Annotated in this window: 394 protein-coding genes, 6 tRNA genes, 1 other RNA gene and 3 pseudogenes (1 of these 404 only partly in view); 200 read left to right on the top strand and 204 right to left on the bottom strand. The window is 70.0% G+C overall.

What is annotated here, in order from left to right:
* Positions 1-5: 5 nt before the first annotated feature.
* From MMB17_RS02545 to MMB17_RS02520, 6 genes are all read left to right on the top strand, one after another.
* The gene (locus MMB17_RS02545; protein ID WP_241100964.1) at positions 6-464 is read left to right on the top strand and encodes a hypothetical protein; all 459 of its coding nucleotides are present in this window, start codon (positions 6-8) and stop codon (positions 462-464) included.
* A gap of 42 nt (positions 465-506) precedes the next feature.
* Complete coding sequence (locus MMB17_RS02540) at positions 507-2,027, top strand: malonate--CoA ligase (protein ID WP_241100963.1); 1,521 nt, start codon at positions 507-509, stop codon at positions 2,025-2,027.
* A gap of 107 nt (positions 2,028-2,134) precedes the next feature.
* Positions 2,135-3,298, top strand: a complete 1,164-nt coding sequence (locus MMB17_RS02535) for a YihY/virulence factor BrkB family protein (RefSeq protein WP_241100962.1) — start codon at positions 2,135-2,137, stop codon at positions 3,296-3,298.
* 77 nt (positions 3,299-3,375) lie between these two features.
* A complete protein-coding gene (gene msrB / locus MMB17_RS02530; RefSeq protein ID WP_241100961.1) occupies positions 3,376-3,792 on the top strand; it encodes a peptide-methionine (R)-S-oxide reductase MsrB in 417 nt (138 codons plus the stop codon).
* A gap of 316 nt (positions 3,793-4,108) precedes the next feature.
* Entirely contained in the window at positions 4,109-5,146 is a 1,038-nt protein-coding gene (locus MMB17_RS02525; protein ID WP_241100960.1) for a CYTH domain-containing protein, read from the top strand.
* 425 nt (positions 5,147-5,571) lie between these two features.
* Positions 5,572-6,957, top strand: coding sequence for a dicarboxylate/amino acid:cation symporter (locus MMB17_RS02520; RefSeq protein ID WP_238311846.1), 1,386 nt, complete (start codon positions 5,572-5,574; stop codon positions 6,955-6,957).
* 34 nt (positions 6,958-6,991) lie between these two features.
* Here the strand turns inward: MMB17_RS02520 and MMB17_RS02515 are convergent, their stop codons facing one another.
* A complete protein-coding gene (locus MMB17_RS02515; protein WP_241100959.1) occupies positions 6,992-8,056 on the bottom strand; it encodes a DMT family transporter in 1,065 nt (354 codons plus the stop codon).
* Positions 8,057-8,127: 71 nt separating this feature from the next.
* Positions 8,128-9,180, bottom strand: a complete 1,053-nt coding sequence (locus tag MMB17_RS02510) for a hypothetical protein (RefSeq protein WP_241100958.1) — start codon at positions 9,178-9,180, stop codon at positions 8,128-8,130.
* Between the two features lie 361 nt (positions 9,181-9,541).
* Between MMB17_RS02510 and MMB17_RS02505 the strand changes: the two genes are divergently transcribed.
* Positions 9,542-9,703: a hypothetical protein gene (locus tag MMB17_RS02505; protein ID WP_238311843.1), complete on the top strand. Its 162-nt coding sequence runs from the start codon at positions 9,542-9,544 to the stop codon at positions 9,701-9,703.
* Positions 9,704-9,773: 70 nt separating this feature from the next.
* Here MMB17_RS02505 and MMB17_RS02500 read toward each other — a convergent pair whose 3' ends face one another.
* Both MMB17_RS02500 and MMB17_RS02495 read right to left on the bottom strand, forming a co-directional pair.
* Positions 9,774-10,823: a cytochrome-c peroxidase gene (locus MMB17_RS02500; RefSeq protein ID WP_241100957.1), complete on the bottom strand. Its 1,050-nt coding sequence runs from the start codon at positions 10,821-10,823 to the stop codon at positions 9,774-9,776.
* 141 nt (positions 10,824-10,964) lie between these two features.
* The gene (locus MMB17_RS02495; RefSeq protein WP_241100956.1) at positions 10,965-11,339 is read right to left on the bottom strand and encodes a cupredoxin domain-containing protein; all 375 of its coding nucleotides are present in this window, start codon (positions 11,337-11,339) and stop codon (positions 10,965-10,967) included.
* A 177-nt stretch (positions 11,340-11,516) separates the two neighbouring features.
* Here MMB17_RS02495 and MMB17_RS02490 point away from each other — a divergent pair, with 177 nt between their 5' ends.
* From MMB17_RS02490 to MMB17_RS02475, 4 genes are all read left to right on the top strand, one after another.
* Positions 11,517-14,336 carry an EAL domain-containing protein gene (locus MMB17_RS02490; protein WP_241100955.1) on the top strand — a complete coding sequence of 940 codons (2,820 nt, stop codon included), beginning with the start codon at positions 11,517-11,519 and terminating at the stop codon, positions 14,334-14,336.
* A gap of 216 nt (positions 14,337-14,552) precedes the next feature.
* Positions 14,553-15,995, top strand: coding sequence for a D-alanyl-D-alanine carboxypeptidase family protein (locus MMB17_RS02485; RefSeq protein ID WP_241100954.1), 1,443 nt, complete (start codon positions 14,553-14,555; stop codon positions 15,993-15,995).
* Positions 15,996-16,094: 99 nt separating this feature from the next.
* Complete coding sequence (locus MMB17_RS02480; RefSeq protein ID WP_241100953.1) at positions 16,095-17,231, top strand: CobW family GTP-binding protein; 1,137 nt, start codon at positions 16,095-16,097, stop codon at positions 17,229-17,231.
* Positions 17,232-17,342: 111 nt separating this feature from the next.
* Complete coding sequence (locus MMB17_RS02475) at positions 17,343-18,302, top strand: GNAT family N-acetyltransferase (protein ID WP_241100952.1); 960 nt, start codon at positions 17,343-17,345, stop codon at positions 18,300-18,302.
* Positions 18,303-18,330: 28 nt separating this feature from the next.
* Here the strand turns inward: MMB17_RS02475 and MMB17_RS02470 are convergent, their stop codons facing one another.
* From MMB17_RS02470 to MMB17_RS02450, 5 genes are all read right to left on the bottom strand, one after another.
* On the bottom strand, positions 18,331-18,654 hold the full coding sequence (locus MMB17_RS02470; RefSeq protein WP_241100951.1) for an HPr family phosphocarrier protein: 324 nt from the start codon (positions 18,652-18,654) through the stop codon (positions 18,331-18,333).
* 137 nt (positions 18,655-18,791) lie between these two features.
* Complete coding sequence (locus MMB17_RS02465; RefSeq protein WP_238311835.1) at positions 18,792-19,193, bottom strand: PTS sugar transporter subunit IIA; 402 nt, start codon at positions 19,191-19,193, stop codon at positions 18,792-18,794.
* A 124-nt stretch (positions 19,194-19,317) separates the two neighbouring features.
* Entirely contained in the window at positions 19,318-19,827 is a 510-nt protein-coding gene (locus MMB17_RS02460) for an HPr kinase/phosphorylase (protein ID WP_241100950.1), read from the bottom strand.
* Positions 19,828-19,836: 9 nt separating this feature from the next.
* On the bottom strand, positions 19,837-21,696 hold the full coding sequence (locus MMB17_RS02455; RefSeq protein WP_241100949.1) for a sensor histidine kinase: 1,860 nt from the start codon (positions 21,694-21,696) through the stop codon (positions 19,837-19,839).
* 70 nt (positions 21,697-21,766) lie between these two features.
* Positions 21,767-22,474 (bottom strand): response regulator transcription factor, encoded by a 708-nt coding sequence (locus MMB17_RS02450; RefSeq protein ID WP_238311832.1) that lies wholly within the window; start codon positions 22,472-22,474, stop codon positions 21,767-21,769.
* 306 nt (positions 22,475-22,780) lie between these two features.
* On the opposite strand from MMB17_RS02450, the gene MMB17_RS02445 reads away from it, so the two are divergent.
* From MMB17_RS02445 to MMB17_RS02410, 8 genes are all read left to right on the top strand, one after another.
* Positions 22,781-23,557, top strand: a complete 777-nt coding sequence (locus MMB17_RS02445; RefSeq protein WP_241100948.1) for a HugZ family pyridoxamine 5'-phosphate oxidase — start codon at positions 22,781-22,783, stop codon at positions 23,555-23,557.
* A 105-nt stretch (positions 23,558-23,662) separates the two neighbouring features.
* Positions 23,663-26,626 (top strand): response regulator, encoded by a 2,964-nt coding sequence (locus MMB17_RS02440; RefSeq protein WP_241100947.1) that lies wholly within the window; start codon positions 23,663-23,665, stop codon positions 26,624-26,626.
* A 148-nt stretch (positions 26,627-26,774) separates the two neighbouring features.
* Complete coding sequence (gene lepA / locus MMB17_RS02435; protein WP_241100946.1) at positions 26,775-28,580, top strand: translation elongation factor 4; 1,806 nt, start codon at positions 26,775-26,777, stop codon at positions 28,578-28,580.
* Between the two features lie 276 nt (positions 28,581-28,856).
* On the top strand, positions 28,857-30,023 hold the full coding sequence (locus MMB17_RS02430) for a GGDEF domain-containing protein (RefSeq protein ID WP_241100945.1): 1,167 nt from the start codon (positions 28,857-28,859) through the stop codon (positions 30,021-30,023).
* A gap of 139 nt (positions 30,024-30,162) precedes the next feature.
* On the top strand, positions 30,163-32,391 hold the full coding sequence (locus tag MMB17_RS02425; protein ID WP_241100944.1) for a glycoside hydrolase family 3 N-terminal domain-containing protein: 2,229 nt from the start codon (positions 30,163-30,165) through the stop codon (positions 32,389-32,391).
* 41 nt (positions 32,392-32,432) lie between these two features.
* Positions 32,433-32,621, top strand: coding sequence for a ribosome modulation factor (locus tag MMB17_RS02420; protein WP_238311826.1), 189 nt, complete (start codon positions 32,433-32,435; stop codon positions 32,619-32,621).
* 261 nt (positions 32,622-32,882) lie between these two features.
* Positions 32,883-33,248 (top strand): hypothetical protein, encoded by a 366-nt coding sequence (locus tag MMB17_RS02415; protein ID WP_338041757.1) that lies wholly within the window; start codon positions 32,883-32,885, stop codon positions 33,246-33,248.
* Between the two features lie 132 nt (positions 33,249-33,380).
* Positions 33,381-34,490 (top strand): DUF2125 domain-containing protein, encoded by a 1,110-nt coding sequence (locus MMB17_RS02410; protein ID WP_241100942.1) that lies wholly within the window; start codon positions 33,381-33,383, stop codon positions 34,488-34,490.
* On the opposite strand, the gene MMB17_RS02405 is transcribed toward MMB17_RS02410, so the two are convergent.
* The 3 genes from MMB17_RS02405 to MMB17_RS02395 all read right to left on the bottom strand — a co-directional run bounded on the left by MMB17_RS02405 (position 34,484) and on the right by MMB17_RS02395 (position 37,271).
* On the bottom strand, positions 34,484-34,966 hold the full coding sequence (locus MMB17_RS02405) for an RrF2 family transcriptional regulator (protein ID WP_241100941.1): 483 nt from the start codon (positions 34,964-34,966) through the stop codon (positions 34,484-34,486). The two genes, MMB17_RS02410 and MMB17_RS02405, sit on opposite strands and share 7 nt — an antisense overlap.
* 285 nt (positions 34,967-35,251) lie before the next feature.
* Entirely contained in the window at positions 35,252-36,166 is a 915-nt protein-coding gene (locus MMB17_RS02400) for a prephenate/arogenate dehydrogenase family protein (protein WP_241100940.1), read from the bottom strand.
* Positions 36,167-36,170: 4 nt separating this feature from the next.
* Positions 36,171-37,271 (bottom strand): pyridoxal phosphate-dependent aminotransferase, encoded by a 1,101-nt coding sequence (locus MMB17_RS02395; RefSeq protein ID WP_241100939.1) that lies wholly within the window; start codon positions 37,269-37,271, stop codon positions 36,171-36,173.
* A gap of 298 nt (positions 37,272-37,569) precedes the next feature.
* On the opposite strand from MMB17_RS02395, the gene metX reads away from it, so the two are divergent.
* Both metX and metW read left to right on the top strand, forming a co-directional pair.
* Complete coding sequence (metX, locus tag MMB17_RS02390; RefSeq protein WP_283206535.1) at positions 37,570-38,778, top strand: homoserine O-acetyltransferase MetX; 1,209 nt, start codon at positions 37,570-37,572, stop codon at positions 38,776-38,778.
* A 38-nt stretch (positions 38,779-38,816) separates the two neighbouring features.
* Entirely contained in the window at positions 38,817-39,509 is a 693-nt protein-coding gene (metW, locus tag MMB17_RS02385) for a methionine biosynthesis protein MetW (protein WP_241100938.1), read from the top strand.
* Between the two features lie 152 nt (positions 39,510-39,661).
* On the opposite strand, the gene MMB17_RS02380 is transcribed toward metW, so the two are convergent.
* Complete coding sequence (locus tag MMB17_RS02380; RefSeq protein WP_241100937.1) at positions 39,662-40,447, bottom strand: lysophospholipid acyltransferase family protein; 786 nt, start codon at positions 40,445-40,447, stop codon at positions 39,662-39,664.
* A 29-nt stretch (positions 40,448-40,476) separates the two neighbouring features.
* A complete protein-coding gene (locus MMB17_RS02375) occupies positions 40,477-41,466 on the bottom strand; it encodes a GlxA family transcriptional regulator (RefSeq protein ID WP_241100936.1) in 990 nt (329 codons plus the stop codon).
* Positions 41,467-41,597: 131 nt separating this feature from the next.
* On the opposite strand from MMB17_RS02375, the gene MMB17_RS02370 reads away from it, so the two are divergent.
* From MMB17_RS02370 to MMB17_RS02350, 5 genes are all read left to right on the top strand, one after another.
* Entirely contained in the window at positions 41,598-42,848 is a 1,251-nt protein-coding gene (locus MMB17_RS02370) for a sarcosine oxidase subunit beta family protein (protein WP_238311817.1), read from the top strand.
* A 55-nt stretch (positions 42,849-42,903) separates the two neighbouring features.
* Positions 42,904-43,206, top strand: a complete 303-nt coding sequence (locus tag MMB17_RS02365; RefSeq protein ID WP_241100935.1) for a sarcosine oxidase subunit delta — start codon at positions 42,904-42,906, stop codon at positions 43,204-43,206.
* Positions 43,199-46,228: a sarcosine oxidase subunit alpha family protein gene (locus MMB17_RS02360; RefSeq protein ID WP_241100934.1), complete on the top strand. Its 3,030-nt coding sequence runs from the start codon at positions 43,199-43,201 to the stop codon at positions 46,226-46,228. The genes MMB17_RS02365 and MMB17_RS02360 overlap by 8 nt, the downstream gene beginning before the upstream one ends.
* Positions 46,221-46,826 (top strand): sarcosine oxidase subunit gamma, encoded by a 606-nt coding sequence (locus MMB17_RS02355; RefSeq protein ID WP_241100933.1) that lies wholly within the window; start codon positions 46,221-46,223, stop codon positions 46,824-46,826. The genes MMB17_RS02360 and MMB17_RS02355 overlap by 8 nt, the downstream gene beginning before the upstream one ends.
* Before the next feature lie 401 nt (positions 46,827-47,227).
* Positions 47,228-48,523 carry an alpha-hydroxy acid oxidase gene (locus MMB17_RS02350; RefSeq protein ID WP_238311813.1) on the top strand — a complete coding sequence of 432 codons (1,296 nt, stop codon included), beginning with the start codon at positions 47,228-47,230 and terminating at the stop codon, positions 48,521-48,523.
* 70 nt (positions 48,524-48,593) lie between these two features.
* Here the strand turns inward: MMB17_RS02350 and MMB17_RS02345 are convergent, their stop codons facing one another.
* The 3 genes from MMB17_RS02345 to MMB17_RS02335 form a co-directional block, all read right to left on the bottom strand.
* Positions 48,594-49,034 carry a DUF779 domain-containing protein gene (locus MMB17_RS02345; RefSeq protein ID WP_241100932.1) on the bottom strand — a complete coding sequence of 147 codons (441 nt, stop codon included), beginning with the start codon at positions 49,032-49,034 and terminating at the stop codon, positions 48,594-48,596.
* 130 nt (positions 49,035-49,164) lie between these two features.
* Positions 49,165-50,688: an aldehyde dehydrogenase gene (gene adh, locus MMB17_RS02340; RefSeq protein ID WP_241100931.1), complete on the bottom strand. Its 1,524-nt coding sequence runs from the start codon at positions 50,686-50,688 to the stop codon at positions 49,165-49,167.
* Between the two features lie 231 nt (positions 50,689-50,919).
* Positions 50,920-52,614 (bottom strand): serine hydrolase, encoded by a 1,695-nt coding sequence (locus MMB17_RS02335; RefSeq protein ID WP_241100930.1) that lies wholly within the window; start codon positions 52,612-52,614, stop codon positions 50,920-50,922.
* A 208-nt stretch (positions 52,615-52,822) separates the two neighbouring features.
* Between MMB17_RS02335 and MMB17_RS02330 the strand changes: the two genes are divergently transcribed.
* The 3 genes from MMB17_RS02330 (at position 52,823) to MMB17_RS02320 (ending at position 55,444) form a co-directional block, all read left to right on the top strand.
* Complete coding sequence (locus MMB17_RS02330) at positions 52,823-53,404, top strand: hypothetical protein (protein WP_241100929.1); 582 nt, start codon at positions 52,823-52,825, stop codon at positions 53,402-53,404.
* 278 nt (positions 53,405-53,682) lie between these two features.
* The gene (locus MMB17_RS02325; RefSeq protein WP_338041787.1) at positions 53,683-54,849 is read left to right on the top strand and encodes a multidrug effflux MFS transporter; all 1,167 of its coding nucleotides are present in this window, start codon (positions 53,683-53,685) and stop codon (positions 54,847-54,849) included.
* 79 nt (positions 54,850-54,928) lie between these two features.
* Positions 54,929-55,444, top strand: a complete 516-nt coding sequence (locus MMB17_RS02320; RefSeq protein WP_241100928.1) for a DoxX family protein — start codon at positions 54,929-54,931, stop codon at positions 55,442-55,444.
* Here the strand turns inward: MMB17_RS02320 and MMB17_RS02315 are convergent.
* The gene (locus MMB17_RS02315; protein ID WP_241100927.1) at positions 55,401-56,873 is read right to left on the bottom strand and encodes an MFS transporter; all 1,473 of its coding nucleotides are present in this window, start codon (positions 56,871-56,873) and stop codon (positions 55,401-55,403) included. The two genes, MMB17_RS02320 and MMB17_RS02315, sit on opposite strands and share 44 nt — an antisense overlap.
* 299 nt (positions 56,874-57,172) lie before the next feature.
* Here MMB17_RS02315 and MMB17_RS02310 point away from each other — a divergent pair, with 299 nt between their 5' ends.
* Together MMB17_RS02310 and guaB are read left to right on the top strand one after the other, a co-directional pair.
* Entirely contained in the window at positions 57,173-58,054 is an 882-nt protein-coding gene (locus MMB17_RS02310; protein WP_420847319.1) for a DUF3313 domain-containing protein, read from the top strand.
* Between the two features lie 232 nt (positions 58,055-58,286).
* Positions 58,287-59,777 carry an IMP dehydrogenase gene (gene guaB, locus MMB17_RS02305; RefSeq protein WP_238311806.1) on the top strand — a complete coding sequence of 497 codons (1,491 nt, stop codon included), beginning with the start codon at positions 58,287-58,289 and terminating at the stop codon, positions 59,775-59,777.
* A 255-nt stretch (positions 59,778-60,032) separates the two neighbouring features.
* Here the strand turns inward: guaB and MMB17_RS02300 are convergent, their stop codons facing one another.
* Entirely contained in the window at positions 60,033-60,707 is a 675-nt protein-coding gene (locus MMB17_RS02300) for a response regulator transcription factor (RefSeq protein WP_238311975.1), read from the bottom strand.
* Between the two features lie 11 nt (positions 60,708-60,718).
* Positions 60,719-62,206: an ATP-binding protein gene (locus MMB17_RS02295; protein WP_420847318.1), complete on the bottom strand. Its 1,488-nt coding sequence runs from the start codon at positions 62,204-62,206 to the stop codon at positions 60,719-60,721.
* Between the two features lie 492 nt (positions 62,207-62,698).
* On the opposite strand from MMB17_RS02295, the gene MMB17_RS02290 reads away from it, so the two are divergent.
* On the top strand, positions 62,699-63,583 hold the full coding sequence (locus MMB17_RS02290; RefSeq protein ID WP_241100926.1) for a hypothetical protein: 885 nt from the start codon (positions 62,699-62,701) through the stop codon (positions 63,581-63,583).
* A gap of 153 nt (positions 63,584-63,736) precedes the next feature.
* Here the strand turns inward: MMB17_RS02290 and MMB17_RS02285 are convergent, their stop codons facing one another.
* Positions 63,737-65,428 (bottom strand): DEAD/DEAH box helicase, encoded by a 1,692-nt coding sequence (locus tag MMB17_RS02285; protein ID WP_241100925.1) that lies wholly within the window; start codon positions 65,426-65,428, stop codon positions 63,737-63,739.
* Between the two features lie 270 nt (positions 65,429-65,698).
* Between MMB17_RS02285 and MMB17_RS02280 the strand changes: the two genes are divergently transcribed.
* Positions 65,699-66,799: an NAD(P)/FAD-dependent oxidoreductase gene (locus tag MMB17_RS02280; RefSeq protein WP_241102098.1), complete on the top strand. Its 1,101-nt coding sequence runs from the start codon at positions 65,699-65,701 to the stop codon at positions 66,797-66,799.
* 373 nt (positions 66,800-67,172) lie between these two features.
* Here the strand turns inward: MMB17_RS02280 and MMB17_RS02275 are convergent, their stop codons facing one another.
* Positions 67,173-67,412 (bottom strand): hypothetical protein, encoded by a 240-nt coding sequence (locus MMB17_RS02275; protein ID WP_241100924.1) that lies wholly within the window; start codon positions 67,410-67,412, stop codon positions 67,173-67,175.
* 76 nt (positions 67,413-67,488) lie between these two features.
* A complete protein-coding gene (locus MMB17_RS02270) occupies positions 67,489-67,980 on the bottom strand; it encodes a glutathione peroxidase (protein WP_241100923.1) in 492 nt (163 codons plus the stop codon).
* 275 nt (positions 67,981-68,255) lie between these two features.
* Between MMB17_RS02270 and MMB17_RS02265 the strand changes: the two genes are divergently transcribed.
* Positions 68,256-68,966, top strand: coding sequence for an invasion associated locus B family protein (locus MMB17_RS02265; RefSeq protein ID WP_241100922.1), 711 nt, complete (start codon positions 68,256-68,258; stop codon positions 68,964-68,966).
* 28 nt (positions 68,967-68,994) lie between these two features.
* Here MMB17_RS02265 and MMB17_RS02260 read toward each other — a convergent pair whose 3' ends face one another.
* Positions 68,995-70,185 carry a DUF4185 domain-containing protein gene (locus tag MMB17_RS02260; RefSeq protein WP_241100921.1) on the bottom strand — a complete coding sequence of 397 codons (1,191 nt, stop codon included), beginning with the start codon at positions 70,183-70,185 and terminating at the stop codon, positions 68,995-68,997.
* 111 nt (positions 70,186-70,296) lie between these two features.
* Between MMB17_RS02260 and MMB17_RS02255 the strand changes: the two genes are divergently transcribed.
* Positions 70,297-70,893: an NnrU family protein gene (locus MMB17_RS02255; protein WP_238311799.1), complete on the top strand. Its 597-nt coding sequence runs from the start codon at positions 70,297-70,299 to the stop codon at positions 70,891-70,893.
* A 100-nt stretch (positions 70,894-70,993) separates the two neighbouring features.
* Here the strand turns inward: MMB17_RS02255 and MMB17_RS02250 are convergent, their stop codons facing one another.
* Entirely contained in the window at positions 70,994-72,406 is a 1,413-nt protein-coding gene (locus MMB17_RS02250) for a TAXI family TRAP transporter solute-binding subunit (RefSeq protein ID WP_241100920.1), read from the bottom strand.
* A 578-nt stretch (positions 72,407-72,984) separates the two neighbouring features.
* On the opposite strand from MMB17_RS02250, the gene MMB17_RS02245 reads away from it, so the two are divergent.
* On the top strand, positions 72,985-73,695 hold the full coding sequence (locus MMB17_RS02245; protein WP_238311797.1) for a tetratricopeptide repeat protein: 711 nt from the start codon (positions 72,985-72,987) through the stop codon (positions 73,693-73,695).
* Positions 73,696-73,825: 130 nt separating this feature from the next.
* Positions 73,826-75,175, top strand: a complete 1,350-nt coding sequence (gene der, locus MMB17_RS02240) for a ribosome biogenesis GTPase Der (RefSeq protein ID WP_238311796.1) — start codon at positions 73,826-73,828, stop codon at positions 75,173-75,175.
* Here the strand turns inward: der and MMB17_RS02235 are convergent.
* From MMB17_RS02235 to MMB17_RS02225, 3 genes are all read right to left on the bottom strand, one after another.
* Positions 75,172-76,059: an AprI/Inh family metalloprotease inhibitor gene (locus MMB17_RS02235; protein ID WP_241100919.1), complete on the bottom strand. Its 888-nt coding sequence runs from the start codon at positions 76,057-76,059 to the stop codon at positions 75,172-75,174. The two genes, der and MMB17_RS02235, sit on opposite strands and share 4 nt — an antisense overlap.
* A complete protein-coding gene (locus MMB17_RS02230) occupies positions 76,056-76,970 on the bottom strand; it encodes a 2-hydroxyacid dehydrogenase (protein WP_241102097.1) in 915 nt (304 codons plus the stop codon). Before MMB17_RS02230 ends, MMB17_RS02235 begins: the two co-directional genes overlap by 4 nt.
* A gap of 292 nt (positions 76,971-77,262) precedes the next feature.
* Positions 77,263-77,682, bottom strand: a complete 420-nt coding sequence (locus MMB17_RS02225; protein ID WP_241100918.1) for a hypothetical protein — start codon at positions 77,680-77,682, stop codon at positions 77,263-77,265.
* Between the two features lie 107 nt (positions 77,683-77,789).
* On the opposite strand from MMB17_RS02225, the gene MMB17_RS02220 reads away from it, so the two are divergent.
* From MMB17_RS02220 to MMB17_RS02175, 10 genes are all read left to right on the top strand, one after another.
* Positions 77,790-80,489, top strand: coding sequence for a DUF4214 domain-containing protein (locus MMB17_RS02220; RefSeq protein WP_241100917.1), 2,700 nt, complete (start codon positions 77,790-77,792; stop codon positions 80,487-80,489).
* 683 nt (positions 80,490-81,172) lie between these two features.
* The gene (gene leuC, locus MMB17_RS02215) at positions 81,173-82,582 is read left to right on the top strand and encodes a 3-isopropylmalate dehydratase large subunit (RefSeq protein ID WP_241100916.1); all 1,410 of its coding nucleotides are present in this window, start codon (positions 81,173-81,175) and stop codon (positions 82,580-82,582) included.
* A 210-nt stretch (positions 82,583-82,792) separates the two neighbouring features.
* A tRNA-Leu gene (locus tag MMB17_RS02210) sits at positions 82,793-82,877 on the top strand.
* 322 nt (positions 82,878-83,199) lie between these two features.
* Complete coding sequence (locus tag MMB17_RS02205) at positions 83,200-84,183, top strand: BMP family protein (protein ID WP_238311791.1); 984 nt, start codon at positions 83,200-83,202, stop codon at positions 84,181-84,183.
* 6 nt (positions 84,184-84,189) lie between these two features.
* On the top strand, positions 84,190-85,602 hold the full coding sequence (locus tag MMB17_RS02200) for an amidase (RefSeq protein ID WP_241100915.1): 1,413 nt from the start codon (positions 84,190-84,192) through the stop codon (positions 85,600-85,602).
* The gene (locus tag MMB17_RS02195) at positions 85,599-87,122 is read left to right on the top strand and encodes an ABC transporter ATP-binding protein (protein ID WP_241100914.1); all 1,524 of its coding nucleotides are present in this window, start codon (positions 85,599-85,601) and stop codon (positions 87,120-87,122) included. Before MMB17_RS02200 ends, MMB17_RS02195 begins: the two co-directional genes overlap by 4 nt.
* Positions 87,112-88,161, top strand: a complete 1,050-nt coding sequence (locus tag MMB17_RS02190) for an ABC transporter permease (RefSeq protein WP_238311788.1) — start codon at positions 87,112-87,114, stop codon at positions 88,159-88,161. Before MMB17_RS02195 ends, MMB17_RS02190 begins: the two co-directional genes overlap by 11 nt.
* Complete coding sequence (locus tag MMB17_RS02185; protein WP_238311787.1) at positions 88,158-89,102, top strand: ABC transporter permease; 945 nt, start codon at positions 88,158-88,160, stop codon at positions 89,100-89,102. The genes MMB17_RS02190 and MMB17_RS02185 overlap by 4 nt, the downstream gene beginning before the upstream one ends.
* 23 nt (positions 89,103-89,125) lie before the next feature.
* Entirely contained in the window at positions 89,126-90,445 is a 1,320-nt protein-coding gene (locus MMB17_RS02180; protein WP_241100913.1) for an amidohydrolase family protein, read from the top strand.
* Positions 90,446-91,356: 911 nt separating this feature from the next.
* Positions 91,357-91,776 (top strand): hypothetical protein, encoded by a 420-nt coding sequence (locus MMB17_RS02175; RefSeq protein WP_241100912.1) that lies wholly within the window; start codon positions 91,357-91,359, stop codon positions 91,774-91,776.
* 21 nt (positions 91,777-91,797) lie between these two features.
* Here MMB17_RS02175 and MMB17_RS02170 read toward each other — a convergent pair whose 3' ends face one another.
* Together MMB17_RS02170 and MMB17_RS02165 are read right to left on the bottom strand one after the other, a co-directional pair.
* Positions 91,798-93,048: a TolC family protein gene (locus MMB17_RS02170; protein ID WP_241100911.1), complete on the bottom strand. Its 1,251-nt coding sequence runs from the start codon at positions 93,046-93,048 to the stop codon at positions 91,798-91,800.
* A gap of 606 nt (positions 93,049-93,654) precedes the next feature.
* Positions 93,655-94,965, bottom strand: coding sequence for an HlyD family type I secretion periplasmic adaptor subunit (locus MMB17_RS02165; RefSeq protein ID WP_238311783.1), 1,311 nt, complete (start codon positions 94,963-94,965; stop codon positions 93,655-93,657).
* A gap of 255 nt (positions 94,966-95,220) precedes the next feature.
* Between MMB17_RS02165 and MMB17_RS02160 the strand changes: the two genes are divergently transcribed.
* The 7 genes and pseudogenes from MMB17_RS02160 to MMB17_RS02130 form a co-directional block, all read left to right on the top strand.
* A complete protein-coding gene (locus MMB17_RS02160; protein ID WP_241100910.1) occupies positions 95,221-97,149 on the top strand; it encodes a peptidase domain-containing ABC transporter in 1,929 nt (642 codons plus the stop codon).
* Positions 97,150-97,156: 7 nt separating this feature from the next.
* On the top strand, positions 97,157-98,077 hold the full coding sequence (locus MMB17_RS02155; RefSeq protein WP_241100909.1) for an OmpA family protein: 921 nt from the start codon (positions 97,157-97,159) through the stop codon (positions 98,075-98,077).
* Between the two features lie 95 nt (positions 98,078-98,172).
* Complete coding sequence (locus tag MMB17_RS02150; protein WP_241100908.1) at positions 98,173-99,717, top strand: hypothetical protein; 1,545 nt, start codon at positions 98,173-98,175, stop codon at positions 99,715-99,717.
* On the top strand, positions 99,714-100,076 hold the full coding sequence (locus MMB17_RS02145; RefSeq protein WP_238311779.1) for a hypothetical protein: 363 nt from the start codon (positions 99,714-99,716) through the stop codon (positions 100,074-100,076). The genes MMB17_RS02150 and MMB17_RS02145 overlap by 4 nt, the downstream gene beginning before the upstream one ends.
* A 57-nt stretch (positions 100,077-100,133) precedes the next feature.
* Entirely contained in the window at positions 100,134-116,099 is a 15,966-nt protein-coding gene (locus MMB17_RS02140) for a beta strand repeat-containing protein (protein ID WP_241100907.1), read from the top strand.
* Between the two features lie 46 nt (positions 116,100-116,145).
* Positions 116,146-117,399 carry a glycosyltransferase gene (locus MMB17_RS02135; protein WP_241100906.1) on the top strand — a complete coding sequence of 418 codons (1,254 nt, stop codon included), beginning with the start codon at positions 116,146-116,148 and terminating at the stop codon, positions 117,397-117,399.
* Positions 117,400-117,896: 497 nt separating this feature from the next.
* A pseudogene (locus MMB17_RS02130) lies at positions 117,897-118,127 on the top strand (integrase core domain-containing protein); the annotation flags it as partial.
* 51 nt (positions 118,128-118,178) lie between these two features.
* On the opposite strand, the gene MMB17_RS02125 reads toward MMB17_RS02130, so the two are convergent.
* Complete coding sequence (locus tag MMB17_RS02125; protein WP_241102312.1) at positions 118,179-118,373, bottom strand: metallophosphoesterase family protein; 195 nt, start codon at positions 118,371-118,373, stop codon at positions 118,179-118,181.
* A gap of 792 nt (positions 118,374-119,165) precedes the next feature.
* On the opposite strand from MMB17_RS02125, the gene MMB17_RS02120 reads away from it, so the two are divergent.
* On the top strand, positions 119,166-119,471 hold the full coding sequence (locus tag MMB17_RS02120) for a hypothetical protein (protein ID WP_241100905.1): 306 nt from the start codon (positions 119,166-119,168) through the stop codon (positions 119,469-119,471).
* Between the two features lie 226 nt (positions 119,472-119,697).
* Complete coding sequence (locus tag MMB17_RS02115) at positions 119,698-120,399, top strand: orotate phosphoribosyltransferase (RefSeq protein WP_238311767.1); 702 nt, start codon at positions 119,698-119,700, stop codon at positions 120,397-120,399.
* Between the two features lie 116 nt (positions 120,400-120,515).
* On the opposite strand, the gene MMB17_RS02110 is transcribed toward MMB17_RS02115, so the two are convergent.
* Together MMB17_RS02110 and MMB17_RS02105 are read right to left on the bottom strand one after the other, a co-directional pair.
* On the bottom strand, positions 120,516-121,112 hold the full coding sequence (locus MMB17_RS02110) for an SLOG cluster 4 domain-containing protein (RefSeq protein ID WP_241102096.1): 597 nt from the start codon (positions 121,110-121,112) through the stop codon (positions 120,516-120,518).
* 59 nt (positions 121,113-121,171) lie between these two features.
* Entirely contained in the window at positions 121,172-122,086 is a 915-nt protein-coding gene (locus tag MMB17_RS02105) for a helix-turn-helix domain-containing protein (protein WP_238311768.1), read from the bottom strand.
* Positions 122,087-122,535: 449 nt separating this feature from the next.
* Between MMB17_RS02105 and MMB17_RS02100 the strand changes: the two genes are divergently transcribed.
* The 9 genes from MMB17_RS02100 to MMB17_RS02060 all read left to right on the top strand — a co-directional run bounded on the left by MMB17_RS02100 (position 122,536) and on the right by MMB17_RS02060 (position 131,869).
* The gene (locus MMB17_RS02100; protein WP_241100904.1) at positions 122,536-123,789 is read left to right on the top strand and encodes an MFS transporter; all 1,254 of its coding nucleotides are present in this window, start codon (positions 122,536-122,538) and stop codon (positions 123,787-123,789) included.
* A gap of 193 nt (positions 123,790-123,982) precedes the next feature.
* Complete coding sequence (locus tag MMB17_RS02095) at positions 123,983-124,933, top strand: hypothetical protein (RefSeq protein WP_241100903.1); 951 nt, start codon at positions 123,983-123,985, stop codon at positions 124,931-124,933.
* Positions 124,934-125,397: 464 nt separating this feature from the next.
* On the top strand, positions 125,398-126,267 hold the full coding sequence (locus MMB17_RS02090) for a dihydroorotate dehydrogenase electron transfer subunit (protein ID WP_241100902.1): 870 nt from the start codon (positions 125,398-125,400) through the stop codon (positions 126,265-126,267).
* Positions 126,264-127,208 (top strand): dihydroorotate dehydrogenase, encoded by a 945-nt coding sequence (locus tag MMB17_RS02085; protein WP_238311772.1) that lies wholly within the window; start codon positions 126,264-126,266, stop codon positions 127,206-127,208. The genes MMB17_RS02090 and MMB17_RS02085 overlap by 4 nt, the downstream gene beginning before the upstream one ends.
* The gene (locus MMB17_RS02080; RefSeq protein WP_241100901.1) at positions 127,205-128,497 is read left to right on the top strand and encodes a Zn-dependent hydrolase; all 1,293 of its coding nucleotides are present in this window, start codon (positions 127,205-127,207) and stop codon (positions 128,495-128,497) included. The genes MMB17_RS02085 and MMB17_RS02080 overlap by 4 nt, the downstream gene beginning before the upstream one ends.
* Positions 128,494-129,579, top strand: a complete 1,086-nt coding sequence (gene pyrC, locus MMB17_RS02075; protein WP_241100900.1) for a dihydroorotase — start codon at positions 128,494-128,496, stop codon at positions 129,577-129,579. Before MMB17_RS02080 ends, pyrC begins: the two co-directional genes overlap by 4 nt.
* Positions 129,576-130,253: an orotate phosphoribosyltransferase gene (locus MMB17_RS02070; protein WP_238311775.1), complete on the top strand. Its 678-nt coding sequence runs from the start codon at positions 129,576-129,578 to the stop codon at positions 130,251-130,253. Before pyrC ends, MMB17_RS02070 begins: the two co-directional genes overlap by 4 nt.
* 24 nt (positions 130,254-130,277) lie before the next feature.
* Positions 130,278-130,658, top strand: a complete 381-nt coding sequence (locus tag MMB17_RS02065; protein ID WP_238311776.1) for a hypothetical protein — start codon at positions 130,278-130,280, stop codon at positions 130,656-130,658.
* 413 nt (positions 130,659-131,071) lie between these two features.
* Positions 131,072-131,869, top strand: a complete 798-nt coding sequence (locus tag MMB17_RS02060; protein WP_241100899.1) for a HEPN family nuclease — start codon at positions 131,072-131,074, stop codon at positions 131,867-131,869.
* 178 nt (positions 131,870-132,047) lie between these two features.
* On the opposite strand, the gene MMB17_RS02055 is transcribed toward MMB17_RS02060, so the two are convergent.
* The 3 genes from MMB17_RS02055 to MMB17_RS02045 form a co-directional block, all read right to left on the bottom strand.
* Positions 132,048-132,140 (bottom strand) — tRNA-Ser (locus MMB17_RS02055).
* 35 nt (positions 132,141-132,175) lie between these two features.
* On the bottom strand, positions 132,176-132,961 hold the full coding sequence (locus MMB17_RS02050; protein ID WP_241100898.1) for a glycosyltransferase family 2 protein: 786 nt from the start codon (positions 132,959-132,961) through the stop codon (positions 132,176-132,178).
* A 77-nt stretch (positions 132,962-133,038) separates the two neighbouring features.
* Complete coding sequence (locus MMB17_RS02045) at positions 133,039-134,562, bottom strand: acetate--CoA ligase (protein WP_241100897.1); 1,524 nt, start codon at positions 134,560-134,562, stop codon at positions 133,039-133,041.
* Positions 134,563-134,716: 154 nt separating this feature from the next.
* Between MMB17_RS02045 and bla the strand changes: the two genes are divergently transcribed.
* On the top strand, positions 134,717-135,601 hold the full coding sequence (bla, locus tag MMB17_RS02040) for a class A beta-lactamase (protein WP_241100896.1): 885 nt from the start codon (positions 134,717-134,719) through the stop codon (positions 135,599-135,601).
* 137 nt (positions 135,602-135,738) lie between these two features.
* Positions 135,739-136,482: a Crp/Fnr family transcriptional regulator gene (locus tag MMB17_RS02035; RefSeq protein WP_238312676.1), complete on the top strand. Its 744-nt coding sequence runs from the start codon at positions 135,739-135,741 to the stop codon at positions 136,480-136,482.
* A gap of 9 nt (positions 136,483-136,491) precedes the next feature.
* Here the strand turns inward: MMB17_RS02035 and MMB17_RS02030 are convergent, their stop codons facing one another.
* Entirely contained in the window at positions 136,492-138,588 is a 2,097-nt protein-coding gene (locus MMB17_RS02030) for a sensor histidine kinase (protein ID WP_241102095.1), read from the bottom strand.
* 184 nt (positions 138,589-138,772) lie between these two features.
* Positions 138,773-139,075 carry an Rdx family protein gene (locus MMB17_RS02025; RefSeq protein WP_238312674.1) on the bottom strand — a complete coding sequence of 101 codons (303 nt, stop codon included), beginning with the start codon at positions 139,073-139,075 and terminating at the stop codon, positions 138,773-138,775.
* Between the two features lie 216 nt (positions 139,076-139,291).
* Between MMB17_RS02025 and MMB17_RS02020 the strand changes: the two genes are divergently transcribed.
* The 6 genes from MMB17_RS02020 (at position 139,292) to MMB17_RS01995 (ending at position 146,842) form a co-directional block, all read left to right on the top strand.
* Positions 139,292-139,927 (top strand): LemA family protein, encoded by a 636-nt coding sequence (locus tag MMB17_RS02020; RefSeq protein ID WP_241100895.1) that lies wholly within the window; start codon positions 139,292-139,294, stop codon positions 139,925-139,927.
* A gap of 49 nt (positions 139,928-139,976) precedes the next feature.
* A complete protein-coding gene (locus MMB17_RS02015) occupies positions 139,977-140,741 on the top strand; it encodes a TPM domain-containing protein (protein WP_241102094.1) in 765 nt (254 codons plus the stop codon).
* Positions 140,731-141,360 carry a TPM domain-containing protein gene (locus tag MMB17_RS02010; protein ID WP_241100894.1) on the top strand — a complete coding sequence of 210 codons (630 nt, stop codon included), beginning with the start codon at positions 140,731-140,733 and terminating at the stop codon, positions 141,358-141,360. The genes MMB17_RS02015 and MMB17_RS02010 overlap by 11 nt, the downstream gene beginning before the upstream one ends.
* 170 nt (positions 141,361-141,530) lie before the next feature.
* Complete coding sequence (locus MMB17_RS02005; protein WP_241100893.1) at positions 141,531-143,588, top strand: carbon starvation CstA family protein; 2,058 nt, start codon at positions 141,531-141,533, stop codon at positions 143,586-143,588.
* Positions 143,589-143,596: 8 nt separating this feature from the next.
* Positions 143,597-143,827, top strand: a complete 231-nt coding sequence (locus MMB17_RS02000; protein WP_238312667.1) for a YbdD/YjiX family protein — start codon at positions 143,597-143,599, stop codon at positions 143,825-143,827.
* 450 nt (positions 143,828-144,277) lie between these two features.
* Positions 144,278-146,842 carry a putative bifunctional diguanylate cyclase/phosphodiesterase gene (locus tag MMB17_RS01995; RefSeq protein WP_241100892.1) on the top strand — a complete coding sequence of 855 codons (2,565 nt, stop codon included), beginning with the start codon at positions 144,278-144,280 and terminating at the stop codon, positions 146,840-146,842.
* Positions 146,843-146,858: 16 nt separating this feature from the next.
* Here MMB17_RS01995 and MMB17_RS01990 read toward each other — a convergent pair whose 3' ends face one another.
* Positions 146,859-148,034 carry a M23 family metallopeptidase gene (locus MMB17_RS01990; RefSeq protein WP_420847317.1) on the bottom strand — a complete coding sequence of 392 codons (1,176 nt, stop codon included), beginning with the start codon at positions 148,032-148,034 and terminating at the stop codon, positions 146,859-146,861.
* A gap of 336 nt (positions 148,035-148,370) precedes the next feature.
* Between MMB17_RS01990 and MMB17_RS01985 the strand changes: the two genes are divergently transcribed.
* The 3 genes from MMB17_RS01985 to MMB17_RS01975 all read left to right on the top strand — a co-directional run bounded on the left by MMB17_RS01985 (position 148,371) and on the right by MMB17_RS01975 (position 153,383).
* Positions 148,371-150,863, top strand: coding sequence for a sensor histidine kinase (locus MMB17_RS01985; protein ID WP_238312661.1), 2,493 nt, complete (start codon positions 148,371-148,373; stop codon positions 150,861-150,863).
* 100 nt (positions 150,864-150,963) lie between these two features.
* Positions 150,964-152,532: a tRNA (adenosine(37)-N6)-threonylcarbamoyltransferase complex ATPase subunit type 1 TsaE gene (gene tsaE, locus MMB17_RS01980; RefSeq protein WP_241100890.1), complete on the top strand. Its 1,569-nt coding sequence runs from the start codon at positions 150,964-150,966 to the stop codon at positions 152,530-152,532.
* Between the two features lie 116 nt (positions 152,533-152,648).
* Complete coding sequence (locus tag MMB17_RS01975; protein ID WP_238312657.1) at positions 152,649-153,383, top strand: nucleotidyltransferase family protein; 735 nt, start codon at positions 152,649-152,651, stop codon at positions 153,381-153,383.
* Positions 153,384-153,387: 4 nt separating this feature from the next.
* Here the strand turns inward: MMB17_RS01975 and MMB17_RS01970 are convergent, their stop codons facing one another.
* Positions 153,388-154,953, bottom strand: coding sequence for a helicase HerA-like domain-containing protein (locus MMB17_RS01970; protein WP_241100889.1), 1,566 nt, complete (start codon positions 154,951-154,953; stop codon positions 153,388-153,390).
* 140 nt (positions 154,954-155,093) lie between these two features.
* Between MMB17_RS01970 and MMB17_RS01965 the strand changes: the two genes are divergently transcribed.
* Together MMB17_RS01965 and MMB17_RS01960 are read left to right on the top strand one after the other, a co-directional pair.
* The gene (locus MMB17_RS01965; RefSeq protein WP_238312653.1) at positions 155,094-155,480 is read left to right on the top strand and encodes a DUF2267 domain-containing protein; all 387 of its coding nucleotides are present in this window, start codon (positions 155,094-155,096) and stop codon (positions 155,478-155,480) included.
* A gap of 212 nt (positions 155,481-155,692) precedes the next feature.
* Positions 155,693-156,916 (top strand): MFS transporter, encoded by a 1,224-nt coding sequence (locus tag MMB17_RS01960; protein WP_241100888.1) that lies wholly within the window; start codon positions 155,693-155,695, stop codon positions 156,914-156,916.
* A 969-nt stretch (positions 156,917-157,885) separates the two neighbouring features.
* Here MMB17_RS01960 and MMB17_RS01955 read toward each other — a convergent pair.
* Both MMB17_RS01955 and purD read right to left on the bottom strand, forming a co-directional pair.
* Positions 157,886-158,341 (bottom strand): nucleoside deaminase, encoded by a 456-nt coding sequence (locus tag MMB17_RS01955; protein ID WP_238312621.1) that lies wholly within the window; start codon positions 158,339-158,341, stop codon positions 157,886-157,888.
* Between the two features lie 4 nt (positions 158,342-158,345).
* On the bottom strand, positions 158,346-159,641 hold the full coding sequence (purD, locus tag MMB17_RS01950; RefSeq protein WP_241100887.1) for a phosphoribosylamine--glycine ligase: 1,296 nt from the start codon (positions 159,639-159,641) through the stop codon (positions 158,346-158,348).
* A gap of 188 nt (positions 159,642-159,829) precedes the next feature.
* Between purD and MMB17_RS01945 the strand changes: the two genes are divergently transcribed.
* Positions 159,830-159,985, top strand: coding sequence for a hypothetical protein (locus tag MMB17_RS01945; RefSeq protein ID WP_238312623.1), 156 nt, complete (start codon positions 159,830-159,832; stop codon positions 159,983-159,985).
* A gap of 67 nt (positions 159,986-160,052) precedes the next feature.
* Positions 160,053-161,708 (top strand): exodeoxyribonuclease VII large subunit, encoded by a 1,656-nt coding sequence (xseA, locus tag MMB17_RS01940; RefSeq protein ID WP_241100886.1) that lies wholly within the window; start codon positions 160,053-160,055, stop codon positions 161,706-161,708.
* Between the two features lie 22 nt (positions 161,709-161,730).
* Here xseA and MMB17_RS01935 read toward each other — a convergent pair whose 3' ends face one another.
* Positions 161,731-162,930 carry a patatin-like phospholipase family protein gene (locus MMB17_RS01935; RefSeq protein ID WP_241100885.1) on the bottom strand — a complete coding sequence of 400 codons (1,200 nt, stop codon included), beginning with the start codon at positions 162,928-162,930 and terminating at the stop codon, positions 161,731-161,733.
* A gap of 308 nt (positions 162,931-163,238) precedes the next feature.
* On the opposite strand from MMB17_RS01935, the gene MMB17_RS01930 reads away from it, so the two are divergent.
* From MMB17_RS01930 to MMB17_RS01915, 4 genes are all read left to right on the top strand, one after another.
* Positions 163,239-163,727, top strand: a complete 489-nt coding sequence (locus tag MMB17_RS01930; RefSeq protein WP_241100884.1) for a ComEA family DNA-binding protein — start codon at positions 163,239-163,241, stop codon at positions 163,725-163,727.
* Positions 163,728-163,820: 93 nt separating this feature from the next.
* Complete coding sequence (locus tag MMB17_RS01925) at positions 163,821-164,036, top strand: hypothetical protein (protein WP_238312627.1); 216 nt, start codon at positions 163,821-163,823, stop codon at positions 164,034-164,036.
* Positions 164,033-164,536 (top strand): DUF3016 domain-containing protein, encoded by a 504-nt coding sequence (locus MMB17_RS01920; protein WP_241100883.1) that lies wholly within the window; start codon positions 164,033-164,035, stop codon positions 164,534-164,536. The genes MMB17_RS01925 and MMB17_RS01920 overlap by 4 nt, the downstream gene beginning before the upstream one ends.
* 389 nt (positions 164,537-164,925) lie before the next feature.
* Positions 164,926-165,750: a metallophosphoesterase family protein gene (locus tag MMB17_RS01915; RefSeq protein ID WP_241100882.1), complete on the top strand. Its 825-nt coding sequence runs from the start codon at positions 164,926-164,928 to the stop codon at positions 165,748-165,750.
* Positions 165,751-165,759: 9 nt separating this feature from the next.
* Here the strand turns inward: MMB17_RS01915 and MMB17_RS01910 are convergent, their stop codons facing one another.
* The 5 genes from MMB17_RS01910 to MMB17_RS01890 all read right to left on the bottom strand — a co-directional run bounded on the left by MMB17_RS01910 (position 165,760) and on the right by MMB17_RS01890 (position 173,317).
* Positions 165,760-169,224 carry an ATP-binding protein gene (locus MMB17_RS01910; protein WP_241100881.1) on the bottom strand — a complete coding sequence of 1,155 codons (3,465 nt, stop codon included), beginning with the start codon at positions 169,222-169,224 and terminating at the stop codon, positions 165,760-165,762.
* 15 nt (positions 169,225-169,239) lie between these two features.
* Positions 169,240-170,487 (bottom strand): metallophosphoesterase family protein, encoded by a 1,248-nt coding sequence (locus MMB17_RS01905; RefSeq protein ID WP_238312631.1) that lies wholly within the window; start codon positions 170,485-170,487, stop codon positions 169,240-169,242.
* A gap of 187 nt (positions 170,488-170,674) precedes the next feature.
* A complete protein-coding gene (locus MMB17_RS01900) occupies positions 170,675-171,457 on the bottom strand; it encodes a VOC family protein (protein ID WP_241100880.1) in 783 nt (260 codons plus the stop codon).
* A complete protein-coding gene (locus tag MMB17_RS01895) occupies positions 171,454-172,380 on the bottom strand; it encodes an SMP-30/gluconolactonase/LRE family protein (protein ID WP_241100879.1) in 927 nt (308 codons plus the stop codon). Before MMB17_RS01895 ends, MMB17_RS01900 begins: the two co-directional genes overlap by 4 nt.
* Before the next feature lie 4 nt (positions 172,381-172,384).
* Entirely contained in the window at positions 172,385-173,317 is a 933-nt protein-coding gene (locus MMB17_RS01890; RefSeq protein ID WP_241100878.1) for a DoxX family membrane protein, read from the bottom strand.
* A gap of 148 nt (positions 173,318-173,465) precedes the next feature.
* Between MMB17_RS01890 and MMB17_RS01885 the strand changes: the two genes are divergently transcribed.
* Positions 173,466-175,046: a GMC oxidoreductase gene (locus MMB17_RS01885; protein ID WP_241100877.1), complete on the top strand. Its 1,581-nt coding sequence runs from the start codon at positions 173,466-173,468 to the stop codon at positions 175,044-175,046.
* A 6-nt stretch (positions 175,047-175,052) separates the two neighbouring features.
* Here the strand turns inward: MMB17_RS01885 and MMB17_RS01880 are convergent, their stop codons facing one another.
* The 9 genes from MMB17_RS01880 to MMB17_RS01840 all read right to left on the bottom strand — a co-directional run bounded on the left by MMB17_RS01880 (position 175,053) and on the right by MMB17_RS01840 (position 184,876).
* The gene (locus MMB17_RS01880; RefSeq protein WP_241100876.1) at positions 175,053-175,706 is read right to left on the bottom strand and encodes an NrsF family protein; all 654 of its coding nucleotides are present in this window, start codon (positions 175,704-175,706) and stop codon (positions 175,053-175,055) included.
* Positions 175,699-176,274: an RNA polymerase sigma factor gene (locus tag MMB17_RS01875; RefSeq protein WP_241102093.1), complete on the bottom strand. Its 576-nt coding sequence runs from the start codon at positions 176,272-176,274 to the stop codon at positions 175,699-175,701. The genes MMB17_RS01880 and MMB17_RS01875 overlap by 8 nt, the downstream gene beginning before the upstream one ends.
* Before the next feature lie 105 nt (positions 176,275-176,379).
* Positions 176,380-176,622 (bottom strand): hypothetical protein, encoded by a 243-nt coding sequence (locus tag MMB17_RS01870; RefSeq protein WP_241100875.1) that lies wholly within the window; start codon positions 176,620-176,622, stop codon positions 176,380-176,382.
* A gap of 135 nt (positions 176,623-176,757) precedes the next feature.
* Positions 176,758-178,140 carry a class II 3-deoxy-7-phosphoheptulonate synthase gene (locus tag MMB17_RS01865; protein WP_238312639.1) on the bottom strand — a complete coding sequence of 461 codons (1,383 nt, stop codon included), beginning with the start codon at positions 178,138-178,140 and terminating at the stop codon, positions 176,758-176,760.
* 415 nt (positions 178,141-178,555) lie between these two features.
* Positions 178,556-179,965, bottom strand: coding sequence for a chromate efflux transporter (gene chrA, locus MMB17_RS01860; RefSeq protein WP_241100874.1), 1,410 nt, complete (start codon positions 179,963-179,965; stop codon positions 178,556-178,558).
* Positions 179,966-179,967: 2 nt separating this feature from the next.
* Entirely contained in the window at positions 179,968-180,798 is an 831-nt protein-coding gene (locus tag MMB17_RS01855; RefSeq protein ID WP_241100873.1) for a chromate resistance protein ChrB domain-containing protein, read from the bottom strand.
* A 534-nt stretch (positions 180,799-181,332) separates the two neighbouring features.
* Positions 181,333-181,626, bottom strand: a complete 294-nt coding sequence (locus MMB17_RS01850; RefSeq protein ID WP_238312644.1) for an RNA polymerase sigma factor region1.1 domain-containing protein — start codon at positions 181,624-181,626, stop codon at positions 181,333-181,335.
* Positions 181,627-181,685: 59 nt separating this feature from the next.
* Positions 181,686-183,992 carry an FdhF/YdeP family oxidoreductase gene (locus MMB17_RS01845; protein WP_241100871.1) on the bottom strand — a complete coding sequence of 769 codons (2,307 nt, stop codon included), beginning with the start codon at positions 183,990-183,992 and terminating at the stop codon, positions 181,686-181,688.
* 89 nt (positions 183,993-184,081) lie between these two features.
* Positions 184,082-184,876 carry a hypothetical protein gene (locus tag MMB17_RS01840; RefSeq protein ID WP_241100870.1) on the bottom strand — a complete coding sequence of 265 codons (795 nt, stop codon included), beginning with the start codon at positions 184,874-184,876 and terminating at the stop codon, positions 184,082-184,084.
* 216 nt (positions 184,877-185,092) lie between these two features.
* On the opposite strand from MMB17_RS01840, the gene mprF reads away from it, so the two are divergent.
* Positions 185,093-187,741, top strand: coding sequence for a bifunctional lysylphosphatidylglycerol flippase/synthetase MprF (gene mprF / locus MMB17_RS01835; RefSeq protein ID WP_241100869.1), 2,649 nt, complete (start codon positions 185,093-185,095; stop codon positions 187,739-187,741).
* Entirely contained in the window at positions 187,738-189,126 is a 1,389-nt protein-coding gene (locus tag MMB17_RS01830; RefSeq protein WP_241100868.1) for an AcvB/VirJ family lysyl-phosphatidylglycerol hydrolase, read from the top strand. Before mprF ends, MMB17_RS01830 begins: the two co-directional genes overlap by 4 nt.
* Before the next feature lie 460 nt (positions 189,127-189,586).
* On the opposite strand, the gene gorA is transcribed toward MMB17_RS01830, so the two are convergent.
* The 5 genes from gorA to MMB17_RS01805 form a co-directional block, all read right to left on the bottom strand.
* Positions 189,587-190,972, bottom strand: a complete 1,386-nt coding sequence (gene gorA, locus MMB17_RS01825) for a glutathione-disulfide reductase (RefSeq protein ID WP_241100867.1) — start codon at positions 190,970-190,972, stop codon at positions 189,587-189,589.
* Positions 190,962-192,125, bottom strand: a complete 1,164-nt coding sequence (locus tag MMB17_RS01820) for an O-antigen ligase family protein (protein ID WP_241100866.1) — start codon at positions 192,123-192,125, stop codon at positions 190,962-190,964. Before MMB17_RS01820 ends, gorA begins: the two co-directional genes overlap by 11 nt.
* A gap of 56 nt (positions 192,126-192,181) precedes the next feature.
* Positions 192,182-192,730: a DUF2059 domain-containing protein gene (locus tag MMB17_RS01815; protein ID WP_238309732.1), complete on the bottom strand. Its 549-nt coding sequence runs from the start codon at positions 192,728-192,730 to the stop codon at positions 192,182-192,184.
* 31 nt (positions 192,731-192,761) lie between these two features.
* The gene (gene rpiA, locus MMB17_RS01810) at positions 192,762-193,472 is read right to left on the bottom strand and encodes a ribose-5-phosphate isomerase RpiA (protein ID WP_238309733.1); all 711 of its coding nucleotides are present in this window, start codon (positions 193,470-193,472) and stop codon (positions 192,762-192,764) included.
* A 104-nt stretch (positions 193,473-193,576) separates the two neighbouring features.
* A complete protein-coding gene (locus tag MMB17_RS01805) occupies positions 193,577-194,056 on the bottom strand; it encodes a hypothetical protein (RefSeq protein ID WP_241100865.1) in 480 nt (159 codons plus the stop codon).
* A 164-nt stretch (positions 194,057-194,220) separates the two neighbouring features.
* Here MMB17_RS01805 and MMB17_RS01800 point away from each other — a divergent pair, with 164 nt between their 5' ends.
* Complete coding sequence (locus MMB17_RS01800) at positions 194,221-194,925, top strand: HAD family hydrolase (RefSeq protein ID WP_241100864.1); 705 nt, start codon at positions 194,221-194,223, stop codon at positions 194,923-194,925.
* 37 nt (positions 194,926-194,962) lie between these two features.
* On the opposite strand, the gene MMB17_RS01795 is transcribed toward MMB17_RS01800, so the two are convergent.
* Both MMB17_RS01795 and MMB17_RS01790 read right to left on the bottom strand, forming a co-directional pair.
* A tRNA-Val gene (locus MMB17_RS01795) sits at positions 194,963-195,037 on the bottom strand.
* Between the two features lie 114 nt (positions 195,038-195,151).
* Positions 195,152-195,415 carry a hypothetical protein gene (locus MMB17_RS01790; protein WP_238309737.1) on the bottom strand — a complete coding sequence of 88 codons (264 nt, stop codon included), beginning with the start codon at positions 195,413-195,415 and terminating at the stop codon, positions 195,152-195,154.
* Between the two features lie 169 nt (positions 195,416-195,584).
* Here MMB17_RS01790 and gltX point away from each other — a divergent pair, with 169 nt between their 5' ends.
* Both gltX and MMB17_RS01780 read left to right on the top strand, forming a co-directional pair.
* Positions 195,585-196,958, top strand: coding sequence for a glutamate--tRNA ligase (gene gltX / locus MMB17_RS01785; protein ID WP_241100863.1), 1,374 nt, complete (start codon positions 195,585-195,587; stop codon positions 196,956-196,958).
* Positions 196,959-197,094: 136 nt separating this feature from the next.
* A complete protein-coding gene (locus MMB17_RS01780; protein WP_241100862.1) occupies positions 197,095-197,238 on the top strand; it encodes a hypothetical protein in 144 nt (47 codons plus the stop codon).
* A 250-nt stretch (positions 197,239-197,488) separates the two neighbouring features.
* Here the strand turns inward: MMB17_RS01780 and MMB17_RS01775 are convergent, their stop codons facing one another.
* Entirely contained in the window at positions 197,489-198,403 is a 915-nt protein-coding gene (locus MMB17_RS01775) for an alpha/beta fold hydrolase (RefSeq protein WP_241100861.1), read from the bottom strand.
* A 189-nt stretch (positions 198,404-198,592) separates the two neighbouring features.
* On the opposite strand from MMB17_RS01775, the gene MMB17_RS01770 reads away from it, so the two are divergent.
* On the top strand, positions 198,593-200,671 hold the full coding sequence (locus tag MMB17_RS01770) for a putative bifunctional diguanylate cyclase/phosphodiesterase (RefSeq protein WP_241100860.1): 2,079 nt from the start codon (positions 198,593-198,595) through the stop codon (positions 200,669-200,671).
* Positions 200,672-200,704: 33 nt separating this feature from the next.
* Here the strand turns inward: MMB17_RS01770 and MMB17_RS01765 are convergent, their stop codons facing one another.
* Positions 200,705-200,947 (bottom strand): hypothetical protein, encoded by a 243-nt coding sequence (locus MMB17_RS01765; RefSeq protein ID WP_238312617.1) that lies wholly within the window; start codon positions 200,945-200,947, stop codon positions 200,705-200,707.
* A 349-nt stretch (positions 200,948-201,296) separates the two neighbouring features.
* Between MMB17_RS01765 and MMB17_RS01760 the strand changes: the two genes are divergently transcribed.
* Together MMB17_RS01760 and MMB17_RS01755 are read left to right on the top strand one after the other, a co-directional pair.
* Positions 201,297-201,518, top strand: a complete 222-nt coding sequence (locus tag MMB17_RS01760; protein ID WP_241100859.1) for a hypothetical protein — start codon at positions 201,297-201,299, stop codon at positions 201,516-201,518.
* A gap of 58 nt (positions 201,519-201,576) precedes the next feature.
* Positions 201,577-202,128 carry a hypothetical protein gene (locus MMB17_RS01755; protein WP_241100858.1) on the top strand — a complete coding sequence of 184 codons (552 nt, stop codon included), beginning with the start codon at positions 201,577-201,579 and terminating at the stop codon, positions 202,126-202,128.
* 4 nt (positions 202,129-202,132) lie between these two features.
* Here MMB17_RS01755 and MMB17_RS01750 read toward each other — a convergent pair whose 3' ends face one another.
* The 6 genes from MMB17_RS01750 to MMB17_RS01725 are packed head-to-tail and all read right to left on the bottom strand — an operon-like array spanning position 202,133 to position 206,010.
* Positions 202,133-203,149, bottom strand: coding sequence for a 5-oxoprolinase subunit C family protein (locus MMB17_RS01750; protein ID WP_241100857.1), 1,017 nt, complete (start codon positions 203,147-203,149; stop codon positions 202,133-202,135).
* Positions 203,146-203,910 carry a 5-oxoprolinase subunit PxpB gene (gene pxpB / locus MMB17_RS01745; protein ID WP_241100856.1) on the bottom strand — a complete coding sequence of 255 codons (765 nt, stop codon included), beginning with the start codon at positions 203,908-203,910 and terminating at the stop codon, positions 203,146-203,148. Before pxpB ends, MMB17_RS01750 begins: the two co-directional genes overlap by 4 nt.
* A complete protein-coding gene (locus MMB17_RS01740) occupies positions 203,876-204,613 on the bottom strand; it encodes a hypothetical protein (RefSeq protein WP_241100855.1) in 738 nt (245 codons plus the stop codon). The genes pxpB and MMB17_RS01740 overlap by 35 nt, the downstream gene beginning before the upstream one ends.
* A 47-nt stretch (positions 204,614-204,660) precedes the next feature.
* Entirely contained in the window at positions 204,661-205,128 is a 468-nt protein-coding gene (locus MMB17_RS01735; protein ID WP_241100854.1) for a DUF3618 domain-containing protein, read from the bottom strand.
* Entirely contained in the window at positions 205,128-205,526 is a 399-nt protein-coding gene (locus MMB17_RS01730) for a phage holin family protein (RefSeq protein WP_238312611.1), read from the bottom strand. The genes MMB17_RS01735 and MMB17_RS01730 overlap by 1 nt, the downstream gene beginning before the upstream one ends.
* 10 nt (positions 205,527-205,536) lie before the next feature.
* On the bottom strand, positions 205,537-206,010 hold the full coding sequence (locus MMB17_RS01725) for a hypothetical protein (protein ID WP_241100853.1): 474 nt from the start codon (positions 206,008-206,010) through the stop codon (positions 205,537-205,539).
* A gap of 477 nt (positions 206,011-206,487) precedes the next feature.
* Between MMB17_RS01725 and otsA the strand changes: the two genes are divergently transcribed.
* Positions 206,488-207,909: an alpha,alpha-trehalose-phosphate synthase (UDP-forming) gene (otsA, locus tag MMB17_RS01720; RefSeq protein ID WP_238312609.1), complete on the top strand. Its 1,422-nt coding sequence runs from the start codon at positions 206,488-206,490 to the stop codon at positions 207,907-207,909.
* A gap of 108 nt (positions 207,910-208,017) precedes the next feature.
* Entirely contained in the window at positions 208,018-210,150 is a 2,133-nt protein-coding gene (gene glgX, locus MMB17_RS01715) for a glycogen debranching protein GlgX (RefSeq protein WP_241100852.1), read from the top strand.
* Here the strand turns inward: glgX and MMB17_RS01710 are convergent.
* Positions 210,105-210,518 (bottom strand): flagellar biosynthesis repressor FlbT, encoded by a 414-nt coding sequence (locus MMB17_RS01710; RefSeq protein WP_241100851.1) that lies wholly within the window; start codon positions 210,516-210,518, stop codon positions 210,105-210,107. The two genes, glgX and MMB17_RS01710, sit on opposite strands and share 46 nt — an antisense overlap.
* Before the next feature lie 220 nt (positions 210,519-210,738).
* Here MMB17_RS01710 and MMB17_RS01705 point away from each other — a divergent pair, with 220 nt between their 5' ends.
* From MMB17_RS01705 to MMB17_RS01685, 5 genes are all read left to right on the top strand, one after another.
* Complete coding sequence (locus MMB17_RS01705; RefSeq protein ID WP_241100850.1) at positions 210,739-211,920, top strand: flagellin N-terminal helical domain-containing protein; 1,182 nt, start codon at positions 210,739-210,741, stop codon at positions 211,918-211,920.
* 193 nt (positions 211,921-212,113) lie between these two features.
* On the top strand, positions 212,114-213,304 hold the full coding sequence (locus tag MMB17_RS01700; RefSeq protein ID WP_238312605.1) for a flagellin N-terminal helical domain-containing protein: 1,191 nt from the start codon (positions 212,114-212,116) through the stop codon (positions 213,302-213,304).
* Between the two features lie 127 nt (positions 213,305-213,431).
* Positions 213,432-214,073 (top strand): uracil phosphoribosyltransferase, encoded by a 642-nt coding sequence (gene upp, locus MMB17_RS01695; RefSeq protein WP_238312604.1) that lies wholly within the window; start codon positions 213,432-213,434, stop codon positions 214,071-214,073.
* 163 nt (positions 214,074-214,236) lie between these two features.
* The gene (locus MMB17_RS01690) at positions 214,237-215,250 is read left to right on the top strand and encodes an NAD(P)H-quinone oxidoreductase (RefSeq protein ID WP_241100849.1); all 1,014 of its coding nucleotides are present in this window, start codon (positions 214,237-214,239) and stop codon (positions 215,248-215,250) included.
* Between the two features lie 157 nt (positions 215,251-215,407).
* Positions 215,408-215,689 (top strand): hypothetical protein, encoded by a 282-nt coding sequence (locus tag MMB17_RS01685; RefSeq protein ID WP_238312602.1) that lies wholly within the window; start codon positions 215,408-215,410, stop codon positions 215,687-215,689.
* 76 nt (positions 215,690-215,765) lie between these two features.
* Here the strand turns inward: MMB17_RS01685 and MMB17_RS01680 are convergent, their stop codons facing one another.
* The 6 genes from MMB17_RS01680 to tlpA form a co-directional block, all read right to left on the bottom strand.
* On the bottom strand, positions 215,766-216,647 hold the full coding sequence (locus tag MMB17_RS01680) for a 3-hydroxybutyryl-CoA dehydrogenase (RefSeq protein ID WP_241100848.1): 882 nt from the start codon (positions 216,645-216,647) through the stop codon (positions 215,766-215,768).
* A 193-nt stretch (positions 216,648-216,840) separates the two neighbouring features.
* A complete protein-coding gene (locus MMB17_RS01675; RefSeq protein WP_238312600.1) occupies positions 216,841-217,791 on the bottom strand; it encodes an electron transfer flavoprotein subunit alpha/FixB family protein in 951 nt (316 codons plus the stop codon).
* 60 nt (positions 217,792-217,851) lie between these two features.
* Positions 217,852-218,601 carry an electron transfer flavoprotein subunit beta/FixA family protein gene (locus MMB17_RS01670; protein ID WP_241100847.1) on the bottom strand — a complete coding sequence of 250 codons (750 nt, stop codon included), beginning with the start codon at positions 218,599-218,601 and terminating at the stop codon, positions 217,852-217,854.
* A gap of 240 nt (positions 218,602-218,841) precedes the next feature.
* Complete coding sequence (locus tag MMB17_RS01665) at positions 218,842-219,414, bottom strand: cob(I)yrinic acid a,c-diamide adenosyltransferase (RefSeq protein WP_241100846.1); 573 nt, start codon at positions 219,412-219,414, stop codon at positions 218,842-218,844.
* Positions 219,415-219,515: 101 nt separating this feature from the next.
* On the bottom strand, positions 219,516-220,136 hold the full coding sequence (locus MMB17_RS01660) for an acyloxyacyl hydrolase (RefSeq protein WP_241100845.1): 621 nt from the start codon (positions 220,134-220,136) through the stop codon (positions 219,516-219,518).
* 248 nt (positions 220,137-220,384) lie between these two features.
* Complete coding sequence (gene tlpA / locus MMB17_RS01655) at positions 220,385-221,026, bottom strand: thiol:disulfide interchange protein TlpA (protein ID WP_241100844.1); 642 nt, start codon at positions 221,024-221,026, stop codon at positions 220,385-220,387.
* A gap of 69 nt (positions 221,027-221,095) precedes the next feature.
* Between tlpA and argH the strand changes: the two genes are divergently transcribed.
* The 3 genes from argH (at position 221,096) to MMB17_RS01640 (ending at position 223,708) form a co-directional block, all read left to right on the top strand.
* Positions 221,096-222,487 (top strand): argininosuccinate lyase, encoded by a 1,392-nt coding sequence (argH, locus tag MMB17_RS01650; protein WP_241100843.1) that lies wholly within the window; start codon positions 221,096-221,098, stop codon positions 222,485-222,487.
* A 97-nt stretch (positions 222,488-222,584) separates the two neighbouring features.
* Positions 222,585-222,884 (top strand): hypothetical protein, encoded by a 300-nt coding sequence (locus tag MMB17_RS01645; protein WP_241100842.1) that lies wholly within the window; start codon positions 222,585-222,587, stop codon positions 222,882-222,884.
* A 134-nt stretch (positions 222,885-223,018) separates the two neighbouring features.
* The gene (locus MMB17_RS01640; protein WP_420847365.1) at positions 223,019-223,708 is read left to right on the top strand and encodes an invasion associated locus B family protein; all 690 of its coding nucleotides are present in this window, start codon (positions 223,019-223,021) and stop codon (positions 223,706-223,708) included.
* Positions 223,709-223,777: 69 nt separating this feature from the next.
* Here MMB17_RS01640 and MMB17_RS01635 read toward each other — a convergent pair whose 3' ends face one another.
* On the bottom strand, positions 223,778-224,029 hold the full coding sequence (locus MMB17_RS01635) for a hypothetical protein (RefSeq protein WP_241100840.1): 252 nt from the start codon (positions 224,027-224,029) through the stop codon (positions 223,778-223,780).
* 383 nt (positions 224,030-224,412) lie between these two features.
* Positions 224,413-225,123 carry an HAD family hydrolase gene (locus MMB17_RS01630; protein WP_241100839.1) on the bottom strand — a complete coding sequence of 237 codons (711 nt, stop codon included), beginning with the start codon at positions 225,121-225,123 and terminating at the stop codon, positions 224,413-224,415.
* Positions 225,124-225,302: 179 nt separating this feature from the next.
* On the opposite strand from MMB17_RS01630, the gene MMB17_RS01625 reads away from it, so the two are divergent.
* Positions 225,303-225,650 carry a PetM family of cytochrome b6f complex subunit 7 gene (locus tag MMB17_RS01625; protein ID WP_238312590.1) on the top strand — a complete coding sequence of 116 codons (348 nt, stop codon included), beginning with the start codon at positions 225,303-225,305 and terminating at the stop codon, positions 225,648-225,650.
* 19 nt (positions 225,651-225,669) lie between these two features.
* Here the strand turns inward: MMB17_RS01625 and MMB17_RS01620 are convergent, their stop codons facing one another.
* Positions 225,670-226,050 carry a PRC-barrel domain-containing protein gene (locus tag MMB17_RS01620; RefSeq protein ID WP_241100838.1) on the bottom strand — a complete coding sequence of 127 codons (381 nt, stop codon included), beginning with the start codon at positions 226,048-226,050 and terminating at the stop codon, positions 225,670-225,672.
* Between the two features lie 97 nt (positions 226,051-226,147).
* On the opposite strand from MMB17_RS01620, the gene mepA reads away from it, so the two are divergent.
* Positions 226,148-227,077 (top strand): penicillin-insensitive murein endopeptidase, encoded by a 930-nt coding sequence (mepA, locus tag MMB17_RS01615; protein WP_241100837.1) that lies wholly within the window; start codon positions 226,148-226,150, stop codon positions 227,075-227,077.
* Positions 227,078-227,304: 227 nt separating this feature from the next.
* Here mepA and MMB17_RS01610 read toward each other — a convergent pair whose 3' ends face one another.
* Both MMB17_RS01610 and msrA read right to left on the bottom strand, forming a co-directional pair.
* Positions 227,305-227,808: a TIGR00645 family protein gene (locus MMB17_RS01610; RefSeq protein WP_238312587.1), complete on the bottom strand. Its 504-nt coding sequence runs from the start codon at positions 227,806-227,808 to the stop codon at positions 227,305-227,307.
* An 81-nt stretch (positions 227,809-227,889) separates the two neighbouring features.
* Complete coding sequence (gene msrA / locus MMB17_RS01605) at positions 227,890-228,552, bottom strand: peptide-methionine (S)-S-oxide reductase MsrA (RefSeq protein ID WP_241100836.1); 663 nt, start codon at positions 228,550-228,552, stop codon at positions 227,890-227,892.
* A gap of 269 nt (positions 228,553-228,821) precedes the next feature.
* Between msrA and MMB17_RS01600 the strand changes: the two genes are divergently transcribed.
* Positions 228,822-230,333, top strand: coding sequence for a glucosamine inositolphosphorylceramide transferase family protein (locus tag MMB17_RS01600; protein WP_338041754.1), 1,512 nt, complete (start codon positions 228,822-228,824; stop codon positions 230,331-230,333).
* A 16-nt stretch (positions 230,334-230,349) separates the two neighbouring features.
* Here MMB17_RS01600 and MMB17_RS01595 read toward each other — a convergent pair whose 3' ends face one another.
* Positions 230,350-231,228, bottom strand: coding sequence for a formate/nitrite transporter family protein (locus MMB17_RS01595; protein ID WP_241100834.1), 879 nt, complete (start codon positions 231,226-231,228; stop codon positions 230,350-230,352).
* 79 nt (positions 231,229-231,307) lie between these two features.
* Complete coding sequence (locus MMB17_RS01590) at positions 231,308-232,042, bottom strand: competence/damage-inducible protein A (RefSeq protein WP_241100833.1); 735 nt, start codon at positions 232,040-232,042, stop codon at positions 231,308-231,310.
* Between the two features lie 94 nt (positions 232,043-232,136).
* Here MMB17_RS01590 and MMB17_RS01585 point away from each other — a divergent pair.
* The 3 genes and pseudogenes from MMB17_RS01585 to sfsA form a co-directional block, all read left to right on the top strand.
* Positions 232,137-232,430 (top strand): annotated as a pseudogene (locus MMB17_RS01585) (transposase); the annotation flags it as partial.
* Between the two features lie 66 nt (positions 232,431-232,496).
* On the top strand, positions 232,497-232,724 hold the full coding sequence (locus tag MMB17_RS01580; RefSeq protein ID WP_241100832.1) for a hypothetical protein: 228 nt from the start codon (positions 232,497-232,499) through the stop codon (positions 232,722-232,724).
* A 768-nt stretch (positions 232,725-233,492) separates the two neighbouring features.
* On the top strand, positions 233,493-234,209 hold the full coding sequence (sfsA, locus tag MMB17_RS01575) for a DNA/RNA nuclease SfsA (RefSeq protein ID WP_241100831.1): 717 nt from the start codon (positions 233,493-233,495) through the stop codon (positions 234,207-234,209).
* On the opposite strand, the gene MMB17_RS01570 is transcribed toward sfsA, so the two are convergent.
* Entirely contained in the window at positions 234,196-235,032 is an 837-nt protein-coding gene (locus tag MMB17_RS01570; protein WP_241100830.1) for an FkbM family methyltransferase, read from the bottom strand. The two genes, sfsA and MMB17_RS01570, sit on opposite strands and share 14 nt — an antisense overlap.
* Positions 235,033-235,122: 90 nt before the next feature.
* Between MMB17_RS01570 and MMB17_RS01565 the strand changes: the two genes are divergently transcribed.
* A complete protein-coding gene (locus MMB17_RS01565; RefSeq protein WP_238312576.1) occupies positions 235,123-235,899 on the top strand; it encodes an alpha/beta fold hydrolase in 777 nt (258 codons plus the stop codon).
* A 6-nt stretch (positions 235,900-235,905) separates the two neighbouring features.
* Here the strand turns inward: MMB17_RS01565 and MMB17_RS01560 are convergent, their stop codons facing one another.
* From MMB17_RS01560 to maiA, 5 genes are all read right to left on the bottom strand, one after another.
* A complete protein-coding gene (locus MMB17_RS01560; protein ID WP_241100829.1) occupies positions 235,906-236,667 on the bottom strand; it encodes an ABC transporter permease in 762 nt (253 codons plus the stop codon).
* A complete protein-coding gene (locus MMB17_RS01555) occupies positions 236,664-237,590 on the bottom strand; it encodes an ABC transporter ATP-binding protein (protein ID WP_241100828.1) in 927 nt (308 codons plus the stop codon). Before MMB17_RS01555 ends, MMB17_RS01560 begins: the two co-directional genes overlap by 4 nt.
* Before the next feature lie 132 nt (positions 237,591-237,722).
* Positions 237,723-237,917, bottom strand: coding sequence for a DUF1192 domain-containing protein (locus tag MMB17_RS01550; protein ID WP_238312573.1), 195 nt, complete (start codon positions 237,915-237,917; stop codon positions 237,723-237,725).
* A 10-nt stretch (positions 237,918-237,927) separates the two neighbouring features.
* Positions 237,928-239,259, bottom strand: a complete 1,332-nt coding sequence (locus MMB17_RS01545; protein WP_241100827.1) for an NAD(P)/FAD-dependent oxidoreductase — start codon at positions 239,257-239,259, stop codon at positions 237,928-237,930.
* Positions 239,260-239,375: 116 nt separating this feature from the next.
* Entirely contained in the window at positions 239,376-240,020 is a 645-nt protein-coding gene (gene maiA / locus MMB17_RS01540) for a maleylacetoacetate isomerase (protein ID WP_241102092.1), read from the bottom strand.
* Positions 240,021-240,199: 179 nt separating this feature from the next.
* Here maiA and dgcN point away from each other — a divergent pair, with 179 nt between their 5' ends.
* Both dgcN and dgcA read left to right on the top strand, forming a co-directional pair.
* Entirely contained in the window at positions 240,200-241,213 is a 1,014-nt protein-coding gene (gene dgcN, locus MMB17_RS01535; RefSeq protein WP_241100826.1) for an N-acetyltransferase DgcN, read from the top strand.
* An 8-nt stretch (positions 241,214-241,221) separates the two neighbouring features.
* A complete protein-coding gene (gene dgcA / locus MMB17_RS01530) occupies positions 241,222-242,205 on the top strand; it encodes an N-acetyl-D-Glu racemase DgcA (RefSeq protein ID WP_241100825.1) in 984 nt (327 codons plus the stop codon).
* Positions 242,206-242,324: 119 nt separating this feature from the next.
* On the opposite strand, the gene cydB is transcribed toward dgcA, so the two are convergent.
* Both cydB and MMB17_RS01520 read right to left on the bottom strand, forming a co-directional pair.
* Positions 242,325-243,368: a cytochrome d ubiquinol oxidase subunit II gene (cydB, locus tag MMB17_RS01525; protein ID WP_238312570.1), complete on the bottom strand. Its 1,044-nt coding sequence runs from the start codon at positions 243,366-243,368 to the stop codon at positions 242,325-242,327.
* A 178-nt stretch (positions 243,369-243,546) separates the two neighbouring features.
* Entirely contained in the window at positions 243,547-243,819 is a 273-nt protein-coding gene (locus tag MMB17_RS01520; protein WP_241100824.1) for a hypothetical protein, read from the bottom strand.
* Positions 243,820-244,179: 360 nt separating this feature from the next.
* Here MMB17_RS01520 and MMB17_RS01515 point away from each other — a divergent pair, with 360 nt between their 5' ends.
* From MMB17_RS01515 to MMB17_RS01505, 3 genes are read left to right on the top strand one after another with little or no spacing between them, the layout of a single operon-like run.
* Complete coding sequence (locus MMB17_RS01515; RefSeq protein ID WP_241100823.1) at positions 244,180-246,069, top strand: sensor histidine kinase; 1,890 nt, start codon at positions 244,180-244,182, stop codon at positions 246,067-246,069.
* A 58-nt stretch (positions 246,070-246,127) separates the two neighbouring features.
* The gene (locus MMB17_RS01510; protein WP_308445688.1) at positions 246,128-246,817 is read left to right on the top strand and encodes a peptidoglycan-binding domain-containing protein; all 690 of its coding nucleotides are present in this window, start codon (positions 246,128-246,130) and stop codon (positions 246,815-246,817) included.
* A gap of 46 nt (positions 246,818-246,863) precedes the next feature.
* A complete protein-coding gene (locus MMB17_RS01505) occupies positions 246,864-247,205 on the top strand; it encodes a DUF1491 family protein (protein ID WP_238312567.1) in 342 nt (113 codons plus the stop codon).
* Between the two features lie 9 nt (positions 247,206-247,214).
* Here MMB17_RS01505 and MMB17_RS01500 read toward each other — a convergent pair whose 3' ends face one another.
* The 4 genes from MMB17_RS01500 to MMB17_RS01485 form a co-directional block, all read right to left on the bottom strand.
* A complete protein-coding gene (locus MMB17_RS01500; protein WP_241100822.1) occupies positions 247,215-248,276 on the bottom strand; it encodes a hypothetical protein in 1,062 nt (353 codons plus the stop codon).
* 197 nt (positions 248,277-248,473) lie between these two features.
* Positions 248,474-250,012, bottom strand: coding sequence for a heme biosynthesis protein HemY (locus MMB17_RS01495; RefSeq protein WP_241100821.1), 1,539 nt, complete (start codon positions 250,010-250,012; stop codon positions 248,474-248,476).
* 135 nt (positions 250,013-250,147) lie between these two features.
* Positions 250,148-252,235 (bottom strand): hypothetical protein, encoded by a 2,088-nt coding sequence (locus MMB17_RS01490; protein WP_241100820.1) that lies wholly within the window; start codon positions 252,233-252,235, stop codon positions 250,148-250,150.
* A 143-nt stretch (positions 252,236-252,378) separates the two neighbouring features.
* Entirely contained in the window at positions 252,379-253,089 is a 711-nt protein-coding gene (locus tag MMB17_RS01485; protein ID WP_238312698.1) for a uroporphyrinogen-III synthase, read from the bottom strand.
* A 121-nt stretch (positions 253,090-253,210) separates the two neighbouring features.
* On the opposite strand from MMB17_RS01485, the gene tsaD reads away from it, so the two are divergent.
* Positions 253,211-254,260: a tRNA (adenosine(37)-N6)-threonylcarbamoyltransferase complex transferase subunit TsaD gene (tsaD, locus tag MMB17_RS01480; RefSeq protein ID WP_241100819.1), complete on the top strand. Its 1,050-nt coding sequence runs from the start codon at positions 253,211-253,213 to the stop codon at positions 254,258-254,260.
* Positions 254,261-254,325: 65 nt separating this feature from the next.
* The gene (locus MMB17_RS01475; protein WP_241102091.1) at positions 254,326-255,219 is read left to right on the top strand and encodes a GNAT family N-acetyltransferase; all 894 of its coding nucleotides are present in this window, start codon (positions 254,326-254,328) and stop codon (positions 255,217-255,219) included.
* Positions 255,220-255,276: 57 nt separating this feature from the next.
* Here the strand turns inward: MMB17_RS01475 and MMB17_RS01470 are convergent, their stop codons facing one another.
* Positions 255,277-256,752 (bottom strand): methyl-accepting chemotaxis protein, encoded by a 1,476-nt coding sequence (locus MMB17_RS01470; RefSeq protein ID WP_241100818.1) that lies wholly within the window; start codon positions 256,750-256,752, stop codon positions 255,277-255,279.
* A 366-nt stretch (positions 256,753-257,118) separates the two neighbouring features.
* Here MMB17_RS01470 and MMB17_RS01465 point away from each other — a divergent pair, with 366 nt between their 5' ends.
* The 3 genes from MMB17_RS01465 (at position 257,119) to MMB17_RS01455 (ending at position 260,482) form a co-directional block, all read left to right on the top strand.
* A complete protein-coding gene (locus MMB17_RS01465) occupies positions 257,119-258,123 on the top strand; it encodes an NAD(P)H-dependent glycerol-3-phosphate dehydrogenase (protein ID WP_241100817.1) in 1,005 nt (334 codons plus the stop codon).
* Positions 258,120-258,590: a hypothetical protein gene (locus MMB17_RS01460; RefSeq protein WP_241100816.1), complete on the top strand. Its 471-nt coding sequence runs from the start codon at positions 258,120-258,122 to the stop codon at positions 258,588-258,590. Before MMB17_RS01465 ends, MMB17_RS01460 begins: the two co-directional genes overlap by 4 nt.
* A 275-nt stretch (positions 258,591-258,865) precedes the next feature.
* A complete protein-coding gene (locus MMB17_RS01455; RefSeq protein ID WP_238312559.1) occupies positions 258,866-260,482 on the top strand; it encodes a phosphoenolpyruvate carboxykinase in 1,617 nt (538 codons plus the stop codon).
* Positions 260,483-260,557: 75 nt separating this feature from the next.
* Here MMB17_RS01455 and MMB17_RS01450 read toward each other — a convergent pair whose 3' ends face one another.
* From MMB17_RS01450 to MMB17_RS01435, 4 genes are all read right to left on the bottom strand, one after another.
* Positions 260,558-260,881 (bottom strand): YbaB/EbfC family nucleoid-associated protein, encoded by a 324-nt coding sequence (locus MMB17_RS01450; RefSeq protein ID WP_238312558.1) that lies wholly within the window; start codon positions 260,879-260,881, stop codon positions 260,558-260,560.
* A gap of 216 nt (positions 260,882-261,097) precedes the next feature.
* Entirely contained in the window at positions 261,098-262,921 is a 1,824-nt protein-coding gene (locus MMB17_RS01445; RefSeq protein WP_241100815.1) for a DNA polymerase III subunit gamma/tau, read from the bottom strand.
* A 59-nt stretch (positions 262,922-262,980) separates the two neighbouring features.
* Positions 262,981-263,077, bottom strand: an RNA gene (gene ffs / locus MMB17_RS01440) — signal recognition particle sRNA small type.
* A 133-nt stretch (positions 263,078-263,210) separates the two neighbouring features.
* The gene (locus MMB17_RS01435; RefSeq protein ID WP_241100814.1) at positions 263,211-263,474 is read right to left on the bottom strand and encodes a PepSY domain-containing protein; all 264 of its coding nucleotides are present in this window, start codon (positions 263,472-263,474) and stop codon (positions 263,211-263,213) included.
* Between the two features lie 172 nt (positions 263,475-263,646).
* Between MMB17_RS01435 and MMB17_RS01430 the strand changes: the two genes are divergently transcribed.
* A complete protein-coding gene (locus MMB17_RS01430) occupies positions 263,647-265,185 on the top strand; it encodes a YifB family Mg chelatase-like AAA ATPase (protein ID WP_241100813.1) in 1,539 nt (512 codons plus the stop codon).
* A gap of 69 nt (positions 265,186-265,254) precedes the next feature.
* Positions 265,255-266,196 carry a metal ABC transporter substrate-binding protein gene (locus MMB17_RS01425; RefSeq protein WP_420847391.1) on the top strand — a complete coding sequence of 314 codons (942 nt, stop codon included), beginning with the start codon at positions 265,255-265,257 and terminating at the stop codon, positions 266,194-266,196.
* 8 nt (positions 266,197-266,204) lie between these two features.
* Here the strand turns inward: MMB17_RS01425 and moaD are convergent, their stop codons facing one another.
* Genes moaD through MMB17_RS01405 form a run of 4 tightly spaced genes read right to left on the bottom strand, consistent with a single transcriptional unit; the run spans position 266,205 to position 269,942 of the window.
* Positions 266,205-266,456, bottom strand: coding sequence for a molybdopterin converting factor subunit 1 (moaD, locus tag MMB17_RS01420; RefSeq protein ID WP_238312554.1), 252 nt, complete (start codon positions 266,454-266,456; stop codon positions 266,205-266,207).
* 11 nt (positions 266,457-266,467) lie between these two features.
* A complete protein-coding gene (gene pgsA, locus MMB17_RS01415; protein ID WP_241100812.1) occupies positions 266,468-267,067 on the bottom strand; it encodes a CDP-diacylglycerol--glycerol-3-phosphate 3-phosphatidyltransferase in 600 nt (199 codons plus the stop codon).
* A 59-nt stretch (positions 267,068-267,126) separates the two neighbouring features.
* Positions 267,127-269,178: an excinuclease ABC subunit UvrC gene (uvrC, locus tag MMB17_RS01410; protein WP_241100811.1), complete on the bottom strand. Its 2,052-nt coding sequence runs from the start codon at positions 269,176-269,178 to the stop codon at positions 267,127-267,129.
* 53 nt (positions 269,179-269,231) lie between these two features.
* Positions 269,232-269,942, bottom strand: coding sequence for a chemotaxis protein (locus tag MMB17_RS01405; RefSeq protein ID WP_241100810.1), 711 nt, complete (start codon positions 269,940-269,942; stop codon positions 269,232-269,234).
* 222 nt (positions 269,943-270,164) lie between these two features.
* On the opposite strand from MMB17_RS01405, the gene MMB17_RS01400 reads away from it, so the two are divergent.
* Positions 270,165-270,938, top strand: a complete 774-nt coding sequence (locus MMB17_RS01400) for a L,D-transpeptidase (RefSeq protein WP_241100809.1) — start codon at positions 270,165-270,167, stop codon at positions 270,936-270,938.
* A gap of 96 nt (positions 270,939-271,034) precedes the next feature.
* On the opposite strand, the gene MMB17_RS01395 is transcribed toward MMB17_RS01400, so the two are convergent.
* The 8 genes from MMB17_RS01395 to MMB17_RS01360 all read right to left on the bottom strand — a co-directional run bounded on the left by MMB17_RS01395 (position 271,035) and on the right by MMB17_RS01360 (position 279,367).
* The gene (locus tag MMB17_RS01395) at positions 271,035-271,790 is read right to left on the bottom strand and encodes a DUF2076 domain-containing protein (protein WP_241100808.1); all 756 of its coding nucleotides are present in this window, start codon (positions 271,788-271,790) and stop codon (positions 271,035-271,037) included.
* 293 nt (positions 271,791-272,083) lie between these two features.
* Complete coding sequence (locus MMB17_RS01390) at positions 272,084-272,956, bottom strand: outer membrane protein (protein ID WP_241102308.1); 873 nt, start codon at positions 272,954-272,956, stop codon at positions 272,084-272,086.
* 329 nt (positions 272,957-273,285) lie between these two features.
* Positions 273,286-274,053: a peptidoglycan editing factor PgeF gene (gene pgeF, locus MMB17_RS01385; protein WP_241100807.1), complete on the bottom strand. Its 768-nt coding sequence runs from the start codon at positions 274,051-274,053 to the stop codon at positions 273,286-273,288.
* Positions 274,054-274,096: 43 nt separating this feature from the next.
* Positions 274,097-275,179, bottom strand: coding sequence for a class I SAM-dependent methyltransferase (locus tag MMB17_RS01380; RefSeq protein WP_241100806.1), 1,083 nt, complete (start codon positions 275,177-275,179; stop codon positions 274,097-274,099).
* Positions 275,176-276,066, bottom strand: a complete 891-nt coding sequence (lgt, locus tag MMB17_RS01375; RefSeq protein ID WP_238309662.1) for a prolipoprotein diacylglyceryl transferase — start codon at positions 276,064-276,066, stop codon at positions 275,176-275,178. Before lgt ends, MMB17_RS01380 begins: the two co-directional genes overlap by 4 nt.
* Before the next feature lie 108 nt (positions 276,067-276,174).
* Entirely contained in the window at positions 276,175-277,161 is a 987-nt protein-coding gene (locus tag MMB17_RS01370; protein ID WP_241100805.1) for a catalase family peroxidase, read from the bottom strand.
* A 119-nt stretch (positions 277,162-277,280) separates the two neighbouring features.
* On the bottom strand, positions 277,281-278,531 hold the full coding sequence (locus MMB17_RS01365; protein ID WP_241100804.1) for a DUF2336 domain-containing protein: 1,251 nt from the start codon (positions 278,529-278,531) through the stop codon (positions 277,281-277,283).
* Positions 278,528-279,367: a response regulator gene (locus MMB17_RS01360; protein ID WP_241100803.1), complete on the bottom strand. Its 840-nt coding sequence runs from the start codon at positions 279,365-279,367 to the stop codon at positions 278,528-278,530. The genes MMB17_RS01365 and MMB17_RS01360 overlap by 4 nt, the downstream gene beginning before the upstream one ends.
* Positions 279,368-279,714: 347 nt before the next feature.
* On the opposite strand from MMB17_RS01360, the gene MMB17_RS01355 reads away from it, so the two are divergent.
* Positions 279,715-280,392, top strand: coding sequence for an MgtC/SapB family protein (locus MMB17_RS01355; protein WP_241100802.1), 678 nt, complete (start codon positions 279,715-279,717; stop codon positions 280,390-280,392).
* Positions 280,393-280,396: 4 nt separating this feature from the next.
* On the opposite strand, the gene ilvA is transcribed toward MMB17_RS01355, so the two are convergent.
* From ilvA to MMB17_RS01330, 5 genes are all read right to left on the bottom strand, one after another.
* Complete coding sequence (gene ilvA, locus MMB17_RS01350) at positions 280,397-281,929, bottom strand: threonine ammonia-lyase, biosynthetic (protein WP_241100801.1); 1,533 nt, start codon at positions 281,927-281,929, stop codon at positions 280,397-280,399.
* Positions 281,930-282,041: 112 nt separating this feature from the next.
* The gene (locus MMB17_RS01345; RefSeq protein ID WP_241100800.1) at positions 282,042-282,569 is read right to left on the bottom strand and encodes a PilZ domain-containing protein; all 528 of its coding nucleotides are present in this window, start codon (positions 282,567-282,569) and stop codon (positions 282,042-282,044) included.
* A 318-nt stretch (positions 282,570-282,887) separates the two neighbouring features.
* Positions 282,888-283,232, bottom strand: coding sequence for a diacylglycerol kinase (locus MMB17_RS01340; protein WP_238309669.1), 345 nt, complete (start codon positions 283,230-283,232; stop codon positions 282,888-282,890).
* Positions 283,229-284,275, bottom strand: coding sequence for an AbrB family transcriptional regulator (locus tag MMB17_RS01335; protein WP_241100799.1), 1,047 nt, complete (start codon positions 284,273-284,275; stop codon positions 283,229-283,231). The genes MMB17_RS01340 and MMB17_RS01335 overlap by 4 nt, the downstream gene beginning before the upstream one ends.
* A gap of 79 nt (positions 284,276-284,354) precedes the next feature.
* A complete protein-coding gene (locus tag MMB17_RS01330) occupies positions 284,355-285,308 on the bottom strand; it encodes a LysR substrate-binding domain-containing protein (RefSeq protein ID WP_241100798.1) in 954 nt (317 codons plus the stop codon).
* A 136-nt stretch (positions 285,309-285,444) separates the two neighbouring features.
* On the opposite strand from MMB17_RS01330, the gene MMB17_RS01325 reads away from it, so the two are divergent.
* Entirely contained in the window at positions 285,445-287,034 is a 1,590-nt protein-coding gene (locus tag MMB17_RS01325; RefSeq protein WP_238309672.1) for a catalase, read from the top strand.
* A gap of 158 nt (positions 287,035-287,192) precedes the next feature.
* On the opposite strand, the gene MMB17_RS01320 is transcribed toward MMB17_RS01325, so the two are convergent.
* The 4 genes from MMB17_RS01320 to MMB17_RS01305 all read right to left on the bottom strand — a co-directional run bounded on the left by MMB17_RS01320 (position 287,193) and on the right by MMB17_RS01305 (position 293,679).
* Positions 287,193-287,939: a BA14K family protein gene (locus tag MMB17_RS01320; RefSeq protein ID WP_241100797.1), complete on the bottom strand. Its 747-nt coding sequence runs from the start codon at positions 287,937-287,939 to the stop codon at positions 287,193-287,195.
* Positions 287,940-288,054: 115 nt separating this feature from the next.
* Positions 288,055-289,134, bottom strand: coding sequence for an HD-GYP domain-containing protein (locus MMB17_RS01315; RefSeq protein WP_241100796.1), 1,080 nt, complete (start codon positions 289,132-289,134; stop codon positions 288,055-288,057).
* A gap of 187 nt (positions 289,135-289,321) precedes the next feature.
* A complete protein-coding gene (locus tag MMB17_RS01310; protein WP_241100795.1) occupies positions 289,322-292,459 on the bottom strand; it encodes an efflux RND transporter permease subunit in 3,138 nt (1,045 codons plus the stop codon).
* 11 nt (positions 292,460-292,470) lie between these two features.
* On the bottom strand, positions 292,471-293,679 hold the full coding sequence (locus MMB17_RS01305; protein ID WP_420847316.1) for an efflux RND transporter periplasmic adaptor subunit: 1,209 nt from the start codon (positions 293,677-293,679) through the stop codon (positions 292,471-292,473).
* Between the two features lie 227 nt (positions 293,680-293,906).
* Between MMB17_RS01305 and MMB17_RS01300 the strand changes: the two genes are divergently transcribed.
* On the top strand, positions 293,907-294,089 hold the full coding sequence (locus MMB17_RS01300; protein WP_238309676.1) for a hypothetical protein: 183 nt from the start codon (positions 293,907-293,909) through the stop codon (positions 294,087-294,089).
* Between the two features lie 30 nt (positions 294,090-294,119).
* Here MMB17_RS01300 and speB read toward each other — a convergent pair whose 3' ends face one another.
* Complete coding sequence (speB, locus tag MMB17_RS01295; RefSeq protein WP_241100794.1) at positions 294,120-295,169, bottom strand: agmatinase; 1,050 nt, start codon at positions 295,167-295,169, stop codon at positions 294,120-294,122.
* Positions 295,170-295,284: 115 nt separating this feature from the next.
* Between speB and MMB17_RS01290 the strand changes: the two genes are divergently transcribed.
* A complete protein-coding gene (locus tag MMB17_RS01290; RefSeq protein WP_241100793.1) occupies positions 295,285-296,340 on the top strand; it encodes a hypothetical protein in 1,056 nt (351 codons plus the stop codon).
* Positions 296,280-296,696 (top strand): TIGR04222 domain-containing membrane protein, encoded by a 417-nt coding sequence (locus MMB17_RS01285; RefSeq protein ID WP_241100792.1) that lies wholly within the window; start codon positions 296,280-296,282, stop codon positions 296,694-296,696. The genes MMB17_RS01290 and MMB17_RS01285 overlap by 61 nt, the downstream gene beginning before the upstream one ends.
* A 6-nt stretch (positions 296,697-296,702) precedes the next feature.
* Here the strand turns inward: MMB17_RS01285 and MMB17_RS01280 are convergent, their stop codons facing one another.
* The 6 genes from MMB17_RS01280 to ubiE form a co-directional block, all read right to left on the bottom strand.
* Positions 296,703-297,017, bottom strand: a complete 315-nt coding sequence (locus tag MMB17_RS01280; RefSeq protein WP_241100791.1) for a hypothetical protein — start codon at positions 297,015-297,017, stop codon at positions 296,703-296,705.
* A gap of 81 nt (positions 297,018-297,098) precedes the next feature.
* The gene (gene coaBC / locus MMB17_RS01275; RefSeq protein WP_241100790.1) at positions 297,099-298,337 is read right to left on the bottom strand and encodes a bifunctional phosphopantothenoylcysteine decarboxylase/phosphopantothenate--cysteine ligase CoaBC; all 1,239 of its coding nucleotides are present in this window, start codon (positions 298,335-298,337) and stop codon (positions 297,099-297,101) included.
* 63 nt (positions 298,338-298,400) lie between these two features.
* Entirely contained in the window at positions 298,401-298,679 is a 279-nt protein-coding gene (locus MMB17_RS01270; protein ID WP_241100789.1) for a type II toxin-antitoxin system RelE/ParE family toxin, read from the bottom strand.
* Positions 298,676-298,903, bottom strand: a complete 228-nt coding sequence (locus MMB17_RS01265; RefSeq protein WP_241100788.1) for a hypothetical protein — start codon at positions 298,901-298,903, stop codon at positions 298,676-298,678. Before MMB17_RS01265 ends, MMB17_RS01270 begins: the two co-directional genes overlap by 4 nt.
* A gap of 116 nt (positions 298,904-299,019) precedes the next feature.
* Positions 299,020-300,582, bottom strand: coding sequence for a 2-polyprenylphenol 6-hydroxylase (gene ubiB, locus MMB17_RS01260; protein WP_241102306.1), 1,563 nt, complete (start codon positions 300,580-300,582; stop codon positions 299,020-299,022).
* A gap of 25 nt (positions 300,583-300,607) precedes the next feature.
* Positions 300,608-301,393: a bifunctional demethylmenaquinone methyltransferase/2-methoxy-6-polyprenyl-1,4-benzoquinol methylase UbiE gene (gene ubiE, locus MMB17_RS01255; protein WP_241100787.1), complete on the bottom strand. Its 786-nt coding sequence runs from the start codon at positions 301,391-301,393 to the stop codon at positions 300,608-300,610.
* Between the two features lie 98 nt (positions 301,394-301,491).
* Here ubiE and mutM point away from each other — a divergent pair, with 98 nt between their 5' ends.
* Entirely contained in the window at positions 301,492-302,388 is an 897-nt protein-coding gene (gene mutM, locus MMB17_RS01250) for a bifunctional DNA-formamidopyrimidine glycosylase/DNA-(apurinic or apyrimidinic site) lyase (RefSeq protein WP_241100786.1), read from the top strand.
* Between the two features lie 25 nt (positions 302,389-302,413).
* Here the strand turns inward: mutM and MMB17_RS01245 are convergent, their stop codons facing one another.
* The 3 genes from MMB17_RS01245 to MMB17_RS01235 are packed head-to-tail and all read right to left on the bottom strand — an operon-like array spanning position 302,414 to position 303,821.
* Positions 302,414-302,761, bottom strand: a complete 348-nt coding sequence (locus MMB17_RS01245) for a helix-turn-helix domain-containing protein (RefSeq protein ID WP_238309686.1) — start codon at positions 302,759-302,761, stop codon at positions 302,414-302,416.
* On the bottom strand, positions 302,761-303,054 hold the full coding sequence (locus MMB17_RS01240) for a BrnT family toxin (protein WP_241100785.1): 294 nt from the start codon (positions 303,052-303,054) through the stop codon (positions 302,761-302,763). Before MMB17_RS01240 ends, MMB17_RS01245 begins: the two co-directional genes overlap by 1 nt.
* A 41-nt stretch (positions 303,055-303,095) precedes the next feature.
* On the bottom strand, positions 303,096-303,821 hold the full coding sequence (locus MMB17_RS01235; RefSeq protein ID WP_241100784.1) for a glutathione S-transferase: 726 nt from the start codon (positions 303,819-303,821) through the stop codon (positions 303,096-303,098).
* A 186-nt stretch (positions 303,822-304,007) separates the two neighbouring features.
* Between MMB17_RS01235 and MMB17_RS01230 the strand changes: the two genes are divergently transcribed.
* Both MMB17_RS01230 and MMB17_RS01225 read left to right on the top strand, forming a co-directional pair.
* Positions 304,008-304,445, top strand: coding sequence for a DUF3429 domain-containing protein (locus tag MMB17_RS01230; protein ID WP_238309689.1), 438 nt, complete (start codon positions 304,008-304,010; stop codon positions 304,443-304,445).
* A gap of 25 nt (positions 304,446-304,470) precedes the next feature.
* On the top strand, positions 304,471-305,628 hold the full coding sequence (locus MMB17_RS01225) for an FAD-dependent oxidoreductase (RefSeq protein WP_241100783.1): 1,158 nt from the start codon (positions 304,471-304,473) through the stop codon (positions 305,626-305,628).
* A gap of 3 nt (positions 305,629-305,631) precedes the next feature.
* On the opposite strand, the gene pdeM is transcribed toward MMB17_RS01225, so the two are convergent.
* From pdeM to MMB17_RS01210, 3 genes are all read right to left on the bottom strand, one after another.
* Positions 305,632-306,345: a ligase-associated DNA damage response endonuclease PdeM gene (gene pdeM / locus MMB17_RS01220; RefSeq protein WP_241102305.1), complete on the bottom strand. Its 714-nt coding sequence runs from the start codon at positions 306,343-306,345 to the stop codon at positions 305,632-305,634.
* 41 nt (positions 306,346-306,386) lie between these two features.
* Positions 306,387-308,891, bottom strand: a complete 2,505-nt coding sequence (locus MMB17_RS01215; RefSeq protein WP_241100782.1) for a ligase-associated DNA damage response DEXH box helicase — start codon at positions 308,889-308,891, stop codon at positions 306,387-306,389.
* Positions 308,892-309,015: 124 nt separating this feature from the next.
* Positions 309,016-309,966, bottom strand: coding sequence for an alpha/beta hydrolase (locus MMB17_RS01210; RefSeq protein ID WP_241100781.1), 951 nt, complete (start codon positions 309,964-309,966; stop codon positions 309,016-309,018).
* A 266-nt stretch (positions 309,967-310,232) separates the two neighbouring features.
* Between MMB17_RS01210 and MMB17_RS01205 the strand changes: the two genes are divergently transcribed.
* Positions 310,233-310,583 carry a DUF6460 domain-containing protein gene (locus tag MMB17_RS01205; RefSeq protein WP_238309693.1) on the top strand — a complete coding sequence of 117 codons (351 nt, stop codon included), beginning with the start codon at positions 310,233-310,235 and terminating at the stop codon, positions 310,581-310,583.
* Positions 310,584-310,660: 77 nt separating this feature from the next.
* Here the strand turns inward: MMB17_RS01205 and MMB17_RS01200 are convergent, their stop codons facing one another.
* Both MMB17_RS01200 and otnI read right to left on the bottom strand, forming a co-directional pair.
* Positions 310,661-310,828 (bottom strand): hypothetical protein, encoded by a 168-nt coding sequence (locus MMB17_RS01200; protein WP_238309694.1) that lies wholly within the window; start codon positions 310,826-310,828, stop codon positions 310,661-310,663.
* A gap of 346 nt (positions 310,829-311,174) precedes the next feature.
* Positions 311,175-311,957: a 2-oxo-tetronate isomerase gene (gene otnI / locus MMB17_RS01195; protein WP_238309695.1), complete on the bottom strand. Its 783-nt coding sequence runs from the start codon at positions 311,955-311,957 to the stop codon at positions 311,175-311,177.
* Positions 311,958-312,511: 554 nt separating this feature from the next.
* On the opposite strand from otnI, the gene MMB17_RS01190 reads away from it, so the two are divergent.
* The 4 genes from MMB17_RS01190 to MMB17_RS01175 all read left to right on the top strand — a co-directional run bounded on the left by MMB17_RS01190 (position 312,512) and on the right by MMB17_RS01175 (position 316,828).
* Positions 312,512-312,928, top strand: a complete 417-nt coding sequence (locus MMB17_RS01190) for a PilZ domain-containing protein (protein ID WP_238309696.1) — start codon at positions 312,512-312,514, stop codon at positions 312,926-312,928.
* 474 nt (positions 312,929-313,402) lie between these two features.
* The gene (locus tag MMB17_RS01185) at positions 313,403-313,861 is read left to right on the top strand and encodes a phage regulatory CII family protein (protein WP_238309697.1); all 459 of its coding nucleotides are present in this window, start codon (positions 313,403-313,405) and stop codon (positions 313,859-313,861) included.
* Positions 313,862-314,214: 353 nt separating this feature from the next.
* The gene (gene ilvD / locus MMB17_RS01180) at positions 314,215-315,945 is read left to right on the top strand and encodes a dihydroxy-acid dehydratase (protein ID WP_241100780.1); all 1,731 of its coding nucleotides are present in this window, start codon (positions 314,215-314,217) and stop codon (positions 315,943-315,945) included.
* Positions 315,932-316,828, top strand: coding sequence for a tetratricopeptide repeat protein (locus MMB17_RS01175; RefSeq protein WP_241100779.1), 897 nt, complete (start codon positions 315,932-315,934; stop codon positions 316,826-316,828). The genes ilvD and MMB17_RS01175 overlap by 14 nt, the downstream gene beginning before the upstream one ends.
* Before the next feature lie 39 nt (positions 316,829-316,867).
* Here the strand turns inward: MMB17_RS01175 and MMB17_RS01170 are convergent, their stop codons facing one another.
* Positions 316,868-317,053, bottom strand: coding sequence for a hypothetical protein (locus MMB17_RS01170; RefSeq protein ID WP_238309700.1), 186 nt, complete (start codon positions 317,051-317,053; stop codon positions 316,868-316,870).
* A gap of 189 nt (positions 317,054-317,242) precedes the next feature.
* Here MMB17_RS01170 and MMB17_RS01165 point away from each other — a divergent pair, with 189 nt between their 5' ends.
* On the top strand, positions 317,243-319,036 hold the full coding sequence (locus MMB17_RS01165; RefSeq protein ID WP_241100778.1) for an outer membrane beta-barrel protein: 1,794 nt from the start codon (positions 317,243-317,245) through the stop codon (positions 319,034-319,036).
* Between the two features lie 60 nt (positions 319,037-319,096).
* Here MMB17_RS01165 and MMB17_RS01160 read toward each other — a convergent pair whose 3' ends face one another.
* On the bottom strand, positions 319,097-319,531 hold the full coding sequence (locus MMB17_RS01160) for a GlcG/HbpS family heme-binding protein (protein WP_238309702.1): 435 nt from the start codon (positions 319,529-319,531) through the stop codon (positions 319,097-319,099).
* A 228-nt stretch (positions 319,532-319,759) separates the two neighbouring features.
* On the opposite strand from MMB17_RS01160, the gene MMB17_RS01155 reads away from it, so the two are divergent.
* Positions 319,760-321,445, top strand: a complete 1,686-nt coding sequence (locus MMB17_RS01155; RefSeq protein WP_241100777.1) for a methyl-accepting chemotaxis protein — start codon at positions 319,760-319,762, stop codon at positions 321,443-321,445.
* A gap of 143 nt (positions 321,446-321,588) precedes the next feature.
* Here MMB17_RS01155 and MMB17_RS01150 read toward each other — a convergent pair whose 3' ends face one another.
* The 8 genes from MMB17_RS01150 to MMB17_RS01115 all read right to left on the bottom strand — a co-directional run bounded on the left by MMB17_RS01150 (position 321,589) and on the right by MMB17_RS01115 (position 331,946).
* On the bottom strand, positions 321,589-322,563 hold the full coding sequence (locus MMB17_RS01150; protein WP_238309704.1) for an HpcH/HpaI aldolase/citrate lyase family protein: 975 nt from the start codon (positions 322,561-322,563) through the stop codon (positions 321,589-321,591).
* A 150-nt stretch (positions 322,564-322,713) separates the two neighbouring features.
* Entirely contained in the window at positions 322,714-325,473 is a 2,760-nt protein-coding gene (locus MMB17_RS01145) for a phosphoenolpyruvate carboxylase (protein ID WP_241100776.1), read from the bottom strand.
* A 206-nt stretch (positions 325,474-325,679) separates the two neighbouring features.
* Positions 325,680-326,570 (bottom strand): succinate--CoA ligase subunit alpha, encoded by an 891-nt coding sequence (gene sucD / locus MMB17_RS01140; RefSeq protein WP_241100775.1) that lies wholly within the window; start codon positions 326,568-326,570, stop codon positions 325,680-325,682.
* Between the two features lie 18 nt (positions 326,571-326,588).
* Positions 326,589-327,761, bottom strand: a complete 1,173-nt coding sequence (locus MMB17_RS01135) for a malate--CoA ligase subunit beta (RefSeq protein ID WP_238309707.1) — start codon at positions 327,759-327,761, stop codon at positions 326,589-326,591.
* 280 nt (positions 327,762-328,041) lie between these two features.
* Entirely contained in the window at positions 328,042-328,668 is a 627-nt protein-coding gene (fchA, locus tag MMB17_RS01130) for a methenyltetrahydrofolate cyclohydrolase (RefSeq protein ID WP_241100774.1), read from the bottom strand.
* Between the two features lie 3 nt (positions 328,669-328,671).
* Positions 328,672-329,538, bottom strand: a complete 867-nt coding sequence (locus MMB17_RS01125) for an NADP-dependent methylenetetrahydromethanopterin/methylenetetrahydrofolate dehydrogenase (RefSeq protein ID WP_238309710.1) — start codon at positions 329,536-329,538, stop codon at positions 328,672-328,674.
* Positions 329,539-329,678: 140 nt separating this feature from the next.
* On the bottom strand, positions 329,679-330,623 hold the full coding sequence (locus tag MMB17_RS01120; protein ID WP_238309711.1) for a D-2-hydroxyacid dehydrogenase: 945 nt from the start codon (positions 330,621-330,623) through the stop codon (positions 329,679-329,681).
* Between the two features lie 114 nt (positions 330,624-330,737).
* Entirely contained in the window at positions 330,738-331,946 is a 1,209-nt protein-coding gene (locus MMB17_RS01115) for an aminotransferase class V-fold PLP-dependent enzyme (protein WP_238309712.1), read from the bottom strand.
* 633 nt (positions 331,947-332,579) lie between these two features.
* Here MMB17_RS01115 and MMB17_RS01110 point away from each other — a divergent pair.
* From MMB17_RS01110 to MMB17_RS01100, 3 genes are all read left to right on the top strand, one after another.
* Positions 332,580-333,404 carry a UDP-2,3-diacylglucosamine diphosphatase gene (locus MMB17_RS01110; protein ID WP_241100773.1) on the top strand — a complete coding sequence of 275 codons (825 nt, stop codon included), beginning with the start codon at positions 332,580-332,582 and terminating at the stop codon, positions 333,402-333,404.
* On the top strand, positions 333,401-334,444 hold the full coding sequence (locus tag MMB17_RS01105) for a glycosyltransferase family 4 protein (protein WP_241100772.1): 1,044 nt from the start codon (positions 333,401-333,403) through the stop codon (positions 334,442-334,444). The genes MMB17_RS01110 and MMB17_RS01105 overlap by 4 nt, the downstream gene beginning before the upstream one ends.
* A gap of 91 nt (positions 334,445-334,535) precedes the next feature.
* Positions 334,536-335,168 (top strand): ribonuclease HII, encoded by a 633-nt coding sequence (locus MMB17_RS01100; RefSeq protein ID WP_238310171.1) that lies wholly within the window; start codon positions 334,536-334,538, stop codon positions 335,166-335,168.
* A 49-nt stretch (positions 335,169-335,217) separates the two neighbouring features.
* On the opposite strand, the gene MMB17_RS01095 is transcribed toward MMB17_RS01100, so the two are convergent.
* From MMB17_RS01095 to MMB17_RS01080, 4 genes are all read right to left on the bottom strand, one after another.
* Positions 335,218-335,982: an ABC transporter permease gene (locus MMB17_RS01095; protein ID WP_241100771.1), complete on the bottom strand. Its 765-nt coding sequence runs from the start codon at positions 335,980-335,982 to the stop codon at positions 335,218-335,220.
* The gene (locus MMB17_RS01090; protein ID WP_241100770.1) at positions 335,979-336,773 is read right to left on the bottom strand and encodes an ABC transporter ATP-binding protein; all 795 of its coding nucleotides are present in this window, start codon (positions 336,771-336,773) and stop codon (positions 335,979-335,981) included. The genes MMB17_RS01095 and MMB17_RS01090 overlap by 4 nt, the downstream gene beginning before the upstream one ends.
* Positions 336,773-337,753, bottom strand: a complete 981-nt coding sequence (locus MMB17_RS01085) for an ABC transporter substrate-binding protein (protein WP_241100769.1) — start codon at positions 337,751-337,753, stop codon at positions 336,773-336,775. Before MMB17_RS01085 ends, MMB17_RS01090 begins: the two co-directional genes overlap by 1 nt.
* 236 nt (positions 337,754-337,989) lie before the next feature.
* Positions 337,990-339,111 carry a PA0069 family radical SAM protein gene (locus MMB17_RS01080; RefSeq protein ID WP_241100768.1) on the bottom strand — a complete coding sequence of 374 codons (1,122 nt, stop codon included), beginning with the start codon at positions 339,109-339,111 and terminating at the stop codon, positions 337,990-337,992.
* 171 nt (positions 339,112-339,282) lie between these two features.
* Here MMB17_RS01080 and MMB17_RS01075 point away from each other — a divergent pair, with 171 nt between their 5' ends.
* Positions 339,283-339,804 (top strand): glycosyltransferase family protein, encoded by a 522-nt coding sequence (locus tag MMB17_RS01075; RefSeq protein WP_238309719.1) that lies wholly within the window; start codon positions 339,283-339,285, stop codon positions 339,802-339,804.
* A gap of 18 nt (positions 339,805-339,822) precedes the next feature.
* Here MMB17_RS01075 and MMB17_RS01070 read toward each other — a convergent pair whose 3' ends face one another.
* The 4 genes from MMB17_RS01070 to moaB form a co-directional block, all read right to left on the bottom strand.
* On the bottom strand, positions 339,823-340,113 hold the full coding sequence (locus MMB17_RS01070; RefSeq protein WP_241100767.1) for a hypothetical protein: 291 nt from the start codon (positions 340,111-340,113) through the stop codon (positions 339,823-339,825).
* Between the two features lie 82 nt (positions 340,114-340,195).
* On the bottom strand, positions 340,196-340,558 hold the full coding sequence (locus tag MMB17_RS01065; protein WP_241100766.1) for a TonB C-terminal domain-containing protein: 363 nt from the start codon (positions 340,556-340,558) through the stop codon (positions 340,196-340,198).
* Positions 340,559-340,742: 184 nt separating this feature from the next.
* The gene (locus tag MMB17_RS01060; RefSeq protein ID WP_241100765.1) at positions 340,743-340,973 is read right to left on the bottom strand and encodes a hypothetical protein; all 231 of its coding nucleotides are present in this window, start codon (positions 340,971-340,973) and stop codon (positions 340,743-340,745) included.
* Between the two features lie 99 nt (positions 340,974-341,072).
* Positions 341,073-341,630, bottom strand: a complete 558-nt coding sequence (gene moaB / locus MMB17_RS01055; protein WP_241102304.1) for a molybdenum cofactor biosynthesis protein B — start codon at positions 341,628-341,630, stop codon at positions 341,073-341,075.
* 179 nt (positions 341,631-341,809) lie between these two features.
* On the opposite strand from moaB, the gene purB reads away from it, so the two are divergent.
* Positions 341,810-343,117, top strand: a complete 1,308-nt coding sequence (gene purB, locus MMB17_RS01050) for an adenylosuccinate lyase (RefSeq protein ID WP_241100764.1) — start codon at positions 341,810-341,812, stop codon at positions 343,115-343,117.
* A gap of 69 nt (positions 343,118-343,186) precedes the next feature.
* Positions 343,187-344,038: a D-amino-acid transaminase gene (locus MMB17_RS01045; RefSeq protein WP_238309724.1), complete on the top strand. Its 852-nt coding sequence runs from the start codon at positions 343,187-343,189 to the stop codon at positions 344,036-344,038.
* Positions 344,039-344,198: 160 nt separating this feature from the next.
* On the opposite strand, the gene MMB17_RS01040 is transcribed toward MMB17_RS01045, so the two are convergent.
* A complete protein-coding gene (locus MMB17_RS01040; protein ID WP_241100763.1) occupies positions 344,199-344,414 on the bottom strand; it encodes a hypothetical protein in 216 nt (71 codons plus the stop codon).
* Between the two features lie 302 nt (positions 344,415-344,716).
* On the opposite strand from MMB17_RS01040, the gene ppk2 reads away from it, so the two are divergent.
* Together ppk2 and MMB17_RS01030 are read left to right on the top strand one after the other, a co-directional pair.
* Positions 344,717-345,640, top strand: coding sequence for a polyphosphate kinase 2 (ppk2, locus tag MMB17_RS01035; protein WP_241100762.1), 924 nt, complete (start codon positions 344,717-344,719; stop codon positions 345,638-345,640).
* Between the two features lie 74 nt (positions 345,641-345,714).
* Entirely contained in the window at positions 345,715-347,133 is a 1,419-nt protein-coding gene (locus tag MMB17_RS01030) for a carbohydrate porin (protein WP_420847390.1), read from the top strand.
* A gap of 27 nt (positions 347,134-347,160) precedes the next feature.
* Here MMB17_RS01030 and MMB17_RS01025 read toward each other — a convergent pair whose 3' ends face one another.
* The 8 genes from MMB17_RS01025 to hmuQ all read right to left on the bottom strand — a co-directional run bounded on the left by MMB17_RS01025 (position 347,161) and on the right by hmuQ (position 353,986).
* The gene (locus MMB17_RS01025) at positions 347,161-347,778 is read right to left on the bottom strand and encodes a CorA family divalent cation transporter (RefSeq protein ID WP_241100760.1); all 618 of its coding nucleotides are present in this window, start codon (positions 347,776-347,778) and stop codon (positions 347,161-347,163) included.
* 35 nt (positions 347,779-347,813) lie between these two features.
* Positions 347,814-347,978: a hypothetical protein gene (locus MMB17_RS01020; RefSeq protein WP_241100759.1), complete on the bottom strand. Its 165-nt coding sequence runs from the start codon at positions 347,976-347,978 to the stop codon at positions 347,814-347,816.
* A gap of 152 nt (positions 347,979-348,130) precedes the next feature.
* Complete coding sequence (locus tag MMB17_RS01015; protein WP_241100758.1) at positions 348,131-349,768, bottom strand: inorganic phosphate transporter; 1,638 nt, start codon at positions 349,766-349,768, stop codon at positions 348,131-348,133.
* Between the two features lie 142 nt (positions 349,769-349,910).
* Positions 349,911-351,575, bottom strand: a complete 1,665-nt coding sequence (locus MMB17_RS01010; protein ID WP_241100757.1) for a TadE/TadG family type IV pilus assembly protein — start codon at positions 351,573-351,575, stop codon at positions 349,911-349,913.
* A 70-nt stretch (positions 351,576-351,645) separates the two neighbouring features.
* Positions 351,646-352,284 carry a TadE/TadG family type IV pilus assembly protein gene (locus MMB17_RS01005; protein ID WP_241100756.1) on the bottom strand — a complete coding sequence of 213 codons (639 nt, stop codon included), beginning with the start codon at positions 352,282-352,284 and terminating at the stop codon, positions 351,646-351,648.
* An 8-nt stretch (positions 352,285-352,292) separates the two neighbouring features.
* Positions 352,293-352,868, bottom strand: coding sequence for a TadE/TadG family type IV pilus assembly protein (locus MMB17_RS01000; protein ID WP_241100755.1), 576 nt, complete (start codon positions 352,866-352,868; stop codon positions 352,293-352,295).
* Positions 352,869-353,245: 377 nt separating this feature from the next.
* Positions 353,246-353,554 carry a porin gene (locus tag MMB17_RS00995; RefSeq protein ID WP_241100754.1) on the bottom strand — a complete coding sequence of 103 codons (309 nt, stop codon included), beginning with the start codon at positions 353,552-353,554 and terminating at the stop codon, positions 353,246-353,248.
* Between the two features lie 105 nt (positions 353,555-353,659).
* Complete coding sequence (gene hmuQ, locus MMB17_RS00990; protein WP_241100753.1) at positions 353,660-353,986, bottom strand: heme-degrading protein HmuQ; 327 nt, start codon at positions 353,984-353,986, stop codon at positions 353,660-353,662.
* Between the two features lie 161 nt (positions 353,987-354,147).
* On the opposite strand from hmuQ, the gene MMB17_RS00985 reads away from it, so the two are divergent.
* The 5 genes from MMB17_RS00985 (at position 354,148) to MMB17_RS00965 (ending at position 359,449) form a co-directional block, all read left to right on the top strand.
* The gene (locus MMB17_RS00985) at positions 354,148-354,357 is read left to right on the top strand and encodes a hemin uptake protein HemP (RefSeq protein WP_241100752.1); all 210 of its coding nucleotides are present in this window, start codon (positions 354,148-354,150) and stop codon (positions 354,355-354,357) included.
* Positions 354,354-355,244 carry a heme/hemin ABC transporter substrate-binding protein gene (locus MMB17_RS00980; protein WP_241100751.1) on the top strand — a complete coding sequence of 297 codons (891 nt, stop codon included), beginning with the start codon at positions 354,354-354,356 and terminating at the stop codon, positions 355,242-355,244. The genes MMB17_RS00985 and MMB17_RS00980 overlap by 4 nt, the downstream gene beginning before the upstream one ends.
* Positions 355,237-356,301, top strand: a complete 1,065-nt coding sequence (locus tag MMB17_RS00975; RefSeq protein ID WP_241100750.1) for a FecCD family ABC transporter permease — start codon at positions 355,237-355,239, stop codon at positions 356,299-356,301. The genes MMB17_RS00980 and MMB17_RS00975 overlap by 8 nt, the downstream gene beginning before the upstream one ends.
* Positions 356,294-357,118 carry a heme ABC transporter ATP-binding protein gene (locus MMB17_RS00970; RefSeq protein ID WP_241100749.1) on the top strand — a complete coding sequence of 275 codons (825 nt, stop codon included), beginning with the start codon at positions 356,294-356,296 and terminating at the stop codon, positions 357,116-357,118. Before MMB17_RS00975 ends, MMB17_RS00970 begins: the two co-directional genes overlap by 8 nt.
* A 186-nt stretch (positions 357,119-357,304) precedes the next feature.
* A complete protein-coding gene (locus MMB17_RS00965; protein WP_241100748.1) occupies positions 357,305-359,449 on the top strand; it encodes a TonB-dependent hemoglobin/transferrin/lactoferrin family receptor in 2,145 nt (714 codons plus the stop codon).
* 473 nt (positions 359,450-359,922) lie between these two features.
* On the opposite strand, the gene MMB17_RS00960 is transcribed toward MMB17_RS00965, so the two are convergent.
* Positions 359,923-360,171, bottom strand: a complete 249-nt coding sequence (locus tag MMB17_RS00960) for a DUF6894 family protein (protein WP_238309753.1) — start codon at positions 360,169-360,171, stop codon at positions 359,923-359,925.
* Positions 360,172-361,079: 908 nt separating this feature from the next.
* Between MMB17_RS00960 and MMB17_RS00955 the strand changes: the two genes are divergently transcribed.
* The 3 genes from MMB17_RS00955 to MMB17_RS00945 all read left to right on the top strand — a co-directional run bounded on the left by MMB17_RS00955 (position 361,080) and on the right by MMB17_RS00945 (position 362,449).
* Positions 361,080-361,424: a hypothetical protein gene (locus MMB17_RS00955; RefSeq protein WP_241100747.1), complete on the top strand. Its 345-nt coding sequence runs from the start codon at positions 361,080-361,082 to the stop codon at positions 361,422-361,424.
* A 185-nt stretch (positions 361,425-361,609) separates the two neighbouring features.
* Positions 361,610-361,777, top strand: a complete 168-nt coding sequence (locus MMB17_RS00950) for a hypothetical protein (protein ID WP_241100746.1) — start codon at positions 361,610-361,612, stop codon at positions 361,775-361,777.
* A gap of 165 nt (positions 361,778-361,942) precedes the next feature.
* Positions 361,943-362,449, top strand: coding sequence for a GAF domain-containing protein (locus MMB17_RS00945; RefSeq protein WP_241100745.1), 507 nt, complete (start codon positions 361,943-361,945; stop codon positions 362,447-362,449).
* Positions 362,450-362,459: 10 nt separating this feature from the next.
* Here the strand turns inward: MMB17_RS00945 and MMB17_RS00940 are convergent, their stop codons facing one another.
* Positions 362,460-362,726: a DUF6894 family protein gene (locus MMB17_RS00940; protein ID WP_241100744.1), complete on the bottom strand. Its 267-nt coding sequence runs from the start codon at positions 362,724-362,726 to the stop codon at positions 362,460-362,462.
* 100 nt (positions 362,727-362,826) lie between these two features.
* On the bottom strand, positions 362,827-363,246 hold the full coding sequence (locus tag MMB17_RS00935; protein ID WP_241100743.1) for a hypothetical protein: 420 nt from the start codon (positions 363,244-363,246) through the stop codon (positions 362,827-362,829).
* A 706-nt stretch (positions 363,247-363,952) separates the two neighbouring features.
* Here MMB17_RS00935 and MMB17_RS00930 point away from each other — a divergent pair.
* Positions 363,953-370,258, top strand: coding sequence for an autotransporter outer membrane beta-barrel domain-containing protein (locus MMB17_RS00930; RefSeq protein ID WP_241100742.1), 6,306 nt, complete (start codon positions 363,953-363,955; stop codon positions 370,256-370,258).
* A gap of 90 nt (positions 370,259-370,348) precedes the next feature.
* Here MMB17_RS00930 and MMB17_RS00925 read toward each other — a convergent pair whose 3' ends face one another.
* Positions 370,349-370,729 (bottom strand): DUF4440 domain-containing protein, encoded by a 381-nt coding sequence (locus tag MMB17_RS00925; protein ID WP_241100741.1) that lies wholly within the window; start codon positions 370,727-370,729, stop codon positions 370,349-370,351.
* A 210-nt stretch (positions 370,730-370,939) separates the two neighbouring features.
* Here MMB17_RS00925 and MMB17_RS00920 point away from each other — a divergent pair, with 210 nt between their 5' ends.
* Positions 370,940-371,236, top strand: coding sequence for a hypothetical protein (locus MMB17_RS00920; RefSeq protein ID WP_241100740.1), 297 nt, complete (start codon positions 370,940-370,942; stop codon positions 371,234-371,236).
* A 121-nt stretch (positions 371,237-371,357) separates the two neighbouring features.
* Here MMB17_RS00920 and MMB17_RS00915 read toward each other — a convergent pair whose 3' ends face one another.
* The 6 genes from MMB17_RS00915 to MMB17_RS00890 all read right to left on the bottom strand — a co-directional run bounded on the left by MMB17_RS00915 (position 371,358) and on the right by MMB17_RS00890 (position 376,098).
* Positions 371,358-372,248 (bottom strand): phosphotransferase family protein, encoded by an 891-nt coding sequence (locus tag MMB17_RS00915; RefSeq protein WP_241100739.1) that lies wholly within the window; start codon positions 372,246-372,248, stop codon positions 371,358-371,360.
* A gap of 201 nt (positions 372,249-372,449) precedes the next feature.
* Positions 372,450-372,812, bottom strand: coding sequence for a hypothetical protein (locus MMB17_RS00910; protein ID WP_241100738.1), 363 nt, complete (start codon positions 372,810-372,812; stop codon positions 372,450-372,452).
* Between the two features lie 117 nt (positions 372,813-372,929).
* A complete protein-coding gene (locus MMB17_RS00905; protein WP_238309765.1) occupies positions 372,930-373,334 on the bottom strand; it encodes a c-type cytochrome in 405 nt (134 codons plus the stop codon).
* A gap of 542 nt (positions 373,335-373,876) precedes the next feature.
* The gene (locus MMB17_RS00900) at positions 373,877-374,116 is read right to left on the bottom strand and encodes a hypothetical protein (RefSeq protein WP_241100737.1); all 240 of its coding nucleotides are present in this window, start codon (positions 374,114-374,116) and stop codon (positions 373,877-373,879) included.
* A 520-nt stretch (positions 374,117-374,636) separates the two neighbouring features.
* Entirely contained in the window at positions 374,637-374,861 is a 225-nt protein-coding gene (locus tag MMB17_RS00895; RefSeq protein WP_241100736.1) for a hypothetical protein, read from the bottom strand.
* Between the two features lie 313 nt (positions 374,862-375,174).
* Positions 375,175-376,098 carry a LysR family transcriptional regulator gene (locus MMB17_RS00890; protein WP_241100735.1) on the bottom strand — a complete coding sequence of 308 codons (924 nt, stop codon included), beginning with the start codon at positions 376,096-376,098 and terminating at the stop codon, positions 375,175-375,177.
* Between the two features lie 161 nt (positions 376,099-376,259).
* On the opposite strand from MMB17_RS00890, the gene MMB17_RS00885 reads away from it, so the two are divergent.
* The 6 genes from MMB17_RS00885 to MMB17_RS00860 all read left to right on the top strand — a co-directional run bounded on the left by MMB17_RS00885 (position 376,260) and on the right by MMB17_RS00860 (position 384,154).
* Positions 376,260-377,771, top strand: coding sequence for an ABC transporter substrate-binding protein (locus MMB17_RS00885; protein WP_241100734.1), 1,512 nt, complete (start codon positions 376,260-376,262; stop codon positions 377,769-377,771).
* A gap of 7 nt (positions 377,772-377,778) precedes the next feature.
* Positions 377,779-378,693: an ABC transporter permease gene (locus tag MMB17_RS00880; RefSeq protein ID WP_241100733.1), complete on the top strand. Its 915-nt coding sequence runs from the start codon at positions 377,779-377,781 to the stop codon at positions 378,691-378,693.
* Between the two features lie 53 nt (positions 378,694-378,746).
* Entirely contained in the window at positions 378,747-379,652 is a 906-nt protein-coding gene (locus tag MMB17_RS00875; RefSeq protein ID WP_241102303.1) for an ABC transporter permease, read from the top strand.
* Positions 379,653-379,701: 49 nt separating this feature from the next.
* On the top strand, positions 379,702-381,120 hold the full coding sequence (locus MMB17_RS00870; RefSeq protein WP_241100732.1) for a M20 family metallopeptidase: 1,419 nt from the start codon (positions 379,702-379,704) through the stop codon (positions 381,118-381,120).
* Positions 381,121-381,122: 2 nt separating this feature from the next.
* Positions 381,123-382,754, top strand: coding sequence for an ABC transporter ATP-binding protein (locus MMB17_RS00865; protein WP_241100731.1), 1,632 nt, complete (start codon positions 381,123-381,125; stop codon positions 382,752-382,754).
* Positions 382,755-382,909: 155 nt separating this feature from the next.
* Positions 382,910-384,154, top strand: coding sequence for a D-serine ammonia-lyase (locus MMB17_RS00860; protein WP_241100730.1), 1,245 nt, complete (start codon positions 382,910-382,912; stop codon positions 384,152-384,154).
* A gap of 105 nt (positions 384,155-384,259) precedes the next feature.
* Here MMB17_RS00860 and MMB17_RS00855 read toward each other — a convergent pair whose 3' ends face one another.
* Positions 384,260-385,216, bottom strand: coding sequence for a GlxA family transcriptional regulator (locus MMB17_RS00855; protein ID WP_241100729.1), 957 nt, complete (start codon positions 385,214-385,216; stop codon positions 384,260-384,262).
* 128 nt (positions 385,217-385,344) lie between these two features.
* On the opposite strand from MMB17_RS00855, the gene MMB17_RS00850 reads away from it, so the two are divergent.
* The 4 genes from MMB17_RS00850 to MMB17_RS00835 all read left to right on the top strand — a co-directional run bounded on the left by MMB17_RS00850 (position 385,345) and on the right by MMB17_RS00835 (position 389,578).
* Entirely contained in the window at positions 385,345-386,133 is a 789-nt protein-coding gene (locus MMB17_RS00850; protein WP_241100728.1) for an SDR family NAD(P)-dependent oxidoreductase, read from the top strand.
* Between the two features lie 17 nt (positions 386,134-386,150).
* Positions 386,151-386,633, top strand: a complete 483-nt coding sequence (locus tag MMB17_RS00845; protein ID WP_241100727.1) for a DUF302 domain-containing protein — start codon at positions 386,151-386,153, stop codon at positions 386,631-386,633.
* 229 nt (positions 386,634-386,862) lie between these two features.
* Positions 386,863-387,309: a (2Fe-2S)-binding protein gene (locus MMB17_RS00840; protein WP_238311428.1), complete on the top strand. Its 447-nt coding sequence runs from the start codon at positions 386,863-386,865 to the stop codon at positions 387,307-387,309.
* Positions 387,310-387,319: 10 nt separating this feature from the next.
* The gene (locus tag MMB17_RS00835; RefSeq protein WP_241100726.1) at positions 387,320-389,578 is read left to right on the top strand and encodes a xanthine dehydrogenase family protein molybdopterin-binding subunit; all 2,259 of its coding nucleotides are present in this window, start codon (positions 387,320-387,322) and stop codon (positions 389,576-389,578) included.
* 1,202 nt (positions 389,579-390,780) lie between these two features.
* Here MMB17_RS00835 and MMB17_RS00830 read toward each other — a convergent pair.
* From MMB17_RS00830 to MMB17_RS00815, 4 genes are all read right to left on the bottom strand, one after another.
* Positions 390,781-390,857 (bottom strand) — tRNA-Met (locus MMB17_RS00830).
* Positions 390,858-391,457: 600 nt separating this feature from the next.
* Positions 391,458-391,533: transfer RNA gene (locus MMB17_RS00825), tRNA-Ala, on the bottom strand.
* 33 nt (positions 391,534-391,566) lie between these two features.
* Positions 391,567-391,642: transfer RNA gene (locus MMB17_RS00820), tRNA-Ala, on the bottom strand.
* 159 nt (positions 391,643-391,801) lie between these two features.
* Positions 391,802-392,179, bottom strand: coding sequence for a TIGR02300 family protein (locus MMB17_RS00815; protein ID WP_241100725.1), 378 nt, complete (start codon positions 392,177-392,179; stop codon positions 391,802-391,804).
* Positions 392,180-392,476: 297 nt separating this feature from the next.
* On the opposite strand from MMB17_RS00815, the gene aroA reads away from it, so the two are divergent.
* On the top strand, positions 392,477-393,823 hold the full coding sequence (gene aroA, locus MMB17_RS00810; protein WP_241100724.1) for a 3-phosphoshikimate 1-carboxyvinyltransferase: 1,347 nt from the start codon (positions 392,477-392,479) through the stop codon (positions 393,821-393,823).
* A gap of 4 nt (positions 393,824-393,827) precedes the next feature.
* Positions 393,828-394,460 (top strand): (d)CMP kinase, encoded by a 633-nt coding sequence (gene cmk, locus MMB17_RS00805; protein ID WP_238309779.1) that lies wholly within the window; start codon positions 393,828-393,830, stop codon positions 394,458-394,460.
* Positions 394,461-394,475: 15 nt separating this feature from the next.
* Here the strand turns inward: cmk and MMB17_RS00800 are convergent, their stop codons facing one another.
* The 4 genes from MMB17_RS00800 to pedF all read right to left on the bottom strand — a co-directional run bounded on the left by MMB17_RS00800 (position 394,476) and on the right by pedF (position 398,787).
* Positions 394,476-395,204 carry a response regulator gene (locus MMB17_RS00800; protein WP_241102302.1) on the bottom strand — a complete coding sequence of 243 codons (729 nt, stop codon included), beginning with the start codon at positions 395,202-395,204 and terminating at the stop codon, positions 394,476-394,478.
* 165 nt (positions 395,205-395,369) lie between these two features.
* The gene (locus MMB17_RS00795) at positions 395,370-397,166 is read right to left on the bottom strand and encodes a PQQ-dependent methanol/ethanol family dehydrogenase (protein ID WP_241100723.1); all 1,797 of its coding nucleotides are present in this window, start codon (positions 397,164-397,166) and stop codon (positions 395,370-395,372) included.
* Between the two features lie 324 nt (positions 397,167-397,490).
* Positions 397,491-398,348 carry a substrate-binding periplasmic protein gene (locus tag MMB17_RS00790; protein ID WP_241100722.1) on the bottom strand — a complete coding sequence of 286 codons (858 nt, stop codon included), beginning with the start codon at positions 398,346-398,348 and terminating at the stop codon, positions 397,491-397,493.
* A gap of 16 nt (positions 398,349-398,364) precedes the next feature.
* Entirely contained in the window at positions 398,365-398,787 is a 423-nt protein-coding gene (pedF, locus tag MMB17_RS00785) for a cytochrome c-550 PedF (RefSeq protein WP_238309782.1), read from the bottom strand.
* 250 nt (positions 398,788-399,037) lie between these two features.
* Here pedF and MMB17_RS00780 point away from each other — a divergent pair, with 250 nt between their 5' ends.
* The 4 genes from MMB17_RS00780 to MMB17_RS00765 are packed head-to-tail and all read left to right on the top strand — an operon-like array spanning position 399,038 to position 404,359.
* A complete protein-coding gene (locus tag MMB17_RS00780) occupies positions 399,038-400,279 on the top strand; it encodes an ABC transporter substrate-binding protein (protein WP_420847315.1) in 1,242 nt (413 codons plus the stop codon).
* Positions 400,280-400,281: 2 nt separating this feature from the next.
* On the top strand, positions 400,282-401,289 hold the full coding sequence (locus MMB17_RS00775) for a YVTN family beta-propeller repeat protein (RefSeq protein ID WP_241100721.1): 1,008 nt from the start codon (positions 400,282-400,284) through the stop codon (positions 401,287-401,289).
* Entirely contained in the window at positions 401,286-403,373 is a 2,088-nt protein-coding gene (locus MMB17_RS00770; protein ID WP_241100720.1) for a 4Fe-4S binding protein, read from the top strand. Before MMB17_RS00775 ends, MMB17_RS00770 begins: the two co-directional genes overlap by 4 nt.
* On the top strand, positions 403,370-404,359 hold the full coding sequence (locus tag MMB17_RS00765; protein WP_241100719.1) for an FAD:protein FMN transferase: 990 nt from the start codon (positions 403,370-403,372) through the stop codon (positions 404,357-404,359). Before MMB17_RS00770 ends, MMB17_RS00765 begins: the two co-directional genes overlap by 4 nt.
* Here MMB17_RS00765 and MMB17_RS00760 read toward each other — a convergent pair.
* A complete protein-coding gene (locus MMB17_RS00760; protein WP_241100718.1) occupies positions 404,320-405,990 on the bottom strand; it encodes a putative bifunctional diguanylate cyclase/phosphodiesterase in 1,671 nt (556 codons plus the stop codon). The two genes, MMB17_RS00765 and MMB17_RS00760, sit on opposite strands and share 40 nt — an antisense overlap.
* Before the next feature lie 208 nt (positions 405,991-406,198).
* Between MMB17_RS00760 and MMB17_RS00755 the strand changes: the two genes are divergently transcribed.
* The 3 genes from MMB17_RS00755 to MMB17_RS00745 all read left to right on the top strand — a co-directional run bounded on the left by MMB17_RS00755 (position 406,199) and on the right by MMB17_RS00745 (position 409,774).
* Entirely contained in the window at positions 406,199-407,368 is a 1,170-nt protein-coding gene (locus MMB17_RS00755; protein ID WP_241100717.1) for an FIST N-terminal domain-containing protein, read from the top strand.
* Positions 407,365-408,735: a hybrid sensor histidine kinase/response regulator gene (locus MMB17_RS00750; protein ID WP_420847314.1), complete on the top strand. Its 1,371-nt coding sequence runs from the start codon at positions 407,365-407,367 to the stop codon at positions 408,733-408,735. Before MMB17_RS00755 ends, MMB17_RS00750 begins: the two co-directional genes overlap by 4 nt.
* Positions 408,736-408,835: 100 nt before the next feature.
* Positions 408,836-409,774: an acetamidase/formamidase family protein gene (locus MMB17_RS00745; RefSeq protein ID WP_241100716.1), complete on the top strand. Its 939-nt coding sequence runs from the start codon at positions 408,836-408,838 to the stop codon at positions 409,772-409,774.
* Between the two features lie 21 nt (positions 409,775-409,795).
* Here MMB17_RS00745 and MMB17_RS00740 read toward each other — a convergent pair whose 3' ends face one another.
* Positions 409,796-412,366 (bottom strand): ABC transporter permease, encoded by a 2,571-nt coding sequence (locus tag MMB17_RS00740; protein WP_241100715.1) that lies wholly within the window; start codon positions 412,364-412,366, stop codon positions 409,796-409,798.
* The gene (locus MMB17_RS00735) at positions 412,366-413,064 is read right to left on the bottom strand and encodes an ABC transporter ATP-binding protein (protein ID WP_420847389.1); all 699 of its coding nucleotides are present in this window, start codon (positions 413,062-413,064) and stop codon (positions 412,366-412,368) included. Before MMB17_RS00735 ends, MMB17_RS00740 begins: the two co-directional genes overlap by 1 nt.
* Positions 413,065-413,233: 169 nt before the next feature.
* Between MMB17_RS00735 and MMB17_RS00730 the strand changes: the two genes are divergently transcribed.
* The 5 genes from MMB17_RS00730 (at position 413,234) to gluQRS (ending at position 417,563) form a co-directional block, all read left to right on the top strand.
* Positions 413,234-413,851: an arylesterase gene (locus tag MMB17_RS00730; protein WP_238310179.1), complete on the top strand. Its 618-nt coding sequence runs from the start codon at positions 413,234-413,236 to the stop codon at positions 413,849-413,851.
* Between the two features lie 6 nt (positions 413,852-413,857).
* The gene (gene thpR, locus MMB17_RS00725) at positions 413,858-414,394 is read left to right on the top strand and encodes an RNA 2',3'-cyclic phosphodiesterase (RefSeq protein WP_241100714.1); all 537 of its coding nucleotides are present in this window, start codon (positions 413,858-413,860) and stop codon (positions 414,392-414,394) included.
* 92 nt (positions 414,395-414,486) lie between these two features.
* On the top strand, positions 414,487-416,361 hold the full coding sequence (gene htpG, locus MMB17_RS00720) for a molecular chaperone HtpG (RefSeq protein WP_241100713.1): 1,875 nt from the start codon (positions 414,487-414,489) through the stop codon (positions 416,359-416,361).
* A 51-nt stretch (positions 416,362-416,412) separates the two neighbouring features.
* Complete coding sequence (locus MMB17_RS00715; protein ID WP_241100712.1) at positions 416,413-416,694, top strand: hypothetical protein; 282 nt, start codon at positions 416,413-416,415, stop codon at positions 416,692-416,694.
* Positions 416,691-417,563: a tRNA glutamyl-Q(34) synthetase GluQRS gene (gene gluQRS, locus MMB17_RS00710; RefSeq protein ID WP_241100711.1), complete on the top strand. Its 873-nt coding sequence runs from the start codon at positions 416,691-416,693 to the stop codon at positions 417,561-417,563. Before MMB17_RS00715 ends, gluQRS begins: the two co-directional genes overlap by 4 nt.
* A 7-nt stretch (positions 417,564-417,570) precedes the next feature.
* Here gluQRS and MMB17_RS00705 read toward each other — a convergent pair whose 3' ends face one another.
* Positions 417,571-419,634 carry a M23 family metallopeptidase gene (locus MMB17_RS00705; protein ID WP_241100710.1) on the bottom strand — a complete coding sequence of 688 codons (2,064 nt, stop codon included), beginning with the start codon at positions 419,632-419,634 and terminating at the stop codon, positions 417,571-417,573.
* Positions 419,635-419,738: 104 nt separating this feature from the next.
* Positions 419,739-420,287, bottom strand: coding sequence for a CoA-binding protein (locus MMB17_RS00700; RefSeq protein WP_241100709.1), 549 nt, complete (start codon positions 420,285-420,287; stop codon positions 419,739-419,741).
* 45 nt (positions 420,288-420,332) lie between these two features.
* Between MMB17_RS00700 and MMB17_RS00695 the strand changes: the two genes are divergently transcribed.
* The 3 genes from MMB17_RS00695 to rpsI all read left to right on the top strand — a co-directional run bounded on the left by MMB17_RS00695 (position 420,333) and on the right by rpsI (position 421,918).
* A complete protein-coding gene (locus tag MMB17_RS00695; protein WP_241100708.1) occupies positions 420,333-420,803 on the top strand; it encodes a PaaI family thioesterase in 471 nt (156 codons plus the stop codon).
* Between the two features lie 168 nt (positions 420,804-420,971).
* Positions 420,972-421,433: a 50S ribosomal protein L13 gene (gene rplM, locus MMB17_RS00690; protein WP_238309798.1), complete on the top strand. Its 462-nt coding sequence runs from the start codon at positions 420,972-420,974 to the stop codon at positions 421,431-421,433.
* 2 nt (positions 421,434-421,435) lie between these two features.
* On the top strand, positions 421,436-421,918 hold the full coding sequence (gene rpsI / locus MMB17_RS00685; RefSeq protein WP_238309799.1) for a 30S ribosomal protein S9: 483 nt from the start codon (positions 421,436-421,438) through the stop codon (positions 421,916-421,918).
* 424 nt (positions 421,919-422,342) lie between these two features.
* Here the strand turns inward: rpsI and MMB17_RS00680 are convergent, their stop codons facing one another.
* From MMB17_RS00680 to MMB17_RS00635, 10 genes are all read right to left on the bottom strand, one after another.
* Positions 422,343-424,112 carry a pyrroloquinoline quinone-dependent dehydrogenase gene (locus tag MMB17_RS00680; RefSeq protein ID WP_420847313.1) on the bottom strand — a complete coding sequence of 590 codons (1,770 nt, stop codon included), beginning with the start codon at positions 424,110-424,112 and terminating at the stop codon, positions 422,343-422,345.
* A gap of 88 nt (positions 424,113-424,200) precedes the next feature.
* Entirely contained in the window at positions 424,201-426,012 is a 1,812-nt protein-coding gene (gene recJ, locus MMB17_RS00675) for a single-stranded-DNA-specific exonuclease RecJ (RefSeq protein WP_420847312.1), read from the bottom strand.
* Positions 426,013-426,118: 106 nt separating this feature from the next.
* Entirely contained in the window at positions 426,119-427,516 is a 1,398-nt protein-coding gene (locus tag MMB17_RS00670) for an NAD(P)(+) transhydrogenase (Re/Si-specific) subunit beta (protein ID WP_241100706.1), read from the bottom strand.
* 4 nt (positions 427,517-427,520) lie between these two features.
* Positions 427,521-427,973: a proton-translocating transhydrogenase family protein gene (locus MMB17_RS00665; RefSeq protein WP_238309802.1), complete on the bottom strand. Its 453-nt coding sequence runs from the start codon at positions 427,971-427,973 to the stop codon at positions 427,521-427,523.
* 22 nt (positions 427,974-427,995) lie between these two features.
* Positions 427,996-429,135: a Re/Si-specific NAD(P)(+) transhydrogenase subunit alpha gene (locus MMB17_RS00660; RefSeq protein ID WP_238309803.1), complete on the bottom strand. Its 1,140-nt coding sequence runs from the start codon at positions 429,133-429,135 to the stop codon at positions 427,996-427,998.
* A gap of 138 nt (positions 429,136-429,273) precedes the next feature.
* Positions 429,274-429,567, bottom strand: a complete 294-nt coding sequence (locus MMB17_RS00655; RefSeq protein WP_238309804.1) for an aa3-type cytochrome c oxidase subunit IV — start codon at positions 429,565-429,567, stop codon at positions 429,274-429,276.
* Between the two features lie 111 nt (positions 429,568-429,678).
* Positions 429,679-431,049 carry an ABC1 kinase family protein gene (locus MMB17_RS00650; RefSeq protein ID WP_241100705.1) on the bottom strand — a complete coding sequence of 457 codons (1,371 nt, stop codon included), beginning with the start codon at positions 431,047-431,049 and terminating at the stop codon, positions 429,679-429,681.
* A gap of 108 nt (positions 431,050-431,157) precedes the next feature.
* Positions 431,158-432,642, bottom strand: a complete 1,485-nt coding sequence (locus MMB17_RS00645) for a peptidoglycan L,D-endopeptidase MepK (RefSeq protein ID WP_241100704.1) — start codon at positions 432,640-432,642, stop codon at positions 431,158-431,160.
* A gap of 242 nt (positions 432,643-432,884) precedes the next feature.
* On the bottom strand, positions 432,885-435,002 hold the full coding sequence (locus tag MMB17_RS00640) for a L,D-transpeptidase family protein (protein ID WP_241100703.1): 2,118 nt from the start codon (positions 435,000-435,002) through the stop codon (positions 432,885-432,887).
* Positions 435,003-435,170: 168 nt separating this feature from the next.
* Positions 435,171-436,664, bottom strand: a complete 1,494-nt coding sequence (locus MMB17_RS00635) for a sigma-54-dependent transcriptional regulator (RefSeq protein ID WP_238309808.1) — start codon at positions 436,662-436,664, stop codon at positions 435,171-435,173.
* A gap of 297 nt (positions 436,665-436,961) precedes the next feature.
* Here MMB17_RS00635 and MMB17_RS00630 point away from each other — a divergent pair, with 297 nt between their 5' ends.
* Positions 436,962-438,815 carry a M3 family oligoendopeptidase gene (locus MMB17_RS00630; protein ID WP_241100702.1) on the top strand — a complete coding sequence of 618 codons (1,854 nt, stop codon included), beginning with the start codon at positions 436,962-436,964 and terminating at the stop codon, positions 438,813-438,815.
* 13 nt (positions 438,816-438,828) lie between these two features.
* Here MMB17_RS00630 and MMB17_RS00625 read toward each other — a convergent pair whose 3' ends face one another.
* Positions 438,829-439,818, bottom strand: a complete 990-nt coding sequence (locus MMB17_RS00625) for a cation diffusion facilitator family transporter (RefSeq protein WP_241100701.1) — start codon at positions 439,816-439,818, stop codon at positions 438,829-438,831.
* A 41-nt stretch (positions 439,819-439,859) separates the two neighbouring features.
* Positions 439,860-439,991, bottom strand: coding sequence for a hypothetical protein (locus MMB17_RS25205; RefSeq protein WP_276518053.1), 132 nt, complete (start codon positions 439,989-439,991; stop codon positions 439,860-439,862).
* Between the two features lie 751 nt (positions 439,992-440,742).
* Here MMB17_RS25205 and MMB17_RS00620 point away from each other — a divergent pair.
* The 12 genes and pseudogenes from MMB17_RS00620 to rsfS all read left to right on the top strand — a co-directional run bounded on the left by MMB17_RS00620 (position 440,743) and on the right by rsfS (position 451,455).
* Positions 440,743-443,769, top strand: coding sequence for a glycosyltransferase (locus tag MMB17_RS00620; RefSeq protein ID WP_241100700.1), 3,027 nt, complete (start codon positions 440,743-440,745; stop codon positions 443,767-443,769).
* Positions 443,770-443,997: 228 nt separating this feature from the next.
* Positions 443,998-444,306, top strand: a pseudogene (rplU, locus tag MMB17_RS00615) (50S ribosomal protein L21); the annotation flags it as partial.
* Positions 444,307-444,420: 114 nt separating this feature from the next.
* A complete protein-coding gene (gene rpmA, locus MMB17_RS00610; RefSeq protein ID WP_238309813.1) occupies positions 444,421-444,687 on the top strand; it encodes a 50S ribosomal protein L27 in 267 nt (88 codons plus the stop codon).
* 175 nt (positions 444,688-444,862) lie between these two features.
* On the top strand, positions 444,863-445,453 hold the full coding sequence (locus MMB17_RS00605; RefSeq protein WP_241100699.1) for a GNAT family N-acetyltransferase: 591 nt from the start codon (positions 444,863-444,865) through the stop codon (positions 445,451-445,453).
* Positions 445,450-445,917 carry a hypothetical protein gene (locus MMB17_RS00600; RefSeq protein ID WP_238309815.1) on the top strand — a complete coding sequence of 156 codons (468 nt, stop codon included), beginning with the start codon at positions 445,450-445,452 and terminating at the stop codon, positions 445,915-445,917. The genes MMB17_RS00605 and MMB17_RS00600 overlap by 4 nt, the downstream gene beginning before the upstream one ends.
* Positions 445,918-445,956: 39 nt before the next feature.
* A complete protein-coding gene (obgE, locus tag MMB17_RS00595; RefSeq protein ID WP_241100698.1) occupies positions 445,957-446,994 on the top strand; it encodes a GTPase ObgE in 1,038 nt (345 codons plus the stop codon).
* Between the two features lie 55 nt (positions 446,995-447,049).
* Positions 447,050-447,361, top strand: coding sequence for a type II toxin-antitoxin system VapB family antitoxin (locus MMB17_RS00590; protein ID WP_241100697.1), 312 nt, complete (start codon positions 447,050-447,052; stop codon positions 447,359-447,361).
* A 9-nt stretch (positions 447,362-447,370) separates the two neighbouring features.
* Positions 447,371-447,781: a type II toxin-antitoxin system VapC family toxin gene (locus MMB17_RS00585; RefSeq protein ID WP_241100696.1), complete on the top strand. Its 411-nt coding sequence runs from the start codon at positions 447,371-447,373 to the stop codon at positions 447,779-447,781.
* Positions 447,782-447,785: 4 nt separating this feature from the next.
* Positions 447,786-448,907, top strand: a complete 1,122-nt coding sequence (proB, locus tag MMB17_RS00580) for a glutamate 5-kinase (protein WP_238309819.1) — start codon at positions 447,786-447,788, stop codon at positions 448,905-448,907.
* 116 nt (positions 448,908-449,023) lie between these two features.
* Positions 449,024-450,325: a glutamate-5-semialdehyde dehydrogenase gene (locus MMB17_RS00575; protein WP_241100695.1), complete on the top strand. Its 1,302-nt coding sequence runs from the start codon at positions 449,024-449,026 to the stop codon at positions 450,323-450,325.
* A 15-nt stretch (positions 450,326-450,340) separates the two neighbouring features.
* On the top strand, positions 450,341-450,937 hold the full coding sequence (locus MMB17_RS00570) for a nicotinate-nucleotide adenylyltransferase (protein ID WP_238309821.1): 597 nt from the start codon (positions 450,341-450,343) through the stop codon (positions 450,935-450,937).
* A 137-nt stretch (positions 450,938-451,074) separates the two neighbouring features.
* Positions 451,075-451,455, top strand: coding sequence for a ribosome silencing factor (rsfS, locus tag MMB17_RS00565; RefSeq protein ID WP_238309822.1), 381 nt, complete (start codon positions 451,075-451,077; stop codon positions 451,453-451,455).
* A 10-nt stretch (positions 451,456-451,465) separates the two neighbouring features.
* Here rsfS and MMB17_RS00560 read toward each other — a convergent pair whose 3' ends face one another.
* Positions 451,466-452,506: an aldose epimerase family protein gene (locus tag MMB17_RS00560; protein WP_241100694.1), complete on the bottom strand. Its 1,041-nt coding sequence runs from the start codon at positions 452,504-452,506 to the stop codon at positions 451,466-451,468.
* Positions 452,507-452,549: 43 nt separating this feature from the next.
* Positions 452,550-454,331, bottom strand: coding sequence for an ABC transporter ATP-binding protein (locus MMB17_RS00555; RefSeq protein ID WP_238309824.1), 1,782 nt, complete (start codon positions 454,329-454,331; stop codon positions 452,550-452,552).
* 322 nt (positions 454,332-454,653) lie between these two features.
* Here MMB17_RS00555 and MMB17_RS00550 point away from each other — a divergent pair, with 322 nt between their 5' ends.
* The 4 genes from MMB17_RS00550 to MMB17_RS00535 all read left to right on the top strand — a co-directional run.
* Positions 454,654-455,622: an ABC transporter substrate-binding protein gene (locus MMB17_RS00550; protein ID WP_420847311.1), complete on the top strand. Its 969-nt coding sequence runs from the start codon at positions 454,654-454,656 to the stop codon at positions 455,620-455,622.
* Between the two features lie 10 nt (positions 455,623-455,632).
* Positions 455,633-456,454, top strand: coding sequence for an ABC transporter permease (locus MMB17_RS00545; protein ID WP_238309825.1), 822 nt, complete (start codon positions 455,633-455,635; stop codon positions 456,452-456,454).
* An 8-nt stretch (positions 456,455-456,462) separates the two neighbouring features.
* Positions 456,463-457,332, top strand: a complete 870-nt coding sequence (locus MMB17_RS00540) for an ABC transporter ATP-binding protein (protein WP_241100693.1) — start codon at positions 456,463-456,465, stop codon at positions 457,330-457,332.
* A gap of 102 nt (positions 457,333-457,434) precedes the next feature.
* A protein-coding gene (locus MMB17_RS00535; protein WP_241100692.1) for a sensor histidine kinase crosses the window boundary here: on the top strand, positions 457,435-457,810 show its 5' portion. Its footprint extends 1,484 nt past the window's final position; the window shows 376 of its 1,860 coding nt (coding positions 1-376); the start codon lies at positions 457,435-457,437; its stop codon lies beyond the right edge, outside the window.

Genomic DNA, 457,810 nt, shown 5'->3' with positions numbered 1-457,810 from the left:
CCGCCATGTCGCGCCCCGCCCTCGCCCTACTCTGCCTTCTCTGCGCCGTTCCGGCCCTCGCCCCGGCCGCGCGCGCCGACGAATGCGACGGGCTCGCCCAGCGGATCGCCGCGGTGACGGGGGCGCGCAAGGTCGGCAAAAGGGTCGGCCCGAGCATCGACGTGCGGGCCGCGAGCGGGGTCAGGCTCGACCTGACCTGCCGGGCCGAGCCGATCGTGCAGGCCTCCTCCGGTGATCCCGCGCCCTCGGCCGAGTTCTTCCGCGAGCTGACCCTCGCCGGCGAACTCGTGGTCGGCGAGCCCGCGGCCTCCGTGCAGGCGGCCCTGGTCAAGGCCTACGAGACGGCGCTGGCCGAGCGCCGCAAGTCCTTCATCCAGCAGAACGGCTGGTCGGCGAGCTGCTACACCGACAGCGCCGGGGCCCTGCGCACGCTCTGCTCGGTCGGCCGCATCCCGCGCGGCTGAGACGATCCGCGCCGCCCGGCCCCAGACAGAAGAAACGACGCCATGGCCAACCACCTGTTCGACCTCGTCCGCACCCATCTGCCGGAGGACCCCGCGGCGCGGACGGTGATCGAGACGCCGGACGGGCGCCGCTGGTCCTATGCCGACCTGATCGCCCGCTCCGGCGCCTATGCCGCCGCCCTGGCGGCCCTCGGCGTGACGCCCGGCGACCGCGTCGCCGTGCAGGTCGAGAAGAGCCCGGAGGTGATCTTCCTCTATCTCGGCGCCGTGCGGGCGGGGGCGGTCTTCCTGCCCCTCAACACCGCCTATACCGGGCCGGAGATCGCCTATTTCCTCGGCGATGCCGAGCCGGCCCTGTTCGTGTGCGATCCCGCCCGGCTGGAGGCCCTGTCCGAGGTCGCCCGGCAGGCGGGCGTCCCGGTGGTCCGCACCCTCGACGCCGCGGGCCGCGGCAGCCTCGCCGAGGCGGCGGATGCGGCGGACGGAACTGTCGCGGACGTGCCCCGCGGGCCGGACGATCTCGCGGCGATCCTCTACACCTCGGGCACGACCGGGCGCTCCAAGGGCGCCATGCTGAGCCACGACAACCTCGCCTCGAACGCGCTGACGCTCGCCCAGTACTGGCGCTTCACCGCCGGGGACGTGCTGATCCACGCGCTTCCGGTCTTCCACACCCACGGCCTGTTCGTGGCGACGAACACGGTGCTCGCCACCGGCGGCTCGATGCTGTTCCTGCCGAAGCTCGACCCGAAGCAGATCCTCGCGGTGATGCCGCGGGCCACGGCGATGATGGGCGTGCCGACCTTCTACACCCGCCTCCTGAAGGAGCCCGGCCTGACCCGGGAGGCCACGGCCCATATGCGCCTGTTCGTCTCCGGCTCGGCGCCGCTTCTGGCCGAGACGCATCGGGACTGGTCGGCGCGGACGGGCCACGCCATCCTCGAGCGCTACGGCATGACCGAGACCAACATGAACACCTCGAACCCCTACGAGGGGGCGCGGGTGCCGGGCACGGTCGGCTTCCCCCTGCCGGGCATCGCCCTGCGGGTGGTCGACCCGGAGACCGGCGAGGCCAAGGGCGAGGGCGCGGTCGGCATGATCGAGGTGAAGGGGCCGAACGTGTTCAAGGGCTACTGGCGCATGCCCGAGAAGACCGCCGCCGAGTTCAAGGCCGACGGCTACTTCATCACCGGCGATCTCGGGCTGATCGACCGGGACGGCTATGTCCACATCGTCGGGCGCGGCAAGGACCTCATCATCACCGGGGGCTACAACGTCTATCCGAAGGAGGTCGAGACCGAGATCGACGCCCTGCCGGGGGTGGTCGAATCCGCGGTGATCGGCCTGCCGCATGCGGATTTCGGCGAGGGCGTCACCGCCGTCGTCGTGGCCGGCGAGAACGCCCCCGACGAGGCGGCTCTGCTGCGGGCTCTGGAGGGGCGGCTCGCCCGCTTCAAGGTGCCCAAGCGGGTGCTCTTCGCCAGCGAATTGCCGCGCAACACCATGGGCAAGGTGCAGAAGAACCTCCTGCGCGAGCAACACAAAGACCTCTACAGCCAATAATTGGGCCGTCGCCAGGATCCCGGCCGCGGAGCGCTGGAACGGCCAAGCCTGGGCCACGTTGAGTTGCGCCGCCCGGATCTGGGCGGTGACCGCTCGCCGACCGCCCGATGCCGCCCTCCGCGCCCCCGCCTTCCGATCCCGCCGGCCAGCCCTCCGGCTCCGTCCTCTGGACCCTGCTCCTCGGCGCCGCCGTGATCGGCCTGGCGCTCGCGCCGAGGCGCGCGGCCGGGGAGGCGCCCGAGCCGGCCCCTCCGCCGGAGCAGGGCCGCGAGAAGAATGGCGGCGCCCGTTCGCACGAGGGCAAGGCCGCGCGCTGGGTCGCCGCCACGCAGGGCGACCGGGGCCGCTTCGCCAACCACCCGACCGAGATCCCCGCGCCGGGCTGGAAGGACATCCTGTTCCGCGTCTACCAGGAGTTCAACAAGGACCGGGTGCTCTCGGTGGCGGCGGGCGTCACCTTCTACACCCTGCTCTCGCTGTTCCCGGCGGTCGCCGCCCTGGTGACCTGCTACGGCCTCGTCGCCGACGTCAGCACGATCAACCAGCACCTCACGGCGATGCAGGGCGTGCTGCCGCAGAGCGCCATCGACATCATCGGCGAGCAGGTGAAGCGCATCGCGGCCAAGCCCGGCGGCACCCTGGGGCTCACCTTCTTCACGAGTCTGACGCTGTCGCTGTGGAGCGCCAACGCCGCGATGAAGGCGATGTTCGACGCGCTCAACGTCGTCTACGAGGAGGAGGAGAAGCGGAACTTCTTCTGGCTCAACATCCGCTCCCTCACCTTCACCATCGGTGCCCTGGTCTTCGTGATCGTCGCGCTCTCGGCCATCGTGGTGCTGCCGGTGGTGTTCAACTTCGTCGGGCTGGGGGACGGCGCCTGGCTCATCGCCATGGCGCGCTGGCCGGTCCTGCTCCTGGTGGTGCTGGGCGGGCTGGCCGTGCTCTACCGCTACGGCCCGAGCCGGGAGCGGGCGCGCTGGCGCTGGGTCGGGGCGGGCAGCGTGGTGGCGGCGCTGCTCTGGCTCGCCGCCTCGATCCTGTTCTCCTGGTACGTCGCCAATTTCGGCAATTACAACGAGACCTACGGCTCCCTCGGCGCCGTGATCGGCTTCATGACCTGGATCTGGATCTCCGCCACGATCGTGCTGCTCGGCGGCGAGATCAACGCCGAGATCGAACACCAGACCGCGCGCGATTCCACGACGAGCCCGGAGCAGCCCCTGGGCCGGCGCGGCGCGCGCATGGCGGATACGGTGGGCGCGGCAGCCTGATCCGGCCTGGGAGGCTCGTGTCCGGTCGCGAGGGCTGGTATACCAGCCGCGACAACCAAAAAACGAGGAACGCCCCAATGACTGCAACCGAAGCGAGCGTCGCCCCGGAGGCGCGCAGCGACGCCGAATGGCGCGAGGCGCTGACGCCGGAACAGTACCGGGTGCTGCGCGAGCACGGCACGGAGCGGGCGGGCACGAGCTGCCTCAACGCCGAGAAGCGTCCCGGCACCTTCTTCTGCGCGGGCTGCGGCGCGCCGCTCTTCGAGACCCAGACCAAGTACGAATCCGGCAGCGGCTGGCCGAGCTTCTTCGCGCCGCTGGAGGGGGCGGTCGAGACCACCTCCGATCGCAGCTTCGGGATGGTGCGCACCGAGGTCCATTGCGCCCGCTGCCAGGGCCATCTCGGCCACGTCTTCAACGACGGGCCGGCTCCGACCGGCCTGCGCTACTGCATGAACGGCGTGGCGCTGACCTTCGAGCCGGAGACACCTTGAGCCCGAACTTCGCCCTCGGAGGACCACCTTTGGTGGTAAAACGACGGTAACGTTGCCCATGGCGGTTGAGACTTGGCCGCCATGGTCTTGATTTTGGCACCTTTTCGCTTACCCGATGCCCGGGTCGCCTCTTCGTCGGTATCGTCGCGCCGGTCTTGCCGGGAGCCGATCGGCTTTGAGGAGGTGCTCCTCCGGCGCGTCTTCGCCGCCGGTTCGCAGAACGATTGCCGGGCCGGTGCCTTCGTGAGGCGCCGCTCCGGCCGTCCGGGGTCGCCGCCTCATGCGGACGAGCCTGGCTTCCGGGAGGTCGACGCGTATGAGTGTGGTTCGCCGTTTCCTGATCGCCCCGTCGCTGGTGCGCCTGCTGCGCAAGGAGCGCGGCGGCACCCGCACGACGGAGGGTTTCTTCGCGCCCCAGGGCGGCCGCACCTCGATGGTGCGGATCGAGGGGCAGGAATGCCACCTGATCCTCGCCGTGCCGGGCGCGCCCGAGGAGCGCACCGTGGTGCCCCGCGCCCATGGCGACGCGCTTCTCGACGTCTGCCCTGGCAAGGCGATCTACGAGCGCACCACCATCCCCCTCGGCAATGGTCGCGAGGCCCAGATCGATCGCTACACCACGCCGGCCGGGCTCGATCTGGTCGGGGTGCGCTTCGACAACGAGGATCAGGCCAGGGGCTTCCTGCCGCCGGTCTGGTTCGGCCAGGAGGTCTCGAGCGACGCGGCCTACGAGCGTTCCGCCATCGCCCTCCAGGGCGCGCCGAGACCCGGCGAGGTGAGCCTGAGCAACGCCGCCCTCGAGGCGGTGCTCGACCTGATCGAGCCGCGCTTCGGCCTGCGGCCGCCGCCCGCTCCGCCCCCGTCCGCCCCGCCCAAGCCTCCGGAATCCACGCGGCCGTTCGAAGCGCCGAAGCCGGCGGAAGCCAAGGCTGCGGAACTGGCCAGTGCCGTCCCGCCGGCACCCGAGCCGCCCCAGCCCGCGGAGGCGGCTGCCGCGGCGCCGGAGCCCGCCGAGGCGGCGCCGCCGGAACCGGTGACCGTCGCCGAGGAGGCCGCTCCCGAGGCGCCGAAGCCGGACGAGGCCCCGAAGGCGCCGGAAAGCGACAACGCGGTCGATGCCCTCAAGCGGATGGTCGAGCAGAATGGCGCCTCCGCCGAGGCGAAGGGCGAGGCCAGGCCGGCGAACCCCAACGGCAGCCAGGATGCGCGCATCGACGACGTGATCGAGAGCCTGTCCCAGGCCCTCGGCGCAGCTCTGCAGCAGCCCCGCTCGCCCGAGCCGCCCCCGGCGGAGGACGACGTCGCCGCCTCCTTCGAGCGCTGGACCGTGCGTCCCCGCCGCACGCAGGGCTGATCCCCGGGGCTCTGTCCCGGATCACGACCGGTCTGGGCTCAGGCCGGGAGGAAGCCGCGCCCGGGCGATCGTCCGGGCCGGCTCAGGCACAGTCGGCCGGCCCCGCCAGCGAGGCCCGCCCGCCACCGGACAGCGCACGCGCCTCAAGCGACCCGCTTGGCCCGGCGCCGGTCCAGGCCCGTGCATCCCCCGGCGCAATGAGGCGTTCGGGTGCGTATCCCGCGGTCTCGCCCGTCCTGCCCCTCTCCTGCGCGCCGCGAGCGATTGTGGCGCAAAGGAGGCGCCTGCCCGTTCTCGACAGACAAGTGGGCGTGACCTTCAAGTCAAACCACCGAGCAACCGTTGAGCGGTCGTGGCAAAGCCGCTAGCGTCCAAGTCGCCTTGGGAATAAGGGCGGCGCCTCAAGCGTGCCACGGCGAGGAAACATGACCCAATCCCTAACGCACGACGCCGCGCCCGCGCCGGCGGCACCTCTTCCTTGGTATCGGGTCCTCTACATCCAGGTTCTGATCGCGATCGTGCTGGGCGTTCTCGTCGGCTGGTTGTATCCGGATCAGGGCAAGGCCCTGAAGTGGCTCGGCGATGCCTTCATCGCGCTCATCAAGATGATGATCGCGCCGATCATCTTCTGCACCATCGTCCACGGCATCGCCTCGATCGGCGACCTCAAGAAGGTCGGCCGCGTCGGCTTGAAGGCCCTGATCTATTTCGAGGTGGTCTCGAGCGTCGCGCTGCTCATCGGCATCATCGTCGGCGAGGTGATCCAGCCGGGCGCCGGCTTCGCCGCCGATCCGACCAAGCTCGATGCCAAGGCGGTCGAGGGCTACGCCAGCAAGGCGGCCGCCGATTCCACGGTCGCCCACATCCTGGCGATCATCCCGAAGAGCTTCTTCGACGCCTTCGCCAGCGGCGACCTGCTGCAGGTGCTGCTGATCGCGATCCTGACCGGCGTCGTGCTGACCGGCATGGGCGAGAAGGGCGCCGGCATCACCCGCGGCATCGACGCCGCGGGGCAGGTCTTCTTCCGCATCATCGGCATCGTGGTGAAGCTCGCGCCGCTGGGCGCCTTCGGCGCCATGGCCTTCACCATCGGCCAGTACGGCATCGGCAAGGTCATCGACCTCGCCTGGCTGGTGGGCACCTTCTACACCACCTCGCTGCTGTTCATCTTCGTGGTGCTCGGCGCGATTGCGGCCTTCTCCGGCTTCTCGATCTTCAAGTTCCTCGCCTACATCAAGGACGAGCTCCTGATCGTGCTCGGCACCTCGTCCTCCGAGACGGTGCTGCCGCACATGATGACCAAGATGAAGCGCCTGGGCGCCTCGGATTCGGTCGTCGGCCTCGTCATCCCGACCGGCTACTCGTTCAATCTCGACGGCACCAACATCTACATGACGCTCACCACCCTGTTCCTGGCGCAGGCGGTGGGGGCGGACCTCAGCTTCGGCCAGTACGCGACGATCTTCCTCGTCGCCATGCTGACCTCGAAGGGCGCCTCGGGGGTCACGGGCGCGGGCTTCATCACGCTCGCCGCCACGCTCGCCGCGATCCCGGGCAATCCCGTCCCGGTCGCCGCGATGACGCTGGTGCTGGGCGTGGACAAGTTCATGTCCGAATGCCGCGCCCTCACCAACCTCATCGGCAACGGCGTCGCCACTGTGGTGGTGTCGCGCTGGGAGGGCGAGCTCGACAAGGCCAAGCTCAACGAGGTGATGGCCCATCCCCTCGCCATCGGCACCGACATCTCGGACCACGCCCCCGAGGCGCCGGCCGACGAGCGCACCGCGCCGAAGGTGGTCGCGGCGCAGTGAGCCGCGCGGACGGGGCGGCTCGGAGCCGCCCCCTTCACCCGTGACGATGGCGGTGGTGCAGGTCCGGGTAATGGGCATGGGCGTGCCGTAGGGGCTCGTGCCGGTGCCAGTGGCTGTGCGGCTCGGTCACCGGCCCGTCATGCGCGTGCTGGTGATGGGCGTCGTGCACATGGGCGTGCTCGTGCTCCATCGCCTCGTGCGCGTGCAGGTGGGCGTGCCGCTCGGTGAGATGGAGCCAGAGGCCGAGCCCCATCAGCAGCCCCGCGGCGACGAGCTGCGGCGTTGCCGGTTCGCGCAGCCAGGCCAGGGCCACCAGCGCGCCGATGAAGGGCGCCAGGGCGAAATAGGCCCCGGCCCGGGCGGCGCCGAGATGGCGCAGGGCGTGCACGAACAGCACCAGGCTCACCCCGATCCCGAGGAAGCCGACGAGGCCCGCCGCCGCGACGTCCCCGGAGGAGGGCAGGGCGGCGCCGCGGGCGAGGGCGCATCCGAGATTGACGAGGCCCGCCACGAGCCCCTTCACCAGGGCGATGGCCACGGGATCGGCCGCGGAGAGCTTGCGCGTCAGGTTGTTGTCGAGGCCCCAGGCGAGGCAGGCGGCGGCGACGAGGAGGCCGCCCGTGTCGGGCTCGATCCCGGTCCCCTGCCAGGAGAGCAGCAGAGCCCCGGCCAGGATCGCCGCCGCGCCGACGAGGAGCCGCCGGTCGACATTCTCCCGGTAGACGATCCAGGCGATGGCGAGCGTCGCCAGACTCTCGAGGTTCAGCAGCAGCGAGCCGGAGGCGGCGGAGGTGCGGGCGAGCCCGAGCATCAGCAGGAACGGCCCGGCCACGCCGCCCGCGAGCACAATCGCCGCGAGCCAGGGCCCGTCCGCGCGCCGCAGCGGCGCCTCGCGGGCCGGTCCCCCGCGCAGGTGCCGGAGGAGGGCCAGGGCGGCCAGCCCGAGGCCCGCCCCGAGATAGAGCAGGCCCGCGAGCGCCTGCGGATCCGTCGTGGCGAGCAGGCTCTTCGAGAACGGCGCCGCCGCCCCGAACAGCAGGGCGGCGGCGAGCGCCAGGGGCACGCCTGGCCAGAGGGGGGAGCGGGCGGATTCCGTCATGCCCGCGGATCATAGGCCGCTTTCGTGGCCTTGGGAGGCCGGCTCGGAGGCGGCCGGCCCCCGCTTCCGGATCAGATCACCGGGCCGGTATAGGCCTGCCCGTAGAGGAGGGCGTGGCCGGCATAGTAGAGCGCCAGGAAGGTCGCCAGCGCCGAGCCGTAGCCGATCGGCGTGAGCAGGGCATGGCGCAGGCGCACCGGCTGGCGGAGATCGTCGGCGGCGATGGCGATCAGCACGACGATGATGCCCGAATGGCCGATGGCGTCGATGCGGCCGAATTCGCCGATCGCCGAGAGGAAGACCGCGGCGAGGATGAGCGCGGCGGCCCGGCGCACCAGGGGCGTCCAGATCAGGGCGAAGGCGAGGGTGAACTCGATCACGCCGGCGGCCCGCATGAACGTCTCGGCGCTCGCCCCCATGGTCATGCCCGGCTTGGCCGCGAGCAGCGGGTCGGTCCATTGCGGGTAGGCCCATTTCTCGACCGAGGCCCACATCAGGGTCACGGCGGCGGCGTAGCGCACCACATCGATCGGGCGCAGGCCGAACAGGTCGCGGTCGAGCCCGACCAGGGCGAGATAGGCGGCGATGCCGAGGAAGATCGGGTAATCGGCGAGATGGAAGACGCCGTAATGCCAGACGGCGAAGCCGAACAGGAAGACGATGCCGGCCGCGGCCAGGGGCAGGGTCCGCTTCCAGATCAGCGTGCCCGCGATCGCGAGCTGCAGCCACGGGATCCAGTCGGCCTCGGTGGTCAGCTCGGGGGTGAGGATCACGCCGTCGAGGTTCCACAGCGAGACGAAGAAGAAGCCGCAGCCGGCGCGGACGAGCAGACTCGTATCGGCCCGGACCCGCGCCGTCACCCGGTCGAGGGCGTCGAGCAGGGCGTGGCCGATCGCGGTCCCCTCCATCAGGCAGCCCGCCATCAGGCAGGTGAGGGCGAGGGCGCAGAGCTTCTCGAAATCGCCGCAGAGCACCTGCTCCAGCCCCCGGGGCTGGCCCGCCACGTCGAAGGCGCAGAACCATTTGACGTGGGCCTCGGCCGCGCCGCTGCCCAGGAGGCCGAAGGGAAGCGCGAGCCCCACCGCACGAAGTGACGGAACCCGTAACCGACCCCAACGACGCATGGCGAGACTCTAGCTTGGTGCACAGGTTGATGACCTGCGAACCCATCTTCGTAGACTCCGTGTACGGATGCGAACGGATTGTTAACCTGTCTTACGAAATGGTTAATCCGGTCCGGCGAATGCTCCGATTGCTGGCCCTCCGTGGTCGGTGGAAGGGGAGAGGCGGGCGCTCGCGCGGGTGCTTTTCGGGAGCGGATCGTGATCGGCGCGGAGCCGGGACGGCGGGGGTCTCGAGCGCAACCTTTCGTCTTCGCCAGCCATTTTGGCATGTACGATCGGTTGTCTGCCCGGAAAGGCAGTGTTCGCTTAAGCGTTCGGCGAGTAGGCTTCCAATCCAGGCCGCAGCATCGCGGGGGAAGGCATGACGGCAACACTCAGCGCGATGAGCCTCTGCCTCGGCGTGGCCCTGGCCGGCTACGCGCCGCGATCCAAGGCGCGAGCGGAAACCTTTGAAACCTGTGGTGGTATTCTGCTCGTGGCCGGCCTCGCCCTGCTCGGGGCCGGGCTGCCTCTGTTCCGTTAAAAGAGGGGCTTTCAGGGCCAACAGGTCCTGCCCGGCGCGGCTCCGTTCCCTCCACAGCCTGTGGATGAGGTCAGGGCCGGGGCGGCTGCGGGCCGAGGGTGCCCAGCGCCGGGTGGGACTCCGCCGGTCCGCTGAGCGTGTCGAGGAAGGCGAGGAGGTCGGCCTTCTCCGGTGCGGTCAGGCCCAGGGGGCGGATGTCCCGGGACCGGCTCGGCCGGTCGATGCCGCCGCGGTCGTAGAGGTCGATCACCTCGGACAGGGTCGCGAGCGAGCCGTCATGCATGTAGGCCCCCCGGCGGGCCACGTCGCGCAGGGTCGGCGTCTTGAAGGCGAAGCGCAGGGCGGGCGCGTTCGGGAAGAAGCGGCCGCGGCCGATCCCCTCGCCCGAGGCCGTGCCGATGTCGTGGAAGGAGCCGTCGGTGAAGGACGAGCCGCTGTGGCAGGCGGCGCAATGGGCCTTGCCGGTGAAGAGGCCGAAGCCGCGCTTGGCTGCGTCGCTGATGGCGCCCGCATCGCCCGCGACCCATGCATCGAAGGGGGCACGGCCGGAGACGATCAGCCGCTCGAAGGTGGCCAGCGCCTCCTCCACGGTCTTGCGGGCGATGGCGGGCCGGGCGTCCGGGAAGGCCGCGGCGAAGGCCTCCGTGTAGTCCGGCCGGGCCGCGAGCCGGTCGAGCAGCGCGGCCTCGGAGAGGTTCATGTTCGTCGGCGCGGTGATCGGCGCGAAGGCGACCGTCTCGAGGCTCGGGAACTTTCCGTCCCAGCCGAGCGGCCCGTCCGCGAAGGCGATGTCGAGGAGGGACGGCGTGTGCAGCGCCATCTCGCCCGCATCGGACCGGGCCGCGCGGGCGCGCCCGTCGCTCCAGGCGAGCCCCGGCTGATGGCAACTCGCGCAGCTACGGTCGCCCGAGCCCGAGAGCAGGGGATCGAAGAACAGATTGCGGCCGAGCTCGGCCTTGGCCTGCGAATAGGGGTTGCTGTCCGGGAAGGGAATCGCGTCCGGGCGACGGTACTCTGCCGGGATCGCGGGGCGCTCTTCGGGCAGGCAGGGGCCCGCGAGGCCGGCCAAGCCCGCGGCCAGCAGGAGCGCCGCGGCTCTCTGTCCGAATATCCACGCCATTGCCGACCCCGATACGCCTACAGGTTGTCGGCAATGTCTTGAGACTTTGTAAAGACGTCAAGAAATTGGGATCGCTCTCGACTGGATCTGTGCTCGCCACGAAAAAGTATTTTTAGGTATCTTGCATACAGGATTCCGGAATTATTTTACCTGTACGGCGAGCTTCATGCGCGGGTGGATCCCGCACATCACGGTGAACTGACCCGCCTTCGGGAACACGATGACGCTGCGGCTGCCGGGCTCCTGGTCCCCGGTGTCGAAGCTGAAGGCGGGGTCGTCGAGATAGACGTGATGCAGGAGGTCGCCGTCGTCGTTGACGAAGGTGAGCGCCTCGCCCCGGGCGATCGAAAGGCTCCCCGGATCGAATCGGCGCCCCTTCTGGGAGACGAGATGCTCTGCTCCGGCACCGGCCGCCGCGGCGAGCCCCGCGGTGAGGAGGGCCGCGCCCGCGGCCAGGGCGACGGGCCGGGTGCGGGCGCCGACCGGGAAAGCCAGGAAGGAAGGCGCCTTGCGCATGGTCGTATCCGGTTCGGCGCCACGGTATGGGCGCGGTCCTCAGGATGCCGAGGCCCGGTTGTCGGGCGCTTAACGTTCTCGCGGCGAAATTCGTCCCGTCGGCCGGCGCGATTTCGATGAAGTCTGTCTTAACCGATTGCGTGCAACTCTAGACGGATCGGCCTCGAGCGGGCAGGCATGACGATTTCCAAGACGACGGGACGGACGGGCTCTGCCTTGCGCGCGGTCTTGCGGGCCGCGTCCTCGATCCGCGGGCGCATCCTGGTCGCGTTCCTCACGCTCAGCGTCATCACCGCCGGGCTCGGCGCCTTCGGGGCATCGAGCCTCGAGACCACGGGCGATCTCGTCAACAAGACCTTCGACCGCTCCCTGATGTCGATCAACTACGCCCGGGCGGCGGCCACCGATTTCGCCAATATCCGGCTCGCCTTCACCCGGCGCCTGCGAAGCGCCAGCCCACCGGAGCGGGAAGAGCTCGACGCCCAGATCGCGGACCTCCTGAAAGCCTTCGGCGAGGATCTGGATGTCGCGGCGGAGCGTGCGCAATCCGAGCGGGCCGCCCGGGAGGCCGGGCTCGTCCGCAGGGCGGTCTCCGATTGGGTCGCTGCGCGGCGTGCCTCCCTGGAGGGACAGGAGGCGACGGGCCTCGACGGCTTCGCGGCCAAGGCCGAGCAGCATCTCGATCTCCTGATCAACTACACCGCCGGTGACGGCTTCACCTATCGCCAGCGCGCCCGGGCCCTGGTCACCGAAGCGGTCGAGATCAGCTTCGCGGCCACCGTTCTGGCGATCGTCCTGTCCGGCCTCGTGACCTGGCTGCTCTCGCGCCAGATCATCCGGCCGGTGGCCGAGGCTTCCCGCGTCGCCGCGCAGATCGCCGCCGGCGATCTCGGCGTCGCGATCCCCGAGCGGCACGGCGACGAGGTCGGCGAGCTCCTGAGAGCCATGGACAGCATGCGCGGCAACATCGCCGTGATGATGGCCCGGGAAGTGGACCAGCGCCGCTCGGCGCAGGTGCTGCTCGCCGACGCCATTCAGGGGCTCGGCGAGGGCGTCGTCGTCACGGATGCCCGGTGCCGCGTGATCCTGGCCAATGACCGGGCCGCCGATCTTCTGGAGCTCGGCGGCGACGGGCCGGGCGGCAGTGAGCAGCACGCTCAGGCCAAGGCCTTCCTGCGGACCTTGCCCGGCAGCCCGGAGGAGACCTTCGACACCCAGCTTGCCGATGGCCGCTGGCTCCGGGTCAGCCGGAGCGCGACCCGGGAGGGCGGCATCGTCGCCGTCTGCAGCGACATCAGCCTGCTCAAGCTGCAGGAGGCGCGCCTGCGGGCGATCAATCTCCGCCTCGACGCCGCCCTCGACAACATGTCTCAGGGGCTCTGCCTCTACGACGAGCAGGACCGCCTGCTGGTGGTCAACCGGCGCTTCGCCGACATCTTCGGCATCTCCCTCGATGCCCTGCCGCCGGGGACCAGCTTCGAGGAGGTCCGCGCCATCGTGAGCGGCCCTGCGGCGGGCGAGGCCCCGGCCGCGGACGCGCTCTTCGCGGCGCAGGCCGAGCTTCTCGCGCGCGGGGGCGGCGGCACGACCTGTCAGGCGATCAACTCGGCCTGCGTCGTCGCGGTCGATCAGAAGCGCACGAGCGAGGGCGGCTGGATCGCGACCTACGAGGACGTGACCGAGCGCTACGAGGCCGAGGCCCGAATCGTCAGCCTGGCGCGCAGCGACGCCCTCACGGGGCTCGCCAACCGCATGGTGTTCAACGAGCGCCTGAACGAGGCGGCGCACCGGCTTCCCTCGGGCCGGGGCTTCGCCGCCCTCTGCCTCGATCTCGACCGCTTCAAGGAAGTCAACGACACCTTCGGCCATCCCGTGGGCGACGGCCTCCTGAGAGGCGTCGCCGAGCGCCTGTGCCTGTGCGTGCGCAGCGGGGACACGGTGGCGCGGCTCGGCGGCGACGAATTCGCGATCCTTCAGGCGGAGTCCGGCACGGCCTCCGATGCGGTCAGCCTCGCCCGTCACATCGCCGCTGCCTTCGAGACCCCTTTCCTGATCGACGGGCACGCCGTCAGCGTCGGGGTGAGCATCGGGATCGTGCTGGCTCCGGAGCACGGGAGCGAGCCCGAGAAACTCCTGAAGAGCGCCGACATGGCGCTCTACCGCGCGAAATCGGATCAGGCCGGGGCCTGGCGCCTGTTCGCGCCGGAGATGGACATCGAATTGCAGAAGCGGCGCGCCCTGGAGACCGATCTGCGCCAGGCGCTGGCCAGGAACGAGTTCGAGCTGCTCTACCAGCCGATCGTCGACATCGCCCATGGAGGCCCGGTCAGCTGCGAAGCGCTGCTGCGCTGGCACCATCCCCGCCGCGGGTCGGTCTCGCCGGCGGAATTCGTGCCGCTCGCCGAGGAGATCGGCCTGATCGGCGAGATCGGGCAATGGGTGCTGCGCCGGGCCTGCACCGAGGCGCGCCGGTTGCCCTCCGGCGTCTCGGTCGCGGTCAACGTCTCCGCGGTGCAGTTCCGCAATGCCGATCTCGTGCGCTCCGTGACGGCGGCCCTGGCCGAGAGCGGGCTGGCGCCGAACCGCCTGGAACTGGAGATCACCGAATCGGTGCTCCTGACCAACAGCGTCGGCACCCTCGCCACGCTGCACGCGATCAAGCGCCTCGGCGTGCGCATCGCGATGGACGATTTCGGCACCGGATATTCCTCGCTGAGCTACCTGCAGAGCTTCCCCTTCGACAAGATCAAGATCGACCAGAGCTTCGTGCAGAATCTCGACGGCGCGGAGAGCTCGCGCCTCATCGTCGGGGCGATCGTCAGCCTGGGGCGCAGCCTCGGCATGCGCGTGACCGCCGAGGGCGTCGAGACGCCGGTCCAGCTCGCCCATCTGCGCGAGGAGGGCTGCACCGAGGCGCAGGGCTACCTGTTCAGCCGGCCGATCTCCTTCGCGAAGGTGATGGCGTTCTGTTCCGGGCGGGAGCGCAAGTCGGCCTGAGGGGAGGGCCGGGCGCGGGCTCGGTGCGGGGCGGCGCCGGACTCTGTCGGGAAAAGGCGCTGTCCGGGCCGGAACCGGGGGGATATGCCCAAGATTGCCGGGGGATGCGCGGATTCGCCTTGCTCTCGCCACGGAGGATTCGTTGATGATCGGGATCCTCCGGTGGGTTCGCCTTCTCCGCCCGCTGGCCTTTCCTGCTCCACCGAGACGGTCCCGATGCTGAACCGCGTGATTCGACGGCTGATCGGCGGCATGGCCGCCCTGGCGGCGCTCGCCGGCTCCGCCCAGGCGGTGACGGCGCCGATCCTCGTGGTCGAGGTCGATTCCGGCAAGGTGCTCTACAGCCAGGCCGCGACCGATCCCTGGTATCCGGCCTCGATCACCAAGCTGATGACCACCTACGTGGCGCTCGACCTCGTGCGTCAGGGCAAGGTCTCCCTCGACAGCCTGCTCACCATCTCCCCGGCCGCGGCGGCCGAGCCGCCCTCGAAGATGGGCTTCAAGCCGGGCACCCAGCTGACCCTGGACAACGCCCTGAAGATCATCATGGTCAAGTCGGCCAACGACGTGGCCTGGGCGATCGGCGAGAATCTCGGCGGCAGCATCGACGGCTTCGCCGACATGATGAACGAGACGGCGCATCGCATCGGCATGCGCGAGAGCCGCTGGTACAACCCGAACGGCCTGCCCGAGCCGCGGCAATGGACCTCCGCCCGCGACATGGCGATCCTGGCCCGCGCCCTGATGCGCGACTTCCCGGAATCCCGCGACCTCTTCTCGATCTCGGCGATCCAGTACGGCAAGGCCGTGATGGCCAACCATAACGGCCTGCTCGGGCGCTATGCCGGTGCCGACGGGATGAAGACCGGCTTCATCTGCTCGGGCGGCTTCAACGTGGTGGCGAGCGCGACCCGCAACGGCCGGCGCATCATCACCGTGGTGATGGGCCAGCCGAGCGCCCGCGAGCGCGACCTCAAGGCCGCCGACCTGTTCGATTACGGCTTCGGCCAGCAGGCGGGCTGGACGGCGCCGACGCTGGAGGGCCTGCCCGCCTCCAGCGTCGCCGAGCCGCCGGACATGCGGCCCTATATCTGCGACCGTCGCAAGCCGATGCCCATCGACGAGGGCCAGGGCGCCATCGCCGCGGCCGGGACCGACCCGGCGGCGAACCAGCTCCTCGGCGCCACCCAGCCGAGCGGCACGCCGCTCGCCTTCGCCACCCTGAACGGCGCGGCCCTGCGCGGCCGCTCCCTGCCGCCGCGGGCGCCCCTGCAGCCGATCGCCGTCTGGACCGGCCGGAGCCAGGCCGAGAGCGCCGCCCTGCTCGCCGCCGAGGAGGAACAGGCCAAGGCCGCCCGCACCGCCAAGGTCGAGGCGGCGCGCCAGAAGCGCGAGGCGGCCCGCGAGGCCAAGGCCGAGAAGGCGGCCAAGATCCGGGCCGCGGCGGTGACGGACCCCAAGGTCGCCAGGAAGATCGCCGAGAAGAAGCCCGCCGTGCCGGCGACGACCAGCGCCTACGCCTCGGTCGACCACGGCCATGCCGCCAAGCCGGGCGCGGCCAAGAAGGCGGGCGCCGAGAAGCCCGCCGCCGAGAAGGCCGCGACGAAGCCGCAGCCCAAGAAGAAGGCCGAGAAGAAGAGCGAGGCCTCCGCGCAATAGGCTGGTCGCCGGCCGCGCCGGCGGCCTTTGCGTTCGCCCCCATCGGGCTTACCTGAACGTCTCGCCGGCGAAGACGGCGCCGCAGCGGCAGGAAGCCCGATGACTGACACCCCCGCCGGCCGCCCGGCGCCGATCCCGCTCACCATCCTCACCGGCTTCCTCGGGGCCGGCAAGACCACCCTCCTGAACCGGCTGCTCGCCGATCCGGCGCTCGCCGACACGGTGGTGATCGTCAACGAGTTCGGCGAGATCGGCCTCGACCACCTGCTGATCGAGACGGTGGACGAGGACATGATCCTGCTCGGCGCCGGCTGCCTGTGCTGCACCGTGCGCGGCGACCTGATCGCGACCCTCGAGGACCTGCTGCGCAAGCGCGACAACGGCCGCATCAAGCCGTTCCGCCGGGTCGTCATCGAGACGACCGGCCTCGCCGATCCCGCCCCGATCCTGCACGCCCTGATCTACCATCCTTATCTCGCCCTGCGCTTCCGCCTCCAGGGCGTGGTCACCGTCGTGGATGCCGTGAACGGCATGGCGACCCTCGACGCGCATCCCGAGGCCCTGCGGCAGGCGGCGGTCGCCGACCATCTCGTGGTGACCAAGGGGGATCTCCCCGAAGCCGACGAGGCGGGGCTTCGGAGCCGGCTTCGAAGCCTCAACCCGGCCGCCAGCCTCGACGGGCCGGACGTGCCCGCGCAAAACCTGCTCGGCGGCCTCTTCGGCGTCGACGGCAAGGCCGCCGACGTCCGGGCCTGGCTCGGCGCGGCGCAGGAGGAGATCCAGGGGCACGACGACCACGGCCACCACCAACACGGGCATCATCACGGTCACGGGCATGCCCATCACCACCATGACGTGAATCGCCACGACGCGCGCATCCGGGCCTTCCATCTCGTCAGCGACGCGCCGGTGCCCCGGGCAACCCTGGAGATGTTCCTCGACCTGATGCGATCCTCGCACGGCCCGAAGATCCTGCGGCTGAAGGGGCTCGTCGCCCTGGCCGAGGATCCGGAGCGGCCGGTGGTGGTGCACGGCGTCCAGCACGTGGTCCACAGCCCCGTCACCCTCGACATCTGGCCCGACCCGGACCGGCGCTCGCGTCTCGTCCTGATCGTGCACGACCTCGACGCCGCCTTCGTCACGCGGCTCTGGGACGCCTTCCTCGGCCGCCCGCGCATCGACACCGCCGACCGCGCCGCCCTCACCGACAACCCGCTGGCCATCCCGGGGGGCTGATTCCGCCCGGCGCGGCGGCACCGGTCTTGAACCGTTAACGGCATCTCACGGGCCGGAGCCTCGGACTGTCCCAGGACGGTACGACGGCGCAGCGGATCAGGACGGGCCGACATGTCGAAGCGCTTCACGATCATACAGGGCGGCCTGTCCGATCGGCGTCCCAACGCCGCCGCGGTCGCCCTCCGCGCCGCGCACTGGCGGGTCCGGCTCGCCCGCCCGGGCGAACTCGACGAGGGCGATCTCGTTGCCTGGCGCGCCTTCTTCGATGGCCTGCCGGCGGCCGATCCCTTCGCCGACCCCGACTACCTGCACAGCGCCGCGAGCCGGGCCGCCGGCCCGGACGAGGTCACCTTCGCCCTTCTGTTCGCGTCGGCGGAAGACGGTGCGGAGGCGCTCTGCGGCGTGGTGCCCCTTCTCCTGCCGCATCCGTTCTGGGGCGGCTCGATGATCCGCCTGTGGCAGCCTCCGCTCGCGCCCCATCCGGTCGAGCCGGCGGTGAGGACCGAGGTGGCGGCCGCCGCCTTCGAAGCTCTGATCGCCCGCCTGCGGGCGAGCCGTCCCCGGGCGACGCTCCGCCTCGAGGGCCTGCGCGCCTGTGGCGCCCTGGTCGCCGCCCTGAGGGACGATTCCCGGCTCGACCTCGCCGAGCGCCCCCAGCCGAAGCGGATCCCGGAAAGCAGCTTCGTGGATCTCCGTCCGCCGCCCATCCCGACCACGGTCGAGCGGGCCGAGGGGCCAGCCATCCGCGACGCCGTCGAGCGCTTCCTGCTCGCCGATGCCAGGGCCAGCGACACGCCGCTCCTGTCCGATCCCTCCGATTCCACGCTGGTGCGGGTGGTGACGCGCCTGTTCGCCCGGCGGGGCCAGGCGGAGGTCGAACTCGGCGAGCGGGAGGGCCGGGTGGTCCGGGCTGCGATTCGGCTCGGCGCGCCGGGGGCACGCATCACCTGGCGCACGATCGGGCGGCAGGACGCGCCGCCCCGCGCGGAGACGATCGGTCTCGATCTGCGCCGCTCCCCCGAGGCCGATGCCGGGGCACGGCCCGCCCGCATGCGTCTGATCGGCGGCTGACCGAGGCCCGGCGGGGCCGCGGGCGGGACTACTCGTCCTCGCCGAAGCGGTTGGCCAGCAGGGCCTCGATCGCGGCGAGGGCGCCCGCGGCATCCTCGCCCACGGCCACCACGGCGATGGTGGTGCCCTGGGCGGCGCCGAGGGTCAGCAGGCCCATGATCGAGCGGCCGCCCACGGTCTCGCCCGCCCGGGTCACGGTGACCGTGGCGTCGAAGCGCTCGACGGTCTGGACGAACTTGGCCGAGGCGCGGGCGTGAAGGCCGCGGCGGTTGATGATGGGGAGGATCTTGGCGATGCCGCCCGCCGGAACCTCGGGCTCCGGCTCGATGTCGCTGTCGAAGCTCTCGCTCATCGCCTTCCGTGCCGTTCCCTGCAAGACGTCCCCTGCCGTTGCCCGGCATCGGGCGCGCAGCCTCTCGTCATCCGCGCTGTCATTGCTGGTTAGGCGAGGCGGGGCGTGAAGGGAAGGCGGTTGCGCTTCCCCGCAGGCTACTTGCCGGCGAGAACCCGCGACGCGACGTTGATGTACTTCCGGCCGGCTTCCTGGGCGTGCAGCACGGCCTCGCTCAGGGTTTCCTCGTCGCGCACGCTGGCGAGCTTGATCAGCATCGGCAGGTTGATGCCGGCCACGACCTCGACCATGCCGCCATTCATGCAGGACAGGGCGAGGTTGGAGGGTGTGCCGCCGAACATGTCGGTCAGCACCACGACCCCGTTCCCGGAGTTCACGCGGCCGACGGCGGAGATGATGTCGCGACGGCGCGACTCCATATCATCGTCCGGCCCGATCGTGACCGTCTCGATCTGGTCCTGACGGCCGACCACGTGTTCCAACGCGGCCTTGAATTCGGTCGCGAGCTGGCCGTGGGTGACGAGCACCATTCCAATCATCGAAGCGCGTTCCGACGCCCTGTGAGCGGAGCCGCCATTTTGTGCAGCGCAAGGTCAAGCGCAACCCATTGCGACTTTTTACTAGTCGCAACAACCCCACCATGCCACGCCGGCTCTGGGGGCGCTATGGGTCGGCGGCGTTGCGCGCGAGAACGGATCCGGGGTGCGACTGCCGGGCAACGCTCATCGACCGCAGCACCTCACGGATGAGGTATGGGCCCGGCTGGCGCGGTTCAAGCGTGAGGACGGGAAGCCGCAGGCCGAGGATCTCCGTTTTCTCCTCCGCCGTTTCCGGCATCCGCGGCCGATGCGGGACGAGATCCACCACGAGGCGCAGCACGGCCGCCTCCGCATGGGTCGGCAGGGTGCGGATGCCGAGGCCGCGCAGCTCGATCCGGCCGGCCAGCGTTGGATGCGGCCGGGCGATCAGACGCCCGTGGCGGCGGGTGAGCCGCACGCGGTCGTCGGCTACGAGCCGGGCATGGAGGCGGTCGCGCTCCGCCTCGTCGATCAGGGCGAGGCAGAGCGCCGACTTGCCCGCACCCGACTCGCCGCGGATCAGGATCCCGGCCTCGCCCAGGAGCACGCAATTCCCGTGGATCGTCGTCGCGTCGGCATCGGGCTCGCGCAGCATGGGTCGGCCTCAGGCCGCCTCGTCGGCGGCGTAGCGGTCGGCCCGCGGGGCAGGGGGCAGGCGCACGATGAAGCGGGCGCCGCGCACGGTCGGCTTGCCCTCCTCGTCGGCCGGACCGGGCCGGTTCTCGGCGCGGATGGTGCCGCGATGGGCCTGCACGATCTGCCGGGAGATCGAGAGGCCGAGGCCGGAATTCTGGCCGAAGCCCTGCTGCGGCCGGTCGGTGTAGAAGCGCTCGAAGATCCGCTCCAGGGCGTGTTCAGGGATGCCCGGCCCCTCATCCTCCACGATGAACTCGATCGTGCCGCGCAGGCGGACCAGGGCGACGCGCACCTTGGCGCCGGGGGGCGAGAAGGAGCGGGCATTGTCGAGGAGGTTGTTCACGACCTGCCCGAGCCGGCTGTCGTGGCCGATGATGCGGAACGGGTCCTCGATATCCGCGGGCGGCTTGTCGATGTCGAGCTGGATCAGGGCCGTGTTCGCCCGCCGCCGCTCGTTGGCCACGGAGACGACGGTGGTGAGCAGGCGCTTCATGTCGACCCGCCGCGCCTCCGCCCGGGCGAGCTCGGCGTCGAGGCGCGAGGCGTCGGCGATGTCGCTGATCAGCCGGTCGAGGCGCTTCACGTCGTGCTGGATGATCTCCATCAGCCGGCCGCGGGATTCGTCGCTCTTGGCGAGCGGCAGGGTCTCGACGGCGCTGCGCAGGGAGGTCAGCGGGTTCTTGAGTTCGTGGGAGACGTCGGCCGCGAAGCTCTCGATGGCGTCGATGCGCCGGTAGAGCGCCTGCGTCATGTCGCGCAGAGCCCCGGAGAGATGGCCGATCTCGTCGGTGCGGTTGGTGAAGTCCGGGATCTCCTGGCGGGACTTGATGCCCTGGCGCACCCGCTCGGCGGCATCCGCCAGCCGCCGCACCGGCCCGGCGATGGCGCCGGCGAGCAGGAAGGAGAGCACCAGCATCACCGCGGCGGCGATCAGGAAGACCTGGAGCAGGCCGAAGCGCTCGGAGGCGATCACCCGGTCGATGTCGCCGCCGGGGGTCGAGACCATCAGGGCGCCGCGCACCGCGCCGGCGCGCTGGATCGGCACGGCCACCGAGACGATGGTCTCGCCGAGCTCGTTGCGGCGCACGATCGTGCCCCGGGAGCCGGACAGAGCCGCCTGCACCTCGCGCAGGGTGCGCCCGTTCTGCGGGCCGATCTCCTCGCTCTGGGACGAGCGGTCTCCGGGGATCAGGCCGAAGATGCGGCCCTGCACGAAGTCGAAGGTCTTCTCCAGGAAGTTCGGCTTCTGCCGCCGGGGCGTCAGGGCGGAATCCGAGCGGGCGCTCTCCCCCCGCGCAGAGAGGGTGCGGGTGTCGAACAGGAGGCCGCCCTCCCGGTCGTAGATCCGGGCGCGGTTGCCGGTCGGCGTCACCAGGCGGCGCAGCAGGGGCGCCGCCTTCTCCGGGTTCAGGGAGAAGTCGAGGGAGGCGGCGTCGTCCTCCGCGCTGTCCTTGGGCTCGCCCGCCTGGAGCTGCAGCAGCCGGTCGGGGTCGATGCGGATCGCGTCCGTGTCGACGGAGGCCTGGGCGGCGATGGCGCCGGCGATGATCTCGCCCTGGATCAGCAGGCTCTGCACCCGGGCCTGGATCAGCCCCTGGCGGAACTGGTTCAGGTACAGGAACCCGACGAGCAGGACGATCAGCCCGACGAGGTTGAGGACGACGATGCGGCGGGTGAGGCTCGACGAGGCGCGGGCGCCGATGGCGTTCCACAGGTCGCCGAGCCAGGACAGGGGAGGGGCGGAGAGAGGAAACGCGACGCCGCGCAGAAGCTTGCGCAGCCCGGACCGGTTCCCGTCGGGATCGGAATGGAAGAAAGGGGCGAGCATCGCTCCGTCGGTCTCTCGCGGCACACCGGCCGCCGGTGGAATCCGGGGTCGGAAACGCCGGTTCTGGAAATCAGGTTTCCTTGAAGCGGTAGCCGACGCCGTAGAGCGTCTCGATCATGTCGAAGCTCTGGTCGGTCACCTTGAACTTCTTGCGCAGCCGCTTGATGTGGCTGTCGATGGTGCGGTCGTCGACATAGACCTGATCGTCATAGGCCGCGTCCATGAGGGCGTTGCGGCTCTTCACGACGCCGGGGCGCTGGGCCAGGGCCTGCAGGATCAGGAACTCGGTCACGGTCAGCGTCACCGGCTCGCCCTTCCAGGTGCAGGTGTGCCGCTCCGGGTCCATCATCAGGGCGCCGCGCTCCAGGGAGCGGGCGGCATCCGCCTCGCGGGCGGCCGGGTTGGCGGTGTCCTTGGGCGCGAAGCGGCGCAGCACCGCCTTCACGCGCTCGACGAGGAGGCGCTGCGAGAACGGCTTATGGATGAAGTCGTCCGCGCCCATCTTCAGGCCGAACAATTCGTCGATCTCCTCGTCCTTCGAGGTGAGGAAGATCACGGGAAGGTCCGATTTCTGCCGCAGGCGTCGGAGAAGCTCCATCCCGTCCATGCGCGGCATCTTGATGTCGAAGATCGCGAGATCCGGCGGGGATTGCCGAAGCCCGTCGAGCGCCGAGGCACCGTCGGTATAGGTCTGGATCCGGTACCCTTCCGTTTCCAGGGCGATCGAGACGGAGGTGAGGATATTGCGATCGTCGTCGACGAGGGCGATGGTCGGCATGCGCGTTCCCTGGCTCGGCGGCCCGGCGGCGGATCTTGTCGCGATCGTCCGCCCTCCGGCCGGCCCCATGCTTGGGCTGGCGTCCACGCGACCGCAAGCCCCTTGGATCGGGCTCCGCCGCGTGACGAAAGCTCCGTCCTTTACGACCATCGTGGGAAAAAAGCGAGCGGGCGGCAGAGCTTGGCCGTAACGACGACGGGACGCTGGCGCCTCGCGACGGCCTCGGCAGGCTGCGGCGAAGGCCATCGGTGCCCCGGGCCGGCCCGCGCGCTATGCTGTCCGGAGAGAACCCGGGAGAGCACGACCATGCAGGACGAGAACGCCGATGCGGCGGGGCCGGCGAGGGGGCCGGCGGAGCCGTTTCCCGCAGCGCAGGCACCTTTCGACGCGATCGGCCTCGCCCGCAGGCTGCTGCGCAGCGTGCGCTCCGGCGCCCTCGCCACCCTCGACGCCGCGGACGGCACGCCCTTCGCCTCGCTCGTCACCATCGCGACCGATGTGGACGGCACGCCGCTGCTGCTGCTCTCCCGGCTCTCGGCGCATACGCGAAACCTGTTGAAGGATCCGCGCGCCTCGCTGCTCTTCTCCGCCGGCGGCAAGGGCGATCCCCTGGCCCATCCGCGCCTGACGGTGACGGGCCGGGCCGAGCCCGTCGCCGAGCCGCGGGCCCGGGAGCGCTTCCTCGCCCGCCATCCCAAGGCCGCCCTCTACGCGGACTTCCCCGATTTCGGCTTCTTCGCCCTGAGGCCGTCCGCCGGCCATCTCAACGGCGGCTTCGCCAAGGCGGCGACCCTGAAGCCGGAGGAACTCCTCCTGGATCTCACCGGCGCGGAAGGGCTCGTCGCGGGCGAGCGCGGCGCCGTCGCGCACATGAACGCGGACCACGCCGATGCCCTCGCCCTCTACGCGGCGGGGCAGGGGGAGGCGGGCGCGGCCTGGACGCTGACCGGGCTCGACCCGGAGGGGCTCGACCTCGTCTCCGGCGAGCGGAGCGCGCGCGTGACCTATCCCGAGCCCGTCTCGGATATGGGCGGCCTGCGCCGTATCCTGGTGGCGATGGCGGCCGCGGCGCGGGGTGGATAGTCCGCCGCCCGCAGGGCCGACCGCTACCCATTGGAAACCTCTGCCGGATTAGAACGGCGTGTCTTCCAGGGGTCAGGGGCGGCGGGTTTCGGGATCATGGCAGGTGTGAAGCGGGGCAGGTCCCTCGTCGCATCCTTCGCGAAATTCGCCCTGGCGCTCGTCCTGCCGCTCGTGCTGATGACCGCGGTCGCGACGCGCTGGTATGTCGAGAGCGAGCGCGCGCGGCTCGGCACGGTCGTGCACATGGCCGGCGAGCGCCTGAGGGAGGCGATCGAGCGCGATCTCGCGGAACTGGCGGGCGTCGCCCGGGCGCTCGCCCATTCTCCGGCGATTGATCGGCGCGACTTCGCCGAGCTGCATGCCCGCTTCCTGACGCTGATCGAGAGCGGTGCCGACACGATCACCCTGACGGAGCTGGGCGGCCGCCAGCTCGTCAACACGCGCGTCCCTCCCGGCGAGCCCATGCCCGTCGTGGCGCGGCCCAAGCTCGAGGCGAGCCTTCGACCCGACGGAAAGCCCGTGGTGTCCGGGCTGCTGATCAGCGCGCTGTCCGGCCGGCGGATCATCGGCGTCAACGTGCCGGTCGTGCGGGACGGGGTGGTTCGGAGCTACCTCTCCGTCACCCGGCGGCTCGAGCATCTCGAGCATCTCCTCGACCGCCAGGGCATCGCCGAGCCGTTCTCGGCGGCTATCCTCGACGGCGAGGGGCACGTCATCGCGATGACGCCCGGTGCGCGGATCGCCGAGGCCTGGATCGAGCAGACGAAGCTCGCGGCGGAGGATGTCGCCCGCGAGCCGGTCGCCTCCCTCTCTCCCTTCGGCGACGGCGTCGTGGGCTATCAGGTGAAGTCCGACCTGTCGGGCTGGACGATCCTCACCGGCGTCGACCGTGCGGCCCTCGAGAAGCCCCTCAGCGATTCGATGTTTCTCTTCCTGGGGCTCGGTTTCGTCCTGTGCGGGATCGGCGGCGGGATCGCGTGGCGCTGGGCGCGCCGGATTACGGCGGGCGCGGCGGCCCTGGTGGCGGCGGCCCGGGCGATCGGACGCGGCGAGAAGGTCGAGCTTCCGCCCCTCTACCTTTCGGAATCGAACGCGGTCGGGCGCGCCCTGGTCGATGCCTCGCAGCTTCTCGAGGAGCAGCGCCGGGCGATCGCCGCCGCGCACGCGACCCTGGAGGAGCGCGTCGCCGAGCGGACCCGGGAGTTGGAGGCGAGCCGGCTCCGCTACGAGGTGCTCGCGGAGAACCTGGCCGACGTCATCGTCCTGCGGCAGCAGGGCGCCTTGGAGATCGGCTACGTCTCGCCCTCCTGCGAGCGCGTCTTCGGCTTCCATCCGGATTACGCCCGCACGATGCCGCTCGAGGAGGTGATCCATCCCGACGATCTCGCCGAGATCCGGGGCGGCGACCTGACGCTCTCGCCGGCGCGGCCCTGCGTGACCACGCTGTTCCGCGCCAAGCGGAAGGACGGCCGCTGGATCTGGGTGGAATGCGCCAGCAGCCTCGTCGCCACCACGGACGGCGCGCCGCCGAACATCGTCTCGGTCCTGCGCGACGTCACGGAGCGGCAGGAGCAGGCCGAGGCCCTGCGCATCGCGCGGGACACCGCCGAACTCGCCCAGGCCAAGGCCGAGAATGCGAGCCGCGCGAAGACGGATTTCCTGGCCGTGGTGAGCCAGGAGATCCGGACGCCCCTGGCCACGATCTCCGGCATCGGCGAGCTTCTGGCGGAATCCGAGCCCCTGTCCTCCGAGCAGCGCCGCTATGTCGGCTTCGTCGCCGAGGCCGCCGCCGCGATGCAGGCGGCCGTGGACGACATCCTCGATTTCGCCCGGGTCGAGGCCGGCGACATCCAGCTCGACCCGATGCCCTTCGCCCTGGCCCGCATGCTCGATCACGTCGTCGCCCAGGTGCGCGGCATGGCGGCGCGCAAGGGCGTCAGCCTCGGCCTCAACGGCGCGGACCGCCTGCCGCCCCTCGTGATGGGGGACGAGCGCCGCCTGAACCAGATCCTCCGGAGCCTTCTGACCGCGATGGTGCGGGCGCGCCGGGGCGGCCTCGTCACCCTCTCGGTGCAGCATCGGCCCGGCCCCGGGGGGGAGAGCCGCCTCGCCTTCGTCCTGACCGGCGACGGCGGCCAGGTCGTCTCGAAGGATCATGGCGGGCTCGGCGTCACCATCGCCCGCCGCCTCGTCGCCCTGATGGGCGGCCAGCTCGAGGCGGCCAAGGGCGCCTCCCGCTACGCCTTCAGCCTCGGCCTGCCGGTGGTGGCCCAGGCGCCGGATCCCGTGCCGGTCGAGGCCGCGACGCCCGGCAGGCCCGGATCGGCGCGGCTGCTCGTCGCCGAGGATCACCCTGTCAATCAGGAGATCGTGCGCGCCATCCTGGAGCGGGCCGGCTTCGCCGTCGACGTGGTGTCCGACGGGGTCGACGCCCTCGCTGCGGTCCAGCAGCGCAACTACGATCTCGTCCTGATGGATGTGCAGATGCCGGGCATGGACGGCATGACCGCGACCCGCCGCATCCGGGCCCTTCAGCATCCGGCCCGGCGGATCCCGATCATCGCCATGACGGCCAATGTCATGCCCGACCAGGTGCGCGCCCTGCGCGAGGCGGGCATGGACGCCCATGTCGCCAAGCCCTTCGACCGGCACACCCTCTGCGCCGCGGTCTATGCCAGCCTGTCCTCGCTGATGCTGGTCGACGCGGCGAGCGACGCGCCCGCGCCCCCCGCCGTGTTCGACCGCACCGTCTACGACCGGCTCTGCACCCAGTTCGACCCGGGCGAGGTGCGCGGCTTCGTCGGCGGCTTCGTCACCCTGCTCGATCTCGTCCAGGGCGACGAGGTGATGCTGCGCGCCCGCTCGCCCGCCATCGCCGTGGGAGCCCGCCAGCTCGGCTTCCTCGACCTGGCCGAGGCCCATGACCAGCTCGCCCAGGCCGGCGACGAGGCCTCGGCGGCCGCCGCCCTTTCCGCCTGCCGGGTCGCCCACGGCCTCGCCTGCCGGGTGCTCGACGAGCTCACGACCACCGCTTCCCCCGAGATCGCGGCGAACGTCGTATTGCTCTGAACGCCCTGATTGTGGGTCCCTCGGGGCAGGGGCGCCTTGGCGCGCCTGCCCGCCGCTGCTATCTCCCGCCCCCGACCGTTCCCTTCAGACCTGCCGTGCGCCGCGCCAGCCCCTGGGACGGGCCGCCGTGTCAGCGCCGGAGACCCCGATGACCACCTCGTCCATCGACAACATCCGCAACTTCTCGATCGTCGCGCATATCGACCACGGGAAGTCGACGCTCGCCGACCGCCTGATCCAGGCGACCGGCACCGTGGCCTTGCGCGACATGAGCGAGCAGATGCTCGATTCCATGGATATCGAGCGCGAGCGCGGCATCACCATCAAGGCCAACACCGTCCGCCTCGAATACAAAGCGCTCGACGGCAAGGACTACATCCTCAACCTGATGGACACGCCCGGCCACGTCGACTTCGCCTACGAGGTCTCGCGTTCGCTGGCCGCCTGCGAGGGCTCGCTGCTGGTGGTGGACGCCTCCCAGGGCGTGGAGGCGCAGACGCTCGCCAACGTCTACCAGGCGCTCGACGCCAACCACGAGATCGTGCCCGTCCTCAACAAGGTCGACCTGCCGGCCGCCGAGCCGGACCGGGTCAAGGAGCAGATCGAGGAGGTGATCGGGCTCGACGCCTCCGAGGCCGTGCCGATCTCGGCCAAGACGGGCCTGAACATCGATCAGGTGCTGGAGGCCATCGTCACCCGGCTGCCGGCGCCCAAGGGCGACCGGGACGCGCCGCTGAAGGCGCTGCTCGTCGACAGCTGGTACGACGTCTATCTCGGCGTCGTCGTGCTCGTGCGCATCGTCGACGGCGTGCTCAAGAAGGGCATGACCATCCGCATGATGGGCGCGGACGCGGTCTACGGCGTCGACAAGATCGGCGTGTTCCGCCCGAAGATGGCCGATATCGGCGAGCTCGGGCCGGGCGAGGTCGGCTTTCTCACCGCCTCGATCAAGGAGGTCGCCGATACCCGCGTCGGCGACACCATCACCGAGGACAAGCGCCAGACGGCCGCGATGCTGCCGGGCTTCAAGGACGTGCAGGCGGTGGTGTTCTGCGGCCTGTTCCCGGTCGATGCCGCCGATTTCGAGAATCTGCGCGGCGCCATGGGCAAGCTGCGGCTCAACGACGCCAGCTTCTCCTACGAGATGGAGACCTCCGCGGCGCTGGGCTTCGGCTTCCGCTGCGGCTTCCTCGGGCTCCTGCACCTCGAGATCATCCAGGAGCGCCTGGAGCGCGAGTTCAACCTCGACCTGATCTCGACGGCGCCCTCCGTCGTCTACCGCCTCAACATGCGCGACGGCGAGGTGAAGGAGTTGCACAACCCGGCCGACATGCCGGACCCGATGAAGATCGAGACGATCGAGGAGCCCTGGATCCGCGCCACGATCCTCACCCCCGACGATTATCTCGGCGGCGTGCTGAAGCTCTGCCAGGACCGCCGCGGCATCCAGATCGACCTCAACTACGTCGGCAAGCGCGCCATGGTCGTCTACGATCTGCCGCTCAACGAGGTGGTGTTCGACTTCTACGATCGCCTGAAGTCGATCTCGAAGGGCTACGCCTCCTTCGACTACCACGTCTCCGATTACCGCGAGGGCGACCTCGTGAAGATGTCGATCCTGGTCAATGCCGAGCCGGTCGACGCCCTCTCCATGCTCGTCCACCGCACCCGCGCCGAGAGCCGCGGGCGGGCCATGTGCGAGAAGCTGAAGGACCTGATCCCGCGCCACCTGTTCCAGATCCCGGTCCAGGCGGCCATCGGCGGCAAGATCATCGCCCGCGAGACCATCCGGGCCCTGTCGAAGGACGTCACTGCCAAGTGTTACGGCGGCGACATCTCCCGCAAGCGCAAGCTCCTCGACAAGCAGAAGGAGGGCAAGAAGCGCATGCGCCAGTTCGGCAAGGTCGAGATCCCGCAGGAAGCCTTCATCGCCGCCCTCAAGATGGACGATTGAGGGCTGCGTCCACTTGCTCGCGACGCGGCATGCCGCCGGATCGTCATGCGCCGCGAGAAAATCTCGTATTCGATCCGATAATTTTAATCACGAATATTCGGTTATTCGGGGTAAAATATTTGCGGACCAGCCCTAGTCCGAGTCGATCATTGGGTCGCGCCGATCTGTCTATAATCATCGGCGCGGCCGGCACGGCCGTTTAAACGATCTGTTTTCGGCTTCGCGCTAACTCTCCAGTGACGCACCAAGCTGTGCGTCTTCCCGCTCCGGATGCCGATGCGTCTCGACACGCCGACCCTGCTCCTGATGACGGTCGCCGTCACCGCCGTGGTGGGCGTGCTGTTCCTGCTGTCCTGGAGCCAGGCCCGCCACACCCGCGCCCTGGCGATCTGGGGCGTGGCGCATCTCCTGGGCGCGGCCGGCGCGGCGCTTCTCTCCCTGCGCAACGTGATCTCCGACGCCCTCTCGATCGGCCTCGGCAACGCCCTCATGCTCGGCGCCTACGGGCTGATCTGGTGCGGCGTGCGCGCCTTCCAGCACCGGCCGCCCCGCTACGGCGTCGCGGCGGCGGTGGGCTGCCTCTGGAGCCTCGCCTGCCTCTGGCCGGACTTCATGGCCTCGCTGTCGGCGCGGGTGATCTTCATCTCCGTCTTCGCCGGGGCGTTCTGTGCGCTCGGCGCCTACACCCTGTGGCGGGGCCGCAGCGAGGCGCTGGTCTCGCGCTGGCCGGCCATGACGATCCTGGCCGTCTACGCCGCCCTCTATTGGCTGCGCATCCCGATCGCCCTGGGGCCGACGATGCCCGCCGACACGAATGCGATGGAATCCCCCTGGTTCGCGGTCCTCTGCTTCGGCGGGACGCTGTTCACGGTGGCGATCGCCTTCGTGTTCATGGCGCTCACCAAGGAACGGGCGGAGCATGAGCAGCGGCTCGCCGCCGAGACCGATCCCCTCACCGGCGTGCCGAACCGCCGCGCCTTCGTGGTCCGGGCGGAGAAGCTCCTCGCCGCGCGCGACCGGCCCTGCGTGCTGCTGCTGTTCGACCTCGACCACTTCAAGGCGATCAACGACACCTACGGCCATGCGGTCGGCGACGGCGTGCTCGCCGGCTTCTGCCACGCGATCCAGGCACTGCTGCCGGCCGGTGCCGCCTTCGGGCGCATGGGCGGCGAGGAATTCGCCTGCGTGGTGCCGGACATGGCGACCGAGCCGGCGATGCGGCTCGCGGACCGGTTCCGTGCCGTGCTCGCCGCCATCGACGTGCCGGCCTATCGCGACCTCCGGATCCAGACCAGCATCGGGCTCGCCACCGCGCGGGCCGGGGAGCAGGCCGCCTTCGAGGCGATGCTGCGCGCCGCCGACGACGCGCTCTACAGCGCCAAGCGGGCCGGCCGCGACCGGGTCGTCGCCGCCTGCCCGCTGGGGGAGCGGCTCGCGGCCTGAGACCGGACGGGGCGCGCTGCCGCGGAAAAGCCGCCTTCGCTCCGTCATGGCGCGTTCAGGCGCCGTGCCCGAAGCTTCGGCGCGTGACAGATCAGGCCGCGATGCCCCGAAGGGCCCGGCGAGGGGAGACGACGAGACCATGGGCGGGGGTGCTTTCCGGGCCGGCGCGCGCATCGCCGCCGCCCTTGTCCTCGTCTGCGGCGCGGCCCGCGCCGAGACGGTCGAGGCGCGGATCGATGCGCTTCTCGCCAAGATGACCCTGGAGGAGAAGACGGGCCAGCTCAACCTGATCTCCCTGGAGCCCGGCTTCGATCCCGAGAGCGCGGCCCGCGGCGAGGTCGGCGCGGTCATCAACTTCAACAATCCGCAGCTCGTGGCGGGCATCGATGCCAAGGCCCGGGCCTCCCGCCTCGGCATCCCCCTGCTGGTAGGGCTCGACATCGTCCACGGCTACCGGACGATCTTCCCCCTGCCGATCGGCATGGCCGCGAGCTTCGATCCCGGCCTGATGCGCCGCGCCGCCGCGGCGGAGGCCCGCGAGGCCGCCGCCATCGGCGTGAACTGGACCTTTTCCCCCATGGCCGACGTGGCGCGCGACCTGCGCTGGGGCCGGGTCGCGGAGGGCACGGGCGAGGACACCTGGCTGACGAGCCGCTTCACCGAGGCGCAGGTCGAGGGGTTTCGCGATGGCGGGCTCGCCAGCACGCTCAAGCATTTCGCGGGCTACAGCGCCGTGCTCGGCGGGCGCGACTACGACGCCACCTGGATCGCCCCGACCGAGCTCTACGACACCCATTTCCCGCCCTTCCGGGCCGGCATCCGCGCGGGCGCGGATTCGGTGATGACCGCGCTCACCAGCCTGAACGGGCTGCCGGCCACGGCGGATGCCACGCTGCTCACCCAGGTCCTGCGCCGCGAATTCGGCTTCAAGGGCCTCGTCGTGGCCGATTGGCAGGCGGTGAGCGGGCTGATCGCCCACGGCGTTGCCCGCGACGGCGCGGAGGCGACCCGCAAGGCCTTCCTCGCCGGCGTCGACATGGACATGACGAGCGGCCTGTTCGTGCGCCACCTGCCCGAGGAGGTGCGCGCCGGCCGGATCGCCGAGGCGCAGGTCGACGAGGCCGTGCGGCGGGTGCTCAAGCTCAAGTTCGGCCTCGGCCTGTTCGACAAGCCGGTGGTCGACCCCGCCAGCGCCGATGCCAAGCTGCTGCGGCCGGAGACCCGGGCGCTCGCCCGCGAGATGGCCCGGTCGAGCTTCGTCCTGCTCAAGAACGAGGGCGACCTGCTCCCGGTCGATCCGAAGCGGGTCAAGCGCATCGCCCTCGTCGGCCCCTTCGCGGATTCCGCCTGGGACCAGGTCGGCCCGCACGAGGGCGCCGGCAAGCCCGAGGATGCGGTGACCTACCGCGCCGCCCTCGAGGTGCGGGCTGCCGCGGCCGGAATCACCCTCGACGTCGCCCCGGGCTGCGACCGCGCCTGCGCGAGCGACGCGGGCTTCGCCGAGGCCGTCGCGGCGGCGGGGCAGGCCGATCTGGTGATCGCGGTGATGGGGGAGGGGCGCGACCGCTCCGGCGAAGGGTCATCCCGGGCCTACCTGACCATGGAGGGACGGCAGCAGGAGTTGCTCGCCCGGGTCGCGGCCACCGGCAAGCCCGTCGCCCTGATCGTCACCGGCGGGCGCCCGGTGGAGCTGCGCGAGGCCCTCGACCGCGCCCGCGCCGTGATGATGGCCTGGATCCCCGGGATCGAGGGCGGCCCGGCGCTCGCCGACGTGCTGTTCGGCGATGCCGCGCCGGTGGGGCGCCTTCCGGTCAGCTGGCCGCGCACCGTCGGCCAATTGCCGCTCACCTATGACGGCCGCCCGGGCGGGCGCCCGCACGTGCCCGGCACCCGCTGGACCATGGGCTATGCCGACGAGTCGCCGCTGCCGCTCTTTCCCTTCGGCTACGGCCTCACCTACACGCGGTTCGCCTATGGCAAGCCGGAGATCGAGACGCCGCATGTCGGCGTCGGCGCCCGGTTCGATCCGGTCCTGGAGGTGAAGGTGCCGGTGACGAACACCGGCGCCCGGGCCGGCCGCGCCGTGGCGCAGCTCTACCTGCACCAGCCCGTCGCCGCCCGCAGCCGGCCCTCGCGCCTGCTGAAGGGGCTCGTCGCCCTCGACCTCGCCCCCGGCGAGACGGGGACCGCGACCTTCCGCGTGGCGGCGCGGGATCTCGGCTACCACGAGGCGGACGGCACCCTCGTCGTCGAGGAGGGCGGCTACGAGGTCTTCGTCGGCCCCGACTCGGCCGCGACGCAGAGCGCGTCCTTCGACGTCGAGACCGGGTGGCGCGGGCCGCCGGGCAGCGCCGAGGCGCGGCGCTGAGGCTCGCTGGCCGCGCGCGGGGGCCGCGTTAGATCCCGGGCATGAGCGACTCGACACCCCGCCCGCCGCCCCGGGACGCGATCGCGGAGGGCGCCCGCGCCCGGGCGCAGGGCCGCCGGAAGGATGCCTGCCCCTATCCTGCCGATTCGCCGGAACGGCGGGCCTGGATGGAAGGCTTCGACGGGAAACCGGCCGACCAGGCCCCCGATCCGCCCCTCGACCGGGGCTGACGCGGCGACTTCGTCGGCGCGGCCCGTCCTACCGTGCGGCGCGCCGAATTGCGCCGTGTGCTGCGACACTTCGACGGGCCGCCCGGAGCGCGGAACGGTTGTGGATAACCTCCGGACTCCCCATCTCCGGGAAGGTCGAGGCAGGTCGCCTTGACGTATCCTGTAGCCAAGTTTAGCGTAGAACATATGGGGAACAAACGGACCCTGTCCTGGACGGGCGCGATGCGCGACCTGAGAGGCGGCCGATCTCGGAGCATGGACGTGCGCGAGGAACGTTTGAGAAGCACCGTCGGGCTGCGCGGAACTCCCGCCCTGGCCCTGAGCGCGTGGCGCGGCCGCTCCGGACGCCGCTACGTCGTGGGCATCCACGAGCTCGTCGAGCCCGATCTGCTGGAGATGGGCGAGGCCGTGATGATCGCCGTCCGCCGGGACGATGCCGGCGTGGCGGAGCCGGTCTCCGTGGCCTCCATGGGCGTGAGCCCCCGGGAGCATCTGGTGCGCAACTGGCTCGCCCGGGCGCGCCAGAGCGGCGCCACGGAGATGCATGTCCACCGCCTCGCGGAGACCGACGACGAGCGCCGCGCCATCGTCGCCGACCTGCGGCGGGAGCCGGCCGGGAACGCCTGACAAGACCCCGCCCCCTGCCCGCGGCGCTCGCGACCTGCGGTCGCGCTTCGTGCGGTCGCCGCACCGTCGCCCTTGCCTTGCCGCCCCGCGGTCGTCAAACACGGCGGCCTTGAGGGAAGCGGGGACGATCGGATGGCGCAGACTTCGCAGGGTCCCGGGGCCGGAAAGCCCCGCTCGCGCCTCGGCCTGTTCCTTCCCTTCATCCTCCTCGTCATCCTCGCCGTCGCCTGGTCCGGGCTCTGGTTCTGGATGCGCGGCCGCGCCGTGCAGGAGATCGACGCCTGGCTCGCCCGCGAGGCCGCCGGGGGCCGGAACTGGACCTGCGCCGACCGCTCCGTCACCGGTTATCCCTTCCGCCTGGAACTGCGCTGCAGCGCCGTGACGCTCGCCCGGTCCGATGGCGGGTTCCGCGTCGGCCCCCTCACCGCGGTCGTGCAGGTCTATCAGCCGATGCACGGGCTGATCGAGGTCGACGGCCCGTTCCATGCGGAGCAGGGCGACCTCGTCGGCGACGTGACCTGGACGTCCCTCGAAGGCAGCTTCCACGGCTCCACCAGCGGCTTCGTGCGCGCCTCCCTCGTCGTCGATCAGCCGAAGGGCAGCGTGCGCGGGGGCGCCCCGGGGCCGGTCGATTTCGCCGCCCAGCATCTGGAGCTGCATGCCCGCCCGACGCCCGGCCGCTTCGAGAGCGAGGGCGCCGTCGATATCAGCCTGCGCCTCGCGAACGGCCGCTTCCCGCAGCTCGACGCGGTGGTCGGCAATGCGGAGCCGGCGAGCGTCGCCCTCGACGCGACCCTGGAGCAGGCCACCCGCCTCGGCACCGGGACGATCGCCCACGAGCTGGAGATCTGGCGGCAGGCCGGCGGGCGCCTCGACCTCGCCCTCGGCTCCCTGGAGAAGGGCGACCGCCGCTTGCAGGCCAACGGCGCGGTCGGCCTGGACGAGGCGCATCGCCCGGCCGGCCGGTTCGACGTGCGCGCGGCGGGGCTCGATGCGCTGGTCGGCCAGATCATGGGCCAGCGCCTCGGCGCGGAGAAGGGCGCCCTGATCGGCAATCTCGTCGGTCGCTTCCTCGGCGGCCTGCAGCGCGGGCAGGAGGCGGGTGCCGGCCCGGAGGGCAACGGCGCCTCCGCCAAGGGCGACCCGGCCCTGGCGCCGCTGCCGCCGGTGAAGCTCGCGGATGGGCGGCTGTTCCTCGGCCCCTTCGCGGTTCCGAACGTGGTGCTGCCGCCGCTCTACTGAACGGCGGGCATCGGGGGCGGCATCTCCGCGGCCAGCAGCCCCGACGCCCGGCTGGACAAGCTGCGGACCGCGTCCCCGGTGCGCCCCGCGGTGACGTCCGCCAGGGTGAAGCGGTCGAGTTCGCGCAGGAAGCTGCGCTCGGCGTTGTCGATCGCGTGCTTCAGGGCGCAATGGCCCGCCAGCGGACAGGGCCCGCGCTCGCAATCGATCAGGCAGCCGCTGCCCTCCAGTTCCGCCACGACCGCGCCCAGGCGGATCTCGCCGACGGGCTTGGCCAGGCGCAGGCCACCGGAGCGGCCCTGGCGCGCCTGGACGAACCCGGCGCGCACGAGACCCTGTGCCGATTTCTGCAGATGATGGGCGGAGATGCCGAAGACGCGCGCCACTTCCGGCGTGGTCGCCCAAGCTTCCGGCGGCTGCCCGGCGAGATACATCAGCAGCCGCAATGCGAAATCCGTGTAGAGCGAGAGACGCACGCGCGGGCCTTCCGTTAGGTCGTCCGGCTCCCCCGCCTGCCGAGCATGGCGGCGCGCCCCCGCGCCCCTTCCGGATCGGCCGCTGATCCCATGAACGGAAGCGCGGGTAAACACATGTGAAGAATCTACGTTAATTGTATTGGTATACTATTGCACAAAGTAAGTCCATGCGTCGCACGTGCCGCGCAGGTGATCTTTGATCGCTTTTGTGTGATCGATCCTGGACGGCTTGGGGAGCCGTGGCGCGTTGGGCAAATCGGCTGGCGACTTTGACAGCCGCCGGTGTCAACTTTTGCGCCGTCCGAAATCTGGCTCCGCCGTCTCCTGGCCCATGGCGACGATGCCGCGTCGGATCTCGCGGGTGCGGGTGAACAGGGCGTGCAGGGCGTCGCCGTCGCCCCAGCGGATGGCACGGGCAAGCGCCGCGAGGTCCTCGTTGAAGCGCCCGAGCATCTCCAGCACCGCCTCCTTGTTGGCGAGGAAGATGTCCCGCCACATGGTCGGGTCGGAGGCCGCGATCCGGGTGAAGTCGCGGAAGCCGCCGGCGGAGAACTTGATCACCTCGGAGCGGGTGACCGCCTCGAGATCGGCGGCGGTGCCGACGATGTTGTAGGCGATCAGATGCGGCACGTGGCTCGTGATGGCGAGCACGAGGTCGTGGTGCTCCGGGCTCATGGTCTCGGTGATGGCGCCGAGCCCCTGCCAGAAGGCCTGGACCCGGTCGATCGCCGCCGCCTCCGTGCCCTCCGGCGGCGTCAGGATGCACCAGCGGTTGGCGAACAGGGTCGCGAAGCCCGCATCCGGCCCCGAATGCTCCGTGCCCGCCACCGGATGGGCCGGCACGAAGGGATTGTCCGGCTTCAGGTGGGGGGCCGCCGCGGCGACCACGGCGGCCTTCACCGAGCCCACATCCGAGAGCACGGCGCCCGGCTTCAGGTGCGGCGCGAGTGCGGCGGCGACGCTGCCGATGGCGCCGACCGGCACGCAGAGGACGACGAGATCGGCCTCGGCCACGCCCTCGGCCAGCTCCCCGGTGGCGTGATCGGCGAGGCCGAGGGCGCGAACCCGCTCGACCACGGCCGGGTCGCGGTCGATCGCCACGATCTGCCGCGCGAGTCCGAAGGTGCGCGCGCCTCGGGCGATCGAGGAGCCGATCAGGCCGAGCCCGACGACGGCGAGCCGTTCGACAACGATCCCCACCGCCTCAGCTCCGCAGGAAGCCGGTCAGCGCCGTCACGAAGGCGCGGTTCGCCTCCGCGCTGCCCACCGTGACGCGCAGGGCGTTGGGCAGGCCGTAGGAGGCGACCCGCCGCACGATCACGCCCTGGCTGGTCAGATGCACGTCGGCCTCCGAGGCGGTGCGGCCGGGCGTCTCGGGGAAGTGGACGAGCAGGAAGTTGCCGACGCTCGGCGTGACGGCGAGGCCGAGCCCCTCGACCTCCCGGGTGAGCCAGGCGAGCCATTCGTCGTTATGGGCCACGGCGGCGGCGACATGCGCCTCGTCGGCGATCGCCGCCGCGCCCGCGGCGATGCCCCCGGAGGACAGGTTGAACGGGCCGCGGATGCGGTTGAGCGCATCCACCACCTCCGCCGGGCCGACCATCCAGCCGATGCGCTGGGCGGCGAGGCCGTGGATCTTCGAGAAGGTGCGCGTCATCACGACGTTGCCCGCCTCCAGCGCCAGTTCCAGCCCGGCGGTGTAGTCGTTGGCGCGCACGTATTCCGCGTAGGCCCCGTCGAGGACGAGGAGGACCTGGGGCGGCAGCCCGGCCTGCAGGCGGCGGATCTCGTCGAAGGGCAGGTAGGTGCCCGTCGGATTGTTGGGGTTGGCGAGGTAGACGATCTTCGTGCGCGACGTGACGGCGGCGAGGATCGCGTCGACATCCGCGGTGAGGTCGCGCTCCGGCACGACCACGGGGGTGCCCCCCGCCGTCAGGATGGCGATGCGGTAGACCAGGAAGCCGTGCTCGCTGAAGATGCCCTCGTCGCCCGGGCCGACATAGGCGAGGGACAGGAGCGTCAGCAATTCGTCCGAGCCGGCGCCGCAGACGATGCGGGCCGGGTCGATGCCGTAGCGCGCGCCGATCGCCGCGCGCAGAGGCGCGGCGGTGCCGTCCGGATAGAGGGCGAGCTGGCCCGCCGCCGCCGCATAGGCCTCGACCGCCTTCGGGCTCGGCCCGAGGGGCGTCTCGTTGGAGGAGAGCTTGTAGACCTTGGCGTGGCCGGGCGCGGCGCTCTTGCCGGGCACGTAGGCCTCGATGGCGAGGACGCCGGGGCGGGGGACGGGGCGGGAGGCGGCGGACATGATCGGTCGATGGCGGTCTTGCTCGGAAACGGGATCGTCTACAGCATTTCGGCCCCGCGGGGAGCCGCCGCCTTCGGGAAAAGCGTCGCCCCCTCGTGCGCGCCGTATCCGCCCGGGGCCAGCGCCCACCCGGGGCGGCATCGAGTTTCGTTGACGCTCGCTGGGGGAGCGATTACCTGCAAGGGCTCGCCCCGCCGCAAGCCGAGGCGACCGGGTGCCCGTATCGTTCCGCTTCGGTGCGCGCCACGCGGCCGGACGCGGCGGCCTGGTTCGCGAAAGGGCGGCCCCCGGACGCACGATGGACAACACCCTCGCTCCCGATGCCGGGATCTCGCCCGAGGCCGGCCGGCCCCGCGGCGGCTCCGAGACCTCGCAGGCCCTGGAGCCGACGAGCCCGGTCGCGCTGTTCTCGCGCGATGAGCCGCTCGCCATGGATTCCGGCCTGACGCTCGCCCCGTTCCAGGTCGCCTACCAGACCGCCGGCACCCTCAACGCGGACCGTTCCAACGCGGTGCTGATCTGCCACGCGCTCACCGGCGACCAGCATTTCGCCCATCGCCACCCGGTCACCGGCAAGGGCGGCTGGTGGGAGACCCTGGTCGGCCCGGGCAAGCCGATCGACACCGACCGCTATTTCGTCGTCTGCTCCAACGTCATCGGCTCCTGCATGGGCTCGACGGGGCCGGCCTCCGTCAACCCGGTCACCGGTTGCGCCTACGGTCTCGACTTCCCCGTCGTGACCATCCGCGACATGGTCCGGGCCCAGGCGATGCTGCTCGACCGGCTCGGCATCCCCGACCTGTTCCTGTGCATCGGCGGCTCCATGGGCGGGATGCAGGTGCTGCAATGGGCCTCGCTCTTCCCCGAGCGGGTCTTCGCGGCCATGCCGATCGCGACGGGCGCGCGCCACTCGGCCCAGAACATCGCCTTCCATGAGGTCGGCCGGCAGGCGATCATGGCCGATCCCGCCTGGGCGGGCGGGCGCTACCTGGAGGCGGGCACGCGGCCGGCCAAGGGGCTCGGCGTCGCGCGCATGGGCGCCCACATCACCTACCTGTCGGAGCCGGCCCTGCACCGCAAGTTCGGCCGCCGCTTCCAGGACCGCTCGGCCCCGACCTTCTCCTTCGACGCCGACTTCCAGATCGAGAGCTACCTGCGCCACCAGGGTCTCACCTTCGTGGAGCGCTTCGACGCCAACGCCTATCTCTACCTGACCCGGGCGATGGACTATTTCGACCTCGCCGAGGACCATGGCGGCGTGCTCGCCAACGCCTTCCGCGGCTCGAAGAGCACCCGGTTCTGCGTGATGTCCTTCACCTCCGACTGGCTGTTCCCCTCTGCCGATTCCCGGGCGATCGTGCACGCGCTCAACGCGGTCGCCGCGCCGGTCGCCTTCGTCGAGATCGAGAGCGACAAGGGCCACGACGCCTTCCTGCTCGACGAGCCGGCGATGTTCTCCGCCGCCCGGGGCTTCATCGAGGCCGCGGCGCGGGCGCGGGGCCTGTGAGCGCGGGCGAAGGGAGCGCGAGGAGCGGCATCAGCGGCATGAGCGACACCCTCACCGATGCGGCCTCCGGCGCACCCTGGGAGGCGGCCGAGGGCCTGCCCAGGGCGGGCGAGGCCGGCGCCCGCGTCGACCATATCGTGGTGCTCGGCCTCGTGCCCGCCGGCGCCCGGGTGCTCGATATCGGCTGCGGCGACGGCTCGCTGCTCGCCCTCCTGCGCGACCGCCGCGGGGTCGACGGGCGCGGCATCGAGCTGTCGCGGGAGGGGGTGAATGCCTGCCTCGCCCGCGGCCTCTCGGTGATCCAGGGGGATGCGGACACCGACCTCGCCAACTATCCCGACGACGCCTTCGACGTGGTGGTCCTGTCCCAGACCATCCAGGCGACCCGCAATCCCCGGATCGTGCTGGAGCACCTTCTGCGGATCGGCCGGCAGGTCATCATCTCCTTCCCGAATTTCGGGCATTGGCGGGTGCGCTCGGAGATCGCCCTGCGCGGGCGCATGCCGGTCACGGATTTCATGCCCGAGGCCTGGTACGAGACCCAGAACATCCATTTCTGCACGATCCGCGACTTCGTCGGCCTGTGCCGCCTCCTCGGCGCCCGCATCGAGAAGGCGACGGCCCTCGACACCCGCGGCCGGCCGATGCGCTTCTCGATGCCCTGGTGGTTCTGGAACCTGATGGGCGCGCAGGGCGTGTTCCTGCTGCGCCGGGGCGCGAAGCCGGGGTGAGGCCGGCCGGGTCCTCGTCATCCGCTCTTACCGCGATGCGGGGCTGACGCAGGTCTGGGCGAGTCGATCGAACCGAACTCGGCCCCCCTCTCCCCGCATGCGGGGCGAGGGGGGGCTCGGCGCGACCCGCTCCGATCAGGCAGACGTCACGGTCACAGCGTGCCCGAGGTCTCCGGCACCGAGCCCGCCATGGCGACGGCGACGGGATGGCCCCGGCGGGCGAGGTCGGCCCGGCCCTCGTTGAACAGGGCTTCCGAGGCGGTCTCGATCCGGTGCTCCAGCTCCTTCAGGAAGGCCGCCCGCGGCAGGCCCGGCGGGATCGGCGGCAGGAACTCGATCACCGTGGTGCCGGGCATGCGGCGAAAGCCCCGGCGGCGCCAGTACAGGCCGGTGTTGAGGGCGACCGGCAGGCAGGGCACGTTCAGTGTCGTGTAGAGATGCGAGGCGCCCTGCTTGTAGGCCGGGGGCGCCCCGGCCGGGCGGCGGGTGCCCTCGGGGAAGATGATGAGCTGGCGGCCCTCCGCGATGGCGGCCGACGCCGCGGCGTTCAGCGCGGCCATGGTCTTGGCGCCCTTGGAGCGGTCGATCGGCACCATGCCGCCGCGGCCGAGATACCAGCCGATCACCGGGATCCACATCAGCTCGCGCTTGAGCACGTAGGCGAAGTCCTCGAAGGGCGTGGTCAGCGCCAGGGTCTCCAGCGCCGACTGGTGCTTGGCGGCGACGAGCAGCGGCCCCTTCGGGATGTTCTCCAGCCCCCGGAACTCCACCCGCGTGCCGGCGACGACCCGCAGCAGGAAGACCACCGTCCCGCCCCAGAACTGCGCCACCCGGATCACCCCCTTGCGCGCGGCGAGCGCCGGCAGGGCGAGGAGCGCGAGCGCCGTGGTGGCGACGTAGAAGCAGAGGTTGAAGGCGAGGGAACGCAGGACGAGCATCGGAGGCCGGGAGGTTGAGCCGTGCCCCTTTACTCCGGCGCGGTGGCCTTCACCAGCCGGTCCGACTCCGCCCGCCGCCGCTCCCGCCGCTCCGCCCGGGACAGCGCGTCGGCGCTGGAGAAGCCCGTGGCCGCCGCGATCTCGGCGGCGGTGAGCGGGCTCTCCCGGCGCAGGCGCTGCGCCTGGGCGAGGCGCAGCCCGAGATAGTGCCGGTGCAGCCCGGTGCCGAGCAGATCCCGGAACAGCCGTTCGAGCTGGCGCGTCGAGACCCGGCCGAGGGCGGCCAGGGCCTCGCGGGAGAGGGGCGCCTCGAGATGCCCCTCCATCGCCGCCAGCACCCGCAGCAGGCGGGCGTCGCGGATGCCGGTGCGGGCCTGCAGGTCCATGCGCTGCGGGTCCGGCCCCTGGCGGATCTGGTCGTGCAGGAACCAGTCGCTCACCCCCGCGGCGAGCTTCGGCCCGTGGTCGCGCCCGATCAGGGTCAGCATCATGTCGAGGGCGGCGGTGCCGCCGGAGCAGGTGACCCGGTCCCCGGCGATCTCGAAGAGGGAGCGCACCACCTCCGCCTTCGGAAAGCTCTCCTGGAAGGCGGGGATGTGCTCCCAGTGCAGGGTGCAGCGGCGCCCGTCGAGGAGGCCCGCCCGGGCGAGCAGGTAGGGGCCGCCGGAGATGCCGCCGATCACCAGCCCGGCGCGGGCGAGCCGGCGCAGCCAGGCGGTCAGGCCGGGATCGGCGAAGGCCGCCGGGTTGCCGCCGGCGCAGACGAGCACCCAGTCCGCGTCGAGGTCGAGGGCCCCGACCTTCACGTCGGGCAGGATGGCGACGCCGTTCGAGGCCTGGACCGGGGCGTCCCCCGGCGCCGCATGCCACCAGCGATAGAGGCTGCGGCCCGACAGGGTGTTGGCCGCCCGCAGCGGCTCCACCGCCGAGGCGTAGGACATCAGTGGGAAGCCCGGCAGCAGCACGAAGCCGACGGCGAGGGGGCGGCTGTCGCCCCCGTTCAGCGTGAGAGCGGCCATGGTCGGGATCCCGCGATTTCGGCGGGATTTGCCGGAATCGTGTCGCGAAAAGCAAGCCCGGCCGTCGCGGCTCTGACATACTCGCCGTCGTGATCGGGGGCTGGTCCCCCGCGAAGACGGGAACGGGCGCGATGCGCTATTCGGTGTTCAGCGTGCTGGGCCAGGCCCTGCGCGGCCAGCGGGACTGGAAGCCCCAGTGGCGCGATGTGGGGCCGCGCTCCGACTACGACGTGGTCATCGTCGGCGGCGGCGGCCACGGGCTCGCGACGGCCTATTACCTGGCCAAGGAGCACGGCATCACCAACGTCGCCGTGCTGGAGAAGAGCCATGTCGGCTCCGGCAATGTCGGCCGCAACACCACGATCATCCGCTCGAATTACGGCCTGCCCGGCAACATCCCCTTCTACGAGCATTCGATGAAGCTCTGGGAGGGCCTGGAGCGGGACATCAACTACAACGCCATGGTCAGCCAGCGCGGCGTGCTGAACCTGTACCATACCGACGGCCAGCGCGACGCCTATGCCCGCCGCGGCAACGCCATGCGCATGGCCGGCATCGATGCCGAGCTGCTCGACCGGGAGCAGGTGCGGGGCATGGTGCCCTTCATCGATTTCGAGAATGCCCGCTTCCCCGTGAAGGGCGGCCTGCTGCAGCGGCGCGGCGGCACCGTGCGCCACGACGCGGTGGCCTGGGGCTATGCCCGCGCCGCCGACCAGCGCGGCGTCGACATCGTCCAGAACTGCGCCGTGACCGGCATCCGCCGCGAGAACGGCCGCGTCACCGGCGTCGAGACGAGCCGGGGCTTCATCGGCGCCAGGAAGGTGGCCCTGTCGGTGGCGGGCTCCTCCTCGCTGCTCGCGGCCATGGCGGGCCTGCGCCTGCCGATCGAGAGCCACGTGCTGCAGGCCTTCGTCAGCGAGGGCGTGAAGCCGCTCATCGATTGCGTGATGACCTTCGGCGCCGGCCATTTCTACGTCAGCCAGTCCGACAAGGGCGGCCTCGTCTTCGGCGGCGACATCGACGGCTATAATTCCTACGCCCAGCGCGGCAACCTCGCGACCATCGAGGACGTGATGGAGGGCGGCATGGCGCTCTGGCCGGGGCTCGGCCGCCTGCGGCTCCTGCGCCACTGGGGCGGCATCATGGACATGTCGATGGACGGCTCGCCGATCATCGACCGCACCCCGATCGACGGCCTCTATCTCAATGCCGGCTGGTGCTACGGCGGCTTCAAGGCGACGCCGGCGGCGGGCTTCTGCTTCGCCCACACCATCGCCCGGGACGAGCCGCATCCGGTCAGCGCCGCCTTCCGGCTCGACCGCTTCGCCACCGGCCGGATCATCGACGAGAAGGGCATGGGCGCCCAGCCCAACCTGCACTGATCTGATGTTCCCTCCCCGGGCGGGGAGGGGCTTGTCTTCAACAGGACGAAGAGCCATGCGCATCCGATGCCCCTATTGCGGGGAGCGCGACAACGGCGAGTTCAGCTATCTCGGCGACGCCGCCCCGGTCCGGCCGGATGGCCTCGAAGCCACCGCCGAAGCCATGCACGACTATGTCTATCTGCGCGACAACGTCGCCGGAGAGACCCGCGAGCTCTGGTACCACGCCGCCGGCTGCCGCTCCTGGCTCGTCGTGACCCGCGACACCCGCACCCACGCGATCACCGATGTCGTCCCGGCCCGGGACGCGGCCCGGCATCGCGCCGCGGCGCAGGCAGGGAGCGCCGACCATGCTTGAGAAGACCCCCGATTTTCCGCCGGCCTCCCCGGTTCGGGCGGCAACGACCCAGCCCTTCCGCCGGGCGACCGGCGGGGCCATCGACCGGCGCCGCGCCCTCGACTTCACCTTCGACGGCAAGACCTTCTCCGGCTTCCAGGGCGACACGCTGGCCTCGGCGCTGCTCGCCAACGGCGTGCGGCTGGTCGGGCGCTCGTTCAAGTATCACCGCCCCCGCGGCATCCTGAGCGCGGGCTCCGAGGAGCCGAACGCCCTGGTCGAGCTGCGCTCGGGCGCCCGGCGCGAGCCCAACACCCGCGCCACGGTGGCGGAGCTGTATCAGGGCCTCGAGGCGGCGAGCCAGAATCGCTGGCCCTCCCTGCGCTACGACGCCCTGGAGGTGAACGCCCTGGCCGCGCCGATCTTCGCCGCCGGCTTCTACTACAAGACCTTCATGTGGCCGTCCTCCCTCTGGGAGAAGCTCTACGAGCCGATGATCCGCCGCGCCGCGGGCCTCGGCCACGCGGCCGACGCCCCCGATCCGGATCATTACGAGCGGGCCTATGCCCATTGCGATCTGCTCGTGATCGGCGGCGGGGCGGCCGGTCTCTCGGCGGCGCTCGCCGCGGGCCGGGCCGGCGCCCGGGTCATCCTGGTCGACGAGGATTTCGCGCTGGGCGGCCGGCTGCTCGCCGAGCGGCGGGAGATCGACGGCCGCCCGGCCGCCGAATGGGCCGCCGCCGTCATCGCCGAGCTGGAGAGCCTGCCCGAGGTGCGGCTGATGCCGCGCACCACCCTGTTCGGCGTCTACGACCACGGCGCCTATGGCGCGGTCGAGCGCGTCTCCGACCACCTGCCGGTGCCGCCCGCGCACCAGCCGCGCCAGCGCTCCTGGCGGATCACGGCCAAGCGCGCGGTGCTCGCCGCCGGCGCCCTCGAGCGTCCCCACGTCTTCGGCGGCAACGACCGGCCGGGCGTGATGCTCGCCGGCGCGATGCGGACCTATCTCAACCGCTACGGCGTGCTGCCGGGCCGCAACCTCGCCGTCTTCACCTCCAGCGACGACGGCTGGCGCACGGTGGCCGACATCGCCGCCGCGGGCGGGCGCCTCGCCGCGGTGATCGACACCCGCACCGAGGTGTCGCCGGAGCTGCGCCGCGCGGCCGAGTCCGCCGGTGCCCGGGTGTTCCTGGGCGGCTACGTCGCCGGCACCAAGGGGCGGCTGGGGCTCACCGGCATCGAGGTCGTCGATGCGGCGGGCCACGCCCTGACGATCCCCTGCGACGGGCTCGCCATGGCCAATGGCTGGAATCCGATCGTCCATCTCGACTCGCATCTCTCCCGCAAGCCGGTCTGGAACGAGGCGGTCCACGCCTTCGTGCCGGGCACGCTGCCCTCCGGCTTCGTCGCGGCGGGTGCCGCCGCCGGACGCTTCAGCCTCTCCGAGGCCCTGGAGACGGGCGCCGAAGCCGGCCGCGCGGCGGCCGAGGCCTGCGGCTTCACCGCCGCGGCCGCTCCGACGCCGACGACGGATCCCGAGCATCTCGGCCATGTCCCGCTCTGGCGGGTGCCGAAGCCGAAGGGCAAGGCCTTCGTCGACTTCCAGAACGACGTGGCCGCCACCGACGTGGAGCTCGCCCATCGCGAGGGCTTCCGCGCGGTCGAGCTCCTGAAGCGCTACACCACCCTCGGCATGGCGACCGATCAGGGCAAGACCTCGAACCTCGCCGGCCTGTCGATCATGGCGGAGCTGACGGGCAAGCCGATCCCGGCGGTGGGCACCACCGTGTTCCGCCCGCCCTTCACCCCGGTGGCGATCGGGGCGCTGGCCGGCCATCACCGCGGCAAGGCGTTCCGCGCCACGCGGCACACCCCGTCCCATGCCTGGGCGGAGCGGCAGGGCGCCGTCTTCGTCGAGGTCGGGCAGTGGCTGCGCGCGGCCTATTTCCCGAAGGCCGGGGAGACCGACTGGCTGCAGACCGTGAACCGCGAGGTCACGACCGTGCGCAGCCAGGTGGGGCTGTGCGACGTCAGCACCTTCGGCAAGATCGACATCCAGGGCCGCGACGCCCTCGCCTTCATCGAGAAGGTCTGCGCCAACCCCTTCGGCACGCTCGCCATCGGCAAGGCCCGCTACGCCCTGCTCCTGCGGGAGGACGGCCTGGTCCTCGACGACGGCACCATCGCCCGGCTCGCCGAGCGCCACTTCGTGATGACGGCCTCGACCGCCCACGCGGCCAAGGTGATGCAGCACCTCGAATTCTGCCGGCAGTGGCTCTGGCCGGAGCTCGACGTGCAGCTCGCCACGGTGAGCGAGCAATGGGCCCAGTTCGCGGTGGCCGGCCCCCGTTCCCGCGACACCCTGCGCGCCGTGGTCGATCCGGGCTTCGACCTCTCCAACGAGGCCTTCCCGTTCCTGGCCAGCGCCGAGATCACGGTGGGCGGCGGCATCCCGGCGCGGCTGTTCCGCATCTCCTTCTCCGGCGAGCTCGCCTACGAGATCGCGGTGCCGGCGGCCTATGGCGAGGCCGCCTGGGAGGCGATCCTGGCCGCGGGCGCGCCCCACGGCATCATTCCCTACGGCACCGAGGCGCTCTCGGTGATGCGCATCGAGAAGGGCCACGCGGCCGGTGCCGAGATCAACGGCCAGACCACGGCCGGGGACCTCGGGCTGGGCGGCATGCTCGCCAAGAAGAAGGACTATGTCGGCCGCCTGCTGAAGGAGCGCGCGGGCCTGACCGAGCCGGACCGCCCGACGCTCGTCGGCTTCAAGCCGGTCGACCGGAGCCAGCGCCTGCGCGCCGGCGCCCATTTCCTGGCCCTCGGCGCGAGCCCGAGCCTGGAGGCGGACGAGGGCTACATGACCTCGGTGGCCCATTCCCCGAGCCTCGGCCACTGGATCGGGATCGGCCTGATCAAGCGCGGGCCGGCGCGCATCGGCGAGCGGGTGCGGGCCTACGATCCCGTCCGCGGCGGCGACATCGAGGTCGAGATCTGCCCGCCCGTCTTCGTGGACCCGAAGGAGGAGAAGCTGCGTGCCTGAGATCGCGACCACCTGGCGGCCCCGCAGCGCCTGGGCCGGCTCTGCCAAGGCCGGACGGCTCGGGCGCTCCACCGGCGAGGCCGGTGTCCGCCTGACCCTGCGCGACCATCTCGGCCTCGCCACGATCCTCGTCGCGGACGGCCAGGAGGCCGCGCTGGCGGAGAAGATCCGCGAGATCCTCCGGCTCGACCTGCCCGCACCGGGCCGGACGCTGTTCACGGGGACGACCGGTCTGGTCTGGTCCGGCCCGGGCCAGTGGCTCGCCGTGGCCGAGGACCGCGGCGCCTTCGCGGCGCTGCCGGCGGCGCTGGCCGGCATCGCCTCGGTCACCGACCAGTCGGACGGCCGCGCCGTGGTCCGCGTCTCCGGGCGCGATGCCCGGGTGGCGCTCGCCAAGGGCGTGTCCCTGGACCTGCATCCCCGCGCCTTCCACGCCGGCCACGCGGCGGTCACCAGCATCGCCCATATCGGCGCGCAGCTCTGGCAGGTGAGCGAGGCCCCGGTTTACGACATCGCCGTGGCGCGCAGCTTCGCCGGCAGCTTCTGGTCCTGGCTCGCGGATTCCTCCGCCGAATTCGGCTGCGAGGTCGTGGCCTGAGCCGATTCCCGCCCGAGCCCCGGCTCGGGCGGTCGTTTCCGGCGGCCGGCCATGGTCGCCGCTCCGATCGCGCCGGCCGCCGTCGCGCATCGTCGAGAACCACCGGCGCCGCCGCCGTCGTTCCGGACCGGGTGGGCCACGGCCAGCCTCTCACCAGCCTGCCGGAAAAGATCTCCCGCCGCCCGCACAATCCTCGGGAAATGTCTCTTCAGATTGTTTCTTGCTCTTAAATGCAACTAGAAGATGCCTTTCCGAAAAATTCGCCAGCCGACGCAATTCTCGCGGTCGAGATCTGAATTATAATCAGTCTAATGCGATATATTGCACTGCACAAAATCTCTTGCGCAGCGCAGCAAAGCTGTTATGGCCGCCGACCGAGAATAGTGGAGAAAGGCAGGCCGATGACCGAGAACGTGCGACTGATGCAGGAGATCGAGGACCGGAAGGTCTTCAATCGTCGCAAGTTCCTCGAATTCCTGGCGGCGAGCCCGGTCGTGCTGCCCGGCGCGGCCGGTGCCCTCGGCGGCGCCTCCCTGCTCGGCGGCGGCGCCCTGGCCCAGAGCTACGACGTGCTGCGCCAGTCGCCCGGCAATGTCGGCGAGATCATCGACCAGCCGAACCAGGCGCTCGACGTGTTCGATTTCGAGCCGGCCGCCAAGAAGGCGCTGCCCCCGGCCCATTTCGGCTACCTCGCCAGCGGCGTCGATTCGGACGCCACGCTGAAGGCGAACCGTGACGGCTTCGACCACATCCGCATCCGGGTGCGCCGCCTGATCGACGCCCGCAAGATCGACACCAGCGTGAAGATCTTCGGCGAGACCTGGGCGAGCCCGATCGCGCTGGCCCCCGTCAGCAGCCAGGGCGCCTTCCACCCCGAGGCCGAGGCGGCGGTCGCCCGCGCGGCCAAGGCCAAGGGCCACCAGATGATCCTCTCGACGGTGGGCAGCACCGCCATCGAGGACGTGATCAAGGAGCGCGGCGCGCCGGTCTGGTACATGCTCTACCCGACCGACGACTGGGCGGTGACCGAGGCCCTGGTGAAGCGCGCCGAGGCTGCGGGCGCCCCGGCCATCGTGCTCACCGTCGACCGCCAGGGCGGCCGCAATACCGAGACCCTGTTCCGCGCCCGCCGCCTCGACACCCGCACCTGCACGGATTGCCACACGCCGGGCTTCAAGAACGAGGTCAGCCGCAAGCCGATGTTCGACGGCCTCGACGTGTCGAAGGTGACGAACCTCTACGGCACCGGCATGACCTGGGACTACGTGAAGCGCCTGCGCGGCATCGTGAAGGGCAAGCTCGTCCTCAAGGGCATCGTCACCGGCGAGGATGCCAAGCTCGCCCTGACCCACGGCGTCGACGGCCTGATCGTCTCCAACCACGGCGGCCGGGCCGAGGAGAGCCTGCAATCGACCATCGGCGCCCTGCCGGAGGTGGTCGCGGCGGTGAACGGCAAGATCCCGGTTCTGGTGGACAGCGGCTTTCGCCGCGGCACCGACGTGCTCAAGGGCCTCGCCCTGGGCGCCACCGCGGTCTGCATCGGCCGGCCCTATTGCTGGGGCCTCGCCGCCTTCGGCCAGCCCGGCGTCGAGACCGTGCTGACCATCATGCAGCGGGAATTCGAGACGATCATGCGCCAGGTCGGCGCCACCAAGATCTCCGAAATCACCGCCGCCAGCGTCAGCGGCCGCGCCTGAGGCGCCTTCCGGCGGAGCCGCACCTCTCCTCCTCCAGCGAGGACGGAGAGGTGCGCCCTTCGCGCGGAGGTCAGATCCGGCAGGCGCCGGCCAGGGCCTCGTTCTCGGCCTGGCTGAACAGGCGCGAGCGGATGTGGAAGCGCTTCTCGCGGCCGTTCTCCAGGGAGAACATGCCGCCGCGGCCGGGCACCACGTCGAGGATGATGTGGGTGTGCTTCCAGACCTCGAACTGCGAGCGCGAGATGAAGAAATCCGCGCCGCCGACCTGGCCGAGATGCACGTCGGCGTCGCTGGTGAGGAAGTCGCCCACCGGGTAGCACATCGGCGAGGAGCCGTCGCAGCAGCCGCCTGACTGGTGGAACATCACCGGCCCGTAATCCGCCTTCAGCTCCGCGATCAGCTCCAGGGCCGCGGGGGTCGCGGTCACCCGCAGGGGCGTGCCGGCCGTGTCGGCCTGCTCGGCGGTGACGGGGTCGACGGCCTCGGCCGCCGGAGGGGGCTGTTCGGTCATGCTGCGTCTCCCTGACTGGCGTCTCGTCCTCATCTGAGCCTCGGGGCGGAAAATTCCACGCCGCCGCGCCCTTCGACAAAAAACCCCGGCCTTGCGGCCGGGGTCGAGGTCGTCTCGGGTCTGAGGTCTCTCAGAAGAAGCCGAGCTTCTTCGGGGAGTAGGACACCAGCAGGTTCTTGGTCTGCTGGTAATGGTCGAGCATCATCTTGTGCGTCTCGCGGCCGATGCCGGACTGCTTGTAGCCGCCGAAGGCCGCGTGGGCCGGGTAGGCGTGGTAGCAGTTCGTCCAGACGCGGCCGGCCTGGATCGCCCGGCCGAAGCGGTAGGCGCGGGTCCCGTCGCGGGTCCAGACGCCGGCGCCGAGGCCGTAGAGCGTGTCGTTGGCGATGGAGAGCGCCTCGGCGTCGTCCTTGAAGGTCGTCACCGAGAGAACCGGGCCGAAGATCTCCTCCTGGAAGATCCGCATCTTGTTGTGGCCCTTGAACACGGTCGGCTTCATGTAGAAGCCGCCGGCCAGATCGCCCTCGCGGGTGCCGCGCTCACCGCCGGTGAGGCATTCGGCGCCCTCCTGCTTGCCGATATCGACGTAGCTCAGGATCTTCTCGAGCTGCTCCGAGGAGGCCTGGGCGCCGATCATGGTCGCCGGGTCGAGGGGGCTCCCTTGCGTGATCGCCTCGACGCGCTTGACGGCGCGCTCGATGAAGCGGTCGTAGATCGACTCGTGCACCAGCGCGCGGCTGGGGCAGGTGCAGACCTCGCCCTGGTTGAGGGCGAACATGGTGAAGCCCTCGAGGGCCTTGTCGAAGAAGTCGTCGTCCTCGTTGGCCACGTCGGCGAAGAAGATGTTCGGCGACTTGCCGCCCAGCTCCAGCGTCACCGGGATCAGGTTCTGCGAGGCGTATTGCATGATGAGGCGGCCGGTGGTCGTCTCACCGGTGAAGGCGATCTTGGCGATGCGCGGGTTCGAGGCGAGCGGCTTGCCGGCCTCCAGACCGAAGCCGTTGACGACGTTGACCACGCCCGGGGGCAGCAGGTCGCCGATCAGCTCCAGCACCACCAGGATCGAGGCCGGGGTCTGCTCGGCGGGCTTCAGGACGACGCAGTTGCCGGCGGCGAGGGCGGGCGCCAGCTTCCAGACGGCCATCAGGATCGGGAAGTTCCACGGGATGATCTGGCCGACGACGCCCAGCGGCTCGTGGAAGTGATAGGCGACCGTGTCGTGGTCGATCTCGGAGATCGCGCCTTCCTGCGCCCGCACGCAGCTGGCGAAGTAGCGCCAATGGTCGATGGCGAGCGGGATGTCGGCGGCCATGGTCTCGCGGATCGGCTTGCCGTTGTCCCAGGTCTCGGCCAGCGCGATCAGATCGAGGTTCTCCTCCATCCGGTCGGCGATCTTGTTGAGGATGCGGGCGCGCTCGGCCGGGGCGGTGCGGCCCCAGGCTTCCTTGGCGGCATGCGCGGCGTCCAGCGCCTTCTCGATGTCCTGCGCGTCGGAGCGGGCGACCTCGCAGACCACCTTGCCGGTGATCGGGGAGGTGTTCTCGAAGTAGCGGCCGGCGGCCGGGGCGACCCACTGGCCGCCGATGAAGTTGTCGTAGCGGGCCGAGAAGGGCGACTTCGTCTTGGCGTCGGCGAGAAATTCCGGCTTGTTCATCGCGTTTCCTCCATGGCGTTCTTGAATGGCCGGTGGACGGCTTTCCGCGAGAGAGGAGGCCGATCGAGGGGCCAGATCAAGGTGGACTTTAGGCCAAATCGGTTTTGCAGCGCGGCAAGTCGCGGCGAGACCTGATGATTTCCTTGTAAGATCGGAAACGTTCCAAGGTCAGGTCTCCACCTGCGGTGGCGATGTCTACTCCTGATTATCGCGACTGGCGAGCCCGGGCGGTCAATGGCCGCGGCCGGGCTCCGGCGGGGCGCTCTCCTCGAGGCGCCGGGCCGGCGTGGCGCGCCCGTTCTGGGTGAGACTCAGCCCCGTGGTCCGGCCGACGGCGTCGACCTCGAAGCGGATCCGCGCATCGACCTCCTTGAGGAAGAAGGCCTCCGCGCTCTCCGGATGGAGCGGGAAGCGCGGCTGCCCCGCGAGCTGGATTTGCAGGCGCCCGCCCTCCTGCGTCACCGTGAGGCGCTGCCCGGCGAGGTCGTAGCGGCCGAGATGGGCGGCGAGCCGGGCGGGATCGACCGGGACCTCCCGCGGCGGCGCCAGGGCGGCCTCCGCCTCCTGCGGCTCGACCCGGATCGCGACCTGGTCCTGGCCGTGCTGGTGCCACACCAGCCCGTTGGGCCGCCCGTCGGGCTCGGTGTCCATGGTGATGCGGGCGCCGAGGGCGGTGCAGGCGAAGGTGCGGTCGCTCTCCGGCAGGAAGGGGAAGGCCGGCTGGCCCGTCGCCTGGACGAGGAGGCCGCGCGCGCCGCGGGTCAGGGTCAGGAAGAAGCGCGGCCCGAGCCGGTAGGTGCCGGCATAGCGGTCGAGGATCAGCTCTTCGAGGGCGAGGGGCTCGGGCGCGTCCGCCAGCCCGAGGAACGGAGCGGCGAGCGCCCGGGCGAGGGTCTGGGCCGGGGCGTTCTCGTTGTTGGCGAGCACGATCACCGCGAGCCGTGCTTCCGGGTAATAGTCGGTCTGGGCGAGGAAGCCCGAGACCATGCCGGCATGGGACCAGAGCCGCTGGCCATGCGCCGTGCCGATATACCAGCCGAAGCCGTAGCCCCGGCCGCCATCCTCGCCCATGGCGGCAAGCGAGGTTCGGGAGATCACCCGCCCGCCGAACAGGGCCTCGTCCCAGGCGAGCAGGTCGTCCACGGTGGAATAGAGGCCGCCTGCCGCATAGGCCGCGCCCACGGGAAGCGGCGGGGCGTTGCGCCATTGCCCGTGCCAGAAGCGGTAGCCCCGGGCGCGCCGGGGCAGCACGGCGGAGAGGTCGTCGTAGCCGGTCTGCGTGAGCCCGGCCGGCGCCAGGACATGCTCGGCGAGGTAGCGGGGATAGGGCGCGCCGGAGGCGGCCTCGATCACCAGGCCGAGCAGCAGGTAATTGGTGTTGCTGTACTCGACCCGCGTGCCCGGCGCGAAGAGCAGGGCCTCCTTCGCCACGCTGGCGAGGATCGCCCGCGGCGGCGGCTCCAGCCGCGCCGTGGTGGCGAGGTAGTCCGGCATGGCCGTGTAGTTGACGATGCCCGATGTGTGCCCGAGCAGGTGGCGCAGCCGCACCTTCGCCCAGGCCGGAGGCAGATCGGGCAGGAAGCGCGCCACGGGATCGTCGAGGGTGAGTTTGCCGGCCTCCGCGAGGAGCAGGATGGCGGCGGCGGTGAATTGCTTGGTGAGCGAGCCGATGCGGAAATGCGTGTCGGGGGTGTTGGCGATGCCCCATTCCCGGTCGGCGAGCCCATAGGCCTGCCGGAACAGCGGTTTGCCGTCCCGCGCCACCAGGACCACGCCCGACATCAGCCCCGCCTCCCGGTAGGGCTCGACCAAGGCCGCCGCCCGGGTCTCGGGGGCGGCGTCGTCCCCCGCGGCCCGCGCCGTCATCGGCAGCGCCGGCAGGAGGAGGGACAGGGCCAGGCGGAGCAGCCAGGCGGCATGGGTCACGGGCCTCCGATCCTCCGGTCTTCGTCCGAGGCGTCCCCGAGACGGGATGTGCGCTTCGGCACGGTGCCGGCAAGGGGGCGCCCGCCATCCCGGTCCGGATCACGGTTTCGCCCCGAGCGGGTGGCACGCAACCCTGGCTGGTCGGTGCGGTGTCCTTCGGAGCGTCCGCCAGCCTCCTGCACGTGGAACCGACAGCAGAGGCAGATCCATGACGACCACCGCGCGCATCCTGCTCGCTGCCGCCCTCGCGGCCGGGAGCCTCGCCCCCGCCTCCGCGCTTCTCGAGGGCTCGGCGGCCTGGGCCCAATCCAGGGCCGCGGCGGCGCCGGCCAAGGCCCCCGCGCCGCCCAAGGAGGTCGCGCTGACCCAGGCGCAGATCGACGGGATCGTCGCCGCGCAGGGCGAGCTCGCCAAGGTCTCCTCCGCCGGCGACGGCGAGAAGCCCGATCCCAAGGCCAAGGCCGCGGTCGAGGCCATCGTGAAGAAGAACGGCTTTGCCGGCCTCGACGATTTCCAGGGGGCGGCCGACAGCGTCGAGGCGGTGCTCGACGGGGTCGATCCGGAGACGAAGGCCTATGTCGGCGTGGCGCCGCTCCTCAGGAAGCAGATCGCGGCCGTCGAGGCCGACAAGGCCATGCCCGCCAAGGACAAGGCCGCGGCGCTCAAGGAACTGAGGCAGGCGCTCGCCCAGGGCGAGCCCTCCCAGCCCTCGGAGGGCAACATCGCCCTGGTCACGAGGAACTACGACACGCTCGCCGCCGTGATGGGCGAGGGGCAGGGCCAGGAATAACGCCGCGCTTCTCTCCCGGGCATTTCCGGGAGAAGGACGTTCTCCCATCGTGACGCCGCATCCGGGGCCGGATGCGGCTCTCTTCGTTCCGCCCCCCGTTTCCGTCCGAACCGGCCTCGTTCGCCGCGAAAGCACCGCCCGTGACCGCACCCTTCCGGCCCGCGCCCGGCCGTCCCGTCCTTCCCCCCGGCAACCCGGTCTCCCCCGGGGATCCGGCCGGGGCGCCGCCCTGGGACGGGCCCCGCTTCGGCGAGTTCGTCGCCATCGTCGCCCTGATGATGGCGGTCACCGCCATGTCGATCGACAACCTGCTGCCGGCCTTCCCGGCGATCCGCGAGCGCTTCGGCGTGGCCGATCCCAACCACCTGCAGCTCCTCGTCTATGTCTACATGATCGGCTTCGCGGTGGGGCAGATCGTCTACGGCCCGGTCTCGGACGCCCTGGGGCGGCGGCGCGTGCTGCTCGCGAGCCTCGCGATCTACGTCGTCGCCTGCCTCGCGGCGATGGTGGCGCCGACCTATGGCTGGCTGCTCGCGGCGCGGGTGGTGCAGGGCGTGGGCGCCGCTGGGGGACGGGTGCTCTCCACCGCCATCGTGCGCGACCGCTTCGCCGGCCGGCAGATGGCGAGCGTGATGTCGCTCATCATGATGGTGTTCCTGATCGTGCCGATGATCGCCCCGGCGATCGGCTCGACCATGCTGCTCCTCGGCTCCTGGCACTGGGTCTTCGTGTCGATGCTGGCGCTCTCGGGCCTGCTCGTGCTCTGGTTCACGACGCGCATGCCGGAGACCCTGCATCCCGAGTACCGGCGGCCGCTCTCGCTGAAGGCGACCTGGGAGGCGGTGAAGATCACCCTGCGCACCCGCGTCGCCGTGGGCTACGCCACGGCGCTCGGCCTGCTCACCGGCTGCATCATGGGCTATGTCGGCTCGGCCGAGCAGGTCTTCGATTCCGGGCTCTATCATCTCGGCGGGCTGTTCCCGCTCGCCTTCGCGGCGGTGGCGGGCGCCATGGGCGCGGCCACCCTCGTCAATGCCCGGGTGGTGCAGCGGCTCGGCATGCGCACCCTGTCCCATGCCGGCGTCATCGCCTTCACCGCGGTCGCCCTGGTGCAGGTCGGCATCGGGCTCGCCTATCACGGCCACCCGCCCCTGTGGCTGTTCATGGCGGTGCTCTGCGCCAACCAGTTCATGATCAGCTTCGCCATGCCGAACTTCAACGCCCTGGCGCTGCAGCCCCTCGGGGCGGTGGCGGGCACCGCCTCCTCCTTCCTCGGCTTCTACACGACCCTGCTCGGGGCGGCGGGCGGCGCGATCATCGGCCAGACCTTCGACGGCACGGTGATGCCGGTCGGCCTCGGCTACGCCGTGCTCGGCGGCGCGGCCTTCCTCGTCGTGCTGTGGACGGAGCGCGGGAAACTGTTTCGGGCGGGCGTTTCCGGTTGAGGACGCGGAAGGCTTAACCGCTCCTTCAACGCCTGCGCGCAAGCCTGACATCCGCCTCATCCTGCGCGGAGTTGCCCTCGTGACCGGTCGTGCCCAGAACGGCGTGCTCCTCGCCTCGCGGCTGCTGATGGCGGCGGCCCTGCTGCCGACGGGGATCGCCCGGGCGCTCAACGTCTCGGGCTTCGCGCTCACCCTGGCCAGTGCCGGCATGCCCGCGCCCAACGCCGTCGCCACCGCGGCGGTGGTCGTCCAGGTGTTCGGGCCGCTCGCGGTCATCCTCGGGGTGATGCCGCGGATCACCGGCTTCGCCATGGCCGGCTTCGTGGCGGCGATGGCGGGGCTGCTGCACCCGTTCTGGCTCTATGCCGGCGGCAGCGCCGTGGTGGAGCGCAGCTTCCTGCTCGCCGATCTCGGGCTCGCCGGCGCCTTCCTGATGTACGCGATGACCGGCCCCGGCGCCTGGAGCTGGCAGGGCCTGCGCCGCGGCGGATCCGCGCCGGCCCGCGCCCCGGCCAAGGCGGCCCCGCGCTCCGGCGCCAAGGCGGGCGGGGCTAAGCGTGCCCCCGGCCGCGCTCCGGCCCGGGCGGCGGCGTGAGCGGGGCCAGGGTCGCGGGCGCGCCGTCGGCGGGGCGCACCACCGCGATCCTGTGACCGGAGACCTCGTCGCCCGCATCCGGCGCGAGGCCGCGGAACACGAAGAACGAGCCCGCCGAGATCAGCGCCACCGCGAGGAAGGCGAGGGGGAAGTCGTCCGCCGTGAGGCCGGCATGGCCGTGCCAGGCCGCGGTGCCCTCGAGCGCCAGGGCGCCGAGGGTCACGCCGAGGCTCAAGGAGATCTGCTGCGCCACGCTGGCGAGGCTGGTCGCCGCGCTCATCTCCCTCTGCTCCAGGTCGGCATAGGCGATGGCGTTCACGCAGGTGAATTGCAGCGAGCGCACGCAGCCGCCGACGAGCAGCACCGCCACGATGATCCCGTGCGGCGTCTGCGCCGTGAACAGCCCGTTGGCGGCGAGGAAGGCCGAGGCGATCAGCGCGTTGGCCACCATCACCCGGCGGAAGCCGTAGGCCCGCAGGATGCGGGGGCCGACGATCTTGATCAGCATGGCGCCGGCGGCCGCGGCGAAGGTGATCAGGCCGGAGCGCAGGGGATCGAGCCCGAAGCCGATCTGCAGCATCAGCGGCAGCAGGAAGTGGATCGCCCCCGTGCCGATGCGGAACAGCGAGCCGCCGGTCACCGCCGCCCGGAAGGTGGCGTGGCGCAGGAGGTCGAGCCGGATCACCGGATGCGCCACCCGCCGGGAATGGCGCAGGTAGAGCCCGATCAGCCCCGCGCCGGCGGCGATGCAGGCCCAGGACACCCAATCCGGCAGGAGATGCCGCCCGGTCGAGGCGAGCCCGAGCATCAGGCTCGCGAGCCCCGCCCCGGAGAGCAGGAAGCCCAGGCCGTCGAGGGGCGGGCGCTCGTCCTCGCGCAGGTCCTCGAAAAACAGGGTCGCGAGCAGGAGGCCGGCGAGCCCGATCGGGATGTTGATGAAGAAGATCCAGCGCCAGTCGAAATAGGTGGTGATGAAGCCCCCGAGCGGCGGGCCGATGATCGGCCCGATCAGGGCGGGGATGGTCAGGTAGGCCAGCGCCCCGACGAGCTCGGATTTCGGCACGCTGCGCAGGATCACCAGGCGCCCGACCGGCACCATCATCGCCCCGCCGATCCCCTGCAGGAAGCGCGCGCCCACGAAGCCGGCCAGGGACCCGGCCCCCGCGCAGGCGAGGGAGCCCGCCATGAACACGCAGAGCGCCGCGCGGAACACGTTGCGCGCCCCCCAGCGGTCGGCCGCCCAGCCGGAGACGGGGATGAAGATCGCGAGGCTCACGAGATAGGCGGTGAGCGCCAGCTTCAGGGCGATCGGGTCCTCGCCGAGGCTCTTGGCGATGGCCGGCAGCGCCGTGGCGATCACCGTGGAATCGGTGTTCTCCATGAAGAGCGCGGTGGCGACGACGAGGGGGACGATCTGGGCGGGACGCATCGGGAGCGAAAGGCCCTTCGAGGCCCGTGGGTTGCAAGCCCGTACGCCCCCTTGGCGGCTGCGTGAAAGTCACGCGGGATGAAAGACGCGTTTCGGACGTGGCCGGTTTTTCGTGGCGGATCAGTCACATGCGCAAACCGATGGTTCACGCTGCCCTGCGCCGCCGCTTCCGCGGGTCACGGGCTTGTGGTTAAGCTCACGACGGCGTGATCGAGGGGCCTGGCTCCGGCGAGGCGCCGCCCGGAGCCGGTGCCCCCGCGCCGGCTCTGAAAAAATCCCGCGAAAGAGACAGGCTGTCCGTGCGGCTCGAACACACCCGCTCCTTCTGTCGCGCCGCGGGCCTGGCCGTGGGCCTGGCGCTCGCCCTGTCGGGCTGCGGCGACGTCGTGCTGACGGACGGGCGCAGCCTGTCGAGCGCCGCGCGCCTCGTGGCGAGCGACGAGGTCGCCTCCGAGGCCCGGCTGTTCATCGACTATCCGGTGGTGTCCCGCGCCCGCACGGTGCGTATCATCCCCACCGCCTTCCCCGAGACCGTCTCCCGCCCGGGCCTGACGCCGGCCGAGCGCAAGCTCGTCGCCAATGCCACCGACCGGGCGCTCTGCTACGAGCTCTCGCTGAAATACGACGTGGTCAGCCACGGCAAGGCGGACCTCACCGTGCGCTCGACCATCTCGCGGGTCGATCTCACCAACGTGCCGGCGGCGGGCTCCACGGTCGGGCTCTCGGCGGCGATCACTATCGCCGGGCAGGTCGGCATCGGCTTCGCCGACGCGATCGGCAAGGTGCCGGTGCCGCGGGTGCCGATCGGCCTCGGCAGCCTCACGGTGGAGGCGGAGGTGCTCGATGCCCGCAACCGCCAGCGCGCGGCCATGATCTGGGGCGGCGCGGCCAACGCCTTCACCAATCAGGCCCGCTTCTCCGCGGTCAGCGACGCCTACGACCTCGCCGGCGAGTTCGGCCAGGATTTCGGCTCCTACCTCGTCAACGGCGTCGACCCGTTCAAGGCGCCCCTCGGCATCCCGAGCTACGACCGCGTGCGCATCACCACCCTCGGCGAGGCGCCCCTGGACCCGGACTGCGAGGCTTTCGGCCGGGCGCCGGGCGTCGACGGCATCATCGGCGACTATATCGGCCTGCCGCCCGAATGGACGGACAAGGGCCCGGCCGGCGGCCTGCCGTAGCCCTTCGCGGCCCGGCGCTCTTATTTGGGAGCGGGGCGCCCGGGCGGGACGGGCGGGCATGAGCGCGCCCGCCTCCCTTCCGGGAATGCAGGGCTGACCCGTCGTTTTCCCCCTGTGCAGCGGGCTTGCCGCCTTTGCGTGCGGGAAGGTCGCGTGATACTGGCACGTGCCAATCCGATCCGCCGGCACCAGCAACCTCCGGCGAACGTTCCTGAAAATCCGGAGTTGGCTCATGGCCCGTTTCAGCGCAGACTCGATCATCGAGGGTCTGACCTTCGACGACGTGCTCCTGCGCCCCGCAGCCTCGTCGGTGATGCCGACCGAGGTCTCGGTCGCATCGCGCCTCACCCGCTCGATCCACCTGAACCTGCCGATCGTCTCCTCGGCGATGGACACGGTCACCGAGGCGCCCATGGCCATCGCCATGGCGCAGAACGGCGGCATCGGCGTCATCCACCGCAACCTGGAGCCGGCCGAGCAGGCCGAGCAGGTCCGCCTCGTCAAGAAGTACGAGTCGGGCATGGTGCTCAACCCGATCACCATCCATCCGGACGAGACGCTGGCCGACGCGCTGAGCGTGATGAAGCTCCACAACATCTCCGGCATCCCGGTGGTGGAGCGCGGCCCCAACGGCTCCCGCGGCAAGCTCGTCGGCATCCTCACCAACCGTGACGTGCGCTTCGCGACCGAGCGCGGCCAGTCGGTCGCCGAGCTGATGACGCGGGACCGCCTCATCACCGTGCGCGAGGGCGTGACCCAGGACGAGGCCAAGCGCCTGCTCCACCAGTTCCGGATCGAGAAGCTGCTGGTGGTCGACGACCATTACCGCTGCATCGGCCTGATCACCGTCAAGGATATGGAGAAGCAGGTCGCCCACCCGAACGCGGTGAAGGACGAGCAGGGCCGCCTGCGCGTCGCCGCCGCGACCACGACCGGCGACCAGGGCTTCGAACGGGCCGAGCGCCTGATCGATGCCGGCTGCGACGTGGTGGTGGTCGACACCGCCCACGGCCACTCGATCAAGGTGCTCGACGCCGTGCGCCGGGTGAAGGCGCTCTCCAACGCCGTGCAGATCGTCGCCGGCAACGTCGCCACCCGCGAGGGCGCCCAGGCGCTGATCGATGCGGGCGCGGACGCCATCAAGGTCGGCATCGGCCCGGGCTCGATCTGCACCACCCGCATCGTGGCCGGCGTGGGCGTGCCCCAGCTGACCGCGCTGATGGAGGCGGTGGAGGCGGCCCACGACGCCGACGTGCCGGTGATCGCCGATGGCGGCATCAAGTTCTCGGGCGACCTCGCCAAGGCGATCGCCGCCGGCGCCTCGGTGGCGATGCTCGGCTCGCTGCTCGCGGGTACGGACGAGGCGCCGGGCGAGGTGTTCCTGTACCAGGGCCGCTCCTACAAGAGCTACCGCGGCATGGGCTCGGTGGGCGCCATGGCCCGCGGCTCGGCGGACCGCTACTTCCAGGCGGAGGTGAGCGACACCCACAAGCTCGTGCCGGAGGGCATCGAGGGGCAGGTCCCCTACAAGGGCCCGGTCGCCGCGGTGCTGCACCAGCTCGCCGGCGGCCTGCGCGCGGCGATGGGCTATGTCGGCGCGCCGAGCGTGCCGGAATTCCAGGAGAAGGCGCAGTTCGTGCGCATCACCAATGCCGGCCTGCGCGAGAGCCACGTCCACGACGTGACCATCACCCGCGAGAGCCCGAACTACCCGAGCCGGTAAGATCGGCAGAGTCCGGGACCGTGTCCCACGGTCCCGGATGAGGCCTTCGCCTCCGCGACCCGCATGAACGCCGGAGACCGTGCGGGTCTCTCCTCGCCCCTGGATGAGGGGGACCGCGCGCAGCGCGGTGGAGTGGGGGCGCCGAGAATCACGCCGGGCGCTTCGGGGCCGCCCCTTCCGTCCGCTTCGCGGCCACCTTCCCCGGAGGGAAAGGAAAGGCGCTCGACCCCCCTCTACGCAACCGGAGGCGACGTCTCACCCCTGCCGCTGCGCCTGGGTCACGGCCACGTGGATCAGCTCGGCCAGGGTGCGCACGCCGAGTTTCTGGCGCATCTGCGAGCAGGCATTGGTGACGGTCTTGTAGCTGACCGAGAGGTCGGCCGCGATCGCGCCGTAGGACTTGCCCTGGGCGAGGCGGGCCAGGATCTGCTGCTCGCGGGGGGTGAGCTGGGATTCGGGCGTGCGGCGCGGGTCGGCCCGCAGCATCGCCACCTCGGTGGCGAGCCGGCGGTCGAGGAAGACCTCGCCCTTGCGCACCTGCTCGAAGGCCTGGAACAGCTCGTTGGAGGCGTGGTCCTTGAGCACGTAGCCGAGCGCCCCGGCTTCGAGGGCGCGCGAGACGATGACCGGGTCGTTGTGCATCGAGAACACGAGCACCCGCGTGCCCGGCTCCACGGCGCGCATGCGGCGGATCAGGGCGAGGCCGGCCAATCCGCTGCCCTGGAAGGTGAGGTCGCAGATCACGACCTTCGGGCGCAGGCGGTGGAACAGGCGGTAGCCGGCGACCGTGCCGGTCGCCTCGGCCACGCTCTCGATGCCGGCATCCTCCAGCACGCGGCGGCAGCCCTGGAGGACGATCGGATGATCGTCGATCACGAGCACGGTCTCGGCGGGGGTGCCCTTGGCGAGGGAGTCGGCGGGGGTCTTCATCGCAAGCGCAGTCATGTCGCGGGCTTCGTCTCGAGAGAGGGCGTCGCGGCCGGGGCCGGGTGTCCGGCGGCCTGATCCTCGCCCCGCTCCGGATCGATCGGGATCGTGATCCGGACAACGGTTCCCGGCGCGGCATTGTCAAGGGTGAAGCCGCCGCCGAGGGCCTCCACGCGCTCGCGCATGCCGGAGAGGCCGAGGCCGGTGCGGTGGTCGGGGGCGAGGCCGCTGCCGTCGTCCCGCACGCTCACCGTCAGCCCCCGCGCCGTCTCGCCGGCCTTGGCGCGGACATGGCGGGCGGCGCCGTGGCGCACGGCGTTGGTCATGCTCTCCTGGATGCAGCGGAACACGGTGAGGTCGACGACGTCGCCGTAGCCGCGGCCGAGATCCTCGAAATGGCCCTCGAAGCGCGTGCCCGGATGCCGGCGGGAAAAATCCCGCAGGAGCAGGTCGAGGCATTGCGGCAGGGGAACCTCGCCCAGGGCGTGGGGGCGCAGGCGGTTGAGCAGGTCGCGGTTGAGCGTCTGCACCTGCCCGACGATGCCGGCGATGTCGCCGGCCCGGGCCGCGAGCTTGGCGCGGTCGGGCTCCGGGGCCTGGGCGAGCCGGGCCACGGAGGCGGCATTGGCCTCGAGGGCGAACAGGCAGGGCCCGAACTCGTCGTGCAATTCCAGGGCGGTGCGGCGGCGCTCGTCGTCCTGGGCGGTCAGGAGCTGCCGGTTCAGGCGGTTGTTGGCGGAGCGGGCCTCGCTCAGCGCCCCGGCCACGCTGTTGAAGCGCTCGGTGATGACCGCGAGCTCGCGGGAGGTCGGCGGGTCGAGGCGGGCGGTGTAGTCGTGCCGCTCCAGCTGGGTCAGCCCCTCCGCGAGGCCGTGCAGCGGCTTCAGCAGCCGCCCGAAGGCGAGGTAGAGCGCGGCCAGAACCGCGACGTTGAGGAGCAGGCTCGCCAGCGACAGGGAGACGGCGTCGTCCCAGCTCTCCTCGATCTCGTCGCCCGGCTCGGTGGTGATGCGGGCCGTGCCGATGGTCGCCCCGCCGGCCACGATCGGCACCTGATGCTGCTCCACCGGCGGCGCGATCAGCTGCACGAACCAGTGCGGCGCCTCCCGCGGGCGGCGGCGCAGCCCCGGCTCGTCGATGGTCACCCGCTGGCCGTTGGCGTCGAACACCGCGACGCGGACGTGGCGCAGGGTCTGGAAGCGCAGATCCAGGGTGTGGAGCAGGCTCTCGGGGCTGGGCGCCCGGGCCAGGCGGATCGTGTCCGAGACGAGCGGCTCGACGGTGGCGAGCGAAGCGCGCATCTCCACCTTCACCGCCTGTCGGGCGTTGAGCACGATGACCCCGCAGGTGGCGATGGCCGCGACCACGTCGATGGCGAGCACCACCAGGATCAGCCGCATCCGCGTGGACAGCCCGGCCCAGAAGGGCAGGGCGCCCCGGGCGGCCGGGGGCCGCTCCTGGCGCGCGGCCTCGAAGGCGTCGTGATCCGGCCTCTGGCCCATCGCCGCCTCCCTCAGCCCCGCTTGCGGGCCGGATCGCCGGGTCGGGAAGCGGCCGTGCGGGGTGCGGTCACGGTTAAGCGGCTCGAATGGAAGGCGTTTCGCGTCGGCCGGGCAGCGTGGCCGATTGGTCGCCGAAAGTCCATCTTGCTAGCCCGGCCGGGGCCTCGAGCTGCACTGAGGAATCTCTTATTGTCGTGCCCCTGTCCGGGAGGTTCTCGAAGCGCCGGCGGGCCACCTTGCCCGGGCGGGGGGGCGCCTCCGGGCGGGACGCGTCGCCCGAGTCGGGGTGTTCGAGTCCTGCCAGAGTCTTCGGATTGAGCCAGCTTGGGACGTGTGAAGTCACGTCCGGTGACCAGATCTTAAACCCATGTGCTTCATCAGATTCGTGGGGGAACGCGACTCCTCATCACTGTCGCCGGTCCTTCCGACATCTTGCCGCCGCATTGTCAGGGTCGCTTCGTCGTGACGATCAACGCTCGAAAGCCCGACCTCATGACGGTCGCCCTCCATCCCTCCGAGACCCGCGCCGCCGAGGAGCGCGCCCCGGCCGCCGCCGGCCGCAAGATCGGCCTGTTCGTCCTCGGCGGCATCGCCGGCCTCGGCCTGCTCGCCTTTTCCGTCGGGGCCTTCAGCTTCTTCTCGGACCTGGCCGATCCCCGTGCCCGCGCCGCCCGCAACGGCGCCGTCGCCGCGAGCTGGCCGGACCTGAAGGACGGCGTGCCCGCCCTGGCCGCGAAGGACGGCGCGGCCAAGGACCAGCCGGCCGTCTCGCTGCCGAGCCCCGACAGCATCCGGGCCGAGGCTCCGAAGCCCGTCCCCGAAGCGCCCAAGCCCGTGGCCGAGGCGCCGAAGCCGCCGGTCGAGGCCGCGAAGCCCGTCGCCGAGGCGCCCAAGGCCGAGGCCTCCAAGCCCGCTGCTCCGGCGAAGCTGGCCGCGGAGAAGCCGCGTCCCGCCGCGCCCGCCGCCCGCCCGCCGCTGCCCATCGCCAATGCCGCCATGGTCGGCGCGGGCGAGGCGGCCGCGCCCGCCGTGACGCCGGCCCGCACCGCCAAGCTCATCGCCCCGGCCAAGTCCGAGACCGTGAAGGCGAAGGACGAGCGGCCGAGTACCTTCGTCTCGCTGCCCTCCGCCGAGAAGCCCGCCGCGGCGACCCCCGCGCCGAAGAAGGCCGCCGCCGCGCAGCCGGCGCCGCCGGCCAAGAAGCCCGCGACCAAGGCCGTCGCCGCCGCCCAGGCCCCCGGCGAGGCCGCCAGCCCCGCCCCGGCGGCCCCGGACGAGCCCGAACTCCTCGGCGTGAAGATCCCCGGCGCCCGCGCCCTCAGCGACGGCGTGAAGGCGGTCGGCAACCTGTTCGGCGGCCAGAGCGACGAGAACTGACGGGGCGGCGCGCGCGGCCGCTCGCCGTTTCGGGCCCCCGCGAAGCAGCCCAGCGGCAGCGCCCCCTCCGGAGAGGGCGCGCGTCGTCTCCGCCCCGCGAGGACGGAGCGACCGTGTCCGCTCGCAAGGGCGTCGGGGCTGAGTGCGCGGGCTCTACTTGCCCGCGCGGCGGGCGTGCTTGGTCGCCCGGGGGCTCTTGTGCTTCTTGGGCGGGGGCGACTCGTCGCCGGGGACGCGCTCGATCTGCAGGTCGTCCGAGCCGCGGTGCCGGAAGGCCTCGGCGAAGGCGGCGGCCGCGCTGCCGCGGATCTCGAACTTGGTCTCGCGCTCGAAGATGCGGATCGCGCCGATATCGCCGCGGCCGATCTGGCCGCGCCGGGTCAGCATCGGCAGCAGGCGGCGCGGCTCGGCATTGTCGCGCTTGCCGAGATTGAGCCGGAACCAGGCGGAGGGGCCGTCCTCGCCCACCCGCGGCGCGCCGAGGGCCAGGGCCTGGTCGCGCTCCAGGGCGGTGCGCTCCCGCCGCGGCGGGTCGGCGGCGAGCTCCGTCACCTCCTCCGGCACGGGGATGCGCGAGCGGTAGATCCGGGCGAGCGCCCCGGCGAGCACCTCCGGCGCGAGGTTGGCGAGCAGCGCCTCGGCCCAGTCCTTGTCCTCCTCCGAGACCGGCTCGGTGAGCAGCGGGTCGGCGAGCATGCGCTCCCGGTCGAGGCTGCGGATCTCGTCGGCCGTGGGCGGCCCGCTCCAGGAGGGGTTCACCTTGGCGATGGCGAACATCTGCTCCGCGCGCCGGCGCCGGGCGGGGGGCACCAGCAGCACGCTGGTGCCCTTGCGGCCGGCCCGGCCGGTGCGGCCGGAGCGGTGCTGCATCACCTCCGCGTCGTGGGGCAGGTCGGCATGGATCACGAGGTCGAGGCCCGGCAGGTCGATGCCGCGGGCGGCGACGTCCGTCGCGACGCAGACCCGGGCGCGGCCGTCGCGCAGGGCCTGGAGCGCGGCGTTGCGCTCGCCCTGGCCGAGCTCGCCCGAGAGCGCCACCGCCGAGAAGCCGCGCTCGTTCAGCGAGGCCTGGAGATGGCGCACGCCGTCGCGGGTGTTGCAGAAGACGATGGAGGTCGGCGCATCGACGTAGCGCAGCACGTTGACCACCGCGTGCTCGATCTCCCGCGGCAGCACGCGCACGGCCCGGTAGGCGATGTCGGCATGCCCCCGGGTCTCGCCGGCCACGGCCAGCCGCAGGGCGTCGCGCTGGTAGCGCTCGGCCAGCGCCACGATCAGCTTCGGCAGGGTGGCGGAGAACAGGAGCGTGCGCCGCTCGGAGGGCGTGGCCGAGAGGATGAATTCGAGATCCTCGCGGAAGCCCATGTCGAGCATCTCGTCGGCCTCGTCGAGGACGACGGCGCGCAGGGCCTCCGTGCGCAGGCGCCCGCGCTCCAGATGGTCGCGGATGCGGCCCGGCGTGCCGACCACGATATGCGCGCCGGCATCGAGCGCCCGGGCCTCCTTGCGCGGATCCATGCCGCCGACATTGGCGACCACGCGGGCGCCGGTGGCGGCATAGAGCCAGGACAGCTCCCGCTGCACCTGCAGGGCGAGCTCCCGGGTCGGGGCGATGGCGAGCGCCAGGGGCGCGTCGGGGGGCGGCAGGGTCTCGGCGCCCCCGAGCAGGGTCTCGGCGATGGCGAGGCCGAAGGCCACCGTCTTGCCCGAGCCGGTCTGGGCGGAGACGAGCAGGTCGCGGCCGGCCTCCGTGTCGAGCACGGCCTGCTGCACCGGCGTGGGCTCGGCATAGTTGCGATCGGCGAGCGCCCGCGCGAGCGGGGCCGGAAGAGTCGGGAACGGCACGGGGCGGGGCCTTGAAGAAGCCGGAGCGTGAGGGCCGGGCGGGGTGCGCCGGCGCGGGCCGGCCGATTCGGGCCGGTCACGGTCGATTGCGGATCCTGCCCTTCTAGCCTCGGTGCTGCATTGCGCCAATTCCCGGCATGCATGCGGCCCGTGCGGCGTGGGATGGCGGCAGGGGCCCGAGTGCTCACGCAAGGTGCCGCCTCTGCGGTTCTCGTCTATCTGGCCGAGGATCGGCCGGTGAGCAGGCCCAACAGCATCGGATCGCGCGTGATGGAGGTTCTGGTCGTCGGAGCGGGGGTGGTCGGGCTCGCCGTCGGGCGGGCGCTGGCCCGGCGCGGCCATGCGGTGATCGTGGCCGAGGCGGCGGAGGCGATCGGCACCGGCATCTCCTCCCGCAGCTCCGAGGTGATCCATGCCGGGATGTACTACCCCGCCGGTTCCCTCCGCGCCCGCCACTGCGTGGAGGGCCGTCGCCGGCTCTACGCCTTCTGCGCGAGCCACGGCGTGCCCCATCGCCGCTGCGGCAAGCTCATCGTGGCGACGGGGGAGGCGGAGGTCGCGACCCTCGAATCCATCCTGGAGAAGGGCCGCGCCAACGGCGTCGAGGGCCTGCGCCTGATCGCGGGCGCCGAGGCCCGCGCCCGCGAGCCGAACCTCGCCTGCGTCGCCGCCCTCGAGTCGCCGGAGACCGGTATCGTCGACAGCCATACCCTGATGCTGGCGCTCCAGGGCGACCTCGAGGCGGCCGGCGGCGTGCTCGCCCTCCGCACGCGCATCGACGGGCTCGGCCCCGAGGGCGCCGGCTGGCGCCTGCGCTTCGGGGAGGAGACGCTCGCCGTCGATGCCGTGGTGAACGCCGCCGGGCTCGGCGCGCAGGCCCTGGCCCGGGCGGTGGAGGGGTTTCCGCAGGAGCGGGTGCCGCCCCTGGTGCTGGCCAAGGGCAACTATTTCGGCTGCGCCGCCAGGCCCGCCTTCTCGCGGCTGATCTATCCGGCGCCGGTGGTGGGCGGCCTCGGCACGCATCTCACCCTCGATCTCGCCGGGCGCATGCGCTTCGGCCCCGATGTGGAATGGCTCGACACCGCCGATCCGGCGCAGGTGGACTATGCCGTCGATCCGGCCCGGGCGGCCTCCTTCGCGGCGGCGATCCGGCGCTACTGGCCCGGTCTGCCGGAGGGCGCCCTGGTTCCGGATTATGCGGGCCTCCGCCCGAAGCTCACTGGCCCGGAGGCGCCGGCCGCCGATTTCAGGATCGAGGGTCCCGCGGAGCACGGCCTGCCGGGGCTGGTGCATCTCTTCGGCATTGAGAGCCCGGGACTGACGGCCTCACTCTCGCTGGCGGAGGATGTGGCGGACCGGCTCGAAGCTTAGGAGTCGCTGTCTCGGGATGACGCGGCGGTGGCCGCGCGTTCCTAGAAGAAGAGGGGGAGATCCGGTGGCGGGGCTACCCAGACATAAAAGAGGCCGCTCCACGAAGGAGCGGCCCGAAGTCTAGGGAGGAAACGCCCAATGAAGGGCACACCGTCGCGACGCCATCGCGGCGGTGGGTGACGACCTTTTGCCACCTCACGCTGCGCCGCACAAACCGGTTCCGCGCGTACCTGGCATACCAGAAACGCATGAAAACGTTTTCAAGCTCGTTCGTCGCGGGGGCTGTGCCCGGGGCGGGATGGGTCCGGACGATGCGGCGCCCGGACGCGGTTCGCGCGCATCCGTAAGGACGGACGTGGCAAAGCGATGCGGCTCAGTCGCAGCGCTCCTTCTGGACCGTCTCGCGGTCGCCGTCGTCGTTCTCGCGGGTCACGGTGGTGCGCTCGCAGCCGCCGACGCGGGGCGGGACCTCGACCTCGCGGCGCTCGATCACCGCGGCGGGGCGATCGCGCACGACCACGGCGGGCTCGTCGCGCTCGATGATCGTGGTCTGGGCGAGCGCCGGGGCGGCCGCGGCCATGAGGGCCGCGGCAAGGGGAAGCGTCAGGCGCATGGATCAACTCCTGGCTGTCGTTCGTACGGAAGCAAACGAGCACGCGAGCTGAACCGTTCCGGCGGGGTGCCGGGCCTCAGGCCGGCGCGGCGAGGGCTGTCTCGATGGCGTCCGTGAGCGCGGCGGGCTTCGTCCGGGGGCCGAAACGGGCGAGCACCGTCCCGTCGCGGCCGACCAGGAACTTGGTGAAGTTCCACTTGATCGCCCGGGTGCCGAGCAGCCCCGCCTTCTCCCGCTTCAGGTGCGCGTAGAGCGGCTCGGCCCCGTCGCCGTTCACCGCCACCTTGGCGAGGACGGGGAAGGTGACGTCGTAGGTGAGGGAGCAGAACTGCGCGATCTCCGCCGCGTCACCCGGCTCCTGGGCGCCGAACTGGTTGCAGGGCAGGCCGAGCACCACCAGCCCCGCCGCGCCGTAGCGCCGCCACAGGGCCTCCAGCCCCTCGTATTGCGGGGTGAAGCCGCATTTCGAGGCGGTGTTGACGATCAGGAGCACCTTGCCGCGGTAGCGGTCGAGGGCATGGGGCTCGCCCGTCGCGTCCCGGGGGGCGAAGGCGTAGATGTCGCGCATATCGGGCCCTTCTCACGGCCGTCCTGCATCGCCGCTCTTCCAAGGATCGGCAAGTGCAGGATCGTGCATTGTTCAGTTGTAGCGGCCTTTGTCTGCGGGCCGGGAGGATTGCGCAAGCCTGAGTAGGCGGCATTGCTTGGAGACATTCCAGAGTAGACCGGTCGAACAGGACACAACAGCGGGAAAACCGTCGAGGGTGCGATTGCATCGTCGCGCCTGCGGAGCTAGGCGGCGCGGGAAAACGTGACCATCCCGCGCTCGAGAGGCCGTCCCGCATGCCGTCGCATCTCCTGTCCGCCCGCGCCGCCCTGCTGAGCCTGAGCCTCGCCCTCGCCGGGCCGGCCCTCGCCCAGGACGCGGCGCCGGAAGCCGCCCCCGAGGCCGCGCCGGAGGCGGCCCCCGCCCACAAGGCCAAGCCCAAGCCCCGGCCGAAGCCCGCCCCGAAGAAGGAGGAGGCGGCCAAGGAGGCGGCCAAGCCCGCCGGGCAGGAGGGCACGCTGCTGGAGCCGGGCCAGGCCGCGGCCGGCTCGGCCCCCTGGCCCAACGGCGCCAGCGCCGTCAGCGAGAGCTACGGCGACTGGAACGTCAACTGCAACCGCACCGAGGGCAAGCCGGACTGCGTCGTCATCCAGTCCCAGGGCGACCGCCGCACCGGCCGCCGCCAGTTCAGCATCGAGCTGCGCACCCCGAAGGACGGCCGGGCCGAGGGCCTGATCCTGATGCCCTTCGGCCTCCAGATCGAGCCGGGCGTGAGCTTCAAGCTCGACGACCGGGCGCTGGGCAAGGGCGCGCCCTATTCCTTCTGCGTCAACGATGGCTGCCTCGTGCCGATCAGCCTGCCGACGCTCGCCACCGACACGATGAAGACCGCCCAGAACCTCACCGTGTCCGGCACCAAGCCCGAGGCGACGGAGCCGACCACGATCACGGTTCCGATGTCCGGCTTCGCCGCCGCCTTCGCCCGGGCGATCGCGCTCGGGGGCTGAGGGGAGACCGCCCCCCGAGCGAGGCGGGTCAGGGCCAGACCTTGATCGCCACGGGCCGCTTCACGAGGTCGCGGTCGGAGGTGATGGCGCAGCCCTCGACGCGCAGGGTCGCGTAGGTGAGGAGCGCCGTGTCGCCGACATCGTCGAAGTTGCGCCCCTGCGCCTGCGGGTCGAGCAGGGAGGGATAGGCGATCAGCCCGCCGCCGGCCCCGCAGGGATCGTCGTAGAGGGTGGGCCCGGCGAGGAGCAGCCGCGGGGCGTCCCAGGTCAGGAGATCGCGCGAGCTCGTCCAGTAGAAGCCCGATTGCGGGAACAGCCCGCCGGCCTTGGCCATGAACACGGCGATCCAGGCCCCGGTGCCGCGGTGGCGCACCACGGCGCCCACGGGGGCGGGGAAGGGGGCGATGGCTGCGCAGGTCGCCGCCGGCTTGACGGGCGTGCGGTAGGGATCGGGGAAGGCGGCGGTGAAGCCGCGCCCGGTCCAGGCCCGCCAGCGGCCGGGATCGGCGGGGTCGTCGGTGCGGAACAGGCAGGCGCCGCCCGCCTGGTCGCTGCCCGGCCGCTCCCAGCCCGTGGTCGAGACGAAGACGTAGCGCCAGCGCCCGTCGCCGACGATGTTGGAGGGGTTGAAGAAACCCCGGTGCCGGCCCTGGTCCACCTCCTGCCGGAAGGGGGCGGCGGCCACCACCGCGGGCGGGTCCGTCCGGGTGAAGCGGGCGCCGCCGTCCCGCGAGGCGGCGGTGGTGATCGTGTTGTACCAGCACTCTAGATAGACCTTCGAGCGGCAGCGGCCCGGATGCTCGTTGGCCTGGTATTCGTGGTGGAGCAGGGCGGCGACGGCCGTGCCGTCCTCGGTCCAGGTCGCGGTGATCCAGGAGCGGTCGTCATAGGCGGCCGGATCGGGCTTCTCCCCCGACTCGAGCACGACCCCGCAATCGATCCGGAGATGGTCGAAATCGGGCCCGCGCAGGCGCCGGTTGCGGTAATGCAGCCCGAACAGGGCGAGCCCGCCCCCCGCCTCCCGGAAGGCGCGGGCGGAGGCATCGGGCACGTCGGCCCCGTCGCAGGCATCCTTTTGCGCGCGGAAGATCGGCACCGGCGGCCCGACCAGGGTCAGGGCCGAGAGCGGCGGCTCGGTTCCCGCCCGGGCGGGCAGCGCCGCGGGAAGCAGCAGGGCCAGCAGGAGAAGGAGAAGAAGGCCGGCGCGGCGGTGGGTCATCGTGTCGGCCTGGACAAAGCGGCCAAGTCTAGTGTCTTGAACGGTTACAAAGAGCTTGGCGCTCGCCCGAAGGGGGCGCCGCATCCACAGCCAACCGTTCCGGGTGCATGCATGGCGATCCTGATCCTCGGTCTCGTGCTGTTCCTGGGCACGCATGCCTTCACCATGCTGCGGGGCCCGCGCGCCGGGCTGATCGGCCGTTTCGGCGAGAACGGGTACAAGCTCGGCTACACCGCCCTGTCGATCCTCGGGCTCGGGCTCACGGTCTACGGCTATCAGCTCTACCGGGCGAACGGCATGATCCCGGTCTGGGACCCGCCGGTCTGGACGCGCCATCTCGCGGTGCTGCTCACCCTGTTCGCCTTCATCAGCCTCGCCGCCGCGGGCAAGAAGCCGAGCCACATCCAGGCCGCGGTGAAGCACCCGATGCTGCTCGGCGTGAAGATCTGGGCGACGGCGCATCTGATCGCCAACGGCGATCTCGGCTCGATCCTGCTCTTCGGCGGCTTCCTGGCCTGGGCGGTCTCGGCGCGGATCAGCCTGAAGCGCCGCCGGGACGAGCCCGTCGCCAAGCTGCCGAAGCCCGCCCCCGCCGGCTGGCGCCGCGACATCACCGCCGTCCTCGGCGGCCTCGTGGTCTGGTTCGTCTTCGGCAAGTACCTGCACCCGCTCCTGATCGGCGTGCAGGCCTGGCCGGGGCAGGGCTGAGGGGGCGCGGTGCGCCGCCGGCGCGGAGGGGCGCCCGCTGCCGGCCCCTTTCGGACCTTTGCAACGTCTGCTTGCCAGCAACCTTGCTGACCCCGTTCACTCACGCGTCCGATCCATGCGCGAGAAGAGGTCTCAGCGATCGAAGCGACCCCTGATCTTTGGAAGGGGATGCGAGATGGCGGCAGTCTTTGATCGTCGCCTTGGCCGTGTCGATGGCAATCGAGACCGCTGATATCGTCCGCTCGTCCGGGTCGCGCTCCCGAGCGTAGCGCACAACGTCCGTGGCAAGCCGGTCGACCTCGACGTTGAGCGCCTCGATGGCTGCCGGATCTGTCAGCGTCCGGGCCTGCTCGGTGACCTCCAGCAAACGGTCAATGATCTCGTCGATCCGCTCGCGGCGCAGGCTGGACAAGCGCTGGCGCAGCCATGCGAGCGCCGAGAACAAGCCGCCGGCCAGAGCGCCCAGCAGGTAGAGGGTGTCGCCGTAGCGGTCGACGAAGCCGTGCTGCTCGCGCTCGTAGTAGTCGATGGCACCAGGATGGATCGGGACACGCGCGCTCGTCGCCGCGGCGGTCGTGTCGTAGGCCGGCGCCTGGACGTACTCGGCGGCATCCGTCTTCTCGGTGGCCGCAGTGCGCTTCTCGAAGAGCTGCTGCGTGACATCGGCCGCCACGACGCGACTGAGGGAGGCGCGCGCCATCAGTCGGTAGGAGGCTCCCACCGTCTTCACGTCGTCGGCGGGCAGCTTGGGGTCACCCGCGAAGAGGCCGCCCGGGATCGTCACGGCCTGAAGGCGCGGGAAGCGCTCAATGATGGCGCCATCGTCCTCGACCGCCACGAACTCGATCTTGCCGTTGCGGGCAACCGAGCGTACGGCACCCACCAGGGCCAAAGCTTTGGGTGCCGAGGGTGCGATGATGCTGACGAAAGCATCGATCCGCTTGTCGCGGAATGCAGCTGCGACAGCATCCTGATCGACCCGGACGAGATGGACTGCGCCCTCCCGGACGGGCCCACCGGCCGCTTCGGTATCGAGGGCCAGGCCGTGGTAGCCGAGGATGTTTTTCAAAAGCGAGAAGTCGGCGTCCCGGTGGGCCGCGATGCCGAGCCGCTTGCCGGCAAGCTTCGGAAAGCTCTTGATGCCAGCCTGTGCCGGTGAGGCGATGATCATCGCCTGATCGCGCAGGATCGCGAGCGTCAGCCCGTTGGTGGGGAGCAGCACATCGGGCCGGACCACCGCGAGGTCGGCGCGCCCGTCCTGAAGGGCAGCCGCGCTCTCGCGCACGTCGTCGAAGGAGAGGATTTTGAGGCGGACGCCCTCTTGGCCCGCGTCCAGGGCATCGGCGTAGGCCTTGATCAGCTCCGGCTCCGTGCCGTCCCGCGGGGCGACCGCGATGGTGAGCACGCTGGCCTGCAAGAGGTACCAGGCCGCGACCGCGCTCGCACCGACCGCGAGGGTGGCCGCCAGGAGCAGCGACTCGCGGCGCATCAGCCAGGCTGGAACGGGAAGCATGCGTGTCGCGCCTCGCAGGATCGGGCCTTCTGCGCAAGGCAATGCTCGAGGTTGCCGCAAGTGCCATCTGGGCGCGGAGCGCTCGGTACAGGCGCGCCGTGTCCACGCCAGCACGGGGCCATGTCTGCTTCGAAGATGCGGCGGAACGCGGTCAAATGACCGGTTGTGGGGACAAGGCGGCACGTCCGCTTGCGGGCGGCGAGCGAATCGCCGCTTTCCACTCCCAGAAGACCTTGATCGGTACAGCAGACATCTTCGCCCGGGGCGTAGAGCGAACCTAAGCCAGCCCGGTCGCAGGTCGCGTCCAACCCCCGCCAGATATCTGCCTACGATCGTGCGAGGGAACCGCACCGCGCCTCGAACTTCGCCCTCCCGGCCTCCTCCGCAAAACCCCGCCCAGTCGCCAACCGGAACCGACTGTGCTAGGCGCGGCGGCGGCGTGAGCGCTCTGTGCCGGGCCGGGGATGGTCCGGCGGAACGGGGCCGCCGCGAATGACAGGTTTCGGAGCCGGGCCCGGCGCAACGCAGGCGGGCAGGGCTCCACGAGGGATCGGCGCCGGAGCGGCGCCCGAGGGACGATGGCCGAGAACAACGAGTTCTTCCGCGAGGTCGACGAGGATTATCGCCGCGACCAGATCGCCAAGGTCTGGAAGCGCTACAGCGGGCTGTTCATCGCGCTCGCCGTGCTCCTCGTCGCGGGCGTGGGCGGCTGGCGCTACTGGGAGCATGTCCAGCGCACGCGGGCGGAGGCCGCCTCCGAGCAGTTCGACAAGGCGGCCAAGCTCGCCCAGGGCGGCAACAGCGCCGAGGCCGGCAAGGCCTTCGCCGCGCTGGAGACGGAGGGGCCGAAGGGCTACGCCGTGCTCGCCCGCTTCCGCGCCGCCGCCGAGACCTCGAAGACCGATGCCGCCGGTGCCGCCGCGGCCTACGACAAGCTCGCCACCGATCCTGCGGTGGGCGACGGGCTGCAGGAGCTCGCCCGGCTGCGCGCCGCCCTGCTGCGGCTCGATGCGGCCGATCCGGCCCCGGCGCTGGCGAGCCTGCAGGGGCTCGCCGCCCCCACCGGCATCTTCCGCCACACCGCCCGCGAGATGCTGGGGCTGACCGCCCTGCGCAAGGGCGACTATGACGGCGCGGCCAAGTGGTTCGGGCAGATCGCCGAGGACGGCGAGACCCCGCAGGGCCTGCGCCAGCGCATCGAGGTCTACGAGGCCCTGGTGGCCGGCGGCCCGGTCACGCTCACCGCGGCCCAGCCCGAGGCCGCGGCGCCCCCGCCGATCACGCGGTAGGGGTCTTCCGCCACCGCCATCCCGTTCCATCGGGCGAAGGGCATTCCCCTTCGCCCGTTGATGCTTTTAAACCTGCTCTCTCCGGCGGCCCTGCGCGGGCGCCGGACGCCTCTTGACCGGAACTGACCCCATGGATCTGCCGACCGTCGCGATCGTCGGCCGCCCGAATGTCGGCAAGTCGACCCTGTTCAACCGCCTCGTCGGCCGCAAGCTCGCCCTGGTCGACGACCGGCCCGGCGTGACCCGGGACCGCCGCGAGGGCGACGTCGCCTTCGGCGGCCTCAAGTTCCGGGTGATCGACACCGCCGGCCTGGAGGAGGCGGATGCCGATTCGCTCACCGGCCGCATGCGCGCCCAAACCGAGGCGGCCATCCTCGAGGCGGATGTCGTCCTGTTCGTGATCGACGCCCGGGCCGGCCTGCTCCCCGCCGACCAGCCCTTCGCCGAACTGGTGCGCCGGGCCGGCTGCCCGGTGATCCTGATCGCCAACAAGGCGGAGGGCGGGGCCGGCATGGCCGGCGCCTACGAATCCTTCGCCCTCGGCCTCGGCGACCCGATCCCCTTCTCCGCCGAGCATGGCGAGGGCCTGGGCGAGTTGCACGATGCCCTGCGGGAGGCCCTGCCCGAGCCCGACGCGGAGGACGAGGATGCGGAGGAGGGCCCCGGCGGGCGCAGCCTGCGCGTCGCCATCGTCGGCCGGCCCAATGCCGGCAAGTCGACGCTGATCAACCGCATGCTCGGCGAGGACCGGCTGCTGGTCGGCCCGGAGGCGGGCATCACCCGCGATTCCATCTCCCTCGACTGGATCTGGCGCGGCCGCAAGATCAAGCTGCACGACACCGCCGGCATGCGCCGCCGCGCCCGCATCGACGACAAGCTGGAAAAGCTCGCGGTCTCGGACGGCCTGCGCGCCGTGCGCTTCGCCGAGGTGGTGGTGGTGCTCCTCGACGCGACCATTCCTTTCGAGAAGCAGGACCTCACCATCGTCGATCTCGTCGAGAGCGAGGGCCGCGCCCTGGTGATCGGCCTCAACAAGTGGGACCTCGTCGCCGACCAGCCCGGCCTCCTCAAGACCCTGCGGGAGGATTGCACCCGCCTGCTGCCGCAGGTGCGCGGCGTCGCCGTGGTGCCGCTCTCGGGGCTCGCCGGCGAGGGCATCGACCGGCTGATGCAGGCCGTGGTCGGGGCTTCCGAGGTGTGGGAGAAGCGCATGCCCACCGCCAAGATCAACGCCTGGCTCACCGATGCCGTGCAGCGCAACCCGCCGCCCGCCGTCTCGGGCCGGCGCATCAAGATCCGCTACGCGACCCAGGTGAAGAGCCGGCCGCCGCATTTCGCCCTGTTCGGCAACCAGCTCGACGCCCTGCCGAAATCCTATACCCGCTACCTCGTCAACGGCCTGCGCGAGACCTTCGACCTGCCCGGCACGCCGATCCGCCTGTCCCTGCGCACCACCAAGAACCCGTTCGACAAGGGCTAGGGCCCCACCCGCCGCAGCACGAAGGTGGTGCCGACATCCGGGTCGCGCCGCCAGGTGCCGTCCGGGGTCCGGACCAGGGCCAGGGCGTGGCCGCGGCGGGCCTTGAGCGTGAGGTGGCCGTCGGCGAAGTGCCAGGAGACCGGGTCGAAGGTCTTGATGCCGCGGTCCCGGCATTCGGGCATCAGCCGGGCCGGGGACGGATCGGCGCCGGGCTCCAGGGAGAGCCGGCAGGTGTCGCTCTCGGCGAAGCGGTCGAGGGCGTAGATCCCGGGGGTGAAGCCGGCCCGGGCCGGCGCCGGGGCGGGCGGTGCGGCGGCTTCGGCCGGCCTCAGGGTGTCGGCGGGCAGAACCGGCGCCGCGCCGGGGATGGTGCGGCTCGCCCCCGCCTCCGCTTCCGCCGGGGCCTGGGGTTCGCCCGCGGCCGGCTTCGGCGCCATCAGCGCGATCTGGAGAGGCACGAAATGGTAGCGGGTGCCGTCCTCGGCGGTGGCCGTGAGGCTGCGCTCGTCCATGCTCTTCGAGAAGATCAGGAGCGGGCGCACATTGCTGTCGACGAGGCGGATCTTGCCGTCGCCGATCAGCCAGCCCGCCACCTTGCCGAGCAGGGGCAGCGCCCGCCGGCAGCCGGCGGGGAAGCGCACGGCGCGCCCGTTCGGCCCGCTTTCCAAGGAGAGGGTGAGCATGCAGCGCCGGCTGCCGCCCTCGTTGGCGAGGTCCCAGGTGCCTTCCGCCTCGCTCAAGGAATCGGGCAGCGTCCGCCCGAGGGCCGGGGCCTCGCCCTCCGGCAGGGCCATCCCGGTGCCGGGGGGCTCCTGCGCGCGGGCGGGGGCGGCGCTCAGCCAGGCGGCGCAGGCGAGGGCGCAGGCGGTGGCGGGGATCTTCATCGCGGCGTCCAGGGCGTCTCGGGCACGGGGGTGAGCGGCCCCTTGCCGTCGAACCAGGCGATCAGGTTGTCGACCTGAAGCCGCCCCATCGCCCGGCGCGTATGGACCGAGCCGGAGCCGACATGGGGCAGCAGCACCACATTCTCCAGCCCCAGCAGCGCCTCCGGCACATGCGGCTCCCCGGCGAAGACGTCGAGCCCGGCGGCGTGGAGCGTGCCCGCCTGGAGCGCGGCGATCAGGGCCGGCTCGTCGACAATGCTGCCGCGGGCGACGTTGACGACGATGCCCTCCGGCCCGAGCGCGGCCAGCACGGCGGCATCGACCAGCCCCCGGGTCTCCGGCCCGCCCGGGGCCACGATCATCAGGGTGTCGACGGCCTCGGCCATCCCGATCAGGCTGTCGTGATAGGCGTAAGGAATCTCCGGCTGCTTCCGGCGCCCGTGATAGGCGATCGCCACCCCGAAGCCCTCCAGCCGCTTGGCGATGGCGAGCCCGATCCGCCCGAGCCCGAGGATGCCGACCCGGCGCTCCCGCAGGGTCGCGGTCAGCGGATAGGATTTTTCGGGCCAGCGCCCGGCCCGCAGGTAGCGGTCGGCCTGGGGGATCTGGCGCACGGTGGCGAGCAGCAGCCCGAGGGCGAGGTCGGCCACCTCGTCGGAGAGCACGTCCGGCGTGTGGGTGACGATCACCCCGCGCCGGGCGGCCTCGGCCACGTCGATGGTCTCGTAGCCGACCCCGAAGCTGGACACGATCTCGAGCCGCGGCAGCCGGTCGAGCAGGGCGGCGTCGATCGGCGCATGCGCCGCCACCGCCATCCCGCGGATGTTCGGCCCGACCTCCCGCAGGAAGGCGTCCCGGTCCGCCGCCGCGTGCAGGGCGTGCAGCCGGAAGCGCGCGGCGAGCGCCTCCATCACGCTCGGCTGCAACGTCTTCAGGAGCAGGATCTCGGGTGTCTCTCGGCGCTCGCCCACGGCAACCGGGCTCCCTCACGGCCACGCAACCCCCCGGCCTTAGCGCCGCGCCCGGGGAGGGGCAATCGAGCCGTGGCGCTCATATGAGCGCTTCCCGCGTCGACGCGGCGGCAGCCGAGCGTGAGGAGAAATCCTTGGAAGCCTCGACCATCAGCCTGTCGGGCCGACACTCGGCAACGCCCTAATGCTAAGCAACTACGGTTTATGATCGAGGGCAATATTAGAAACCATATCAAAAAAATGGTTCTACGACAACGTAGCCATCTCCCAAATCAGGGTCATGAGCTTGTCCTGAATAGCATGAAAAATGTTCTAATGTCACTATTTCATGTCCGGATTTTATCTTAAATATATCCCTTCTATCTAATAATTCTGAAAGTAAATCATTATTATTGAGATATTTGTATAATGCTTTTGGATCTTTAAAGAAGAGAGCTCCTCTCATGAGTTTAACTTTTTTACCTTTAGGCCACGGTGGAAAGCCAGAAAAGAGAAACAGTTGCTTACCATTGTGGCAGTCTTGTTGCGGGGGCCAATGATCGATTGTTTGAATGTCGTTGGCATATGCTGAAAATAAATATGCAAAAGTATAATTTATCATAATAATAAAATGTAATACAAAATTACATGATTTGACTCTGAAATTTGACATGATGTGACCTCTCTTTTAAAATAGCTTCATGGTGAATGAGTGCAATCGAAAGTTGATTGGCTAGGCTTGGTGGGGCCAATCGAACTTCTAAGCGATCGGAATCTCGCATGTCGACATTCACACAGAGAATCAATTTGATTCTGGATGGTTATGTCCCAGGTACGAGCGAAATCGGCAAAGATCCAGTAACAGGTGAATTACTTTACAATTTTAATAGTGGCGAGAATTTTGAGAGCGCAGTTCCGCTTGGCAATGGAATTTATTTCTCGGCTGCCCATGGTTTCGATGCGCAGGTTCAGAGTCAAAGGGCGCCATATCCAGTAATTGAGTTCAAAGCAAGGAGCGCTTCGATAGAGGGTAACGATGCTACATGGCATTTTTTGCGTGACTGGCGTCCCCAATCCAATGGCAATCCAACCCAGTCATCAAATGATTTGGCTTATGTTGTTTCTAATGCGGAGGTTGATAATGAACTGATTAATCCGTTTATAGTTTATGACAGTTCTTCTGCTTATAACAATTTTATGAAAGATCGTTCTATTTATCGATATGGGCAGGTCTCAACCGACGGTCCAGCTAGCTCTGAATCCGTGAGTGACGGAGAGTTTATTAGCCCGATATCATCAGATTACGGTGATAGTGGCGGAATGGCGGTTACTCACATCGCTGGCGACGGCCAAGGGCCAGACTATGTTGCAGGTATTCTTTCTCGATCAACAGACAAAAATCTATCTTCAGACCCAGTTTTATCTTCCTTCTCATATATAAGGCCAGGCGAGTTTTACACGGCAATTAAGCTTGCGGAAAATGGCACGAGAAATGATTTTTCTAGTTTAGCTCCCGACATTATTGTTGGAGATAGAGTGGGTGGTTATATTCGGGGCGCGGGACGGCGCGCCGACATTATCACAGATGGAAACAATACAACGATTGTTGTAGAAAACGGAGGTAATATTATCAATACAGGTTCTGGATTAAATACCGTGGTTGCTATAGACCCTTCCGCGAAAAACAAAGAACTTGGAACAACTTTTGTAGTTAGCCCAGGCGATGAAGTTATTTCAGGCGCAGGAAAAAATGATAAACTCGTCGTGCTTTCGGATCGCCTTTGGTCAAATGAGAATGGCAAGCCAGTTGAAAGCACGTTAAATTACATTTCAGATACAATTAAAATAAAAGGCGGAATTGGACACAAGGCTGATTCCGAAAGCTGGGCAAGTTATGGGCCTTTTTTTAATTACAAAGGTCCTGAGGTTAGGCTTCATTCTGCTTACGATGTTTCATTTAGTCTGACAAATAATGGAGGAGAGAATAGTCTAAAAATATATTTTCAGGCTAATGACCTGTCATCCGAACTGACTGATATGGGTTATCAAGCGCTTTGGTCATCAAATATAACTATCAAAAATTTTCAAGATGGGGATCTAGGTATACATCTAACTTATGACAACGACTGGGGCGGACTCGACAGTGAAGCTTACCAGTCGGCATTTGCTCAAGCCGCAAATACCTACATTTCTGATCCAGAGAAAAGTGATTACATTAATGATAATCCTCATGATAATTGGAATGGAGTATTTTCCAGCCCTCTTTATGAAGGTCCTGCTATTAGCGATGCTGATGATCGCATTGCGCAGAATGAAGTTTATTATTTAAGATCGGCTGTTCAGGGTTCTTTGATATCAGGAACGAATCAAGATGATGTTCTCACTGGCAGCATCGGGAGTGATGATATTCGAGGCGGTGAGGGTGTCGATAAACTCATCGGCCGTTCTGGTGACGATATTTTGTCTGGTGGGGCTGGTAATGATATTTTAGATGGTGGCCCTGGCGTCAACATACTGATTGGCGGGACCGGTGAGGATACTGCTCTTATATCAGGCTTTTCTAATGATTATGAAATTAATTTTTCTGTATCAGATCAAGACATTGCTGAATTCATTGTAGATTTACGCGGTAGTGATGGTTTTGATAGCAATCATCTGAGGTCTGTTGAGCATATCAATTTTCTTGATCGGGCAGTAGATGTCATATTGCCGCGCAATGTTGCCGACTTTGGGTATATAAGCAACAATATTGAAAGTGCGTCAGGCCGAGTGTATTCTGTCTATGAAGGATTGCTCGGTAGGGCGCCCACATCGCTTGAATTGGAGCAGCACACTGCCGAAGTGCCGAACACGCTATGGCTCCAGAGCGTAATAAATAAAATCATGGCAACTGATGAATATAAAGATGTGGCAGATGCATTAGATAATACTAAATTTGTGGAATTTGTTTATGATCGCATGCTGCATCGCAGTGCAGATGATGATGGGCTTGCTTATTATAAAGATCGACTTGATCAAGGTGAAAGCAGATCTGAGATTATTGAGGAATTTAATAATTCTTCTGAGCACAAAGATTTGATTAGTGATAATTTTGACTCTGGAGTATTCGTAGTTGATAAGAATGTTGCAGATGTTGCCCGTTTGTTTCACGTAACATTTGGGCGAGCACCCGATGAGAGCGGTCTGCATTATTATGCTGATCAATTATCTGGCGGAACGTCGCTATCAGAGGTCGAAAATATATTGTACTTTTCTGATGAGGGTCGCTCAAATTTTGATAATATTTCAGATGACCAATTTGTTCAAAATATATTTTCCAGAGCGGATGGAAGGCATGCCACAAGTGCAGAACTTGATCGGTGCGTTAATGATCTGCAGTCCGGAATTAGTCGTTCTGATTTGATCATCGATATTGCCGAAAGTCAAGAAAGTCAGCATTGGCTTCTGTCGCAAATTGAGTCGGGCTGGGTTGTGACTTAGATGAGCTATAAAAAGTACTAGACAAATATTATACTAAAATATTTGTTTAGCAAAAAAGTGGTAATTTTATTGTGAGGACGTAGGGGTGTATCAAATCAATCAGTCCAAACAAAATGAGGATCCAATTTTGAGGGAATAATGTGATAAATCTGATGGCGCTGATCTGCTTTCCTGAGTGCGTCGTTGATTTGGGGCGTAATGAGCGTTCTCTATCTCCATTCACCTGTTGATCTGCTTCCCGTTCCATCCGCTGATCAAAGCCGCTGCCTTTGTCGGAATGGCTGCCCTGCCGAGCGACACCTCTTCACTTCTTCACTGATCGCTTCGGTACGCCCCCCCCAATCCCTGGCTGCGGGATGCACCCGAACAGGCCTGTCGACTTCTGACGCAGCAGTTCGGGGATGCCGGCGGCCATGTGTATGGAGGAGCGCCTTGCAGTCTGCTGGGCGATCCACAGCCGCGATTACAAGGTTGCGCATCAAGGCTTAGCCGATATCGACAGCGGCTTCGCTCTTCATCGGTTTCCGCGAAACACAAGTCCCTCAACCCCACCCCCGCGCCCGGCCCCCTTCCGAAACCCCACCCGCGATATTATTAGAAGCGCTCCACGCAGATTTCGCCGGCAGCCCTGTCGTCGGGCTTCGGCCCGGGCGGATGATGCACTCGATGAAGATCCGAAGGCCATGACCGCGCCCCGCACCCTCTACGACAAGATCTGGGACGACCACGTCGTCGATGTTCAGCCGGACGGCTCCGCGCTCCTCTACATCGACCGCCACCTCGTGCACGAGGTGACCTCTCCCCAGGCCTTCGAGGGGCTTCGCGTGGCCGGGCGCAAGGTGCGCGCCCCGGGCAAGACGCTCGCCGTCGTCGACCACAACGTGCAGACCTCGGACCGCAGCAAGGGCATCGAGGATCCCGAGAGCCGCACCCAGCTCGAGGCGCTTGCCGAGAACGTGCGCGATTTCGGCATCGAGTTCTACGACGCGCTGGACCGCCGCCAGGGCATCGTCCACATCATCGGGCCGGAGCAGGGCTTTACCCTACCGGGCCAGACCATCGTCTGCGGCGACAGCCACACCTCGACCCACGGCGCCTTCGGGGCGCTGGCCCACGGCATCGGCACCTCCGAGGTCGAGCACGTGCTCGCCACGCAGACGCTGATCCAGCGCAAGGCCAGGAACATGCGCGTCACCGTCGACGGGGCGCTGCCCCCCGGCGTGACCGCCAAGGATATCATCCTGGCGATCATCGGCGAGATCGGCACCGCCGGCGGCACCGGCCACGTCATCGAATATGCCGGCGAGGCGATCCGCGCCCTCTCGATGGAGGGGCGCATGACGATCTGCAACATGTCGATCGAGGGCGGGGCGCGGGCCGGCATGGTCGCGCCGGACGCGACCACCTTCGCCTATGTGAAGGACCGGCCGAAGGCGCCCAAGGGCGCCGCCTTTGACGCCGCCCGGCGCTACTGGGAGAGCCTGGTGAGCGACGAGGGCGCGCATTTCGACCGGGAGATCCGGCTCGATGCGGCCAACTTGCCGCCCATCGTCTCCTGGGGCACCAGCCCGGAGGACGTGGTCTCGATTCAGGGCACCGTGCCGGATCCGGCGGCGATCGCCGACGAGAACAAGCGGCAGTCCAAGGAGAAGGCCCTGGCCTATATGGGCCTGACCCCCGGCACGAAGATGACCGACATCGCGCTGGACCGGGTCTTCATCGGCTCCTGCACCAACGGGCGCATCGAGGATCTGCGCGCCGTGGCCAAGGTGGTCGAGGGCCGCAAGGTGCACGAGCGGGTCTCGGCCATGATCGTGCCCGGCTCCGGCCTGGTGAAGGCCCAGGCCGAGGCCGAGGGGCTCGACCGGATCCTGAAGGCGGCGGGCTTCGACTGGCGCGAGCCGGGCTGCTCGATGTGCCTCGGCATGAACCCGGACAAGCTCAAGCCCGGCGAGCGCTGCGCCTCCACCTCGAACCGCAATTTCGAGGGCCGCCAGGGTCCGCGCGGGCGCACCCACCTGGTCTCCCCGGCCATGGCGGCCGCGGCGGCGGTGGCCGGCCGCTTCGTCGATATCCGCGACTGGCGCGGCTGAGGCGGTTTTCGGAGGCGCCGCGGCGCGGGCCGCGGCGCCTCCGGCCGGCCCGAAGCCCCGCGAGACGGCCTCGAAGCCCCCGCGGTTCGGCTTCGGGGCCTTCGGGGTGCGGCTCCGAAGCGTTTTCGAGGCGAAGGGGCGATTTCAGCGATTGACGCCCCGCCCGTTGCCCCCTAAACGAACCCCGTCGCCGACCGCAAAGGTCCGCGCGCCCAGGTGGCGGAATTGGTAGACGCGCTGGTTTCAGGTACCAGTCTCGCAAGAGGTGAAGGTTCGAGTCCTTTCCTGGGCACCATCAGCGGCCTCAAGCGCTGATCCGCAAAGACTTCAGACAGATTATCCGGCCAGAGCCCGCGCCTTCTCGATAGGAAGGTGTTGTCGCGTACCGTCCTGCGGGATGGTGCGGCCGATGTCGCTTGCCCCGAGGCGGCCCGATTAGAACGGATCACCCCGCATCGCGCGCCCCTGTTACGGAGCGGGCGGTTGGCCTTTTGCGGTGTGGCAGCCTGATATTGGGCCAGGCAATGCCCATTGTTTGGGCGAAAGCAAACTTGACAGTATTTTAGGCAGATTCTAGCTGTTTTTTACCAAATGGTAAAAAACGGGAATCGGGTTCGATGGCGCAGAAAGGTCTTGTGTCCCGGCGTTCGGTGCTGGCCTCCGGCTTGGCCCTCGGCGCCGGCTCCCTGGTTCCCGCCCGGGCGGCCACGCCGCTCAAGGTCGCAGGCATCCACGGTTCTCCGGTCGAGAACGCCTGGAACGCGGTGCTCCACAAGGCCCTGCAGGACGCCGCCCGGGAGGGCCTGATCGAGTACGTCTTCTCCGAGGGCGTCTCGGGCACCGACTATCCCCGCGCCATGCGCGAATATGCCGAGCAGGGGGCGCGGCTCGTCGTGGGCGAGACCTTCCCGGTCGAGAAGCTGGCGCGCGAGGTCGCCGCCGACTACCCCAAGACGGCCTTCGTGATGGGGTCCAGCGGCCAGCCCGCAGGGGACAATTTCGGCACCTTCGGCACCTGGAACTTCGACGGGGCCTACCTCGCCGGCATGCTGGCCGGGCGGATGACGAAGTCGAATATCGTGGGCTCGGTCGGCGCCATGCCGATCCCCGAGGTCAACATGCTGATCAACGCCTTCGCCGCCGGCGTGAAGGCGGTCAATCCGCAGGCCAAGCACCGGGTGACCTTCATCGGCACCTTCTTCGATCCGCCCAAGGCGCGCGAGGCCGGCCTCGCCCAGATCGATGCGGGGGCGGACATCCTGTTCGGCGAGCGCATCGGCACGGCGGATGCCGCCAAGGAGCGCGGGATCAAGGCGGTCGGATCGCTGATCGACTACACCCCGCGCTATCCGGGCACGGTCTTCGCCAACGCGCTCTGGAACTTCCGGCCGATCCTCGATGCCGCACTGGCCGATGTCGCCGCCGGCAAGCCGGCGGGGCGGGACTACACGGCCTACGGGCTGATGAAGGAGGGCGGCAGCGACATCGCCTATGTGAAGGGCGTGGCGCCCGCCGAGGCGGAGGCGGCGATGGAGGAGCGGCGGTCGGCGATCAAGACCGGCGGCTTCGTGGTTCCGCAGGTGAAGACGGAGCCGAAGTAGGCGGCCATGCTCGCGGATGCGACCGCCCTCGCCGCCGCCATCGCCGCGGGGCGCCTCACGGCCGGCACCGCGATGGAGGCGGCGATCGCGGCCGGGGCGGCGCAGGGCGCGCTCGGCGCGATCGTCTTCGAGGCCCCCGATCACGGCCGGGCACGGGCGGCCGCGATCGACGCCATGCCCGTCGATGCCGCGCCGCGGGCCACCATGCCCTTCGCCGGCGTCCCGACGCTGGCCAAGGACCTCGGCGGTCCCTTCGCCGGCCTGCCGGTGGCGGCGGGGTCGCGGGCGGTTCCGCGCTCCGACGCCAGCGCCGACAGCGTGCTCGCCGCCCGTTTCCGCGCGGCCGGCCTCTGCCCCTTCGGCCTGACCACCAGCCCGGAATTCGGCCTCTCCCTCGCCAGCGAGCCGGCCGCCGGGCCCGCCTGCCGCAATCCGCTCGCGCCGGAGCGCATGGCGGGCGGCTCCTCCGGCGGCGCGGCCGCGGCGGTGGCGGCCGGCATCGTCGCCATCGCCCATGCCACGGATGCCGGCGGCTCCATCCGCGTTCCGGCGGCCTGTTGCGGGCTCGTCGGCCTCAAGCCCGGCAGGGGCTCGATCCCGGGCGGTCCCGCCTATGGCAACCATGTCGGCGGCCTGGCGAGCGAGCTCGCCGTCTGCCGCTCGGTGCGCGATGCGGCCGCGATCTTCCATGCCCTTGCTGGTGAGACGCGGGGACCCTTCCCGCCGCCGGCCTTCGCCCCGGCGACGGCCGCCGCGCCCCTGCGCATCGGCCTCCTCACGGAAACGGGTGCTGCCCTGCCGACGAGCCCGGAGCGTTCGGAGGCCGTCGAGGCGGCGGGACGGGCGCTGGAGCGCCTCGGCCATCGCCTCGTTCCGCTCGATGCCGCCGCCATCGAGCGGCTGGCTCTGGACAGCGGGCGCATCTTCGCCGGCATCGTCGCCGTCAACCTGGCGGAGGTGGCGGCCCGGCTGCGCCTCGCCCTGTCGAAGACGGAAGCGGTGACGCAGGCGGTGGCGGCGCGCGGCCAGGCGATGCGCGCCACGGAGATCTGGGCGCTGATGCGGGACATGGTCCTCGTCGGCCGCGATCTCTGGCAGGTCTTCGAGGGGATCGACGTGCTCCTCGCGCCGATGCTGGCGGAGGCGCCCCGGCCGCTCGGCAGCTTCCCGAGCGATCACGACGACATCGATCTGCATTTCCGGCGCATGCTCACCTTCGCGCCTCTCGCGCCGCTCGCCAATGTCTCCGGCTTTCCCGCCCTGACCCTGGCCTTCGGCGCGGATCGCGACGGCCTGCCGCTGCCGGTGCAGCTCCTGGCGCCGATGGGCGGCGAGCCGCGGCTCTTGGCGCTCGCCGGCCTGCTCGAGGCGGAGGGGCGCTGGCGCCACCGCTTCCCCGTGGCGGGGCTCGAGCCGTGAGCGGTCCGGTCCTGGAGCTGCGCAACGTCAGCAAGCGCTTCGGCGCCCACCTCGCCAACGACGACATCTCCCTCAGCCTGGGGAAGGGCGAGATCGTCGCGCTCCTCGGCGAGAACGGCGCCGGCAAGACCACGCTGATGAGCATCCTGTTCGGGCATTACACGCCCGATCGCGGCACGGTGCGGGTGATGGGCGCCGCGCTGCCGCCGGGCCGGCCGCGGGCGGCGATTCGCGCCGGGGTGGGCATGGTGCACCAGCACTTCTCGCTGGCGCCGAACCTCACCGTCCTCGAGAACGTCACGGCCGGCACGGAGCGGCTCTGGTCGCTGCGCGCCCGGACCGGGGCGGCCCGCGCCAAGCTCGCGGAGATCGCCGCCCGCTTCGGGCTCGAGGTCGATCCGGATGCGCGGGTGGGCGATCTGTCCGTCGGCGAGCAGCAGCGGGTCGAGATCCTGAAGGCGCTCTACGGCGACGCGCGGATCCTCGTCCTCGACGAGCCGACGGCGGTGCTCACCAATCCCGAGGCGGAGCGGCTGTTCGCGACCCTGAAGGCGATGGTCCGGCAGGGGCTCTCCCTGATCTTCATCTCGCACAAGCTCGACGAGGTGATGGCCACCGCCGACCGCATCGTCGTGCTGCGCGGCGGCAAGCGGGTCGCCGAGCGCGCCGTCGGCGCGACGAGCAAGGCGGAACTCGCCGCGCTGATGGTCGGCCGCGCCGTGACGCGTCCGCGCCGCGAGGCCTCGACCCCCGGCGAGACCGTGCTGGAGGCGGTGGGGATCACCCTGCGCCAGGGCGGCGTCGATCGCCTCAAGGCGGTGGATTTCAAGCTGCGGGCCGGCGAGGTGCTCGGCATCGTCGGCGTCTCGGGCAACGGCCAGGCGGATCTGGCGCGGCTCCTCGGCGGCACCGCGCGCCAGAGCGCCGGCTCCCTCCTCCTGTTCGGCCGCGAGGTCGAGCGGTTCGGCGTGGCGGAGGCGATCGCAGCGGGCATCGGCCGCATCCCCGAGGATCGCAACCGGGAGGGCGCGATCGGCGAGATGGCGCTCTGGGAGAACGCCGTGCTCGAACGCCTGCCGCATTTCTCGCGGCGTGGCCTCGTCGACCGCCGGGCCGGCATCGCCTTCGCCCAGCGCATCATCGAGGGGTTCGACGTGCGCGGCGGCAGGCCGACGAGCCGCATCCGCCTTCTCTCCGGTGGCAACATGCAGAAGCTGATCCTGGGGCGCAATCTCGTGGAGCATCCTCGCATCCTGGTCGCGGCCCAGCCGGCGCGCGGGCTCGACGAGGGCGCCGTGGCCGCCGTCCACGGGCACCTCCTGGCGGCGCGCCGGGCCGGCACGGCGGTCCTGCTGATCTCCGAGGACCTCGACGAGGTGCTGGCCCTGGCCGACCGGGTCCAGGCCATCGTCGGCGGGCGCCTGTCGCCCCCGGTCGCGGCGGAGGCCGTCGACCGCCAACGGCTCGGGCTGATGATGGCCGGGGAATGGACGAAGGACGGAGTCTCCCATGCGGTTTGAGCGGCGCGCGCATCGCCCGGCCCTGCTCGTGCTGGCGACGCCGGTCATCGCCGTCCTCGCGGCGCTTGCCGTGGCCGGCCTGCTCATCGCGCTGGCCGGGGCGTCGGTCCCCGAGGCCTATCTGCGCATCCTCCAGGGCGCCTTCGGCTCCCGCCTCGCCACGACCGAGACCCTGACGCGGGCGACGCCCCTGATCCTGACGGGGCTCGCGGCCGCGGTCGCGTTCCGGGCCCGACTCTGGAACATCGGCGCGGAGGGCCAGCTCTATCTCGGCGCGATCGCCGTGGCGGCCGTGAGCGCCCATCTCGTCGGCGACTGGCCCCCCGCGGTCCAGATCCCGCTGCTCCTCGTCGTCGGGGCGGCGGCCGGGATGCTGCTCCTGCTGCTGCCGCTCTGGCTGCGCCTGCGCTTCTCCGTCGACGAGGTGGTGACGACGCTGCTCCTCAACTTCGTCGCCGTCCTCTTCGTCTCGATGCTGATCGACACGGTGCTCAAGGATCCCCTGGCCTTCGGCTGGCCGCAATCGGATTCGGTCGCGGACGCCGCGCGCCTGCCGAAGCTGCTGGATCGCTCGCGCCTTCACATCGGCCTCGCCATCGCGGTCCTGCTGGCCCTGGTCGTCCAGTTCGTCCAGGCCCGCACCACTTTCGGCCTGCGGGCGCGGGCGGCGGGCCTCAGCCCGGCGGGGGCGCGCTTCGCCGGGGTGCCGCTCGGGCGTACGCTGGTCCTGGTGGCGATGATGTCGGGCGGCCTGGCGGGGCTCGCCGGCGCGGTCGAGGTGATGGGCGTGAAGGGCTATGTCACGACCGATCTGTCGCCGGGCTACGGCTATTCCGGCATCGTGGTCGCCATGCTCGCCAATCTGCAACCGCTCGGCGCCGTGCTGGCGGCCCTGTTCATCGCGGCGATGTTCGTCGGGGCGGACGGCATGAGCCGCGGCATGGGCATTCCCACCTACATCGCCGACGTGACCGTGGCGCTCTCGCTCCTCGCCATGCTCGTGGCGCTCTTCTTCACGCAGTACCGCATCGCGCGATGATGGATCTCCTCGACATCCTCTCCTCGGCGGGATTGTGGGCGGCGGTCCTGCGCATCGCCACGCCCCTGATCTTCGGCACCCTCGGCGCGCTCCTCTGCGAGCGGGCGGGCGTCCTCAATCTCGGCATCGAGGGCATCATGACCTTCGGCGCCATGATCGGCTGGCTCGCGGTCTATCGCGGGGCCGACCTCTGGACGGGGCTGCTCGTCGCGGGGCTGGCGGGGGCGGCCTTCGGCCTGCTCCACGCGGTGCTCACCGTCACCCTCGGCCTGTCCCAGCACGTGGTGGGGCTCGGGGTGACGCTGTTCGCGTCGAGCTTCGGCTACTACGTCTTCCGGCTGATGGTGCCGGTGGCCGGCACCCCGCCGACGATCACGCCGTTCCAGCCGGTCGAGCTCCCGGGCCTGTCGACGCTGCCCCTGGTCGGCCCGTCCCTGTTCTCCCAGACGCCGCCGACCTACCTCGCCATCCTCCTCGCCCTGGTCCTGGCCTATATCCTCGCCCGCACGCCCCTCGGCCTCGCCCTGCGCCTGACGGGCGAGAACCCGCATGCGGCGGAGGCGCAGGGCATCGACCCGATTGTCCTGCGCTACGGCGCCGTCGTGGTGGGCAGCGCCCTGATGGGCCTGGGCGGCGCCTACCTGACGCTGTCGGCCTTCAACAGCTTCTTCCCGACCATGATGCAGGGCCGCGGCTGGATCTGCATCGCCCTGGTGGTCTTCGCCTCCTGGCGGCCGGGCCGCGCCCTTCTCGGCGCGCTGCTCTTCGCCTTCTTCGACGGCTTCCAGCTCCGGCTGCAGACGGTGCTGAACGGCGCCGTGCCGTATCAGCTCTTCCTGATGATCCCCTATCTCCTGTCCATCGCGGCGCTCGCCGCCATGGCGCGCAACGCCCGCGTGCCGCAGGCCCTGATGCAGCCCTATCGGCGCGGCGAGCGCTGATCCGCTTCCTCCGGAAAGAGCCCATGTTCGACCTGATCCTGCGCAACGCCACGCTTCCCGACGGCCGCCAGGGCATCGACATCGCCGTGAGGGGAGGGCGCATCGCCGCCCTGGCTCCGGCGATCGCGGCCGAGGCCGGCGAGGTGATCGACGTCGGCGGGCGCCTCGTCTCCCCGCCCTTCGTCGATCCGCATTTCCACATGGACGCGACGCTCTCCCTCGGCCTGCCGCGGATGAACGTCTCCGGCACGCTGCTCGAGGGCATCGCCCTCTGGGGCGAATTGCGGCCGCTCCTGACGAAGGAGGCCCTGGTCGAGCGGGCCCTGCGCTACTGTGACCTGGCGGTCTCGCAGGGGCTCCTCCACATCCGCAGCCACGTCGATACCTCCGATCCGCGCCTCGTCACGGCGGAAGCGCTCCTGGAGGTGCGCGAGCGGGTCCGTTCCTACATCGACCTCCAGCTCGTCGCCTTCCCGCAGGACGGCTATTACCGCGCACCGGAGGGGCCGCGCTCCCTCGAACGCGCCCTCGACATGGGCCTCGACGTCGTCGGCGCCATCCCGCATTTCGAGCGCACCATGGCCGAGGGCGCCCGCTCGCTGGAGGCGATCTGCCGGATCGCGGCGGAGCGGGGCCTGCCGGTCGACGTGCATTGCGACGAGACCGACGATCCGCTCTCGCGCCATGTCGAGACCCTGGCCGCCGAGACCGTCCGCTTCGGGTTGCAGGGGCGGGTGACCGGCTCGCACCTCACCTCCATGCATTCCATGGACAATTACTACGTCTCGAAGCTCATTCCCCTGATGGCCGAGGCGCGGATGCAGGTCATCGCCAATCCGCTCATCAACATCATGCTCCAGGGCCGGCACGACACCTATCCGAAGCGGCGCGGTCTGACGCGGGTGCGCGAACTGATGGACGCCGGCCTCACCGTCGCCCTCGGCCAGGACTGCACCATGGATCCCTGGTACGCGATGGGCTCGGCCGACATGCTCGAGGTCGCGCATATGGCGATCCATGTGGCGCAGATGGGCAGCGTCGCGGACAAGCACCGGATCTTCGAGGCCGTCACCACCCATTCCGCCCGCCTCATGGGGCTCGAAGGCTACGGCCTCGCGGTCGGCTGCCATGCCGATCTCGTCGTCCTGCAGGCGGCGGACGTGGTGGAGGCCCTGCGGCTGAAGCCGACGCGGCTCCTCGTCCTGCGGCGCGGCAAGGTCATCGCGAAAAACCCGCCGCGCATCACCGAGCTTTGCCTGCCGGACCGGCCGGCGCGGATCGATAGCGGTCGCGATTTCCTCCCGGCCGGATCGACCGTGCCGGAGGCCCGTTCCGGGATCTGAGACGGCTCTTCGCTCTGAACGGCGGAAGAACCTGCCGCGCCGGTCTGCGTCGGGGGCGCGTCCGGCCGTAGAGGACCGAGGCGCCGATAGGGTCGCCCCCGATGGCCGAGCCGTCGGCAGGCTTTCCCGGCCCGAGAGAGCTTCTGCCGTTGCGGCAAGCGGGGATCCGATGGCCCTATCTCGGCGATCGGGCGATCCGAGCCAACCGGAAAGGCCCTGTGGTGGGCCGGCACGCAAAATCCGGCTCCGATCGAGAGGCCTCCACCGACGCTGTTGGCCCCGGTCTGTCCCGGGCCCTGTGCCGCTGCGCCTTTCCGTAAGACCGGCGGGCGGGGGCAAGGGCCTTCGACGGCGGGCCAGGATCAGGAGAGCCTCTCTCCCGGAAGGGGGTTCGCGCCCGAACCACGCCGAGAGCTCGCTGACTGAAATGTAGATAACAGACAGATTAATCATATATATATAAATATTTACGGATGCTGGCAAGATCTCAAAAATAAACAGATGTTATATTAGGAATACAATCTGAAAAGCCAGTGAAGTAATTCAATACATGTGACACGATTACGTCAAGCGCAAATGTTATAACATATTTACTGTCATTATGGTGGAGTTATTTTTAATATTATATTATTGGTGCATGATTTGTTTTGATTTTTTATCAGGTGCCTTTTTGATTTTTGTAGTTGTTCCACCAAAATAGAAAGTTGGCGAAATGTGATAGAATTTTGGAGGTTTTGCAGTCGAAAGCTTCTCTGACTGCTTCCCATCCTTTGACGAGGGTAGGATGACCCTCGTCGCACGTCTCGTTCACGCCCGCTTCCCTCGCACTGTGTCGGCATGACGCCGTCGGGAGCAGCCGCGGGATTGTCCGCCATCCATCGCCGCCACGCGCGGCCAGCCCTACCGTGAGAATGTCCGACACCCTCTTGTCCCCTGATCTCCTCCCTCCGAAGGCGGCCGCCTGGCAGGCGGCCCTCAGCGCCCTGCAGCCTTCATCGCCCTGCCCGAACTTGAGCGACGAAGACTGGCGGCGGATCTCCGAATCCGCCCTCGATTTCATCGACCGCTTCGGGGCGGAGGCCGTCCACTACGGGTGGAGCGACGTCGAATTGTTCGGAGTGCATCCGGATCTGGGCACGATGCGGACCTGCTGGTGCGGCGCCCTGATGCTGCCCGACCGGCGCGTAACGGCCGTCAGCGAGGATCGGATCAGCTTCGATACGACGACCTACTATCGCGACTTGCCCGGGCGGCCCCACGGCATCCCGATCTGGGCGTTCGCGGCGCGACGGAACACTCGCATCGAAGGCATGAAACGCACGTCATCCTAGGGGGCGAGGCGGCGACCGAGTCTAGATGGACGTCTTCGAGGAGAGGATTCGGCTGACGAGGGTGCCGTTCAGGAGCAGGAACCGGATCTGCGCGCGGCGTCGGGCGTAGGTTTGGGCGATCAGGTCTTGCTCCGCCTTCACGAGATCGACTTGGCTGTCGAGCAGCTCGAAGACGGTCCGGCCGCCGTTCCTGAACTGCTCCAGGGAGAGATCCTGGACTTTGCGGGCCGCAGCCACCCGCGAGGCGAGCGTTCCGGACTTGTCCTGATCGGATGACGTGATGCGCGAGGCGCCCTGTGCGTCCTCGCGCAATTCGCGACGACGCTTGTCGAGCTTGAGGGTCGCGGCTTCGAGGCGGGCGGCGATCTGCTGGCGCAGGCTCGTATTCGCGCCGCCGTCCAGAATCGGCATCCGGATGGACAGGAGGACGTTCCCGTACATGCGGCGATCGATAGTCGTGTCCGGCTCGGTCATCTGCCGACCGACCCGCCAGCCGGCCTCGATGCCGACATTCGGCATCAGGCCGAGCTCGGCCGCGTGGAGCTGCTCCCGGAGCGACGAGATCTCGTACTGGATCGCGAGGATCTCGGGGTTCCGATCGAGCTGGCCGTCGTCCAGGGCCATCACGTCGTCCTTCAACCGGGGGGTCACCGTGTCGGCGATCCGGTCGACGTCCATCGCCGTCAGGCGCCGGAACGCATCGGCCGCGTTGGTCCGGTCCGTCACGAGGTCGATCAGTGCCGTGCGGGCCGCATCGAGGCGTGTGGTCACCCGCTTGATGTCGGCGACCGTGGAGTTGCCGTTCGACTCGTTCGTCTTGATGATGTCGAGGATCGTCTCGTGCGCCTTGATGTTCCTCTTGGTAAGATGGATGTTCTCATCGATCTGCTCGACCTTCATCAGAAGATCGAGCATGTCGAACACCGTCTGCTCCGTCTTGGCGATGCGGGCCTTGGTGCTGCTGTCGTAGGAGAGGGCCGCCCTCTCGATGTTGCTCGCCGCCGCGCCGAAATCGTAGACGCTCTGCCGGATGCTGACACCCGCCTCGCGCCGGATCGCGTTGCCGGCAGGGTGCGTCTCCCAGTTCCGCTGCGGCCCGACGGCCGTGGAGAGGTCGACCGAGGGCAAGAGGCTGGCCCGGGCGCCGTCGATGGCGGCGAAGGCCTCCTTCTCGCGGGCCGCGGCGATGCCGATGTCGGGGTTCTCCCGGATGAGCAGCCGGACGGTCTCGGGGACCGTTAGGCTTCCCTGTTTGGCCGGCTTCGTCCCCACTGCCGTGTCGCCGGCCTTTCCCTTGCCGGGGCGGCCGCTCCCGTCGGCCGCCGGCGAAGGCTCCGCGGTCTCGGACGGGGGCGGGAGGATCGTCGCCGTCGGGAATTCGCGGCAGAGATTCGAGGGAACGGGGTAGTCTTCCGTCCCGACGCACGGAGCGGCACGCTGGCTGACGCAGCCGGCGGTGGAGAGCGACAGCAGCGCGATCGCAAAAAGTCTTTTCGCGATGAGCCGCCTGCGACCGAACATTCCTGGACCCCGGTTGATCCGGGCATTTAACGGTTTGTTATCCTTAACATATGGTTAAATTTATCGTGTCGCTCCGCCAAGACTGAAGGTCGCCGGGTCCTATCCTGTCGTTCAAGTCTGAAAAATGAAATCTTAGGATGTAATATTGGCGGGGTCTTGTCCAAATTTCGGAACAGGGCTTCTACGAGCAGTTGTAAATGCTGAGGCGGCGCGTGGTGACTGACATAAGGGCCACGCTAGGCCGCCACGTTCTCGATCGGGCGGCGCATCGCGCGAGGGGACCGCTCGTCCGGGACCCTTCGGCCACGGGCGACGTGGCTCGGCCAGGCGATTCCGGACCTTGGGCCGCTCCTTCGATCAGCGGCGGAAGGCCATGTCGCGAACCTCCGCGAGGGGGGTCAGCAGGTATTGCAGCACCGTGTGCCGCTTGGTGAGGATGTCGACATTCGCCATCATGCCGGGGATGATCGGGCGGTTGTCGCCGAGGCGGTTGGGCGCGTTCAGCCGGACCCGGAAATAGGGCGGCGTGTCCTTCTCCTTGATGATGTCGGGGGAGATGTCCACGACCTGCGCGTCGAGGGAGCCATAGACGGAATATTCGTAGGCGGTGATCTTCACCACCGCCTTGGTGCCGGGCCAGATGTCGGCCCGGTCCTGCGGCGGGAGCTGCGCCTCGATGGCGATGGTGTCGCTGCGCGGGACGATCTCCATGATCGGAGCGCCCGCGGCGATGACGCCGCCCACGGTCGCGATCATCTGCTTGTTGACGGTTCCCGACACCGGCGCCCGGATGTCGGTGCGGACCGCACGCTCCTTCAGGGCGGCGACGGCCTCGATCAGCTGGCTGATCTCGACGAAGACCTTCGTCTTCTCCTCCACCGCGTCGGAGCGGAACTTCAGGAGGGCGGCATTGCGCTGGCGGGCCGCTTCGCTCAGTGCCGCCTCCGTCTGCGGGATGTCGTGCGCCAGATCCTCGATCCGGGTGTCGATCTGCTGGAGCGCCGTGAGCGCCTGGAGGAGCTCGTTCTTCGACACGGCCCCGAGGTCGCTCAGGCGCTGGAGGCTCTGCGCGCGCTGCGCGGAGAGCTCGCGCTCCCGCTGCAGGTTCGAGCGCCGGGCCTTCAGCCCCGCGAGGGCGAGCTCCTGCTGGCGGATCTTGTCCTCCAGGATGAAGATCTGCTCGCTATGGTCCCGCTGGCGCTGGCTGAAGAGCTCCCGCTCGCTGTCGAGGATGCGGTTCTCCGCGAGGTCGGTGGGAAAGGTGACCGCCGGCGCGCCCGCGAGCTCGGCCTCCAGGCGCGCCAGAGTCGCGCGCTTGGCGGCGAGCTGCGTCCGGGTCTGCTGGAGCGTCGTCTCCGACTGCACGTCGCGGATCCGCACCAGGACCTGATCCTTCTCGACGCGATCGCCCTCGCGCACCAGGATCTCCGAGACGATGCCGCCTTCGAGATGCTGCACGATCTGGTTCTGCGTGAAGGGCACGATCATGCCGGTGCTGCGCGTCACCGCATCGATCTGCGTCAGGCTCGCCCAGGCCAGCAGGGCGATCATCCCGGCGGCGAGACCTAGGAGGACGGTCCGGTGCGTCTCGCGCACGAGCTGGTCGCAGAGCGGCGGCTCCGGCGACTCGGCTCTCCATGCCGGCGCCCGAAACGCTTCGTCCGTCATCCTCACCATCCCTGTTATGCGATGGCTCCTTATGCTCCGGCTTTGTTAATCGACAGCTAAGCATGCCCGTTTACCAGTCTAGCCCGGACTAAGACTGAAAAGGCTCACATGGCGGCCGTACGAAGAAACCCGATGGACTGGTCGAGGGCCTTGCGCGCCGTCCGTCGTCCCCGATCTATACAACCGTCCGTTACGAGGGGCGAGCACCTCGTCGCCGCTTTCGACAAGCTGCCGTTGCAGGCCGGCGGCATGGCCATGGAAAGCCGTCCGCTCGCCGCCATCGATGCCGCCGTGCTCCCCTGCGTGGCGGTCCTGCGCGACGGGACGGGGATCGGCCTCCTGGCGCGCGAGGCCGATGGCACCTTCCGATGCCGTACCGCGGAGGGCGAGGAAACGCTCTCCGGCGACGCACTCGATCAGGCCTATTCCGGGACGGTGCTCGTGCCGGCCCGCGCGGAACCGGTCGAAGAGACGCCGGCCCTGCCCCCCGGGGACCCGGACCTCGTCCGGCGGATCGTGAAGGCGACCCTCGCCTCGCGGCTCTTCCCGCAGCTTCTCCTCGCCGCCGCTCTGGGGAACCTCTTCGTCCTCGCCCTCCCGCTCTACAGCATGGCGGTCTACGACCGGATCATTCCCCATCACGCGGTGGAGACCCTCTGGGCGATGACCGGGGGCATCGTGATCGTTCTCCTCGTCGATCTCTTCTGCCGGCGGATGCGCGGCCGGATCCAGGAGGCGATCGGGATCTCGACGAGCCTCGCGCTGCAGCAGGGTCTCTTCGGCCGCCTCATGAACGCCGAGCTCGCCCATGCCCAGCGGCGGTCGGGGATCGTGTCGAGCGCCTTCTCGGCGATCGAGGGAGCCTGCCTCGCCGCCCCGCCGCTCCTCGCCGGCCTCCTCGTCGATCTGCCCTTCGCGGTCGCCACCCTCTTCTACGTCGCCTTCCTCGCGGAATGGGTGGTGGTCGCCCCGGTCCTGACCATCCTCGCCGTCGTCGGCGTCAATGTCGGCGCCTATCTCGCCGGGCGCCGGGCGCACCATGCGAGCGCCCGCAGCCAGGTGCATCGCGCTGCGCTGATCGAGGAGAGCACCCGGGCTCTCGAGGCCGTCAAGGCGGCGGGCTTCGAGCGGGTGGCCTCGGCGCGCTGGGCGCGGCTCGCGGATTCCATGGGCTACCACGGGCATCTCGGCCGGAACGCCTCGGCCTTCGCCGGCCTCGCCGCGAGCACGCTCCTCCAGGGCAGCAACGTGCTCTCCCTCGTGATCGGCGTTTTCCTCATCAATTCCGGGCGCATGACCACCGGCGCCCTGGTGGCCTCGATCCTTTTGACGAGCCGCGTGATCTCGCCGGTCGCCGCTCTCGCCGCCAACCTCGTGCGCGCCTTCAGCCTGGGCGAATCCCTCAAGCATGCGACGGCCCTGGGCCACGTTCCGAGCGAGCAGGCCGGCGACGCGCTGCGGCCGAAGACGCCGATCGCCGGGGGGCTCCGGCTGACGGAGGTCTCCTTCCGCTACCCGAACGAGCCCAGGCCGGCGCTCGAGGGCATCAACCTGACGATCGCGCCGGGGGAGCGGGTCGGCATCATCGGCCGTATCGGTTCGGGCAAGAGCACCCTGACCCACCTCATCCCGCGCCTCTATGCCCCGGATACCGGCCATGTCCTCGTCGACGAGCACGACATCCGCCAGTTCGATCCCCGCTGGCTGCGCCGGCAGGTCGCGTTCATGCCCCAGGACTGCGAGCTCTTCGACGGGACGATCCGCGAGAACATCGTGCGCGGCTTGCCCGAGGTGGACGAGACGGTCTTCCAGGCCGCGGTCCATGCGAGCACGGTGAAGGATCTCGTCGCCAACCATCCTTCGGGATACGGCATGGAGGTCGGCCCGCACGGGCGGCGGATGTCCGGCGGCGAGAGACAGGCCATCTGCCTCGCCCGTGCGCTGATGCGCGACGCGCCGGTCCTCGTCCTCGACGAGCCCACGGCGGCCATGGACAGCCAGTTCGAGGCGCGGATCATCGAGCGGCTCCGGCCGTTCCTCGCGGGCCGCACCGTGATCGTCGCCAGCCACCGGGCGCCCGTCCTGTCCCTCGTCGACCGCCTCGTCTGGCTGGAGAACGGCCGCATCGTCGCCGACGGCCCGACCCGCGAGGTCATGAGCCAGGTGGCGACACGGGCCGCGTGAGGGCGTCATGGCAAGCAAGCATCAGCAGGAGGATCCCTGGGCCGGCTTCGTGGACGTTCTCTCGAACATCCTGATGGTCGTGATCTTCCTCGTCGTCATCCTCGGTATGGCGATCTTCGCGCTCTCGCAGCAGATCACGAAGGTGGCGGTGGAGAACGCAGTCAAGGCCGAGCGCGAGAAGACCGAGGAGATCCAGCGACCGACTGCGGGCGCCCCGGTCCCCCCTGCGCCGCCGCCGAGCGTCGAGGCCGCCCCGAAAGCCGAGCCGGCGCGGGCGGAGGCCGTTGCAGCCGCCCCGCCGTCGACCTCGCGCGGCCCGGTCCCGCCAGCGCCGCCGGGCGTCGAGGCGACCCCGAAGGCCGAACCGGCGCGGGTGGAGACCGCTGCCATCCCGCAATCGCCCCCGGCCGATGCCCCTGCCACGCCCCCCAGCGCCGAAGCCGAAACGGGGGCCGCAGGCGCCTACGTCGCGGCCCAGGCCCGCCGGGTGCGGCAGGCGGACGAGATCGCGGGGGTCACCAATCTGTCGGTGCGCAGCGTCGCCACCGCGACGAAGGATATCGAGATCGCCTCCGAGGAACTCGCGCCCACGCCGGCTGCGCCGGTGGAGGTGAAGCGGTCTCAGGCGTTCCTGAGCCTCAAGTTCGGGCGGGGGCATTTCAAGATCGATCCCACCGCCTCGACGGAGCTTCAGGCCTTTCTCGGCGCCAACAGGAGCGTAACAGGCGGAACTCTGGAGATTCGTGCCTTCGCTCAATCAACGGTTGGTTCGGTTAGCGAAGCAAGGCGCATTGCATACTACCGTGCGATGCAAACGCGGACTGAGCTCGTCAAGACCGGAGTCCCCGCGACGCGGATCGAAGTCAAGATCAGGGAGTCCATCTCCCCCGAGGAGATGGATGTCGTCAGAGTTTTTGCCAAGCCCTGAGCGGACGAAAACTGTCTGGATCTAGACTTTTAACGCCATGTTGACTCTGGGGCCCTAGAACGGCGGCCTCTCGCTCGGGCGCATGGGACAGATCGGTGGGAACGACGCATTCCGGTACCAGGCGTGGCTACGCTGTCCGCAACGAGGTCGCGAAGCAGGTCGGTATCGTCGCCGTCATCGTGGCCCTCGGCGTGTGGCAGCGCCACTTCGTTGCCCAGGCGGCGGCCGCGGACCTCTATATCTTCACGCTGCTCTTCAGTGCGGGCCTTTTCGGCATCTACAACGCCGTGTCGGGCACACATAAGCTCGCGAACGAGTTCGTCGCCCTCGAAGCGATGAAGGAGATCTACGAGGACGCCCATTGGATGCTCAGGGCGCCCGACGAGGCGAAGCTCGCGCAGCTGCGCCGGATCCGCCACCCCGCCGTCCTCTACAACACGCCCTCGGTCCTCGCCACGGCCTACAACCTCATCGTGGAGGAGGTTCAACGCAACGGATCGTTCCGCATCCCGACCGGGACCATGCAGGTGCTCGTCTCCGACGTCGAGACGAAGCTCGACGACCGGCAGGGCATGAGCCACTATCTGGGTGCGCTCATGGTGCTCCTCGGGCTGCTCGGGACCTTCATCGGCCTGATGCACACCCTGGAATCGGTCGGCGGCATCCTGGGGAGCCTCGATCTCTCGGGCTCGGCCGGGGCGGGGGCGATCGCGGGCTTGATCGAGAGCCTCAAGCGCCCGCTCGAGGGCATGTCGACCGGCTTCGGCGCCTCGCTGTTCGGGCTGATCGGATCCCTGATCATCGGCTGCCTGAGCAAGGTCGATAGCAAGGCCGCCTTCCGGCTCAAGCACGAGTTCGAGACCTGGATCAGCAAGACCGTGCAGATCGAGGCGGCGGAGCAGGCCCGGAAGGACGATGCGCTCGCGAAAGTGCGGGTCGCCGCGTCCCAGTCGGAAGACTCCCAGGCCGCGGTCCGACCGATGGCGGAGCCGCATCTGCGCACCATTCTCCGGGTCGCCCGCTCCACCGTCGCCGCCACGGCACGGCTCACCGAGCAGACGACCTCGCTGACCGCGACCATGGCGGAATCGCACCGGGAGATCGCGCGGCAGCGCAGTCTGCTGGAGCGGATCGCGGAGGCCATGGAACAGGCGCGCGCCGAGCAGACGGAGCGGGACGCGCGGATCGAAGCGATCGGCAGCGGCTTCGCGGCGTCCCAGCGCCAGCTCACGGCGGCGATCACGCGGCTGAACGACATCACCGAAGCCTCCGCCCGGGCCAGCCAGCTGCGTCTCGACCTGCAGCGATCCGAGGATGGCCGCCTGCATGACGGCCTGAATCGCACCTCGGAGGGGCTGCGCCAGATCACCGAGAGGATCGCGGCTCTGGAAGCTTCGGTCGCCGGGCGGCTGTCCGGGACGCCCATCGGTCCGGACCGGTTCGCCGAGGTCGAATCCGTCACCGACGTCATCGCCGATCTCGACCGCCTGATCGCCTCGACGCCGCTCGATCCCGGCGACGTGCGACGCCTGCGCCGGTTGTCGGCCTATGCGGAAACGCGGTCGGTCCCTCCCGGCTCGGCCGCGGTGCCCGCCGCCGAGGCTCTGCTCACGAACGCCCTGCGGAGGGAGACACGATGATCGCCACGGTGCCGAGCCTCTCCCGGGCCTTCGGGCGGTTCAGCGGTCGCGCGCGCCGGGTGCACGAGCGGTTTCCCTGCATGATCCGCGGGAAAATCCTGTTCGTCGAGCGTGGCTTCTCCATCGACGGGGTGGTGAACGAAGTCTCGGCGGGCGGCCTGCGCGTGCGCCCCGCGCTGACGTACCTCCTCCGCAGAAGAGGAGGAGACGACGTTCTGGTGGAGTTCGGACCCTTCAGTCTGGAAGCCGCTCTCATGAATACAACCGAATACGGTTACGGTCTGCGCCTCAAGTCGATCCTTGGGCGGGAAGACCTTGAGAATATTCTTGAGTTCTCGAAATCGGACGCCATGGCTTGAGCGGGTTCTCCCGCCACGTCCATGGGGTGGAGCGTGCTTTCGAAGGCCTGACGCGACATGGCAACTGAACCCTCCAACGGCAGCGGGCAGAGCGCGACGGCGGAGGCCCCGAAGGAGGGCCTGAGCCCCGCGAACGGCGCCGGCGTGCTGAGCGTCGGTCGGCCCGAGGGCGGGCAGACCCACATCGTCCCGACCGTCGAAGGGCAGCGCATCGCGCTGACCTTCCCCCTCGAAGGGGCGAAGGTCGAGATGCGGGACGTCGATCTCGTCATCACCTTCCCCGATGGCGCGTCCCTGGTGCTGCTCGAGTTCGGTCTGCGCCTTCTCAACGAGAGCGCGGCCTCGCTCACCGTCAACGGCGTGCCCCTCAATGCCCAGTCGCTGCTCGCGCTGGTGAGCAACTTCGTGGCGTCGGACGTTCCGATCGTCCCGAACATGAGCTCGCAGGAGGCGCCCAAGACCCTGTCCCAGAAGGAGGCGGGAAAGGAGCCGCCTCCGCCCCAGCCCCCCGCGTCGCCGGTCGTGGAGGTGAAGGCCGAGCCGCCCAAGCCCAAGACCAACGACAACGTTCAAGCCGCCAACACCCACACCGGCGACTACGACACGCCTCCCGCTCCGCCGCTGCCGCCTGCGAAAGCCGCGCCTGCCAGCGACGCCACGCCCGGTTCCTCGTCGAAGAAGGTCGTCGAGAACACCCATACCGGCGACTACACGACGCCCCCGACCGCGTCGTCCGACGGGGACAAGACCGGCTCGGGCAACGGCACCACGGATCATGCCCATAACGGCACCAGCGATCACGCCAACAACGGCACCAGCGACTACACGAACACCGGCACGAGCAATTTCACCAACAACGGCACCAGCGACCATACCGGGACCGGCGATACCGACCACGTCGGCAACGGGACCGGGGTCGGAGCCGGGCAGTACGACATCCCGACGCCGAAGATCACGGCGGCGCTGTTCGGGATCGTCGGCGTCGCGACGAAGGCGCTCGCGGCCGGAGGTCAGGAGATCGGTGGCGCCCTGACCGTGGCGCCCGCCGACACGGACACGCATTACGCGGCCCAGTCGGCGACGGACACCATCACGGGAACCGCCTTCGCGGATGTCATCCACGCGGACGACCCGACCTATGCCGGGGTCGGGACGACCTCCCGCACGGTGCAGATCACGACCGCGATGCCCAACACGGATTGGGTCATCAAGGGCGTGCACGTCTCCGATCTGCCGGCGGGGGTGAGCCTCGTCGGGGTGACGGCGGTCAACGGCGTCTACACGCTCCCCTTCGATCCGGCGAACCCGTCGGCGACCACGCTCAACCTGCAATACACCCTGCCGGACGGCCTGACGCAGAAGGACGCCAACGGGTTCTACGGGTTCTTCAGTCTCAAGCTGGACTACGACATCGCGAGCGACAGCCTGCACACCGCGACCACCACCGCGGGCACCGTGCAGTTCGCCGTCCGCGACGTGACCGACGAGGCGAGCGCCGCCTACACGGATCCGGTGACCGGCCTCCCGGTCTACGTGCTCTGGGCGAACCCGCCCGGGACCGCCGTCGATGCGGGCCTCGGCGACGACACGGTGATCGCCGGGGCGGGGCCCGACACGCTGGACGGCGGCGCCGGGACGAACCTGCTCTCCTACGAGACGTCCAATGCGGGGGTCACGATCAACCTCGCGACCGGGGAGGCGGCCGGCGGATACGCCCGCGGCGACCGCTTCGCCAACTTCCAATCCGTGGAGGGAAGCCGCTACGCCGATCACCTGATCGGCGATGGCGGCGCCAACACGCTGATCGGCGGGGCCGGCGCGGACACCCTCGAAGGCGGCGGCGGCATCGACACGGCCGACTACGCCACCTCCGCCGCCGCCGTGACCGTCGATCTCGCAGCGGGTACGGGCTTGGGGGGCGACGCCGCAGGCGACGTCCTCGTCGGCATCACGAACCTCGTCGGCTCGGCCTTCGGCGACCTCCTGACCGCCGGGGCGGCGGGGAGCGGCCTCGCGGGCGGGGCGGGCGACGACACCCTGGTTTCGGGGCTCGGGCCGGACACGCTCGACGGCGGGGCCGGGATCGACACCGTCGACTATTCCGCCTCCACGGCGGCCGTCAGCGTCGATCTCGCCCTCGGCCGCGGCAGCGGCGGCAGCGCCCAGGGCGACCTCCTGACCTCGGTCGAGAACGTCATCGGCTCCGCCTTCGCGGATGTCCTCACGGCCTCCGCGAGCGGCAGCCTGCTGCAGGGCGGCGCCGGCGACGACACCCTCGCCGCGGGCGCCGGGCACGACACCCTCGACGGCGGCGCGGGCACGGACATCGCCGACTACGCAGCCTCGACCACGGGGGTCTCCGTCAACCTCGCGACGGGCCTCGGTGCCGGCGCCTATGCCGAGGGCGACACCCTCGTCTCCATCGAGGGCGTGATCGGGTCGGCCTTCGCCGACACGCTCACCGCCGGCGCGACGGGCAGCCTGCTCCAGGGCGGGGCAGGGGACGACACCCTCGTCTCGGGGGCGGGGGCCGACACCCTCGACGGCGGGGCCGACACGAACACCGCCGACTACTCCGCCTCCTTGGCCGCGGTCCGCGTCGATCTCGCCACGGGGGCGGTCTCCGGGGGCGCCGCCCAGGGGGATGTCCTCGTCAACATCCAGAACGCCGTCGGCTCCGCTTTCGCCGATCGTCTCGTCGCCGGGCAGGGCGGCAGCCGCCTCTCCGGCGGCGCGGGCGACGACACCCTCGTCGCCGGCCTCGGGGCCGACATCCTCGAGGGCGGCAGCGGCAGCGACACCGTCGACTACGCCGCCTCCGCCGACGCGGTCAGCGTCTCCCTCGCCCGGGGGACCGGCGCGGGCGGCAGCGCCCAGGGCGACCGGCTGATCGGGATCGAATCCGTGATCGGCTCGGCCGGCGCGGACATGCTCATCGGCGATGCGGCCGCCAACCTGCTCTCCGGCGGGGCGGGCAACGACACCCTCGTGGGCGGCGCGGGGGCCGATACCCTCGACGGTGGCGCCGGGCGCGACACCGCCGACTACTCCGCCTCGGCGGCCGGTGTCTCCGTCGATCTCTCGACGGGCATCGTCGGCGGCGGGGACGCGCAGGGCGACAGCCTCGTCTCCATCGAGAACATCCTCGGATCGGCCTTCGCCGACCGGCTCGCGGCCGGGGCCCCCGGCAGCCTCCTCGTCGGCGGTGCGGGCGACGACACCCTCGTCGCGGGCCTCGGGGCCGACACCCTCGACGGCGGCAGCGGCCGGGACATCGCGGACTATTCCGCCTCCTCGGCTGGTGTCACGGTCGACCTTGCCGCCGGCTCCGCGAGCGGCGGGGATGCCGCGGGCGATACCCTCGTCTCCATCGAGAGCGTGGTCGGCTCGGCCTTCGCCGACCGGCTCACGGCCGGGACCACGGGCAGCCTCCTCTCCGGTGGCGCGGGCGACGACACCCTCGTCGCCGGCCTCGGGGCCGACACCCTCGACGGCGGCGCCGGGCGCGATACGGTGGACTACTCCGCCGCCACCTCCGGCCTGATCGTCGATCTCGTCGCCGGAACGGCTTCGGGCGCCGCCGCCGCGGGCGATACGCTCATCTCGATCGAGAGCGTCGTCGGATCGGCCTTCGCCGACCGGTTCATCGCCGCCGCGGCAGGAAGCGCTCTGTATGGCGGGGCCGGCGACGACACCCTCGTGGCCGGTGCGGGGCTCGATACCCTCGACGGCGGCACGGGATCCGACACCGTCGACTACACCGCCTCCGCCTCCGGCGTGACGGTCGATCTCGCCGCCGGGCAGGGAATGGGCGGGTACGCCCAGGGCGATATCCTCGTCTCCATCGAGAGCGTGGTCGGCTCGGCCTTCGCCGACCGGCTCACGGCCGCCGCGGCGGGGAGCGCCCTGCATGGGGGCGCCGGCGACGACACCCTCGTCGCGGGCGTCGGGGCCGACCTCCTGGACGGCGGCGCCGGGACGGACATCGTCGATTATTCCGGATCGACCGCCGGCATCAGCGTGAATCTCGCCACCGGCCTCGTCGGCGGCGGGAGTGCCGACGGCGACACGCTCCTCTCCATCGAGAGCGTGGTCGGATCCGCCTTCGCCGATCGGCTCGTGGCCGGGGCCACCGGCAGTCTCCTCGCCGGCGGGGCCGGCGACGACACCCTGGTGGCCGGGGGCGGCGCCGACACCCTCGACGGCGGCACCGGGTCGGATACCGTCGATTACTCCGCCTCCTCGGCCGGCGTCGCGGTCAACCTCGCCACCGGGCGCGGGGCCGGCGGGGATGCCCAGGGCGACGTCCTCTCGAACATCGAGACCGTGATCGGCTCGGCCTATGCCGACACCCTCACCGCATCGGCCGTCGGCGGCGCGCTGTATGCGGGGCTGGGGGACGACACCCTCGTCGCCGGGGCGGGCGCGGACAGCCTGGATGGCGGCGGCGGCACGGACACGGTCTCCTACGCGACCTCCACCGCGGGCGTGACCGTCGATCTCGCGCGGACCACCGCCCAGGTTTCGGCTGGCGATGCGGCGGGCGACATTCTCGTCTCGATCGAGGGCGTGATCGGATCGGCTTTCGCCGACCGGCTCATGGCCGCCGCCGGCGGCAGCACCCTGAAGGGGGGCGGCGGCAACGACACCCTGAAGGCCGGGATCGGGGCGGATACGCTGGATGGCGGCGCCGGCAGCGACACCGTGGACTATTCGGCCTCCACCGGGGCGGTGCGCGTGGACCTCGCCACCGGGCAGGGCTCGGGGGGCTATGCCCAGGGCGATGTCCTCGCCTCCATCGAGAACGTGACGGGTTCCGCCTTCGCCGACCGCCTCATCGCCGCCGCGGCGGGCAGCGCGCTCCAGGGTGGAGCGGGGGACGACACCCTCGTGGCCGGCATGGGGGCGGACAGCCTCGATGGCGGGGCCGGCAACGACACGGTGGACTATTCCGCCTCTACCGGGGCGGTGAGCGTGGACCTCGCCACTGGGCAGGGCTCGGGGGGCTACGCCCAGGGCGATCTCCTCACCGGCATCGAGAGCGTGGTGGGATCGGCCTTCGCCGACCGCCTCGCCGCGGCGGCGGCGGGCAGCGCGCTCCAGGGTGGAGCGGGGGACGACACCCTCGTGGCCGGGTCGGGCGCGGACAGCCTCGATGGCGGCGCGGGCTCCGATACGGTCGATTATTCCGCCTCCACCGGGGCCGTCACCGTCGACCTCGACGCACGCACGGCCTCCGGCGGCTCCGCGCAGGGCGACAGCCTCGTCTCCATCGAGGGCGTCATCGGCTCGGCCTTCGCCGACACCCTGACCGCCGCGGCGGCGGGCAGCCGCCTCACGGGCGGGGCGGGGGACGACACCCTCGTCGCCGGGGCCGGGGCCGACATGCTGGACGGCGGCTCCGGCCAGGACACGGCCGATTACTCCGCCTCCGCGGCGGCGGTCGGCGTCAATCTGGCCACGGGCCAGGGGACAGGCGGCGCCGCGCAGGGCGACACCTTCGTCTCCATCGAGAGCGTGATCGGCTCGGCCTTCGCCGACACCCTCACCGCCGCGGCCACCGGCAGCGTGCTGCGGGCGGGTGCGGGCGACGATACCCTGGTGGCCGGCGCGAGCGCGGACACCCTCGACGGCGGCAGCGGGCGCGACACGGTCGACTATTCCGCCTCCAGCGCCGCGGTCGGCATCAACCTCGCCGCCGGCACCGCCTCCGGCGGCTTCGCGCAGGGCGACACCCTCGTCTCCATCGAGAACGCGGTCGGATCGGCCTATGACGACCTCCTGACCGCGGCGGCGGGGGGCAGCTCCCTCTCCGGCAGCGCGGGGAACGACACCCTCGTCGCGGGCGCCGGAATCGACAGCCTTGATGGCGGCAGCGGGTCCGACACCGCGGACTACTCCGCCTCCACCGCCGCGGTCGCGGTCAACCTGACGGCCACGAGCCAGAACAGCGCCTTGGGGACCGTCGCCGCCGGCGCCGGCCTCGGCGGCTATGCCGACGGGGACAGCTATCTCGGGGTGGAGAACGTCGTCGGCTCGGCCTTCGCCGATACGCTCTATGCCGGATCGACCGCGGGGCGTCTCCAGGGCGGCGCGGGGAACGACACCCTCGCGGCGGGGGCGGGCGCCGACACCCTCGACGGCGGCGCAGGCTCGGACACCGCGAATTACGCTGCGTCGACGGCGGGCGTCTCCGTCAACCTCGCCACCGGGTTCGGCAGCGGCGGCTATGCCCAGGGAGACGTGCTCGTCTCCATCGAGACCGTGATCGGGTCCGCCTATGCCGACACGCTCACCGCATCGACCGGCGGCAGCACCCTGAAGGGCGGCGCGGGCAACGACACCCTGGTTGCCGGGGCCGGCGCGGACAGCCTCGACGGCGGCGCCGGGACGAACACCGTCGACTATTCCGCCTCCACTGCGGGCGTCACGGTCAACCTAACCACCGCGAGCCAGACCGGCGCCTTCGGCACCGTCGCTGCGGGCGCCGGCCTCGGGGGCCATGCCGCGGGCGACAGCTATGCCGGCCTCCAGAACGTCATCGGTTCCGCCTTCGCGGACACCCTCTATGCGGCGGCCGCGGGGGGAAGCCTCCAGGCCGGCTCGGGCAACGACACCCTGGTCGCCGGGGCGGGGGCAGACAGCCTCGACGGCGGCGCCGGGACGGATGTCGTCAGCTACGCCCTGTCGAACGCCGCCGTGACGGTGAACCTCGCCACCGGGGCCGCGGCGGGCGGCTACGCGGCCGGCGACGGCGTCCTGAACGTCGAGGGCCTCACGGGCTCCGCCTACAACGACACGCTGACCGGCAGCGCGGCGGCCAACACGATCCTCGGCGGCGCCGGCAACGACACCATCGAAGGCCTCGGCGGGGCGGACACCCTGGACGGCGGCACCGGCACGAACACCCTCTCCTATGCGAACTCCACGGCCGGCGTGACCGTGGACCTCAACCTGACCACCGCCCAGGTCTCCTCCGGCGACGCTTCGGGGGATGTCGTCGCCAACTTCCAAGCCGTTCTCGGGTCGGCCTATGACGACCGCTTGATCGCGCTCGTCGGCTCCGGAGGCGCCTCGGGCAACCTCCTGAAAGGCGAAACCGGCAACGACACCCTGGTGTCGGGGGCCGGCAACGACACCCTCGACGGCGGCGTGGGCACGGACACCGCGGATTATTCGGCCTCGACCGCCGCGGTGACGGTGAGTCTCGGAGCCGGGACGGCCTCGGGGGGCTACGCGCAGGGCGATACCCTCACCCTGATCGAGAACCTCGTCGGTTCGGCCTACGCGGACACCCTCACCGGCGACGCCACCGCCAACCTCCTCTCCGGCGGCGCTGGCAACGACACCCTGGCGGGTGGCGCGGGGGCGGACACCCTCGACGGCGGCGCCGGTACCGATACCGCCACCTACGCGGCTTCCTCCACCGGGGTGACCGTGAATCTCGCGACAAACCTCAATTCCGGCGGCGACGCCGCAGGCGACGTGCTGCTCAACGTCGAGGACCTCACGGGATCGTCCTTTGCCGACCGCCTGACTGGCGATTCCCACGCCAACCTTCTCTCCGGTGGCGCCGGCAACGATACTCTGGCGGGTGGCTCGGGTGCCGATACCCTCGACGGCGGCGCGGGCACGGATATTGCCGACTACTCCGCCTCCGCCACAGCCGTGACGGTTAGCCTCGCCGCGGGGACCGGCTCCGGCGGTGACGCGGCCGGGGACACGTTGATGTCCATCGAGGGCGTGATCGGCTCGGCCTTCGCCGACACCCTCGTCGCCGCGGCGGCGGGAAGCGCTCTCAGAGGCGGCGACGGCAACGACACCCTCAAGGGCGGCGCGGGGACGGACACCCTCGACGGCGGCGCCGGCATCGATACGGCAGACTACGCGGCTTCGAGCGCCGCGATCACGGTCAACCTCGCGACGGGAATCAATGTCGGCGGCGATGCGGACGGCGATACGATCCTCGACGTCGAGAACGTCGTCGGCTCGGCCTACGACGACAGTCTGACCGGTGACGGCAACGCCAATCTCCTCTCCGGCGGCGCCGGCAACGACACCCTGATCGGCGGCGGGGGCGCGGATACCCTCGACGGCGGTGCAGGCACCGACACCGCCGACTATGCCGCCTCCGGCCTCGCCGTCTCCGTGAACCTCTCCACCGGGATGGGATCGGGTGGCAATGCCGACGGCGACGTCCTCGTCTCGATCGAGAATATCGTCGGCTCGACCTATGCCGACGTTCTCACCGGCGACGCCAATGCCAACCTCCTCAAGGGTGGGGCGGGGGACGACACCCTCATTGGCCTCGGCGGGGCGGATACCCTCGACGGCGGCACCGGGTCGAACACCGCGGACTACTCGGCCTCCGCAGCCGGGGTCGGCGTCAACCTCGCGGGCACCTTCTCGATCCAAGCCTTCAGCGTCACCGTCGCCGCGGGCACCGGCACCAAGGGCGACGCCCAGGGTGACACGCTCCTGAACATCCAGAACATCATCGGCTCGGCCTATGCCGACGTGCTCGCTGCGAACGAGAACGGAGGACGGCTCACGGGCGGGGCGGGGGACGACACCCTCATCGCCAAAGCGGGCGCGGACACCCTCGACGGTGGCACTGGCAGCGACTTGGCCGATTACAGCTATTCGACCGCCGCCGTGACCCTCAACCTCTCGACGGGCGCGGCGTCCGGCGGCTACGCCCGGGGCGACACGCTGATCTCGATCGAGCGGGTCATGGGCTCGTCCTATAACGACACGCTCACTGGCAACGCGACGGCGAACGACCTCTCGGGTGGTGCGGGCAACGACACGATCGAGGGGCTCGGCGGGGCGGACACCCTCGATGGCGGCGCCGGCATCGACACGGTCGCCTACACGAACGCGGCGGTAGGCGTCATCGTCGACCTGAACCTCACCACCGCACAGCTCTCGAATGGCGACGCGTCCGGCGATGTCCTGACGAATTTCGAGAACCTCACGGGTTCAGCCTACGATGACACGCTGACGGCGCTGGTCTCTGCCGCCGGCTCGGACGGCAGCGTCCTCTCCGGCGGTACCGGCAACGACACACTGGTTTCGGGCGCGGGCAACGACACCCTCAACGGTGGTTCCGGATCGGACACCGCGTCCTATGCGGCCTCCACCGCAGGCGTCACCGTCGACCTCAATCTCGCGACGGCGCAGAATTCCCCCGGCCACGCCGCGGGCGATATCCTCACCGACATCGAGAACCTCATCGGCTCTGCCTTTGCCGACAGCCTGACGGCGCTCGCTGCCGGCAGCGCTCTTGCAGGCGGGGCGGGCAATGACACGCTGATCTCCGGTGCGGGTGCGGACACGATCGACGGTGGCGCGGACACCGATACGGTGTCGTACGCGAATTCTACCACCGGGGTGACGGTGGACCTGATGCTCGCCACCGCGCAGACCTCTACGGGCGATGCCAATGGCGACGTCCTCAGCAACGTCGAGAACATCATCGGCTCGGCCTACGACGACAGGCTTACCGCGATCCTCTCGGCGTCCGGCAGCGCCGGGAGTTTCCTCCAGGGTGGGGACGGGAACGACACCCTCGTCGCCGGTGCCGGGGCGGACACCCTCGACGGCGGCAACGGCACGAACACGGTCGATTACGCGCTGTCCACGGTCGGGGTGACGGTCAATGTCGGTTCTACCGCCGGCGCCTATGCCGCCGCGGGAACCGGGGCAAGCGGCTACGCCACGGGCGATACCTACACGAACATTCAGAATGTCGTCGGTTCGGCCTTCGCCGACTACGTCTATGTCAATGGATCGGGAGGCTTGATCGCCCTCGGCACCGGCAATGACACCGTCATCGCCGGTGCCGGGACCGACACGATCGATGGCGGTGCCGGCAGCGATACGGTCGACTATTCCTGGTCCAACGCCGCCGTGACGGTGAATCTCGCCGCTGGGACCGCCTCCGGAGGATATGCTGCGGGGGACCGCCTCTCGAACGTCGAGAGCCTCAGCGGCTCCAGTTACAACGACGTGCTGACTGGCGATGCCAACGCCAACGCCCTCAGTGGCGGAGCGGGCAGCGACACGATCGAAGGTGGCGCGGGCAACGATACCCTCGACGGAGGCGCCGGCAACGATACGCTCAGCTATGCGAGCGCAACGAGCGCCGTGCGGCTCCTGCCGAACTACGCATTGTCTTACAACACCGTTGGCGCTGGCATCGACGTCACGTCGAGCTTCGAGGTCATCGTCGGCTCGAATTACTCGGACATCATCAACCTTCAATACGGCGGCATCCAGGTCAACGCGGGGAGCGGCAACGACCTCATCTATGACAACGGCAACAATGGCCTGATCGGCGGCGGGGCCGGCATCGACACGGTCACCTTCTCGGGCAGCTTCTGGGGCGGCGGCGTCACCGTCGATCTCGCCGTGGCTACCACCAACGCGACGCGGGCCTGGGGCGGATACGCCATGGGCGATTGGTTCACCGGCGTCGAGAACCTCGTCGGTTCGAGCACCGGCGACTATCTCGCCGGTGATTCCGGTACCAACGCCCTCGACGGCGGCGGCGGCAACGACGTCCTCAAGGGCGGTGCAGGCGACGACATCCTCTTCGGCGGAAGCGGCAACGACACGCTGATGGGCGGCGCGGGAGCGGACGCCCTGATCGGCGGCGCGGGCACGGATACGGCAAGCTGGGCCGGTTCCTCCTCCGGCGTGACCGCGAATCTCGCCACCGGCATCGCCTATGGTGGCGACGCCGGTACGCAAGGAGCGGCGACGGCCTACACCAATGCGAGCCTCGTCGCGGGTTGGGGCTTCTTGGAGGGCAGTGGCGCCACGGCAACGGCGATCAACACCGGTACCGCGATTGCGCTCAACGGCCAGACGAGCTGGACCGCCGGCCCGACGAACCACAGCTCGGCCCTCGATTTCAAGGGCCGCGGCTCCAACGATACGGCGACCATCGGCACGCTGTCGCTCGGCGACAGCTTCACCATCTCCACCTGGGTGAACTTCGACAATCCGACGAGCGGCGTACAAGAGGGCGTCTGGAAGATCGGCACCGCTAACAATCAGTGGCTGTTCCTACAGAAGCAATCCAACGGAAACCTCTACGCCGAAATCCGTGGCGATCTCGCTGGGGCGACGACCCTCGGACAGAGCATCGCGGGCGTTGCCGCCTCCTCGAGCTACATCGTCGCCGATCAGTGGATGAACGTCGCCGTGACCTATCAGGCGGGACGGCTTTCCCTCTACATCAACGGTGATCTGGCCTCGAATACGGACAGCGCGGTCATCCTCCCGACGGGCGGGACCTTCACCAGCAACTATCTCGGCCGCGACTCCAACGCCGCCAATCTCCTCGATGGCCAGGTCGATGACTTCGCGGTCTTCAACACGGCGCTGACCCAGTCGGAGATCAAGCAGCTTGCCACCCAGGCGAGCGGGCTCGAATCCGCCGGCCTCGTCACCGATACCCTCGCGCAGATCGAGAATCTCACCGGAACGGATTACGCCGATACGCTGACGGGCGATGGGGGCGCCAACGTCCTTGATGGCGGGGCGGGCGACGACACGCTCATCGGCGGGGCGGGCGACGACACGCTCGTCGGGGGAGCAGGCGCCGACATCCTCGACGGGGGCGCCGGAACGGACACGACATCCTACGTCACATCGGCCGCCGCGGTGACCGTGAACCTCGCCAACCAGACGGCAAGTGGCGGTGATGCCCAAGGCGACACCCTCACCTCCATCGAGAGCGTGACCGGCTCGACCTATCACGACACGCTGACGGCGACGGATACGGGCTCCACGCTCACGGGCGGCGCCGGCAATGACACCCTCACGGGCGGCGCCGGCAACGACACGATCAGGGGCGATGACGACCTCGGCAAGCTGACGACCTACGCGGTGGCCGTCGCGAACGGCCAGAACCTTCTCACCAACGGCAACTTCGAGGCTTATTCCACCGGCCGCTACACGAACGGCAACGTCGCGACGGGATCGGGCTACGTCGGTACCGGCTGGCAGACCGCGAACAACCAGATCCAGATCAGCGACAGCGTCTATCTCGCCAGCGGCTCCGCGGAGAACCAGTCGCTGCGCATGTTCACGGGTGGGACCACGGACGTCTGGCAGACGGTCTCGACCACCGCCGGCCGTACCTATCTCGTCCAGTTCGACCTCGGAAATCTCGCCAACTATTCCGCGCAGCTCAGTATCTTGGTCAACGGCACGAAGATCGACACGGTCGGAATCGGTGCCTTCCCGAACTCCTGGCAGACCTTCGATTACCTCTTCACCGGCACCGGCAGCGACAAGGTCGAGTTCAAGCTCGCTTCGTCAGACGGCGGCTCGATCATGCTCGACAACGCCGTCGTGATGGAGGCGGGCGGCAACGATTCCATCACCGGTGGTGGCGGCGACGACACGCTCGATGGCGGCTACGGTAACGATCGCATCGACGGCGGCGACGGCAATGACCGGGTCATCGGCGGGCTCGGCAACGACATGATCGTTGGCGGCATCGGCAACGACTTCATCAGCGGTGACGCGGACTCCTTTGGATCGATTGGCCTCGAGACCTTTGACACCGGGAACTCCAGCTGGATGACAGCTGGGGGAAGTGTCGTCCCGACCGTGCAACTCCTCGACGGCAACGCCGTCCTGGGCAACATTGCTGGAAGCGGCAACAACAGCACCTGGGCGCAGCAGATTTCGAGGAGCTACCAGCTCACGGATCCTTCCACTGCTACGACCACGATAAGTCTCGACGTCTACGTGCTCGATTCCGCCGATGGCGGAGAAGGCGTCCGGATTTATGCGAATGGTGCCGCGATTCTCACGGTGACAAACAGCACCGGCTGGTCGGGAAATTTGAGTCTCTCGAACCTCACGTTTCAGAGCGCTGCGGACGTAACCTACACGGCGAACCTGACCCAGGGAAACTATTCGTCGTATTGGAGCGGCAACGACAACAAGATCTCGCTCACCATCACGCTGCCCACGCCCTCGAACGGTGTACTGACCCTCGGCTTCGGCGCCAATTTCAACGAAGCCAGCAACAATGAGAGCTTCGCCGTCGACAACATCAACGTTCCGGGCTCTGGCGTCATCGGCGATGCCACCGCGGGCGGGGACGACACCATCACGGGCGGCGCCGGAAACGACATCATCGACGGCGGTATGGGAACCGACACGGCCATCTATTCCGGGAATCGCTCGGCCTATACTGTCACCTACGCCCTCTCGACGGTGACCTATACGATCGCGGGGCCCGACGGGACCGACACCGTCAAGAATGTCGAGAAGTTCCAGTTCGATGACGGGACGCTGACGGCAGCCCAGCTCATTGCCGGCATGGGCATCGCTGTCACTCAAAACACCATCGCCGAGGGCAGCGCCTCGGGGACCGCTGCTGCAACTCTCGCGTCGAGCGATGGGTCCTCCCAGACCTACACCATCACTGGTGGCGCCGACGCTTCCTTGTTCGTGCTCTCCGGCAACAATCTCGTGCTGGCGAGTGGTGCGAGCCTCTCCTACGCCGTCGCCGCCACGCGAATGGTGCAGGTGACGGCGACCGCTTCGGATGGGTCGACCCACGTCCAGGATGTCACGATCAACGTTTCCGATGTCGCGCCGACCGTGACCTCGGCGGCGACCCACACGATGAACGAAGGCCAGACGGCCGCCGCCACCGTCGCCGCCACCGATCCCAGCGGCCCCTCCGTAATCGGCTTCTCGATCAGCGGAGGCGCGGACGCCAACCTCTTTACCATCGACGCCTCGACCGGCGCCCTCAGCTTCAGGAACGCGCCAAGCTACACCAGTCCCTCTGACAAAGACCATGACAACATCTACGAGGTGACGGTCGCAGCCTCCGACGGCCATCTCACCACCACGCAGGCGGTGCAGATCACCGTTGCGGACGTGGCGCCGACCATTACCTCGGCGGCGAGCTGCACGGTCAACGAGGGCCAGACCGGCGCTGGTGCCGTCACCGCCACCGACCCCGGCAGCACGGCGCTGACCTATTCCGTCAGTGGCACAGATGCGGGGCTGTTCGCCATCGATGCCTCGACCGGTGCCCTGACCTTCAAGGCCGCGCCGAGCTACACCAATCCTTCGGACAGCGACCACGACAACATCTATGATGTGATGGTCGCGGCTTCCGACGGCCATCTCACCACCACGCAGGCGGTGCAGATCACCGTTGCGGACGTGGCGCCGACCATTACCTCGGCGGCGAGCTGCACGGTCAACGAGGGCCAGACCGGCGCTGGTGCCGTCACCGCCACCGACCCCGGCAGCACGGCGCTGACCTATTCCGTCAGTGGCACAGATGCGGGGCTGTTCGCCATCGATGCCTCGACCGGTGCCCTGACCTTCAAGGCCGCGCCGAGCTACACCAATCCTTCGGACAGCGACCACGACAACATCTATGATGTGATGGTCGCGGCTTCCGACGGCCATCTCACCACCTCCCAGGCGGTGCAGATCACCGTTGCGGATGTGGCGCCGACCATCACCTCGGCGGCTAGCCGCACGGTTGCGGAGAATACGGCGGCTGCGGGCACGGTGACGGCCACGGATCCTGGCAGCACGGCGCTGACCTATTCCATCAGCGGCACGGATGCGGGGCTGTTCGCGATCGACGCCTCGACGGGCGCTCTCACCTTCAAGGCGTCACCCGACTACGAGCAGCCCTCCGACGCCGACCATGACAACATCTACAAGGTGACGGTTGCGGCCTCGGACGGCCATGCCAGCACCAGCCAGGCGCTCCAGATCACCGTCGACAACGTCAACGAGGCGCCGCATGTCACTGCGAACTCCACCTCGCCGAGCGTGGGCGAGGGACAGGCCGGCGCTTCGGTGACGCGTTTCACGGCCAGCGATCCCGATGCCGGCGACAGCGTTGCGGTCTCTCTCTCCGGCGCCTATGCCAGCCTCTTCGAGATTTCCGGCACCACCCTCGAACTCAAGTCCGGCGTCGCCCTCAACCACGCTGCCCGATCCTCCTACGCGCTGACGCTCACGGCCACCGACAGCCACGGTCTGACGGACAGTTACGGGATCACCGTGCAGGTTGCCCAGGAGAGCGATCAGGTCACGCTCACCGCGAGCGGAGCGGGCGAGACGCTCGATGCCTCCGGCCACGCCATGGGCACGGCGGACTTCCACAGTTCCGACGCCGCGGTCGACATCAATCTCGCCAACGGCTCGGCTTCAGGCGGATACGCCCAGGGGGACACCCTCACCGGCATCCAGCATCTCGTCGGCTCGTCCCACGACGACTGGCTCACGGGCGGGACAGAGAACAACGACCTCTATGGCGGTGACGGCAACGACACGATCGCTGGCGGAGCCGGGATCAACTTTCTCTCCGGCGGCGCGGGCAACGACACCTTCGTCGCCGGCGGCGGCCTCGATGTCATCGACGGCGGCAGCGGGACGAATACCGTGGACTTCAGCCAATCCACCGCCGCCATCGTGGTCGACCTCTCGGCCCGCACCGCGAGCGGCGGCTACGCGGCTGGGGACACGCTCACCAACATCCAGAACGTCGTCGGCTCGACGCATGACGATGCGCTGACGGGTACGGGGGGAAGCATCCTATCCGGTGGAGACGGCAACGACACCCTCACGGGCGGCGGCGGAGGATTCCTCTCGGGTGGTGCAGGCAACGACGTCTTCTACGTCGATGGCTCAGGCTCCGACACGATCGACGGGGGGACGGGTTCCGACGCCGTGCACTTCGTCGGCAGCGGCAACATGGTCCTCACCGGCATCTCGGGGGTCGAGGAACTCGATTTCGGAGGCGGCAGCAGTGCAATCATCGATTCCACGATCCTGACGGACCTCGCCCCGGCGAGCAACGTCTTGACCATCAATCGCACCGGCAGCGATACGGTCACGCTCTCGGGGGCGACGGATACCCATTCGACGACCGTCGAGCACGGCATCACCTACGAGGTTTTCCAGATGATGGACGATCACAACACCCAGATCGACATCCATCTGCAAGTGGCCTGACGGGATCGGGGTGGCAGGCCGGGGCTTATCCAGCGAGCAGCGGGCCATGGCGCGCCGCCCCTACCGGGTTCTGTTCCTCCACCAGAACTTCCCCGCCCAGTTCCGGCACGTCGCTCAGGCGCTGGACCGGCGGCCGGACGTCGAGGTTCTCGCCATCACGCGCGAGGGCAACGCGCAGCCCCGGATCGTGCGCACGCTCGCCTACCCCCATCGACCGGATCCTATCCTCTTCGAGCATCCGGTGGCCGAGCATTTCGCCAAGCGGACGGCCCGGGGGCTGGCCGTGGCGCGTTTCCTCGCTTCGCTCAAGGCCTCGGGCTACGAGCCCGATATCGTGGTCGGCCATGGCGGCTGGGGCGAGACCCTGTTCGTGCGCGACGTCTGGCCGAAGGTGCGGCTGATCCTGCACGCGGAGTTCTACTACGCGGCGGAGGGCAGCGACGTGGACTTCGATCCCGAATTCGCCCCCGCTCTCGACGGAGATCCCCTGGTGCGCGCCCGGGTCCGCGCTCGTAACGCCGCGATGACCCAGGCGCTCGTCGACGCCGATCTCGGCATCGCGCCCACCGCCTTCCAGGCCTCGACCTTTCCGCCTAGCCTGCGGGAGAAGATCCTGATTGCCCACGAGGGTATCGACACGGCCCTCGTGAGCCCCCGCCCGGACGCTACGCTCACCCTGACGATCCCGGCAGCCGGCCGGACCTTGACGCTCGGGCCCGGCGACGAGGTCGTGACCTTCGTCAACCGGACATTGGAGCCCTACCGGGGCTACCATGTCTTCATGCGGGCCCTGCCCGAGATCCTCGCGCGCCGGCCGCAGGCCCGGGCGGTTATCGTCGGCGATGCCGCTGGCGGCTACGGGCCGGCCCCCCCCAAGGGATCGACCTGGAAGGACGTCTTCCTCCGGGAGGTCGGGTCCCGGCTCGATCTCGCCCGCGTCCATTTCGTCGGCCGGCTGACCTACGAGGCCTATCTCGCGGTCCTCCGGATCGCCGCGCTCCACGTCTACGCCACCTATCCCTTCGTGCTCTCCTGGTCGATGCTCGAGGCGATGAGCGCGGGCGCCCTTGTCCTTGCCTCCGAGACCGCGCCGGTCCGGGAGGTCCTCCGCCATCGGGAGAACGGGCTCGTCTTCCCCTTCTTCGCGCCAGACGTGCTCGCCGAGCGCGCCATTGCCGCCCTCGCCGACCGGGCCGACAGCGACCGCCTGCGAACCGCTGGCCGCCAAAGCATCATCGAGACATTCGACTTGGTATCGATCTGCAATCCGCGGCTGGAACGAATAATCCTCGATCGATAAATCGAGCTTCATCAAGCTAACGACGCACAACGACTGGGTCGCGGGAAGCGGCCGGTTTTCCGATGCGTTCGAATTCGATCCGCGCCACGCTGGAACCGCGAAGATGTCCGCTGCGTGACGTGCTTGTGAATTCGGCACGGACCCGAGGCTGATGCGGATCGGAGCGCGTTGAGCACCCGGATCGAGCCGCCTGGGGGAGGCGGATCTGGAAGACGCGAGCGTTGTCGTTGCGGGCGAGATGGCGCCAGCGCACCTGTACCATCCCGGTCACAGAGCGGGATCGTCGCTCGGGCTTACAGCGCGGAAGGGCCTGATTGGAAAAGTGGTTGGCAGCACCCGTGATCCTTCCCCAGAGGAGTGATCTGCCCTGAGGTATGGCTTCGGGCCAGGACGAGGGCGGACAGATGGGAACGAAACGGCACAAGCCGGAGGATGTGATCGCCAAGCTGCGGCAGGTGGACGTGCTGGTCTCGCAAGGCCAGAGCGTGCCCGAGGCGATCCGGGCGGTCGGCAGCCAGACTGCTTACATCGCCCCGGGGGCACCGTGGGAGAACGGCTACGTTGAGAGCTTCAACGCACGGCTGCGGGACGAACTCCTGAACGGGGAGATCTTCTACACGCTGAAGGAGGCGCGGATCATCATCGAGAGCTGGCGCCGGCACTACAACACGATCCGCCCGCATGGCGCGTTCGGCTACCGGCCGCCAGCCCCCGGAGTGTTCGTGCCAGCCCTGGCTGCTTGGCCGGCTGCGCTTGCCCGATCGGCTTCGCCGGCCAAGCTACTCGTGGAGCACAAGCCTGACCCTGACCCACCAGACGGTATCCTCGGGGCGCAGGGTGGCGTTCCAGTTCGCCACCAGCGTCTCGTCGTGCTCCTCAATGGAGGCGAACTGTCGACGGGTCGACATCCACTCAAAGAGCAGTGCCCGGTGGCCGACATGCAGCTCGGACGTGAACAGGATTCTGGATGGCATCGGAGCCTCGCGGGAAGCGCAGGCTCCGCACGCGGCGGCACTCCGGCGGTCAGTCGGACGGGTGCGAGCCTGCGCGTATCATGGCGGCCTCTCATGGGAGGGCGGCGCCCCTGTCCTGGCCGAGGCGAGCGTGCAAGTCCGGGCCGCGGGGTGTGATTGTCCCGGTTTGGTGGATACCGAGAACGCTTTCGCGTGAGCTGTTTTCCCGATGCCCAAGCCTCGTCCTGCATACCCCGTTGAGTTCCGTCAGCGGATGGTCGCGCTGGCCGCGATCCGGCGGGACCTCGCTCTGAGGGTCGGCCACGCAGATGCTGGTCGAGGACGGTGGGCTGTCGTCCAATTGCCCCGCTCCGCGGCGCAGCGGAACCTCCAAATCGATCGCTGCCGGAGAATGGCGGCGGTCCGCCTCGAGAGGCCGTGTGCCGGCCTCTCGAACGGTCGACGGTCGTCGGGATGCCGAGGTCGCACGGCGGCAATGCAGCTTCCGGCATCCTCGAGCGGCTATGCCTCGGGCGATGCGATGTCGTGGCGGCGTGCACGACGGGCTCTTCCGCTGCGGACAGATATGTGATGATTGAGGCACGGAGCGCCGCCATTGCCGTGCCGCGGTCCGGAAGAGACCTGGGTACGACGGTGCACAGGCAGCCGGCGCGTGGTGCGATCCGCAGGCGTCGGGAGATCTGAAGCCCGCGGTCGGCCTCCAGTTCCGGATCCCCTCCGGGTCCGATCGCAGGATGCCGTCCTCCCGCGACACGGACCTACCCGCAGACCTTATCGGGAACATGTCGAAAGATGTACGATCTTCTGGATTGGCTGGAGCGCCAGCACGACGGCGTGAATACATACAAAGCCCTGCTGCAACGTCTTCGCTCCGACGAAAGGTTGGCCGCGGCGCATCCGGCCTTCGTCTTCGTCTTGCGGCACCTCGCGGGCAGGATCGTGAGCCTCTACGAGGAGAGTCCATGCGATGCCGAAACGGGAAGTTCGATATTCGCGACCATGCTCGGCTACGTGAAAGAAATGGAGCGGTTGGAAGGGCGTCCGGCTGCGGAGCGGCTCGCGCTCCTGGACCGCATGGCGCAGATAAAGCTCGCCTAGCTTCCCTCGGCTTTGAAGCGGCGCGAGGAAAGGCGCATCCGCTCGCGGGAATCATAGGATGTCCAGACCTCCGGATCGGGCGAAGATCTGTGCTTCGGCGCGATTTGGATCCGTTTGCGGGTTGACGCGGTCTGCCGTCGGCAGGAAGGAACTTCGCCAGGAGATCGGGCCTCTAGCCTCCAGTGCGAATGCGGGAGGCGTATCCGTCAACGTTGAGAACACGCGCATGGCCATGTCCTTCCTGCCCATCGACCGGAGCCTGATCGCTCGCGAAGCCGCGAAGATGCTTCTGGAAATCAGGGCCGTGAATTTCTACGAGAGCAAGCCGTTCATCTTCACGTCTGGCTGGGCGAGCCCGGTCTATATCGACTGCCGCAAGATCATCTCCTATCCGCGCCTGCGGTCTACCTTGATCGACTTCGCCGCGGCAACGATCGTGCGCGACATCGGCTACGAGTCGATTACGAACATCGCGGGCGGCGAGACTGCCGGTATTCCCTTCGCCGCGTGGATTGCCGACCGCCTGATGTTGCCGATGCAGTACGTGCGCAAGAAGGCCAAAGGGTTTGGCCGGAATGCGCAGATCGAGGGCGAGGTGATTGTGGGCGCCAAGACTCTGCTTGTCGAGGATCTCGCAACGGACGGACGCAGCAAAGTGAACTTCTGTCAGGCTCTCCGGAATTCCGGGGCGGACGTCGATCACTGTTTCGTATTCTTCTACTACGACATCTTTCCGAAAAGCCGCGAGTTGATGGACGAGCTGGGTGTCCACCTCCACTACCTGACCACATGGTGGGACGTCCTCGCCGTCGCGAAGGATAGCGGGCATTTCGAGGGCGCTGTGCTCGACGAAGTCGAAAGCTTTCTGAACGAGCCGGCCAAATGGTCCGCCGCTCACGGGGGAATTTCAGAGTTTGGTCAGAGCTGAACCGATCGTCTCGTAGAGCATTTTCCCATGATTCCTGGATCACGAAAATGCTCTATCTATTTGATAGTGACGCATTTTCTTTCGCGGAACCGGCAGCCGCTTCCGCAGAAAACGCTCTAGGCGGGAGCCAGACCCAGGATCTGCAGACAGATGCCTTCCACCGCATCGGCCGCGTCCGTACAGCGGCGGACGCCGTCGGGCTCGGGGGCGCCCCCCAGAGTGAAGACCGGTCTCCCGAACTGAAGGGCGAAGGCGATCTCCGACAAGGTGCCGTTGCCTCCCCCGACGGCGATCATGGCGAAGGCCGCCCGGGCGATGAGAGCGTTGCGTGCGACGCCGATACCGGTGGCGAGCGGAATCGTCACGAAGTCGTTGGCCCCCGAAACATCCCCGTCGGGCAGGAGCCCGACGCTCACACCGCCCGCCCTCGCCACGCCGCGGCAGACGGCCTCCATCACGCCCTCCCGGCCGCCGCACAGGACCGTCAGTCCGGCACCGGCCAAGCCCATCCCCACGACCTCCGCCGCGGACCTCTGGGCATCGGTGGCAGCTCGCGTTCCCACTACCGCCACCGGCCAGCGCAGCGGCGAGCCGCTGTCTCGCTGCAGCCAGCGGACCGCCGCCACGGCATCGACGCACTCGCCGTCGTGCCCGGAACCCGCTTCACTCCAGCACCGCGTGTCCGGACGGAAGGACCGACCCCGACCGTCCATGAGCAGATTGCGTGTTCTGTCGACGCGGAGCCGCCGTTCGAGGTCGGCCTCGTCCCCGTTCACGAGGCGCGCTGCAGGCGGACGGAATCCGGTTCCCCGGATCGATCGAGAACCGTCCGCAGGAGCGCAACGGCATCCGACCCCTTATGGGCCCTTTGCCAGAGATCGGCGGTCAGGGACTCATAGAGACGGACCGGTTCCTCATCCGCGGTCAAGGTCGCGACGCCGGTGCGGATGTTCGGAAGCTCGCCGCCAAGTCGGAACGGACTGAGGCCGACCATTGTGCGGCGACTGCCTTTGAAGAGCTGGAAGGTGACGTTCGGCAACGTTTCCTCGATCAAAGCGATCTGCACCCCCATGGGCTCGCTCTCGATGAGGCGCAGAAGATGCTCAATTTCCAATCGAGCCGCGATCCGGCGACGCGCCAGTTCGTCCTCCGGCAGATCGAAGCGCCCCACGACGCCGAGGCGGAGGAAACGTTCGATTTCCGGAACCGTCACGAAGTTGACGACACTAAAATGCCTCGTCCTCCGCGCGGCCTTGCGCTCGTTCAGAACCGCTATCACCGCGTCGATTTCATCGGACTGCTTTTCACTCGGACCCTCAGGGCCGAGCGATTCGACCAACATCTTCCGCAAATGATCTTTGTATTGATCGGATGACAGCAGGTAAGAAATCGGCGGAAAATGGGCTATGACTTGATCGGATTCTTCTTCGACCTGACGCATGCGCTCAAAATATCCGAGCGCACTGGAATAGTACTCAACACCGACTCCCAAAAGGGATGCCATCGACGTGCCCAGCACGGTCGAAAGGCGATCAAGCGTTTCGATTTTGATCACCTCACCGGCTTCGATCTTGTAGACGAGTGCGCGGGACACTCCGAGATCCCTGGCCAGCTCCTCGGCAGTGCGGCCGCTACCGATGCGATAAGCACGTAGGCGCCTTCCGATCTCTTCGAACACAGTCGCCATCCATCCTTGCCCAGGTGCCTCGCCTTGCCCAGGTGTCTCGAAAAATAGACTTCAGGGGTTGAACAGGCAAGGTCAACGAGCCGTCGCACGACACCCGCCGCGACGCGGCCTTGTTGCACAAATTTCCTGCATGCCCATCAAGCGCTCATGTAATTCGCGCATAGCTATCGGCCCTATTTGCGGAAATTGGCGGCGAAGATCCGACTTGAGCGCATGCCTCGCTGTTGCGGTGCAATAAAAATAGGTGGGCTGACCACTTCGCGTGCATCCACATTTATAGATCTGTCTTGAAATATATACTCGTCCGTGACACTCAAAAACGGACCGGCGGACGACGTCTCCGCTGGATCGGAACCGCCATACAGCCCGGGAAAAGTGGTCGGCGCGGCACAGCCGCGCGAGCCGATGCGGCGTCGGAACCTCCGCAGGCACCGGGCAGGGAGCATCAGATGACACGCACCTTGCCAGCCGAAGAGGCTGTCTCCACGCCCGGGCTACTGCCGGAGAACGTCGACGCAACCGCCCGCAAGGCCTTGGTCGGCTCGGCTCTCGGCTATGCGATGGACGGCTTCGACCTTCTGATCCTCGGCTTCATGCTCAAGGTGATCGCCGCCGATCTCGGCCTCAGCCAGTCGGAAGGCGCCTCTCTGGTGACGGCGACACTGGTCGGCTCCGTCATGGGCGGCCTTTTGTTCGGTATGCTTTCGGACCGCATCGGCCGTGTGAAGGTCCTCACCTGGACGATCATCCTGTTCGCCGTCTTCACCGGCCTCTGCGCCCTGGCGCAGGGCTATTGGGATCTTCTCGCGTACCGCACGATCGCAGGCCTCGGACTCGGCGGCGAATTCGGGATCGGCATGGCCCTCGTGGCCGAAACGTGGCCGGCCTCCAAGCGCGCGAGAGCCTCATCCTACGTCGGCCTCGGCTGGCAGTTCGGCGTCCTGAGCGCCGCCCTCGTGACGCCCCTTCTTCTGCCGCACATCGGCTGGCGAGGCATGTTCGCGATCGGCGTCCTGCCCGCGGTCATCGCCTACTTCATCCGGCACTCGCTTCATGAGCCGGATGTCTTCGTCGATCGCCAGCATCGTCAGGCCGCGCCGCGCCTGCCGCTGAAGCTACTGGTCAAGGATGCCGATACAACCAAGCTGAGCCTGGGAATGGTCATTCTCTGCTCAGTGCAGAACTTCGGCTATTTCGGCGTGATGATCTGGTTGCCGAACTACCTCTCGACCCGGTTTGGCTATGGCCTCGCTCAATCGGCGACTTGGACGAGCGTGACGATTGCCGGCATGGCCACCGGCATCTTCGTCTTCGGACACGTGGCCGACCGGATTGGCCGGCGCCCCGCCTTCCTGACCTACATGATCGGCGCTGCCGTGATGGTCGTTCTCTACTCGCGACTGACCGACGCAGCCGCCCTTCTCGTTGCAGGAGCGGTCATGGGCTTCTTCGTGAACGGCATGCTCGGAGGCTACGGGGCGCTCATCAGCGAACTCTATCCCACCGCTGCCCGGGCGACGGCGCAGAACGTCCTCTTCAACCTCGGACGCGCCGTTGGTGGCCTGGGTCCCGTGGCGGTCGGCGCGATTGCGACAGCATACGGTTTCAACACCGCGATCAGCCTCCTGTCGCTGCTGTACGTGCTCGACATCTTCGCTCTCCTCTTCCTCATCCCTGAGCGACGGGGTGTCGAGCTGACCTGACGTCGAACCGGAGCGGTCGATCCCGCGGGACGCGCGATCGACCCGGTGCGGCGGGCCGCCTGCGGGATCGAAGGCCGCTCCCTTGGACGAACCGGTGTGATCGAGCCAAGCCGCGCACCGGCTCCGACAGTATTTCCCCCTGAATAAACAGCACTCCCAAGTCCAATTCCCTTATGAGGGGCACGATATATCCATGAAGCGGATGATTCTTGGAGCCGGCTTCGGTCTCGCAGCGATCGTAGCGGCTCAAGCGGCAGATGCGCCCGCCCCCGTCCACACAACCGACGCACCGGCGCCGTCCTTCTTCGTCTTCTCGGATACGACGGCCGGCTACCGCTTCCTCGACGATTCCCGCGAGCCTGGCCTCCGCGCCGTGAAAGGCGATCCGCGCGAGGGCAGGGGTGTGCCGAAGAATATCACCTTCTTCACGCACGCGGACAACTTCGGCTACGGCACCAACTTTGTGAATATCGATGTCATCAAGTCCGGATCGCAGGATCCGACTGGATTTGCCTTTCCGAACAATCGTATCCAGACCGGCGTCGGGGCAACAGAGGTCTATGCCGTCTACCGCGGATCGCTGAGCGGAAACGCATTCACCGCGCCGAAAACCTTCGCTGTACCTGGCCTGATCAAAGACGTTTCATTGTCCTACGGTTTCGATCTGAATGGAAAGGATACCGCCTTCGGGCCACGCAAGCGCGTTGGAGTGACCGGCTTGGTGTTTGCCCTCGACGTGCCGGCAGGCTTCATCAACGTGGCAGTGCATGCCTACAAAGAGTTCAACCGCAATGGCATCGTCGTAGAACCCATGCGTAGCGTGGAGTTCAATCTCGTCCCAGAGTTCGAGATCAGCTATAATATTCCGCTGGCATTCACCGGCTTGCCGCTTCGTCTTGCCGGGTTCAGCAACATCGTTTTGCCGAAGGGGCGCAACGGTTTCGGACAAGCGACAGAGACGGAGTGGTTGTCGCGCTCGAATCTCCTTTTCGATCTTGGGAAATACTTCTATAGCCAGCCGAACCGCCTTGAGGCCTTTATCGGCTTCCAGTATTGGAGAAACAAGTTCGGAGAGGACCAGAGGTACCGCATCGGAGCCGAGTCCAAGAACATCCAGGCTGGCTTCATCATTCACGCCTTCTAGAGCATTTTCCGCGGAAGTGGTGCTGCTTCCGCGGGAGAAAAAGCGGCTCTCGCGCAGCTTACAAAACCCTCGATCACCGGGCGTTCTGTCTCTGATAGCGACAGCGCAGCGGGAGTTCTGTGAGCGAGACTGGGAGCCGTGCCCGCCCAGATTGGGTTGGGTCACGTCTCCAGGTTCGTACCATCACGCTTTCGTTCGACGAACCGGCTCCGTTTCGTCGAAAAGTGCGCCAGAGGCGGGTTCGCCAGGACGGCTGTGCGCAACGGACAAACGGATGACTCGCCGCGCCCGCCGCGTCTAAAAAAAAAGAAATGTCCTTGTATTTATACGGCGCCCTGTCACAATCATTGGGCGCGTCGGTGCGTCCTCCCCCTGTCGCGGATCCTTCGAAAGGGCCGCGCTGCGCCCTTTGATCGAAGCGCTGCCGACAGGCCGGCCTTCCGCTGCGAACTCCGAGCAAGTCGATGACCGAGATCGCCCCACCTATCGAATCGTCAATGCCTCCGCTCCCGGGGATCATGGGCGGCACATGCTGGTCGCCTACGATCGTCGCCGAACCTGCCGACATCATCCGAAACGATCCGGTGAATGCGGAGTATCGGCACCTCGTTGTGCGCTGCGGCCAGATCGCAGCCGCCGCGCAGCCAGGACAGTTCTTCCAACTGCTCTGCCCCCATCCGCTCGGCGAGCAGCCTTATCTCCGCAGACCGATGAGCTTGTACGGTGCCGATCCCGCTCAGGGCGAGGTCGAGTTCCTCTACAAGGTCACCGGTGCGGGTACGCGCGGTCTCGCCACCCTGAAAGCCGGTGAGCGCCTCGACATCATGGGGCCCCTCGGTGTCGGCTTTACCCTCGACCCGTCCTGGCGGCACATCGTGGCCGTGGGACGTGGCGCCGGTCTCGCGACCCTGGCGCCGCTCGCGCAGGCCGCGAAAGCAAAAGGAATCGCTGTCACCGCCCTGTTCAGCGCACGCCGAACCGAGTTGCTCCTCTCTGTCGATCTGTTCCGGTCTCATGGTGCGGACGTCGTCTGTGTGACGGACGCGGAAAGCACCAGCGGGCCCGCCAATGTCGAGAGGATCCTGCGTGGGCTGATCAAGGAGGATCGCTGCGACGCTTTCTTCACCTGCGGATCGAGCCGGCTGATGCGCGTTCAGCAGCGACTCGCCCGTGAATTTGGAATTCCCGGCCAAGTCGCTATGGAGCAGCAGATGGCCTGCGGCATCGGCCTCTGCTACTGCTGTGTCCGCGATTTCAATGTCGGAGGAGAGATAGTTCATCGGCGTGTTTGCTGGGACGGGCCTGTATTCGATCTCCAGGAGGCGCTGCCTTGACCGATCTATCCGTTCAGATTGGCAATTTGAAACTTGCCAATCCCGTCATGCCGGCCTCCGGGACATTTGCCGAGGGTTTGAGCAAGGTCATCGACTTCGAGCGGCTGGGCGCGTTCGTCACCAAGACGATCACCCGGGAATTGAGGACCGGCAATCCGCTGCCGCGGGTCGCCGAGCGGCCCGGCAGCCTCCTCAACGCCATCGGGATTCCGTCCAAAGGGATACCCTATTTCCTGGAGCATACGATGCCGGCCTATGCCGGCTACCGGACGCCGCTCGTCGTCAGCATCTCGGCTCCGACCGCGGAAGGCTTCGCCAGTCTCGCGGCCGAGCTGACGCTACCCGGCATCAGTGCAATCGAGGCCAATATCTCCTGTCCGAACATCGAGGAGGACGGCAAGGCCTTCGCCATGCGCGCCTCCTCCACGGAGGCGGTCATCCGGCAGATGAGGTCGGCGACCACCCTGCCGATCTGGGCCAAGCTGACGCCGAATACCGGCGAACTGCCCGATGTCGCACGGGCAGCCGAAGCCGCCGGGGCAGACGCCGTGGTCGTCGCCAACACCATCCTCGCGATGGCGATCGATCTGAACACGTTCAGGCCGTGCCTGGGCAACGTGATGGGCGGCCTGTCCGGTCCGGCGATCAAGCCCATCGTGCTGCGCCATGTCTTCCAATGCGCGCAGGCCGTCCGCATCCCGGTGATCGGCTGCGGCGGAATCTCGACGACCGAGGATGCGGTCGAATATCTGCTGGCTGGAGCGAGCGCCGTTCAAGTGGGAACCGCGACGTTCGTTCAGCCGGGTGCGATGACGGCGATCATCGACGGTCTCGGGCGGTTCTGCGAGCGCCGCGAGATCGCCCGCGTCTCCGATCTGATCGGTGCCGTGGTCAACGAGGAGGCGGACGAGCCGGATCTCGCCTGGGTGGCGCCGCAATGAAACCGTCCACCGCTTCCGCCCTCGGATCGGCGTCGGCCGACGCCGACCGGCAGCTTGCCGAAACGCTGTTCGACGCCTTGCGGGCTGCCACCGGCGACGGCGTCGGCATTACCCGGGAAGCCTACAGCCCCAAGGAATCCGAAGCCCTGGACATCGTCGACGCCGCCGCGCGCCGCGCCGGCCTCGAAACCGCGCGTGATGCGGGCGCCAACCTCGTCGTCACCCTGGAGGGAACCGAGCCGGAGCTGCCGTTCGTGGCCTGCGGCTCGCACCTCGATTCGGTGCCTCAGGGCGGAAACTTCGACGGTGCCGCGGGCGTCGTCGCAGGCCTCGCGGTCCTCGCCGGCATGCGCCGGGAGAACGTCCGGCCGCGACGGACGATCAAGCTCTTCGGATTGCGCGGCGAGGAAAGCGCGCGCTTCGGCAAGGCCTATCTCGGATCGCACGCCCTTTTCGGCGAACTGTCGCCCGCCGATCTCGCGACGGCCGACGGCAGGGGCGAAACCACGCTCGCAACCTGCATGCGGGCGGTCGGCGTGGACGTCGATCGGGTCGAACGCGGCGAGCCGCTCCTCGACCCGGCAGGCGTGGCGGCCTGGCTCGAACTGCACATCGAACAAGGCCCGGTGCTGACCGCGCGGGGATTGCCGGTCGGTATCGTCACCGGCATCCGCGGCAATGTCCGCCACCGCGTCGTCACCTGCCACGGCGCGCCGGGGCATTCCGGCGCCGTTCCGCGCTGGCTCCGTAAGGATGCGGTCTTCGCGGCCTCGGAGCTGATCACCCACCTCGATCGGCACTGGCGCACTCTGCTCGAACGCGGCCGGGATCTGGTCGTCACCTGCGGCGTCGTCGGGACCGATGCGGCCGAGCATGCGATCGCACGCATCCCCGGCCTGATCCGCTTCAGCTTCGAGGCGCGCAGCCAGAACCGGGAGACGCTGGAAGCGTTCTACGACCTGTTCCGGTCCGAATGCAGTATGATCGAAGAGGATCGCGGTGTCACGTTCGAGTTCGACCGCAGGGTCGAGTCGGCGCCCGCCGTCATGGATGCCGGTCTCATCGAAGAACTGAAGCGGGCCGCCCGCGAACTCGGACTGCCCGACGAGACGCTGCCCAGCGGCGCCGGACACGACGCGGCGGTGTTCGCGAATGCAGGGATCCCGACCGGGATGATCTTCGTCCGCAACGAACACGGTTCGCACAACCCGCTCGAGTCGATGGACCTCGACGACTTCGTGGCCGGCGTCGCCGTGCTGCGTGGCTGCATCCGCAGGATGTGCGCATGAGCGTGGACGCGCTCTTCGACGCCGTCCCGGCGACGCCCCCGGAGCGGATCGTCATCCGCCGCCCCGACGACTGGCACGTGCATCTGCGGGACGGCGAAATGCTGAGGGCCGTCCTGCCCTACACCGCCGCGCAGTTCGCACGCGGGATCATCATGCCCAATCTCGTGCCGCCGGTGACCACGGTCGAGGCCGCCGAAGCCTATCGCGCGCGGATCCTCGCCGCCCTGCCGCCCGGATCCGACTTCCGTCCCCTGATGACCTGCTACCTGACCGACGCCGCCGATCCCGGCGAGATCGAGCGGGGGCATGCCGAAGGCGTCTGGCTCGCCGCCAAGCTCTACCCCGCGGGGGCCACCACGAACGCGCACCATGGGGTCACCGACATTCCCGGCCTCGCGCCCGTGCTCGAGCGCATGGAGCGGATCGGCATGCCTCTCCTCGTCCACGGAGAGTCTACCGATCCTTCCGTAGACGTGTTCGACCGGGAGCGCGTCTTCATGGACGAGAGCCTGCGGCCGCTCCTGGCCCGGCATCCAGGCCTGAAGGTGGTTGTGGAGCATGCGACGACAGCCGAGACGCTGGATCTCGTGCGGGCGCATGCGCCGCGGGTCGCGGCGACGATCACGCCCCACCACCTCGTGATCAACCGGACGTCGTTGTTCCAGGGCGGCCTGCGGCCCCATCTCTACTGTCTGCCGGTCGCCAAGCGCGAGCGCCACCGCTTGGCCCTGCGCAAAGCGGCGACCTCGGGGGAAGCCTGCTTCTTCATCGGCACCGATACGGCGCCGCACGTCCGGGAGGCGAAGGAGGCTTCCTGCGGCTGCGCGGGCGTGTTCGTGGGAGCAACCGCCCTGCAGACCTACGTCCAGGTCTTCGACGAGGAAGGGGCGCTGCGGAACTTCGAGTCCTTCGCCTCCCTCAACGGTGCGCGCTTCCACGGCCTCGATCCGAACTCAGGAACCATCGCGCTTGAGCGGCGGACCAGCGTCCTCGCCGCGTCCGTCGAAGTCTCGGACACATCAGTCGCCGTCTTCAGGGGAGGCGAGCCGCTTCCCTGGACCATCGCGGAGGTCGAACCATGACGCAGACGGAGCGCAGGGAGGCGGTCGCACGCCTCCTGCTCGCAAGCGGCGCGATACAGGTCGGCCACAAACGCCCCTTCGTGCTCGCGGCAGGATGGGCCAGTCCGGTCTACGTCGACTGCCGCCGGCTCCTGGCCGAGGCGGACGTGCGCCGGGACATCTCCTCCATCGCCGTCGACTTCATCCGCGACAGGTTCTCTGCGGATGCGTTCGACATGGTCGCCGGCGGCGAGACTGCCGGCATCCCGTTCGCCACGACCCTTGCGGACCGCCTCGCATGCCGTCTCGGCTACGTGCGCAAGCGTCCCCTCGGCGTCGGCCACAACGCGCAGGTCGAAGGCGGCAGCGTCGAAGACCGACGTGTCCTGCTCGTGGACGATCTGACGACGGACGGCACCAGCAAGCTGGCCTTCGTCCGCGGTCTGCGCGCCGCTGGGGCGGTCGTCGAGCATGCTCTGACCATCTTCTACCACGACGCTTTTCCCGGCGCGGAAGACCGTCTGCGGCGCGCAGGAGTGGATCTGCATCCGCTGGCGACCTGGACGGACGTGCTGCGCGTCGCCGGAGACGGCCTCTCCAACAAGGACCGCGGTATCATCGAGGAATTCCTCTCCGACCCGGTGGCGTGGTCCACGGCGCATGGCGGCCGCGCGCAATCCGCAACTTCCCTCTAGTTCCAACATCAGAGTCTCTGAGCGATGCAGAACGAGGATACCGCGCACCTGGACGCGGACGCTGCGGAGGGTCCGCGATACGTGGCGACGGGCAACGACATGGACGAAATTCTGATTTGGTTCCGGCAGCAGCCTGGCGGCGTCCGCACGTTCGTGACTCTGCTCCAGAAGCTCGCCGAGCATGGACAATCCCATTCCGGGCATGCGGCGCTGACGGCGCTGCTTACCGCGATAGTCCGGACCTACATCTGGAACTACGAGGAGATGCCGTTGAGTGTCGAGGTCGCGGCAGAAGCCCAGCGCCGGATGGTCGATCTCCTGGCCGGCTCCTGCCGGTACGACGAGCTCACTCCGGCGAAGCAGGTCGACATTCTGAACGAGTTCGCCCGAATCGAATTGGGGTAGGCTCTCTTCGGCAAGTATCGGAGAAAGACAGTTTGGCGGCGGGCGGAATTCGAGTCTGCCAAACGGATGGAGGTGGGCAATGAAGGTGGTGATTACCACTGTTCTTTTGGGAATGTAGGAGTGACGCTTTCTCGGTGGCTGGAGGGAGAAAGTCACCGAGACAGAGGGCGTCTATCATCATCTTATTTTACTAGATTTTTTCTAGAGCTGCCCTCTCTAAGATTTTGCTGTGCGACCGCTCGAACGCGTAAACCGACAGAGACGGCTTGCAAATGGACCCAAATTCCCGAAATTCTCCCGAAGTTTTCGTCCCTCCGAGAGCCGCGGGTCGGGCTCCCCGCGACCGCCGAGCGTGCTGGTGAAGCTGCCGGCGGCTGGCTGGATTTGCGAGCGCGGCTGGCTTCAATTGGAGAATGCGCGCCGGGAAGAGCCGCGCTTCTGACCGTGGTCGGCAGGATCGTTTCAGCGAGGATTTCGAGTATGGAATACCCGAGAGGCCCATCCTAAAGGCGCTTGCACAACGCATCCTTAGGAACCTCGATCATGTCGAGGAGCATGCCCCATTGTCCCCGTCGGCCCAAGACGACCCGCCCTACGTGGACACGCAGCTTCTGATCTCCCTCCTCGGCGTTATTGTCTTCCCGCATGAGCGCTCGGCTGAAGCCCTCGGGAAGCTCCTCGGCGAGTACGGTCGTCTCGATCAGGTTCTGACCGTCAAGCATCCGAAGGGCATCCCGGACGGCAAGCTGATCGAACTCACGAGGGTAGACGGGCAAACCGAACGTGTCGATCCGAACTCCATCACGAACCTGCCGCGCCTCCTTCGTCACAGCATCGCGCACTTCAACGTCTTGCCGCTTGAACGAGCCGGGAGGTTCTCTGGGATCCGCGTCTGGAACGTGAACGACCAGGACGTCATCACCTTCGTGCCCGATATCGATTTCGATGCCTTCCGACCGCTCGCGAAACGGGTGTTAACGGAGTTGGCTGATCCGAGCCGGGATGACCTTAGCCTCGCGGATCCAGAAGACCCGTTGGATGTCCTCCGGCGTGAGACTGCGAAGCCGAAGCCGAAGGGCAAGGCGCCCAGGCCCGTCGACAATGCCTGGAACCCTCTCCTGGAAGCCTGCGGCGGCGATGAGGAAAAGGCACAGAAAGAGATGACCGCGGCGTTGAAGCAACGCGCTGCCGAGCTCAAGCCGAAGCAGTAGCTGGAGCAACCGCCTCCCCAGTGAATCATGGGAGGCCCTGCCCGTCTTGCCGACGCGGGAATGGGCCGGCTGGGGCGCTATCCACAGCCGGTTCTGCGGGGACAAATCGGGATCATATCCTGATTCGACGCAAGCCGCCGCTGAGCGGTGACAAGGACTTACGGCGGTATGAGGTGAATGGCGGAGACGGAGGGATTCGAACCCTCGATACCCTTTTTAGGGGTATGCTCATTTAGCAAACGAGTGCCTTCAGCCTCTCGGCCACGTCTCCACGCCCACCGGCTCTAGAAGCTCTCCGAGGGCGGGTCAACCCGGTCTGCGCGGTGTGCCGGAAAGACGGCGCTCGTAATGTTTCGCCACGCGCAGGTGGCGGGAGATCGCGTAGTTCATCGCGGTCAGGAAACCGTAGACCCCGCGCACGCAATGGCGGCGGCCGAAATAGGCCTTCAGGAAGTTGCCGGGCAGCTCCACGAAGACCCGCCAGGTCGGGATCGAGACGCCGCGGGCGGCGAGGTCGTCGGCCTGCTGGTCGGAATAGCGGTTGAGCTTGTCGAGCTGGTCCCCGAGGGATCGCACGGAGAAATGGTGGATCACGCCCTTGAGCTGGCCCACGCTCGCCCCCGGCTCCAGGGCGACCCGGTCATGCACTGTCGAGGGCACATAGCGGCCGCGGTCCTTCCGGTAGAGGCGCACCGGCGTCAGGGTATAGGCCCAGGGATGGGGCTTGGCCTCGCCGGGGAAGATCTCCGCGATGCCGATGCGCCAGGCGGGATGAGCCGGCTCGCCCTGCGCGAAGACCGCGCGGATCGCCTGGGCGAGGTCGGGGGGCACCACCTCGTCGGCATCCACATTGAGCAGCCAGACGTGGCGGCAGGCATCTTCCGCGAAGCGCTTCTGCGGGCCGTAGCCCGGCCAGTCGTTGTGGATCACCCGCGCGCCGAGCTCCGTCGCGAGGGCCTGGGTGCCGTCGGTCGAGCCGGAATCGACGACGACGAGGTCGTCGGTCAGGTCGCGCACCGCCCGGATCGTGGCGCCGATGCGGTCGGCCTCGTTCTTGGCGATGATGAAGACGGAAAGCGGAAGCGGGGACATGGGGCTCGGCGGGCAAGGGCGGCCCGCTCTATCGGGCACGGCCCGCGCGGACAAGGCGGCCGCCCCGTCGCGGGGGCTCATGCCTCGGCGAGCCGCTTGCGCTGCACCTTCCCGTTGGGCGTGCGCGGCAGGGCGTCGAGGAAGCGGATCTCCTTCGGGCATTTGTAGGCGGCGAGCCGCTGCCCGCACCAGGCGAGCAGGTCGGGCGCCTCGATGGCCGCGCCGGCCCGGCGCACCACGAAGGCGGCGATGACGCGGAGGTCGGCGCGCACCGCAAGCTCCGTGACACCGACATCGGCGACGTCGGGATGCTCGGCGAGCGTCGCCTCCACCTCCACGGGCGAGACGCGGTAGCCCATGGCGTTCATCATGTCGTCGTTGCGGCCGTGGAAGCGCAGGTAGCCCTCCGCGTCGAGGCTCGCGAGGTCGCCGCCGGCGAACCAGTCCCCGCGCATCACCGCTTCCTCCTCCTCCGGCCGGTTCCAGTAGCCGAGCATCAGCCCCGGCTCCGAGCGGTGGATGGCGAGGAGGCCGATCTCGCCGGGGAGCAAGGGCGCGGGCTCCCCCTCCACCGGCAGGATCGCCACGCGCCGCCCGGGCTGCGGCTTGCCGGGGGAGCCGGGGCGCACGGGAATGGTGGGGCCGCTCGAGACGTAGGTGGAGATCTCGCTCATCCCCAGGGCCTCGTAGAGGGGCTTGCCGGTGGCCGCTCGCCAGGCCTCGAGCAGGTCCGGGGGCAGTGCCTCCCCCGCCGTGACGCCGTGGCGCAGGCGCGACAGGTCGTGGGCGCCGAGATCGGCATATTTCAGGATCTGGCGGTAGACGCTCGGCACGGCGGCGAAGAGCGTGGCGCCGTGCTCGGCGATCAGCGCCGGCCAGATGCCGCGGTCGCGTGGGCCGTTATAGAGCACCGTGGTGGCGCCGCAGGCCCAGGGATCGGTGATGCCCACACCCAGCGTGTAGGTCCAGTTCATAGTGCCGGCATGCAGCATCACGTCGGTCTCGGTCAGCCCGAGCCAGTGGGCATGCATGGGCCGGCGGCCCCAGATCGCCCGGTGGGCGTGCAGCACGCCCTTGGGCCGGCTCGTGGTGCCGGAGGTGTAGACCAGCGTTGCCGGATCCTCGGCGGCGGTGTCGGCATAATCCGTCAGCGGCGTGCCCACCTTCAGCGCCGCCACTGCCGGGGCGTCGAGAAGGATGCGGTCGCCGAGGCTGTCGCGGTCGACGGGGCAGCCGTCTCCCACCACCAAAGCCGCGACGCCGGCATTTTCCATGAGGAAGGCGGCCTCGCCGGGGGTGAGCTGCGGCGAGGAGGGCAGGGCGACGAGGCCCGCAGCGAGCGCCCCGAAATAGACGAGGACGTAATCGGCCTCGTTGCCCATCCGGATCATCACCCGGTCGCCGGGGGAGAGCCCGAGTTCCAGCAGACCGGCGGCGATGCCGCGCACCGCGCGGTCAGCCTCGGCATAGGTGAGCCGGGCGACACCGCTTTCGCCGACCATCACCAGAGCCGTCTTGTCGCCGCGAAGGCGTGCATTCTCGGCCAGGCAGTAGCGGGCGGCGTTGAAGCGGACGGGCGGCGAGCGGTCGTCGGGGGGCAAGGGCGTCGTCCTGGAGGGTTTTCTAGGTTTTTCCAGACCCTGTCCGCACTGGGCCGCCCCACGTCAAGCGACGCGTCCGGTGAGGGGCTCCGCGCGGCCGCGCAAGCCCGCCCGGCCTCGGACGCGACGCGCAGGAAGCGAAGGGAGGAAGACCATGATCGGCAGGCGGCACCTGCTGGCGGGCGGCTTGGCCGGGAGCCTGTCGGCTCTCCCGCCGCTCCGGGCGATCGCGGCGGCGGGGGAGGCGCCGGAGGGCTTCGAGGCGATCGAGGCCGCCTCCGGCGGCCGGCTCGGCGCCTTCGTCCTCGACACCGGCGACGGCAGCCGTCTCGGCTGGCGGGCCGGCGAGCGCTTCCCCCTCTGCAGCACGTTCAAGCCGCTTGCGGCCGCCGCCGTCCTCAAGGCCGTCGAGGCCGGGCGGGACAGCCTCGATCGCCGCGTCGCCTACGGCCCGGAGGCCCTCGTCCCGTATTCCCCCGTCACCGGCACGCATGTGGGGGAGGGGATGACCCTGGCGGATCTCTGCGCGGCGGCGATCACCCTGAGCGACAACACCGCCGGCAACCTGCTGCTCGCCGCCATCGGCGGTCCGGCCGGGCTCACCGCCTTCCTGCGTGGGATCGGCGACGCCACGACACGGCTCGACCGGACCGAGCCCGATCTCAACGAGGCGTTGCCCGGCGATCCCCGCGACACCACCACGCCGGAAGCCATGGCCGAGACCCTCCGGGCGCTGCTCCTGGGCGATGCCCTGGCGTCCGGGTCCCGCGCGCGGCTGATCGGATGGCTGGAGGCGTGCCGTACGGGGGCGGCGCGGCTGCGCGCCGGGGTGCCGGAGGATTGGCGCGTCGGCGACAAGACCGGAACCGGCGAGCGGGGCAGCGCGAACGATGTCGGACTCCTCCAGCCGCCGGGCAAGGCTCCTCTCGTCGTTGCGGTCTTTCTCACGGGAAGCTCCCTCGGCCTGGAGCCCCGGGACGCCGCGATCGCCGCGGTGGCCCGCATGGTCGCGGCCCGGCGTTCCGGGCCGCCCCGCTGACGATCCGGCGATGCAACCATTCCGCGAGAAAAAAGCTTTACTTTACGGTTCGTGGCACTCCGGAAGTTATCGTGCGTTAACTCGGGCTGGCCGAGGCACGGCTATGACGGACCCCGGGAGAGGAGTCTCGGAGTTCGATGGAAAGTCCCCTTGTCCGAAAACTCGGGTGCTTCACGCGCCTCTCGGCCGAGGAAACGAAGGCTCTGAACGAGATCTCCCGCGTCAAGATCCGTCGTGTCGGCGCCCGGGAAGACATCATCCGCGAAGGCGATACGCTCGAGAACATCAACCTGATCCTCGAAGGCTGGGCCTGCCGCTACAAGCAGCTCGAGGATGGGCGGCGCCAGATCATCGCCTTCTTCGTGCCCGGCGATCATTTCGACAGCCACGTCTTCTCGCTGCGCGAGATGGATCACTCGATCGGCACGATGAACGCGGTCACCCTGGCGGAGCTCGGCCGGGAGGGGCTCCTGGCCCTGGCCGAGCGGCACCCGCGGATCGCCCAGAGCCTGTCCTGGGAGATCGCGGTCCGGTTCTCGATCCAGCGGGAATGGACCGTCAGCATCGGTCAGCGGACCGCCGCCGAGCGGCTCGGCCATCTCCTGTGCGAGCTGTTCCTGCGCATGCAGGCCGTGGGGCTGGCCGACGCGACCTCCTGCGACCTGCCCGTGACCCAGGTCGATCTCGCCGACGCCCTCGGGCTGTCGAACGTGCACGTCAACCGGGTACTGCAGGAATTGCGGGCGAACGGTCTGATCGTGCTGCGGGGCCGGCACCTGACCATCCCCGATTTCCAGGCCCTCGCCGCCAATTCCCTGTTCAACCCGCATTACCTGCATCTCGGCCACGAGGGCCGGCACCTCGACGCGGCCGACGAGTAGGGCGGCGGGTCAGCCGGCCAGCGGCAGGGGCGGAGGGGTCGTGGCGCCGTTGACACCGCTGCGGCGCTCCAGCAGGCCCGGGGGCGGCACTGGGGCATCGATCGTGCACACCACGCCGGTCGGCTCGTAGGCGAGCTTCACCTCGCCGGCGAGCTCCCGGGCGAGGCTGCGCTCGATCAGGCGCGAGCCGAAGCCGGTTCGCGTGGGCGGCATCACCGGTGGGCCGCCGCTCTCGCTCCAGCGCAGGGAGAGCCGGATCTCGGGGCCGCGCTGCACGCTCCAGGCGATGTGCACTCGGCCGCCCTCCCGCGAGAGCGCGCCGTATTTCACGGCATTGGTGCCGAGCTCGTGCAGGGCCATGGCGATGGAGAGGGCGAGGCGCGGCGGCAGGCGCAGGGGCGGCCCCGAGACGAGGAAGCGCGCCTTCTGCCCCTCCGGCGCTTCCAGCGGCCGGATGGCGTCGGCCACGATCGTGCCGAGCTCCGCGCCTTCCCAGCTCTCCCGGGTCAGCACGTCATGGGCGCGCGCGAGCGCGATCAGACGGGCCTCGAAGGCGCTCTTGGCCGTTTCCGCCTCCTCGCCGTCGAGGCCGCGCAGGGATTGCAGGGCGATGGACTGCACCGTGGCCAGGGTGTTCTTCACCCGGTGGTTCAGCTCGTGGATCAGGAGCAGCAGGTGCTCCTCGGCGCGCTTGGCATCGGTGATGTCGACGTTGCAGCCGGTGAAGCCGAGGAAGGTGCCGTGGTCGTCGAGGCGCGGCACGCCCTCGCAGCGCAGCCAGCGCACGTCCCCGGCCCGGTCGATCACCCGCATCTCCGCCCGGAACGGCTCCCGATTCTCGAAGGCTTCCCGGAACAGGGAGGAGAAAGCCGGCAGGTCCGGCGGATGCACGATCTGGCGCCAGCCTTCGCCGGAGAGGTCCGAGGCCGGCCGCCCGAACAGGTGGTCGAAATGCATGTTGGCGAAGACGATCTCCGCCTTCTCGTCCGTCATCCAGATCAGGGCCGGCGCCGAATCCGCCATGTGGCGGAAGCGGGCCTCGCTCTCGCGCAGGGCCGAGAGGCCGCGCTGCGTCTCGGCCAGGGCCTTGTCGCGCTCCTCGCTCCGCGTGCGCAGGCGCTGGGAGGCCTCCGACAGCACGTCGCCGAGGCGGCGGATCTCGTGGATCGGCGAGGCGACGCGGGGGATCGCCTGCCCGCGGGACAGGGCCGGCCCGGAGGCGGCGAGCTGCCGGAGCGGCCGCGCGACCCGGGACCAGAGATGGACCGTGAGGGTGGAGGAGGTCGCCAGCACGAGAAGCCCGAACCCGCCGAAGGCCCAGATCCAGCGCTGCGTCCGCGAGTTCACGAGTTCCCGGGGCACGCTCGCGATGACCGTCCAGCCGTTGAGGCGGGAGCGGGCCTCGACCACCGTGACCGGGTGCAGGTCCCGGTCCTTGCCTTCCCACACGCCGGGCGTCTCGGTCGGGCGTTGGCGCAGGGTCGCGAGGCGGGGATGGCCGACCACCCCGGCCATCTGCGGCAGGCGCGCCAGCACGATGCCCTCGCGATCGGACACGCCGCTGGTCCAGCCCTCGACCCGCTCGCGCTCCAGCAGGCCGTCGAGCCGCTGGATCGGCACGGAGAAGCTGAGGATGTAGGCGACGGCGTCGTCGTTCCGCACCGGCACCGCCACGGCGTAGGTCGCCTTGGCGGGATTGGCGGCCGGCAGGTAGCCGGAGACGAGGGAACTGCGCTGGCCGCCGTTCAGCACCTCGCGGTCGAAGGGCAGGCTGGTGACCGGCAGGGGCGCGCCCGGCGCCAGGGCCGTGTTCACGAGTTGCTGCCCGTCGGGCCGCCGCAGCATGATCTCGAGGCCGACCGCGTCGCGCACGGCCCGCGCCTGCAGGTCGAAGCCGGGCAGCTCGCCTTCCTTCAGGCGCGGCGAGGTGGCGAGCGTCTGCAGCACGGAGATGAGGCCGGCGGTGTCGCGGTCGATCGAGAGGGCGATGCCGCGCACGTTCTCGCGGGCATCCTGCTCGAAGCGGGCGCGCTCGGTCGCCGCGTAGCGGGCGAGCAGGATCGCCGTGAAGACCAGCCCGGGGCCGATCAACGCGATCACCAGCATCACGAGGTAGACCTGCGTGGAGAACCCGCGCTGGCCGAACCGGGAGAAGAGGCGACGAATCAAGGCGGGACGGGGCTCGCGCGCTCGGTCGGTCGGAACCGGCTCCGCCCCATCATGGCGCATGGCAAGCGTCATCGCAAAGCCGGGATGGCGTGCGATACAACTAATACGTGTATCGCTGCGCTCATGGCCGATCCACATGGCCGAGATCGCGGCCCGGATCGAGCCGGTCCCGGACCCGCTGCTTCAGCGTCTTCACGTCGGGGAAGCCACCGTCGCGGGTGCGGTCCCAGAGCGTCTCCTCGCCGAAGGTGATCACGAAGATCCCGCCGGTGCCCGGCCGCAGGGCAACCTCGCCGAGATCGTCGCGGAAGGTCGAGAGCAGCTCCTGCGCCATCCAGGCCGAGCGCAGAAGCCACTGGCACTGCGTGCAATAGGTGATGGCGATCCGCGGCTTCGGGGCCTGTGCGGGGGGCGTTCCGTCCATGTCCGGGAGAGCGCCCGGATACCCCGTCATTGTCAATGGCATGGCGGCTCAATCGATGGTGAGGCCGTCCCAGGACGCGCCGCCTTTCATCGGGCCCGTCCCGCCCAGCCCTTTCCCTGGCGCGATGTCGCACCTATCTCCGCCGGCAGGCGGCGCTCCCGTCAAGCTCGCTCCGGCCGTGCCGGGGCGGGCGGCTTCGTCCACGAGGATATCCCGATGCGTTCGACCGCGGATTCCGGCCTCTCCTCCCGGGTGCCGGTGATCGGCCGCCTGCTCAGCGCCCTCATCGTGGCGCTCTTCGCCGGCTGCCTCTCGGGCTGCGGCGCCGTCAACCGCGTGCCGACCCTGGAGGAGCAGGCGAAATCCGCCTGGAGCGAGGTGCAGAACCAGTACCAGCGCCGGGCCGACCTGATCCCGAACCTCGTCGAGACGGTGAAGGGCTACGCCAAGCAGGAGCAGGAGACCCTGACCAAGGTGACCGAGGCCCGCGCCAAAGCCACCAGCGTGCAGGTCGATGCCTCGACCGTGAACGATCCGGCGAAGTTCAAGCAGTTCCAGGACGCGCAGAACCAGCTCTCCGGCGCCCTCGGGCGGCTGCTCGCTAGCGTCGAGGCCTATCCGGACCTGAAGTCGAACCAGAACTTCCTCGCCTTGCAATCGCAGCTCGAGGGCACCGAGAACCGCATCGCCGTGGCGCGGCGCGACTACATCCAGGCCGTCCAGGCCTACAACACCGAGATCCGGACCATTCCCGGCCGCTGGATCGCCGGCTGGTTCTACCCCGAGGCGAAGCCGATGGAGACCTTCTCGGCCACGCCCAATGCCGACCGCCCGCCGAACGTGAAGTTCTAGCTGCGACGCCGTGGACAACACGCGCCAGCCGAGGATCGGGGCGAGGGAGATCGGGCGGCTCCTGATCGCGCCGCTCGTGCTGGTGCTGCTCGTCGTCGCCTCGAGCCTCGCCTCCGCCGCGGAGCCGGACTGGCCGAAGCTGACCGGCCGCGTCGTCGACGACGCTCATCTCCTCGCTCCGGAGGTGCGTGCCCGCATCGAGGGCAAGCTCAAGGCGCACGAGGACAAGACGACGGACCAGCTCGTCGTCGCCACCGTGCCGAGCCTGCAGGGCCTCACGGTCGAGGATTACGCCAACCGCCTGTTCCGGGCATGGGGCCTCGGGCAGAAGAAGACGAACAACGGCGCCCTGCTCCTCGTCGCCCCCTCCGAGCGCAAGGTGCGGATCGAGGTCGGTTACGGGCTCGAAGGTGCGCTCACCGACGCGCTGACCAAGGTCATCATCACCACGGCGATCACGCCGCGCTTCAAGCAGAACGACTTCGCCGGCGGGATCGAGGCCGGGGTCGACGCCATGCTCTCGATCCTCACCGGCGACGCCGAGGAATGGCAGCGCCGGGCCCAGGTGCGCGAGGACGCGGTCGATCCCGCCCTCGTGGTGGTCTGGATCGTGGTGATCCTCGTCCTCGTCTTCCTGGTCTGGCGCATGAGCGCCCGCTCCGGGCGTCTCGGGCGCGGCGGCGGCTTCATCGTGGTACCGGGTCCCTCCGGCGGCTGGGGCGGCGGCTTCTCCGATGGCGGCGGCTTTTCCGGGGGCGGTTTCTCCGGCGGCGGCGGATCCTCGGGCGGGGGAGGGGCCTCCGGTGACTGGTAGAAGGGTCTCGCCCCTGTCGGCGGCGGAATGCGCCCGCGTCACGGCGGCGATCGGCCGGGCGGAGCGCGGCACCAGCGGCGAGATCGTGGTGCTGGTCTCCGCCCGGGCCGGGCTCTACCGCTCCGCCGGGCTCGCCCTGGCGCTCCTCGTCGCCCTCGCGGTGCCCTGGCCGCTGATCCTGGCGACGGATCTGAGCGCGGCGGAGATCGCCCTGGCGCAGGCCGGGTTCGTCCTCGCGGTGCTGGCGCTCTCCTCCGCCGAGCGCCTGCGCCCGTTCCTCGTCCCGCGCCGCATCCGGCGGGCGCGGGCGCACGAGGCGGCCCGGCGGCAATTCCATGCCCACGGCCTGACGCGGACGCGGGCGCGCACCGGCGTGCTGATCTACGTCTCCTTGGCCGAGCGCTACGCCGAGATCGTGGCGGATGCGGGCGTGCGCGCCCGGGTGCCGGAGGAGACCTGGCGGGGCGCGGTCGCGGCCCTGCTCGCCCAGGCGGCCCGGGGCGACCTCGCCGCCGGGCTGGTCGCGGCGGTGGAGCGGGTCGGCGCGGTGCTCGCCAAGGAGCTGCCCGGCGACACGGCCGGCGACGAGATCCCGAACCGCGTCATCCTGCTCGATTGAGTTTCGCGCGCCTCTTCCGGAGACGGCGTTCCCCCGCCGATGTCACGGGGATGACTCACGGATCGCTCCGTGTGTAATCGCGGCAACTGGCCTTCGGCGGGAATTTGCGTCAAACCAGCCGCGAAGGCCGTCTGAGTCAAAAATGCGGCCGAGCACGGAGAGAAGCGTCAATGGGCGCGGTACAGAAACACGGCCCCTGGGCCCTCGTTGGCGCCCTGGGCGCCGCGGCTCTCGCGATCGTCGCCACGCAGCGTGGTGAAAGCATCAACGCCCTCTGGGTCGTCGTCGCTGCGGTCTGTGTCTACTTGATCGCCTATCGCTATTACTCGCTCTTCATCGCCGACAAGGTCATGCGCCTCGATCCGAAGCGCATGACCCCAGCCCACCGTCACAACGACGGGCTCGACTTCGTCCCCACCAACAGGACCGTCCTGTTCGGCCACCACTTCGCCGCCATCGCCGGCGCCGGCCCGCTGGTCGGCCCGGTGCTCGCCGCGCAGATGGGCTACCTGCCGGGCATGCTCTGGATCCTGGCCGGCGTCGTGCTCGCCGGCGCCGTGCAGGACTTCATGGTCCTGTTCATCTCGATGCGGCGCGACGGGCGCTCGCTGGGCGAGCTGATCCGGGCCGAGCTCGGTGTGATCCCCGGCGTGATCGCGTTGTTCGGCACCTTCATGATCATGATCATCCTGCTCGCCGTGCTGGCGATGGTGGTGGTCAAGGCGCTGGCCGAGAGCCCCTGGGGCACCTTCACCGTCGCGGCGACGATCCCGATCGCGATCCTGATGGGACTCTATGCGCGCTACATCCGCCCCGGCAAGGTCGGCGAGGTCTCGGTCATCGGCTTCATCCTGCTCATGGCCGCCATCGTCTATGGCGGCCGGATCGCGGCCGATCCCTTCTGGGGCCCGGCCTTCACCTTCACCGGCACGCAGCTCACCTGGATGCTGATCGGCTACGGCTTCGTCGCCGCGATCCTGCCCGTCTGGCTGCTCCTCGCGCCGCGCGACTACCTCTCCACCTTCCTCAAGATCGGCACCATCGTCGGCCTTGCCATCGGTATCGTCTTCGTCGCTCCGCAGATGCAGATGCCGGCGGTCACGAAGTTCGTGGACGGCACGGGCCCGGTCTGGGCGGGCGGCCTGTTCCCGTTCCTGTTCATCACCATCGCCTGCGGCGCCGTCTCGGGCTTCCACTCCCTGATCGCCTCGGGCACCACCCCGAAGCTCGTCGACAATGAGATCGACACGCGCTTCATCGGCTATGGCGGCATGCTCATGGAGAGCTTCGTCGCGATCATGGCGCTGGTGGCCGCGAGCGTGATCGATCCGGGCGTCTATTTTACCATGAACTCGCCGGGCGCCCTGGTCGGCACCACGCCGGAGACCGCGGCCGCGGCCGTGACCAAGCTCGGCTTCCCGATCGCGCCCGAGATCCTCGCCCAGACCGCACAGGATGTCGGCGAGCACTCGATCATCTCCCGCGCAGGCGGCGCCCCGACGCTCGCCGTCGGCATGGCCCACATCATCTCCTCGGCCATCGGCGGCAAGGCGATGATGGCCTTCTGGTACCACTTCGCGATCCTGTTCGAGGCGCTCTTCATCCTCACCGCGGTGGATGCGGGCACGCGGGCGGGCCGCTTCATGCTGCAGGACCTGCTCGGCCTCGTCTCGCCGGCCTTCAAGAACACCTCGTCCTGGGTGCCGAGCGTGTTCGCGACCGCGCTCTGCGTCGGCGCCTGGGGCTACTTCCTCTACCAGGGCGTCACCGACCCGCTCGGCGGCATCTACACCCTGTGGCCGCTCTTCGGCATCTCGAACCAGATGCTCGCGGCCGTGGCGCTGACGCTCGCCACCGTGGTGATCTTCAAGATGAAGCGCGAGCGCTACGCCTTCGTCACGATCATCCCCACCGTGTGGCTGTGCGTCTGCACGCTGACGGCGGGCTGGCAGAAGATCTTCTCGCCCGACGCGAAGATCGGCTTCCTCGCCCATGCAGACCGCTTCTCGACCGCGATCGCGGAGGGCAAGGTCCTGGGCCCGGCCAAGAACATGGCCGACATGCACAAGATCGTCTTCAACGATCGCGTCGACGCGGTGCTCGCCGTGATGTTCGTGGGGCTCGTGGTGGCGATCGCGGCCTTCGGCATCATGGCCTGCGTCAAGGCTTACCGCGCCGATCGCTGGACGGCCCTCGAGGCCGATCCCAAGCTGGCGCCTGCGGAGTAGGACAAGCCATGGCCACGGCCGCATCCTCGCAGGACTTTCGCGCACGCTTCAAGGCGTTCAGCAAATGCGTCTGCGACGGTGCGCGCCTGATGGTGGGACAGGGCGACTATGGGGCTTATGTCGCCCACATCGCCAAGACCCACCCCGACCAGACGCCGATGACCGAGCGCGAGTTCTTCCGGAACCGGGAGAATGCGCGCTTCGGCGTCGGCAATACCGGCGGCTTCCGTTGCTGCTAGAGCGCATTCCGACGAATCGGATCCGGTTCGTTGAAGGAAGGCCCGGTTGTCGCCAGGACCGAGAGTCGACGATCCGAGGCAATCCGAGCGGATCCGGCCCGAGGCGGCGCGCCGCCTGATATTTCCGAGGCCGCTGCGCGAGGGACCATCGGTTCGGTTAAGAGGGACAGTGGAGCCCAGGATGTTCCGGGCTCTGGCTCTGGCCGAGCGTGATGTCGGTCAGGTGTTGCTGGGGAAGGGCGAACGGATTTGCCTCTTCCTGAAGTCGAACCCGCTTGTTGAAAGCAAGCGCACCGGGCGGGTCAGGTGTTCGAGCCGCCTGCCAAGCGTGACGGCATCGCGGAAACCTCTGCCGATGCCTTCAGGAATCATGGTTCCCTTTCGCAGAATAAGTTCCCTTTAACGCGCAATCGCCATGGTGTCGGGTCGACGGGGCAGAACCCAGACCGGATGATGACGAACGGGAGATTGCACGGGGCCGAGGTGCGCGGCACGCGGCAGATGGCGGGCTTCCTCCGCGGTCTCGACCGCCGGCTGATCACGGGCTGTGCCTTGGGGCTGATCGCCGTGGCCCTGCTCGGCGCCTGTGCCGCCATCCTCCTTCGGGAAAGCGAGGCCGAGCGCGACCAGACGGCTTGGATCGATGCCGGCCTGCACTCCGCGGACACCGTCGGCCTCACCTTCGATCGGTTGCGGGCGGCCTATGCCCGGCCATCGACAGAGGATGCCCCGGCCGGTGCCGGGCTGCGCGAGGTTGATGATCTGCGCCTGCTCCTGAAGGCGCATCTCGCCGCCGTCCTGCTCGGCTCCCGCTCGGTTTCCGCGAGCCAAGCGGCGATGGACGCCCGCGACACGCTCGAGGATTGGCACGCAGAGGTCGTGGCGCAGCGCGCGAAGGCTTCTCCCGATGCGGCCGGGCGCGCCGCGGTCGACCGCGCCGCCCGGGTGGCGGGCATCCAGATCGAGCGGATGAAGGCTGCCCTCGCTGCGGACAAGGCCCTGCAGATCCAGGCGGCCGGTCGCGCCGCGCGCCTGCGCGGGGACATCCTCTCCGCCGCGACCCTGTTCGCCACGGCCATGGTGGCCGGCATGGCGTTGATGCTGTGCGCGCGGCGGTCGCGCCGGCGGGGGGAGGGGCCGATCGCCCCGCTTCCCGTGCCGGCCGTGGCCGAACCCACCGACAGCGAGGCCTCGGCCGACAGGGATCCCCTGGTCGAGGACGCCCAGCCGGACGCCGAAGAGGCGGGTTCGGTCGTGGTCGTCTTGGACGGCGCGGCCCTTCCGCCGGAGAGGGAGGAGGGGGCGGCGATCGCGGATCATGCGCGCCTCGCCACTGCCGAGACCGAGAACCGCCGGCTCACCGATGCCCTCGAGACCATGTCGCAGGGCCTGTGCCTCTACGACGAGAGCGGCCGGCTCGCCGTGGTGAACGCCCGCTATAGCGAGATCTACCGGCTGCCGCCGGGCGCGGTCCGGGTCGGCATGTCGTGCGCCGAGGTGATGGCGGCGAGCCTGGCGGCGGGCAACCACCCGGCCCAGGAGCTGTCGGACCTCCTCCAGACGATGGAGACCCTCGTCGTCTCGGACGATGCCTCGCATTTCCAGGAGCTTGGCGACGGCCGCGTCGTCGCGATCCGCGCCCGTCCGACCCGGGGCGGCGGCTTCGTCGCCACCTACGAGGACGTGTCCGAGCGCTGGGAGGCCGAGACGCGCATCGCCCACATGGCGCGCCACGACGCCCTCACTGAATTGCCGAACCGCGTCCTCCTGCGCGAGCGCATCGAAGCCGCCCTGACGCAGGTCGGCTGCGAGGCAGGGTTCGCGGTGCATTGCCTCGATCTCGATCACTTCAAGCAGATCAACGACACCCTCGGCCACAATGTCGGCGACGAGTTGCTCTGCGCGGTCGCGCACCGGCTGCGGGCCTGCATCCGAGACATCGACACCGTGGCCCGGCTTGGCGGCGACGAATTCGCGATCGTCCAGCTCGGGATCGAGACGCCGGAGGACGCCGTGGTGCAGGCCTGCCGGATGGTCGAGGTGCTGCGGGAGCCCTACGCGCTGACCGAGCACACCGTGACGGTCGGCGTGAGCATCGGCATCGCCATCGCCCCCGAGGACGGGATGACGGCGAGCCGGCTTCTCAAATACGCCGACGTGGCCCTCTACCGGGCCAAGGCCGAGGGCCGCGGCCGCCACCGCCTGTTCGAGCCGGAGATGGGCGAGCGGCTCCAGGCCCGGCGGCTCCTGGAGATCGACCTGCGCGAGGCGCTTACGCGCGACGCCTTCGAGCTCCATTACCAGCCGATCTACAGCTTGGCCGACGACCGGATCTGCGGCTTCGAGGCCCTCCTGCGCTGGAACCATCCCGAGCGCGGCCGCGTCTCCCCGGCCGAGTTCGTGCCGCTCGCCGAGGAGATCGGCTTGATCGTCCCGCTCGGCGAGTGGGTGATCCGTCAGGCCTGTGACGAGGCCCGGCGCTGGCCGGAGGGCCTCAAGGTCGCGGTGAACGTCTCGCCGGCCCAGTTCGTCTCCGCGCGCCTGATCGAGATCGTACGCGACGCCCTGTCCGAGAGCGGCCTCTCCGCCGGCCGGCTCGAGCTGGAGATCACCGAGACGGTGCTCCTCCAGAACGGGGGCGCCACCGTCGCCATGCTGCACGCCCTGAAGACGCTGGGCGCGCGCATCTCCATGGACGATTTCGGCACCGGCTATTCGTCCCTGAGCTACCTGCGCAGCTTCCCCTTCGACAAGATCAAGATCGACCAAGCCTTCACGCGGGACCTCGCCGTGGAGAACGGCTCCGATTTCATCGTGCGTGCCGTGATCAGCCTCGGTGCGAGCCTCGGCATGACCACCACCGCGGAGGGTGTCGAGACGCCGGAGCAGCTCGCGCGGCTGCGTGAGGAGGGATGCGACGAGGTGCAGGGCTATCTGTTCAGCCGGCCGGTGCCGGCGGCGGAACTGCCCGCGCTCATCGCCCGCTGGAACGGCGCCCAGCGCGCCGTGGCCTGAGCCGCCGCTCCGCGCCTCAATCCGGGAATTCGAGTTGGGCGCCGGCCTTCAGAAAGGCCATCGGATCGACTGGCTCGCCGTCGATCCGGGTCTCGTAATGCAGGTGGCTGCCCGTCGAGCGGCCGGTCGAGCCGGCATAGCCGAGCACCGTGCCGGCGGCGATCCGCTGGCCCGGCGACACGGCATAGCCGGAGAGATGGGCATAGCGGGTGAGCACGCCCTGCCCGTGATCGACCTCGACCATGTTGCCGTAGCCGCCCGCGTATTCCGCGGCGGTGACGCGGCCCGGCGCGGTCGCGCGCACCGGCTCGCTGGCCTCGGCGCGCAGGTCGATTCCTGTATGCAGGGCATAGCCGCGGGTGAAGGGATCGAGGCGGGAGCCGAAGCTGCTCGTCAGGGCCGGATCCCCCGGGAGGGGCTTGCGCAGAGGCAGGTCGAGGGCGAGGCGCCGCATCCGCACCTCCTCGTCCACCTGCCGCCGGGCCTCGGCGAGCGCGACAGAGAAGGCGTCCGAGGGCAGCGGCACCAGGGGGCCGCCCATGGCCTCGGTCGGGCGGCGGTAGCGTGCGAGGTCGAGCCCCGTCCCGGCAATCAGGTCGCGGAAGCGCCCGGCGCTGCGTGCCGAGCGCGCGGTGACCGTGGCCAGGAACCGGAACTGCGCCGCGGACAGGCCGTCGAGGCGCCGCTCCACGTTCGCCAGTACCGGGCCGGGGTTATGCCCGATCCTGTCCGCCCGGTCGTCCCGCCCCCGCAGCGCCTGGGCCTCGGGCGCTCCCGGGGCGGGCGCCGCGGTGGCATGCGAGAGGGGGATATCCGGCTCCGGCGCGGTCTCGGCTCCCTCCGGCAGCGCGCTGCCCAGGCCGGACAGGGTCGCCTGCCGCCGTTCGAGCAGTCTCTGGCGCTCGGCGATGGCCGTCAGCCGGCTCGCGAGGTCGGCCTCGCTGCGCCGGGCGTCGCTGGACCGTTGATCGAGCTCGTGGCGGAGCGTGTCGATCCGCGCCTCGTAGGCGGTGCGCAGGGCGGTCTGCTGCGCCATGAAGCGCGCCAGCACCTCGTCGTGGAACACGAGATAGTAGCTCGCGGCGCCGGCCCAGAGCGTGCTGGCCGCGAGTGCGACGCGCAACGGCCAGACGGAGCGCTGCCCCGCCGTCGCCCCGCGTGGCCCCTGGTGTCTGGAAGGCACGGACGGCATGGCACCTGCAGGCCGATTTCTCTCGGTCGATGCATGCGCCGACATGGTTAAGGAAGGGCTTCCGATGCCCCCGGCCGCTCGTCCCGAAGCAGAAATCTGTCAAGGGCCGATTGTGGCAGTGTTGCTTTTCGGCGGCCCGATCCGGCGGCGAGGCCCGTGGTGAACGATTGTTAAGCTTGGCCTCTTCCAGCCGGATTCCCCCCCGCGATACACTGGGTCGAATCATCTAGACGGTGATCCGTGCGCCGGTCGCCGCCGGACGCGGAGGGGGCGGCGTCGCGCCGTGCGGGCAGCGTGTCTGCGCCTCACCGGCGGCGATCGGAGGCGGGGCGGATCATGAGGCTCGAACGGACGGTGCGCGCAGGGATGCGTGCCGGCGGTCTGGCCGTCGTTCAGGCCTGCGGCATGATGCCGGCGGCCGCGCAGCCCGTGGTCCTGCCCGAGCTGCGGCACGGCCTGGTCGGCATTCCGACGCACATCTTCACTGCCTTCGCCGTCGTCAGCGGCATCACTCTCTTCGCGACCATCCTGTCGATCCTGTATCTGCGCGAGCGCAGCCGCTGGGGCAGCCGCGAACGGCATCTGCTCTCCGAGTTGGCGGCCCTGCGCGGCGCCCAGGACCGGGCCGAGACCCTCCTCAACGCCGAGCGGCAGGTCATCGTCACCTGGGCCGGCCGCGGCGAGCCCGCCCTGGAGGGGGATGCGAGTTTCGCGCTCGAAGGCCGGGTTGCCGGGAGCGGGCGCGCCCTCCTCGCCTTCGCGACCTGGCTCGCCCCGCAGGATGCTGCCACTCTGGAGGCGGCGACGGAGGCGCTGCGCCAGCGCGGCACTGCCTTTCGCTTGACCCTGCGCGGCCTGTCCGGCCGCTTCGTCGAGGCCCAAGGCCAGGCGGTGAGCGGCCGGGCGATGCTGCGCCTGCGCGAGACCACGGAGGAGCGGCGGGAGCTGGTGGAGCTGCGCGCCATCCTCGACGAGGCGCGCCGCAGCCTCTCCGCCCTCGCCACCCTGCTCGATGCCATCCCGCAGCCGATCTGGCATCGCGGGCCGGAAGGCAGCCTCGCCTTCGTCAACGCGGCCTATGTCGCGGCCGTGGAAGGCGGGACCCGCGAGGCCGTGATCGCGGAGGGCACGGAACTCTTCGACCGGAGCGCTCGGGACCAGATCGCCCGCCATGCCGGCCAGCCGGGGCCGGCCCGGCCGATGCGCCTGTCGGCGGTGGTGGCCGGCGGCCGCCGCATCCTCGATGTCAGCGAGACCGCGACGGAGGCCGGCCATGTCGGCATCGCCGTCGACGTGTCGGAACTGGAGAGCGTGCGCGCCGACCTCCAGCGCCAGATGGACGCCAATGTCCGCACCCTCGACCAGATCCCGACTGCGGTGGCGATCTTCGATGCCCGTGAGCAGTTGGTCTTCCACAACGCGGCCTATCAGAAGCTCTGGGACCTCGATCCCGCCTTCCTCGACAGCGGCCCCCGGGACGGCGAGATCCTGGAGAGCCTGCGCGCCGCGCGGAAGCTGCCGGAGCAGGCCGATTTCCGCTCCTGGAAGGCGGATGTCCTCGCCGCCTACCGCGCGGCGGAGGCGACCGAGACCTGGTGGTATCTGCCCGACGGCCGCACCCTGCGCGTGGTGGCCGATCCCAATCCGCAGGGCGGTCTGACCTACCTGTTCGAGGATGTCTCCGAGAGCATGAAGCTCGCCTCCCGCTACGACGCCCTGATGAAGGGGCAGGCGGAGACCCTCGACGCCCTGCGCGAGCCGGTGGCGGTGTTCGGCGCGGACGGGCGGCTGACGCTGGCCAATCGCGCCTTCGCCGCGATCTGGAAGGTCGACGAGAAGATGCTTACCGGCCGCCCGCGCATCGACGCGGTGATCGAGGCCTGCCGCATCCTCTCCCCCGACGAGGGGCCCTGGGCCGATATCCGTCAGGCGATCACCGGCCTGAGCGAGACCCGCGACGGGCTGGCTTGCCGCCTGCGGGTTGTCGACGGCACGGTGCTCGACTGCACCGCCCAGCCCCTGCCCGAGGGCGCGACGCTGCTCACCTTTATCGACGTGACCGCGAGCGTGAACGTGGAGCGGGCGCTCACCGAGAAGAACGACGCCCTGGAGCGCGCCGCGCAGCTGCGCGACACCTTCGTCCACCACGTCTCCTACGAGCTGCGCTCGCCCCTCACCAACATCATCGGCTTCACCCAGCTCCTCGGCGACGAGACGGTCGGCGCCCTCAACGAGCGCCAGCGCGAGTATTCCGAGCACATCATGCGCTCCTCGGCGGCGCTGCTCGTCATCATCAACGACATCCTCGACCTCGCCTCGATCGATGCCGGCTCCCTGGAACTGCAGCGCGAGACCGTGGACGTGCAGGCCACCGTCGAGGCTGCCCGGCGCGGCATCGAGGACCGGCTCGCGGAGTCCCAGGTCGCCCTCGATCTCGACGTGCCGGCCGACATCGGCAGCTTCAGCGCCGACGGCAAGCGCGTGCGCCAGATCCTGTTCAACCTGCTTTCCAATGCCGTGGGCTTCTCCGAGCCCGGTCAGCGCATCCGCGTCGAGGCGCGGCGCCGCGCGAGCGAGATCTGCCTGCGGGTGACCGACACGGGGCGCGGCATCCATCCCGAGGTCATCGAGCGCGTGTTCGAGCGCTTCGAGAGCCACACCCTCGGCACCCGTCACCGCGGCGTCGGCCTCGGCCTGTCGATCGTGCGCTCCTTCGTCGAGCTGCACGGGGGGCGGGTCGAGATCCGTTCCCGGCCGGGGGAGGGGACGCAGGTCTCCTGCTATTTCCCGGCGGAGGCGCCCGACGAAAACCGTGCTGCCGCCGAATAGTCGCTCACCGCCTCCGCGGTTTTGCGATAAGGATCCCAGTCGAGGACGAGAGCCCGCGCGGTGATGCCGGTGCGGGCGGGGGCGGTTTCGGAGAAGGCGATTGTCGACCAACGGGGACGAGGCGGCCCGGGCGCCGGCCTGGGAGATCGTGCTGCCGGAGGAGGGCGCCACCGAGGATCTCGGCCGCTTCCTGGCCGGCATGCTCCTGCCCGGCGATCTCGTGATGCTCGGCGGCGGCCTCGGGGCCGGCAAGACGACCATGGCCCGGGCGATGATCCGCGCGCTCACCGGCGACGACGTTCTCGACGTGCCGAGCCCGACCTTCACCCTGCTCCAGCCCTATGAGGGGGTCGGCGGCCGCAGCGTGATCCATGCCGATCTCTACCGCCTGCGCGGCTCCGACGAATTGGTCGAGCTCGGCTTCGACGAGTTGACCGAGGCGGCGATCACCCTGGTCGAGTGGCCGGACCGCCTCAGCCCGCGCGACAACCCGATCCTGTCCGTCGAATTGTCCCTGCGCCCGGAATTCGGCGAGGGCTCGCGCTTCGTGCGCATCGAGACCCGCAACGGCATGGAGGAGCGGCTCGTTCGCGCCCGCGCGATCCGGCGCCTGCTGGCGCAATGCGGCTGGGACGATGCCGACCGGGTGCTGATGCAGGGGGATGCCTCCTCCCGCGCCTATGAGCGCCTCGTCCGCCCGGAGACCGGCGAGACCGCCGTGCTGATGATCGCCCCACCCCGTCCCGACGGGCCGCCGGTGCGCGACGGCAAGCCCTACAGCGCCATCGTCAAGCTCGCCGAGAGCATCGACGCCTTCGTCGCCATGGACCGGGGCCTGCGGGCGCTCGGCTTCTCGGCGCCCAAGATCATCGCCGAGGACCGGCCGCGCGGTCTCCTCGTGCTGGAGGACCTGGGCAGCGAGCCCGTGGTCGAGAACGGCGCGCCGCGGCCGGAGCGCTACTCGGAGGCGGTGCGCCTGCTCGCCAAGCTCCATGCCACGCCGCTGCCCCTCAAGCTGCCGGTGGCCGAGGGCGTCGAGCACGCGCTGCCGCGCTACGATCTCGAAGCCCTGCTGTTCGAGACGGAGCTGATGCCCGAGTGGTACACGGCCCATCGCGGCCTGACCCTCGGCCCGGAGGCCAAGACCGAGTTCCTCGCCCTCTGGGCCGAGGCCCTTGGCGACCTCGTGAACGAGCCGGCGACCTGGACCCTGCGCGACTACCACTCGCCGAACCTGATCTGGCTGGCGGACCGGGGGGGGCTGGAGCGGGTCGGCCTGATCGACTTCCAGGATGCCGTGCTCGGCCACCCGGCCTACGATCTCGCCTCGCTCCTGCAGGATGCCCGGGTCGATGCCAGCGCGGAGTTCGAGCTGCGGCTGCTCGGCCTCTACATCCGCGAGCGCCGGGCCCGGGACGCGCAGTTCGACCTGGAAAAGTTCGCCCGCGCCTACGCCGTGCTGGCCGCGCAGCGGGCCACCAAGATCCTCGGCATCTTCGCCCGCCTGAACAAGCGCGACGGCAAGCCGGGCTATCTCGCCCATCTGCCGCGGATCGAGGGCTATCTCGCGCGCAACCTCAACCACGCCGCCCTGCAGGGCCTGCGGCGCTGGCACGAGACGCATCTGCCGGGCCTCGCCCCGGGCGGGCCGGCCGACCCGCCCGTCTGATGCGCCGACCGCGGGCTTGACGCGGCGGCGGCCTTGCCCACCATGCCGCCGCACCGGAGGGTGCCCCGTCGATTGGACCGGCCGCAGAGCCGCTCTCGCAAGGATGCCCGACCGGCATGAGCCAGCCTGCCATCACCCGCGCCTTCATCCTCGCCGCCGGCCTCGGCAAGCGCATGCGGCCGATCACGGCGACGCTGCCCAAGCCTCTGGTCGAGGTCGCCGGCAAGGCGCTGATCGACCACGCCCTCGACCGGGCCGCCGAGGGTGGCATCGCGGAGGCGGTGGTCAACGTGCACTGGCTGGCCGACCTGATCGAGGGCCATCTCGCCCGCCGGGATGGGCCGCCCCGCCTCGTCGTCTCCGACGAACGCGCCGCCCTGCTGGAGACCGGCGGCGGGGTGAAGAAGGCCCTGGCGCGCTTCGGCGATCAGCCCTTCGTGGTGTTCAACTCGGATTCCTTCTGGCTCGAGGGGCCGAAGCCCAACCTCGCTCGGCTGATCGACAGCTGGGACGGCGAGGCCATGGACATTCTGCTCCTGGTCGCGCCGACCGCGACGAGCCTCGGCTACGAGGGGGCGGGCGATTTCCTGATGGAGGCCGACGGGCGCCTGCAGCGCAGGCCCGAGAGCGGCGTCGCGCCCTTCATCTATGCGGGCGTGGCGATCCTCACCCCAGCCCTGTTCGCGGACACGCCGGAGGGCAGCTTCTCCCTGAACTTGCTGTTCGACCGGGCGATCGAGCGCGGCCGCCTCTATGGCCTGCGCCTCGACGGCCAGTGGCTGCATGTCGGCACGGCCGAGGCCATCGCTGCCGCCGAGCAGCGCGTCCGCGAGAGCGCGCAGGTTCCCTGATAAGCTACCGCTTGGTCAGGCCGCCGAGCACGTTGCGCAGGATCGCGTTGCCCACCTCGGTGCCGACCTTGCGGGCCATGGAGCGGGCGGCGTTGGCGATGACCTGCTCGGCGAGGCTCGGCGGCGGGCGGCGTCCCCGCCCGGCGGCCTTGCCTTTGGCCGGCGCCTCGGCCGCGCCGCCGCCGCCGAGGATGCCCCCGAGCCAGCCGCCGAGCATGCCGGAAAGGCCGCCCTCGGTCTGGCCCGCCGCCTCGGCGGGGGCGCTGTCGAGATCCTTGCGCTTGGCGAGCATCTCGTAGGCGCTCTCGCTGTCGACCGCCTCGTCGTATTTCCCGCGCAGGGGGCTCGCCTGGATGATCGCCGCCCGTTCCGCTGGGGTCAGGGGCCCGACGCGCCCCTGCGGCGGGGCGATCAGCGCCCGTTCCACCATCGAGGGCGTGCCCTTGGCTTCGAGGAAGCTCACCAGCGCCTCGCCGACGCCGAGCTCGGTGATGGCCTTGGCCACGTCGAAGCCAGGGTTCTGGCGGAAGGTCTCGGCGGCGGCGCGCACGGCCCGCTGGTCGCGCGGGGTGAAGGCGCGGAGGGCATGCTGCACCCGGTTGCCGAGCTGGCCGAGCACGGTCTCCGGCACGTCGAGGGGGTTCTGCGTCACGAAATAGACGCCGACGCCCTTGGAGCGGATCAGCCGCACCACCTGCTCCACCGCGTCGAGCAGGGCCTTGGGTGCGTCGTTGAACAGCAGATGCGCCTCGTCGAAGAAGAAGACCAGCTTCGGCTTGTCGAGGTCGCCGACCTCGGGGAGCTGCTCGAACAGCTCCGAGAGCATCCACAGCAGGAACGAGGCGTAGAGGCGCGGCCGCTGCATCAGCTTGTCGGCGGCCAGGATGTTGACGAAGCCGCGGCCCTCGCGATCCGTGCGCATGAAGTCCGACAGGTTGAGGGCCGGCTCGCCCAGGAATTTGTCCGCGCCCTGATTCTCCAGCACGAGCAGCGCCCGCTGGATCGCGCCGATCGAGGCGTTCGAGACGTTGCCGTAAGTGGCCGAGAGCTCCTTGGCGTTCTCGGACAGGAAGGTGAGAAGCGCCCGCAGATCCTTCAGATCGAGGACGGGCCACTGATTCTCGTCTGCCACCCGGAAGGCGATGTTGAGCACGCCCTCCTGGGTGTCGTTGAGCTCGAGGAGCCGCGCGAGCAGGAGCGGCCCCATCTCGGTCACCGTGCAGCGGATCGGGTGGCCCTGCTCGCCGAACAGATCCCAGAACACGGTCGGGAAACGGTCGGGCTCGTAGGGGATGCCGAGTTCCTCGGCGCGCTTCACGAAGGGCGGCTTGGCCTCGCCCGCGGCGGCGAGCCCGGAGAGATCGCCCTTGATGTCGGCGGCGAAGACCGGGACGCCGGCATTGGAAAAACCCTCGGCCAGCACCTGCAGGGTCACGGTCTTGCCGGTGCCGGTGGCGCCCGCCACCAAGCCGTGCCGGTTGGCGAGCCGCAGGGTCAGCACTTCGGGCTTGGGCGGTTTGCCCGTGCTGCGGCCCACCAGGATGGTGCCCTCGCTCGCCACACCCGTCATGCCGCCCTCGCGCCGTGAGCCGTCTCTGGGGATCTTATGGCCGGGCCGGCCCGCGGGATCCAGCGCCGGCCGCTGGCGCTCCCTTGATTTCCCCGGCCCCACGTCGGACAGACGGAGGCGTCAAGCAGAGGAAGCGTTTCATGGACGAGCTGATTGCCCGTGTCACCGGCCGGACGGGGATCGATGCGGCCACCGCGCAGACCGCCATCGGCCATATCCTGGCCTTCCTGCAGAAGGAGGGGCCGGCGACGGAGGTGAACCAGCTGATTTCGGCGCTGCCCGGCTCCGAGGCCGCCATCGCCCAGGCCAACGGCGCGGAGAATGGCGGCGGCCTGATGGGCATGCTCGGGGGCATGATGGGGGGCGGCGTGATGGCCCTCGGCCAGAAGCTGATCTCGGCCGGCGTGCCGATGAACCAGATGCAGCCCCTCGGCCAGGAGCTGTTCGCCTATGGCCGCGAGAAGGCCGGCGAGGACGTGATGGGCCCGATCGTCGGCTCGATCCCCGGCCTCAGCCAGTTCGTCTGAGGCAGCTGCCCCTCTCCCGGAGCCGCAGGCCGACTCCGGGAGACGTCCTGGGCCGCACTTCCGATGTCCCGCCGTTTCTCCGTTGAGGAAACGCGCGGGCTGTCACGACTGTCTTCCCGAACCGCCGCCCTGGGGGGCGTCTCCCGGATTCGCTGTGCTAGAAGCCCGGCGGGGCCGGGCGGAAAAGCCGCCAGCGGGAGCGTGCGCGTCGAATGGCAGAAGCGGAGCGGTTGATCGAAGCCGGCACGCCGGAATTCCGGCGCACCACCATCGCCCTCTTCGCCGCCGGCTTCTCGACCTTCGCCGTCCTCTACGGCGTGCAGCCGCTGCTGCCGGTCTTCGCCGACGTTTTCGCGGTCTCTCCCGCCGAGAGCAGCCTCGCCCTGTCGCTGCCCTGCGCGACCCTGGCCCTGTCCCTTCTCCTCGTCAGTCCGATCTCGGAGGTGCTGGGGCGCAAGCCGGTGATGACGGCCTCGCTCTTCGCCTCCGCCCTGCTGACCCTGGCCGCCGTCTTCATGCCGAGCTGGCACGGCTTCCTCGCGCTCCGGGCCCTGACGGGGATCGCCGCGAGCGGCCTGCCGGCAGTGGCCATGGCCTATCTCAGCGAGGAGATGCATGGCCGCGCCATCGGCCTGTCGATGGGGCTGCTCATCGGCGGCAATGCCCTCGGCGGGATGGTCGGCCGGCTGCTCGCAGGCATCATCGCCGATCACGCCTCCTGGCGCTGGGGCCTCGGCATCATCGGGGTTCTGGCGCTTCTGGCCGCCTTCGCCTTCCTCTACGGGCTGCCGGCCTCGCGACGGTTCGAGCGCCATGCCATGCGCTGGCGCGAGGTGCCGGGCACCTTCACCCAGCATTTCCGCGACGCCGGCCTGCCCTGGCTCTTCCTGGAGCCCTTCCTGCTGATGGGCGGCTTCGTCTGCGTCTACAACTATATCGGCTTTCGCCTGCTCGAGCCGCCCTTCGCCCTGAGCCAGACGGTGATCGGCGCGATCTTCGTGGTCTATCTCGCCGGTACCGCGAGCTCGGCCCTGACCGGCGAGATCGCGAGCCGGCTCGGGCGGCGCCGGGTGCTGTGGCTCGCGATCCTGCTCGGCCTCGGCGGCATCGCCCTCACGCTCTCCAGCAGCCTGATCCTGATCATCCTCGGCATCGTCGTGGTCACGGTGAGCTTCTTCGGCGCCCATTCCGTGGCCTCAAGCTGGATCGGCCGGCGGGCCCTGCGCGACCGCGCCCAGGCCTCGGCGATCTATCTCTGCATGTACTATCTCGGCTCCTCCGTCCTCGGGACGGCGGGGGGCTGGTTCTTCCTCCATTACGGCTGGACTGGGGTCGCCGCCTTCTTCGGCAGCCTCTACGGCGCGGCCCTCCTCGTCGCCCTGCGCCTGGCTCGCCTCGCACCCCTGCCGGAACGGGTCACCCCGCCGAAGGCCTAAATGGGCTGTAGAAGAGAGAGTGCTCGGGCACTCGAGCGAAGCTGGCGCCTCGGAGTCCGGTCGATCGAAGCGCTCAAGCGGACCCTTCTCCCCGTATGATGCTATCGTATTCACGGAAAGCGCGTTGCGTTTGGACTTTGCGCGGATGGCCTGCGGGCTAAGGTCCTGTGGGTACGGGCGGTGGTCTGGGGGGCTGTGCTTGCATCCGGTCTCGGCGGTGGAGGCCGACAGCGGCTGTCTACCTGGCGCTCTGGAATCACGCGGGCGGAAAGCGGGTCGGCTGCCGCTACAAGCGACTTGCCGCGCAGAAGGAATTGTAGTGCTGACTCGATGGGATGGAGCAGGCCGGCCGAGCGGTTGGCGCAGGCGGCTTGCGTTACGGTGGTGGCAGATCGGGAAAGTGATCCTATGACGCCTTCGTCGCCCGGCTGGCCCCGCCCCGACGGTGGGTTCACGCTGATCGCTCGGACAACAGCTAGGCGCCAGGTTTGATTTAGGGCGGGAGAATTTTATCTTAATACTGTGATATTTTTATTGATTAAATAAAAACTATTCTGGATGTCTTTTTGATTATTCGTAAATCTAGCACGGGAATCAATAATTAATAATATATTTTAGATATTGGCGCGCGCAGTTTCTCTATGTGCACTGTCGAAAAATTTGAATAAGTCAGATTGTCTAAATAATCTTTTTCTATTAATCGGTATATTTAAAACATTAATACAATGATAAGTATAAAATTTTTAATGCATAATTCCTGGCAATGACTCCAAGAAATTCAAATGTCTCATAATTTTTTAGATAAGTAGGACATAAGGCAGGTTTGATCGGAGGAATTCAAATGATTTCTGAGTCTATCATAGGATTTTGCTTCAGCTCGTCCCAATAGAACGATGAATTATTTTAAATTAACAAATCACATTCAGCATATTCGCTGGCCATCGGAATTAAATTTTTAGTCAATTATTCTCAGTCCCGCCGCTCCCGGAAAAAGTCGCGCAGCAGGGCGGCCCCCTCCGCTTCGCGCAGGCCGCCATAGACCTCCGGCGCGTGGTGACAGGTCGGCTGGTTGAAGACTCGGGGGCCGTGCTCGACGCCGCCGCCCTTCGGGTCCGCGGCGGCGTAGTAGAGCCGGCGGATGCGGGCGAAGGAGATCGCCCCGGCGCACATCGGGCAGGGCTCCAGCGTCACGTAGAGGTCGCAGCCCGTCAGGCGCTCGTCGTCCAGGGCGGCGCAGGCGGCGCGGATCGCCAGGATCTCCGCATGCGCGGTCGGGTCGCGCAGGGCCCGCGGCCGGTTGCCGGCGACCGCCAGGACCGTCCCGTCCCGCACGATCGCGGCGCCGACCGGCACCTCGCCGGCTTCGGCCGCCTCGCGCGCCGCCGCGAAAGCGAGGCTCAGGGGATCCGGGCCGGGTGCCGCCATGGGATCAGGCCGAGACGGCCTCCTCGCGAGCCACCGCGCGGTCGCCGATGTCGCGTCGGCAGAACCCCTCCGGCCAGTCGATCCGGGCGACGGCCTCGTAGGCACGGGCCTTGGCCTCGCGCACGCTGGCGCCCAGAGCCGTGACCGCGAGCACGCGGCCGCCATCGGCGACGAGCCGCTCGCCATCCTGGCGGGTGCCGGCCTGGAAGACAAGCACGTCGCCGGCGGTCACCGGCGCGACGCCCCTGATCGTCGAGCCCTTGGTCACGGGGCCGGGATAGCCCTCGGCCGCCAGAACCACCGTCAGAGCGACGCGGGCGTCGTCGTAGCCGATGGCGACGCCGGAGAGATCGCCCTCGGCCGCCGCCAGCAGGGCCGGGACGAGATCGCCGGTGAGGCGCGGCATCAGCACCTGCGCCTCGGGATCGCCGAAGCGGGTGTTGTACTCGATGAGCTTCGGTCCCTCGGCGGTCAGCATCAGTCCGGCATAGAGGATGCCGGCAAACGGCGTGCCCCGGGCCTTCATGCCGGCGAGCGTCGGCGCGATGATGCGCGCCATCACCTCCTGCTCAAGGGCGGGGGTGAGGATCGCCGCCGGGGAATAGGCGCCCATGCCGCCGGTATTCGGGCCCTTGTCGCCGTCATAGGCGCGCTTGTGGTCCTGGGCGGTCCCGATCGGGATCGCCCGCGTGCCGTCGCAGAGGGCGAAGAAGCTCGCCTCCTCGCCGAACAGGCATTCCTCGATCACGAGGGCCGCGCCCTCCGATCCGTCGAGGATCGCCCGCACCGCGGCCTCGGCCGCCTCCCGCGTCTCGGCCACGGTGACGCCCTTGCCGGCGGCGAGCCCGTCCGCCTTCACCACGATCGGCGCGCCGCGCACGGCGAGATAGGCGAGCGCCGGCTCCAGGGCCGTGAAGCGGGCGTAGGCCGCAGTCGGGATGTCGTGCTCGGCGCAGAGATCCTTGGTGAAGCCCTTCGAGCCTTCGAGCTGTGCGGCCGCCCGGGTCGGCCCGAAGGCCCGGATGCCCGCCGCCTGCAGGTCGTCGACGAGGCCCGCCACCAGGGGCGCCTCGGGGCCGACCACGACGAGGCCGATCCCGTTCTCCCGGCAGAAGGCGACGACCGCGGCGTGATCGCCCACGGGAAGGTCCGGCCGATTCTCGCCGTGCTGGGCCGTGCCCGGATTGCCGGGCGCGATGAAGAGTTTCGCGCAGAGCGGCGACTTGGCAAGGGCGAAGGCCAGGGCATGCTCGCGGCCGCCCGAGCCGATCAGCAGGATGTTGAGGGAAGAGCTGGTCATGGCGCCCTCCAAACCGCAAAACGCGCCGCCGGGGAAGGGCCATTCGAACGCGGCCGCCTCGATCCGGGGCACGGCGACTTCCTCCGCGAGCGCGCGGAACGCGAGCGGTGCCATCGACGTTGTTGAAAGCCATGCCGCTCTGCCGCAACACGACTCACCTTCCTCCGGCTCCGCCGCAGATCAGGCGTGTGACGCTTTCGGACTACGTGGTGAGCCGCCGGCCGACCTTCCGGGCCGTGAACGACAACCGCCGGCCGCGGCGGGCGCATCGGTGGCAATGGGCCGTCGGCATCGCCGTCGCGCCGACCCTGACCGTCGCCCTGATTCTCGCGGCCCTGCTCTGAGCCTCTCCGCTCGCGCGGCATCGTTCCGGCTTTACCTGGCCGGACGAGCCCCCTAGCGTCCCGCGCCATGGCTCTCGTCCCACCGCCCCGGCCTGCCCCCCCGCCCCTGAGCGGCGACACGCCGCCCTCCAGCGTGCTTGCGGGCAATGCGCCGGAATGGTCGGTCGGCGACCTCGCCGCCGCCCTCAAACGCACCCTGGAGGACCGCTTCGGCCATGTGCGCCTGCGCGGGGAGATCTCCGGCTATCGCGGCCCGCACGGCTCCGGCCACGCCTATTTTTCGCTGAAGGACGGGACCGCCAAGATCGACGCGGTGGTGTGGAAGGGCGTGCTCAGCCGCCTGCGGCAGAAGCCGAAGGAGGGCCTGGAGGTTGTCGTCACCGGCAAGATCACGACGTTTGCCGGCAAGTCCTCCTACCAGATCGTCGTCGACACGATGGAGCCCGCCGGCATCGGCGCCTGGATGGCGCTGCTGGAGGAGCGCAAGAAGCTGCTCGCCGCGGAGGGCCTGTTCGCGTCCGAGCGCAAGCGGCCGATCCCCTATCTCCCCCGGGTCGTCGGCGTCGTCACCTCGCCGACCGGCGCGGTGATCCGCGACATCCTGCACCGGCTGGAGGACCGCTTCCCCCGCCCGGTTCTGGTCTGGCCGGTGCGCGTGCAGGGCGAGGGCGCCGCCGAGGAGATCGCGGCGGCGATCGGCGGCTTCAACCAGCTTCAGCCCGGCGGCATCCTGCCCCGGCCCGACGTGCTCATCGTCGCCCGCGGCGGCGGCTCGATCGAGGATCTCTGGGCCTTCAACGAGGAGATCGTGGTCCGCGCCGCCGCCGCGAGCGCGATCCCCCTCATCTCGGCGGTGGGGCACGAGACCGACACGACCCTGATCGACTTCGCCGCCGATCGGCGTGCGCCGACCCCCACCGGCGCCGCCGAGATGGCGGTGCCCGTGCAGGCGGACCTGCTCGACCTCGTCGCCGATCTCGGCCGGCGGCAGGCGGGCACGATGCTGCGCCGGGTCGAGCGCGAGCGGGCGGATCTGCGCGCGCTTCTCCGCGCCATTCCCAACGCCGAAGCTTATCTCGGCTTCAAGCGCCAGCGGCTCGACCTCGCCGAGGCACGGCTCGGCCCGGCGCTGGCGGCCAATGCCCGCGATGCCCGCGAGCGCCTCGGCCTCGTCGCGGAACGCCTCGCCCGCCGCTCGCCGGCCCTCGCCCTGTCGCGGGCCCGGGAGCGGCTCGCGCGGATCGGCGAGGCGCCGCGCCTGGCGCTCCGGCACTTCACCCTCGCGAAGTCGCGAGAGCTCGGCTACCTCGCCGGGCGCCTCGCCCTGGCCCGGGGGGCGACCCTGGAGCGGGCCCGGGCGGTGGAGGCGCGACGGGCCGACCGACTGGCCACCCTCCGCAGCCTTCTGGAAAATTCGGGCGCCCGTCTGATCGAGCGCCGCCGCGACCATCTCGCCGCGCAGGGAGCCCTGCTCTCCTCGCTCAGCTACCGCGCCGTGCTCGCCCGGGGCTATGTGCTGGTGCGCGACGAGGCGGGCCAGCCTCTGCGCGACGCGGACGCGGCCCGCCGGGCCGCCATCCTCTCGCTGGAATTCGCCGACGGCCTCGTCCAGGCCCGGCCGGAGGCGGCGCCGGAACCGCCGCCACGCCCGAAGCCGGCGCCTCGGCGCAGCCCCGCGAAGGCGCCCACAGCGGCGCGGCAGGGCAGCCTGTTCGAGGCGTGAGCCGCGGGCCGGGCAGGCGCCCTCACTGACCCGCCAGGGCCTCCTGCACCACGGTCTTCACCAGCGGCGCGGCGGGGACGCTGCGCTGCCAGAGATGGCCGCTGCGGCCCTTCTCGTAGCCCTCGTTGTAGAGCTGGCGCATATAGGCGGTGTCGAAGCCGCGGGCGGTCGTGGTCTGGGGCGCGCTGCTGTCGATATAGGTGAGGTTGAAGCCCATGCCGTTGCGGCGGGAGAAGGCTTCGGTCGCCACCAGCGTCGCCCGGGAGCGGGCGCGGCTCGCCGTGGTGAAGGACTTCTCCACGATCGAGAGGGTGTTGTTCCGGGTCACGTCGAATTCCGGCTCCAGGCGGCCGTTGATCACGACGTAGATGTCGGCCTTGCCGGCCCGGCGCACGCGCCCGTCCTGCAGCAGGAAGGACTGCGGCAGGGTGAAGACCGGCGTCACCACCGAGCCGTCGACATGCATCTCCTGGAAGGCGCGGTTGTTCGCCTGCACGTCGAGGAGCTGCGGCGGGAACACCGCCGGGATGCTGGCGGAGGCCGTGAGCACGTCGGCAAAGAGCGAGACCGCGTTCGGCGCGCCGCTCGCGGCGATGGCGCCCATGTTCCAGATCACCGCCCGCTGGGTATCGAGGTTGGTCGTCACCACGAGCAGGCGGCGGCCCTTGGCATGCTCCTCGGCCACGGCGTTGAGCAGATCCGCGGTGACGTAGCGGCCGATCAGGTTGCGCAGGCGGCCGTCTCCGAACAGGCCGGAGCCGAACAGCACATTGGCGACGCTCGGCGACTGCACCAGCGTCTCGGCGATGCCGCTCGTATAGATCTCGGTGAGGTAGGAATCGTAGGCCGGCCCGAGGAAAGCGAAGGGCGCGATCAGGGCACCGGTGGAGACACCGGAGACGATCGAGAATTCCGGCCGGGTGCCCGAAGCCGTCCAGCCGTTGAGCACGCCCGCACCATAGGCGCCGTCGCCGCCGCCGCCCGAGAGGGCGAGATAGCTGAAGGCGGCGCGCCGGCGCTCCGCGTGGCCGGCCATGGCCACGAAATCGGCGGCGGAGGCATCGGCATTGGCCCGCACGCCGGCCATACCGGGTACGGTCGCCGCCTCGGCCTCGGCCTGGCTGTAGGGGGTGCGCGGCAGGGAGGAGCAGGCCGCCACGGACCCGGCAAGGGCCGCCGCCAGGAGCACCTGCGCGACGCGAAGACGACGGAGAATCGACATGACCTGACCGGCTCGGAGCAATGGCTCAGCTTAGCACGTAACGAGCTTGGCCGTTTCCCGTTCCCGCGGCAAGCGCGAGCAATCCCCGCGGGTGGCGCTTCCGCAGCCGGTTGTGGCTCCCGCGCATCAGGGGTGAAGGCCGCGCCACCGCTGTGGATGGTGAACGACCCGTTGATGGGGAGCCTCTGGTCGGCCTCTCGAAAGCTCCTAAGATGCCGTGAGGGCGGCGCTTTCCCGCGGCCGTCCCAAGACGCGGCGCCACGGGGTTCGCCCGGGGCGAGGGAGGCCGCGAAACCGGGAGGTTCCGGATGATCAGCGGATCGGCAACCCTGCGCGTCGGCCTGCTGATCGTGGTTGCGGCCGCGCTCGCGGGCCTCGCCAGCCTCTACTGGGCCCCCGCGACGCCGCTGCCCGCTCCGGCCGAGGTGGCGAAGGCGCCCCCGGCGGAGCCGGCCCCGAAGGCGGAGGCCCCGCCCCCGCCCGCCCCTGTGCCGGCCCCGCCCCCCGTGCCCGAACCCGCGCCGCCCCCTGCACCGGTCGCAGCCGAGCCGCCGGCCCCGGAGCCCCCGCCGAGCGCCTCCGAGCAGGCCGCGGAGAACGCGCCGCCCGCGGCCACGGAGCTCGTCGACCTCAACACGGCGAGCCTCGCCGACCTGAACAAGCTCAGGGGCGGGGGGGCCATCGGCCGGGCGATCATCCAGCACCGGCCCTACAGCGCCGTCGACCAGCTCCTGTCGAAGCGGGTGCTCACCCGGGCGACCTACCAGCGCATCAAGGACCAGGTGACTGTCAGGTAATCGGCCGAGGGATTGGCATCGCCGATCTGGCGCAGGCGGGGAACAGGGCCTAGGGTGCCCCGACAAGTGAGTTCGAGAGCCGAGGCGAAGCCCATGCATACGACGAGCGGCGCACCGATCCTTCGTTCGGATCTGGGCGTCGAGGAGACGATTGAGTCTGACAACGTGGTGCGTTGGGACGGCGAGCGCCTCTATGTCGAGCAGGACATCTTCCACAACGGCCAGCTCGTCCACCGCAAGTACCGCCGCACCATCACCGAGCCCGTGGCCCGTGCCCTTCTCGCGGTGATCAACCGGACGAAGCAGTGAGGCGCGCCGCGGCCCTCGCCCTGCTGGCGGTTCTCTCCGCCGGCCCGGCGGGGGCCGAGGCGCCGCTCAGCCTGCGCTTCGTGGCCCCGGAGCGCTACACCGATGCCGAGAGCCGCTACGGCTCCGGGCCGAGCCTGCGGGTGACGCTCGGCGAGATCGAGCGGATCTTCCGCTCCTTGAGCGCGCGCACGCTCAGGCCCGGGGAATCCCTCTCCGTCGAGGTGCTCGACATCGATCTCGCGGGCTACGAGCGGCCCGGCCTCGCCATCCCCAACGGCCTGCGCGTGGTCACCGATGTCGGGCCGCCGCGCTTCCGCCTGCGCTACGCCCTGAAGGAGCGCGGGCGCACGGTGCTCGCGGCCGAGGAGACGGTGTCCGACCTCAACTTCCTGCTGCGCTACGCCCGGCCCGGTGCGACCGGCGCCTTCCATTACGAGCAGGAACTGCTCCGGGACTGGTTCCGCACCCGCATCGCCGACCGCCAGCCGCCACGGGGGTGAGGGAGACACGCTCGCGGCGGCACACTTCACCGCCGCTGTCACAACACCCCGCGCAGACCGTTCGTCGCCAATGCCGCATCGGGCGCCTTTACCGACCTTCTCGGCCGAGGTGATCCGGCAGAAGGGAGTGGCTGCGGGTGCGGCTCATCGCCGGGGTCAGCTTTGGAGACGCAACGGAGGGAACAAGCAGGGTCGATAGCAGGCCGCTCGCACTCTACATCGCCCGCAGGCTGCCGCCGTGGCGGCTCGCCCCGCATCGGCGACAGGCTTCGTGCTCGTCCGGAGCCTGTGCGAGTGATGAACGATGGGGAGATCCGCTTGATCGCTTCGCCCGTGCGCTACCGTATCCGGCCCGGCGCCCTCACGGTGATCGTGTCGGGACCGGCCCGATGAGGCGGCTCGCGCATATCTCCGATCTGCATTTCGGCCGCACCGACCCGGCCGTGGTCGAGGGGCTGGTGGCGGAGCTCAACAGGGACAGGCCCGACCTCATCATCGCCTCGGGCGATTTCACCATGCGCTCCCGGCGCCGGGAATTCGGCGAGGCCCGCGCCTTCCTGAACCGACTGGAAGCGCCCTGGATCGCGGTGCCGGGCAACCACGACATCGCCTATTTCAAGCTGTTCACGCGCTTCTTCCACCCGTTTCGACGCTACCGGCGCTGCATCGCCGAGGAGACCGAGCCGGTCTATCTCGACGGGGAGATCGGCATCGTCTGCCTCAACACCGTGCGGACCTGGGCGCCGGAGACCGACTGGTCCCAGGGCAAGATCACCCGGGCGCAGATCGCGAAAGCCGAGGCGACGCTGGCGGGTTTCCCAAACGACGTCTTCCGCATCGTGGTCGGCCATCATCCCTTCATGCCGCCGCCCTGGGACGAGGAGGCGCGACTGGTGGGACGGGCGGACGAGGCGCTCGCCGCCTTCCGCCGCCAGGGCGTCGGGCTGACCCTCGCGGGGCATCTCCACCGCCACTATGCCCGTTTCGCGGAGGCCGAGGATGCCGGCGCCGAGCCGCGCCGCGTCGCCGTCGACCAGGGCCGGGCCGAGGTGCCGCGCCAGCGCCTGCTGGCGGTGCAGGCGGGCTCGGCCACCTCGACGCGCCTGCGCGGCGACGAGCCCAACGCCTACAACCGCATCCGCATCGAGAACGGTGCGGCGACGGTGACCGTGCGCATCTGGAACGGCGCGGCCTGGGAGGATGCGGGCGGCTGATCTCCGCGCCTAAAGCGGCACCACGTCCACCGCCGCGCCGAGCCGCGCCTGCGCGATCTCCGCGAGCCGGGCATGGTGGGTGAACAGGATCGGCTGCACCGTCTCCCCGATCGCCGCCAGGGCGTCGAGGCCGTGGCCGGTGCGGGTATCGTCGAAGCTCGCGAAGATGTCGTCGCCGACGAAGGGGGCGGGCTCGGCGTTGCGGGCGAAGTCCTCGAGATAGGCGAGGCGCAGGGCCAGGAAGAGCTGGTCGCGGGTGCCCTCGCTCATCGCCTCCACCGCGACCGGCCGGTCGCTGCCCGCGCGGCGGCCCCGCAGGACGGGCTGGTCGTCCTCGTTGAAATCCTGGTCCAGGCCGACGAAGGCGCCGCCGGTCAGGCCGGAGAAGAGTTCCGCCGCGCGGGCGAGGAGCGGGTCCTGCTGGCCGGCGCGATGGCGCTCGATGGCCGAGCGCAGGAGCAGGCCGCCCAGGCGGAGCACGACGTAGCGCCGGGCCGCCTCGCGCAGTTCCGCCTCGACGCTGCGCTTGACCGCCGCCGCCTTCTCGGCCCCGGTGCCGCCCTCGATCCGGCGGCGCTGCGCCTCCAGCTCCCGCTGGCGGGCATAGGCCTCCTTGCCGTCCTGGACGAGGCGCTGCTCCTCCTCGGCGAGTTCCGCCAAGCGGCCTTCGATGGCGTCGGGTGGCAGGGCATCGAGCTCGGCGCGCAGGGTCTCCTCGGGCACGCCGTCCCCGATCCGGGCCAGCTCCTCGCGGGCGCGGACGACGGCCTCCTGCAGGTCGGCGCGCCGGGCGAGCCGAACATGGAGGGCTGCCACGTCCTCCTCCGGGGGGAAGCCGTGGCGCAGGAGCAGGGCCTGCTGGCGGCTCTCCACGAGGGCGAGGCCATCGGCGGCCTCGTCGCGGGCCTTCGCCCGGGCGGCGAGGTTGCGCTCCAGCGTCTCGTGGCGAACCTGCGCCTCGCGGGCGGCCTGGATGCGGCCCTGGAGGCGGCGCACGCCCTCGGGGATGGATAGGTCCGCGCCGGGCAGCAGGGCCGCGAGCAGGCGCAGGGCCTCGTCCTCGTAGTGGCGGATGTCCCGCCGCATCCCGGCGACGCGGCCGGCCCGGTTCGCCTGTTCCTTGATGAGGCCCGGCACCCGGTCCCAGGCGTCGAGCGCCGCCTCCGCCTCCTCGCGGCTCGCCTGCGCCTGCAGCGACAAAGCGGGAAGCGCTGTTGCCCATTCGGCACGCCAGGCGGATTCCACCTCCTCCGCCTGAAGACGGGCCGCCTCGGCGCGGGCCAGAGCCTGCTCGGCGAAGCGGAGCCGGGTCTCGTCCTCGCGGGCGGCCTCCCAGCGCTCCGAGGCGAGACGCAGCCGTTCGGCCACGCGGGTGCCGACGAGCGCCACGTCGAGATCGGAGAGGCCGGGCAGGTCGAGATCGGCGGCCAACGCGAGAAGCGGCGCGCGCAGAGCCTCGAGCCGGGCCGCGAGCGCGGCCTGCTCCGCCCGCCGCGCGTGGAGCGCCGTGGCGCGCTCGATCAATCGTCCGGCCTGGGCGAGCCAGACCGCCATCTCGGCAGGCGGCAGGGGCGCGAGCCCGGCCGGCTGCCACAGGTCGTGCCAAGCCGTGTCCCAGGCCGCGAAAGCGGCCTCGATCTTGGAGAGCTCGTCGCCGGCCCGCTCCGCGGCGCGCTCGGCCGCCGCCAGCTTCTCCGCATCCGCCGCCTGCTCGGCGACGCGGCCCGCCTCCTGCGCGAGACGGTCGGCGAGCGCGTCGGATTCCGTCAGCATCCGGCCGAAGGCTTCGGTCTCCCCCTCGCGGGCGGTGTCGGCCTGACCGAGGGCGGCGGCGCGCAGGGCGGGCCAGAGGCCGTCGCGCGCGGCGCGCAGGGCGAGGAGGGCCGCGCGGTCGGGCAGCGCCCCGTCGGCCCGGCGGCGGGCGATCCGGCGGGCGAGCATCTCCCGCTCCGCCGAGGCCGTGTCCAGAACCTCCCGGACCCGCTCCCGCCGTCGTTCGAGCTGGCCGCGCTCCTCGGCGAGGCGGCGCAGGGTCTCCGGCCCCGGCAGGGCGGCGGCAGCGAGCGCTGTCAGAGAGGCGGGCGCCGGCGAGAGGCGCCGCACCTGATCCTCCAGCGCCGCCTCCTCCCGGCAGATCTCGGCGGCGAGCTCGTCCCGCTGGCGCGCCTCGCGCAGGACCGGCGCCAGGGTCTCGAAGCGCTCGCGGAAGGGGGCGGGATCGAAGGCCGGCGCACGCCCCGCCCGGGCCTCCTGCAGATCCCGCAGCTCCGCCTGCCGCTGGGCCTGCTCGGCGCGGGCCCGGTCGAGATCGCCGCCGCGCTCCCGCCCCTGGGCGATGAGCTTGCGGATGCGGATGCGCACCATGTCGGAGGGCTGCGCGGCGGCCACCGCCTGCGCGTCGGGGAGTCCGAGCCGGATCGCGATGGCCCGAAGGCTCTCGGCGAATTCCGCGGCCTCGCCCTCGATGCGGGGCAGGTCGCGCAGGGATTTTCCGTGGTCGCCCGCGCCCCGCACCAGCTCCTCGACCTCCTCCGCCAGAGCGAGCGCCTCGGGGTCGCGGGCAATGCCGTCCCGCTCCGCCTGCGCCCGCGCCCGGGCGGCTTCGGCCTCCGCGAGGCGCTCGGCGGCGGCCGCCTGCGCCTCCCGCAGGCGGCCGAGATCCTCCACCGCGCCCGGCTCCATGGCGACGAGGCCGCCGAAGGCGTCGAGATCGCCGGCCAGGGCGGCGAGGCGGTACAGGATCGGCGCGGCGGTCCTCAGCCGCCGCAGCCGAGCGGCCTCGGCGGCATTGGCCCGGCGGCGTTCGGCGATGCCGGCATCCGCGGCGATCGCGCTCTCGACCTCCGCGTTGAGCGAACGCCAGGCCTCGGTGCCGACACGGTCGGCGGAGAGGGCCTTGCGGGCCTCGTCGTAGCGGGCGACGAGCTGGTTGAGCACGCGCAGGCGGCCCTGCGGCACGTAGATCTGCCCGGCCTCCTCGTCGAGCTGGCGGGCGGTGTCGCGCAGGCCGCGCAGGCCGGACGCCGCGGCGAAGAGGCTCGCGCCGACCTCGCCGTCGCTGCGCAGCATCTCCTCGCCGCCGCTGCGCAGGGCGCCGGCATCGAGGCCGAAGGCGTTGCAGAAGACCGGCCGGCTCAGGCCCCCGAGGAAGCCGGCGAGGGCATCGTCGGGAATCGGCGCTCCCGCGGAATCGGTGAGCAGGTTCTTGCGGCCCTTGCGGCGGCGGAAGCCGAGCCGACGCCCGTCCCGGGCCGCGATCTCGGCCCCGAGCCAGAGTTCGCTGGGCTCGTGCAGGAAGGCGAAACGGGTGCGCTCCTCGATGCCGAAGAGCAGGTCGGTGACCGCGGCGAGCGCACAGCTCTTGCCCGCCTCGTTCGGCCCCAGCACCACATGCACCCGCGCATCCGGCCGGAAGTCGAGGCGGCGGCCGGTGAAGGGGCCGTAACGTTCCAGGTCGAGCGAGAGCAGGCGCATGTCGTCGCGCTCCGCCTAGCAGCCGCGGCCGCCGAGGCGGGCGAGCACCAGTGCCTCGGCCTCGGCGCAGAGGGCGTCGAGCTCCTCCGACAGGTCCGGCCCGTCGACGGCGCTCATGCCGCCGGGCAGCTTGTTGCGGATCTCGGCGATGATCGCCTCGGCCCGGGCGCGCACCTCCGGCTCCCGGTCGATGGCGTGCAGCAAGGCGGCGGGATCGAGCAGGCCGGCGCGGTCGGCGAGCGCCTGGGCGGGGCGGCTCGTCCCGATGCGCAGGCTCTCCAGCCAGATGTCGTCGCGGATGCGGTGGGCCGCGGCCTGCACCTCGGCGGCGATGCGCTCGCGGTCGCCGGCCCAGGCATCGTGCAGGGGAGTGGTGCCGCGCAGGCTCACCCGCAGGGCGAGGAGCCTTCCCTGCGCCTCGACGGCATGGGGGCGCAGGGCGGCGCCGACCCGCTCCAGGGCCTCGGTCTCGTCCTCGGCGCCGGACAGGTCGATCTCGGCATGGGCCCAGCGGGCATGGTCGAGCACGATGCGGCGCAGGCCGGCGATCCGCCCATCCGCCACGTCGACCGCCACTGCGCCCTTCGGCCCGCATTCGCGCACGCTGCGCCCCTGCAGGTTGCCGGGGAAGACGATCGGCGGGTCCTCCCACACCTGCGCATATTCGTGGACGTGGCCGAGCGCCCAGTAATCGTAGCCGCGGGCGGCGAGCTCCGCCGGCGCGCAGGGGGCGTAGGTCGCGTGGGCGGCGTAGCCGTCGCAGGAGGTGTGGAGCAGCCCGATATTGAGCCAGCCGGGCACCGGGTCGGGATAGGAGCGGGCGAAGCTCTCGTCGGGCACGGCGCGCTGCGCGAAGCTGCGCCCGTGCAGCGCGACCCGGTGGGCGTCGAGCCGGCGCGTCTCGGCGCGGGCGGCCGAGAAATTCAGGACGTTGTCGGGCAGCGTGATCGAACGGGTGACGACGCTCTCGGCGTCGTGGTTGCCCTTCACGATCGCGACCGGGATGCCGGCATTCGCGAGGCGCCCGAGCTGCTGGGCGAAGAACAGGCCGACGCTGAGATCCTGCCAGTCGCCGTCATAGACGTCGCCGGCGATCAGCAGGAAGGCGGCCCGGATCTCGATGGCGTGGGTGACGAGATCGGAGAAGGCGCGGCGGCCGGCGGCTGCGAAGCGCTCGGCGATCTCCGCGTCCTTCGCCGCGAGCCCGGCCAGCGGGCTGCCGAGATGCAGGTCGGCCGCGTGGAGGAACGTGAAACTCGACACCGACGCAGGGTCCCATACGCGGCCCGCGCGGGATCGTTACAGGGAAGCGGGCCGGCTACGGTGTGGCATCCGCCGGCCCGGAAGGCCAGCCGCCGGGGCCGGCAAGGCCCTTGAAAGGTGTGGTTGAGCCGCCGACACGCCATCCGCCGGCCCGCGGGGACGCTCCCACGCCCCTGCGAACGGGAACCTACGAGAAGACGAGGCGGTGCCCGTCCGGGTCCTCGGCGCAGCGCTCGGCGACCGCGGACCAGCGCGAGAGGCGCAGGACGATGCGGCTCGCCAGCACAGCGTCCTCCGCCAGCGGATGCAGGAGCGGTCCGGGCGTGCGGTAGCAGAGCAGTTCCAGATGCGGCGTCGCGCCGCCGGGGGGCGTCAGGCCCGTCACCTCGACCACGGGGTCGGCCACCGCATCCATCCGCGCCTGCTCCGCGCCCCGGTTCAGGCCCCGGCTGACGACCGTGAAGCCGAGGGCTTCGTAGAACGCGACCGAGGACGCGGTGTCCGAGACGGTGATGGCCGTGTGGTCGATGCCGAGGAAGAGGCCGGGCCGGTCCCGCCAGGGCGAGGGCGCGGGCTCCGGGAAGGCGAGGAGTTCGAGGGGGTGCCCGTCCGGGTCGCGGAACTTGAAGGCCGCGACGCCGCCCGAGGCGGCCGGCAGGCGCTCGGGGCCGGCCTGCGAGATCGGCGTCCAGCCCGGGACGGCGCGCAGATGGGCATAGGCCGCTTGCATGTCGGAGACGACGATGGCGCAATGCTGGAAGTCGGTGCCGTTGGAGGGCGCCGGCGGCCCAGGCGTACGCGGAGTCGGGACCAGCTGGACAACCTGCGCGCCGAGGCTCACCGCGATCCCCGGCCCCTCATGCGCGACGCAGCCGCCGAAGGCCGCCGCGTAGAAGGCCGCAGTGGCGGCGGGATCCGGGCAGAGCAGCCGGATCGCGGCGATGCGGAGCGCGCCGACAGGAACGCTCACCGGCCCGCCCCCGGCAGGGGCGCACCGCGCCGGTTGAGGAAGATCGAGACGACCCGCTGCGAGGCGGCGATGAACAGGCGGTTCCGGTGGACGCCGCCCCAGGTCAGGTTCGAGACCCGCTCGGGCAGCCTGATCTTGCCCAGGAGCCGGCCCTCCGGCGACAGGCAATGCACGCCGTCGGCGGCGCTCGACCAGACATTGCCGTCCTCGTCGACCTTCATGCCGTCGCAATAGCCGGGCTCGATTTTGTGGAAGACGTCGCCGCCCGACAGCGTCCCGTCCGCGGCCACGTCGAAGATGCGGATGTACTGGCGCGGGGTCGGATGGGTCTGGTCCCCGGTCTCCGAGACGTAGAGCCGGCGTTCGTCCGGGGAGAAGGCGAGCCCGTTCGGCCCGTCGAAATCGCCCGCCGCGACGCGGATCTCCCCCGTTTCCGGATCAAAGCGGTAGAGAGCGGGCGGCTGCTCGGAACACTGCCGGCCGCCCTCGTAATCGTTGGAGATGCCGTAGACCGGGTCCGTGAACCAGATCGTGCCGTCCGATCTCGTGATCACGTCGTTGGGTGCGTTCAGCCGCTTGCCCGCATGCCGGTCGACCAGAGTGACGACCCGGCCGTCATGCTCCGTGCGATAGAGGCAGCGTCCGTGATGGGAGCAGGCGATCAGCCGGCCCTGCCCGTCGCGGGTCTGGCCGTTCCCGTAATCCGAGGGCGCGCGGTAGACCGACAGGCCCTCGCTCTCGCTCCAGCGCATGGTGCGGTTGCGGGGCAGATCCTGGAACAGCAGGCAGTTCCAGTCGCCCATCCAGACCGGCCCCTCGACCCAGCGGAAGCCGGAGGCGATCTCCTCCAGCCCCGCATTGTCGAGCACGTAGCCCCGGAAGCGGGGATCGTGGATCTCGAAGGTGTCGAGCGGATCGGCCATCGCCTCACCCGAACCGGCAGGGCGGGGTCGTCTCGCGCTTGGTGTCGAACTGGACCACCATCAGCACCGCGGGCTCGTCGCCGATCGTGCCCGATTTGTGCCCGGTCCTGCCGTCGAGCGTGCGGCAATTCTGGTCCTCGCCGAAGGAGATCTCGCCGGGTCCCATTTCGACGCGGGTGCCATCCATGGATTCCACGTACCAGCGGCCCTTGAGCGGGATGATCCATTGCGGGGCCGGGTTCTCGTGCCACGTCCCCTCCCAGCCCACCGGCTGGACCGTGATCATCGTGGTCATGCCGTCACGATGCTTCGGGCCCTGCCATTGCGGCGAGGCGGGAGGCTTCATCGAGGCGAGGTGGAACTCCGTCATCTCGCAGCGGACCTGCCGGCTGACGCCGTCCGCATCGGTATAGAGGTGCCAGTAGGGCACGACGGGCTTGTCGGTCTCGTCGCTCATCGCGAGGGCTCCGGTCGGGTTACGGGCATAGGGATGGGTCGATCCGAAGGGATCGTGCAGGAAGGCCCTGACGCCGGCCGCGCTCGGACCGCTCCAGGCCACGGCCAGGAAGCCGCCCGCAACGGCGAAATTCTTCAGGAAATCCCAGAAGGTCTCGCGACCCTGGCTTGGGCCGCGCAGGCGGAAATCGGGCTTGGTCCAGAAGCGCTTCCACAGGAGCGCCGTGACCGCGCAATAGCCGGCCAGCACGAAGGCGGCGAAGCGGTCGGCGATGCCGGTGAGCACGCCGAGCGACATCACCACCTCGACGAAGAGGCCCGTCAGGATCAGTCCCTTCGCGAGCCCCCGCGAGGCGGTCGCCTGTCCGGCCTGCCCCACGGCAGCGTCGAAGTTCAGCACCTTGTCGAGGGCGCTGAAGGGCAGGAACAGCAGCACCAGCGACAGCCGTGCCGCGAAGGCGGCGAGCACCTCGATCGTCATCGCTCCGGTCCCGACGGCCCAGCCCGTCAGGCCATCCAACACGTCAGATCCCGGCCGGTTCATCCGCCGGCCTACCCGGGCTGCAACCCGGACGTGCCGGAACAGGCGGCGCGCGAAGCAGTTGCGCACCAGCACGGAGCGGTTTCGGATGCGCGACGACAGCTACGACGTGATCATCATCGGCTCGGGGCCCGGTGGCGGCAGCGCCGCCTGGCGGCTCGCCAAGACCGGAAAGCGCGTCCTCGTGATCGAGCGGGGCGACTACCTACCCCGGGAGCGCGAGAACTGGGACACGGACGCGGTCTTCCGGAAGGGTCGTTACCAGGCCGACGAGACCTGGGTGTCCTCGGACGGGGCGCGGTTCAAGCCGGGGCTGCACTACTTCGTCGGCGGCAATTCCAAGGTCTATGGCGGGGTGCTGTTCCGCCTGCGCGAGAGCGACTTCGAGGCCGTGCGCCATCCGGACGGGATCTCCCCCGAATGGCCGCTGAAATACGACGCCTTCGCGCCCTGGTATCAGGACGCCGAGGAGCTGTTCCAGGTGCACGGCGCCCGGGGCGAGGACCCGACCGAGCCGCCGGCCGAAAAGCCCTATCCGAAGCCGGCGATCAGCCACGAGCCGCGCATCCAGAAGCTCTCGGACGACCTCGCCCGCGCCGGCTTCCAACCCTTCCACCTGCCCATGGGCGCGCTGATGGAGGAGGATGGCAGGGGCGGCACCACCCCGCATTCGCCCCTGCTGCGCTGCGACCCCTTCGACGGCTATCCGAGCATCACCAACGGCAAGGCGGATGCACAGATCATCTGCATCGACCCGACGCTCGCCGCCCATCCCAATGTCACGCTCCTGCGCAACGCCTATGCGGAACGGCTCGTCACCGAGGCCGGGGGCGGGCGCGTCACCGGCGTCGAGGTGGTCCTCGAAGGCCGGCGGCACCGGCTGTCGGCCGACATCGTGGTCGTGGCCTGCGGCGCCCTCTCCTCAGCCTTGCTGTTCCTGCGTTCCAGCTCCGACGCCCATCCGAACGGGCTTGCCAACGGCTCCGGCCAGGTCGGGCGCAACTACATGCGCCACAACAACACCACCGTGCTCGCGATCTCGAAATCGCCGAACCCGACGCAGTTCCAGAAGACGCTCGGGCTCAACGACTTCTATTATGGGCACGACCGCAGCCCGCGGAACGACTGGGAATTCCCCCTCGGCCACATCCAGATGGTCGGCAAGTCGGACGGCATGCAGATCGAGGCGGAGGGCCTGCCCGGCTTCCTGCAATGGCTGCCGACCCGGCCCTTCTCCTACATCGCCGAGCACTCGATCGATTTCTGGCTGACCTCCGAGGACCTGCCCAGGCCGGAGAACCGGATCTTCTACCGCGACGGGCTGGTCCATCTCGATCTCGCCGTCACCAACGGCGCGGCGCAGGCGCGGCTGCGCGACAAGCTGCGGGCGATGTGCGACGGCCTCGACATCCACCCGCATCTGTTCGACCGCACGCTGTATCTGGGCAAGGACACGCCGATCGGCGGCACGGCCCATCAGGCGGGCACCCTGCGCTTCGGCCCCGACCCGGCCACGAGCGTGCTCGACCTCGATTGCCGGGCGCATGGCATCGACAACCTCTACGTCACCGACGCGAGCTTCTTCCCCTCGATCGGCGCCGTGAACCCGACCCTCACCATCATCGCCAACGCCCTGCGGGTGGCGGACGGGATCGCCGGGCGGCTGTGACAGCGTCTAACGTCGCGGCTCCAGCAGGCGCCCGCCGGCCAGCCCGTTCAGGCCGACGATCAGGGCGACGGCGGCGAGATGGATGGCGAGATCCGTCGCCGTGGCGTCGTGGGGATGGAACGGCACCAGCAGGGCCGCCGCCGCGGCGGAGGCGGCGAGCCCCCCCAGCGCCGCGGTGAGGCCCGGGCGCAGGGGGCAGGCCCGGCGCAGCATCCAGACGAGCAGGGCCGAGAGCGGCAGCGAGACCCCCATCAGGAAGACGAAGCAGCCGCGCATCTCCCCGGCATCGGGGATGTCGGCCCCCGGGGCGATCCAGGCCCGCAGGCAGCCGAGGCCGCTCGCGCCGAGCCAGAGCAGGAGCGGCGGCAAGGGCAGCAGGGCCCAGGCGGCGGAACGCCCGGGCACGCTGGTCTGGAAGGCGGCATAGGCCGCGGCGATGGCCGTCAGCAGCGCGCCGAGGCCGGCATAGCGCAGATCCGCCACGCCGAGGCGCAGCTCGAGCCCCGCCGTGTCGGCGAAGGGCAGGATCAGGAGGCCGAGGGCGAGCGCCGCGCCGCACCAGGCCAGCGCCCGCCGTCCGGGCGGCGCGAGACGGCGCACCGGCACGAGGCCGGCGGCGAGATCCTCGACGAGGCTGTCGTGACGGGCGGGCTCAGACATCGCCGCGATCCTTGTCGGGTGAGAGCGCGGCGCGCAGTGTCTTCAGGGCGCGGTGCAGGTTGACCTTGAGCGCCCCCTTGCTGCGTCCGGTCAGCGACGCGGCCTCGTCGAGGGAGAGCTCGCGCAGGGCGAGATGCTCCACCGCCTGGCGCTGGCCCTCGGGCAGGGTCGCCACCGCGGCGGTGAGGCGGGCCGCGCTCTGGCCGGCCTCGACCCCGTGATCCGCCCGCCGCCCCTCGTCGGGCCGGGCTTCGTAGGCGGCGGGATCGTGCACCTCCCGTGGCCGGCGGGCGCCGTGGCGCAGGGCGTCGATGGCGCGGCGCTGGGCGATGGCGTTGAGCCAGGGCAGGAAGGGCCGGGCCGGGTCGTAGCTCGCCCGCGCCCGGTGGAGCGTCAGCAGGGTCTCCTGCACCACGTCGTCCACCCCTGCACCCCGCACGCCCTGGGCCCGGGCCATCCGGGCGATGGCCGGCACGCAGTCCCGCAGCAGCCGGCGATAGGCGTCGGCGTCGCCGTCCTGGGCCGCCCGCATCGCCTCGGCGAGGGCGGCTTCGCCGGAAGCTGGCATCGCGGTGGCGCCCATGGGGGCTGAGCGGGACGGCCGGGCGGCGGCCGGAACCGGCAGGGGAAACGGAGGGCCGAGCGGGGCCATCCGGAACGTCGCCATCGCAGGCTACTTCGTCATCGGGTCCTTGGCCATGGCGCCCGGCGCCCTGGTGTTCCGATGCATCGCATCCCGATGCATGGCGTCCTTGGACATGGCATCGCGATGCGCGCCGTCCCGGTGCATGGCATCGGTCTGCATCGTCGCCTCGGGTGCCCCGGGCTTGCCCGCCGGCTCCATCGCGCAGGCGGGGACCGCCGCAGCGACGAGGGCGAAGAGCAGGGCGGATGTGAGATGGAACAGCGGGCTCATGGCGAATGTCCTCCGGGTCGTGCCGTGAGGGGCACTGCCGGATCATTCGGCCCGCATCCGCGGCCGGTTACAGGGCCGCGCGGGATTTCGCCGATGCGAGGGTCCCGGCGGCAGCGCCGGGACCCTCGTTTGATTTCACTCCGCCGCGTCGAGGCGGGGATGCTCGATCTCGGCCCGCTCCCGGCGGACGAGCTCGGCGGTGAGGAAGGCCACCTCCAGCGCCTGCTCCGCGTTGAGGCGCGGGTCGCAGTAGGTGTGGTAGCGGTCCTGCAGGTCGTCCGCCGTCAGCGCCCGGGCACCGCCGGTGCATTCGGTGACGTCCTTGCCGGTCATCTCCAGGTGGATGCCGCCGGCGATCGTGCCCTCGGCGCGGTGCACGCCGAAGAAGCCCTCGATCTCCTGCATCACCCGCTCGAAGGGCCGCGTCTTGTAGCGGCCGGCCGCGATGGTGTTGCCGTGCATCGGATCGCAGACCCACACCACCGTGCGGCCCTCGCGCTCCACCGCCCGGATCAGGTTCGGCAGATGGTCGCCGACCCTGTCCGCGCCGAAGCGGCAGATCAGGGAGAGGCGGCCGGCCTCGTTCTCCGGGTTGAGGAGATCGATCAGCCGGATCAGCCCCTCGGGCGTGGTCGAGGGGCCGCATTTGAGCCCGATCGGGTTCTTGATGCCGCGGGCATATTCCACATGGGCGTGATCCGGCTGCCGGGTGCGGTCGCCGATCCAGAGCATGTGGCCCGAGGTGGCGTACCAGTCGCCGCTCGTCGAATCGACGCGGGTCAGGGCCTCCTCGTAGCCGAGCAGCAGGGCCTCGTGGCTGGTGTAGAAATCCGTGGTCCGCACCTCCTGGTGCGTCTCCGGATTGATGCCGATGGCCCGCATGAAGTCGAGGGCGTCCGACATCCGCTGCGCCACGTCCTGGTAGCGCGAGGATTGCGGGCTGTCCTTCACGAAGCCGAGCATCCAGCGATGCGCGTTCTCGAGATTGGCGTAGCCGCCGGTGGCGAAGGCGCGCAGCAGGTTCAACGTCGCCGCCGATTGCCGGTAGGCCTCGAGCTGGCGGCGCGGATCGGGCACGCGGGCCTCCTCCGAGAAGCCGATGCCGTTGATGATGTCGCCGCGGTAGCTCGGCAGGGAGACGCCGTCGAGCGTCTCCGTCGGCGAGGAGCGCGGCTTGGCGAACTGCCCGGCGATGCGCCCGACCTTCACCACCGGCGAGCCGCCGGCGAAGGTGAGCACCATCGCCATCTGCAGGAAGACGCGGAAGAAATCGCGGATGTTGTCGGCGGAATGCTCGTCGAAGCTCTCGGCGCAGTCACCGCCCTGGAGCAGGAAGGCCTGGCCCGTGGCGACGCGGGCAAGCGACGCCTTCAGCTTGCGCGCCTCGCCTGCAAAAACCAGCGGCGGAAAGCTCGCGAGCTGCGACTCGACGGTCTGGAGCGCGGCCGCGTCCGGATACTGGGGCACCTGCTGGATCGGCAGGTTGCGCCAAGATTTCGGGGTCCAACGCTCGGCCATGACGATACTCCGCACACCTCATCGTGCGATCGGCGCGGGCAAGGGCACCCGCGCGAGGAGCCGGCTTGTAGGACCGATTCGAGCAGAAAGCGAGCGGTCGCACCGGCGGGCAACCGAATGTGCAGACGCGCTGTCACCGAAGCAACCGGTTCCGCGGGGGAGGCGGGGCGGGAAAGGGCGACGGAGGGCCAGGTCGGTCGCCCCTTGCACCACGCCCCTGCCGGTCTTCTCCCCCCATCAGGAGGCCGACAGGTGCTGCTCCGGAAGATCCCGATGTCGCGGGTGGAGGACACGCCCCGCGCCTCGACGGCACCCAGAAGCGTGCGCGGCACGCGCAACAGGCCCAACGGCGCCGCATCCCGCTCCGGCTCGAACGAGACGGGCCTGAACGGGAGGACGTCGAGATCCGGCAGCCCTACACAGCGCCGACGAGGTGCAGGACAACGCCGACCGCCGCACTGGCCAACAGGGCCTCAACCATGCCGATCTTGAACCGGAACACCGCCACCACCGCCGCGGCCGCGAGCGCGAGGGCCCAAGGGTTCAGGCTGGCGAGGACCGGGACGTCGAAGCGGACCGGCCCGGCCGCGAACGGGCGCGTCTCGGCGAAAACGGTGTGAAGAGCAAACCAGACGGCGAGGTTGAGGATCACGCCGACCACCGCCGCGGTGATCGCCGAGAGCGCGCCGGCTAAGGCCCTGTTGCCGCGCAGGCGCTCGACGTAAGGCGCGCCCACGAAGATCCAGAGGAAGCAGGGCGCGAAGGTCACCCAGGTGGTCAGAAGCCCGCCGAGCGTGCCGGCGACCAGCGGCGGCAAGGCGCCGGGGTTCCGGAACGCCGCCATGAAGCCCACGAATTGCGTGACCATGATGAGCGGACCGGGCGTGGTCTCGGCCATGCCGAGTCCGTCGAGCATCTCGCCGGGCTTGAGCCAGCCGTAGTGTTCCACCGCCTGCTGGGCGACGTAGGACAGCACCGCGTAGGCGCCCCCGAAGGTCACCATCGCCATCTTGGAGAAGAACACCGCGACCTGGCTGAAGACGTCGTCCGGCCCGAGGGCGAGGAGGATGGCCGCGACAGGCACCAGCCAGAGCGCGCCCCAGGCGAGCAGCATCCGCAGCGTGTGCCCGGCGGCGGCCCGCTCCTGCGGGAGTTCGTGGTCGTCGAGCAGGAAGGGGCCATCCACCCCCTTGCCGCCGGCCCCATGCCCGCCGGTCTTGAACTGCGGCAGTCTAGCCAAGCCGCCGAGGTAGCCGATGACGCCGGCCGTCAGCACGATCAGCGGGAAGGGTACGCCGAGGAAGAAGATGGCCACGAACGCCGCCGCGGCGAGGCCGACCATCACGGGGCCCTTGAGTGCCCGCTTGCCGATGCGGATCACGGCCTGGAGGACGATGGCGAGCACCGCCGCCTTGAGGCCGAAAAACAGGCCGGCGACAAGGCCGACGTTGCCGTAGAGCGCGTAGACCCAGCTCAGCGCCATGATGGCGACGACGCCCGGCAGGACGAACAGCCCGCCCGCGACGAGGCCGCCGCGGGTGCCGTGCATCAGCCAGCCCACGTAGGTGGCGAGTTGCTGCGCCTCCGGTCCCGGCAGGAGCGTGCAGAAGTTCAGGGCGTGCAGGAAGCGGTTCTCGGAGATCCAGCGCTTCTCCTCGACCAGGATGCGGTGCATGACCGCGATCTGCCCAGCCGGCCCGCCGAAGGAGAGCGCGGCGATGCGGGCCCAGACCGGGACGGCCTCGGCCAAGGTTACGGGCAACGGCGTTTCCGGGGCGGCCACGCCGGTCTCCGGCGCGGTCTGGATACGTGCGGTCGCGGCCATGGTCAGGCTCTCGCCTTGGGCTTGTTGGTGGGCCAGTTGTGGGTCTCCTCCGTCGCGTCCCGGCACCACCGGTAGAAGGCGTCATAGAGGAGCATCCCGGCATCGAGCTGTGCGAGGTCGTCCGCGTAAAGGCGCGACAGGCCGAGCGAGGCGGCGAGAAGGCCGGCGGCCTCCGGGGCGAGATCCGGCCGGGCCGTGTCGGCCCCTCGCACCAGGGTCGCGAGGTGCAGGAGCGGCGGCGTGGCGAGGCCGAGCTCCTCGACCATGACGTCGAAGGTGCACAGCTCGCCCCGATGGCTCCAGAAGGTGCCTGGGTCGTCGATGTCGAACGGCGCAGCCTCGAACCGGTCCGCGACGCCGGCCACCTCGCCCGGCGGCACGAACAGGAAGACCGCGTCCGGGTCGACGAAGCGGCGGATGAGCCAGGGGCAGGCGATGCGGTCGACCTTGGGCCGGGCGCGCGTAACCCAGACGGTGCGGCCCTGCTCGTCGCGGTTGCGGATCTTGTCGGCTGGAACCATCGGCAGTTCGGCGGCCGCCCAGTCCGCGATGCCACCCTGCAGGGCCTCGGCATTCACCCCGGCGCTACGCAGCCACGCGGCGACGCCGTGGCTGTTCCGACGCCCATCCTCACAGACGACCACGACGGACCTGCCGCGCAATCCCGGTGCCCACTCGGCGACCCGGTCGGGCGCCCGGACAAGCGCGCCGGGCACGTGGCGTTGGTCCGTGAGGAATTCCCGGTCGGTGCGCACGTCGATGACGGCCGGACAGCCTGGAGTGCCAATCAGGCGCGCGAGTTTTTCGACAGAGATGGTGTTGGGCGTAGCCATGACGCGTCCTTGCAACACGTGCAGAAGGGACGCGATACTTTGGCCTTAGCCTCATGAGGAGATCGCCTTCCCCATCAGCCGTATGGGATACCGGCGACACAGGCGCTGTCAAGCGCGGCCTGGGCGGGCTGCGCCAGCTCCATATCGTCCGCTTTCTGTCCCGGCCGGTCGTCTGCCCTTGCCCGCTTAAAGGTCCGGGAGGGTCGGAAGTTCACATTCCGATATCGCACCGAAGGCGCGCTTTGCGGGCAAGCATCCGACGACCTTCGAAGACTTGAGGCTAGTGCCTCTCCTCGCCCTCTGGGTGAGTTAAGGGACCGCGCGCAACGCGGTGGCGCAGGTGCGCGGGCGCGTGAGGCCGGTATCCCCGATACCGGCCCCTCCGTCCGCTTCGCGGCGACACCTCTCAAAGGTGAGGAAAAACGCGCCGCGACCGAGCCGATCAGCCGGGCACGAGATGGGACGTGCGCATCCGATCACCGCGTGCGGGGCAAGGAGGAATGCGCGCCACCCGCTCGGGTCATCCCGAGAGGCTCACTCGTCCTCGTCCACCTCGATCCCGTATTCCGCCAGCACCCAGAAGATCGCCTCCAGGTCGTCGGCCGTGACGTCGCGGGGCGGGAGGGCTTCTTCGAGGTCGTCGTAGGTCAGGGAGCGGCGGCGCTCGGCATCGGCCTTGGCGAGGAGCCGGTCGATGGTCATGCGGATGTCAGCGGGCAGGGCCTCGTGGCTCGGCAGCGCCAGACGCCCCGGGGGGGTCGTGGCGTCGCGCAGCAGGCGATCGATGATCGCCTGTCGTCGCGCGTGGGCTGCGTCCTTTCCGTCCATGCCCAGCGCATATGGATTGCGCGGCGCATCCGTCGAGGGCTGCGCCGCATCAAAGCCGCTCACGCGGCGGCGACGGGCTCCGCCGCGCGGGTGACGCGCACCGGGATCGCCTTGGCCGCCGGGGTCTTGGCCTGCACGTCGTGGTGCCAGAGCGGGATCAGCACGTTCAGCTCCGGGTAGTAGCCGGCGCAGTTCCCCTCCGGGATCTCGTAGCGGACGATGCGCAGGCCCCGCACTGCCCGGGTGATGTCGTCCGAGGCGTCGGTGACCACATCGACCTCCTCACCGTCGGCGAGTTGCAGGCGGGCGATGTCGTTCTCGTTCATGAACAGCACCCGGCGGGTGCCGGAAATGCCGCGGAAGCGGTCGTGATAGCCGTAGACCGTGGTGTTGAACTGGTCATTGGAGCGCAGGGTGATCAGGTCGAGCACGTCGCGGCTGCGGATCGGCATGTCGGGATCGGCTTCCAGCCCGTCCGGGGGCAGGAGGAAATTGGCCTTGCCCGTCTCCGTCTCCCATTTGCGCTCCCGTGCCAGCAGCGGCTTGTGCAGGCCGCCGGGCTCGAACAGGCGCTTGTTGAAGTCCTTGAATGTGTCCGGATAGGTCGTCTCGATCGCGTCGCGCACCTTGGCGTAGTCGCCGACCCAGGCGTCCCAGTCGACCTTCGGATTCGGCGGCAGCACCGCCTTGGCGAGTTCGGCCACGATCCAGGGCTCGGAGCGGACCTGCTCGCTCACCGGCCGCGCCACGCCGCGGGAGCCGTGGAAGCAGGAGGTCGAGTCTTCCATCGACACCGCCTGCGGCCCGCTCGCCTGCTGGTCGATCTCGATGCGGCCGAGACAGGGCAGGATATAGGCGATCTCGCCATGGACGAGATGCGAGCGGTTGAGCTTGGTCGAGACCTGCACGGTCAGGCGCAGGGAGCGCCAGGCTTCCTCCATGCGCTGGGTGTCGGGGATAGCGCGCACGAAGTTGCCGCCCAGGCCGACGAAGGCCTTCACCTCGCCCGCGAGCACGCCCTCGCAGGTCTCCACGGTGTTGAGGCCCTTCTCCCGGGGCGGCTCGAAGCCGTAGAGCTCCTTGAGCTTGTCGAGGGGCACCAGGGAGGGCTCGTCGGCGATGCCGACGGTGCGCTGGCCCTGGACGTTGGAATGGCCGCGCACGGGGCAGATCCCGGCGCCGGGCTTGCCGAGGTTGCCGCGCAGCAGCAGCAGGTTGACGAGCATCTGCACCGTCTCGGTGCCGCGGCGGTGCTGGGTTAGCCCCATCCCGTAGATGCCGATCACGGCGCGCGCCTGGGCGTAGACCGCGGCGGCGGCCTCCAGGCCCTCGCGTTTCAGGCCGGAGCGCGCTTCGAGGGCGGCCCAGTCCTGGCCGTTGCAGAAACGGACGAAGGCCTCGAAGCCGTGGGTGTGCTCGGCGATGAAGTCGACGTCGAGGAGGCGCGGCCGGCCCTCTTCCTGCGCCGCCCGGTCGGCGGCGATCAGCGCCTTGCAGATGCCGGTGATGGCGGCGATGTCGCCCCCGGCCTTCACCTGGTGGAACTGCGTCGCGATCTGCGTCGAGGACTTGGTCAGCATCTCGACGGGGGATTGCGGGTTGGTGAAGCGCTCCAGCCCGCGCTCGCGCAGGGGGTTGAAGGAGAGGATCGGCACCCCGCGCCGGCGCGCCTCCTGCAACGGATGCAGCATCCGCGGCGAATTGGAGCCCACGTTCTGGCCGAAGAACAGGATCAGGTCGGTGGTCTCGAAATCCTCGAGAACCGTGGTGCCCACCGGCACGCCGATCGATTGCGGCAGCGCCTTCGAGGTCGACTCGTGGCACATGTTCGAGGAATCGGGGAGGTTGTTGTTGCCGTACATCCGCGCAAACAGCGCGTACATGTAGCTCGTCTCCAGCGAAGCCCGGCCCGAGGAGTAGAACACCACCGATTTCGGATCGAAGCCCTTCAATTCGCGGCCGATCTCCGCGAAGGCCGATTCCCAGCTCACCGGCAGATAGCGGTCGCTTTGGGGATCGTAGCGCAGGGGATGAGTCAGCCGACCCTTCTCTTCCAGGTCGTAATCCTCCCAGGCGAGCAGCTCGGTGACGCTGTGCCGGGCGAAGAAGTCCGGCCCGACCCGCTTGCGGGTCTGCTCCCAGGCGGTCGCCTTGGCGCCGTTCTCGCAATACTCGAAGGTCGAGGGCTTGGCTGGCTTCGCCCAGGCGCAGGACACGCACATGAACCCGTCCGGCTTGTTCTGCTTCATCAGCATGGCCGCGCCGGAGGCCGGGATCTGCTCGCGGGTCAGGATGTCGAACAGGGAGCGGGCGGAGCCCCAGCCCCCGGCGGGATCCTCGTAGGCTTCGATCTTCACGTCGCTCATCGCCGGCTCCGCCGAGGGTTACGCTCGGTGCAACCCCTTCGCGGAATCGGCGGTTCCTGCGGCGTTCCGCGCAGAGCCGCGGCCCGCCCTCACCCGGGCCGGAAATCCGGATAGCCCGAGACGGGGTGGAGCAGGCGCCGGCCCGGCGGCCCCTCGCCGAAGGGAGCGAGCTCCCAGACCCAGCGGCGCGCCGGTACCGGCAGGCCGACGCCGTAGAGCAGGTCGAGCCGCTCCTGCACGCGGCCGTCCCGGTCCTCCTCGATCTCCTCCGTGTCGGTGACGAGGCAGATCCGGGCGGAGAGCGCCCCCAAGGCGGCGAGGTGCCCCGCCACGATGGCGCGCCCGAGGGCGTCCCCGTCCTCCGGCGCGTAGCTGCCGAGGGGCCGGCGCGACGCCTCCAGCCGCTCCACAGGACGGATCGGCAGTTGCGAGAGCAGGTTGACCGAGACCACGAGCCCGGTCTCCGGCGCAGCGCAGATGGCCGGCAGCATGGCCCCGAGCCCATCCGAGCGTCCGAGCAGCAACGCGAAGCTGCCGCTCAGGTCGGCCGTCAGCAGGGTGACGTTGCCCCGCACCCGGGCCGCCCGGCGCGCGGGCAGCGGATGCACGGCATCGACCAGCACCACCCGGGCGAAGGCGCCGGCGAGGTCGTCGAGGGGCACGTCATCGAGATGGCCCGAGCCCAGCACCACCGCGGTGCCGCGCGTCTCCGTGCCGTCGATCGCCGCACGGATGACGCTCCGGGTCGCGGCGAGATGCGGCGCCCAGGCGGCCGCGCAGCGCCGGGCGCGGGAGCCGGTGCGGATGCTGTCGCCCACGCAGCCGAGCCGGCGATGGTCGCGGGGCGCGGGCGTGGCCAGGACGCGGAGAAGGTCGAGCAGCATGAGGTGGAGCGACGGGTTTCGCGAGGCTCCCTCTATCGCCATCCGGCGCGGCCGACGCCAGAATTTCGACAAACCGACCGGCAATAGGCGCCATACGCGCCACGCCTGCCTCCGATTTGTTCAGCCTGTGTTGGGGGATTTCGGGTGAGAAGCGGCATTCGCGCGTGCCCCGCCGACTCAGGCGGTGCCCGCGCAGCCAGGACCGATCACGTCGACATGACCACGCGCATCGAGACGCCGACCGAGCAGAGCCCCGCCTCCGAGTCCAGCGCAACCGTGGCCGCAGCGGCCGTCGCCCCCACCCGCGGGCTGCTGCCCCAGGGCCTCGTGCTGCTGCGCCGCGCCCTGCCCCCGGCGGTCGGCCTCGGCGTCAGCCTGCTCGCCATCCTGGTGATCCACCGGATGCTCGGCACCGTGACCCTGGAGGCGATCTCCCAGGCCTACGACCAGATTCCCGATCCGCTGCTGGGGCTCGCCGTGCTGTTCACGGCCGTCAGCTTCGCGGCCGTGGCGGTTTACGATCTCGTCGCGGTGGAGACCGTGGCGCCGGGCCGGATCCCCCGCGGGCTCGCCGCCGCGGCCGGCGCCGGCGGCTACGCCGTCTCCAACGCCCTCGGCTTCCCGCTCTTCACCCAGGGAGCGCTCCGCTACCGGATCTACGGCGACCGGGCCGGCGGCCTCGCCGATGTCGGGCGCATTCTCGGCGCCTCCTGGTTCGCCCTGCTCGTCTCCCTGGTCACCATGGCGGCGGTGGCCCTGATGCTCGGGCCGAAGAACCTGCCGGGGCTCGCCCGCTACCATCCCGAGCTCGATGCCGCCGCCGGCGCCGCCGTGCTCGCCCTGGTTTTCGGCATGGTGATCTGGCTCGGTCGCAGCGAGCGGCCGGTGCGAGTCGGCCGGGTCTCGTTCCGCCTGCCGACCTCCCGGGCGGCCATGGTCCAGATCGCCGCCGGCATCGTCGATCTCACCGCAGCGGCGGCCACCCTCTACGTGCTGATGCCGCAGGACGCGGTCGGCAACTTCCCGGCTTTCCTGCTGATCTACGTCGCCGCGACGGTGATCGGCATCGTCAGCCACGCCCCCGGCGGCCTCGGCGCCTTCGAGGCGACCCTGATCGCGAGCCTCGGGCTCGGCGGGCGCGCCGATGTGCTGGGCAGCCTGCTCGCCTACCGGGTCATCTACACCCTGATGCCCTTCGGCGTGGCCCTGCTCTGGCTCGCCGGCCTGGAGAGCTGGCGCCGCCGGGCGGTCTTCGCCGGCCCGGCACGGATCCTCGAGCCGATGGTGCCGCGACTGGCCGCCGGCACCGCCCTGTTCGGCGGCGCCATGCTGCTCGCCTCCGGCGCGACGCGGGACCTCGCCGTGCGGGTCGACATGCTCTCCGACATCGTGCCGATGCCCTTCATGGAGGGCTCGCATTTCGCCGCCGCCCTGGTCGGCGTGGCCCTGCTGGTGCTCGCCCGGGGACTGAACCGGCGGCTCGCCCGGGCCTGGAAGGCGGCGCTGATCCTGCTCGTGCTCGGGGCCGGCTTCTCCCTGGGCCGCGGGCTCGACTGGGAGGAGGCGACTCTGCTGCTGGCCATTGCCGGGCTGCTCGCCGTCACCCGCAACTCGTTCTACCGCAGCCAGAGCCACAACCCCTTCGTGGTGAGCCGGCGCTGGTTCGCGGGCGTGGCCGCCCTCGTCCTGGTCTCGGCCGGCCTCGGCTTCATCGACTGGAACCACCTCGCCGATGCCGATGCCCTCTGGTGGCAGGTCTCGTGGAGCGGCAACGCGTCGAGCGCCCTGCGCCTGTCCTTCGCCCTCGGCGTGGGGCTTGCCGCCATCGGCCTCGACAGCGCGGTCTACCGGCGCCGGCACGATCATCGCCGGGCCCGCTTCCCCGTGCCGAAGGCGGTGGTCGAGGCCGTGGCGCGCTCCCCGCACGCGGCCTCCGCCCTGGCGCTGCTCGGCGACAAGCGCTTCCTGATCGGCGACGAGGGCCAGGGCTTCGTCATGTACGCCCAGTCCGGCCGCAGCCTCGTGGCTTTGGGCGAGCCGGTCGCCCCCGCCGCCCGGGTCGCGGAGCTGGCCTGGTCCTTCCGCGAGCATGCGGACCGGGCCGGGGCGCGACCGGTCTTCTACGGGGTCGGGCCGGAGAACCTGCCGCTCTTCCTCGATATGGGGCTGACCGCCCTCAAGCTCGGCGAGGTGGCGCGGGTGCCGCTGGCCGATTTCTCCCTCAAGGGCGCGAGCCGTCACGACCTGCGCTACGGTCAGCGCCGGGCGGAGAAGGAGGGGCTGACCTTCGAGATCCTGCCGCAGGCCCGGGTGCGGGCCGCGATGCACGAGTTGCGCGCCGTCTCCGATGCCTGGCTCGCGATGAAGCAGGGCGGCGAGAAGCGCTTCTCCCTCGGCTATTTCGACGCGACCTATCTCGCCCATTTCGACATCGCGGTGATGCGGAAGGGGGGCCGGATCGTGGCCTTCGCCAATCTCTGGCGGGGTGCCGAGAAGCACGAGATCGCCATCGACCTGATCCGCTACGCGCCGGACGCCTCCAAGGTGATCATGGACGCGCTGTTCGCGAACCTGCTCCTCGCCGCCAAGGCGGAGGGCTATCGCTGGTTCAACCTCGGCGCGGCCCCCCTCTCGGGCCTCGTCGACCGGCGCCTCGCCTCCCGCTGGAATCGCTTCGGCGCCTTCCTCTACCGGCGCGGCGCCGACCTCTACAGCTTCGACGGGCTGCGCAGCTTCAAGCAGAAATTCGATCCCGTCTGGACGCCTTACTACCTGATCTGCCCCGGCGGCCTGCAGACGCCCAAGACCCTGATCGACGTGGCGACGCTGGTGAGCGGCTCGCCCCTGGGCCTGATCCGCCGGTGACGACCCCGAACGCCGCTCCGAAGCCCGCCCGGCGCCGGCGCCTTCTGGCGGCGGCCGCCCTGATCCTCGCGGCCGGCGGCGGCGCCTTCGCCCTGAAGGTGCTGCGGCCGAGCCCGACGCTGATCGCCGCGGCCACCCCGGTGAAGGCCTCCTCCGGGCGCATCAAGGACGTGTCCGTCGACCTGCCCGACCACGATCCGACCGGGCTCGCCATCCTGATCTCCGACCGGGATGGGATCGGGGCGCGGGAGAAGGCCGTCGAGGCCGCCCTGCGCCACCGCGGCCTGATCGTGATGAGCCTCGACCTCGGCAGGGTAAAGCAGGGCCTCGCCAAGGAGGCGGGGGCCTGCGTCAATCCCTATTCGGACATCGAGGAGCTCTCGAAGGAGGCGCAGAGGGAGCTCGGCGCCCAGCGCTATTTCCATCCGGTGGTGATCGGCCTCGGCGAAGGCGGCACCATGGCCCGGGCCATTGCCGGGCAGACGCTGGCCGCGACGCTGGCCGGGGTGGTGGCCCTCGATCCCGCGCCCGTCCTCGCCATGCCGCGCCCGGCCTGCGGCCCCTCCGCGCCGGCAGAGGGCGGCTTCGCCTATCCCCGCGCCGAGCACCTGCAAGCGCCGCTGACCGTGATCGCCGCCGAGACCGCACCCGCGGGCCCGACCGTGCCCGGCGCCGGCCCCTTCGCCCCGGAGCAGCACCCGGAGGCCGAGGCCGGCCAGCGCCAGGCCCAGGCCATCGACGCCGTGGCCGCCATGGCGGCGCAGGATTCCGGCACGGACAGCCTCCCCCTCGTCGACCTGCCCGCGAGCGGCACCCCGAAGGCGCTGGCGGTGTTCTTCTCCGGGGACGGCGGCTGGCGCACCATCGACAAGGTGATCGGCGAGCAGCTGGCGCAGGACGGCATCCATGTCGTCGGCGTCGACGCCCTGCGCTACTTCTGGGCCGATCGCAGCCCCCAGACGGTGGCCGCCGACACCACCGCGATCGTGCGCCAGGCCGATCCGAGCGGCCGCCTTCCGGTGATCGTGCTCGGCTTCTCCTTCGGCGCCGACGTGTTCCCCTTCTCCTGGCCACACCTGCCGGACGCCCTGCGCAAGCGCGTGAGCCTGATCGGCCTGCTCGGCCCGGGCCGCTCCACCGGCTTCAGCGTCTCGGTGAAGGGGTTCCTCGGCATGGGCGGCGCCCACGAGGTCGTGCCGCAGATCGCCGGCCTGCCGCCGCAGAAGGTGCTCTGCGTCTACGGCTCAGAGGAAAAGGCCCCCGCCTGCACCGATCCGAGCCTCGCGGGCGTGGCCAAGGTGCGCCTCGAAGGCGGCCACCATTTCGACGGCGACTACGCCGCCATCGCCCGCCGCCTGATCGAGGCGGCCCGGATCTCGGGATAGGTGCTTCGGGGCCGATCGGACAAACCGGTCACGCGCATTCCATCGCCCCGCACGTGGGGAGAGGGCCGCGACGACACCAGAACTCGGGTTGACCCGAGTTCTGCTCATGGTTGCCCAAGTCGGGCAGGCCCGACTTGGGTGTCGTCGGCGCGGCAAGGCGGTAGCCGAAGGTGAGGGGGCTGAACCGGATGAGACTCCTCTGGAATCGCCCCCTCACCGCCGCTCCGGCTTCGCCTTCGCTTCCCGCATGGACAACGAGGTCCATGCGGGCCTCTCCCCGCGTGCGGGGAGAGGGGGGAGCCAACTCCGCCTGGCCATGACGGCGTGACGCTGTTTCCGGGCGAAGCGGGCTGGAGTGGGTACGGCGCGAGGCCGGAAGTGCGCTGCCCTCTTCGTCCGCTTCGCGGCCATCTCTCCCAAGGGAAAGGAAAGGCCGTCGCGGGCCGAGACGATTTGAGCCCTACCCCACCCCGACCGGGTGCTTCACCACCACCGGCGTGCGCATGGTGACGAGCTCCTCGCTCGCGGTCGGGTGGACGGCGATGGTGCGGTCGAAATCGGCCTTGGTGGCGCCCATGGTCACGGCGATGCCCACCGCCTGGATGATCTCGCCGGCATCGTGCCCGAAGATGTGCACGCCCACGACCCGGTCGCTCGCCCGGTCGACCAGCACCTTCATCAGCACGCGCTCGTCGCGGCCCGACAGGGTCGCCTTCATCGGGCGAAAGCTCGTCTTGTAGACGTCGATCTCCGGGAAGCAGCGCCGGGCCACGTCCTCGTTGTGGCCGACCACGCCGATTTCCGGCGTCGAGAACACCGCGGTCGGGATCAGCCGATGGTCGACGCTCCAGGGCTTGCCGCCAAACACCGTGTCGGCGAAGGCGTGGCCCTCGCGGATGGCGATGGGGGTGAGCGCGGCCCGGTTGGTCACGTCGCCCACGGCGTAGATCGAGGGCACCGACGTCTGCGAGAAGGCGTCGACGGGGATCGCGCCGGCTGCGTCGAGCGCGATCCCGACCCGGTCGAGGCCGAGCCCGGCGACGTTGGGGCGCCGGCCCGTGGCGGCGAGCACGCAATCGACGGTGAGGGTCTGCCCGTCGCTGAAGGTGGCGCGGATGCCGTCGGCGACGCGCTCCTGGTGCTCGACGGTGCGGCCGAGCCGCAGGTCCATGCGCTTGGCATAGGCCTCGCCGAGGGCGTCGCGGATCTCGTCGTCGAAGCCGCGCAGCAGGCGCTCGCCCCGGTGCAGCAGCGTCGTGCGCGAGCCGAGGCTCGCGAAAATGCCGGCGAACTCGACGGCGATGTAGCCGCCGCCGACGATCAGGATGCGCTCGGGCTGATGCTCCAATTCGAACACCCCGTTCGAATCGATGGCGAGCTCGGCGCCGGGGATCTTCGGCTCGTTGGCCGGCGTCGCGCCGGTGGCGACCAGGATGCAGGCGGCGCGGATCCGGGTCCCGGCCCCGACCAGGCGGACGGTGTGGGGATCCTCGATCACCGCGCGGTCGGCGACCAGTTCCACGCCGGCGGCTTCGAGGTTGCGCGCGTAGATGGCTTCGAGGCGCCCGACCTCGGCCTCGCGGCGCTCCTTCAGCCGCCCCCAGTCAAACCGCGGCGCCTCCAGACTCCACCCGAAGCCGGCGGCGTCCTCAAACTCATCCCGATACCGCCCCGCATAAACCATCAACTTCTTAGGCACGCAGCCACGGATCACGCAGGTGCCGCCGACGCGGTACTCCTCCGCAAGCATCACGCGCGCGCCGTAGCCTGCGGCGATGCGGGCCGCACGCACGCCGCCCGAACCGCCGCCGATGACGAACAGATCGACATCGTCGCTACCGCTCATGCGCCCTCACTCTTGTCTCGCGTTCCGGAGCGGCTCGGCCGAACGAAACCGCGCGCATCCACGTGATGGCCGTTCCGAGGCCGGCCGTCCACCACCCTTGCCAAGCGCCGTGCTCCACGAACATCACCGCTACCGCCGCCGCCGCAAGGCCGAGGGCAGTCACGAAGGCCGGCTTCGGCAGCCGCATGAGGGCGCCGAGCGCGAGGACGATCACCAAGCTTGCGAGGAACGCACCGACAGTGCCGAGTTCCGCCCAGACCTGCAGGAAGCTGTTATGCGGGTGTCCGACACCGAGCATGTGGCGCATCTCCGGCTCAAGGGCCTGCGCCGCCTGCACCTCGGGAAAACGCACGCTGATGCCATAGCCGCTGCCAATCCACGGGGCCTGCGCGACGGCGGCGCCAAAGCTCTGGGCGATCGTGACGCGGGCACGGGACGAACTCTGCACGAGGCGTTCATGCGCCGCCTCCGGCATGAGTCCGTGCAGGATATCTCCCTCCACGGGCGCCAGCGCGACAGCAAGGAGTGCACCAAGCCCAGTCAATATGATCCCAAGACGCCGCGGCAGGACGAAAGCCGCGAACGCCATGATGGCTCCAGCGATCGATCCCATCGCCGCCGCGCCACTGATTGAGCGCAGGATCGCCGCAGCGCACAGCGCCAGCAGCGCCGCGGCCGCGATCCGGCTGATCCGCGCAAGCAGCAGCGCCATGGGACCGGCAACGAGCAGGATTGTCAGCACCGGACGGTTCAGGACGAAAAGCGCGACGCGCTGGCCTAGCAGCCTCTGCGGCGCGAGATCCGTCAGCAGGCTCGTGAGCACGAACAGGCAAGCGGCGGCGAGGCAGGCCGCTCCGAGAGGCACGGCGAAGGCGGGCAGCCGTCCCGGCGCGAGCCGAGCCAAGAAATAGGCCCCGAGCAGGACCGGTGCGAATTCCGAGACCGCGCGGAGCGAGCTCTGCGGGAACGGACTCCAGGCGAGAGAGACGAGGGACCAACCGAGGAAGGCCAGCGTGGCGAGCCCCAGCGGCGTACGCAGTGGCGACAACAAGGTGACTGCCGCGGTACGAGGATCCTCCCGCAAGGCGGCGGCCAGAAACAGCACAGCCGCGATAGAGGTGAAGAGGGGGCTCGAACGGTTCGCGAGCGCCATGGCCGCGGGAACGAGCGCCAGAACGAGGGTGCCCGCGGCCGCGAGGCGTTGAGTGCTCACTGAAGGGTATGGCCGCGCTTGCCCATCTCCGCCCGGGTCCGGACCATCACGTATTCCGAGACTTCCTGCGTCCAATCCTGCATGGCGCCGACCATGTCGTCGAGGATCTGCGGCTGAGCCTCCACATAGCGCTTGCCGGCGGGCGAGCGGAAGAAGGCCACGATGTCTTTCAGCTCCGCCTCGGTGAGGCGCTGAGCATAGATGCGTGCGGCGGTGTCGATCATCCGCTGCTTCTGCAACTCCATCTCCGGTTCAAGGCTCTTGAGCACCTCGTCGAGATCCTTGGCGAGCTCCGGCCGCGTCACCGAGTTCTTGCGGATCTGCTCGGCCATGGTCGGGATGATGCTATCGAAGGAGCGGGCGATGCCCGAGCCGAGCATGGCCTCGCGGGCGAGCGCCAGATGCGTCGGGCTGATCGCGGGCGCCGGTTGAGCCGGCGCGGGGGCTGCAGGCTTGGTCCCGGGCTTGGCCGTCTGGGCCCCCGCCGATCCCGGCATGAGCATGGCGCCGGCAAGAAGCCCGGCAAGGACGGAGCGGGGGAACATGCGGAACACTCCGGAGTGAATCGAAAAAGAGTCAGAGAGATCCGAGTACGGTGACGACGGCCGCGTCGCCCTTCGCTTCGGCCAAGATCGCCGCGGAGGCGAGGCCGATGAACAAGCCATGCTCGACCACGCCCGGCACCGCCCAAAGCTGGGCGGAGAGCTGCTCGGGATCCGGAATACTCTTCAGATGCGCATCGAGGATGGCATGACCGCCATCCGTGACGAAGGGCTGGCCACCCGAGGCTTTGCGCAGGGAGAGATCGCCCGTGCAGCCGGAGGCTGCGACCGCCTTCTCGATTGCGTGCCGGGTCGCACCGAGGCCGAACAGGTTCACCTCGACAGGCAGCGGGAAGGCGCCGAGCATAGGCACACGCTTGGCAGCATCCGCGATCACGACCATGCGGGTGCTGGCATGGGCTACGATCTTCTCCCGCAGCAACGCGCCGCCGCCCCCCTTGATGAGGCGAAGCTGATCGTCAAGCTCGTCCGCGCCATCGATGGTGAGGTCGAGCTGCGGGCAGCTCTCCAGGGTGGTGAGCTTGATGCCCTCGGCTTCCGCGGCGCTGCGGGTCGCCTCCGAAGTCGGTACGCCGACGACGTCGAGGCCGGCCCGCACCCGCTCGCCGAGGAGCTTGATGAAGGCGTTGGCCGTGGAGCCGGTGCCGATACCGAGGCGCATGCCGTCGGTTACGAGGTCGAGCGCGCGTGCGGCCGCAGCGCGGCGCAGATCCGGGCCGCTCACGCCATCGCTCCGGTTTTCGGGTGAAGAGAGGTCATCGCGGGGATCCCACCGAGAACGGCTGGCCCCCTAGCATGCCTCCCGCCCATGGCAAACCGGCCAATCGATCAGGGCTTTCCGCCTTGTGGCGGCGTTGCGCTCGGACCTGCCCGGCCGGGAGCCGGTGCCGTTGCCGCAGCGCCGGCGCCGCTCGCCATGCCGGCCGGGGGCGGATTGGTCTGGGGCGTGCAGACCACGGCCTCCTCGCGCACCTGCACATAGCAGATGCTCATCTCCCCGGTGCGGTAATTGACCCGGAACACGCCGGCCTCGCGGGCGTGGCGGGAGGCGACGAGCCCGTATTCCGACGGCGCCTGCGGTCCGGCGCCGTCGCCGGCGGCGAAGCACAGGGTGACGCCGACGCTGTCGTCGCGCAGGCCGTACTGGCAAGACGTGACCTCGCCGGTGGCCTTGTCGACCCGGTAGACGCGGTTCAGGTCGATCTGCGGCGCCGGCACGAATTCGTAGGGGCCGCCGGCTGCCGCCGGGAGCGGCCCGAGCAGGCCGGCGAGGAGCACAAGACGCGGGACGACGGGGAACAGACGCATGACGGGCGGGGCATCCTCGGGAGGGCAGCGGTGAATCGCGGCGGAGCCGGAATAGAGCGGGTCCGTGGCAGAGCTTGGGCGAGCCCGGCCAAGGGCCGCGGCTTGATTGCCCTCCGGCCTCCCGTTAGCGAGCCCCAACCCTCGAAGAAAGCGCGAGATCGCGAATGACCGCCCTGCCGCCCATCGCCGTGTTCGACCTCGACGGCACTCTCGCCGAGACCGCGGGCGACCTGATCGGCACGCTCAACGTCATCCTGGAGCAGGAGGGGTTGGGGGGGATGGGGGTGGGGGAGGCGCGGGATCTGCTCGGGGCCGGGGCGCGGGCCTTGATTCAGAAGGGCTTCACCGTTTCCGGCGTCACGCTGGCTCCGGAGCGGCTGGAGCGGCTCTTCGAAGCCTTCCTCGCGCATTACGCGGCGCACCTCACCGACCGTTCCCACCTGTTCCCCGGCGTCACCGAGGCCCTGGACCGGCTGGAGGCGGAGGGCTTCCGCCTGGCGGTCTGCACCAACAAGATGGAGGCCCATGCCGTCGCCCTGCTGGAGGCCCTCGGCATCGCCCCGCGCTTCGCGGCCATCGTGGGCAAGGAGACCTTCCCCTTCTCGAAGCCCGACCCGCGCCACATCACCGCGACGATCGAGCGGGCGCAGGGCGACCCGGCCCGGGCGGTGATGGTGGGCGATTCGAGCGCCGACGTGCACGCGGCCAAGGCCGCCGGCATCCCGGTCGTGGGCGTGGATTTCGGCTACACCGCCGTGCCGATGCGCGACCTGCACCCCGACCGCCTGATCGGTCATTTCGACGCGCTGGTGGAGGCGATCCTCGATCTGGTCCCCGGCACCGGGCGCACGGCGAAGCCGGCGGCCTGAGGCCAGCGCAGCGATCACGGTGGTGACGAAGTGGGAATGGTGGACGGTGTAGGGATCGAACCTACGACCTCTCCCGTGTGAAGGGAACGCACTACCGCTGTGCTAACCGTCCAGAGCCCGTGCGGGCGGCGCGCCGTGGTGTCCGCGGCGGCGAGGACGGCCTTCTAGGGCCGCGCCCCGAGATCCGTCAAGATCCCGGAACGCGCCTGTCGACGCGAAATCGCGCTCAATTGCCGCCAGCGGTGCCGCTGCCGCCGCCACCGCTGCCCTGGGGCACAGCGCGGGAGGGCTGGTTCGCGTTGCCCGCCGCGGCGGAATTGGTGTCGACCGTGTCCGCGCCGGTGGCCCCGCGGGAGACCGAGACGTCGCGGCCGCCGCCGGTGTTGTTGGTGTTCCGCTCGACTGTGGGCCGCGCGCCCGAGGTGCCCGTCTGGGCGAAGGCGGGGGTCGCGAGGGCGACGGCGAGGCCGGCGATGAGAAGGGGTTTCATGGGTTCGGACGGTCCTGTCTGTTTCTGGTTCTTCGGGCGCACCCGGTGCGATCCGATTGTGCGCAAGGCCCTCGACAACGCTCCGGAAGGCCGCGTGTTCGGTCGCCGCCGCGAAACCGACGCGCGAATGGGCTGACGCGCCCGCCCGAAACCCGTTACGAGGGCGGCCATGTCCACCTCGCCTTCCGTTTCGCCGACCGCGCCCCCCCTTGTCCGGTTCGCCCCCTCGCCGACGGGGTTCCTGCATATCGGCAATGCCCGGCCGGCTCTGCTCAATCAGCTCTTCGCCCGCGCCCGGGGCGGTCGCTTCCTGCTGCGGCTCGACGACACCGACCGGGAGCGCTCGACGGAGGCTTTCGCCGAAGCGATCCGCGAGGACCTGACCTGGCTCGGGATCGTGCCCGACCTGTTCGCGCGCCAGAGCGCCCGCAAGGCGCAGCACGACGAAGCCGCCGAGCGGCTGAAGGCGGCGGGACGGCTCTATCCCTGCTACGAGACGCCGGAGGAGCTGGAGCGGCGGCGCAAGCGCCAGCTCGGCCGCGGCCTGCCGCCGATCTACGACCGGGCCGCCCTGTCGCTCACCGCGGAAGACCGGGCCCGGCTTGAGGCGGAGGGCCGGCATCCGCATTGGCGGTTCAAGCTCGACCACAGGGTAGTGGCCTGGGACGACCTCGTGCGCGGGCCGAGCCATGTCGACTGCGCCTCGCTCTCGGACCCCGTTCTGATCCGGGCCGATGGCAGCTACCTCTACACCCTGCCCTCGGTGGTGGACGACGCGAATCTCGGCGTCACCCACGTCATCCGCGGCGAGGACCACGTCACCAATACCGGCGTGCAGGTGCAGCTCTTCGAGGCGCTCGGCGCTGCCGTGCCGGTCTTCGGGCACCACAACCTGCTGACCATGGCCGATGGCGAGGGCCTGTCGAAGCGGCTCGGCCACCTCTCCCTGCGTTCCCTGCGCGCGGCGGGCTACGAGCCGGCGGCCGTGCGTTCGCTCGCCGTGCTGACGGGCTCGGCCGAGGCCGTGCGTCCGGTCGCCTCCCTCGACGAACTGGCCGGCCTCGTCGACCTCTCCCAGATCTCCCGGGCGCCGGCCCGGTTCGACCCGGCCGAGCTCGACGGGCTCAACGCCCGCCTCGTGCACGACATGCCCTATGCCGAGGCCGCCGAGCGCCTGCGGGGGATGGGCGTGGCCGAGGAACGCGCGGAGGCGTTCTGGGGGGCGGTACGGGCCAATCTCGGCCGCGTCGCCGAGGCGGAGGCGTGGTGGCGGGTGGTGACCGGGCCGGTCACCCCCGTGATCGTCGATCCCGATGTCTCGCGGCGCGCCCTCGCGCTGCTGCCGGACGGCCCCTTCGATTCCGGCACCTGGAAGGCCTGGACGGAGACGGTGAAGCGGGACACCGGCGCCAAGGGCCGCGCCCTGTTCATGCCCCTGCGCCAGGCCCTGACCGGCCTCGACCACGGCCCCGACCTCGCCAACCTCCTCCCCCTGATCGGCCGCGAGCGGGCCGCCAAGCGGCTCTCGGGCGAGAGCGCCTGAACGGGGCAGGGGGGTCGGCTCGCACCCGCCGCGGCCTTTCCTCTCCCGCTAGACTAAGGACGATACGGATCTGGCCTGATCTGTTTGCGTTGAGCGCCTTCGGCCGCGCGTGGAGGGGAGGATGGAGGGGCTTGGGATGGACGACCTCTGCCCCGAGGCGCGCGAGACGGTCCGGCTGTGCCGACTGCGCTGGCGGGTCGAGGGGGTATTCCGGGCGCTCAAGCGAGACGGGCTTGGCCAGGAAGCCACGCAGGTGCGGGTGCCCGGCAAACTGTTCTAGCTGGCCACCCTGGCGCTGGCGGTGCAGCTCGCCCGGGCCTGCGAGGGCAGCACGGCGCGCCTGCGCAACCCCTACCCGCCGCGGGCTCCCGGGCCTAGCTGTCCTAGGCCATTGCCCGGCACGATAGCGAGGACATTGCCGGCAAGCCGAGAGCCAAGACTACAGCCCGAGGGTGGAAGCGCTTCGCCACCATCTTCGCCAACCAAGACTCAACTTCCGACAAGGCCGCAGCCCAAATGGAGAGAGGGCGCTACCCGAAGAACCGCTCCAAAGCCGTCAGCGTCTCCGCCGGGCTCTCCTCCGCCAGGAAATGGCCGCAGGGGATCGAGACGCCCTCCGCCTTCGGCGCCAAGGTCCGTTGCCAAGTGTCGAGGGCGCTCTCGGGCTTGTCCTTGTCGAGATAGTCGCGGCTCGCGAGCACCAGCACCGGCATGCCGAGCCTGCGCCCGGCGGCGAGATCCGCGGCATCGGCCGCGCGGTCCGGCCCATCCGGGCCGCCGGCCCGGTAATCCTGGCACATGGCGTGGATACGCTCGGGCACGTTCCAGCTCTGGCGGTAGAGGGCGAGCGCCCGCGGGTCGAAGGCGGAGAGGTCCTTGGCCGCGCTCCAGTCCCGCAGCAGCCCCTCGAAATAGCCGTCCGGATCGCGCCCGATCGCGGTCTCCGGCTGGGGGGCGGGGCTGGCCAGAAATGACCAGTGCGGGTTCAGGCCGGGACGGGCCTCGATCCGCTCCCACTGGATCAGGGTCGGCACGATGTCGAGGAGGGCCAGGCGCTCGACCCGGCCGGGATCGTCCAGGGCCAGCCGGTAGCCGACCCGGGCGCCGCGGTTGTGGCCGGCGAGGGCGAAGCGGACATGGCCGATCCGCTCCATCAGGGCCACGATCTCCCGACCCAGCACCCGCTTCGCATAGGCCTCCACCCCGTCGTCGGGCGCCTGCGACCAGCCGTAGCCCTTGAGGTCGAGGCAGATCACCCGGTGCCCGCGCGCCAGCGCCGGAGCCACGCGGTGCCACATCGCGTGCGTCTGCGGAAAGCCGTGGAGCAGCAGCAGCGCGGGCGCCGCCGGGTCGCCCCCGGCCTGGGCGAAGACGCGGCCGCCCGGCCCCTCGACCCAGAGCGGGTCGAAGCCGGGAAACAGGGCGTCGGGCGTCGGATCCGGCATCGGGGTCTCCCGTTCGGAGGGGCGCGACGACAACCATCGAACCCGGCGGCGGCTCCGCGGGTGCGGGACGATTCATGAAGGCGGCAACTCTTTGAGAAACATATAAATTGATCAAATTGCTCAATCAACGGGCATGCAATTTATTAAGGCGATCCGGTCATCATAGGTTGTTCCGATCGGTTGTAGCCTATGCCTCGCCAAGCTTTCGAAGAAGTCGCCCGGATCGCGTCCGATTGGTTCTGGGAGACCGATGAGGACGGGCGCTTCGTCCACCTCTCCGCGGATGTGGAGCGCTATACCGGCCGCGCGGCCTCCGACATGATCGGCCGCACCCGCACGGAGCTGGCCTGGACGGATGGGTCTGGGCGCCAGCCCGAATGCTTCGTGGCGATGGCCGAGGGCCGCCCGTTCCGGGATCTGGTCTACGCCTATCGTCACCCGGACGGCACCCCGCGCTGGTTCGAGCTGAGCGGCAAGCCGCGCCAGGACGCCCAGGGCCGCTTCGCCGGCTATCGCGGCGTCGGCAACGACGTCAGCGACCAGCATCGGACCCGGATGGCCCTCGCCGAGGCCCATGCCCAGCTGATCGAGCAGAACCGCCGCTTCGACGCCGCCCTGGAGAACATGACCCAGGGCCTGTGCCTGTTCGATCCCGAGAGCCGGCTGCTGGTCTGGAACCGCCGCTACCAGGACATGTTCGACCTCGCCGAGGGGCATCTGCGCGTGGGCATGAGCCAGCGCGAGATCGTCGAGATCCTGGTCGGCCTCCAACGCTACAAGGCCGGCGCCACTGTGGATTCGCTTTGCGAGGGCACCCGCACCTCCCTCATCAACGCGAACGCCAAATCCGTGCTGCGGGAGCTGGCGGATGGCCGTGTCATCGCCGCTACCCATCGCCCGATGGAGGGCGGCGGTTGGGTCGCCACCTTCGAGGACGTGACCGAGCGGCGGCGCAACGAGGCGCGCATCGTCCACATGGCGCGCCACGACGCGCTCACGGACCTGCCGAACCGCACCGCCCTGCGGGAACTCGGCATCGACCTTCTGGAGCAGGGCAAGGCGGCGCCGAGCCCGCGCCTCGCCGTGCTGTGCTTGGATCTCGACCGCTTCAAGCCGATCAACGACAGCTTCGGCCACGGCACCGGCGACATGCTGCTGCGGGCGGTCTCCGAGCGCCTGCGTCAGCATGTGCGCGGGCGCGACGTGGTGGCCCGCCTCGGCGGCGACGAGTTCGCGGTGCTCTCCCAGGTGGAGGATCTCGCCGGCGCGGTCGGCCTCGCCCAGCGGCTGATCGGCGTCGTGAGCGCGCCCTACAGCCTGAACGGGCTCACCGCCGAGATCGGCATGAGCGTCGGCGTCACCCTGGCCGAGGGGGAGGGGGTGGACATCGACCGGCTCCTCAAGGACGCCGACCTGGCGCTCTACGAGGCGAAGGCGATGGGCCGCGGCACCTATCGCGTGTTCGAGCCGGAGATGGACGCCACCGCGCAGGGACGGCTGAGCCTGGAGCGGGAGCTGCGCGAAGCCCTGGCGCTGGGCCAGCTCGAGGTGCATTACCAGCCCCTCGTCGACCTCGCGGAGGACCGGGTGAAGGGCCTGGAGGCCCTGGTGCGCTGGCGGCATCCCGAACGGGGCCTCATCAGCCCCGTTCTGTTCATTCCTCTGGCCGAGGAGACCGGCCTCATCGTGCCGCTGGGCGAATGGGTGCTGAAGCAGGCCTGCCGGGATGCGGTGGGCTGGCCCGAGGAGATCAGCATCGCCGTCAACGTCTCCGCCCTGCAGCTGCGCCATCGCGGCTTCGCGGCGGCCGTGCTCTCTGCCCTGGCGACGAGCGGCCTCAGGGCGACGCGGCTCGAGCTCGAGATCACCGAGAGCGTCCTGCTCGACGACACGGAAGCCAATCTCGAGACCCTGCACGCCCTACGCCGCCTCGGCGTGCGCATCTCCATGGACGATTTCGGCACGGGCTATTCGAGCATCAGCTACCTGCGCCGCTTCCCCTTCGACAAGATCAAGATCGACCGCTCCTTCGTGCGGGATGCCGGCGAGCGGGCGGAATCGAACGCGATCATCCGGGCGATCGTCGGCCTCGGGACCAGCCTCGGCATCACCACCCTGGTCGAGGGCGTCGAGACCGAGGCCCAGCTCGCCGCCGTGCGAGCGGAGGGCGCGCAGGAGATGCAGGGCTTCCTGTTCAGCCCGCCGCGCCCGGCGAGCGAGATCGACGTGCTGTTCGCCGACGGGAAGAAGGGCGCCGCGGCGGCCTGAGCGCGGGCCGGGCGAACCCGCCGGGCCGGCGGGTCAGGCGGGGGTGCTGCCCTCGCCGAGGCAATCGAGGGCGGCCTCGACCGTGCCGATCGCGTCGAGGAGCTTCTGCACGGTGCGTTCGACCTCCAGCGCCGGGCGGTCCATCAGGGCCGCGCGCTCGGCGACGGACTGGAGCTCCTCCAGAACCATGAAGAGGTCGTCGGCGATGGTCACGACATCGCAGCCCGCGGGCGCGCGCCGGGGATCGGGACGGCGGAAGGGGACGACGTTGCTCATCGCGGCCAGCTTTCACGGATTTCCCGGCTTCGCGCCACCCGTGCGTGCGCCCCTCTCCACATGAATGCGCCACCGCTGTGGCGCGGATGACAACCTCCCGTGGAGCGTGGTGAGTTTTTAGTGGCCGCCGGACATCACCTTCGCGCCAATCGGAACAGGATTCGTCAGTCCTCGGAGGCGTCGCGCCGGGCCGCGGGACGCGGTAAGCCACTGAGTCGGCGAAGGTCTCCGCCCATGCCGCGCCGCGCCGCGACGGCGCGCCGCCGGCGCCGCGTGCTTGACGGAACGGGTCCGGCAACCGCAGGTCGCCGCAAGCGCCGGCCTCCGGCGTCGTCCCGGGAGATCACCGATGCGCCTGCCGCACCTCGTCCTCGCTGCCTTCGCCGCGACCTTCGCCTGCGGCCTCGGTGCCTGCAGCAGCACGGATTCGGGTGGCCCCGGCCTGTCCGAGACCTTCAACACCGACAATTACCGCCGTTCCAACGACACCAACGGCACCCAGCGGCGCCCGGACGTGAACCGGCTCTACACGCAGCCGACGCTGCCGACGATCGGCAACCGCGGCTTCTGACGCGGGTTTTCCCCGAGGCTTGCGCACCGGAGCGGTGCGGCGGCGCGCGGAGGGCAGCATGGACGATTCCGAGGGCGGTCACCGCCTCGGCCGCTACGCGGATGGCCTGCTGAGCCTGCCGGGCGGTGTCGTGCGCGGCGTCGAGGAGGTGGTGCGGGTGCAGGCCCGGGGAACCGGCCCCGACGGGCTGGAGCGGGCCGGCGAAGCGGCGGGCAACCTGCGGCAGGCCCTCGGCCAGGGCGGCCCGCGTTCGCTGCCCCTGCGCCTCGCCCTCTCCACCGTGCGCGCGGGCCTGGGCCTGATCGAGGACGGCCTGCGCGCGGATCTCCAGGCCTTTCCGGTCGAGATCGGCTTCGCGGACGGCTCGACCGTGGTCGCCCTGCTGCCGGGGGAGGCCGCGGCCCTGATCCGCCGGGATGCGGCCATCGCCCGCGGCGCCCTCGAACGTCAGGCCCGCAAGGCGTCCGTGCCGCTTCCGGCGCCTCCGGTCGAGCCCGCCGCGCCGGCCGCCCTGCCGGACGGCACCGGCGACGCCCTCACCTCGATCTTCCGCTACGAGAAGCGCAACGGCCGCCTGCGCCGCGTCCCCGTCGAGCCGGGCGAGGGCTGATCCGTCAGCCCGCGAAGGCGTCGACCGCCTCGCCCGCGAGATTGGCCGCGCTCAGGCGTTCCGCCTCGCTCAACGCCGGGCGCCGCCGGCCGGGCAGGGCGGCGAGCAGGGCCGCCCGCTCCCGGGCGAGGCGCACCGCCTCTTCGACGGTGACTACCTCGAAGCGCAGCGCCTCCCCCGGCCGGCGCTGGGCGACCCGGCGCAGATCCGCCGAGATCACGGTGGCGATCTTCGGATAGCCGCCGGTGGTCTGACGGTCCGCAAGCAGGATGATCGGCGTGCCGGCCCCCGGCACCTGGATCGAGCCCGCCACCGTCCCGTCCGACACGATGTTGAATCCCTGTGGCCCATGGGCGATGCGGGGGCCGTCGAGCTGGCAGCCCATGCGGTCGGCGCGATGCGAGACCGTGAAGGGGCCGTGGCCCAGCGTGTCGAGGCCCTCCGGCGTGAAATGATCGGCCTGCGGGCCGAGCACCACCCGGATCGGTGCCTCCCGGTCGAGCGGGACCGGGTCGAGGCTGCATTCGGCCCCGCCGAGGCCGGGCTCGGCGGCCGGATGCAGCCGGTCGCCCTCGCGCAACGGGCGTCCGTCGAGGCCGCCGATGGCCGCCCGCAGATGCAGGGCGGCGCTGCCCATCACCGCGGGCGCCCGGATTCCCCCGGCCAGCGCAAGCACGGCGTAGACACCGGCGCGGGGACGTTCGATCCGCAGGGTCTCCCCCTCCTGCAGGGTGAGGCTGCCGTCCTGGCCCACGGCCTCGCCGTCGCGGTCGAGCCGGCAGAGCGCCCCCGTCACCGCCACGCGCACCGGGCCGCCCTCGGCTCGGAAGCGACCGGAGGACAGGCCGAGCTCCAAAGCCGTGGCCTCCGGCTCGTTGCCGACGAGGAGGTTGGCCGCCGCATGCGCCAGGGGATCCATCGGCCCCGAGGCGGAGAGGCCGTAGCGCGCGAAGCCGCGCCGGCCGCCATCCTGCAGGGTCGTGGCCGCCCCGCATTCCAGAACGAGGAGATGCCCGCTCACGGGTCGATCCGCTCGGCCACCGGCTCCCCGGCGGCGGCGGCGCGGTCGAGGGCCTCCCACGCGGAAGGCTCCACCGGCTCGAAGCGCACGGTGTCGCCGGGCTCCAGCAACACGAAGGGCACGCGGCCTGGCATGAAGTTGCGCATCGGCGTGCGGCCGAGGAGATGCCATCCGCTCGGCGCGGCGATGCTTGCGACCAGCGCCTGGGCCCCGCCGATGGATATCGTCCCTGCCGGCGTCTGCGGCCGGGGGCTCGGCCGGCGCGAGAGGGCGAGGCTCGGGTCGAGCCCGCTCAGATAGGCGTAGCCGGGCAGGAAGCCGAGCATCGCCACCCGGTAGGTCGCGCCGCAATGGCGGGCGATCACCTCGTCCGGGCGGAGGCCGTGATGGGCGGCGACCGCTTCGAGGTCGATGCCGAAATCCCCGCCATAGACTACGGGGATCCGCCAGGACCGCTGGCGGGCCGCTTCCGGCAGGTCGCCCCGCGCCAGCGCCAGGACCTGCGCTCCGAGGGCGACGGGGTCGGCCAGGACCGGATCGACATGGACGGTGAGCGACCGGTAGGTCGGCACGGATTCGCGAACGCCCTCGAGGCGCGCGCCGGTGAGGCGGGCATCGAGGGCGAGCACGGCGGCGTTGAGGTCGGCGTCGATGGTGTCGCCGAACTCGATGGTGAAGGCGGTGTCGCCCTGCGGCAGGAGCCGCGGTTCGTCCGGCACGGGACTCCTAGAGGGTGTGGATCTTGCGCTCCGTCCCCTCATACACCTCCGCCTCGCCGCCCGTCGCCCCGCTGCGGTGCAGGGCTGCGTCGAGATTGTCCGGGTCGAGGGCCTGCTCCACGAAGACGCGGCCGCGATGGGTCATGTCGCGGGCGTAGCGCAGGCCCTGGTCCCGCAGATCGTCCGCGTAGGGACCGAGAGTCTGGTCCTCCTGCCGGGTGCGCGGCAGCAGCGCGCCGAGCAGCAGGCCCGCAGCGAGGCCGACCACGCCCACGAGCAGCGGGTTCTCGGACACGAAGGCCTCCGTGGCCGTGCGTCCCTCCCGGATCCGCTGGTATCCGCGGTCGGCGAGGTCCGCCGCCTGGGCGCGGTGGTGGTCGTAGCGCTCCGAAGCCCAGTCGCGGGCGTCGTCATAGGCATCCTCCGCGCGCCGCCGGGCCTCCTGGGCGGCATCGCCGACGCGCGACTTGAGATCGGCAGCCGTGTCCGTGGCCGTGTCGCGTGCCCGCTCGTAGGCTGAGCCAGCCGCATCGGCCGCCTGCGCGCCCGTCTCGCGCACCCGCTCGGCGGCGGCCTGCGACGCTTCCCGCGCCGCCGTCAGAGCCTCTTCCTGTTCCCGGTCGATCCGCCGGGCGGCCTCGTCGAGGCTTCCGCCCCGGCCGGTGCCGCGGGGCATGCCCGCCTGGGCCGCGAGATCGTCCGTGAGGGAGCGTCCATCGTCGCCCGGCTTGTTCTGTCCACCCATGGCGCTGCTCCGATCTGTCAATGACATCGTCGTCCTCGTCGCGTTTCTCAGGCGATCCCGGCGCTTCCGGGGGGCGCTTCCGGGGGCAGGCCGGGGTTGATCGTCTTCGGACCCGGCCTCGCGCCCGGCCCGGGCACAGGCTCCGCCACGGTCACGGAGGCGGGCTTGCGCGCCGCATCCGTCTCCGTGAGCGTCGGAAGCGTCGCCTTCGGCATCACCGGCTCGGCCGGTACGATCGCGCCGTTCCGGTACGGGCGTCGGGCCTCCCCGGAGATCCGGCTCATCAGCATGCCGACGCCCGCCGCGATCAGCAGCACGGGCACCGGGTTCTTGCGGACCGCCGCGAGCGCGTTGTCGTAGAGGCCGTTCAGGGCCGGGGTACGCCGGGCCGAGCCCAGCATCTCGTCGACGAGGCTCGAAGCCGAGAGGCGTCCCTGCAGCTTGTCGATGGTCTCGTCGAGCCGGGCACGGCTCGCCTCGATGTCCCGTTCGAGATCGGAGATCGATTCACTCATCACGCCACGCGCTCCGCCGAGACCCGCTCCGAGAGGGCGCGGGCGTCCTGTCGCACCTGCCGGCTCGTGCGGGTGGGCGCCAGGTTCGAGACCGACATCGCCTTCGCCCCCACGAGGGCGAGGATCACCGCGACGAGGAGCAGGGCCCCGCCCACGATCAGCGCGGCGAGCCACTCCGAATTCACCAGCGTCGCCACGTATTTCACGAGGGCGCCGATCAGCACGAACAGGGCGGTGACCGCGAACACAGCCGCGGCGACCATCATCCCGAGCCCGATGAAGAGGCTCCGGACATTCTCCGTCATCTCCGTGCGGAAGAGCGCGATTTCCTTGCGGGCGAGGTCGCTCGCCTCGCGCAGCGCCTCGGCGACGAGGCCTTGAAGGGATGAGCCCGACATGTACGGCTCCTCAGGCCCGGTAACCGTCATAGGTGTCGGTCTCCGGCCGGCTCGTCGCCTTGACGAAGCGCGACAGCAGGAAGCCCGCCGCGAAGGTCGCCACGGCTACCGTCACCGGCGCCCGGCGGGCATAGGTCTCGGCCTCGGTATAGAGGTCGGCGAAGCTGCGCCGCTCGATGGAGCCGGCGAGGTCGTCCAGCCCTTCCGCGGCGGTGTCGAAGAAGGCCTTGAGGTTGGGCTTGTCCTCGAAGCTCTTGCCCGAGTCCCGCAGGGAGGCGGCGACGCTGGCGACGGATTGCGAGGCCTCGCCCTTCTTGCCCTCGGCGTAGCTGATCGCGTTGCTGCGCAGGGCCGCCGCGAAGCCGAGGCCGCGCTCGACTGCCGTATCGGCCAAGTCCTCGACCTCGTGCTTCACGTCCTGGAGGTCGGCAGGACGTCCCGTCTCCGGACCGGTTGCGGTGCCTGCGGCATCGGATGCGGGCATTGCGGGGCAGCTCCTCGAAAGCGTGGGGGCGGGGGCGACCGGGGCCGGACCTCCACCGCGTTGGATCTCGTCCGAGAAACATCGAGCGAACGACCGGGTTCCGCACCCGGTGTGGGAAAGCGTGACCATTTCATGTGGATGGATCGGCCGGGGCCGCCCCCCGCGCCGGCCCCCGCGTCAGCGGCCGTTCAGCTTCGGCACGGCACAAGAGGCTGCGTCGCGCCGCACTGTCGAAACCGGCTCCTTCGAGGCGCGACGGCCAAGGTTCCGGGCAGGCGGGATCGCGGCGTTTCCGGATGCCCCCTGCGAAAGCGGCACCCGAACCGCCACGCATTCCAGACTTGACCCGCGGGTAAGGTCGCGCTTGGCTGTCGTCACGACGGATCGCGCTCGGCTTCCGCGCGTTTCCTCTCACGTAAACGTCAATTGCGAGCGCGGGCCTCCCGCGCTCCCGACCGAGGACCGGAGCCCGCGTTCGTGGCACGTCTCATCATCGTTTCGAACCGCGTCGCCGTCCCGGCCGAGGGCAAGGACGCGGTTTCGGCGGGCGGCCTCGCCGTCGCCGTGAAGGAAGCGTTCTCCAGCTACGAGGGCCTCTGGTTCGGCTGGAGCGGCAACATCGTCGAGGATCCCGATCCGGAGCCGACCCTGATCGACCGCGGGTCGATCCAGTACGCGGTGATGGATCTCTCGCCTCAGGACCACAAGGAATACTACGCCGGCTTCGCCAACCGGGCGCTCTGGCCGATCATGCATTACCGCATCGGGCTGGGCGCCTATTCGCGCTCCGATTATTCCGGCTACCAGCGCGTCAACCAGGCCTTCGCCCGGGCGCTCGCCAAGCTCGTCGAGCCCGACGACCTGATCTGGGTGCACGACTACCACCTGATGCCGCTGGCGAGCGAGCTGCGCGGCCAGGGCATCGCCAACCCGATCGGCTATTTCCACCACATCCCCTGGCCGGCCGCGGACGTGTTCAACACCCTGCCGGCGAGCAGCGAACTCCTGCGCGCCATGGCCGATTACGACCTGATCGGCCTGCAGACCGAGCCGGACGTCCAGAACCTGTCGCGCAATTTCATCGACACGATGCGCGCGATCCCCCTCGGCGGCGGCTCGCTCATGGTCGACGGCCGGCGCACGCGCATCCGCGCCTTCCCGATCGGCATCGACGTCGCCGGCTTCAAGGAGGCGGCGGACAAGGCCGGCTCCAACAAGGTGGTGCGCGAGACCATGGCGGGCCTGCGCACCCGCAAGCTCCTCATCGGCGTCGATCGCCTCGACTACTCGAAGGGCGTGCCCGAGCGCATGGAGGCGGTGGACCGCTTCTTCGCCTCCAACCCCGACCAGCGCGGCAACGTCGTCTACATCCAGATCACGCCGAAATCCCGCAGCGAGGTGCCGGAATACGAGCAGCTCTCCCGCGAGGTGAACGAGAAGGTCGGCGACATCAACGGCACGCTGGGCGAGCCGGCCTGGACGCCGATCCAGTACGTCACCAAGGCCTATCCGCGCCCGGTGCTGGCCGGGCTCTACCGGGCGGCCCGGGTCGGCCTCGTGACGCCGATGCGCGACGGCATGAACCTCGTGGCCAAGGAATACGTGGTGGCCCAGAGCGAGGAGGATCCGGGCGTCCTCGTCCTCTCCAAGTTCGCCGGTGCCGCCCGGCAATTGCCCGAGGCTCTGCTCGTGAACCCTTACGACCGCTTCGAGGTGGCCGAGGCGATCCGGCAGGCGCTCTACATGCCCCGGACCGAGCGCCTGGAGCGCTGGAAGCCGATGATGGAGCGCATGGCCCGCGAGGACGTGGATTGGTGGGCGCGCAACTTCATGACGGAGCTGGAGGCCTTCCGCACGGTCGAGCGCCAGCCGCCGAGGACTGCGGCGGCGGCCGAGTAGCCGCCGCGCCTTTCCGCCGTATCGAGAATCGGTAAACCTCGACCGTCGGCCCGGGTTTCGCGTCCGGGACGCGGCGAGGCCGTTGCGTATCCTGGACGACGAGGCTGCATGATCGCGATCGAAGAGGGCGTGCCCGCCCCGCTCGGTGCCCACTTCGACGGACGCGGCGTCAACTTCGCCGTCTTTTCGCAGAACGCCACGGCGGTCGAGCTCTGCCTGTTCGATCCGAATTCCCGCATCGAGCGGCAGAAATTCCTGCTGCCCTGCCGGACCGACGACATCTTCCACGGCTACCTGCACGGGCTGCTGCCGGGCCAGCTCTACGGCTACCGGGTGCACGGCCCCTGGGATCCGGCGGCGGGCCACCGCTTCAATCCGGCCAAGCTCGTGATCGACCCCTATGCCCGCGAGGTGCGGGGCCGGATCCGCTGGCACGATTCCCTCTACGCCCATCGCCGCGGCGGCCCGCGGGAGGACCAGATCGACCGGCGCGACAGCGCTCCCTACATGCCCCGCGGCGTCGTCACCCAGCCGGAGACGGCCGATCCCACCGCCCTGCCGCTCAACCGGCCGCTCGGCGACACGGTGATCTACGAGGCGCATGTGAAGGCGCTGACGATGACGCATCCGGCCCTGTCGCCGGCCGAGCGCGGCACCTATCTCGGCCTCGCGCATCCGGCGATCATCGAGCACCTGCTCAAGCTCGGCGTCACCGCCCTGGAGCTCCTGCCGATCCAGGCCTTCGCCGACGACCGCTTCCTGGTCGAGAAGGGGCTCGTGAATTTCTGGGGCTACCAGCCCTACAACTACTTCTCGCCCGAGCCGCGCTATCGCGGGGAGGGGGGCATGGGCAGCCTGCGCTTCGCCATCCGCGAACTCGCCGCCGCGGGCATCGAGACCATCGTCGACGTGGTCTACAACCACACCGCGGAGGGCGACCGCACCGGGCCGACCCTCTCCTTCCGCGGCCTCGACAACGCGAGCTACTACAAGCTCCGGCCCGAGGATCCGCGCGAGACCCTGGACTGCACCGGCTGCGGCAACACCCTGGACGTGTCCCACCCCCGGGTGATGCAGATGGTGCTCGATTCCCTGCGCCACTGGGTGCTGCGCTACGGGGTGGCCGGCTTCCGCTTCGACCTCGCCTCGAGCCTCGGCCGCGCGCCGCACGATTTCGATCCCCGCGCCGCCTTCTTCCAGGCGGTGGCGCAGGATCCGGTCCTGGCCCGGGTGAAGCTCATCGCCGAGCCCTGGGACGTGGGTGCGGGCGGCTACCGCCTCGGCGGCTATCCCTATGGCTGGAGCGAATGGAACGACCAGTTCCGCGACAATCTCCGCGCCTTCTGGCGCGGCGATGCCGGCGCGCTCGCCAAGCTGACGCAGGGGCTGTCAGGCTCGCGGGAGATCTTCGCCCCGTCCGGCCGCTCGCCGCTCGCCAGCATCAACTACGTCGCCTCTCATGACGGCTTCACCCTGGCCGACGTCGTCAGCTTCGAGGACAAGCACAACGCGGCCAACGGGGAGGAGAACCGCGACGGCCACAACCACAACCTCACGCGCAATTACGGGGTCGAGGGGCCGACCGACGATGCCGCGATCCTGTCGGTGCGGGCGCGCCAGAAGCGCAATATGCTCGCCACCGTCTTCCTCGCCCAGGGCGTGCCGATGCTGCTGATGGGCGACGAGCGCTCACGCAGCCAGGGCGGCAACAACAACGCCTATTGCCAGGACAACGCCGCGAGCTGGATGGACTGGGAGACCGATCCCGATCCAGCGCTCGCCGCCTTCGTGTCCAATCTCGCGGCCCTGCGCCGGGCCTGCCCGGCCCTGCGGCGGCGCAGCTTCCTCGTCGGCGCGGCGGTCGACGGCGACGGGCTCAAGGACGTGCACTGGCTCTCGCCGGACGGCACGGAGATGGAGGGCGAGGCCTGGGGCGAGGGCGAGCGCAGGGCCTTCGGCATGCAGATGGGCAACGATGCCGGCAGCACCGAGCGCGTGCTCGTCCTCATCAACGCCGCCGAGGCCGATTGCGGCTTCGCCCTCGCGCCGGTGATCGCCGGCCCCTGGCGGCCGGTCTTCGACACCACCCTGCCCGAGGGCAAGGTGCTCCCCGGCCATCGCGATCCCTTCGGCGCGGAGGCGGTGGTGCCGTTGCCCAGCCGCAGCCTGCTGGTGCTGAAATCGCCGGCCCGGCATCAGGCCGTTTCGCCGGCCTCCGCCGATTCCTTCGCCCGGGCGTAGAGGGCGGCTTCGGCCGCGATCAGCTCGCGCCCGAGCTTGAGCGACTTGTAGCTGTCGCCGGAGGCACGCACGGCGTCGATCGCCGCGATGTAGGGCGACAGGCTCGGGGCGGCGTCCATCAGCTGGTTGGCCAAGGCCACGAACTGGTTCTCAGCCTCGAACGGGTTGTCGACCAGGTACATCACCTGCAGCAGCACGTAGAGCTTCTTGCAGGGCGTGTTGGCCTCGCTCTCGGTGATGATGTCGCTCTCGCGCAGGAACTTGGTGTTGGTCTCCAGCACGAAGCTCGCCCGGCGGTCGCCGTTGCGGATCGCGGCATTGCCGATGATCAGGCGCTCGTTGGGCTTGAGATCGATTCTGAGGGGCATCGCAGGGGATCTCGCAAGGCGTGTCGTGGAGACCGAATATGGCCCGACGCCCATTAAGAAGCGGTCAACCACATCGGCTAAGAACCGGTCAACCACATCGAAGACGAAGCCGGGGTCCCGGCAAATCCTGACAATCGAAGTAAGGTTTCGGAAGGCCGCGGCGGCTTGAAGTCGGGTCACTCCAGAACGGGGTGCATCAGATCAGAAGGATCTACCCACCATGGCTTCCGTCAACCTCACCGCCGCTGTCCGCCAGAACCTGCTCTCGCTGCAGGACACCGCCTCGCTGACCGCGACGACCCAGAACCGCCTGTCCACGGGCCTGAAGGTGGCCTCTGCCCTCGACAGCCCGGTCAACTACTTCACCTCCCGCTCCCTGTCGAACCGCGCCTCGGATCTCGGTGGCCTCCTCGATTCGATCTCGAACGGCGTTCAGACGATCCAGGCGGCCAACCAGGGCATCACCTCGATCCAGAAGCTGATCGACTCGGCCAAGTCGACCGCCAACCAGGCGCTCTCGACGCAGCTCTCGACCACCGGTACGGCCTCGACGGCTTTTGCTGCCCCGTCTTCCAACACCACCGTGAAGTTCTACGTGAACGGCACCGCGAAGTCCGCTTCGCTCACCACGAGCGACACGATCGACACGGCCATCGCGACGCTCAACACGCAGGCCGGCTCGACGATGTTCTCGAAGGACACCACCGGCAAGAAGATCGTGCTGAACTCCAGCGCCGACGTGGAATTCGCGACGACCGCCGACCAGACCACGCTCGGCTTCACGGCCGGCACCGGTTCCTCCACGACGGCCAAGTACGGCACGGGTAACGACGCCGTTGGCCAGAGCGCCGATCTCACGGTGGCCGGTGTCGATACCCGCGCCAAGCTCGCCGACCAGTACAACGCCCTGCTGACCCAGATCACGCAGCTCGCCAAGGATTCGAGCTACAACGGCGTGAACCTGATCAGCAACGGCGACACCTCGAACAAGCTGCACATCGCCTTCAACGAGAAGGACACGGCGAACCTCGACGTCCAGGGCCAGGATCTGACCTCGGACGGTCTCAAGCTGAGCTCGATCACCCTCGGAACCAGCGGCACGGGCAAGTTCCTGCTCGATACCGACATCAACTCGACCATCAAGAGCCTAGGCACGGCCTCGGACACCCTGCGTGCCGCGAGCTCGACCTTCGGTTCGAACCTCTCGGTGGTGCAGAACCGTCAGGACTTCACCAAGCAGGTCATCAACGTGCTCAACCAGGGTGCGTCGAACCTGACCGCGGCGGACCTGAACGAGGAAGCGGCGAACTCGCAGGCGCTGACCACCCGTCAGTCGCTCGGCATCTCGGCGCTGTCGCTGGCCAACCAGGCGCAGCAGGGCATCCTGCAGCTCCTGCGCTGATCCGGGTAGAGGCGGAAGATCTCGAAGAGACGGCCGGGGAAACCCGGCCGTTTCGTTCGTGACGCGGTGATTTTGGGCCAAGACCCCGGCACGGCAAGCAAAATTCGAAGTTGCGTTAACCTGCGGGAAACCAAGTCGTGGTGCATTAACCCTAATGCCGACATAGGCATGTGCTCACCACGGATTGCATCCCATGTCATCCAGCGTCACCCTCTCAGCTGCGACCCGGCAGAACCTTCTTTCCCTTCAGGACACGGCTACGCTCACCGCGACGACCCAGAACCGTCTCGGTACCGGCCTGAAGGTCTCCTCGGCGCTGGACAATCCGGTGAACTTCTTCACCGCCCAGAGCTTCAGCAGCCGGTCCGGCGACCTGAGCGCGCTCCTCGATTCGATCTCGAACGGCGTTCAGACGATCCAGGCGGCCAACCAGGGCATCACCTCGATCCAGAAGCTGATCGACTCGGCCAAGTCGACCGCCAACCAGGCGCTCTCGACGCAGCTGTCGACCACCGGTACGGCCTCGACGGATTTCGCGACCCCGTCTGCCAACACCACCGTGAAGTTCTACGTGAACGGCGCCGTGAAGTCCGCGTCGCTCACCACGAGCGACACGATCGACACGGCCATCGCGACGCTCAACACTGCCGCCGGTTCCACGATGTTCTCGAAGGACGTCTCCGGCAAGAAGATCGTGCTGAACGCCAGCGCCGACGTGGAATTCGCGACGAACACCGACCAGACCACGCTCGGCTTCGCAGCGGGCACCGGCTCGACGGCGGCCAAGTACGGCACCGGCAACGCCGTCCAGGGGAAGAGCTCCGACCTGACGGTGGCCGGCGTCGATACCCGCGCCAAGCTCGCCGAGCAGTACAACAGCCTGCTGGTGCAGATCACGCAGCTCGCCAAGGATGCGAGCTTCAACGGCATCAACCTGATCAGCAACGGCGACCCGTCGAACAAGCTGCACATCGCCTTCAACGAGAAGGACACGGCGAACCTCGACATCCAGGGCCAGGACCTGACCTCCGACGGCCTCAAGCTGACGGCGATCGGCCCGGATTCCGGCACCAATGTCGGCCGTGGCAGCTTCCTGCTCGACGCGGACATCAAGTCGACGCTCTCCGCCATCGGCACGGCCTCGGACACCCTGCGTGCCGCGAGCTCGACCTTCGGTTCGAACCTCTCGGTCGTGCAGAACCGTCAGGACTTCACCAAGAAGCTCGTCAACATCCTCGATACCGGCGCGTCGAACCTGACGAACGCCGACCTGAACGAGGAAGCGGCGAATTCGCAGGCGCTGACCACCCGCCAGTCGCTCGGCATCTCGGCGCTGTCGCTGGCCAACCAGGCGCAGCAGGGCATCCTGCAGCTCCTGCGCTGATCCTTCCTTCTCCGCAGGCAGAAACGGCCGGGGCTTTGCCTCGGCTTATTCTTTTGGAGAAGCGGCGCCGGCTTTGGAGTTCCGCCCGGCCCTGGCGTAGGAAGGCGGGGCAGAGAAGGAGCGGGCGATGACGGCAGCTGCGGCGAAGGTGACGGTGGTCGATCACCCCCTGGTCCAGCACAAGCTGACCCTGATGCGCGACGTCTCGCGCTCCACCAAGGGGTTCCGCGAACTCCTCAACGAGATCGGGATGCTGCTCGCCTACGAGGTGACCCGCGACCTGCCCCTGGAGCCCGTGACCATCGAGACGCCGCTCCAGCCGATGGAGGGCCGGCAGATCGCCGGCAAGAAGCTCGTCCTCGCCCCGATCCTGCGGGCCGGTGTCGGCTTCCTCGACGGCATGCTCTCGCTGATGCCCTCGGCCCGCGTCGCCCATGTCGGGCTCTATCGCGATCCCGACACGCTCCAGGCGGTCGAGTACTATTTCAAGTCGCCTTCCGATCTCGCCGACCGCACGGTGCTGGTGCTCGATCCCATGCTCGCCACTGCCAATTCCGCGGTCGCGGCGATCGACCGGCTGAAGAGCCGCGGGGCCAAGGATCTGCGCTTCGTCTGCCTGCTCGCGGCGCCCGAGGGCATCGCGCGCCTGCAGGAGGCCCATCCCGAGGTGCCGCTCTGGACGGCCGCGATCGACGATCGGCTCAACGACCACGGCTACATCACGCCCGGGCTGGGCGATGCCGGCGACCGGATGTACGGCACGCGCTGAGACCCCGCCGGGCTTGCCAAGCGGATCATAGGCCGCGACGAGAACGTTCTCCGCCGGACCGGACGCCGATCCGGCGCGCGCGAGAGCATCAGAACGAAGGCCCGGAGACGCGTCCCGCCTCGAAGGCTCGGGCACGGCTGCGGGCCTCGGAGGAGGACACCCGATGCCGTCGAACCCGCTGCCCGAGACCATGCGCCAGATTCGCTTCGCGGAGGCGGGCGGCCCGGAGGTCATCCGCGTCGAGGCGGCCCCGGTGCCGCGGCCCGGCCCGGGGCAGGTGCTGATCGAGGTCGCCGCCGCCGGGGTGAACCGGCCGGACGTGATGCAGCGTCAGGGCCATTATCCGCCGCCGAAGGGCGCCACCGAGATCCCAGGCCTCGAAGTCGCCGGGCGCATCGTCGCCCTGGGCGAGGGCGTGGGCGGCTTCTCGCAGGGCGAGGAGGTCTGCGCCCTGGTGATCAGCGGCGGCTATGCCGAGTTCGCCGTCGCCGAAGCCGGCCAGTGCCTTCCCAGGCCCAAGCCCTTGTCGCTGATCGAGGCGGCCGGCGTGCCGGAGACCTTCTTCACCGTCTACAGCACGGTGATGCAGCGCGCCCGCCTGCAGCCCGGGGAGACCTTCCTCGTACATGGCGGTTCGAGCGGCATCGGCTCGACCGCGATCCAGCTCGCCAAGGCGCATGGGGCCAAGGTCATCACCACCGCGGGCTCGGCGGAGAAATGCGCCTTCTGCGAGGCGCTCGGCGCGGATGCCGCCATCAATTACCGCGAGGCGGATTTCGCGGAGGAGGTGAAGCGGCTCACCGAGGGGAGGGGGGTCGACGTGATCCTCGACATGGTCGGGGCCGCCTACCTGCCGAAGAACGTCGCCTCGATGGCGATGGAGGGCCGCCTCGTCATGATCGCCTTCATGAAGGGCTACAAGGTCGACAGCCTGACGCTGACTCCGATCATGCTCAAGCGCCTCACCCTCACCGGCGCGACGCTCCGGGCCCAGGCCAAGGAGGCCAAGGCGGCGATCGCCGAGGGCCTGCGCAAGGATGTCTGGCCGCTCCTCGAGGCGGGCAAGGTCAAGCCGGTCATCCACGCCACCTTCCCCCTGGAGGAGGCGGAGAAGGCGCATGCGCTCATGGAGACGAGCGCGCATCTCGGCAAGATCCTCCTCGTCACCGGCCGCTGAGGCAGCGGCTGATCTTTCCGCATCTTAGCGAAAGTCGTCGGCCACCTTTCGCGAACAGGCCGCGAACCGGAACTCTCCTGCGAAGCCATACGTTGGCCGAACATCACGATTTCGTGTCGGCTCGGCCGGCACGGTGGCTTCGCAGGATGAGGTAGAGATGGCTGAAATCGAGACCACGACCGAGGCGCGCCAGGGGCGGCGGGGCCGCCCGGTCCTCTACGTGCTGATCGGCAGCCTGGCGCTGCTCGCGATCTACATGGTCGGCATGCTGACATGGTCCGGCACCGACGCCACGAAGGACCATGCCTCCCAGAGCCAGGATTCGGCCCGGGAACTGACCACGGGCTCGGTCAACGGCAACAAGTCCTCGCCGGCTCCCACGGCTACCCCGGCGGAGAACCCGGCCAACCCGGTCCCAGCCAAGCCGAACGCGCAGTAGGCGCGGGACCGCTCGAACGAGAACGGCGCGCGGGTCCAACCCGCGCGCCGTTTCCGTTTGAGAGGGTGTCGAACCGTCAGCGGGTCGGGATCGGGGTCTCGCCGCGATAATCGTAGAAGCCGCGCTTGGTCTTGCGGCCGAGCCAGCCGGCCTCGACGTATTTCACCAGCAGCGGGCAGGGACGGTACTTCGAATCGGCCAGCCCCTCGTAGAGCACCTGCATCACCGAGAGGCAGGTGTCCAGGCCGATGAAGTCGGCGAGCTGGAGCGGCCCCATCGGGTGGTTGGCGCCGAGCCGCATGGCGGTGTCGATCGCCTCGACCGAGCCCACGCCCTCGTAGAGCGTGTAGATCGCCTCGTTGATCATGGGCAGCAGGATGCGGTTGACGATGAAGGCCGGGAAATCCTCCGACATGGTCGGCGTCTTGCCGAGCTTGCCGATGAAGACCTTGGCCGACTCGTAGGTCGCGTCCTCGGTGGCGATGCCGCGGATCAGCTCCACGAGCTGCATCACCGGCACCGGGTTCATGAAGTGGATGCCGATGAAGCGCTCCGGCCGGTCCGTGGCGGCGGCCAGACGCGTGATCGAGATCGACGAGGTGTTGGTGGCGACGATCGCGTCCGGATGCAGGGAGCTGCAGAGCATCTGGAAGATCTGGCGCTTGGTGCTCTCGTCCTCGGTGGCGGCTTCGATCACGAGGTCGCAGCCGCCGAGATCGCCGAAGCTCTTGGCCGGCTTGATCCGGCCCATGGCCTCGAGGCGCTGCCCGTCCGTGAGCGTGCCCTTCTGGACCTGCCGGGCGAGATTCGCGTCGATCAGGGCGAGGCCGGCCTCGATCCGCTCCGGCTCCCGGTCGTTCAGGCACACGTCGAGGCCCGCGACGGCGCAGACATGGGCGATACCGTTGCCCATCTGCCCGGAGCCGATCACGCCAACGGTTTTGATCTCGATACCCATGTCCCGATCCGCGCCCCGGTTACGGCGATGCCGTGTTGGACCGGCCGTCTCGCCCGGCCAGAATGCGGCGCCGCAACAATCACGTCAAACCGGTTTCGTAGAGCATTTCCTGCTGAGAAGAAGCCCCCATTCCGGCTGAAAATACAAAATCCGGCCCGGCGCCGCGGATGCGCCGGGCCGGATCGGTCCCGTGTCAGCCCTTCGCCTTGGCGACGGCCTCCTTCAATTCGGGCACGATGGTGAAGAGGTCGCCCACCAGGCCGTAATCGGCCACCTGAAAGATCGGCGCGTCCTCGTCCTTGTTGATCGCGACGATGACCTTGGAATCCTTCATGCCGGCTAGATGCTGGATCGCGCCGGAGATGCCCACCGCCACGTAGAGGTCGGGGGCGACGACCTTGCCGGTCTGGCCGACCTGCCAGTCGTTCGGGGCGTAGCCGGCATCGACCGCGGCGCGGGAGGCGCCCACCGCCGCGCCGAAGGCGTCGGCGAGCGGCTCGATCACTTCCTTGAACTTGTCGGAGGAGCCGAGCGCCCGTCCCCCGGAGACGATGATCTTGGCCGAGGCCAGCTCCGGACGGTCGGACTTCGCGATCTCTTCGCTCTTGTAGGCGGCGCCGAGGGAATCCGGCGCGGGGGCCGATACCGTCTCGATCGGGGCCGGGCTGCCGCCCTCACCGGTGGCCTTGAAGGCGGCCGTGCGCACGGTGATCACCTTCTTGCCCGCCGGCGCCTGCACCGTCTGGATGGCGTTGCCGGCATAGATCGGCCGCTCGAAGGTGTCGGCCGAGACCACCTTGATGATGTCGGAGACCTGGGCGACGTCGAGGAGCGCGGCCACCCGCGGCAGGGTGTTCTTGCCGGTGGTGGAGGCGGAGGCGACGATGGCGTCGTAAGGGCCGGCAATCGCCGCGATCAGGGCGGCGCTGGTCTCGGCGAGGTCGTGATCGTAGGCCGCGTCCTCGGCATTCAGCACCTTCTCGACGCCGTCGAGCTTGGCGGCGGCTTCCGCCGCGCCCTTGCTGTTGGAGCCGAGCACCAGGGCGTGGATCGGGGCGCCCAGTTCCTTGGCGGCGGTGAGGGCCTTGAGCGTGCCGTCCTTGATCTGGGACTCGGCGTGCTCGACGTAGAGCAGTGTCGTCATGGGATGACCTCGAAGGGGTTGGCGCGCTGCGACCGGTCGCGGGAGCGCGCGGAGGATTCGTTAGAGGACGGACGCCTCGTCCTTCAGCTTCGCGACGAGCTCGGCGACGGAGCCGACCTTCACGCCGGCGGAGCGGCCCGGGGGCTCAGCGGTCTTGAGCACCTTGAGCTTCGGGGTCACTTCGACGCCCAGCGCCTCGGGCGCCAGCTCCTCGAGGGGTTTCTTCTTCGCCTTCATGATGTTGGGCAGGGAGGCGTAGCGCGGCTCGTTGAGGCGTAGGTCCGTGGTGACGATCGCCGGCAGCTTGAGGTTGACCGTCTGTAGGCCGCCATCGACCTCGCGGGTCACGTCGAGGCTGCCATCGCCGGCTTCGAGCTTGTAGGCGAAGGTGCCCTGGGGCCAGCCGAGCAGGGCGGCGAGCATCTGGCCAGTCTGGTTGGAATCGTCGTCGATCGCCTGCTTGCCGAGGATGACGAGCTGCGGGCTCTCCTTCTCGACCACGGCCTTGAGGAGCTTGGCCACCGCAAGCGGCTCGCAGGTGATGTCGGTCTTCACCAGGATCGCCCGGTCGGCGCCCATGGCCAGCGCCGTGCGCAGCGTCTCCTGGGCCTGCTGCGGGCCGATGGAGACGGCGACGATCTCGGTGACCGTGCCCTTCTCCTTCAGGCGGATCGCCTCCTCGACGGCGATCTCGTCGAAGGGGTTCATCGACATCTTGACGTTGGCGAGCTCGACGCCCGATCCGTCCGCCTTCACGCGGATCTTGACGTTGTAGTCGACAACCCGCTTCACGGGCACCAGAACCTTCATGACGGTCGCTTCCTCCGCGCCGCGAGGGCGGGCCGCGCCCATGCATCGGGCGGCCCTTCGATCGGCGGCGATCAAACTTCGGTGTTCAAGGCGGCGGGACCGTAGCGACGCGATTTCCCGCTTGTCAACGCAGCGTCAGGCCGAGACGGCAGCCTCCGTGCGGAGGGTGGAACTGCATTCGTTATCCGCTTCGCAGGCCTAGAACTTTTCTAGATCCAGGCCCGGCCGCGCGAGGCCGCGTCAGCGGTTCTTGCCGGGCACCCAGAGTACGTCGTCGGCGCCATTGCCGTTGGCGACTCGCCCAGCCACGAACAGGAAGTCCGAGAGCCGGTTGAGGTATTGCAGGGCCTCCGGCGAGATCTTTTCCGATTCGAGCGCGCTCAGCGACACGACGAGGCGCTCGGCCCGCCGGCAGACCGTGCGGGCGAGGTGCAAGGCCGCCGCAGCGGGGGAGCCGCCGGGCAGCACGAAGGATTTGAGGGGGGCGAGGTCGGCGTTCAGCGCGTCGATCTCGGTCTCGAGCCGGGTCACCTGCGAGGGGACGATGCGCAGGGGCTCGTAGCCGAGGGGCTCCTCGCTCGGCGGTGTGGCGAGATCGGCGCCGAGATCGAACAGGTCGTTCTGGATCGCGGCGAGCAGGGCGTCGAGCTTCGGCTCCGCATGCAGACGGGCCAGTCCGATGCAGGCATTGGTCTCGTCGACCGTGCCGTAGGCCTCGACCCGCAGGTCATCCTTGGAGCGCCGCTCCCCGTTGGCGAGACCGGTCGTGCCCTTGTCGCCGGTGCGCGTGTAGATGCGGTTCAGCTTGACCAAGGCGATGCCTCCCTGCGGCTTTTGCGAAGCAGGCATGAAAAAGCCCGCGGGCGCTGATCTCACGCGCTCCGCGGGCCTTCAAGCGGTGAAACTGTCTTCAATCAGAAGGTGTAGCCGATCTTGCCGCCGAAATTGGTCAGGCCACGGTTGTTCACGCACAGGCCGGCATTCGACATGTGCTCGACGGTGGCCATGATGCTCCAATGCTCGGTGAGGCGGAAGCCGAGGGCGGCCGCCTCGCGGAACAGGGGCGAGCAGCCGAGCGCGTTCAGCGTCAGGTTCTCGAGGGTCTTGGGCCCGGTATGCCCATTATGGGCGGCGCCGCCGAAGAAGCCTTCGATGAAGACGCGGCGGTCGAAGGTCTCGGGGAAGAGGTCGGCGGTCCAGGTCGCGCCGATATAGGCGTAGCTGGTGCGGCCGCCGAAATTGTAGCTGCCGCCGACGGTCGCGCGCGGCACGAAGGCTTGCCAGAACGGGTCGAGGCTCACCACTGGCTTGTTGAACAGGATTTCGCCGTTGATGTTCTGGGTGTCGCGCTCGGCGCTGCCCGGGTCCTGCACGGCGCCGCCGATGCGGATCTCGGAGACGATGCTGTAGGGCTGAACGGGGGCCACGTAGGGCACCGGAGCCGGGGGGCGGCTGCCGAGATCGGCGGCCTGGAGGGCCGTGGTGGAGGACAGGGCGAGAACGCCGGCCAGGATCTTTGCGCGCTTCTTGTTCATCTCGACCGATCCGGTTGATCCGGAGTGGACTACCACGGCTTGCAACCGCCGGCCCGGGGATTCATCCCGGGCGGAACTGATGGTCGCCTAGTGCTGCCGCCAAGCCACACTTCACGGCTTCGTGACGAAATCTTGGGGCCGCCCCGCATGGCCCCGAAGCGTTTTTCGATTTCTCGCGCGCCACTGTGCGCCCATTGGCAGGGAGGGGCGAGAGAGGAGGGCGCACGGGGCTCAAGGCATGTGGGCCGCTACCGACCGAGCGCGGCCCGGATCAGGGCCTTGCCCTCGGCGCTTGCCCAGTCCGCCGGTCCCTTGATCACACCGAGGGTGCAGCCGCGCGGATCGATCAGCAAAGTCGTGGGCAGGCCGGTGGAGCCGACTGCCGACTGGACCACCGGTAGCACCCGGCCCTTGGGATCGCCGTGATAGGCGAGAGTCGCGATGCCGTTCGCCTTGAGCCAGGCCGGCGGCTTGTCGAGGTTGCGCGTCTCGACATTGATCGCCAGCACCTCGAAATCCGACCCGCCGAGTTCGGCCTGGAGCCGGTCGAGGGCCGGCATCTCCGCCTTGCAGGGGGCGCACCAGGTCGCCCACAGATTCACGAGCCGCGTGCGCCCGTTCGAGGCGGCGAGGTCCGTCTCTTGGCCGTCCGGCCCGTCGAAGGCGATCGCCGGGGCCGGTTTCGGGCGCGCGGAGGCCTGGAAGGCGGCGAGTTCGCCACGGGCGAGGGGGTCGAGCCGTGCCGCGACGGGGGCGGCCTCCGCGCAGGGGGCGGCCGCCCCGAGGCCGGCGAGGTTGCCGAGGCCGGAACCGCTCCCGTATAGGGCGACCCCGATGATCGCGACGGCGGCGAGGGCGCCGCCCGCGGCGAGAATCGTGCGGGTGGCCATCAGCCCGCGTGCCCCCGCGGGGGCGGCGAGGGCCTCGATCCGGGCCGCGACGGGAAGGTGAGAGCAGGCATGAGCAATCGGATGTGGGGCGGCCGCTTCGCCAGCGGCCCCGCCGAGATCATGGAAGAGATCAACGCGTCGATCGGCTTCGACAAGCGCCTCGCGCCCCAGGACATCCGCGGCTCGCTGGCGCATGTCGCGATGCTGGGACGCCAGGGCATCCTGCCGGCTGCCGATGTGGCAGCGATCGAGGAAGGCCTCAAGAGCGTCCAGGCGGAGATCGAGTCCGGCATCTTCGTGTTCAAGCGCGAGCTCGAGGACATCCACATGTCCGTCGAGAGCCGGCTCACCGAGATCGTCGGTCCGGCGGCCGGGCGGCTCCATACCGCCCGCTCCCGCAACGACCAGGTCGCCACCGACATGAAGCTGTGGGTGCGCGACACCCTGGACGGCCTCGACGAGCAGGTCGCCGATTTGCAGAAGGCCTTGGCCGAGACCGCCGTGAAGCACGCCGCCACGGTGATGCCGGGCTTCACCCATCTGCAATCGGCCCAGCCGGTCACCTTCGGCCACCATTGCCTCGCCTATGTCGAGATGCTGGCCCGGGACCGCGGCCGCTTCCGCGACGCCCGCACCCGGCTCAACGAATGTCCGCTCGGCGCCGCTGCGCTCGCTGGCACCTCCTTCCCGATCGATCGCAACGCCACCGCCACGGCTCTGGGCTTCGACCGGCCGACCGCCAATTCCCTCGATTCGGTGGCCGACCGCGACTTCGCCCTGGAGGCGCTCTCCGCCGCCTCGATCTGCGCCGTGCATCTCTCGCGCTTCGCGGAGGAACTGGTGGTGTGGACCTCGGCGCAGTTCGGCTTCGTGAAGCTGTCCGACCGCTTCACCACCGGCTCCTCGATCATGCCGCAGAAGCGGAACCCGGACGCGGCGGAGCTGGTCCGCGCCAAGGCGGGCCGCATCATCGGCGCGCTCACCGGCCTGCTCATCGTGATGAAGGGGCTGCCGCTCGCCTATTCGAAGGACATGCAGGAGGACAAGGAAGGCACCTTCGACGCGCTCCAGGCCCTCTCGCTCTGCCTCGCCGCCATGACCGGCATGGTGCGCGACCTCGAGCCGGTGTCCGAGGTGCTGAAGAAGGCCGCAGGCTCCGGCTATGCCACCGCCACGGACCTGGCCGACTGGCTCGTGCGCGAGCTCGGCATGCCCTTCCGCGAGGCGCATCACGTCACCGGCCGCCTCGTCGGCGCGGCCTCGGCCCGTGGGATCGGGCTGGAGGAGCTGTCGCTCGAGGAGATGCAGGCGGTCGAGTCGCGCATCACGGACGCGATCTACGCCGTGCTTGGGGTCGAGAACTCGGTGGCGAGCCGCGTCAGCTACGGCGGCACGGCGCCGGAGAACGTGCGCGCCCAGGCCGAAGCCTGGCTCGTCAAGCTCGCGCCTGTGGAGAAGTAGGCGCGCGCCGGGGTGGGAACGCACTGCACCATGCGGCGTTCATGATCCAGCTAGGTGAGCTTGGCTATCGGATGGCCCGAACTACGGAGACCCGTCGATGACCGTTGAGAGCTGGATCACGCCCGAGGAAACCCCCGCCCTGGCGCAGGAGGCCACCGAGGTGATCAACACGCGTCTCGCCCGTTTCACCGATGCGGAGCGGGCGGCCTTCTGGGCCTCGATCCGCAAGGCCTACAACACCCCCTACAACGATCCGGCTCCCCGGGAGCGCCCGAAGCCCGTGAAGCCCGCCGAGGCGCCGCCGCCGAGCGTCTCGCTTCCGGAGAAGGACCTGCCGGAGGTTCCGCTCGCCGCGATCCCCGCTGCCGCCGTTCTGGCGGAGATGCACGCGGTCTGAGCCGTTCCCTCTCTCTGAGGGGGGCAATCGTCAAAAATGCAACCGATCGGGTCGGTTGCGGTCCCGGCCGCCCCCGATCGGTCGCAATCTTTGCCATATCTGCGGGGATCCGCTCGTCACGAGACAGCCAGAGGATCCCCTTGACGCTTCGTGCCTCCCGTCGCGCGGCTGCCGCGCTTGTTGTGTATGGTGTCCTGCCGCTTGGCGGCCTGGGGCTGACCGTTCCGGTCCAGGGCCTTAAGGCGCAGGAGCTGGCCCAGGCCCCCGAGGCGGAGCCGGCCTCGCCTTCGAAGCGGCGCGGCCGCCGCGCCAAGAAGGAGGCGGCGCCGGCGACGCCGCCGGGCATGCAGCAGGCGGTGCCGCTCGCGACCTTCGGCGACTGGAACGTGTTCACCAGCCTCCAGGGCAAGGACAAGCTCTGCTACGCCATCGCCCAGCCCTCGACGCGGGTGCCCAAGACCCTGAAGCGCGACACCGGCTTCCTGTTCGTGACGATGCACAAGGGCGTCAACGCGCAGGGCGAGATCGCGGTGATGTTCGGCTTCAAGCCGAAGCCGGCGGCGAGCCAGCTCAAGGCCGGCGCCGCCGCCGCCCCGAGCGACCCCTACCTGACGGTCGGCACGACCCGCTACGGCCTCGTCGTCAAGGACGAGAACGCCTGGGTGCAGAACCAGGCGGAGGAGGCCAAGATCGTCACCGATCTGGGCCGAGCGCAGGTCGCCAATGTCCGCACCACCTCCGCCCGCGGCAATCCGACCAACGACGAATACGCTCTCGGCGGCTTCGCGGAGGCCCTGAAGCGCGCCCGCGACGAGTGCAAGTGACCCCCGCGGCGCACGAAAAAACCCGGCGCCGCCGGGGCGCCGGGCTGTCTCCCGCTCCGGTCTGAAGGCTCAGGCGGCGCGCAGGCGGGCGCGGGGCGCGCGGCTGCGCTCGCGGGCGGCGCGGGCGGCCTGCTCGACGCTGCGGAACAGGGCGCCGTCGAGCCCGTCGAAGCTGCGCTCCGAGGAATAGAAGCGCACGCCGCCATTCTCGGGCACGGCGATACCGGCGGTGATCTCGCCGATCTCGATCACCCGCGGCGGGCGGGTGGCATAGAGGGGATCGAAGGTCGGGGTTGGCTCTGCGGCCTGGCTGCTGGGCATGGTGAAAAACTCCTGCGGACGCATCGGTCCGGTTGTCGATGTGATGGGGGAAGCAGGGCCCGGGTTCGACCGGGCCGCATCAGGGTCGACAACAGCGCATGCGCAGGAGCGGCAGGGCGATCGAAAGGTGCCTTGAAGAAAAACTGTCACTGGAATGGGTCAAAGTTAGTCCTCCTGCCGATGAAGGACCACGATGCACAGAGGCCTCGTGATGCTTTAGCGTTTGATGACGCGGCGCAATCTATGCATTTCAAATCACCGCGGCGCAGCGCCTGCTGCACGGTCATAAGGTGCGCTTTCAGCAACGGAAAATCAACGGAACGATCTTCCTAACTTCTCCGGCAAAAGGAAATCCTTCGGACGTCGGCGGTGGAGATTCAGGATCATCTTCCGATCGTGACGGTTCGGGCCGGCGCGAGCAGGGCCGCCAGCGCCGGATGATCCGCCACGACCGGATCGGCCCCGGCCCGCGCCAGGGCGCCGCCGCCGCGGTCGTGGCCCCAGTGTCCGCCCCCCGTGAAGCCGATCACCCGCATCCCGGCGGCGCGGGCGGCCTGGACGCCGGGCACGCTGTCCTCGACCACGAGGCAGGTCTCCGGGGCGGCACCCATCCGGCCGGCGGCGTGCAGGAACAGGTCCGGGAAGGGCTTTCCGCGGGCGACCTCCGTCGAGGAGAAGATGCGCCCCTCGAAGAAGGGCAGCAGGCCGGTGAGCCCGAGGCTGTGCCGCAGGCGCACGGGGTCGCTGCTGGAGGCGACGCAGAACGGCACGGGGAGGTCGCGCAGGAGCGCCGCGACGCCGGCCACCGCGGAGAGCTCCGCATCGAAGGCCCGCAGCGTCTCCGCCTTCACCCGCTCCACGAAACCCTCGGGGGCGGACAGGCCGTCCTCGGCCCGCACGCGCTCCATGATCGAGCGCATCGAGGTGCCGGCGAAGCGCTCGCGGACCTGGTCGATGTCGGTGGCGAGGCCGATGCCGTTGAGGGCCCGCGTGAGCGTCGCGAGGCTGATCGGCTCGCTGTCGACGAGGACGCCGTCGCAATCGAACACCACCAGGGCCGGCCCGCCCCGCCGCGCTCCCTCGTTTCCGTGCATGCCGAGCCCCGCCGCGATGGGCCGCCTCGTGGCACGGGGCCGGGCGGCCAGGCAATGGTCAGGGTGTCTCACCCGCCTGTGCCGAAGCGGCTTTCCCTTCCGGGGCGAGCGCACTAGACCCTGGGACGCCACCGACGCCTTGCCAGAAGCCCCGCCAGGAAGGGACCAGGCCCGATACCATGCTCCGGTCGTTGATCCACTTCCTCGGGCTGCCCTTCCTCGCCCGGGCGCTGGGTTACCTGTCGCTGGCCGGGGGCTTCGTGCTGGCCTGCTACGACGGCAGCCGCTCCATCGCCAACAACACGATCCGCGTCACCTCGGTGAGCGACCTGCTGATCGCGCTCGCCAAGGACAAGTCCGCCCTGCTGCAGCAGGCGGTGGAGGGGGCGGCCCCGCTCGTCTGGAAGATCCTGGTGCTGCCGCTCACCCTCGCGCCGGCCGCGGCCGTGGCCCTGGCCCTGGGCGCCTTCCTGCTCTGGCTCGGCCAGCCCGCCCGCGAGCCGATCGGCTTCCTGACCCGGCCCTGAGCCGCCCGCGAACGCCGTCTCAGATCCCCCAATAGGGGGCGGCGTTGTAGTAGCGGTGGACGTGCTCCTCCCATTGCCGCTCGTCGGCCGGGTCGCCGCCCTCCGGCGAGCGGATCGGCGCGCTGCGCAGCTGCTCCTCGCTGATGTCGACGAGATAGGCTTCGGAGGACAGGTCGTAGCGCAGCATGCCCCAGGGCAGGGTGTAGTAATCCTCGCCGAGCCCGAGGAAGCCGCCGAAGCTCATCACCGCATAGGCGACGCGGCCGGAGAGCTTGTCGAGCATCAGCCGCTCGATCCGGCCGACCTTGCTGCCGTCGGGCCGGCGCACCTCCGCGCCGACGACGCGGTCGCTGGCGATCAGGCGGTTCTGCGGGGCGGGTTCCGGGGCCTGCGGTTCCATGGCTCTCTCGCTATTCAGGGAGGCTCTGCCTTAAAACCTTCCAAGCCCTGCGCCAGTTTCCGGCGACCCGCTCAGCCTGCGAGACGAACTTCCCACGATGCCGCATCCCGCCCGACCGGCTCTCCTCGCCCTCGCCCTGCTCGCTGCCGCCTCCGGGGGCGCGGCCGCCCAGGACAAGGGCAGCCTCCATCCGAAACCGCTGCCGCCGCTCGCCAATCCGGACGATCCTTCGACCCCGGCCAAGGCCCTGTTCGGCCGGGTGACCGGGCCCACGGGGGGCACGCCCCAATCCTTCGGCTCCTATGCCAAGGGCTGCTTCGCCGGCGGGGAGGCCCTGCCGATGGACGGGGCGACCTGGCAGGTGATGCGCCCCTCGCGCAACCGCATGTGGGGGATGCCCCATCTCGTGAACTTCATCGAGCGGCTCGCCGCCCGGGCGCCGGAGGCCGGCTGGCCCGGCCTGCTCGTCGGCGACATGTCGCAGCCCCGCGGCGGCCCCATGCTCACCGGGCACGCCTCGCACCAGCTCGGCCTCGACGTGGACGTGTGGCTGACGCCGATGCCCGACCGCCGCTTGAGCCGGGCGGAGCGGGAGGAGACCTCGGCGACCAACGTGGTCCGGGCCGACCGCCTCGACATCGATCCCGATGTCTGGACGCCGCAGCACACGGCGCTGATCCGCATGACCGCCCGCCAGCCGGAGGTGGCGCGCATCTTCGTCAACCCGGCGATCAAGAAGGCGCTCTGCCGGGAGGCGGGGGGCGACCGGGCCTGGCTCAACAAGGTGCGCCCGATGTACGGGCACAACTACCATTACCATATCCGGCTGAGCTGCCCGCGGGGCGAGGAATCCTGCGACGACCAGGCCCCGCCGCCGCCCGGCGACGGCTGCGGCGCCGAGCTCGCCTACTGGTTCAGCCCCGCGGTGATGAACCCGCCCAAGCCCAAGACCCCGCCCAGGCCCCGCCCCCCGATGACGATGGCCGCGCTTCCCGATGCCTGCCGGGCCGTGCTGCACGCGCGGTGAGGATCGTCGGCACCCGGGGAAGTCCGGTGCCGGGCCATCAGCGAAGCCTGGGCGATTCCGATCGCGGCGTTGGCGAAGCCTTCCCGGCTGGACCTGGGCCATGCGGCTCGCCCGAGACGGGATGGAGGCTCGCCGTCTTTCCGTGGGCAAACGGATACGAAGAAGCGCGCTGAAGCGAAATCATGGCGGAAGGCCCGACCCGGCCGGACCGGGCCCCGCGCCATCGCTCACTTCTCGTGATGCCCCGCCGAGATCCGGTCGGTCAGAGCCATGAGGAGGCCGGAGACCACGAAGACCATGTGGATGCCGACATACCAGGCGAGGTCGCGGTCGGAATTGTTGGTGACGTCCATGAAGGCCTTGAGCAGCTGGATCGCCGAGATCGCGACGATCGAGGAGATCAGCTTCAGCTTGAGGCCGGTGAAGTCGATCGTCCCCATCCATTCGGGCCAGTCCTTATGGTCCGTATGGTCGAACTTGGAGACGAAGTTCTCGTAGCCCGAGAACATCACGATGATGAGCAGCGAGGCGGTGAACGAAAGGTCCACCAGCGTCAGCACGCTCAGGATGGTCTGCGACTCGTTCCACTCCCAGGCATGCAGCAGGAAGTGGCCGATCTCCTGGATCAGCTTCACCAGGAGCACGAACAGGCCGACCGTCAGCGCCGCGTAGAAGGGCGCCAGCAGCCAGCGGCAGGCGAACAGGAACCGCTCGAAGATGCGCTCGATCATTTTTTTGTGATCCCCCGCGTCGGACGCGGGGGATGTGGCAGACGGTTCGCCCGCCCGCAAGACGGCGAAGCTTGGAACCGCCTATTCCGCGGCCGCGACCCCCGTGCCGACGGGGCAGGACACGCCGGTGCCGCCGAGGCCGCAATAGCCGCCGGGATTCTTGGCGAGATATTGCTGGTGATACCCCTCCGCGAAGTAGAACCGGTCGAGCGGCGCGATCTCCGTGGTGATCGGCCCGTAGCCCTTCGCGGCGAGCGCCGTCGCATAGGCGTCGCGCACCCGCCGTGCGGTCGCAGCCTGGGCTTCGTCGGCGGTGTAGATGCCGGAGCGGTACTGGGTGCCCACGTCGTTGCCCTGGCGGTAGCCCTGGGTCGGGTCGTGGCTCTCGAAGAAGGTCTTGAGCACGGATTCGAGGGGCAGCACGGCGGGATCGAAGGCGACGAGGACCGCCTCCGTATGACCCGTCAGGCCCGAGCAGGCCTCCTCGTAGGTCGGGTTGGGCGTGGTGCCCCCGGCATAGCCCACCGCGGTGACGTAGACGCCCTCGGGCAATTGCCAGAACTTGCGCTCGGCGCCCCAGAAGCAGCCGAGCCCGAGCACGATCGTCTCGATGCCCTCGGGGTAGGGGCCCTTCAGCGGGTTGCCGTTGACGAAATGCCGCTCGCTGGTGGGGATCGGCTGCGGCCGGCCCGGAAGCGTCTCGGCCGGGCTCGGCATCTCGGGGCGTTTGCGGAACAGCAGCATGGCGGCGTCCTTCCTGCGTCGTTGGAGGGCGTGGTGGCGGGCTCCCGCCTATATGGGGTCGCGCCTGCCCGCCCGCGATGCGGCACGGGGACGAGCCTTGCCGCATGACGCACTTCAGCAAAATCGTAACTCGCCGGACATAGGGTGGATTCCTGCCGCGAGCGGCTTGCCGAGCGCGTCTCCGGCCGCTTGCCCGGTGCGCCCCGCGCGGCGGGGGAGGACGGACAGCGGACGGGAGTCGTGGCAAGGGTGAGTGGCGCGCCGTGCGAGTGAGACTTCGGTACGACGGCCGCCGCCCCCGCCGCTGGCATGCGCAGCTCGTCGCACGTCTCGCCGCCATGCCCGGCCTGCGGGTGGAGATCGATCCGCGCCCCTCCGCCGAGGACTGGCCCGGCAATGCCGACCTGCTGTTCCGCCTGGAAGCGCTGCTCAACGGGATCCCCGCCGACGGCCCCGCCGCGCGCCTCGATCCGGCCGTCGCCACGCCATGGCCCCGGGCCGGGGCCGAAGCGCCGGACCTGATCCTCGACCTGTGCGGGGACGTGCCGGCCGAGGCCGCGCCGGCCGTGTGGCGCCTCGCCTTCGACGGGATGCCCGGCGAGATCGGGCTGCTGGCGAGCCTCCTCGACAATCGCGTGCCGGTGGTGGCCCTGTTCGAGGGGGAGCGCCCGTGCTGCGCCGGCCGGCTCGGGACCGAGGTGCGCGGCCTGATCCTCACCGCCTTCGAGGACGGGCTCGCCCGCACCGTCACCCTGATCCAGGCGGCGGTGGCTGGCCATGGACCGACCCTCGACGCCCGGCCGCCGCCCCCGCCGCCGATCCACCTCACCCGGCTCGACCTCGCCCGCCGGGGCGGGCGGATGCTCGCCCGGGGCCTCGCGCGGCGGCTCTATCATCTCTGCTACCGGGCGCCGCATTGGCGCGTGGGCTGGCGCCGCCTCCGGGACGGCCCGGACCTGATCGACCTGCGCCGGCATCCCGGGACCGGCTGGACCGACCTGCCGGACGACGGGCTGCGCTTCTACGCCGATCCCTTCGCCGTGGCGCAGGGGGACGGCTGCGTCCTGTTCGTCGAGGATTACATCCACGCGACCGGGAAGGCGGTGATCTCCGCCCTGCGCTTCGGCCCGGAGGGGCCGGTCGGGCGGCCGGAGCCGGTGCTGGAGGAGCCCCACCACCTCTCCTATCCCTTCGTCTTCGCGCGGGAGGGCGCCCACTGGATGGTGCCGGAGAGCTGCGCCAACGGCACCATCGACCTCTACCGGGCGACGGCCTTCCCCGGCGGCTGGGTCAAGCAGGGCACGCTGGTGGAGGGCGTGGCGGCGAGCGACGCGACCCTGCTGGAGCATGGGGGCCGCTGGTGGCTCTTCGCCACCGTCCGGCACGCCCCCGCCACCGCGCCCGCGGGGCACGGCTCCTACTCGGACACGCTGCATCTCTGGACCGCCCCGGATTTCCGCGGGCCGTGGACGCCGCATCCGAAGAACCCGGTGCTCATCGACATCGCCTCCGCCCGCCCGGCCGGGCCGATCGTATCCCGCGGCGGCAAGCTGATCCGCCCGATCCAGGACTGCACCTTCGGCTACGGCAACGCCCTGGCGCTGGCGCGGATCGACCGGCTCGACCTGGAGGGGTTCAGCCAGACGGTGGAGACCCGGATCGCCGCGGGGCCGCTCTGGGCGGGCACGCGCCTCCACACCCTGAGCGCGGCCGGCGGCTACGAGTTCATCGACGGCTCGGCCCGCGTTCCCCGCCTGCCGCTGCTGAGCGCGCGCGCCTGACCGGGAGGGGAGCGCCTCAGGCGCCGCGCTCGGCGGAGGCCTGCATCCGGTCCTGGTTCTCCTTCTCCTCCACCTCCGGCGCGACCTGCCCGTAATTCAGCACGGAGACGAGGGTCACGCCGCCGAAGACGTTGCCCAGCAGCGTCGGCAGGAAGAACCTCCAGGCATAGTCGCTGAGGCCCGCCTCGCCGGTCAGGACGAGGTAGAAGGCGTCCACGGAGCCGGCGACGATGTGGGCGAGGCCGCACATCGAGACGAGCCAGGTCATCAGCAGGATCACGAAGGGGCTCGCCGAGCCGGTGGCGGGCAGGATCCAGACCATCAGCGCGATCAGCCAGCCGGCGAACACGGCCTTGATCAGGGTCGTGACGAAGGACGACTCGACCACGTGGCGGCTCAATTCGGAGAAGGCCTCGCGCACCTCCGGCTTGAACGCGTCGGTATGGGCGAGCACGGAGGCGATGACGAAGGTCGCGACGATGTTCGTCGCCAGCACGATGGCCCAGAGCCGCCCCACCCGGGCGAGGTTGCCGAGGCTGCGCTCGTTCAGGAGCGGCAGGATCGGGGTGACGGTGTTCTCGGTGAAGAGCTGCTGGCGCCCCAGCACCACGATCAGGAAGCCGATCGAGTAGCCGAAGCTGGAGACCAGCTCGGCCCAGGGCGATTCCGGCAGATGCGCCTTGAGCACGCCGGGCACGATCAGCGAGAAGCCCATCGTGAGCCCGGCGGCGAAGCCGGAGAGGGACAGGGCCAGCGCCGTGCGCCGCAGCTCCTCCTCGCCCTCGCGCCGGATGATCTCGTGCAGGATCAGGGCATCGGGACGGTGGGCGTCGGCGACCTCCTCCTCCTGGTGCTGACGCTTGTCGGCGGCGTGGGCGCGTTCCTCGTCGTCCATGGTTCTCTCGCGGGGGAGGCGTGCCCCTCAACGCGACAGAGGGCTCGTCCGCTCCGAGAGAGAAGAATTTTCGCCTAACTCATCGCGTCAGCCCGGCCAGCATCGCTTCCACCTCCGTGGCGGCGGCCTCGACCGCGGCGGCATCGCGCCCGCGCACCACGATGCGGTTCAGGAAGCCCTGTGGCGTCATCGAGGGATAGGAGCCGATCGAGACGCTGGCATGGGCCTTGGCGATCAGCGCCAGGGCCCCGGCGAAGGTGCCCTCCGGGGTGTTGGCGGCCTCGAGGGTCCGCGCGATCACCGGCGCGTTCGAGGTCAGCGTCGGGACGATCTCGTCGAGCATGGCGTTCATGATCTGCGGCACGCCGGCCATGACGAAGACGTTGCCGATGCGGAAGCCCGGCGCCTTCGAGATCGGGTTGGCGATGAGGTCGGCCCCGAAGGGGATGCGGGCCATGCGCAGGCGCGCCTCGTTGAGGTCCTCCGGCTTGTGCCGCTCCAGCAGCATGGCGCGGGCGCGCTCGTCGACATCGATCCCGACCCCGAAGGCGGCGGCGACGCTGTCGGCGGTGATGTCGTCGTGGGTCGGGCCGATGCCGCCGGTGGTGAACAGATAGGTGTAGCGCGCGCGCAGGGCGTTCACCGCGGCGACGATCTCCGCCTGCTCGTCGGGGACGATGCGCACCTCGCGCAGGTCGATGCCCGTTTCGGTCAGGCGGTCGGCGATGGCGCCGATGTTCTTGTCCTTGGTGCGCCCGGACAGGATCTCGTCGCCGATGACGAGGATGGCGGCGGTAACGAGGGTGTCGGGCATCGGGGCTCTTGAGGTGGAGGACGATCGCCGCAGAAGCTAGCGGAAATGCCGGCCGCCACCAGCCTTTGCCGGTGCGCAACGGGGTGCGGACGCCCTCGATCCCGACAGGCCGGTCTTCCTCGACGCGACGGCGGCGGACACCGACATGGCGCGCCGCCACGGTCGGGCCCCGCCGCCCTGCGCAGCGATGGCCCGTGTGCCACCACCCTATTGATGGAGCGACCAGCGATGCCCGCTTCCGGGCCTACGTCGCCGACATGCTCGTGCCCGTGCTCAGACCCGGCGACCCCGTCATCCTCGACAACCGGCAGGCTCATCGGGTGGCCGGTGCGCGCGGGGCCATCGAGTCCAAGCTACTCTACCTGCCGCCTACAGCCCGGACTTCAACGCGTCGAAATAAATATTATTCTGTGCTAGGGCAAATATCCGTTGCGATTGGTTTCGCAGAAATAAAATGTCCAAAGAGCTTCTTTTGATCAACTTCCTTCGAGATTTTCGCCTCACTCTGCCTCTGGATCAGTTCGCTTCTGATGGTCTGTGTCGAATCATCGTTGTCGAACGATATTGGCAGAATCCGAGCGAACGAGGGGACTGGGCTGAAAGCTGCGATGCTGACTGCGGCAGCAAGAACGGTGAACTTCATGTCGGCTCCATCATCACGTCGTTGATTGGTAAAATTTGAACCAATCCTGCTTTGCAACCGTGCCAGCGCATCTGGCGAGTGGCCTGATGATTGAATATCTCGCCTTGTCCGATCCCCGGCGTGTGTAAAGACACTTTGTTGGATGCTCTTTCTCGTCGGGCGAGCACGTCGCGCAACACCGCCGGCCTGAGCCTCGGTCGATGGTCGCCTCGTTGTTGAGTCGGTGACGCAGGCTGACGCATCTTGGTGGGAAATTGTGTCTTTCGGCACGTCCACAAATTACCTAAGGGCGTATGCGGATTTTGCCGGATATCAGCGGCTTTCTTTCAAGCAATTCTCCTGGATTTACGAGGATAAAGCGAATGATCGTCTTCTCCGTTGTGACCCTGCTTGGCACATCACCCTTTTTGGTCCCCGCGCTCGCCTTCTGGGTGTAGCTTTCTGGCGCCAAGAACGGTCGACACGATAAGCGAAGCGTATGCGCGACCCGTGGCGGCTACCCATGCCCGCCACTAGTCAGTCACCTCTTGTCACTTGATCCCGTCCGCATCGGGTATGCTCCTCGGCGCGATGGCGGATGAGAGAGCGTTAGCTTCTGGGGACATCAAGCCCGCAAGTGAGCCGGGGTCCTCACCGCCGTTCCATCGACCCCGAACAGTCGCTTGGGCCGCTCGGCGCGAAGCCCGCTTGCGCAAGGACGGGATCGGATGGACGCGCCTGTTGTCGGGATCGATGTCGCCGGATACCGACTCGGCTGTCGCTACGTGAGCGGGCACGGCTCTCGCGCGGCAAAGCCAAGGTATCCCGATGCGTTTCCCCGAAGCTCTGACCGAGGGCCGCCTCGTCCAGCGCTACAAGCGCTTCCTCGCCGATGTCGAACTCGCCGATGGCAGCCTGATCACGGCCCATTGCGCCAATCCCGGCGCGATGCTCGGGCTCAACGCGCCGGGCAGCCGGGTCCTTCTCTCCCGTTCCACCAACCCGGCCCGCAAGCTCGCCCATTCCTGGGAGCTGGTGGAGGCGGACCTGCCGGGCGGCCCGCAATGGGTCGGCATCAACACGAGCCGCCCCAATGCCCTGGTGGCGGAGGCCTTTCGCGAGGGCCGGCTCGCGCCGCTCGCGGGCTATGCGGGCTTCCGCCCCGAGGTCGCCTACGGCAAGGCCAGCCGGGTCGACTTCCTGGCCACGGGGGAGGGGCTGCCGCCCTGCCATGTCGAGGTGAAGAACTGCCACCTGATGCGCCGGGCCGGCCTCGCCGAGTTCCCGGATTGCAAGGCGGCGCGGAGCGCCCGGCACATGGCCGAGCTCGCCGATGTGGTGGCCCAGGGCGGCCGGGCCCTGCTGATCGTCGTCGTGCAGATGCGGGCCGAGGCCTTCGATGTCGCCCGCGACATCGACCCGGCCTTCGACAAGGCCTTCCGTGCCGCCCGCGCGGCGGGTGTCGAGGCCCATGCCTATGTCTGCGCGGTCGGGCCGGAGGGCGTCGCGATCGCGGAGGAGATCCCGATCGTCAGCCCTGACTGATGCGCTCGAAGACGAGATTGAGCCGGGTCTGGGCGATGCGCCGGTAGCCGTAGCTCTCCAGCAGCTTCGGCAGGTCGAGCTGCCACTGGTCGGTGCCGTTCTCCACCACGATCAGGTTCGGGTGCAGGCTGCCCGGCGCTTCGCGCAGGAACGGCTCCAGGATCAGGTCCTCCGCCCCCTCCACGTCGAGCTTGATCGCGTCGATGTGGGTGATGTCCTCGCTCTGGCACAGGCCGAGCAGGGTCATGGCCGGCACGCGGATCTCCGCGCCCTGGTTGGTGCCGACGATCTTCACGCTCGATTCGCCGCGGTTGCGCGGATCGATGAACAGGGTCAGCTCGCCGGCCTTGTCGGCGATGGCGCAGGCGACCGCCTTGATCGTGCCGAAGGGATTCTGGCCGATATTGTAGATCAGCTTGTCGAACACGTCGGGCTGCGGCTCGACGGCGAGGATGCGGGCCTTCCGCCCGGCAAAGGCCGCCACGAACAGGGCATAGGCCCCGATATTGGCCCCGATATCGAGGAAGACCGCATTCTCGGGCAGGCGGGCCTTGAGCAGCGCCCGCTCCTCCGGGTCGAAGAATTGCGGCGTGAACAGCACCTTCTTCTCGCAATTGTTGTTGTAGGGGTGCAGCCGCATCCGGGCGCCGTAGCGCTCCACGTCGAGGGGCTTGCCCCGCAGCATCGAGATCGCGATGCGGCGCAGGAGCATGGCGGTGCGGCGCCCGCGCCAGCTTTGGGGGGAGAGGGTCTGCGTATGCGCGGCGATGCGCGCGACGAGGCCGGTGGGAGCGTAGGTGCCGTAGGGCTGGAGGTCTGTCATCGCGGCCGCGTGATGCCAGCGCGCGGGCGGCCCCGCAAGCATTTCGCACAGCTTTGACTTTTGCACGCCGCTCGCGGCAAGAGGCTTCCCATGCAGAGCTTCGATTCCGACGGCGTCTCCATCGCCTATATCGACGTGGCCCCGAAGGAGCCGGCGAAGGGGAGCTCGGGCGAGCCGATCCTGCTCATCCACGGCTTCGCCTCGAACCATGCCGTGAACTGGGTGAACACGCTCTGGGTGCGCACCCTCTCCGAGGCGGGGCGCCGGGTGATCGCCCTCGACAATCGCGGCCACGGCCAGAGCGGCAAGCTCTACGATCCGGGCGACTACGGCACGGACCTGATGGCCGCCGACGCGGTGCGCCTTCTCGACCATCTCGGCATCGAGCGGGCCGACGTGATGGGCTACTCCATGGGCGCGCGCATCACCGCGTTCCTCGCCCTCGACCATGCGGCGCGGGTGCGCTCGGCCCTGCTCGGCGGCATCGGCATGCATCTCGTCGAGGGCCGGGGCCTGCCGCAGGGCATCGCCGACGCCCTGGAAGCGCCGGCCGGCACGCCGGCGGCCGACCCGACCGCGGCGGCCTTCCGCACCTTCGCGGAGCAGACCAAGAGCGACCTGCGGGCGCTCGCCGCCTGCATCCGCGGCTCGCGCCAGACCCTGTCGCGGGCGGAGCTGTCCGGCATCGAGGTGCCGACCCTCGTCTCCGTCGGCACCCTCGACACGGTGGCGGGTTCCGGCCCGGGCCTCGCCGCGCTCATCCCCAACGCGCAGATGCTGGAACTGCCCAACCGCGACCATTCCACCGCGGTCGGCGACCGGCTGCACCGCAAGGGCGTGCTGGACTTCCTCGACGCGCGGCCCTGATCCGGCTCAGCTCTTCAGCCGGTAGCCGGTCTTGAAGATCCAGGCGACCGCCGCGAGGCAGAGGGCCAGGAACAGGAAGGTCATCGTCAGGCTGATGCCGACGCTGACGTCGCCCTTGCCGAAGAAGCTCCAGCGGAAGCCGCTGATCAGGTAGACGACCGGGTTGACGAGGCTCACCGTCCGCCAGAAGGGCGGCAGCATCTCGATCGAGTAGAAGCTGCCCCCGAGAAAGGTGAGCGGCGTCACGATCAGCAGCGGCACCAGCTGCAGCTTCTCGAATCCGTCCGCCCAGAGCCCGATCAGGAATCCGAACAGGCTGAAGGTCACCGCCGTCAGCACCAGGAAGCCCACCATCCAGACCGGATGCGCGATGTGCAGCGGCACGAACAGGGCGGCGGTGGCGAGGATGATCAGGCCGATCACCATCGATTTCGTCGCCGCCGCGCCGACATAGCCCGCCACGATCTCGTAGGCGGAGACCGGGGCCGAGAGCAGCTCGTAGATCGTGCCGGCGAAGCGCGGGAAGTAGATGCCGAAGGCGGCGTTGGAGATGCTCTGCGTCAGGAGCGAGAGCATCATCAGCCCCGGCACGATGAAGGCGCCGTAGGCGATGCCGTCCACCGCCGTCACCCGCGCGCCGATCGCCGCGCCGAAGACCACGAAATAGAGCGAGGTGGCGATGACCGGCGCGACGATGCTCTGCAACGCCGTGCGCCAGAAGCGGGCCATCTCGAAGGCGAAGATGGCCTTGACCGCGGGCCAGTTCATGCGTGCTCCCTGACGAGATCGACGAAGATGTCCTCGAGCGAGCTCTGGCTGGTCTGCAAGTCGTTGAAGGCGAGGCCCGCCTCCGAGAGCGCGTTCAGGAGCGGGGTGATGCCGGTGCGCTCGGACTGGGTGTCGTAGGTGTAGGTCAGCGTCTGGCCGTCCTGCGACAGGGCGAGGTCGTATCCCGCAAGCGCCGGGGGCAGGGCGGCGACGGGGCTCTGGAGGTGCAGTGTCAGCTGCTTGCGCCCGAGCTTGCGCATCAGCTCCCGCTTCTCCTCGACGAGGATGATCTCGCCCTTGCGGATCACGCCGACGCGGTCGGCCATCTCCTCGGCTTCCTCGATGTAGTGGGTGGTGAGGATCACCGTGACGCCCTGGTCGCGCAGACGGCGCACCAGCCGCCACATGTCCTTGCGCAACTCCACGTCGACGCCCGCCGTCGGCTCGTCGAGGAAGAGGACGCGCGGCTCGTGCGCCAGCGCCTTGGCGATGAGCACCCGGCGCTTCATGCCCCCGGACAGGGTCATGATCCGGCTCTCGCGCTTCTCCCAGAGGGAGAGGTCGCGCAGCACCCGCTCGATATGGCCGGGATCCTTGCGCAGGCCGAACAGGCCGCGGGTGAAGCTCACCGTGGCGATCACCTTCTCGAAGGCGTCGGTGGTCAGCTCCTGGGGCACGAGGCCGATGCGCGCGCGGGCGGCCCGGAAATCCTTCAGGATGTCGTGCCCGTCCACGGTGACGCTGCCCGTGCTCGGGGTGACGATGCCGCAGATGACGTTGATGAGGGTCGACTTGCCCGCGCCGTTCGGCCCGAGCAGGGCGAAGATCTCGCCCTCGCGGATGTCGAGGTTGATCGCCTTCAGCGCCTGGAGGCCCGAGGCGTAGACCTTCGAGAGGTCTCGGATCGAGATGATCGGCGGCATCGCGGCTCGGACGTGCTGTTTTCTTTTCGGGATCCCTGGCGAGATCCCGGCGGGCGCCCCTCTATCACGCCCGCCCGGCTTTCCGAGCCTCCCGCCGCCGCCCGCGTGCGCAGGCGCACCTTTACAGCACCTCTACAGCTTGAAGATCGACCCCGCCGCGGCGCGGGCCGCTTGCTTGGCCTTCTTGGCCGCCTCCAGGCGATCGATCTCGGTGCGCAGCAGCGCGATCCGCTCGCCGATCTCCTCGACGGAGAGGTCGTCGAGGCGCTGGCCGACCTCATGCCGGGCGACGCGCTTCGGGCGGCCCTCGTCCTCCTCGGCGCTCATCGGGCCGCCCTCAATGCAGCTTCACCCGCGGCACGGTGCGCCGGGTGAGCGCCCGCGCGAGCGAGTCGAGGGCGGTCTTCCAGGTGCCGTTCACCGCCATCTCGTGCATCTTGTAGAGCGAGCGGTACATCACCCGGGCGAATAGCCCGGCGATGAACATGTTCTTCCCCTGGATGAAGCCCATCAGGTTGCCGACGGTGGTGTACTCGCCGAGCGAGACCAGGGAGCCGAAGTCGCGGTACCGGAACGGCTTGAGCGGCCGGCCGGCGAGCTTGTTCGGGATCTGGCTCAGCAGATGGGAGGCCTGCTGGTGTGCGGCCTGGGCCCGGGGCGGGATCGGCCGGTCCGAGCCCTGCTCGACCAGATAGGCGCAGTCGCCGATGGCGAAGATGTCGGGGTCCCGGGTGGTCTGCAGCGTCGGGGTGACGACGAGCTGGTTGCTGCGGGTCGTCTCCAGGCCGCCGAGGCCGTGCAGGAAGTTCGGCCCCTTCACGCCCGCCGCCCAGACGACCAGCTCGGAGGGAATGAAGCCGCCATCGGCGAGCTGCACGCCCTCGGCGCGCACCTCGGTCACCCGCGCCTTCACGCGGACATCCACGCCAATCTTCGAGAGCAGCGCCATCACCTCGCCGGAGAGCCGCTCCGGCACCGCCGGCAGGATGCGGTCGGCCGCCTCCACCAGGGTGATCTTCAGGTCCTTGGCCGGGTCGATCCGGTCGAGGCCGGTCTTGGCGACCTCGCGGGTGGTGCGGTGCAGCTCCGCGGCGAGCTCCGTGCCGGTGGCCCCGGCGCCGATCACGACGACGTGGAGCTGACCGGGCCGCACCGGGCCGGCCTGGGTGTGGACGCGCAGCATCGCGTTGATCAGGCGCTGGTGGAAGCGCACCGCCTGGTCCTTGGTGTCCAGGGCGATGGCGTGCTCCTGCACCCCCGGGGTGCCGAAATCGTTGGTGGTGGAGCCCACCGCCATGATCAGCGTGTCGTAGGCGATGGTGCGCTTCGGCGTGACCTCGCGCCCCTCCGCGTCGAAGCTCGCGGCGAGCTCGACGAGCTTGTCGGCGCGGTTGAGCCCCGTCATCTCGCCGATGCGGTAGCGGAAATGGTGCTCGTGGGCGTGGTGCAGGTAATCGACCGCGTGGTGGCCGATATCGAGGCTGCCCGCCGCGACCTCGTGCAGGAGCGGCTTCCAGATATGGGTGCGCGAGCGGTCGACCAGGGTGACGTGGGCCTTGCCCTTCCGGCCATAGCGGTTGCCGAGCTTCGTCACCAATTCGAGCCCCGCGGCGCCCCCGCCGACGACGACGATCTTGTGGAGGTCCGTGACCGTTTCAACCGGAACCATGCGCGCCCCGCTCACCCCTTGAAGCTCGTGCCTTGGTCTTCACGCCAACGCTGCTTCGCCCGGCACCGCTCATATCATGACTGGAAAAATTTAATCCTATCCTCTCCGCACAGCCGTCATGACGGCGCGCCGGGCTGGCGCAGGGGGTGCGCCCGGGCGATCGCCTCGACCGAGAGGCAGGCCTCGGCGATGCGCTTCACGGTGGGATAGGGCTCGGTCGGGATCCCGAAGATGCCCGTTCCGACCCAGAGGCTGACGAGGCAGAGATCGGCGTGGCTGATCGCGTCGCCCTGGCAGAACCGGCCGGTGCCCGGCTCCTGCGCGAGCCGCGTCTCCAGGACGCCGAGGCCGGTGGTGAAGGCGTTGCGCAGGAATTCCAGCATGCGCTCCCGCGACAGGCCGTAATTCTCCATCAGGAAGTTGCGCACCCGCGGCACGTAGAGCGGGTGGGTGTCGCAGGCCACGAGCTGGGCCAGGGAGCGCGCCCGCGCCCGCTCCCGCGGGTTCTGCGGCAGCAGCGGCACCTCCGGATGCGTCTCCTCGAGATAGTCGAGGATGGCCAGCGACTGGGTCAGGGGCGGCCCGTCGCCGTCGAACAGGGCCGGCACCGCGCCCTGCGGGTTGATCGTGCGGAATTCCGGCTTGTGCTGGTCGCCGGCATCGAGGTCGATGAAGATCTCCTCGCAGGCGATGCCCTTGAGGTTCAGCGCCATCCGCACCCGGAACGCGGCCGCCGAGCGCCAATTGCCGTACATCTTCATCGCGCGCATGGTCTCCCTCGAATGCGCCGGGAGCCAAGCGCAACCGTGGCACGACCGCAAGGCCCGAACCGTGCTGCGGGAGCGAGATCGTCGAAGCGTGATCGCGTCGCAGCCCGTGGCGCGACGGGCACGGATCGCGCATAGACGAAGGCGGGACCGAGTCGCGGGGATGCCGCTGCATGCAGATCGCCACGCCCTACCTGATGTTCCTGGGCGACGTGCCCGACCGGCTGGCCGCCAAGACCGCCTACGGGATCGCCGACTGGCGCCCGGAATGGTGCGTCGGCCAGCTGCGCATGGAGGGCTGCGCCGCCGATCTCGGCATCCCGGACCTCACCCTCGACGAGGCGGTGGCCAAGGGCTGCCGCACCCTGGTGGTGGGGGTGGTCAATGCGGGGGGGCGGCTGCCGCCGCACTGGGTCTCCCGGATCGTGGCCGCGATCGAGGCCGGCCTCGACGTGGCGAGCGGCCTGCACGTGCGCCTCGGCGCCGTTCCCGAGATCGCGCGCGCCGCCGAGCGGCACGGGCGCCAGCTCCACGACGTGCGCCACACCACCGAGACTTTCGAGACGGGCAAGGGCACGCGGCGCCCCGGCCGGCGCCTGCTCACCGTCGGCACCGATTGCTCGGTCGGGAAGAAATACACCGCCCTCGCCCTGGAGCGCGGCATGCGCGCGCGCGGCTTCGACGCGGATTTCCGCGCGACCGGCCAGACCGGCGTGTTCATCTCCGGCCGGGGCGTCGCCATCGACGCGGTGGTGGCGGATTTCATCTCCGGCGCGGTCGAGTGGATCGCCCCGGCCGCTTCGCCCGAGCATTGGGACCTGATCGAGGGGCAGGGCTCCCTGTTCCATCCCTCCTTCGCCGGCGTCAGCCTCGGCCTGCTCCACGGCGCCCAGGCCGATGCCTTCGTGATCTGCCACGAGCCGACCCGCACCAGGATGCGCGGGGTGCAGCATCCCCTGCCGAGCCTCCGTCAGGTCATCGATCTGACCGTTCTTTGCGGCCGCCTGACCAATCCCGACATCCGCCCGGTCGGCATCGCTGTGAACACGCAGGCGCTCTCCGAGGACGAGGCGCGCCGGCTGCTCGCCGATCTCGCCGCCGAGCACGACCTGCCCGCGACCGATCCCGTGCGCTTCGGCGTCGAGCCCATCGTCGACCGGATCGCCGCCGCGTTCCCCGCGCCCTGAGACCCTCCATGTCCCGCCGCCTCACCGTCGCCGTCGAGCGCTTCCCGATCGCGGGGGCCTTCACCATCGCCCGCGGCAGCCGGACCGAGGCCGTGGTGGTGGTCGCCACGGTGGAGGAGGGGGCTCTGCGCGGCCGGGGCGAATGCGTGCCCTATGCCCGCTACGGCGAGACGGTGGAGAGCGTGAGCGCCCTGCTCGCCGAACAGGCGCAGGTCATCGCGGCCGGGGCGACCCGGGCCGATCTGCTCGAGCGGATGAAGCCGGGTGCGGCCCGCAACGCCCTCGACTGCGCCCTGTGGGATCTCGAGGCGAAGCGGTCCGGAAAGCCGGCCTGGGCCCTTGCCGGCCTCTCCGCGCCCCGTCCCGCCACCACCGCCTACACGCTCAGCCTCGGCACGCCGGAGTCGATGGAGGCCGCCGCCCGCGCCGCCGCGCAGCGGCCGCTTCTCAAGGTGAAGCTCGGGGGGGAGGGCGATCCGGAGCGGATCGCCGCCGTGCGCCGGGGCGCCCCGGAATCCCGCCTGATCGTCGATGCCAACGAGGCCTGGCGGCCGGAGACGATGGAAGCCAATCTCGCCGCCTGCAAGGCGGCCGGGGTCGGCCTGATCGAGCAGCCCTTGCCGGCGGGCGAGGACGGCTTGCTCGCTGAGATCGACCGCACCATCCCGATCTGCGCCGACGAGAGCCTGCACGACCGGGCCGGGCTCGACGCCCTGGCCCGGCGCTACGACGCGATCAACATCAAGCTCGACAAGGCCGGCGGCCTCACCGAGGCGATCCTGCTTGCCGAGGAGGCCCGGGCGCGGGGCTTTTCGCTGATGGTCGGCTGCATGGTCGGCACCTCGCTCGCCATGGCGCCGGCCATGCTGCTCGCCGACCGGGCGGCCTATGTCGATCTCGACGGCCCGCTCCTGCTCGCCCGCGACCGCGATCCGGCCCTGCATTTCGAGGGCAGCACGATCCATCCGCCGGAGCCAGCCCTCTGGGGCTGAGAGGCCCCGTCAACCGCGCACGACGTGGCGCAGCAGGTAGACGAGCGCCGTGAATACGATCAGGCTCGCCGTGTAGAAGGCGGCGAACCAGAGCAGGCGCCGCGCTCCGCCCGGCGCGCTCAGTGGTAGCTCCCCGGATCGACGTTCTCTTCGAGCTTTCCGCGGAACACCCAATAGGCATAGGCGGTGTAGGCGAGCGTCATCGGCATGACGACGGAATAGCCGATCAGGGCGAATTGCAGCGCCGAGGTCGCGTTCGCCGCCTGCCAGATCGTCATGGACGGCGGCACGATATAGGGGAACAGGCTGATCGCGAGGCCGAGGAAGCCGAGCAGGAACAGCGCGATCGTCTGGAGGAAGGGCGAGGCCGTGCGGCCGTCCTCCAGGTTCTTCCAGATCCGCCAGCAGACGAAGGCCGTCAGCAGCGGGACGGGGGCCACGAACAGGACGTTCGGCCAGGAGAACCAGCGCCACTGGATGTCGCGGCCGAGGAAGGGCACCCAGGCGCTCACGATCGCCATGGAGATCACGGTGCCGGCCAGGAACTGCTTGGCCTTGATCCGCGACCAGATCTCCAGCTCGCCGGAGGTCTTCATCACGCACCAGGTCGCGCCGAGGAGCCCGTAGCCGCAGACGAGGCCGATGCCGGTCATCACGCTGAACGGGGTGAGCCAGTCGAGGGCGCCCCCGGTGAAGCCGCGCCCCTCGATCTGGAAGCCCTGCACGAAGGCGCCGAGCACCATGCCCTGGGCGAAGGTCGCGACCAGCGAGCCGTAATGGAATGCGTTGTCCCAGATCGGCTGCGAGGTTTCGGCCTTGAAGCGGAACTCGAAGGCGACGCCGCGGAAGATCAGGGCGATCAGCATCAGGATCAGCGGCAGGTAGAGCGCCGGCAGCAGGATGGCGTAGGCGACCGAGAACACCGCGAAGAGGCCGCCGCCGCCGAGCACCAGCCAGGTCTCGTTGCCGTCCCAGATCGGAGCCACCGAGAGCATCATCCGGTCGCGCCAGTTGCCCGGCCGCGCCGCGGTGAACAGGATGCCGACGCCGAGATCGAATCCGTCGATCACCACGTACATGGCGACGGCGAGCGCCAGCAGCGCGGACCAGACCAGGGGAAGCCAGAAGGCAAGACCTTCGTATTCGGTCCCGAACCCGAACATGCGCGCCCGTCTCCCTGGCGCGCTTTCCGACGAAGCAAAGGCGGTTCGTCGACGGAAAGCGCGTCGTCACGAGAAGCCGGAGCCTCCGCACCGATCGGATCGGACGAGGCGGGGGTCTGGCCGATGCCGTCGAACCTAGGGGCGTGGCGGCTCCCTGGCCAGGATGCGGACCCGCGTCTCAGTGATCCACGACCCCGCGCCAGGCCGGGTGCCGGTCGTTGTCGTTCAAGGTATCGGTCGAGGCGGGGGGCGCGGCGAGGCGCCGGGCGAGCTCGGCCGAACCCTCCTTCAGCAGGCGCTGCCGCGTCGCCTCGGGAACCGCGTCCAGAAGGGCGGCCGCGTCCGAGGCGGTGAGGCTGACCTTCGGCAGGGCCGGCGCCTCGCCCCCGCGCGTGGCGGCGAGATAGGAGAGCACCCCGATCACGAGGCTTGCCCGCAGCAGGAACGACATCGTCAGGATCCGCAACAACTTTGGGCCACACCGTTCCCGGGCAGCCTCTTCGAAGCTCACGATCGCATCGGGAAATGAACCTGAAGACGTGTTCGCGCCCGAAAGCGTAGGCGTGGTGAACGAAGCCTTGCCTTTGAAGGCCCCGCATTCACGAGGGGCGTGAAATCAGCGGCTTGGCGGGTAGCCCGACCTTGGCGTTAGCCGGGAAATTCCGGTTTCCCGGCCCATGATTCCGGGGATGCGCCGTATCGCTTTCATCCTCGCTTAAACCGCCTCTGGGAAGGTTCGGCCAAGTCGAAGCGACGAGCTGAGGGAGCGCGGATCGTGGCCGCCTTCCTTGGGCGGCCGGGAGCGCTGTGCGTGTCGGTGTTGCGTATCAACGGTACCTTGGCCAGCCTGTTCGATGCCCGCCTCGCGGGCCTCGTGCACGAGTCGGTTCTCGACGAGCCGGCCGTCCGCTCGCGTCACGAGCGGTTTCTGGTCTCGCGCCTCGCGACGGGCGCCGTGATGATGGCGGCGCTGCCGCCCTACCTGCTCTGGCGCGGCGTGCCGAGCGGCCTCGAGGCGCTCGCCATCGCGAGCCTCCTGCTGCCCGTCGTCGCCGCCGTGGTCCTGTCGCGCACCGGCAGCCTCTGGCTGGCCCATGCCCTCTCCTCCGCCGGCCTGACCGGGCTCGTGGTCTGCCTCGCCGCCCTGACCGGCGGCGCGGAATCCGCCGCGGCGATCTGGCTCGTGGCGGTGCCGCTGGAGGCCATCGCCTCCGGCTCCCGCCGGGCGACCTTCGCCGCCTCCCTCATCGCCGCCCTCGGGGCGCTCGCCATCGCGCTGGTCGGGCATCTCGGCCCGGACGTGGCCGCGATCGGCTGGCCGAGCAGCATCGCCACGCCCGTCTTCGCCATCACCGCCATCGGCCATGTCGCCGCCCAGGCGATCGAGCATATGCGCCGCGACAGCGAGTGGCGCAGCACCATGCGCGGCAACGAGGCCCGCGACCAGCTGCTGCTCTCGGCGATCGACGACCTCGTCACCTGGCACGACGCCAACGGCCGGGTGCTGGAGGCGAGTGCCTCCGCCACGCGTTTCGTGGGCACGGACGCCGCCCGGCTGAAGGGCTACGGCCTGCTCGACCGGGTCCATATCGGCGACCGGCCGGCCCTGCTGAAGGCCCTGAGCGACGTCGCCGCCTCCGGGCAGCCGGCGAGTGTGCCCTTCCGCCTGCATCTCGATGCGCCCCGGGCCGACGGCACCCGCACCCTCTTCGCGGAGATGCGCGCCCACCGGATCGAGGGAGCGTTCGCCGCCGAAGGCTCGACCGTCGTCGCGGTGACCCGGGACGTGAGCGAGCACCGCCGCCACGCCGACGAGCTCGACCAGGCCCGGGCCGAGGCGGAGCGGGCGGATGCGGCCAAGACGCAGTTCCTCGCCACGGTCAGCCACGAGCTGCGCACGCCGCTCAACGCGATCATCGGTTTCTCCGACGTGCTGGCGGGGGAGGGCGCCGTGACGCTCTCGCCGGAGCGCGCCCGGGAATACGCCGCGATCATCGGCCATTCCGGCCGTCACCTCCTCGAGGTGGTGAACACGCTGCTCGACATCTCGCGCATCCGCAGCGGCACTTTCGAGTTCTCCCCCGAGCCGATCGAGATCGCCGCCCTGCTCGACGGCTGCTGCGACCTGATGCGGCTGAAGGCGGAGAATGCCGGGGTGCGGCTCGTGCGCGGCCCAGTGCCCGCGGGGGCCGACTTCGTGGCCGATGCCCGGGCCTGCCGCCAGATCCTGATCAACCTGATCTCGAACGCGGTGAAGTTCACGCCCCGCGGCGGCAGCGTCGAGTTGCTCGTGCGCCGTGGCGGCGGCTATCTCGATCTCGTCGTGTCCGATGAGGGCGTCGGCATCGCCGAGGCCGACCTGCCGCGCCTCGGGGAGCCCTTCTTCCAGGCCAATGGCGGCTACGGCCGCAGCCACGAGGGGACCGGCCTCGGCCTCTCCGTGGTGCGCGGGCTTGCGGGCCTGCATGGCGGCTCGGTCTCCGTGGAGAGCGCGCCGGGCCAGGGCACCACGGTGGCGGTGACGCTGCCCCTCGCTTGCGGGCGCGTCCGCGACCCGGCCCAGCCGGCCCCGATCCGGGCGACCCTGCGCGGGCAGGCGCCCTTCGCCGAGGCCGCGGTGCCCCGGATCCCGGCGGGCCTGTTCGATGCCGCGCCCCTGAACGACTGGCAGGGCGCGGTGCCCCTGCGGCGCGCGGGGTGAAGCGGATGTCCCAGACCGCCGCCTCCCTGGGCCGCGCCTTCCCCGAACTCGGAGCGAGATGATGCGCGAGCCGACGCCGCGTCGGGACCAGCGGGACATCGTCGTCCCCGGTGACATGCGGGCGAGCCGCCCCGCCGCCGGCAAGCCGCCCGGCCGCCGACCCCTGCCCCGGACGCAGGCGGCGGGTGCCTCCGGCGGCATGCTCGCCTTCGCCGCCAAGCTCGGCCGCATCGGCATCGCGCATCCCGGCGAGACCCTGGGCACCCTCGCCGCGCTGGCGGCGGCGGCCTACGTCGCCCTGAACGCCCTCGGCTTCCAGGTCGGCCGCCACCCGGCGCCGATCCTGCCCCAGGCCGTGGCCAAGGCGGAGCCGAAGAAGGCCGCGCCTCCCCCCGCCAAGGCCGCCCCCGAGGAGCCTGCGGCGGTGAAAGCCGCCGAGCCGCCCCGGCCGAAGGAAGCCGCGGAGGCCGCGAAGCCCGTCCCGCACGACGCGATCGGCGAGATCATCAAGACCCGCCCCGAGACGACCGCCTCGGTCACGCCCAAGGCGGATCCCGCGGTCGCCCGGGCGCAGCGCGCCCTGGTCAAGCTCGGCTACGGCCCCCTCAAGGAGGACGGGCTGATGGGGCCGGGCACCCGGGCCGCGATCGAGAAGTTCGAGCGCGACCGCAAGCTCGCCGTCACCGGCCAACCGGCGGGGAAGACCCTGCGCGAGCTCGCCGCCAAGGCCGGCCTCCCGCAGGGATAGGATTCTCCAAGCTCCCAAAACGCCACGAAGCCGCTACAAGCTGCGCATGGCACGGCTTCGTTCGGATTTCTGGGTGTCGGCGCATCTGCGCCGTCTCGACGTCGAGGGTATCCCCGCCGTCCAGCGCCGTCGCGGCTCGCCGGAGGCGGGGGCGATCTTCGTGAAGGTGGATCGCCTCGACGGCACGGCCGATCTCTACGGCCCCGCGCCCCAGGCCCTGTTCGATCAGGAAACCTCCGGCGAGCGCCGCTTCGCGCCCCTGATGGAGCGGGCGGACAGCCCGGATGTCGAGGCGCGCATCGCCAAGGAGATCCGCTTCGACGGGGATCTCTGGATCGTGGAGATCGACGACCGCGAGGGCCGCCACCGCCTCGATCTCGCCGAGTGAGGCGACCGGTCAGACGGTCCGGCGCGGCCGGCCGGGCAGAGTCGTGCGCAGGGGTGCCCGCTCGGCGGCGGGGGCCGCGCCGCGGGACTTGGTGCTCTCCGGGCCGTGATAGGGCACGTGCTCCCCGCCCGCCCGCTCGGGAAGCGGCTGGTCGAGGATCGCGGAGACGAGGTCCCGGGCGGCGGCGCGGCTGGTCGAGCGGAACAGCTCCGTCAGGGCGAAGACCCGCTCCACCGATTGCGCCACCGCCTCGTTGAGGGTGAGGAAGACGAAAACCGCCTCTTCCTCGGTGAGGCCGGCGGCCCGCAGGCACAGGGTCAGCAGGTCGTAGCGGCCCTGTGCGTCGGGCGCGGCCGCGAGGAAGGTCTTCGGGATGCCGAGGCTCTCCGCCAGGGTCGCGACGAAGGTCGCCACGTCCTTCTCTTCGGAGGCCGCGGTGAGGCGCGGGCCGAGATCCCGCGGGGCCGCGGGGGCGGGGCGCAGGCCGGCGGTCATGGCGACCGCGTCGCGCATCGCCGCCCGCATCGGGGGATCGGCATGCAGGAAGAGCGGGGCCAGCTCCGCCGGCGGCAGCTCGGCGCGGGCCAGGAGCCGCCGCGCCAGGGCGCCGTCGCGGCGGGCCCGGGCGATCATCCGGTTGAGCGACGTCCCGCGCAGGAGACGGCCGGGATCCTCCAGGAGGGCGAGGTCGGCCGCGACGTCGGCGGCGGGCGCGGCGTTGCCGCCGGCTTTCGCGGCCGGAGCAGCGGGCTTTGCCCCCGGCGCGGGTGCACGGACGGCGTCGCGGATGGCGCCGCCGCGGGCCGCAAGCGCCTCGAGCACGGTTTCGGGCGTGTCCGGGCAGGCCCGTAGCTTGTGGGCGACGATGAGGGCCGTCTCCTCGTCGACGATCGGGATGAGCCCGGTCGCGAGGGCGGAGAAGGATTGCAGGGTGACCCGATCGCGATGCGGCGCGGCGACGAACAGGTCCGTCTGCACCCGAAGCACCACCGGCTTCAGATCGAGGGCCGGATCGCGGGACAGCTCGATGAGGCCGGACAGATCCGGCGCGGCATCTTCTCTGAGGGGCATGGCCGCTCGATTTACGCGGTACTCGGGATCCGCAGATTATACGGATCGGCGTGAATCGACCTTTAAGCGGCCCCGTCTCCGGCTGTCCCGATCGCGCCGGTGCTGTTTCAGAATGATCGATCGGGTCGAGACGGATGTCCCTCTCCCCGCGTGCGGGGAAAGGAGGTTCGGCTCGACCCGCTCGGCCGCAAGCGGCCTCAGGCGATCTTGCGGGCCTGGGCCTCCGCGGCCTCGGCCGGGGTCGGGGCACCCGGGGCGGGCATCACGACGGGGGTCGGGCTGCCGCCGGTGATCGGGCTGACCGGCTTGGACGCGGCGGGGGTGGCGGCGGCGGGATTCGAGACCGGGGTCTTGGGCGCGGCCGGCGCCGGCTTGGCCTCCTCCTTGACCACCGCCAGGGGGGCGGGCTCGGCCGCGGGGGTGGCCGGTGCCTCGTCCTCGGCCGGGCCGCCGAGGATCTCCGGCGGCGTCTTCCAGACGAAGGCGTCGAGGCGGCCCGAGACCGGCGAGATCGGCGCCCAGCGCTCGGAGGCGATGCCGTCCGCGATCCAGAGCGGGTCGCGCGGGGCGTGGGTCGCGCGGGCGAGCCATTCGCGGGAGCGGCCGCCGGAGCCGTTCTCCGCCTCCTCGATCCGCGCCATCAGCGCGCAGACGCGCACCGTCGGGCGGTCGGCGAGGAGCGGCGCCAGGGCCTCGCGAGCCTTGCCGAATTCGCGGGCGTCGAGGGCCGCCTGGCCGATGGCGATGCGGGCCTCCGGATGCCAGGAGGAGAGCCGGGCCAGGGCCTCGGCCCGGGCGAGCCGGTCGCGGGCGGTGTCGCCGGTGCGCAGGCCCAGATAGACCTTGGCGAGATCGGGATGCGGGTTCGCCTTGAAGGCGGCCTCGACGATCTTGGCGGCCTTCTTCACCTCCGCCCGGCGCGCGAGCAGCCGGCCGGCAATGGCCGCCGCGGGCACGAGGTCGGGGGCGAGCTTCACGGCCTTGAGGGCCTGCTCCGCCGCGGCTTCCGGCTCGCCCGCCTCGCGGCTCTGCGCGGCGGCGGTGAGGAGGACGGCGCGCTGGCGCCGGGCCGCGTTGCGGTCCATCAGGCCGAGGGAGGCGCGGCGCTCCACGGTCTCCACCGCGGCCGACCAGTCGCCGTCGGCGCATTGCGCCTCGAGCACGGCCTCGTTCGCCCAGGTCACGCTCGGGGCGAGCCGGGCGGCTTCCGCCGCATAGGCGCGGGCGGAGGCCTCGTCCTCCCGGCGGCGGGCCTCGACGAACAGGCCGCGCAGGCCGAGCACGCGGGTCTCGGGCTCGTTCGCCATGGTCTCGAAGGCGCGCTCCGCCGCGTCGCGGTCGCCGGAGATCTGGGCGGCCTGCGCCTTCAGGAGCAGGGTCAGGGGCTGCTCGCCGAGCAGGCGCTCGGCATCGCTGGCGTGCCGGCGGGCGGAGAGCGGATCGCCCGAGCCCACGGCGATCATGCCGCGGGACAGGGCGGTCATGCCCTTGGCCCGGCGCCGCTCCCGCGAGGAGCGGCTGAGCGCCCCCGGCAGGCCGAGCGTGCCGCGCACGATGGCGAAGACGAGGCCGACCACGATTGCCGCCACCAGCACGCCGGCAAGCGCCACCGCGAGGGCCATCTCGTAGGCGTTGCCGCCCCACACGATGGTCACCGTGCCCGGGTGATCGGCGATCCAGACGGCGCCGTAGGCCGCCGCCGCGAGGAGTGCCAGGAAGATCAGGGCGCGCCACATGGTCTCAGAACCTCCTCGCGGATGCGCCGGTCAGGGCGCCCCCGCTCCGAACGGGAAACGACGGCGTCGCAACGCCTTCGCGAAAACGATGGCCGCCGGGGAGGGCGGCGATGAGCGTCCGGCCTTCCGCCATGGTCAGCGGCCGGCACCCGGCGCGGACAGGCCCTTGAAGGCATCGGCCAGGACCGCCTGCGCGGCGGCATCCGCGGCGGCCCGCGCCTTGAGACGGCTGCCGACATCGCCGGCCTGAGCCTGCTCGTCCTGCGGCAAGGCCTGGAATGCCTTCGCGGCCTCGGCGATGCGGCCGCGGTCGAGGGCCGCTTGCACGGCCTCGACGCTGCCGGCGGCGTCGCCGCTGCCGCTCGCATCGGAGGGCGTGCCCACCCGGCGGACCTGCACCAGGGATTCCGCCATGCTGAACAGGCGGTCGCCGACGCTGCCGGTCTCCGCGACGCTGCGCGCCTTGGCGGCCTTGCGGGCCGCGGTGATCTTGTCGGCCACCGGCCGGAAGGCGTCGGCCAGCGCGGCCGCGGTCGGAGCGCCGCTTTCGGCGAAGGGCGCGAGCGGCTCGAGGGCGGCCCCGTTGCCGGCATCGTTCCCGCGCAGCGTCCCGAGGGCGTCCGCATAGGGGGCGCCGGTGGAGAGCGCGCTCACGATCCGGTCGGCGGCGACCACCCGGAGGGCGGCCTGGACGGTCGCGGCCTTCGCACTGTCGTCGACGGTGCGGCCGAGGGCGGCGAGCTTCTCGGATTGCTCCTGAAGCCGGCGGTCGAGACCCTTCAGGTTCTCCTCGGCCTGGGTCTTGCCGGCTTCGGCCGTCTGCCGGATGGCTCGGGTGACGGACTGGATCGCGTTGCTCGCAGACTTCATCTGCTCGTCGACGCTCTGCTCCAGGCTGTCGAGGCGCTGGCCGAGGGACTTGTCGGCCTCGGCATTGGCCTTGATCCGGGCGTCGAGATCGCTCGGGTTCGGGCCGCCATTCTCCAGGCGCCCTTCGAGGGTCTTGAGGCGGGTGTCGAGCGCCGCGATCTGCCCGGCCGCCTCGCCGCTCTGGGCGGTGCCGAGCTTCGAATCGGCGGGCTGGTCCCTGCCCGGCTCCTCCTGAAGCGCGGAGACGCGCTGGTCGAGGGCATCGAGCCGGGCCACGAGGTCGGCCGGGGCGGCGGGGGCGGCCTCGCCCGCGGCGGGCGCCGGGGCCGAACCGGCCTTCTTCAGGGCCTCGTCCGCCTTCTCCGTCGCGCTCTTGGCGGCCGCGACCGCCTCCGGCACGGCCTTCAGAGCCTGTTCGTTGGCGCCGACGCGCTTGCCCAGGGCCGCGAGCTGGTCGGCGGGGGCCAGGGTGGCGAGCCGCTGGTCGATCCCGTCGAGGCGGGAGGTCTGCCCCTGCGGGGCGAGGAGGCCGGTCTGGGCCGCACCGAACAGGAGCCCCGCGCCGATCACGCCGCCGAGCAGGCCCGCCGCGGCGATCGAGCCGAAGCCCGCGCCGCCCTTGGAGGCCGCCGGGGCTGCCGCGGCTGCGGTCGGCTTCTCGGAGGGCTTGTCCGCCGGCTTGTCGGCCGTCTTCTGCCCCGTCTTCGCGGCCTCGGCCGGATCGGGGATGTGCTTGGCCTTGAGGTCGATGATCGGTCCGTCGGTGATCGCCTCGCCGGTCCGGTCCTTCGCCGCGCCGGGCGTGGGGCCGCCAGGCGTCGCCTTCGCGGCCTCGGGGCCGGAGGCGGGCTTGGCCGAGGCGCCGCCGATGGGGGGCACCGCGCTGCTGCCGGTCGCGCCCGCCTTCACGGGGCCCTCGGGCTTCGCCGGCTCGCTCGTGCCGGGCTTGGCCGAGGGCGGAACGGCGCTGCTGCCGGTGGAGCCTGCCTTGGCCGGTTCCTCGACCTTGGCGCCGCCGAGGGCGGAGGCCGTCTTCACCGGCTCGACCGGCTCTTTCGCGGCCGGCGCGGGCTTGCCCGCCTCCGGGACCGCCGGGGAGGACGCTGCGGGAGAGGACGCGGCCGGGCCGCCGCTGCCGAGGGCGCTGCTGCCGGCGGCGCCGGGCTTGGCCGGGCTCGACGGCTTGGCCGCCTCGGCGCTGGGCTTGGCGGGTTCGGAGGACGCGATCGCGCTGCTGCCGGTGGCACCGGCCTTGCTGGGCGCAACCGGCTTGTTGGCCTCGGGCTTCTGCGTCTCGGACTTGGTCTCGGGCTTTCCGCCGGACTTCGAACCGTCGTTGCTGGGCGTGGTCACCGACCTGTCGTCCTTCTCCCAGGCTGCCGCCCCTGGCCGGTCCGAGGACCCGCCGACGCGCACGCCGATCCCGCAGCCCCAAGGGGGCCGCCTGATGAAACACCCGTCGCGCCGCCGGCCCCGGCGAGACCGGAACGCGGCCCTCAGCGCGCCTGCGCGAGGCCGGCGAGGAGCGTGTCCTCGTCCGGCCGCGCTGCCACGAAATGGGCCGCGACCCCCCTCTCGACCAGAGGCACGGCCACGTCGGCCGACAGGCAGAAGTGCCGGAGCGCCCGATAGCGCGCCTCGGCGCCCGCGGCTACCGCAAGCTTCGTCGCCGTCTCGGCGCTGCGCCGGGAATAGTGAAGCACGCCGTCGAGTCCACCCTCTTCGCCCCCGAGCGCGGCGAGAACCGTTGCCGGCAAGCGATCGACGGCGCGGGCCGCGTAAGCCGTCCAGACGGCGACGCGGAAACCCGCCGCGGCGAGGGTGGCGCCGGGCTCCGCCTTGCGGTCGGCCCCGGCCGGGTGCAGCAGCCGCGCGCCGGGGGGGCAGGTCCGCCCCACCAGGGCGGCGAGGGCCTGCGCGTCCCCGTCCGCGCTCACGACCTCCGCGAAGCCGGCCCTGCGCGCCGCCTCCGCGGTGCGGCGGCCGACGGCGAAGACCGGGAGGGCCGCCGTCGCGCCGAGGGCGGCGAGGGGCTCGGCCGCGCTCGCGCTCGTCAGCAGCACCGCGTCGAAGGGGCCTTCCGGCGGCCTCTCCCCGGTCGGGGCGACCCGCATCACGGGTGCGATCAGCGGGCGATGGCCGAGCTCCGTCAGGCGCGCGGCGGTGCGCGACGCGCCGGGTTCCGGCCGGGCCACCCAGATGCGCATGCCGCCCTCCGCGCCGCCGCGGGCCCTGTCGCCCCCGCGCGAAAAGCCGTAAACCGGGGCCGCGCCGGCCGGCAATCCCGGAGCCGGCGCGTCCGGATTCCAAGTCAGGGTTTCGCGCGTCATGAAGATCCTCGGCATCGAGACCACCTGCGACGAGACCGCCGCAGCGATCGTCTCGCCGGGGGAGGGGGAGAAGGCCCCCGGCCTCATCCTCGCCAACGAGGTGCTGAGCCAGATCGCCGAGCACGCGGCCTATGGCGGCGTGGTGCCGGAGATCGCCGCCCGCGCCCATGTCGAGGTGCTCGACCGGCTGATCGCCCGCGCCCTCGACAGGGCGGGCACGCGCCTGTCCGATCTCGACGGCATCGCCGTCGCGGCCGGGCCGGGGCTGATCGGCGGCGTGCTGATCGGGCTGGTGACGGCCAAGACGCTCGCCCTCGTCACGCGCAAGCCCCTGCTCGCGGTCAATCATCTGGAGGCGCATGCGCTGACCCCGCGCCTCACCGACGGCATCGCCTTCCCCTACCTCCTGCTCCTGGCCTCGGGCGGCCATACCCAGCTTGTCGCGGTGAAGGGGGTGGGCGACTATGTCCGCCTCGGCACCACCATCGACGACGCCATCGGCGAGGCCTTCGACAAGGTCGCCAAGCTCCTGGGCCTCGGCTATCCCGGCGGCCCCGAGGTCGAGCGCCTCGCCGAGAGCGGCAACCCGGAGCGCTTCGCCCTGCCGCGGCCGATGATCGGGCGGCGCGAGGCGAACTTTTCCCTCTCCGGGCTGAAGACCGCCCTGCGGATCGAGGCGGAGAGGCTCACGCCGCTCGCAAGCGCCGACGTGGCCGATCTCTGCGCGAGCTTCCAGGCCGCGGTGGTCGACGTGGTGGTCGACCGCGTCCGCGTGGCCCTGCGCGGTTTCGGCGCCGTCGCCGGGCATCCGACCGCCCTGGTCGCGGCGGGGGGCGTGGCGGCCAACGGCGCCGTGCGCCGGGCGCTCGCGGCCCAGGCCGGCGAGGTCGGGCTCGACTTCGTGGCGCCGCCCCTGAATCTCTGCGGCGACAACGGCGCCATGATCGCCTGGGCCGGCCTGGAGCGCCTGCGCCTCGGCCTGGTCGACGACATCACGGCGCCCGCCCGGGCCCGCTGGCCTCTGGCCGCGCCGCAGGCCGCGGCTTGAAGCAGCGGCCGCGCTACCGCTACGGCCGCGGCAACCTGCCCGACCTGCGCCTGCCCGACCTGCGCCTGCCCGAGCCGGAGCCGCCGGCGCCGGGAACCGAGGCGGAGCGCCGGGCGCGCTGGCGCGACCTCGTCGACCGGCGCCTGCCGGAGGCGGCCCGCGCGCGCCCGGACTGGCCGGTGCGCCTCGACCATTGCTTCGCGCGCATCCTCCTCGACAATGCCTGCGGCGCCCCCTGGCGCGAGAGCGTGGCGCCCCCGGCCTGGGCCAACATGCCGGAGGACCGGCTCGCTTTGGCGCTGGAGCTCGGCGAGGCGGTGCTCGAAGGGCGGGCGGATCTCCGGCTCCTGAACGACCGCTCCCTGGCCTGGCGCCACAAGCGGCCCCTGCCCGCCGCGCCGGAGGTCCTGCGCGCGGGAGATCTGATCCTGCGGCGCTGGCGGCGCGCGGACGACGAGGCCTTCGCCGCGCTCAATGCCGATCCGGCGGTGATGCGCTTCTTCCCGGCCCTGCGCGGCCGGGACGAGAGCGTGGCGGAGGCGCGCGCCCTCGATCGCCGCTTCGAGGCGGACGGGTTCGGCCCCTGGGCGGTCGAGATCGCGGGCGCGCTGCCCTTCGCCGGGTTCGTCGGCGGGATGCGGGTGATGCGGGCCATGCCCTTCGCCGGCGGCGCCCGGCCGGGCGACACGGTGGAGATCGGCTGGCGGCTCGCCCGGGACGCCTGGGGGCGCGGCCTCGCGACGCGGGGGGCCCGGCTCGCCCTGGCCGATCTGCGCGAACGCTGCGGCATCGCCGCCGTCGTCGCCTACACCGCGGAGGGCAACCAGCCCTCGCGGGCCGTGATGGAGCGCCTCGGCATGCAGCGCGCCCCGGAGGAGGATTTCGACCATCCGGCCCTGGCGCCGGATTCGTCCCTGAGCCGGCACGTGCTCTACAGGCTCACCCTCGCACCCGCCTGACGAAACGGGCGCCCGGCTCGCGCCGGACGCCCGTTCGTGCCGAGACGTCGCGTCGGTTCAGGCGATGGCGCGGGCCGATTGCGCGACCTTCTTCACGGATTCGTCGACCGCGCCCGCCGCCCGGGCGATGCCCCCCATATTCGTGCGCACGGTGTCGACGTTGCGTGCCGCGATCTGCATGTTGCTCGAGATCTCCTGGGTCACGGCCGCCTGCTCGGTGACCGCGGAGGAGACGCTCATCGAGATCTCGCTCAGACTGCCGATGGTCGCCGCGATGGCCTCGATCGCGCTCACCGCCTGGCCGGTCGATTCCTGCACGGCGGAGATCTGCTTGCCGATATCCTCGGTCGCGCGGGACGACTGGCCCGCCAGCGCCTTCACCTCCGAGGCGACGACGGCGAAGCCGCGGCCGGCTTGGCCGGCGCGGGCGGCCTCGATCGTGGCATTGAGGGCGAGAAGGTTGGTCTGATCGGCGATCGAGCGGATCACCGAGATCACCTCGCCGATGCGCTCCGCCGCGGAGGTCAGGCTGGAGACGATGGCGCCGGCCTGCTCGGCCTTCATCACGGCCTCGTCCGAGACGTTCTTGGCTTGGCTGGCGTGGCGGCTCAGTTCGGAGATCGAGGCTGCGAATTCCTCCGTGCCGGCGGCAACCGCCTGCACGTTGTCCGAGGCGGTGGAGACCGCCTCCACCGCCTCGACCGCCTGGCGGCTCACATCCGTCATGGCCAGGGTGATCTCGCCGAGATCGACCTCGATCGCGCGCTGGCCTTCGGCCCGGCGGAGGCGGTCGGCGACGCGCTGGGTCACGTCGCTGCAGAACTTCACGACGGCGCAGGGCTTGCCGTCCTCGTCGAACACCGGATTGTACGAGCCGTAGATCCAGACCTCGCGGCCGTCCTTGCCGAAGCGCTTGAACTCGCCGCTGTGGTAACTGCCGCTTCCCAGGGTCTGCCAGAACGCGGCATAGGCGGCGCTCTCGCGCTCGGCCTGCGTCACGAAGATGCTGTGGTGCCGGCCCCGGATCTCTTCGAGGCTGTAGCCCACCGTCTTGAGGAAATTCTCGTTCGCGTCGGTGATGGTGCCGTCGAGGGCGAAGTGGATCACCGCCTGCGACCGGTTGATCGCTGCGATCTGCGCCTCGTGGGCGGCGTTCCCCAGCTTCTGCGCCGTGATGTCGACGGCGATCTTCACGATCTTCGCCGTCCGGCCCCTGGCATCGAGCACGGGATTATAGGAGGCCTGCATCCAGATGGTGCGGCCGTCCTTACCGATGCGGCGAAACTCCCGCGACTGGACCTCGCCCGCCTTCAGGCTCGTCCAGAAGGCGCGATAGCCCTCGCTCTCGCGCTCGGCCGGCGGCACGAACATGCTGTGGTGGCGGCCTACGATCTCGTCGAGACCGTAGCCCACGAGCTTCAGGAAATTCTCGTTGGCCGAGAGCACCTCGCCGTCCCGCGAGAAGCTGATGCGGGCCTGCGACCGATCGATCGCGCGCAGGACCGCGTCGTGGTCCGAATTGAAGAATACCACCGGCGCCCCCATTTCTCGCACTCAATGGTGCGCAATCGGTCTTGATTTAGATTGTTTATTTTTTTGTAAACGACCGAAAAATTCAGAACCGGCGAGCTGAATCGGAATGTGTGATTGTTGTCACTGAACTCAGCCGAAACGATGAATCAGTGCTGATGCAACCGGTCGGCCCGATGAACTAAACCAATATATGTCGTATCTCGCTAACATTTGGGGCGCTCCGAGCGGCCGCACACGAACGATACATGCGGAAACGCGCGGTGATTCTCGGGCGCTCCGGCCCGCAGGCCGCGCGGAACGCTCTGGCCGGCCGGCGCCCCTTACGCGAAAAGGGGGTCGATCGCGTCAGGGAGTTTCGGGATGGCGATGTCGGGTGAAGCCGCGAACCGGGTGGCGGTGATCGGCGGCGGCGCATGGGGGACGGCGCTGGCCAACGCTGCCGCGGCGGCGGGCCGCGACGTGATCCTGTGGCTGCGCGACCCGGAGGCCGCCGCGACGATGGCGCGGACGCGGGTGAACCAACGTTACCTGCCCGGCGTGACGCTCCGCGACGGCGTGCGGCCGACCGCGGCGGAGGGCGATCTCGCGACGGCGGGGACGGTGCTGTCGGTGGTGCCGGCCCAGACCCTGCGGAGCGTCCTCGGACGCCTGGGGGGCGCCCTGCGGGAAGATGCGCCGCTCGTGCTCTGCGCCAAGGGGATCGAGCGCGGCTCCGACGCTTTCATGAGCGCCGTCGCCGCGGAGGCCCTGGGGCCGGGCCGCCGGATCGCCGTCCTGTCGGGGCCGAGTTTCGCCTCCGACGTCGCCCGGGGCCTGCCGACCGCGGTGACGCTCGCGGCCGAGGACGGGGCGCTGGCCGCGCGGCTCGCGGGCCTGCTCTCCGGGCCGAGCTTCCGGCTCTACCACACGGACGACGTGCGCGGGGTCGAGATCGGCGGCGCCGGCAAGAACGTGCTCGCCATCGCCTCGGGGATCGTCGCCGGGCGTGCCCTCGGCGAGAGCGCCCGGGCTGCCCTGATCGCCCGGGCCTTCGCCGAACTGATGCGCTTCGCCCGCGCCTATGGCGGCCGCCCGGAGACGCTGATGGGATTGTCCGGCCTCGGCGATCTCGTGCTCACCGCCTCCTCGCCGCAATCGCGCAACTTCGCCTTCGGCGAGCGGCTCGGCCGCGGCGCCTCGCCGGAGGAGGCCGCGGGCGGCAAGCTCGCGGAGGGCGCCTTCACCGCCGCGGCCCTGGTCGGCCTCGCCCGTGCCCGGGACGTCGAGATGCCGGTGGCCGAGGCCGTCGCCGCCATCGTCACGGGCGCGGCGGGCGTCGACGACGTGATCGCCCGCCTGCTGGCGCGTCCCCTCAAGGGAGAGTTCGAATGAGCCCGGGTCCGATCCACGCCTTCCTCTCGGGATCCGGCAAGGACGGCAGCGGGCGCCGCCTCGCCGACGTGCTCGCCTTCGACGATGCGCGGATCGAGGGCGTGCACGACTTCATCCAGTGGTGCTTCCCGCTGCCCGAGGCGAGCCGGGCGGTGCCCGGCGCCCCCGTGCTGGGAGCGGAGGAGGCGGAGGCGATCCGCGCCGATCCGCAGGCCCTGGCCGGGCTCGACGCCGCCCTGGAGCGGATGACGCGCTTCTATCGCGACACGCAGGGCTGGCTGCGCGCCTACGACCACAATCACCTGCGCATCACGCGGATCCTCGCCGCCACCCGCGCGCTGGCCGGCCTTCAGCGGGCGCAGCGATTCCATGTGTTCGTGACCGAGCGGAACCGCGAGGCGGGCGCTCCCGTCAATCATGAGAGCCTGGATTTCTGGCGGAGGACCCTCGACGCTCCTCAAAACTAATTTTCGACCCTGGGTCGATGGATGATGTGAAATTTTGTTCAGGTGACAGACAGCGACGCTCGTCCAAAAATTCTACCTCGATTGGGTTCGGCGCGATCGGATCTCCGTCCAAAGTTCGGTTGACGGCTAAGGTCGGTCCGATATCCCGGTTGTGGCGATGAGGCGGTGAACCTGCGCGCGGCGGTCCTGAACGACCGCGCGGACGCCTCTATCGAACGAGACCGACGCCGGGAGCGGCGGCCGGCCGGCGCGATCAGGGGCCCAGGAGAGCGAACGTGACCAATACCGGCGAATTCAACCAGGGCCACGGGGCCGAGGCCTCCGGGCTGCGCCATCTCAAGGCCGTGCACTGGAACCTGGAGGCGCCGCGCCTCTACGAGGAGGCCCTGCGCCGCGGCGAGGCGGAGCTCGCCCAGGGCGGCGCGCTGGTTGCCACCACGGGGAGCCATACCGGCCGCTCGCCCAAGGACAAGTACGTCGTGCGCGACGCGTCCACCGAGAACGAGATCTGGTGGGAGAACAACGGCGCGATCACGCCGGCGCAGTTCGCGGTGCTCCATCGAGACTTCCTCGCCCATGCCGAGGGCAGGGAGCTGTTCGCGCAGGATCTCTACGGCGGCGCCGATCCGGCCCACCGCGTGAAGGCACGCGTCTTCACCGAATTCGCCTGGCACTCCCTCTTCATCCGCAACCTGCTGATCCGGCCGGCGCGCGAGGAGATCGCGGGTTACGTGCCCGAGCTGACGATCATCGACCTGCCGAGCTTCGAGGCGGATCCGGCCCGGCACGGCTGCCGCACCAAGACCGTGATCGCCATCGACTTCTCGAAGAAGATCGTCCTGATCGGGGGCACCGCCTATGCCGGCGAGATGAAGAAGTCGGTCTTCACCTACCTCAACTACATCCTGCCCGGGGCGGGCGTGATGCCGATGCACTGCTCGGCCAATGCCGCCCTCGACGCGGCCGGCGACTCGGCCCTGTTCTTCGGCCTCTCCGGCACCGGCAAGACCACGCTCTCGAACGATTCCTCGCGCCAGCTGATCGGCGACGACGAGCATGGCTGGAGCCCGGAGGGCATCTTCAACTTCGAGGGCGGCTGCTACGCCAAGACCATCCGCCTGTCGCGCAACGCGGAGCCCGAGATCTACGCCACCACCGAGCGCTTCGGCACGGTGATGGAGAACGTGGTGATCGATCCGATGACGCGCCGCCCGGATTTCGACGATGCCTCGCGCACGGAGAACACCCGCTGCGCCTATCCGCTCGACTTCATCGCCAATGCGAGCGCGACCGGCCGGGCCGGGCACCCGAAGAACATCGTGATGCTGACCTGCGACGCCTTCGGCGTGATGCCGCCGATCGCCAAGCTCACCGGCGCCGAGGCGATGTACCACTTCATTTCCGGCTACACCGCCAAGGTCGCCGGGACGGAGCGGGGGCTGACGGGGCCGGAGGCGACCTTCTCCACCTGCTTCGGCGCGCCCTTCATGCCGCGCCATCCCAGCACCTACGGCAACCTACTGCGGGCGCTGATCGCCAAGCACGACGTCGATTGCTGGCTCGTCAACACCGGCTGGACCGGGGGCGGGGTCGGCACCGGCCGGCGCATGCCGATCCGCGTGACCCGGCGGCTGCTCGCCGCCGCCCTCGACGGCTCCCTGTCGAAGGCCGAGTTCCGCCGGGACCCGTATTTCGGCTTCGCGGTGCCGGTCGCGGTGCCGGGCGTCGAGCCGCACATCCTCTCCCCGGTCAAGACCTGGGCCAACAAGGCCGCCTTCGCGGAGACGGCGGAACGCCTCGTCGGCATGTTCCGCGACAACTTCAAGCGCTTCGAGAGCCATGTCGATGCCGACGTGAAGGCGGCCGAGCCGGCCACCTCCATCGCGGCGTAAGACGCCTTCGGTCGACCTGTCCGAGGACGGCGGCGGGGCCTCTCGCCGCCGTTTCCGTTCCGTGCTCCCGGAGGATCAGAAGGGCAGCTTCATGCCGGGCGGCAGGGGCAGGCCCTTGGTGAGCTCGGCCATCTTCTCCTGGGCGGTCGCCTCCGCCTTGGCGCGGGCGTCGTTCACGGCGGCGACGATCAGATCCTCGAGGATCTCGCGCTCGTCCGGGTTCATCAGGGAGGGGTCGAGGGTGATGCCCTTGAGCTGCCCCTTGGCGGTCATCCGCACCGCGACGGCCCCGCCGCCGGAGCTGCCGGCCACCTCCACATGGTCGAGCTCGCTCTGAAGCGAGGCCATCTTCTCCTGCATGGCCTGGGCCTGCTTCATGATGCCCATGATGTCGCGCATGTCGTGACCGCTCCGGTGCTGTCGTGGGCGCTTCCCGGGACGAGACGCCGGCCGGCGTCGGGAAGCGCGTCGCAGAAAAGGTTCTTGCCGCGGACGGGGCCGCCGCGGCTCGCAGGGGATCCCGATCCCTCACATGACCGCAGGGCTGCCCGAATCCAAGACGCGGCCGGATCGTTGCCGAAACGCGCGGACCAGAGACACCGCGTCGGAATGCCCCTACGCGTCGTCCTCCTCGGGGGGCGATCCGTCGGACAGGGCGCCGAGATCCGGCTCCGCGGGCTCGTCGGCCACCTTCTCGCGCACGTCGACGATCTGAGCGCCGGGAAAGCGGGTGAGGACCTCGCGGACGAGGGGATGGGCAGCGGCGTTCTGGTGCCGCGTCTCCTGTGCGCTGCGCGCCCGGGATTCGAGCGTCGGCGCCCCCTCTTCCTTGGAGAGGGCGACGATCCAGCGCCGCCCGGTCCAGGCGTCGAGGGCCCGGGCGAGGTCGTTGGCCAGGGTCTGGCGGCCGCCGGGGGCGAGGCGGAACTCGACGCGCCCATCCTCGAAGCGGACGAGATGGCAATCCCGCTCCAGCGCCGTCCGCAGCCCGATATCCCGGTGCTGGTCGGCCAGGGCGACGAGGTCCTCGAACCGGCGGATCTGCGGTCCGGCGGGCTCCGGCGCCCGCTGGGCCGGTTCGGCCACGGCCCGCGGCGCCGCGCTGGTGGCGACCAGGGCCGGCCGGGGCGGCACGTCCATCCGCGGCGGCATGACCGCGATGGGCTCCTCGCGGGGGGCGGCCGCGACGGGGGCCGGCGCGGGCGCGCTCAGGGCCTCGCCCTTCAGGCGCCGCAGCGTCTCGTCGGGCGTCGGCAGGTCCGCGGCATAGGCGAGGCGCACCAGCGCCATCTCCGCCGCGGCGAGGGGCCGGCTCGCCATCTGCGCCTCGGGGACCGCCTTGAGCAGGATCTGCCAGGCCCGCGACAGCACCCGCACCGAGAGCTTGCCCGCGAAGGCGGCCCCGCGGGTGCGCTCGGCCTCGCTCAGGGTCGGGTCCGCGGCGGCCTCCGCCGGCACCAGCTTCAGGCGTGTGACGAGATGGGTGAAGCCGGCGAGATCCGAGAGCACCACCGCCGGATCGGCCCCGGCATCGTATTGCGCGCGCAGCTCCGCGAAGGCGGCGGGCACGTCGCCCTTCATCACCGCCTCGAACAGGTCGACGATGCGGGCGCGGTCGGCGAGGCCGAGCATGTCGCGCACCCCCGCCGCGGTGACGGCGCCTGCGCCGTGGGCGATCGCCTGATCGAGCAGGGAGAGGGCATCGCGCACCGAGCCCTCGGCCGCGCGGGTCAGGGCCGCGAGCGCCTCGTCCTCGATCGCGACGCTTTCCGCCGCGCAGATCTTGCGCAGATGGGCGGAGAGCGTGTCCGCCTCGACGCGGCGCAGGTCGAAGCGCTGGCAGCGCGAGAGGATGGTGACGGGGACCTTGCGGATCTCGGTCGTGGCGAACACGAACTTGGCGTGGGGCGGCGGCTCCTCCAGCGTCTTCAGGAAGGCGTTGAACGCCTTCTCCGAGAGCATGTGGACCTCGTCCACGATGTAGACCTTGTAGCGGGCCGAGACCGGTGCGTAGCGGATGCCGTCGATGATGGCGCGCACGTCGTCGATGCCGGTATGCGAGGCGGCATCCATCTCCAGCACGTCCATGTGCCGGGATTCCATGATCGCCTGGCAGTGCAGCCCGAGCTCGGGCATGGCGATGGTCGGTCCGCTGTCGGGCGCGCCCGCGCGGACATAGTTCAGGCCGCGGGCCAGGATGCGGGCCGTGGTGGTCTTGCCGACCCCGCGCACGCCGGTGAGCATCCAGGCCTGGGGGATCCGGTTGGCCCGGAAGGCGTTCGCCAGGGTGCGCACCATGGCGCCCTGGCCGATCAGATCGTCGAAGGTCTGCGGCCGGTACTTGCGGGCGAGCACCCGATAGGGTGTCGGCGCCGCAGCGGGAGCCGGCATGCCGGGAAGACCCGGCTCGTCGATCAGCGTGCCGCGAGTCTCGTCCATGCCGGCTCGGATGTCGGGTGGAGGCGCCGCTTCAGGCGGCCGCTCGCTGCAAGGCGAGAGGTGGGAGGCTGGACAAAGACCCGCTCGGTCTCGTTAGGGCTGCTTCCTTCCGGACCTGACCCGGTTGGCGAGTGAAACGTCCCTCGCCAACCTCCCGCGCCGTATATGGCCGCAGCCGCGCGGCGATGCAAGCGGGGCGTTGGCCCGGTTGCCGGGTCCGCATCCGCCGCTCGTCCTCCGCGCCCAAAAGCGGCGGGATCTCGGCCTCGCGCCGCTGAGCGCCGGCGGCCTATTCGGCCTTGCGCTTCACGATGGCCATGGTGTTCGGGTCGATCTTCAGGTCGACCTTCTTGCCCGAGCCGTCGATCGCGTCGTCCACCTCGATCATGCCGTCGTCGAGTTCGACCTCGTCCCACTTGGTGAAGCCTTCCTGCTTCAGCAGCGCCTCGACCTTGGCCTGCTGGTCCGGCGGAAGCTTCTGGTCGGCGAGGGCCGGACCGCCCGCGGCCAGCGCGAGGCCGAGAACCGCGAGGGCGAGGGGGCGCAAGGTCATGGTCGATCTCCTCTACGATAGAACTGGCGGGCGAACGGCCATCGCGACTTCCGGTTCCAGTTGCACTGCCGAGGCGCCGGCTTGGGAAAAGCCCGCGCTTGGCCGCCATCCCCTGTGACAGGCGGCCCGGCCCCGCTTAACCTTTGTTGGGAAGGCGGGAATCGTTCGGCACATGGTCACGCGGGTCGCGACGGTCGCGTTCGAGGGGATCGAGGCACGGGCGGTCGACGTCCAGGTCCAGATCGCGCCCGGCGCCGTCGCCTTCACCGTGGTCGGTCTGCCCGACAAGGCGGTGGCCGAGTCGCGGGAGCGCGTGCGCTCCGCCCTGATCGCCTCGGGGCTGGCGCTGCCGGCCAAGCGCATCACCGTCAACCTGGCTCCGGCCGACCTGCCGAAGGAGGGCTCGCATTACGACCTGCCCATCGCGCTGGCCGTCATGGGCGCCATCGGCGCGCTGCCGGCGGATGCGCTCGCGGGCTACTGCGTTCTCGGCGAACTCGCCCTCGACGGGACGATGACGGCGGTGGCCGGGGTGCTGCCGGCGGCCATGGCGGCCAACGAGAGGGGACTCGGTCTGATCTGCCCGGCCGCGACCGGCCCGGAGGCGGCCTGGGCCGCCGGGGACATGGATGTTCTGGCGCCGCGCTCGCTCATCCAGCTCGCCAACCATTTCAAGGGCAGCCAGGTGATGGCGCGGCCCGAGCCCGCGGTCGCCTCGCTCGACGGTCCGATGCCGGACCTGCGCGACATCAAGGGCCAGGAAGGCGCCAAGCGCGCCCTGGAGATCGCCGCGGCCGGCGGCCACAACCTGCTGATGAACGGGCCGCCGGGGGCCGGAAAGTCGATGCTCGCCGCGCGGCTGCCCTCGATCCTGCCGCCGCTCGGGCCGCGGGAGCTGCTCGAAGTCTCGATGATCCAGTCGGTGGCGGGCATCCTGAAGGGCGGCGCCCTCTCGAACCGCCGTCCCTTCCGCCAGCCGCACCATTCCGCCTCGATGGCGGCCCTGGTCGGCGGCGGGCTGAACGCGCGGCCGGGCGAGGTCTCCCTCGCCCATGGCGGCGTGCTCTTCCTCGACGAATTGCCCGAGTTCACGCCGCAGGTGCTCGATTCCCTGCGCCAGCCCATGGAGACGGGCGAGGTGATGATCGCCCGCGCGAATCATCGCGTCACCTATCCGGCCCGCTTCCAGCTGGTGGCGGCGATGAATCCCTGCCGCTGCGGGCAGGCGCTGGAGCCCGGCTATGCCTGCCGGCGCGGGCCGAACGAGCGCTGCATGGCGCAATACGGCGCCCGCATCTCCGGGCCGCTCCTCGACCGGATCGACCTCGTCCTCGAGGTCGGGGCGGTGACCGCCGCCGATCTCATCCTGCCGCCGCCGGCGGAGGGCTCGGCCGAGGTCGCCGCCCGGGTCGCCGCGGCACGCCGGCGCCAGGGCGAGCGCTATGCCGGGCGCGGCCTGCCGGCCGCCGTCACCAATGCGAGCTGCCCCGCGACCCTGATCGAGGAGGTCGCCCGGCCCGATGCGGAGGGAACGGCTCTGATCCGGCAGGCGGCGGAGACGATGCGCCTCTCCGCCCGGGGCTTCCACCGGACGCTGCGCGTCGCGCGCACGCTGGCCGATCTGGACGGCGAGGCCGAGGTGCGCCGCCTGCACCTGGCCGAGGCCCTGTCCTACCGATCGCGTGGGGACAAGCCGGCCGCCGCGGCCTGACCGCTTCCCGCGTCCCCTGGAGGCCGCTACACGCTCGCCCTCCCCACTGGCGCGGAGATTCCCTTGCCGATTCGTTCCCTCACCGCACTGGCCGCGTCCCTGGCCCTGTTCGCGGCCCTGCTCGCGCCGGCCGCGGCCCAGGACAAGCCGAAAGCCGTGGCGACCTTCTCGATCCTCGGCGACCTCGTGTCCCAGGTCGGCGGAGACCATGTCAGCGTGCGCAGCCTCGTCGGCCCGGATGCCGACGCCCATGGCTACAACCCGACGCCGGAGGATGCGCGGGCGCTCGCCGGGGCGGCCATCGTCTTCGCCAACGGCCTCGGCTTCGAGGGCTGGATCGAGCGCCTGATCAAGGCCTCCGGCACCAAGGCGCCCGTGGTCACCGCCTCGGACGGCATCCGGACGCTGCCCGCCAATCCCGAGCACGACCATGGCTATGAGCCGGGTCACGATCACGGGCACGACCATGGCGGGGAGGCGCATGCGGATCCGCATGCCTGGCAGAATGTGGCCAATGTGAAGGTCTATGTGGCGCGCATCCGCGATGGCCTCGCCAAGGCCGATCCCGCCCATGCCGCCGATTATGCGGCGAATGCGACGGCCTATCTCGCGAAGCTCGACGCCCTCGATGCCGAGATCCGCGCGGCGGTGGCGGCGATCCCGGCCACGCAGCGCCGGATCATCACGACGCACGATTCCTTCGGCTATTTCAGCGAGGCCTACGGCCTGCGCTTCATCGCGCCCCAGGGCATCTCGACGGACAGCGAGGCGAGCCCGCGGGACGTCGCCCGCATCGTGCGCCAGGTGCGGCAGGAGAAGATCCCGGCGGTGTTCCTGGAGAACGTGGCCGATCCGCGCCTGATGGAGCAGATCGCCCGCGAGAGCGGCGCCCGGATCGGCGGCCGGATCTATTCCGACGCCCTGTCGACGAAGGACGGCCCGGCGCCGACCTATCTCGACATGATGCGCGCCAACCTGAAGGCCTTCCGCGAGGCCCTCGGACAGAGCTGAACGGGGAGTCAGCCGCCCGTCATCGGCGGGAAGAACGCGATCTCGCCCGCCCCGGCGATGGGGCTGTCGGGCTTGGCGTGCACCCGGTCGATGGCGGCGCGGATCACGGCCTCGTTCTCGAAGGCGTAGGCGTATTCCTCGCCCCGGCTTTTCAGCCAGGCCACCAGATCGGCGACGGTGCGGGTTTCCGGCGGCGGCTCGACCGTCTCGTCCGGACGGCCGATGCGCTCGCGCACCCAGGCGAAATAGACGAGCTTCATCGCAAAAGGTCTCAGCGCCGGTCGTCGATGACGTGCTTGATGCCCGCCCTCATGTAGTCCCAGCCGGTGTACAGCGTGAGGGCCGCGGCGATCCACAGCAGGACCAGCCCGGCGACCGTGGTGCCGGGCAGGATCGTCTCGCCCGCCGGCCCGGCCACCAGGAAGCCCAGGGCGAGGAGCTGCACGGTGGTCTTCCACTTGGCGACCTTGCTCACCGGCACGCCGACCTTCAGCTCGGCGAGATATTCGCGGAGGCCGGAGACCAGCACCTCCCGGCACAGGATCACGATCGCCGCCCAGAGGGAGAACCCGGAGATGGTGTGGTCCGCCGCCAGCATCAGCAGGCAGGCGGAGACCAGGAGCTTGTCGGCGATCGGATCGAGCATGCGGCCGAGGGCCGAGCTCTGGGCGTAGGCCCGGGCGATGTAGCCGTCGAGATAGTCGGTGACGCCGGCCGCCACGAAGACCGCGAAGGCGGCGAAGCGCAGGCGCACGTCGTCGGGCCAGAACAACAGGGCCGCCAGCACCGGCACGGCGGCGACGCGCCCGTAGGTGAGGCAATTCGCGACCGTCCAGGCCTGCGAGCGGGGTCGGGGAAGGACGGCGTTCATCGCTGGGGTGAAATCATGGGCGGAAAGGAGCGTCAACAGCGGCGTTGACCGGGCTGCGCTCAGTTCCCGGCATGGAAGTGGTCGTACACGGCACGCGCGGTGGCCGCATTGACGCCGGGCGTCTTGGCGAGGTCCTCCAGCGCCGCCCGCTGGATCGCCTTCACCGTCCCGAAATGATGGAGCAGCGCGCGCTTGCGGGAAGGCCCGATGCCGGCGATCTCGTCGAGGGGGTTCCTCACCATCTCGCGCTTGCGCTTGGCCCGGTGCGTGCCGATGGCGAAGCGGTGGGCCTCGTCTCGCAGCCGCTGCACGAAATAGAGGGTCGGGTCCCGCGGCGGCAGCTTGAAGGGGGCCTTGCCCGGCACGAAGAAGGTCTCGCGCCCGGCATCGCGGTCGCGTCCCTTGGCGATTCCGACGAGGGGCACGTCGTTCACCCCGATCTCGGCGAGCGCCGTGCGGGCCGCCTCGACCTGTCCCTTGCCGCCGTCGATCAGGACGAGGTCGGGCCAGGCGGGGAAGGCGTCGGGATCCTCCGGCTCCGCCGGAGCCGGGAGGGCGGCGGCTTCGAGGGCGCCCTCAGCCGCTTCGAGGCCCGCCCGCGGCGCCTCCTTGACTAAGCGCTTGAAACGACGGGTGAGAACCTCGCGCATCATCCCGAAATCGTCCCCCGGCACCAACTCCTCCGACTTGATGTTGAAGGTGCGGTAATGCGTCTTCATGAAGCCCGAGGGGCCGGCGACGATCATCCCGCCGACCGCGTTCGTACCCATGATGTGGGAGTTGTCGTAGACCTCGATGCGGCGCGGGGCCTTGTCGAGGCCGAAGGACTGGCCCAGGGCCACGAGCAGCTTGCCCTGTGAGGCGGTGTCGGCGAGGCGCCGGCCCAGCGCCTCCTTGGCGTTGCGCTGGGCGTAGTCGACGAGCGCCTTGCGCTCGCCCCGCTGCGGCCTGTGGATCTCGACGCGATGCTCGACCCGCATGGACAGGGCGGCGGCAACGAGCTCCGCATCCTCGATGGCGTGGCTGACGAGCACGGTGCGGGGCGCCGGCTTGTCGTCGTAGAACTGGCCGATGAAGGAGGCGAGCACCTCGTCGGGGCTCATGGTCCGGTCGGCCTTCGGGAAATAGGCCCGGTTGCCCCAGTTCTGGTAGTTCCGGAAGAAGAACACCTCGATGCAGAACTGGCCGGCCTGCTCGTCGAGGGCGAAGACGTCGGCCTCCTCGACCCCTTGCGTGTTCACGCCCTGGGTACCCTGGATCGCGGAGAGCGCCGCGATGCGGTCGCGGAAGCGGGCTGCGCGCTCGAATTCCAGCGCCTCGGCCGCGTTCTCCATCTCCTCGCGCATGCGGTCCTTCACCGCGTTCGACTTGCCCGAGAGGAAGCCCCGGGCGCTTTCGGCGAGCCCGGCATAATCCTCCAGGGAGATCTCCCCGGTGCAGGGGCCGGAACAGCGCTTGATCTGGTAGAGCAGGCAGGGCCGCGTGCGATTCTCGTAGTAGCTGTCGGAGCAGGTGCGCAGCAGGAAGGCGCGCTGCAGGGCGTTCACCGTGCGATTGACCGCCCAGACGCTTGCGAACGGGCCGTAATAGTTGCCCTTGCGGCGGCGGGCGCCGCGATGCTTCACGATCTGGGGCGCGTCCCCGTCCGCGGTGAGCAGGATGTAGGGGAACGACTTGTCGTCCCGCATCAGCACGTTGAAGCGTGGCTTGAGCTGCTTGATGAGGTTGGCCTCGAGCAGCAGCGCTTCCGTCTCGGTCGCCGTGGTGACGAATTCCATCGCCGCCGTCTGGGCGATCATCCGGGCGATCCGGTTCACGTGCCCGGTGCCGCGGGTATAGGAGGCGACGCGCGCCTTCAGGTTCTTGGCCTTGCCGACGTAGAGCACGTCGCCCTTGGTGTCGAACATCCGGTAGACGCCGGGGGAGGGCGGCAGCGTCGACCAGAACCGCCGGATCACCTCCGTGCCGGCCTTGACCGCGCCGGGCTCGAAATCGAAGTCGATCTCGGGCGCCTCGTCGAGGGCAGGAGCCTCCTGCTCCTCGTCGTCCCGCTCGTCGAAATTCTCCGGCGGGACGTCTCCGTGGGCGGATCGGGGCGCAACGCGGCTCATGCCGCCGATGTAAGGCTCGGCGAATCCGCTTGGAAGAGCCTGTCGCTCCGCGGTCAGTCGAACAGGGCGTCGATATCACACTGATCGACGTGGCCCGGGTCCTCGGCGAGTTTCGGCCCGTTGAGGAGGGAGCTCTCGTCGTCGATGGCGGGGGCGACCTCGGTGACGTCGAGGAGTTCGCGGAAGCTGTCGAGACCGCTCCAGGCCTCGATCATCCGGTCGAGATGCTCCTCGATGAACTTGAGCACGTTGACGATCTTGTTGATGCGCTGGCCGGTCAGATCCTGGAAGTTGCAGGCCTCGTAGGCGACGATCACCCGATCGAGGATGACGTCGAGGTTGCCCTGGTGCGCTCTCGTCAGCCGGGCGCTGCGCAGCATGCTGGCGTTGTTCTCGATCTCCTCCAGGGCTCCGAGGATCGTGGAGGTCGCACGCTCGGTCGATTCGACGACGGCGTCGAGCTCGCCGGCAACGCGGCGCATGCCTTTGCCGTTGCTCTCGGAGCGGTGGAGCGTCGCGATCTCCTTCTTCGTGCGGGTGATCGCCTCCTTCATGAGGTCGAGCTCGCCCCGCATCGCGAAGGCCTCGTTCAGCTCTCGCCGGCAGGCGTCGATGGTCTCGCCGGCACTCGAGAGGGTGATCTTCCGGAGATCCTGAATGGCGGTCAGGATCTCGCCGACCCGCGGGTCACTGCCGTTGCTGCCGGAAGGCGAGGGCGTGCCGAGGCCGAGGCTGTCTTCGATCCGATAGCGTTTGTTCATCATGGCAGGCGGCCCGAGCGAAGAGCGGTCGACACGCAGACTTCGCGCAGAGTGCTTTCGATTTGCTGAAGGCGCGGCGAGGAAGTGTGAATTCATGCATCGTTGACGAAAATCTCGAATCCCCGATCCGCCGGGTGCCCCTCGGCGCGATTCACCACGTTCCTTCACCGCTTCGAGGCCAGGCCGAATCGATGCTCCCGTCCAAAGGCGAGTGGAGCGAAGGCGATGCGTGCAGGTGTGGGGGCGGCCCTCGCCCTTCTCTTGGTGTGCGGGAGCGCGCAGGCGCAGACCGCGGGTCAATATGGCGGCGGCTTCATCGAGTTCCTGATGACGGGCGGCGGTCCGGCCCCGGCCTATCGCGGTGGCCCGCGGGTGCCGGATGACGGCGTGCTGCCCGGCCATTCGGCCGCCTACGGCTATGGCGGCCCGGGTGCACCACGCTACGCGGCCGCCGACCCGGCGGATCCGTATCGGCCGATGCCCGAGCCCCGTCGCACGCGGATGGCCGCCCTGCCGCCGGACATGGCAGGCGAGGAACGAATCGCCCGCGCGCCCGACGCACGCTTCGCCCGGCAGGTGGTCGCCTTCGAGGGCCGGCAGCGTCCCGGCACCATCGTGATCGATACCGAGGCGAAGTTCCTCTACCTCGTCCAGTCCGGGGGGCAGGCGATCCGCTACGGAATCGGGGTCGGCCGGCCTGGCTTCGTCTGGACGGGCACCAAGACGATCAGCCAGAAGCGGGAATGGCCGGACTGGACGCCCCCGGCCGAGATGATCCTGCGCCGCCCCGATCTCCCGCGGCACATGGCGGGCGGCCCCGAGAACCCGCTGGGCGCCCGGGCGCTTTATCTCGGCTCGTCGCTCTACCGGATCCACGGCACCAACGAGCCGCACACGATCGGCCAGAACGTCTCCTCGGGCTGCATCCGCATGATGAACGAGGACGTCATCGACCTCTACGAGCGTACGCCGGTCGGCACGCGGGTCGAGGTGCTCTGACCCGTCTGGACACTACGGACCGACGAAAAACCCCGCCGCCGGGGAAACCGGCGGCGGGGTTTTCTTCATCGGATGCCTGCGAGCGGCGAGACCAGATCAGACCCAGTCGTCGTCCCCGCCGCCATCGCCGAAATCGGCGCCCGGATCGTCGAAGGAGGCGTCCTGGAAGCCGTCATTGCCGCCGCCGAGGGCGGAACCGAGATCCTGGTCGCTGCCGCCGCCGAAATAGTTGTTCTCGACGATGGTCTCGCCCCCGCCCGCCAGGCCTGCGGCGGACGCGCTGCCGAGCTGGGAATGGCCGCCGGCGAAGGCGTTGGAGAGCGCGCTGCCGAGCAGCATGCCGCCCGCGGCACCGGCCGCCATCGGAAGCGCGGTGGCGAGGAAGCCGCCGCCCCGGGCCGGCTGCTGCGGCTGGCCGCCCCACGGGCCTCCCTGCGGACCACCATAGCCGCCCTGCGGGGGATAGCCGGGCTGGCCGCCATAGCCACCCTGCGGGCCGTAGCCGGGAGGAGGAGCCGCGCCGTAGCCGCCCTGATTGCCCCAGGGCTGGCCGGCCGGCCGTTGCTGCTGCGGCTCGGGACGGGAGCCGCCGCCGAAGATGCTGGACAGGAAACCGCCGCCGCCGGACGATTGCGGCTGCGGGGCGCGACGCGCCTCCTCGAGCTGCTGGTTGAGGCTCTTGATCGCCTCTTCCTGCACGTAGATCAGCTGCGCCATCGCGTAGGGCGCGTAGGGCTGGCTTCGCAGCTTGTCGGCGATGAAGCGCTCGGCGTCGGCGTCGCGCGGCTGGTTCGAGGCCTGCTCGAGCCGCTGAAAGATGCCGTTGATGATCTCGCGTTCTTCGCTGTTCATCGACCCTTCCTCCTGAAGGCAGGCGGCCGCGCCACCCTGCGTCGGGTCAGGAGATGGGGGGAGCAGGGCGAATTGTCAGGGGGCTTGAGCGTTTTCGACGGGGGCGGAGCGCCCGGCCAACCGAATTTTTTTTGCTGCGAGAGAGCGGGACTTGGCGCCGGAAGCCGTCTCCTGCGCCGGCGGAGCAGGATCGGAACGAAAAAAGCCCGGCTCTCGCCGGGCTTTCTCTGGAAGTGCGCGCGACCGAACGGATCGGGCGCGGTCGCGCGGGGATCGTTTCTCGTCGTTTTGGCTCAGTACGAGCCGAACTTGTAGTTGATGCCGGCGCGGACGACCGCGAACTCGGTATCGCGGACCTGACGGCCGCCGCTGACGAGCACGACGCCCGGGCTGGTGACGCTGACGGTGCGGCCGATCGTGTCGGTCGCGAAGGCGCCGTTGCCGGCCGAGCCGCGGTCGAGGTTCACGTACAGACCTTCCACCTTCAGGGTCACGGCGGACGACTTGAAGAAGTTCAGGAAGGAGTCGGTCGGGAGCGCGTACTCGACGCCACCGCCGGCGACCCAGCCGGTCTGGAAGTCGTCGGAGGACACCCCGGTGCCGAAGTCGCGGCCGCCGCCCGAGCCGTAGGCGAAACCGCCGGTGCCGTAGACGAGGGTGCGGTCGAAGGCGTAGCCGAGACGACCGCGGACGGTGCCGAAGTAGTCGAGGCCCGACAGGCCGTTCGGGTTGAACACCTGCGTGGCGGCCAGCGGCGCGGTGGAGAGGAAGCGGTTCCGGTTACGGCCGAAATCCGCGTACTGGGCGTCGGCCTCGACACCGATCACGAAGCCGGAGCCCGGGGTGAACTGATAATTGTAGCCGATCTGACCACCGCCAACGAAGCCTTCGTTGTTGTTGCGGTTGTTGAAGGCGATGACGGCGGTCGTGCCGGCCGGGACCAGACCCGAGGCGGCGTTCACGCCGAGCACGGTCGGGGTCCGGTCGTCATTGGTGCCGAAGCCGTAGCCGGCGTTGAAACCCGCGTAGAAGCCCGTCCAGGTGAAGACCGGAACCGGGGTGAAGACCGGCGGGGGAGCCGCACGGCGCGGCAGGTCGGCAGCGAAGGCAGAGCCTGCGAAAGCAATGCCGGCAAGGGCGGTCGCACCGCGAAGAATAGCTTTCATCATCTGGTCCTCTGATCTGTGCGGTCGCGTCATTCCTGACGTCGTTCCCGCACGGTTCCCCGTATCTATTGCAGCAGCCTGAGAGATGCTGTTGCGAACCGATCACGCCGACCGTCGCGAAAACGGCCCCTTTGTGGCGCTGACCGGAAACCCCTCAGCAGCTTAACCGTAAAACGCCACCGAACGGTCAAGGTTCACTTGCTGTGGAGCTTTTTCTGCCTGGTTTCGTGGACAGATTGTCGCAGCTGATTGCCGCGAACGCCGAAGCGGCCCGGACACTGAACAGGCCCGGGCGGCATGGCACTGTGCGGCAGCGCACGCGGTCGAAATCAGGGAGTCAGCGCAATCGCGGAAATCAGGCGGCCATAGTCGCTCTCGGCCCGGTGCGTGGCGCGGCGATAGCTGTAGAAGCGCTCCGGATCCGCGTAGGTGCACAGACCGAGGGAAACCGCTTCCGCCACGCCCGCCTGCTGAAGCCGCGCCAGGATGAAGCCCGGGAGGTCGAACTGGGCATGGCCGGGGCGGCCGTCGACGAAGAAGCGCTCCGATCCCGGTGCTTCCGCCCGGAAGCGCTCCACGAATTCCACACCCACTTCGTAGGAGGCCTGGGCGATCGTCGGCCCGAGCACCGCGACGATGCGCTCGCGCCGGGCGCCCAGCGCCACCATGGCGGCGACCGTCGCTTCGATGACCCCGCCGAGGGCGCCCTTCCAGCCGGCATGGGCGGCGCCGACGACCCGGCCCTCCGGATCGGCGAAGAGGAGCGGACCGCAATCGGCCGTGGCGATGCCGAGCACGATGCCGGGCACCCGGGACACCATGCCGTCGGCCTTTGGACGGCCGTCCAGGGGAAAGGGGGCCTCGACGGTCACCACGTCGGCGGAATGGACTTGGTAGAGACTGACGAGATTGGCTGCCGGAAGGCCGAGCTGCGCGCACATCCGGGCCCGGTTCTCGGTCACCCGCTCCGGCGCGTCCCGGGAGCCGATGCCGCCGTTCAGCGAGGCGTAGAGCCCCTCCGAGACGCCGCCCTGCCGGGTGAAGAAGGCGTGCCGGATGGCGGAATGGGAAGAGAGCTCGGGCGCTTCGATGAACATGGGTCGGTCTCTCTCGTCGGTGGCGCCGGGCTTGCGGGACGATTCAGGCGGCAGCGGGGAGGGCGGGCAGCGCGGCAAGCGCGGGACCACTCAGCGCGAGCACCTTGAACAGCGCCCCCATGCCCCGCCGGGATGGATCGGTCAGCCGGGCGACGGCGGCGTCGATCGCCTCCGCCTGCGCAGGCGTCGCCTTCGCCTTGAGCCGGTCCGCCCGCAGGGGCAGGCCGAGGGCGAGGAGGAAGTCGCGTTGGTCGACGGGGCCGTGCACGAGAGCACCTTCGGCCGTCGCCGCCTGGGTGAGGGCTGTGAAGTCGACGTGGGTGGTGAGGTCCGCCTCGCCTGGGGCCGCGAGAGGATCGGCAAAGCGATGGCCCGCGAGCGCCTGGAAGCTGTCTCCGAAGCCCGGACGCGTGTGGCCGTAGTCGATGACGAGGCCGGCTCCGTCCTGCCGCGCGAGGCGGCGGCCGAGGCGGCGGGCGAGGTCGAGCCCCGCCGCCGGCACCGTCAGCAGGACGCCGGTCGGGCCGGCCCGGTCGAGTCCCGGCGTCGGCTCCGGGGCGAGGCCGAAGCGCAGGGCCGTGCCGTCCTCGGACAGCCCGATCCGGCGTTCGCACCAGCCGCGCGTCGTCCGCTCGAACTGGCGCACCGGCAGGGCATCGAAGAACTCGTTGGCGAGCACGATCGCCGGGCCGTCCGGAACCGTCTCGACGGTGTCGTGCCAGGCGACGGGAAAGCCCGCGCCGTCCAGGCGCTGCCGCTGGGCCGCGCGCAGCACCGGGCTCGTCTCGACGAGATGGATCGAGAAGGCTGCCCCCGGCGCGGCGGCCCGCAGGGCCCGCAGGGCATCCGCCATCAGCGTGCCGCGCCCGGGGCCGAGCTCCACGAGGTGCAGGGGGCCGTCATGGCCCATGGCGGCCCGGGTGGCCGCGACCCAGACGCCGATCAGTTCGCCGAACATCTGGCTGATCTCGGGGGCGGTGACGAAGTCGCCGGCCCGGCCGAGGGGATCGCGGGTCCTGTAATAGCCGTGCTCCGGGTGCCCGAGGCACAGGGCCATGTAGCGGTCGAGCCCGATCGGGCCGCCGTCGCGGATCTCCTGCGCGATCAGCCGGAACAGCGGCGTCAAATCTGCCCCGCCTCGGCCTGGACCTCGCCGCGGCTCGCCCGCGGCCGGGTCACGCCCCGGGCGGCCAGGACGATGTAGGTCAGCCCGACGATCGCCATCGGCACGCAGAGCAGCATGCCCATGGTGACGCCGCCCCCGAGGGGGCCGACATCGTGGCCGAACAGGAAGCCGAGCTGCTTGTCCGGCTCGCGGAAGAACTCGCAGAACGTGCGGGCGACGGCATAGCCGAGCACGAAGATGCCGCCGAGCAGGCCGGGCTTGCGGAAGCCGAAGCGGTTCACGGCGACCGCCATCACGATGAAGAGCAGGAAGCCCTCCGCCGCCGCCTCGAAGAGCTGGCTCGGATAGCGGGGGATGTCGCCACCGGTGGGGAAGACGATGGCGTAGGGGAAGTCCGGCGCTGCGCGGCCCCAGAGTTCCCCGTTCACGAAATTGGCGATGCGGCCGAAGAACAGGCCGATCGGTACGACCACGGCGGCGATGTCGAGCATCGTGTAGCCGTTGAGCCCGCGGGAGCGCGCGAAGAGCAGGAGCGCCAGGATCGCCCCGAGGAAGCCGCCGTGGAAGGACATGCCGCCGTTGCGGATCGCCAGGATCTCGAGCGGGTCGTGGAGATAGAGCGGCAGGTTGTAGAACAGCACGTAGCCGATGCGGCCGCCCAGCACGACGCCGAGCGCCACCCAGACCACGAGATCGTCGATATCGGCGAGCGTCGGGCGCTTGACCACGCCCCAGAGCCGGTCCGCGGAGACGAGGCGGCGGGCATAGAACCAGCCGCCGATCAGCCCCGCGATGTAGGACAGGGCGTACCACTTGATCTCGATCGGGCCGAGGGAGACCGCGACCGGGTCGATGGCCGGGAAGGGAATGGCGAGCAGCGGCGGCATCGGTCGTCGGCCTTGCGTGACGGGCGCCGGGGATTGCACCCGGCGCCGGGGGAGCGTCAACCCGGGCCGCCCCTCCCGCGCGGCCCGCGCGGCCCGCGCTTTGGCGGCTTACTGGGCGCGCTTGCCGAAGGAGACAGCATAGGACTGCACCCGCGTGTCGATCAGCGGATCGTCCGAGACCTCGATCCCGTCGGCGAGCGCGTTCGGCATGAACAGCAGCGCCTTCTCCGCCTGGGCGCTGTCCGCCACGGGCTTCGTCAGCGTCAGGGTGCCGAGCTCGACGGTCTTGCGATCCTCGGGCCAGGGCTTGGTCGCGTCGTTCGTGGCATCGCCGGCCTGCGCGAGCTGGGCGAGGACGCGGTAGCTCACGGGCTCCTTGCCGATCCGCTCGACGATCTCGCGCATCAGGAAGTCCGGCGCCTGCTTGGCGGCCTCGTCCTTGGACAGCGATTCCTCGCCGGCCACGGGCACGAAGCGGTAGCGGAAGGCCTGGCGCTTGCCGGCGGCATCGACGAAGACGAAGGCGTTGACGCCGTTGAAGGTCTGGCGGGCCAGGCTCGACGGCGTGCCGGCGGTGCCGCCCGCGGTGCCCGCCGCGGGATGCGCCTTCACGAAGGTTTCGATCGGGGTCGGATGCGGCACGTCGGGGCCGCTCTCGGAGACGGCCTTCAGGAGATCGCGGAACTCCTCGCCGGTGCGCACGGGGAAGTATTTCAGGGCGTTGACCACCACGTCCATCTCGCCGCCCTCGGCGAGCTTGAACTTGATCGCCATGCCGTGGGGATTGGCGTTGGCCGCGCCGTCCGGGATCGCCGGCAGGCCGGTGGCGTCCGAGAAGCGGACGGTGACGGGCACGGCCGGTCCCTTGAACACGGAGGCCTTGCTCAGGCCCGCGGCCTCGGGGGCGGGGGTGAACGTCCCCTCGACCACGACGCCCTTGGCATGATTGGCCCGCAGGCCGGCATGCTGGCCCCAGAGCTTGTTCATGATCCCGACGATCTGCTCCGCCGTCGAGGCGTCCTGCGCCATCGCCGGGCCGGCGAGGGCGACGGTCGCGGCCAGAGTGAGGGCACGGGCGAAACGAATCGACGTCATGGGCGCAGGATCCACGTTGGCGCCTTCGGACCGGGCGCATCGGGCGGCCCCGCTTCTCGCAGATTTCGGTCTCATTCCAAAGAAGGGACCGCATCCTTCGCCGCCGCGGCGGCGCGACGTCACGCCGCTTGCCCGGCCTTGGCCAGACGTCGGGGCGAGAGCGCGGCTTCCACCGGTCGCGGCAGCGCCGGGGGAGAGGTCTCGCGCCCCCTGCCGTCCAGCATCTCGCCCCAGGCCGTTCCCGGGCGCAGGGCGAAGGCCGCCACGCCCATCGGGGTGAGGCGAAGCCGCAGCAGGCGACGCGCCGAGAGCGGCGACAAGGTCCGCGTCAGCTCGTAGGCCTCCGCGATCGCGGAGCGTGCCGCCTCGGGCCCGTGCCCGAAGAGCAGCAGCGATTTCACCGTCGCCCAGGGATAGCCGCAGCCGTGCAGGATCAGGGCGATCGAACGGCCGTCCACCTCGTCGTAGGCCGCCACGACGACGTCGACCGGGAGGGTGGCTTGGCAGGCGACCGCCGCAAGGGCGTCCTCGATCCGCTTCACGCTGAGCCAGCGGTTGATCATTCCGGGGCTCACCGGCGCTTTGTCGAACCGCTCGGCGATGAAGGCTTGAGAGGCCCGGAAGCGGTCCAGGCGTCCGGAGGCGGCCGTGGCCGGCTTGGCCTTCGCCCAGGTCAGCAGGGCCGTGAACTGCTGGGCGGGCAGACGATTGGCGGCGAGCGCCTCCTGCGCGCGCCGTTCCGCCAGGGCCGCGAGGGCGCCGTAATAGCCTTCGGGCAGATCCCGTCGTCGTGTCAGGACGAGGGCGACGGCCTCGCTCTCGCCCGCGTGGCGGAGAAACGCGCCGAAGCCGGCCGGGGAGATGGCGGCATCACGATTGCCCGCGAGGATCGTCGCGACGCCGGCGCTGCCATGCTCGAGCAGCAGGTCGCTCAACGCCGCATCGACGGGAACGCGCTGTGCGAGGGCACGGCGATGGTCGTCGCTGCAGGAGAGGGCAACCTGGCAGAGGACGTCCTCGGACAGGCTTCTGCAGCGCTTGAGGAGGGGCTCGGATACCGCCCCGTCCACGTCCTGGGCGAGTCTGGCCGAGGTGCGCGGTGGGCCGCGCCGGAGGGGAGCGAGGCCCTCGGCGAAGGCCGTGCGCGCGGCGGTGTCGACCTCGGAGAGCAGATTGTTGAGCAGGTTGTCGTAGGCGGCCTTGCTTTCTGGCGGCAGACAGGACCAGCGCTTCACCAGGAGATCGACGGACCGCAGCACGAGCGCCGACTGGACCGATGGATCGCGGCAGGCGAGGGCCGCTTCGATTTCGCTGATGAGGGCCTCGAACCGACGGCTCGTGTAGGGATGCCCCCCGCCCGGTGGCATCATCGAGGATGCCTTTTGAGCCCGGCGGTGTTCGCGCTCCCGCTCTCGAGGACGCGCCGCTCCTCCGCGTGGAGCGCGTTGATCAGGTAAGGTCGCCAGAGACCGAAGGCTTCGTGGAGCATCTTGTCGATTTCCGCGAAGCCGAAGGGCTTCTGCAGGAAGCCGGAGATGCCGAAGGTCGAGAATTGCCGGGTGAGGCCGGGGTCGATCGTGCGGCCCGACAGGATGATCTTGGCCTCCGGATGCCGGTCGTTGAGGCGGCAGGCGACTTCCAGGGCGGGAAAGTCGGGCAGATTCGTTTCCACGAAGGCGAGGTCGATCGTCGTGCGTTCGATCATGCGCAGGGCTTCGCGTCCGCCGGTCACCTCGCAGATCTCGAAGCGGAAGCGGCTGTCCGCCAGCAGCCGGCCGATCAGCGCCCGGGTCTCGCGGCCCGGATCGGCGACCAGCAGCGACAGCTTGCGGCGAAGCACCCGGCTCGCCTCCACGACGCGGCCGACATGGGACGCCCGCAGAGGTTTCAGCACGACGTCGTAGGCACCGATGCGCTTGGCGACGAAGGGCCATTGCGGCGACAGCAGGTCGGTGACGAGAACGATCAGACAGTTTCCCCCCTGCGCCTCGCTCCAGGTGACGAGGTTCAGCCCGTCCATCCGGGGCAGGATCGAGTCGATGAACAGGATGTCGATTCCGCCGCCGGCCAGAACCGTCTCCAGGGCGCGCCCGTCGGCAATCTCGGTGACCTGGGCGTCGGGCGCCGCGGCCACGGCGGCTTCGCTGACGGCCAGCCGGACTTCCTCGTCGGCGTCGGCGATCACGATCTTCAGACTGGACGGCAAAACGGTGCGGCTCCTGGCGGCGGCGATCGACGACCCGCGCCCCGGGTAGGGTCTCTGGCTTCGTAAGGGTGGACGTGAAGACTTGAACATTTGGTTTGCGCAGCCCGACAGCAAAACGAGGCGCACAGCGTTTTCTGGCCTATCTCAATATTCGTTCGTTTTTTCCCGACCTGATTGCATGTGCTGTGGTCGATCCATTTGTGGGTGTCGCCTCCGGCGGCAGGCTGCGAAATCCTGCCGCTGGGACCGGAGCTCGGAGGACCGCGTGCCGCGCATCGCGGCGGGGTCGGCTTTTCGACCGGGAGCGCTAGAGTCCGGGGACGACGTCAGGGTCGGAGGGAGCTGGCTTGCTCGGCAATACGGAGATGGTCGCACGCCTGATGCTCGCGGCGGCGATGGGCAGCGTCATCGGGTTCGAGCGTGAGCGCCTGCTCTGGGCGGCGGGCCTGCGCACGCACATGCTGGTCTGTGTCGGCGCCTGCCTGATCATGCTCGTCTCCGCCTTCGGCTTCGACAGCGTGCTCGGGCAGAAGAACGTCGTGCTCGATCCCTCCCGCGTGGCGGCGCAGGTCGTCTCGGGCATCGGCTTCCTCGGGGCGGGCACGATCCTGCTGCGCGGGGAGGTGGTGAAGGGGCTCACCACCGCCGCGAGCCTCTGGGCGGTGGCGGCGATCGGGCTCGCCGTGGGGGGCGGGCTCTACGTGCCGGCCGTCGCCACGACGGTGCTGGTCGTGGCGATTCTGGCGGGCGTCAAGCCGATCGAGGAGCGCTGGCGTGACCGGATGCAGACGCGGGAGCTGCAGGTCGCCGCCAAGCGCGGGGCGCTCACCCTCGACACGCTGCACGCGATCACCGGCGAGCGGGCGGCCCGCATCCGCCAGTTCGTGGTGCGCCCCGGGGAGGATCCGGAGATCGAGGAGGTCACGATCGCCTTCGCTCGCCTGTCCCGGGCCGGTATCGCCCTCATCGCCCGGCGCCTGCGCGAGCATCCGGCGGTGGTCCGGGTGGAGGAGGCGGGCGGCTGAGCCCTCAGGCGTCGCCCTCGTCGAGGCCGCCGTCGAGGAAGAGGCGATAGGCCGGGTTCTCGGTCTCGTCGTAATACGGGTAGCCCAGCGCCTCGAGGGCGTCCTCGAAGGCGGTGCGGACATCGGGCGGGACGTCCATCCCGGCGAGCACACGGCCGTAATCGGCGCCGTGGTTGCGGTAGTGGAACAGGGTGATGTTCACGCGCTCGCCCAGCGCGTCGAGGAACTTCATCAGCGCCCCGGGCCGTTCCGGGAACTCGAAGCGGTAGAGCCGCTCGTTCGCGATCCCGACCGAGCGGCCGCCGACCATGTAGCGCACATGCACCTTGGCCATCTCGTTGTCGCTGAGATCGACCACGCGGTAGCCGCCCTGCTTCAGGGAGGCGACGAGGGATTGCCGCTCCGCCTTGCCGCCGGGCAGGTTGATGCCGACGAAGATCTGCGCCTCGGCGCCCTCCGCGTAGCGGTAGTTGAACTCGGTGATGGCGCGGGGGCCGAGGGCCGCGATGAAGGCGCGGTAGGCGCCGGGCCGCTCCGGGATGGTGACGCCGAGCAGCACCTCGCGCTCCTCGCCGATCTCCGCGCGCTCGGCGATGTGACGGAGACGATCGAAGTTGAGGTTGGCGCCCGAGGAGATGGCGATCAGCGTGCCGGCCCCGGGATTCGCCTCGGCATAGGCCTTGGCGCCGGCCAGGCTCAGGGCGCCCGAGGGCTCGGAGACGGCGCGGGTGTCGTCGAAGATGTCCTTCACGGCGGCGCACATGGCGTCGGTGTCGACGGTGATGACGCCGTCGAGATGCTCCCGGCAGAGCCGGAAGGTCTCCTCGCCGACCTGGCGCACCGCCACGCCGTCGGCGAACAGGCCGACGCTCGGCAGGATCACCCGCTCGTCCGCCGCGAGGGCGGCCTTGAGGCAGGCGGCGTCGTCCGGCTCGACGCCGATCACCTTGGTCTCGGGCCGCAGGAACTTGACGAAGGTGGCGATGCCGGCGGCGAGCCCGCCGCCGCCCACGGGCACGAAGATCGCCTCGATCGGGGCGGAATGGTGCTCCAGGATCTCCTTGCCGATGGTGCCCTGGCCGGCGATCACCTCCGGGTCGTCGAAGGGATGCAGGAAGGTCAGGCCCTGCGCCGCCTCGAGGCGGCGCGCCTCGGCCAGGGCCTCGTCGAAGGCGTCGCCGTGCAGGATCACCTCGGCGCCCCGCGCCCGGCAGGCATCGACCTTGATGGAGGGGGTGGTGCGCGGCATCACGATCACCGCCCGCAGGCCCAGCTCCTGCGCGCCCAGCGCCACGCCCTGCGCGTGGTTGCCGGCGGAGGCGCAGATGACGCCCCGCGCCCGCTGCGCCTCGGTGAGCCCGGCCATCTTGTTGTAGGCGCCGCGCAGCTTGAACGAGAAGACCGGCTGCAGGTCCTCGCGCTTGAGCAGCACCGGGCGGCCGAGGCGCTTCGACAGCCGCGGCATCGGGTCGATGGGGGTCTCCTTCGCGACGTCGTAGACGCGGGCGGAGAGGATCTTGCGGATGTAATCGGTCACGGGGGCGTCTATCGGCTTCGCGGGCCGCCGGGGCGGCCGCGGCGAGGCGGCCGGACCGGCGCGAGCCCCGCACTTACCCCCTCCGCGGATCAGATGCGAGGGCCGCGCCGCCTCAGAGCGTGATGGCCTCCGTCACCCGGGCCGGGTCGAGGGGCGTCAGGAAGGCCGCGCCGACGCCCTCGGCGAAGCAGCGCACCACCGTGGCCTCGGTCGTGCCGATCCGGATTCGGCTCCCCACCTCCACGGCCTCGTCGAGATGCAGGGCGGCACCCGTGGCCGAAACGTTGAGCAGGCGGCCGCTGACGACGAGGCCGGATTCGAGCCGGATCTGCGTTTCCGTCTGACGGGGAACGACGCGCCAGGCCGCGCGGGTGCGCTCTTCCGGCGGGTGCTGCTGCCGGGACAGCTCCAGGAGATCCTGGGCGATCACCGCGCTGCGGTTGCGTCCTACCGCGATGCGGACGGTGAAGGAATGCGGCCCGGTGGCGACGATCCGGCTCTCGAGCACGCCGATATGCCGGATGCTGCAGGTCAGGGTCTCGTCGACGGTCGGCACGGTCGCCGAGCGGAACCGGATGCCGTCGCGGGACACGTCGTCGGTGACCGCGTAGAAATCCGCGCGCTGACGATTCCAGCACATGACTGGCAAAATAATTCTATATCGGACCGAGGGCGGGTTGGCGGACATCGGACCCATGGTTCTGAAGCCAAGGGTTATGGCGAGGTGGCTCTTTCGATGATCTCGCTGCGATGAATAAAATTGCTGAATTCACCGCTCGCGAGAATATGATGTCGATGGTTCGCGCGATGATTGTCTTTCGATGCGAGGGCTATGTGCCGGGAGCATCGGGGGTTTTCGAAACGGACGCGCTGTGGAGCCCGATCGCGCGATCCGCCCGCATGACTGCCCTGCGGAAGGCGAGGGGATTCATCGCCTTCGCCGAGGCGTGCGGCCGCTTCAGAACCGATCGATCACGGCCGCGAGCCAGATCAGGGCGGCGAGGGCCTGGCTCGCGAAGGCCCCGGCCGAGGCGAGATCCTTGACGATGCCGATCCGGTCGTGGCGCCCCGGATGCAGGTGGTCGCAGAGCTTCTCGATCGCCGTGTTGAGGAACTCCGCGCAGAGCATCAGGAGCAGGCCCGCGAGCAGCGCGACCCGCACCCACAGCGTCTGGCCGAGCAGCAGCGCCGCGGGCAGGCCGAGGACGAGCAGCAGCAATTCCAGGCGGATCGCCCGCTCGGTGCGGGCGCCGTGGACGAGGCCGCGCCAGGAATTGAGGAAGGCGAGATAGAGCGCCTTCACCGGGCGGCTTCCATGCGAGAGATCCAGCGGGCGAGGAGCGGCCCGGTGACGAGCACCACGAACAGCCGCAGGGTCTGCACGGCGAGCACGAAGGGCACGTCGGCCCGGGCGCCCACGGCGATGACCGCGACGGAATCGAGGCCGCCGGGGCTGGTGGCCAGGAAGGCGGTCAGGAAGTCGATGGGCAGCAGGAAGGTGAGCCCGTAGGCCCAGCCGCCGCAGAGCAGGATCACCGCCGCCGTCGCGACCAGGATGCCCGGCAGGGCATGGAGCGTCTGGCGCAGGGTCTCGCGGGTGAAGCGCAGGCCGACATACCAGCCGATCCCGGCATAGGCCGCCTCCAGGAGAAAGGCGGGCAAGGCCAGGGTGAGCGTGCCGGTGGCGTGCAGCAGGGCGCCGAGCAGCATTGGCCCGATCAGGGGCGCCGCGGGCAGGCGCAGGGCGCCGGCCACGCCCGCGCCGAGGGCGGCCACCGCGAGGGTCGCCGCTACGGAGACCGCATCGAGCCGCTCGCCGATCGTGGGCGTGCCGCCCTCGGCGTCGCCGGAAACGAGGCGGGTCACCAGGGCTGCGCTGAAGACGACGGCGGCGACGCGGACATATTGCATGAAGGCGACAAGGCGCGGATCGGAGCCGTAGGCCTCCGACATCGCCACCATCGCGGCGGCCCCGCCGGGGGAAGAGCCCCAGGCGGCGGTGGTGCCGGGCAGGACGCGCAGCCGCGTCAGCGCCCAGCCGACCACGCCGCCCGCGGCGACCGTGACCAGCACCACCGCCAGCATGAGGAGGCCGTCGTCGAGGATCGTGCCGACGATCTCCGCGGTGACCGCATGGGCGACGAGGCAGCCGATCAGGGCCTGGGCCGCCTGGAAGCCGAGCCGGGGGACGCGCAGCGCCGCGCCGGAGACGCCGAAGGCGATGGCCGCGATCATCGGCCCGAGCAGCGTCGCGGCCGGAAAGCGCGCCTGGTTCAGTCCGTAGGCGAGGAGGGCGGAGACGGCCAGAAGCGCCGCCCAGCGGCCGGCCTTGCGCGGATCGTACACGGGAGACGCGACTGTCGGAGGAATGCGCCCGGCTACACCGCCGGGAGGGCGCTGTCACCCTGCCTGTTCCCGCCGGGGCTCAGGCGAGCGCGGCCGATGCCTCGTCCTTGGCATCGTCGCGGCAGGGGGCGGTGGCGGGTGGGGTATGGGCGCGGAAGAAGGCGGCGAGATGCTCGAGCCCGTCCGCCCGCGGGTCGCTGGAGCGCCAGGCGAGGGCGACGGTGCGGCCGGGGCCGTCGAGGTCGAAGGCGCGGGTCACGGTCAGGCCGCTCGGGTCCGGCCCCGGCGGCACGGCGAGCGCCGGGAGCAGGGTGTAGCCGGCCCCGGCGGCCACCATCGAGCGCAGGGTCTCCAGGCTGGTGGCGTGGCGGCCCGCGGCGCTGCCGGCGCCGCAGGCGGCGATGGTCTGGTCGCGCAGGCAATTGCCCTCGTCGAGAAGCAGCAGGTCCGGCCCGGCGATGTCGGTCGCCCGCAGGGCGCCGCCATGGGCGAGGGCGTGATCGGCGGGGCAGGTCAGCAGGAAGGGCTCCACGAAGAGCGGCGACAGGGTGAGCCCGGAGGCGGCCACCGGCAGGGAGATGAGCGCGGCGTCGATGCGCCCGTCGCGCAGGCCGTCGAGGATCTCCGCGGTGCGGGCCTCGCTGAGGGCGAGGGACAGCAGCGGGAAATCCTGGCGCAGGCGCCGCAGCACCAGGGGGAAGTAGTAGGGCCCGAGCGTCTGGATCGCGGCGAGAACCAGCCGGCCGGTCAGGGGCGAGCCGCGGCCCTCCGTGGCCAGGGCGAGCAGCCTCTGGGCCTCGCCCAGCACGATCCGGGCCTGCCGCACGATCGCCTGGCCGGCGGTGGTGAGGAGCACGCGGCGGTTCGACCGCTCGAACAAAGTCAGGCCGAGGGCCGTTTCCAGTTTGCGGACCTGGACGCTCAGGGTCGGCTGGCTGACGTTGCAGCGCTCGGCCGCCCGCCCGAAATGCCCCTCGTCGGCGACCGCGACCACGTATTCGAGATCGCGCAGGGACAGGCCGGAAAGATTCATAGGCTGCGCCTATCACAATCTTTGCGACGATGCATTTGCCAACGTGTCGGGCGGCCGTCATACCTGTGAACCAGAAAGGTTCCAGGGTGCCGCGCGGTGCCCCGGCGCCCGACGCCTTCCAAGGAGAGAGTATCGCATGAGCGAGAACCGCCCGATTCTGACGACCCGCCAGGGTCATCCCGTCCGTGACAACCAGAGCCTGCGCACGGTCGGCGAGCGGGGGCCTGCGACCCTCGAGAACTACCAGTTCATCGAGAAGATCACCCATTTCGACCGCGAGCGGATCCCCGAGCGCGTGGTCCATGCCCGCGGCGCCGGCGCCCACGGCTATTTCGAGGCCTACGGCAAGATCGGCGACGAGCCGGCCTCCAAGTACACCCGCGCCCGCGTCCTCAACGAGACCGGCGTGAAGACCCCCGTCTTCGTGCGCTTCTCGACCGTGGCCGGCGCCAAGGAGAGCCCGGAGACCGAGCGCGATCCGCGCGGCTTCGCGGTGAAGCTGAAGACCGTCGACGGCAACTGGGACCTCGTGGGCAACAACCTCAAGGTCTTCTTCATCCGCGACGCGATCAAGTTCCCCGACATGATCCACGCGTTCAAGCCGGATCCGGTGACGAACCGGCAGGAGGCGTGGCGCTTCTTCGACTTCGTGGCCCAGCACCCCGAGTCGATCCACATGGTGACCTGGCTGAAGTCGCCCTGGGGCATCCCGGCCAATTACCGCGAGATGGAAGGCTCGGGCGTCAACACCTACAAGCTGGTCAACGACCAGGGCGAGGCGGTGCTCTGCAAGTTCCACTGGATCCCGAAGCAGGGCGTGCGCAACCTGACCTCGGCCCAGGCCGCCGAGATCCAGGCCAAGGACGTCGGTCACGCCACCCGCGACCTCTACGACAACATCTCCGCCGGCAACTTCCCCGAATGGGAGTTCGCGGTGCAGATCATGCCGGACGGCCCGAACGACCACCTCTCGTTCGACCCGCTGGACGACACGAAGCGCTGGCCCGAGGACCAGTTCCCGCTGCTGAAGTGCGGCCGCATGGTGCTCGACCGGGTGCCGGACAACTTCTTCGCGGAAGTCGAGCAGTCGGCCTTCGGCACGGGCGTGCTCGTCGACGGCGTCGACTTCTCGGACGACAAGATGCTGCAGGGCCGGACCCTGTCCTACTCGGACACGCAGCGCTACCGCGTCGGCCCCAACTACCTCCAGCTGCCGATCAACGCGCCGCAGCCGGGCGTGAAGGTCTATTCGAACCAGCGCGACGGCCAGATGACCTACGCCGTCGACGGCACGGGCCCGAACAAGCACATCAACTACGAGCCCTCCACCCTGGCCGAGGGCCTGCGCGAGGCGCCCAAGCGCAAGGAGTACCACCAGGCGGTTGAGGGCAATCTCGGCCGCTACCAGACCTCCCGCACCGAGGACGACTACGCCCAGGCCGGCCACCGCTACCGGACCTTCGAGGACTGGGAGCGCGAGGATCTGATCGCCAACCTCGTGGCCGACATGAAGCAGTGCCCGGAGCCGATCCAGCTGCGGATGGTCTGGCACTTCTGGCACGCCGACGAGGATTACGGCCGTCGCGTCGCCGAGGGCGCCGGGATCGATCTGGAGAAGGCCAAGGCCCTGCCGCCGCTGCCGGGCCGCGCCGCCCCGCACAAGCGCCTGACGCCCGAGACCTATACCGAGGGCGGCAACGCCCCGCACAAGGTCGCCGCCGAGTAAGGCGACGGGCCATCCATGAAAAAGCCCCGCCCGACCGTCAGGTCGGGCGGGGTTTCTTTTTGGGGCCGGGGAAGTGCCGGACCGGCGCCTCCCCGTTCCTGCGGATGGCCTTTTCGGCAAGGCCGGCGCGCAGCGTCCGAGCCCGAGTCCCGACCTTATTACGGGCAGGAACGGCGCACGCCGCGCCGGACGATGTAGGTCTGGCTCTGCGGGTCGTAGGTCTTGAAGCGGCGGGCGCATTCCGCCACCGCGTCGTCGAAGCCGCCGGGCGCCACGCCCGTCTCGACCGTCTCCGTGCCGTAATAGCCGGCGGGCGCGTAATAGCCGTTGTCGTAGCCGTATCCGTATCCGTAGCCATAGCCCGGATCGCCGTAGAGGCCGGCACCGTAGAGACCGCCCGCCGCGAGGCCGAGCCCGGCTCCCACGCCTAAGCCGAGGCCGAGACCGCCATAGCCCCGGCGGTGCCATCCGGCGTTCCGCCAGCGGTTGCCGCCGTACCAGCCGCGATTGCCGAGGCCGGGGCGGATCCCCGCGACGCCGTTGCCGAAGCCGGGGCGGCCCGCCCCGAAGCCGGGACGACCTGCGAAGCCGCCGGCACCGAGGCCGCCGCCACCCCCGCGGAAGCCGCCGCCGGCCAGTCCCGCTCCGCCGCCGCGGAAGCCACCGCCCCCGACCTCGGCGCCGCCACGGAAGCCACCGCCGGCCAGTCCGGCCCCGCCGCCACGGAATCCGCCGCCCGCCAGCCCGGCGCCACCACCGCGGAGACCGCCGCCGCCGCCACTGGCTCCGATGCCGCCGATGCCGCCGGTGGGCGCGGTGATCCCGCGGCCCTGGGCCTCGGCGAGCGCCGGAACGAGCAACAGCGCGCCGGCGGCGATTGCGGAAATTGTCGCGATACGTCTCATGAACACCACCTGGATTTGAAAAGTCAGCCCTTGCTCCTCCAACGCGCAGGCGAGGACTTCCTTCCATCCGGGCATGAAATCATCGCGCGCCGCCGCGTCGCCCGTCGCGGCGCCGTCAGGTCACGGGGTTCGGGCGCTCGGCTGCCGTTCGCGCGAAGATCGGCCGGTAGGCGCGCAGCAGATCGGGATCGAGCTGCCCGGCCATGCCCTGCATGAGCCGGGCGGCCTCCGCTGCCTTCATCGGCGGCCGGTAGACGCGCCGCTCGGTCAGGGCGGAATGCACGTCGCAGATCGCCACGAGGCGGACGAGGTCGCTGATTCCCCCGCCGGTGAGCGCGTCGGGATAGCCGCTGCCGTCGAGGCGCTCGTGATGCCAGCGGGCGACGTCCACGATCTCCCGCTCGAAGGTGCCGGCCGCCGCGAGCATCTCCGCCCCGAGGGCGGCGTGGCTGCGCATCACCCGCATCTCCCCTTCGTCGAGGGGGCCCGGCTTGTTCAGGATCGCCAGCGGGATCCGGGCCTTGCCCACGTCGTGCAGCAGCGCCGCCTTGGCGAGACGATGGCGATCCCGGAACGAGAAGCCGAGAAGGCCCGCGAACTCCGCCGAGAGCCCGGCCACGCTCAGGGAATGCTGGTAGACCGTGATGTCGTGGCGCCAGACGACGTCGAGCCAGGTGCGGATGCCGACCTCGGAGACGGCGTCGAGCACGATCTGCGTGCCCTCGTCCGCGTCTTCGACGCTGGGCGGCCGGCCCTGCGCCGCCGCCTCGAACAGCGAGGAGACGATCCCCGTCGCCGCGGCGATCCGGGCTTCGATCCGGCTCGTGCTCCGCTCGCGCCTTTGCGCGATCGCGCCCATCAGCAGCGGCACGATGCCGGAGGATGGGCTCTTGGGCGAGAGTACGTGGGTGGCGCGGAAGAACCGGGCCGTGCCGGTGTCCGAGCCGCCGTTGCCCCGGGCGAGATAGAGGCAGGGCGCGTCCTCGGAGCGGATGCGGGCCGCCAGCTGCTCGGCCCAGGCCGGGCGCTCCTCCGGATGCAGGGCGGCGTCGATGACGTAGGCGAGGGGTGCGGCGGCGGGCAGCCGCGTGCCGATCTCGATCACGTGGCAGGGCAGGACGACGGCGATGCCGCGCGCCATGCGTTCCGCCCGTTCACGGCGGTCCGAAACGACGAGGACGAAGCGATCCTTCATGGGCCTACGGCGGCGCGAAGGCACCGGGCACGCCGTTCGAGCACCGGATTTTCGGACCGTTCGAGGACGCTAACACGAAGTCGTTGAGAAAACCTCTCGTGTTTGATCGATCAGTTCAAGCGCGCTTTCACCCTGGGGCCGCCGATGAACTCCGGTCTTCATGCCGGGCCCCGTCTAAGCAGTTTGCCTATTCAGCTGCGACTTGACGTTCGAAGGCTCCGGGGGCGTTCGCCGCGGCGGCCGGGGGTACGTATCCGGTCTCGTCCTCGGGATCGTCGCGCTCGCCGACGAAGCGGCTGAACAACCGTACGAAGAGTCGTGACAGATCATCAACCAGAATGAAGATCGCCGGCACGAAGACCAGGGATAGACCAGTCGAGACGATCAGGCCGCCGATCACCGCCACCGCCATCGGCGCGCGGAACTCGCCGCCGATGCCGAAGGCCATCGCCGAGGGCACCATACCGGCAGCCATGGCGATGGTGGTCATCACGATGGGGCGCGCCCGCTTGCGGCCGGCATCGACGATGGCGCTCACCCGGTCGACGCCCCGGGCCATCTCCTCGATGGCGAAGTCTACCAGCATGATGGCGTTCTTCGTCACCACGCCCATCAGCATCAGGATGCCGATCACCACGGGCATCGAGATCGGCATGTGGCAGACGAGCAGGCCCAGGATTGCGCCGCCGATGGAAAGCGGCAGCGAGAACAGGATGGTCAGCGGCTGCAGGAAGTTGCCGAAGAGCAGAACGAGCACGCCGAAGACCATCATCAGGCCCGCCCCCATGGCGAGGGCGAAGCCTTCGAAGACCTCGCCCATCACCTCGGCGTCGCCGGTCTGCTTGATGGTGACGCCCTCGGGCAGGTTCTTCGCCGTCGGCAGCGCCATCAGACTCTCGATCAGCGAGCCCAGTGCGTCGGAGCCCTGCATGTCCGCCTCCAGCGCCACGCGCACGGTGCGGTCGTAGCGCTCGATCGAGGTCGGGCCGCGGCCCAGCGTGATGTCGGCCACCGTCGAGAGCGGCACCGCCGTGCCGCCCTTCACCGGAACCTTGAGCGCAGCGAGATCGGCGAGCGAGCCGCGCAGGCTCTCGGGCAATTGCACGCGGATCGGCACCTGCCGGTCCTTGGCGTTGAACTTGGCGAGGTTGGCGCCGATGTCGCCGATCGTGCCCACGCGCACGGTCTCCGCGATCAGGTCCGTCGAGACGCCGAGATCGGCCGCCACGCCCGGCTTCGGGGTGATGCGGATCTCCGTGCGGTCGAGGGGGGCCGTCGAGACAACGTTGACGAGGTGGGGCACGCTTGCCGCCTCGCGCTGCAGCCGGTCGGCGATGTCGGCGACCTGCTCCTTGTCCTGGCCGGAGACGATCAGGGCGAGGTCGCGCTGGCCGCCCTCGCGCAGGGCCCAGAAGCGGATGTCGGGCTCGTCCCGCAGGATGTCGCCGATCGCGACGTCGAGCGCCTTCTGCGTGCGCTCGCGGGTGTTCTTGGGCGTGAGGTTGATGGTGAAGGTGGCGAGCCGCACCTCCTTCTTGCCCGGTAACTGGCGGCCGCCATCGACGAAGACGCTGCGCACCTCGGGCAGCGCCCGGATCTTCTCGACCAGCCCGTCCGTCACCTGCTGCGTGTCGGCGAGCTTGGCGCCCGGCGGCAGCTCCACCACGAACATGGTGCGCGCCGCATCCTCTGCCGGGATGAAGCCCGCCGGCAGGAGCGCTGTCGAGGCGATGGAGCCGGCGAAGCAGGCGAGTCCCAGGACCAGCGTGACGTATTTGTGGCGCACCGACCAGGCGACGAGGCGGCCATAGGCCCGCATCACCGGCCCTTCTTTCTCCTCGTGGCCGTGGTCGCGCAAGAAATAGGCCGAGAGCAGCGGCGTGATGAGGCGCGCCACCAGCAGCGACATGAACACCGCCGCCGCGATGGTGAGGCCGAACTGCTTGAAATACTGCCCGGCAATGCCGCCCATGAAGGAGACCGGCGCGAAGATCGCGATGATCGTCGCGGTGATGGCGATCACCGCGAGCCCGATCTCGTCGGCGGCCTCCAGGGCGGCGCGGTAGGGCGACTTGCCCATCCGCATGTGGCGCACGATGTTCTCGATCTCGACGATGGCGTCGTCCACCAGGATGCCGGTCACCAGCGTGATCGCGAGCAGGCTCACCGCGTTGAGCGAGAAGCCCAGGGCGCTCATCGCCCAGAAGGTCGGCAGCACCGAGAGCGGCAGGGCGATGGCCGCGATCAGTGTCGCGCGCCAGTCCCGCAGGAACAGGAAGACCACGATCACCGCGAGCCCCGCGCCTTCGAGCAGGCCCATCATCGCGGAATGGTAATTGCCGATCGTGCCGGTGACGCTGGTGTCGATCAGGTCGAAATGCACGTTCGGATCGGCGGCCGACAATTCCTCGATCTTCCGGGCGACGGCGACCGAGACCTCGGCATCGCTGGCGCCCGAGGCGCGGGAGATGGCGAAGGCGACCACCGGCTCGCCGTTGAAGCGGGCGAAGGTCCGCGGCTCCTCGGCGCTGTCGACGAGGGTCGCGAGCTCGTCGAGCCGCACCTTGCGGCCGCCGGGCACGACGATCGAGGTGTTGGCCAGCGTCTCCAGGCTCGCCGAGCCGCCGAGCAGGCGGATCGACTGCTCGCCCTCCGCGAGCTCGCCGCGCCCGCCCGCCATGTCGGCGGAGGTGAGCCGCAATTGCCGGTTCACGTCCGCGGCGGTGATGCCCAGCGCCAGCAGCCGGTCGGGCTTGAGCATCACCCGGATCTCCCGGGCGACGCCGCCCAGGCGCTCCACGCCGCCGACGCCCTTCACCCCCTGGATCGAGCGGGCGACCACGTCGTCCACGTACCAGGACAGGTCCTCCGGCGTCATGGCCGGCGCGGAGGCGCCGTAGATCATGATCGGCAGGCCGGCGATGTCGACGCGGCTGATGATCGGCTCGTCGATGGTGCGCGGCAGGTTCATGCGCACCTTGGCGATCGCGTCCTTCACGTCGTTGACGGCGCGGTCGACGTTCACCTCCAGGCGGAACTCGATCGTGGTCACGGAAGAGCCTTCCGTGATGGTCGAGAGGATGTGCTTCACCCCCTTCACGCCGGCCACGGAATCCTCGACCCATTTCGTCACCTGGGTCTGCAGCTCGGAGGGCGCGGCGCCTCCCTGCGTGATCGTCACGGCGACGATCGGGATGTCGATATTCGGGAAGCGGGTGATCGGCAGGCTGCGGAAACTCACCAGCCCCAGCACCATCAGCACCAGGAACAGGACGAGGGGGGTGATCGGCTTTCGGATCGCCCAGGCCGAGATGTTGAGGCGCATCGGAGGCCTCCTCAGCGCGGCTCGGCGGAGGCTTGTGCGGCCCCTTGCGCGGCTCCCGCCGGGAGCACGGCCCGCACCCGGTCGCCGTCGCGCAGGAAGGAGCCCGCCCGCGCCACCACCGTCTCGCCCGCGGCGATGCCGGAGCGGATCTCGGTATAGCCGCCCGCGGAGAGGCCGGTGGCGACCTTGCGCGCCTCGACCTTGCCCTCGCGCACGGCGAGCACGCTGGCCGAGCCGTCGGCGCCGTAGAGCACCGCGGCGAGTGGCACCGAGATGCCGTTGCGCCGGGCGACCTCGACCTTGCCGCGGGCGAAGGCGCCGATATGCAGGGACGGATCGGGATCGAGGCTGATGCGGACCTTGCCGAGCCGGGTCGTGCGATCGACCTCCGGATAGACCCGGCGCACCCGCCCCTTCAGGCTGCCGCCTTCGCTGAGGTCGAGCTCGGCCGGATCGCCGGCCTTGAGACGGGGCAGAGCCGTCTCCGGTACCTCGCCCTCGAGCTCGATCTCGCCCCGGGCGATCAGGCGGAACAGCGGCTCGCCGACCGCCGTGGCGGTGGCGCCGACGCGGGCGGTGCGGCGGTTGACGATGCCGCCTTCGGGCGCGCGGATCTCGGTGCGGGCACGGCGCAGGGCGATCTCCCCCGCCTGGGCCTTGGCCGTGGCGAGGTCGGCCTGCGCCGCCTCCAGCCCGCCCCGGGCGGCGTCGAGCCGGCCGCGGGCGCCTTGGGCCGCGGAGACGCGCTGCTCCAGGGTGGCGGGGGTGGCGTTGCCGGTCCTCACCAGGGCCTGGGCGCGCTCCAGGGACTGGCTCGCCTCGAGCTGTGCCGCCTCCGCCTGGACGATCTGGCTGCGGGCCTGGACGATCGCCGCCTGGGCCCGGGCGATGGCGGCGGCGTTGGCCGCCTCCTGCGTCTCGATCATCTCCAGGGAGAGCCGGGCGAGCACCTGGCCGGTGGCGACGCGGTCGCCCTCTTCCACCAGAAGCTCGGTGATGCGCAGGCCCTCGATCTCCGGGGCGACCAGGATCTCGTCGCGGGGCACCAGCGTGCCCGTGACCACGGCGCGCTCCACGATCTCGCGGGGCTCGGCGGCGACCACGCTCACGGCAGGGGGCGGGGCCACCGTCTGGGTCGCGGCCGGCGTCTCGGCGGCACGGGCCGGCATCGTGCCCGCTGCGAGCGCAGCGAGGAGGAGGGCAAGGCGAGCGAAGGTCATGGGAAGCGCGGATACTCGGCAGGAGTCGGCGCTCCCCTGTCGGGTCCTGTCGAGGCGGATCGGCGATTTCATGGCGATCGACCCCGCATCGCGACGAGGCGCGAAGCCTCGCCACCTGTGTAGCATGAAAGCCACGCCTTGACTTGCCGCCCCCGGGGCAGCGCCCGCGAAACCTATGAGTCAGCCGCACGTTGACCGGCGGACAGACATCCACCGGACGACCAGCGATGAGCATCTTCCAGATTCGCCAAAAGGCGAGCGGGACCATCCTCTGGACCGGCAGCGCGGCCGACGAGCGCAACGCGCTCGACGCCATGGCCCGCAAGGCCGGCTACACCGACTTCGCCTCCCTGCCCGAAACCATCCGGGCCGGTGGTATCGAGACCGCCAAGCTCGACCTCATCTCGTAAGCGGCCCACCCGTGCACGGGAGGGGGTCGCTTACGGAAGCGGACCGCCCTGTCCGCTCCGGCCTCCCTCCGATCCGGCCTTCGCGCCGTGCCGTCGGTCCATCGCCTCGGCGAGCAGGCAGAGGATCTCGAAGAGCAGCGTCGCCCCCGCCATCGCGGTGATGCCGGAGGGATCGAGCGGCGGGGCCACTTCCACCAGATCGGCGCCGACGAGATCGAGGCCGCGGAGCGCGCGCACGAGATGCAATGCCTCCCGGGCGGTGAAGCCGCCCATTTCCGGCGTGCCGGTGCCCGGGGCATAGGCGGGGTCGAGGGCGTCGATGTCGAAGCTGAGATAGGCCGGGGCGCTCCCGATCACGGCGCGGGCTTCGGCCGCGACTTCCGGCAGGCCGCGGGCGCAGACCTCGTCCATCGGCACGATGCGCACGCCCTGCGACCGGGCCCAGTCCAGTTCGTCCGGGCTGTCGATGGTGCCGCGCAGGCCGATCTGGATCATGCGGCGCGGATCGAGCACGCCGTCCTCGATCGCACGCCGGAACGGAGTGCCGTGGGTGAGCCGCGAGCCCCCGTATTGCGAATCGTCCGTGTCGCTGTGGGCGTCGATATGGACGAGACCGAGGGGGCGGCCGGCTCCGAGCGCCCGCAACACGGGATAGGTCACGAAATGGTCGCCGCCGACGGAGAGCGGCACCAGGCCGGCTTGCGCCAGGGGCGCGAGGAAGGCCTCGATCCGCCGCGCCGTCTCCGCCGCGTCCACCGGATTGACCGCCACGTCGCCGAGATCCGCGCAGGCGGCGAGGGCGAAGGGGGCGATGCCGGTCGCCGCATTGATCGGCCGGAGGCCGGTCGAGGCCTCGCGCACGCCCCGCGGCCCGAGCCGTGCCCCGGGCCGGTTGGTGGTGGTGCCGTCGAAGGGGATGCCGATCAGGCCGATCTCGACCGTGCCCGGCGCCCGTGCCGGATTGATCACCGGCAGGCGCAGGAAGCTCGCAAGGCCGGAGAAGCGCGGGCTGTCCATGCCCGAGAGGGGCCGCAGCCGGTTCGGCCGGCCCGGATCGTCCGGTTTCGTCTCCTCACCCATCCTGCGCCTCCCCGGCTTGCACGGTCCTGACATCGGCCGGTGCGGGCAGCCCGCAAGGGCGCGCCCGGCAATTATGGTATCATCGCTCCGGTATCCACGACCTGGGGAGGGCGGGATGCGAAACGACGCGACGGATGTCTGGACGCCGGAGCGGTGGGCGCTCTGGCAACGGATCGAGGCCCATCCCTTCGAGCGGGCGGACCAAGCCCTCGACTTCACGGAACGCCTCGCCCGGGACCGGGGCTGGACCCGCGAGGCCGCCCGGGGCGCGGTGGCGGAGTATCGCCGCTTCTGTTTCCTCGCGATGGTCTCGGACACGCCCGTCACCCCGAGCGAGGAGGTGGACGAGGTCTGGCACCAGCACCTCACCTATTCCCGCGATTACTGGGACGTCTGGTGCGGCAGCGTGCTGGGTCGCCGCCTGCATCACGACCCGACCGCGGGCGGGGTGGCCGAGCAGGCCCGCTTCTGCGCGCAATATGCCGAGACGCTGGCCTTCTACGAGGGCTTCTTCGGACCGCCGGACCCCGTCTTCTGGCCCGGGACCGCGTCCCGCTTCCGGGGTCGGCCCCGCTATCGCATGGTCGATACCGACCGCGTGCTGATCCTGCCGCGACCGCGCCTGCGCGGCGCGCTCGCTCTCCTCGGTCTGGCCGGTCTCTGGCCCCAGCCGGCCCAGGCGCTGCCGCTCAACCCGCTCGACTGGACGGCGGAGCCCTTCCTCACGCTCTATGCCGGCCTGATCGGGGCCTGCGTCGTCCTTTCCGTCGTCCTGCGCTTCCGGATGCGGGGGGAGGGGACCTTTCTGCGCAACCAGATCCTCGATCCCATCAGCCTCGCCTATCTTGCTGGCGGCTACCGGCGGGCGGCGGACACGGTGATCATCGGCCTCGTCCAGGCGGGAGCGGCGGCCTATGGCGTGGGAACCGGCGTCGTCATCGTCGAGGATCGCGACGTGCCGCTGCCGCCGGAACTGCAGCCCTTTCGCGGCGCGATCCTCGGCCGGAACGAGCGCGACCCCCTGCTCAAGGCACTGGTGCCCCGCCTCGAACCGATGCGGGACAAGCTGATCCGGGCCGGCCTTCGCCGAGCGATGAGCGGCTCTTCGCGATGGCGGTCGCGACGGCGGCTTTGTATCTGTCCGTCATCGCCTTCGGCATTGCGAAGATGATCGTCGGCCATGGTCGCGGCAACCCGATCGGCTTCCTGGTCTTCCTGACCGTCATCGCCCTCGCCCTCGGCGTGGTCACCCTGCTCTGGCGCCCGACCCGGACCTGGGCGGGGGACGCGGTGATCGCGCAATCGCGCATCCGGCACGCCCGATCCGCCCGCGCCCCGCGCGCGGACCGGGACGACTTGCTCTTCGCCTTCGCCCTGGTCGGCGCCATCGCCCTGATCGGCACGCCCTTCGCCAGCTACGGCCACGCCCTGCGCGGTTCGGGCAATAGCAGCGGCTGTGGCGGGGGCGGCAGCGGTTGTGGGGGCGGTGGCGGCGGGGGAGGGGGCTGCGGCGGCTGCGGAAGCTGAGCCGACCTAACCGCGCTGGCGGCTGCGCAGGCTGCTTTCCTCGCCGGAGGTGTCCGGACTCGGGCCGGAGGAGCCGGTGCGGTTGGTCTCCTCCCGGCCTTCCCGGCCCCCGCCCTGGCGGGCACCGACATGGTCCTGGAACTGCTCGGTCTGGATGTGGCGGCTGTCGAGGCCGCGGGCGTCGCTGTGCTGAGCCTTGTCGCGGTTGCTCAGCACCTGGTTCTCTTCGAGCAGGCCTTCGGGCAGGTCCGTCATCGCCCCGGTGCCGCTGCCCTTGCCCTTGGCGCCGATTCCCATGTCGTGCTTGTCGGCCTTGGCCATCGCCTCGCTCCTTCGTGCGGCGAAAGGGGAGGGCGGGATCTGGCCCCGGCACGCCCGGAAGCAAGCGCGGCGGGGGCAAATTTAAGAGGCCGTGCCGCCGGAACCCCGGGCCGCGAGCAGGGTTGCGAAGCGCTCCACGAGCTTGCGGCCGACCTCCTCCTTGCCGAGCTTCGGCCAGGTCTCGAGTCCGCCGTCGCGGGTGAGCAGGTGGACCGTGTTCTCCGTGCCGCCCATCACCCCGCCCTCCGGCGAGACGTCGTTGGCCACGAGCAGGTCGCAGCCCTTCTTGGCGAGCTTCCGGCGGGCATTGTCGAGCACGTCGTCGGTCTCGGCGGCGAAACCCACCACCAGAGCCGGGCGGTTCTCCTGGCGCGCGCTGATCGTGGCGAGGATGTCCGGATTCTCGACGAGGGTCAGGGGCGGGACCTGCCGGCCGTCCTTCTTGATCTTGCCGGAGCGGATCTCGGCGGGGCGCCAGTCGCCGACCGCGGCGGCGAAGATCGCGAGGTCGGCGGGCAGCGCCGCCTCCACCGCCGCGAGCATCTCCCGGGCGCTCTCCACCCGCACGACGGCGACGCCCCGCGGGTCGGTAATCGTCACGGGGCCGGAGACGAGGGTCACCTGCGCACCGGCGGCGGCCGCAGCGGCGGCGATGGCGTGGCCCTGGCGGCCGGAGGAGCGGTTGGCGAGGTAACGCACGGGGTCGATCGGCTCGTGCGTCGGCCCGGAGGTGACGAGGACGCGCCGGCCCGCGAGGGGCCCGGCGGCTCCGCCGAGCATGGCTTCGAGGGCATCGGCGATCTCGTTTGGTTCGGCCATCCGGCCGGGGCCGAACTCGGCCTCCGCCATGGCGCCCGCGTTGGGGCCGACCACGTGCACCCCGTCCCGCCGCAGGGTTTCGAGGTTCCGCTGCGTGGCCGGATGCTGCCACATCCGCACGTTCATGGCCGGCGCGATCAGGATCGGCAGGGTGGTGGCGAGCAGCACGGTGGAGGCGAGGTCCGGCGCGAGGCCGTGGGCCATGCGGCCCATCAGGTTGGCGGTGGCCGGCGCGACCACGACCGCATCCGCGTCCCGGGCGAGCTTGATATGGCCGATATCCGCCTCGTCCGCCCGGTCGAACAGGTCGGTATGCGCCCGCTCCCCGGCGAGCGCCGCCGCTGCTAGCGGCGTGACGAACTCCTCCGCTGCCTTGGTGAGCACCGGCCGCACCCGCGCCCCGCGCTCGCGCAGGCGCCGGATCAGGTCGAGCGCCTTGTAGGCGGCGATGCCGCCCCCGACGATCAGGAGGACACGGCGGCCGGAGAGGGGCTGGTTCATGCGCGCAGAACGGGGCTTTGCGGGCGCGGCGTCAAGGGTGGCGCGGTGCGGAGCGGGCTGCTCTCAAACAAGCGGTCGTCGGGCGGTGTGGCGCAGGGTGCGGATGACGATCTCGCCGTCGCCCAGGCGGTAGGTGAACACGTAGGGATAGGGCGTGATCACGATACGCCGAATATTGCGCCGCCCGGTCGCTTGGCCGACCTGCGGATGCCGCAGCAGCAGATCCATTGCGTCCTGGATGCGCCTCTGCACGGCGCGGGCGCCCGGCGGATGAAGCTGCGCGATCTCGGTAAGGATCTGGTCGAGCTGACGGGCCGCCGTTCGCGTCAGGCGGAGCTTCATAGGCCATGCTTGGCCCAGATGGCCCGCACCTCCTCATCGGTCGCATATTCGCCGCGCGCCTCTTCGGCGTCGGCCGCATCCTGCTCCGCCTCTTCCTCCGGCGTGAACCGGTAGGCCGCCCGGGCCTCGCCGGCCAGGGCGAGCATCACGCGTGCGATCTCGTCCTGCATGTCCGGGGAGAGTTCCCGCGCGGTCGCGACCGCCTTTTCGAGCAGGTCCGTCATGGCTCCCTCCACAGGGTGAGTCCGCACTCGGAGAGCCTCCATTGTGCAACGGCCTACGCGCCTTGCAAGCGCCGCTGCGCGGAGCCGCTGACATCCCGGTCGGATCGACCCTCACCTCACCGGAACGCCATCACCAGCGCGCCCACCGCGATGGCCCAGAGGGCCACGGTCGACCAGATCGCCCGGCGGCGCTCCAGCTTGGCGATGCGCTCCATGGCCTTCACGTCGCGCGAGCCCTCCTCGTCGAGGCGGATCATGATGCGGCGCAGGCGCTGGGCGATGTCGGGGATGTCGGTGAGCACGTCCGAGAGGGTGAGGGCGGCCCGTCCCGCGCTTTCCAGCCGGCCGATCGGGCCCATGTTGCGGGCGATCCAGCTGCGCACCACTGGCTCGGCGCCGGTCCACATGTCGAGCTGCGGATCGAGGGAGCGGGCGACGCCCTCCACCACCACCATGGTCTTCTGCAGCATCACCAGCTCGGTGCGCGTGCTCATGTCGAAGAGCGCGGTCACGTCGAAGAGCAGGGTGAGCACCTTGGCCATCGAGATCTCGTCGGCCCGGCGCTGGTGGATCGGCTCGCCGATGGCGCGGATGGCCTGGGCGAAATCCTCCACGGAATGGTGGCGGGGCACGTAGCCCGCCTCGAAATGCACCTGGGCCACCCGCTTGTAGTCGCGCAGGATGAAGCCGAGCAGGATCTCGGCCAGGAAGCGCCGCTCGTTCAGCCCGAGCCGGCCCATGATGCCGAAATCCACCGCGACGAGGCGGCCTTCCTTGTCCGCGAACAGGTTTCCGGGATGCATGTCGGCGTGGAAGAAGCCGTCCCGGATCGCCTGGCGCAGGAAGGACTGGATCACCGTGCGCCCCAGCGCCCGCACGTCGAGGCCGGAGGCGAGCAGGGTCTCCCGGTCGTTGAGGCGGATGCCGTCGATCCACTCGCTGGTGAGCACGTCCCGCGCCGTGCGCTCCCATTCGGGCCGCGGCACGCGGAAATCGGTGTCGTCCTTGGTGTTCTCGGCGAGCTCGGACATGGCCGCGGCTTCGAGCCGGAAATCCATCTCCATCATCACCGAGCGGGCGAGGATCTCGACCACCTCCCGCGGGCGCAGGCGCTCGGCATCCGGCAGCAGGGCGTGGACGATGCGCGCCATGAAGCGCATCGCCTGCAATTCGCGCTGGAACTGCACGCGGATGCCCGGACGCATCACCTTCACGGCGACGTTGCGCAGGGTCCCGTCTGCGTCGAGGATCTGCGCCTTGTGCACCTGGGCGATGGAGGCCGCCGCCACCGGCAGGCTGAACTCCACGAAGCTCTCGCGGAGCGGCCGGCCGAGATCGCGTTCGACCACCCGCACCGCCTCCTCCTGCGGGAAGGGCGGCACCCGGTCCTGCAGACGCTCCAGGTCGCGCGCCGCGGCCATGCCGACGATGTCGGGTCGTGTTGCCAGGAACTGGCCGAACTTGACGTAGGACGGGCCGAGCCGGGTCATGGCCCGCTCCAGGGGGCTCGCCCCCGGCTGGTCGCCGACGCCCTTGCGCTCCAGCGAGCGGCCGACCTTCAGCGCCAGGCGCAGATGCGGCGGCAGCGAGCCGGGATCGATCAGCGCGAGCCCGCCCTCGCGCGCGAGCACGAAGCCGACATGCACCCCCCGGGCGAGGTGAAACAGCCCGCCTAGCAAAACCGCCCCCGCATGCACGCCACGATCAGGCGACCTTCCAGCCGGAATGGATGGCGACGATGCCGCCGGAGAGCACCCGGTGCGTCACGCGGGAAAAACCCGCCTCCTCGATCATGCCCGCGAAGGTGAGCGGCGAGGGGAACTTGCGGATCGATTCCACGAGGTACTGGTAGGATTCGCGGTCGCCCGCGACCTTCGCGCCGATGCGCGGGATCACGTGGAAGGAATAGGCGTCGTAGATCTTCTCAAGAACGGGCACGTCGACGCGGGAGAATTCGAGGCAGAGGAAGCGGCCGCCGGGCTTGAGCACGCGATAGGCCTCGGCCAGGGCCACCGGGATGCGCGGCACGTTCCGGATGCCGAAGGCGATGGTGTAGCCGTCATAGGTGCCGGCCGGCAGCGGCAGGGCCTCGGCATTGCCGGTGACGAATGCGATCCGCTCGCCGTAGCGGCCCGCCGCCCGTTCGGCGCCGACGCGGAGCATGGCCTCGTTGATGTCGAGCACCGTCACCCGCGTCTGCGGGCCGCCGGCTTCGAGGGTGCGGAAGGCGATGTCGCCCGTGCCGCCGGCCACGTCGAGATGGTGGAAGGGCGCGCTCCTGGACGGGCGCAGCATGGAGATGAGGTGCGACTTCCAGGCCCGGTGCAGGCCGCCGGACATCAGGTCGTTCATCAGGTCGTAGCGCTTGGCGACCGAGCGGAACACGTCGTCCACGCGCCCCTGCTTCTCGGAGAGGCGCACCGTCTTGAAGCCGAAATCGGCGGTGTCCTCGGAGATGTTCCCGGCGGCGGTCCCGTCTCTGCGCGTCATCGACCCATCCTGATTGTCCGGGCCTCATAGCGAATGCGGCGCCCCGCCGCCATCGGTGCCGCGTGCACGCGGCGACGCGGGCGGCTATATCCACCACCATGCCCGAATTGCCTGAAGTCGAGACCGTGCGCCGGGGCCTGAGCCCGGCCCTGGTCGGCGCCCGTTTCGCCCGCGTCACCCTCAACCGGCCGGACCTGCGCTTCCCGTTTCCGAAGAACTTTTCCCGGCGCCTCGAAGGCCGCACGGTGCTGGAGCTCGGAAGGCGGGCGAAATACCTCACCGCCGCGCTGGATTCCGGCGAGACGCTGATCATGCATCTCGGCATGAGCGGCCGCTTCGACGTGCGGCTGCCGGACGGGGCCACCCTCTCGCCGGGCGACTTCTACCTCGAGGGCGCCCTCGGCAACGCCAAGCATGACCACGTGGTGATGGCGATGGGGAGCGGGGCCACCATCACCTACAACGATGTGCGCCGCTTCGGCTTCATGGACCTCGTGCCGAGCGCGACGCTCCAGGCCAGCAAGCATTTCGCGGCCATGGGCATCGAGCCCCTGAGCGAGGCGCTCGACGGCGCGGCCATCGCCCGGCTGTTCCGCCACCGCATCACGCCGCTGAAGGCCGCCCTGCTCGACCAGCGGCTGATCGCGGGCCTCGGCAACATCTATGTCTGCGAGGCCCTGCACCGCGCTGGTCTGCATCCGAGCCTGCCCGCGGGGGCCCTCGCCAAGCCCGACGGCACCCCGACGCCCAAGGCGAAGCGGCTCGCCAAGGAGATCAAGGCGGTCCTGACCGAGGCGGTGGCGGCGGGCGGCTCGACGCTGCGCGACTACGCCCAGCCGGACGGCGCCCGCGGCGCCTTCCAGCACGGCTTCCGCGTCTACGACCGCGTCGGCCACGCCTGCACGGCGAAGGGCTGCACCGGGCGGATCGCCCGGATGGTCCAGAGCGGGCGCTCGACGTTCTATTGCGAGGTGTGCCAGGTGCTGCCGGGTTGAGCCCCAGCATGGCTGGTCTGTCCTCTCAGACGGTCGCTTCGGGCACGCGCCGCTGCGGCTCCTCTTGAGAGAGCAGCCGGAAGGCGTGGCTCGGATCGGCGGCGATCAACCCGAGCAGCGTGCGTGCGGCCGGATCCGGCAGCTTCCGGTTCTGCTCCCAGTTGCGGATCGTACCGACCGGGATACGAAGCAGGGCGGCGAAGGCCTCCTGGGTGAGCCCAAGCATGCGGCGCACTTCCTGTGACGGCGGAACGATGAGTCGACCGTCCTCCGCCTCATCCGGATCGTCCCCGTCCTCAATGGCGTGCCGGCGGATTTCCTCTTCCGTCGTGGCGGCAATCCGCGCCCGATCAATGTCGGGCTGCTGCCGCATCAGTTCCGCGAGAGAGCGTTTCGCCATTGTCGGCACTCCTTCTCATAGGCTCTGCGAGCGGAGATGATCCAATAGACAATCTCACCACTTGCATTCCGGCGCTCGGTGAACACGACGACGTAAGGAAATCCGTCGATCTCGCCGAGAGCCTGCAGGCGCACCTCTCCGTAATCTCGGCGGCCGTCGATCCTGATCCAGATGTCACCGCTGAAGATCCGTGCGGCGTAATCGAAGCCGAAGCCGCGCCTTCGACGGCACGCCTCACTTTTCTCGTCGTGCCAATCGAAGATCACCCTGGCATTCTACGCCTAAGGCGTAGAATGCTCAAAGCGGTTCAGCCATCCAACTCCGGATACCGCCGGAAAATCCCCTGTTCGTTGAAGGGGATCCGCCGGTCGCTGGCGAGATAGGCTTCGATCCGCGGCAGGTGGGCGACAGAGGCGGCGAGCGCGGTCACGAGGGGAGTGTCGTCGAGGGCGCCGGCGCTCGCCTTGGGGAAGGCGTAGCGCAGGCCCTCGACGAGCTGGAACAGGGAGAGGTCGGCGTAGCTCACCCGGTCGCCGACGAGATGGTCGGGGCCGGCGGGGTTGCGCATCAGGACGCGCTCGAACCAGTGCAGGTATTTCGGGATGCGGTTCCGGCGGAATTCCTCGGCCTTGCGCAGGGCCTCGGTCTTCTGGTCCTCGTAATAGAGGCCGTTCCCCACCGGATGATGGGTATCGTGGGTCTCGGCGACGATGTCGGCGAGGGTGAGCTGGATCTGGTGGGTCCAGATCCTGTCTTGCTCACCATCCCCGACGAGGCCGAGGCGGGGGCCGAGATAGAGCAGGATCGCCGCCGTCTGGCCGACGACGACATCGCCGTCCTTGAGATAGGGCGGGGCGAAGGGCGGCCGCAGGGGCTCGTCCTGGAGGCCGTTCATCAGGGCGTCGGGGCCGCCGCCCTCGTCTTCGGGCAGGCGGGCGACGTCGACATACTCGGCTCCGGCCTGCTCCAGGGCCAGGCGCACGAACTCGCCCCGCCCCTGGATCGTCGGCCAGTAGTGAAGCTCGTAGGCCATGGCGGCGCTCCTCTCGGTTCCCGGTCTCAACGCGGCCACCGCGTCCCCGTGTTCCAGCCCCCCGGGCCGGACGGCGTGCTGCGACGCAGCGGACACCGGTAGACCCTGGAATCGCGGCGGGATGGCCGTATAGGATCGTCCCCGCGGTTGCCCGATCCTCGTGCGGCCTGGACACCGGGAGAGGGCATGCGCCGCCTGAGCACGCCGCCCATGAGCGCGATGGTCCTCGGGGTGGCCGGTCTCATCCCCTTTCTCGGCTTCGCGGCGCTCGCGGTCAGCGGTTACGACGGCGGCTTCGGCACGCTCGGCCTGTCGCCGCGGACCATCCTCTCGGCCTATGGCGCGGTGATCGCCTCCTTCCTCGGCGGTATCCGCTGGGGTGCGGCGGCGGCCGGCGGCGCCGCGGGCGCGGATTACCTCATCGCCATCGTGCCCTCGGTCTTCGCCTGGGCAGCCCTGGCCGCGCCGGCGCCGTGGGACCTGCGCATCCTTGGCGCGTTGGTCCTGCTGTGGGGCTTCGTCGACCAGGACCTGTCCCGGCGCGGCCTCGCCCCCCACTGGCTGAGCCGGATGCGGCTGATCCTGTCGGGGGTCGCGGGGCTGGCGCTCCTGGTCGCCGCCTGAGGACACGGAGAGCGAGGAGGTGAGGATGGCCGTTCCCGAGAGAACCGACATCCTCATCTGCGGCGCCGGCCCTTCGGGCTTGGCGCTCGCCGTCGCCCTCGCCCATCGCGGCATCCCGTTCCTGCTCTGCGACCGCCTCGCGGAGGGGCAGAACACCTCCCGCGCCGCCGTCGTCCATGCCCGCACCCTGGAGCGGCTGGAGATGCTCGGCGTCGCCGAGACCCTGGTGGCACAGGGCAATCCGGTGCCCGTCTTCACCATGCGGGAGCGGGACGAGGTGCTCCTGCGCCTCGATTTCTCCGGCCTGCCGACCGCCTATCCCTATGCCCTGATCCTGCCGCAGAACCGGACCGAGGCCGCCCTGCGCCAGCGGCTCCGGGAGCTCGGCGGGGCGATCCACTGGCGGCACGCCGTCGAGAGCGTGGCGGTGAAAGGGGAGGGGGCGGAGGTCGTCCTGCGGGACGAGGCGGAGACCCTCGCCACCGTCTCGGCCCGCTTCGTCGTGGCCGCGGACGGTTTCCACAGCACCGTGCGGGAGGCGGCGGGCATCCCGTTCCGCACGGGGACCTATGCCCAGTCCTTCGTCCTGGCGGATGTTCGGGGCTCGTGGCCCCTCGGCGCCCAGGAGGTGCAGCTCTTCCTCGGCGAACGGGGCCTGATGGTCGCGGCGCCCTTCGCGGCTGACCATCTGCGCCTCGTCGCCACCTGCGACGAGGCGGAGCCGCATCCGCCGCTCGACCTGTTCCGCGCGATCCTGGCGGAGCGGGGGCCGGCCGGGGCGCGGCTCGACGCGCTGGTCTGGTCCTCGCGCTTCCGCGTCCATCACGGGGTGGCCGCGCGCTACCGGGCGGGGCCGCTCTTCCTCGTAGGGGACGCCGCCCATGTCCACAGCCCGGCGGGCGGTCAGGGCATGAACACCGGCATCCAGGATGCCATCCGCCTCGGCGCTCTTCTCGCCGACGTGCTGCGGGACGGGGCCGACCCGGCCAGCCTCGACCGCTACGAGGCGGAGCGCCGGCCGGTGGCGGAGGGCGTCGTCGCGATGACCGACCGGATGACCCGCCTCGCGGCCCTGCGCGGGGGCCTGCCCCGCGCCGCCCGCAACCTCCTTTTGCGCGGCGTGGGCCGACTCCCGGCCCTGCGCCGGGTCATCGCAACGCGTATCGCCGAACTCGACGTGTGAGGCTCAATCCCGGCCGAGCATGGCCCGGCCGATCGCGAAGACGCGGCCATCGCCGAGGAGATGGGCGGTGAAGCCCTTCGGGAAGAGCGGCTCGAAGGCGGCCCCGCGGACATTCAGGCCGCCGGCATAGGCGCCGAAGGCCGGCATCACGAGGCGATGGCCGTCCTCGACGAAGCAGCGGCGGCGCACGCTGCGCCCGCGCATCGAGACCTTGCCGCAGGGATGCAGATGGCCTGCGACCTCGCCCGCCTCCGCCCCGACGAGCGGCTCGTGGCGCAGGGTCAGGCCGCCGAGGGCGAGCGTATCGGCGAAGCGCCCGCCGATGCCGTCGCTCACCCCCGCATCGTGGTTGCCGGCGATCCAGAGCCAGTCGCGCCCGTCCTGGAGGGCCGCGATCATGGCGCGGTCGCCCGTCTCCAGGCGCTCCGGGCCGCCGGCATCGTGGAAGGAATCCCCGAGCGCCACGACGAGGGCCGGATCGAAGCGCTGGATCACCTCGTGCAGGCAGGCCAACGTCTCGCGGGTATCGTAGGGCGGCAGGAACTGGCCGGAGCGGGCGGCGAAGGCGGAGCCCTTTTCCAGGTGCAGGTCCGACACCACGAGCGCCCGGTGCGCCTCCAGCCAGAGGGCGCCGGTGCGGTCGAGGGTCAGGGTCTCCCCGGCGAGCGACAGGCCCGGGGTCTTCGTCAGTCGTTCAAGTCTCTGGCCGAGCGCCAAGATCGCATCCTCTTCGTTCGTGTCCGGATGCGAATCCCCGCTCACGCCAGAGCCTCTTCGAGAAGCTCGGCTTCGGCCTCGGCCAGGATCGCGTCGGCGCCCTCGCCATAGACCTTCTCCCGCCCGATCTCGAGCATGACGGAGACGGAGAGCGGCGAGACGCGATCCAGCGCCCGGTAGGTGATTCGCCCCTGGATGCGCCTCAGCATCATGCCAAGGCGCCTCACGTCGAGGAGTCCGGTTGCCGCATCCTGCCGCGCGGCCTGCAGGAGCAGGTGGTCGGGCTGGTGCTTGCGCAGCACGTCGTAGATCAGGTCGGTGGAGATCGTGACCTGGCGGCCGGTCTTCTTCTGGCCGGGGAAGCGCCGCTCGATCAGCCCGGCGATGACGGCGCATTGGCGGAAGGTCCGCTTCATCATCGCGGATTCGTCGAGCCAGGCTTCGAGATCGTCGCCGAGCATGTCCTCGGCGAAGAGCGCATCAAGGAAGCCGGGCTCGATGGCGATGCGCTCGGCCACGTCCCGGTTGAGCCAGATCGCGATCCCGTAATCGTTGGCGGCGAAGCCCAGGGGCTGCAGGCGGGCGCGCTCCAGGCGGCGGGTCAGGAGCATGCCGAGCGTCTGGTGGGCGAGGCGGCCCTCGAAGGGGAAGGCGGTGAGGTAGCGCAGCTTGCCCCGGGGAAAGCTTTCGACCAGCAGGTCCTGGGCGCCGGGCAGCACCGAGCGCTTGCGCTGCTGTACGAGGTAATCGGTGATCTGCCTGGGCAGCTTGTCCCACTCGAACGGGTCGGCGATCAGCGCCCGCACCCGCGCGGCGAGGAAGGTCGAGAGCGGGAATTTGGCGCCGGCATAGGACGGGATCGCCGGGTCGGTGCCGGGGCCGGCCCGCGTGACGAGGCATTCGTCCTCGGACAATCCCTCGAAGCGCAGCACCTCGCCGGCGAACAGGAAGGTGTCGCCCGCCGTCAGGGTCTCGGCGAAACCCTCCTCGATCTCGCCGAGGATGCGGCCGCCCCGGGGGATCAGCGTGCCCGGCTTGCCGCGCAGCGCCCGGGTAAGGCGCACCTTCACCGAGGTCGCCTCGATGATCGTGCCGATATTCATCCGGTATTGCTGGGCGGTGCGGGCGTCGCGCACCCGGTAGCGGCCATCGGCGCCTTTCACGATCTTGGCGAAGCGCTCATAGGCCCGGAGCGCGTAGCCGCCGGTGGCGACGTAATCGACCACCGCCTCGAAATGCTCCCAGGGAAGGTCCGCATAGGGCGCGGCGGAGACGATCTCGTCGTAGAGCTCCATCGGGTCAAAGGCATCGGCGCAGGCCATGCCGAGGATATGCTGGGCGAGAACATCCAAGGCGCCGATGCGGGCATCGGGCGTGTCCTGCGCGGCGGTCTCGACCAGGTCGAGGGCGGCCTGGCATTCCAGCATCTCGAAGCGGTTGCCGGGCACGAGATACGCCTTGGAGGGCTCGTCCATTCGGTGATTGGCCCGGCCGATCCGCTGCATGATCCGGCTCGCGCCCTTGGGCGCGCCCACGTTGATCACGAGATCGACGTCGCCCCAGTCGATGCCGAGATCGAGGGTCGCGGTGCAGACGATGGCGCGCAACTGGCCCGCGGCCATGGCCGTCTCGACCCGCCTGCGCTGGCCCACGTCGAGGGAGCCGTGATGCAGGGCGATGGGCAGGGTGTCGTCGTTGAGCCGCCACAGCTCCTGGAAGGTGTACTCCGCCTGGAGCCGCGTGTTGACGAAGACGAGCACGGTGCGGTGCTGGCGGATCAGGTCGTAGATCGCCGGCATGGATTGCCAGGCGGTGTGCCCGGACAGGGGCAGGGTCAGGCCGGTCTCGAGCAGGCGCAGGTCCGGCGCGGCGCCGCCCTGGACGACCACGAGCTCGGCCTTGCGCTCCTCGCCGGGCACCTGCCCGACGAGATATTTCCGCAACTCGTCCGGCTCGCGCACGGTGGCGGAGAGGCCGATCGCGCGCGCCTCAGGAGCCAAGCGGCGCAGGCGGGCGAGGTCGAGGGAGAGCAGGTCGCCGCGCTTCGAGGTGACGAGGGCGTGCAACTCGTCGAGCACGATATGCTTCAGGTTTGCGAACAGCTCCGAAGCCTCGCGATGGGCGACGAGCAGGGCGAGCTGTTCCGGCGTGGTCAGCAGGATGTCCGGCGGCCGGCTGACCTGGCGGGTGCGCTTGTGGGCCGGGGTGTCGCCGGTGCGGGTCTCGACCCGGATCGGCAGGCCCATCTCGGCGATGGGCATTTCGAGGTTGCGGGCGATGTCGACCGCCAGCGCCTTCAGGGGCGAGACGTAGAGGGTATGGAGCCGCGCCCGGTCGCGCTCCGGCCCGGTCGCGTGCCGGCCGGCGAGGTCGACGAGGCTCGGCAGGAAGCCGGCCAGCGTCTTGCCGGCGCCGGTCGGGGCGACCAGCAGGGCGGAGCGGCCCCCTTCGACCGTGGCGAGCAGGTCGAGCTGGTGAGGCCGCGGGCGCCAGCCGCGGCCGGCGAACCAGCGCTCGAACACGGGCGGAAGCGGGGAGGGGGCCAAGCGGATCCGGGCGGCGGGCGGGGCGGAAGCCGGCGGGAGTTCCGGCTCCGAAGACGCCTTTATCGCCATCGGCCGCGGGGAGGGAAAGCGGTCGGGCGCTCGTGTCGCAGGCCGCTGCCCGTGCTCAGGAGAGGGCGAGCAGGAAGCGGTCGATCAGCTCCAGGGCCTGTTCGGAGAGCTTGCTCGGATAGCGGATGAAGACGTGGCAGCCGCCGGGATAGATCGCGGTGTGGCCGCCATTGCCCGCCGCCGCCCAGCGGGCGGACATGTAGAGCGTGTCGTCGAGGAGCGGATCGGCGGTGCCGACGGTGAACAGGGCCGGGGGCAGGCCCTTCAGGTCGGCATAGATCGGCGACACGTCCGGCAGGCGCCGGTCGACGTCCCCGGCGCAGAAGCCCTCGGCGAAGGTCTGCAGGTCGCGGGTGTTGATGACGAGGCGCTCCTCGCCCCAGTTGCGCACGCTCGGCGTCAGACCGAGGTCGTAGAAGCCGGCATTCAGGTTGGCGCCCCGGAAGGCATGGGGCAGCCCGTGATGGTCGCGCAGGCGCAGGAGCGTCATCACCGCGAGATGCGCCCCCACGGATTCGCCGCCGATGGTGAGCGCCCGCACGCCGAGCTCGGCCTTGCCCGGCCCGGCGAGCCAGAGGGCGGCGGCCTCGCAATCCTCCAAAGCGGCCGGATAGGGATGCTCGGGGGCGAGACGGTATTCCACCGAGAGGCAGACGAAGCCGCAGGAATCGGCGATGCGCTCCAGCCAGGGATCCTGCTCGTCGGCCGAGCCCCAGACCCAGCCGCCGCGATGGATGTGCAGATAGGCGCCGCGGACCTTGCCCTTGGGCCGGATGACCCGCAGCGGCAGCGGCCCGGCGGGGCCGTCGATGGTCAGGATCTCGGCCCGGGCGCTGCGGGGCATGGCGGGCGAGGCCTTGGTGCCGCGGCGGCGGCGCTCGCGCACCTCCGCGATCGGCAGCGACCAGGGATCGCCCTGCTCGGCATGGGCGGCCACGATCTCGGCATTGAGCGCCTTGGTCTCGGGATCGATCGTCGCCGGGTCGAAGAGGGCGTGGTCGATCATGGCCTTTCCCGATTTCCCAGAAGATCCGCGCGGGGCGAGGAGATACGATGGGCAATGTGAGCCCGTTCCCGGGCGATGCCATCGCTCGGGCCCGCGGGACACCGCCCAACGCATGAAAGAGGAAGGGGTTTCCCCGATCTGTGTCCCATCGGCCACGGATCGACCGGGCCGGACACGCCGCTTGCGCGCGCCTCAAGGACGCCTCACCTCTCGCTCAGGGTCGTCGGCACGACCTTGGACGGCGTCAGGAGCGAGGCAGTGACGGCATGATCGGCGACCACGATTCGCGGCAGCGCGGCGCGCCCCTTCCGGGCGGGCCTTATGTCGGGGACCCGCGCTCTCACCGCGCCCCGTCCTCGGCGCTGCGCCGGTTCCTCGGTGGCTCGCCTGCTTCGGTGCTGGTGAAGCTCGTCTTCCTGTCGGTGCTGGTCGGCGCGGTGATGGCGATGCTCGGCCTCACCCCGGGCCTGCTGTTCTGGCACGCCTACGACGCCACCCGCGCCCTGATCGAGCTCGGGCTCGACACCTTCCACGATTTCGGCCGCTGGATCCTGGCCGGCGCGGCGGTGGTGGTGCCGCTCTGGCTGATCTCGCGCTTCTTCGCCATGGGGCGGTAAGGAAGGCTCCGATGCGAGAACGGCGCGAATCCCGCCGGATCCGCGCCGTTCTCGAAATCAGGCGAGGCCGTGCCCGTTCAGGCGCGGGCCGGCAGCGCCGTCTCGGCGAGGCGCTTGCCGCGGGCGATGCTGGCCTCGTAGCGCTCCGCCTGCAGCCGGGTGAGGCCGCTGACCAGCGCGAGGGGGCCGCGATAGACCGTGTAGGTACCGTCCTGCGTCGGTTTCACGCGAATGAGCTCTGACATGGATCCGCTCCCTGCCCCAGAGTTGTCGTTGACGCGTCACGAATGAGGCGATGTTAATCGGACGTTCATACCTCGCAAGAGGGGGGTGCGCGTCAAACGTCGCTGCAATGCGGCGAGAATGGGGGAGGCTTGGCCGGTCATCCGCCTCCCGGCAAAGGCGCCGGATCCGCCTGCGACGGAAAATCCGCAGATTGTTCAAGCATGGTCCTTGCTGCGGGAAACTACGCAGCCCACCGGAGCTAGCTCGAAGGGGCTGCCTCAAGGGTGTGTGCGATGCAGTGGATGGAGCCGTGAAAAACTTCGGCCGCCCGCAAACGGCGCTTCCCGCGGGAGGAGCGGCCTCGAATCAGGGGGTGCGCCGGCGATAGGGTGCGAACCAGCCGAGGCCTTCCTCGGTTCGCCCGGCGGGAACGTATTCGCAGCCGATGAAGCCGGAATAGCCGAGGCGGTCGATTTCCGCGAACAGGAAGCCTTCGGCGAGTTCGCCGGAGCCGGGCTCGTGCCGCTCCGGAGCCGAGGCGACCTGGATGTGACCGATCAGCGGCATGTACCGGCGCAGACGCTCCGTCACGTCCCCGTGCAGGATCTGGCAGTGGAACAGGTCGAACTGCAGCCGCAGGTTCGGGAGGGCGAGCTCCTCGATCAGGGCGGCCGCGGCATCCACGTCGCTCAGGAAATAGCCCGGCATGCTGCGCCGGTTGATCGGCTCGATCATCAGGTCGAGGCCCTCGGGCGCGAGGAAGCGGGCGGCTTCGCGCAAGGCGTCCCGGTAGGCCCCCAGGGCCTCCGGATCCGCCGGATCGGCCAGACCCGCCATCAGGTGGAGACGCCGGGCCCCGGTGGCGCGGGCATAGGCGAGCCCGGTGCGCAGGCTCTCGCGGAAGGCGGCGCGGCGGCCGGGCAGAGCGGCGAGGCCGCGCTCCCCGGCTTCCCAATCCCCCGGCGGCAGGTTGAACAGGGCGAGCGTCAGACTGTTCTCGGCGAGCCGCGCGGCGATGGCCTCCGGCGGGTGCGCGTAGGGAAACAGGAACTCCACCGCCTCGAAGCCGGCGCGCGCGGCTGCGGCGAAACGGTCGAGGAACGGCACCTCCTGAAACATCAGCGTCAGGTTGGCGGCGAAGCGTGGCACGGGGGCTCCTCACGGTCGCGGGAACGGGCCCGCTTGCCTCGCAGGGCTCATACGCGTTCCGCGGAAGCGCGTCCCCTGCCGCGCGGCTGTTCCGGATCGAGACGAGGCGCGGTCATGGGACCGACGATGGGCCGGAGATGCACCGAAGGTCGTGCGTCCGTGTTCCGGCTCATGGCGATTGACAGATGTGATATGATGCGGCGGGTGTTTGCCTTCCGATCAGTGAATTGCATAATAGTGCCAAATCCGGCGGCCGGAATGATGAAAAATTTTATCGGAAAAATCTTAGAAGTTCTTTGGTGATTTGCAGAAAAATGCGTAATGCATGCTTCCTGCCGGAAGATGTCCCCATCATTTCAAATTTAAGATTGAAATCGTACGTTCAAATTGTGTCGCCTGACGAGATTTTCTGGCTGGATCTGGAATGAAAATTCTCCTCCGCCCTCCGTGGAGGATTGTGTTGTGTTTCGAAAAAATGTTTTCGCAATTCAACCGAATCGAAAGGCTTCCAGGGCAGAGTGCGCGACGTCGCGATGGAACCGAGCGCCTTGGGTGTGAAGGACGATAACAGCCAGCTGCTGCTCGACGGCGCCCCGCAAGCCGGGGCCGCCGCCAATGGGCATGTTCAGCGCCGCGAATCGCGTTCTCCGACGAACTGGATCGGCATGATCCGTCTCCTCGACGGCAGCGAGATCCCCTGCACCGTCAAGGATGTCTCCCCCTCCGGGGCCTGCCTCGGCGTGCCCGCTTCCGTGAGCCTGCCCGAGACCTTCATGCTGAAGGTGGTCGGCCGGGATTTCGTCTGCCTCGTCCGCCTCGCCTGGAGGCGGTCCAACCTAGCCGGTGTGCGGATCGAACGGATCGGCAAGCTCGCGTCGAAGACCGCGGCCTCCTCCGCGCAGGTCGAGGTCGCTGCGGACGACTACAAGTCCGTCGGTACGCGGCACCGAAGCTTCTCCTCTTCCTACTGAGATCCCGCGGGAGCGCGCCGGCTCTTCCGGCGGCGATCGACGGACACGGCCTTCGCCGCGCGGCGGGAGGCTCCGCAGCCGCATGCCCGGGTTTCGGGCCGAGCCGCCGCGTTCCGATGCGTCGCGGGCCGCCCGTCGCGGCCTGTGCAAATGCGTGCGTAGAACGCTGAAAGCAATCGCGGATCTGTTTGCGAACCCGTACTGTCGATCCCGGGGTGGGTTTTCGTTTCCGCCAGCGGGCGGAAGGACGAAGGGTGCGGGGATGCTCACACGTTCATGGACATGATCGAGTGCGGAAAATCTCCGCGCTTCGTCTCAATTGAAGCAATCAATTCTCGTCATAAACGATAAGGCCATGGCGCGAATGACAATCGAGACCGTGTCATATTCCTGGCGTTTTTCAATTGTGCCGCGATCCCGCACAAATCTTCCTCCGGGGATCATTCGCCGGGGTGCCGGTGGATCGTTCGCCCGATGAGCAGCCGCGGCGAAGAATTCGCGCAGCTCGCGCACCGCATCCTGGTCACGGAGGGGATCTACTCGCTTCACGACACCGCCCGCCGTCTGGGCTGGGACTACCACGTGCTCCATGCCCGGGTGAGCAACCGCGTGGTGTTCAGCGCCGACGAGATCTGCCGCCTGATCAGCGTGGTGCCCGATCCGCGGCTCGTCAGCTGTCTCCTGCGCGGCACCCGCTTCGTCGCCGCCGAGCGGGTCGAGCCGGATCCGGTCACCCAGGCGAGCCGGGAGGCGATCTACCGGGCCTCCCACCGGATGATCATCGAGGCGGCCGACGTGATCGAGGCCATCGACGACGCCCTGCAGGACGGCCATATCGACCATCGCGAGGCGATCACCGTCCGCCGGGAGATCGAGTCGGCGGAACGGGCGCTCGCTTCCCTCGGCGAGCACATCCGGCAGATCACGCCCTGACGGGCGCAGGCGCCGACCTCCCCGGAGGCCGGATGAATCCTTGTCAGATCAACGACCGCACCGCACCATGCGAGATCGGCGCGAGACCTTTTCCCATGCCCCTGCGGCAGAGTCGTCGCGGGCCGTAAGCTAAGCTGTGGCGGGGTCGCAACACCGCGAAACCTTCCCGACTTTGCCTTGAGCTGTGCCCGTCCACGCCGCGATCCCGCCATAAACCGGGACCACCTCGATACACGCGGCAAAGAGCAGTCTTCCCAACGCTTTACGACTTGGATCCGAAGCGTTCCAGCCTGCCGGGTCGGAACAGCGAGGACCCTCGTGCGCCTCAAGCGGACGGGTCGGGTGAGAGTCAGATGGACGCGCGTTTGAACGACAAGTCGAAACTGCCGAGCCGTCACGTCACGGAGGGGTCCGACCGGGCGCCGCACCGCTCCTACCTCTATGCCATGGGGCTGACCCGCGAGCAGATCCACCAGCCGCTGGTCGGCGTGGCCTCCTGCTGGAACGAGGCCGCCCCCTGCAACATCTCGCTGATGCGCCAGGCCCAGGCGGTGAAGAAGGGCGTGGCCGCCGCCCACGGCACGCCGCGCGAGTTCTGCACCATCACCGTTACCGACGGCATCGCCATGGGCCATGCCGGCATGCGCGCGTCGCTGCCCTCCCGCGAGGTCATCGCCGATTCCGTCGAGCTGACCATGCGCGGCCATGCCTACGATGCCCTGGTGGGGCTCGCCGGCTGCGATAAGTCGCTGCCCGGCATGATGATGGCGATGGTGCGGCTCAACGTGCCCTCGATCTTCATCTATGGCGGCTCGATCCTGCCCGGCTCCTTCCGCGGCAAGCCCGTGACCGTGCAGGACCTGTTCGAGGCCGTCGGCAAGGTCGCGGTCGGCGACATGAGCCTCGAGGATCTCGACGAGCTGGAGCAGGTCGCCTGCCCCTCGGCCGGCGCCTGTGGCGCGCAGTTCACCGCCAACACCATGGCGACCGTCTCCGAGGCGATCGGCCTGGCTCTGCCCTATTCGGCCGGCGCCCCGGCGCCCTACGAGATCCGCGACAAGTTCTGCGCCGCAGCCGGCGAGAAGGTGATGGAGCTCATCGCCAAGAACATCCGCCCCCGCGACATCGTCACCCGCAAGGCCCTGGAGAACGCGGCGGCGACGGTGGCGGCCTCGGGCGGCTCGACCAATGCCGCCCTGCACCTGCCGGCCATCGCCCATGAATGCGGCATCGAGTTCACGCTGTTCGACGTGGCCGAGATTTTTCGGCGCACGCCCTACATCGCCGACCTGAAGCCGGGCGGGCGCTACGTCGCCAAGGACATGTTCGAGGTCGGCGGCATCCCGCTGCTGATGAAGACGCTGCTCGACAACGGCTTCCTGCACGGCGACTGCCTCACCGTGACCGGCCGCACCATCGCCGAGAACCTCGAGAAGGTGGCCTGGAACCCGGATCAGGACGTGGTGCGCCCCGCCAACGCGCCGATCACCCCGACCGGGGGCGTCGTCGGCCTCAAGGGCAATCTCGCTCCCGAAGGTGCCATCGTGAAGGTCGCCGGCATGCCGGCCGAGAAACAGGTCTTCACCGGTCCGGCCCGCGTCTTCGACGGGGAGGAGGCCTGCTTCGAGGCGGTGCAGAAGCGCACCTACAAGGAAGGCGAGGTTCTGGTCATCCGCTACGAGGGTCCGAAGGGTGGCCCCGGCATGCGCGAGATGCTTTCGACCACCGCCGCCCTGTACGGGCAGGGCATGGGCGACAAGGTGGCGCTGATCACCGATGGGCGCTTCTCCGGCGCGACCCGCGGCTTCTGCGTCGGCCATGTCGGGCCGGAGGCGGCGGTCGGCGGTCCGATCGGCCTGCTCCGCGACGGCGACGTGATCACCCTCGACGCGATCAAGGGCAGCCTCGACGTGGCCCTTTCCGATGCGGAACTCGCTAAGCGCCGCGCCGAATGGACGCCGCGGAGCAACACCGCGACCTCCGGCTATCTCTGGAAATACGCGCAGACCGTGGGACCCGCGGTCAACGGTGCGGTCACTCATCCGGGCAGCGCCCAGGAGACGCAGACCTATGCGGACATCTAGGACTGACTCTTGCCGGCTTCGGCCGGCCGGGGCCGATCCCGGTCGTCCCCGCCTCGCTGCGGCCCTGCTCGCCGCGCTGCTGGCGCTCCCCGCCGGCCTGACCCTGCTGACGCCCGAACCGGCGCCCGCTCTCGACGCATCGGCGCGTACCCCGGTGCCGGAGAAAGGCTACCGCTCGGCCAAGGACGCCCTGCGCACGGGCGTGCGGGAATACAATGCCGGCGACAAGGAAGGCGCCGTGCGCGCCCTCGAATACGCCGCCGGCCAGGGCCACACCCTGGCCCTGTGGAAGCTCGGCCGCATGTATGCGGACGGCGACGGCGTTCCCCACGACGACCTGAAGGCCTTCGAGTACTTCTCGCGCATCGCCGACGACAACACCGACGACCCGCCGGAGGCGGCGAACTCGGCGGTGGTGGCGAGCGCCTTCACGGCGCTGGGCTCCTACTTCCTCGACGGGATCAAGGGCACCTATGTGCGTTCGAACCCCGAGCGGGCCTACGACATGTTCAACTACGCGGCCTCGTATTTCGGGGATCCCAACGCGCAGTACAGCCTCGGCCGGCTCTATCTCGACGGCACCGGCGTCGAGCAGGATGCCCGGCAGGCGGCGCGCTGGTTCAACCTCGCGGCGGAGAAGGGCAACCGCCCGGCCCAGGCGCTCCTCGGTGACCTTCTCGTCAATGGAGTCGGCGTGGCGCGCCAGCCGGTGAAGGGCCTCACCTGGCTCACCGTGGCGCGGGCCGGCGTGCAGGGCGCCAAGGACAGCTGGATCGTCGACCTCTACGACAAGGCTTGGTCCAGCGCGAGCGAGGCGGACAGGGCCGAAGCGCTGGCCCAGGCCCAGACGCTGCCCACGGGCTCGACCCGGCGCCGGCGGTGAGAACAAGCCCCTCCCCGGATCGGGGAGGGGTTTCGTCTTTCAGGAGGCCCGCGCGACGGCGGGCTTCGCCTTAAGCGCGGCGGCCAGCGCCTTGAGCTGGCGGTCGAGATCCGCGAGCTCGTTGAGGGCGATGGTCTTGTGGCCAGCCTTCACCGCGCGCTCGATATCGCTGACCTGCGAGGAGGCCATGCGCTTCAGCTCCGCGGCGAGTTGATCCCTGGTCATCGGCGCTCCTTTCTGAACCGGGATGGCGTGAGGCCCGTGATAGGCCCTCATGCTTAACCGGGGGTTTTCCCGGCCCTGCCGCGCCGGTGCGGGATCGTTCGCTCTCCGTCGAGCGCCCTTCCACCGGCACCGCTTTTGACGTGGAGCCGCGCGGTGCCATGAGGTGCGTCCGCGCCTGCAAAAGGGCGCGTGTTGCATCCGGGACATAGGCCGGAGGCACCACTCAGAAGTAACATATGTAAATCTTTCTGGGGGGCTTCCGTGCGCGTTTCTCTTGCCGCAGTCACGCTTGTCGGTCTCATGGGGAGTGCGTTTGCGGCCGATCTGCCGCCGCCGAGCTCCGCGGCGCCCTACAGCTTCGCCGGGGTCTATAGCGGCCTTTTCGCCGGCTACGGCTCCCTGGACAATGCGGCGCGTCCGATGTGTTCGAAGCCTGCCGATCCCGAGGCCCCGAACTGCTTGATCCTCCCGGCCCATAAGCTCCGTGTCGAGGATTTCACCGCCGGCAGCGAGATCGGCTACAATTTCCCGCTCACGCCAGGGAACGGCGTCGTGATCGGCGCGGCGGCGGATTACCAGTTCACGCGGCTACGCGGGTACGGCACGTTGCAGGGCTATTTTACGATACCCGAGACAGGTGAGACGAGGACCGTCATCCACCATGCTGGGCAGCGTCTCGACTTCCTGGGAACCCTGCGCGGCAAGATCGGCTACGCCTTCGACCGGTTCTTCGTCTACGGCACCGGCGGCCTCGCCTATGGCAATGTTCGGATCGACACGAACACGGCGTTCCCGCTGACGCCGTCCTTCTCGGTGGATTTCGAAGGCCGCAAGGGTGAGCTCCGGACCGGCTACGTCGCCGGTGGCGGCATCGAATACGCCTTCAGCCAGCGTCTGTCGGCCAAGGTCGAGGGCCTCTACTACGATCTCGGCGCGCGCAGCCTGCCCGCTGACCAGATCTTCGGCCAAAGTCCGTATCGCTACGGCGCGAGGGTCGAAACCAGTGGCTATCTCGCCCGTGCCGGCCTGAACTACCGCTTCGGCGACGGCCTGCCGCTCCTCGACCTCGTCCGCGCGGTCTCGGATCCCGCGCCCTCTGTCCCGATGTCCCCGGCGACATGGACGTTCGAGGCCGGCCTGCGCTATTTCTACAGTTCAGGCCTGTTTCGCGACACGCTCGGCGCTCCCGGCAACGGCGCGCAGACCAATTCCCGGCTGACTTACCAGCGTCTCGGGGCGCATTCGAGCGAGAGTTTCGCCCGTCTCGACCACACGCCGACCGGGCTGTTCCTCAAGGGCTTCCTCGGCGCGGGATTCATCGATTCGGGAAGCCTCATCGACGAGGACTACCCGCCGGGTACCGTCCCTTATTCGAAAACGGTGAGCGGCATCCGCAATGGCGATATCGGTTACGCGGTGGTCGATGCCGGCCTCAACTTGCTCCGCGGAGAAAGTTACAAGCTCGGCGGCTATCTCGGCTACCAATACTTCGCGCAGCTAGCGAACGGCTTCGGTTGCAACCAGGTCGCCAGCGGCGAATTCTGCGCCGAGGACAGGGGCATTCCCGATTCCGTCAGCGGGCTGAGCGTGGACGCGCATTGGAACGCGTTCCGGGTCGGCCTGATCGGGGAGATGCGCCTCGACCGTGTCAAGTTCGTCCTCGAAGGCGCCTATCTCCCGGTCGCCGAGATAGAGGCCTACGATCGGCATTGGCAGCGATCCGACATCAACCCCATGGCGATGGTCGGCTCGGGGGACGGCTACTTCCTGCAGGGCGTGATCAGCTACGATCTGACCCCGTCGGTCGCGGTCGGTATCGGCGCCCGCTACTGGAAGATGCAGGCCGACCGCGGCCACTCGCAGTTCCCGTTCCCCAACACGCCACCGAGCCCGATGCGCTTCGAGACGGATCGCTACGGCGGCTTCGCCCAGATCTCCTACACGCTCTCCGATCTCGGCTTCGGCGATCTCGCTGCGCGCTAGGTTCAGGGAGGGGGGCTGCCCCGGTCGAGCCGGGGCAGCCTTGAAGGAAGGAGAGGGCGCTCAGGTGCGCCAGGGATGCTCGGGCAGCTCCGTGCGGCCGATGGCGCTGGCGCCGGCCTCGGCGACGGCGTGGTCGTTCTCCACCGTGGAGCCGCTGACGCCGATGGCGCCGGACATCTCGCCGTCCTCGTCGACGATCGGGATGCCGCCCGGGAAGGTGATGAGCCCGTCATTCGAGTGCTCGATCCCGTAGAGGGAGCCGCCCGGCTGCGAGAGCTGGCCGATCTGACCCGTCTTCATGCCGAAGAACACCGCGGTCTTGGCCTTCTTCTGGGCGATGTCGATGGAGCCGACCCAGGCCCCGTCCATCCGGTAGAACGCTTTCAGGTTGCCGCCCGAATCCACGATGGCGATGCACATCTGCGTGCCGAGTTCGGCCGCCTTCTCCCGGGCCGCGCGGATGGCGGTCTCGGCGTGCTCGATGGTCACATGCATGATGCTGGCTCCTTGGACCTGGCCCGGTTGAGGCCGAACCCTTGAAATGGTTCTCGGCTGGGTTTCAGCAACGCTTGGCTGTCACGCGCTTGTGCCTGATCACACGAAGGTTCTCCTGGGCGGTGCACGGCAACAGGCAAGGGCAAGTCGCGGAATTTTTGGAAAGTTAACGTCCATATCGGAGGTCAGATCGGCCAACGCCTCGCGCAAGCCTTTCGGAAGATCTGGATGCCCCGCACCTTCTCCGTCGGATTCAAACTCGGCCTCTGCTTCGCCCTGCTGTTCCTGCTCGTCGCTGTCCAGGGCGGCACGTCGCTCCACGGCCTCGACACCCTCAACGCGGCCGCGCGCGACCTGCGCGACACGCGCCTCCCGGCGACCCAGACCCTCGGCAAGATCCAGGTCCTGGTGCTGCGCCAGCGTGTCAACGGGGGCCGGCTCATCACTGCGGACACCCCGGCCCTGCGCCATGAGGTGGCGGGTGTGATCGAGAAGCGTGCCCGCGAGATGGCCGCGCTGCAGGAGGCCTTCCTCGCGCAGCCGCACACGGAGGAGGCCGCGCGCCTCTACGAGGCCTTCGAGGGCCAGTGGCGGCGCTACACCGCCCTCCAGGCGGAAGCGATCGCCCGGGCCGAGGCGGGTGACCTCGTCGGCGCCCAGCACCTCTACAACACCACCATGTCGACCGGGATCAGCGCCGTGCTCGCCGAGCTTCAGAAGCTGATCGACCTCAACGATCAGATGGCCAAGGCGAGCGGCGAGCATGCGGCGAGCGCGTACGACACCGCGCATCTCGCGACGCTGGCCATGGTCGGCCTCGCCATGCTGGTGGCGGCCGGTGCGGCTCTCTTCGTCAACCGCAGCGTCACCCGCCCGGTCAAGCAGATCACCGCGACCATGGACCGCCTCGCCTCCGGCGACGCGGACGTCGTCGTCCCCGCCACCGGACGTGGCGACGAGATCGGCGCCATGGCCGGGGCGGTCGGCGTGTTCAAGGACAACCTGATCCGCTCGCGGGCCCTGGAGCGGGAGACCGAGCTCGCCCGCCAGAGCGCCGAAGAGCAGCGCAAGCGCACCATGCGTGAGATGGCCGACGGCTTCGAGCGGGCGGTGGGCAGCATCGTGGCCAGCGTGACCGCCGCGGCGACGCAGATGCAGGCGACCGCCCAGAGCATGGCCGGCACCGCGACGGAGACGGCCTCGCAATCGACCGTGGTCGCCGCGGCCGCGCAGACCGCTTCGAGCAACGTCACCACGGTCGCCGCCGCGGCCGAGCAGCTCGGCGCCTCGGTGCAGGAGATCGGCCGGCAGGTCGACGGCTCCACGGGCCTCGCCCAGGCCGCGGTCGGCGAGGCGGAGAGCACCGGCACCCTGGTCCGCGACCTCAGCCAAGCCGCCGGCCGGATCGGCGACGTGGTAGAGATGATCTCGCAGATTGCCGGCCAGACCAACCTTCTGGCGCTGAACGCCACCATCGAGGCCGCCCGCGCGGGCGAGGCCGGCCGCGGCTTCTCGGTGGTCGCGGCGGAGGTGAAGGAGCTCGCCAGCCAGACCGCGGCGGCGACCAAGGAGATCGCCAGCCAGATCGCGCAGATCCAGGGTTCGACCGATCAGGCGGTCTCGGCCATCGCGGCGATCTCGGGACGCATCCGCGAGCTCAGCCACGCGGCGGGCTCGATCGCCGCCGCCGTGGAGGAGCAGGGCGTGGCGACGCAGGAGATCGTGCGCAACGTCGCCGAGGCCGCGGCCGGCACGGCGGAGGTGACGGGCAATGTCGGCGGGCTGGCCAGCGCCGCCGAGGAGACCGGCGCCGCCGCCGCCCAGGTGCTCAGCGCCGCTTCCGAGCTGTCGCAGCAATCGGAGCATCTCAGCGCCGAGGTGGGCCGCTTCCTGGCGACGGTGCGGGCGGCGTAGGGCAGCCCCGCAGGGACGGAACGCGCGGGCCCGAAACGAAACGGCCGCCCCGGATCGCTCCGGGGCGGCCGCTTGTCGTCTACGATCGCGTCAGCCGATCGCGGATCTTTCGATCGCTTGGCCTGCGATCACTTGGCTCTCGATTACTTGGCGCTCATCGCGTCGGCCTTCTGGATCAGGGCCTCGGCCATGCGGATCGAGGCGATGTCGATCAGGCGGCCGTCCAGCGAGACGGCGCCGCGGCCGGCCTTGGCGGCCTCTTCCATGGCCTCGAGGATGCGGCGGGCCTTCTTCACCTCGGCTTCGGAGGGGGTGAAGACCTCGTTGGCGAGCTCGATCTGCGAGGGGTGGATCGCCCACTTGCCCTCGAAGCCGAGGGCGGCGCAGCGCTTGGCCGCCGAGCGGTAGCCGTCCGGATCCGAGAAGTCGCCGAAGGGGCCGTCGATCGGGCGCAGGCCATAGGCGCGGCAGGCCACCAGCATCCGGTTCTGGGCGAACAGCCACGGGTCCTGCCAGTGGGTCTGGCGGTTGCCGGCCTCGTCCTTGTCGGTGAGCACCGAGAAGTCGGGGTTCACGCCGCCGATCACGGTGGAGCGGGCGCGGGTGGAGGCGGCGTAGTCGGCCACGCCGAAGGACATCGCCTCGAGGCGCTTGGAGGACTGGGCGATCGCCTCGACATTGGCCATGCCCAGGGCGGTCTCGATCAGCACCTCGAAGCCGATCTTCTTCTCGCGCTTCTTGGCCTGCTCGATCTGGGTGACGAGCACGTCGATCGCGTAGACGTCCTGCGGCACGCCGACCTTGGGGATGAGGATCATGTCGAGGCGCGGGCAGGCCTCAACGATGTCGACCACGTCGCGGTACATGTAGTGGGTGTCGAGACCGTTGATGCGGATCATCATGGTCTTGTTGCCCCAATCCAGGTCGTTGAGCGCCTGGATGATGTTCGTGCGGGCCTTCTCCTTGTCGTCGGGGGCGACGGCGTCCTCGAGGTCGAGGAAGATCACGTCGGCCGCGGATGAGGCCGACTTCTCCATGAAGGTCGGGTTGGAGCCCGGGACCGCCAGCTCGGACCGGTGCAGGCGCGGCTCGGCCTGCTGGATCAGGGTGAAGCTCATGTGTTCTTTCCTCCTCTAAACCGTGAAGGCGGCTGCCGGGCCGTTCGGCCCGAATGGCGCCCACTGTCTCCGTTTGGCGCGCCGCGTCTACCGCCCCGGGCGACAGAACGGCACGATCCTTTCGCGGGAGGGCCGGGGCCGGCCCTTCCCTCAGCCGGTCGCGCCGAAGCCGACCGCGATGCAGTTGATCGACAGGAGCAGGGCCGACTTCACGGCCTCGCGCTTGTCGTCGTCCTCCTCCGAGCGGAAGCGGCGCAGCAGCTCCACCTGCTCGCGGCTGACCTGATTGATGGTCGGCAGGCGGCCGGTCAGCCGCTCGCGGAATTGCGGGAAGCGGGCGGCGAGCTCGTCGTCGCCGCTGATGCGCAGCACCATCTCCTTCGTGAGGGCGTATTCCGCCTCGATCATCCCGAAGATGCGGGTGCGGATCTCGGGGTCGGCGACAAGCTTGGCGTAGTCGCGGGCGATGTCGAGATCGACCATCAGCAGGGTCTTCTCGACCTCGTCCAGGACGAGGCGGAAGACCTTGCAGTCGCGGAACAGGCGGCGCAGCAATTCCTCGCCCTGCTCCCCGCGCACGTCGAGGAAGCTCTTGAGCCCCGAGCCGACGCCGTACCAGCCGGTGATGACGTGCCGGTTCTGCGACCAGGCGAACACCCAGGGAATCGCGCGCAGATCCGAGAGCGAGCGGGCGCCGAAGCGGCGGGCCGGGCGCGAGCCGATATTGAGCAGGGCGATCTCGTCCAGCGGGCTCGCCGACTGGAAGTAGTCGACGAGGCCGTCCGCCTGCAGCAGGTTGACATAGGCCGCCCGCGAGGCGCCCGAGAGCGCTTCCATGGCATCGTCGTACTCGCTGCGCGACTGCGTGCTCGCCTCCCGCTCCGACTGGAGGGCGTGCTCGAACACCGAGGAGGCCAGCAGCTCCATCTGGTAGGCCGCGGTGCCGCGGTTGGCGTATTTGAACGAGACGACCTCGCCCTGCTCGGTGATGCGGAAGCGCCCGTTGATCGAGCCGGGGGGCTGGGCCGCGATACCGCGCTGGGTCGGCACGCCGCCGCGGCTCACCGAGCCGCCGCGGCCGTGGAAGAAGGCGATCGGCACGCCGGCATGCTTGCCGAGCGCGGTCAGCCGCGCCTGGGCCTTGTAGAGCTCCCAGTTGGAGGCGACGAAGCCGCCGTCCTTGTTGGAGTCCGAATAGCCGATCATCACCTCCTGCACGCCGCCCTGCCAGCGGGTGGAGCGGCGCACCACCGGAACCGCGAGCAGCTCCTTCATGATGGCGGGCGCGGCGCGCAGGTCGTCGATGGTCTCGAAGAGCGGCACGATCGGCAGCGGACAGATCTCGGTGCCGGTGCTGTCGAGGAAGATGCCCGCCTCCTTGGCGAGCAGATAGGCGCCGAGCACGTCGTCGACCGAGCGGGTCATCGACAGGATGAAGGCGCCGAAGGCCTCCCGGTCGAGCTGTTCGCGCATCTCGCCGACGAGGGCGAAGGTGTCGAGGGTCTCGCGGGCATCGTCCGGCAGGCCCTCGAAGGAGCGTTCCGGGTCCCGCGGGCGGGCGAGCTCCGTCAGCAGCCATTCGCGCCAGGCCGGCGTGTTCAGCTCGGGCGGGGTCCGCTCGCCGTTGCGCTGCTTCCAGAGGGCCTGCAGCGTGTTGGTGGTGCGGGTCGAGTTCTCGCGCAGGTCGAGGCGGACCGTGGAGAAGCGGAAGATCTCCACCATGCGCCGCACCGGCCGCACGAGGTCGACGGCGAGCGAGGGGCACTTGGAATCGGTGAGCCCCTGCTCCAGCACCCGCAGGTCGTTGATGAGCCCGTCGGCGCTCGGATAGTCCGGCCCCGCGGAGCGCTGGCCCTTGTTGCGCTGGATCGTGGCTTCGAGCTTGCGCAGCACGCAGGTGAGATACTGGCGGAAGGCCTCGCCCGGATTGCGGTTGGCGATGGCCTTGCCGTCGCCGCTCTCGTCGAGGAGCAGGGCGAGCTCCTTGCGGAAGCTTTCCGGCACGGGCAGCGAGCGCTCGGTCAGGGAGAGCACCCGGCCGAGATGGGTGATGCCGTCGCGGTAGCGGCGCAGCGAGGCCAGCGCGTTGCGCTTCAGAGTCTCGCGGGTGACGCTCGCGGTGACGTAGGGATTGCCGTCGCGGTCGCCGCCGATCCAGCTTCCGAACTGGAAGAAGGGCGGCACCTCGAAGGTCTCGTCGGGATAGTATTGCGCGAGGCTCTCCTCGAGGGAGTACATCACCTCGGGCAGCATCTCGAACAGGGTCTCGTCGAAGAAGTGCAGCCCCCAGGCGACTTCGCGCTCGACGGTGGCCTTCTCCAGATGCAGCTCGCCCGTCATCCAGACCAGCTCGATCTGGTCGCGCAGGTCGTTCATCAGGCCGTTGCGCTCGCGCTCGGTCCAGCGCGGCAGCTCCAGTTCGCGCAGGACGAGGTAGATCCGGCGCAGCTTCTCCAGCACCGTGACGCGCTTGCCCTCGGTGGGATGGGCGGTGATCGTCGGGCGGATGCGCAGGTCCTTGAGCAGGGCATGGATCTGCGGGGCCTTGATGCCGCTCTGCGCGGCCTCGGCCAGCACCTTGGCGAAGGAGCCGCGCAGGGCCTCGCGGCCGGAATCGCGCTCCACATGCCGGCGCCGGCGCATGGCCGCGTTCTGCTCGGCGATGGAGAGCAGCTGGAACCAGATCCCCTGCACCTGCAGCGCCCGGGCGAGCATCTGCGGGGTGAAGTTCGAGATGTCGGCGGTGCCGTGCAGCACGGCCTCCAGCTCCGGCTCGTGCCGCCGCGCGACGTCGAGCAGGGCATGGAACAGGATGTCGAGGGCTTCCTTCGACGACGTTCCCGTGATGACGGGCGGTGCGAAGGTGCTGTCGGCGACGGCCGCAGGCACCGCATGCAGCGTGGCGGGCATCGTGGGCGACCTCCCTTGGATTTCGAATGGGCGCGCGGCTCGCGGCGAGCGCAGCGCATGACCTCCCCCTTCGGCGGGGGAGGGGACCCGCGGAGCGGGGGGAAGAGGGGCGGGCCCCGTGCTCTCCGGGCGCGACGCTCCCGCTCCGGACCCTCGCCGCGGCGAGGGCAGCCCTCCCCCGTTGCGGGGGAGGGGATCGGCGGCGGTCAGGCCGCCCGCCTGAGCACCTGGGCCACGGTCTCGCCGAAGGAGCCCGGATCGGGCGCCACGGTGAGGCCGTAGGAGCGCATGATCTCCGCCTTCTCCGCGGCGCTGTCGCCGGAGGCCGAGATGATGGCGCCGGCATGGCCCATGCGGCGGCCCTTCGGCGCCGTGAGGCCGGCCACGAAGCCGATCACCGGCTTGGAGAAGTTCTCCTTGATCCAGGCCGAGGCCTCGGCCTCCTGCGGGCCGCCGATCTCGCCGATCATCAGCACGGCCTCGGTCTCCGGATCCTTCTCGAACAGGGCGAGATGGTCGAGGAAGGAGGAGCCGTTGATCGGGTCGCCGCCGATGCCGACGGAGGTCGAGATGCCGATGCCGAGGGCCTTCATCTGCGCGGCGGCCTCGTAGCCCAGCGTGCCCGAGCGGGAGATCACGCCGACCCGGCCCGGCAGGTAGATGTGGCCGGGCATGATGCCGAGCATCGACTTGCCGGGGGAGATGATGCCGGCGCAGTTCGGGCCGACCACCATCGTGCGCCGTTCCTTGGGATAGCGCATCAGGTAGCGCTTCACGCGCATCATGTCCTGGGCGGGGATGCCGTCCGTGATCGAGCAGACCAGCTTCAGGCCCGCATCCGCCGCCTCCATGATCGCGTCCGCGGCGAAGGGCGGGGCGACGAAGGTGATGGAGGTGGTGGCGCCGGTCTCGCGCACCGCGTCCTTGACGGTGTTGAACACCGGCACGCCGACATGGGTCTTGCCGCCCTTGCCGGGGGTGACGCCGCCGACGACGTTGGCGCCGTACGCGATCATTTCCTTGGCGTGGAAGGTGCCCTTGTCGCCCGTGATGCCCTGGACGATGATCGGGGTCTTCTCGTCGATGAGAATGCTCATGGCGTGTCCTCCCCGGGCTTAGCGCTTGGCGCCGTTGCAGGCCTCGACGGCCTTCTTCGCGGCTTCCGACAGGGTGTCGGCGGTGATCAGGTCGAGGCCGCTCTCGGCGAGGATCTGCTTGCCGGCCTCCACGTTCGTGCCGGCGAGGCGCACCACCAGCGGCACATCGATCTTCACCTCCCGCGCCGCCTTCACGACGCCCTCCGCGACCCAGTCGCAGCGGTTGATGCCGGCGAAGATGTTGACGAGGATCGCCTTCACGTTGCGGTCCGACAGGACCAGGCGGAAGGCGGTGGCGACGCGCTCGGGGGAGGCGCCGCCACCCACGTCCAGGAAGTTCGCCGGCTCGCCGCCCGCGTGCTTGATCATGTCCATGGTGGCCATGGCCAGGCCGGCGCCGTTGACGATGCAGCCGATCTCGCCGTCGAGGCCAATGTAGCTGAGGTTGTGCTCGGCGGCCTGGGCCTCGCGCGGATCGCCCTGGGACGGGTCGTGCATGTCCGCGATGTTGCGGCGGCGGAACATGGCATTGTCGTCGAAGGACATCTTGGCGTCGAGCGCCAGCACCCGGTCGTCCTTGGTGACGACCAGCGGGTTGATCTCCAGCATGGTGCCGTCGCAGTCGCGGAACGCCCGGTAGGCGTTCATGATCGTCTTCACCGCGGCCGAGACCTGCTTGATGTTCAGGCCGAGCTGGAAGGCGATCTCGCGGGCCTGGAACTGCTGCAGGCCGACCGCCGGCTCGACCACGACCTGGATCAGGGCCTCCGGCTCCTTGGCCGCGATCTCCTCGATGTCCATGCCGCCGCGCTGGGAGGCGATGACGCGCACGCGCTCGGCCTTCCGGTCCAGCACGTAGCCGAGATAGAGCTCGCGCTCGAAGGGATCGGCGGTCTCGACATAGACGCGCTGCACCGGCTTGCCCTCGGGGCCGGTCTGGATCGTCACGAGACGCTTGCCCAGCAGGTCGCGGGCGGCGTCACGGACCTCGTTGTAGGTGCGGCACAGCTTGATGCCGCCCGCCTTGCCGCGGGCGCCGGCATGGATCTGCGCCTTCACCGCCCAGAACGAGCCGCCGAGTTCGGTCGCGGCATAGACCGCCTGGTCCGGGCTGAAAGCCACGGCGCCCTTCGGGACGGCGACGCCGAAGCTCGCAAGCAATTCTTTTGCTTGGTATTCGTGAACGTCCATCGAAGTTCTCCTTCGCGTTTCCTCGGGCGCACCTTCGCGTAAAATCGAATTTACGGGAAGTCGGCCGCGCTTAAATTTTTTCTTTTGTTGTGCTTCAATTTGCCTGCAGGCCAGATACTTAGCGGCCTTTCGAATGCCCTTTGCCGGACCTTCTCGGTCTTCGGCGGCATGTCCTCCCTCTCTTGGGAGAGACCTGAGGGGGCTGTGCGACCGCTCCTCGAACGGGCCTTGCTGCGGATCCCGGGCGGACCCGGGATCCGTGGGTGAAGAGCGCCCCCGCTCAGTTCACCTTGTTCTTCACCACCTCGTAGACGCGCTCGTTGAGCGCGGCCGCCTCGCCCAAAAGGGATTCGAGCTCCTTCAGCCGTTCCTCGGCGAAGGCGCGATCCTCGAGGCCCTTGGCGTTGACGTAGACGTTCAGCGCCGCCGAGCGCAGCCCGGCGAAGGCGGAGAGGACGGCGACGCCCGCATCCGAGATCACGTTGAGGTTGCCCTTCTCGGCGACGATCTCGGCGAGGTCGATCACCTGGCGGCAGACGCGGCAGCAGGCCAGCGGCACGTCGGTCGCGGTCTTGAGGGCTTCCTGGATCTTGGCCGAACGGGCCGCCTTCTCCTCGTCGGTGGTCTTGGGCAGGCCGTAGGCCCCCATCACCGCGTCGAAGGCCTCGACGTCGTCGGCGATCATGCCGGTGAGCGTCTTGCGCAGGGCCTCGGACTTCTCGAGGACCTGCTTCAGCTCGGCCTCGACCTCGACGTACTTCTTCTTGCCGATGGTGAGGTTGCATACCATCGACACGAGGGCGGCGCCCATGGCGCCGGAGATGGCGGCGGCACCGCCGCCGCCGGGGGTCGGGGCCGAGCTCGCCAGCCCGTCGAGGAACGTTTCGATCGTCGCGTTGGCGGCCATGGCTCAGGCCATTTCCTTGGCGAGGGCGTAGATGTTCTCCGCGTCGAACACGCCCTCGGTGGATTCGAACAGCTTGGCCACGCAGGCGCGGTGCAGCTTGAGCTTGAGGCCGCCGATGCCGAGCGCCCCGAAGGTGAGCTTGCCGTGGCGCTCCTTGCCCTTGTCCATGGCGTCGATGCCGCCGAAGCCGAGGGGGGGCTGGGCGTTGTAGTCGGCCACGATCTCGATGGAGGCCTCGTCCTTCCAGCCGGATTCGGGCAGAAGCTCGATGCCGATGGCGCCGGCGGAGAAGATCAGGTTCTGGCCCTTCACCAGGGCGACGCGGGAGGCCTCGTCCGGGGTGGCGGCGGCCGTCACGTTCACGCCGAAGCGCTTGTTGACGTTGTCCGCCGCGGCCTGGGCGCGGTCGAGCTGGCGGGCGGCGATGATCACCTCGGCGCCTTCCCGGGCGAGCAGGGCCGCCGAGCGCATGCCGACCGGGCCGGTGCCGGCGAGCACCACGGCCTTCTTGCCCTTCACGGAGCCGCCGGCCGCCTTCACGGCGAGGGCCACGCCCGCCGCCGCGGTGGTGTTCGAGCCGTTGGAATCGAGCATCGCCGAGACGCGGAACGGGCCGAAGAAGCGCTTCTTGACCGCCTCGAACACCGCCTCGCCGGCCGCCATGTTGCCGCCGCCGACGAAGATCGCCGTCGACTTCTTCTCGGAGCCGCCGCGGGTGTAGATCGTGCCGTCGACTAGCGCGCCTACGTTCTCCGTGGTCACGTTGCCGTAGCCGGTGATGTGGTCGGCGCCGCCGTCATAGCCGACCACCGTGTCGAACACGCTCGGGACCGCATCGGTGTCGAACAGGAAGAGAAGCTTCTTGGTCATGGTGCCTCTGGCTGCTTCTTGGCCGCGCTGAATCGGGCGCGGCGCGTTTCCATGGAGAGACGTCCGGCGCTCTCGCGCGCCGGCCGCCCTCGCCCCGGGATGTCTTTTCGTTCTTCGCGGACCGCCTCGCGGACGGCTGCTTACGGCTCGACGACGTTCTGCGGCTTGCCCGCGACGAAGGCCTCGATGTTGTCGACGAGCTGATCGGCGAGGATCTGCATCGCCTCCTTGCTCGCCCAGGCCACGTGCGGGGTGACGATCAGGTTCGGCAGATCGGCCTCGCAGAGGATGTTGCCGTTCTTGGGCGGCTCCTGGGCCACCACGTCGAAGCCGGCGCCGGCGATGGTGCCGTCCTTGAGCGCCTCGAGCAGGGCCGCCTCGTCCACGAGCCCGCCGCGGGCCGTGTTGATGAGGATCGCCGACTTCTTCATCTTCTTGAGCTCTTCGGCCCCGATCAGGTTCTTGGTGTCGGGGGTGAGCGGCACGTGCAGGGTGATGACGTCCGACTGGGTCAGGATCGTCTCGAAATCGACGAGGCCCTCCTGCGGGAACACGTCGTAGGCCAGCACCTTCATGCCGAGCGCTTCCGCGCGCTTGGCGATCGACTTGCCCAGCGCCCCGTAGCCGATGATGCCGAGCGTCGAGCCGGCGATGTCGTAGATCGGGTAGTCGAAATAGCAGAACTGGGTCGACTTGTTCCAATCGCCCCGGCGCACGGAATTGGCGTAGGGCACGATCGCCCGGCGCAGGGCGAACATCAGGCCGACCACGTGCTCGGGCACGGTGTTGAAGGCGTAGCCGCGGATGTTGACGGTCGTGATGCCCTGCGCCTTGGCGGCGGCCTTGTCGACGACGTCCGTGCCGGTGGCGGCGACTGCGATCAGCTTGAGGTCCGGGAGCTGCTTCAGCGTGTCGGCCCGCATGGGCACCTTGTTGATGATCGCGATCTCGGCGCCCTTCAGGCGCTCGACGATCTCCTCCGGCGTCCAGGTCGACTCGTATTCCTTGTATTCGTGCGGGAAATTGAATGCGCGAACCGTCGCATCGAGCGACTCGCGGTCGAGGAACACGACTTTTTTCGTCATCTTGGACCCCTGCCTTCCGGACGGTCGGCGCTGGCGTGATCCGCCGACCTTGCTCCCTGGGTGACGGAACCGGCGCCGGGCTGGCAAGCCCGGCGCCGGTTCCGCGACACGGTCTTACGACTTGGAGAGCGGGTGCTCGCGCAGGTAGCTGGAGGCCGCCGCCACGCCGGAGCCGGGGGTGACCTTGATGCCGTTGTCGAGGAGCGACATCTCGGCGCCGGCGATCGCGCCGAGCAGCGAGAGCTCGTTCAGGTCACCGACATGGCCGATGCGGAACACCTTGCCCGCGACCTGGGACAGGCCGGCGCCGAGGGCGAGGTTGTAGCGCACGAAGGCGTGCTTGATGACCTTGGCGGCGTCGAAGCCCTCCGGCACCAGGATGGCGGTGACGGTGTCCGAGTTCCAGCGCGGGTCCTTGGCGCAGGTCTTCAGACCCCAGGCCGCGACGGCCTGGCGGGTGGCCTCGCCGAGCACCGCGTGGCGGTGATAGACGTTCTCCAGGCCTTCCTCGAACAGGCAGGCGAGCGCCTCGCGCAGGCCGTAGAGCAGCGGCAGCGGCGGGGTGTAGGGGAAGTAGCCGGCGCCGTTCTGCTTCTTGTGGTCTTCCCAGTCGAAGTAGACGCGGGCGAGCCGGTCGTTGCGGCCCGAGGAGCCCTCGGCGGCCTTGAGCGCCTTCTGGCTGACGCAAATCACGCCGAGGCCGGCGGGGAGCATCAGGCCCTTCTGGGAGCCGGCGATGGCGCAGTCGACCTTCCACTCGTCGGCGTAGAACGGCAGCGAGCCGATCGAGGACACGCCATCGACGAAGAGCAGGGCCGGGTGGCCGGCGGCGTCGATCGCCTTGCGCACGGCGCCGATGTCGGAGGTCACGCCGGTCGCGGTCTCGTTATGGACCACCATGACGGCCTTGATCTCGTGGTTCTTGTCGGCGCGCAGGGCCTCCTCGATCTTCTCGGGATGCGCGCCGGTGCCCCACTCCTCCTCCTGGACGATGACGTCGAGGCCGAGGCGCTGCGCCATGTCGATCCAGAGGTGGCTGAACTGGCCGTAGCGGGCGGTCAGGACCTTGTCGCCGCGGGCGAGGGTGTTGGTCAGCGCGGATTCCCAGATGCCCGTGCCGGAGGCGGGGAACAGGAAGATCGTGCCCTCGGTGGAGCCGAACACCTTCTTGGTGTCCTCGAAGAGCGGCTTCGTCAGCGACGGGAAGTCGACGGAGCGGTGATCCTCGGACTGCACCAGCATCGCGCGCATGACGCGGTCCGGGATGTTGGTCGGGCCGGGCACGAACAGATGGTTGCGCCCCGGCCGTCTCGTTGCCGCCATGGTGTTTCCTCCGAGTTACCTGAATGAAGCGGCGGGAGCGCCGGGAAGCGCCCACGCCTCGTGTGGAACGGCGGGGCGCCGGGCGCCCGCCGCGGATTTTCTTCTGTCCGGCCCGGAGGGGATCGCGCCCGCCCCGGTCCGGTGGCCCGCCATACGGGCGTCTCGACCTTGGCAGAAGCGAGACCGCCGCGCCCATGCGATCGCCTGGGCGCAGGGATGCGCGGGGATCGCGCCCGCCGCCTCTGCCATCGGGAGGGTGGGATGTCCCGGCGCCGGCCACCGTTCCGGGTCGTGCCACAGCGGCGCGAGGCGGATGGCCGATCGAGTCGAAGACGCGTGAACCCGCGTTCCGACCGCCATGGGACACGTCCTTCCTGTGGTCGATGATCCCGGTAGACCGCCCGAAGGCTCCGGGCACAATCATGCCCGGCGGGTCACCTTGGCCTGGACCATGCCCCGATTGCCGGACAGGGAAAAGCTCAAAAAACTGAACGGGCCGAGAAAAAAATTTCGGTGTGCCAAGTGCTTCGCGGCGCCTGCACAATAGCACGCGGAGGCCCGGCGCGCGGGCCGTCATCAAACTGAGATCGGCTTCGGTTTTGGCTCCCGGCGAGGATAATGCCGGAGGCTGACTTGGCCGAGGATCCCGAAAAGACCACCCGGGTGCGGACTCTCTTCCTGTCCGACATGCATCTGGGCACCAAGGGCTGCCAGGCGGGCCTGCTGCTCGACTTCCTGCGCGACTACGACGCCGACACGATCTATCTCGTCGGCGACATCGTCGACGGCTGGCAGCTCCGCTCGGGCTGGTACTGGCCGCAGGCCCATAACGACGTGGTGCAGAAGCTGCTGCGCAAGGTCCGCAAGGGCACGCATATCGTCTACGTGCCGGGCAACCACGACGAGTTCCTGCGCGACTTCCTGGGCACGACCTTCGGCGGCATCGAGATCGCCGACAGCCGCATCCACGTCGCCGCCGACGGCAAGCGCTATCTCGTGATCCACGGCGACCAGTTCGACATGGTGGTGCGCCACTCGAAGTGGCTCGCCCATCTCGGTGACGGCGCCTACACCGCCGCGCTCACCCTCAACACCCTCCTGAACAAGGTCCGCCGGCGCCTCGGGCTCGCCTATTGGTCGCTCTCGGCCTGGGCGAAGCTGAAGGTGAAGAACGCGGTCAACTTCATCTCCAGCTTCGAGACGCTGCTCGCCGAGGAGGCCCGCCGCCAGAACGCGGACGGCGTGATCTGCGGCCACATCCACCATGCCGCCAAACGCGAGATTTCCGGGCTCACCTATCTGAACACCGGCGACTGGGTGGAATCCTGCACCGGTATCGTCGAGCATTACGACGGCACCATGGAGGTGCTGCACTACCCCTCGATCCTGCGCGCCCGGGCGGCCCAGGTGGCGGAGACGGTGGCGGTGGCCCCGCAAGGGCGGCGGGCCGTCGCGTGAGGCTGCTCATCGCCACCGATGCGTGGCATCCGCAGGTCAACGGGGTGGTGCGCTCGCTGGAGCACATGGTGGAGGCCGCGCCCGCGCACGGCTTCGAGCCGGTGCTGCTCTCGCCGCTGGACTTCGCCTCGGTGCCGATGCCGGGCTATGCCGAGATCCGGCTGTCGCTCGCGACCCGCCTCGGCGTGGAGGCGCGCTGGCCGCGGCTGTCGCCGAGCCATGTCCATATTGCCACGGAGGGGCCGATCGGGCTCGCGGTGCGCCGGGCCTGTCTCGCCCGCAACCGGCCCTTCACGACGAGCTACCACACGCGCTTCCCCGAATACCTCGCCGCCCGGGCTCCCGTGCCGGAGGCCTGGAGCTATGCCTGGCTCCGCCGCTTCCACGCCGCCGCCACGGGCACGATGGTGAGCACGCCCTCCCTGGAGCGGGAGCTGCGCGGGCGCGGCTTCGTCAACCTGATGCGCTGGACCCGGGGCGTCGACACCGAGCTGTTCCGCCCGCACGAGAGCCACGCGCTCGACGGCCTGCCGCGGCCGCTCTTCCTGTTCGTCGGCCGGCTCGCGGTGGAGAAGAACATCGAGGCCTTCCTCGGCCTCGACCTGCCCGGCACCAAGGTCGTGGTGGGGGAGGGGCCGGACCGCGCCCGGCTCGAGGCCTTGGGCTCCGGCGCCCGCTTCCTCGGCGCCCTGACGGGGCAGGCTCTGGCGGACGTCTACGCGGCGGCGGACGTGTTCGTGTTCCCGAGCCTCACCGATACCTTCGGCATCGTGCTGCTGGAGGCCCTGGCCTCCGGGCTGCCGGTGGCGGCCTATCCCGTTACCGGTCCCCTCGACGTGATCGGGGAGGGCGGGGCCGGCGTGCTCGACCACGACCTGCGCGCGGCGGCGCTGGGGGCGCTTCAGGTGCCGCGGGCGCGCTGCCGGGAAGAGGCCCTGCATTACAGCTGGGCCGAGAGCGCGCGGCAGTTCTTCTCGAACATCGCCAGCGCCCATCTGCCGGTCTTCGAGCCGCCGGCCGCGCTCCTCGAGACGGTTTGATCCCCCGCGCCCGGGCGTTTGACTCGGGCGCCCCGTTTCTGCGACCGCTGCGCCGGTGACGCGGCCCCGCCGGGCCGCCTTCCCCGCCGTGATGCTGTCCCCGATGCGACCCTTCGATCCCGCCATCCCCTATCCCGCCGTGATCGGCTGCGACGAGGTCGGCCGCGGGGCCCTGTGCGGGCCGGTGATGGTGGCGGCGGTCTGGTTCGATCCCGCCGCCTTCCCGGAGGCCCTGCTCGCCCGGCTCGACGACAGCAAGCGCCTCGACAAGGCGACGCGGGAGGCCCTGACCCCGCTGATCCGGGAGCATGCCCGCGTCTCCCTCGCCGCGGGCTCGCGGGCCCTCGTCGACACGATCAACGTGCGTGCCGCCACCCTCGACGCCATGCGCCGGGCGGTGCTGAAGCTCGGCCTCGATGCGCCGGTCTGCGTCGACGGCCGCGACCGCATCCCCGGCCTCGCCCCGCTGGAATGCCGGGCGATCGTCGGCGGCGACCGCCTGGTGCCGCAGATCGCCGCCGCCTCCATCGTCGCCAAGACGCTCCGCGACGCGCTCATGCGCCGGCTCGCGACCCGCCATCCCGCCTATGCCTGGGAGCGCAATGCGGGCTACGGCACCGCCGCCCATCTCGCCGGCCTGACGGCCTCGGGCCGCAGCCCGCACCACCGGGTGAGCTTCACCGCCCGCTTCCGGGATGCCGGATCGAGCCTCGCAAGGGCGTGATCCGGCCCTTCGCCGACCCGCCGAAGGGGAGGGGCCGTCGAGGGCCGGCCTAGCGGCCGCTCCAGTGCACGAAGCGGTGTTCCGTCCAGGCCGACAGGACGTTGAGCACGTAGCCGAGCGCGCCGGCGGCGAAGATCGCGGCATACATGCGCGGCATGTCGAAGATCATCTGGTTGTTCATGATCCGCTGGCCGAGACCGTCCGTCGAGCCGATGAACATCTCGGCGACGATCACGATGACGAGGGCGATCGAGATGCCGTTGCGCAGGCCGACGAAGGTCTGCGGCAGCGATTCCCACACGGTGACATCGGTCATGACCCGCCAGGCGCTCGCGCCCATGACGCGGGCGGCGAGCTGGCGCTGCTTGCGCGCGTTCATCACGCCGTAGGCGACGTTGAACAGGATCACGAGGGCCGCTCCGAAGGCGGCCACCGCGATCTTCGTGGCTTCGCCGACCCCGAACAGGACCAGGAAGAGGGGGAACAGCGCCGAGGCCGGGGTCGAGCGGAAGAAGTCGATCAGGAACTCGAGGGAGCGGTAGACCCGCTCGGAGGCGCCGAGCGCCACCCCGAGGGGGACGGCGGTGACGAGGGCGATCGCGAAAGCCGCCAGGGTGCGCAGGATGGTCCTGAGCAGGTCGTTCCAGAGCGTCCCGTGTGCGAGATCCTCGGCGAAGGCCGCGACCGTCTGCTCCGGAGACGGAAGCAGGACCGCGTCGACCAGTCCGCTGCGCGAGACCAGGTCCCAGATGAGGCCGAGAAGCAGGAGGCCCAGAAGCGGCCTGAAGCGGGCGAGGAGCGCGCCTGCCGTCATTTGCGGACCTCCTGCTGGAAGATGTGCAGACTTTCCGACTTCACCCGGATGAACTCGGGGGCGACGGTGGTCTCGACCGTCCGGGGGCGTGGCGCTTCGAAGGGGATGCGGCCGGCGACGCGGGTCGGCCGCCTGGTCAGGAGAAGGACCTCGTCGGCCATGAACACGGCCTCGTCGAGATCGTGCGAAACGAGCAGCGTGGTGACGGCACGCTCGCCGAGCACCTTCTGCAGCCGATCGCGCAGGAACAGCGTCGTCTCGTAATCGAGGGCGGAGAAGGGCTCGTCCAGGAACAGCACCTCGGGTTCCACCACGAGGGCGCGCATGATCGAGACGAGCTGCTGCTGCCCGCCGGACAGCTCGTAGGGATAGCGCTGGAGATCGATGCGCACGTCGAAGCTTGCCAGCAGACGCTCGACCCGCGCCTCGGCCTCGGCGCGGCCGACACGGAGAAACTGCAGCGGGTAGCGGATGTTGTCGATCGCGCGGAGCCAGGGAAAGACGGCCTCGCGGTAGTTCTGGAAGACGTAGCCGATCACGCTCCGCCGGACGGGCTTGCCGTCGAACAGGACCGAGCCGGAATCCATCGGCAGGATGCCGGCCATCATGTTGATGAGGGTGCTCTTGCCGCAGCCGTTCGGGCCGAACACGGAGACGAATTGGCCCCGATCGATCGTCAGGTCGAAGTCGCGGTAGAGATCGACGCCGTGGAAGGCCTTCGAGAGGCCGCGCACGACGACATGGGGCGAGGCGCCCCGCGGCTCGGGAGACACCGGCTTCAGCGCCCGCATCAGATCGTCTCGATGAGGGTTCGCACGTCGATCTGTCCGGCGACGACCCCGATCGAGGCCCCGAAGTCGACGAAGGTCTGAAAATCGCGGAGCTGCCGTTCGCTCAGGCTCTTGATCTCGACGAAGTGGCTGAGGGGCACGTCCTTCGCCAGCTCGGGCGGGACGTTCATGTCGCTCACCAGATACGCGCGCACGCTCGGGTCGGAGGCCACGTCCTTCATGGCGCGCGACCACGCCTGCGCGAAGCGCGCCGCTGTCTCGGGACGCGTCTTGAGCAGGCTGGCCGAGACGGCCGCACCGGCGGCGTAGGCGTCGGCGGTGCGGTCGCCGATCAGGTAGGTGGCGATGACTCCCGCCTCGATGCGCCGCGCCACGCCTTGCTGGATCAGGGCCGTGGCCACGGGTTCGAGCGTGTAGCCGCCGTCGAAGGCGCCGGATTTGAGCGCGCCGAGATGGTTGGAGAGCTGCATCTCCTGGATCTGGTAGTCGGCCCCCTCGCGCAGCCCCGCCTTCGCCAGCACCGCCTTGGAGATGCCGATGTTGGCCGGGCCGGGCGAGGTGAAGAGCCGGGCTCCCTTCAGGTCCGCCAGCGTCTTGGCGGGGTGCCCGGTGCGCACCACGAATTGTTCGAACACGTGCTCGCTGTTCTGCGCCACCAGCGAGACGTATTTGAGGGTGCCGGGCCTGCGGACGCTGATATTGGCGCCCTCCAGGGTGACGAGGTTCGACGTCGCGTCGATCGTGCCCGTGACGAGGGCTTGGACGATCAAGGCCGGCGTGCCCAGCGTGACCGTCTCGCAGGCGAGGCCGGCTTCGGCGAAATACCCGCGCTTGAGGGCGACGAAGTAGGGCAGGGCGGCGCCGACCGGGAAAACCCCGACCTTCAACGGTTCCGCGGCGCGGCTGGGCGCGGCGGTCAGGAGGGCCGGGGCCGCGACGGCGCTCGCGCCGAGGCCCGTGACGAAGGTCCGCCGATCCATGTCCAATCCCCCTCGACGACGTCCGAGCGCCGTCCGCACGTTTCGAGAGGTATTTAACAATACAGGATATTTTTTAACACGATCAAATTTTAGCGCGGCAGCTCAGTTTTCGCGCAGCGCGTCGCCGGAATGTCGGGCAATCGTCGCCCGGGGGCGGCGCGGCGCGACGGTCTCGGGCCGCAGCCCGCACCGCCGGGTGCGCTTCACGGCCCGCTTCCGGGAGGCCGGGCCGGGTCTCAGAACAGCTTGAGCTGGCCCCCCGGCGCGTCCGGTCTGCGGAACAGCTCCGTGCTCTGGCGCAGGCGGTCCTCCGGATAGCCGAGGCGCGCCTTGGCCAGGGCGAAGCGGCGCCGGATCAGGTCGGCGTAGGGGCCGGACCCGATCATGCGCGTTCCGTAGGCGGAATCGTAGTGCTTGCCGCCGCGGGCCTCGGTGAGCAGCGAGAAGACGTGGTTCCTGCGCCCGGGATAATGCTCGGCGAACCAGTCGTCGACGAGGCCGTCGAGCTCGTGCGGCAGGCGCAGCAGCACGTAGCCCGCCTCCCGCGCCCCGGCGGTCCGGGCCGCCTCCAGAATCGATTCCAGCTCGTGGTCGTTCAGCGAGGGGATGACCGGGGCCGCGAGCACCGTCGTGGGCACGCCCGCCTCGGCGAGTGCCCGGATCGCGGCCAGACGCCGGGCCGGGTGGGGGGCCCGAGGCTCCATGCGGCGGGCGAGCACCGGATCGAGGGTGGTGACCGAGACCGCGACCTTCACCAGGTTCTGCGCCGCCATCTCCGCCAGGATGTCGAGGTCGCGCAGGACGAGATTCGACTTGGTGACGATGCCGACCGGATGCCGGAAGCGGGCCAGCACCTCCAGCACCCCGCGGGTGATGCGGTGCTGCCGCTCGATCGGCTGGTAGGGATCGGTCGCGGTGCCCAGCGCGAGGGTGCGCGGCACGTAGCCGGGGGCGGAGAGCTCCTTCTCCAGCAGGGCGGCCGCGCCCGGCTTGGCGAAGAGCTTCGTCTCGAAATCGAGCCCCGGCGAGAGCCCGGCATAGGCGTGGTTGGGCCGCGCGAAGCAATAGATGCAGCCATGCTCGCAGCCGCGATACGGGTTGATCGAGCGGTCGAACGGGATGTCGGGGGAGCGGTTGCGGGTGATGATGCTGCGGGCGCGCTCCATCATCACCTGCGTGCGCAGGCTCGCCGGCTCCGGTGTCCCGTCCCAGCCGTCGTCGAAGCGTTCGGCATGCATCGCCTCGAACCGCCCGTCGGGATTGGCGGTCGCGCCGCGGCCGCGCCGGGACTCCGCCAGAACCCGCGCCCCGGACAGCCGACGAAGGAGATCGGACGGTCGCGCCGTCGGCTTGCCCAAGGAATCCCCCTTAGAAGTATCGATTCGAATGAGAACATAACAGGAACATAGGAGAGGAAGGATGCACAAATTCCGTGCAGAATCGGAAAATTGATCCCTGCCGGCCGGGGTAGATGTGCGTGCGCCGGCAAAGCCACTTTGCGGGGCCCGAAAATCCGCTATGGGCGCGCCATGATCTCGTGCGTCATCCATGTGTCGCGCCCGGCGGAGGCGGAAGCGATCGAGCGCCTCGCTGATACGCTCAGCGCCCTCGTCGAGGGCGTCGCGGCCGGGCTCGTGAGCGATGCGGTCATCGTGGCGAGCCAGGCCAATGAGGCTTTGGACACGATCGCCGACGGGGCCGGCGCCACCTTCCTGCAGCGCTCGCCGGGGGCGAGCCCCTGGAGCGCCGGGGCCAAGGCGGCGCGGCGCGACTGGGTGCTCTGCCTGGAGGCGGGGGACATCCCGTCCGAGGGGTGGATCCGCCATCTCGACCGCTTCGTCGGCACGGCCCGGCCGGAGGTGAGCCTCGGCCGGCTGCGCCGTCCCCATGCGGGCCTGCCCTCGCGGATCAGGGCGCGCGGCGAGCGCGTGGTCGGCGTGCGCCGGGCGCGTGCGGGCGATCTGGTGCGGCGCGAGCGCCTGGCCGGGGGCAACGCCTTCCATCCGCGCCTGCATCCACGGATGCTGCTGGCGCGGCTCGACCGGGCCTGAACGCAGCCCAGAGGCGGGTCAGTGCGCGGTTTCCAGGCGCACCTGCCCGCCCGCCGGATCGACTTGCGCGATGCGTGGCCCGCAGATCTGCCCGTCCGCCTGCTCCCAGGCTTCGAGGGCCGCGTTCAGCGCCGCCACGATCTCTCCGCCGTCGCGGCCGATGCGGGGCTGCGCGGCTTCGGCGAGGCGGGCCAGCAGGGTCTGCTCCTGCTGGGGGTGGAACAGGGCGGTCGCCTGCTGGGCGTAGGCCGAATAGGTCAATTCGGCGAGCCGCCGGGCGGCCTGTTCGGCCTTGGTCGTCGCTTCCACGTCGCCGCTCCCGAATCCTGCCGCCGGCGGCGGCCTCGTGAGTCGCAAACGGTCGCAGGCGCGTGGGGATCCCCGCGCCGGCTCAGCGCCCGGGCCCCTTGCGGGGCGCGGCCGGGCCGAGGGAGAAACTCAACTCGGTGAAGCCTTCGAGCGTCAGGATGCGGGCGGGCGGGGGCGGATAGGGGCCGGTCTCGGCGATGGCCTTGCGCAGGCGCCCATCCGGATCGCTGCCCTCTAGGAGCTCCACGCCCTCGACCGCGCCTTCCGCGCCGATGCGGACACGCACCGTCACGGTCTTCGCCGGCGCGGGCAGGGCCCCGACGCGGGAGACCACGCCCGAGACCCAGGTTCTGACGGGATCCGCCTTCTGCGCCTGGGCTGGGGCGAGCATCGCCCAGACCGCGAGAACGACCGGCAGGCGACGTCCGGCGCGGGCGAGAAGCATCGGGACACTCTGATACGCAACGACGCTGGGGAAGCCGGCTCAGCTTAGCGGCAAGCCGGGGCCGAGGGCACCCGGCAGGCCCCCTTTCGCGCCGCTTATGCGCGCTCTTTTCGCCGCAGCGGGTGCAGGGTTCCCGAAAACGGGACGGGGCGCCCGAAGGCGCCCCTGGATCCGAGCCTGCGGCTCACATGGTCTTCTTCTTCATTTTCATCTTCTTGTTCTTCATCGTCCCGCCGGACTTCTTCGCATTCATGCCGCCCGACCTCATGTCGGTGGCGTTCGAGCCGGTCTCCATGGTGCTGCCGCCGGCCTGGGCCATGGCGGCGGGGGCGGAGACCGTCATGACGGAGCCGCCGATCAGAAGAGCGGCGGCGGCACACATCAGGTGTTTCATGGATAACTCCCTGTCGATCACGGAAAATCCAACGGGGAGAAACGGCCGCGGTTCCGCCTGAACAGAGAACGAACCTGTATGCACTGCAGCAAGAACAGAAGATCCTCGCTGCGGAGGCGATCAAACCTTGGCGGCGGCGCCGCGCTTCAGGTGTTCGTCGAGGCGCGGCAGGATCTCGACGAAGTTGCAGGGCTTGTGCCGGTAATCGAGCTGCGCCTTGAGGATGCCATCCCAGGCATCCTTGCAGGCGCCGGGGGAGCCGGGCAGCACGAAGATGTAGGTGGCGCCGGCCACCCCCGCGGTCGCCCGCGATTGCAGGGTCGAGGTGCCGATCTTGTCGTAGGAGATCCGGTGGAACACCGCCGAGAAGCCGTCCATGCGCTTCTCGAACAGCGGCTCCAGCGCCTCGGGCGTCACGTCGCGCCCGGTGAAGCCGGTGCCCCCCGTGGTCACCACCACGTCGATCCCCGGATCCCGGATCCAGCCCTCGACCTTCGCGCGGATGGCGCTCACCTCGTCGGGCACGATGTCGCGCGCGGCCAGCCGATGCCCGGCCTCCGCGATCCGCGCCGCCAGCGTGTCGCCGGACTTGTCGTCGGCGAGCACGCGGGTGTCCGACACCGTGAGCACGGCGATGGAGAGGGGGATGAAGGGGCGGGACGTCGGCGCGCTCGTCATGACGACGATGTTGTCCGTCGGGCGCGACCGGTCAACCGTCGCGGGGCGCCGAGCCTCCAGCGTCATGCACATCCCGGCCGGAGGGGTCGGCGAGACGGCGCGTTGAGGCATCGGGCCGCGCCGTGCTACGCGCGGGGCGATTTCGCGAAATCGCGACACTTTCGAGGCTCTGGAAGACGATGATCCCCCGCTACTCCCGCCCCGCGATGGCCGCGATCTGGTCGCCGGAGAGCCGGTTCCGGATCTGGTTCGAGATCGAGGCCCACGCCACCACGGCGCTGGCGAAGATCGGCGTCGTGCCGAAGGAAGCCGCCGACAAGGTCTGGGAGAAGGGCCGCGACGCGGTGTTCGACGTCGCCCGCATCGACGAGATCGAGGCGGTGACGAAGCACGACGTCATCGCCTTCCTCACGCATCTCGCCGAGATCGTCGGGCCGGAGGCGCGCTTCGTCCATCAGGGCATGACCTCCTCGGACGTGCTCGACACCTGCCTCAACGTGCAGCTTACCCAGGCCGCCGACATCCTGATCGCGGATCTCGACGCCCTGCTCGCCGCGCTGAAGAAGCGCGCCTTCGAGCACAAGCTCACCCCGACCATCGGCCGCTCGCACGGCATCCATGCCGAGCCGGTCACCTTCGGCCTCAAGCTCGCCCAGGCCTATGCGGAATTCGCCCGCGCCAAGGAGCGGCTGATCGCGGCCCGCAAGGAGGTGGCGACCTGCGCCATCTCCGGGGCGGTGGGCACCTTCGCCAATATCGATCCGCGGGTGGAGGAATACGTCGCCGAACAGATGGGCCTGGCGCCGGAGCCGGTCTCGACGCAGGTCATCCCCCGCGACCGCCACGCCATGTTCTTCGCCGTGCTCGGCGTGATCGCGAGCTCCATGGAGCGGCTCGCCATCGAGGTGCGCCACCTGCAGCGCACCGAGGTGCTGGAGGCGGAGGAATTCTTCTCCGAGGGGCAGAAGGGCTCCTCGGCCATGCCGCACAAGCGCAACCCGGTGCTGACCGAGAACATCACCGGCCTCGCCCGCATGGTGCGCGGCTACGTGACCCCGGCGCTGGAGAACGTGGCGCTCTGGCACGAGCGGGACATCTCGCATTCCTCGGTCGAGCGCATGATCGGCCCGGACGCCACCGTGACCCTCGATTTCGCCCTGGCCCGCCTCACCGGCGTGATCGACAAGCTGCTGGTCTACCCGGCCAACATGCAGAAGAACCTCGATAAGCTCGGCGGCCTCGTCCACTCGCAGCGGGTGCTGCTGGCGCTGACGCAGGGCGGCGTCTCGCGGGAGGATTCCTACCGGCTGGTCCAGCGCAACGCGATGCCGGTCTGGCGCGGCGAGGGCGACTTCCTCACCCTGCTCAAGGCCGATCCGGAGGTCACCGCCGTGCTCAAGCCCGAGCAGATCGAGGAATGCTTCGATCTTGGCTACCACCTGAAGCACGTCGACACGATCTTTTCACGGGTGTTCGGGGAAGCCTGAGCGCCCGGCGCCCCCGCGCACGAATCCTGCGTCGCGCCCGATCCGCGTTCGCGAGCCCACGAGAAGCCGATGTCCCGTACCGTCTACCTGAACGGCGCCTTCCTGCCCCTGGAGGAGGCCCGTGTGCCGGTGATGGACCGCGGCTTCCTGTTCGCGGACGGGATCTACGAGGTGGCGGCGGTGCTCGACGGGACCCTCGTCGACAACGCCGCCCATCTCGCCCGGCTCGACCGCTCGCTCTCCGAGATCGGCATCCGCAACCCGCATACGGAAGCGGAATGGACGCGGCTCGAAACGGAGCTGGTGGCCCGCAACGGGCTCACCGAGGGCCTCGTCTACATGCAGGTGACCCGCGGCGTCGCCGAGCGCGATTTCGGCTTCCCGAAAGGCGACGTGGCGCCGACCGTGGCGATGTTCACGCAGGAAAAGAGCATCACCGGCAACGCCATGGCCGAGACCGGCGCCAAGGCGATCACCGTGCCGGACCTGCGCTGGAAGCGGCGGGACATCAAGTCGGTGGCGCTGCTCGCCCAGGTGCTCGCCAAGCAGCAGGCGGTGGAGGCCGGCGTCGCCGAGGCCTTCATGGTCGAGGACGGCCTCGTCACCGAGGGCTCGTCCTCGACGGTCTTCATCGTCACCAAGGCCGGCACGCTGGTGACCCGGCCGCTCTCGACGGCTCTGCTGCCGGGCATCACCCGCAAGGCCATCCTGGCCCTGGCCGCCGAGACCGGGATCGCGGTGGAGGAGCGCCTCATCAACGCCAAGGAGCTCGGCGAGGCGGCGGAGGCCTTCTACACCTCCGCCTCGGCCTTCGTGATGCCGGTGGTGGAGATCGACGGCCAGCCCGTGGGCAATGGCCGCCCCGGCCCGGTCGCGACGCGCCTGCGCGCGCTCTATTTCGACTTCGCCCGCGCGGCGTAAGGTCGTTCCCGTCGATCGGGGCGGCGCGAGGGGAGGCCGCTCGGTACCCGGTTCCATCCCCCGGGTAGCGCTCAAGGAGCGCTTTTCGGCGCTCCCCGAGGCCGGCTGCCCATGGCGGCGGCGCGAGGGCTGGCCGCCTGCTCCGTCGGAGCGGACAGCCTCAGTTCTCGCCCTTCTTCGCGTTGTTCTCCTTGCTCTTCTGCATGTGGAGGCGCCGGTTCTCCTCGAAATCGTCGCTGGCCGCCGGGCTCTTCTTGGTGGCGCTCGCCGCCGCGGCCTGGTCCGTCTTGGCGCTCTCGGCCTGCGACGGCGTCGGCAGAGTCGCGAAGCCGGCCATGACCGCGAGTGCGAACAGAAGCTTGAATGAATGCATCATCGTTCATTCCTCCCAATTTAACAAAACTATAATGCAGGATTCGGCAGCAATTGCAATCGAAGATCAGTATTCATATTCAAAGATAATATTAATAATCTAAATATCATAAGATATCTTGCGGCCGATCTTTGCGGGATCGGCAAGTGCCCGGATCCGGAACGCGGGATCGGACTGCCCTCCCTGCGGAGGTCCCTGCGTGACCGCGCCGGGGAAAACCCGGAGAGCCCGGCCCGCCCTTCTCAGACCTGTCATGCGGGCATGGTCTAAGCCCCTCGATCCGTTTCAAGATCGGGGCTGAGGGCATGACCGAGGACGAGAGCAGGTGGCATGCGGCGTCGGTGGAGGCGATCCGCCGCGAGCTGACCGACAGCTACGACGAGGAGCTCGAACTCGAGCTGGAGGACGCCCGCCTCGATCACCTGAACCCGGAGGCCGATGCCCATGCCGGGCACGGGCTCGACCGACGCGTCTATTTCCGCGAGCTGCTGCGCCTGCAGCACGAACTCGTCCGCCTGCAGGATTGGGTGAAAGCCAACGGCCTGCGCGTGGTCGTGCTGTTCGAGGGCCGCGATTCCGCCGGCAAGGGCGGCGTGATCAAGCGGATCACCCAGCGCCTCAACCCGCGCATCTGCCGCGTCGCCGCTTTGCCCGCGCCCAACGAGCGCGAGCGCACGCAATGGTATTTCCAGCGCTACGTCGCCCATCTGCCCGCGGCCGGCGAGATCGTCCTGTTCGACCGGTCCTGGTACAACCGGGCCGGCGTCGAGCGGGTGATGGGCTTCTGCACCGAGGACGACGTCGAGGAATTCTTCCGCTCCGTACCGGAATTCGAGCGCATGCTCGTCCGTTCCGGAATCATGCTGGTGAAGTACTGGTTCTCGATCACCGATGCCGAGCAGGAATTCCGCTTCCGCATGCGGATCGAGGATCCGCTCAAGCAATGGAAGCTGAGCCCGATGGACGTGGAATCCCGCCGGCGCTGGGAGGATTACACCCATGCCAAGGAGGACATGCTCGCCCGCACCCACATCCCCGAGGCACCCTGGTGGGTCGTCGAGGCGGTGGACAAGAAGCGTGCGCGCCTGAACTGCATCAGCCACCTGCTGACGCAGATCCCCTATGGCGACGTGGTGCACCCGCCGGTCCACCTGCCGCCGCGGGAGCGCCACGCCGATTACGTGCGGGCGCCGATCCCCGCCGAGATGCACGTGCCGAGCCTCTACTGACGCCGAGGGACATCGCGCGGCGGATCGCACGGATGGCGGGTTTTCGCCGCGGCCTCCTGGCCGCCCTGTTCACCATGGCGGCCGGGGTCGATGCTGCGGCGCAGGACGCCCTCGCCCGGCTCGACCTGACCGGCGCCGGCGGCGACCCGCAGACCGCGGTCGCCCAGGCGCGCACCTCCGACCAGGTCTCGCTGACGATCGGCAGCTCGATCCAGTCCTCCCTCGGCCCCTACGGCGATCCCTTCGGCCTGCGCGCCACCCTCGCCCGCTCCGGCATCACCTACGTCGTCACCTATATCGGCGAGGGCCTCGCCGACGTGCAGGGCGGTCGCCGGCGGGGCGGCACCTATGGCGGCCGCCTCGACACCTCCCTCGATGTCGATCTCGACAGGTTCGCCGGCTGGGAAGGCGCCCGCTTCCACACCGACTTCTTCCAGATCCACGGGCACGGCCTCTCCCGGAAATTCGCGGACAATCTCACCACGGTGAGCGGCATCGAGGCGCTGCCGGCGACCCGGCTGTTCGAGCTCTGGGTCGAGCAGCGCTTCCTCGACGGCCAGCTCTCGCTGAAGCTCGGGCAGATCTCGGCCGACACCGAATTCGCCATCGCCCAGTCGGCGGTGGTCTTCCTCAATGCCGGCTTCGGCTGGCCGAATATCGGTGCGGTGGTGCTGCCGAGCGGCGGCCCGATCTATCCCCTGGCGACCCCCGCGGCGCGGCTGAAATACGTGCCGAACGCCAACCTCTCGATCCAGGCCGGCCTGTTCAACGGCGACCCGGCCGGGGTGCCGGCGCGGGGGGACACCACCGACCCGCAGACGCGCAACCCGTACGGCACCAGCTTCCGCGTGAACGACCCGGCCTTCGCCATCGCCGAGATCGCCTATGCCTACAATGTCGAGCCGGACGCGGCCGGCCTGCCGGGCACGGCGACGCTCGGCGCCTGGCACCATCTCGGCCGGTTCGACAGCCCGCGCTTCGACAGCGTCGCCGGGCGTCTCCTGACGGATCCGGAGGCGAGCGGCATCGCCCGGCGCTTCCGCGGCAATCATGGCGTCTACGCCATGCTCGACCAGACCGTCTGGCAGGAGCCCGGCGCCGCGGACGAGGGCGCGAGCGTCTTCCTGCGGCTCTCCGCGGTGCCGGCCGACCGCAACCTGGTCGATCTCTACGTCGATGCGGGCATCGCCTATAAGGGCCTGGTCCCGGGTCGCCCCAACGACACGATCGGCCTCGGGCTGATCCATTCCCACATCAGCCCGGTCGCGCGGGCCTTCGACCGGGATTCCCTGATGCAGGGGCGGGGCAAGGGCCCGCTCCGCAGCAGCGAGACCCTGATCGAGGCGACCTACCAGGCCGAGATCGTGCCCGGCTTCACCGTGCAGCCGGATCTGCAATACGTGATGCGCCCCGGCGGCGGCCTCGCCGACGCAAACGGCCGCCGCCTCCGCAACGCCGTGGTGCTCGGGCTGCGCAGCACGATCAACTACTGAGGGCGCCCCTCCCGGGGGAGGGGGCGGTCAGTCCCGGGGCGGACGGAGGCTGAGCAGGCGGATCAGGGCGAAGGCAGCGAGCGCCGAGGTGACGGCGATGGTGATGGCCACCAGCGAGCCGCTCTCGTGCTCGGTGAGAGGCAGGCCCTTGGTGTTCATGCCGAACAGGCCGATCACCAGGGTCGGCGGCAGCAGGAGTGCGGTCAGCACCGACAGGGTGTAGAGTTGCCGGTTGGCGCTGTGGGCCAGCGCCGCCGACAATTCCTCTTGCATCAGGCGGCTGCGCTCGGCCAGCACCATCATGTCCCGATCGAAGGCGTCGAGCCGCTGGGCGAGGCGGGCGGCAATCGCTTGGGCGAGCGGGGGTAGCGCCTCGTCCTCGCCGGCCTCGTCGAGGCGGTGGAACACCGCCCGCAGGCCGAGCAGTTGCCGGTGCAGGCGCACCGCGTCCCGGCGGATCGGGCCGAGGCGCCGGCGCTCGCCGCGGGTGCGCTCCTCCAGGATGTGGTCCTCGATCTCGTCGAGCTCCTCCGAGAGGCGGGTGCCGGTGGCGCCTATGGCGGCGGTGACCTGATCGACGATGATCTCGAGCAGCGCGATCGGCGCGGCGATGCTGCGGCCCTCTGCGGCGGCGTCCTTCGCCATGTCTGGCCCCGCCAGGGGGGGGCGGCCGCTGGCGATCAGGCGCAGCTCGACCACGAAATGCGGCCGGCCGCCGGGATCGCTCGGCGCCCCTCGCCGGGCTTCAGGACGAGATCCGCGACCACGCCGCCGATATGCTCGCCCTCCACCGCGAGGCGTTGGTGCCCGTCGCCGGAGAAGGCGGCTTCGGTGAGCCCGCGCACGGGCCGAAGCGGCCCGGCGGCGGCAGGTGTTCGTCGCGCCCCTGGAGCCGGCCGCGGCCGCTCTCGTCGAAGCGCATGGCCCAGAGCAGGCCGGGCAGTTCCGGCTCGTCGAAGAGCAGACGAGCCGGGGCGTGAGCATCCGTCATCCCGGCTCAGAACAGGCGGGAGAAGATCACGTAGAGCGTGCCCGAGAGCAGCATCGCCACCGGCAGGGTCAGCACCCAGGCCATGGCGAGGTTGCGCAGGGTCGCGACCTGCAGCCCGGAGCGGTTGGCGGCCATGGTGCCGGCGACGCCCGAGGAGAGCACGTGGGTGGTCGAGACCGGCAGGCCGAACATGTCCGCGGCCCCGATCGTGCCGGCGGCCACGAGCTCGGCCGAGGCGCCCTGGGCGTAGGTCAGGTGCGTCTTGCCGATCTTCTCGCCCACGGTGATCACGATGCGCTTCCAGCCGACCATGGTGCCGAGGCCGAGGGCGATCGCCACCGCGACCTTCACCCAGGTCGGGATGAAGCGCGTCGCCTCGTCGAGGCTGCCCTTATAGGCCTTGAGCGCCCCGGCCTCGGCGGCGGAGAGCTCGCTCGCCTTGTCCTTCATCAGGAAGCGGATCGCCTCGGAGGCGAGATACATGTCGTTGCGGGTGTTGCCCACGGCCTCCGCCGGCACCTTGGCGAGGCTGCCGTAGCGCTCGACCTCGGTGCCGATCTCCTGGATCAGCGCCGAGAGGGACGGGTAGGTGCCGGCCTCGAGCGTGCGGGCGGCGACATAGGCGGTGACCGCCGGGCGCGGATCGCCGGTCACCGCATGGCCCGCCGCCTTCCTCGCCACCACCTCGGAGGCCGCCTGCGAGGTCGTGCGGAACTGCGCCAGGGCGGAATCCGGCAGGGTCCGGTTGAGGGCGTAGGCGGTGGGCACGGTGCCGATCAGGATCAGCATGATCAGGCCCATGCCCTTCTGGCCGTCGTTCGAGCCGTGGGCGAAGGAGACGCCGGTGCAGGTCGCGATCAGCAGGCCGCGGATCCACAGGGGGGGCGCCTCCTTGCCCTTGGGCTCCTGGTAGAGGGCAGGGTTGCGCACCACGCGTTTCAGCACCAGCAGCAGCGCGCCGGCGGCCAGGAAGCCGAAGACCGGCGAGAGCAGCAGCGACCAGCCGATCTCGGTCGCTTTGCTCCAATCGACGCCGGAGGTGCCCGAGCGGCCGTGCAGAAGGGCGTTGGCCACGCCCACGCCGATGATCGAGCCGATCAGCGTGTGCGAGGAGGAGGCCGGCAGGCCGAAATACCAGGTGCCGAGGTTCCAGAGGATCGCGGCGATGAGCAGCGCGAACACCATGGCGAAGCCCGCCCCCGAGCCGACCTGCAGGATCAGCTCCACCGGCAGCAGCGAGACGATGCCGAAGGCCACCGCCCCCGAGGAGAGCAGCACGCCGAGGAAGTTGAAGAAGCCCGACCAGACCACCGCCACGCTGGCGGGCAGCGAATGCGTGTAGATCACCGTCGCCACGGCGTTGGCGGTGTCGTGGAAGCCGTTCACGAACTCGAAGCCGAGGGCGATGACGAGCGCCACGAAGAGCAGGATGTAGGGGAGATAGGTGCCGGCATGCGCGCCGGTCTCGCTCACGTCGACGGAGATGCTGTAGGCGACGTAGAGCAGCGCCGCGACGATGGCGCCCAGGAAGCCGACCGTCACGACGAGGGAGCGCTGGCCCCCGAGATCGGGCCGCCCATGCCCGGAGGGAGACTCGGATTGCGCCAGATCGGGCGCGTAGCTTCCTAGTGTGGATCCTGACATGCCGGAGATCCCGCTTCATGGGCGCGGCCGTGAGGGGCCGCGAGCCTCCATGAGCACGGACCCGGCAACGGTTTCGTGACGGGAATCATTCCGGAAGATCCGACACTTCAGGTTGTCTTTCTCGGGCCGGGCCCGGGCCCGGTCACTGGGTCAGGCGCAGGGCGCCGATGCTCTTGGCGATGCTCTTGAAGGCGGCGATCAGGCTCGAGGAATCGTTGGCGACATAGGCCTGCGAGGGCAGGCTCGCGCAGTTCTGCAGCAGGGTGATGCCCTGGGCGTCAATCGCATCCGAGGAGACGCTGAACCCGATCGTGTAGACCGAGATGCCCGTCGACTTGGCGTTGGTGCAGGCCTCCTGGGTCAGCGCGTCGAGGGCGTTGCGCTGCTGCGCGGTCGAGGAGACGCTCTGGTAGCGCGCGGGCAGCCGGGCGCCGGGGCCGGACCCGTCGGCATTGGTCAGGTAGCCGTGGGAGAAATACAGGGTCTGATTGTAGTTGGTGTAGGGATTGTCGGGCCAGCTATTGGCGCCGTCGGTCATCAGCACCAGGACCTTGTTGGTGGTCGCTGAGGAATAGGAGGCCCCGTCCGCGAAGACGCTTTTGGGCGAGATCGTGCGCCAGCCCCACATGAATCCTTCGTGGATGTTGGTCGAGCCGGCGGCGTTCAGGCTGCTGATCAGGGTCTTGAGGGTGCTGGCATCCGAGGTCAGCCGCTGCAGGGGCCGGCTCAGGCACTGAAAGTTCGGCCCGTTCGGGATGCCGACGCCGCCGGAACTGGTCGGCTTGGCGTTGCGCGGGTTCTGGTACTTGCAGGCCTGCTTCTCGGCATTGGCGAAGGAGCTCGGGCTCGCGGTGCAGCTCGAACTCGTCGTGCCGTTCCAGTCGTCGATGTAGCTGTTGAACGTGTAGTTCCCGTTCCAGGTCGTGGAGCCCGTGGTGCCGCCGCCGGGCTCGTCGGGGGCGAACATCGGCACGTAGAGGCTGTCGTTGCCGCCGGTGGCGGCGACATCCTGCACGTTCTGCGGATAGGGCAGGGTCTCGAAGCAGCCGCCCCAGGCCCAGAGCGGGCTGATGGTCTTGAGCGCGTTGAAGATCGAGAGCCGGCTGGTGAAGCCGAGCGCGTTGGCCTGGGTCTTGTCGATGTTGGTCCAGTGCAGGGACGACTTGCCGCCCGTGTCGACCCAGCTCGCCGTCGCGCTGCTCACCGGGTCCACCGCCACGGAGGCCGCGAAGGGGACGATCGAGATCCGCGTGTCGGAGGCGAAGGCGGGATCGCTCTTCACGTAGTCGACGAAGTTCGAGGCCGCCTGCTTGAGCGCGTCCATCTTCGAGCCGCTGCCGCCGGAATTCGCCATGGAGCCGGTGGTGTCGAGCACCAGGGCGATCTCGAAGGTCTTGGGCGTGGGCGGCGCGCATTGCGCCATCGCCGCGAGCGAGAGGCCGGACTTGCCGGTGATCGCGCTGAAGAAGGTCTTCGAGGTCACATGGGTCGTCAGCGTGATCTTGCGCGGGTTCGAGGCCACGGTGAGCGGGTCGACGGTGAGCCCGACCTCGCTGCCCATGTAGCCGGACATGGTGGTGTTGGCCTGGGTCTGCAGCAAGGCGGCGGTGGTGGCGGCGTTGGCCTGGCACAGCGTGAGCGCGGTGGCGTCGGTCGCCGCCTGCAGCTTGGTCTGGAGGCGCGTCGCGAGGCCGTAATCGATCGCCATGCCCGTGAAGCCGAGCAGGGGGATGGCGGCGAGGGCGAAGACGACGGCGATCTGGCCGTCGCTACGGGTGAGGAAGGGGCGGACCGGTGGGCGCAGCATGGTCGGGGGCTCGCGGGCAGGGCGATCGGTCCCGTTCGCGGGCGCCGGGGCGCCGCCGCGTCGGGCGGGGTCAGGGGGCGGTCAGGGGGCAGGGGGCGCCGCCGGGAAGCGTCACCTCGGTCGCGGTGCCGTTGTAGGTGGCCCCGCCGCGGGCGGGCCAGGGCATGCTGACGGCGAAGGTGTAGCCGGTGCCCCCGGTGAGATAGTTGATCAGGCTGGTGCCGATGGAGGCCTTGTAGGGCATCGTCACCTCGGTCAGCAGGTAGCGCATGCCGGCGGTCTGGAAGCCCTGCGGGACCGTGAGGTCGCTCGCCACCGCCTTGGCCGCGCGGGCCGTGGCGTTGCTGGCGATGCTGGAGCAGACATACGGCTTGAGGCTGAGCGTGGTCGGGTAGACCCCGAGAGCGCTGACGACGATCTTCGCCCGGCTGCTGTCGAAGGGGGTGAGGACGAGCTTCGACGAGGCCAGGATGTCGGTCATCGTGCTCGTATCCATCGGATCCGAGGCGCCGCCCTGGGCGGTGAGGTCGGAGACCGTGCGGGCGAGCAGGGTGACCTTGCGGTAATTGTCGATGGCGTGGGCGAATTCGACCGTCGCCATCAGGATGAGGGCCATCACCGGCAGCACCAGCCCGAACTCGACGACGCCGGCGCCCTCGGACGCGCGCAGGAAGCGCCGCAAGGGCAGGCGGGGGGAGCGCTTCGCCATCCCGCGCCTCACGAGCAGACCGCGCTCGGCGCGGAATAGGGCTCGGTGCGGAACACCGCGGTCGATTGCAGGAGGTAGGATCCGTCCGCCATCAGCAGGATGCCGGGATTGAGGAGCTTGAAGAAGGTCGGAAGCGGGACCACCGCGGAGACGATGACGATCTCCCTGGCGCGCGCGCAGGTATAGCCCTCGAAGCTCGTGCTGATCGAACGCGAGGTGGCATCGTAGGCGTTCAGCTGGCTTCCATTGGCGAAGCTGCTGCTCACCGATACGTTGAGCTTCAGCGCGCTGCACGGGAACACGGTGACCATCGCCGCGCCGCCGGATTGGCACATCGTCGCCTTCAGGTTGCTCAGCAGGGTCGCCGTGTCGGTCTGGCCCATGTTGGCGTTCTGGAAGCTGCCGGTGAACAGGTTGCGCACGGCCCGCTGGACCATCTGGTCGAGGTTCTGGCCCGCCCAGATGATGAAGGCGAACTGGATGATGCCGCCGAGCAGTCCGAAGAAGGGCACCAGCATCAGGGCGAACTCGACCGCAGGGCCGCCGCCTTGCGCCCGAGCGAAGCGGCCGAAGACGCGTCGCAAGCCGTTCCGTCCGTGCCCCACCGCGCCCATCGATCCTCGTCCAGCGCCCGTCATCCGCGGGTCTCCGCGTCGGCCATGGGACGCGTCGCTCGCCTTGGGATTGAGCCGTTTCCTATTGATCGCGATCTGGTTGCCGGTCCGCTAATGCGCCGCTCGCCGCACACGGTGATAAGCGAGGTTGGTAAATTTCCGGTTCGATAGATCTCGGAAATAATCAGAAAATACCGAAACGCTCTGGCAATCGACCGTAAGGAATTCCGGGCCTGAATGCCCTACCCTTGTCGCGTTGTTTCAGGATGTTTCCGGCGTTTCGAGTCGGAGGGGCGGGCGGTGAGCTTGCCCTGTTCAGGGCCGAGCCCGCCCTCCGGGCCCATCCGTCAACGGATGCCGCCGCCGATCCGGACGAAGGAGCGGACAGGGCCGTAATCGGACGAGCTGCGCGCATCGACGGAGACGCGTCCCTGCAACGGCCGCGCGGCCGAGCCGGAGGTGTGGCCGAGGGCGGCATCGGCGGCCAACCGGCCCGAGAGGCGGAGGCAGGTCGAGGTGCCGGGGATGCGGCCGAAGCCCGCCCCGTATTCCGGGCAGGCTTCCATCGGCGTCTCGGAGGGGAGCGGCGCGCGGTCGCGGGCAGGGGCCGGGCCCATGGCCAGAAGCAGCGTCGCGAGCGCGAGGATGGATCGCAAGGCCGTCGCCCCTTCCCGCCGTCGAGCGGCCGGGCGAGTTTGGGCGATCGGACGCCGGCCGGCAACCGGCAACCGGATCGCCCGGCGCAGGCCGGGCCTCGCGCGCTATGGTGCGGACGGCGGCACCACCGTCTGAATCACCTCGAAGCCTTCGAATTGCGGATGCCCCAGGGTCGTGGGCCGGGCGCTGGGGGCGCCGGCATGGGCGCGGCGAAACTGGTCCGAGCGCGTCCAGTTCTCGAAATCCGCCTTCGAGGCCCAGACGGTGTGCGAGGCGTAGAGGACATGGTCCTCCCGCTCGGGCCCGCGCAACAGGTGGAAGGCGATGAAGCCGGGGAGTTCGTGAAGGCTGCTCTCCCGCGTCAGCCAGACCTGCTCGAAGGCTTCGGTGCTGTCCTCGAGAACCTGGAACCGGTTCATCGCGATGAACATGGACGGTCTTCCCTGCGTGTTCGTTCGGGGGCGTACAAACCCCGGCGTGAACGGCCTAGCTTAACTTGCGTCAGGTCGAAAGCCCTTCTAGTAAAGATCTATCGAAGTATCTGTACTTTAGAATTTAAAAATTCAAAGGTACAGATTGTTAGAATTCCAAGATGGCAAGCATCGGCAACCGTTCGGACCTCTCCTTCACGCAGGATCCCGCCGGCAGCGGCGGCGAGACCGACGAGTCCGACCTCGCACCGGGCGACACGATTGACTCGGCGGCCCTGATGCGGGGCCGGAGGGAAGTCACGATTCTCCATGCGGGCGAGCGCTACCGCCTCCGCGTCACCGCCAACGACAAGCTGATCCTCACCAAATGAGCGCGCTGTCCGCCCTCTCGCCCTGGAACCGCCGGGCCGTGTTGGCCGGCCTCTTCGGCCTCGTGGCTTTGCCCGGGCGGCCGGGGGCCGCCCAGCCGGCGGCGCGCATCGCCTCCCTCGGGGGCGCGGTGACCGAGACGCTCTGCCGCCTCGGCGCCGCGGGGCGGATCGTGGCGGTCGACACCACCAGCGTCTATCCGCCCGAGATCCTGCGGGAGAAGCCGAATGTCGGCTATCTGCGGGCGCTCTCGGCGGAGGGCCTGCTCTCGGTCCGGCCGGATCTGGTGATCGCGGCGGAGGGGGCCGGGCCGCCGGACGTCCTCGCCCTGCTGCGCGAGGCGGGCATCCCCGTCTCCCTGGTCCAGGAACCGCCGACGCCGGAGGGCGTCCTCGACAAGATCGCGACGGTCGGCCACCTGGCCGCCCTCGACGGGCCGGCCGAGGCGCTGTCCCGGGAGGTCGGCGCCGGCTTCGCGGAGCTCGCCCGGCAGCGCGCGCGGATCACCCGTCGGGCCAGGGCTCTCCTCGTCCTGTCGCTCGCCAATGGCCGCGTCATGGTCGGCGGCCGCAACAGCAGCGCGGACGGCATGCTCGCCCTCGCCGGCGTCGAGAACGCCGCCGGCGGCCTCGAGGGCTTCAAGCCGATCGGCGACGAGGCGATCGTTGCCGCCGCGCCGGAGGCCGTGGTGATGATGCGCAACGGCCCGGACGCGCCGGGCCCGGAGGCCGTGTTCGCCTCCGGCACGGCGCTCGGCCAGACCCCCGCCGCCGCGAAGCGGGCCCTCGTCGCCATGGACGGCCTCACGCTCCTCGGTTTCGGCCCGCGTACGCCGGAGGCCGCCACGGCGCTGATGCGGGCGATCTATCCCGATCTGTTCCGTGGCTGAGGCGGCGGCATCGCTGGCCCCGCGGCGCAGCCTGCCCGTCTTCGCCGGGCTCGCGGCGCTGCTCGCCGTCGCCGGCCTGCTCTCCCTGGGGCTCGGCGCGATCGCGATCCCGCCGGGGCGGATCCTCGACGTGTTGCTGTCGGGCGGCACCGATCCGGCCTTGGCGCGCGACGCCCTGGTGGTGCTCAACATCCGGCTGCCGCGGACGCTCCTCGGAGCCCTCGTCGGAGCCGGGCTGGCCGTCTCCGGAGCCCTCCTGCAGGGCCTCTTCCGTAACCCCTTGGCGGATCCCGCCCTCGTCGGCGTTTCCGCCGGGGCCGGCCTCGCCGCCGCCACCCTCATCACCCTCGGCGACCGGACGTTGCACGCCCTCGGAATGGCCGGCCCGCTGCCCTACGCCGTGCTGCCCGCAGGCGCCTTTCTCGGCGGAGTGTTGGCCACCTTCGGCCTCTATCTCGTCGCGACCCGCGCCGGCCGCACCTCGGTGGCGACGATGCTGCTCGCCGGCCTCGCGCTCGCGGCGCTGAGCGGTGCGCTGACGGGCCTCCTCGTCTACGCGAGCGACGACCGGCAATTGCGCGACCTGACCTTCTGGACGCTGGGCAGTCTCGGCGGGGCGACCTGGGCCAAGGTCGCGGCCACCGCCCCGGCGATCCTGCCGGTGCTTTTCGCCGTGCCCTTCCTCGGGCGCGGGCTCAACGCGCTGGTGCTCGGCGAGGCGGAGGCCTTTCATCTCGGTGTTCCGGTCGAGCGCCTGAAGCGCGCGGTCATCCTGCTGGTGGCGATCACCGTCGGTGCAGGCGTGGCCGCGGCCGGGATCATCGGCTTCATCGGTCTGGTGGTGCCGCACACCCTGCGCCTGCTGATCGGGCCCGAGCATCGCCGGCTGCTTCCGGCCTGTGCCCTGCTCGGTGCCGCGCTGCTGGTGCTGGCCGATGTCGCGGCCCGCCTTGTGGTGGCGCCGGCGGAGCTGCCGATCGGGATCGTCACGGCCCTGGTCGGCGCCCCGGTCTTCCTGTGGCTGCTGCTCGGCCGGGCGAAGGCCCTCGATGTCTGAGCCCGGTGCCCTCGTCGCGGCGCGCGACCTCGTCTTCGAGGTGGGCGGGCGCGCCCTCGTCGCCGAGATCTCGCTCACGATCGCCCCCGGCAGCTTCCAGGTAATCGTCGGCCCGAACGGGGCCGGCAAGTCCACGCTGCTGCGCCTGCTCAGCGGGGAGCTGCGACCGAGCCGGGGGAAGGTACTCTACGAGGGCGTGCCGGTCGGCGAGATTCCGTCCTGGCGGCTTGCGGCCCAGCGGGCGGTGCTGCCGCAGAGCGCGCGCCTCGCCTTCCCCTTCTCCGCGGCCGACGTGGCGCGGATCGGTCTGGACGGGATCGGCCGCGGCCTCACGCGCCGGGACAGGCAGAGGATCCTGGCCGAGTCTCTGCAGAAGACGGATGTGGCGCATCTCGCGAGCCGCTCCTATCAGACGCTGTCGGGAGGCGAGCAGGCGCGCGTTCAGTTCGCCCGGGTGCTCTGCCAGCTCGCCGCAGGACGCTCGTTGAGCACCGGACAGGCTCTGTTCCTGGACGAACCCACCGCCAGTCTCGACCTGCATCACCAATCCACCCTGCTCGAAGCAGTGGATGGCCTGAGGCGCGCGGGCGTTGGCGTTGTCGCGATCCTGCACGATCTGAACCTCGCGGCAGCCTATGCCGACACGCTGCTGGTCCTGGAGGGCGGTCGCATGGTCGCGAGGGGCACGCCCGGCGCGATTCTCACCGATGCGTTGGTCGCCCGCGTCTTCGGGGTCTCCTGGCCGGTCGGGCAAGTTCCGAAGCCGCCGCAGCCTTTCGTGCTGCCACACCGAGTGTTGCCGGACGGCAACACGTAAGTCGGGAGAAACGCGCGTTTGGAACGGTTTTAGTCTTTCGCAGAAGCGGCTTGGACTCGCACCAAACTGATGAGGTCAAGCTTCCGTTGACCGATCCGTGATCGCGGCCCCATCACGGTATCCAGCCAGCCAGCCCTCCGCCAGCCAGCCAATGTCGAAACGCTGCCCTGTCTTGCGGAACCGGCCATGTCCTCCCGTCACGCCCTCCTCGCCAGCCTCGCGGCGAGCGTCTCCCTGCTCTCGCTCGATCTCGCCCGCGCCCAGAATGCAGCGGCTCCCCCACTGGTCGTGCCTTCGGAAGTCGTGAGCCTCGACACGATCTCGGTGACCGCCACCAAGACCGAGGAGAGGGCGATCGACGCGCTCTCCGGCACCAGCGTGATCACCCGCGAGCAGATCAACCGAATCCAGCCGAGCCGGTTGTCGGAGGTGCTGCGGGACGTGCCCGGCGTGACCACCCAGGAGAACCAGAACGATCCGGCCCAGGCCATCAACATCCGTGGCCTGCAGGATTTCGGTCGCGTGAACGTGCTGGTTGACGGGGCGCGCCAGAACTTCCAGACCTCGGGCCACAGCGCCAACGGCGTGTTCTATCTCGATCCGGAACTGGTGGGCGGCGTCGACATCACCCGGGGCCCGACCTCGACCATCTACGGCTCCGGCGCCATCGGCGGCGTGGTCGCCTTCCGCACCCGCTCGATCGACGACATCCTCGCCCCCGACGAGACCGCCGGCGCGGTGCAGAAATGGGGCTTCGGCACCAACGGCCAGAAGTTCCTGAATTCGACGGCCCTCGGCGCCCGCATCGGCGCCGGCGCGGACGTGTTCGGCCAGTTCGTCTATCGCAACAACGATCCCTATCGCGACGGCCTCGGCAACCTCGTGCGCGACACGGGCAACGAGCTGACCTCCGGTCTCGCCAAGATCAATCTCCGGCCCGCGGACGGCCACGAGATCAGCGGCACGGCGCTCATCCAGAATTTCGATTTCGCCAATAACGGCAGCAGCAATGCCGGCGCGCGCTTCCAGAACGCCGTTCAGGCCGACACCTACATCCTCGGCTACCGCTTCGCCCGGCCGGACGTGCCCTTGGTCGATCTCAGCGCCAAGGGCTACTACACGACCACGCACAACACTCTGACCTTCCTCAACGACACCGCGAGCGGGCTCTACCGCAATCTCGGCGTCAGGGCCGGTGACCGCATCACCTACGACATCGAGACCACCGGCTTCGACGTCCACAACACGGCCCGCTTCGACACCTGGGCGCTCAGCCATGCCCTGACCATCGGCGGAGACGCGGTGTTCGACCGGGTGAAGACGACGGACGAGGCCGGCGGCTTCGGCTCGGCTTTCACCCCCTCGGGCGAGCGCAGCCTCGCCGGCGCCTTCATCCAGGACGAGCTGCGCTACGCCTCCTGGCTGCGGGTGATCGGCGCCCTGCGCTACGACCATTACGACCTCTCGGGCGGAGCCTATCGTGCGAGCGGCGATCGGATCTCCCCCAAGATCACCGTCGGAATCTCGCCCTTCGAGGGGATCGAGTTCTACGGTACCTATGCCGAGGGCTACCGGGCGCCCTCGATCACCGAGACCCTGGTCCAGGGCATCCACCCCTTCCCGGCCTTCAACATCCTGCCCAATCCGACTCTGCGGCCGGAGGTGGCCCACAACATCGAGGGCGGCATCAACCTCAAGTACAATCAGATCTTCGCGCCGGGCGACACGTTCCGGGCCAAGGTCAACGTCTTCCAGAACGCGATCGACAATTACATCGACATCTCGTCCGTCGGCCCGACCTATTTCGTGCCGGCGATCCCCGGCATCCCGGCCTCGATCTGCACGCGCATTCCCGGCCGCTTCCCCTGCGTGATCCCGGTGCAATCGTTCCAGTATCTCAACATCGCCCAGGCGGAGCTGTCGGGCGTCGAGCTGGAGGGCGCCTATGATTGGGGCGGCGGCTTCGTCTCCTTCGCGGCGACGCATGTGGAGGGACGCAACCGGCAGACGCGCGAGACGCTGCTGAGCGTGCCGCCGGATCGGATCAGCACCACCATCGGCCTGCGCTTCCTCGACGAGAGCCTGACGGTCGGCAGCCGCCTGACCTTCGTGGACAGTCGCCTCGACGTGCCCGCCGGAACGACGATCCCGGCAACCAAGGCCTATGCCCTGGTCGACTTCTTCGCCTCCTACCGCGTCAACGACCGCATCCGGGCGGATTTCATCGTCCAGAACGCGTTCGACAAGCGCTACACGCAGTACCTGAACCTGCTGGCGAGCCCGGGGCTGACCGCGAAGGCGGCGATCAGCATCAAGTTCGCCACGCGGTAGGAGGGGACGACGCCTCGGCGCACACGGCCCTGTGTGTGCCCTCGCGCGGGAGACGGACGCGATTGCGTCACGACCGGACCCGGTTCCCCATCATTGTCCGCGGGCGACCGCGCGGAACGGATGCTGGAAATTCGGCGGCGAAGCACCCTGAAGATCGCCGCTGACAGCTTGACTGTTATGACGTGGGAGGCCGTGCCCGGCGGAGGTTGAGAGGCGCGGATGTTGGCTCTGGTGGCAGATTTTCGAGAATTTGGCCGATCGTGCTCCAACGGTGTCGGACATGTGCACAAGTTCTTGATGCCGAAATGCTTTCTGCGCCTGTCGGTGCACGTTGCAGAGCTGCGAGATTCGGCGTCGCGCTAGAAGACGGATGCCAGATTGCGCTAGTGAAATTTGTTCATAAATTATAAAAATAATATATATTTGTTTTTATGAGCCAAATATATTGGCGCAAGTTTCATTATATGCGCCAACTATATAAATATACGAAAAAATTCTTTGTCACTGCTATTGTCGCGCGCAACGAGGACCCAACTATCGTCGGCATCGTTGAGTTCGCCGCTGGTGCGCATTTCTTCCACCACGGCGAGGGCATCCTTGAAGGCTCGCTCGGGGTCGTCGATTTCAACACCGACTTCGTCGCGAATGATTTTGCGATGACTTTGTAAGTCAAAATAATAGCGTGCCAAATCAATCACTCCATACGTCGTGTGTTTCAGCACCGCCGCCTCGGCCGCTCATCGTTGCGACGATAATCCAGACGTTCTCCGTAAGCGCATGGAAAATACGTAGATCTACTCGTTGTGGTTGTGTGTGCATAATTGTACGATGAACGACAATTTTTGATATCTTGTTGGACGCTAGTGAAAAGTCAATAAAAATACAAAAACAGCGGGGCTAAAAGATCGATAAATCGTAGACTTTGGAGTTATTGGACGATGTCGCTCGTGGTTTGCCTCGACTTTTATTTTGCGAATGAGACCCCTTCTCCAGAGGGAGATAGGGTCCGCGAACACGTGCGAAGAGTGCTCCGCAAGCTCATAAAACAGCTTTCCGACAAAAAACATGGGCAGGGGTAAAAACTTCTTTTACAGGCCGACACCATATGCGCTGATCGCGTCAGCCTATGGCGTTTGCTGCAAACTCATCGCCTTGCAGATGCGCTGTCCTCGATCTTCACTGCCCCACCGAGTTCTCTCATCTTCCGAATTAGGGCCGCCTTAGTAGCGGCCGAACAGAGCGCCATGTGCTGGGACGGCACGCCGGAGTGGCTACGGCGGATCGATCTGCCATGGCGGCGACGCACAAGTCTTTTCCATTATCCTTTCGAGAGGGGCTCGGGTTCAAAAAAGATCCTCGACGGTGGCCACCCCTCCCGTGTGCCTGCACATCCCGTGTTTTTGTGCGGCAAACGTCATCGTTTACGCTTGATCGGAGCGGGCAAGGGTTCATGGGGCCATGCGACAGCTGGGGGAATCCGGATCCTGCGTCCTGAGGGGACGGGACGCATGCGATACGACGCGTCTCGATGAGGGCTGCGTCATGACTGAGCGGGAGCCGTGACGGAAACGGATCCCATATGGACCGGGAGAGGCTGTCCGGCGGACCAAGGCGGCGAGGGCCTGCAAGCATGTCCATCCTCGAAACCCCGGACGGACGCTATATTGTGGTGCGTGGCCGCTTGTGGCGTCGACAGCGGCCCGATCTCCCGTCCCCGCAGCGGGATCGACTCGTGCATGACCTCATGGAGGCACGCCGCGCCGTCAAAGCTGCCAAGAGGAGCGGTGACGAGAGGGCGCTGGCACAGGCGCGCCACGCCGTGGACGACGCCAAGCGCGGACTGGGCGAGCGGGGGCCGGTCTGGTGGACGGATGGCACGCCCGATCTCAATCGCCGCCTGATCGGAAACACATGCTACGCCCGGTGGTATGCCGGCCTGTCGGATGCCGAGACGTCTCCGCGGGACAGGCGTTGATTCCGGCGTGTCATGGGTCGCTTGCGCGCGCCTGAAAAGATCGGTGCGGGCGCAAGTTCGATGGCCAAGCCTTGAAGCTTCGCTGCGCTGCGCAAGATGATGCGGGAGACCGATGCGTGATCTTTCGAGAGGAGAATGTCTTGCCGCGACCGAGCCGCAATGCCTTGGACCAGGTCCCATCGCGCGTGGGCAGCATCGATCTGCTGGATCGCCTCGGTATCAAGACGGTCGAGGATCGAAATGCGGATCGTCGGAGGCTCGAGCGCAAGGCGCGGCTGGTGGCGCAGGCCAGGGAGGTCGGCAGGGATGCGCAACAGGCCTTGGGACCCCGCAGTCTTTCGACCTCGGATTAGCCCGGAGCCTTTTCCGCGATCGCCGGTGCGGCGTCGCCTGCAAGTCCTTCGAGGTGATTGTGTCGAGCGCCCTGCTGGTCTCCCGGAAGACATGCGGTTCGTCCGCCATAGAGGCGCGCCAGGATGAACCTGGACGGTTCCGGACCCAAGCTTTAGCCTCCCTGCATGCTCGATGATCGCTTCCGGTCTGATCCACGGCTGGTGCGCGCTGCCGATCTCATGGATGCAGCCCAATCGCTGGACGACGTAGTGGTGGCCCTGCGGCAAACCGCACGATGGATCGTGGGTGCTGACGGCATTGCCATCATCCTGAGGGAGAACGACTTTTGCCACTACGTGGCCGAGGATGCGTTCGAGCCGCTCTGGAGGGGATGCCGTTTTGCGCTCCACGACTGCGTGTCGGGCTGGGCGATGCTGCACGGTGAGACGGTGATCGTCCCCGACATCCGGCGCGACCCCCGCGTCCCGGCGGCCCCCTACGTGAACAAGTCGTTGCGGAGTTTGGTGGTGGTGCCTGTTGGGGAGCCGGCGGTCGCGGCTCTGGGGGCGTATTGGTGCGCCATGGTGTTGCTGGATGACGGGACGGTGTCCCGCCTCGAAGCCCTGGCCCGTTTCGCCGGAGACGCCCTCGCCCGCCTCGAAGCAGCCGGGGAACTGAGCAGGACCGCCTGAGCCTCCGCGCTCAGTGGAGCCTCCCGCCCTCCGAGCCCGGTTCCGGCGCGGCCGCCAGCGCCTCGGTCAGGGCGAATTCGAGGACGATGGCGCGGGCCTCGTCCTCGACGAACAGCACCGCCTTGAGCAGATCGGGATCGCTGCCGGCGCCCTGGAGCAGCTGCAGAGCGAGGAGCCGGGCCGCCTCCCAGGCGGCATCCGGGTTCGCCAGTTCCCGGCCGTCGGGATCGACCACCACGTCGTCCCCGATATGCGTGTGGAAGAAGTAGCGTGGCATCGGCGGCGCGCCCTGTCCTTCGGCCCCGCCCCCTGGCTTGGACCCGGCCTCTCTCTTAGCCGATCCGGCCCCGGAGGGGAGGGCACCCCGCCCGGGCGCCTCATCGCGGGCCGGAGGCGCCCGGCCGCCGCCGGCCGAGGGCGCGCTCGTATTCCCGGCGCTTCTCGTCGATGGCGTCCCGGCAGGACGGCAGCGGCCCGCGCGCCGCGCCGGAACCGGGCCGGTCGGCCGGTGCGGCCCTGAGGGCCAGCCGGTCGCCTCCGTGGTCGATCGTCAGGATCCAGCCGCTGCCGGTGCCGTAGCGGGCGGCGAGGGCCGCATTGCAACGCTCGAGGAAGTCGAGCCGGGCGGTGTCCGCGTGGTCCTCGTGCGCGGCGGCCTGCGCCAGCGCCGCGCAGATCAGATCCGAATCCGCGCGGTTCAGCCAGAGCGTCGCGGTGGAGAAACCCTCGCGCTCGGCCAGGCTCATCTCCTGCGACACCCGCTCCGCGAGGGCCGTGCGGCGGGATTTCTCGTCCATGAGGCCCTCCTGTCGGTCGAGAGCGTCGCTCCGGCCCCGTCGTGGCGGGCGCCAGGGGCTGGAGACAATTCCCAGAGGCGGGAGCCGTTGCGCCATCACCGCTCTGCCGATGCGGATCCGGCCTGTGGAAGCATTCGGCGCCTGGCCAGCAACAGAAGAGATGCAACGTCCACGCGCGAACGGAGCATCGGTACAGCTTCGTCAACCATCCGTTAAGGTTAACAATCCAGAAACGTCCCGCAGCGCCCTCATGGCCGCCGCCGGGCGCTTCCGACGCCTGTCCTCATGAGTCCGGTCCCGATGGATCCGGTGCCTTCCCGCCCGGGGGAGGCGACAAGGTGAGCGCACGGCGATGACAGGCAATCCTGACAGGCAATGTCGGTCGAATGGGGCCCGCGGACGGGTTCGCTCCTGTCGCGGTTCTTCGTGCTGCCCGAAGATATTTCATCTGTAGTTGTGATTTGCCGGCATCATGAAAAAGAAGCTGTGTCCATGATCCGAAGCATCCGAAAGAAAAATTGGGTGTTCGTTTCAGGCCACAGTCCTTTGTTCGTGCTCCCTATACGATGAAGGTGCGGCGCCAGGAATGCAGGCACGTTGACGGATCGTCGTGTCATAGTCCGACGCTCAGCATTCATGTGCCCGCATTGTCAGGTTCTGCACCTATCCGACGCGATACGCTGCGTATCGAAAGGACTGCATGTCGATGACCGCCTCTCCCATGCCCCGGCCTTCCCGGCAGATCGACGCAACCCGGATCGGCCGGGCCGTCGCATTGCTGGCGGGGGTGAGCGTCGGCGCGCTCATGACGGCGCAGGGGGGCAGGGCCTGGGCCCAGGACGCCGCCCGCTCCTTCGTGCAGCGCGGGAGCGACGGTCGGGAGGGGGTGGACTGCGCCCTGTTCATCGGTTGCCTGGGTAAGCGGCGGCCCGCGAACGACGGCGACAAGGGGCCGGACCTGCAGGTCACCCAGGGCGATACGCTCTCGAACGTGCAGGGCGTGGCCGTCGAAGCGAAATCGATCGGCGGTGCGGGAGGCCGCATGCCGAAGGCCCTTACTTCCGACAACGAGGCCGGGAACGGCGGAAACGGTGGCGCGGTCACCCTCAACGAGACCGGGGCCGTGAGCGGCGGTGTGGATCGTCAGATCGGGCTCGCGCTGATCAACGTCGCTTCCCAGGGCGGCAAGGGGGGCGAGGGCGGGAATGCCAGCATCGCTCGGGGCGGTGCTGGCGGGTCCGCCCGCCTCATCCTGCAGGCGCCAGTCTCCGCCTTCGGGGATCGCACCTCCGGCGTCTCGGTCCAGTCCAAGGGCGGCAAGGCGGGCGACGGCGCGACCTCCGCAAGCAAGCGCTCGGTGCAGACGGGCGGCCAGGGCGGCCTGGCGGAACTCGACGTCACACCTTCGGGCAGCATCGTGACGCGCGGCGTCTCCGCGCCCGGCGCCGTGGTCGAGTCCCTCGGCGGCGATGGCGGCATGAGGAATACGCGGGGCGGCAGCGACCTCTCCGGCGATGCGGGAGCCGGTGGAGAGGCCGTGCTCGTCAGCCGCGGCTCGATCGTCACCGAGGGCGCGACCTCGGTGGGCGTGCTCGTCCAGAGCGTCGGCGGCGCCGGCGGCGGCGATACCACCGGCATCAACGGCTCTGCGGGCGGCAAGGGCGGCGCCGGCGGCGCGGTCACGGTGGACCAGAGCGGGACCATCGCGACGCTCGGGGCCTACAGCTCGGCCCTCATCGCCCAATCGGTCGGCGGTCCGGGTGGCGACGGCGGCCGCGCGCCCTTCGGCAGCGGCGGCGATGGCGGCGCCGCCGGGGCCGGCGGCGCGGTGAAGGTGACCCAGTCGGGCACGATCAGCACCTGGGGGACCGGCTCGGTCGGCATCCTGGCCCAGAGCGTCGGCGGCGGCAACGCCCTCGATGCCTTCCAGGCCTCGGCTCCGCAGACCGGGCGCGGCGGCGGCAGCGGTGGCAAGGCCGGCATCCTGCCTTTCACCTCCGGTGGCACGGGCGGCATGGGCGGCCTCGGCGGTGCGGTCACGGTATTGCAGCAGAACGGGATGATCGAGACGGCCGGCACGGACGCCTACGGCATCCTGGCCCAGAGCATCGGCGGCGGCGGCGGCGTGGGCGGCGCCGCGATCAAGCCGGGCGCCTTCTTCAGCTACGCGCTGGGCGGCGGCGGCGGGGCCGGGGGTCATGCCGGTAAGGTCCTGGTGCAGACGACGGGCGGGTCGATCACCACCTCCGGGGACGGGGCGAGCGCAATCCTCGCCGAGAGCATCGGCGGTGGCGGCGGCGCCGGCGGCGTCGCCACGGCCACGACCGCGAGCCCGGCCTTTGCGGTCGCCCTGTCCGTGGGCGGCAGCGGCGGCGGCGGCGGCAAGGGTGGCGAGGCCCGGATCGAGAGCAGCGCCAGCGTGAGCACCAGCGGTCGCGCGGCGGTCGGCCTCGACGCGCTCAGCATCGGCGGCGGCGGCGGCGTCGGCGGCTCGGCGCGGTCCACGGCCATCGCGACGCCGCTGGTCCTGCCCAATGGCAAGACTCTGCCGAGCATCGCCCTCTCGGCCTCGGTCGGCGGCTCCGGCGGCCTCGGCGGCGAGGGCGGCCTGGCCAAGGCGACCAATGACGGCGCCGTCGTCACCTATGGCGGCGCCTCGATCGGCGTGCAGGCCCTCAGCATCGGCGGCGGCGGCGGCCTCGCCGGCGATGCCTTTGCCTACGCGCTCGCGGTCGCGCCGCCCGGCGAGGTGGCGTTGAGCTTCAGCACCACGCTCGGCGGAACCGGCGGCGGCGGCGGCAAGGGTGGTCGGGCCGAGATCACCAATAACGGCTTCGTCTCGACCTCCGGCGACGAGGCCGTCGGTCTTCAGGCGGAGAGCATCGGCGGCGGCGGCGGCAATGCCGGCAAGTCGGATGCGACGAGCAACAGTCTCAGTTTGCATCAGAACATCGCCGCCGCGCAGGCGATCGGCGGCAAGGGCGGCAGCGGCGGCGACGGCGGTACGATTGGCGTCGACAATGTCGGCACGGTGGTGACCGGCGGCAGCTTCGCCCACGCCATCCTGGCGCAGAGCATCGGCGGCGGCGGCGGCAATGGCGGCAGTGCCACCGGGCTCGCCATGCCCGGCCTCTCCTTCGACAAGACCCTGAACGATCTGGTCGGCAAGCTCCCGGTGGCGGACACCCTGTCGGTGACCCGCACCATCGGCGGCCAGGGCGGGGGCGGCGGCAAGGGCCAGGCCGTCACCGTGACCAATGCCGGCGCCCTGCGGACCGGCGGCTCCGACGCCATCGGCATCTTCGCCCAGAGCATCGGCGGCGGCGGCGGCACCGGCGGCGATGTCCAGGGCGCCGCTCAGGGCAAGCTCAAGGTGAACCTCACCCTCGGCGGCAAGGGCGGCAGCGGTAATACCGGCGGCGGCGTCACCATCACCAACGCCGCGACGGGCGGAATCGAGACCTGGGGCGACGGCGCACACGGCATCGTGGCGCAGAGCATCGGCGGCGGTGGCGGCCAGGGCGGCAGCGTGGCGGCGCGCAAGGCGTCGACGCCGGATGCGGTCGGTGCGATCTGGACCCAGATCAAGCAGGCGATCGGGGTCGAGGCCTATCAGGACTGGGCGAAGGACAAGAAGAACAAGGACACCAAGGAAGCCCTCGATCAGTTCCTGAAGGACATCAAGGAGACCGACAAGTACAAGTCCCTTGCGGCCAAGATCAAGAATTCCGACTTCGCCAAGATGCTCCAATCCTACAGCAAGAGCGCGTCGGACTATCTGGCGGCTCAGAAGAAGGGCAGCGTCAAGCTGCCTGACGTGGAGGCGACCCTGAGCCTCGGCGGCGACGGCGGCAGCGGCGGCAAGGGCGGCGCGGTCACCGTCACCAATGACGGGGCCATCACCACCCTCGGCGCCGTGGCCCACGGCGTCTTCGCCCAGAGCGTCGGCGGCGGCGGCGGCCAGGGCGGCATGGCCTTCGCCGCCGCGACCAACGCCAACAACTACCGGGCCGTTCTCGGCGGCACGGGCGGCGACGGCAACGAGGGCGGCACGGTCTCGATCGTCAACCGCGGCGCCGTCGCGACGGCGGACGACATGTCCTACGGCCTTTACGGCCAGAGCGTCGGCGGTGGCGGCGGCAGCGGCGTGGGCGCCACGACCACCGGCAGCAGCAAGGAGGGGAGCCTGGTCGTCACCCTCAATGTCGGCGGCAACGGCGGCAAGGGGGGCAAGGGCGGCGACGTCTCGGTCGAGAACACGGGCGCGGTCGTCACCGCCGGCAGCGAGGCCCACGGCATCGTGGCGCAGAGCGTCGGCGGCGGCGGCGGATCGTTCCTGCTCCCGGTCGCCAAGGAGGCCGGCAAGACGGACGCCTCCGCACAGACCGGCAAGGCGCAGGCGGAGAAGACCCGATCCGACAGCGACGCCAAGGAACTCGCCAGTGCGCTGCTGGCGGCGATCGGGATCGAGACGATCCCCGAACAGCCTTCGTCCGAGGGCGCGCCGAAGAAGTCCGGCAGCCTGACCCTGGGCGGCTCCGGCGAGGCGGCCGGCGACGGCGGCGCCGTGACGGTGACGCAGGGCGGCGCCATCACCACCAGCGGCTTCGGCGCCCTCGGCATCCTGGCCCAGAGCGTCGGCGGCGGCGGCGGCATGGCAGCGGCGGCCGCCAGCGCCAGCGGCGACGCCTACACCTTCGGGATCGGCGGCTCGGGCGGCGCGACCGGCAACGGCGGCGCGGTGGGCGTGACCCTCTCGGCCGGCGCGCGGGTGACGACCACGGGCGATGCCGCGACGGCGCTGCTCCTGCAATCGATCGGCGGCGGCGGCGGCTATGCCGGCGCGCATCAGGTGATGGGCTACGCGGTGCCGTTCCTGCTCGAGGAGGGCTCGAAAGGCTCGGGCGGCGCCCTCTCCGTCACCCTCAAGGAGGGCGCTGCGATCCGGACCAGCGGCGAGCGCGCCCACGGCATCCTGGCCCAGAGCCTCGGCGGCGGCGGCGGCCTGGTCGTGGACCTTTCCAACCCGATCCTCGCCTCCGGCCAGCTGGTCCAGGCGTCGGATCCGCCCAAGTCGCGCGCCACCTCCACCGGCTCCGGCGGGACCATCACCATCGAGAGCGCCGGGTCGATCGTCGCCTCGGGCAAGGATGCCAACGCCATCTTCGCGCAGAGCGGCGTCCAGGGCGGCGACGGCCGCCTCGATCCGACCCGCGCGGGCGGCACCATCGCCATCACCGTCAAGGACATCGTCAGCGGCGGCAGCGGCACCGGCGCGGCGATCCGCCTGGAGGGCGGCGATTACAGCAACCGGATCCTGATCGACGAGCGGGCCGTGGTCAGCGCCGCCTCCGGCCGCGCCATCGTCGGGACGATCAACCCGGTCAATATCAAGAACCGAGGCGTTCTGATCGGCGATATCGTTCTGACGACCCTCCCAGGGACGATGAGCACCCTGACCAACGGGGCGGATGGCTACGGCGCAGCGATCCTGCGCACACGCCAGGGCGGCGTGATCGATCTGGGCGGCAGCGGCAACGGCTCGATGACGAACAACGCCACGCTCGATATCGGCGGGGTCGGCACCGTCGCCCGCACCGACGTGAAGGGCGATTTCGAACAGCGCAGCAGCGGCCAGTTGCTGGTCGACGTCGCCCCCCTCGCCCCGGCCGGCGCCCTGCGCGCCGACCTTCTGGCCGTGAGCCGCAGTGTCTGGCTGGACGGCACCGTGCGGCCCAACGTCATCGGCGGGCTCCTGCCTGGGCAGTACACCTTCCTCACGGCGGGCAGCATTACGAACGCCAACGCGGCGACCTCGTCCACGACGATCCAGTCGGACTCGGTTCCGGTCACCTGGGCGATCCTGCGGTCGGGCAACAGCCTCGCCCTGAGCCCGACGGCGCGCTTCACCGCGCCCGTCGGGATGACGCTCACCGGCGACCAGAAATCCACGGCCGAAGCCCTGCAGACGCTGTGGAACAACGGCTCGATCGGCGAGGCCGATCTGTTCGCCCGCTTCCTCTCCGTGGAGAGCAAGAAGAGCTACGCCGCGGCGCTCGACGATCTGAACCAGGAATCGAACCAGTACGTCCTGACCGGCCGCACCCTCGACACCCGGGCCGGCCTGAAGCGGGCCATGAGCTGCCCGGCCTTCGAAGGCTCCGGCACCCTGTTGCGCGAGGGCGAGTGCGTCTGGGGCCGCGTCACGGCGGCCCGCACCAGCCTGTTCTCCTCACCCGGCGAGGGCGGCTACCGCCAGAACGCGCTCAGCTACCAGGGCGGCCTGCAGACCGAGTTCGCCCCGGACTGGTTCTTCGGCCTGTCGGGCGCCTATACCCGCGCCTACCAGAACGACTCCGACCGCATCAGCGGGACGACGAGCGACGCCGCCGACGTCTCGATGGCGCTCAAGCACCAGGTCGGCCCCTGGCTGTTCGCGGCCTCGGCCAATGTCGGCTACGCCTGGCAGGACAATCTCCGCTCGGTCAGCATCGGCGAGGGGATCTGGTCGGCGCGCAGCAAGTCGGAGGTGCTGACGGCGGGCGGGCGCCTGCGGGCGAGCTACCAGTTCCTGTTCGACGGCTGGTACATCAAGCCCTACGCCGACCTCGACCTGCTCTACACGCACAGCCCGGCCTATTCGGAGACGGGCGCGCCGGAGATCAATCTCGACATCCGCGCCATGAGCAAGACCCTGGTGGCCTTCAGCCCGAACGTCGAGATCGGCGGCCGCTTCGATTTCGACAACGGCCGCTGGCTGCGCCCCTACGGCACCCTCGGCGTGACGCTCCTGTCCGACGACCACTTCACCGGCCTGGCGAGCTTCCAGGGCAGCGGCAGCCTCGGGGTGTTCGCCACCGCCTCGCGCATCCCGGACACGATCGGCGAGGCCGGCCTCGGCTTCCAGATCGGGCTCGGCGGCGGCATCGAGCTGACGGGCGAGTACCAGGCCCATGTCGGAGACCGCTTCCTCTCGCATACCGGCACCGCCCGCCTCTCCGCACGGTTCTGAGATCGGCGGGCGCGGCGGGGTCGATCTCAACCAGGCCGGCGTGCCGGTGGGCGCGGACAAGCGCCTCGCCGGCACCCGGCGCGGAGGCGGTCAGCCCCCGCCCGCCTCGTTGGGCGCGGCGGTGACCAGCGGCGGCGTCTGCTGGTGCTGGACCACGCGCCAGGTCTCGTGCGCCAGCCGCCGGTAGGTCGAGGTGCAATGCGCCTCGTAGGCTTCGCCGTCGCGGCGGGCCTTGGCGTGATAGGCGATCACGATGAGGCCCTCCTGCGGCCGCGCGATCTGGCCCTCGGAGAGCGCGACCTCTGTCCAGCGCGGCGTATCGGCCACCGCCTCGATCGCCTGCCGGCCGCTCATGACGAAGGGCGGCTGCGGCAGCACCATCAGGCACGCATCATCGACCAGTTCGCGGTAGTGATCGGCGTCACCGGTCCAGAGGCTCTTCTCGAAGGACCACACGCGATCGTCGTCCATTCCAACCTCCTCGATGCCAGAGTGCCTGGAGAAGAGACGGGGAGGGCGGTCCGTTCCGGGCGCGACAGCGTGTCGTGTTCCCCCCGCGTCCCTTTCCCTCCGCGTCCTTCTGCCGGTCCGTTTCCCGCGGCTGCGTCATGGCGTGGCCGGCGCCCGGCCGGGTGAACCCTTCCCGGGCTGGCCGGTTCTCCTTCGCCGAAGGAGATGCGCATGTCGAAGACCATCACGTCCCGGTTCCGGTCGCGGCAAGACGCCGAGACCGCCGTCGAGCATCTCGTGCAGGAGCATGGCATCGACCGCGCGGCCGTGCGCATTCTGGCGGCCTCCGAGGCCAACAGCGCCGGCGTCGAGGCGGCCGGAGCCGATCTCGAAGACGGCCGCGCGAAGGCCGGCACGGATGGCGAGCCCGCCCTCGCGGGCGAGATCGCCGTCTCCGCCACGGTCGAGGCGGACCGGGCGGAGGCGGTGATCGCGTCGTTCAAGGCCTATGGCGGAGTCGGGACCTGAATGAGGCGACGCCCGGCTCTGAGAGCGCTCTGCGCCGAAGGGGACACCGGTTCGGCGTGAGAAAGCGCGTCACGACAAAGGCCTGGAGCCGCTCCCGATGGCAACGCGATCGGAAGCGGCTCTAGACCGCGAAGCCCGTCAGGAAGCACATCATCCCCCACACGTCCTGGAAGGTCCCGCGCGGGCGGCGGGTGTCGCGGCGGCCGGCGGCTTTCGCGAGGCGGGCGCTGGCCGCGCGGATCTCGGGCTCGGCATCGGCCGGCTTGCCGAAGAGGCGCCCGACCAGCACCGGCAGGAGCCATGCCCGCACCTCCGCAGGGCGCACACCGCTCGCCTGGCAGTACCAGCCGACATAGAGGCGCGCGAGGAGGGCGCGGATCGGCCCGATCGGCAGGACGCGCCCGTACCATCCCAGCTTCGCGCTGCCGTAACGCAGCAGCATCGCGCTGCGCGCCACGTCCGCGGCCGGGGCGCCGATCCCGGCCTTCTGCCAGTCGATGATCTGCAACCCGGCGGCGGTGACGACCACGTTGTCCGCGTGCAGGTCGCCGTGACAGAAGCTGTCGCCGCGCGGCAACCGATGCAGGGCCTCGAGGGCGGCCTGCCGGGTCGGCTCGGGCACCGGGGCCTGCTGGATCTGAAGGCGCAGCGTGTCTTCCAGCCGGCCCAGGGGCCGGGGCGCCTCGCGGACGTGGATCTCCCTCTGCAGCCGCGCGAGCCGGCGCAGGCCGAGGACGTAGCGAAGCGGATGCCGGAGATAGGCGTCGTGCATGACCGGGCCGTGCAGCCGCTCGAACACGATGCCGCTGCGCTCGCCCCGCTCCACGACCTCCACCGGCTTCGGCACGGGCAGGCCGAGGCGATGGGCGTGCCGGGACGCGGCGAACTCGCCCTCTACAGCGGCCGGATCGAACGGAATCTTGTAAAGTTTCAGGACGTATTGCGATCCGAGCGCGAAGACTTCCGCGCTGCGCCCAAGACCAAGTCTCGGTCCCGAAGGATGATCCGGCATCGAAGGCTTCGACATGCGCACCGCCGCTGTGAAGCCGCCCTCGACACAACCCTAGCAATACAACCTTTAGTTGGCAACGCTCGTCGGACTCATCGGGGCCGCCGCGCCGGAGAGCTTGCCGCCCCGGCGCGAGAGGGCGGAATCTCCCCGGACGCATCGTCCGAACCGGGGGCCGGACGATGCGCGCCGGCGGGGGGCGGGCTAAGGCAGGGCGCCGGCCTTCTCCTTGGCCTTCATCACCGTCTGCCGGCACGCCTCGGCCTTGCCGGCCTTCTCCTCCTCGCTCGCCTGGGCCAGCAACGTCTTGGCCTCGCCGACGCCGCCCGCGGTCGGCTTGCTGCCCGGATCGGAAGGCTGGCCCGCCGGCGGCTTCTTGAGGGCCTTGGGGGAGTCGGACGAGGTCGGGCCGCCGGCCGGCGCCGTGCCGGTCACCTGTTCGGCGCCCGCGCTGTCGAGACGCCGCTGCAGCGTGGCGATCTCCTCCGAGCAGGAGGAGGCGAGGGCGGGGCCGGCGGCGAGCACGAGCACGAGCAGGGCGGCCGGCAGGGCGAAGGGCAGGAGCATGGGATGGATCTCCGTCGGACTGGGGGAGGCCCTGGACAGGGCGCGGTGAGGAAAGTCCTTCGCCCGCGCGCTTTCTCCCTCCCCCGCTCCGGCTGCGGCGATCGACCGCCCGGGTCCCTAGCGGGAGGCCGCCTGGAGATAGGCGATGACATCCGCCCGATCGAGCGGGTCGGGCAGGCCCGGAAAGGTCATGCTCGTGCCGGGCGCGAAGGCGGCCGGGGCGGCGAGCCAGAGATCCATCCTGTCCGGCGACCAGACGCCGCCGGCCCGCAGCAGGGAGCCGGTATAGCCGAACCGGGTGCTGCCGCCGCCGACCGGCTTGCCGATGATCCCGAAGAGGTTGGGGCCGTTCCGGTCGCCCGCGCCCTTGCCGATCGTGTGGCAGGCGCCGCACTGGCCGAACAGGCGGCGGCCGCGCCCTGCGCTGGCGACGCGCATCGCATCCTCGAAGCTCGGATGAGGCCCCAGGGCGCGCCGCCGTTCGGCGGCATCGTCCGAGCAGGCCGCCAGGACGAGGAGCATGAGCGGCCCGAAGCGCCGACCGAATCTTCCGCCAAACACGCCGGGCCCCGAACCGCGCCGTTTCCGTTGCCCGCGCCGAGTGGCCCGAGAGGGCCGCCAAGGCAAGGGCGGCCAAGGCGAGGACCGCACGAAAAAGCGGCCGCCCCGGCGTGACGGCCGCTTACTTCAAAGAGGGGGCGCCGAGGGCGGCGTCGCCCGGTCCCGTGCCGCTCAGCCGAAGCTCGCGGGCAGGGCGAGGCTCTGCGCATACAGAGCAAGGGCGGTGGCGGTGCCCAGGAGACCAAGAACGGTGAGGGTGAAACGCGCTTTCATGCTGGTCATGACTGGCCTCCTTCGTGCCAGATGTTGATTTGCAAGCTCAACGCGGTGTTAAGGCCAAGGTTTCATGGCCCAGGTGCGCCGACGCACCCGTGTCATGCCGGACGTCCGCATGTCTCGGGGGGCGAGGCGCCGACGATGCGATGGCGATCCGGCCGGAAACGAACAAGCCCGCCGCGGCGAACCGGGCGGGCCAAAATGGCGCGGCTTGGGATGGGGTTCGCTTACCGGCGGAAGGTGTTCCGCGTGAGCGTCTTCGTCTTGCCACGGCTCCCCTGGCTATCGTGGTGATACTCCCCCTGCGAAGGGCGATTGCTCGCGACACGTGCCATGGTGTTGAAAAAGTCTCCGAACGGCGACTGGGCACCGCCATGGACCTGATCGAGAGCGTCGTCGGAAAGAAGAACGGGCTGGGCGCCGATGCTCTGATCGGTGATCATCGAGGTCGTGTCACGGTGGGTCATGGGAAGATCTCCTGATGTCGGTGCGACGTCTTGTTGGCGTCTGTCGTGATTGACACCGGATCGCCCCGGCTTGGCTGTGTTGGGGAGCACGCGGCCACGCTTTGCTGCCGCGGCGATCCACAGGGGCACCGGCGCCGCCGAAAGAAGACCCGCCATGACACGACTTCGGAGAGGCCGGCCTCCTGAGGACGGTGGTGTCGGAGATCACGCGTGGGCGGCACCGGGCGACGGCTTGGGAGCATCGAATCCGAACCTCACGCCCAAGCGGTCGGCAACGCTGCGACCGGCGTGGCGGAGCGCGGCGAGCGCAACGCGAACTTGGTCGACCCGTCCTGGCGGGCGCGCTCCAGCGCGCGTTGCAGGCCTCCATCGCCGCCATCAGGGGCCAGAGCGCTCGCGGTTGAGCGGCCCGATCGGCGCCCGCGGTGCGACTTCTGCGGCAACGATCCGGCCGGAAACGAACAAACCCGCCGCGGCGAACCGGGCGGGCCGACATAGTACGGCTTGGGACGGTGTTTGCTTACCGGCGGAAGTGGCTCTGCGTGACCGTCTTCGTGTTGCCGCCGACCGTCTGGCTCTCCTGATGGTAGCGCACCTGGGTCGCGCCGTTGCCGATGCCGCGCTTGATGTTGTCCATCATGCTCTCGATGCCTGCGAACGCCGAACCGGCGCCGCCGTTGACCGGCTCAAGCGCGTCGTCGTTCAGGCGAACCGGGGCATTCTGCTCAGCGGACTTGGTCGTCATGATCATACCTCTGATGGATGGTCCGAAAAGTCGTTCGCCTTTCAGATGAAAAGACCCTAGCCGTCGGATGTTTCTCTATTCTTGCTTCGAATACGCGCAATTTTCATCAATGCGCGGCGGCCGATGACATCGTTAACGCGCTCTTCGGCCGCGCATCATGCCGGGATGATGCGAGCCAGGGCTCTCGTTCGAACGATGGGAGCCCTTGCGGAAAGGCGGCGGATCAAGCCGCTGCCCGCGGCGATCCTGTCCGGGGCGTGCCTTCGGAGAGGCGGTGGGCGTTCTTTGCCGATCGCGTCCCCGCGCGCGGGGCTCAGACGCCGTCCTCCTCCGTCGAGGCGCGGCTCGAGGTGGGCAGCGCGGCGACCAGCGCGTTCAGGAAGGCTTTCACGGCCCGCGGAAGGGGGCGGTCGCGCATGGTCTGGACCTGGATCCCGCGCAGCAGGCTGCTCTTCGTCCGGACCGGGATCTGGATCAGCTCGCCGAGCTGCACCGGGGTCTGCACGGTGAAGGCCGACATCAGGGCGAGGCCCTGCGTGTGACGCACGAAGGGCAGGAGGGAGGACAGCACGTTCGAGGTCAGCACCGGCTCGATCGCGATCCCCTCGGCGGAGCAGGCCGCCTCGAAGACGAGGCGAACCGTGGTGTCGCGGGTGGGCAGCGCCAGCGGAAAGGCGGCGAGATCCGGGAGCTGGATCATCGGCGATCCCGCCAGGGGATGATCCGGCGCGCATACGGCGATCATCTCGACCTGCGCCTCGTAGACTACCGCCACCGGCTGGGTCGAGGCCAGCTTGAAGGTCACGCCGATATCGGCCTCGCCGGCGGCGACCACCTGGGTGACCTGGGCCGGGGGCAGCATCGTCAATTCGAAGCGGAGGCCGGGATAGCGGCGATGGAAATCCGCGATGACCCTCGGCACGAGATCGATGGCGAAGCCCTCCGAGCAGGAAACCCGGATCAGGCCGCGGACGAGGCCCTGCAATTCTTGGATCTCGGTGACGACCTGCTCGGCCCGCTGCAGCACGTGATGGGCATGCTGGGCCAGGAGCTCCCCGGCCGGGCTCGGCACCATGCCGCGCGGGCGCCGCTCGAACAGCACGCAATCGAGCTCGGCCTCGAGATTGGCGATCTGCCGGCTGATCGCCGAGGCGGCGACGTTGAGCTGGCCCGAGGCGGCGGCGATCGAGCCGGTTCGGGCCACCGCCAGGAAGTAGCGCAGGCTGGTCGTCTGCACGGCCCGGTCATTCCCCCTGCCTTGCCGAAACGGCAACGATGCAATCGCCAAATTCTACTTGCTGCGATTGCATCTGCACAACACTATAGCACGGTGAAAAAAGCGGCACGGCCGGAACGGAGATTCGGGCGGGGACCGCCGTGCTTCCGAGGCGGATCGACATGCTGAGACAGACGCTCGCAGCCCTGCTGCTCACCGCGACCGCGCTTCCGGCGCTCGCCGGCAAGGCGAACGACACGCTGGTCTACGCCTCGGACAGCGAGCCCGAGAACATCAGCCCCTATCACAACAGCCTGCGCGAGGGCGTCATCCTCGCCCGCAACGTCTGGGACACGCTGATCTACCGCGATCCGGCGACGGGCAGCTACAAGCCGATGCTGGCGACCGGCTGGACCTGGGTCGATCCGGTTACCCTGGACCTGACGATTCGCGAAGGGGTGCTCTTCCACAACGGCGACGCGCTGTCGCCCGAGGACGTGGCCTTCACCGTCAACTACGTCCTCAGCCCCGAGGCCCGGGTCGTGACCAAGGGCAACGTGGACTGGATGAAGGGCGCCGAGGTGACGGGGCCGCACGGCGTCCGCATCCACCTCAAGGCGCCGTTCCCCGCCGCGCTCGAATACCTCGCCGGGCCGACCCCGATCTTCCCGGCCGCCTATTTCAAGAAGGTGGGGCTCGACGGCTTCAGCAAGGCGCCGGTCGGCACCGGCCCCTACCGGATCGTTCGTGTCGAGAACGGCAAGGGCGTGACGATGGAGCGGTTCGAGTCGTACTGGTCCGGCGGCCCGATCGCGAAGCCGAAGATCGGCAAGCTCGAATTCCGCATCATCCCGGACGGCGACAGCCGCATGGCCGAGCTCGTCACCGGCGGCATCGACTGGATCTGGCGCGTGCCGAGCGACCAGGCCGAGCAGCTGAAGACCTCCCCCGGCGTCACGGTGCTCTCGGCCGAGACCATGCGGGTCGGCTTCCTGCAGTTCGACAGCCTCGGCCGCGCCCAGGCGAACTCGCCGCTGAAGGATGCCCGCGTCCGGCAGGCGATCGCCTACGCGATCGACCGCAAGGCCATGGTCGACAACCTCGTCCGCGGCGGCGCGCGGGTGATGAACTCGGTCTGCTTCATCGATCAGTTCGGCTGCACCGATCAGGGCATGCCGCGCTACGGCTACGATCCGGCCAAGGCGAAGGCGCTCCTGAAGGAGGCGGGCTATCCGGACGGGTTCGAGATCGATCTGTCCGCCTATCGCGAGCGGGAATACGCGGAGGCCGTGATCGGGTATCTGCGCGCGGTCGGCATCAAGGTGCGGCTGAACTACCTGCGCTTCGCCGCCTTCCGCGACGCGCTGCGGGCCGGCAAGACCTCGATCGGCTTCCAGACCTGGGGCTCCTTCTCGGTCAACGACGTCTCCGCCTTCACGGGCGTCTATTTCCGCGGCGGCGAGGAGGACCTGACCAAGGATCCGGCCGTGATCGCGGCGCTCCAGGCGGGCGACACCGGCAGCGACCCGGAGGCCCGCAAGGCCAAATACGCCGAGGCGCTGACGCGGATCGCGCAGGAGGCCTACGCCCTGCCGATGTTCTCCTACCCCTCGAACTACGCCTTCACGCAGGACCTGAACTTCACCGCCCAGCCGGACGAGGTGCCGCGCTTCTACGCGGCCTCGTGGAAGTGAGGCGGCCATGCTCGGCTTCGCACTCCGCCGCATCCTGGTCGCGGTCAGCGTCGCGGTGACCGTGTCGGTGGCGAGCTTCATGCTCCTCCACCTCTCGGGCGACCTCGCGACGGCGATCGCCGGCCCCGAGGCCACGAGCGAGCAGATCGCGGCAATCCGCCGGCAATACGGGCTCGACGAGCCGCTGCTCGCGCAGTTCATGGCCTGGGCGGGGCGGGCGCTCCAGCTCGATTTCGGCCATTCCTTCTACTTCCGCGAGCGGGTGACCGACCTCATCGCCGCCCGCCTGCCGGTGACGCTGACGCTCGGCGTCATCGCCCTCGGCGTGGCGCTGGTCGTGGCGATCCCCCTCGGGGTGCTGGCCGCGGTGAAGCGCGACACCTGGATCGACCGGGCGGCGCTCGCCGTCTCCGTGATCGGCCAAGCGATGCCGAGCTTCTGGTTCGGCCTGACTCTGATCATGGTCTTCTCGGTCAATCTGCGCTGGCTGCCGGTCTCGGGGAACGCGACCTGGAAGCACTTCGTGCTGCCGGCGGTGGCGCTCGGCTACTACGCCATGCCCGCCGTGATGCGGGTGACCCGCAACGGCATGCTGGAGGTGCTGGCCTCCGACTACGTGCGCACCGCCCTCGCCAAGGGCCTGCCGCCGCACAAGGTCCTGCTCCGCCACGCCCTGCGCAACGCCGTCATCCCGGTGATCGCGCTCGCCGCCGTGCAGTTCGGCTTCATGCTCGGCGGCTCGATCGTGATCGAGGCGGTGTTCTCGCTCCAGGGCCTCGGCCAGCTCGCCTGGGAATCGATCGCCCGCAACGACTTCCCCGTCGTCCAGGCGATCGTGCTGGTGCTGGCGATGGTCTACATTGCCCTGACGCTGGCCGCCGATCTCCTCAACGCCCTCTTCGATCCGCGCCTGCGCTCATGACGACCCAGCCCGCCTCCCCCATGGCCGCGTCCGGCCGCGCCGCCGCCCCGGAGATGCCGATCCCGGCCGCCCCGGAGAACGCCGCGCCGCTGGCGCCGGCCCGCTCGCCGACGGCGCTCGCGCTCCGGCGCGGCCTCCACCATGGCGGCTTCCTGATCGGGGCCGGCATCCTCGGCATCATCGTCCTGGCCGCGCTCGCCGCGCCGCTGATCGCGCCCCACGACCCCTATGCCCAGGACGTCGCCCGGCGCCTGATCCCCCCGGTCTGGCAGGCGAAGGGAAGCTGGGAGCATGTGCTCGGTACGGACAAGCTCGGGCGCGACTATCTCAGCCGCCTGATCTACGGCAGCCAGATCTCCCTGCTGATCGGGCTCTCGGCGGCGCTGATCTCCGGCCTCATCGGCACCACGCTCGGGATCGTCGCCGGCTATTTCGGCGGCCGGGTCGACGCGCTGGTGAGCTACGTCGTCACCACGCGCCTCGCCATGCCGGTGGTGCTGGTCGCCCTCGCCATGGCCTCCCTGGTCGGCGGCTCCCTGAAGGTGGTCGTGCTGGTGCTCGGCCTGCTGCTCTGGGACCGCTTCGCCGTCGTCACCCGCGCGGCGACCCGGCAGGTGCGCGGCCAGGACTTCGTGGCCGCCGCCCAGGCCGCGGGCTTCGGCACGGCCCGGATCCTGTTCCAGGAGATCCTGCCCAACATCCTGAACGCGCTGATCGTGGTCGCGACCCTCGAGATGGCGCACGCGATCCTGCTCGAGGCGGCGCTGTCCTTCCTCGGCCTCGGCGTGCAGCCGCCGCTGCCCTCCTGGGGCCTGATGATCGCCGAGGGCAAGCAGTACATGTTCTTCCAGCCCTGGGTGATCACCATCCCGGGGGTGGCGCTCCTCGTCCTGGTGCTGGCCATCAACCTGCTGGGCGATGGCGTGCGCGACATCACCGCGCCCGAAGGCCGGCACTGAAAACCGGCTGCCCCCCGACCGTCCCGACCATCAGACCCCACGGAAAGCCATGTCCCGATCCGACGCCGTCGCCCTGGCGGAACGGCACTACGACGACGGAACCTTCCTCGCCGCCCTGCAGGACGCGGTCGGCCGTCCCACGGAGAGCCAGGCTCCGGGCCAGCTGCCCCGGCTCCAGGCCTATCTGAGCGACTTCGTGGAGCCGGCGATCGCCCGGCTCGGCTTCGAGAGCCGCATCCTCGACAACCCGGACGGCGTGAACGGCCCCTTCCTGATCGGCACCCGCCACGAGGGCGACGCACTGCCGACCGTGCTGGTCTACGGCCATGGCGACACCGTGCGGAACTACCCCGAGCAATGGCGCGCGGGGCTGCATCCGCTGAAGGTCGTCGTCGAGGGCGACCGCTGGTACGGCCGCGGCACCGCCGACAACAAGGGCCAGCACGTCATCAATCTCGGCGCGCTGGAGGCGGTGATGCGGGCTCGCGGCGGCCGGCTCGGCTTCAACGTGAAGCTCCTGATCGAGATGGGCGAGGAGGCCGGTTCGCCCGGGCTGCGCGAGATCTGCCGGCAGGAGGCGGAGGCGCTCTGGGCGGATCTTCTCATAGCCTCGGACGGGCCGCGGGTCAGCGCCGAGCGGCCGACCCTGTTCCTCGGCTCCCGCGGCGGCTTCAGCTTCGAGCTCGCCGTGAACCTGCGCGAGCGCGGCCACCATTCCGGCAACTGGGGCGGGCTCCTGCGCAATCCCGGCACCGTGCTGGCGAGCGCCATCGCCAGCCTCGTGGACAAGCAGGGCCGGATCCTGGTCGAGGCGCTGCGCCCGCCGCCGATCCCGGAAGGCGTGCGCGCGGCCCTCAGCGACATCGCGGTCGGGACCGATCCCACCGCGCCGGCGATCGACCTGGATTGGGGCGAGCCCGGCCTCACGCCGGCCGAGCGCGTCTTCGCCTGGAACACCCTGGAGGTGCTGGCCTTCACGTGCGGCGATCCCGAAGGGCCGGTCAACGCCGTGCCGCCCTCCGCCAGGGCGACGCTGCAGCTGCGCTTCGTCGTCGGCACCGACTGGGAGAACCTGATCGCCGCCGTCCGGACCCATCTCGACCGGCACGGCTTCCCGATGGTCGAGGTCCGCCGCAGCCCCACCGAGATCTTCCGCGCCACGCGCCTGCCGGTCGAGGATCCGTGGGTGTCCTGGGCGCTCGCCTCCCTCGCGGCGAGCACGGGCAAGCGGCCGGCGCTGCTGCCCAATCTCGGCGGCTCGCTGCCCAACGACGCCTTCTCCGAGATCCTCGGCCTGCCCACCCTCTGGGTGCCGCATTCCTACCCGGCCTGCTCGCAGCACGCCCCCGACGAGCACCTGCTCGGGTCGCAGACCCGCGAGGCTCTCGGGCTAATGGCCGGGCTGTTCTGGGACCTTGGCGCGTCCGGGGCGGACGTGCTCGCCCGCCGCCGCGCAGGAGCGCACTGACCATGACCGAGCCCGTCGTCCGCATCGAGAACCTGACGCTCGCCCTGCCGAAGGGCGCCGACCGGCCGCATGCCGTCGAGGGGCTCTCCCTCGACCTCATGCCCGGCAAGATCCTCTGCGTCGTCGGCGAGTCGGGCTCGGGCAAGTCGATGAGCGCCTATGCGCTGACCGGCCTGCTGCCGCGGTCGCTCAAGGTCGCGGGCGGGCGCATCACCTTCGAGGGCCGGGACCTCCTCACCCTCGACGAGCGCGCCTGGCGCGGCCTGCGCGGCCGGCGCATCGCCATGATCTTCCAGGAGCCGATGACGGCCCTGAACCCGGTGATGCGCATCGGCGACCAGATCGCCGAGATGTTCGAGGCGCACGGCCTCCACACGGCCGCGGAGCGGCGCGCCCGCGCGGTGGCGCTCGCCCGCGAGGTCGGCCTGCCGGAGCCCGAGCAGATCGTGCGGGCCTATCCGCACCAGCTCTCCGGCGGCCAGCGCCAGCGGGCGATGATCGCCATGGCGCTGGCGCTGGAACCGACCGTCCTGGTGGCCGACGAGCCGACCACGGCCCTCGACGTCACCACCCAGGCGCAGATCCTCAAGCTGATCCGCGAGCTCCAGCAGCGGCGCGGCATGAGCGTGCTGTTCATCACCCACGATTTCGGCGTGGTGGCCGACATCGCCGACCACGTCGCGGTGCTCCAGCGGGGCAAGCTCGTGGAGAGCGGCACCGCCCGCGCCGTTCTGGAGAATCCGCAAGCCCCCTATACGCGGGCTCTGCTCGCCGCGGTGCCGAGCCTGACGCCCCCGGAGCGCCCGCCCGTCGCGGCGAACCCGGTCGCCCTGTCGGTGATCGGCCTCGGCAAGACCTACACCACCCGCAACGGCTTCTTCGGCAAGCCGCGGGTGGTCGACGCGGTGAAGGAGGTGACCTTCGACCTGCGCCGCGGCGAGACGCTCGGCATCGTCGGCGAGTCGGGCTCGGGCAAGTCCACCACGGCGCGGCTCGCGATCCGCCTCGTCGAGCCGGACCGCGGCACGGTGCGGCTCGGCAGCCTCGATTTCACGGCGCTGGGGCCGAAGGCCCTGCGCGCCGAGCGCCGGCGGATCCAGATGATCTTCCAGGATCCCTTCGCCTCGCTGAACCCCCGCCGCACGGTCGAGCAGATCATCACCGCCGGGCCGATCGCCCACGGCACGCCCGCGCGGCAGGCGCGGGCCCGGGCCCGGGAGCTGCTCGACCTCGTCGGCCTGCCGCCGAGCGCCGCCGAGCGCTACCCGAACGCCTTCTCGGGCGGCCAGCGCCAGCGCATCGGCATCGCCCGGGCGCTCGCGATGGAGCCGGACGTGATCGTCGCCGACGAGGCCGTCTCGGCCCTCGACGTCTCGGTGCAGGCGCAGGTCCTCCGGCTGCTGGAGGACCTGAAGCAGCGCCTCGGCATCGCGATGCTGTTCATCACCCACGACCTGCGCGTGGCCGCGACCATCTGCGACCGGATCGCGGTGATGCATCGCGGCGCCATCGTGGAGGAGGGCCGCACGGCCGCGCTGTTCGCCGCGCCGGAGCATCCCTATACGCGCAGCCTCCTGGCCGCGGCGCCGGGCGGGGGAAGCGTGTTCGCGCAGGCGCGGGAGGCCTGCGCCTGATCCCATGGCGGGGGTGATCTCGCCGCCATGGCGCCTCGAGGGGGGGTAGGGGCGGCGCGGGAGGCGCGGTATAGGCGCAGCCGACTTGCGAGGATGCGGTGACCCTTCCCCCGATGCCGGCCGCCGGGCCGGAACCCCGCCCGCCCGGGCCTGCGGTGCCCGCGCCCGTCCTGCGGGCGGAGCCGACCGTCTGGTTCAACCCGCGCCGGGGAGAGGCCGCGGCGATCCTGCCGGGCCTCGCCCTCGCCGAGGCCGACATGCGCTCGGCGCAGGCGCGTTGGCGCCGCTTCGATCCCCTCCTGGCCCGGCTGTTCGACGGGCTCGAGGACGGGCGGATCGACTCGCCCCTCATTCCCCTCGCGCCGGAGACGGCCCGCAGCGTCCTGCACGGCGCGCCCGGCGCGGTCTGGGTCAAGGCGGATCACGACCTGCCGGTCACCGGCTGCATCAAGGCGCGCGGGGGCGTCTACGAGGTGCTGGCCCATGCCGAGGCGCTCGCCGGCACAGCCGGCCTGCTGCGCCCCGGCCTCTCCTATGCGGATTTCGCGGCGGAGCCCTTCCGCGCCCTCTTCGCGCGGCACACGATCGCCGTGGGCAGCACGGGCAATCTCGGCTTCAGCGTCGGCGTGATGGGACGCGCGCTCGGCTTCGCGGTCGAGGTGCACATGTCCCACGACGCCAAGGACTGGAAGAAGCGGCGCCTTCGGGAACTCGGGGCACGCGTCGTCGAGCATCCGGGGGATTACGGGCTCGCGGTGGCGACGGCGCGGGCGGCCTTCCGCGGCCGGAGCGATGCGCATTTCGTCGATGACGAGGATTCGGTCGATCTGTTTCTGGGCTATGCCGCGGCGGCTCTCGACCTGCAGAAGCAGCTCGCGGCGGCGGGAATCGTGGTCGACGCGGCGCATCCGCTCTTCGTCTATCTGCCCTGCGGCGTGGGCGGGGCGCCGGGCGGCGTCGCCTTCGGGCTGAAGCTGCTGTTCGGCGACGCGGTGCGGCCGGTCTTCGTCGAGCCGGTGGCCGCCCCCTGCATGCTGGTCCAGCTCGCCGCGGGGCTGGATCGCCCCGTCAGCGTCTACGATGTCGGCCTCGACAACCGCACCGCCGCGGACGGGCTGGCCGTGGCCAGCGCCTCCCTGCTCGTGGCGCGGACCGTGGGGGGCCTGATCGAGGCGGTCGTGACCGTGACCGACGATGCGCTGTTCGCCTGGCTCAAGGCGCTCTGGACCGGCGCGGGCCTGCGCCTCGAACCCTCCGCGGCCGCGGGCTTCGCCGCCGCCGGCCGGTTCGTCGCCGCGGCGGGCGCGCCGGATCCGGCCCGGGCCACCCACGTGATCTGGACGACGGGAGGCGCCCACCTCCCGGAGGCCGAATTCGAAGCCGCCCTCGCCCGCGGCTGACGCCCGCTTTCAGAAGCGACGGCGGTGCCGAGCCCGAACATCTAGGGCTATCGTCGCGTGTCGAGCGCCCGGCAGCCGCTCAAGGGCGGGCATCGGGATTGCCCGTCATCCCGCCGCCCTCTCCTTGCCTTCGATCAGGCGAAGGCTGCGGCGCAGGCTCTGTGGCGGGTGGCCGAAGGCGCGCAGGAAAGCGCGTCGCATGCGGTCGCGGTCGGTAAAGCCGGTGTCGCGCGCGACGACGTCGAGCGGGTGGCGCCCCTCTTCGAGCATGGCCTTGGCCGCTTCGAGCCGCAGCCGCTCCACGGCCTTCGCCGGGGATTGACCCGTTTCCTCGCGAAACAGCCGGCTGAACTGGCGCGGGCTGACGCTCGCGGCCTCCGCCAACTCCTCGACGGTCAGGGACCTGTTCAGGTGCTCCTTGGCGTAGACGATCGCGCGGCGGATCCGGTCGGAGCGCGGCTCCAGCTCGAGCAGCGCCGAGAACTGCGATTGGCCGCCGGGGCGGCGGTGATAGACCACGAGCTTGCGGGCGATGGCCCGCGACAGCTCCGCGCCATGGTCGTCCTCGATCAGCGCCAGCGTCAGGTCGATCGCCGCGCTCATCCCGGCCGAGGTCCAGACATTGCCGTCGGCCACGAAGATGCGGTCGTCGTCCACGCGGATCAGAGGAAAGCGCTCCTGCAGGTCGCGGGCATGGGCCCAGTGGGTGGTCGCCACCCGGCCGTCGAGCAGCCCGGCCTCGGCGAGCGCGAACGTGCCGGTGCAGAGGCCCGCCACGCGGCGCGAGACCCGGCCGGCCGCGACGATGTAATCGCGCAGCCGCGGCGAGAGCGGCCGGGGCAGCAGCTCGCCCACCACCATCAGCGTGTCGGGGGCCTCCGCCAGCGGCACGGTCTCGATGCCGATGTTCAGCGAGGAGCGGACGGTGCCGCCCCGCTCCGACATCACGACCAAGCGGTAGGCCTCCCGGCCGAGATGCACGTTGGCGAACTCGAAGGCCGAGAGCGCGGCCAGTCCCATGACTTGGAAGCCGTCCTCGAGAATGAACCCGACCTGCCGCATCGGCTCGCTCCTCGCCATGTCTTGATTTGACGTTTATACGTCATTTCGGACATTGCAGTCCAGTCTTAGGGTCCTGACATCGCCAGCGCCGGGCAGGCCGGACGGGCATCGCGACAGGACCGACGATCATGACCCAGGGAACCGTTCTCATCACCGGCGCCTCCTCCGGCATCGGCGCCGTCTATGCCGACCGCTTCGCCCGCCGCGGCCACGACCTCATCCTCGTCGCCCGCAACAAGGCCCGGCTCGACACGGTCGCCGACGACCTCGTCCGCCGCCACGGCGTCACGGTGCGAACCCTCGAGGCCGACCTGACGGACCGGGCGGGGCTCGCCACGGTCGAAGACATCCTGAAGAGCGATGCGTCGATCACGCATCTCGTCAACAATGCCGGCTTCGGCTCCGCCGCCCCGCTGGCCTCAGCCTCCGTCGACGAGATGGAGCGGATGATCGCCATCAACGTCACCGCGCCGATGCGCCTGACCTACGCGGCGGTGCCGGCCTTCACGGCCCGCGGAAGAGGCACGATCGTCAACATCGCCTCGATCGTCGCCATCGGGCCGGAGGTGCTGAACGGGGTCTATGGTGGCTCGAAGTCCTTCGTCCTCGGCTTCAGCCACAACCTGCGCAAGGAACTCGACGGCACCGGCGTGCGCGTTCAGGTCGTGTTGCCGGGTGCTACCGGCACCGAGTTCTGGGACGTGGCGGGCCTACCCGCGAGCAACCTGCCGAAGGAGTGGGTGATGTCGGCGGAGGATCTGGTCGATGCCGCGCTCGCCGGCCTCGACCGGGGCGAATTCGCCACCGTGCCCTCGCTGCAGGACGCGTCCGAGTGGGAGGCCTGGGAAACGGCGCGCGCGACGATGCTGCCCCACCTGTCGAGCGCCGTCCCAGCCCTCCGCTACCGCGCGGCTTGAGAAGAGGGAGGGCATCGATGAGCGAGACGTCCATCAGGTCCGTCACGGTCGAGCACGTCACGATCCGCTCGGCCCGAGACTTCGACACTGTCCGGCAGGCCTTGGAGGCGGCCCTGCCGCCCCTCGATCACGGCTATGCGGCCCTCGTCCAGGCGGACCGGGCGCAGGAGGCCTTGCGCCTGCTGGAGAGCGGCGCACCCCTCTCGATTTTCGGCCAGCGCGATCACGGCGCCCTGTTGCGCATCGCCGGCCTGGAGCGCCGGGCGGTCCAGTACGATATCGGCAACCCGCTGACCGCCTCGCGCATGACGCGCCACGCGCTCTCGGACGCCCTCTATGCGCCGATCCGCGTCCTCCTGCGGGAAGAGGAGGAGGGCGTCGCCTTCGAGTACGACCGCCCGGCCAGCACCTTTGGGCAGTTCGGAAACGACGCCGTCGATGCGGTCGCGCGGGAACTCGATGAACGCCTGTCCGAATCCCTGAAAGCAGCGGCCGGCTAGGCTTTCTCGGCGGCCGCCGGGCTCCTGAAGGGCCGGCACGGCACGACGCCCTGGCACTCCTGCGGGTCCACCGCGAGGTGTCGCGGACGATCCGCCGGGCGGCCGGCTCCCGCGCGGTGGTCCGAGCCGGTCCGGCATGTCCGGAAACGCGGCTTTTATGGCGTGGTCCGCGTCGATGACCGCCCTTAGCATCACGTCCCTGTGTTCGGCTCTGCGGAGGATCGCAGCCATGATGAACCTGACGATCAACGGGCGACAGCACGCAATCGAGGCCGAGCCGGATACGCCGCTTCTCTTCGTGCTGCGGGACACGATCGGTCTCACCGGCACCAAATACGGGTGCGGCATCGGCCAGTGCGGGGCCTGCACCGTGCTCATCGACGGGCAGGCGACCCGCTCCTGCCAGGTGCCGGCGGAGAGCGTCGCTGCGCAGTCGGTGACGACCATCGAGGCGATCGAGGCGGATCCGGTCGGCGCTCGGGTCGTGGCGGCCTGGGTCGGCATCGAGGTGCCGCAATGCGGCTATTGCCAGTCCGGGCAGGTCATGGCCGCGACCGGCCTGCTCAAGGAGACGCCGAAGCCGTCCGACGACGAGATCGCCGCCGCGATGACCAATCTCTGCCGCTGCGGCACCTACAACGCCATCGCCGCCGCCGTGCGGCAGGCCGCGGCCTGAGGAGGCGGGGATGAACGAGCTCACCCCCCTGCACCGTCTCGGCATCGCCACGGAGCGCGACCGCGCACCGGTGCGCAACCTCTCGCGGCGCGGCTTCCTCGGCGTCGCCTCGGGCGCCCTCCTGCTGGGCATCGATTTGCGGAACGGGTCCGCGGCGCAGCCCCGGGCGGAAGGCCCGGCCGCGGTGGCGCCGAAGCCAGGCACGCGGGTCGCCGCCTTCCTGGAGATCCGCCCGGACAATTCGGTCCGCCTGCTCAGCCCGTTCGTCGAAGGCGGCCAGGGCATCGATACCGGCCTCGCCCAGACCATCGGCGAGGAACTCGATCTCGATCCCGCCCGCTTCGCCGTGGAATGCGCGCCGCCCGGGCCCGACTACGCGGTGGTCAACGGCCTGCGCATGACCGGCGGCAGCTTCTCGACGCGCTCCAGCTTCGAGGCCGTGCGCCGCCTCGGCGCCACCGCCCGCGAGATGCTGCTGCGCGCCGCCGCCGCCCGGCTCGCCGTGCCGCAGGACAGCCTGACGACCGAGGACGGGCGCGTGATCCACGCCGCTTCGGGCCGCTCGCTGGGCTACGGCGAACTGGCCGAGGCCGCCCTGGCGCTGCCGCCGCGCGACGACGTCGCCCTGAAGGACCCGCAAAAATTCCGCTGGATCGGCAAGCCGGTGGCGCGGCTCGACAGGCACGACAAGGCGACGGGCCGGGCCGTCTACGGCATCGACATCCGCCTGGAGGGCATGCTCCACGCGGCCGTGCAGCACGCGCCGCATCTCGGCACCGAGCCGCAATCCGTCGCAAACGAGGCGGACATCCGCGCGATGCCGGGCGTCCACTCGGTCCACCGCCTGCCCGGTGCCGTGGCGGTCGTGGCGGAGTCCTGGTGGCGGGCGCGCAAGGCCGCGGAGGCCTTGCAGGTCGTCTGGACCGAGCCCGCGTCGGATGGGATCGCCACGGTCTCGAAAAACTTCTCGTCAGCGGTGATGCTGGCCGCGCTGAAAGGCACGCGCGAATCCGGAATCCCGGCCGAGCAGGAGGGCGACCCCGCCGCGGCCTTCACGGGCGCCGCCAAGGTGATCGAGGCGGAATACGATGCGCCCTACCTCGCCCACGCCCAGCTCGAACCGCCCTCGGCGGTGGCCCGGTTCACGGAAGACGGCACCCTCGATCTCTGGCTGCCGAACCAGATGCCGGAGCTGTTCCAGCAGATCGCGGCGAAGACGGCCGGTCTCGCGCCGGAGCAGGTGCGCATCCACTCGCCGATGCTCGGCGGCTTCTTCGGGCGCCACTTCTACTACGGGCCGGCCAACCCTTTCCCGCAGGCGATCCTGCTCGCCAAGGCGACCGGCCGCCCGGTGCGGGTGTTGTGGTCGCGCGAGGAGGAGTTCGGCATGGATGCGGTGCGTCCCCTGAGCTTTGCCCGCTTCAAGGCCGCCCTCGGGGCGGACGGCATGCCGGTGGCGCTTCAGACCACCGCGATCGGCGAGGGGCCGATCGGCCGCTGGTTCGGCGCGCTGTTCAAGTCGCCCGTCGATTCCTCCGTCGTCGAGGGCCTCGACAAGAAGCCCTACGCCATCCCGAACCGGCGCCTCGACTACGTGAAGGTGGCCCACCCGGTCACGATCGCCTTCTGGCGCTCGGTCGGCCACTCGATGAACGACTATTTCTACGAGAGTTTTTTAGACGAGATCGCCGCGGCCGGGAACAAGGACCCGTTCGAGCTGCGCCTCGCGCTCGTGAAGGACAGTCCGCGCCACGTCACCCTGCTGCGGAGAGTGGCGGAACTGGCCGGCGGCTGGAAGCGCGGCCCGTTCGCGGCGGAGGATGGCACGCGCCGGGCGCGGGGCCTCTCGATGGCCTCGCCCTTCGGCTCGGAGACCGCCACCATCGCGGAGGTCTCTCTGAAGGCCGGCGAGGCGCGGGTGCACGACCTCTGGATCGCCATCGATCCGGGCAGCATCGTCAATCCGGCGATCGTCAAGCGGCAGGTGGAGAGCGCCGCGGCGCTGGGCCTCTCCTCCACGCTCCTCGAACAGGTGGTCTACGAGGCGGGACAGCGGCAGGCGCGGAACTTCGACGCCTATCCGATCCTCGACCGCGCGCGGATGCCGCGGGTGCACGTGGCCATCGTCGAGAGCGGGGCGCCGATGGGCGGCATCGGCGAGCCGGGCTTGCCCGGCGTTCCGCCTGCTGTGGTCAATGCGGTGGCGGTGCTCACCGGGCAGCGCGTGCGCAGCCTGCCGCTCGCCAAGACGCGCCTCTCCGATGTTTGAGGCGCTCTCCGTCCCGTCGCCCGTCGATGGCAGCGCGTCGATACGACGGATGCCCAAAGCCCACGCCGCGTCATGAGTGGGCATCCGTGCTCCGGCCGGCCTGCGCGGACATAGCCCCGCGCGATGGCCTTGCATGTCTCGGCGAGATCCTGCTCGACCCGTAGCAAGATTTCTCGATGGCGAAGGCGAGCGCCCGCTCCGCGGCGTCCAGAGCGGCGACAACCGTCACCTGGGCCATGCTCATGGCGGCCAGGGTCTGGATCTGCGACGCGGTTGCCATGGCTGCCTCTGCCCCTGAAATCCGGTCAAGGCATCGTGCGGTCCCCTCGAAGGTCGGAGGAAAGCGGGAAGGAACCGGCCGAGGAGGCTTGACGGGGCAGCGTCACGCCAGGGAGCCAAGACGGCGGATCCGCCGGAAAAGAGGCCGTTGCACTCGGGGGAGAGTCGGCCGAGCCCGTGCTTCCCGTTAGCGGCAAACTCTTTGCCACGCCTGCAAAAGTCAGCGTATCCGCGATCAGGAGTGGTACCGGTTCGTACCATTTCGAGCCGCAGCGGCCTCTGACCCTGTGCCTGGATGGGGAATATGAAACGACAGTTCGCAACGAGGCTGCTCGCGCCTCTCAGCTTCGCGGTTATTATCGGGCTGTTCGCCTTCGCGACCCTTCAGAGCGGCGTCGGGCAGTTCTGACGGCACGGGCCCTGTGCCCGCGCGGGCGGAGGCCCGCGCCCGCCCAACCCGGCTCTCCAGACGCCATGACAGCCGCAAATTTCGCCTCCCTCCAACCTTAGACGGCTGCTTGGCGCGATCTTCGGCGCGCGCCATCGCTCGCATTCGCCTTGCCCGTATTTCGGCGCAGAGCGCTGGTGACTGGATCGGCCAGCTTTGGACGGGGCTGAGGGCGAGGATCAGATGTCGGCCATCGGAGGGGAGGGACAACGGATCGCCCTGGAGCCGGCACGGTGGCGCGGTTCAAACGAACCGCTTCAAGCCTCGTGACTGCATTCGACGATCAAGCGCGAAGCCGGACTGGCAGTCGAAGCAGCGGATCTCAGGCATTGGTCGAATGGCGTGCGGGCGCTGATCGAAGCCCTGACCATTCTACCGGATGGGCCTGTAGCAGGCTTTTCGATCTAAGCCTGTCAACGCCTCATCGAACGGGCTGGCATCTCAGAGCCGCTGCGGATCGATAGTGGGGTTGAAGTGGTAGCGAGGGAGGGATTTGAACCCCCGACACAAGGATTATGATTCCTCTGCTCTAACCAGCTGAGCTACCCCGCCACACGCGGGCATCGGCTTGCGCCGGGATGCCGTTGCGGGGCGGGGTATAGGGAGAAGGGCGCGGCCGTGTCAACGGAATCCCGCGGCGCGCGCGGAAGAATCCCGCATGGACGATCGGAGGGGCCTCGTCCCGGTTGCGGAGGGGGAGAACCGGGTTGGCCGATCGGGTGGCGGGCGGCCGGCCGCTTATGGGAACGCGGATCCTGGCCTTGCGGATCCTCGCCCCGGAGCATGTGGGTGGCTCCGTGCCCGATCTCGGCAGGCCGTTGCCCTGCTGCCCGCGTGGAAGGTTTCGTCCTGCCGTCCGTCGCCCTCGCCGGCCAAGGGCCGGCCGGGCTCGGCCCATGCCCGTCCTGTCCGGCTGTCCGGACGGGTCGCGCCTCGGCATCGGCCGTCGTCCCGGGCCGAAATGGGGGCGTGCGCCGCGGCACCGGCACGGATGGCGGCGCTGGGCTGCGGAGGGCGTAGCGGTCGGGCCGGGGGGCTTGTGCGAGGCGAACGCTTTGCCCGGCTCCGGCGGAGAGACGGACGTCGCAGGGGATCGCGCCCGGCGCGTCGGAGCTTTGTGCAGGGTCGGCGGGATCAGGAGCGGGGCGTCGTTGGTGGAGCTAAGCGGGATCGAACCGCTGACCTCCTGCATGCCATGCAGGCGCTCTCCCAGCTGAGCTATAGCCCCACGGTCAACACGACGTGGTCACGTAGATGAGGATGGTGGAGCTAAGCGGGATCGAACCGCTGACCTCCTGCATGCCATGCAGGCGCTCTCCCAGCTGAGCTATAGCCCCACTCTCAGCACCCCGGCGGCTGGTCGGCGCGGGGTGGTCGATACGCCGGCGGGGCGTCCCGTCGGCGTGAGCGGCTCTATAAGCGGGCGGCGGATCGGACTCAAGCCCCGAACCACATCCGCCCGTCGTTTTTTAGCCGGCGGACTTGGGCAGCGGGCTTCAGCCCTCTTCGTCGCCGTCGCCCTCGTTGTCGATCAGGTCGGAGACGTCGTCGTCGCCGTCCTCTTCCTCGAGGAACGTGTCGTCGTCGCCGCCGGCATCGGTGCCGCCTTCCTCGTCGTCCACGTTGATATCGTCCACGTCGTCCTCGGAGGCTTCGACCTCATCGAGGGAGACCATGTCCGGGCCGGACTTCTCCTCGTCCTCGTCATCCTCCTGCGTGGCGCGGGCGGCGACGGGGGCGGCGACGCGGCTGCTGGCGGCGACCTGGTAGATGGTTCCGCATTTGGGGCACACGGCGGGATCGCGGTCGAGGTCGTAGAACTTGGCGCCGCAGCTCATGCATTGACGCTTCAAGCCGAGTTCCGGTCTTGCCACGGGCGGTAACCTCAAGAAAACGGGGGGAAAGCGGCCGGTTAGTCGGCCCTGGCGGCCATGTCAAATACTGTCGGCCGCGCTCGAATCCGGGGGATGCCGGACGCTGCGCGCTCGGGCTCCGGCGGGGCGTTTCGCGCAGCGCTCCGAAAGGGCCGCTGCGGGGCCGTCGCGGATGACGCGGCGGCGAGGCCGTGGTAACCGCCGCCATCCCCTCCCGAAGCCATGCCACGCCACCCGCGGCGCGGCCGCGGTGCGGGAGTCATGAAGACGAATCGCCTCCCAGGCGCAGGAAGCCCCGTGTCCCACGCCCCCGCCCAATCCCTCACCGCCGCGCCGGGCCACCCCTTGCGGGGATCGCTGCGCCCGCCGGGCGACAAGTCGATCTCCCACCGGGCGATGATCCTCGGCCTGCTCGCCATCGGCGAGACCCGCGTCGAGGGCCTTCTCGAAGGGGACGACGTACTGCGCACCGCCGCCGCGGCCAAGGCGCTCGGCGCCACGGTGGAGCGCCTGGGCGAGGGGCGCTGGCGGGTGGCCGGCGTCGGCATCGGCGGCCTGTCCGATCCGGCGGAGGTGCTCGATTTCGGCAATGCCGGCACCGGCTCGCGGCTGATGATGGGCGTGGTCGGCGGCCAGCCGGTCACCGCGACCTTCGACGGGGACGCCTCCCTGCGCAAGCGGCCGATGCGGCGCATCCTCGACCCGATCCTGCGCATGGGCGCGCAGGTGGTGAGCGAGGCCGAGGGCGGGCGCGTGCCGCTGACCCTGCGCGGGCCCCGCGAGGCGATCCCGATCACCTACGAATCGCCGGTGGCCTCGGCCCAGATCAAGTCGGCCGTGCTGCTCGCCGGCCTCAACGCCCCGGGCACCACCACCCTGATCGAGGCCGCGGCCTCGCGCGACCACACCGAGCGGATGCTGCGCCTGTTCGGCGCTACGGTGGCGGTGACGCCCCACGGCCCCGGCGGCCACGGCCGCTCGATCGCGCTCACCGGCCAGCCCACCCTGCGCGGCACCGCGGTGGCGGTGCCGGCCGACCCGTCCTCCGCCGCCTTCCCGCTGGTGGCCGCCCTGATCGTGCCCGGCTCCGAGGTGACGATCGAGGGCGTGATGATGAACCCCCTGCGCACCGGGCTGATCACCACCCTGATCGAGATGGGCGGCGAGATCGAGCGCCTCAACGAGCGCGAGGAGGGCGGCGAGACCGTGGCCGACCTGCGGGTGCGCGCGAGCCGCCTCAAGGGCGTCGACGTGCCCGCCGAGCGGGCGCCGTCCATGATCGACGAATATCCGATCCTCGCCGTGGCCGCCGCCTTCGCCGAGGGCGAGACGCGGATGAACGGCCTGCACGAGTTGCGGGTGAAGGAATCCGACCGCCTCGCGGCGGTGGCCGCGGGGCTCGCCGCCAACGGCGTGCGCCACGCCATCGCCGGCGACGACCTGATCGTGACCGGCGACGGCACCGCCCCGCAGGGCGGCGGCACCGTCGAGACGCATCTCGACCACCGCATCGCCATGTCGTTCCTGGTGATGGGGCTCGCCGCGCGCGACGCGGTCACCGTCGACGACGGGGCCATGATCGCCACGAGCTTCCCCTCGTTCCGGCCGACCATGCAGGCGCTCGGCGCCGCGATCGGGGGCTGAGCCGATGCCCCTGGTCATCGCCATCGACGGGCCGGCCGCCTCCGGCAAGGGCACCCTCGCCAAGCGCCTGGCGCTGCATTACGGCCTACCGCATCTCGATACCGGGCTGCTCTACCGCGCCGTGGCCCTGACCCTGCTCGATGCCGGGAGCGCCCTGGGCGACGAGCGCGCCGCCGCCGCGGCGGCCACGGCGCTGATCGCGGACCGCTTGGCCGATCCGCGCCTGCGGGAGCGGGCGATGGGGGAGGCGGCCTCCCGCGTCTCCTCCGTGCCGGCCGTGCGGGCGGCGCTCCTGTCCTGGCAGCGGCGCTTCGCGGAGGCCGATACCGGGGCCGTGCTCGACGGGCGCGACATCGGCACGGTGGTCTGCCCGGAGGCGCGGGTGAAGCTGTTCATCACCGCGGCGCCCGAGGAGCGGGCGCGGCGGCGCTATGTCGAGCTGACGGGGCGGGGCGAGGAGACGACGCTCGCCGCCATCCTCGCGGACATCCAGAGCCGCGACGCCCGCGACCGCGACCGGGCCACGGCGCCCCTGCGCGCGGCCGAGGACGCGGTCACGCTCGACACGACGGAACTCGACGCGGACGAGGCCTTCCAGGCGGCCCGCCGCATCGTCGACCGGGCGCGGGACCAGTAGGCCCCGGAGCCGGCCTCAGCTTGTCGGGAAGCCGCCCTGGGCCTGGTCGAAGTCGAGATAGGCGGTCTCGATCACGATCTGCGTCCGGCTGATCACCTCGAGCTTGCGCAGGATCTCGGAGACATGGGCCTTCACGGTCGAGTCGCCGACCTGCAGCTCGTGGGCGATCTGCTTGTTGAGCTTGCCCTGGCGGATCATCATCAGCACGCGCAGCTGCTGCGGCGTCAGCCGGGCGATGCGCTCGGCGAGCGGCGACTTGCGCCCGCGGCCCGGGGGCGGGGTGAGGGGCGCGCCGAGATCCGGCGGCATGAACAGGGCGCCGTTCAGCACCTCGGAGATCGCGCGGGTCAGGGTCGCCTTGTCGACGGCCTTGGGCACGAAGCCGGCCGCGCCGTGATGGATCGCCTCGTGCATGATGCGCGGATCCTCCAGGCCCGACACGATCAGGATCGGCACGCGGGGGAAGCGGGTCCGGATGGTGACGAGCCCGTCGAACCCGTTCACGCCCTGCATGGTGAGGTCGAGAAGCGTCAGGTCGATGCCCGGCGTCGCCGCCAGGATCTCGCAGGCGCTGCGGATGCCGTCGGCCTCGTGCAGGCGGGCGCCGGGGAAGGCGAGGTGGATCGCGCTCGACAGCGCGTCGCGGAACAGCGGGTGATCGTCGACCACGAGAAGCTCGACCGCGCCCTGTGCGGGCGCCGTGCCGGGGATCGTGCCGCTGGTCGGGGAGGGGTCGTTCGCCATGAGGGTGGCCGTCATCGAAGTCGCGCCATCGTCGATGCGGGTCGCGCCGTCCCCGCGGGAGCCGGGAAAGCCGGCCCCGGCGGGACCACGGGGTTCCGCCGGTTGCCATGGTGAAGGGGTTCGCGGAGCGGCGCAATCGCCGCCGCCCCGCCGCCGGCCGCCGCGTCAGCGGGCGGCCACCTTCTTCGGCAGCTTGAAGGCCCAGAAGCTGCCGCCCTGGTTGATGCCGGCGGTGGACTTGGCCACCTCGCCGCCCCAGAGCGGAACCGCGCCGCCCCAGCCGGCGGTGATGCCGATCCACTGCTCGCCGTCCTGCTCCCAGGTGATCGGGGAGCCGACGATGCCGGTGCCGACCTGGAACTTCCAGACTTCCTCGCCGGTCTTGGCATCGAAGGCCTTCAGGAAGCCCTCCGGCGTGCCGGTGAAGACGAGGCCGCCGGCGGTGGAGAGGACGCCGCCCCAGAGCGGAGCCTTGTTCTTGTAGTTCCAAACCACCTTGCCGGTGGCCGGGTCGATGGCCTTGAGCGAGCCGATATGGTCCTCGAAGAGCGGCTTGATGGTGAAGCCGGCGCCGAGATAGGCGGCCCCCTTCTTGTAGTTCACCGGCTCGTTCCAGATATCCATGCCCCATTCGTTGGAGGGCACGTAGAACAGCTTGGTGTCGGGGTTGTAGCCGATCGGCATCCAGTTCTTGCCGCCGAGGAAGCTCGGCACCGCGAACACGGACTTGCCCTTCTTGCCGTCCTCGGACTTGGCCGGGTCGCCCGGGCGGAACTCGGGGTCGTAGATCGGGCGGCCGTCCTCACCGATGCCCTTGGCCCAGTTGATCTTCTCGACGAACGGCGTCGCCGAGATGAACTTCCCGTTGGTCCGGTCGAGCACGTAGAAGAAGCCGTTGCGGTCGGCGGTGCCGCCGGCCTTGATGGTCTTGCCGCCCTTGTTCAGCTCGAAGGGCACGAACTCGTTCACGCCGTCGAAGTCCCAGCCGTCATGCGGCGTGGTCTGGAAGCCCCACACGATCTCGCCGTTGTCCGGGTTGAGCGCGATGCGGGAGGCCGACCACTTGTTGTCGCCGGGGCGCAGGGCCGAGTTCCACGGGCCGGGATTGCCGGTGCCGAAATAGAGGAGATCGGTCTCGGGATCGTAGGTGCCGCCGAGCCAGGTGGCGCCGCCGCCATACTTCCACATGTCGCCCGGCCAGCTCTCGTTGACCTTGCCGGTCATGGTCGAGGGCTTGCCGTTCAGTTCGCCCATATGGCCTTCGATCACGGGGCGCTTCCACACCACCTCGCCGGTCTCGGCGTCGCGCGCCTCGACCCGGCCGACGATGCCGAACTCGCCGCCCGACACGCCGGTGATGATCTTGCCCTTCACGATCAGCGGGGCGGCGGTGTAGCTGTAGCCCGACTTGAAGTCGTCGATCTCCTTGCGCCACACGACCTTGCCGGTCTTGGCATCGAGGGCCATCAGCTTGGCGTCGAGCGTGCCGAAATAGACCTTGTCCTTGTAGAGCGCGGCGCCGCGATTCACGACGTCGCAGCAGGGCAGGATGCCCTCGGGCAGGCGGGCATCGTATTCCCACAGCTTCTCGCCGGTGCGGGAATTGATCGCGTAGATGCGCGAATAGGAGCCGGTGACGTAGAGCACGCCGTCCTTGACCAGCGGCTGGCTCTCCTGGCCGCGCTGCTTCTCGCCGCCGAAGGAGAAGGAATAGGCCGGCACGAGGCCCTTCACCGTCTCCTTGTTGATGGCCTTGAGGCCGCTGTAGCGCTGGCCCTGGGTGCCGAGGCCGTAGGTGACGACATCCTCAGGGGTCTTGGCGTCGTTGAGGATGTCCTGCTCGGACACGCCGGCCGACGCCGCGGCCTTCTCGGGCTCCTTGGCCTGGACGCTCAGCGCCGCCGAGGCGACCAGCAGCGAGGCCATCCCCGCGGCCGCCAGAAAACGGTCACGCACTCTCATGACATTCCCTCCTCGTCACGGGCGGCCTCGGCGGCTGCGCCGCCGATAGGGGAATTCCCCCTTTTATGACTTGAGCCACGCCCTTGATTCCGAGATTACCGGCTGGTTCCCCGCCGGGTTATTGGCCATAAGTCGAAGATAAGAGTTTTTGCGCCCGAGACCTCTGCTGATCGGCGCCCCTGCGTGGTCAAGGCCTGTAAAGGCCGAAGCGAATGCGCGGGATCTATTGTTGATTTGATCGACAAACGCCGCCGGCGCCCGCGTGTGCGGACGCCTTAACCGTCTCGGACTTAGGCTCGTCCCGCCGGACACATTCGGGCGGGATCAGAAACCCTGCGGGGCGGTGTAGGTCACCCCGTAGCGGTCGCAGATCGTCTTCACCGTTCCGTCCGCGATCAGAGCGGTCACCGTGTCGCCCACGGCGTAGCCGAGATCGCGGGAATTTGCGCGCACCGCGCCGCCGAGGTCCCATTTCGCGCGCATCATGCCGGGGATGGCGATCTCGACGACGGGGTTCTCTTCTCGGGGCGCCTTGGCCGCGAACAGGGCCGCCTCGATCGCCGCGCGGGAACCGGCCAGGATCGGCGCCTCGCCCGCGAGATAGGCCTGGGCCGCAGCCTCCGTGCTGCGGAAATGCAGGAGATTCTCCCGCAGGTTTCCGCCGCCGGCCATCAGGAGCTGCGCGTCGGAGGCGCTGTTGCCCTCGAGCGCGACCTTTTTGCCCTCGAAGTCCTTCAGGCTCTCGAGCCCCTCCAGCTTGTCCTTCTTCCAGGCGAAGGCGAGGTGCTGGTCGAAATAGGGGGTCGTCATGAAGACCTGCTCGTTGCGCAACGCGAGCTGCTTGTCGTTGGGCACGTGCAGCATCAGATCCGCGAGGGGCGAGCCGGCGAGGTCCCCCTTCCAAAGGTTCAGGCGGAAGTCGCCGTCGACGTTCTCCCCGGCATCGACGATGCGCAGGTTCAGCTTCACCTTGAGGCGGTCCGCGATCGCCTGGGCGAGATCGACGTCGATGCCGACGGGCTTGCCGTCCTTCATTTCGGAAAAGGGGGCGTTGTCGCCGTAGAGCGCGACGATGATCTCGCCCGCGGCCACCACCTCGTCATAGGGGCGGGCGGCGGCGGGAGCGGCGAGCCCGAGGACGAGCGCGCAGGCGAGGGCGAGGCGGCGGGCCTTGCGGGTCATGATGTTGCGGCCCGGCCTATTCTTCGTGCTTGGCGTCGATGTAGGAGCGGATCGCCCAGAGGGCTTCCTGCGAGAGCACGCCCTCGAAGGCGGGCATCTTGGTGACGCCGTTGATGACCGCGCCGTGGCGCATGCGCTCGACGAAGTATTCGTCGCCTTCCTTGCCCTGGGGCAGGTAGCGCAGATCCGGGGCGAGGCCGCCGGAGATCATCTGCAGGCCGTGGCAGCGGGCACAGTTCTGGTTGAACCCGGACGAGCCGATCGCGATCGCCTTCTCGTTGCCGCGATAGGGGTTCTCGCTCTTCCACTCCGTGCCGAGGGGCTCGAGGCCGGCCGTGTCCACCGGCTGCGGCTGGACGTCGCCATGGGCCCGGGCCGCCCCCTGTGCCAGGGCGAGGCCGAGCGCGAGGCTCCCGGCGAGAACGAGCGCCTTCTTCATCGAAACGTTTCCTCCGGTCCATGCCGCGGCTCGTGACCGGCCGCGTGCCGAGCGGCGGGCTGTCGCGCCGGCCGCTGATCTTGAGGAACGCTACCAACCCCCCGGCGGGGAACCCATTGTGCTTTGGTACGACGCCGGGAAAGACGCTCTTCCGAAACGACCTGCGACCTTGGTCCAATATCGGCCCGCCCGAGGCCCGGCCTAACCTGACGCAAACAAGACCATGGGCGGAAACGAGACCTGTCTCGGGATGTGGGCACAGGCTGATCGACGTGACGGCCGGTCGTCCCGTTTCCGGGGCGTGGCCGTCCTGCTGGGCCTCGCCGTGGCGATGCTGCCGCTGGGGCTCGCGCCGCCGGCCGCGGCGGCGGCCGAGACGATCCCCCTCACGATCGGCTATTTCGAGCACCGCATCGAGCGCCCGACGCCCCTCAACAACGAGGACCCGGTTCCCGAGGACGAGGGCCTGCGCGGGGCCGAGCTCGGCCTGCAGGATTCCAACGCCACCGGCCGCTTCGTCGGCCTCGGCTTCTCCCTGAAGCAGGCGGTGGTCGAGCCGGAGGGCGACGTGAAGGCCGCCTTCGCGGCCTTCATGCAGGCGGAGAAGCCCCGCTTCGTCATCCTCAACGCCCCGGCCGAGGACGTGCTGGCGCTCTCCGGCATGGCGGAGGCGCGGGAGACGGTGCTCCTCAATATCGGAGCGCCGGACACGCGCCTGCGCGACGCCGATTGCCGGCCGCGCCTGCTCCATGTCCTGCCCTCCCGGGACATGCTGGCCGACGCGCTGATGCAGCTCCTCGCGTTCAAGCGCTGGAACCGGATCCTGCTCGTCTCCGGCCCCAATCCCGGCGACCGGCTCTACGCGGAGGCCCTGCGCCGGAGCGCCAGGAAGTTCGGTGCCCGCATCGTGGCGGAGGCCGCCTTTGACGCCAGGGGCGCGGACCTGCGCGATTCCGCCCTGAAGGAATTCCCCGTGATCACCCGGGGGGCCGAGCACGACGTGGTCGCGGTGGCCGACGAGCTCGGCGAGTTCGGGGCCAACCTCGTCTACAACACCGCCTCGCCCCGCCCCGTGGTCGGCACGCAGGGCCTGACCCCCGCCGCCTGGGGCCGCCCCGTCGAGGCTTGGGCCGCGGTGCAGCTGCAGCAGCGCTTCCGCCGGCTCGCGGGCCGGGCGATGTCGCCGGCCGACTGGGCCGGCTGGATGGCGGCCCATGCCGTCGGCGAGGCGGCGGTGCAGCTCAAATCCGCCGATGCGGGCGCCGTGCGCGACCTGATGCTCTCGCCCACCTTCGAGGTCGGCGGTTTCAAGGGCCGCTCCCTGAGCTTCCGGCCCTGGAACGGCCAGCTGCGCCAGCCCCTGTTCGTGCTCTGGCCGGGGGCGGTGGTCGCCGCCGCCCCGGTCGAGGGCTTCCTGCACCGGCGGACCGATCTCGACACCCTCGGGCTCGACCAGCCCGAAAGCGCCTGCAAGGCCTTCGGAGGACCCTGACGATGCGCCGCGCCGCCCTTCTCCTCGTCCTGTCGCTCGCGGCCGCGCCGGCGCGGCCGCACGAGGTCTATGTCACCAACGAGCGGGACAACACCGTTTCGGTGATCGATTCCGCCACCTGGGAGGTCACCCGGACCTTCCCCGTGGGCCGCCGGCCGCGGGGGCTCACCTTCTCGAAGGACGGCGCCCGGCTCTTCGTCTGCGCCAGCGATTCCGACGCGGTGCAGGTGATCGATCCGGAGAGCGGCAAGCTCCTGCACAACCTGCCCTCGGGCGAGGACCCGGAGCAGTTCACCCTCTCGCCGGACGGCAAGACGCTGTTCATCGCCAACGAGAACAACGCCACCACCACGGTGGTCGATGCCGATAGCCGTAAGGTGCTGGCCCAGATCGATGTCGGCATCGAGCCCGAGGGCATGGCGGTGAGCCCCGACGGCCGAATCGCGGTGACGACCTCAGAGACCACCAACATGGTCCACTGGATCGACACCGGCACCCTCCAGGCCGTCGACGCGACGCCGGTCGGCCAGCGCCCGCGTCACGCGGAGTTCTCGAAGGACGGCAGCCGGCTCTGGGTCTCCTCCGAGATCGGCGGCACCGTCTCCGTGGTCGATGTGGCCAGCCGCAAGGTCGTCGAGACGATCGGCTTCGCGGTGAAGGGCATCTCGGCCGACCGGATCCAGCCGGTCGGCATCAGCCTGACCGAGGACGGCCGCCTCGCCTTCGTGGCGCTCGGCCCCTCCGACCGCATCGCCGTGATCGACGCGAAGACCTACAAGGTGCTGAGCTACGTGCTGGTCGGCCGCCGGGTCTGGCACACGGCGCTGACGCCGGAGCAGGACCGCCTCGTCACCACCAACGGCGTCTCCGGCGACGTCACCGTCATCGACGTCGCGACCCTGAAGCCGATCAAGAGCGTCAAGGTCGGCCGCTTTCCCTGGGGCGCCGCCTTCCGCCCCCGGGGCGGGGAGGCGACGCCGCAGAACCGCTCGGCCGGGGTGGCGGAGTGAGCGCCGCCCTCCGAGCGCTCCTCCTCCTCTTCCTCGTCCTCCTCGCCCCCGCCGAGGCCGGTACCCTGGACCGGGCGGGGATGGAGAGGCTGTTCCCGGCGCCCCTCGTCGTCGGGGAGAAGGACGAGGTATTGCCGGTCTGGCCGATCCTGAAGCAGCAGGCGGGATCCTACGAGGTCTTCGCCTACGCCTTCGAGTCGATCGACTTCGCGGCGATCCCGGGCTTCGGCGGCACGGCGCCGAACCTGCTCGTGGCGCTCGCGCCGGATGGCAGCTTCCGCGACGTGAAGGTGCTCTCGCATCACGAGCCGGTCTTCCTCGAAGGGCTCGGCGCCGAGCCGCTCTTCGCCTTCGTCGAGCAATATGTCGGGATGTCCGCCCGGCGGCCGATCCGGGTCGGGCGGCCGAACGCCCGGGCGAACGGCGCCTCGCCCCTCGGCGTGGTCGACGGCGTCTCCATGGCCACCGCCTCGACGCGGGTGATCAACGAGACCCTGCTCGCCTCGGCGCTGGCCGTGGCCCGGGCGAAGCTCGGCTTCGGCCAGGCGGCCCAGGTCGGGCTGAAGGTCGAGGCCAAGCCCGACCTCTATGAGCCCCTCGACGGGCCGGCCCTGCTCCGCCGGGGTTGGCTGAAGCGCTTCCGGCTCGGCAACGGGGAGGTGGACCGGGCCTTCGCCGGCACCGCCGTCGAGGGCGTCTCGGAGGGCGCGCCGGAGGAGACCTTCGCCGATCTCTTCCTCGCCTATCTCAACGTGCCCTCGATCGGGCGCAACCTCCTCGGGGAGGCCGCCTTCGCCCGGCTGATGCGGGAGCTCGGCCCCGGCGACCACGCGGTGATGGTGGTGAGCGCCGGCCCCTGGAATCCCCTCGGCGAGAGCTTCGTGCTCGGCTCGATCCCGGACGGGCTCTCGGTGGTGCAGAACGGCCTCGCGGTGAATGCCCGTGACATGGCGATCGAGCGCCGCGGCCTCGGGGAGGCGGGGCTGCCGGAGGGGCCCTGGACCATCCTCAAGATCGTGCAGCAGGCCGGCTTCGACCCCTCCGCCCCCTGGACGCTCACCATGAAGGTCACCCGCGCGCGCGGGCAGATCTTCCCCGAGCGCGTCACGAAGGAATTCTCCACCGATTACGTCCTGCCGCCGAACCTGTTCAGCCGCGAGAAGCCGGAGGACGGCCCGTCCTGGACCGAATCCTGGCGCGCCCGCGCCCCGGAGATCGGGCTGATCCTGGCGAGTTTCGGCCTGCTGGTGCCGGTGCTGGCGCGCCAGCGCGGTCTGGTGGCCGACCGGCGGCACTTCCCGGTCTTCCGCCTCGCCTTCCTGGCCTTCACCCTCGGCTTCGTCGGCTGGTACGCGCAGGCCCAGCTCTCGATCGTCACCGTGGTCGGCGCCGTGCGCGCCGCCCTCGTCACCCACGATGTCGGCTTCCTGCTCTACGATCCGCCCTCGCTGGTGATCTGGGCCTTCGCCCTGGCCGCCCTGTTCGCCTGGGGGCGGGGCACCTTCTGCGGCTGGCTCTGCCCCTTCGGCGCCCTGCAGGAACTCGTCGCCGCCCTGGCGCGGCCCCTGCGCCTGCGCCCGATCGCGGTGCCCGAGCGGGCCGACAGGCTGCTGCGGCTCCTGAAATACGGCGTGCTCGCCGGCATCGTCCTGGCCGCCGCCGCGGGCTCGCCCCTGGCCGACAGCCTCAGCGAGGTCGAGCCGTTCAAGACCTCGATCACCCTCTACTTCCTGCGCAGCTGGCCCTTCGTCGTCTACGCGGTCGGTCTCGTCGTCCTCAACCTCTTCGTCTTCAAGGGCTTCTGCCGCTATCTCTGTCCGCTGGGCGCCACCTTCGCCCTGCTCGGCAAGGTGCGGCTCCTCGACTGGATCCCCCGCCGGGCCGAATGCGGCAGCCCCTGCCAGCTCTGCAAGGTGCGCTGCCGCTACGGCGCCATCGCGCGCTCCGGCCGCGTCGATTACGACGAGTGCTTCCAGTGCATGGATTGCGTCACCATCGTCCGGGATCCCGGCCTCTGCGTGCCGCAGATCCTGGAGCGCAAGCACGCCCGCCCGAAGCCGCTCCAGCCCCTGGCCGCCGAATGACCCGCCCGATCCTCCCCTGGCGCCCGGGGCGGCGCCGGCTCCTTCTCGGCGGAGTCGGGGCGCTGGCAGGCCTCGCGGCCGGGCCGAGGGCCTTCGCGCGGCTCTCCCGCGACCATGGCCTGCAGGCGCGCAGCCGCGCCGGCCTCGCCTTCGGCACCACCGTCACCCTGACCGTGGCGGGGCCCGATGCGGGGGCGCTGGAGGCGGGGCTGCACGACGCCTTCCGGGCGATCCGCGCCGTCGAGGCCGCGGTCAGCCTGTTCCGGCCCGACAGCGCCCTGTCGCGGCTGAACCGCGACGGCCGCCTCGACGCGCCCGATCCGCTCCTGTGCGCGCAGCTCCGCGTCGCCCTCGAGCTGGCCCGGGCCAGCGCGGGCGCCTACGACCCCACCGTCCAGCCGCTCTGGACCCTCTGGGCGCAGGCCTCCGCCCGCGGCGAGCGGCCGGACGGGGCCGCCCTGGCGCGAACCCTTTCCCTGGTCGACTGGCGCGGGATCGAGATCGGCGAGGAGCGCATCCGGCTGGCCCGGCCCGGCATGGGGATCACCCTGAACAGCCTCGCCCAGGGCTTCGCCGCCGACCGGGTGATGGCGGCCCTGGAGGCGGCCGGGATCCGGGACGCCTTCGTCGATACCGGGGAGTTCGGCGCCACCGGCCGCCACGCCGACGGCACGCCCTGGCGCCTCGGGCTCGCCCGGGTGCGGGCGCCGGGGGAGATCGCGGCGGTGATCGATCCGTTCTCGGGCTTCGCCTCGACCTCGGGGGACGAGTCCACGACCTTTTCGGCGGACCACAAGGACCATCACATCTTCGATCCGCGGACCGGCTTCTCGCCGACCGCCCTGTCCGCGGTCACGGTGACGGCGCCGAGCGGGCTCCTCGCGGACGGGCTGTCGACGGCCGCCTTCGTGCTCGGGCCGGAACGCGGCGCGGCGCTGGTGGCGCGCTATGCCGCCTGCACCGCCCGCTTCACCGCCAAGGTCTGAGCGTTGATCCGCGCGACGAGCGCCGGGTCGGGCTTCCGCGGTCCCGGCGGCGGCAGCAGGGCGAGGGGCGGCTCCGTGCCGCCCCCGGGCAGGGCCGGTATCCCCTCGGCGGCGACGTAGCGGTCGGTGTCCGGCTTCGACATCGGCCTGCCGAAGAGGTAGCCCTGGCCGAAGTCGCAGCCCTGGTTCGACAGCCAGGCCACGCTGGTGTCGTTCTCGATGCCCTCCGCGGTGGTGGCGAGCCCCAGGCTGTTGCCGAGCTTGATGATCGCGTCCACGAGCTTCGCCCGCTCGTCGCCCATGTCGATGGAGCTCACGTAGGAACGGTCGATCTTCAGCTTGTCGAACTTCAGCTCGCGCAGGTGGTAGAGGCTCGAATAGCCGGTGCCGAAATCGTCGAGGGCGATGCGCACGCCCAGCGCCTGGAGCGAGGCCAGGGTCGCCCGCGTGGCGTCGAGATCGTTCATCAGCACCGTTTCGGTGATCTCGATCTCCAGGCGCTCGGCGGGAAAGCCGGATTCCGTCAGGATCGCGAGGATCTTCCGGGCGAGCAGGGGATCCTGGAACTGCACCGGCGAGATGTTGACCGCGAGCTGGAGATGGGACGGCCAATGGGCCGCGTCGCGGCAGGCCTTGCGCAGGAGCTGGTAGCTCATCTCGGCGATGAGGCCGGTCTCCTCGGCGACCGGGATGAAGGCGGCGGGCTGCATCAGGCCCCGCTCGGGATGGCGCCACCGGGCCAGGACCTCGAACCCGATCAGCCCCTGGCCGGGCAGCGCCACCACGGGCTGGTAGAAGGGCTCGATCTCGCTGCGTTCGAGGGCCCGGCGCAGGTCGCATTCCAGCTTGGCCCGGGCCTTCAGCGCCGCATCCATGGCGTCCTCGAAGACCCGGTAGGGGAGGCCCTCCCGCTTCGCCTGGATCATGGCCAGGTCCGCAGCGTGCATCACCGCCTCGGCGCCCCGCTCCCCGCTGGCGAGGGCGATCCCGACCGTGGCGCCGACGGACAGCGCCTGCCCCTCCCAGAGGATGGGCTCGGAGATCGCGGCGACGAGGCTCTGGGCCAGCCGGGCGAAGCTCTCCCGCCCCCCGTCCTCCTCCACGAGCAGGGCGAACTCGTCCCCGCCGAGACGGGAGGCCATGCCGCCCGGCGGCAGAAGCCGGGACAGCCGGTCCGCCACGGCGCAGAGAACGGCATCGCCGGCGGTGTGGCCATGGAGGTCGTTGATCGGCTTGAAGCGGTCCAGATCGATCAGCAGCACGGCGGCATCCGCCGCCTCCGCCCGGCTCCGGCAGGCCTCGACCGCCTCCACGAAATGGCGCCGGTTGGCGAGGCCGGTGAGCGGATCGTGGCGGGCGGCGGCCGTCGCCTCGCCCTCCGCCGCATCCCGCTCGCGCATGGTCCGGCGCAGCTGGAGCGACTTGCGCAGGCTCGCGGCGAAGCCGCCGAGCCCGAGGAGGAAGCCGAGCATCAGAAGATCCGACAGGCCGTAGGTCACGACGAGGCGGTCGAGGGCGCGGAACGCCTCCAGCTGGATGCCGACGACCCAGCAGCACACGCCCATCATCATCAGGCAGAGCGCCTCGTAGAACTCGCTCTGGCCCCAGCCGATCCTGCGCCGCGGATCCATCCTGTCCTCCGACCGGTGCGCCACTTGGCCAGCGGTCGATTAACGAGCGGTTTAAGAATCCCGATCTGTGGATTGTTGAAATCACACTTCACACGCTGCGGTCGCAGTCCTTCCCGGGCATTGCACCGCGTCTGCCCACGGGACATAACTTCCGGTCAAAGATCGGGGGCCGCTTTGCCGGAACACCCCGCGCCATGGGAGGAAGACGGTGGTGCACGGCACCCAGATGCGTCGGCATCTGTGCGGCATACAGACGGCCTGGTCCGATGCGGGCGAGGCCGAGCCTGCCGTCGCGTCGATCGCGGCCGAGATCGATCCGGCCGTGGTGGGCCATCTGCTGGTGTTCTTCTCGCCGGTCTATTCCGCCGAGGAGGTGGCCGCGGCGCTGGCGCGGCACTTCCCGGGCGTCGGCGTCTCCGGTTGCAGCACCTCCGGGGGCATCAGCCCGGCGGGTGCCATCGATCGCGGGCTCGTCCTGATCGCCTTCCCGCGCAAGGGCTTCCGCATCGTCTCCGCGATCCTGCCGGCGATCGACCATCTGGACGTGGAGCGCACCGCCTCCTCCGTCCGCGCCCTGCGCCGCACCCTCGACCAGGGCCGCGCCGACGCGGCCCAGACCGGCCGCTTCGCGATCTCCCTCATCGACGCCCTGGCCAATGCCGAGGAGACCGTGGTCTCCGCCGTGGCCTGGGCCCTCGACGGGATCCCCCTGGTCGGCGGCTCGGCAGGGGACGATCTCGCCTTCTGCGGGACGGCGCTGCTCCATGACGGCGTGATCCACCGGAACGCGGCGATCATCGTGCTGGTCGAGACCGATTTCCCGGTCCGCATCTTCAAGAGCGACAATTTCGAGCCGACGGACAAGAAGTTCGTCGTCACCGCCGCCTGCGAGGACCAGCGCCGGGTCCAGGAGCTCAACGCGGAGCCCGCGGCCCGGGAATACGCCATGGCGGTCGGCCTCGATCCCGAGCACCTGACGCCGTTGAGCTTCGCCGCCTATCCCCTCGCGGTGAAGATCGGCGGCGAGTATTTCTGCCGTTCGATCAGCCGCTGCGAGCCGGATGGGTCGCTCACCTTCTTCTGCGCCATCGGCGAAGGCGTGGTGCTGACCCTGGCCCAGCCGCGCGACATCGTGGAGGCGACCCGGGCGGAGCTCGCCGCCCTGGACCAGGCGCTCGGCGGCCTCGACCTCGTGATCGGCTTCGATTGCGTGTTGCGCCGGCTCGACGCCGAGAGCCGGCAGGTCCGCCACCGCATCGCCGACCTCTACCGCCGCTACGGCGTGGTGGGATTCGAGACCTATGGCGAGCAGTACCGCTCGATGCACCTGAACCAGACATTCACGGGCATCGCCATCGGCCGGGCCGAGGGGCCATGAACCGGCCGACCCTGTGGGGAGCCGCGATGGACGCCGAGACGCCGGACACCGTCGAGGGCCTGACGCGCCGGGTGGCCAAGCTGGAGCGCATCAACGCCGCGCTCATGGCCCATGTCGAGCGCACCATGGACCAGCAGGGGGGCGCCTATTCCCTGTTCCAGACGGCGATCATGCTGGAGGGCCGCGTGCGGACGCGGACCGAGGAACTGACCACCCTGATGCACCGCCTGGAGCGCTCCAACGAGGCGCTGGTGGCGGCCAAGGAGGAGGCGGAGACCGCCAACCGCTCCAAGACCCGCTTCCTCGCCGCGGCGAGCCACGACCTGCTGCAGCCCCTGAACGCTGCCCGGCTCTCCCTCTCGGCCCTCACCGACCTCGCCACGGCCCCCGACGCCCAGACCATCGCCGGCCAGGTCGAGCGCGGGCTGCAGACGATCGAGGACCTGATCAAGACCCTGATCGACATCTCGAAGCTCGATGCCGGCATCGTGCGCCCGATGATCAAGGCGGTGCGGCTCGCCGACATGTTCGCGACTATCGACGCGAGCTTCCGGCCCTTCGCCGAGCGTAAGGAGCTGCGCCTCGTCAGCCGCTGCCCGGACCTCGTCGTGCAGACCGACGTGGTCCTGCTCCAGCGCATCCTGCAGAACCTCGTCTCCAACGCGATCCGCTACACGGAGAGCGGCGGCGTGCTGCTCTGCGGCCGGTTGCGCGGCAAGACCTGCCGCGTCGACGTGATCGATACCGGGCGCGGCATCGCGGAGACCGAGCGCAGCCTCGTCTTCGAGGAATTCTACCGGGGCGCCAAGGACACCGACGACGGCGAGGTCGGCCTCGGGCTCGGCCTCTCGATCGTGCAGCGCATGGCCTCGACCCTGGGGCACCCGATCACGCTCGCCTCCCGCGTCGGGCACGGCACGCGCATGACGCTGGAGCTGCCCATCGCCACGACCCGGCCGGACGCGCAGGTCCGCATCGCCCCCGTCGCCACCACGCTGACCGGCGCCCGCGTCCTGATCGTGGAGAACGACGCCACCGCCGCCGACGCCCTTCAGCGCCTGCTGCGGGGCTGGGACGCCAAGGTGCAGACCTTCCGCGACCTCGAAGCCGTCGTCGCCGGCCTCGAAGCCGGGATGATGCGTCCCGACGTGATGTTGATCGATTATCATCTCGACCACGGAGCCTGCGGCCTCGACGTCGTCACCCACCTCCGCCAAACCCAGAACTGGGCCACGCCGGTGATCGTCACCACCGCCGATTACGCGCCCGAGATCCAGGCTCGGGTGATCGAGATCGGTGCCGAGCTCGTGCACAAGCCGATCAAGCCGGCGCAGCTGCGCTCGCTGCTCGCCTACATGCTGGCCTGACGACCGGTCGGAGCCTTTCACGAAGGTTGCATGCGGGATCGCGCGGTCGCGTCGGGGGCGGCGCATCCGCGACCTCGGCAACCCGTGAAGGCTATCCTCGATGCCCGCGCACCACGACATCCCCGCGACCCCCGACGTCCTGGTCTTCGGTGTGTTCGAGCCCGGCCGTGCCCCGGTCTTGGAGATCGCCTCCGGCGACGAGGTGACGCTGCATTCGCTGCCCGCCGGAGGCCGGAGCTGCCTGCACCCGGATCCGGCCCGCGTCCCCGCCGAGCTGCGTGCCGCCCTCGACGCCCATGACGCCGCGCCCGGCCCGCATTTCGTCACCGGCCCGATCCATGTGCGCGGGGCCGAACCCGGCGACGTGCTGCAGATCGACATCCTCGACGTTCGATGCCGGCTGGATTGGGGCTCCGTCTCCATCCTGCCGCTGCTCGGGACGCTGCCCGACGAGTTCACCGCGTACGAGACGGTCCATGCCGAGATCGATGCCGCCCGCGGCGTCGCCGTCCTGCCCTGGGGCCGGGCGCTGCCGCTCGCGCCCTTCTTCGGGATCCTGGCGACGCAGCCGCCCCGCATCTGGGGGCCGGTGACGACGCCCGTGCCCCGCGCTTTCGGTGGCAACATGGACAACAAGGAGCTGCGGGCCGGCGCGACGCTCTACCTGCCGGTCTTCGAGCCGGGCGCAGGCTTCTATGCCGGCGACGGCCATGCTCTCCAGGGCGACGGCGAGGTCTGCATCACCGCCCTCGAAACCGCGCTGACGGGCACCTTCCGGCTCACCGTGCGCAAGGACCTCGGCTATGCGTGGCCCTTCGCCGAGACGCCGACGGACCTCATGACCATCGGCCTGCACGAGAGTCTCGACGAGGCGATGCGGCAGGCCGTGCGCGAGATGGTCCGGCACGTCTGCGCCCGCACCGGCCTCACCCGCAACCAAGCCTACATGCTCGCCTCGCTCGCGGGAAACCTGCGCATCACGCAGACGGTGGACGGCAACAAGGGCGTGCACATGCTGATGCCGAAAACGGCGCTCTGAGCACCGTTCTCCCGCAAGCCGTCACAGCGTCCGCAGATAGGGCGCCGGTTTCTGGCCGAGGATGCGCCAGGTGCCGGCGAGTCCGACCAGGACCGCGAAGGCCACGGCGAGGCCGGCCGCGAGCAGGGCGCCCCCCCAATCCGGCACGAAATCGAGCCGCATTACTTTTGCCACCACCACCCAGGCGGCGAGGGTACCGGCGCCGAGCCCGAATAGGGCGGTCGCGAGCCCGAGGGAGCCATATTCGAGGGTATAGGCCGAGAGCAGCCGGCCGCGGGCCGCGCCGAGGACCTTCAGCACCACCGCGTCGTAGAGCCGGGCCTGGTGCCCGGCGGCGAGCGCACCGGCCAGGACGAACAGGCTCGCCAGGATCGCCACCGCGCTCGCCGCGCGGATGCCGAGCACCAGCTTGCCGACCACGTCGTTGACCGCTTCGAGGGCGTCCTTCACCCGCACGCTGGTGACGGAGGGGAATTGCCGCGCCGCATCGCGCAGCACCCGCGCCTCCAGTGCCGGATCGGGCCCGTTCGGCAGGGTGAGGGTGGCGAGGTCCGAATGCGGCGCGCCCCGGAAGGTGCCGGGCGAGAACACCATCACGAAGTTGATGCCGAGGTTGCGCCACTCGACCTTGCGCAGGTTCACGATCGTCGCCGTCAGGTTGCGGCCGAGGACGTTCACCGTGACCGTGCTGCCGAGCTTCAGCCCGAGGGCCTTGCCGAGCTCCGCATCGAAGGAGACGAGGGGCTCCTTCGCGTCCTCGGCGTTCCACCAGGAGCCGGCGACCAGGGTCGAGCCCTCGGGCAGATCCGCGGCGTAGGTGATGCCGCGGTCGCCCTCCAGCACCCAGGCCGCGTCGTCCGGCGGCCGGATCTTCTCGGCCGGCGTACCGTCCAGCGCCACGATGCGCCCGCGCATCATCGGCACGCGCTCGATCTTCCCCTCCGGCGCCGCCTTGCCGAGGAAGGCGTTGAAGGCATCCGCGTCCCGCGAGGGGATGTCGAGGAAGAACAGGCTCGGGGCCTTCTGTGGCAGGGAGCGGGTCAGCGTGCGGGTGATATTGGCGTCGATCAGGCTCAGCGCCACGAGGAGAGTGGTGCCGAGGCCGAGGGAGAGCACGATGGCCGGCGTCAGGGCGCCGGGGCGGTGCAGGTTGGCGAGCGCCATCCGCGGCGCGGCCTGGCGCGGGCGAGGCAGACGCGCGGCCCCCTTCATCAGCCCGTAGGCGACGAGGCGCAGCAGGGCGAAGGCGATGGCGGCCGCGGCCATGAAGATCAGCGCCACCTTGCGGTCGAAGGCCGTGGCCAGCGCCAGCCCGACCAGGGCGGCGAGGGCCGCTGCGAGCACCAGCCGGTAACGCAGGCGCGGGCGGCGCGCGGAGGGATCGACGGTGTCGCGAAACAGCCCGGAGACCGGGATGTCGTGCGCCCGCCCCAGCGGCGTAATCGCGAAGGCCAGGGCCGTGAGCAGGCCATAGGCGGCGGCGAGGGCCAGCTCGCCGGGGTCGAGGGCCGGCTCCAGCGGCAGGGGCAGGGAATCGCGGAAGACCGCATCGATCAGGAAGGGCAGGGCGGCGCCGACGGCGAGGCCGAGCCCGGTGCTGAGCAGGGCGATCAGCATCACCTGCGTCAGGTACAGGGCGACGACCTGTCCCCCCGGCGCGCCGACGCTCTTGTAGGTAGCGATGGCGCCGCGCTTGCGGTCCACGAAGGCGCGCACGGCATTGGCCACGCCGACCCCGCCGACGATGAGGGCGGTGAGCCCGACCAGGGTGAGGAACTGGGTGAAGCGCTCGATGCTGGTGGCGAAGCGCGGGTCGGCGTTGCTCCGCGAGCGCACCTCCCAGCCCGCCTCCGGTTGGGTCTTGGCGATCGCCTTGGTGGCCGCTTCCAGCGCGGTGTCGCTCGTGTCCGGAAGCTGGAGCCGGTAGCTCCAGCGGTTGAGGCTCCCGGGCTGGATCAAGCCGGTCGCCCGCAGGGCCGCCATGGAGACGAGGAGGCGCGGACCGAAGCCGAGGCCGGTGCCGATCCGGTCGGGCTCCGAGACGAGGCTCGCCCGGATCGCGACGGGTGTGCCGGCGATGGTGATGCGGTCTCCGGGCTTCAGGTCGAGCCGGGTGAGCAGGGCCGGATCGGCCACGGCGCCATAGGCCCCGTCGCGTTCGACGAGCAGGTCGGCCAGCGGCGCCTTCGGTTCGGTGACGAGCTCGCCGGCGGTCGGGTAGGCCGCGTCCACCGCCTTCAGCTCGACCAGGGCCGCGCCCTCGCCGGCCAATGCCATGGCGCGCAGGGTCGCCACGGTGGCGAGCCGGCCTTGGGCTTCGAGCGCCGCGATCTCGGCCGGCGTCGCCTCGCGGTTGATCAGGTTGTAGGCGAGGTCGCCGCCGAGGATGCGCCGCCCCTCGCGGCCGAGCCCGTCCTCCAGGGAACGGGCGATCGAGGCAACACCGGCGATGGCGGCGACGCCGAGCGCGATGCAGGCGATGAAGACCATGAAGCCCGACAGCCCGCCGCGCAGCTCGCGGAGTGCGAGACGCAGGGTAAGCGGAAACCGGCTTCGGCGCTCGGGCGCCGGGCGGGGCAGAGTGCCGTGCATCAGGCCACGGCCTCCGCCGCCGCCTCGATCAGCCCCGAGCGCAGGCGGATCGTGCGGTCGCAGAGCCGGGCGAGTCCCGGGTCGTGGGTGACGAGGACGAGGGTCGATCCCCGGTCCCGCTTGAGCGCGAAGAGCAGCTCCACGATCTGCTGGCCGGTCGCCTCGTCGAGATTGCCGGTGGGCTCGTCCGCCACCAGGATCGCCGGGTTCGGCGCCACCGCGCGGGCGATGGCGACGCGCTGCTGCTCGCCGCCGGAGAGCTGGGCCGGGTAATGGTGAAGCCGGTGACCGAGGCCGACCGCCTTCAACTCCGCCTCCGCCCGCGCATGGGCGTCGGGGGCATCGGCGAGTTCGAGGGGCAGGGCCACGTTCTCCAGGGCCGTCATGGTCGGCACCAGATGGAAGGCCTGGAACACGATGCCGATCCGCCGCCCCCGGAAGCGGGCGAGGGCATCTTCGTCCAGGCCGGAGAGATCGGTGCCATCGACGGCGATGCGGCCCGCATCCGGCCGCTCCAGCCCCGCCATCACCATGAGCAGGGTCGATTTGCCCGAGCCCGAGGGCCCCACGAGGCCGACCGCCTCGCCGCGGGCGACGTCGAGGGAGATGCCGCGCAGCACGTGCACCTTGGCGGCCCCGCGTCCCAGGCTGAGGTCGATGCCGGAGAGGGCGATGGCGGGGGCGGGGTTGTCCATCATCGGCAAACGTCCGATCTGTGCGGGCGGGTCGGAGGCATCGGCAGGAGAGGCGGCCTCGATGGCGGAGGAGAAGCGCGTTGTGTCACGCATCGTCCGGTTTCGCGAGGGCGAACGCCCACGCTTGCGCCCGCATGTGGGGGCGACGCTCGTGGCCTGCATGGGTGCGCTGATGATGCTCGTTGCCGCAGCCCTCGGCTCCGGCGCCTCGGCGGAGACCGGCCGCACCCTCAAGCTCGTGGCTCTGGGCGACAGCCTCACGGCCGGCTATCGGCTGCCGGCGGACCAGGCCTTCCCGGCCGTGCTGGAGCGCGCCCTCAAGGCGAAGGGCTTTTCCGTCGAGATCGCCAATGCCGGCGTCTCCGGCGATACCACCACCGGCGGCCTCGACCGGCTCGACTGGTCGGTGCCGGACGGGACCGACGGCGTCATCCTGGAGCTCGGCGCCAACGACATGCTGCGGGGCACCGACCCGGCCGTGCCGCGCAAAGCCCTCGGCGCGATCCTCGCCCGGCTGAAGGAGCGGAACATCCCCGTGCTGCTCGCCGGCATGAAGGCCTCGCGCAATCTCGGGCCGGACTACGTCGCGAGGTTTGACGCGATCTACCCCGACCTCGCCCGGGAATACGGGCTGGTGCTCTATCCCTTCTTCCTCGACGGCATCACCGGCGACCCGGCTCTCCACCTCGACGACAATCTCCACCCGAACCCGAAAGGCGTCGCGCGGATCGTCGACGGCATCCTGCCCTCGGTCGAGCGTTTCCTCGGCACGCTCGCCGCGAAGGGCTGATCGGACATGCCCCGCCTCTTCACCGGCCTGGAGATCCCGCCCGAGGTCGGGGCGGCGCTCGCCCTGTTCCGCGGCCGGCTGCCGGGCGCGCGCTGGGTCGAGCCGTCCGACTATCACATCACCCTGCGCTTCCTCGGCGACGTCGACGACGAGCTTGCCGAGGCCCTGCATGCCGGCCTGGTCGAGGCGCGTCCGCGGGAGCCGATCCCGCTGACCCTGGAGAGCCTCGCCGCCTTCGGCGGCAGCCGGCCGCGCTCCGTCCATGCCGCCGTCGCCGCCAGCGAAGCGCTCGACGATCTGCAGGCCGAGCACGAGCGTCTGGCCCGCCGGGCCGGGGCCGAGCCGGAGCCGCGCAAGTTCACGCCCCACGTCACCCTCGCTCGCTTGAACCGCGAGGCCAGCGCGGAGGCCGTGGCGCAGTACCTGAGCGAGGCCGGTATCTTCGCCCCGCTCCGGTTCATGGCGACCCGGGTGGCTTTGTTCTCGGCGCGCGCCTCGCGCGGCGGCGGCCCCTATATTCTTGAGGCCGCCTATCCGCTGTGACGGCGGATTCGGTGCATCCGGGCGATTGAACTGCGGCAAATCGCACGCCATATCGCGCCCCGGAAAATTCCTGGAACCCTGGAGGCGATCCTTTGAGCGAGACGGTCAACGCGCAGGTCGAGCGCCACGATTTCGGGGCCGAGGTCGGGCGCCTTCTCGATCTCGTCGTCCATGCCCTCTATTCCGACCGCGAGATCTTCCTTCGCGAACTCGTCGCCAACGCGGCCGATGCGACCGACCGGCGCCGCTTCGAGGCCCTGACGAACGAGGCCCTGGCCCTGCCGCCGGACGCCAAGGTGCGCGTCGCGCCCGACAAGGAGGCGCGTACGCTGACCATCTCGGATGCCGGCGTCGGCATGACCAAGGAGGACCTGGCGCAGAATCTCGGCACCATCGCCCGCTCCGGCACCCGCGCCTTCTCCCAGTCGCTCGGCGAGGTGAGGACCGGAGAGGACGGGCAGGACCTGCGCCCGAGCCTGATCGGCCAGTTCGGCGTCGGCTTCTACTCCGCCTTCATGGTGGCCGACCGGGTCACCGTCACTTCGCGGCGCGCCGGTACGGACGAAGCCTGGCGCTGGGAGTCGGACGGCCGCGGCAGCTACACCCTGGCGCCGGCCGAGCGGGCGGAGGCCGGCACCGATATCGTCCTGCATCTCAAGGACGATGCCGAGGAATATCTGGAGAGCTACCGGCTCGACCACGTCGTGCGCAAATGGGCCGACAACATCGCCGTGCCGATCGCCATCGTGGACGCGGAGGGCAAGGAGGAGGCGGCCAACAAGGGCACGGCCCTGTGGCGCAAGTCCAAATCCGAGATCACGGACGAGCAGTACAAGGAATTCTACCGCACGGTCGGGCACAACTTCGACGAGCCCTGGGCCACGATCCACTGGCGGGCCGAGGGCGCCCTCGAATTCACCGGCCTGCTGTTCGTGCCGGGCATGAAGCCCTTCATGCCCATGGAGGACGACCGCCGGTCCAAGGTGCGGCTGCATGTGCGCCGCATGTTCATCACCGACGAGGCCGAGCTGCTGCCGAACTGGCTGCGCTTCGTGCAAGGCGTGGTCGACACCGACGACCTGCCCCTCAACGTCTCCCGCGAGATGCTGCAATCGACTCCGGCCCTGCAGAAGATCCGCCGGGCCGTGACGGGCCGGGTGCTCAGCGAGCTGACGAGCCGTTCGAAGAACGTCGAGAAGGCAGAGGACTATCTCAAGTTCTTCGAGAATTTCGGGCCGGTGCTGAAGGAGGGCATCTACGAGGATTTCGAGCGCCGGGCCGAGATCGCTCCGCTGCTGCGCTTCCGCTCCACCACGCAGGAGGGCTGGACCTCGCTGCCCGACTACGTGGCGCGGATGAAGCCGGAGCAGGAGGCGATCTATTTCCTCGTCGCCGACGACCTCGAGACCGGCCGGAAATCGCCCCAGCTCGAGGGCTTCAACGCCCGCGGGATCGAGGTGCTGCTGCTCTCCGACCATGTCGACGCGTTCTGGCCGGAACAGCTCGGGAAGTTCGAGGACAAGCCCCTGCGCTCGGTCACCCAGGGCGGCGCCGACCTCTCGAAGTTCAAGCCCGAGGGCGAGGAGGCCGAGGCGCCTCCGGCCGACAAGCTCGTAGCGGCCCTGAAGCTCGCCCTCGAGAAGGACGTGTCGGAGGTGCGCACCACCGATCGCCTGGTCGACAGCGCCGTGGTGCTCGCCGCCTCCGGTGCGGGGCCGGACCTGCAGATGCAGCGCCTGCTGCGCCGGGCCGGCCGCGGCTTCGGCGGTGGCCTGCCGATCCTGGAGATCAACCCGCGCCACGCTCTCATCAAGGCGCTGGAGGCCAAGGCCGAGACCGGCGCGGATCTGACCGAGGCTGCGGGCACCCTCCTCGATCTCGCCCGCGTGCAGGACGGCGACACCCCGCGCGATCCGGCGGCTTTCGCCCGGGCCGTTGCGGCGGCCCTGGCCGGCGCCGCTTCCTGATGGGGCCGGGCGGCGTTGACAGCGCCGCCCGCTTCCGGCGAACACCGCAGCATGGCTTTCGACGCGCCCGACGACTCCGCCACCGCCGCCCGGGACCGGCGGCTCGCCTGGGCCATCGCGGCCCTGGTCGCGGCCACCGTGCTGATCGGCGCCCTGGCACCGGCCCCGCAGAAGCAGGCCGCGCTCGCCCCGGAAAACGACCCGTCCTGCGCCGAATGGGGCAATGGCTGCGTGGTCTGTCAGCGCCTCGCCGAAGGGCCGGCCTGCTCCCTGCCCGGCATCGCCTGCACGCCCGCCGCGACCCGCTGCCTGCGCGCCGCCGGAGAGCCGTGAGCCGACTGCTCCTCCGCTTCGCCCCCAGCCCGAACGGCCGCCTGCATCGCGGCCATGCCTATTCGGCGCTCTTGAACGCGCAGCTCGCAAAGGTGTTCGGCGGCGGCCTGCTGCTGCGGATCGAGGACATCGATCGCGCCCGCTCACGCCCCGACTTCGTCGCCGGCATCCACACGGATCTCGCCTGGCTCGGCCTCGTCTTCCAGGGGCCGCTGCGCCGCCAGTCCGAGCATTTTTCCGACTATGCCGCCGCGCGCGACCGGCTCGCGGCTTCAGGCTTCGCCTATCCCTGCTTCTGCTCCCGCGGGCAGATCGCCGCGCGCATCGCGGCTCTGGAGGGGCAGGGCCGGATCACCGCCCGCGACCCGGACGGCACACCGCTCTATCCCGGCACTTGCCGCGGGCTGCCGAAGGACGCGGTGCAGGCGCGCATCGCGGCGGGCGAGCCGCATACCTGGCGGCTCGACATGGGCAACGCGCTTCGGGCGCTCGGCGAGCCCCTGACGATCCGCTGCTGCGCCGTCGATGGCACGGAGGCGACGCGTCCGGCCGATCCGGCCCGCTGGGGCGACGCGGTCATCGCCCGGCGCGACGTGCCGACGAGCTATCATCTCTCGGTCGTCTGGGACGATGCCGTGCAGGGCATCACCCATGTCGTGCGCGGGCAGGATCTCGAGGCGGCGACCGACCTGCATCGTCTGCTGCAGCACCTGCTCGGGCTGCCTGTCCCGGCCTACCACCATCACGCCCTGATCCGCTCCGGCGACGGCGAGAAGCTCGCCAAGTCGAAGGGCTCGGAATCCCTCGCCGATCTGCGGGCGAGGGGCGTGAGTGCGGAGGAAATCCGGCGAAGCCTCGGCTTCGGCTAGAACCCGATCAGCGCATCGCGTCGCGCTGGGCCATGGCCGTGGCGCTCTTCGATTTCTGCATGGTCTGCTCGATCTGGTCGCGCTGGCGCTTGAACTCGGCGAGCAGGCGGCCGTCGAGCTCGCGCCCGCGGGGCACGCGGATTTTCATCGGGTCGACGAAATGCCCGTTGATGATGACCTCGTAATGCAGGTGGGCGCCGGTGGAGAGGCCGGTCGAGCCGACATAGCCGATCACCTGCCCCTGCCGCACCCGGGCCCCGGCGGTGACGCCCCGGGCGAACCGGGACATGTGGTTGTAGGTGGTGACGTAGCCGTTGATGTGCTGGATCTCGACCCGGCGGCCGTAGCCGGAATCCCATTCCGCCTTGATCACCGTGCCGTTGCCCGCGGCGACGATCGGCGTGCCCACGGGATTGGCCCAATCCACGCCGGTATGCAGCTTGGCGTAGCCGAGGATCGGGTGGCGGCGGTAGCCGAAGCCCGAGCGCATGATGCCGTCGGCGATGGGCTTGCGGATGAGGAACTTCTTCAGCGAGCGGCCCTGTTCGTCGAAGTAGTCGACGGAGCCGTCGTCGGGCGATTGGAAGCGGTAGATCTTGCGCCACTCGCCGCCGATATTGAGCGCGGCATAGAGCAGTTCGGGCCGGTCGGCCGCGCCGGATCCGGAATCCTCGTCATAGGTGTAGAACACGTCGAGGGCGTCGCCGGACGCGATCCGCCGCTGGAAGTCGATGTCGTAGCTGAAGACGCGGACCATCTCGTCCACGGCGGCCCGGGGCAGGTCGTGGCGGGCGGCGGTCTCGTAGAGGCTCTGATAGAGGCGCGGGCCGGAGCCGGTGTCGTCCTCGGACTCCTCGCCGTCCTCCGGCTCGGTCTGGGCCTGCGCCGTCGGTGCCTTGGTCTCGTCCACGGGCGGCGCCACGGAGACGAAGCTGCCACGGTCGTTCATCGCCGCGATCGCCTGGACCCCGCTCTCGCCATAGAGCACGACGCGGGTCACCTGCCGCCCCTCGGCAGCGTTCGGGCTCGGCGCGATCTGGACGCGGAACTGCTGGCCTTCCGAGAGGCCGGAGACCTTCGGCTTGCCGCCGAGCGCCGCGACGATCCCCTGGATCGCTGCCTCCTTGGCGAAGCCCGTCCCGGTGAGCACGCTCTCCAGACTCTCCCCGCGCTTGAGCGCGAAGTCCTTCTCCTCGACCAGGGGCGGCTCGCCGGGCCGAAGTTCCACCTTGGACAGCTTCGTCACGTTCTCGGGCACGACGAGCACGTCGATCGATTTGAACAGGCCGGTGCCCGGTGCCGGGCGCTCGCCGCTCAGGGCCGAGAGCGAGGGGCCCTGTTGCAGGGTGCGCGAAAGCAGGATCTGCGGGGCGAGCGGCAGTGCCGTGCGGCGCCCGGCCTCCGCCGTGAGCCGCCGCTCCTCCGCGACCAGGGCGATCACATCGTCGTCGGAGAGCGCCGGGGCGCTGGCCTCGACGGGGATCTCCGCGAGGTCGCGCTTGATCACCGTCACCTCGGCGCCCGGCGCTTCCGCCTGCGCGCCGGGATCGACCAGGCGTTCGGGCGAATCGTCGGCGACGATCTTCATCGGATCGAAGCGCGGGATGTCGGTGGCGTAGACCCCCGTCGTCATCGACAGGGTCGAGGAGACCCGCACGAAGGGACGCACCTTGATGATCTCGCGGTCGGCGAGACGCACCGTCACGGGCGAGCGGTAGCTCTGCTTGGCCGAGGCGATCATGAGGTTGCGCACGAGGCGGTCGCCCTTGCGGGCGACATCCCCGTCCGAGGCGCGCGGTCGGGGCGCGATGCTCGCACGCTCGGGGATCGCGGCGTAGGAGACCTCGCTCTGCAGCGAGACGTGGATGGCCGCGCCGATCAGGCCGGCACCGGTCAGGCCGGTGAGGATGCTGGCGGTGAGCCAGCGGAGATTCACGTCGCGGCGATCCACCTGCTTGGCGTTGCGGCCCAACAGGTTAAGGGGCGGCTCGCCGCCCTTGGCTTCGAAGCCGCCGGCCCGCATGCCCGAAGGCGCCTCGGAGCGCCCGATCTTGACCCGCTGCCGGCTCAACCGACGATCCTCGACTGCTTCGGCATGTTATCCGTCTCGAAGGGCAGCGTGTCGAGATTGAGGCCGCGGCGCCCCGCCGCTGGCCGGAAACGTGGAGAAGGGCGTCACGGCCGCTCGAGGGTGAGCTTCTGCAGGCCGCCGCGGGCGAGCACGGGCTTCTTCGCGCTGATGATGCGGGAATTCACCCCCGTCCAGCCGATCTCCCCCGAGAGCCGCCCGTACTCGATCTTGGGGCAGCGGTTCATCACGACGGCGACGCCCCGCGCCTCCGCCCGCGCGGCGGCCGCGTCGTCGCGCACGCCGAGCTGCATCCAGATCACCTTCGGGAGGACAGGCAGGGCCAGCGCCTCGTCCACGAGGCCGCCGGCCACCGCCGCGTTGCGGAAGATCTCGACCATGTCGACTGGCCCCGGCAGGTCGGCGAGGCGCGCCACCACCGGCCGGCCGAGCAGAGTCTGCCCGGCGAGCCCCGGATTGACCGGCGTCACCGCGTAGCCGCGCTCCGACAGATACTTGAACACGATGTAGCTCGGCCGGGCCGGGTTGGCCGAGGCCCCGACGAGGGCGATCGTGCGCGTCTCCTTCAGGATCGCGCGGATCCGCGCGTCGGGATAGCGGTCGTGGCAAGCGGCCGGCGGCATCGTCTCAAGCATCGCCGATGCTTGTCGGCCATTGCCGGCCGTGCTGCAAGGCGAACCATGACCGCGCCCCCCTCCGACGCCGCCGCGCCCAGCCCTCTCATGACCCTGGCGGAGACCGCCGCCTTCCTCGAGCGGGAATTCCCGCAGATGCGGGCGGGGGGCCACTGCTACCATCTCGAGGCGGTCGGCCCGATGCGGGCGCGGATGCGGCTCGATCCCGGTGAGCAGCACCTGCGCCCCGGCGGTACGGTTTCCGGCCCGGCCATGATGGCGCTCGCCGACTACGTGCTCTACGCCGCGGTGCTCGCCCAGATCGGCCCGGTCGCCCTCGCGGTGACGACCAATCTCGGCTTCAACTTCCTGCGCCGGCCCGAGCCCGGGCCGCTCGCCGCGGAATGCCGGCTGCTCAAGCTCGGGCGCCGGCTGGCCGTGGGCGAGGTGAGCATCACGGCTCTCGGGAGCGCGGACGTCGTTTGCCACGTCACCGGCACCTACGCGATCCCGCCGGGACGGGATGCGGTATCTTGATACCACTATCGCCAAGTCGCTGATCCGGCTGTACTTTCGCGAAAATGTGCCGGCTCGGATTGACGGGCGCCCGAATCTCCCGTAACTGGCCGCCATCGCCGCTGCATCCCCGGATGCGGCGGCGTCCTGTTTCGACCTCACACGACCTCACCGGCACGGGAATCGGCCATGAAGACCACTTCGCTGAAGCCCGCCGATGTCGACAAGAAGTGGGTGGTGATCGACGCGGAGGGCCTCGTGGTGGGCCGTCTCGCCTCGATCGTGGCGATGCGCCTGCGCGGCAAGCACAAGCCCGCCTACACCCCCCATGTCGATTGCGGCGACAACGTCATCGTCATCAACGCGGAGAAGGTGAAGTTCACCGGCCGCAAGTACGACCAGAAGAGCTACTTCCACCACACCGGCTATCCGGGTGGCATCAAGGAGCGCTCGGCCAAGTTCATCCTCGAGGGCCGGTTCCCCGAGCGTGTGGTCGAGAAGGCCGTGGAGCGCATGCTCCCGCGCGGTCCGCTCTTCCGCCAGATCCTCGGCAACCTCCGCGTCTATAAGGGCGCCGAGCACCCGCATGAGGCGCAGTCCCCGCAGACGCTCGACGTCGGCGCCCTCAACCGCAAGAACGTGAGCGCTTGATCATGGCGACCCTTCAGTCTCTCGCCGATCTCAATCGGGCGAACACCCAGACCTCCTCGGAGAACGAGGCCCCGGTCCATGTCCAGAAGCTGGACGCCCAGGGCCGCGCCTACGCCACCGGCAAGCGCAAGGACGCGGTCGCCCGCGTCTGGATCAAGCCGGGCAACGGCACGGTGGTCATCAACAACCGTCCGATCGAGACCTACTTCGCCCGTCCGGTGCTGCGCATGATCCTGCGCCAGCCGCTGGAGATCGCCGGTCGCGTCGACCAGTACGACATCACCGTCACGGTTGCCGGCGGCGGTCTCTCCGGCCAGGCCGGCGCCGTGCGCCACGGCCTCTCCAAGGCCCTGACCTACTACGAGCCGGAGCTGCGTGGCCCGCTGAAGCGCGAAGGCTTCCTGACCCGCGATTCCCGTACGGTCGAGCGCAAGAAGTACGGCCGCAAGAAGGCCCGTCGCAGCTTCCAGTTCTCGAAGCGCTGATCGGACCTCGACGGTCTTCCAACGAAAGGGCGGTCCCGCGGGGCCGCCCTTTTTCGTGTCCGCTCCCGCCTTCAGAGCCTCAGGGCGACCCAGAGCAGGACGACGCTCTCGGTCGCCAGCAGCGCGGCGATGACGATCGCGATCGCATCGTGTCGACGGACATTTCGATCGATGTTTTGGGGGGAGTACATCACCCATCCTCAGCCACGATTCGAGGTAGCTGGGGGAGCCAGGTTCTGGCACTAAAGTGCATTAATTACGGCACGCTTTGTGTCGAAATCTCGACATTCCTGTGTAATTTTTCAGGAGCCACAGCTCGATTCCGCTTCCGGAGGAGGGAGGCGGGCTGTGCGGAGCGGGCATGCCAGCCCCCCTCATCCGCTTCGCCGCCACCTCCCCAGGGGAGGACGACTGCTTGGCCCCTTCACTCCGGCAGGGCGAAGACCACGAGGGCGTCGCCGGTGCCGAAGCCGCTGGCCTTGGTGAAGGAGGCGCCGCCGGCCGCGACCGCGACATATTGCTTGCCGTCGATGGCGTAGGTCACCGGCGGGCCGCCGATGCCGGCGCCGCATTGGAAGCGCCAGAGCAGCGTGCCGTTTTCCGCGTCGTGGGCGTCGAGATGCCCGTCCTCCTCCCCGGAGAAGACGAGGCCGCCCGATGTGGCGAGCGTGCCCCCGGACAGGCGGCTGCCCGCCTTCACCGACCAGGCGACCGCGCCGCCCTTGTTGAGGTCGAGGGCGGTGAGCGTGCTGAAGGTCGGCACGCCCTTGGCCTCGCTCGTCTCGGTGTAGCGGATCTCCGGCCGGCCGTTCGCGGCGGGCACGGTCTTCACCGTGTAGGTCGCCGCGCCGTGCCGCACCTGGGCGAAGGCGAGGCCCGTCTGCGCGTCGTAGGAGACCGGATGCCAGGAGATCGCCCCGAGGGGCCCAGGGCTGACGGTGATGCCCGCGGCGCTCGGCGGCTCGAACAGGTTCCGGTGCTCGATCAGGGCCGGCGAGCGCCCGATCAGCGCCCCCGTGGCCCGGTCATGCACGTAGAGGAAGCCGATCTTGCTGGCCTCGGCCACCGCCTTCACCGGCCCCTGCGGCGTCGGATAATCGAGCAGGAAGGGCGGACTGGCGACGTCGTAGCCCCATTCCTCGTGCGGCACCTGCTGGTCGTGCCAGCGCAGCTGCCCCGTCTTCACGTCGAGGGCGACGAGGCTCATCGTGTAGAGGTTGTCGCCCGGCCGGGAGAGGCCGAAATTCTGCGGGGCCGGATTGCCGGTGCCGAGATAGATCAGGCCGAGCGCCGGGTCGTAGGCGGGCGTCATCCAGAGGGAGCCGCCGCCGACCTTCCAGGCATCGGGAAATCTCGCGGCCGCCGCCTTCTCGGCGGCGATGTCCCGGTGGAGCGGCAGGCCGTCCCCGGTCTTCTCGACGTAGGCGCCCTCCCAGCCCTTCTCCTTGGTGACGTACCAGCGCCAGCGCTCGGCGCCGGTCCTGGCGTCGAAGGCGGCGAGCCAGCCGCGGCGGCCATAGCCGCCCTCGATGCCGACCACCGCGCCGCCATCGAGGCCGCCTTTGTCGTCCTCCACGTGCAGGCCGTAGCCCGCCCCCGTCACGCCGACGATGACGAGCCCCTCCGCCACCAGAGGCGGCATCTTGAAGCCGAGGCGGCTCGAGCCCTGGACCGGCTTGTCGCCGAGCCGGGCGGCCAGCCCGGAGGCGGTCTCCGTCTCGCCCTCCTCGGGCCGCACCGCCTCGTGGTCCCAGACCAGCTTGCCGGTTTTGGCGTCGAGGGCGATCACCCGCCCGTCCATGGTCGCCTCGTAGACGAGGCCGTCCGCGACGGCGACGCCGCGGTTCGAGGGCGGCCCGAAGATCTTTTCCGTGCGCGCCTTGTGCGTGTAGGTCCACAGCACCTTGCCGGTGGCGGCCTCCAGCGCGGCCACGTGGTTGGCGGTGGTGGAGACGTACATCACCCGGTCGACGATCACCGGCTCGGCCTGGAAATAGCCGGTCACCCCGGTCTGGAAGAGCCAGGCCGGCCGCAGCCGGCCGACATTGCTCCGGTCGATCTGGGCGAGGGGGGAGGCGTGCCGGTTGTCGGCGCCCCCGCCGAAGGCCGGCCAATCCTGCGCCGCGGCGGGCAGGCCGAGGACCAGGGGCGGCGCCAGAAGCGCGCAGGCCCGCAACACGGACGATGTCGCCACGCCGGATCTCCTCCCACTCGTCTTCGTTGGAAGCGCTTCTCGCACGGATCCGTTCGCCGGTCGTGCCCGACTTCGGGCCGGCGCGGGCTCAGCCGGCGGGCGCGAGGTCGCAGATGCGGATCTGGACCCGCTCGCTGCCGCGCCAGACCTGGCAGGACAGGGTGCCGGCGACGTGCAGGCTGGTGCCGATGCCGCCCAGCAGGGCGCGGCCCAGGGGCGTCTCGGCCGAGCGGAAGGCGATGGCGTCGACCGCGCGCCCGTCCCCGCTGCCGAGGCGGGCGCGGACATGGCCGTTGCCGACCACGCCCGCATGCAGCAGCCGATGCCGCGGCAGGACGAGCACCGGCTCCGGCGCGCCCTGGCCGAAGGGGCCGGCGCGCTGCAGGGTGCGGAACAGCTCCGCATGGGCGCCGCCCGCCCCGACGGTGCCGTCGATGAGCAGGGCATCGACCGCGCGGGCCCGATGGACCGCCGCGGCGAGGGCGGCGTCGAGATGGGCGCGGAAGGCGGAGAGATCCGTCGTGGCGAGCGTCGCGCCCGCGGCCATGGCGTGGCCGCCGCCCTTGGCCGCCGCGCCCTGCTCCACCGCCTGACGCACGGCGAGGCCGAGATCCACCCCCGGCACGGAGCGGCCGGAGCCGACCGCCGTGCCGTCCGGGCGCAGGGCGAAGGCGAAGGCCGGGCGGCCGTAGCGCTCCTTCACCCGGGCGGCGACGAGGCCGACCACGCCCTGGTGCCACTCCGCCGAGCCGCACACGAGGACCGGGCGCTCGGGATCCTGCGCCAGGATGAAATCCGCCTCCGCCAGGGCCTCGGCGACGGCCTGGGCCTCGATCGCCTGGCGCTCGCGGTTGAGCCGGTCGAGCTCGGCCGCGATGCGCTGGGCCTCGCCGGCCTCGGCGGTGGAGAGCAGGCGGGCGCCGAGCGCCGCGTCGCCGATGCGGCCGCCGGCATTGATGCGCGGGCCGACCAGGAAGCCGAGATGCCAGGATTCCGGCGGCTCGGAGAGGCCGGCGGCATCGAGCAGGGCCGCGAGCCCGGGCCGGCCGCGGCCGCGCATCACGGTGAGCCCCTGCACCACGAAGGCGCGGTTGAGGCCGGTGAGGGGCACCACGTCGGCCACGGTGGCGAGGGCGACGAGGTCGAGGGCGTCGGTGAGCCGCGGCTCGGGGCGCGCGGCGAAGGCGCCGTCCCGGCGCAGGCGCCGGACCAGGGCGACCAGGGTGAGGAAGACCACCCCGGCCGCGCAGAGATGGCCGAGGCCGGACACGTCGTCCTGGCGGTTGGGGTTCACCAGGGCCGCGACGGGGGGCAGGGTCTCCGCTGCGCCGTGATGGTCGAGCACGATCACGTCGAGGCCCAGCGCCCGGGCTGCCTCCAGGGGCTCGAAGGCGGCGGTGCCGCAATCGACGCAGACCAGGAGCCGCGCGCCGGCCTCGGCCAGCGCCGTCACCGCGGCGATGTTGGGGCCGTAGCCCTCGGTGATGCGGTCGGGGATATGGACCTGCACCGGCACGCCGAAGGCGCGGAGCGCATCGGCGAGCAGGGCGGCGCTGGCGGCGCCGTCCACGTCGTAATCGCCGAAGATCGCCACCGATTCCGAGGCCGCGACGGCGCGGGCGAGGCGGTCGACGGCGGCCTCCATGTCGAGGAGCACGTCGGGATCCGGCATCAGGTCGCGCAGGCGCGGGCTGAGGAAGGCCTCCGCCTCCTGCGGGCGCACGCCGCGGGCGGCGAGCAGGCGGGCCAGGGCGTCCGGCAGGCCGTAGGCCTGGGTCATGGTCGCGGCGGCGGCGAGGGCGGCCGCATCGGTGCAGCGCTCGCGCCAGGGCCGGCCGAGCACGGAGCAGGCGACGTCGAGGAAGGGCCGGTCGGGGGCGGGGAGGGGGCTGGCGGACACGGGGCGCATCATAGCGCCCCCGTCGCGAAACCGCTGCGGCCTTCAGACGACAGCGGGGCGGGCGATTGCTCGCCCGCCCCGCCGCGAAGGATCGTCCGAGAAAGGCTCAGAAGGCCTTGAGGATCGAGTCGACCACCTTCTTGGCGTCGCCGAACAGCATCATGGTGTTGTCGCGGAAGAACACCTCGTTCTCCACGCCCGCATAGCCGGAGCCCATGCCGCGCTTGATGAAGAGGACGGTCTTGGCCTTCTCCACGTCGAGGATCGGCATGCCGTAGATCGGCGAGGCCTTGTCCGTTTTGGCGGCCGGGTTGGTGACGTCGTTGGCGCCGATCACGAAGGCCACATCGGCCTGCGGGAACTCGCCGTTGATGTCCTCCAGCTCGAACACCTCGTCGTAGGGGACGTTGGCTTCCGCCAGGAGCACGTTCATGTGGCCCGGCATGCGGCCCGCGACCGGGTGGATCGCGTACTTCACCTCGACGCCCTCCTTCTTGAGGATGTCGGCCATCTCGCGCAGCGAGTGCTGGGCCTGGGCCACCGCCATGCCGTAGCCCGGCACGATGATGACGCGCTCGGCGTTCTTCATGATGTAGGCCGCGTCGTCGGCCGAGCCCTGCTTCACCGGCCGGGTCTCGACCTGGCCCGTGCCGGCCACGGCGGTGTCGCCGCCGAAGCCGCCGAGGATGACCGAGATGAACGAGCGGTTCATCGCGTGGCACATGATGTAGGACAGGATCGCGCCCGAGGAGCCGACCAGCGAGCCCGTGATGATGAGCGCGAGGTTGCCCAGGGTGAAGCCGATGCCGGCCGCCGCCCAGCCCGAATAGGAGTTGAGCATCGACACGACCACCGGCATGTCCGCGCCGCCGATCGGGATGATGATCAGGCCGCCCAGCACGAGGGAGACGATCACGATCAGCCAGAACAGCGCCTTGGACTCGGTGCCGATGAACAGGGCGATCAGCAGCACGAGGCCGATGGCCAGGGCCAGGTTGATGGCGTGGCGGGCCGGCAGCAGGATCGGCTTGCCGGACATGCGCCCGTCGAGCTTGGCGAAGGCGATGACCGAACCGGTGAAGGTGATCGCGCCGATCGCCACGCCGAGACCCATCTCGAACAGCGACTGCTTGTGGAAGTGGCCGTTCTCGATGATGCCGAAGGCCTGCGGGGCGTAGAGCGCGCCCGCCGCCACCGCGACGGCCGCGAGGCCGACGAGGGAGTGGAAGGCGGCCACGAGCTGCGGCATCGCCGTCATCGGCACGCGCTTGGCGATGACCGCACCGGCACCGCCGCCGATGGCGAGGCCGAGCAGCACCAGCACCCAGGCGCCGAGACCCGCCGGCGGATGGCCGACGAGGGTGGTGAGGATGGCGAGCCCCATGCCCACCATGCCGTACATGTTGCCCTGGCGGGAGGTCGTGGGGTGCGAGAGACCCCGCAGCGCCATGATGAACAGGACGCCGGCGACGATGTAGAGAAGGGAAGAGACGTTTTCCGACATCGCCTCAGGCCTTCTTCTTGTACATGCCGAGCATGCGCTGGGTGACGAGGAACCCGCCGAAGATGTTCACGCTGGCGAGAACGATACCGATGAAGCCGAAGAAGCGGGCGAAACCGGTGCCCTTCTCGACCAGGGGGACACCGACGGCGAGCAGCGCGCCGACGATGATGACGGAGGAGATCGCGTTGGTGACCGACATCAGCGGCGTGTGCAGGGCCGGGGTCACCGACCAGACCACGTAGTAGCCGACGAAGATCGCCAGGACGAAGATCGCCAGGCGGAAGACGGTCGGGTCGACGGCGCCGTGGGTGGCGGCGGCGACGCCGTGGCCGAGGGAATCGGCGACGGACTGGGCGTAATCGGCGTGCTGCCGGGCGATCTCGGCGGCGGCACGCGCCGCGGCCGCTGCGGACTGGGCCTGGTCGGCCGCCGCATCAGGGGGAGGAAGGGTTGCCATGTGAGAAGATCCTCCGCGCGGGTCAGGCTGCGGGCTTGAAGGAATCGTGGACGATCGCGCCGTCGCGCGTGAGGTTCGTGGCCTTCACGAGCTCGTCGTCCCACTTCACCGCGAGCGCCTTGCTCTCCTTGTCGACGAGGGTCTCGACGAAGGCGTAGAGGTTGCGCGCGTAGAGGCTGGACGCGGTCGCGGCGAGGCGGCCGGGCACGTTGATGTGGCCGACGATCTTCACGTCGTTGCCGGTGGTCACGATCTCGCCCGCCTTGGCGCCGGCGACGTTGCCGCCGCGCTCCACCGCGAGGTCGACGAGAACCGAGCCCGGCTTCATCGAGGCGATCATCTCCTCCGACACCAGCTTCGGGGCCGGGCGGCCCGGAATCAGCGCCGTCGTGATGACGATGTCCTGCTTGGCGATATGGCCCTTGACCAGTTCCGCCTGCTTCTTCTGGTACTCGGCCGACATCTCCTTGGCGTAGCCGCCGGAGGTCTCGGCCTGCTTGAACTCCTCGTCCTCCACGGCGACGAACTTGGCGCCGAGGGATTCGACCTGCTCCTTGGTGGCCGGGCGCACGTCGGTCGCCGTCACCACGGCACCGAGGCGGCGGGCGGTGGCGATGGCCTGGAGGCCGGCCACGCCGACGCCCATGATGAAGATGCGCGCGGCCGGGACGGTGCCGGCGGCGGTCATCATCATCGGCAGGGAGCGGCCGTACTCGGCGGCCCCGTCGATCACCGCACGGTAGCCCGCGAGGTTCGCCTGCGAGGAGAGCACGTCCATCACCTGCGCGCGGGTGATGCGGGGCATCAGCTCCATGGCGAAGGTGCTGATCCCGGCATCGGCCATGGCCTTCAGCTCGGCCTCGCGGCCGTAGGGATCCATGATCGCGATGACCGCGGCGCCCTTCGGGATCTTGGGGAGCTCGTCCGCGCCGGGGCGGCGGACCTTGAGCACGAGGTCGGCGCCGTTCAGGGCCTCCTCGGCGGTCGCGGCGATCTTGGCGCCGGCGGCCTCATATTCGGCATCCGGCACGCCGGCCTTCTTGCCGGCACCGGCTTGAACGACCACGTCGCCGCCCAGTGCAATGAATTTCTTGACGGTCTCGGGCACAGCGGCCACGCGCGGTTCGGCCGCGTCCGATTCCGCCAGTACGGCGATACGCATTAAGGAGCTCCCGTTCTTACAGCCGTCCGTTCAGGACGCGCCGGTATCCGAGCCTAATCGTTTTCGTAGCGATGACTCGCGGCGCCGGCGTCGCGGACCCTCAAACGGGTTCACGAACGCCGCGAGCCAAGAGCAGGATCAGGCGAAAGCCAAAGCCGCCGCGAGGAGGACGACCACAACCGCGGGCGCCTTCCAGCCGATGGCGGGGACGAAGGCGCCGACCGCGCCGGCCGCCCATGAGAGAAGCACACCGCCGATCGCGGTGAGCCAAGCCTCGCGGATGCCGCCGACCGCGAGGGCGAGAACCCAGCAGAGAACAACCGCCGTGCCGATTTCCACGAAGCGGACGAAACCACGATAGGTCTGCTCGTGGGTGTTGCCGTCCATGGCCGGGCTGTACGTCACACCCGACAGGGTCTTGGTCTCGGCCATTGTGCGTTCTGTCCCTGCGACTCTTTTGTTGGTTCGCAGCGGATTTAGCGCAAGCGTTTCACAGTCGCAATCAGCTTGTCCATGAGCGAAATAGCCGGCTGTCGACTTTCCTCAGGCCGGTCGCAGCAATCCCGCGGCATCGAGCGCGGCCCCTTGACGCTCCGAAAGGGCTTCCAGAGAGAAGCGTTCGATCTCCGCTTCGAACAGCCTGTGGTAGTTCAGCTCCGAGCGCAGATGCAGGAACACGGCGCCCAGGCCGACCGCGGCGCGGTCCATGAACACGAATTCCTGGGGAACGGTGACCGGCCCCCGCTCCTTCAGCGCCTGATGCACCTGGAAAGCTTGGCGGCGGCCGTATTCGCCGGGCTTCACCCCGTCCGCGACCGTCCGCACCCGATCCTCTAGGAGCGGCCCGTAGATGAAGCGCGCCCAGATGTTGAGGATGTCGATCGTCTCGTTGGTGAGCTTCTTGAAGCCCCAGACCTCGTAGGCGTGAACGACCCGGTCGCGGTCGTCCTCCAGCAGGCCGCGATAGAGATCGACCACGCCGCCCACGAAGCGCGGGTGGAAGATGCGCACGCAGCCATAGTCGAGCAGGTTGATGCCCTGCGCCTCGCCGCCTTCCGAGAAGACGGTGTAGTTGCCGAGATGCGGATCGCCGTGGATGACCGCGGCGCGGCTGAAGGGATGCCACCACGCCTTGAACATGGCCTGGGCGATCCGGTTGCGGATCTCGATCGGCGCCTCCGCGAAGCCGAGGATGCGCGCGCCCTCGAGCCAGCCGAGGGTGAGGAGCCGCTTCGTGGAGAGGTCGCCATGCACCGCCGGCACGCGCACGGCCTCGATGTCCTTCAGCACGGCGCCGTAGAGGGCGGCGTGCTTGGCCTCGCGGGTATAGTCGAGCTCCTCGCGGACCCGCGCGCCGATCTCCTTCTTGATCTCGCTGGTGTCGAGCCAGGCGTTCATGCGCCGGTGCAGGGCGAAGGCGAGTTCGAGCTGCTTGAGGTCCGCCTCAACCGCTGATTGCATATCAGGGTATTGCAGTTTGCAGGCCAGGGAGGCCCCGTCGCGGGAGGTCGCCCGGTGGACCTGGCCGAGGGAGGCGGCGGCGGCGGGCTTGAGATCGAAGCTGCCGAACCGGCTCTGCCAGTCGGCGCCGAGCTCGGCCATCATCCGCCGCTTCACGAAGGCCGCCCCCATGGGCGGGGCGTCGGCCTGGAGCTTCTGCAGCTCGGCGGCGTATTCCGGCGGCAGCAGGTCCGGCACGGTGGCGAGGAGCTGCGCCACCTTCATGATCGGCCCCTTCAGGCCGCCGAGCGCCTGGGCGAGGGCCGCCGCGTTGCTCGGGGCCTCGCCGCCCTTGCCCCCGAACAGCTTGGCGCCGGCCATGCGGGCCGCGACCCCGCCGACATTGGCGCCGACGCGGGCGTAGCGGCTGGCGCGGGCGGAGAAGCGGTTCGCTTCCGGGTCGGTCTCGGCCATGAAATCCGGTCTGAGGTTCTGTCGGCTGCGGACCGGAGATAAGCGCCACCCCCGAGCTTGCCCAGGCCCGGGCGGGCAAAGGCCGATGAGGCCTCGCGTCGCGGCGCGTCAGCGGCCCGTGCGGATCCCGGCGGTGGCCGAGCCGGTGAAATGCGAGGCGGCGAGCTCCTCCCCCGGGCTGCGGGCGGAGAATCGGCTCAGCACGGCCTCGGCGACCTGGGCGAGCACGCCCTCCGGCACCGCCTCGTTATGCGGGCGGGCCTCGGCGACCTCTACCGGCGCGGAGGAGCCGACCGGTTCGGACGCGCCCTGCGACACGGCCAGGAAGAGGCCGCGCAGCTGCGTCTGCGTATCGGCATCCGGCGCCACGAGATGGGTCCGCGGCGCCGGCTCGTCGGCGAGCTTGGCCATGCCGGACAGGCCGGCATCGCCGAGGCCGGCCACCTGGATCGGACGCGGGGGCGGGATCGGCATGGCGATCGCCGCGGCCAATGCGGCGAGCTCGGCCGGCCGGCGCGGGGGCAGGGGCGCCACCACCGCCTGCTGGTTCTCGCCGCCCATGGCGCCGGTGAGCAGGGCCTGGGCGCTGGGCGCCTCGCGCCCGTCGCGCCGCAGCAGGGTGTCGCGCAGGGCCCCGGAGGTGTTCGGTGCGGCATAGGCCAGGGCGGCGCGGGCGCCGGCGGGGTCTTCCGGATCGGCGCTCGCCACGGCGACCGGGGTGGCCTTGCCCTTGCGGGGAGCCTGAGCCTGGGCGGGTGCCGCCGGGGCGGCGGGCTGCGCGGCGCCTCCGCCGAACAGGCTCGCGAAGAAGCCCTTCAGGCCCGGGCCGTCATCCATCTCCTCGGCGCTCGCCACCGTGGTCTGGCCGAGCACGGTGCCGCCGCGGGCCAGGATCTCGGCGCGGGCCTCCTCGTAGCGGGCCAGCGGCCGGTTGTCGGCGGGCAGGTGCACGGTCTTGCCGTCGGGGAAGAGCCGGGCGAGCTGGTCGTGGGTCATGCGCGGCCAGGAGCGGACCGAGCCGACATCGAGATGCACGAAGGGCGAGCCCGAGCGCGGATACCAGCCGACGCCGCCCCGCTGGAGCCGCATGCCGGCGGCGCGGATGTCGTCGATCGAGGCATCGGTGAGGAAGAAATCCATCGCCTTGCCCTGCATGTGCTGGCTGAACTCGGCGACGCCCGCCGAGCGCCGGCGCAGCATGCCGTTGGTCTTGGGGCTGCGATAGCCGCAGACCACGCGGATCGGCGCCGAGGAGCCGACGGAGCGCTGCGCCTCCCAGACCACGTCGAACAGGCGCGGATCCATCTTGGTGGCTTCCGATTCGCGCCAGTCGCGCAGGAGCCAGTTGAGCTGGTCGAGGGCGGCGCGGTCGTAGCGGCCATCGCGCTTGAAGGTGATGGTCGCGCTCTCCTGGGTGTGCTCGTGGATCAGCGAGAGCGTGCGGGTATCGCCGTTGGCGACCGCGTTCTCGGTCTCGGCCGTGCCGGCCACCACCGCGAGGCCGATCGCGCCCAGAAGCGAGAGGACGCGCAGGGCGCCGCGGGGATGCTGCGCGCGGGCAGCCCGGGAAGTTCGCCGCTTCGCAACCGCCATGGGTCTCACCCTCGCTCGTCGCCACCACGTCGCGGACGTCATGGGGGATGCAAGGTTGCCGGAGACCGTGAAATGCAGGCCCGGGTCCGTGCTGCCGCCGTCCTTCTGGCGGAAGCGGCTAAGGCTCAACCGTGGCGAAAAAGGGCCTCACAAGAGCCCTTTCGCACGTGACCTGACCATTTCTTGCGGAAAAGTGCCGCTTCCGCAGATCTTCTGCGGAATACTTCGTGAGTGTTGCGCGATTACCACCAGCTCTGCGGCTCAGGCCGGGCGAGCTCCGGCGTCCACAGGCCGGGCTCGCCATACACCTCGCTTTCCCGGCGGGGCGCGCGGGGGGCGGGCGCCGCCCGCGGGGCGGCGGCCCCGGTCGCCTCGCGGCGGATCGTGCGCAATGTCTGCGGCGCCGTCGGGGTGGCGGCGACGTTGCGCTTCGCCTCGGCGGGCGGCTTGGCCTTGGCCATGGCCGGCGTCGCGGGGGCGAGCCCCAGGGCCGCGCGCATCGGCGCGTCGTAGCCGTAGAGGTCCGGCAGCGTCCGGTAGACGCCGTCATCGTCGACATAGGCCGTGAAGTAGGCGAGGTGCACCGGCAGCTTCTCCGGCAGGCGGATCGTGCGCTCGCCCTTGCCGATCAGCGCCTTCAGGCGGGCGTTTGACCAGTTGGGCAGCACCGCATCGGCGAAGCGGAAGGGGTCGTCCACGCGCACGCAGCCATGGCTCATCGCCCGGTAGGAGGCGCTGAACAGCGACCGGTTCGGCGTGTCGTGCAGGTAGACCGCGTGCTGGTTCGGGAACAAGAACTTGATGAAGCCGAGCGCATTGCGCTCCCCCGGCGGCTGGCGCACCGAGATCGAGTTGCCGCGGCGCACGACCTGGTAGCCGCGCCGGGCAGCGTAGTTCGGGTCGCGGGCGAGGCCGGGCAGGAACTCCTTCTTCAGGATCGAGGGCGGCACGAACCAGGACGGGTTCACCACCGCGTATTCCATCAGCCCGGAGAAGGTCGGGGTGGGTGATTCCGGCTTGCCGACGATGACCCGCGTGGCGTCGCGCTCGATCCCGCCGCGGAAGACGCGCAGGCGGAACTCGGGCACGTTGACGAAGACGTAATCCGGCCCGAGCTCGCCCGGCAGCCAGCGCCAGCGCTCCATATTGACGAGGAGATCGGCTTCGTTGCCGCCGCGGGAGGCGGCGGGCGCGTCGCCCAGGGCGAGGGCGACCACGGTGCCCCGCGTCAGCACGCCGTTGGCCGGCAGGCCGCGGCTGCGCTGGAAGTCGGCGACCGCATCGGCCACCGCCTTGTCGTAGGTCTCGGGCTCGCCGGGGCCGGCATCGAGGGTGCCGGCGGCGCGCTCCTCCAGGCCGAAATGCGCGCGCAGGGCGGGCACCCGGCGGTCGCTCATGCCGAGTTTCAGCACCGGGCCGGCGGGCAGGCGCAGGCTCTTGGAGGCAGCCGTCTGCGGCGCCGGCCCGCGCAGGGCGGCGAGGCGGCTCTTCAGGGCGCGATAGCCGGCGGTCTGCGGGTTGTATTCCTGCAGGATCTGGCCGGCCTTGTCCCCGGAGATGGAGACGCGGGCGAGCGTCAGGTCCGCGCCCGGCAGGTCGAGCTGCGGGGTGATCAGCTTCGAGATCGCGCTCAGGTTGACCCGGCCGCCGCGGGCGTCCCGGGCGTAGAGCGCCACCGCGGCCGAGAGCTTCAGCTCCGCCTCCGCCAGAGCGGCCTCGGCGCCGGGCTTGTCGAGGTCCTTCAGGGCGGGGACCGGATAGGCGGCGGGATCGAGGCCGTCCTCGCCCGCGGCCTGCAGGCGGGCGATCACCGACTTGGCGGCGGCGTTCCAGGCGCCCTTCTCGATCCAGACCGGCCGGAAATCGACCAGGGCGTAGAAGGTCTTGAGCGCCTCGCGCTCCTTGCCCGGCAGGCGCGCCAGCAGCGGCGCGGCGTCGGAGAGCCGGGCGAACAGGGCGGCGCCCTGCGGATCGGCGGGGGCCTGGGGCGCGGCCGGCTCCGCGACGACGGGCTCCTCCTTGGGCGCGTCCGTGGCGGAGGGATCGAGCGCCGGGCCGGCCGTGGTCGGCACGGCGCCGGGATCCTCGCCGGCGGGTTTCGGGGCCGTGGAGCCCGTCTCGGCCGGCTTGGCGTCGGCGGGTGCGGCCGGCTTCGGCGCGCCGGTTTCCGCCCCAGACCGGGCCTGGACGGGCGTCGTCTCGGCGGGCGCGTTCGGCTCGACCGCGGCCTTGCGGATCACCTCCGGCGCCGGGGCCGGCGGGGCGGCGGTCTCGGCCCGGGCAAGGGGCGCCATGGCCACGGACGCGGTGAGCATCGCGGCGAGGGCGAGGGTGGACCGGGCGCTCGTGAGGGCGCGCATGACACTGTCTCCCCGGGATTCGGCGGCGCGGACCGAAGCCCTGCTATGACTATCGTCTCAAGCGCGACCGTACGCAATGACACACGCGTCGAGACCGGCCTTGCTCCCGGCCCCGGCGCGAAAGGCCTTCTCGCCGCCAACCGCGTCGGTTTCGCGACGGGAAAGCGGTCAGGCGGCGGCCTCGTCGCCCTTATCGTCGCCTTCGAGGCCGAGATCCTTCAGCTTGCGGTAGAGGGTCGAGCGGCCGATCCCGAGGCGCCGCGACACTTCCGACATCCGGCCCCGGTAGAATTGCAGCGCGTAGCGGATCACCTCCGCCTCCACCGCCTCCATGGTCTTCATCTCCCCGGTCTCCTCGAGCACGAGGGACATGGAATGGGGATCGCGCACCTCGACGCGGACGATCTCCCGCACCGGCTCCAGGCCGCCCCCTGGCAGCAGCGGCTGGCTCGGCAGCGGCGGGATGCGCACGTCGAAGCCCTGCACCTGCGCCGCGATCTGCGGGAATTCCGACACGGTCAGCTCGTCGCCGTCGGCGAGCACCACGGCGCGGAACAGGGCGTTCTCCAACTGGCGCACGTTGCCGGGCCAGGGATAGCGGGTCAGCAGGGCCATGGCCTCGGGGGCGATGCCGCGCAGGCGCTTGCCCTCCTCCGCCGCGAAGCGGGCGCAGAAGGAGCGCACGAGATCCGGGATATCCTCGCTGCGGGCGCGCAGGGGCGGCAGCGTCATCGGGAAGACGTTGAGGCGGTAGTAGAGATCCTCGCGGAACTTGCCCTGCTTCACGAGATCGAGGAGCGAGCGGTTGGTCGCGGAGATCAGGCGGATGTCGACGCGCACGCTGCGCTTGCCGCCCACCGGATCGACCTCGCCTTCCTGGAGGGCGCGCAGGAGCTTGACCTGGGCCTCGAGGGGCAGTTCGCCGATCTCGTCGAGGAAGAGCGTGCCGCCCGAGGCCTCGACGAACTTGCCGACATGGCGCTCGGTGGCGCCGGTGAAGGCGCCCTTCTCGTGGCCGAACAGGGTCGATTCGACGAGGTTGTCCGGGATCGCCCCGCAATTGACGGTGACGAAGGGCTTGCCCCGGCGGTCGCCGGAGCCCTGGATCGCCCGGGCCAGCACCTCCTTGCCGACGCCGGATTCCCCCTCGATCAGCACGGGGATGTTCGACTTGGCGGCGCGCTCGGCGAGCCGGATCACCCGGTCCATGTCCGGGCTCTTCGAGGCGAGGTCCTTGAAGCCGAGGGAGCCGGAGGCGCGGCGGCGCATGCGGCGCACCTCCTCTTCCAGCTGGTCGACCCGCAGGGCGTTCTTGATCGAGACCTGGAGCCGCTCGGCCCCCGCGGGCTTGACCACGAAATCGACGGCGCCGGCGCGCATCGCGTTGATGACGGCGTCGATCGAGCCGTTCGAGGTCTGCACGATGACCGGCGTGTCGATGCTGCTCTTGCGCATCTCCGCCATCACGGCGAGCCCGTCCATGCCGCCGGGCATGACGAGGTCGAGGAGCACCACGTCGATGCCGTCGCCGGCCCGCAGCATCGCGAGCCCGTCCGTCCCGGATTCCGCCACCCGCGCCTCGAAGCCGAGGCGGCGCACCATGCTCTCGGCGAGCCGGCGCTGCACGGGATCGTCATCCACGATCAGGACGGTCGTCGTCATCAAGGATCCTCGGGCTTCCCGCTCCCGGCGGCCGCCGGTCCGCCCGGAGGAGGGCGGGATCGGGCGGTTCGTTCGGCAAAGCTGTTTCGTTTCGAAGCGCAGGGTCGCCCAAGAGCGTAAAGCACCGCTTAACGACGTTGCAGGATTGCGCGCGGCCACCCCCGGTTTCCTCACAGGCGGCACGGAAGCGCCGAGCGGCGTGCCATGCGTGTTGAACCGTGGCGGTCCTCGCTCGATATCAGAGAGACAGGTGAGAACGCGGGCCACCCGGACGCCGCGCAGAAGCCGAGGAAGAGAATGCCGATCCGTGCCCGCGAGACCGTTGTGCCCTTCGCAGCCGTGAGCGGCGCCGAGGCCGCGAGGGCGGTCGATCTCGGCGTGCTCCCGGAATGGAACCTGAAGGATCTCTATTCCGGGATCGACGGGGCCGATTTCCGCGACGACCTCGCCAAGGCGGAGGCCGAGTGCCGCGCCTTCGCCAAGGCCTATGCCGGCCGGATCGCCGAGATGGCGGCCGCCCCCGACGCCTCGGACAAGCTCGGCGAAGCGGTGCGGGCCTACGAGGCGATCGAGGACCTGCTCGGCCGCCTGATGTCCTTCGCCGGCCTCGTCTATTCCGGCGACACCACCGACGAGACGCGGGCCAAGTTCTATGGCGACACCCGCGAGCGCCTGACCGCGGCCTCCGCCGACCTGCTGTTCTTCGGCCTGGAGCTCAACCGCGTCGAGGACGCGGCGATGGACCGGGCCACGGCGAGCGGGCCGCTCGCCCATTACCGGCCCTGGATCGAGGACCTGCGCCGGGAGAAGCCGCACCAGCTCGACGACCGCACGGAAAAGCTCTTCCTCGAGAAGTCGGTCACCTCGAACGCCGCCTGGGACCGGCTGTTCAACGAGACGATCGCGGCGCTCCGCTTCCCCGTCCAGGGCGAGAAGCTGACCCTGGAGCCGACCCTCAACAAGCTGCAGGATCCGGACCCGGCTCTGCGCCAGGAGGCGGCGCTCGCGATCAGCGAGACCCTGCGGGCGAATCTGCGCGTCTTCACGCTCATCACCAACACGCTGGCCAAGGACAAGGAGATCTCCGACCGCTGGCGCGGCTTCAAGGACGTGGCGGATGCCCGCCACCTCGCCAACCGGGTCGAGCCCGAGGTGGTCGCCGCCCTGGTCGATGCCGTGCGCGCGGCCTATCCGCGGCTCTCGCACCGCTATTACCGCCTGAAGGCCAAGTGGTTCGGCGCCGAGGCGCTGCCCTACTGGGACCGCAACGCCCCGCTCCCGAAGGTCGAGCAGCGCACGATTCCGTGGACGGAGGCGCGGGATACGGTGCTTGACGCCTACGGCGCCTTCTCGCCGGACATGGCCAGCATCGCCAAGCGCTTCTTCGACGGCGGCTGGATCGACGCTCCGACGCGGCCCGGCAAGGCGCCCGGCGCCTTCGCGCATCCGACGGTCCCCTCGGCACACCCCTATGTGCTCGTGAACTACCAGGGCAAGCCGCGGGACGTGATGACGCTCGCCCACGAGCTCGGCCACGGCGTCCATCAGGTGCTGGCCGCCCCCAACGGGGCGCTGATGGCGCCGACCCCGCTGACCCTCGCCGAGACCGCGAGCGTGTTCGGCGAGATGCTGACCTTCCGCAAGCTGCTCGCCCGCACCACCGACCCCGTCCAGCGCCGGGCCATGCTCGCGGCGAAGGTCGAGGACATGATCAACACGGTGGTGCGCCAGATCGCCTTCTACAGCTTCGAGCGAAAGGTCCATCTCGCCCGCGCCAAGGGCGAGCTCACCGCCGACGAGATCAACGCGCTCTGGATGTCGGTGCAGGCCGAGAGCCTCGGCCCGGCGATCCAGCTGGATTCGGGCTACGAGCCCTTCTGGGCCTATATCCCGCACTTCATCCACTCGCCGTTCTACGTCTACGCCTATGCCTTCGGCGATTGCCTCGTGAACTCCCTCTACGGGGTCTATGCCCGGGCGGAGAGCGGCTTCGTGGAGCGCTACTTCGCCCTGCTCTCGGCGGGCGGGTCGAAGCCGTATGGCGAGCTGCTCAAGCCCTTCGGCCTCGATGCCAGTGATCCGGCCTTCTGGCAGATCGGCTTGGGCATGATCGAGGGCATGATCGCCGAGCTGGAGGCGATGGAGGGCTGAGGCCCCTTCGCCATCACACCACGTGGTCGGGGGCGAGCGCGCAGGCCGGGCCCCCGGCCTCCTCGATCTGAAGGGTGGCGTGGGCGATGCCGAAGCGCTGCTCGATCAGCGCCGCGCTCTCCGCCAGGAAGGCGTTGCCGGGAAACCCGCCCGCCATCACGAGATGGGCGGTCAGCGCCGTCTCGGTGGTGCTCATCGGCCAGATATGCAGGTCGTGCACCTCGCTCACCCCGGGCCGCTCGGCGAGGAAGCGGCGCACGGCGCGCGCATCGATGCCCGGGGGCACGGCGGCCAGCGACATCGCCACGCTGTCGCGCAGCAGGCCCCAGGTGCCCCAGACGATGAGCGCGACGATGACGAGGCTCACCACCGGGTCGAGCCAGGTCCAGCCGGTCAGCAGGATGACGAGGCCGGCCACCACCACCCCCGCCGAGACCGCCGCGTCGGCCGCCATGTGGAGATAGGCGCCGCGGATGTTGATGTCGCCCTTGCGGCCCGAGGCGAACAGCCAGGCGGTGGCGCCGTTGATGGCGATGCCGATGGCGGCGACCACCATCACGGTCGCCTCCGCCACGGGGGCGGGATCGTGGAAGCGCTGCACCGCCTCCAGGGCGATGGCGCCGCAGGCCACCAGCAGGAAGACCGCGTTGAACAGGGCGGCCAGGATCGAGGAGCCGCGCAGACCGTAGGTGAAGCGGTCGCTCGGCCGTCGCCGGCCGAGCACCGTCGCGGCCCAGGCCACGACGAGGCCGAGCACGTCCGACAGGTTGTGGCCCGCATCCGCCAGCAGGGCCATGGAATTGGCCGCGACCCCGTAGCCGGCCTCGATCAGCACGAAGGCGGTGTTGAGCCCGATGCCGAGGGCGAAGGCCCGGCCGAAGCGCGCCGGTGCGTGGGAATGCCCGTGCGCATGCCCATGAGCATGTCCGTGCCCATGGTCATGCGCGTGGTGGTCGTGCCCGCCGTGACCCGCCTGCGCGTGATGGCCGTGTCCCTGTTCCATGCCTTCGCCGACTCCGCGATGCCCCCGGCCGGCCCTCAGGATCAGGGCGCCTCCGGCTTCATACGACTCCGCGCGGCCCGCGCCATCTCGATCAGCTCCCGGGCCGACAGCCCGCGCTCCGGCAGGGGCTGCGCCGCCGTGAGATCGAGGCTCTCGGACTGACGGGAGCCCATGATCCGATCCGGCAGCGGGGCGCTGCGGCCCGGCTGCCCAGCGACGCTCCTGCTGAGCCTGACTGCCCGTCTCATGGCCGACCTCTCTGCCCGAATCCGATGGCGTTAAGGATAAGCAAGCTGGGCCGTTCCGAACATTCTTGAACTCGGGAATCGCCGCGCTAGCGGCGGGGCCCGGGCATGCGCTGCCAGAAACATGCGCTTCCGTTCCGGAAGCGTCGCCACCATCTCGGTGGGGGACGGGGCGGGCCGGGACTGCAACCAAGCGTTCAGGTTCGTCCCTTGACGCGCCCTCGAAACCGCCCCAGAGTTTGCGCAGAAATCCAAAAATTGATCTATGTGTAGGGACGTGTTCCAGGTCGCGGACGCTCGCAACATGGAATGGTTCTAAGATTTACTTCTTTATTTGCATGGAAAAGTTGGTCGATTTGCTACACTTGAATTCGCGAAATGGATCGGTTTCATTGCTCAACTGAGGGTTGGAAATTCTCGCCTCATATGCGGAACGACATCAATGGACGGGCCTGGAGGCGATTTTTCGAAGATGTTTCGATGGTTTTAATGCAGGCACAAACAATGCCGAAACATGCACCAAGTATCGATGCTGTAGGGGGCGATTAGAGGCTAGGCTTGATGCGATCCTGCGGACGAAGAGAACCAATCTTGTGCCTCTGCGGCTGGCGAGGGTTGGCATGAGGCAGGATCAAGTGCGGGCCTTCGACCTTTCGTTTCGCGGCGGGATGGCCTCCCGATGGTAAAGTACTTCTTCAGGTTCGGCCCGAGGACCTGGTTTCAGCGTCCGATCGACCTGGACGATAACGAGGTCGACGAGAGCTTCTACGTCTCGCAATACCCGGACGTCGCCGCTTCGTCCGGGCAGCCGCGCGAGCATTTCTATCGCTACGGCTGGAAGGAGGGGCGCAACCCGTCCGCCTCCTTCAACACGCTCTACTATGCCCGGCGTCATCTGCCCGACGGCGCCCTGACGGAAAACCCGTTGCTGCATTATCGCCGGCTCGGCGGCCGGAATTCGGGCCTGGACACGCGGCCGCTCGACGAGATCGCCTGGCTCGCCCTGCAGCGCGCGGTGATCGCCCCGCATTTCGACGCGGTCTATTACGGCCTGCGCTATGCCGACATGATCGGGTCGATGGACGCCCTCGACCACTTCCTGTCGGTCGGCGGCCGGAAGCGGCTCAATCCGCGGCCGGATTTCGACACGGCCTCCTACATCGCCCACCACGAGCATGTGGAGCGCTCGGGGGCGAACCCGTTCTACCACGCGATCGCGGCGGGCACTCTCGACGCGTTCGGCGCGCAGATGGCCCGCGCCTCGGGGCTGCCCACGGGGCGGAGCCCCGAGTCGCTCGACGTCAAGGCGGGCGGTGTCGGCCTCGGCTTGGACAGGCCGCTGCGCCGTGAGGAGATCCTGCGGCAGATCGCGGAGGCCTTCGACCGGGATTTCTATCTGAGGAAATACGCCGATGTCAGGGACGCCCAGTCCGACCCCCTGATCCACTTCCACGATTTCGGCTGGAAGGAGCGCCGGGATCCCTCGGCCTTCTTCAACACCCGCTACTACCTGGACCGGTACGGCGACGAGATGCCCGCCGGCACCAACCCGCTCCACCACTACGTCGCCGTCGGCAAGGCCCTGGGCTACCATCCGAACCCGATCGGCAGCGTGCCGTGGGATCGCCCGGTCGCGCCCGCGCCGGCAGCCTGGCGGGACGCCATCCCGGCCCGCAGCGAGGATGCGGACGTGGTCGTGATCGTGCCCGTCTATCGCGGCCTCGACGATACCCTGGCGACGATCCACGCGGTCCTCACCCACCGGCAGCGGGCGAAGTTCTCCCTGCTCGTCATCAACGATTGCAGCCCCGAGCCGGAGCTGACCGATCGGCTCCGCGCGCTCGCCCGCGACCTGCTCTTCATCTATGTCGAGAACGAGCGGAATCTCGGCTTCGTCGGCTCGGTCAACCGCGCCATCGCGATGGTGCCGAAGGCGGACGTGATCCTCCTCAATGCCGACACCCTGGTCTTCGGCGACTGGATCGACCGCATGCTGGCCCATGCCGCCGCCGATCTCCGCATCGCGACGATCACGCCCTACTCGAACAACGCCTCGATCTGCAGCTATCCGAACGCCAACGAGAAGAACGCCCTGAAGCTCGAATGCGCCCTGGCGCAGATCGACGCCTACGCCGCCGCCTGCAATCCCCTGCGCCGCACCGAGCTGCCGACCGGCGTCGGGTTCTGCTTCTACATGCGCCGCTCCGTCATCGACGCGATCGGTCCGCTCGATCCGGCCTTCGGCCGCGGCTACGGCGAGGAGAACGACTTCTGCCTGCGGGCGATCAAGGCGGGATACCGGAACGTCCTGGCCGAGGACATCTTCGTGTTTCACAGCGGCGAGGTCTCGTTCGCCGAGTTCCGGGAGGCGGAGTACATCCCCGGCCAGGAGGTGCTCATCGGCAAGCACCCCGATTACGCCCGCCGCGTGCAGGCCTATATCGCCGCCGATCCCGGATGGGAGGGGCGGGCACGGCTCGACCTCTACCGGCTGGCGCGGCGCCTGGGGCCCGGGGCGGCGGTGCTGTTCACCTTCAGCGGCAGCGGCGGCATCGCCACCCACGTGAATCACCTGGCCGGCCGCCTGCGCGAGGCCGGCGCCTCCGTCCTGATCGTCACCGTGGACGGCAACGCGGTTTCGCTGAACGTCTTCGATCCCGACCAGGATCTCTACGTTCCCGCCATCGAGAGCCTGCGCATCGAGGCCGGGACGGCCCTGCTGGAGACGTTCCTCCGCTGGCTGGACCCCGCCATCCTCCACGTCCACTCGTTCACGCATGCGAGCTGGCGGGCGACGGAGAACCTGATGCGCCTGCTCACGCGCTTCGGCGACAGGCTCTACGTGACGCTGCACGACTTCAACGCCGTCTGTCACCGCAGCAACATGGTCACGCGGGAAGGCCGCAGCCGCCACGGCATCGATCTCGAAGCCTGCGCGCTCTGCGTGGCGACGGACCGGGACGTGGCCGATCAGGTGCCGCCCCAGATCCGGATGAGAGCCTGGGAGGACTTCCTGTCCCGCACCCGCGCCAACTTCGCCCCCTCCGAGGACACGCGGGCGCGCTTCCGCAGGTTCTTCCCGAACGTCGCCGTCGCGGTGCGCCCGCACGAGGAGGTTTTCCCGGCGGTCGCCCCGTTCGAGGGCCCGCCCGCCAAGGACGGTCCCCTGCGGATCGTGACGATCGGGGCGATCGGCCCGCACAAGGGCAGCGACCTCATCTACAGCCTGGCCCTGGACGCCAAGGCGCGGGACCTGCCGATCGCCTATTCCATCGTCGGATACTCGGCGATCACGCGCGACATGACCGCCCTCGGTGTCATGGAGACGGGGAAATATCGCTCCGAGAAGGAGTGTCTCGAGATGGTCAAGATGATCAACCCGCATTTCGGGTTCTTCCCCTCGATCTGGCCCGAGACCTACTGCTACTCCCTCTCGAGCAGCTTCTTCCTCGGGCTGCCGCCCGTCGCCTTCGACCTCGGCGCCCAGTCGGAGCGTATCCGGGAGAGCCAGTTCGGGGTCGTCCTGCCGACGACGCTGATGAACGAGCCCCAGGCGATCAACGACGCGCTCCTGGCGCTCTCCGTGGAGGATGAGTGGGCCCGGAACCGGGGCGGCTTCTTCACGCGCTACGCGAACTTCCCCGAGGACTATTACGGTCCCCTGGAAGAGGAGCCGGTCGTCCGCCGCGCGCTCAGGGCTTCCTAAGGCGCCCTCCGCCGAAGGGGAGGCCGGTTCGGTTCCAGGGCTGCCGCGATTGACAGGCGGGGCCTTGCAGACTATCGGACCGCCACAGCGCGCGGCTTCCTCGACGAAGTCCGCGCGTTTCGCGTTCGCGATTCGAGGCCCCGGGCCCGGCACGCGGATGACCTGAACAAGAAGACGGCCCAGGCCCCTCGCGGCGCCGGAGGCCGGCAGAGAACACGAGAGACAACGATGTTCGCAGTCATCAAGACCGGCGGCAAGCAGTATCGCGTTGCCGCCAACGACGTCATCACCGTGGCCACCCTCGAGGGCGAGGCCGGCGCCGCCGTCACCTTCGGCGACGTGCTGCTGTTCGGCGACGGCGAGACCACCCAGGTCGGCACCCCGCTCCTTTCGGGCATCGGCGTCACCGGCGAGATCGTGCAGCACGGCCGCACGCGGAAGGTCATCGCCTTCAAGAAGCGCCGCCGCCAGAACTCGCGCCGCCGCCGCGGCCACCGCCAGGACTTCACGCTCGTGCGCATCACCGAGATCAGCGCCGGCGGCAAGTCCTCCAAGGCCGAGCCGCGCAAGGCCAAGGCGCAGGCCGCCCCGGCCGCCGCTGCCGAGTAATCGCGCCGGCCCCACGACAATCGAGCATTCGGGAGCAATCCAATGGCACATAAAAAAGCAGGCGGCTCGTCGCGCAACGGCCGCGACTCGGAAGGCCGGCGCCTCGGCGTGAAGAAGTTCGGCTCCGAGGCCGTGATTCCGGGCAACATCATCGTGCGCCAGCGCGGCACGAAGTGGCATCCCGGCACCAATGTCGGCATGGGCAAGGACCACACCCTGTTCGCCCTGGTCGAGGGCCGGGTGCGTTTCGAGACCAAGCGCGGCCGCGAGTTCGTAGCGGTGGTACCGCTGCAGCAGGCGGCAGAGTAACGGCGGGCGCCTTCAGACGGCGAAGCGAAGCGTCCCGCCGGTGTCCCACACCGAACCGGCGGATCGACGTGCGCGGCTTGAGCCGTCCAGAGCGATCGGAACTCGGGGGAGGATGGGGCACCATCCTCCCCTTCGTCGTCTCCGGCGGCGGTCACGCCGCTTCGAGGAGCACGCGATGTTTCCCGATCTGACCCGCGACGACGTCTTCCGCATCGAGACCGCGCGCCTCTGGCTGCGCTGGCCGGTGGCCCGGGACGCGCAGGCCGTAGCCCGCCTCGCGGGCGAGCCGGCGATCGCCCGGATGACGGCGCGGATCCCGTCGCCCCTGTCCCTGCACGAGGCCGAGGCCTTCGTGATCCGGGCGCGGGCCTGCAACGCGGCCGGGGAGGGTCTCGTCATGGCGATCAGCCGCCGCGCCGCGCCCGCGGGCCTGATCGGCATCGTCTCCATCGAGCCGCGGCCGGAGGATCCCGCCCCGCATCTCGGCTACTGGCTCGGGCAGCCCTATTGGGGCGAGGGGCTGATGACGGAGGCCGCGACCGCCCTGGCGGAGGCCTATTTCGCCTATGCGGGGGGCGGGACGCTCGCCTCCGCCGCCATGGCCGACAACCCGGCCTCCCGACGCGTGCTCGAGAAATGCGGCTTCGCGCCCACGGGGCAGGACGCGCATTTCAGCCTGTCCCGCGGCAGGGCCGTGGCGAGCGACACCTTCCGGCTCGACCGGGCGGGGTGGCTGGCGGGCCGCGAAACGGGAGACCGCCCGTGAGGACCCGATGGCTGGCCGGCCTCGGCGCGGCCGCCACCGCCCTCGGGCTGGCGGCCTTCATCGCCGGTCTCCGGCCGGAGGCGCCCGTGCCGCCGCCCGAGGCGGAGGCCCTGCCGCCGCCGAAGCCGTCGGGGGAACGCCGGCTCTACTGCGAGTTCTATAACTTCGTGGGCCGCAGCCCGAAGGTCGGGTTCTACTTCGCCGCCCCGGATCCCGAGGCGACGGACTATGCCCAGATCTTCCAGCGGGAGGCCGACGGGGCGCAGACGATTTTCGACACGCGGCCGATCTGGACCTACCAACGCTCCGAGGAGACGCCGACCCTGCGCTCCCCGGACGGGGCGATCCAGATCAACCTCTACGGGGATGCCCGCACCCGGGCCGGCGGCGACTGGTTCGAGGCCGGCCTGCGCAGCGTCCAGTACCTGAACCTCGACGGCCAGTGCCGTCGCACCCATGTCTGATCGCTCAGAGGCGATCCCCGAGACGATGAGAGCCGAGCCGTGAAGTTCCTCGACGAAGCCAAGGTCTATGTGCGCTCCGGCGACGGCGGTCCCGGCTGCGTCTCGTTCCGGCGCGAGAAGTTCATCGAGTTCGGCGGCCCGAACGGCGGCGACGGCGGCCGCGGCGGCGACGTCTGGGTGGAATGCGTACAGGGCCTCAACACCCTGATCGACTACCGCTACCAGCAGCATTTCAAGGCCCGGAAGGGCGAGCACGGCATGGGCTCGAACTGCCACGGCGCCAAGGGCGACGACGCCGTGCTGAAGGTGCCCGCCGGCACGCAGATCTTCCTGGAGGACGGCGAGACCCTGATCGCCGACCTCACCGAGGTCGGCCAGCGCATCCGCCTCGCCAAGGGCGGCAATGGCGGCTTCGGCAACGCCTATTTCGCGACCTCGACCAACCGCGCGCCCCGCCACGCCAATCCCGGCCAGGAGGGCCAGGAGATGTGGCTCTGGCTGCGGCTGAAGCTGATCGCCGATGCCGGCCTGATCGGCCTGCCCAATGCCGGCAAGTCGACCTTCCTGGCGAGCGTGACCGCGGCCAAGCCGAAGATCGCGGATTATCCCTTCACCACCCTGCATCCTGGCCTCGGCGTGGTGCGCTCGGATGCCCGCGAATTCGTGCTCGCCGACATTCCGGGCCTGATCGAGGGCGCGCATGAGGGCGTCGGCCTCGGCGACAAGTTCCTCGCCCATGTCGAGCGCTGCCGGGTGCTGCTCCACCTCGTCGAGGGCACCTCTGAGCATGCGGGCAAGGCCTACAAGCTCGTGCGCGGCGAGATCGAGGCCTATGGCCACGGGCTGTCCGACAAGCCGGAGATCGTCGCCCTCTCCAAGGCCGACGCCCTCGATCCCGACACCCTGAAGCAGCAGGTCGCGCGGCTGAAGCGGGCCACCAAGCGCACGCCGCTGGTCCTGTCCTCGGCCACGCGCCAGGGCGTGCCGGAGGCCCTGCGCGCGATCCAGGCGGCGATCGAGGCCGGCGCCGAGGAGGAGAAGGAGGCCACCGAGCCCGCTCCCGCCTGGCAGCCGTGAGTGACGCAAGCCCGGCGGCGCGCTAGATTTCGCGGCGCCGATGGAGGGCTGCAGGATGGAGACGCTGATCGTCGAGGACGACGAGGCCTACGCCCTGGCCCGCGCGCTCGCGGAGCGCCGCGGCACCAGCATCGACGAGGCCGTCGTGGCCTCCCTCCGGCAGGCCCTCGACGCGGCCCCGCGCCCGGAGCCGATGCCCGCAAAGACGGCGGCGCTGAGCGTCCCGCCCCTCGAGGCGCTGACGCCGGAGCAGCGGGCGAGCTACGAGGCGATGCGTGCCCTCGTCCGGGAGAGCGCCCCCTTCGTCGTCCCGGGCTCCTCCTCGGACCACCGCGACCTGTACGACGAGAACGGCCTGCCCCGATGAACCACCGGCATGATCGCGGTTGATACCTCGGCGATCGTCGCCATCCTCACCGCGGAGCCGGAGGAAGAGGGCTTCTTGCGACTGATCGCGTCCGGAGGTGCGGTGATCGGCGCGCCGACCCTCGTCGAGACGCGCCTCGTTCTAGAAAGCCGCATGCCGGGGCGAGCGGCGGTCACGCTTCAGGGCTTCCTGGCCTGGGATCGCATCACCATTGCCGCCTTCGATGCCGGGATGTTCGCGATCGCCTCCGAGGCCTTCGCCCGCTTCGGGAAGGGGCGGGGGCATCCCGCCCAGCTGAATTTCGGCGATTGCCTCGCCTATGCGGTGGCCCGCGCCCATGCGTTGCCGCTGCTGTTCAAGGGCGGCGACTTCGTTCAAACGGACGTGGAAGCCGCCCTGTTGCCGGACCGCCCCGCCTGACGCCATGACGCCCGTCCTCGAAGATTTCCGCCGCGTCGTCATCAAGGTCGGCTCGGCCCTGCTGGTGGACCGCAACCGCGGCCGGCTGCGCCATGCCTGGCTCGCCGCCCTCGCCGAGGACATCGCCGAGCTGCATGCCCGCGGCGTCGACGTGGTGGTGGTCTCCTCCGGCTCCGTCGCCCTCGGGCGCACGGTGCTCGGCCTGCCCCCGGGCGCCATGCGGCTGGAAGAGAGCCAGGCCTCCGCCGCCGTGGGGCAGATCGCGCTGGCCCGGTTCTGGAGCGAGGCGCTGGGCCATCACGGCATCGTCGCCGGGCAGATCCTGGTGACGCCGCGGGACACCGAGGAGCGGCGCCGCTACCTCAACGCCCGGGCGACCGTCCAGAAGCTCCTCGACATGCGGGCCGTGCCCGTCGTCAACGAGAACGACACGGTCGCCACCGTCGAGATCCGCTACGGCGACAACGACCGCCTCGCCGCGCGCGTCGCCACCATGATCGGCGCCGACGTGCTGGTGCTGTTCTCCGACATCGACGGCCTCTATACGGCGCCGCCCCACAGCGACCCGGAGGCGCGCCACCTGCCGGTGATCGAGCGGGTGACGGAGGAGATCGAGGCCATGGCCGGCGGCCCGGCCTCCGAGCTGTCCCGGGGCGGCATGCGCACCAAGGTGGAGGCGGGCAAGATCGCGGTCTCGGGCGGCACGCACATGATCATCGCCGACGGGCGCGGCAAGAATCCCCTGCGGGCCATCCGCGAGGGGGCGCGCTGCACCTGGTTCCTGTCGGGCTCGAACCCCACCGCCGCCCGCAAGACCTGGATCGCCGGCTCCCTCGAATCCCACGGCGTGCTCGTCATCGACGAGGGCGCGGTGCGGGCGCTCCAGGGCGGGGCGAGCCTGCTGCCGGTGGGCGTGAAGGCGCTGGAGGGCAGCTTCGGCAAGGGTGACGCCGTGCTGATCCGGGACGAGCGCGGCCGCATCCTCGGCAAGGGCCTCGTCGCCTATGACAGCGCCGAGGCCGCCCGTATCCTCGGGAAGCCGAGCCGCGAGATCGCCGATCTGCTCGGCTATCCCGGCCGCACGGAGATGATCCATCGCGACGATCTGGCGATCGCGGGCGAGTAAACCGACCTGAGCCTTACAGCTTTTCCGCGGCCTCGCTTGTCGCTGCCTTGCCGGTCATGCGATGAGGGCCGTGAATACCGGTCGTTAGCCGGTTTCCTGATGACGGGGTCGATACCGTGCCTGTTCTCAACCTGAGGTCCGATCTCGCCGATCCCGACGACCTGCAGGCGCTGATGCTCGGCATCGGCCGCCGCGCCCGCGCCGCTGCGCGGCAGATGGCGCTGGCCTCGGCCCAGACCAAGGACATTGCCCTGCGCACCATTGCCGAGCGCATCCGGCACAATGCGGCGGCGATCCTGCGCGAGAATGCCCGCGACGTCTCCGCCGCGCAGGCCGCCGGCCAGACCAAGGCGCTGATCGACCGCCTGACCCTGAGCGAGGCCCGGCTCGACGGCATCGCCGCCGCCGTGGAGAAGGTCGGCGCGCTGCCCGATCCCGTCGGGCGCCAGCTCGCGGCTTTCGAGCGGCCGAACGGTCTCCTGATCGAGCGCATCGCCGTGCCGCTGGGCGTCGTCGGCGTCATCTTCGAGAGCCGGCCCAACGTCACCGCGGATGCGGGCGCCCTCTGCCTCAAGGCGGGCAATGCCGCGATCCTGCGGGCGGGCTCGGATTCGCACCGCACCGCCACCGCCATCGCCGCCGCCATGAGCGAAGGGCTCGCCGCCTCCGGCCTGCCGGCGGACGCGATCCAGCTCGTGCCCACCCGCGACCGGGCGGCGGTGGGCGCCATGCTCGCCGGGCTCGACGGCGGCATCGACGTGATCGTGCCCCGCGGCGGCCGCAGCCTGGTCGAGCGGGTGCAGGCCGAGGCCCGCGTGCCGGTCTTCGCTCATCTCGACGGCATCTGCCACGTCTATGTCGCGGCCGGGGCCGATCTCGACATGGCCCGCACCGTGCTCCTCAACAGCAAGATGCGCCGCACCGGCATCTGCGGCGCGGCCGAGACGCTGCTCGTCGACAGGGCCGTCGCCGACACGCATCTGACGCCGCTCGTGACCCTACTGCTCGATGCCGGTTGCGCCGTGCGCGGCGACGAGGCCGTGCAGGCGGTCGATCCCCGGGTGACCCCCGCGGACGAGGCCGATTGGCGCACGGAATATCTCGACGCGATCATCTCGGCGAAGGTGGTGGACGGCCTGGACGCGGCCATCGACCATATCGAGACCTACGGCTCGCACCACACCGACGCGATCCTTACGGAGGATGCCGAGCTCGCCACGCGCTTCCTCAACGAGGTCGACTCGGCGATCGTCGTGCACAACGCCTCGACGCAGTTCGCCGATGGCGGCGAGTTCGGCTTCGGTGCCGAGATCGGCATCGCCACCGGCCGCATGCATGCCCGCGGCCCGGTGGGCGTGGAGCAGCTCACCACCTTCAAGTACCGGGTCCACGGCACCGGGCAGACCCGGCCGGTCTGAGTTCCGCCTCGCGCGATGGGGCCGATCGGCCTGCCGCCCTCCGCGCCGGGCCAGCGGATCGGGCTCTATGGCGGCTCCTTCAACCCGGCCCATGCCGGGCACCTGCATGTGAGCCGCATGGCCCTGCGGCGGCTTGGGCTCGACCGGGTCTGGTGGCTCGTCAGCCCGGGCAACCCGTTGAAGGACCGCCGGGCGCTCGCCGGGCTCGACGAGCGGATCGCGCAGGCCGAGGGGATCGCCCGCGATCCCGCGATCGCGGTGACGGGCTTCGAGGCGGGAATCGGCTCGCATTTCACCGTCGAGACGCTGGAATGGCTGAAAGCCCGGCGGCCGGGGGTGAAGTTCGTCTGGATCATGGGCGCGGATTCGCTCGTCAGCTTCCATCGCTGGCGGCGCTTCCGGGCCATCGCCCGGCTGATGCCCATCGCCGTGATCGACCGCCCCGGCTCGACCCTGCGGGCGGTGGCCGCCAGGGGCGCGCTCAGCCTCGCGCCCTATCGCCGCCCCGAGAGCGACGCCGCGATCCTGGCCGACCTGCCGCCTCCGGCCTGGGTCTTCCTGCACGGGCCGCGCTCGTCCCTCTCCTCCACGGCGCTCCGCGCCGAGGCATGAGACTGGGGTAATCCTTCCGTGTTGCGGGCACGATGTTGAAATCGCGCGCAAAAGGATACAAGTTTGATTCCCGGCCGGAGAAGTCTTCGGCTGTTCGACCCACTTTTTTGGGAATTGGACCCCTGAGCGAGCAAGCTGTGCAAGGAGCCGTCGCCTCCGAGAGCCCCGATGCGACCTCCGCCGCCTTGAAGGCACTGGCGCTCGGTTGCCTCGACGAGATGAAGGCCGAGGAAACCATCGAGATCGATCTCACGGGCAAGACCTCGCTCGCCGACACGATGATCATCGCCTCCGGTCGCTCGCAGCGCCATGTCGGCGCCATCGCGGACAAGATCGTCCAGGACATGAAGGCCAACGGCTTCGGCACCGCCCGGGTCGAGGGGCTGCCGGCCTGCGACTGGGTGCTGATCGATGCCGGCGACGTGCTGGTCCACATCTTCCGGCCCGAGGTGCGCGGCTTCTACAACCTCGAGAAGATCTGGGGCGCGGACCGTCCCGAGGCGCGCCTGGTCGGCTGATCCCCGCGCGTCACGCGGCCGAGAAGCGGTAGCGCGTCGACGACGCGTAGTGCTCGTCCGGCCGCAGCACGGCGGAGGGGAAGGATGGCTGATTCGGCGCGTCCGGAAATCCCTGCGTCTCGAAGCAGACCCCGTCGCCGGAGCGGTAGATGCGTCCGCTCGGGCCGATGAGCGTGCCGTCGAGATTGTTGCCCGTATAGAGCTGCAGGGCTGGAAGGGTCGTGGCGATGTCGAGCCGGCGCCCGCTGCCCGGCTCGAACACGCTCGCCGCCGAGCGCAGGCCGTCGCCGGCGCCGCGCAGCACGAAGCAATGGTCGTAGCCCTTGGCGATCACTAGTTGCGGGTCGCCGTCGCGCAGGCGTGCGCCGAGCGGCGTCGCGGTGCGGAAATCGAAGGGCGTGCCCGCCACGGGCTGGATCGCCCCGGTCGGAATCTGGGTGGCGTCGGTCGGCAGGAAACCGTCCGCCTCGATCCGCACGACATGGCCGAACACGTCGCCGCTGCCTTCGCCCGCGAGGTTGAAGTAGCTGTGGTTGGTCAGGTTCAGCACCGTCGGCCGGTCGGTCCAGGCGGTGTAGTCGATCCGCAGCGTCCCGTCCTCGGGCAGGCTGTAGGTGACGGTGACGTCGAGATTGCCCGGGAAGCCCTCCTCGCCGTCGCGGCTGCGCCGGTGCAGGACGAGGCGGGTCGCCTCCGCCTTCTGGACGCTCCAGAGCCGCTTGTCGAAGCCGTTCGGGCCGCCATGCAGGGTGTTGGGCGGGGTGTTGACCGGCAGGGCGTAGGTCGTGCCGTCGAGGCTGAAGCGGCCCCCGGCGATTCGGTTGGCGAAGCGGCCGGTCAGCGCGCCGAAATGCGGGCTCTTGCCGAGATAGTCCTCGACCGAGTCGAGCCCCAGCACGACATTGGCGAGATGGCCCGCCCGGTCGGGCGTCTCGATCCGGGTGACGATGCCGCCGAGATCGAGCACCTGCACCCGAAGGGGACCGCGCTCCAGCGTATAGGCCGTGACGGTGTCGCCGCCCTTCGTGCGCCCGAAGGTCTCGCCTGCCATGTCGCCCGCCTCCCGCTGCGCTTGCGGGGGCAACTAGGATCGCTCACGCCAGAGGCGAGGGTTCCGGCACGTCCTCGTGGAGCTGGAGCCGGTGCAGGCGGGCATAGGTGCCGCCGCGGGCGATCAGCGCGTCGTGGCGCCCGGTCTCGAGCACCCGGCCCGCCTCCATCACCGCGATCAGGTCCGCGTCGCGTACGGTCGAGAGCCGGTGGGCGATGACGAGGGTGGTGCGGCCCCGCATCAGCCGGGTCAGGGCGTCCTGGACCAGGCGCTCGGATTCGGAATCGAGGGCGCTCGTGGCCTCGTCGAGGAGCAGGATCGGCGCGTCCTTGAGGAAGGCGCGGGCCAGCGCGATGCGCTGGCGCTCGCCGCCCGAGAGCCGCCCGCCGCTTGGGCCGACCCGGAAGTCGTAGCCCTCTGTCAGCTTGCTGATGAAGCCGTGGGCGGCCGCGGCTTCGGCCGCCGCCTCGATCTCGGCCCGGCTCGCCCCCGCCCGGCCGAAGCCGATATTGGCGGCGATGGTGTCGTCGAACAGCACGACCTCCTGCGAGACCACGGCGACATTGGCCCGGAGCGAGGCGATGGTCGCCTGCCGCAGGTCCATGCCGTCGATCAGCACCCGGCCCCCGGTCACGTCCTGCAGCCGCGGCACCAGGTTGAGCAGGGAGGACTTGCCGGAGCCCGAGCGGCCGACCAGGGCCGTGGTGCCCCCGGCCGGGACCACGAGGTCGATGCCCTCCAGGGCCGGCGCGTCGGGCCGGTAGCGGAAATGCACGCCCTCGAAGCGGATCTCGCCGCGGGTCACCCGGAGCGGCGTCGCATCCGGCGCCTCGCGGATCTGCGGCGCCTCGTCCATGATCGCGAAGTAGCGCTGCAGGGCGGCGGCGGCCTCCTGCAGGATCGCGTTGAGGGTGCCGAGCGCCCGGGCCGGCTGGGCCGCCAGCAGCAGGGCCGCGACATAGCCCGTGAAATCGCCCACCGTGCGGTCGCCGGACATCACCCGCTGGCCGACCAGCACCAGCACCGCGGCCACGGCGAAGCCGCCCCCGACCTCGAGCAGCGGGTCGAGCCGGCCGCGGGCATTGGCGGCCTTCATCTTGAGGCGGCGCACGTCGTCCAGGGCCTGGGCCGCCCGGCCCTTGAGATAGCCTTCCAGCGCGTAGGTCTTGGCGACCCGGGCCCCGGCGAGGCTCTCGGAGATCAGGCTGGCGGTCGCGCCCATCTGCTCCTGGGTCGTGGTCGAGACCCGGCGCAGCTTCTTGCCGATGCGGCCGATCGGGCCGGCCACGAAGGGCACGGTGACGCCTGCGACCAGGGTGAGGACCGGGTCCATCCAGATCAGGGCCGCCACCAGCCCGATCAGCATGGCGACGTCGCGCAGGAGCACCGTCGAGATCCGGGTGAGGGCCTCCTTGATGAAGGCGAAATCCGTGGTGAAGCGCTGGGTGAAGGCGGCCGGGCTCTCGCGGCCGAGCTGGGCCAGATCCGCCTCGATCAGGTGGCCGTAGAGGGCCGCCTGCATGTCGGCCTCGACCCGGGTGACGACGCGGTTCGTCAGCACCGTCTGGCCGTAGAGGGCGAAGCCCCGGGCGGAGGTGACGGCGATCACCACCAGCGGCCCGTAGGTGAGGGCGGCGGGATCCTTGTGGTCGAACGCGTCGAAGGCGGCCTTGATCAGGGCCGGATAGAGGCCGGTGGCGGCGCCGACGATCGCGATCAGCACGAGCACCACGGCGAGCGTCGCCCGGTGGGGCGAGAGCCAGTCCCGCCAGAGCCGTCCGATCAGGGGGAGGGTGTCGCCCCTCAGGAGCGGGCGGCGCGCCATGTGGTCCGGGTCTTCTCGCGGGCGGCCCGCGGAACTCGGGGGCGCACGGGCTTTTGCCGCCCCCGCCGCGAGGGATCAAGGAAAACCGGGTTCCCGGGGCCGACGCGGGGACAAGGCGGCGGTTCTCCGCCGCCCGGATCGGGCAAGTGGCGGAAATCCGCCACCCCCGGCGGTCATTCCTTGCCCGGGAATTCGGAAAAATTCTTGCGAAACAGTTGCTTGTAGGAAGTTTCGTGCATTGCGCATGGCTGGCATGCACGGTGCAAAAGGCGCTATCGTCAATCAGCACCGGCCGGAGAGCCGGCTATTCGGGAGAAGCGCCTTGCTCAGACCCCTCCGTCTCGCCGTGGCCGCCGCTGCGGCCCTCGCCGCGGGACTCACCGTGCACAACGCCGCCGCGCAGGAGGTGATCCGCGTCGGCAACCTCAAGCTCGCGCATTTCGCCGGCGTCTCCTACGTCAAGGAGATCGCCTCCTCCTGCGGCATCACCGTCGACCTCAAGATCTTCGCCAAGGGGCCGGACATCATGCAGGCGATGCTTGCCGGCGAGCTCGATGTCGGCGCCACCGCCTCGGAGGCCGCCATCTCCGCGCGGGGCAACGGCGCCCCGGTCTACATCGTCGGCGGCTTCGCCAAGGGGGGTGCCCGCCTGCTGGCGACGCCGGAATCCGGCATCAAGTCCGCGGCCGCCCTCAAGGGCAAGAAGGTCGGCGTCACCCGCGGCTCGATCCAGGAGGTGCTGCTCGGCGCCGAGATGGCCAAGCACGGCCTGAAGGCCAAGGACGTGAACCTGATCTATCTCGGCTATCCGGACCTGAACCAGGCGCTCCTGCAGAAGCAGGTCGACGCGATCATGCAGACGGAGCCGCAATCGGCCCAGGCCATCGCCCGCGGCTTCGGCGTCGAGGTGGTCAAGCCCTACGACACCCCGGTCGGCACGCCGATCCGCACCCTGGTGATGACCGAGAAGTTCTACAACGAGCACGCGCCGGCCGCGGCCAAGTTCATGGCCTGCTTCGTGAAGGCCCAGAAGACCTTCATGGACGAGCCGAAGACCGCGGAGAAGTTCGTCACCCAGGAGGTCTTCAAGGGCCAGGTCACTCCGGCCGAGTTCCAGGAGGCGCTCGCCAACTCGCCCTACACCCTGGAGATGAGCGCCGACCACATCCAGAAGACCACCGACGTCATGGCCGAACACGGCATCGGCAAGATGGCCAAGCCCGCCAAGGCCGCCGACTGGGTGAAGCTCGACCTGCTCGAGACCGCCAAATCCGCCGCCGGCGCGAAGTGAGGGGACGACCATGACGACTTCCCGCGTGAGGGCGCTGACCGAAGGTCTCGCCGTTCCCGTCGCGATCCTGGCGCTCTGGCAGATCGCCTGCTCGGCGGGCCTCGTGAACCCCCTCGTGCTGCCTTCGCCCGCCGCGGTCGCCGTGCGCTGGTGGGCCTATCTCGCCCCGCTTGAAGCCTATGACCCGGCCCAGGGCTCCTGGCTCGCCTGGGCGGTCTCGGGCGAGATGCCGCACGACGCCCTCGCCTCGCTCTACCGTGTCGTCGTCGGCTTCGTGGTCGGCGCCGGCCTCGCCCTGCCGCTCGGCCTGTTCATGGGGTCGAGCGACCTGATCTACCGCCACGTCAACCCGCTGATGCAGGTCCTGCGGCCGATCCCGCCCATCGCCTACATCCCGCTCTCGATCCTGTGGTTCGGGCTCGGCAACGCCCCGGCGGTGTTCCTCATCGCCATCGGCGCCTTCTTCCCGGTGCTGATGAACACCATCGCCGGGGTGCGGCACGTGGACGGCATCTATATCCGCGCCGCCCGCAGCCTGGGGGCCAGCCGGATGACGATCTTCCGCCGGGTCATCCTGCCGGCGGCCACCCCCTACATCCTGTCGGGGGCGCGGATCGGCATCGGCACCGCCTTCATCGTGGTGATCGTGGCCGAGATGATCGCGGTCAACAACGGCCTCGGCTTCCGCATCCTGGAGGCGCGCGAATACTTCTGGTCCGACAAGATCATCGCCGGGATGCTGACCATCGGCGCCCTCGGCCTGCTGATCGACATGGGCGTCAGCCGCCTCAACTCCCATCTGCTCCGCTGGCATCGCGGCCTGGAATCGTGAGGTCCGACATGTCCGTCCAACCCCATCCCCTCGAAGCCCTCACGGAGCGTGCCGTGCCTGTCGAGGCTCCCCTGCCATCCGCCGCCACGCCCCACATCGTGGTCACCGGCGTGGACAAGGTCTTCGGCGTCCCGGGCGGCGAGGTCGTCGCCCTCAAGGACATCGACCTCACCATCAACCGCGGCGAGTTCGTCTGCCTGCTCGGGCCCTCGGGCTGCGGGAAGTCGACGCTGCTCAACGCCATCGCCGGCTTCTCGCACCCGACCCGCGGCGGCATCGCCGTCGAGGGCAAGCCGGTGGCCGAGCCCGGTCCCGACCGCGGCATGGTCTTCCAGGAATACGCCCTGTTCCCCTGGATGACGGTGGCGCAGAACATCGCCTTCGGCCTGGAGATCAAGGGCCAGAAGCGCAGCCAGATCGAGGAGCGGGTGAACGGCCTCCTCGACATGCTCAAGCTCACCGACTTCCGCGACCGCTTCCCCAAGGACCTGTCCGGCGGCATGCGCCAGCGCGTGGCCATCGCCCGCGTGCTCGCCCTCGACAGCCCGGTCATGCTGATGGACGAGCCCTTCGGTGCGCTGGACGCCCTGACCCGGCGCTCGCTGCAGGACGAGCTTCTGCGGATCTGGGCGGCCACCGGCAAGACCATCGTGTTCGTGACCCACTCGATCGAGGAATCGATCTACCTCGCCGACCGGATCGTGGTGCTCACCTACCGCCCGGGCACGATCAAGCGGGACCTGCGGGTCGAGCTGCCGCGCCCCCGCGACAGCGCCTCGACCGCCTTCAACGAGCTCAAGCGCGAGCTCTCCGCCCTCGTCACCGCCGAGCAGCACCGCTTCGAGCAGGTGGAGATGAAGGGCCTGACGACGGATTGAGGCCGGCCGGACGGCGCGGCTCGCGGGCTGTTCCCCTCCTCCCTGCGGGGAGGGGACACGCGCTTCGAGCGTCTCCCGTACCCCCACGGCCCCGTGAAGACGATGCCCGTCCCTTTCACCGCCACCCTGCGCGCCTTCTTCCTCGCCGCCCTGACCGGGGCGACGCTCTTCGCCGTGCTCGCGGCTGGGGAGATCGCGGAGACGCGCGTGGGCGCGAGCCTGGCCGGGGATGCCCGGCAGCGGGCCGAGATCTATGCCCGGAGCCTGGAGGGGGCGATCGAGCGCTTCGGCTATCTGCCGGCGGCGGCCGCCCTGGACCTCAACGTGCGCCGCCTGCTCGAACATCCGGAGGATCCCGCCCTCATCGCCACGGTGAACGGCTATCTGGAGACCCTGAACGGGGCGGCCGGGGCTACCGTGCTCTACCTGCTCAAGCCCTCGGGTCTCACCATCGCCGCGTCCAACTGGAACACGTCCC

This window comes from Methylobacterium organophilum (assembly GCF_022533465.1).
Lineage (GTDB): Bacteria > Pseudomonadota > Alphaproteobacteria > Rhizobiales > Beijerinckiaceae > Methylobacterium > Methylobacterium organophilum.
The sequence above is the reverse complement of the archived record's forward strand: the minus strand, read 5'-3'. Positions and strand labels throughout refer to the sequence as shown.

Coding starts and splice junctions, on each gene's coding strand:
- MMB17_RS02545 (WP_241100964.1), top strand. CDS start 6: ATGTCGCGCCCCGCCCTCGCCCTACTCTGCCTTCTCTGCGCCGTTCCG.
- MMB17_RS02540 (WP_241100963.1), top strand. CDS start 507: ATGGCCAACCACCTGTTCGACCTCGTCCGCACCCATCTGCCGGAGGAC.
- MMB17_RS02535 (WP_241100962.1), top strand. CDS start 2,135: ATGCCGCCCTCCGCGCCCCCGCCTTCCGATCCCGCCGGCCAGCCCTCC.
- msrB (WP_241100961.1), top strand. CDS start 3,376: ATGACTGCAACCGAAGCGAGCGTCGCCCCGGAGGCGCGCAGCGACGCC.
- MMB17_RS02525 (WP_241100960.1), top strand. CDS start 4,109: ATGAGTGTGGTTCGCCGTTTCCTGATCGCCCCGTCGCTGGTGCGCCTG.
- MMB17_RS02520 (WP_238311846.1), top strand. CDS start 5,572: ATGACCCAATCCCTAACGCACGACGCCGCGCCCGCGCCGGCGGCACCT.
- MMB17_RS02515 (WP_241100959.1), bottom strand. CDS start 8,056: ATGACGGAATCCGCCCGCTCCCCCCTCTGGCCAGGCGTGCCCCTGGCG.
- MMB17_RS02510 (WP_241100958.1), bottom strand. CDS start 9,180: ATGCGTCGTTGGGGTCGGTTACGGGTTCCGTCACTTCGTGCGGTGGGG.
- MMB17_RS02505 (WP_238311843.1), top strand. CDS start 9,542: ATGACGGCAACACTCAGCGCGATGAGCCTCTGCCTCGGCGTGGCCCTG.
- MMB17_RS02500 (WP_241100957.1), bottom strand. CDS start 10,823: ATGGCGTGGATATTCGGACAGAGAGCCGCGGCGCTCCTGCTGGCCGCG.
- MMB17_RS02495 (WP_241100956.1), bottom strand. CDS start 11,339: ATGCGCAAGGCGCCTTCCTTCCTGGCTTTCCCGGTCGGCGCCCGCACC.
- MMB17_RS02490 (WP_241100955.1), top strand. CDS start 11,517: ATGACGATTTCCAAGACGACGGGACGGACGGGCTCTGCCTTGCGCGCG.
- MMB17_RS02485 (WP_241100954.1), top strand. CDS start 14,553: ATGCTGAACCGCGTGATTCGACGGCTGATCGGCGGCATGGCCGCCCTG.
- MMB17_RS02480 (WP_241100953.1), top strand. CDS start 16,095: ATGACTGACACCCCCGCCGGCCGCCCGGCGCCGATCCCGCTCACCATC.
- MMB17_RS02475 (WP_241100952.1), top strand. CDS start 17,343: ATGTCGAAGCGCTTCACGATCATACAGGGCGGCCTGTCCGATCGGCGT.
- MMB17_RS02470 (WP_241100951.1), bottom strand. CDS start 18,654: ATGAGCGAGAGCTTCGACAGCGACATCGAGCCGGAGCCCGAGGTTCCG.
- MMB17_RS02465 (WP_238311835.1), bottom strand. CDS start 19,193: ATGATTGGAATGGTGCTCGTCACCCACGGCCAGCTCGCGACCGAATTC.
- MMB17_RS02460 (WP_241100950.1), bottom strand. CDS start 19,827: ATGCTGCGCGAGCCCGATGCCGACGCGACGACGATCCACGGGAATTGC.
- MMB17_RS02455 (WP_241100949.1), bottom strand. CDS start 21,696: ATGCTCGCCCCTTTCTTCCATTCCGATCCCGACGGGAACCGGTCCGGG.
- MMB17_RS02450 (WP_238311832.1), bottom strand. CDS start 22,474: ATGCCGACCATCGCCCTCGTCGACGACGATCGCAATATCCTCACCTCC.
- MMB17_RS02445 (WP_241100948.1), top strand. CDS start 22,781: ATGCAGGACGAGAACGCCGATGCGGCGGGGCCGGCGAGGGGGCCGGCG.
- lepA (WP_241100946.1), top strand. CDS start 26,775: ATGACCACCTCGTCCATCGACAACATCCGCAACTTCTCGATCGTCGCG.
- MMB17_RS02430 (WP_241100945.1), top strand. CDS start 28,857: ATGCGTCTCGACACGCCGACCCTGCTCCTGATGACGGTCGCCGTCACC.
- MMB17_RS02425 (WP_241100944.1), top strand. CDS start 30,163: ATGGGCGGGGGTGCTTTCCGGGCCGGCGCGCGCATCGCCGCCGCCCTT.
- MMB17_RS02420 (WP_238311826.1), top strand. CDS start 32,433: ATGAGCGACTCGACACCCCGCCCGCCGCCCCGGGACGCGATCGCGGAG.
- MMB17_RS02410 (WP_241100942.1), top strand. CDS start 33,381: ATGGCGCAGACTTCGCAGGGTCCCGGGGCCGGAAAGCCCCGCTCGCGC.
- MMB17_RS02395 (WP_241100939.1), bottom strand. CDS start 37,271: ATGTCCGCCGCCTCCCGCCCCGTCCCCCGCCCCGGCGTCCTCGCCATC.
- metX (WP_283206535.1), top strand. CDS start 37,570: ATGGACAACACCCTCGCTCCCGATGCCGGGATCTCGCCCGAGGCCGGC.
- metW (WP_241100938.1), top strand. CDS start 38,817: ATGAGCGACACCCTCACCGATGCGGCCTCCGGCGCACCCTGGGAGGCG.
- MMB17_RS02380 (WP_241100937.1), bottom strand. CDS start 40,447: ATGCTCGTCCTGCGTTCCCTCGCCTTCAACCTCTGCTTCTACGTCGCC.
- MMB17_RS02375 (WP_241100936.1), bottom strand. CDS start 41,466: ATGGCCGCTCTCACGCTGAACGGGGGCGACAGCCGCCCCCTCGCCGTC.
- MMB17_RS02370 (WP_238311817.1), top strand. CDS start 41,598: ATGCGCTATTCGGTGTTCAGCGTGCTGGGCCAGGCCCTGCGCGGCCAG.
- MMB17_RS02365 (WP_241100935.1), top strand. CDS start 42,904: ATGCGCATCCGATGCCCCTATTGCGGGGAGCGCGACAACGGCGAGTTC.
- MMB17_RS02360 (WP_241100934.1), top strand. CDS start 43,199: ATGCTTGAGAAGACCCCCGATTTTCCGCCGGCCTCCCCGGTTCGGGCG.
- MMB17_RS02350 (WP_238311813.1), top strand. CDS start 47,228: ATGACCGAGAACGTGCGACTGATGCAGGAGATCGAGGACCGGAAGGTC.
- MMB17_RS02345 (WP_241100932.1), bottom strand. CDS start 49,034: ATGACCGAACAGCCCCCTCCGGCGGCCGAGGCCGTCGACCCCGTCACC.
- adh (WP_241100931.1), bottom strand. CDS start 50,688: ATGAACAAGCCGGAATTTCTCGCCGACGCCAAGACGAAGTCGCCCTTC.
- MMB17_RS02330 (WP_241100929.1), top strand. CDS start 52,823: ATGACGACCACCGCGCGCATCCTGCTCGCTGCCGCCCTCGCGGCCGGG.
- MMB17_RS02325 (WP_338041787.1), top strand. CDS start 53,683: ATGGCGGTCACCGCCATGTCGATCGACAACCTGCTGCCGGCCTTCCCG.
- MMB17_RS02315 (WP_241100927.1), bottom strand. CDS start 56,873: ATGCGTCCCGCCCAGATCGTCCCCCTCGTCGTCGCCACCGCGCTCTTC.
- guaB (WP_238311806.1), top strand. CDS start 58,287: ATGGCCCGTTTCAGCGCAGACTCGATCATCGAGGGTCTGACCTTCGAC.
- MMB17_RS02300 (WP_238311975.1), bottom strand. CDS start 60,707: ATGAAGACCCCCGCCGACTCCCTCGCCAAGGGCACCCCCGCCGAGACC.
- MMB17_RS02295 (WP_420847318.1), bottom strand. CDS start 62,206: ATGGGCCAGAGGCCGGATCACGACGCCTTCGAGGCCGCGCGCCAGGAG.
- MMB17_RS02290 (WP_241100926.1), top strand. CDS start 62,699: ATGACGGTCGCCCTCCATCCCTCCGAGACCCGCGCCGCCGAGGAGCGC.
- MMB17_RS02280 (WP_241102098.1), top strand. CDS start 65,699: ATGGAGGTTCTGGTCGTCGGAGCGGGGGTGGTCGGGCTCGCCGTCGGG.
- MMB17_RS02275 (WP_241100924.1), bottom strand. CDS start 67,412: ATGCGCCTGACGCTTCCCCTTGCCGCGGCCCTCATGGCCGCGGCCGCC.
- MMB17_RS02270 (WP_241100923.1), bottom strand. CDS start 67,980: ATGCGCGACATCTACGCCTTCGCCCCCCGGGACGCGACGGGCGAGCCC.
- MMB17_RS02265 (WP_241100922.1), top strand. CDS start 68,256: ATGCCGTCGCATCTCCTGTCCGCCCGCGCCGCCCTGCTGAGCCTGAGC.
- MMB17_RS02260 (WP_241100921.1), bottom strand. CDS start 70,185: ATGACCCACCGCCGCGCCGGCCTTCTTCTCCTTCTCCTGCTGGCCCTG.
- MMB17_RS02255 (WP_238311799.1), top strand. CDS start 70,297: ATGGCGATCCTGATCCTCGGTCTCGTGCTGTTCCTGGGCACGCATGCC.
- MMB17_RS02250 (WP_241100920.1), bottom strand. CDS start 72,406: ATGCTTCCCGTTCCAGCCTGGCTGATGCGCCGCGAGTCGCTGCTCCTG.
- MMB17_RS02245 (WP_238311797.1), top strand. CDS start 72,985: ATGGCCGAGAACAACGAGTTCTTCCGCGAGGTCGACGAGGATTATCGC.
- der (WP_238311796.1), top strand. CDS start 73,826: ATGGATCTGCCGACCGTCGCGATCGTCGGCCGCCCGAATGTCGGCAAG.
- MMB17_RS02235 (WP_241100919.1), bottom strand. CDS start 76,059: ATGAAGATCCCCGCCACCGCCTGCGCCCTCGCCTGCGCCGCCTGGCTG.
- MMB17_RS02230 (WP_241102097.1), bottom strand. CDS start 76,970: ATGGAGGCGCTCGCCGCGCGCTTCCGGCTGCACGCCCTGCACGCGGCG.
- MMB17_RS02225 (WP_241100918.1), bottom strand. CDS start 77,682: ATGTCAAATTTCAGAGTCAAATCATGTAATTTTGTATTACATTTTATT.
- MMB17_RS02220 (WP_241100917.1), top strand. CDS start 77,790: ATGTCGACATTCACACAGAGAATCAATTTGATTCTGGATGGTTATGTC.
- leuC (WP_241100916.1), top strand. CDS start 81,173: ATGACCGCGCCCCGCACCCTCTACGACAAGATCTGGGACGACCACGTC.
- MMB17_RS02205 (WP_238311791.1), top strand. CDS start 83,200: ATGGCGCAGAAAGGTCTTGTGTCCCGGCGTTCGGTGCTGGCCTCCGGC.
- MMB17_RS02200 (WP_241100915.1), top strand. CDS start 84,190: ATGCTCGCGGATGCGACCGCCCTCGCCGCCGCCATCGCCGCGGGGCGC.
- MMB17_RS02190 (WP_238311788.1), top strand. CDS start 87,112: ATGCGGTTTGAGCGGCGCGCGCATCGCCCGGCCCTGCTCGTGCTGGCG.
- MMB17_RS02185 (WP_238311787.1), top strand. CDS start 88,158: ATGATGGATCTCCTCGACATCCTCTCCTCGGCGGGATTGTGGGCGGCG.
- MMB17_RS02180 (WP_241100913.1), top strand. CDS start 89,126: ATGTTCGACCTGATCCTGCGCAACGCCACGCTTCCCGACGGCCGCCAG.
- MMB17_RS02175 (WP_241100912.1), top strand. CDS start 91,357: ATGTCCGACACCCTCTTGTCCCCTGATCTCCTCCCTCCGAAGGCGGCC.
- MMB17_RS02165 (WP_238311783.1), bottom strand. CDS start 94,965: ATGACGGACGAAGCGTTTCGGGCGCCGGCATGGAGAGCCGAGTCGCCG.
- MMB17_RS02160 (WP_241100910.1), top strand. CDS start 95,221: ATGGAAAGCCGTCCGCTCGCCGCCATCGATGCCGCCGTGCTCCCCTGC.
- MMB17_RS02155 (WP_241100909.1), top strand. CDS start 97,157: ATGGCAAGCAAGCATCAGCAGGAGGATCCCTGGGCCGGCTTCGTGGAC.
- MMB17_RS02145 (WP_238311779.1), top strand. CDS start 99,714: ATGATCGCCACGGTGCCGAGCCTCTCCCGGGCCTTCGGGCGGTTCAGC.
- MMB17_RS02140 (WP_241100907.1), top strand. CDS start 100,134: ATGGCAACTGAACCCTCCAACGGCAGCGGGCAGAGCGCGACGGCGGAG.
- MMB17_RS02135 (WP_241100906.1), top strand. CDS start 116,146: ATGGCGCGCCGCCCCTACCGGGTTCTGTTCCTCCACCAGAACTTCCCC.
- MMB17_RS02125 (WP_241102312.1), bottom strand. CDS start 118,373: ATGCCATCCAGAATCCTGTTCACGTCCGAGCTGCATGTCGGCCACCGG.
- MMB17_RS02120 (WP_241100905.1), top strand. CDS start 119,166: ATGTACGATCTTCTGGATTGGCTGGAGCGCCAGCACGACGGCGTGAAT.
- MMB17_RS02115 (WP_238311767.1), top strand. CDS start 119,698: ATGGCCATGTCCTTCCTGCCCATCGACCGGAGCCTGATCGCTCGCGAA.
- MMB17_RS02110 (WP_241102096.1), bottom strand. CDS start 121,112: ATGGACGGTCGGGGTCGGTCCTTCCGTCCGGACACGCGGTGCTGGAGT.
- MMB17_RS02105 (WP_238311768.1), bottom strand. CDS start 122,086: ATGGCGACTGTGTTCGAAGAGATCGGAAGGCGCCTACGTGCTTATCGC.
- MMB17_RS02100 (WP_241100904.1), top strand. CDS start 122,536: ATGACACGCACCTTGCCAGCCGAAGAGGCTGTCTCCACGCCCGGGCTA.
- MMB17_RS02095 (WP_241100903.1), top strand. CDS start 123,983: ATGAAGCGGATGATTCTTGGAGCCGGCTTCGGTCTCGCAGCGATCGTA.
- MMB17_RS02090 (WP_241100902.1), top strand. CDS start 125,398: ATGACCGAGATCGCCCCACCTATCGAATCGTCAATGCCTCCGCTCCCG.
- MMB17_RS02080 (WP_241100901.1), top strand. CDS start 127,205: ATGAAACCGTCCACCGCTTCCGCCCTCGGATCGGCGTCGGCCGACGCC.
- pyrC (WP_241100900.1), top strand. CDS start 128,494: ATGAGCGTGGACGCGCTCTTCGACGCCGTCCCGGCGACGCCCCCGGAG.
- MMB17_RS02070 (WP_238311775.1), top strand. CDS start 129,576: ATGACGCAGACGGAGCGCAGGGAGGCGGTCGCACGCCTCCTGCTCGCA.
- MMB17_RS02065 (WP_238311776.1), top strand. CDS start 130,278: ATGCAGAACGAGGATACCGCGCACCTGGACGCGGACGCTGCGGAGGGT.
- MMB17_RS02060 (WP_241100899.1), top strand. CDS start 131,072: ATGCGCGCCGGGAAGAGCCGCGCTTCTGACCGTGGTCGGCAGGATCGT.
- MMB17_RS02050 (WP_241100898.1), bottom strand. CDS start 132,961: ATGTCCCCGCTTCCGCTTTCCGTCTTCATCATCGCCAAGAACGAGGCC.
- bla (WP_241100896.1), top strand. CDS start 134,717: ATGATCGGCAGGCGGCACCTGCTGGCGGGCGGCTTGGCCGGGAGCCTG.
- MMB17_RS02035 (WP_238312676.1), top strand. CDS start 135,739: ATGGAAAGTCCCCTTGTCCGAAAACTCGGGTGCTTCACGCGCCTCTCG.
- MMB17_RS02030 (WP_241102095.1), bottom strand. CDS start 138,588: ATGCTGGTGATCGCGTTGATCGGCCCCGGGCTGGTCTTCACGGCGATC.
- MMB17_RS02025 (WP_238312674.1), bottom strand. CDS start 139,075: ATGGACGGAACGCCCCCCGCACAGGCCCCGAAGCCGCGGATCGCCATC.
- MMB17_RS02020 (WP_241100895.1), top strand. CDS start 139,292: ATGCGTTCGACCGCGGATTCCGGCCTCTCCTCCCGGGTGCCGGTGATC.
- MMB17_RS02005 (WP_241100893.1), top strand. CDS start 141,531: ATGGGCGCGGTACAGAAACACGGCCCCTGGGCCCTCGTTGGCGCCCTG.
- MMB17_RS02000 (WP_238312667.1), top strand. CDS start 143,597: ATGGCCACGGCCGCATCCTCGCAGGACTTTCGCGCACGCTTCAAGGCG.
- MMB17_RS01995 (WP_241100892.1), top strand. CDS start 144,278: ATGATGACGAACGGGAGATTGCACGGGGCCGAGGTGCGCGGCACGCGG.
- MMB17_RS01990 (WP_420847317.1), bottom strand. CDS start 148,034: ATGCCGTCCGTGCCTTCCAGACACCAGGGGCCACGCGGGGCGACGGCG.
- MMB17_RS01985 (WP_238312661.1), top strand. CDS start 148,371: ATGAGGCTCGAACGGACGGTGCGCGCAGGGATGCGTGCCGGCGGTCTG.
- MMB17_RS01975 (WP_238312657.1), top strand. CDS start 152,649: ATGAGCCAGCCTGCCATCACCCGCGCCTTCATCCTCGCCGCCGGCCTC.
- MMB17_RS01970 (WP_241100889.1), bottom strand. CDS start 154,953: ATGACGGGTGTGGCGAGCGAGGGCACCATCCTGGTGGGCCGCAGCACG.
- MMB17_RS01965 (WP_238312653.1), top strand. CDS start 155,094: ATGGACGAGCTGATTGCCCGTGTCACCGGCCGGACGGGGATCGATGCG.
- MMB17_RS01960 (WP_241100888.1), top strand. CDS start 155,693: ATGGCAGAAGCGGAGCGGTTGATCGAAGCCGGCACGCCGGAATTCCGG.
- MMB17_RS01955 (WP_238312621.1), bottom strand. CDS start 158,341: ATGGCGGCACCCGGCCCGGATCCCCTGAGCCTCGCTTTCGCGGCGGCG.
- purD (WP_241100887.1), bottom strand. CDS start 159,641: ATGACCAGCTCTTCCCTCAACATCCTGCTGATCGGCTCGGGCGGCCGC.
- xseA (WP_241100886.1), top strand. CDS start 160,053: ATGGCTCTCGTCCCACCGCCCCGGCCTGCCCCCCCGCCCCTGAGCGGC.
- MMB17_RS01935 (WP_241100885.1), bottom strand. CDS start 162,930: ATGTCGATTCTCCGTCGTCTTCGCGTCGCGCAGGTGCTCCTGGCGGCG.
- MMB17_RS01930 (WP_241100884.1), top strand. CDS start 163,239: ATGATCAGCGGATCGGCAACCCTGCGCGTCGGCCTGCTGATCGTGGTT.
- MMB17_RS01925 (WP_238312627.1), top strand. CDS start 163,821: ATGCATACGACGAGCGGCGCACCGATCCTTCGTTCGGATCTGGGCGTC.
- MMB17_RS01915 (WP_241100882.1), top strand. CDS start 164,926: ATGAGGCGGCTCGCGCATATCTCCGATCTGCATTTCGGCCGCACCGAC.
- MMB17_RS01910 (WP_241100881.1), bottom strand. CDS start 169,224: ATGCGCCTGCTCTCGCTCGACCTGGAACGTTACGGCCCCTTCACCGGC.
- MMB17_RS01895 (WP_241100879.1), bottom strand. CDS start 172,380: ATGGCCGATCCGCTCGACACCTTCGAGATCCACGATCCCCGCTTCCGG.
- MMB17_RS01890 (WP_241100878.1), bottom strand. CDS start 173,317: ATGACGATCGAGGTGCTCGCCGCCTTCGCGGCACGGCTGTCGCTGGTG.
- MMB17_RS01885 (WP_241100877.1), top strand. CDS start 173,466: ATGCGCGACGACAGCTACGACGTGATCATCATCGGCTCGGGGCCCGGT.
- MMB17_RS01880 (WP_241100876.1), bottom strand. CDS start 175,706: ATGTCTGAGCCCGCCCGTCACGACAGCCTCGTCGAGGATCTCGCCGCC.
- MMB17_RS01875 (WP_241102093.1), bottom strand. CDS start 176,274: ATGCCAGCTTCCGGCGAAGCCGCCCTCGCCGAGGCGATGCGGGCGGCC.
- MMB17_RS01870 (WP_241100875.1), bottom strand. CDS start 176,622: ATGAGCCCGCTGTTCCATCTCACATCCGCCCTGCTCTTCGCCCTCGTC.
- MMB17_RS01865 (WP_238312639.1), bottom strand. CDS start 178,140: ATGGCCGAGCGTTGGACCCCGAAATCTTGGCGCAACCTGCCGATCCAG.
- chrA (WP_241100874.1), bottom strand. CDS start 179,965: ATGGCCGCGACCGCACGTATCCAGACCGCGCCGGAGACCGGCGTGGCC.
- MMB17_RS01855 (WP_241100873.1), bottom strand. CDS start 180,798: ATGGCTACGCCCAACACCATCTCTGTCGAAAAACTCGCGCGCCTGATT.
- MMB17_RS01850 (WP_238312644.1), bottom strand. CDS start 181,626: ATGGACGGAAAGGACGCAGCCCACGCGCGACGACAGGCGATCATCGAT.
- MMB17_RS01845 (WP_241100871.1), bottom strand. CDS start 183,992: ATGAGCGACGTGAAGATCGAAGCCTACGAGGATCCCGCCGGGGGCTGG.
- MMB17_RS01840 (WP_241100870.1), bottom strand. CDS start 184,876: ATGCTGCTCGACCTTCTCCGCGTCCTGGCCACGCCCGCGCCCCGCGAC.
- mprF (WP_241100869.1), top strand. CDS start 185,093: ATGACCACGCGCATCGAGACGCCGACCGAGCAGAGCCCCGCCTCCGAG.
- gorA (WP_241100867.1), bottom strand. CDS start 190,972: ATGAGCGGTAGCGACGATGTCGATCTGTTCGTCATCGGCGGCGGTTCG.
- MMB17_RS01820 (WP_241100866.1), bottom strand. CDS start 192,125: ATGGCGCTCGCGAACCGTTCGAGCCCCCTCTTCACCTCTATCGCGGCT.
- MMB17_RS01815 (WP_238309732.1), bottom strand. CDS start 192,730: ATGTTCCCCCGCTCCGTCCTTGCCGGGCTTCTTGCCGGCGCCATGCTC.
- MMB17_RS01805 (WP_241100865.1), bottom strand. CDS start 194,056: ATGCGTCTGTTCCCCGTCGTCCCGCGTCTTGTGCTCCTCGCCGGCCTG.
- MMB17_RS01800 (WP_241100864.1), top strand. CDS start 194,221: ATGACCGCCCTGCCGCCCATCGCCGTGTTCGACCTCGACGGCACTCTC.
- MMB17_RS01790 (WP_238309737.1), bottom strand. CDS start 195,415: ATGAAACCCCTTCTCATCGCCGGCCTCGCCGTCGCCCTCGCGACCCCC.
- gltX (WP_241100863.1), top strand. CDS start 195,585: ATGTCCACCTCGCCTTCCGTTTCGCCGACCGCGCCCCCCCTTGTCCGG.
- MMB17_RS01780 (WP_241100862.1), top strand. CDS start 197,095: ATGGACGACCTCTGCCCCGAGGCGCGCGAGACGGTCCGGCTGTGCCGA.
- MMB17_RS01775 (WP_241100861.1), bottom strand. CDS start 198,403: ATGCCGGATCCGACGCCCGACGCCCTGTTTCCCGGCTTCGACCCGCTC.
- MMB17_RS01770 (WP_241100860.1), top strand. CDS start 198,593: ATGCCTCGCCAAGCTTTCGAAGAAGTCGCCCGGATCGCGTCCGATTGG.
- MMB17_RS01765 (WP_238312617.1), bottom strand. CDS start 200,947: ATGAGCAACGTCGTCCCCTTCCGCCGTCCCGATCCCCGGCGCGCGCCC.
- MMB17_RS01760 (WP_241100859.1), top strand. CDS start 201,297: ATGCGCCTGCCGCACCTCGTCCTCGCTGCCTTCGCCGCGACCTTCGCC.
- MMB17_RS01755 (WP_241100858.1), top strand. CDS start 201,577: ATGGACGATTCCGAGGGCGGTCACCGCCTCGGCCGCTACGCGGATGGC.
- pxpB (WP_241100856.1), bottom strand. CDS start 203,910: ATGAGGGGACGGAGCGCAAGATCCACACCCTCTAGGAGTCCCGTGCCG.
- MMB17_RS01740 (WP_241100855.1), bottom strand. CDS start 204,613: ATGGGTGGACAGAACAAGCCGGGCGACGATGGACGCTCCCTCACGGAC.
- MMB17_RS01735 (WP_241100854.1), bottom strand. CDS start 205,128: ATGAGTGAATCGATCTCCGATCTCGAACGGGACATCGAGGCGAGCCGT.
- MMB17_RS01730 (WP_238312611.1), bottom strand. CDS start 205,526: ATGTCGGGCTCATCCCTTCAAGGCCTCGTCGCCGAGGCGCTGCGCGAG.
- MMB17_RS01725 (WP_241100853.1), bottom strand. CDS start 206,010: ATGCCCGCATCCGATGCCGCAGGCACCGCAACCGGTCCGGAGACGGGA.
- glgX (WP_241100852.1), top strand. CDS start 208,018: ATGATCGCGATCGAAGAGGGCGTGCCCGCCCCGCTCGGTGCCCACTTC.
- MMB17_RS01710 (WP_241100851.1), bottom strand. CDS start 210,518: ATGCCCCTCAGAATCGATCTCAAGCCCAACGAGCGCCTGATCATCGGC.
- MMB17_RS01705 (WP_241100850.1), top strand. CDS start 210,739: ATGGCTTCCGTCAACCTCACCGCCGCTGTCCGCCAGAACCTGCTCTCG.
- MMB17_RS01700 (WP_238312605.1), top strand. CDS start 212,114: ATGTCATCCAGCGTCACCCTCTCAGCTGCGACCCGGCAGAACCTTCTT.
- upp (WP_238312604.1), top strand. CDS start 213,432: ATGACGGCAGCTGCGGCGAAGGTGACGGTGGTCGATCACCCCCTGGTC.
- MMB17_RS01690 (WP_241100849.1), top strand. CDS start 214,237: ATGCCGTCGAACCCGCTGCCCGAGACCATGCGCCAGATTCGCTTCGCG.
- MMB17_RS01685 (WP_238312602.1), top strand. CDS start 215,408: ATGGCTGAAATCGAGACCACGACCGAGGCGCGCCAGGGGCGGCGGGGC.
- MMB17_RS01680 (WP_241100848.1), bottom strand. CDS start 216,647: ATGGGTATCGAGATCAAAACCGTTGGCGTGATCGGCTCCGGGCAGATG.
- MMB17_RS01675 (WP_238312600.1), bottom strand. CDS start 217,791: ATGACGACACTGCTCTACGTCGAGCACGCCGAGTCCCAGATCAAGGAC.
- MMB17_RS01670 (WP_241100847.1), bottom strand. CDS start 218,601: ATGAAGGTTCTGGTGCCCGTGAAGCGGGTTGTCGACTACAACGTCAAG.
- MMB17_RS01660 (WP_241100845.1), bottom strand. CDS start 220,136: ATGAACAAGAAGCGCGCAAAGATCCTGGCCGGCGTTCTCGCCCTGTCC.
- tlpA (WP_241100844.1), bottom strand. CDS start 221,026: ATGGCCACCCGCACGATTCTCGCCGCGGGCGGCGCCCTCGCCGCCGTC.
- argH (WP_241100843.1), top strand. CDS start 221,096: ATGAGCAATCGGATGTGGGGCGGCCGCTTCGCCAGCGGCCCCGCCGAG.
- MMB17_RS01645 (WP_241100842.1), top strand. CDS start 222,585: ATGACCGTTGAGAGCTGGATCACGCCCGAGGAAACCCCCGCCCTGGCG.
- MMB17_RS01635 (WP_241100840.1), bottom strand. CDS start 224,029: ATGCCCAGCAGCCAGGCCGCAGAGCCAACCCCGACCTTCGATCCCCTC.
- MMB17_RS01630 (WP_241100839.1), bottom strand. CDS start 225,123: ATGCACGGAAACGAGGGAGCGCGGCGGGGCGGGCCGGCCCTGGTGGTG.
- MMB17_RS01625 (WP_238312590.1), top strand. CDS start 225,303: ATGCTCCGGTCGTTGATCCACTTCCTCGGGCTGCCCTTCCTCGCCCGG.
- MMB17_RS01620 (WP_241100838.1), bottom strand. CDS start 226,050: ATGGAACCGCAGGCCCCGGAACCCGCCCCGCAGAACCGCCTGATCGCC.
- mepA (WP_241100837.1), top strand. CDS start 226,148: ATGCCGCATCCCGCCCGACCGGCTCTCCTCGCCCTCGCCCTGCTCGCT.
- MMB17_RS01610 (WP_238312587.1), bottom strand. CDS start 227,808: ATGATCGAGCGCATCTTCGAGCGGTTCCTGTTCGCCTGCCGCTGGCTG.
- msrA (WP_241100836.1), bottom strand. CDS start 228,552: ATGCTGCTGTTCCGCAAACGCCCCGAGATGCCGAGCCCGGCCGAGACG.
- MMB17_RS01595 (WP_241100834.1), bottom strand. CDS start 231,228: ATGGACGACGAGGAACGCGCCCACGCCGCCGACAAGCGTCAGCACCAG.
- MMB17_RS01590 (WP_241100833.1), bottom strand. CDS start 232,042: ATGCCCGACACCCTCGTTACCGCCGCCATCCTCGTCATCGGCGACGAG.
- MMB17_RS01580 (WP_241100832.1), top strand. CDS start 232,497: ATGTCCAAAGAGCTTCTTTTGATCAACTTCCTTCGAGATTTTCGCCTC.
- sfsA (WP_241100831.1), top strand. CDS start 233,493: ATGCGTTTCCCCGAAGCTCTGACCGAGGGCCGCCTCGTCCAGCGCTAC.
- MMB17_RS01570 (WP_241100830.1), bottom strand. CDS start 235,032: ATGACAGACCTCCAGCCCTACGGCACCTACGCTCCCACCGGCCTCGTC.
- MMB17_RS01565 (WP_238312576.1), top strand. CDS start 235,123: ATGCAGAGCTTCGATTCCGACGGCGTCTCCATCGCCTATATCGACGTG.
- MMB17_RS01560 (WP_241100829.1), bottom strand. CDS start 236,667: ATGAACTGGCCCGCGGTCAAGGCCATCTTCGCCTTCGAGATGGCCCGC.
- MMB17_RS01555 (WP_241100828.1), bottom strand. CDS start 237,590: ATGCCGCCGATCATCTCGATCCGAGACCTCTCGAAGGTCTACGCCTCG.
- MMB17_RS01550 (WP_238312573.1), bottom strand. CDS start 237,917: ATGAGCGCCGAGGAGGACGAGGGCCGCCCGAAGCGCGTCGCCCGGCAT.
- MMB17_RS01545 (WP_241100827.1), bottom strand. CDS start 239,259: ATGGTTCCGGTTGAAACGGTCACGGACCTCCACAAGATCGTCGTCGTC.
- maiA (WP_241102092.1), bottom strand. CDS start 240,020: ATGAAGATGTACGGCAATTGGCGCTCGGCGGCCGCGTTCCGGGTGCGG.
- dgcN (WP_241100826.1), top strand. CDS start 240,200: ATGCAGATCGCCACGCCCTACCTGATGTTCCTGGGCGACGTGCCCGAC.
- dgcA (WP_241100825.1), top strand. CDS start 241,222: ATGTCCCGCCGCCTCACCGTCGCCGTCGAGCGCTTCCCGATCGCGGGG.
- cydB (WP_238312570.1), bottom strand. CDS start 243,368: ATGTTCGGGTTCGGGACCGAATACGAAGGTCTTGCCTTCTGGCTTCCC.
- MMB17_RS01520 (WP_241100824.1), bottom strand. CDS start 243,819: ATGTCGTTCCTGCTGCGGGCAAGCCTCGTGATCGGGGTGCTCTCCTAT.
- MMB17_RS01510 (WP_308445688.1), top strand. CDS start 246,128: ATGATGCGCGAGCCGACGCCGCGTCGGGACCAGCGGGACATCGTCGTC.
- MMB17_RS01505 (WP_238312567.1), top strand. CDS start 246,864: ATGGCACGGCTTCGTTCGGATTTCTGGGTGTCGGCGCATCTGCGCCGT.
- MMB17_RS01500 (WP_241100822.1), bottom strand. CDS start 248,276: ATGCCCCTCAGAGAAGATGCCGCGCCGGATCTGTCCGGCCTCATCGAG.
- MMB17_RS01495 (WP_241100821.1), bottom strand. CDS start 250,012: ATGTGGCGCGCCCTGATCTTCCTGGCACTCCTCGCGGCGGCGGCCTAC.
- MMB17_RS01485 (WP_238312698.1), bottom strand. CDS start 253,089: ATGCGCATCTGGGTGGCCCGGCCGGAACCCGGCGCGTCGCGCACCGCC.
- tsaD (WP_241100819.1), top strand. CDS start 253,211: ATGAAGATCCTCGGCATCGAGACCACCTGCGACGAGACCGCCGCAGCG.
- MMB17_RS01465 (WP_241100817.1), top strand. CDS start 257,119: ATGTCGGGTGAAGCCGCGAACCGGGTGGCGGTGATCGGCGGCGGCGCA.
- MMB17_RS01460 (WP_241100816.1), top strand. CDS start 258,120: ATGAGCCCGGGTCCGATCCACGCCTTCCTCTCGGGATCCGGCAAGGAC.
- MMB17_RS01450 (WP_238312558.1), bottom strand. CDS start 260,881: ATGCGCGACATCATGGGCATCATGAAGCAGGCCCAGGCCATGCAGGAG.
- MMB17_RS01445 (WP_241100815.1), bottom strand. CDS start 262,921: ATGGACGAGACTCGCGGCACGCTGATCGACGAGCCGGGTCTTCCCGGC.
- MMB17_RS01435 (WP_241100814.1), bottom strand. CDS start 263,474: ATGACCTTGCGCCCCCTCGCCCTCGCGGTTCTCGGCCTCGCGCTGGCC.
- MMB17_RS01430 (WP_241100813.1), top strand. CDS start 263,647: ATGGTCACGCGGGTCGCGACGGTCGCGTTCGAGGGGATCGAGGCACGG.
- moaD (WP_238312554.1), bottom strand. CDS start 266,456: ATGAAGCTCGTCTATTTCGCCTGGGTGCGCGAGCGCATCGGCCGTCCG.
- pgsA (WP_241100812.1), bottom strand. CDS start 267,067: ATGAACGCCGTCCTTCCCCGACCCCGCTCGCAGGCCTGGACGGTCGCG.
- uvrC (WP_241100811.1), bottom strand. CDS start 269,178: ATGAGCCGCGTTGCGCCCCGATCCGCCCACGGAGACGTCCCGCCGGAG.
- MMB17_RS01405 (WP_241100810.1), bottom strand. CDS start 269,942: ATGATGAACAAACGCTATCGGATCGAAGACAGCCTCGGCCTCGGCACG.
- MMB17_RS01400 (WP_241100809.1), top strand. CDS start 270,165: ATGCGTGCAGGTGTGGGGGCGGCCCTCGCCCTTCTCTTGGTGTGCGGG.
- MMB17_RS01395 (WP_241100808.1), bottom strand. CDS start 271,790: ATGAACAGCGAAGAACGCGAGATCATCAACGGCATCTTTCAGCGGCTC.
- MMB17_RS01390 (WP_241102308.1), bottom strand. CDS start 272,956: ATGAAAGCTATTCTTCGCGGTGCGACCGCCCTTGCCGGCATTGCTTTC.
- pgeF (WP_241100807.1), bottom strand. CDS start 274,053: ATGTTCATCGAAGCGCCCGAGCTCTCTTCCCATTCCGCCATCCGGCAC.
- lgt (WP_238309662.1), bottom strand. CDS start 276,066: ATGCCGCCGCTGCTCGCCATTCCCTTCCCGGCCATCGACCCGGTCGCG.
- MMB17_RS01370 (WP_241100805.1), bottom strand. CDS start 277,161: ATGACGTCGATTCGTTTCGCCCGTGCCCTCACTCTGGCCGCGACCGTC.
- MMB17_RS01365 (WP_241100804.1), bottom strand. CDS start 278,531: ATGATGCCACCGGGCGGGGGGCATCCCTACACGAGCCGTCGGTTCGAG.
- MMB17_RS01345 (WP_241100800.1), bottom strand. CDS start 282,569: ATGTGCTGGAATCGTCAGCGCGCGGATTTCTACGCGGTCACCGACGAC.
- MMB17_RS01330 (WP_241100798.1), bottom strand. CDS start 285,308: ATGAATCTTTCCGGCCTGTCCCTGCGCGATCTCGAATACGTGGTCGCG.
- MMB17_RS01325 (WP_238309672.1), top strand. CDS start 285,445: ATGAGCGAGAACCGCCCGATTCTGACGACCCGCCAGGGTCATCCCGTC.
- MMB17_RS01320 (WP_241100797.1), bottom strand. CDS start 287,939: ATGAGACGTATCGCGACAATTTCCGCAATCGCCGCCGGCGCGCTGTTG.
- MMB17_RS01315 (WP_241100796.1), bottom strand. CDS start 289,134: ATGAAGGATCGCTTCGTCCTCGTCGTTTCGGACCGCCGTGAACGGGCG.
- MMB17_RS01310 (WP_241100795.1), bottom strand. CDS start 292,459: ATGCGCCTCAACATCTCGGCCTGGGCGATCCGAAAGCCGATCACCCCC.
- MMB17_RS01305 (WP_420847316.1), bottom strand. CDS start 293,679: ATGACCTTCGCTCGCCTTGCCCTCCTCCTCGCTGCGCTCGCAGCGGGC.
- MMB17_RS01300 (WP_238309676.1), top strand. CDS start 293,907: ATGAGCATCTTCCAGATTCGCCAAAAGGCGAGCGGGACCATCCTCTGG.
- speB (WP_241100794.1), bottom strand. CDS start 295,169: ATGGGTGAGGAGACGAAACCGGACGATCCGGGCCGGCCGAACCGGCTG.
- MMB17_RS01290 (WP_241100793.1), top strand. CDS start 295,285: ATGCGAAACGACGCGACGGATGTCTGGACGCCGGAGCGGTGGGCGCTC.
- MMB17_RS01285 (WP_241100792.1), top strand. CDS start 296,280: ATGGCGGTCGCGACGGCGGCTTTGTATCTGTCCGTCATCGCCTTCGGC.
- MMB17_RS01280 (WP_241100791.1), bottom strand. CDS start 297,017: ATGGCCAAGGCCGACAAGCACGACATGGGAATCGGCGCCAAGGGCAAG.
- coaBC (WP_241100790.1), bottom strand. CDS start 298,337: ATGAACCAGCCCCTCTCCGGCCGCCGTGTCCTCCTGATCGTCGGGGGC.
- MMB17_RS01270 (WP_241100789.1), bottom strand. CDS start 298,679: ATGAAGCTCCGCCTGACGCGAACGGCGGCCCGTCAGCTCGACCAGATC.
- MMB17_RS01265 (WP_241100788.1), bottom strand. CDS start 298,903: ATGACGGACCTGCTCGAAAAGGCGGTCGCGACCGCGCGGGAACTCTCC.
- ubiE (WP_241100787.1), bottom strand. CDS start 301,393: ATGACGCGCAGAGACGGGACCGCCGCCGGGAACATCTCCGAGGACACC.
- mutM (WP_241100786.1), top strand. CDS start 301,492: ATGCCCGAATTGCCTGAAGTCGAGACCGTGCGCCGGGGCCTGAGCCCG.
- MMB17_RS01245 (WP_238309686.1), bottom strand. CDS start 302,761: ATGCGGCAGCAGCCCGACATTGATCGGGCGCGGATTGCCGCCACGACG.
- MMB17_RS01235 (WP_241100784.1), bottom strand. CDS start 303,821: ATGGCCTACGAGCTTCACTACTGGCCGACGATCCAGGGGCGGGGCGAG.
- MMB17_RS01230 (WP_238309689.1), top strand. CDS start 304,008: ATGCGCCGCCTGAGCACGCCGCCCATGAGCGCGATGGTCCTCGGGGTG.
- MMB17_RS01225 (WP_241100783.1), top strand. CDS start 304,471: ATGGCCGTTCCCGAGAGAACCGACATCCTCATCTGCGGCGCCGGCCCT.
- MMB17_RS01210 (WP_241100781.1), bottom strand. CDS start 309,966: ATGATCGACCACGCCCTCTTCGACCCGGCGACGATCGATCCCGAGACC.
- MMB17_RS01205 (WP_238309693.1), top strand. CDS start 310,233: ATGATCGGCGACCACGATTCGCGGCAGCGCGGCGCGCCCCTTCCGGGC.
- MMB17_RS01200 (WP_238309694.1), bottom strand. CDS start 310,828: ATGTCAGAGCTCATTCGCGTGAAACCGACGCAGGACGGTACCTACACG.
- MMB17_RS01185 (WP_238309697.1), top strand. CDS start 313,403: ATGAGCAGCCGCGGCGAAGAATTCGCGCAGCTCGCGCACCGCATCCTG.
- ilvD (WP_241100780.1), top strand. CDS start 314,215: ATGGACGCGCGTTTGAACGACAAGTCGAAACTGCCGAGCCGTCACGTC.
- MMB17_RS01175 (WP_241100779.1), top strand. CDS start 315,932: ATGCGGACATCTAGGACTGACTCTTGCCGGCTTCGGCCGGCCGGGGCC.
- MMB17_RS01170 (WP_238309700.1), bottom strand. CDS start 317,053: ATGACCAGGGATCAACTCGCCGCGGAGCTGAAGCGCATGGCCTCCTCG.
- MMB17_RS01160 (WP_238309702.1), bottom strand. CDS start 319,531: ATGCATGTGACCATCGAGCACGCCGAGACCGCCATCCGCGCGGCCCGG.
- MMB17_RS01155 (WP_241100777.1), top strand. CDS start 319,760: ATGCCCCGCACCTTCTCCGTCGGATTCAAACTCGGCCTCTGCTTCGCC.
- MMB17_RS01150 (WP_238309704.1), bottom strand. CDS start 322,563: ATGAGCTTCACCCTGATCCAGCAGGCCGAGCCGCGCCTGCACCGGTCC.
- MMB17_RS01145 (WP_241100776.1), bottom strand. CDS start 325,473: ATGCCCGCCACGCTGCATGCGGTGCCTGCGGCCGTCGCCGACAGCACC.
- sucD (WP_241100775.1), bottom strand. CDS start 326,570: ATGAGCATTCTCATCGACGAGAAGACCCCGATCATCGTCCAGGGCATC.
- MMB17_RS01135 (WP_238309707.1), bottom strand. CDS start 327,761: ATGGACGTTCACGAATACCAAGCAAAAGAATTGCTTGCGAGCTTCGGC.
- fchA (WP_241100774.1), bottom strand. CDS start 328,668: ATGGCCGCCAACGCGACGATCGAAACGTTCCTCGACGGGCTGGCGAGC.
- MMB17_RS01125 (WP_238309710.1), bottom strand. CDS start 329,538: ATGACCAAGAAGCTTCTCTTCCTGTTCGACACCGATGCGGTCCCGAGC.
- MMB17_RS01120 (WP_238309711.1), bottom strand. CDS start 330,623: ATGACGAAAAAAGTCGTGTTCCTCGACCGCGAGTCGCTCGATGCGACG.
- MMB17_RS01115 (WP_238309712.1), bottom strand. CDS start 331,946: ATGGCGGCAACGAGACGGCCGGGGCGCAACCATCTGTTCGTGCCCGGC.
- MMB17_RS01100 (WP_238310171.1), top strand. CDS start 334,536: ATGCTGTCCCCGATGCGACCCTTCGATCCCGCCATCCCCTATCCCGCC.
- MMB17_RS01095 (WP_241100771.1), bottom strand. CDS start 335,982: ATGACGGCAGGCGCGCTCCTCGCCCGCTTCAGGCCGCTTCTGGGCCTC.
- MMB17_RS01090 (WP_241100770.1), bottom strand. CDS start 336,773: ATGCGGGCGCTGAAGCCGGTGTCTCCCGAGCCGCGGGGCGCCTCGCCC.
- MMB17_RS01085 (WP_241100769.1), bottom strand. CDS start 337,753: ATGGATCGGCGGACCTTCGTCACGGGCCTCGGCGCGAGCGCCGTCGCG.
- MMB17_RS01075 (WP_238309719.1), top strand. CDS start 339,283: ATGATCTCGTGCGTCATCCATGTGTCGCGCCCGGCGGAGGCGGAAGCG.
- MMB17_RS01065 (WP_241100766.1), bottom strand. CDS start 340,558: ATGCTTCTCGCCCGCGCCGGACGTCGCCTGCCGGTCGTTCTCGCGGTC.
- moaB (WP_241102304.1), bottom strand. CDS start 341,630: ATGACGAGCGCGCCGACGTCCCGCCCCTTCATCCCCCTCTCCATCGCC.
- purB (WP_241100764.1), top strand. CDS start 341,810: ATGATCCCCCGCTACTCCCGCCCCGCGATGGCCGCGATCTGGTCGCCG.
- MMB17_RS01045 (WP_238309724.1), top strand. CDS start 343,187: ATGTCCCGTACCGTCTACCTGAACGGCGCCTTCCTGCCCCTGGAGGAG.
- MMB17_RS01040 (WP_241100763.1), bottom strand. CDS start 344,414: ATGATGCATTCATTCAAGCTTCTGTTCGCACTCGCGGTCATGGCCGGC.
- ppk2 (WP_241100762.1), top strand. CDS start 344,717: ATGACCGAGGACGAGAGCAGGTGGCATGCGGCGTCGGTGGAGGCGATC.
- MMB17_RS01030 (WP_420847390.1), top strand. CDS start 345,715: ATGGCGGCCGGGGTCGATGCTGCGGCGCAGGACGCCCTCGCCCGGCTC.
- MMB17_RS01025 (WP_241100760.1), bottom strand. CDS start 347,778: ATGGCGAAGGACGCCGCCGCAGAGGGCCGCAGCATCGCCGCGCCGATC.
- MMB17_RS01015 (WP_241100758.1), bottom strand. CDS start 349,768: ATGTCAGGATCCACACTAGGAAGCTACGCGCCCGATCTGGCGCAATCC.
- MMB17_RS01010 (WP_241100757.1), bottom strand. CDS start 351,575: ATGCTGCGCCCACCGGTCCGCCCCTTCCTCACCCGTAGCGACGGCCAG.
- MMB17_RS01005 (WP_241100756.1), bottom strand. CDS start 352,284: ATGGCGAAGCGCTCCCCCCGCCTGCCCTTGCGGCGCTTCCTGCGCGCG.
- hmuQ (WP_241100753.1), bottom strand. CDS start 353,986: ATGTTCATCGCGATGAACCGGTTCCAGGTTCTCGAGGACAGCACCGAA.
- MMB17_RS00985 (WP_241100752.1), top strand. CDS start 354,148: ATGGCAAGCATCGGCAACCGTTCGGACCTCTCCTTCACGCAGGATCCC.
- MMB17_RS00980 (WP_241100751.1), top strand. CDS start 354,354: ATGAGCGCGCTGTCCGCCCTCTCGCCCTGGAACCGCCGGGCCGTGTTG.
- MMB17_RS00970 (WP_241100749.1), top strand. CDS start 356,294: ATGTCTGAGCCCGGTGCCCTCGTCGCGGCGCGCGACCTCGTCTTCGAG.
- MMB17_RS00965 (WP_241100748.1), top strand. CDS start 357,305: ATGTCCTCCCGTCACGCCCTCCTCGCCAGCCTCGCGGCGAGCGTCTCC.
- MMB17_RS00955 (WP_241100747.1), top strand. CDS start 361,080: ATGTCCATCCTCGAAACCCCGGACGGACGCTATATTGTGGTGCGTGGC.
- MMB17_RS00945 (WP_241100745.1), top strand. CDS start 361,943: ATGCTCGATGATCGCTTCCGGTCTGATCCACGGCTGGTGCGCGCTGCC.
- MMB17_RS00940 (WP_241100744.1), bottom strand. CDS start 362,726: ATGCCACGCTACTTCTTCCACACGCATATCGGGGACGACGTGGTGGTC.
- MMB17_RS00935 (WP_241100743.1), bottom strand. CDS start 363,246: ATGGACGAGAAATCCCGCCGCACGGCCCTCGCGGAGCGGGTGTCGCAG.
- MMB17_RS00930 (WP_241100742.1), top strand. CDS start 363,953: ATGACCGCCTCTCCCATGCCCCGGCCTTCCCGGCAGATCGACGCAACC.
- MMB17_RS00925 (WP_241100741.1), bottom strand. CDS start 370,729: ATGGACGACGATCGCGTGTGGTCCTTCGAGAAGAGCCTCTGGACCGGT.
- MMB17_RS00920 (WP_241100740.1), top strand. CDS start 370,940: ATGTCGAAGACCATCACGTCCCGGTTCCGGTCGCGGCAAGACGCCGAG.
- MMB17_RS00915 (WP_241100739.1), bottom strand. CDS start 372,248: ATGCCGGATCATCCTTCGGGACCGAGACTTGGTCTTGGGCGCAGCGCG.
- MMB17_RS00910 (WP_241100738.1), bottom strand. CDS start 372,812: ATGCTCCTGCCCTTCGCCCTGCCGGCCGCCCTGCTCGTGCTCGTGCTC.
- MMB17_RS00905 (WP_238309765.1), bottom strand. CDS start 373,334: ATGCTCCTCGTCCTGGCGGCCTGCTCGGACGATGCCGCCGAACGGCGG.
- MMB17_RS00900 (WP_241100737.1), bottom strand. CDS start 374,116: ATGACCCACCGTGACACGACCTCGATGATCACCGATCAGAGCATCGGC.
- MMB17_RS00895 (WP_241100736.1), bottom strand. CDS start 374,861: ATGACGACCAAGTCCGCTGAGCAGAATGCCCCGGTTCGCCTGAACGAC.
- MMB17_RS00885 (WP_241100734.1), top strand. CDS start 376,260: ATGCTGAGACAGACGCTCGCAGCCCTGCTGCTCACCGCGACCGCGCTT.
- MMB17_RS00880 (WP_241100733.1), top strand. CDS start 377,779: ATGCTCGGCTTCGCACTCCGCCGCATCCTGGTCGCGGTCAGCGTCGCG.
- MMB17_RS00875 (WP_241102303.1), top strand. CDS start 378,747: ATGCCGATCCCGGCCGCCCCGGAGAACGCCGCGCCGCTGGCGCCGGCC.
- MMB17_RS00870 (WP_241100732.1), top strand. CDS start 379,702: ATGTCCCGATCCGACGCCGTCGCCCTGGCGGAACGGCACTACGACGAC.
- MMB17_RS00865 (WP_241100731.1), top strand. CDS start 381,123: ATGACCGAGCCCGTCGTCCGCATCGAGAACCTGACGCTCGCCCTGCCG.
- MMB17_RS00855 (WP_241100729.1), bottom strand. CDS start 385,216: ATGCGGCAGGTCGGGTTCATTCTCGAGGACGGCTTCCAAGTCATGGGA.
- MMB17_RS00850 (WP_241100728.1), top strand. CDS start 385,345: ATGACCCAGGGAACCGTTCTCATCACCGGCGCCTCCTCCGGCATCGGC.
- MMB17_RS00845 (WP_241100727.1), top strand. CDS start 386,151: ATGAGCGAGACGTCCATCAGGTCCGTCACGGTCGAGCACGTCACGATC.
- MMB17_RS00840 (WP_238311428.1), top strand. CDS start 386,863: ATGATGAACCTGACGATCAACGGGCGACAGCACGCAATCGAGGCCGAG.
- MMB17_RS00835 (WP_241100726.1), top strand. CDS start 387,320: ATGAACGAGCTCACCCCCCTGCACCGTCTCGGCATCGCCACGGAGCGC.
- cmk (WP_238309779.1), top strand. CDS start 393,828: ATGCCCCTGGTCATCGCCATCGACGGGCCGGCCGCCTCCGGCAAGGGC.
- MMB17_RS00800 (WP_241102302.1), bottom strand. CDS start 395,204: ATGGCGAACGACCCCTCCCCGACCAGCGGCACGATCCCCGGCACGGCG.
- MMB17_RS00795 (WP_241100723.1), bottom strand. CDS start 397,166: ATGAGAGTGCGTGACCGTTTTCTGGCGGCCGCGGGGATGGCCTCGCTG.
- MMB17_RS00790 (WP_241100722.1), bottom strand. CDS start 398,348: ATGACCCGCAAGGCCCGCCGCCTCGCCCTCGCCTGCGCGCTCGTCCTC.
- pedF (WP_238309782.1), bottom strand. CDS start 398,787: ATGAAGAAGGCGCTCGTTCTCGCCGGGAGCCTCGCGCTCGGCCTCGCC.
- MMB17_RS00780 (WP_420847315.1), top strand. CDS start 399,038: ATGTGGGCACAGGCTGATCGACGTGACGGCCGGTCGTCCCGTTTCCGG.
- MMB17_RS00775 (WP_241100721.1), top strand. CDS start 400,282: ATGCGCCGCGCCGCCCTTCTCCTCGTCCTGTCGCTCGCGGCCGCGCCG.
- MMB17_RS00765 (WP_241100719.1), top strand. CDS start 403,370: ATGACCCGCCCGATCCTCCCCTGGCGCCCGGGGCGGCGCCGGCTCCTT.
- MMB17_RS00760 (WP_241100718.1), bottom strand. CDS start 405,990: ATGGATCCGCGGCGCAGGATCGGCTGGGGCCAGAGCGAGTTCTACGAG.
- MMB17_RS00750 (WP_420847314.1), top strand. CDS start 407,365: ATGAACCGGCCGACCCTGTGGGGAGCCGCGATGGACGCCGAGACGCCG.
- MMB17_RS00745 (WP_241100716.1), top strand. CDS start 408,836: ATGCCCGCGCACCACGACATCCCCGCGACCCCCGACGTCCTGGTCTTC.
- MMB17_RS00740 (WP_241100715.1), bottom strand. CDS start 412,366: ATGCACGGCACTCTGCCCCGCCCGGCGCCCGAGCGCCGAAGCCGGTTT.
- MMB17_RS00735 (WP_420847389.1), bottom strand. CDS start 413,064: ATGATGGACAACCCCGCCCCCGCCATCGCCCTCTCCGGCATCGACCTC.
- MMB17_RS00730 (WP_238310179.1), top strand. CDS start 413,234: ATGATGCTCGTTGCCGCAGCCCTCGGCTCCGGCGCCTCGGCGGAGACC.
- thpR (WP_241100714.1), top strand. CDS start 413,858: ATGCCCCGCCTCTTCACCGGCCTGGAGATCCCGCCCGAGGTCGGGGCG.
- MMB17_RS00715 (WP_241100712.1), top strand. CDS start 416,413: ATGGCTTTCGACGCGCCCGACGACTCCGCCACCGCCGCCCGGGACCGG.
- MMB17_RS00700 (WP_241100709.1), bottom strand. CDS start 420,287: ATGCTTGAGACGATGCCGCCGGCCGCTTGCCACGACCGCTATCCCGAC.
- MMB17_RS00695 (WP_241100708.1), top strand. CDS start 420,333: ATGACCGCGCCCCCCTCCGACGCCGCCGCGCCCAGCCCTCTCATGACC.
- rplM (WP_238309798.1), top strand. CDS start 420,972: ATGAAGACCACTTCGCTGAAGCCCGCCGATGTCGACAAGAAGTGGGTG.
- rpsI (WP_238309799.1), top strand. CDS start 421,436: ATGGCGACCCTTCAGTCTCTCGCCGATCTCAATCGGGCGAACACCCAG.
- MMB17_RS00670 (WP_241100706.1), bottom strand. CDS start 427,516: ATGTCGGAAAACGTCTCTTCCCTTCTCTACATCGTCGCCGGCGTCCTG.
- MMB17_RS00665 (WP_238309802.1), bottom strand. CDS start 427,973: ATGGCAACCCTTCCTCCCCCTGATGCGGCGGCCGACCAGGCCCAGTCC.
- MMB17_RS00660 (WP_238309803.1), bottom strand. CDS start 429,135: ATGCGTATCGCCGTACTGGCGGAATCGGACGCGGCCGAACCGCGCGTG.
- MMB17_RS00655 (WP_238309804.1), bottom strand. CDS start 429,567: ATGGCCGAGACCAAGACCCTGTCGGGTGTGACGTACAGCCCGGCCATG.
- MMB17_RS00650 (WP_241100705.1), bottom strand. CDS start 431,049: ATGGCCGAGACCGACCCGGAAGCGAACCGCTTCTCCGCCCGCGCCAGC.
- MMB17_RS00645 (WP_241100704.1), bottom strand. CDS start 432,642: ATGGCGGTTGCGAAGCGGCGAACTTCCCGGGCTGCCCGCGCGCAGCAT.
- MMB17_RS00640 (WP_241100703.1), bottom strand. CDS start 435,002: ATGCGCGCCCTCACGAGCGCCCGGTCCACCCTCGCCCTCGCCGCGATG.
- MMB17_RS00635 (WP_238309808.1), bottom strand. CDS start 436,664: ATGACGACGACCGTCCTGATCGTGGATGACGATCCCGTGCAGCGCCGG.
- MMB17_RS00630 (WP_241100702.1), top strand. CDS start 436,962: ATGCCGATCCGTGCCCGCGAGACCGTTGTGCCCTTCGCAGCCGTGAGC.
- MMB17_RS00625 (WP_241100701.1), bottom strand. CDS start 439,818: ATGGAACAGGGACACGGCCATCACGCGCAGGCGGGTCACGGCGGGCAC.
- MMB17_RS25205 (WP_276518053.1), bottom strand. CDS start 439,991: ATGGGCTCCCGTCAGTCCGAGAGCCTCGATCTCACGGCGGCGCAGCCC.
- MMB17_RS00620 (WP_241100700.1), top strand. CDS start 440,743: ATGGTAAAGTACTTCTTCAGGTTCGGCCCGAGGACCTGGTTTCAGCGT.
- rpmA (WP_238309813.1), top strand. CDS start 444,421: ATGGCACATAAAAAAGCAGGCGGCTCGTCGCGCAACGGCCGCGACTCG.
- MMB17_RS00605 (WP_241100699.1), top strand. CDS start 444,863: ATGTTTCCCGATCTGACCCGCGACGACGTCTTCCGCATCGAGACCGCG.
- MMB17_RS00590 (WP_241100697.1), top strand. CDS start 447,050: ATGGAGACGCTGATCGTCGAGGACGACGAGGCCTACGCCCTGGCCCGC.
- MMB17_RS00585 (WP_241100696.1), top strand. CDS start 447,371: ATGATCGCGGTTGATACCTCGGCGATCGTCGCCATCCTCACCGCGGAG.
- proB (WP_238309819.1), top strand. CDS start 447,786: ATGACGCCCGTCCTCGAAGATTTCCGCCGCGTCGTCATCAAGGTCGGC.
- MMB17_RS00570 (WP_238309821.1), top strand. CDS start 450,341: ATGGGGCCGATCGGCCTGCCGCCCTCCGCGCCGGGCCAGCGGATCGGG.
- MMB17_RS00560 (WP_241100694.1), bottom strand. CDS start 452,506: ATGGCAGGCGAGACCTTCGGGCGCACGAAGGGCGGCGACACCGTCACG.
- MMB17_RS00555 (WP_238309824.1), bottom strand. CDS start 454,331: ATGGCGCGCCGCCCGCTCCTGAGGGGCGACACCCTCCCCCTGATCGGA.
- MMB17_RS00545 (WP_238309825.1), top strand. CDS start 455,633: ATGACGACTTCCCGCGTGAGGGCGCTGACCGAAGGTCTCGCCGTTCCC.
- MMB17_RS00540 (WP_241100693.1), top strand. CDS start 456,463: ATGTCCGTCCAACCCCATCCCCTCGAAGCCCTCACGGAGCGTGCCGTG.